General features: G+C 70.6%; 388 protein-coding genes, 8 tRNA genes, 3 rRNA genes, 1 other RNA gene, 20 pseudogenes and 1 riboswitch (1 of these 421 cut by a window edge). Of the genes and pseudogenes, 179 read left to right on the top strand and 241 right to left on the bottom strand.

Going from position 1 to position 461,373, the window contains the following annotated elements; genetic code table 11:
- From RKD20_RS27755 to RKD20_RS27740, 4 genes are all read right to left on the bottom strand, one after another.
- On the bottom strand, positions 1–759 hold the 5' portion of the coding sequence (locus tag RKD20_RS27755) for an ABC transporter substrate-binding protein (protein WP_424880077.1). 546 nt of this gene lie to the left of the window's left edge; 759 of the gene's 1,305 nt are visible here — the first part of the coding sequence; it begins with the start codon at positions 757–759; its stop codon lies beyond the left edge, outside the window.
- Between the two features lie 201 nt (positions 760–960).
- Positions 961–2,373, bottom strand: a complete 1,413-nt coding sequence (locus tag RKD20_RS27750; protein ID WP_424880076.1) for a cellulose binding domain-containing protein — start codon at positions 2,371–2,373, stop codon at positions 961–963.
- Positions 2,374–2,447: 74 nt separating this feature from the next.
- A complete protein-coding gene (locus RKD20_RS27745; RefSeq protein ID WP_424880075.1) occupies positions 2,448–3,857 on the bottom strand; it encodes a sensor histidine kinase in 1,410 nt (469 codons plus the stop codon).
- Positions 3,854–4,558 carry a response regulator transcription factor gene (locus RKD20_RS27740; RefSeq protein WP_020123282.1) on the bottom strand — a complete coding sequence of 235 codons (705 nt, stop codon included), beginning with the start codon at positions 4,556–4,558 and terminating at the stop codon, positions 3,854–3,856. Before RKD20_RS27740 ends, RKD20_RS27745 begins: the two co-directional genes overlap by 4 nt.
- Before the next feature lie 98 nt (positions 4,559–4,656).
- Here RKD20_RS27740 and RKD20_RS27735 point away from each other — a divergent pair, with 98 nt between their 5' ends.
- Positions 4,657–5,166 (top strand): hypothetical protein, encoded by a 510-nt coding sequence (locus RKD20_RS27735; RefSeq protein WP_424880074.1) that lies wholly within the window; start codon positions 4,657–4,659, stop codon positions 5,164–5,166.
- Positions 5,167–5,175: 9 nt separating this feature from the next.
- Here the strand turns inward: RKD20_RS27735 and RKD20_RS27730 are convergent, their stop codons facing one another.
- Together RKD20_RS27730 and RKD20_RS27725 are read right to left on the bottom strand one after the other, a co-directional pair.
- Positions 5,176–6,045 (bottom strand): spermidine synthase, encoded by an 870-nt coding sequence (locus RKD20_RS27730; protein WP_424880073.1) that lies wholly within the window; start codon positions 6,043–6,045, stop codon positions 5,176–5,178.
- A 66-nt stretch (positions 6,046–6,111) separates the two neighbouring features.
- A complete protein-coding gene (locus RKD20_RS27725; protein ID WP_424880072.1) occupies positions 6,112–6,492 on the bottom strand; it encodes a hypothetical protein in 381 nt (126 codons plus the stop codon).
- 265 nt (positions 6,493–6,757) lie between these two features.
- Here RKD20_RS27725 and RKD20_RS27720 point away from each other — a divergent pair, with 265 nt between their 5' ends.
- Entirely contained in the window at positions 6,758–8,179 is a 1,422-nt protein-coding gene (locus RKD20_RS27720) for a tetratricopeptide repeat protein (RefSeq protein WP_424880071.1), read from the top strand.
- A gap of 145 nt (positions 8,180–8,324) precedes the next feature.
- Here RKD20_RS27720 and RKD20_RS27715 read toward each other — a convergent pair whose 3' ends face one another.
- Positions 8,325–8,921 carry a histidine phosphatase family protein gene (locus RKD20_RS27715; RefSeq protein ID WP_424880070.1) on the bottom strand — a complete coding sequence of 199 codons (597 nt, stop codon included), beginning with the start codon at positions 8,919–8,921 and terminating at the stop codon, positions 8,325–8,327.
- A gap of 209 nt (positions 8,922–9,130) precedes the next feature.
- On the opposite strand from RKD20_RS27715, the gene RKD20_RS27710 reads away from it, so the two are divergent.
- From RKD20_RS27710 to RKD20_RS27680, 7 genes are all read left to right on the top strand, one after another.
- Positions 9,131–10,084, top strand: a complete 954-nt coding sequence (locus tag RKD20_RS27710) for a phosphatase PAP2 family protein (RefSeq protein ID WP_424880069.1) — start codon at positions 9,131–9,133, stop codon at positions 10,082–10,084.
- Positions 10,035–11,156 carry a hypothetical protein gene (locus tag RKD20_RS27705; RefSeq protein ID WP_424880068.1) on the top strand — a complete coding sequence of 374 codons (1,122 nt, stop codon included), beginning with the start codon at positions 10,035–10,037 and terminating at the stop codon, positions 11,154–11,156. The genes RKD20_RS27710 and RKD20_RS27705 overlap by 50 nt, the downstream gene beginning before the upstream one ends.
- Positions 11,147–12,739, top strand: coding sequence for a hypothetical protein (locus RKD20_RS27700; RefSeq protein ID WP_424880067.1), 1,593 nt, complete (start codon positions 11,147–11,149; stop codon positions 12,737–12,739). The genes RKD20_RS27705 and RKD20_RS27700 overlap by 10 nt, the downstream gene beginning before the upstream one ends.
- Positions 12,736–14,088: an AAA domain-containing protein gene (locus RKD20_RS27695; RefSeq protein WP_424880066.1), complete on the top strand. Its 1,353-nt coding sequence runs from the start codon at positions 12,736–12,738 to the stop codon at positions 14,086–14,088. Before RKD20_RS27700 ends, RKD20_RS27695 begins: the two co-directional genes overlap by 4 nt.
- A gap of 117 nt (positions 14,089–14,205) precedes the next feature.
- Positions 14,206–14,574 (top strand): hypothetical protein, encoded by a 369-nt coding sequence (locus RKD20_RS27690; protein ID WP_020123292.1) that lies wholly within the window; start codon positions 14,206–14,208, stop codon positions 14,572–14,574.
- A gap of 111 nt (positions 14,575–14,685) precedes the next feature.
- Entirely contained in the window at positions 14,686–15,273 is a 588-nt protein-coding gene (locus tag RKD20_RS27685; RefSeq protein ID WP_424880065.1) for a bifunctional DNA primase/polymerase, read from the top strand.
- Positions 15,264–15,337 (top strand) — tRNA-Lys (locus RKD20_RS27680). Before RKD20_RS27685 ends, RKD20_RS27680 begins: the two co-directional genes overlap by 10 nt.
- Before the next feature lie 302 nt (positions 15,338–15,639).
- Here the strand turns inward: RKD20_RS27680 and RKD20_RS27675 are convergent.
- Positions 15,640–16,923 (bottom strand): M6 family metalloprotease domain-containing protein, encoded by a 1,284-nt coding sequence (locus tag RKD20_RS27675; protein ID WP_424880064.1) that lies wholly within the window; start codon positions 16,921–16,923, stop codon positions 15,640–15,642.
- A gap of 284 nt (positions 16,924–17,207) precedes the next feature.
- On the opposite strand from RKD20_RS27675, the gene RKD20_RS27670 reads away from it, so the two are divergent.
- Positions 17,208–19,022, top strand: a complete 1,815-nt coding sequence (locus RKD20_RS27670; RefSeq protein WP_424880063.1) for a putative bifunctional diguanylate cyclase/phosphodiesterase — start codon at positions 17,208–17,210, stop codon at positions 19,020–19,022.
- Here the strand turns inward: RKD20_RS27670 and RKD20_RS27665 are convergent.
- Complete coding sequence (locus RKD20_RS27665) at positions 19,019–20,140, bottom strand: LLM class flavin-dependent oxidoreductase (RefSeq protein WP_424880062.1); 1,122 nt, start codon at positions 20,138–20,140, stop codon at positions 19,019–19,021. The two genes, RKD20_RS27670 and RKD20_RS27665, sit on opposite strands and share 4 nt — an antisense overlap.
- A gap of 175 nt (positions 20,141–20,315) precedes the next feature.
- Here RKD20_RS27665 and RKD20_RS27660 point away from each other — a divergent pair, with 175 nt between their 5' ends.
- Positions 20,316–20,582 carry a hypothetical protein gene (locus tag RKD20_RS27660; RefSeq protein ID WP_424880061.1) on the top strand — a complete coding sequence of 89 codons (267 nt, stop codon included), beginning with the start codon at positions 20,316–20,318 and terminating at the stop codon, positions 20,580–20,582.
- Between the two features lie 73 nt (positions 20,583–20,655).
- Here RKD20_RS27660 and RKD20_RS27655 read toward each other — a convergent pair whose 3' ends face one another.
- Positions 20,656–21,387: a maleate cis-trans isomerase family protein gene (locus RKD20_RS27655; protein WP_424880060.1), complete on the bottom strand. Its 732-nt coding sequence runs from the start codon at positions 21,385–21,387 to the stop codon at positions 20,656–20,658.
- A complete protein-coding gene (locus RKD20_RS27650) occupies positions 21,384–22,229 on the bottom strand; it encodes a maleate cis-trans isomerase family protein (protein WP_424880059.1) in 846 nt (281 codons plus the stop codon). The genes RKD20_RS27655 and RKD20_RS27650 overlap by 4 nt, the downstream gene beginning before the upstream one ends.
- Positions 22,230–22,426: 197 nt before the next feature.
- On the opposite strand from RKD20_RS27650, the gene RKD20_RS27645 reads away from it, so the two are divergent.
- On the top strand, positions 22,427–23,374 hold the full coding sequence (locus tag RKD20_RS27645; RefSeq protein WP_424880058.1) for a D-2-hydroxyacid dehydrogenase: 948 nt from the start codon (positions 22,427–22,429) through the stop codon (positions 23,372–23,374).
- Between the two features lie 21 nt (positions 23,375–23,395).
- Positions 23,396–24,808, top strand: a complete 1,413-nt coding sequence (locus tag RKD20_RS27640; RefSeq protein ID WP_424880057.1) for an amidase — start codon at positions 23,396–23,398, stop codon at positions 24,806–24,808.
- Between the two features lie 188 nt (positions 24,809–24,996).
- On the opposite strand, the gene RKD20_RS27635 is transcribed toward RKD20_RS27640, so the two are convergent.
- Positions 24,997–25,491, bottom strand: coding sequence for a DUF3830 family protein (locus RKD20_RS27635; RefSeq protein WP_424880056.1), 495 nt, complete (start codon positions 25,489–25,491; stop codon positions 24,997–24,999).
- 97 nt (positions 25,492–25,588) lie between these two features.
- Here RKD20_RS27635 and ehuB point away from each other — a divergent pair, with 97 nt between their 5' ends.
- The 6 genes from ehuB to RKD20_RS27605 all read left to right on the top strand — a co-directional run bounded on the left by ehuB (position 25,589) and on the right by RKD20_RS27605 (position 29,799).
- Positions 25,589–26,494 carry an ectoine/hydroxyectoine ABC transporter substrate-binding protein EhuB gene (gene ehuB, locus RKD20_RS27630; RefSeq protein ID WP_424880055.1) on the top strand — a complete coding sequence of 302 codons (906 nt, stop codon included), beginning with the start codon at positions 25,589–25,591 and terminating at the stop codon, positions 26,492–26,494.
- Positions 26,491–27,216 carry an ectoine/hydroxyectoine ABC transporter permease subunit EhuC gene (gene ehuC / locus RKD20_RS27625; RefSeq protein WP_424880054.1) on the top strand — a complete coding sequence of 242 codons (726 nt, stop codon included), beginning with the start codon at positions 26,491–26,493 and terminating at the stop codon, positions 27,214–27,216. The genes ehuB and ehuC overlap by 4 nt, the downstream gene beginning before the upstream one ends.
- Positions 27,213–27,863, top strand: coding sequence for an ectoine/hydroxyectoine ABC transporter permease subunit EhuD (ehuD, locus tag RKD20_RS27620; RefSeq protein ID WP_381331678.1), 651 nt, complete (start codon positions 27,213–27,215; stop codon positions 27,861–27,863). The genes ehuC and ehuD overlap by 4 nt, the downstream gene beginning before the upstream one ends.
- Before the next feature lie 10 nt (positions 27,864–27,873).
- Entirely contained in the window at positions 27,874–28,650 is a 777-nt protein-coding gene (gene ehuA, locus RKD20_RS27615; protein WP_037900152.1) for an ectoine/hydroxyectoine ABC transporter ATP-binding protein EhuA, read from the top strand.
- Between the two features lie 221 nt (positions 28,651–28,871).
- Positions 28,872–29,630, top strand: coding sequence for an IclR family transcriptional regulator (locus RKD20_RS27610; RefSeq protein WP_424880053.1), 759 nt, complete (start codon positions 28,872–28,874; stop codon positions 29,628–29,630).
- A gap of 95 nt (positions 29,631–29,725) precedes the next feature.
- Positions 29,726–29,799, top strand: a tRNA-Lys gene (locus RKD20_RS27605).
- Here the strand turns inward: RKD20_RS27605 and RKD20_RS27600 are convergent.
- From RKD20_RS27600 to RKD20_RS27580, 5 genes are all read right to left on the bottom strand, one after another.
- Complete coding sequence (locus tag RKD20_RS27600) at positions 29,765–31,411, bottom strand: long-chain-fatty-acid--CoA ligase (protein WP_424880052.1); 1,647 nt, start codon at positions 31,409–31,411, stop codon at positions 29,765–29,767. The genes RKD20_RS27605 and RKD20_RS27600 overlap by 35 nt on opposite strands.
- A gap of 40 nt (positions 31,412–31,451) precedes the next feature.
- Positions 31,452–31,886 carry a hypothetical protein gene (locus RKD20_RS27595; protein ID WP_424880051.1) on the bottom strand — a complete coding sequence of 145 codons (435 nt, stop codon included), beginning with the start codon at positions 31,884–31,886 and terminating at the stop codon, positions 31,452–31,454.
- 86 nt (positions 31,887–31,972) lie between these two features.
- A complete protein-coding gene (locus tag RKD20_RS27590; RefSeq protein ID WP_424880050.1) occupies positions 31,973–32,578 on the bottom strand; it encodes a lytic polysaccharide monooxygenase auxiliary activity family 9 protein in 606 nt (201 codons plus the stop codon).
- A 96-nt stretch (positions 32,579–32,674) separates the two neighbouring features.
- Positions 32,675–33,784 (bottom strand): SPFH domain-containing protein, encoded by a 1,110-nt coding sequence (locus tag RKD20_RS27585; RefSeq protein ID WP_424880049.1) that lies wholly within the window; start codon positions 33,782–33,784, stop codon positions 32,675–32,677.
- 40 nt (positions 33,785–33,824) lie between these two features.
- On the bottom strand, positions 33,825–35,147 hold the full coding sequence (locus tag RKD20_RS27580) for a peptidoglycan-binding protein (RefSeq protein ID WP_424880048.1): 1,323 nt from the start codon (positions 35,145–35,147) through the stop codon (positions 33,825–33,827).
- Positions 35,148–35,300: 153 nt separating this feature from the next.
- On the opposite strand from RKD20_RS27580, the gene RKD20_RS27575 reads away from it, so the two are divergent.
- The 3 genes from RKD20_RS27575 to RKD20_RS27565 all read left to right on the top strand — a co-directional run bounded on the left by RKD20_RS27575 (position 35,301) and on the right by RKD20_RS27565 (position 40,007).
- Positions 35,301–35,374: transfer RNA gene (locus RKD20_RS27575), tRNA-Lys, on the top strand.
- Between the two features lie 704 nt (positions 35,375–36,078).
- On the top strand, positions 36,079–38,073 hold the full coding sequence (locus tag RKD20_RS27570) for a glycosyltransferase family 2 protein (RefSeq protein WP_424880047.1): 1,995 nt from the start codon (positions 36,079–36,081) through the stop codon (positions 38,071–38,073).
- Entirely contained in the window at positions 38,070–40,007 is a 1,938-nt protein-coding gene (locus tag RKD20_RS27565) for a galactose oxidase-like domain-containing protein (protein WP_424880046.1), read from the top strand. The genes RKD20_RS27570 and RKD20_RS27565 overlap by 4 nt, the downstream gene beginning before the upstream one ends.
- Positions 40,008–40,071: 64 nt before the next feature.
- On the opposite strand, the gene RKD20_RS27560 is transcribed toward RKD20_RS27565, so the two are convergent.
- A complete protein-coding gene (locus RKD20_RS27560) occupies positions 40,072–41,112 on the bottom strand; it encodes a glycoside hydrolase family 6 protein (RefSeq protein WP_424880045.1) in 1,041 nt (346 codons plus the stop codon).
- Positions 41,113–41,275: 163 nt separating this feature from the next.
- Between RKD20_RS27560 and RKD20_RS27555 the strand changes: the two genes are divergently transcribed.
- Positions 41,276–42,055 (top strand): GAF and ANTAR domain-containing protein, encoded by a 780-nt coding sequence (locus RKD20_RS27555; RefSeq protein ID WP_424880044.1) that lies wholly within the window; start codon positions 41,276–41,278, stop codon positions 42,053–42,055.
- 272 nt (positions 42,056–42,327) lie between these two features.
- On the opposite strand, the gene RKD20_RS27550 is transcribed toward RKD20_RS27555, so the two are convergent.
- From RKD20_RS27550 to RKD20_RS27530, 5 genes are all read right to left on the bottom strand, one after another.
- Positions 42,328–43,029, bottom strand: coding sequence for a class F sortase (locus RKD20_RS27550; protein ID WP_424880043.1), 702 nt, complete (start codon positions 43,027–43,029; stop codon positions 42,328–42,330).
- A 6-nt stretch (positions 43,030–43,035) separates the two neighbouring features.
- A complete protein-coding gene (locus RKD20_RS27545) occupies positions 43,036–43,581 on the bottom strand; it encodes a hypothetical protein (protein ID WP_424880042.1) in 546 nt (181 codons plus the stop codon).
- A 123-nt stretch (positions 43,582–43,704) separates the two neighbouring features.
- The gene (locus tag RKD20_RS27540) at positions 43,705–44,484 is read right to left on the bottom strand and encodes an HAD-IIA family hydrolase (RefSeq protein ID WP_424880041.1); all 780 of its coding nucleotides are present in this window, start codon (positions 44,482–44,484) and stop codon (positions 43,705–43,707) included.
- A 113-nt stretch (positions 44,485–44,597) separates the two neighbouring features.
- The gene (locus RKD20_RS27535) at positions 44,598–45,350 is read right to left on the bottom strand and encodes a hypothetical protein (protein ID WP_424880040.1); all 753 of its coding nucleotides are present in this window, start codon (positions 45,348–45,350) and stop codon (positions 44,598–44,600) included.
- Positions 45,351–45,799: 449 nt separating this feature from the next.
- Positions 45,800–46,984 (bottom strand): ROK family transcriptional regulator, encoded by a 1,185-nt coding sequence (locus tag RKD20_RS27530; protein WP_424880039.1) that lies wholly within the window; start codon positions 46,982–46,984, stop codon positions 45,800–45,802.
- Positions 46,985–47,031: 47 nt separating this feature from the next.
- On the opposite strand from RKD20_RS27530, the gene RKD20_RS27525 reads away from it, so the two are divergent.
- Genes RKD20_RS27525 through RKD20_RS27515 form a run of 3 tightly spaced genes read left to right on the top strand, consistent with a single transcriptional unit; the run spans position 47,032 to position 49,518 of the window.
- Positions 47,032–48,105: a Gfo/Idh/MocA family protein gene (locus RKD20_RS27525; protein WP_424880038.1), complete on the top strand. Its 1,074-nt coding sequence runs from the start codon at positions 47,032–47,034 to the stop codon at positions 48,103–48,105.
- Entirely contained in the window at positions 48,102–48,611 is a 510-nt protein-coding gene (locus RKD20_RS27520; protein ID WP_424880037.1) for a heme-degrading domain-containing protein, read from the top strand. Before RKD20_RS27525 ends, RKD20_RS27520 begins: the two co-directional genes overlap by 4 nt.
- Positions 48,612–48,660: 49 nt before the next feature.
- Positions 48,661–49,518 carry an LLM class F420-dependent oxidoreductase gene (locus tag RKD20_RS27515; RefSeq protein WP_424880036.1) on the top strand — a complete coding sequence of 286 codons (858 nt, stop codon included), beginning with the start codon at positions 48,661–48,663 and terminating at the stop codon, positions 49,516–49,518.
- A gap of 93 nt (positions 49,519–49,611) precedes the next feature.
- On the opposite strand, the gene RKD20_RS27510 is transcribed toward RKD20_RS27515, so the two are convergent.
- From RKD20_RS27510 to RKD20_RS27495, 4 genes and pseudogenes are all read right to left on the bottom strand, one after another.
- Positions 49,612–50,469 (bottom strand): fumarylacetoacetate hydrolase family protein, encoded by an 858-nt coding sequence (locus RKD20_RS27510; protein WP_020121134.1) that lies wholly within the window; start codon positions 50,467–50,469, stop codon positions 49,612–49,614.
- A 126-nt stretch (positions 50,470–50,595) separates the two neighbouring features.
- Positions 50,596–51,309 (bottom strand): YidC/Oxa1 family membrane protein insertase, encoded by a 714-nt coding sequence (locus RKD20_RS27505; protein WP_424880035.1) that lies wholly within the window; start codon positions 51,307–51,309, stop codon positions 50,596–50,598.
- Positions 51,310–51,396: 87 nt separating this feature from the next.
- Entirely contained in the window at positions 51,397–51,708 is a 312-nt protein-coding gene (locus RKD20_RS27500) for a DUF6412 domain-containing protein (protein ID WP_424880034.1), read from the bottom strand.
- 35 nt (positions 51,709–51,743) lie between these two features.
- A pseudogene (locus RKD20_RS27495) lies at positions 51,744–51,929 on the bottom strand (winged helix-turn-helix transcriptional regulator); the annotation flags it as partial.
- A 1-nt stretch (position 51,930) separates the two neighbouring features.
- On the opposite strand from RKD20_RS27495, the pseudogene RKD20_RS27490 reads away from it, so the two are divergent.
- Positions 51,931–52,083 (top strand): annotated as a pseudogene (locus RKD20_RS27490) (MFS transporter); the annotation flags it as partial.
- A 5-nt stretch (positions 52,084–52,088) separates the two neighbouring features.
- Here the strand turns inward: RKD20_RS27490 and RKD20_RS27485 are convergent.
- Entirely contained in the window at positions 52,089–52,883 is a 795-nt protein-coding gene (locus tag RKD20_RS27485; RefSeq protein ID WP_424880033.1) for a class E sortase, read from the bottom strand.
- A gap of 289 nt (positions 52,884–53,172) precedes the next feature.
- Between RKD20_RS27485 and RKD20_RS27480 the strand changes: the two genes are divergently transcribed.
- From RKD20_RS27480 to RKD20_RS27470, 3 genes are all read left to right on the top strand, one after another.
- Positions 53,173–54,645: a beta-1,6-galactanase gene (locus RKD20_RS27480; protein ID WP_424880032.1), complete on the top strand. Its 1,473-nt coding sequence runs from the start codon at positions 53,173–53,175 to the stop codon at positions 54,643–54,645.
- Positions 54,646–54,745: 100 nt separating this feature from the next.
- On the top strand, positions 54,746–55,756 hold the full coding sequence (locus tag RKD20_RS27475; protein ID WP_424880031.1) for an SEC-C domain-containing protein: 1,011 nt from the start codon (positions 54,746–54,748) through the stop codon (positions 55,754–55,756).
- A gap of 196 nt (positions 55,757–55,952) precedes the next feature.
- Positions 55,953–56,801 (top strand): hypothetical protein, encoded by an 849-nt coding sequence (locus tag RKD20_RS27470; protein ID WP_424880030.1) that lies wholly within the window; start codon positions 55,953–55,955, stop codon positions 56,799–56,801.
- A gap of 95 nt (positions 56,802–56,896) precedes the next feature.
- Here RKD20_RS27470 and RKD20_RS27465 read toward each other — a convergent pair whose 3' ends face one another.
- The 9 genes from RKD20_RS27465 to RKD20_RS27425 all read right to left on the bottom strand — a co-directional run bounded on the left by RKD20_RS27465 (position 56,897) and on the right by RKD20_RS27425 (position 68,993).
- A complete protein-coding gene (locus RKD20_RS27465; RefSeq protein WP_424883336.1) occupies positions 56,897–57,661 on the bottom strand; it encodes an SDR family NAD(P)-dependent oxidoreductase in 765 nt (254 codons plus the stop codon).
- 143 nt (positions 57,662–57,804) lie between these two features.
- Positions 57,805–59,157 carry a DNA cytosine methyltransferase gene (locus RKD20_RS27460; protein WP_424880029.1) on the bottom strand — a complete coding sequence of 451 codons (1,353 nt, stop codon included), beginning with the start codon at positions 59,155–59,157 and terminating at the stop codon, positions 57,805–57,807.
- 9 nt (positions 59,158–59,166) lie between these two features.
- Positions 59,167–60,996, bottom strand: coding sequence for a DUF6339 family protein (locus tag RKD20_RS27455; protein WP_424880028.1), 1,830 nt, complete (start codon positions 60,994–60,996; stop codon positions 59,167–59,169).
- Entirely contained in the window at positions 60,993–61,889 is an 897-nt protein-coding gene (locus RKD20_RS27450; protein ID WP_424880027.1) for a hypothetical protein, read from the bottom strand. The genes RKD20_RS27455 and RKD20_RS27450 overlap by 4 nt, the downstream gene beginning before the upstream one ends.
- Positions 61,886–63,859 carry a hypothetical protein gene (locus tag RKD20_RS27445; protein WP_424880026.1) on the bottom strand — a complete coding sequence of 658 codons (1,974 nt, stop codon included), beginning with the start codon at positions 63,857–63,859 and terminating at the stop codon, positions 61,886–61,888. The genes RKD20_RS27450 and RKD20_RS27445 overlap by 4 nt, the downstream gene beginning before the upstream one ends.
- Positions 63,856–64,881: a PD-(D/E)XK motif protein gene (locus RKD20_RS27440; protein WP_424880025.1), complete on the bottom strand. Its 1,026-nt coding sequence runs from the start codon at positions 64,879–64,881 to the stop codon at positions 63,856–63,858. The genes RKD20_RS27445 and RKD20_RS27440 overlap by 4 nt, the downstream gene beginning before the upstream one ends.
- Positions 64,878–67,439, bottom strand: a complete 2,562-nt coding sequence (locus RKD20_RS27435; RefSeq protein ID WP_424880024.1) for a Z1 domain-containing protein — start codon at positions 67,437–67,439, stop codon at positions 64,878–64,880. The genes RKD20_RS27440 and RKD20_RS27435 overlap by 4 nt, the downstream gene beginning before the upstream one ends.
- Positions 67,440–67,715: 276 nt before the next feature.
- The gene (locus RKD20_RS27430; protein WP_424883335.1) at positions 67,716–68,108 is read right to left on the bottom strand and encodes a very short patch repair endonuclease; all 393 of its coding nucleotides are present in this window, start codon (positions 68,106–68,108) and stop codon (positions 67,716–67,718) included.
- 252 nt (positions 68,109–68,360) lie between these two features.
- Positions 68,361–68,993, bottom strand: coding sequence for an ATP-binding protein (locus RKD20_RS27425; protein ID WP_424880023.1), 633 nt, complete (start codon positions 68,991–68,993; stop codon positions 68,361–68,363).
- Positions 68,994–69,212: 219 nt separating this feature from the next.
- Here RKD20_RS27425 and RKD20_RS27420 point away from each other — a divergent pair, with 219 nt between their 5' ends.
- From RKD20_RS27420 to RKD20_RS27405, 4 genes are all read left to right on the top strand, one after another.
- Entirely contained in the window at positions 69,213–70,058 is an 846-nt protein-coding gene (locus RKD20_RS27420) for a helix-turn-helix domain-containing protein (protein ID WP_424880022.1), read from the top strand.
- A complete protein-coding gene (locus tag RKD20_RS27415) occupies positions 70,059–70,262 on the top strand; it encodes a DUF397 domain-containing protein (RefSeq protein ID WP_424880021.1) in 204 nt (67 codons plus the stop codon).
- 35 nt (positions 70,263–70,297) lie between these two features.
- Positions 70,298–71,287, top strand: a complete 990-nt coding sequence (locus tag RKD20_RS27410) for a BtrH N-terminal domain-containing protein (RefSeq protein ID WP_424880020.1) — start codon at positions 70,298–70,300, stop codon at positions 71,285–71,287.
- A 91-nt stretch (positions 71,288–71,378) separates the two neighbouring features.
- The gene (locus tag RKD20_RS27405) at positions 71,379–71,681 is read left to right on the top strand and encodes a zinc-ribbon domain-containing protein (protein WP_424880019.1); all 303 of its coding nucleotides are present in this window, start codon (positions 71,379–71,381) and stop codon (positions 71,679–71,681) included.
- Between the two features lie 40 nt (positions 71,682–71,721).
- Here RKD20_RS27405 and RKD20_RS27400 read toward each other — a convergent pair whose 3' ends face one another.
- Positions 71,722–73,323 carry a sigma-70 family RNA polymerase sigma factor gene (locus RKD20_RS27400; protein WP_424880018.1) on the bottom strand — a complete coding sequence of 534 codons (1,602 nt, stop codon included), beginning with the start codon at positions 73,321–73,323 and terminating at the stop codon, positions 71,722–71,724.
- Positions 73,324–73,535: 212 nt separating this feature from the next.
- Between RKD20_RS27400 and RKD20_RS27395 the strand changes: the two genes are divergently transcribed.
- Complete coding sequence (locus RKD20_RS27395) at positions 73,536–73,952, top strand: SsgA family sporulation/cell division regulator (RefSeq protein ID WP_424880017.1); 417 nt, start codon at positions 73,536–73,538, stop codon at positions 73,950–73,952.
- A 7-nt stretch (positions 73,953–73,959) separates the two neighbouring features.
- On the opposite strand, the gene RKD20_RS27390 is transcribed toward RKD20_RS27395, so the two are convergent.
- Positions 73,960–74,520 (bottom strand): HAD domain-containing protein, encoded by a 561-nt coding sequence (locus tag RKD20_RS27390; protein WP_424880016.1) that lies wholly within the window; start codon positions 74,518–74,520, stop codon positions 73,960–73,962.
- A gap of 249 nt (positions 74,521–74,769) precedes the next feature.
- Between RKD20_RS27390 and RKD20_RS27385 the strand changes: the two genes are divergently transcribed.
- The gene (locus RKD20_RS27385) at positions 74,770–75,150 is read left to right on the top strand and encodes a hypothetical protein (protein ID WP_424880015.1); all 381 of its coding nucleotides are present in this window, start codon (positions 74,770–74,772) and stop codon (positions 75,148–75,150) included.
- 13 nt (positions 75,151–75,163) lie between these two features.
- Here RKD20_RS27385 and RKD20_RS27380 read toward each other — a convergent pair whose 3' ends face one another.
- Both RKD20_RS27380 and RKD20_RS27375 read right to left on the bottom strand, forming a co-directional pair.
- A complete protein-coding gene (locus RKD20_RS27380) occupies positions 75,164–75,598 on the bottom strand; it encodes a DUF2267 domain-containing protein (protein ID WP_020121157.1) in 435 nt (144 codons plus the stop codon).
- A gap of 91 nt (positions 75,599–75,689) precedes the next feature.
- Complete coding sequence (locus RKD20_RS27375) at positions 75,690–76,115, bottom strand: Hsp20/alpha crystallin family protein (protein WP_424883334.1); 426 nt, start codon at positions 76,113–76,115, stop codon at positions 75,690–75,692.
- Between the two features lie 153 nt (positions 76,116–76,268).
- On the opposite strand from RKD20_RS27375, the gene RKD20_RS27370 reads away from it, so the two are divergent.
- Positions 76,269–76,571 (top strand): hypothetical protein, encoded by a 303-nt coding sequence (locus RKD20_RS27370; RefSeq protein ID WP_424880014.1) that lies wholly within the window; start codon positions 76,269–76,271, stop codon positions 76,569–76,571.
- Between the two features lie 6 nt (positions 76,572–76,577).
- Here RKD20_RS27370 and RKD20_RS27365 read toward each other — a convergent pair whose 3' ends face one another.
- Entirely contained in the window at positions 76,578–76,949 is a 372-nt protein-coding gene (locus RKD20_RS27365; protein ID WP_424880013.1) for a VOC family protein, read from the bottom strand.
- A gap of 125 nt (positions 76,950–77,074) precedes the next feature.
- On the opposite strand from RKD20_RS27365, the gene RKD20_RS27360 reads away from it, so the two are divergent.
- Positions 77,075–78,436 (top strand): alginate lyase family protein, encoded by a 1,362-nt coding sequence (locus RKD20_RS27360; protein WP_424883333.1) that lies wholly within the window; start codon positions 77,075–77,077, stop codon positions 78,434–78,436.
- Between the two features lie 632 nt (positions 78,437–79,068).
- On the opposite strand, the gene RKD20_RS27355 is transcribed toward RKD20_RS27360, so the two are convergent.
- Both RKD20_RS27355 and RKD20_RS27350 read right to left on the bottom strand, forming a co-directional pair.
- A complete protein-coding gene (locus RKD20_RS27355) occupies positions 79,069–80,520 on the bottom strand; it encodes an MFS transporter (protein WP_424880012.1) in 1,452 nt (483 codons plus the stop codon).
- A 79-nt stretch (positions 80,521–80,599) separates the two neighbouring features.
- Positions 80,600–81,976 (bottom strand): DUF445 domain-containing protein, encoded by a 1,377-nt coding sequence (locus RKD20_RS27350; RefSeq protein WP_424880011.1) that lies wholly within the window; start codon positions 81,974–81,976, stop codon positions 80,600–80,602.
- Positions 81,977–82,170: 194 nt separating this feature from the next.
- Between RKD20_RS27350 and RKD20_RS27345 the strand changes: the two genes are divergently transcribed.
- Positions 82,171–83,505: an SGNH/GDSL hydrolase family protein gene (locus RKD20_RS27345; RefSeq protein ID WP_424880010.1), complete on the top strand. Its 1,335-nt coding sequence runs from the start codon at positions 82,171–82,173 to the stop codon at positions 83,503–83,505.
- A 97-nt stretch (positions 83,506–83,602) separates the two neighbouring features.
- Here RKD20_RS27345 and RKD20_RS27340 read toward each other — a convergent pair whose 3' ends face one another.
- From RKD20_RS27340 to RKD20_RS27325, 4 genes are read right to left on the bottom strand one after another with little or no spacing between them, the layout of a single operon-like run.
- Positions 83,603–84,316 (bottom strand): DUF1707 SHOCT-like domain-containing protein, encoded by a 714-nt coding sequence (locus RKD20_RS27340; protein WP_424880009.1) that lies wholly within the window; start codon positions 84,314–84,316, stop codon positions 83,603–83,605.
- 33 nt (positions 84,317–84,349) lie between these two features.
- Entirely contained in the window at positions 84,350–85,321 is a 972-nt protein-coding gene (locus RKD20_RS27335) for an ABC transporter ATP-binding protein (protein WP_424880008.1), read from the bottom strand.
- 14 nt (positions 85,322–85,335) lie between these two features.
- Complete coding sequence (locus tag RKD20_RS27330; RefSeq protein WP_424880007.1) at positions 85,336–86,157, bottom strand: ABC transporter permease; 822 nt, start codon at positions 86,155–86,157, stop codon at positions 85,336–85,338.
- Positions 86,150–86,950, bottom strand: coding sequence for an ABC transporter permease (locus RKD20_RS27325; protein WP_424880006.1), 801 nt, complete (start codon positions 86,948–86,950; stop codon positions 86,150–86,152). Before RKD20_RS27325 ends, RKD20_RS27330 begins: the two co-directional genes overlap by 8 nt.
- A 203-nt stretch (positions 86,951–87,153) precedes the next feature.
- Here RKD20_RS27325 and RKD20_RS27320 point away from each other — a divergent pair, with 203 nt between their 5' ends.
- On the top strand, positions 87,154–89,565 hold the full coding sequence (locus RKD20_RS27320; RefSeq protein WP_424880005.1) for a transglycosylase domain-containing protein: 2,412 nt from the start codon (positions 87,154–87,156) through the stop codon (positions 89,563–89,565).
- Between the two features lie 76 nt (positions 89,566–89,641).
- Here RKD20_RS27320 and RKD20_RS27315 read toward each other — a convergent pair whose 3' ends face one another.
- Together RKD20_RS27315 and RKD20_RS27310 are read right to left on the bottom strand one after the other, a co-directional pair.
- On the bottom strand, positions 89,642–89,992 hold the full coding sequence (locus tag RKD20_RS27315) for a GroES family chaperonin (protein ID WP_020121168.1): 351 nt from the start codon (positions 89,990–89,992) through the stop codon (positions 89,642–89,644).
- Between the two features lie 44 nt (positions 89,993–90,036).
- Positions 90,037–90,366, bottom strand: coding sequence for a DUF3618 domain-containing protein (locus RKD20_RS27310; RefSeq protein ID WP_007382342.1), 330 nt, complete (start codon positions 90,364–90,366; stop codon positions 90,037–90,039).
- Between the two features lie 93 nt (positions 90,367–90,459).
- Between RKD20_RS27310 and bcp the strand changes: the two genes are divergently transcribed.
- From bcp to RKD20_RS27290, 4 genes are all read left to right on the top strand, one after another.
- Positions 90,460–90,927, top strand: coding sequence for a thioredoxin-dependent thiol peroxidase (gene bcp / locus RKD20_RS27305; protein ID WP_031056763.1), 468 nt, complete (start codon positions 90,460–90,462; stop codon positions 90,925–90,927).
- A 140-nt stretch (positions 90,928–91,067) separates the two neighbouring features.
- Positions 91,068–91,718 (top strand): HNH endonuclease signature motif containing protein, encoded by a 651-nt coding sequence (locus RKD20_RS27300; RefSeq protein ID WP_424883332.1) that lies wholly within the window; start codon positions 91,068–91,070, stop codon positions 91,716–91,718.
- A gap of 8 nt (positions 91,719–91,726) precedes the next feature.
- Positions 91,727–92,374, top strand: coding sequence for an HNH endonuclease (locus RKD20_RS27295; RefSeq protein ID WP_424880004.1), 648 nt, complete (start codon positions 91,727–91,729; stop codon positions 92,372–92,374).
- 15 nt (positions 92,375–92,389) lie between these two features.
- Positions 92,390–92,464, top strand: a tRNA-Leu gene (locus RKD20_RS27290).
- A gap of 43 nt (positions 92,465–92,507) precedes the next feature.
- Here the strand turns inward: RKD20_RS27290 and rdgB are convergent.
- From rdgB to RKD20_RS27270, 4 genes are all read right to left on the bottom strand, one after another.
- Complete coding sequence (gene rdgB, locus RKD20_RS27285; RefSeq protein ID WP_424880003.1) at positions 92,508–93,110, bottom strand: RdgB/HAM1 family non-canonical purine NTP pyrophosphatase; 603 nt, start codon at positions 93,108–93,110, stop codon at positions 92,508–92,510.
- Between the two features lie 11 nt (positions 93,111–93,121).
- Positions 93,122–93,526, bottom strand: a complete 405-nt coding sequence (locus RKD20_RS27280) for a hypothetical protein (RefSeq protein ID WP_424880002.1) — start codon at positions 93,524–93,526, stop codon at positions 93,122–93,124.
- Between the two features lie 145 nt (positions 93,527–93,671).
- The gene (gene rph / locus RKD20_RS27275) at positions 93,672–94,409 is read right to left on the bottom strand and encodes a ribonuclease PH (RefSeq protein ID WP_424880001.1); all 738 of its coding nucleotides are present in this window, start codon (positions 94,407–94,409) and stop codon (positions 93,672–93,674) included.
- A 47-nt stretch (positions 94,410–94,456) separates the two neighbouring features.
- The gene (locus RKD20_RS27270) at positions 94,457–94,732 is read right to left on the bottom strand and encodes a glucose PTS transporter subunit EIIB (protein ID WP_424883331.1); all 276 of its coding nucleotides are present in this window, start codon (positions 94,730–94,732) and stop codon (positions 94,457–94,459) included.
- 84 nt (positions 94,733–94,816) lie between these two features.
- Between RKD20_RS27270 and RKD20_RS27265 the strand changes: the two genes are divergently transcribed.
- Together RKD20_RS27265 and RKD20_RS27260 are read left to right on the top strand one after the other, a co-directional pair.
- On the top strand, positions 94,817–96,109 hold the full coding sequence (locus RKD20_RS27265) for a PTS transporter subunit EIIC (RefSeq protein WP_424880000.1): 1,293 nt from the start codon (positions 94,817–94,819) through the stop codon (positions 96,107–96,109).
- A gap of 103 nt (positions 96,110–96,212) precedes the next feature.
- Entirely contained in the window at positions 96,213–97,466 is a 1,254-nt protein-coding gene (locus RKD20_RS27260; protein WP_424879999.1) for a PTS transporter subunit EIIC, read from the top strand.
- A gap of 71 nt (positions 97,467–97,537) precedes the next feature.
- Here RKD20_RS27260 and RKD20_RS27255 read toward each other — a convergent pair whose 3' ends face one another.
- Entirely contained in the window at positions 97,538–98,290 is a 753-nt protein-coding gene (locus RKD20_RS27255; RefSeq protein WP_424879998.1) for an MBL fold metallo-hydrolase, read from the bottom strand.
- 234 nt (positions 98,291–98,524) lie between these two features.
- Between RKD20_RS27255 and RKD20_RS27250 the strand changes: the two genes are divergently transcribed.
- Positions 98,525–98,977 (top strand): type II toxin-antitoxin system PemK/MazF family toxin, encoded by a 453-nt coding sequence (locus RKD20_RS27250; RefSeq protein ID WP_424879997.1) that lies wholly within the window; start codon positions 98,525–98,527, stop codon positions 98,975–98,977.
- A gap of 16 nt (positions 98,978–98,993) precedes the next feature.
- On the opposite strand, the gene RKD20_RS27245 is transcribed toward RKD20_RS27250, so the two are convergent.
- From RKD20_RS27245 to clpS, 8 genes are all read right to left on the bottom strand, one after another.
- Positions 98,994–99,944, bottom strand: coding sequence for a PLP-dependent cysteine synthase family protein (locus RKD20_RS27245; RefSeq protein WP_424879996.1), 951 nt, complete (start codon positions 99,942–99,944; stop codon positions 98,994–98,996).
- 5 nt (positions 99,945–99,949) lie between these two features.
- Positions 99,950–100,228, bottom strand: coding sequence for a MoaD/ThiS family protein (locus tag RKD20_RS27240; RefSeq protein WP_007382355.1), 279 nt, complete (start codon positions 100,226–100,228; stop codon positions 99,950–99,952).
- Positions 100,229–100,379: 151 nt separating this feature from the next.
- The gene (locus RKD20_RS27235; RefSeq protein WP_020121180.1) at positions 100,380–100,475 is read right to left on the bottom strand and encodes a putative leader peptide; all 96 of its coding nucleotides are present in this window, start codon (positions 100,473–100,475) and stop codon (positions 100,380–100,382) included.
- 88 nt (positions 100,476–100,563) lie between these two features.
- Positions 100,564–101,586 (bottom strand): LacI family DNA-binding transcriptional regulator, encoded by a 1,023-nt coding sequence (locus tag RKD20_RS27230; protein ID WP_424879995.1) that lies wholly within the window; start codon positions 101,584–101,586, stop codon positions 100,564–100,566.
- 40 nt (positions 101,587–101,626) lie between these two features.
- Positions 101,627–102,049, bottom strand: coding sequence for a Mov34/MPN/PAD-1 family protein (locus RKD20_RS27225; protein WP_007382357.1), 423 nt, complete (start codon positions 102,047–102,049; stop codon positions 101,627–101,629).
- A gap of 75 nt (positions 102,050–102,124) precedes the next feature.
- Positions 102,125–103,570: an amino acid permease gene (locus tag RKD20_RS27220; RefSeq protein WP_424879994.1), complete on the bottom strand. Its 1,446-nt coding sequence runs from the start codon at positions 103,568–103,570 to the stop codon at positions 102,125–102,127.
- Between the two features lie 338 nt (positions 103,571–103,908).
- Positions 103,909–104,511, bottom strand: coding sequence for a DUF2017 domain-containing protein (locus tag RKD20_RS27215; protein ID WP_424879993.1), 603 nt, complete (start codon positions 104,509–104,511; stop codon positions 103,909–103,911).
- An 11-nt stretch (positions 104,512–104,522) separates the two neighbouring features.
- Entirely contained in the window at positions 104,523–104,840 is a 318-nt protein-coding gene (clpS, locus tag RKD20_RS27210) for an ATP-dependent Clp protease adapter ClpS (RefSeq protein ID WP_007382360.1), read from the bottom strand.
- A 58-nt stretch (positions 104,841–104,898) separates the two neighbouring features.
- Here clpS and RKD20_RS27205 point away from each other — a divergent pair, with 58 nt between their 5' ends.
- Both RKD20_RS27205 and RKD20_RS27200 read left to right on the top strand, forming a co-directional pair.
- Positions 104,899–106,245, top strand: coding sequence for a nicotinate phosphoribosyltransferase (locus tag RKD20_RS27205; protein ID WP_424879992.1), 1,347 nt, complete (start codon positions 104,899–104,901; stop codon positions 106,243–106,245).
- 97 nt (positions 106,246–106,342) lie between these two features.
- A complete protein-coding gene (locus RKD20_RS27200) occupies positions 106,343–106,930 on the top strand; it encodes an isochorismatase family protein (RefSeq protein WP_020121185.1) in 588 nt (195 codons plus the stop codon).
- Between the two features lie 8 nt (positions 106,931–106,938).
- Here the strand turns inward: RKD20_RS27200 and RKD20_RS27195 are convergent, their stop codons facing one another.
- On the bottom strand, positions 106,939–107,283 hold the full coding sequence (locus RKD20_RS27195) for a hypothetical protein (protein ID WP_424879991.1): 345 nt from the start codon (positions 107,281–107,283) through the stop codon (positions 106,939–106,941).
- Between the two features lie 113 nt (positions 107,284–107,396).
- Positions 107,397–109,751 (bottom strand): immune inhibitor A domain-containing protein, encoded by a 2,355-nt coding sequence (locus RKD20_RS27190; RefSeq protein WP_424879990.1) that lies wholly within the window; start codon positions 109,749–109,751, stop codon positions 107,397–107,399.
- Positions 109,752–110,088: 337 nt separating this feature from the next.
- On the opposite strand from RKD20_RS27190, the gene RKD20_RS27185 reads away from it, so the two are divergent.
- Positions 110,089–110,349, top strand: coding sequence for a hypothetical protein (locus tag RKD20_RS27185; protein WP_424879989.1), 261 nt, complete (start codon positions 110,089–110,091; stop codon positions 110,347–110,349).
- An 892-nt stretch (positions 110,350–111,241) separates the two neighbouring features.
- Here RKD20_RS27185 and RKD20_RS27180 read toward each other — a convergent pair.
- Both RKD20_RS27180 and RKD20_RS27175 read right to left on the bottom strand, forming a co-directional pair.
- Entirely contained in the window at positions 111,242–111,871 is a 630-nt protein-coding gene (locus tag RKD20_RS27180; protein ID WP_424879988.1) for an RDD family protein, read from the bottom strand.
- 89 nt (positions 111,872–111,960) lie between these two features.
- Positions 111,961–113,610, bottom strand: coding sequence for an RDD family protein (locus RKD20_RS27175; RefSeq protein WP_424879987.1), 1,650 nt, complete (start codon positions 113,608–113,610; stop codon positions 111,961–111,963).
- Positions 113,611–113,896: 286 nt separating this feature from the next.
- On the opposite strand from RKD20_RS27175, the gene RKD20_RS27170 reads away from it, so the two are divergent.
- On the top strand, positions 113,897–114,373 hold the full coding sequence (locus RKD20_RS27170) for an SsgA family sporulation/cell division regulator (RefSeq protein WP_424879986.1): 477 nt from the start codon (positions 113,897–113,899) through the stop codon (positions 114,371–114,373).
- 16 nt (positions 114,374–114,389) lie between these two features.
- On the opposite strand, the pseudogene RKD20_RS27165 reads toward RKD20_RS27170, so the two are convergent.
- Positions 114,390–115,806: pseudogene (locus RKD20_RS27165) on the bottom strand (FAD-binding oxidoreductase).
- 92 nt (positions 115,807–115,898) lie between these two features.
- On the opposite strand from RKD20_RS27165, the gene RKD20_RS27160 reads away from it, so the two are divergent.
- Positions 115,899–117,398: a tetratricopeptide repeat protein gene (locus tag RKD20_RS27160; protein WP_424879985.1), complete on the top strand. Its 1,500-nt coding sequence runs from the start codon at positions 115,899–115,901 to the stop codon at positions 117,396–117,398.
- Here the strand turns inward: RKD20_RS27160 and nthA are convergent.
- The 4 genes from nthA to hppD form a co-directional block, all read right to left on the bottom strand.
- Positions 117,376–117,960 (bottom strand): nitrile hydratase subunit alpha, encoded by a 585-nt coding sequence (nthA, locus tag RKD20_RS27155; RefSeq protein WP_424879984.1) that lies wholly within the window; start codon positions 117,958–117,960, stop codon positions 117,376–117,378. The genes RKD20_RS27160 and nthA overlap by 23 nt on opposite strands.
- On the bottom strand, positions 117,950–118,258 hold the full coding sequence (locus RKD20_RS27150; protein ID WP_424879983.1) for an SH3-like domain-containing protein: 309 nt from the start codon (positions 118,256–118,258) through the stop codon (positions 117,950–117,952). Before RKD20_RS27150 ends, nthA begins: the two co-directional genes overlap by 11 nt.
- A complete protein-coding gene (locus RKD20_RS27145; RefSeq protein ID WP_028808267.1) occupies positions 118,251–118,532 on the bottom strand; it encodes an SH3-like domain-containing protein in 282 nt (93 codons plus the stop codon). Before RKD20_RS27145 ends, RKD20_RS27150 begins: the two co-directional genes overlap by 8 nt.
- A 113-nt stretch (positions 118,533–118,645) precedes the next feature.
- Positions 118,646–119,791 (bottom strand): 4-hydroxyphenylpyruvate dioxygenase, encoded by a 1,146-nt coding sequence (gene hppD, locus RKD20_RS27140; RefSeq protein WP_424879982.1) that lies wholly within the window; start codon positions 119,789–119,791, stop codon positions 118,646–118,648.
- Positions 119,792–119,917: 126 nt separating this feature from the next.
- Here hppD and RKD20_RS27135 point away from each other — a divergent pair, with 126 nt between their 5' ends.
- The 7 genes from RKD20_RS27135 to RKD20_RS27105 all read left to right on the top strand — a co-directional run bounded on the left by RKD20_RS27135 (position 119,918) and on the right by RKD20_RS27105 (position 125,611).
- A complete protein-coding gene (locus tag RKD20_RS27135; protein WP_020121198.1) occupies positions 119,918–120,400 on the top strand; it encodes an Lrp/AsnC family transcriptional regulator in 483 nt (160 codons plus the stop codon).
- 23 nt (positions 120,401–120,423) lie between these two features.
- The gene (locus tag RKD20_RS27130) at positions 120,424–121,071 is read left to right on the top strand and encodes an ABC transporter permease (protein ID WP_424879981.1); all 648 of its coding nucleotides are present in this window, start codon (positions 120,424–120,426) and stop codon (positions 121,069–121,071) included.
- Positions 121,064–122,308 (top strand): betaine/proline/choline family ABC transporter ATP-binding protein, encoded by a 1,245-nt coding sequence (locus RKD20_RS27125; RefSeq protein WP_424879980.1) that lies wholly within the window; start codon positions 121,064–121,066, stop codon positions 122,306–122,308. Before RKD20_RS27130 ends, RKD20_RS27125 begins: the two co-directional genes overlap by 8 nt.
- Complete coding sequence (locus tag RKD20_RS27120) at positions 122,305–123,108, top strand: ABC transporter permease (protein ID WP_424879979.1); 804 nt, start codon at positions 122,305–122,307, stop codon at positions 123,106–123,108. The genes RKD20_RS27125 and RKD20_RS27120 overlap by 4 nt, the downstream gene beginning before the upstream one ends.
- 714 nt (positions 123,109–123,822) lie before the next feature.
- Positions 123,823–124,779, top strand: coding sequence for a glycine betaine ABC transporter substrate-binding protein (locus tag RKD20_RS27115; RefSeq protein ID WP_424879978.1), 957 nt, complete (start codon positions 123,823–123,825; stop codon positions 124,777–124,779).
- 71 nt (positions 124,780–124,850) lie between these two features.
- On the top strand, positions 124,851–125,417 hold the full coding sequence (locus RKD20_RS27110; RefSeq protein ID WP_424879977.1) for an ArsR/SmtB family transcription factor: 567 nt from the start codon (positions 124,851–124,853) through the stop codon (positions 125,415–125,417).
- Between the two features lie 11 nt (positions 125,418–125,428).
- Complete coding sequence (locus RKD20_RS27105; protein ID WP_424879976.1) at positions 125,429–125,611, top strand: hypothetical protein; 183 nt, start codon at positions 125,429–125,431, stop codon at positions 125,609–125,611.
- Between the two features lie 14 nt (positions 125,612–125,625).
- Here RKD20_RS27105 and RKD20_RS27100 read toward each other — a convergent pair whose 3' ends face one another.
- The 6 genes from RKD20_RS27100 to RKD20_RS27075 form a co-directional block, all read right to left on the bottom strand.
- A complete protein-coding gene (locus RKD20_RS27100) occupies positions 125,626–126,417 on the bottom strand; it encodes a S16 family serine protease (protein ID WP_424879975.1) in 792 nt (263 codons plus the stop codon).
- Between the two features lie 42 nt (positions 126,418–126,459).
- The gene (gene menC / locus RKD20_RS27095; protein ID WP_424879974.1) at positions 126,460–127,569 is read right to left on the bottom strand and encodes an o-succinylbenzoate synthase; all 1,110 of its coding nucleotides are present in this window, start codon (positions 127,567–127,569) and stop codon (positions 126,460–126,462) included.
- On the bottom strand, positions 127,566–128,324 hold the full coding sequence (locus RKD20_RS27090; RefSeq protein WP_424879973.1) for a chorismate synthase: 759 nt from the start codon (positions 128,322–128,324) through the stop codon (positions 127,566–127,568). The genes menC and RKD20_RS27090 overlap by 4 nt, the downstream gene beginning before the upstream one ends.
- A gap of 50 nt (positions 128,325–128,374) precedes the next feature.
- On the bottom strand, positions 128,375–129,016 hold the full coding sequence (locus RKD20_RS27085) for an IclR family transcriptional regulator (protein ID WP_031041623.1): 642 nt from the start codon (positions 129,014–129,016) through the stop codon (positions 128,375–128,377).
- A gap of 307 nt (positions 129,017–129,323) precedes the next feature.
- The gene (locus tag RKD20_RS27080) at positions 129,324–131,114 is read right to left on the bottom strand and encodes a DEAD/DEAH box helicase (RefSeq protein WP_424879972.1); all 1,791 of its coding nucleotides are present in this window, start codon (positions 131,112–131,114) and stop codon (positions 129,324–129,326) included.
- Between the two features lie 162 nt (positions 131,115–131,276).
- Positions 131,277–132,743, bottom strand: coding sequence for an MFS transporter (locus RKD20_RS27075; RefSeq protein WP_424879971.1), 1,467 nt, complete (start codon positions 132,741–132,743; stop codon positions 131,277–131,279).
- 210 nt (positions 132,744–132,953) lie between these two features.
- On the opposite strand from RKD20_RS27075, the gene RKD20_RS27070 reads away from it, so the two are divergent.
- The 3 genes from RKD20_RS27070 to RKD20_RS27060 all read left to right on the top strand — a co-directional run bounded on the left by RKD20_RS27070 (position 132,954) and on the right by RKD20_RS27060 (position 133,854).
- Positions 132,954–133,052: transfer RNA gene (locus RKD20_RS27070), tRNA-OTHER, on the top strand.
- 23 nt (positions 133,053–133,075) lie between these two features.
- Positions 133,076–133,147: transfer RNA gene (locus RKD20_RS27065), tRNA-Cys, on the top strand.
- A gap of 152 nt (positions 133,148–133,299) precedes the next feature.
- Positions 133,300–133,854, top strand: a complete 555-nt coding sequence (locus tag RKD20_RS27060) for an FABP family protein (protein ID WP_424883330.1) — start codon at positions 133,300–133,302, stop codon at positions 133,852–133,854.
- Here the strand turns inward: RKD20_RS27060 and RKD20_RS27055 are convergent.
- The 11 genes and pseudogenes from RKD20_RS27055 to RKD20_RS27005 form a co-directional block, all read right to left on the bottom strand.
- Positions 133,809–134,966: an SUKH-4 family immunity protein gene (locus RKD20_RS27055; protein WP_424879970.1), complete on the bottom strand. Its 1,158-nt coding sequence runs from the start codon at positions 134,964–134,966 to the stop codon at positions 133,809–133,811. The two genes, RKD20_RS27060 and RKD20_RS27055, sit on opposite strands and share 46 nt — an antisense overlap.
- A gap of 132 nt (positions 134,967–135,098) precedes the next feature.
- Positions 135,099–135,630, bottom strand: a pseudogene (locus RKD20_RS27050) (AAA family ATPase).
- A 34-nt stretch (positions 135,631–135,664) separates the two neighbouring features.
- A complete protein-coding gene (locus RKD20_RS27045) occupies positions 135,665–135,793 on the bottom strand; it encodes a hypothetical protein (protein ID WP_260470535.1) in 129 nt (42 codons plus the stop codon).
- A complete protein-coding gene (locus RKD20_RS27040; RefSeq protein ID WP_424879969.1) occupies positions 135,790–138,102 on the bottom strand; it encodes a xanthine dehydrogenase family protein molybdopterin-binding subunit in 2,313 nt (770 codons plus the stop codon). Before RKD20_RS27040 ends, RKD20_RS27045 begins: the two co-directional genes overlap by 4 nt.
- The gene (locus tag RKD20_RS27035; protein WP_424879968.1) at positions 138,099–139,970 is read right to left on the bottom strand and encodes a 2Fe-2S iron-sulfur cluster-binding protein; all 1,872 of its coding nucleotides are present in this window, start codon (positions 139,968–139,970) and stop codon (positions 138,099–138,101) included. The genes RKD20_RS27040 and RKD20_RS27035 overlap by 4 nt, the downstream gene beginning before the upstream one ends.
- Complete coding sequence (locus RKD20_RS27030; protein WP_424879967.1) at positions 139,967–140,860, bottom strand: FAD binding domain-containing protein; 894 nt, start codon at positions 140,858–140,860, stop codon at positions 139,967–139,969. The genes RKD20_RS27035 and RKD20_RS27030 overlap by 4 nt, the downstream gene beginning before the upstream one ends.
- A 235-nt stretch (positions 140,861–141,095) precedes the next feature.
- Positions 141,096–142,727, bottom strand: a complete 1,632-nt coding sequence (locus tag RKD20_RS27025; protein ID WP_424879966.1) for a beta-N-acetylhexosaminidase — start codon at positions 142,725–142,727, stop codon at positions 141,096–141,098.
- A 1-nt stretch (position 142,728) separates the two neighbouring features.
- A pseudogene (locus RKD20_RS27020) lies at positions 142,729–143,364 on the bottom strand (carbohydrate ABC transporter permease); the annotation flags it as partial.
- Positions 143,357–143,621, bottom strand: a pseudogene (locus tag RKD20_RS27015) (hypothetical protein); the annotation flags it as partial. The pseudogenes RKD20_RS27015 and RKD20_RS27020, both read right to left, overlap by 8 nt.
- 217 nt (positions 143,622–143,838) lie before the next feature.
- The gene (locus RKD20_RS27010; RefSeq protein WP_020121221.1) at positions 143,839–144,117 is read right to left on the bottom strand and encodes a DUF3039 domain-containing protein; all 279 of its coding nucleotides are present in this window, start codon (positions 144,115–144,117) and stop codon (positions 143,839–143,841) included.
- A gap of 61 nt (positions 144,118–144,178) precedes the next feature.
- A pseudogene (locus RKD20_RS27005) lies at positions 144,179–144,580 on the bottom strand (RNA-guided endonuclease InsQ/TnpB family protein); the annotation flags it as partial.
- Between RKD20_RS27005 and tnpA the strand changes: the two are divergent.
- Positions 144,566–144,963, top strand: a pseudogene (tnpA, locus tag RKD20_RS27000) (IS200/IS605 family transposase). The pseudogenes RKD20_RS27005 and tnpA sit on opposite strands and share 15 nt — an antisense overlap.
- 107 nt (positions 144,964–145,070) lie before the next feature.
- Here the strand turns inward: tnpA and RKD20_RS26995 are convergent.
- Entirely contained in the window at positions 145,071–145,643 is a 573-nt protein-coding gene (locus tag RKD20_RS26995; protein WP_424879965.1) for a YqgE/AlgH family protein, read from the bottom strand.
- Between the two features lie 254 nt (positions 145,644–145,897).
- Here RKD20_RS26995 and murA point away from each other — a divergent pair, with 254 nt between their 5' ends.
- Positions 145,898–147,244, top strand: coding sequence for a UDP-N-acetylglucosamine 1-carboxyvinyltransferase (murA, locus tag RKD20_RS26990; RefSeq protein WP_020121223.1), 1,347 nt, complete (start codon positions 145,898–145,900; stop codon positions 147,242–147,244).
- A 101-nt stretch (positions 147,245–147,345) separates the two neighbouring features.
- Here the strand turns inward: murA and RKD20_RS26985 are convergent, their stop codons facing one another.
- The 6 genes from RKD20_RS26985 to RKD20_RS26960 all read right to left on the bottom strand — a co-directional run bounded on the left by RKD20_RS26985 (position 147,346) and on the right by RKD20_RS26960 (position 154,582).
- Positions 147,346–147,627: an HU family DNA-binding protein gene (locus tag RKD20_RS26985; protein WP_007382399.1), complete on the bottom strand. Its 282-nt coding sequence runs from the start codon at positions 147,625–147,627 to the stop codon at positions 147,346–147,348.
- A gap of 327 nt (positions 147,628–147,954) precedes the next feature.
- Positions 147,955–149,370 (bottom strand): NAD-dependent malic enzyme, encoded by a 1,416-nt coding sequence (locus RKD20_RS26980; RefSeq protein WP_020121224.1) that lies wholly within the window; start codon positions 149,368–149,370, stop codon positions 147,955–147,957.
- 394 nt (positions 149,371–149,764) lie between these two features.
- Positions 149,765–152,266, bottom strand: a complete 2,502-nt coding sequence (locus tag RKD20_RS26975) for a HelD family protein (protein ID WP_424879964.1) — start codon at positions 152,264–152,266, stop codon at positions 149,765–149,767.
- A 63-nt stretch (positions 152,267–152,329) separates the two neighbouring features.
- Positions 152,330–153,109 carry an anti-sigma factor family protein gene (locus RKD20_RS26970; protein WP_424879963.1) on the bottom strand — a complete coding sequence of 260 codons (780 nt, stop codon included), beginning with the start codon at positions 153,107–153,109 and terminating at the stop codon, positions 152,330–152,332.
- Between the two features lie 47 nt (positions 153,110–153,156).
- On the bottom strand, positions 153,157–153,678 hold the full coding sequence (locus tag RKD20_RS26965) for a sigma-70 family RNA polymerase sigma factor (RefSeq protein WP_010039908.1): 522 nt from the start codon (positions 153,676–153,678) through the stop codon (positions 153,157–153,159).
- 319 nt (positions 153,679–153,997) lie between these two features.
- Positions 153,998–154,582 carry a CGNR zinc finger domain-containing protein gene (locus RKD20_RS26960; protein ID WP_424879962.1) on the bottom strand — a complete coding sequence of 195 codons (585 nt, stop codon included), beginning with the start codon at positions 154,580–154,582 and terminating at the stop codon, positions 153,998–154,000.
- A 208-nt stretch (positions 154,583–154,790) separates the two neighbouring features.
- Here RKD20_RS26960 and RKD20_RS26955 point away from each other — a divergent pair, with 208 nt between their 5' ends.
- Positions 154,791–155,285, top strand: a complete 495-nt coding sequence (locus RKD20_RS26955; RefSeq protein ID WP_424879961.1) for a DUF1772 domain-containing protein — start codon at positions 154,791–154,793, stop codon at positions 155,283–155,285.
- A 69-nt stretch (positions 155,286–155,354) separates the two neighbouring features.
- Here RKD20_RS26955 and RKD20_RS26950 read toward each other — a convergent pair whose 3' ends face one another.
- From RKD20_RS26950 to RKD20_RS26935, 4 genes are all read right to left on the bottom strand, one after another.
- Positions 155,355–156,509, bottom strand: a complete 1,155-nt coding sequence (locus RKD20_RS26950; RefSeq protein ID WP_424879960.1) for a uroporphyrinogen-III synthase — start codon at positions 156,507–156,509, stop codon at positions 155,355–155,357.
- A 120-nt stretch (positions 156,510–156,629) separates the two neighbouring features.
- The gene (locus RKD20_RS26945; RefSeq protein ID WP_424879959.1) at positions 156,630–158,012 is read right to left on the bottom strand and encodes a nitrate/nitrite transporter; all 1,383 of its coding nucleotides are present in this window, start codon (positions 158,010–158,012) and stop codon (positions 156,630–156,632) included.
- A 208-nt stretch (positions 158,013–158,220) separates the two neighbouring features.
- Entirely contained in the window at positions 158,221–159,195 is a 975-nt protein-coding gene (locus RKD20_RS26940; protein WP_424879958.1) for a hypothetical protein, read from the bottom strand.
- Between the two features lie 44 nt (positions 159,196–159,239).
- A complete protein-coding gene (locus tag RKD20_RS26935) occupies positions 159,240–159,707 on the bottom strand; it encodes an ATP-binding protein (protein WP_424879957.1) in 468 nt (155 codons plus the stop codon).
- 236 nt (positions 159,708–159,943) lie between these two features.
- Between RKD20_RS26935 and RKD20_RS26930 the strand changes: the two genes are divergently transcribed.
- Positions 159,944–160,798 (top strand): helix-turn-helix domain-containing protein, encoded by an 855-nt coding sequence (locus tag RKD20_RS26930; protein ID WP_424879956.1) that lies wholly within the window; start codon positions 159,944–159,946, stop codon positions 160,796–160,798.
- A gap of 11 nt (positions 160,799–160,809) precedes the next feature.
- A complete protein-coding gene (locus RKD20_RS26925) occupies positions 160,810–161,013 on the top strand; it encodes a DUF397 domain-containing protein (RefSeq protein WP_424879955.1) in 204 nt (67 codons plus the stop codon).
- A gap of 185 nt (positions 161,014–161,198) precedes the next feature.
- Here RKD20_RS26925 and RKD20_RS26920 read toward each other — a convergent pair.
- Positions 161,199–161,994: pseudogene (locus RKD20_RS26920) on the bottom strand (transposase family protein); the annotation flags it as partial.
- A 269-nt stretch (positions 161,995–162,263) separates the two neighbouring features.
- Between RKD20_RS26920 and RKD20_RS26915 the strand changes: the two are divergent.
- Positions 162,264–163,874 carry a M48 family metallopeptidase gene (locus RKD20_RS26915; RefSeq protein WP_424879954.1) on the top strand — a complete coding sequence of 537 codons (1,611 nt, stop codon included), beginning with the start codon at positions 162,264–162,266 and terminating at the stop codon, positions 163,872–163,874.
- 476 nt (positions 163,875–164,350) lie between these two features.
- Here RKD20_RS26915 and RKD20_RS26910 read toward each other — a convergent pair whose 3' ends face one another.
- The 4 genes from RKD20_RS26910 to RKD20_RS26895 all read right to left on the bottom strand — a co-directional run bounded on the left by RKD20_RS26910 (position 164,351) and on the right by RKD20_RS26895 (position 170,124).
- The gene (locus tag RKD20_RS26910; protein WP_424879953.1) at positions 164,351–165,562 is read right to left on the bottom strand and encodes an acyltransferase family protein; all 1,212 of its coding nucleotides are present in this window, start codon (positions 165,560–165,562) and stop codon (positions 164,351–164,353) included.
- Positions 165,559–167,781: a glycosyltransferase gene (locus RKD20_RS26905; protein ID WP_424879952.1), complete on the bottom strand. Its 2,223-nt coding sequence runs from the start codon at positions 167,779–167,781 to the stop codon at positions 165,559–165,561. Before RKD20_RS26905 ends, RKD20_RS26910 begins: the two co-directional genes overlap by 4 nt.
- The gene (locus RKD20_RS26900; RefSeq protein ID WP_424879951.1) at positions 167,781–168,908 is read right to left on the bottom strand and encodes a hypothetical protein; all 1,128 of its coding nucleotides are present in this window, start codon (positions 168,906–168,908) and stop codon (positions 167,781–167,783) included. Before RKD20_RS26900 ends, RKD20_RS26905 begins: the two co-directional genes overlap by 1 nt.
- 220 nt (positions 168,909–169,128) lie before the next feature.
- Positions 169,129–170,124, bottom strand: coding sequence for a LysR family transcriptional regulator (locus RKD20_RS26895; RefSeq protein ID WP_424879950.1), 996 nt, complete (start codon positions 170,122–170,124; stop codon positions 169,129–169,131).
- 269 nt (positions 170,125–170,393) lie between these two features.
- Between RKD20_RS26895 and RKD20_RS26890 the strand changes: the two are divergent.
- The 6 genes and pseudogenes from RKD20_RS26890 (at position 170,394) to RKD20_RS26865 (ending at position 178,412) form a co-directional block, all read left to right on the top strand.
- Positions 170,394–171,510: pseudogene (locus RKD20_RS26890) on the top strand (MFS transporter).
- Positions 171,511–172,093: 583 nt separating this feature from the next.
- Entirely contained in the window at positions 172,094–173,383 is a 1,290-nt protein-coding gene (locus RKD20_RS26885) for an ABC transporter substrate-binding protein (protein WP_424879949.1), read from the top strand.
- Entirely contained in the window at positions 173,380–174,324 is a 945-nt protein-coding gene (locus RKD20_RS26880; RefSeq protein ID WP_424879948.1) for a carbohydrate ABC transporter permease, read from the top strand. Before RKD20_RS26885 ends, RKD20_RS26880 begins: the two co-directional genes overlap by 4 nt.
- The gene (locus RKD20_RS26875) at positions 174,321–175,145 is read left to right on the top strand and encodes a carbohydrate ABC transporter permease (protein WP_424879947.1); all 825 of its coding nucleotides are present in this window, start codon (positions 174,321–174,323) and stop codon (positions 175,143–175,145) included. The genes RKD20_RS26880 and RKD20_RS26875 overlap by 4 nt, the downstream gene beginning before the upstream one ends.
- A gap of 13 nt (positions 175,146–175,158) precedes the next feature.
- Positions 175,159–177,408: an alpha-xylosidase gene (gene yicI / locus RKD20_RS26870; RefSeq protein WP_424879946.1), complete on the top strand. Its 2,250-nt coding sequence runs from the start codon at positions 175,159–175,161 to the stop codon at positions 177,406–177,408.
- Entirely contained in the window at positions 177,408–178,412 is a 1,005-nt protein-coding gene (locus tag RKD20_RS26865) for a LacI family DNA-binding transcriptional regulator (RefSeq protein WP_424879945.1), read from the top strand. The genes yicI and RKD20_RS26865 overlap by 1 nt, the downstream gene beginning before the upstream one ends.
- Positions 178,413–178,496: 84 nt before the next feature.
- On the opposite strand, the gene RKD20_RS26860 is transcribed toward RKD20_RS26865, so the two are convergent.
- The 7 genes from RKD20_RS26860 to ftsE form a co-directional block, all read right to left on the bottom strand.
- Positions 178,497–179,096 carry a hypothetical protein gene (locus RKD20_RS26860; protein ID WP_424879944.1) on the bottom strand — a complete coding sequence of 200 codons (600 nt, stop codon included), beginning with the start codon at positions 179,094–179,096 and terminating at the stop codon, positions 178,497–178,499.
- A gap of 13 nt (positions 179,097–179,109) precedes the next feature.
- A complete protein-coding gene (locus tag RKD20_RS26855; RefSeq protein ID WP_424879943.1) occupies positions 179,110–184,026 on the bottom strand; it encodes a ricin-type beta-trefoil lectin domain protein in 4,917 nt (1,638 codons plus the stop codon).
- Between the two features lie 270 nt (positions 184,027–184,296).
- Positions 184,297–184,683: a transfer-messenger RNA gene (gene ssrA, locus RKD20_RS26850) on the bottom strand.
- Between the two features lie 113 nt (positions 184,684–184,796).
- Positions 184,797–185,339 carry an SsrA-binding protein SmpB gene (gene smpB, locus RKD20_RS26845; RefSeq protein ID WP_007382420.1) on the bottom strand — a complete coding sequence of 181 codons (543 nt, stop codon included), beginning with the start codon at positions 185,337–185,339 and terminating at the stop codon, positions 184,797–184,799.
- Between the two features lie 171 nt (positions 185,340–185,510).
- Positions 185,511–186,683, bottom strand: a complete 1,173-nt coding sequence (locus RKD20_RS26840; protein WP_424879942.1) for a S41 family peptidase — start codon at positions 186,681–186,683, stop codon at positions 185,511–185,513.
- 68 nt (positions 186,684–186,751) lie between these two features.
- A complete protein-coding gene (gene ftsX / locus RKD20_RS26835) occupies positions 186,752–187,669 on the bottom strand; it encodes a permease-like cell division protein FtsX (protein WP_359433363.1) in 918 nt (305 codons plus the stop codon).
- A gap of 42 nt (positions 187,670–187,711) precedes the next feature.
- On the bottom strand, positions 187,712–188,401 hold the full coding sequence (gene ftsE, locus RKD20_RS26830) for a cell division ATP-binding protein FtsE (RefSeq protein ID WP_007382424.1): 690 nt from the start codon (positions 188,399–188,401) through the stop codon (positions 187,712–187,714).
- Between the two features lie 236 nt (positions 188,402–188,637).
- On the opposite strand from ftsE, the gene RKD20_RS26825 reads away from it, so the two are divergent.
- Positions 188,638–188,829: a hypothetical protein gene (locus RKD20_RS26825; RefSeq protein ID WP_020121271.1), complete on the top strand. Its 192-nt coding sequence runs from the start codon at positions 188,638–188,640 to the stop codon at positions 188,827–188,829.
- Positions 188,830–188,933: 104 nt separating this feature from the next.
- Here RKD20_RS26825 and RKD20_RS26820 read toward each other — a convergent pair whose 3' ends face one another.
- The 4 genes from RKD20_RS26820 to RKD20_RS26805 all read right to left on the bottom strand — a co-directional run bounded on the left by RKD20_RS26820 (position 188,934) and on the right by RKD20_RS26805 (position 194,263).
- On the bottom strand, positions 188,934–189,581 hold the full coding sequence (locus RKD20_RS26820; protein WP_424879941.1) for a hypothetical protein: 648 nt from the start codon (positions 189,579–189,581) through the stop codon (positions 188,934–188,936).
- Between the two features lie 293 nt (positions 189,582–189,874).
- Complete coding sequence (gene prfB, locus RKD20_RS26815; RefSeq protein ID WP_424879940.1) at positions 189,875–190,981, bottom strand: peptide chain release factor 2; 1,107 nt, start codon at positions 190,979–190,981, stop codon at positions 189,875–189,877.
- Positions 190,982–191,191: 210 nt separating this feature from the next.
- Complete coding sequence (locus RKD20_RS26810) at positions 191,192–192,448, bottom strand: serine/threonine-protein kinase (protein ID WP_424879939.1); 1,257 nt, start codon at positions 192,446–192,448, stop codon at positions 191,192–191,194.
- 105 nt (positions 192,449–192,553) lie between these two features.
- Positions 192,554–194,263: a serine/threonine-protein kinase gene (locus RKD20_RS26805; RefSeq protein WP_424879938.1), complete on the bottom strand. Its 1,710-nt coding sequence runs from the start codon at positions 194,261–194,263 to the stop codon at positions 192,554–192,556.
- A gap of 340 nt (positions 194,264–194,603) precedes the next feature.
- On the opposite strand from RKD20_RS26805, the gene RKD20_RS26800 reads away from it, so the two are divergent.
- From RKD20_RS26800 to RKD20_RS26780, 5 genes are all read left to right on the top strand, one after another.
- Positions 194,604–198,635, top strand: a complete 4,032-nt coding sequence (locus tag RKD20_RS26800) for an FHA domain-containing protein (protein ID WP_424883329.1) — start codon at positions 194,604–194,606, stop codon at positions 198,633–198,635.
- Positions 198,636–198,827: 192 nt separating this feature from the next.
- Positions 198,828–200,219, top strand: coding sequence for an ABC transporter substrate-binding protein (locus RKD20_RS26795; protein ID WP_424879937.1), 1,392 nt, complete (start codon positions 198,828–198,830; stop codon positions 200,217–200,219).
- A 4-nt stretch (positions 200,220–200,223) separates the two neighbouring features.
- The gene (locus RKD20_RS26790; RefSeq protein WP_424879936.1) at positions 200,224–201,567 is read left to right on the top strand and encodes a carbohydrate ABC transporter permease; all 1,344 of its coding nucleotides are present in this window, start codon (positions 200,224–200,226) and stop codon (positions 201,565–201,567) included.
- On the top strand, positions 201,564–202,472 hold the full coding sequence (locus tag RKD20_RS26785; protein WP_424879935.1) for a carbohydrate ABC transporter permease: 909 nt from the start codon (positions 201,564–201,566) through the stop codon (positions 202,470–202,472). Before RKD20_RS26790 ends, RKD20_RS26785 begins: the two co-directional genes overlap by 4 nt.
- Positions 202,473–202,611: 139 nt before the next feature.
- The gene (locus RKD20_RS26780) at positions 202,612–204,870 is read left to right on the top strand and encodes a bifunctional glycosyltransferase/CDP-glycerol:glycerophosphate glycerophosphotransferase (RefSeq protein ID WP_424879934.1); all 2,259 of its coding nucleotides are present in this window, start codon (positions 202,612–202,614) and stop codon (positions 204,868–204,870) included.
- A gap of 92 nt (positions 204,871–204,962) precedes the next feature.
- Here the strand turns inward: RKD20_RS26780 and galE (RKD20_RS26775) are convergent, their stop codons facing one another.
- Both galE (RKD20_RS26775) and RKD20_RS26770 read right to left on the bottom strand, forming a co-directional pair.
- Positions 204,963–205,943 (bottom strand): UDP-glucose 4-epimerase GalE, encoded by a 981-nt coding sequence (gene galE / locus RKD20_RS26775; RefSeq protein WP_424879933.1) that lies wholly within the window; start codon positions 205,941–205,943, stop codon positions 204,963–204,965.
- A gap of 125 nt (positions 205,944–206,068) precedes the next feature.
- Positions 206,069–206,545, bottom strand: coding sequence for a MarR family winged helix-turn-helix transcriptional regulator (locus RKD20_RS26770; RefSeq protein ID WP_424879932.1), 477 nt, complete (start codon positions 206,543–206,545; stop codon positions 206,069–206,071).
- 121 nt (positions 206,546–206,666) lie between these two features.
- Between RKD20_RS26770 and RKD20_RS26765 the strand changes: the two genes are divergently transcribed.
- Positions 206,667–207,080, top strand: a complete 414-nt coding sequence (locus tag RKD20_RS26765) for an organic hydroperoxide resistance protein (protein WP_007382439.1) — start codon at positions 206,667–206,669, stop codon at positions 207,078–207,080.
- A 198-nt stretch (positions 207,081–207,278) separates the two neighbouring features.
- A pseudogene (locus RKD20_RS26760) lies at positions 207,279–208,212 on the top strand (ADP-ribosylglycohydrolase family protein).
- A 178-nt stretch (positions 208,213–208,390) separates the two neighbouring features.
- Here the strand turns inward: RKD20_RS26760 and RKD20_RS26755 are convergent.
- Positions 208,391–209,029: a TetR/AcrR family transcriptional regulator gene (locus tag RKD20_RS26755; RefSeq protein WP_424879931.1), complete on the bottom strand. Its 639-nt coding sequence runs from the start codon at positions 209,027–209,029 to the stop codon at positions 208,391–208,393.
- A 312-nt stretch (positions 209,030–209,341) separates the two neighbouring features.
- Between RKD20_RS26755 and RKD20_RS26750 the strand changes: the two genes are divergently transcribed.
- Positions 209,342–210,259, top strand: coding sequence for an ABC transporter permease (locus RKD20_RS26750; protein ID WP_351988409.1), 918 nt, complete (start codon positions 209,342–209,344; stop codon positions 210,257–210,259).
- The gene (locus tag RKD20_RS26745) at positions 210,252–211,073 is read left to right on the top strand and encodes an ABC transporter ATP-binding protein (protein ID WP_424879930.1); all 822 of its coding nucleotides are present in this window, start codon (positions 210,252–210,254) and stop codon (positions 211,071–211,073) included. The genes RKD20_RS26750 and RKD20_RS26745 overlap by 8 nt, the downstream gene beginning before the upstream one ends.
- 108 nt (positions 211,074–211,181) lie before the next feature.
- Here RKD20_RS26745 and RKD20_RS26740 read toward each other — a convergent pair whose 3' ends face one another.
- A complete protein-coding gene (locus tag RKD20_RS26740; RefSeq protein WP_424879929.1) occupies positions 211,182–216,134 on the bottom strand; it encodes an NAD-glutamate dehydrogenase in 4,953 nt (1,650 codons plus the stop codon).
- Between the two features lie 515 nt (positions 216,135–216,649).
- Between RKD20_RS26740 and RKD20_RS26735 the strand changes: the two genes are divergently transcribed.
- Positions 216,650–217,216, top strand: coding sequence for a DJ-1/PfpI family protein (locus RKD20_RS26735; protein ID WP_424879928.1), 567 nt, complete (start codon positions 216,650–216,652; stop codon positions 217,214–217,216).
- Between the two features lie 49 nt (positions 217,217–217,265).
- On the opposite strand, the gene RKD20_RS26730 is transcribed toward RKD20_RS26735, so the two are convergent.
- Positions 217,266–217,931 carry an HAD family hydrolase gene (locus tag RKD20_RS26730; protein ID WP_020121291.1) on the bottom strand — a complete coding sequence of 222 codons (666 nt, stop codon included), beginning with the start codon at positions 217,929–217,931 and terminating at the stop codon, positions 217,266–217,268.
- A gap of 88 nt (positions 217,932–218,019) precedes the next feature.
- Positions 218,020–218,535, bottom strand: a complete 516-nt coding sequence (locus RKD20_RS26725) for a DUF6912 family protein (protein ID WP_020121292.1) — start codon at positions 218,533–218,535, stop codon at positions 218,020–218,022.
- A gap of 308 nt (positions 218,536–218,843) precedes the next feature.
- Between RKD20_RS26725 and RKD20_RS26720 the strand changes: the two genes are divergently transcribed.
- Complete coding sequence (locus RKD20_RS26720) at positions 218,844–219,635, top strand: Rv3235 family protein (protein ID WP_424879927.1); 792 nt, start codon at positions 218,844–218,846, stop codon at positions 219,633–219,635.
- 134 nt (positions 219,636–219,769) lie between these two features.
- Here the strand turns inward: RKD20_RS26720 and secA are convergent, their stop codons facing one another.
- Entirely contained in the window at positions 219,770–222,613 is a 2,844-nt protein-coding gene (secA, locus tag RKD20_RS26715; protein ID WP_424879926.1) for a preprotein translocase subunit SecA, read from the bottom strand.
- Between the two features lie 271 nt (positions 222,614–222,884).
- On the opposite strand from secA, the gene RKD20_RS26710 reads away from it, so the two are divergent.
- Both RKD20_RS26710 and RKD20_RS26705 read left to right on the top strand, forming a co-directional pair.
- Entirely contained in the window at positions 222,885–223,457 is a 573-nt protein-coding gene (locus RKD20_RS26710) for a GNAT family N-acetyltransferase (protein WP_424879925.1), read from the top strand.
- Positions 223,458–223,507: 50 nt separating this feature from the next.
- Positions 223,508–224,701: a winged helix-turn-helix domain-containing protein gene (locus RKD20_RS26705; RefSeq protein WP_424879924.1), complete on the top strand. Its 1,194-nt coding sequence runs from the start codon at positions 223,508–223,510 to the stop codon at positions 224,699–224,701.
- Here RKD20_RS26705 and RKD20_RS26700 read toward each other — a convergent pair.
- The 7 genes and pseudogenes from RKD20_RS26700 to mtnA form a co-directional block, all read right to left on the bottom strand.
- Entirely contained in the window at positions 224,687–225,433 is a 747-nt protein-coding gene (locus RKD20_RS26700) for a response regulator (RefSeq protein ID WP_020121297.1), read from the bottom strand. The two genes, RKD20_RS26705 and RKD20_RS26700, sit on opposite strands and share 15 nt — an antisense overlap.
- 202 nt (positions 225,434–225,635) lie before the next feature.
- Complete coding sequence (gene hpf / locus RKD20_RS26695; protein ID WP_020121298.1) at positions 225,636–226,328, bottom strand: ribosome hibernation-promoting factor, HPF/YfiA family; 693 nt, start codon at positions 226,326–226,328, stop codon at positions 225,636–225,638.
- Positions 226,329–227,948: 1,620 nt separating this feature from the next.
- Positions 227,949–228,293: pseudogene (locus tag RKD20_RS26690) on the bottom strand (ComF family protein); the annotation flags it as partial.
- 303 nt (positions 228,294–228,596) lie between these two features.
- On the bottom strand, positions 228,597–230,441 hold the full coding sequence (locus RKD20_RS26685) for an LpqB family beta-propeller domain-containing protein (protein ID WP_424879923.1): 1,845 nt from the start codon (positions 230,439–230,441) through the stop codon (positions 228,597–228,599).
- Positions 230,431–232,500 carry an MtrAB system histidine kinase MtrB gene (gene mtrB / locus RKD20_RS26680; RefSeq protein WP_424879922.1) on the bottom strand — a complete coding sequence of 690 codons (2,070 nt, stop codon included), beginning with the start codon at positions 232,498–232,500 and terminating at the stop codon, positions 230,431–230,433. Before mtrB ends, RKD20_RS26685 begins: the two co-directional genes overlap by 11 nt.
- A 1-nt stretch (position 232,501) precedes the next feature.
- A complete protein-coding gene (gene mtrA / locus RKD20_RS26675; protein WP_005486885.1) occupies positions 232,502–233,179 on the bottom strand; it encodes a two-component system response regulator MtrA in 678 nt (225 codons plus the stop codon).
- A gap of 158 nt (positions 233,180–233,337) precedes the next feature.
- Entirely contained in the window at positions 233,338–234,486 is a 1,149-nt protein-coding gene (gene mtnA, locus RKD20_RS26670; protein ID WP_424879921.1) for an S-methyl-5-thioribose-1-phosphate isomerase, read from the bottom strand.
- A gap of 140 nt (positions 234,487–234,626) precedes the next feature.
- Here mtnA and RKD20_RS26665 point away from each other — a divergent pair, with 140 nt between their 5' ends.
- Genes RKD20_RS26665 through RKD20_RS26645 form a run of 5 tightly spaced genes read left to right on the top strand, consistent with a single transcriptional unit; the run spans position 234,627 to position 240,216 of the window.
- Positions 234,627–235,949: a glycerophosphoryl diester phosphodiesterase membrane domain-containing protein gene (locus RKD20_RS26665; protein ID WP_424879920.1), complete on the top strand. Its 1,323-nt coding sequence runs from the start codon at positions 234,627–234,629 to the stop codon at positions 235,947–235,949.
- A gap of 31 nt (positions 235,950–235,980) precedes the next feature.
- Entirely contained in the window at positions 235,981–236,718 is a 738-nt protein-coding gene (locus RKD20_RS26660) for a DUF4129 domain-containing protein (RefSeq protein ID WP_424883328.1), read from the top strand.
- Positions 236,715–237,917, top strand: a complete 1,203-nt coding sequence (locus RKD20_RS26655; RefSeq protein WP_424879919.1) for a DUF4350 domain-containing protein — start codon at positions 236,715–236,717, stop codon at positions 237,915–237,917. Before RKD20_RS26660 ends, RKD20_RS26655 begins: the two co-directional genes overlap by 4 nt.
- Positions 237,917–238,906, top strand: coding sequence for an AAA family ATPase (locus RKD20_RS26650; RefSeq protein ID WP_424879918.1), 990 nt, complete (start codon positions 237,917–237,919; stop codon positions 238,904–238,906). The genes RKD20_RS26655 and RKD20_RS26650 overlap by 1 nt, the downstream gene beginning before the upstream one ends.
- Positions 238,906–240,216, top strand: coding sequence for a DUF58 domain-containing protein (locus RKD20_RS26645; RefSeq protein WP_424879917.1), 1,311 nt, complete (start codon positions 238,906–238,908; stop codon positions 240,214–240,216). Before RKD20_RS26650 ends, RKD20_RS26645 begins: the two co-directional genes overlap by 1 nt.
- A 98-nt stretch (positions 240,217–240,314) precedes the next feature.
- Here the strand turns inward: RKD20_RS26645 and rrf are convergent.
- The 4 genes from rrf to RKD20_RS26625 all read right to left on the bottom strand — a co-directional run bounded on the left by rrf (position 240,315) and on the right by RKD20_RS26625 (position 247,018).
- A 5S ribosomal RNA gene (rrf, locus tag RKD20_RS26640) occupies positions 240,315–240,431 on the bottom strand.
- 70 nt (positions 240,432–240,501) lie between these two features.
- A 23S ribosomal RNA gene (locus tag RKD20_RS26635) occupies positions 240,502–243,623 on the bottom strand.
- A 304-nt stretch (positions 243,624–243,927) separates the two neighbouring features.
- A 16S ribosomal RNA gene (locus RKD20_RS26630) occupies positions 243,928–245,455 on the bottom strand.
- The 16S, 23S and 5S rRNA genes sit together here, the layout of an rRNA operon.
- 555 nt (positions 245,456–246,010) lie before the next feature.
- A complete protein-coding gene (locus tag RKD20_RS26625) occupies positions 246,011–247,018 on the bottom strand; it encodes a stage II sporulation protein M (RefSeq protein WP_424879916.1) in 1,008 nt (335 codons plus the stop codon).
- Between the two features lie 130 nt (positions 247,019–247,148).
- Here RKD20_RS26625 and RKD20_RS26620 point away from each other — a divergent pair, with 130 nt between their 5' ends.
- Complete coding sequence (locus tag RKD20_RS26620) at positions 247,149–248,051, top strand: RDD family protein (protein ID WP_424879915.1); 903 nt, start codon at positions 247,149–247,151, stop codon at positions 248,049–248,051.
- Between the two features lie 10 nt (positions 248,052–248,061).
- Here the strand turns inward: RKD20_RS26620 and RKD20_RS26615 are convergent, their stop codons facing one another.
- The gene (locus RKD20_RS26615; RefSeq protein WP_424879914.1) at positions 248,062–248,691 is read right to left on the bottom strand and encodes a hypothetical protein; all 630 of its coding nucleotides are present in this window, start codon (positions 248,689–248,691) and stop codon (positions 248,062–248,064) included.
- A gap of 148 nt (positions 248,692–248,839) precedes the next feature.
- Positions 248,840–250,297, bottom strand: coding sequence for an adenosylhomocysteinase (gene ahcY / locus RKD20_RS26610; protein ID WP_424879913.1), 1,458 nt, complete (start codon positions 250,295–250,297; stop codon positions 248,840–248,842).
- A 491-nt stretch (positions 250,298–250,788) separates the two neighbouring features.
- On the opposite strand from ahcY, the gene RKD20_RS26605 reads away from it, so the two are divergent.
- Positions 250,789–253,038, top strand: coding sequence for a fructose-specific PTS transporter subunit EIIC (locus tag RKD20_RS26605; protein ID WP_424879912.1), 2,250 nt, complete (start codon positions 250,789–250,791; stop codon positions 253,036–253,038).
- Positions 253,039–253,101: 63 nt separating this feature from the next.
- Here the strand turns inward: RKD20_RS26605 and RKD20_RS26600 are convergent.
- The 7 genes and pseudogenes from RKD20_RS26600 to RKD20_RS26570 all read right to left on the bottom strand — a co-directional run bounded on the left by RKD20_RS26600 (position 253,102) and on the right by RKD20_RS26570 (position 260,700).
- A pseudogene (locus RKD20_RS26600) lies at positions 253,102–254,084 on the bottom strand (cation diffusion facilitator family transporter).
- A gap of 170 nt (positions 254,085–254,254) precedes the next feature.
- Positions 254,255–255,406, bottom strand: coding sequence for a mannose-6-phosphate isomerase, class I (gene manA / locus RKD20_RS26595; RefSeq protein ID WP_424879911.1), 1,152 nt, complete (start codon positions 255,404–255,406; stop codon positions 254,255–254,257).
- 45 nt (positions 255,407–255,451) lie between these two features.
- On the bottom strand, positions 255,452–256,579 hold the full coding sequence (locus tag RKD20_RS26590) for an SIS domain-containing protein (protein ID WP_424879910.1): 1,128 nt from the start codon (positions 256,577–256,579) through the stop codon (positions 255,452–255,454).
- Between the two features lie 190 nt (positions 256,580–256,769).
- Positions 256,770–256,940 carry a Trm112 family protein gene (locus RKD20_RS26585; RefSeq protein WP_007382472.1) on the bottom strand — a complete coding sequence of 57 codons (171 nt, stop codon included), beginning with the start codon at positions 256,938–256,940 and terminating at the stop codon, positions 256,770–256,772.
- A gap of 153 nt (positions 256,941–257,093) precedes the next feature.
- Positions 257,094–258,461 carry a phosphomannomutase/phosphoglucomutase gene (locus tag RKD20_RS26580; protein ID WP_424879909.1) on the bottom strand — a complete coding sequence of 456 codons (1,368 nt, stop codon included), beginning with the start codon at positions 258,459–258,461 and terminating at the stop codon, positions 257,094–257,096.
- Between the two features lie 114 nt (positions 258,462–258,575).
- Entirely contained in the window at positions 258,576–260,192 is a 1,617-nt protein-coding gene (locus RKD20_RS26575; protein ID WP_424879908.1) for an L-lactate permease, read from the bottom strand.
- A 136-nt stretch (positions 260,193–260,328) separates the two neighbouring features.
- Positions 260,329–260,700, bottom strand: coding sequence for a DUF3499 domain-containing protein (locus tag RKD20_RS26570; protein WP_020120748.1), 372 nt, complete (start codon positions 260,698–260,700; stop codon positions 260,329–260,331).
- A 356-nt stretch (positions 260,701–261,056) separates the two neighbouring features.
- On the opposite strand from RKD20_RS26570, the gene RKD20_RS26565 reads away from it, so the two are divergent.
- Positions 261,057–261,500: a metallopeptidase family protein gene (locus RKD20_RS26565; protein WP_086023204.1), complete on the top strand. Its 444-nt coding sequence runs from the start codon at positions 261,057–261,059 to the stop codon at positions 261,498–261,500.
- Positions 261,501–261,522: 22 nt separating this feature from the next.
- Here the strand turns inward: RKD20_RS26565 and RKD20_RS26560 are convergent, their stop codons facing one another.
- The 3 genes from RKD20_RS26560 to RKD20_RS26550 form a co-directional block, all read right to left on the bottom strand.
- Positions 261,523–263,031 carry a DUF5719 family protein gene (locus tag RKD20_RS26560; RefSeq protein WP_424879907.1) on the bottom strand — a complete coding sequence of 503 codons (1,509 nt, stop codon included), beginning with the start codon at positions 263,029–263,031 and terminating at the stop codon, positions 261,523–261,525.
- Complete coding sequence (locus tag RKD20_RS26555; protein ID WP_424879906.1) at positions 263,028–266,687, bottom strand: glycosyltransferase; 3,660 nt, start codon at positions 266,685–266,687, stop codon at positions 263,028–263,030. Before RKD20_RS26555 ends, RKD20_RS26560 begins: the two co-directional genes overlap by 4 nt.
- Before the next feature lie 183 nt (positions 266,688–266,870).
- Positions 266,871–267,134, bottom strand: coding sequence for a WhiB family transcriptional regulator (locus tag RKD20_RS26550; protein ID WP_003990679.1), 264 nt, complete (start codon positions 267,132–267,134; stop codon positions 266,871–266,873).
- Positions 267,135–267,833: 699 nt separating this feature from the next.
- Between RKD20_RS26550 and RKD20_RS26545 the strand changes: the two genes are divergently transcribed.
- The 4 genes from RKD20_RS26545 to RKD20_RS26530 all read left to right on the top strand — a co-directional run bounded on the left by RKD20_RS26545 (position 267,834) and on the right by RKD20_RS26530 (position 271,754).
- Positions 267,834–268,343, top strand: coding sequence for a cysteine dioxygenase (locus RKD20_RS26545; RefSeq protein ID WP_424879905.1), 510 nt, complete (start codon positions 267,834–267,836; stop codon positions 268,341–268,343).
- Between the two features lie 34 nt (positions 268,344–268,377).
- Entirely contained in the window at positions 268,378–269,337 is a 960-nt protein-coding gene (gene cofD, locus RKD20_RS26540; protein ID WP_424879904.1) for a 2-phospho-L-lactate transferase, read from the top strand.
- Positions 269,334–270,650, top strand: coding sequence for a coenzyme F420-0:L-glutamate ligase (locus RKD20_RS26535; RefSeq protein ID WP_424879903.1), 1,317 nt, complete (start codon positions 269,334–269,336; stop codon positions 270,648–270,650). Before cofD ends, RKD20_RS26535 begins: the two co-directional genes overlap by 4 nt.
- A gap of 96 nt (positions 270,651–270,746) precedes the next feature.
- Positions 270,747–271,754 carry a DNA-3-methyladenine glycosylase family protein gene (locus RKD20_RS26530; RefSeq protein ID WP_424879902.1) on the top strand — a complete coding sequence of 336 codons (1,008 nt, stop codon included), beginning with the start codon at positions 270,747–270,749 and terminating at the stop codon, positions 271,752–271,754.
- A gap of 170 nt (positions 271,755–271,924) precedes the next feature.
- Here the strand turns inward: RKD20_RS26530 and RKD20_RS26525 are convergent, their stop codons facing one another.
- Both RKD20_RS26525 and RKD20_RS26520 read right to left on the bottom strand, forming a co-directional pair.
- The gene (locus RKD20_RS26525; protein ID WP_424879901.1) at positions 271,925–273,007 is read right to left on the bottom strand and encodes a sugar phosphate nucleotidyltransferase; all 1,083 of its coding nucleotides are present in this window, start codon (positions 273,005–273,007) and stop codon (positions 271,925–271,927) included.
- A gap of 188 nt (positions 273,008–273,195) precedes the next feature.
- Positions 273,196–274,662 (bottom strand): N-acetylmuramoyl-L-alanine amidase, encoded by a 1,467-nt coding sequence (locus RKD20_RS26520; RefSeq protein WP_424879900.1) that lies wholly within the window; start codon positions 274,660–274,662, stop codon positions 273,196–273,198.
- A 129-nt stretch (positions 274,663–274,791) separates the two neighbouring features.
- Here RKD20_RS26520 and RKD20_RS26515 point away from each other — a divergent pair, with 129 nt between their 5' ends.
- The 6 genes from RKD20_RS26515 to RKD20_RS26490 all read left to right on the top strand — a co-directional run bounded on the left by RKD20_RS26515 (position 274,792) and on the right by RKD20_RS26490 (position 284,256).
- Positions 274,792–275,526 carry a TIGR03089 family protein gene (locus tag RKD20_RS26515; protein WP_424879899.1) on the top strand — a complete coding sequence of 245 codons (735 nt, stop codon included), beginning with the start codon at positions 274,792–274,794 and terminating at the stop codon, positions 275,524–275,526.
- A gap of 337 nt (positions 275,527–275,863) precedes the next feature.
- Positions 275,864–277,048: an LCP family protein gene (locus tag RKD20_RS26510; RefSeq protein WP_424879898.1), complete on the top strand. Its 1,185-nt coding sequence runs from the start codon at positions 275,864–275,866 to the stop codon at positions 277,046–277,048.
- 151 nt (positions 277,049–277,199) lie between these two features.
- The gene (locus RKD20_RS26505; RefSeq protein ID WP_424879897.1) at positions 277,200–278,945 is read left to right on the top strand and encodes an LCP family protein; all 1,746 of its coding nucleotides are present in this window, start codon (positions 277,200–277,202) and stop codon (positions 278,943–278,945) included.
- 97 nt (positions 278,946–279,042) lie between these two features.
- Positions 279,043–280,665, top strand: a complete 1,623-nt coding sequence (locus RKD20_RS26500) for an LCP family protein (RefSeq protein WP_424879896.1) — start codon at positions 279,043–279,045, stop codon at positions 280,663–280,665.
- 161 nt (positions 280,666–280,826) lie between these two features.
- Positions 280,827–282,554: an LCP family protein gene (locus RKD20_RS26495; RefSeq protein ID WP_424879895.1), complete on the top strand. Its 1,728-nt coding sequence runs from the start codon at positions 280,827–280,829 to the stop codon at positions 282,552–282,554.
- A 160-nt stretch (positions 282,555–282,714) separates the two neighbouring features.
- The gene (locus RKD20_RS26490) at positions 282,715–284,256 is read left to right on the top strand and encodes an LCP family protein (protein ID WP_424883327.1); all 1,542 of its coding nucleotides are present in this window, start codon (positions 282,715–282,717) and stop codon (positions 284,254–284,256) included.
- Between the two features lie 28 nt (positions 284,257–284,284).
- Here RKD20_RS26490 and RKD20_RS26485 read toward each other — a convergent pair whose 3' ends face one another.
- Entirely contained in the window at positions 284,285–285,313 is a 1,029-nt protein-coding gene (locus tag RKD20_RS26485) for a glycosyltransferase family 2 protein (protein WP_424879894.1), read from the bottom strand.
- Between the two features lie 132 nt (positions 285,314–285,445).
- Between RKD20_RS26485 and RKD20_RS26480 the strand changes: the two genes are divergently transcribed.
- On the top strand, positions 285,446–286,906 hold the full coding sequence (locus tag RKD20_RS26480) for an LCP family protein (protein WP_424879893.1): 1,461 nt from the start codon (positions 285,446–285,448) through the stop codon (positions 286,904–286,906).
- Positions 286,907–286,989: 83 nt separating this feature from the next.
- Positions 286,990–287,346 carry a GrpB family protein gene (locus RKD20_RS26475; RefSeq protein ID WP_424879892.1) on the top strand — a complete coding sequence of 119 codons (357 nt, stop codon included), beginning with the start codon at positions 286,990–286,992 and terminating at the stop codon, positions 287,344–287,346.
- Here RKD20_RS26475 and RKD20_RS26470 read toward each other — a convergent pair.
- Positions 287,300–287,860, bottom strand: a complete 561-nt coding sequence (locus tag RKD20_RS26470; RefSeq protein WP_424879891.1) for an acyl-CoA thioesterase — start codon at positions 287,858–287,860, stop codon at positions 287,300–287,302. The two genes, RKD20_RS26475 and RKD20_RS26470, sit on opposite strands and share 47 nt — an antisense overlap.
- Before the next feature lie 117 nt (positions 287,861–287,977).
- Between RKD20_RS26470 and RKD20_RS26465 the strand changes: the two genes are divergently transcribed.
- Complete coding sequence (locus tag RKD20_RS26465) at positions 287,978–289,297, top strand: LCP family protein (protein WP_424879890.1); 1,320 nt, start codon at positions 287,978–287,980, stop codon at positions 289,295–289,297.
- Between the two features lie 3 nt (positions 289,298–289,300).
- On the opposite strand, the gene RKD20_RS26460 is transcribed toward RKD20_RS26465, so the two are convergent.
- The 3 genes from RKD20_RS26460 to RKD20_RS26450 form a co-directional block, all read right to left on the bottom strand.
- Positions 289,301–290,122, bottom strand: coding sequence for a class I SAM-dependent methyltransferase (locus RKD20_RS26460; protein WP_424879889.1), 822 nt, complete (start codon positions 290,120–290,122; stop codon positions 289,301–289,303).
- A gap of 73 nt (positions 290,123–290,195) precedes the next feature.
- The gene (locus RKD20_RS26455; protein WP_424879888.1) at positions 290,196–290,564 is read right to left on the bottom strand and encodes a four-helix bundle copper-binding protein; all 369 of its coding nucleotides are present in this window, start codon (positions 290,562–290,564) and stop codon (positions 290,196–290,198) included.
- Positions 290,565–290,741: 177 nt separating this feature from the next.
- Positions 290,742–291,899, bottom strand: a complete 1,158-nt coding sequence (locus tag RKD20_RS26450) for an acyl-CoA dehydrogenase family protein (RefSeq protein WP_424879887.1) — start codon at positions 291,897–291,899, stop codon at positions 290,742–290,744.
- Positions 291,900–292,077: 178 nt separating this feature from the next.
- On the opposite strand from RKD20_RS26450, the pseudogene RKD20_RS26445 reads away from it, so the two are divergent.
- From RKD20_RS26445 to RKD20_RS26420, 6 genes and pseudogenes are all read left to right on the top strand, one after another.
- Positions 292,078–293,422, top strand: a pseudogene (locus tag RKD20_RS26445) (UDP-glucose dehydrogenase family protein).
- Positions 293,423–293,830: 408 nt separating this feature from the next.
- Positions 293,831–294,478, top strand: a complete 648-nt coding sequence (locus RKD20_RS26440) for a hypothetical protein (RefSeq protein ID WP_424879886.1) — start codon at positions 293,831–293,833, stop codon at positions 294,476–294,478.
- Complete coding sequence (locus RKD20_RS26435; RefSeq protein ID WP_424879885.1) at positions 294,475–295,797, top strand: copper resistance CopC/CopD family protein; 1,323 nt, start codon at positions 294,475–294,477, stop codon at positions 295,795–295,797. Before RKD20_RS26440 ends, RKD20_RS26435 begins: the two co-directional genes overlap by 4 nt.
- 27 nt (positions 295,798–295,824) lie before the next feature.
- Entirely contained in the window at positions 295,825–296,820 is a 996-nt protein-coding gene (locus RKD20_RS26430) for a cupredoxin domain-containing protein (protein ID WP_424879884.1), read from the top strand.
- Between the two features lie 109 nt (positions 296,821–296,929).
- Positions 296,930–297,388 (top strand): hypothetical protein, encoded by a 459-nt coding sequence (locus RKD20_RS26425; protein WP_424879883.1) that lies wholly within the window; start codon positions 296,930–296,932, stop codon positions 297,386–297,388.
- Positions 297,385–298,053 carry a plastocyanin/azurin family copper-binding protein gene (locus RKD20_RS26420; RefSeq protein WP_424879882.1) on the top strand — a complete coding sequence of 223 codons (669 nt, stop codon included), beginning with the start codon at positions 297,385–297,387 and terminating at the stop codon, positions 298,051–298,053. Before RKD20_RS26425 ends, RKD20_RS26420 begins: the two co-directional genes overlap by 4 nt.
- 9 nt (positions 298,054–298,062) lie before the next feature.
- Here the strand turns inward: RKD20_RS26420 and RKD20_RS26415 are convergent, their stop codons facing one another.
- The gene (locus RKD20_RS26415; protein WP_424879881.1) at positions 298,063–298,566 is read right to left on the bottom strand and encodes a CGNR zinc finger domain-containing protein; all 504 of its coding nucleotides are present in this window, start codon (positions 298,564–298,566) and stop codon (positions 298,063–298,065) included.
- 116 nt (positions 298,567–298,682) lie between these two features.
- Between RKD20_RS26415 and RKD20_RS26410 the strand changes: the two genes are divergently transcribed.
- Both RKD20_RS26410 and RKD20_RS26405 read left to right on the top strand, forming a co-directional pair.
- Positions 298,683–299,042 (top strand): VOC family protein, encoded by a 360-nt coding sequence (locus tag RKD20_RS26410; RefSeq protein ID WP_424879880.1) that lies wholly within the window; start codon positions 298,683–298,685, stop codon positions 299,040–299,042.
- A 28-nt stretch (positions 299,043–299,070) separates the two neighbouring features.
- Positions 299,071–299,454, top strand: a complete 384-nt coding sequence (locus RKD20_RS26405) for a VOC family protein (RefSeq protein WP_031044079.1) — start codon at positions 299,071–299,073, stop codon at positions 299,452–299,454.
- An 87-nt stretch (positions 299,455–299,541) separates the two neighbouring features.
- Here RKD20_RS26405 and RKD20_RS26400 read toward each other — a convergent pair whose 3' ends face one another.
- The 4 genes from RKD20_RS26400 to RKD20_RS26385 all read right to left on the bottom strand — a co-directional run bounded on the left by RKD20_RS26400 (position 299,542) and on the right by RKD20_RS26385 (position 303,701).
- On the bottom strand, positions 299,542–300,654 hold the full coding sequence (locus RKD20_RS26400) for a dipeptidase (protein WP_424879879.1): 1,113 nt from the start codon (positions 300,652–300,654) through the stop codon (positions 299,542–299,544).
- 151 nt (positions 300,655–300,805) lie between these two features.
- Positions 300,806–301,993, bottom strand: coding sequence for a dipeptidase (locus tag RKD20_RS26395; RefSeq protein ID WP_424879878.1), 1,188 nt, complete (start codon positions 301,991–301,993; stop codon positions 300,806–300,808).
- On the bottom strand, positions 301,990–302,487 hold the full coding sequence (purE, locus tag RKD20_RS26390) for a 5-(carboxyamino)imidazole ribonucleotide mutase (protein WP_037900329.1): 498 nt from the start codon (positions 302,485–302,487) through the stop codon (positions 301,990–301,992). The genes RKD20_RS26395 and purE overlap by 4 nt, the downstream gene beginning before the upstream one ends.
- A gap of 20 nt (positions 302,488–302,507) precedes the next feature.
- Positions 302,508–303,701 (bottom strand): 5-(carboxyamino)imidazole ribonucleotide synthase, encoded by a 1,194-nt coding sequence (locus RKD20_RS26385; RefSeq protein WP_424879877.1) that lies wholly within the window; start codon positions 303,699–303,701, stop codon positions 302,508–302,510.
- 178 nt (positions 303,702–303,879) lie between these two features.
- Between RKD20_RS26385 and RKD20_RS26380 the strand changes: the two genes are divergently transcribed.
- A complete protein-coding gene (locus RKD20_RS26380; protein ID WP_424879876.1) occupies positions 303,880–304,392 on the top strand; it encodes a GtrA family protein in 513 nt (170 codons plus the stop codon).
- A gap of 165 nt (positions 304,393–304,557) precedes the next feature.
- Here RKD20_RS26380 and RKD20_RS26375 read toward each other — a convergent pair whose 3' ends face one another.
- Both RKD20_RS26375 and RKD20_RS26370 read right to left on the bottom strand, forming a co-directional pair.
- Entirely contained in the window at positions 304,558–305,832 is a 1,275-nt protein-coding gene (locus RKD20_RS26375) for an ATP-binding protein (protein WP_424879875.1), read from the bottom strand.
- Positions 305,833–305,860: 28 nt separating this feature from the next.
- Positions 305,861–306,538: a response regulator transcription factor gene (locus RKD20_RS26370; protein WP_007382513.1), complete on the bottom strand. Its 678-nt coding sequence runs from the start codon at positions 306,536–306,538 to the stop codon at positions 305,861–305,863.
- A 296-nt stretch (positions 306,539–306,834) separates the two neighbouring features.
- On the opposite strand from RKD20_RS26370, the pseudogene RKD20_RS26365 reads away from it, so the two are divergent.
- A pseudogene (locus tag RKD20_RS26365) lies at positions 306,835–308,332 on the top strand (oligopeptide:H+ symporter).
- A gap of 90 nt (positions 308,333–308,422) precedes the next feature.
- Here RKD20_RS26365 and RKD20_RS26360 read toward each other — a convergent pair.
- The 5 genes from RKD20_RS26360 to RKD20_RS26340 form a co-directional block, all read right to left on the bottom strand.
- Positions 308,423–309,682 carry a hypothetical protein gene (locus RKD20_RS26360; protein ID WP_424883326.1) on the bottom strand — a complete coding sequence of 420 codons (1,260 nt, stop codon included), beginning with the start codon at positions 309,680–309,682 and terminating at the stop codon, positions 308,423–308,425.
- 65 nt (positions 309,683–309,747) lie between these two features.
- Positions 309,748–310,806, bottom strand: a complete 1,059-nt coding sequence (locus RKD20_RS26355; RefSeq protein WP_424883325.1) for a hypothetical protein — start codon at positions 310,804–310,806, stop codon at positions 309,748–309,750.
- A gap of 204 nt (positions 310,807–311,010) precedes the next feature.
- On the bottom strand, positions 311,011–311,706 hold the full coding sequence (locus RKD20_RS26350; RefSeq protein WP_424879874.1) for an LPXTG cell wall anchor domain-containing protein: 696 nt from the start codon (positions 311,704–311,706) through the stop codon (positions 311,011–311,013).
- Positions 311,707–311,871: 165 nt separating this feature from the next.
- Entirely contained in the window at positions 311,872–312,366 is a 495-nt protein-coding gene (locus RKD20_RS26345; RefSeq protein WP_424879873.1) for an ATP-binding protein, read from the bottom strand.
- 222 nt (positions 312,367–312,588) lie between these two features.
- On the bottom strand, positions 312,589–312,969 hold the full coding sequence (locus RKD20_RS26340) for an STAS domain-containing protein (RefSeq protein WP_424879872.1): 381 nt from the start codon (positions 312,967–312,969) through the stop codon (positions 312,589–312,591).
- A gap of 238 nt (positions 312,970–313,207) precedes the next feature.
- On the opposite strand from RKD20_RS26340, the gene RKD20_RS26335 reads away from it, so the two are divergent.
- Together RKD20_RS26335 and RKD20_RS26330 are read left to right on the top strand one after the other, a co-directional pair.
- Positions 313,208–314,122, top strand: coding sequence for an RNA polymerase sigma factor SigF (locus RKD20_RS26335; RefSeq protein WP_424879871.1), 915 nt, complete (start codon positions 313,208–313,210; stop codon positions 314,120–314,122).
- A 166-nt stretch (positions 314,123–314,288) separates the two neighbouring features.
- Positions 314,289–315,800: a ricin-type beta-trefoil lectin domain protein gene (locus tag RKD20_RS26330; protein ID WP_424879870.1), complete on the top strand. Its 1,512-nt coding sequence runs from the start codon at positions 314,289–314,291 to the stop codon at positions 315,798–315,800.
- 24 nt (positions 315,801–315,824) lie between these two features.
- Here RKD20_RS26330 and hutI read toward each other — a convergent pair whose 3' ends face one another.
- From hutI to hutU, 4 genes are read right to left on the bottom strand one after another with little or no spacing between them, the layout of a single operon-like run.
- Positions 315,825–317,114 carry an imidazolonepropionase gene (hutI, locus tag RKD20_RS26325; RefSeq protein WP_424879869.1) on the bottom strand — a complete coding sequence of 430 codons (1,290 nt, stop codon included), beginning with the start codon at positions 317,112–317,114 and terminating at the stop codon, positions 315,825–315,827.
- Positions 317,111–318,472, bottom strand: a complete 1,362-nt coding sequence (locus RKD20_RS26320) for a formimidoylglutamate deiminase (protein ID WP_424879868.1) — start codon at positions 318,470–318,472, stop codon at positions 317,111–317,113. Before RKD20_RS26320 ends, hutI begins: the two co-directional genes overlap by 4 nt.
- On the bottom strand, positions 318,469–319,671 hold the full coding sequence (locus RKD20_RS26315) for an allantoate amidohydrolase (protein WP_424883324.1): 1,203 nt from the start codon (positions 319,669–319,671) through the stop codon (positions 318,469–318,471). Before RKD20_RS26315 ends, RKD20_RS26320 begins: the two co-directional genes overlap by 4 nt.
- 56 nt (positions 319,672–319,727) lie before the next feature.
- Positions 319,728–321,392, bottom strand: a complete 1,665-nt coding sequence (gene hutU / locus RKD20_RS26310; RefSeq protein WP_424879867.1) for a urocanate hydratase — start codon at positions 321,390–321,392, stop codon at positions 319,728–319,730.
- 189 nt (positions 321,393–321,581) lie between these two features.
- Between hutU and RKD20_RS26305 the strand changes: the two genes are divergently transcribed.
- From RKD20_RS26305 to RKD20_RS26285, 5 genes are all read left to right on the top strand, one after another.
- Complete coding sequence (locus tag RKD20_RS26305; RefSeq protein WP_424883323.1) at positions 321,582–322,985, top strand: diaminopimelate decarboxylase; 1,404 nt, start codon at positions 321,582–321,584, stop codon at positions 322,983–322,985.
- A 169-nt stretch (positions 322,986–323,154) separates the two neighbouring features.
- Positions 323,155–323,571, top strand: coding sequence for a hypothetical protein (locus tag RKD20_RS26300; protein WP_424879866.1), 417 nt, complete (start codon positions 323,155–323,157; stop codon positions 323,569–323,571).
- Positions 323,568–324,506, top strand: a complete 939-nt coding sequence (locus tag RKD20_RS26295; RefSeq protein ID WP_424879865.1) for a hypothetical protein — start codon at positions 323,568–323,570, stop codon at positions 324,504–324,506. The genes RKD20_RS26300 and RKD20_RS26295 overlap by 4 nt, the downstream gene beginning before the upstream one ends.
- 34 nt (positions 324,507–324,540) lie before the next feature.
- Entirely contained in the window at positions 324,541–325,062 is a 522-nt protein-coding gene (locus tag RKD20_RS26290; RefSeq protein ID WP_424879864.1) for a roadblock/LC7 domain-containing protein, read from the top strand.
- Positions 325,063–325,082: 20 nt separating this feature from the next.
- Positions 325,083–325,457, top strand: a complete 375-nt coding sequence (locus tag RKD20_RS26285) for a hypothetical protein (protein ID WP_424879863.1) — start codon at positions 325,083–325,085, stop codon at positions 325,455–325,457.
- A 16-nt stretch (positions 325,458–325,473) separates the two neighbouring features.
- Here the strand turns inward: RKD20_RS26285 and RKD20_RS26280 are convergent, their stop codons facing one another.
- The 3 genes from RKD20_RS26280 to RKD20_RS26270 all read right to left on the bottom strand — a co-directional run bounded on the left by RKD20_RS26280 (position 325,474) and on the right by RKD20_RS26270 (position 328,527).
- A complete protein-coding gene (locus RKD20_RS26280) occupies positions 325,474–326,067 on the bottom strand; it encodes a hypothetical protein (protein WP_424879862.1) in 594 nt (197 codons plus the stop codon).
- 85 nt (positions 326,068–326,152) lie between these two features.
- Positions 326,153–327,004 (bottom strand): MurR/RpiR family transcriptional regulator, encoded by an 852-nt coding sequence (locus RKD20_RS26275; RefSeq protein WP_424883322.1) that lies wholly within the window; start codon positions 327,002–327,004, stop codon positions 326,153–326,155.
- 5 nt (positions 327,005–327,009) lie between these two features.
- Complete coding sequence (locus RKD20_RS26270) at positions 327,010–328,527, bottom strand: aromatic amino acid ammonia-lyase (RefSeq protein ID WP_424879861.1); 1,518 nt, start codon at positions 328,525–328,527, stop codon at positions 327,010–327,012.
- Positions 328,528–328,668: 141 nt separating this feature from the next.
- Here RKD20_RS26270 and RKD20_RS26265 point away from each other — a divergent pair, with 141 nt between their 5' ends.
- The 5 genes from RKD20_RS26265 (at position 328,669) to RKD20_RS26245 (ending at position 332,469) form a co-directional block, all read left to right on the top strand.
- On the top strand, positions 328,669–329,703 hold the full coding sequence (locus RKD20_RS26265) for an ABC transporter ATP-binding protein (RefSeq protein ID WP_424879860.1): 1,035 nt from the start codon (positions 328,669–328,671) through the stop codon (positions 329,701–329,703).
- Positions 329,700–330,341, top strand: coding sequence for an ABC transporter permease (locus RKD20_RS26260; RefSeq protein WP_424879859.1), 642 nt, complete (start codon positions 329,700–329,702; stop codon positions 330,339–330,341). The genes RKD20_RS26265 and RKD20_RS26260 overlap by 4 nt, the downstream gene beginning before the upstream one ends.
- A 1-nt stretch (position 330,342) precedes the next feature.
- Positions 330,343–331,005, top strand: a complete 663-nt coding sequence (locus tag RKD20_RS26255) for an ABC transporter permease (RefSeq protein WP_424879858.1) — start codon at positions 330,343–330,345, stop codon at positions 331,003–331,005.
- A gap of 11 nt (positions 331,006–331,016) precedes the next feature.
- A complete protein-coding gene (locus RKD20_RS26250) occupies positions 331,017–331,952 on the top strand; it encodes an ABC transporter substrate-binding protein (protein ID WP_424879857.1) in 936 nt (311 codons plus the stop codon).
- A 76-nt stretch (positions 331,953–332,028) separates the two neighbouring features.
- A complete protein-coding gene (locus tag RKD20_RS26245; protein WP_424879856.1) occupies positions 332,029–332,469 on the top strand; it encodes a hypothetical protein in 441 nt (146 codons plus the stop codon).
- Between the two features lie 8 nt (positions 332,470–332,477).
- Here the strand turns inward: RKD20_RS26245 and RKD20_RS26240 are convergent, their stop codons facing one another.
- The gene (locus tag RKD20_RS26240; protein ID WP_424879855.1) at positions 332,478–333,242 is read right to left on the bottom strand and encodes an SDR family oxidoreductase; all 765 of its coding nucleotides are present in this window, start codon (positions 333,240–333,242) and stop codon (positions 332,478–332,480) included.
- 150 nt (positions 333,243–333,392) lie between these two features.
- On the opposite strand from RKD20_RS26240, the gene RKD20_RS26235 reads away from it, so the two are divergent.
- Positions 333,393–334,247, top strand: coding sequence for a helix-turn-helix transcriptional regulator (locus RKD20_RS26235; protein WP_424879854.1), 855 nt, complete (start codon positions 333,393–333,395; stop codon positions 334,245–334,247).
- Positions 334,248–334,615: 368 nt separating this feature from the next.
- On the opposite strand, the gene RKD20_RS26230 is transcribed toward RKD20_RS26235, so the two are convergent.
- The gene (locus tag RKD20_RS26230; RefSeq protein ID WP_424879853.1) at positions 334,616–336,004 is read right to left on the bottom strand and encodes a cystathionine beta-synthase; all 1,389 of its coding nucleotides are present in this window, start codon (positions 336,002–336,004) and stop codon (positions 334,616–334,618) included.
- A 161-nt stretch (positions 336,005–336,165) separates the two neighbouring features.
- Here RKD20_RS26230 and RKD20_RS26225 point away from each other — a divergent pair, with 161 nt between their 5' ends.
- The 3 genes from RKD20_RS26225 (at position 336,166) to RKD20_RS26215 (ending at position 339,642) form a co-directional block, all read left to right on the top strand.
- Positions 336,166–337,197, top strand: a complete 1,032-nt coding sequence (locus RKD20_RS26225; protein WP_424879852.1) for an SGNH/GDSL hydrolase family protein — start codon at positions 336,166–336,168, stop codon at positions 337,195–337,197.
- Between the two features lie 154 nt (positions 337,198–337,351).
- Positions 337,352–338,572 (top strand): acetyl-CoA C-acetyltransferase, encoded by a 1,221-nt coding sequence (locus RKD20_RS26220; protein WP_424879851.1) that lies wholly within the window; start codon positions 337,352–337,354, stop codon positions 338,570–338,572.
- 278 nt (positions 338,573–338,850) lie between these two features.
- Positions 338,851–339,642, top strand: coding sequence for a hypothetical protein (locus RKD20_RS26215; RefSeq protein WP_424879850.1), 792 nt, complete (start codon positions 338,851–338,853; stop codon positions 339,640–339,642).
- 27 nt (positions 339,643–339,669) lie between these two features.
- Here RKD20_RS26215 and RKD20_RS26210 read toward each other — a convergent pair whose 3' ends face one another.
- Complete coding sequence (locus RKD20_RS26210; RefSeq protein WP_020120818.1) at positions 339,670–339,951, bottom strand: hypothetical protein; 282 nt, start codon at positions 339,949–339,951, stop codon at positions 339,670–339,672.
- A gap of 134 nt (positions 339,952–340,085) precedes the next feature.
- Between RKD20_RS26210 and RKD20_RS26205 the strand changes: the two genes are divergently transcribed.
- Complete coding sequence (locus RKD20_RS26205) at positions 340,086–340,316, top strand: DUF4287 domain-containing protein (RefSeq protein ID WP_020120819.1); 231 nt, start codon at positions 340,086–340,088, stop codon at positions 340,314–340,316.
- Between the two features lie 83 nt (positions 340,317–340,399).
- On the opposite strand, the gene RKD20_RS26200 is transcribed toward RKD20_RS26205, so the two are convergent.
- The 6 genes from RKD20_RS26200 to RKD20_RS26175 form a co-directional block, all read right to left on the bottom strand.
- Positions 340,400–341,293 (bottom strand): Bax inhibitor-1/YccA family protein, encoded by an 894-nt coding sequence (locus RKD20_RS26200; protein WP_424879849.1) that lies wholly within the window; start codon positions 341,291–341,293, stop codon positions 340,400–340,402.
- A gap of 148 nt (positions 341,294–341,441) precedes the next feature.
- Complete coding sequence (locus RKD20_RS26195) at positions 341,442–342,617, bottom strand: 4-hydroxybenzoate 3-monooxygenase (protein ID WP_424879848.1); 1,176 nt, start codon at positions 342,615–342,617, stop codon at positions 341,442–341,444.
- A gap of 174 nt (positions 342,618–342,791) precedes the next feature.
- Positions 342,792–343,466: a hypothetical protein gene (locus tag RKD20_RS26190; RefSeq protein ID WP_351992858.1), complete on the bottom strand. Its 675-nt coding sequence runs from the start codon at positions 343,464–343,466 to the stop codon at positions 342,792–342,794.
- Positions 343,467–343,947: 481 nt separating this feature from the next.
- Positions 343,948–345,876, bottom strand: coding sequence for a hypothetical protein (locus RKD20_RS26185; protein WP_424879847.1), 1,929 nt, complete (start codon positions 345,874–345,876; stop codon positions 343,948–343,950).
- Between the two features lie 108 nt (positions 345,877–345,984).
- Positions 345,985–346,203 (bottom strand): hypothetical protein, encoded by a 219-nt coding sequence (locus RKD20_RS26180; RefSeq protein ID WP_007382551.1) that lies wholly within the window; start codon positions 346,201–346,203, stop codon positions 345,985–345,987.
- 52 nt (positions 346,204–346,255) lie between these two features.
- Positions 346,256–346,471 carry a hypothetical protein gene (locus RKD20_RS26175; RefSeq protein WP_020120824.1) on the bottom strand — a complete coding sequence of 72 codons (216 nt, stop codon included), beginning with the start codon at positions 346,469–346,471 and terminating at the stop codon, positions 346,256–346,258.
- 232 nt (positions 346,472–346,703) lie between these two features.
- On the opposite strand from RKD20_RS26175, the gene RKD20_RS26170 reads away from it, so the two are divergent.
- Entirely contained in the window at positions 346,704–347,099 is a 396-nt protein-coding gene (locus RKD20_RS26170; RefSeq protein ID WP_391181318.1) for a transcriptional regulator, read from the top strand.
- A gap of 564 nt (positions 347,100–347,663) precedes the next feature.
- Positions 347,664–347,924: a hypothetical protein gene (locus tag RKD20_RS26165; RefSeq protein WP_259294540.1), complete on the top strand. Its 261-nt coding sequence runs from the start codon at positions 347,664–347,666 to the stop codon at positions 347,922–347,924.
- A 49-nt stretch (positions 347,925–347,973) separates the two neighbouring features.
- On the opposite strand, the gene RKD20_RS26160 is transcribed toward RKD20_RS26165, so the two are convergent.
- A tRNA-Leu gene (locus RKD20_RS26160) sits at positions 347,974–348,057 on the bottom strand.
- Between the two features lie 390 nt (positions 348,058–348,447).
- Here RKD20_RS26160 and RKD20_RS26155 point away from each other — a divergent pair.
- Positions 348,448–349,218, top strand: coding sequence for an ABC transporter ATP-binding protein (locus tag RKD20_RS26155; protein ID WP_424879846.1), 771 nt, complete (start codon positions 348,448–348,450; stop codon positions 349,216–349,218).
- A complete protein-coding gene (locus RKD20_RS26150) occupies positions 349,218–351,746 on the top strand; it encodes an ABC transporter permease (RefSeq protein WP_424879845.1) in 2,529 nt (842 codons plus the stop codon). Before RKD20_RS26155 ends, RKD20_RS26150 begins: the two co-directional genes overlap by 1 nt.
- Positions 351,747–351,800: 54 nt before the next feature.
- Here the strand turns inward: RKD20_RS26150 and RKD20_RS26145 are convergent, their stop codons facing one another.
- The 15 genes and pseudogenes from RKD20_RS26145 to RKD20_RS26075 all read right to left on the bottom strand — a co-directional run bounded on the left by RKD20_RS26145 (position 351,801) and on the right by RKD20_RS26075 (position 369,688).
- A complete protein-coding gene (locus RKD20_RS26145) occupies positions 351,801–353,090 on the bottom strand; it encodes a class I SAM-dependent methyltransferase (protein ID WP_424879844.1) in 1,290 nt (429 codons plus the stop codon).
- A 164-nt stretch (positions 353,091–353,254) separates the two neighbouring features.
- Complete coding sequence (locus RKD20_RS26140; RefSeq protein WP_424879843.1) at positions 353,255–354,631, bottom strand: NAD(P)/FAD-dependent oxidoreductase; 1,377 nt, start codon at positions 354,629–354,631, stop codon at positions 353,255–353,257.
- A 432-nt stretch (positions 354,632–355,063) separates the two neighbouring features.
- Positions 355,064–356,005, bottom strand: coding sequence for an exopolyphosphatase (locus RKD20_RS26135; RefSeq protein WP_424879842.1), 942 nt, complete (start codon positions 356,003–356,005; stop codon positions 355,064–355,066).
- Entirely contained in the window at positions 356,002–356,538 is a 537-nt protein-coding gene (locus tag RKD20_RS26130; RefSeq protein ID WP_424879841.1) for a DUF501 domain-containing protein, read from the bottom strand. Before RKD20_RS26130 ends, RKD20_RS26135 begins: the two co-directional genes overlap by 4 nt.
- Positions 356,539–356,568: 30 nt before the next feature.
- Entirely contained in the window at positions 356,569–357,045 is a 477-nt protein-coding gene (locus RKD20_RS26125; protein ID WP_424879840.1) for an FtsB family cell division protein, read from the bottom strand.
- A 118-nt stretch (positions 357,046–357,163) separates the two neighbouring features.
- Complete coding sequence (gene eno / locus RKD20_RS26120; RefSeq protein ID WP_007382562.1) at positions 357,164–358,450, bottom strand: phosphopyruvate hydratase; 1,287 nt, start codon at positions 358,448–358,450, stop codon at positions 357,164–357,166.
- Between the two features lie 293 nt (positions 358,451–358,743).
- The gene (locus RKD20_RS26115) at positions 358,744–359,439 is read right to left on the bottom strand and encodes a transglycosylase family protein (RefSeq protein WP_424879839.1); all 696 of its coding nucleotides are present in this window, start codon (positions 359,437–359,439) and stop codon (positions 358,744–358,746) included.
- 3 nt (positions 359,440–359,442) lie between these two features.
- Positions 359,443–359,640: riboswitch (cyclic di-AMP (ydaO/yuaA leader) on the bottom strand.
- A gap of 206 nt (positions 359,641–359,846) precedes the next feature.
- Positions 359,847–360,827 carry a transglycosylase family protein gene (locus tag RKD20_RS26110; RefSeq protein ID WP_424879838.1) on the bottom strand — a complete coding sequence of 327 codons (981 nt, stop codon included), beginning with the start codon at positions 360,825–360,827 and terminating at the stop codon, positions 359,847–359,849.
- 192 nt (positions 360,828–361,019) lie between these two features.
- Positions 361,020–362,306 carry a cytochrome P450 family protein gene (locus RKD20_RS26105; RefSeq protein ID WP_424879837.1) on the bottom strand — a complete coding sequence of 429 codons (1,287 nt, stop codon included), beginning with the start codon at positions 362,304–362,306 and terminating at the stop codon, positions 361,020–361,022.
- Positions 362,307–362,437: 131 nt separating this feature from the next.
- Entirely contained in the window at positions 362,438–363,436 is a 999-nt protein-coding gene (locus RKD20_RS26100; protein ID WP_424879836.1) for a nucleoside triphosphate pyrophosphohydrolase, read from the bottom strand.
- Between the two features lie 163 nt (positions 363,437–363,599).
- Positions 363,600–364,247, bottom strand: coding sequence for a SurA N-terminal domain-containing protein (locus RKD20_RS26095; RefSeq protein WP_020120838.1), 648 nt, complete (start codon positions 364,245–364,247; stop codon positions 363,600–363,602).
- Positions 364,248–364,402: 155 nt separating this feature from the next.
- Positions 364,403–365,239, bottom strand: a complete 837-nt coding sequence (locus RKD20_RS26090) for a glycoside hydrolase domain-containing protein (protein WP_424879835.1) — start codon at positions 365,237–365,239, stop codon at positions 364,403–364,405.
- A gap of 86 nt (positions 365,240–365,325) precedes the next feature.
- Positions 365,326–366,819 (bottom strand): protein kinase domain-containing protein, encoded by a 1,494-nt coding sequence (locus RKD20_RS26085; RefSeq protein WP_424883321.1) that lies wholly within the window; start codon positions 366,817–366,819, stop codon positions 365,326–365,328.
- A 38-nt stretch (positions 366,820–366,857) separates the two neighbouring features.
- On the bottom strand, positions 366,858–367,454 hold the full coding sequence (locus tag RKD20_RS26080) for a hypothetical protein (RefSeq protein ID WP_424879834.1): 597 nt from the start codon (positions 367,452–367,454) through the stop codon (positions 366,858–366,860).
- Between the two features lie 94 nt (positions 367,455–367,548).
- A pseudogene (locus RKD20_RS26075) lies at positions 367,549–369,688 on the bottom strand (N-6 DNA methylase).
- 254 nt (positions 369,689–369,942) lie between these two features.
- On the opposite strand from RKD20_RS26075, the gene RKD20_RS26070 reads away from it, so the two are divergent.
- A complete protein-coding gene (locus tag RKD20_RS26070; RefSeq protein WP_424879833.1) occupies positions 369,943–370,737 on the top strand; it encodes a hypothetical protein in 795 nt (264 codons plus the stop codon).
- Positions 370,738–370,800: 63 nt separating this feature from the next.
- Here the strand turns inward: RKD20_RS26070 and RKD20_RS26065 are convergent, their stop codons facing one another.
- Complete coding sequence (locus tag RKD20_RS26065) at positions 370,801–371,544, bottom strand: N-acetyltransferase family protein (RefSeq protein WP_424879832.1); 744 nt, start codon at positions 371,542–371,544, stop codon at positions 370,801–370,803.
- Between the two features lie 85 nt (positions 371,545–371,629).
- A pseudogene (locus tag RKD20_RS26060) lies at positions 371,630–372,115 on the bottom strand (HNH endonuclease family protein); the annotation flags it as partial.
- 576 nt (positions 372,116–372,691) lie between these two features.
- Between RKD20_RS26060 and RKD20_RS26055 the strand changes: the two are divergent.
- From RKD20_RS26055 to RKD20_RS26040, 4 genes and pseudogenes are all read left to right on the top strand, one after another.
- Positions 372,692–373,360, top strand: coding sequence for a tyrosine-type recombinase/integrase (locus RKD20_RS26055; RefSeq protein ID WP_424879831.1), 669 nt, complete (start codon positions 372,692–372,694; stop codon positions 373,358–373,360).
- On the top strand, positions 373,357–375,555 hold the full coding sequence (locus tag RKD20_RS26050; RefSeq protein WP_424879830.1) for a tyrosine-type recombinase/integrase: 2,199 nt from the start codon (positions 373,357–373,359) through the stop codon (positions 375,553–375,555). The genes RKD20_RS26055 and RKD20_RS26050 overlap by 4 nt, the downstream gene beginning before the upstream one ends.
- Positions 375,552–376,151, top strand: coding sequence for a DUF6262 family protein (locus tag RKD20_RS26045; protein WP_424879829.1), 600 nt, complete (start codon positions 375,552–375,554; stop codon positions 376,149–376,151). Before RKD20_RS26050 ends, RKD20_RS26045 begins: the two co-directional genes overlap by 4 nt.
- 278 nt (positions 376,152–376,429) lie before the next feature.
- Positions 376,430–376,816 (top strand): annotated as a pseudogene (locus RKD20_RS26040) (polysaccharide biosynthesis C-terminal domain-containing protein); the annotation flags it as partial.
- A 60-nt stretch (positions 376,817–376,876) separates the two neighbouring features.
- On the opposite strand, the gene RKD20_RS26035 reads toward RKD20_RS26040, so the two are convergent.
- Positions 376,877–377,653: an HNH endonuclease family protein gene (locus RKD20_RS26035; protein WP_424879828.1), complete on the bottom strand. Its 777-nt coding sequence runs from the start codon at positions 377,651–377,653 to the stop codon at positions 376,877–376,879.
- A 49-nt stretch (positions 377,654–377,702) separates the two neighbouring features.
- Positions 377,703–377,978 (bottom strand): annotated as a pseudogene (locus tag RKD20_RS26030) (hypothetical protein); the annotation flags it as partial.
- Positions 377,979–378,181: 203 nt separating this feature from the next.
- Here RKD20_RS26030 and RKD20_RS26025 point away from each other — a divergent pair.
- Entirely contained in the window at positions 378,182–378,367 is a 186-nt protein-coding gene (locus tag RKD20_RS26025; RefSeq protein ID WP_424879827.1) for an antitoxin, read from the top strand.
- Positions 378,368–378,459: 92 nt separating this feature from the next.
- Here RKD20_RS26025 and RKD20_RS26020 read toward each other — a convergent pair whose 3' ends face one another.
- The 4 genes from RKD20_RS26020 to RKD20_RS26005 all read right to left on the bottom strand — a co-directional run bounded on the left by RKD20_RS26020 (position 378,460) and on the right by RKD20_RS26005 (position 386,410).
- Positions 378,460–379,068, bottom strand: a complete 609-nt coding sequence (locus RKD20_RS26020) for a nucleotidyltransferase family protein (protein WP_424879826.1) — start codon at positions 379,066–379,068, stop codon at positions 378,460–378,462.
- A gap of 144 nt (positions 379,069–379,212) precedes the next feature.
- A complete protein-coding gene (gene mfd, locus RKD20_RS26015; protein ID WP_424879825.1) occupies positions 379,213–382,743 on the bottom strand; it encodes a transcription-repair coupling factor in 3,531 nt (1,176 codons plus the stop codon).
- A 302-nt stretch (positions 382,744–383,045) separates the two neighbouring features.
- Positions 383,046–385,625 carry an ABC transporter permease gene (locus RKD20_RS26010; RefSeq protein WP_424879824.1) on the bottom strand — a complete coding sequence of 860 codons (2,580 nt, stop codon included), beginning with the start codon at positions 385,623–385,625 and terminating at the stop codon, positions 383,046–383,048.
- On the bottom strand, positions 385,622–386,410 hold the full coding sequence (locus tag RKD20_RS26005; protein ID WP_424879823.1) for an ABC transporter ATP-binding protein: 789 nt from the start codon (positions 386,408–386,410) through the stop codon (positions 385,622–385,624). Before RKD20_RS26005 ends, RKD20_RS26010 begins: the two co-directional genes overlap by 4 nt.
- A 403-nt stretch (positions 386,411–386,813) precedes the next feature.
- Between RKD20_RS26005 and RKD20_RS26000 the strand changes: the two genes are divergently transcribed.
- The 3 genes from RKD20_RS26000 (at position 386,814) to RKD20_RS25990 (ending at position 390,597) form a co-directional block, all read left to right on the top strand.
- A complete protein-coding gene (locus RKD20_RS26000; RefSeq protein ID WP_424879822.1) occupies positions 386,814–388,343 on the top strand; it encodes an MFS transporter in 1,530 nt (509 codons plus the stop codon).
- Positions 388,344–388,585: 242 nt separating this feature from the next.
- Positions 388,586–388,993 carry a DUF485 domain-containing protein gene (locus RKD20_RS25995; protein ID WP_424879821.1) on the top strand — a complete coding sequence of 136 codons (408 nt, stop codon included), beginning with the start codon at positions 388,586–388,588 and terminating at the stop codon, positions 388,991–388,993.
- The gene (locus RKD20_RS25990) at positions 388,990–390,597 is read left to right on the top strand and encodes a cation acetate symporter (RefSeq protein ID WP_424879820.1); all 1,608 of its coding nucleotides are present in this window, start codon (positions 388,990–388,992) and stop codon (positions 390,595–390,597) included. Before RKD20_RS25995 ends, RKD20_RS25990 begins: the two co-directional genes overlap by 4 nt.
- A 202-nt stretch (positions 390,598–390,799) precedes the next feature.
- Here RKD20_RS25990 and RKD20_RS25985 read toward each other — a convergent pair whose 3' ends face one another.
- The 3 genes from RKD20_RS25985 to RKD20_RS25975 all read right to left on the bottom strand — a co-directional run bounded on the left by RKD20_RS25985 (position 390,800) and on the right by RKD20_RS25975 (position 395,672).
- On the bottom strand, positions 390,800–391,687 hold the full coding sequence (locus tag RKD20_RS25985; protein ID WP_424879819.1) for a cellulose-binding protein: 888 nt from the start codon (positions 391,685–391,687) through the stop codon (positions 390,800–390,802).
- A gap of 232 nt (positions 391,688–391,919) precedes the next feature.
- Positions 391,920–394,667 carry an SUKH-4 family immunity protein gene (locus RKD20_RS25980; protein ID WP_424879818.1) on the bottom strand — a complete coding sequence of 916 codons (2,748 nt, stop codon included), beginning with the start codon at positions 394,665–394,667 and terminating at the stop codon, positions 391,920–391,922.
- Positions 394,668–394,676: 9 nt separating this feature from the next.
- On the bottom strand, positions 394,677–395,672 hold the full coding sequence (locus RKD20_RS25975; RefSeq protein ID WP_028808218.1) for an SMI1/KNR4 family protein: 996 nt from the start codon (positions 395,670–395,672) through the stop codon (positions 394,677–394,679).
- A gap of 325 nt (positions 395,673–395,997) precedes the next feature.
- On the opposite strand from RKD20_RS25975, the gene RKD20_RS25970 reads away from it, so the two are divergent.
- Complete coding sequence (locus RKD20_RS25970; protein WP_020120857.1) at positions 395,998–396,570, top strand: YwqJ-related putative deaminase; 573 nt, start codon at positions 395,998–396,000, stop codon at positions 396,568–396,570.
- Positions 396,571–396,665: 95 nt separating this feature from the next.
- Positions 396,666–397,160 (top strand): SUKH-3 domain-containing protein, encoded by a 495-nt coding sequence (locus RKD20_RS25965; protein WP_424879817.1) that lies wholly within the window; start codon positions 396,666–396,668, stop codon positions 397,158–397,160.
- Between the two features lie 40 nt (positions 397,161–397,200).
- Here RKD20_RS25965 and RKD20_RS25960 read toward each other — a convergent pair whose 3' ends face one another.
- On the bottom strand, positions 397,201–398,508 hold the full coding sequence (locus RKD20_RS25960; RefSeq protein ID WP_359432405.1) for a sensor histidine kinase: 1,308 nt from the start codon (positions 398,506–398,508) through the stop codon (positions 397,201–397,203).
- Between the two features lie 167 nt (positions 398,509–398,675).
- Between RKD20_RS25960 and RKD20_RS25955 the strand changes: the two genes are divergently transcribed.
- The 8 genes from RKD20_RS25955 (at position 398,676) to RKD20_RS25920 (ending at position 405,025) form a co-directional block, all read left to right on the top strand.
- Positions 398,676–399,296, top strand: coding sequence for a helix-turn-helix domain-containing protein (locus RKD20_RS25955; RefSeq protein ID WP_424879816.1), 621 nt, complete (start codon positions 398,676–398,678; stop codon positions 399,294–399,296).
- Positions 399,297–399,348: 52 nt separating this feature from the next.
- Positions 399,349–399,423: transfer RNA gene (locus RKD20_RS25950), tRNA-Gln, on the top strand.
- Positions 399,424–399,534: 111 nt separating this feature from the next.
- Positions 399,535–400,983, top strand: a complete 1,449-nt coding sequence (gene glmU, locus RKD20_RS25945; RefSeq protein WP_424879815.1) for a bifunctional UDP-N-acetylglucosamine diphosphorylase/glucosamine-1-phosphate N-acetyltransferase GlmU — start codon at positions 399,535–399,537, stop codon at positions 400,981–400,983.
- Positions 400,984–401,116: 133 nt separating this feature from the next.
- A complete protein-coding gene (locus RKD20_RS25940) occupies positions 401,117–402,097 on the top strand; it encodes a ribose-phosphate diphosphokinase (RefSeq protein WP_007382602.1) in 981 nt (326 codons plus the stop codon).
- Positions 402,098–402,337: 240 nt separating this feature from the next.
- Positions 402,338–402,931, top strand: a complete 594-nt coding sequence (locus tag RKD20_RS25935; protein WP_424879814.1) for a 50S ribosomal protein L25/general stress protein Ctc — start codon at positions 402,338–402,340, stop codon at positions 402,929–402,931.
- A gap of 123 nt (positions 402,932–403,054) precedes the next feature.
- Entirely contained in the window at positions 403,055–403,657 is a 603-nt protein-coding gene (gene pth, locus RKD20_RS25930) for an aminoacyl-tRNA hydrolase (protein WP_424879813.1), read from the top strand.
- A 52-nt stretch (positions 403,658–403,709) separates the two neighbouring features.
- Positions 403,710–404,213, top strand: coding sequence for a hypothetical protein (locus RKD20_RS25925; RefSeq protein WP_424879812.1), 504 nt, complete (start codon positions 403,710–403,712; stop codon positions 404,211–404,213).
- A 137-nt stretch (positions 404,214–404,350) separates the two neighbouring features.
- Positions 404,351–405,025 carry an LPXTG cell wall anchor domain-containing protein gene (locus RKD20_RS25920; RefSeq protein WP_424879811.1) on the top strand — a complete coding sequence of 225 codons (675 nt, stop codon included), beginning with the start codon at positions 404,351–404,353 and terminating at the stop codon, positions 405,023–405,025.
- A gap of 62 nt (positions 405,026–405,087) precedes the next feature.
- On the opposite strand, the gene ppc is transcribed toward RKD20_RS25920, so the two are convergent.
- Positions 405,088–407,847 carry a phosphoenolpyruvate carboxylase gene (ppc, locus tag RKD20_RS25915; RefSeq protein WP_424879810.1) on the bottom strand — a complete coding sequence of 920 codons (2,760 nt, stop codon included), beginning with the start codon at positions 407,845–407,847 and terminating at the stop codon, positions 405,088–405,090.
- A 307-nt stretch (positions 407,848–408,154) separates the two neighbouring features.
- Here ppc and RKD20_RS25910 point away from each other — a divergent pair, with 307 nt between their 5' ends.
- From RKD20_RS25910 to RKD20_RS25900, 3 genes are read left to right on the top strand one after another with little or no spacing between them, the layout of a single operon-like run.
- Positions 408,155–409,165: an acyl-CoA desaturase gene (locus tag RKD20_RS25910; RefSeq protein WP_424879809.1), complete on the top strand. Its 1,011-nt coding sequence runs from the start codon at positions 408,155–408,157 to the stop codon at positions 409,163–409,165.
- Positions 409,162–409,842, top strand: coding sequence for a TetR/AcrR family transcriptional regulator (locus RKD20_RS25905; protein ID WP_028808220.1), 681 nt, complete (start codon positions 409,162–409,164; stop codon positions 409,840–409,842). The genes RKD20_RS25910 and RKD20_RS25905 overlap by 4 nt, the downstream gene beginning before the upstream one ends.
- 45 nt (positions 409,843–409,887) lie before the next feature.
- Complete coding sequence (locus RKD20_RS25900; protein ID WP_424879808.1) at positions 409,888–410,031, top strand: hypothetical protein; 144 nt, start codon at positions 409,888–409,890, stop codon at positions 410,029–410,031.
- A 66-nt stretch (positions 410,032–410,097) separates the two neighbouring features.
- On the opposite strand, the gene RKD20_RS25895 is transcribed toward RKD20_RS25900, so the two are convergent.
- The 3 genes from RKD20_RS25895 to RKD20_RS25885 form a co-directional block, all read right to left on the bottom strand.
- Positions 410,098–410,271, bottom strand: coding sequence for a CsbD family protein (locus tag RKD20_RS25895; protein WP_020120871.1), 174 nt, complete (start codon positions 410,269–410,271; stop codon positions 410,098–410,100).
- Positions 410,272–410,335: 64 nt separating this feature from the next.
- Positions 410,336–410,689 carry a VOC family protein gene (locus tag RKD20_RS25890; RefSeq protein WP_424879807.1) on the bottom strand — a complete coding sequence of 118 codons (354 nt, stop codon included), beginning with the start codon at positions 410,687–410,689 and terminating at the stop codon, positions 410,336–410,338.
- Positions 410,689–411,489, bottom strand: a complete 801-nt coding sequence (locus RKD20_RS25885; protein WP_424879806.1) for a trans-aconitate 2-methyltransferase — start codon at positions 411,487–411,489, stop codon at positions 410,689–410,691. Before RKD20_RS25885 ends, RKD20_RS25890 begins: the two co-directional genes overlap by 1 nt.
- An 89-nt stretch (positions 411,490–411,578) precedes the next feature.
- Here RKD20_RS25885 and RKD20_RS25880 point away from each other — a divergent pair, with 89 nt between their 5' ends.
- Positions 411,579–412,076, top strand: a complete 498-nt coding sequence (locus RKD20_RS25880) for a MarR family winged helix-turn-helix transcriptional regulator (RefSeq protein WP_007382615.1) — start codon at positions 411,579–411,581, stop codon at positions 412,074–412,076.
- On the opposite strand, the gene RKD20_RS25875 is transcribed toward RKD20_RS25880, so the two are convergent.
- Positions 412,035–412,802, bottom strand: coding sequence for a LuxR C-terminal-related transcriptional regulator (locus RKD20_RS25875; RefSeq protein ID WP_037900409.1), 768 nt, complete (start codon positions 412,800–412,802; stop codon positions 412,035–412,037). The genes RKD20_RS25880 and RKD20_RS25875 overlap by 42 nt on opposite strands.
- Positions 412,803–413,076: 274 nt before the next feature.
- Between RKD20_RS25875 and RKD20_RS25870 the strand changes: the two genes are divergently transcribed.
- Complete coding sequence (locus RKD20_RS25870; protein WP_424879805.1) at positions 413,077–413,535, top strand: GNAT family N-acetyltransferase; 459 nt, start codon at positions 413,077–413,079, stop codon at positions 413,533–413,535.
- Here RKD20_RS25870 and RKD20_RS25865 read toward each other — a convergent pair.
- The 4 genes from RKD20_RS25865 to galT form a co-directional block, all read right to left on the bottom strand.
- A complete protein-coding gene (locus tag RKD20_RS25865; protein ID WP_424879804.1) occupies positions 413,525–414,313 on the bottom strand; it encodes a hypothetical protein in 789 nt (262 codons plus the stop codon). The genes RKD20_RS25870 and RKD20_RS25865 overlap by 11 nt on opposite strands.
- Before the next feature lie 88 nt (positions 414,314–414,401).
- Positions 414,402–415,556, bottom strand: coding sequence for a galactokinase (gene galK, locus RKD20_RS25860; RefSeq protein ID WP_424879803.1), 1,155 nt, complete (start codon positions 415,554–415,556; stop codon positions 414,402–414,404).
- Positions 415,556–416,524, bottom strand: coding sequence for a UDP-glucose 4-epimerase GalE (gene galE, locus RKD20_RS25855; protein WP_424879802.1), 969 nt, complete (start codon positions 416,522–416,524; stop codon positions 415,556–415,558). Before galE (RKD20_RS25855) ends, galK begins: the two co-directional genes overlap by 1 nt.
- Positions 416,521–417,582, bottom strand: coding sequence for a galactose-1-phosphate uridylyltransferase (gene galT / locus RKD20_RS25850; protein ID WP_424879801.1), 1,062 nt, complete (start codon positions 417,580–417,582; stop codon positions 416,521–416,523). Before galT ends, galE (RKD20_RS25855) begins: the two co-directional genes overlap by 4 nt.
- A 111-nt stretch (positions 417,583–417,693) precedes the next feature.
- On the opposite strand from galT, the gene RKD20_RS25845 reads away from it, so the two are divergent.
- Both RKD20_RS25845 and RKD20_RS25840 read left to right on the top strand, forming a co-directional pair.
- Complete coding sequence (locus RKD20_RS25845; protein WP_424879800.1) at positions 417,694–419,391, top strand: sodium:solute symporter family protein; 1,698 nt, start codon at positions 417,694–417,696, stop codon at positions 419,389–419,391.
- A 21-nt stretch (positions 419,392–419,412) separates the two neighbouring features.
- A complete protein-coding gene (locus tag RKD20_RS25840; RefSeq protein WP_424879799.1) occupies positions 419,413–419,718 on the top strand; it encodes a hypothetical protein in 306 nt (101 codons plus the stop codon).
- Between the two features lie 404 nt (positions 419,719–420,122).
- On the opposite strand, the gene RKD20_RS25835 is transcribed toward RKD20_RS25840, so the two are convergent.
- From RKD20_RS25835 to rsmI, 8 genes and pseudogenes are all read right to left on the bottom strand, one after another.
- Positions 420,123–420,806 (bottom strand): helix-turn-helix transcriptional regulator, encoded by a 684-nt coding sequence (locus RKD20_RS25835; RefSeq protein WP_424879798.1) that lies wholly within the window; start codon positions 420,804–420,806, stop codon positions 420,123–420,125.
- A 249-nt stretch (positions 420,807–421,055) separates the two neighbouring features.
- Positions 421,056–422,858: an ABC-F family ATP-binding cassette domain-containing protein gene (locus RKD20_RS25830; RefSeq protein ID WP_424879797.1), complete on the bottom strand. Its 1,803-nt coding sequence runs from the start codon at positions 422,856–422,858 to the stop codon at positions 421,056–421,058.
- Positions 422,859–422,907: 49 nt separating this feature from the next.
- Positions 422,908–423,808: pseudogene (locus tag RKD20_RS25825) on the bottom strand (4-(cytidine 5'-diphospho)-2-C-methyl-D-erythritol kinase).
- The gene (rsmA, locus tag RKD20_RS25820) at positions 423,805–424,710 is read right to left on the bottom strand and encodes a 16S rRNA (adenine(1518)-N(6)/adenine(1519)-N(6))-dimethyltransferase RsmA (protein WP_424879796.1); all 906 of its coding nucleotides are present in this window, start codon (positions 424,708–424,710) and stop codon (positions 423,805–423,807) included. The pseudogene RKD20_RS25825 and the gene rsmA overlap by 4 nt, the downstream one beginning before the upstream one ends.
- A 45-nt stretch (positions 424,711–424,755) precedes the next feature.
- Positions 424,756–426,132 carry a ubiquitin-like domain-containing protein gene (locus RKD20_RS25815; protein ID WP_424879795.1) on the bottom strand — a complete coding sequence of 459 codons (1,377 nt, stop codon included), beginning with the start codon at positions 426,130–426,132 and terminating at the stop codon, positions 424,756–424,758.
- A gap of 85 nt (positions 426,133–426,217) precedes the next feature.
- On the bottom strand, positions 426,218–427,117 hold the full coding sequence (locus RKD20_RS25810; protein WP_424879794.1) for a TatD family hydrolase: 900 nt from the start codon (positions 427,115–427,117) through the stop codon (positions 426,218–426,220).
- Between the two features lie 46 nt (positions 427,118–427,163).
- Positions 427,164–427,562 (bottom strand): hypothetical protein, encoded by a 399-nt coding sequence (locus RKD20_RS25805; protein ID WP_424879793.1) that lies wholly within the window; start codon positions 427,560–427,562, stop codon positions 427,164–427,166.
- 245 nt (positions 427,563–427,807) lie between these two features.
- Positions 427,808–428,656: a 16S rRNA (cytidine(1402)-2'-O)-methyltransferase gene (gene rsmI / locus RKD20_RS25800; RefSeq protein WP_424879792.1), complete on the bottom strand. Its 849-nt coding sequence runs from the start codon at positions 428,654–428,656 to the stop codon at positions 427,808–427,810.
- An 86-nt stretch (positions 428,657–428,742) separates the two neighbouring features.
- Between rsmI and RKD20_RS25795 the strand changes: the two genes are divergently transcribed.
- The 3 genes from RKD20_RS25795 (at position 428,743) to RKD20_RS25785 (ending at position 433,997) form a co-directional block, all read left to right on the top strand.
- Entirely contained in the window at positions 428,743–430,482 is a 1,740-nt protein-coding gene (locus RKD20_RS25795) for a dolichyl-phosphate-mannose--protein mannosyltransferase (RefSeq protein ID WP_424879791.1), read from the top strand.
- A gap of 125 nt (positions 430,483–430,607) precedes the next feature.
- On the top strand, positions 430,608–432,230 hold the full coding sequence (locus RKD20_RS25790; protein WP_424879790.1) for a penicillin-binding transpeptidase domain-containing protein: 1,623 nt from the start codon (positions 430,608–430,610) through the stop codon (positions 432,228–432,230).
- Between the two features lie 96 nt (positions 432,231–432,326).
- A complete protein-coding gene (locus RKD20_RS25785) occupies positions 432,327–433,997 on the top strand; it encodes a penicillin-binding transpeptidase domain-containing protein (RefSeq protein WP_424879789.1) in 1,671 nt (556 codons plus the stop codon).
- Here the strand turns inward: RKD20_RS25785 and RKD20_RS25780 are convergent.
- Entirely contained in the window at positions 433,994–434,341 is a 348-nt protein-coding gene (locus tag RKD20_RS25780; RefSeq protein ID WP_424879788.1) for an SsgA family sporulation/cell division regulator, read from the bottom strand. The genes RKD20_RS25785 and RKD20_RS25780 overlap by 4 nt on opposite strands.
- Positions 434,342–434,509: 168 nt before the next feature.
- On the opposite strand from RKD20_RS25780, the gene RKD20_RS25775 reads away from it, so the two are divergent.
- The 6 genes from RKD20_RS25775 (at position 434,510) to RKD20_RS25750 (ending at position 439,281) form a co-directional block, all read left to right on the top strand.
- A complete protein-coding gene (locus RKD20_RS25775) occupies positions 434,510–435,550 on the top strand; it encodes an energy-coupling factor ABC transporter permease (RefSeq protein WP_424879787.1) in 1,041 nt (346 codons plus the stop codon).
- 1 nt (position 435,551) lies between these two features.
- On the top strand, positions 435,552–436,313 hold the full coding sequence (cbiQ, locus tag RKD20_RS25770; RefSeq protein ID WP_424879786.1) for a cobalt ECF transporter T component CbiQ: 762 nt from the start codon (positions 435,552–435,554) through the stop codon (positions 436,311–436,313).
- Positions 436,301–437,059 (top strand): energy-coupling factor ABC transporter ATP-binding protein, encoded by a 759-nt coding sequence (locus RKD20_RS25765; protein ID WP_424879785.1) that lies wholly within the window; start codon positions 436,301–436,303, stop codon positions 437,057–437,059. The genes cbiQ and RKD20_RS25765 overlap by 13 nt, the downstream gene beginning before the upstream one ends.
- On the top strand, positions 437,056–437,517 hold the full coding sequence (locus tag RKD20_RS25760; RefSeq protein ID WP_424879784.1) for a MarR family winged helix-turn-helix transcriptional regulator: 462 nt from the start codon (positions 437,056–437,058) through the stop codon (positions 437,515–437,517). The genes RKD20_RS25765 and RKD20_RS25760 overlap by 4 nt, the downstream gene beginning before the upstream one ends.
- Positions 437,518–437,640: 123 nt before the next feature.
- A complete protein-coding gene (locus RKD20_RS25755) occupies positions 437,641–438,087 on the top strand; it encodes an organic hydroperoxide resistance protein (protein WP_424879783.1) in 447 nt (148 codons plus the stop codon).
- Positions 438,088–438,120: 33 nt separating this feature from the next.
- Positions 438,121–439,281: a serine hydrolase domain-containing protein gene (locus RKD20_RS25750; protein WP_424879782.1), complete on the top strand. Its 1,161-nt coding sequence runs from the start codon at positions 438,121–438,123 to the stop codon at positions 439,279–439,281.
- A gap of 13 nt (positions 439,282–439,294) precedes the next feature.
- On the opposite strand, the gene RKD20_RS25745 is transcribed toward RKD20_RS25750, so the two are convergent.
- The 6 genes from RKD20_RS25745 to RKD20_RS25720 form a co-directional block, all read right to left on the bottom strand.
- Positions 439,295–439,570, bottom strand: a complete 276-nt coding sequence (locus tag RKD20_RS25745; RefSeq protein ID WP_020120900.1) for a DUF1876 domain-containing protein — start codon at positions 439,568–439,570, stop codon at positions 439,295–439,297.
- A 62-nt stretch (positions 439,571–439,632) separates the two neighbouring features.
- Entirely contained in the window at positions 439,633–442,371 is a 2,739-nt protein-coding gene (locus RKD20_RS25740; protein WP_424879781.1) for a bifunctional YncE family protein/alkaline phosphatase family protein, read from the bottom strand.
- A 4-nt stretch (positions 442,372–442,375) separates the two neighbouring features.
- A complete protein-coding gene (locus RKD20_RS25735) occupies positions 442,376–443,731 on the bottom strand; it encodes an ABC transporter permease (protein ID WP_424879780.1) in 1,356 nt (451 codons plus the stop codon).
- Entirely contained in the window at positions 443,728–444,669 is a 942-nt protein-coding gene (locus RKD20_RS25730; RefSeq protein WP_424879779.1) for an ABC transporter ATP-binding protein, read from the bottom strand. Before RKD20_RS25730 ends, RKD20_RS25735 begins: the two co-directional genes overlap by 4 nt.
- Before the next feature lie 175 nt (positions 444,670–444,844).
- A complete protein-coding gene (locus RKD20_RS25725) occupies positions 444,845–445,690 on the bottom strand; it encodes an EamA family transporter (protein ID WP_424879778.1) in 846 nt (281 codons plus the stop codon).
- On the bottom strand, positions 445,687–446,181 hold the full coding sequence (locus RKD20_RS25720; RefSeq protein WP_424879777.1) for a YbaK/EbsC family protein: 495 nt from the start codon (positions 446,179–446,181) through the stop codon (positions 445,687–445,689). Before RKD20_RS25720 ends, RKD20_RS25725 begins: the two co-directional genes overlap by 4 nt.
- A gap of 83 nt (positions 446,182–446,264) precedes the next feature.
- On the opposite strand from RKD20_RS25720, the gene RKD20_RS25715 reads away from it, so the two are divergent.
- Entirely contained in the window at positions 446,265–446,894 is a 630-nt protein-coding gene (locus tag RKD20_RS25715) for a GNAT family N-acetyltransferase (protein ID WP_424879776.1), read from the top strand.
- Between the two features lie 42 nt (positions 446,895–446,936).
- Here RKD20_RS25715 and RKD20_RS25710 read toward each other — a convergent pair whose 3' ends face one another.
- Together RKD20_RS25710 and RKD20_RS25705 are read right to left on the bottom strand one after the other, a co-directional pair.
- Positions 446,937–449,168 (bottom strand): MMPL family transporter, encoded by a 2,232-nt coding sequence (locus RKD20_RS25710; protein WP_424879775.1) that lies wholly within the window; start codon positions 449,166–449,168, stop codon positions 446,937–446,939.
- A gap of 113 nt (positions 449,169–449,281) precedes the next feature.
- Positions 449,282–449,887, bottom strand: a complete 606-nt coding sequence (locus RKD20_RS25705; RefSeq protein WP_424879774.1) for a TetR/AcrR family transcriptional regulator — start codon at positions 449,885–449,887, stop codon at positions 449,282–449,284.
- 185 nt (positions 449,888–450,072) lie between these two features.
- Between RKD20_RS25705 and RKD20_RS25700 the strand changes: the two genes are divergently transcribed.
- A complete protein-coding gene (locus RKD20_RS25700) occupies positions 450,073–453,282 on the top strand; it encodes a S41 family peptidase (protein WP_424879773.1) in 3,210 nt (1,069 codons plus the stop codon).
- Between the two features lie 160 nt (positions 453,283–453,442).
- Here RKD20_RS25700 and RKD20_RS25695 read toward each other — a convergent pair whose 3' ends face one another.
- From RKD20_RS25695 to RKD20_RS25680, 4 genes are all read right to left on the bottom strand, one after another.
- The gene (locus RKD20_RS25695; RefSeq protein ID WP_424879772.1) at positions 453,443–453,652 is read right to left on the bottom strand and encodes a hypothetical protein; all 210 of its coding nucleotides are present in this window, start codon (positions 453,650–453,652) and stop codon (positions 453,443–453,445) included.
- Positions 453,653–453,740: 88 nt separating this feature from the next.
- Positions 453,741–454,625, bottom strand: coding sequence for an SDR family oxidoreductase (locus tag RKD20_RS25690; RefSeq protein WP_424879771.1), 885 nt, complete (start codon positions 454,623–454,625; stop codon positions 453,741–453,743).
- On the bottom strand, positions 454,622–455,539 hold the full coding sequence (locus RKD20_RS25685; protein ID WP_424879770.1) for an alpha/beta fold hydrolase: 918 nt from the start codon (positions 455,537–455,539) through the stop codon (positions 454,622–454,624). The genes RKD20_RS25690 and RKD20_RS25685 overlap by 4 nt, the downstream gene beginning before the upstream one ends.
- Positions 455,536–457,053 carry a flavin-containing monooxygenase gene (locus RKD20_RS25680; protein ID WP_424879769.1) on the bottom strand — a complete coding sequence of 506 codons (1,518 nt, stop codon included), beginning with the start codon at positions 457,051–457,053 and terminating at the stop codon, positions 455,536–455,538. The genes RKD20_RS25685 and RKD20_RS25680 overlap by 4 nt, the downstream gene beginning before the upstream one ends.
- A 150-nt stretch (positions 457,054–457,203) precedes the next feature.
- Here RKD20_RS25680 and RKD20_RS25675 point away from each other — a divergent pair, with 150 nt between their 5' ends.
- A complete protein-coding gene (locus tag RKD20_RS25675) occupies positions 457,204–457,848 on the top strand; it encodes a MerR family transcriptional regulator (RefSeq protein ID WP_424879768.1) in 645 nt (214 codons plus the stop codon).
- 277 nt (positions 457,849–458,125) lie between these two features.
- Here RKD20_RS25675 and RKD20_RS25670 read toward each other — a convergent pair whose 3' ends face one another.
- Entirely contained in the window at positions 458,126–458,929 is an 804-nt protein-coding gene (locus tag RKD20_RS25670; protein WP_424879767.1) for an exodeoxyribonuclease III, read from the bottom strand.
- 29 nt (positions 458,930–458,958) lie between these two features.
- Here RKD20_RS25670 and RKD20_RS25665 point away from each other — a divergent pair, with 29 nt between their 5' ends.
- Complete coding sequence (locus tag RKD20_RS25665; protein ID WP_424879766.1) at positions 458,959–459,435, top strand: GNAT family N-acetyltransferase; 477 nt, start codon at positions 458,959–458,961, stop codon at positions 459,433–459,435.
- A gap of 80 nt (positions 459,436–459,515) precedes the next feature.
- On the opposite strand, the gene RKD20_RS25660 is transcribed toward RKD20_RS25665, so the two are convergent.
- Positions 459,516–461,111, bottom strand: coding sequence for a protein kinase domain-containing protein (locus RKD20_RS25660; protein WP_424879765.1), 1,596 nt, complete (start codon positions 461,109–461,111; stop codon positions 459,516–459,518).
- Positions 461,112–461,373: the final 262 nt, after the last annotated feature.

The following is a 461,373-nucleotide window of genomic DNA, read 5'->3' as shown; positions in this document are numbered from 1 at the left end:
GTAGGGCAGCAGCTCGGCCCAGTGGTCGAAGACGGCCTTGACCTTGGCGTCGGTCCACGCGGCCTTGCCCGCCATCAGCTCGACGTGGAAGTCGTAGCCGTTGAGGCGGAAGTTGATCTGGTCGAAGGTGCCCATCGCCGGCCAGGCGTCCTTGTCGCCGAACGCGATCGGGACCAGGCCGTCCTTCTTCATCTGCTTGCACAAGGTCACGAACGCGTCCCACGTGGTCGGGACCTCGTAGCCGTGCTGCTGGAAGACGCTCTTGCGGTAGAAGATCGCCCAGGGGTACGTGTACAGCGGCACGAAGTAGTACTTGCCGTCCGCGCCCTTGGACAGCTTCTTCATGGCGTCCGGGAAGTTGCCGCCTATCTTGTCCCACACGTCGTCGATCGGGGAGGCGAGGTTCTTCGCGGCGAAGAACTGCATCCGGTACCCGGCGAACCAGTTGAACACGTCGTCCGGCGTGCCCTGCAGGTAGGAGTTGATCTGCTCCTGGAACGTGTTGTGGTCCTTGGTGTTCACGTCGACCGTGATCCCGGACTGCTTCTTGAAGGCCGCGTAGATCTCGGCGAACGCCTTCTTCGGCACCGCGTCCGACGCGTTCGACCCCAGGCTCACGGTCTTCGGGTCGCTGGAGCTGCCGCTGCTGCCACAGGCGGACAGCAACGGGATACCCGCGCCGAGGAGGGCGGCACCGCCCACCCCCTTGAGCAGACCACGACGGCTGGGCGAGGGAAGGGAGGACGAGAGGTCACGCATGGACGGCTCCTGAAGGCAGGGGTTCGATCATGGAGGGATTCGGAGACCAGTCGTAATCGACCAGAAACCAACTTGACCGAACACGGTGGCGCAATGACAGCGTTATGTCAGGTCATGCGTCAATAGCTTTCGACTCGATTTGTCGAAACGTGACCGACATCCCTGCCTACCGGTGACCCAGGAGCATCGTCGTCGAGGGGTTCAGTTGTAGGCGGCGAAGGCCTTCGAGAAGGCGAACGGCGCCTGGACGACCGAGCTGCAGCTCGCGTCGGCGGAGGGCTTCGCACCGCCGGAGCACTGCTTGTCCCGGGTGGCGGACCACATCGACAGCAGGCCCAGTCCCTTCGCCTTGGCGAAGGCCACGAGCTGGGTGGCGTCGTCCACCTTGAAGATCTCCGAGGCCACGTCGTTGACCCCGATCATCGGCGTCACCCCGACCGCCTTCCAGGCGGCGCTGTCCGACAGCCCGAGAACGCCCTTGACCTGTGCCTGGGTGGCGGTGGCCGCCTGCTCGGCGTAGGTGCCCATGTCCCCGCTGTACGAGGCCCCGTAGTCCATCGCCATGATGTTGACGGTGCCGATCTCCACGCCGTTGGACTTGGCGTTCGCGAGCAGGTCGACCCCGTCCTGGGTGAGGCCCTCGGGCATCACCGGCAGGGTGTAGGAGACGTCCAGGCCGGGGTGCCGGTCCTGGAGCTTCGCGATCGCCTGCGCGCGCCGGGTGTTCGCGGTCGTGTTCGGCAGTGCCCCGCCCTCCACGTCGAAGTCGACCTTGGTGAGGCCGTACGCGTCCACGACCTTGCCGTAGGCCGCCGCCAGCGCGTCCGCCGAGGAGCAGGTCGTGGCCAGCTCGGAGCCGGAGGCGCCGCCGAAGGAGACCCGGACGTCACCGCCCTTCGTCCGCAGCGCGCCGATCTGCGCGGCCACGGCGTCGCTCGACAGGTCGGTGACCCCGCCCCACTTGGGGGTGCAGCCGCCCCCGTCGGTGACGAAGGCGAGGTGGTAGTCCTTCACACCGGTGGCGTCGGCGGCGGCGAGGAGGTCGAAGGCGGGGTAGAGCGAGGTGTCGACGTAGGGGGCGAAGCCGGCGCTCTTCGAGGGGGAAGCGGTGGAGGTGGGGGCGGCGGTGGGGGTCGGAGTCGCGGTGGGTGTGGACGTGGTGGTGGGGGTGGACGTGGGGGTGTCGCTGCCGCCGGTGGAGCAGTCGCCGTCGTTGACGAGACAGCCGGTGGGATCGCCCGTGCCGTCGACCACGAATCCGACCGTGACCGACTCACCGGCGGCCAGACCGTCGGTGTCCCACCGGGGCGGCTTCACCAGGACATGCCGCCCGCTCACAGTGGACTCCCCGTTCCACAGGGAGCCGAGGGCGGAGCCGCCCGGCAGGTCGAACTCCAGCTTCCAGTCCTTCTGGGCCGAACCGCTGTTGTTGGTGACGACGTACTGCGCGGTGTACCCCGTCGACCAGGCACTCGTCCTCGTGTACGCCGCACCGATCCCGGCCGCCTGGGCGGTCCCGCTCAACAGGACGGCGCCGGTCCCCACCACGGCGGCGGCGACCACCCCGCCGATCGCCTTGTTCCTGCCGTTCAGTCTGCGCCGATGGATGCTCATGGCGTGGCACGCTAGCGGTCCCGAATCGGGCAAATGACCTGATCAGGACGGGCGTTGAGGATCTTAGGGCGCGCTTAAGGAAGGGATCGGGGCCGGTTAAAGGTCGAGACCAGTCTGCCGGTCCCGCGCCTGCGCACCCGGTGTCCCCGGCGCACCGGCTCCCGCCCGTCCAGCTGGATCCAGACCCGCACCTCGGTGCCGCCCAGCACCGACGAGCCGATCCGTACGTCCCCGCCCGTCCCCTCGGCGAGCCGTCGGACGATGTCGAGCCCGAGCCCGGTCGACCCGGCGCTGCCGGACCCCCGGCCGCGGGCCATGGCGGCCTCGGGGTCGCGGATGCCGGGACCCGCGTCGGAGACGAGCACGATCACCGCGTCCTCGCCGTTGTGCACGTCGACAGCGAAGGCCGTGCCCTCCGGGGTGTGCCGGAAGACGTTGCCGAGCAGGGCGTCGAGGGCGGCCGCGAGGTCCGCCCGGGCCACGGGTATCCGCACCGGCCGCTCGGTGCCGGCCACCCGCCACTTGCGGCCCTCGTCCTCGGCGAGCGCCGACCAGAACCCCATCCGCTCGCGGACCACCTCGGCCGCGTCGCACCCGGCGCCGGGCCCGGCGGCCGCGGTCTGCGGTTTGGCCTCCCGGGCGGTACGGATGATGGTGTCGACCTCGCGCTCCAGCTGCGCGACCGCGGCCCGGGTCTGCTCGGCGGCCGGACCGTCCCCGAGCGAGGCCGCGTTGAGCCGCAGCACGGTCAGCGGGGTGCGCAGCCGGTGGGACAGGTCGGCGGCCAGTTCCCGTTCGTTCGCGAGCAGTTGGACGACCTGGTCGGCCATGGAGTTGAACGCGACGGCTGCCAACCGGAGTTCGGTCGGCCCTTCTTCCGGCACCCTCGACCCCAGTTTCCCCTCGCCCAGCTCGTGGGCGCCCTCGACGAGTTTCTGCGCGGGCTGCACCATGCGGACGCCGAGCCGGTCGGCGACCGCGACCGAGCCGACGACGAGCGCGATGCCGACGCCGGCGAGCACCGCCCAGGCGGTCGCGACGCCGTTGCTCACCTCGGACTCGGGGACGTACACCTCGACGACGGCGATCTTGCCGGAGCTGAGCGCGACCGGCTGCAGGAGGGTGGAGCCGCCGGGCACCTCGGTGGTGGAGGCGCGGCCCAGCCGGCGCACGGTCGCGATGTCGTCGGCGGCGGCCCGCCGCCGTCCGATGTCCACGGCCTTCTGAGCGCTTCGTCCCGCACCGTCGGCCGGTATGTGGACGGCCATCCCGGAGTCCGAGCCCGCGGACGCGACGACCCGCTCCAGCTGGTCGCGGTCGGTGGTGATGGACAGGGCGGGGGCGACGGCGGCCGCCTGCCGCTCGGCGTTGGAGAACGCGCGGTCCCGGGCCATCTCCTTGATGACGAGGCCGAGCGGGACGGCGAAGGCGACCACGACCATGGTGGTGACCGCCAGGCAGACCTTGACCAGAGCCCATCTCACAGCGGCAGCCCCCCGCCCGGTGGTTCCAGCTTCACGCCGACGCCCCGCAGGGTGTGCAGATAGCGGGGCTGTGCTGCCGTCTCGCCCAACTTGCGCCGGAGCCAGGAGAGATGGACGTCGATGGTCTGGTCGTCGCCGTAGGACTGCTGCCAGACCTCCGCGAGGAGTTCCTTGCGCGGGACGACCACCCCGGGCCGGGCGGCCAGGAAGGCGAGCAGGTCGAACTCGCGGCGGGTGAGGTCGAGTCGGACGCCGTCCAGTTCGGCCTGGCGGCGCAGCGGGTCGACGCTCAGGCCGCCGACGCGCAGCACGGTCTCGGGCGGCGCGTCGCCTCCGGCGGCCCGGGACCGTCGTAGGACGGCGGCCATCCGGGCGGAGAGGTGCTCGACCGAGAAGGGCTTGGTGAGGTAGTCGTCCGCCCCGGCGTTCAACAGGCGGACGATCTCCGTCTCGTCGTCCCGCGCGGTGGCGATGATGACCGGGACGTCGGTGATCCCGCGCAGCATCTTCAGGGCCTCGGACCCGTCGAGATCGGGCAGACCGAGGTCCAGGATCACCACGTCGAAACGGAAATGGGCGACCTCGCGCAGCGCCTCCAGCGCCGTCCCGACGCTGCGCACGGTGTGTGCCGCGTCGGTCAGGTGCCGGATGAGCGCCGAACGAACGAACTGGTCGTCCTCGACCACGAGCACACTTGCCATGCGCCGCACCGTACGCGATTCGGGCGAGCACGGTCGGGGCCTGTGGACAACTCAGTCCGGGTGCGGCCGGTGGGACGCGTGAGGCAGTATGGCGGGCGATGCGCAGAGGACTCGTACACGTACTGGCCTGGCTGCTCGCCACGGGCGCGGCGGTCACGCTGTCCTGGTGGGGTGTCCACACGGTCATGGCGGGCACGGCCTACGATCCGCCGCGCGCGCTGCCCATCACGGCGGCCGAGGCGACCACGCAGGAGTCGAAGCCGCTGGCGTCCCCGACGCCGTCACGGACCGAGCGGGCGACCCCGCCGAAGAGCCCGGCACCGACGCCGAGTTCCGCGACCGCCGGCCCGGCGCCCTCCTCGAAGAGCCCCTCCCCCACCGCCTCCGGTCAGGTCAGGAGCTATGACACCGACGGCGGCCGCGCGGTCTTCGACCTCGGTGAGAAGTCGGCGACCCTGGTGTCCGCGACGCCCGGCACCGGCTGGTCGATGCAGGTGTGGAAGACGGAGTCGTGGATCCGGGTGGAGTTCGCCTCGGGCGCGGACCGGGTGTCGGTGTTCTGCACCTGGCACGACGGCCCGCCGCGGGTGGAGATCGGCACCTACTGACTCACCGGGTCATCTGAACACGGACGCGGGCGGCACCGGGGAGGCCACCGCCTCGGCGTCCGTCACGGGTACGGCCCCTCCGGTGAAGTCGCGGAGCGCCTTGCCGTGTTCGACACGGCCGGGGTGCGGGTCGGAGGCGGCCCGGCGGGTCAGTTCCGCGATCGGCAGCGGGGTGTCGGAGGCGACGAGTACGGCGTTGCCGAAGCGTTTGCCGCGCAGGACCGTCGGGTCGGCGACGAGGGCGAGCTCGGGGAAGCGGGCGGCGGCGGTGGCGATCTGGCCGCGGAGATGGGCGAGCGGCGGTCCGTCGGCGAGGTTGGCGGCGTAGAGACCGCCCGGCCTGAGCGCCCTTCGGACCTCGTCGAGGAACTCGGTGGAGGTGAGGTGTGCCGGGGTCCTGGCTCCGCTGAACACGTCGACGATGACGAGATCGGCCCATCCGTCGGCGACCTTGGCGAGACCCTCGCGGGCGTCGACGGACCGCACGCGTATGCGCGCGGTCGGTTCCAACGGGAGCTTCTGCCGGATCAGTTGGACGAGTGCCGCGTCCCGCTCGACGACCTGCTGGGTGGAGCGGGGGCGGGTGGCGGCGAGGTACCGGGCGAGGGTGAACGCGCCTCCGCCGAGGTGTACGGCGTGCACGGGCTTGTTGGCGGGCGCGACCAGGTCGATGACGTGGCCGAGCCGGCGCTGGTACTCGAAGGAGAGGTGGCGCGGGTCGTCGAGGTCGACGTGGGACTGGGGGGCACCGTCGATGAGCAGCGTCCACGCGTGCGTGCGCTCCCGGTCGGGGATGAGCTGGGCGAGACCGCCGTCGACGGGTTCGACGACGGCTTCGGCGGCCGGGCTTCCACGGCGAGAACTCTTGGACTTACCCACTACGCCATTATCCGCGGCGCAAGGCCTTCCCGCGTCCGCGGGCCGGTGGGAGCGGGCAGCTGCCGGTCAACGGCAATTGTCCGCGGCCTCGATCAGTCTCGCCGCCTCGCCCAGTGCCGCCCGCAGCACCGCGGGGTCCGTCGCCAGATCCGCGTCCCTCGGCGGCAGCAGCCAGTCCGACCCCTCCACGGGCGGCTCCGGAGTCAGCCGCAGCCCCCGGCCGGCGGTCTCCGTGCAGGTGCTCCCCGGCACGTCCCAGCCCGCCGCCGTCCCCGGCGGCACCAGGAACCCCAAGGTCTGGCCACCGTCGTCGTGCAGCACGGGCCCGACGCCCTCACTCACCCCCCGCCGCAGGATGTCGACGGCCTCCAGGCCGTGTCGCGTCGGCACCGTGACCACGTCGCACGACACCGGCGTGCAGGGATTGACGCTCCGGCTGATCTCCATCGCGGCCTCCACCAAGGAACCCTCGTCCGACTCCGGGCAGTTCAACGCGCGCCGACGTCAACGGCTACGGCGAAAGTCCGCCGCAAAGGATGGCAGTTCATGGCGGATCCCGGATGAGATATCCGGTTTGTAGCCAAACCCCGCATGGGGACCCGGACACACCAGGTACGTTCTTGCCCGCCGGAAACAGGGCGTCACACTGACAAACCAGTCAACTCGCCTCACCCCCGGCATGGTTCGACGGTTCGCACGAGAGGACCCGGCCATGGCGTCGTCAATGGTGACCTCGTCCCAGTCCCCCACACCACCGAGACCGAACCTCGCGTTCCGGCGCCTGCGCGGACAGCGCTCGCCGGCCGAGTTCGCCGCGGCGGTGCGACGGGCCGCGCGCGAGATCGGCGAGAGCGTCAGCTGCGACGCACGCTATGTGGGCCGCGTCGAGGCGGGCGAGATCCGCTGCCCCAACTACGCGTACGAACGGGTGTTCCTGCACATGTTCCCCGGCCGCACGCTCTCCGACCTGGGCTTCGCCTCCCGTGCCTCCGTACGCGGACGCCGGGGGCGCCCCGCGAGTGAGACACAGGGGACGTACGAGCCGTATGACACGCAGGACACGCAGGACACGCAGGACACGCAGGACCCCGACGAGACGTACGACAACGAGGAGAGCGACGTGCTGCGTCGCGCATTCATGACCGGCGGGGGCGCCACGGTCGCCGCCGCCTCACTGGGCCCCATCGGGCTCGCGCTCGACGCCGCGCCCGCCGGACGGCCCGTCCGCCGCGCCGGGACGGGCGAGGCGGGTGCCCTGGAAGAGGCCGTGCGCAGGATCCGGCTGCTCGACGACCGGCACGGCGCCGACGGCCTGTACCAGCGCGCGGCGGCTCCCCTGCGCGCCGCCTACGCGCTCCTGGACGCCGGCGCGACCCGGCAGACGACCGCCGACCGGCTGCACTCGGGTGCGGGTGAACTCGCCATCTCGGTGGGCTGGCTCGCGCACGACTCCGGGCGGTTCGACGACGCCCGCTCGCACTACGCGGAGGCCCTCGCGACGGCCCGGGTGACCGGTGACGACGCCCTGGAGGCGCACGCCTTCTGCAACACCGCCTTCCTCGCGCGCGACGCGGGACGGCCGCGGGAGGCGGTACGGGCCGCGCAGGCAGCCCAGCGGGTCGCCCGGCCCCTGGGTTCGGCCCGGCTCATGTCGCTGCTCGCGCTGCGCGAGGCGGGCGGCTGGGCGGGTCTCGCCGACCGCACCGGGTGCGAGCAGGCGCTTGTCCGCGCGCAGGCCTACTTCGAGCGGGGCCACTCGGACGCCGACCCCGAGTGGATGAGCTTCTACGGCGAGGCCGAGCTGGAGGGCCTGGAGGCGCAGTGCTGGTCCACGCTGGGCGACTGGCGCCGGGCCGCCCGGCACGCGCGCCGCGCGGCGGATCTCCAGGACCCGCACTTCACCCGCAACATCGCGCTGTACACGGCCGAGCTCGCCGACGACCTGGCCCGCGGCGGCCACCCGGACGAGGGGGCGGCGGCGGGGCTGCGAGTGCTGGAGCTGCTGGGCGAGGTCCAGTCGTCCCGCATCCAGACGATGCTGGCGGCGACGGCGAGGGTGCTGTTGCCGCACCGGCGGGCTTCGGGGGTGTCGGCGTTCCTGGAACGCCACGCGTCGACGCCGAGGTCTGCGTGACGGCTTTGTTCTTCGGCTGCGGGCCGGTGGGGGCTGGTCGCGCAGTTCCCCGCGCCCCTAGGTCGGTGCAGTCACGGCCTGCCCAGCTGTACCCACTCAGGGGCGCGGGGAACTGCGCGACCAGCCACGACGCACCGGCACCTGGCTACGAACCCAGGTGCCCCAGGTCGTTCCAGCTCTCGATCGCGGGCTCCCCATAAGCCCAGCCGAGCACCGAAAGGGACGTCGGATTAAGCCGTATCCGTGCCGCGAAGGCAACCGGCAACCCCAGCCACCGCGCCCCGATGGACCGCAGGATGTGCCCGTGGGCGAAGACCAGCACATCCCGGTCCGCCGAGCGCGCCCACGCGACGACCTCGTCCGCGCGAGAAGTGATCTCCGCCAGGGACTCCCCCTCGGGAACCCCGTCCCGCCAGATCAGCCAGCCCGGCCGCACCGCCTGGATCTCTTCCGGGGTCATGCCCTCGTACGTGCCGTAGTCCCACTCCATGAGCGTGTCCCAGGTGGCCGCCCGCTCCCCGAACCCGGCGAGTTCGCAGGTCTCCCGCGCGCGTGCCAGCGGGCTGGTGCGTGTCTCCACCCCGGGAAGGCCGTCGTACGGGGCCCGGTGCAGCCGCTCGCCGAGCAGCTTGGCGCCCCGCCGGCCCTCCTCCAGGAGCGGCACGTCGGTCCTGCCGGTGTGCTTGCCGGACAGCGACCACTCGGTCTGTCCGTGCCGGGCCAGCAGGATGCGCGGTGCCATGGAGAAACCTTTCCGGGGGAAAGCGGAGGCGGAACGCCTCCATCATCGCGCACCCTGTGGGAGGGCAACCCGACGGGCGTTCTCAGCGTCTTCGTGGACCGAAGGCGCTGCGTGGGGGCACTCCACAGGGGCCCGCACATACGCCGTAAAGTGGCACCCCCGGACAAGGACCGCCGGACGCCGCGCGAAACGAAGGGGGACAGGATCGGATGCCGCTGACCGAGACACCAGGCACCGAGGCAGTCCCGCGGACACGGCTGCGCTGGTGGACCGAGCTGCCCCTGATCCTGTTGGTGTACGCCTGCTACAGCGCCGGCCGGCTCCTCGCCAGGGGCGACGTCACCGGCGCCGTGGACCACGGCCTGGCGATCCTCAAGGTCGAGAAGGTCCTGCGCCTCAACGCCGAGCACCCGCTCAACCGGCTCTTCACCAGCCAGACCTGGATCGGCGTACCGGCCGACTTCTGGTACGCCTCGCTGCACTACCTGGTCACACCGGCCGTCCTGATCTGGCTCTTCCGCTCGCGTGCCGTGCACTACCGCGCGGCCCGCACCTGGCTGATGACGTCCACGTTCATGGGCCTGATCGGCTTCACCCTGCTGCCGACCTGCCCGCCCCGCCTCCTCTCGGCGAGCCACGGCTTCGTCGACACCATGGCCCAGTACAGCTCGTACGGCTGGTGGGGCGGCGAGGCGAGCGCCCCGCGGGGCATGGGCGGCATGACGAACCAGTACGCGGCCATGCCGAGCCTGCACGTCGGCTGGGCTCTGTGGTGCGGGGTGATGCTGTGGCGCTACGGCAGGACGCGTACGACGAAGGCCGCGGCCGTCGCCTACCCGCTGATCACCACCCTGGTGGTCATGGGCACCGCGAACCACTACTTCCTCGACGCGGTCGCGGGCGCGGTGGTGATGGGGCTCGGGTTCCTGCTCGCCCCGTACGTCAGCCGGGCGGCGGAGCGGGCCACGGCGGGAGTCCGTGCCCGGCTGGCCACCGTTTCCGTCGCCTCTCGGGACACAGAGACCTCAATTGTCAGTGGCGGATGCCAGACTTCCGCGAGTGAGCACATTCCACGGCAGCGCGAGTCACGCTTCCCAGGCGGAGCCGAGCCCAGTGCCGCTCCCACGGACGCGGGGGACGGCGCTCCGGCAGCGGCTCGCTGAGCTGCGCGGACCCGAGGTACCGGCGAAGGCACTGGACGCGCGCGCCCTGGCGGCGCTCGCCGCGAACCCCGGCTGCAAGCGGCGCGCGATCCTCGACGGCGCCGGGGTGAACAAGACGGCGCTGGCGAGCGCGCTGGGCTCGCCGTCCGCCTTCGGGCAGTCGCAGTTCGCCCTGACCCGGGGCAACGCCTTCGAGGCCAAGGTCAAGGCGGACGGCGGCGCGGAGCTGCTGCGGCTGGTGCACGAGCGCCTGGACCGCAGGGCCGAGCCGCCCACCGAGGCGCATGTCCCCGACCTCACCGCGATCGGCCCCGAGGGCCGTACCGCGCGGACGGCCCTCGCCCTGCGCGAGGCCTCCGGGACACAGGGGTGGACGCTGCTCGACCACCCCATGCTCGCGCTCGACGTCGCCGGCTCCCCCGCCTTCCTGGAGCCGGACGCGGTGGTCGTGCACCCGGACGGCAGCTGGACGGTCGTGGAGATCAAGTCCTTCCCGATGCTGGACGGTTCGGCGGACCCCTCGAAGGTGGGCGCGGCCGCCCGCCAGGCCGCGGTGTACGTCCTCGCGCTGGAGGAGGTCGCCGCCCGCCTGGACCCGGCTCCGCGGGTCCGCCACCGGGTCCTGCTGGTCTGCCCCAAGGACTTCTCCAACCTGCCCACCGCCTCGGCCGTCGACATCCGCAAGCAGCGCGCGGTCACCGCCCGCCAGCTGACCCGCCTCACCCGCGTCGAGGACATCGCCGAAGCCCTGCCCGAGGGCACCTGCTTCGCCCCCGACCTGCCCGCCGCCGAACTGACCGCCGCGGTCGAGTCGGTCCCGGCGACCTACGCCCCCGAGTGCCTGTCCGCGTGCGAACTGGCCTTCCACTGCCGGGACCGCTCCCGCGCGGCCGGCGCGGTGACCTCGCTGGGCCGCTCGGTGCGTGCGGAGCTGGGCGGTCTGACGACGGTCGAGGAGGTCCTGGCGGCGGCCCGCGGCGAGGCCGGCGACCCGGACGACCCGGCGGTGGCGGCCCTGCGCAGAGCGGCGGAACTGCGCGCGGAGGCGCTGGGGGTGACCGCATGTCGCTGATCGCCACGCTTGCCCGGCTGGAAGCCGTCAGCACCGGCCGCGCCCAGCCCGCCGCGACCGTCCTCCACCGGCACCTCTCCGACCGGCCCCTCGTCCTGGTCCCGCTCACCACCGCGGGCGAGGCCGGTGCCCCGCTCGGCGCGCTCGTGGGCACCGACCGGGACGCCCCGCACCTCCTGGTCGTACCGCAGCCCCGGGACCGCGACCTCAGGTTCGCGTTCCTCGCGGAACTGGCGGACATCGTGCTGCCGTACGTCGACGGGTACGCCGAGTCGGTGGAGGCCGCCGAGCGCAACGAGACCGATCCGGAGACCGGCAAGCGGATCAAGGTCGAGGTCGAGCTGTGCGCGGACGCCCCCCAGCTGATCCTGCCGAGCCGCGCGGGCGTCGATTTCGTACGGCTGCTAGGGCGCTCCATGCGTTTTCGGCGTACGGCGGAGCAGGACCCGGAGACCCCGTACCCGGCCCCGCCCCGGGTGCCGTTGCTGGGCCGGTGGCTGACCCACTTCGGGGAGCGGGCCCGGGTGCCGGGCTCCGCGCTGCTGCTCGCGATGACGGACGTGCTGGGCCGGCACTGGTCCACCGGCCAGTCCACGCTGGAGGACCAGCACTTGGGCGCGCTGCTCGCCTGGATCGACCCCCCGCAGGGGCGGACGGGCGCCGAGGCCGCCCTGGAGGCCGAGCTGACCCGGGACGACCGCGGCCAGCTGCTGCACCCGCCGGCCGGTCCCGCCACCGACCCGGCGTTCGACAACAAGCTGCTCGCCCCCGCCTTCGAGCGCTACGACCGCGCGCGTACCGCCCTCGCCGCCGCCGAGGACGGTCTGGAGGCCGACGACCGGCTCGGCGCGCTCACCGCGGCCGAGCAGGAGATCCGCGCCCTCGTCGCGAGTCGCACCCGCCCCACCTGGGACGCGGTGTGGCGCGGCGTGGACCTGCTGCGGGCGCTGCCCGAGGGAGCGCATGTCGAGGAGCGGTGGACGCGCGACCGCTGGTCGTTCACGAGCCACCGCGACCGGGTCGTGGCCGGCGAGCCCCCGCAGCCGCGCCGCGACGACGCTGTCACCGCCGCCAACAAACTCGCCGCGCGTGAGCGCGAACAGGCCCGCCTTGAGGCGCAGGAGGCACTCGACGACCCGCTGGTGATGGCCGGGCGGCGGTTGGCCGGTGAGGCGTTCGCCGGGGAGGTCACGGACGTCGTCATGACGTACAGCGAGGGCAAGCGGCCGAGCCCGCGCCCGCTGGTGACCGTACGGACCGACGACCGGCCGCATCTGGGCGAGCGGGCCAAGGTGTACCGCTCGCTGGGAGGCAAGCCGCAGTCGGCCGAGTTCGTGGGGTCCGAGGAGGAGGGCGCGCTGGTCGTCCTCAAGATCCTCGACAAGATGGGCCGCGGCAAGGAGCCGGAGACCGGGTCGGTCCCCGAGAAGGGCGACCGGGTGTGCTTCACGCTCTTCGAGCACGAGCAGCGCGGCGGCGCGAAGCTGCCCGACCCGGAGGACACCCCGTGGACGCACGGCGGGCCGCCCGGTGAGGCCGTGCAGGAGAGTGCCGACCCCCTGACCCCGGAGGACGTCCTGTGACCACCCAGGCCAGGGGCCCCCGGGCCTTCGACCCCGGTGCCGAGGCCGGCCGGGCCACCGACGCGATCCTCCGCGACACCCTGCACGGCACCCACCGCGGAGTCGTCGTCGACTCCCCGCCCGGCGCCGGGAAGTCCACCCTCGTCGTCCGCGCGGCACTCGAACTGGCCGACGCGGGACGCCCGTTGATGGTGGTCGCACAGACGAACGCCCAGGTGGACGACCTGGTCCTCCGGCTCGCCGAGAAGAACCCCGAGCTGCCGGTAGGGCGGTTGCACAGCAGTGACGCCGACCCGTACGACAAGGCGCTGGACGACCTGCCCCAGGTCCGCAAGTCGGCGAAGGCGGGTGACCTGACCGGGCTGCCCGTCGTGATCTCCACGGCCGCCAAGTGGGGGCATGTGAAGGCCGACGAGCCCTGGGCGCACGCGATCGTCGACGAGGCGTACCAGATGCGCTCGGACGCGCTGCTGGCGGTGGCGGGACTGTTCGAGCGGGCGCTGTTCGTGGGCGACCCCGGGCAGCTGGACCCGTTCGCGATCGTGGGCAGCGAGCAGTGGGCGGGGCTGTCGTACGACCCCTCGGCCTCGGCGGTGACGACCCTGCTGGCCCACAACCCCGAGCTGCCCCAGCACCGGCTGCCGGTGTCCTGGCGGCTCCCCGCCTCGGCCGCGCCCCTGGTCTCGGACGCCTTCTACCCGTACACGCCCTTCCGCAGCGGCACCGGCCACGACGACCGCCGGCTCGCCTTCGCGGTCCCCTCGGACGGCTCCGGGCCCGACCGGGTCATCGACGCGGCGGCGGAGTCCGGCTGGGGTCTGCTGGAGCTGCCGGCCCGGCACACCCCGCGCACGGACCCGGAGGCGGTACGGGCCGTCGCGAGCGTCGTACGGCGTCTTCTCGACCGGGGCGGGGCGGCCACGTCGGAGCGCTCACCGGACCCCGCGCCGCTGACGGCCGACCGCATCGCGGTGGGCACGGCGCACCGGGACCAGGCGGCGGCGGTCCGCGCGGCGCTGGCCGACCTCGGCGTCACGGACGTCACCGTCGACACGGCGAACCGTCTCCAGGGCCGCGAGTACGACGTCACGGTCGTCCTCCACCCGCTCTCCGGCCGCCCCGACGCCACCGCCTTCCACCTGGAGACGGGCCGCCTGTGCGTCCTGGCCTCCCGGCACCGCCACGCCTGCATCGTGGTGTGCCGGGCGGGCGTGAGCGACCTGTTGGACGACTACCCGTCCACGGAACCGGTCCAGCTGGGAACGCTGGTGAAGTTCCCGGACGGCTGGGAGGCCAACCACGCGGTACTCGCACGGCTGGCGGAACACCGGGTGGCGTGGCGGCCGTGAGGTAGGCCTTGGTATGCGCCGGAGGCGACCCGCCCTCTTGCCCGGGCGCGGGACAATGGACGGTGGCCCTTCCACAGGCGGGCCGTCGGTACGGACGACTACGAGGAGGATGAAGACATGGCGGAGCCCACGCCGCGTCGGAACGAACCGCGGCTGCGCCCCGCGCCCCTGCTGTTCGAGCCCACGCAGGTGGCCGACGACCCGGAGCACTTCTTCGACCTGGAGTCGATCGACGACCCGCGCGCGCTGCTGACCCGGTCCACCGAGCTTGCGCAGGCTTTCCGCGCGGCGGCGGACCGTGCCGTGGAGTTCCAGGCGATGGCGGCGGCCCAGCTGGCCGACCCCCGGCGCTTCGACCGGCTCACGACGGCCGACATCGCCGAGCGCGCCGAGTGGACCGAGGACTACGCGAAGAAGATGGTCGAGTTCGGCCGGGATCTGCTGCGCGGCGCGGAGGGCGGAGCGGGACACGCCGACCCCGTGTGAATCCCGTGTGGCATATGCCAGGCGGGCAAGATACCCCTCCCCGCCCCCTCCTGTCCCGATTTCCCGCAACCCTGTGGAACGGCCCTCTCACGCCCCGTAGATGTAGTCGGCATGAGCACTCGCGACGAACCGTTCACCGACCGCTTCGACGTCTGCGGCGTCACCGCGGACGGGGCCGCCTGGCTCGCCTCGGCAGGAACGTATCCGCGTAGCACCCTGTCGCTGTGGGAGGACCACCCCGCCGCCCCGGTCGTCCTGCCCTGCGGCACCGCCTTCGACGTGGTCAGCGCTCCCGCGATCTTCGGGCGCCGGATGCTCGACCGGCTGTGGGACGAGGGTCCGGGCTCGGGGCCGGTGGCCACGTTCCGGGGCCGGATGCTCCTCTTCGCGGCACCGGGCACGGCACAGCGGCTGCCGTCCCTGCTGCGGTGGGAGGAGTTCGGCCGCACGGGGGCGATCCCGCCGCTGCTGTGCCACGGCACCGGCGACGCGGTGACCGTCCCGGCCCCGCTCAGCGCCGCGAAATCCGCACTGACCTCACGCTGGCTGGTCGCCCCCGACACCCGTCAGCCCTGGCTGCCGGGCCCGGAGATCCTGCTCTGGGCAGCCGTCCGCGCGGCCCGCGCCGCCGTGCGCATATCGATTTTTCCCCCGGCCGATCAGGATGCTAAGGTCTACGACGTCAGCAGGCGCCGCTAGCTCAGTTGGTTAGAGCAGCTGACTCTTAATCAGCGGGTCCGGGGTTCGAGTCCCTGGCGGCGCACAGACACTGAAGGCCCTCCGTGGAAGCGGGGGGCCTTCGGCGTTGAGACGAGTCGCTCGGTACCCCGGACACAGGCCGGGGCCCGGCGGGCGCGGCCGGGGGTCCGGGGGTTGGCCCCCGGGAAGACGCAGCATCAGCGGGTCCGGGGTTCGAGTCCCTGGCGGCGCACGTTGTCGATGGCGAGGCTTGTTCGCGGAAAGCGCGAACCGGTCTCGCCATCGTCGTTCCTGCGCGGCTGCGCCGCGCGTTGTGGGGGCTCCGCCACCCACACCCCCTCTCCCACCGAGCCGCCGGCCAGGAAGTCACCCGACCGCGATCTCCACGTCGAACGCCCCCGTGGTCGTCCGTCCCGTCACCTTCACGCGGACGTCCTGCCCCGGCACCCTGAAGCTTTCGCCCACGTCGACGGGGGCGTCCGCGAGTGGGGGGTAGACGGAGTTCTCCCAGCAGGCCTCGGTGCGGGGGTGGGCGTCGATCACCTGGATGGGGCCGGCGCCGGACGCGGCGCCGCTGTGGACGCGGTAGACCAGCACGCCCTGCCGGCAGACCGCCACGTCGCTGCCCACCGCCTCGCGCGCCTCGAAGGCGAGCGCGCTGTCGGTCCCGGTGGGTACGACCGCGAGCTTCGTGCCGCGCGCGAGTCCGAAGATCCCGGCACGGTCGGGACCGGCCTCGACCGGCTCCAGCGTCAGCCGCGACGGCTTCGGCCCCCGTACGCACGTCACCTGCCGCCGCTCCAGCCAGCCCAGCTTCCACTTGTGCCAGGCGAACAGATCGGGGGCCAGCCCGAACTGGCTGCCCATCAGGTCCCAGTCGCCGACGTAGGTGTCCCAGTCGCCCTTGCCGTCCATCGGCCGGTGGTACAGGTCCGGCAGGTCGAAGACGTGCCCGGTCTCGTGGGCCAGCACCAGACGGTCCGGAGGGTGCTTCTCGAAGACCGTGACGACCCGGCGGATGTCCGTGCGGTCGGCGCGCAGCGGCACGTCCAGGTTGACGACCTTCGTGGCGTCCGAGTCGACGCCGGGCGCGTCCGGGTCGGCGACGAAGTAGACGGCGTCGTAGCGCGAGAAGTCGACCTGCCCGTCCGCCGCGGCGAGCGCGTCCCGGAGGTAGGCGCCCCGGTCCGCGGCACTCCAGTCGCGCTGTATGGCGTACGCGGTCGACGGGCGCGGCATCCGGATCCAGTGCCGCAGCGGGTGCGGGCGCAGGGTGAACCGGCCATAGGAGGCGCGGTCGAAGAAGCGGGTGGTGGCCGGGAAGTGATCGGCGGTCAGCTGGGCCGGGGTGGTGATCGGCGGGGCGTCCGGGAAGGACAGGAAGACCATCACCGCGTCGAGGGCGCGGGCCGGACGCGGATACGCGCTGTTCCAGGTGTCCAGGCCCTCCGAGTGATGGGCCTCGGTGCGTTCCAGGGCGCAGGGCTCCGAGGAGAAGGGTCCGGCGACCGACGGCCCGGTGACCAGGGAGGTGGCGGCGAGCGCCGCCATGGTGGTGAACACGGCGGCGGTGCTGCGCAGGGGCGGACGCGAGAAAGTGCGCGGAAACGAGCGCGGCAACGGGACCTCCGGGAGCGGTTCACGGGACACCGCACCCAGCCTGTGATGATTTGCCGCAATACGCCCTGTTTATCTGCACCGGACGAGTGAGTTGGCGTGACCTGCCGAACCGGCCGACACCCCCGAATCACTCACGGAACGTCACAACCGGTCTCCCGCCTGAAGAACCCGTCCAGCTGCGGGCAGAAACGATCTGCCAGAAGGGGTTGCCGGTCCCCGAGACTGGGCAATGGCTGGAAGGGCCCGGGGGCAGCCTCTATGATCGGCACACTTTCCTGCGCGGACAGCGATCGAGTGCACTGCGGGAGCTAGCGGTGAACGGAACGTCCGAAGGGCCGGCGCCCGCGACAGACCTCGACGGGTCGGCCGTAACAGAGAGTGACATCGCGACACCTTTTCGTACCGAGCCGCCGTCGCATCGCGCGGCGTTCGCGGCGGCACCGCTGGCCATGGCCGTGGTGGACCGCGAGGGCACGGTCGTCGACGCCAACCCCGCCTTCGGGGAGCTGCTCGGCGCCGCACCGGAGGAGTTGTCCGGGACCCTGGCCGCCGACCTGGTGGACCTGGCCTCGGACACGCGTACCCGGCACGCCTATCGCGAGGTGCTGCGCGGCCGGCAGGCGAAGCTGCGCTGCAAGCGCCGGCTCAAGCATCCCGACGGGCACTCCATGTGGGCGCAGATCACGGTCACGCCTCTGGCCGGGGACGCGCACGGCTCCCCCGGCGTCCTGCTCTCCGTCGCCGACATCACCGCCCGCCGTGAACTGCAGGCGCGGCTGCGGCACTTGCAGATGCACGACCCGGTGACCCGGCTGCCCAACCGCACGCTGTTCTTCGAGCGGCTGACGGCCGCGCTGGAGCCGGAGTCGTACGAGCAGGGCGGCACGGGCCGGATCGGGCTGTGCTATCTGGACCTCGACGGGTTCCAGGCCGTCAACGACACCCTCGGGCACCGGGTGGGCGACCGGCTGCTGGCCGCCGTCGCCGAGCGCCTGACGCGCTGCGCGGACGAGGCCGGCCACGACCGGGCGACCGCTCCCCTGGTGGCGCGGCTGGGCGGCGACGAGTTCGCGCTGCTCGTCGAGGACTCCACCGGCACGGAACAGCTCGCCGACCTCGCCGAGTCCCTGCTGAAGGCGATCCAGGCGCCCTTCGACCTCTCCGGCCACCGGATGTCGGTGTCGGCGTCGATCGGGGTCGTCGAGCGCCGGGCGGCGGGCACCTCGGCGACGGGCCTGATGCAGGCCGCCGACACCACGTTGTACTGGGCCAAGGCCGACGGGCGGGACCGCTGGACGCTGTTCGATCCCGAGCGCAACGCCCACCGCATGACCCGTCAGGCCCTCGCCTCCACGCTGCGCCCGGCCATCGAGCGCGGCGAGTTCAGGCTGGAGTACCAGCCGCTGGTCGGCATGGAGGACGGCCGGCTGCGCGGGGTCGAGGCGCTCATCCGCTGGGACCACCCGCAGTTCGGCATGCTGACGCCGAATCGGTTCATCCAACTGGCCGAGGAGGACGGCTCGATCGTCCCGCTCGGCCGCTGGATCCTGGCCACCGCCTGCCGACAGGCCCGGCAGTGGCAGCTGGACCACCCCGACGAGCCGCCGATCTTCGTCAGCGTCAACGTGGCGGTCCGTCAGGTCTGGGACTCCGACCTGGTCGCGGACGTGGCGAAGACCCTCGCGGAGACCGGGCTGGCCCCGCACCTGCTCCAGCTCGAACTCACCGAGTCCGCGGTGATGGGCTCCGCGGGCCGTCCGCTCCAGGCCCTCCAGGCGCTGAGCGACATGGGCGTCGGCATCGCGATCGACGACTTCGGCACCGGTTACTCGAACCTCGCCTACCTCAGCCGCCTGCCGGTCTCCGTCCTGAAACTGGACGGCTCCTTCGTACGGGGCTTCCAGTACGAGGGTGAGGGCGTCCCCCCGAACCCGGCCGACGAAGTCGTCGTCGAGGCGATGATCCAGCTCGCCCACCGCCTCGGCCTCACCGTCACCGCGGAGTGCGTCGAGACCTCGGCCCAGGCCAGCCGGCTGCGCCGCATCGGCTGCGACACCGGCCAGGGGTGGCTGTACTCGCGGCCGGTGTCGCCGGATCGTATCTCCGGGCTGATGGGCGTGCAGGCCTAGGAGGCCGCGGCGGCCGTGGGGAGGCCGTAGGCGTCCGCCACGAGTTCGTACGAACGCAGGCGTACGTCACCGCTGTGGGCGTTGCCCGTGAGCATCAGCTCGTCGGCGCCGGTGCGCTTGTGGAGGTCGTCGAGGCCGGCGCGGACCTCGTCGGCAGTGCCGTGGATGACGTTGGCGTTCCAGGAGGTGGCGAACTCCTCCTCCATCGGGCTGAACTCGTACGCCTCCGCCTCCTCGGGGGTGGGGACCAGGCCCGGGCGGCCGGTGCGCAGCCGGATCATGCTGAGCGCGGCGGCGCGGACCTGGCGGCGGGCCTCCTTCTCGTCGTCGGTGGCGAGGGCGGAGACGCCGATGAGGGCGTACGGCTCGGCCAGGACCGCGGAGGGCCGGAAGGACTCGCGGTACAGGTCCAGGGCCGGGATGGTGTTCTGCGCCGAGAAGTGGTGCGCGAAGGCGAAGGGCAGGCCGAGGGAGCCGGCCAGCCGCGCACTGAAGCCGGAGGAGCCGAGCAGCCAGACGGGCGGGCGGTGCGGGGACTGGACACCGCCCGGCGAGGTCGCCTGGACGGGGCCGGGCACGGCGTGGATCCGGCGGTAGGGGTGGCCGTCGGGGAAGTCGTCGTCCAGGAAGCGGGTGAGCTCCATGAGCTGCTCGGGGAAGTCGTCGGCGCCCTCACGCAGCCGGTCGCTGCGGCGCAGGGCGGCGGCGGTGGCGCCGTCCGTGCCCGGGGCCCGGCCGAGGCCCAGGTCGACCCGGCCGGGGGCCAGCGCCTCCAGCGTGCCGAACTGCTCCGCGATCACCAGCGGGGCGTGGTTGGGGAGCATGACGCCGCCCGAGCCGAGCCGGATGCGGCTGGTGTGGGCGGCGAGGTGGGCGAGGATCACCGCGGGCGAGGAGGACGCCACGCCCGGCATGGAGTGGTGCTCGGCGACCCAGTAGCGGTGGAAGCCGCGGGACTCCGCGAGCCTCGCAATGGCGACACTGGTGCGCAGGGCGTCGGTGGCCGTACGTCCGGCGCCGACGGTGACCAGGTCGAGTACCGAGAGAGGTACGGGGGCGGTGCCCTGTGCAGTACCTCGGATCTCGTCTTCCGCCACGGTGGGGTGCCTCCTGCTCATGAGCCGTGCGCTGTCGTCCACGCAACAACAGGAGAGTGTCCCCGGTTATTCCCCGGCGCGGTCACAGGTCTCCCTGGAGCCCCATCTTCCGTATCCCGTACGCCACTTGACCGCTTGCCCCCAAGGCCCTCGGGTACCCGGAGCGCACAACCTCACAGACCGGAAGGGATCGCCCATGACGCGGGAGAACACACCTCAGCCGTCGGACCTCGGGCCGCTCGAACCCGGCACCAGGCAGCGCGCCCAGTTGTCCATCCGTATCGCCGACATCGCGTGGACCGCGCTGAGTGTCGTCGCCGCCCTGTGGGTGATCCTGGCCACCATCGACGCCGTACGCGGCACCGGCTCGTGGGCGTACAGCGTGGTGGCCCTCGCCCTGCTCACGATCGGTCTGACCATGCGGGTCATCGGCATCCGGCGCCGGGGGCTGACCCGGCTCTGAGGAGGGCACCTCGGGGCGCTCACCACCGAGGCCCCGCTGGAGCGTCGGCGGTGAGCGCCTGAAGCCGTCCGCCTCACACCTGGACGATCGGCTCCCGCGTGAACAGCGCCCCCATCGCCGGAGCGTTCACCCGGCGGTCGGTCAGCCTCAGGGCCTCCCAGACGGTGACCTGGTTCGCGGTGAGGACCGGCTTGCCGAGTTCCTTCTCCAGGGCCTGGATGTGGCCGGCCGTGTGGAGGGCGGTGTCCGGGAGGAGCACCGCCTCGGCGTCCGGCGAGTCGGCCTGCCGGGCCAGCGCGAAGACCTCCTCCTCGCCCCAGGTGCCGACCTCCGCGGCGGTGATGATCCCGGCGCCGCGGACCTGGCCGACCTGGATCCCGCCCGCCCGCAGGAACTCGGCGAACAGGCCCGCCACGTCGTCCGGGTAGGTCGCCGCGACCGCCACCCGCCCGGCCTCGATCTCCTGGGCCGCGTGCACGAAGGCGAAGGAGGTCGAGGAGGCGGGCAGGCCGGCCGTGCGGGCCAGGGTGCGGACCTGCTCCTGGGCGCCTTCCCAGCCGTGCACGAAGCTGCCGCTGGTGCAGGCCCAGACGACGGACTCGGCGCCCGACATGCGCAGCTCCTCGACGCCCGCGGCGAGCCGCTCGGCGGAGCCCATCTCCAGGAGGGCGTCCACGCGGTGGGCGTCCGTGCCGATGTCGGTGTGGACCACGTCCAGGCGGATGTCGCTGCCCAGGAGCTGTTCGATGCGCGGGTAGTCGTCCTCCGCGGAGTGGCCCGGGTAGAGGAATCCGAGTGCGGTCATGTCCAGCCTTCCTGCTGCTGTTCTTCGTCCGGCAGGCCCCGGACTTCCGGCAGACCCGGAATCTCCGGGCGCAGGCCCGGTAGCTCCGGGCGCACGGGACCGGTCCTCGCCGCCGGGTCGATCAGCGCCTGGTACGGTCCCACGGCTCGGGTACCCAATCGGCGTAAGGCCGCCCACATCGTCACTTGGTTGGCCGAGATCACCGGTATCCGCAGCTCCGCCTCCAGTTGCGGGATGACGTCGTACGTCGGCAGGTTGGTGCAGCTGATGAACAGCGCCTGGGCGTCGGCCCGTACGGCCTTGTGGGCCATCTCGGAGACCTGCCGGTAGGGCACCTTCCAGATGTGCCGGGTCAGGCCCATGTAGGCGCAGCCGGTGACCGCGACACCCGCCTCGGCGACGTACTCCTCCAGCGACCTGGTCACCGACACCGTGTAGGGCGTCACCAGCGCCACCCGTCGTACGTCGAGCTCGACGAGGGCGTCCAGGAGGGCGCCGGAGGTGGTCAGGGACGGGACCGCGCCCGCCCTGGTCATGGCCGCGCACATGGCGCGTTCGCCTGCGACCCCGCCGACGAAGCTGCCGGAGGTGCAGGCGTAGGCGACGATCTCGGGGGCGATGGCGTTGAGCGTGCGCACGGCCTCGTGCAGGGTCGCGTGCTCGCTGACCAGCCGGGCCAGGTCGAGGCTGACCTCGACGGGGACGTACGGGGTGCGGGTCAGATGGAGCGAGATCTCGTCGGGGACCCAGCGCCACAGCTCGCGATCCAGCGCGAAGTCGAAGGGGGCGACGACACCGACACCGCGCTGAGGGCGCGGACCACCTAGAAACGAAACGTCCATGACGAAGACCGGCCTCACGGTGAGAGACGGAGGGACAGCGGAACGTACACAACGTCCGTGTTGACGAAGGTAGGTTCGGGTGCGAGCGTGGTCAATCCGCCCATGTCAAGCACATGTAAACACCGGGGTAGCCGCCGGTTTCCCGCCCACGTCAGACGCCCGGCAGCCCCGCGACAACCCGTAGAAACGGTGGCTCGATGTCCGTCCCCACCCTTCTGGTCCTTGACGCCGACCCCCCGCCGCGCCTCGGCCGGCTCACCGGCCGGGCCCGGATCGAGCACGCGGACGGGACCACGCTCGCCGAGCGACTGCCGTCCGCCGACGTGCTGCTGGTCTGGGACTTCGCCTCGACCGCGGTGCGCGACGCCTGGCCGGGCGAGGGGCCTCGGCCCCGCTGGGTGCACACGGCGAGCGCGGGCGTGGACCACCTGATGTGTCCCGAACTAGCCGTCTCCGACACGGTGGTGACCAACGCGCGCGGGGTCTTCGACCAGCCGATCGCCGAGTACGTGGCCGCGCTGGTCCTGACGATGGCGAAGGACCTGCCCCGGACCCTGGAGCTGCAACGCGAGGGCGTGTGGCGGCATCGGGAGTCCCAGCGGGTGGCCGGCACGCGCGCGTGCGTGGTCGGCTCCGGGCCCATCGGCCGGGCGATCGTGAGCACGCTCAAGGCGCTCGGCATCACGACCGCCCTGGTCGGCCGCCGCCCCCGCACCGGCATCCACGGCCCCGACGACCTCGACCGGCTGATGGCCCGCGCCGACTGGGTGATCGCGGCCGCCCCGCTCACCGCGGAGACACACGGCATGTTCGACGCCCGCCGCTTCGGGATGATGCAGCCCTCCGCCCGGTTCATCAACATCGGCCGGGGTCAGCTGGTCGTCGAGGAGGCGCTGGTGGAGGCGGTGTCCAAGCGGTGGATCGCCGGGGCCGCCCTCGACGTGTTCGACACCGAACCCCTGCCGCCCGAGAGCCCGTTGTGGCGGGTCCCGGGTCTGATCGTGTCCCCGCACATGAGCGGTGACACGGTCGGCTGGCGCGATGAACTCGGCACGCAGTTCGTGGAGTTGTACGACCGCTGGGAGGCGGGCAGATCTCTGCCGAACGTGGTCGACAAGAAGCGCGGGTATGTACCAGGGCACTGAACGTCGAGCGAGGGGCAGCAGATGCAGGACCTCACCGGACTGACCGCCGTACAACTCGTCGAGGGTTACCGCAAGGGGGAGTTCAGCCCCGTGGAGGCCACCCGGGCGGCCCTGGAGCGGGCGGAGCGGATCCAGCCCGAGGTGACCGCCTTCGTACGGCTGACCGGCGAGGAGGCCCTGGCGCAGGCGCGCGCGTCGGCCGACCGCTGGCGGCGCGGGGAGCCGTGCGGCGCGGTGGACGGCGTTCCGGTCACGGTGAAGGACATCCTGCTGACGCGCGGCGCCCCGACCCTGAAGGGCTCCAAGACGATCTCGGAGAACGGCACGTGGGACGAGGACGCCCCCTCCGTCGCCCGACTGCGCGAGCAGGGCGCCGTGTTCCTCGGCAAGACGACCACTCCGGAGTTCGGCTGGAAGGGCGTCACGGACTCACCGCTGTCGGGCGTGACCCGCAATCCCTACGACCCGACGCGCACCGCGGGCGGCTCCAGCGGGGGTGCCGCGGCGGCCGTGGCGCTCGGCGCGGGGCCGCTCGCGCTCGGCACGGACGGCGGGGGCAGTGTCCGTATCCCGGCCGCGTTCTGCGGGATCTTCGCCCTGAAGCCGACGTACGGGCGGGTGCCGCTCTACCCGGCGAGCGCCTTCGGCACCCTCGCCCATGTCGGCCCGATGACCCGGGACGCGGCCGACGCGGCGCTGCTGCTCGACGTCATCGGCGTGCCGGATTCCCGTGACTGGTCGGCGCTGGGCCCGGCGGCCGGCCCGTACACGGCGGCCCTCGCGGGCGGGGTGCGCGGGCTGCGGGTGGCCTACTCGCCGTCCCTCGGCGGCCAGGTGGCCGTGCAGCCCGGGGTCGCGGCCGCGGTCCGCCGTGCCGTGGAGCGGCTGGCCGGACTCGGCGCGTACGTCACCGAGGCCGACCCCGACTTCACCGATCCCGTGGACGCCTTCCACACCCTGTGGTTCAGCGGGGCGGCCCGGGTGACCCAGCATCTCGGGCCGCACCAGCGGGAGGTGCTGGACCCGGGGCTCCGGGAGATCTGCGGCCGCGGGGCCCGCATGAGCGCGCTCGACTACCTGGCCGCGGTGGACGTCCGGATGGACCTCGGGCGCCGGATGGGCCGTTTCCACGATTCCTACGACCTGCTGGTCACCCCGGCCCTGCCGATCACCGCGTTCGAGGCGGGCACGGAGGTCCCGAAGGGCTCGGGGCACCACCGCTGGACGGGGTGGACGCCGTTCACGTACCCCTTCAACATGACGCAGCAGCCGGCGGCGAGCGTGCCCGTCGGCACGGACGGCGACGGGCTGCCGGTGGGGCTCCAGATCGTGGCGGCCCGGCACCGGGACGACCTGGTGCTGCGGGCGGCCCACGCCCTGTACGAGGCGGAGGCAGCGGGCATCCGGCCGCCTGTCGCGGCCCACGCGAGGTGAGGGCTAGGCCCTGTCGTTTGGATCAGGTCGGCTGTGAGGTGCGGTTCCTTCCGGCCGACCCGAGCGGGGTCTGGTGCGTGCAGCTGCAAGGCGGAGGAAGGAGTCGACGCGGTGGGGGCACCTCCCGGCCGAAGGCTGGGGGGCGCGTGCCAGACCCCGCGACGCCGGGCTGAACCAAACGACAGGGCCTAGGCCCGGCTGAAACGCAGGCTCTCGCCGAGGGCGCCCGAGCGCCAGAGGTCGTTGCAGCCCTCGGCCAGGGCGTCCAGCCCCTCCACCACCTGGCCCCAGACGATGCCCGGCACCCAACCGACGTCGGCGTTCAGGAGCAGGTTGTTGCGCTCGTAGAACAGGGCCAGGTCGACCACCGTCGTGCCCGCGCGGACCACGCGGTCGTAGCCGTAGGACTTCGTGCCGAGTTCCGTGCCCGCGAAGGAGAAATAGCAGAGATCTCCGGGAATCGGGGTAACTGTCGGATTTTCCAGGGGTGGCTCTGTTTCCGCGAACGGCGGGAAAAGGGCGTAGATCTCGTTGCGTGCGTACTTCGCGTGATAGACGTCACCGGCGAGCGGGAGGGCGTCCCATACGGCCGCGCAGGTGATCGGCGCCCGGTCGTCGAGGAGCTTTGCCCTGGCGGTGATCCCGCGCTTGACCAGCGAGACTTCGATGTAGCGGTCAGCCATGCATTCCATGGTCCCCCGCCGGTCAAGGGGGCCTCGGTAGAAAAGTGGGCTCAAATCGATCCGCATAAGTCGCATCCGGTCGGGTAGCCGCGCCGCCATGGCTCCACCACTGGAACACGGCGAACACATATCCGGGACCACCCGCCGGTCGCTGCTCGCGGGGGTAGCGGCGCTCGGCGCGCTGGGCGCGGCCGGCTGCTCACGTGTGGCCACCGCCTCCACCACAGGAGGCGGTGAACTGCTCGACCGACTCAGAGCGGCAGGTGTCGTACGGCTGGGAATCGCGGGTGAGATCCCCTTCGGATACATCGACAAGAACGGCGACCTGACCGGCGAGGCACCCGAACTCGCGAAGGTCGTATTCAAGCGGCTCGGGGTGGACCGGGTGCAGCCCGTGCCCACCGAGTTCGGCTCACTCATTCCCGGGCTGAATTCGCAGCAGTTCGATGTCGTGGCGGCCGGGATGTACGTCACCCCGGAACGCTGCGAACAGGTGATCTTCGCAGATCCCGACTACCAGATGCTCGATTCCTTCATCGTGCGCAAGGGAAATCCCAAAGGTCTTCACAACTACAAGGACGTCGTCGCGAAGAAGGCGAAGTTCGCCACCGGTACCGGCTATGCGGAGATCGGGTACGCCGTCGAGGCGGGATACAAGGAGAGCGACATCCTGATCGTTCCCGATCAGGTCGCGGGGCTGAACGCGGTGGAGGCGGGGCGCGTCGACGTGTTCGCCGGGACCGCGCTCACCACCCGTGAGGTGGTGAAGAAATCGGCCAAGGCGGAGGCGACGAAGGCCTTCACCCCGACCGTGGGCGGCAAGCCGCACATCGACGGCGGTGCCTTCGCGTTCCGTCGCACCGAGACGAACCTGCGGGACGCCTTCAACGCCGAGCTGCGGAAGCTGAAGAAGAGCGGGGAACTGCTCCGGGTCCTCAAGCCCTTCGGGTTCACGCGGGCCGAGATGACGGACCTGACGGCGAAGGAGCTCTGCGGCGGATGACCTCCGGACTCTGGGAACTGGTGTTCAAGGGCATCTGGACCACCGTCCAGCTGCTGTTCTTCAGCGCGATCCTCGCCGCCGCCGTGTCCTTCGTGGTCGGCGTCGCGCGCACCCACCGGCTGTGGATCGTCCGCTTCCTCGCGGGCTTCTACACCGAGGTGTTCCGCGGCACCTCCGCGCTGGTGATGATCTTCTGGGTGTTCTTCGTGCTGCCCCCGGCCTTCGGCTGGCAGCTGGTCCCCCCGATGTGGGCGGGCACCCTCGCGCTCGGCCTGACCTACGGGGCGTACGGCTCCGAGATCGTGCGCGGGGCGCTCAAGGCGGTCGACCCGGCGCAGCAGGAGGGCGGGATCGCGCTGAGCTTCACGCCCTGGCAGCGGATGCGGCTGATCCTGCTGCCGCAGGCGGTGCCGGAGATGATCCCGCCGTTCTCCAACCTGCTGATCGAGCTGCTCAAGGGCACCGCGCTGGTGTCCGTGATGGGCATGGGCGACCTGGCGTTCAGCGGCAACCTGGTGCGGCTCGCGCTCCAGGAGAGCGCCGGGATCTACACGTATCTGCTGCTCATCTACTTCGTGATCGCCTTCCTCCTCACGCGGTTGATGCGGGGCCTGGAGAAGAGGCTGAAGGCGGGGGTCGGCAAGGAGCCCCAACGCGGTCTTGACACCGACGCCGAGCTGAAGCGTGCCCAGACGACGGGCGTAGGAGGTCAGGTCGCATGACGTGGGACTGGAGTGCCGTAAGCGACTTCATGCCGCAGTTCTGGGACGGTCTGCTGGTCACCCTGCAGGCCCTCGCGCTCGGCTCGCTGATCTCGTTCGCGCTGGGCCTGGTGTGGGCGCTGCTGATGCGCGCGCCCTCGCGGTTCGTGCGCTGGCCGGTCGGGGTGGTCACGGAGTTCGTGCGCAACACCCCGCTGCTGGTCCAGCTGTTCTTCCTCTTCTACGTGCTGCCCGAGTGGGGCGTGACCCTCTCGGCGCTGGCCACCGGTGTCATCGGCATCGGGCTGCACTACTCGACGTACACGATGCAGGTCTACCGGGCCGGTATCGAGGCGGTGCCGCCCGGTCAGTGGGAGGCGGCGACGGCTCTGAACCTGCCGCGGGTGCGGACCTGGCAGGTGGTGATCCTGCCGCAGGCGATCCGCCGGGTCGTGCCGGCCCTCGGCAACTACGTGATCTCGATGCTCAAGGACACCCCGATGCTGATGGTCATCACGGTCCTGGAGATGCTCGGCGAGGCGCGGCTGTTCGCCCAGGAGCACTTCCAGTTCACCGAGCCGCTGACCGTGATCGGCGTGGCCTTCATCGTCATCTCCTATCTGGCCTCCCTTCTTCTGCGATCCCTGGAGCGACGTCTTGTCCGCTGACACTCCCCTCATGAAAGAACCCGACGCGAACACCAACCCGCCGGTGGACGGCAGTGAGCTGATCCGCTTCGAGGACGTGACCAAGCGCTTCGGGTCGAACACGGTCCTGGACCGGCTGAACTTCTCCGTCGACTCCGGCAAGCACGTGACGCTGATCGGCCCCTCCGGATCCGGCAAGACCACGATCCTGCGGATGCTGATGACGCTGACCAAGCCCGACGAGGGGACGGTCACCGTCGACGGCGAGAAGCTGTTCCCGGCGCCGGAGAAGCAGCTGCGCGAGGTCCGCAAGAAGATCGGGATGGTCTTCCAGCAGTTCAACCTCTTCCCGAACATGTCGGTCCTCAGGAACATCACCGAGGCGCCCGTCACCGTCCTCGGCATGTCCAAGGACGAGGCGGAGGCACGCGCGCGTGAGCTGCTCGACCTGGTGGGCCTCGCCGACAAGGCCGGAGCCCGGCCGACCCAGCTGTCCGGCGGGCAGCAGCAGCGGGTGGCGATCGCCCGGGCACTGGCCATGCGGCCGCGGGTGCTGCTGCTCGACGAGGTGACCTCGGCTCTCGACCCGGAGCTGGTCGCCGGCGTCCTCGACGTGCTGCGGGACATCGCCCGCACCACCGACATCACGATGCTCTGCGTGACCCACGAGATGAACTTCGCCCGGGACATCTCCGACCAGGTCCTGATGTTCGACTCGGGCCGCATCATCGAGTCGGGCCCGCCGGAGAAGATCTTCAGCGACCCCGCGCAGGACCGCACACGGGAATTTCTGAGCGCGGTTCTCTGACTCCCGGAAATGAACAACGTTCAACCTTCGAGGTCCCGGACCCGGGTCATACCTCTGGCATATGCCAGCGTGTCGACGCCCCTGCTGAGAGGGCTTGGCCCGGGGACGGAATCTCGTCAACAGCCGCTCGCTACAAGCCTTTTGCCGGTTATCGTGGAGGGGATCGCTGTCTGGATTACGGCCCAGTAGTAGTGCGACCGAGCGAGCGCAGGGGGAACACCGTGGCGCTGAAGCACGAGCCGACCGCGCCGTACCACTCGGCTCAGGACGCGCTGCGCGTCCTGGAGACCGTGGCACGGCACACCGCCGGAGTCACCGACGTCGAACTCGCCCGTACCACCGGCCTCGACCCGGAGCGACTGACCACGCTCCTGAGGATGCTGCGCCGCGAGGGGTACGTCGAGCAGGTCGCCGACGGCGCGTATGTGACGGGGGACGCCCTGACCAGGCTCACCTCGGTGCACGACCGTGACGAGGCCCTGCGCGACCAGCTCCAACACACCCTCGACGAACTGCGCGACTCGATCGGCGCGGCCGTCTACATCAGCCGGTACGTCGACGGCGAGGTCACCATCGCCCAGTACGCCGACGGTCCCGCGACCCCGGCGGTCAACGAGTGGGTGGACTTCCGCTCCTCCGCGCACGCCACCGCGCTCGGCAAGAGCCTGCTCAGCCAGCTGGACCACAACGGGCGCCGCGACCACCTCTCCCGGCACCGCATGACCCGCCTCACCTCGCGGACCATCACCAACGACAAGCTGCTGCTCTCCCGCCTGGACGCCCAGCCGCCGACGGTCCCCCACCTCGACCTCCAGGAGTACGCGGTGGGCACGGTGTGCGCGGCGGTGCCGATCACCGCGGGTTCGCTGGTGGGATGCCTCGCGCTGTCCCTGCCGGTCGACCAGGCCCACCGTCTGCGCCAGGCGACGGACCGCTTGAACCGTGGGGCGGCTCCGGTACTGCTGTCACTGACGATCTAGGGCGACTGCCCGCGGGGCCGTGGTCAGAAGCACCCCTTCCGACCGGGTACTATTTTCTCTGTCGCCAGCCGCCGAAGGCGGAGGGCGAGAGTCATGCGCCGCTAGCTCAGTTGGTTAGAGCAGCTGACTCTTAATCAGCGGGTCCGGGGTTCGAGTCCCTGGCGGCGCACCGGTGAAGGGCCTCTCGTGGGAGCGAGAGGCCCTTCGGCGTTTTCCAGGCGCCGGTACGTCCCTGTTCCCGGCGGCCGCCACCACACCGGGTCCGTGCAGCGCAGGCCCTCCTTCCTGAGCAGCGCTCGGTTGATCTTGTTCGTCGCCGTGACCGGCATCCGCTCCACCACCCGCACGAACCGGGGCGCCATCTTCGTGCCGAGATCGGGCTGGGCTTCCAGGAAGTCCGCGAAGGCCACCGGATCGAAGGTCCCCGCGACGGTCGCCATCACCTGGTCCCCTGTCACCGGATCGGGCACCGCGTAGACGGCGACGGCCACCGCCCCCTCGTAGCGGGCGACGATGTTCTCGATCATCGCGGCCGCCAGGTTCTCGCTGTCGACGCGGAGCCGGTCGTCGGTGCGGCCCGCGAAGTAGAGGTAGCCGTCGGCGTCCCGGTAGAAGAGATCGCCGGTCCAGTACCAGCCTCCCCGGCGGCGCTCGGCCTCCGCCTCGGGGTTGCGCCAGTACCCCTCGAAGGGGTTCGGGGCCCTGTTCACCAGTTCCCCTATCGCCGAATCCCCGTTCAGCAGCCGCCCGGCCGCGTCGAACCGTGCCGGCGGACACTCCTCCCCCGTCTCCTGATCGAGTACGACGAGCCCGGGCCCCGCCCGCCCGACCGCGCCCCGCGGAGTCCCCGGCGCCCACTGGATCGCCGCGCCGCCCTCGGAGGACCCGTACCCCTCGACCAGCCGCACCCCGAACCGCCGCTCGAAGGCCGCCGCGTCCACGGCCCCCGCCTCGGTGCCGAAGCCGAGCCGCAGCGGGTTGTCCCGGTCGTCCTCGCGCTCCTCGGTGGCCAGGACGTACTGGATCGCCCGGCCGACATAGGTGAAGTACGTCGCCCCGTACGCGCGCACGTCCGCCAGGAACCCCGAGGCCGAGAACCGCCGCCTGAGCGCGATGCCCGCCCCGGTCGCCAGCGCGGGCGCCCAGTCGGCGATCACCGCGTTGCCGTGGAACATCGGCATGCAGATGTAGTGCACCCCGTCAGGGCCGAGCCGGAACTGTTCGGCCAGCGAGCGCCCGGCGGCGGCGAGGCGGCCCTGGGAGCAGAGCGCGGCCTTGGGGGCGCCGGTCGAGCCGGAGGTGAAGTAGAGGAGCAGCCGGTCGTCGGGCGCGGCGCGGGAGGCGTCCGGTTCGGCGTCGGCGTAGGGCGCCAGCAGGGTGTCGTACTCCTCGGTGCCGATCACCAGCAGGCGGGTGCCGGGGAGAACGAGGCCGCGCAGCAAGGGGAGTTGGGACGGTTCGGTGACCAGCAGGCGGCACTCGGTGTGCAGGATGTCGCGGGCGAGCTCGGCGCCGCGGCGGGTGGGGTTGATGCCGGCGACGGCGGCGCGGGCGAGGGCGGCGGCGCCCAGCCACTGCGGGTATTCGGGGATGTTGTCGAGCAGCACGCCGATGTGGGCCCCGGCGCCCGGCAGCAGGTCGGTGAGCAGTGCGGCCCGGGCGGCGGCGCCCGCCGCCACCTCGTGGTGGGTGAGCACCCGCCCCTCGAACCACAGTCCGGGCCGGTGGTCGCCCCACCGGCCGGCGACGAGCTCCGCGACCGTACGCCTCCTGGAGTCCATGGGGGCGTACGGTAGTTGACGGATCGTCAGATGTGGAGGTCTAGGACATCGCGGCGAAGGAGGCCATGAAGCCGACGCAGACCAGGACGACCACCCCGGCGAAGGCCACCACCGCGAAGGCGGCGCAGCCCGTCCCGCCGCCGGCGGGACGGGCCGTGGCCACGATGCGGGGGCCTTCGGCGTAGTGCGCGGTGACGACATCGCCCTCGAGCACGGTGCCCGGGCCGCCCTCCTCCTCGAAACGGACGACACGGCCGTCGCGGGCCCTGAACTCGTATACATGACGCAGGCTCGTGCGCACCCGGCTGTCGCCGCCGCCGTGCGCCACGGTGTACACCCGCAGGCACCGCGCCTCGGCGGTGAGCCCGCTCGTCCAGGCTCTGCGCATCCGCAGCCAGCGCCGCACCATGAGGTACGCGCCGGTGAGGGCCACGGCCATGATGAGGCCGGGAACGACGTAGAAGATGGCGTCCATGACAGATCCCCCGAGGTCAGGCACCGATCGCGTGATCGTGTGGGGAAACCTACCCCGGGGGACGCCTGGACTGTCTCAAGCGATGCTCAGAACGTGACGTCCGAGCAGGCGTAGAACGCGTTCGTCGTGTCGGCGATCGTCCACACCGCGACGATCACATGCCGTCCGCTGAGCCCGGACGGCAGGGTGCCGCTGTGCGAGAGGGTGGAGGGGGGTCGCTGGCCGTTGTAGGGGACGGTCAGGAACGGGGTGAGGTTGAGGTCGGAGCGGGCCAGGTTGTGGTTCTGGTTCCAGCCCGCCTTGGTGACGTAGTACTTGAAGTCGGTCGTGGCGTGCATGGCGGTGAACTGCCAGCGGAAGGTGTAGCTCTGGCCGCCCGTCACCTTGGTCGCCGGCCAGGCCGTGCCTGACGGGGTCCTGGGCGCGCTGAGCTGGCTGAAGCGGCTCACGCCGCCGTTGCATATCTGGCCGTCGGCGGGTCCGCCGGCCGGGAAGCCCTTGGGGCCCTCGACGCTCTGCGGCTCCCACTGGATGTCGCCGCAGTTCGCCACGGTGCCGTTCTGGCAGAGCTTCTGCCTGCTGATGGGGAGGTCGGTGTAGCCATGGCTGCTGGCGCCGCCGGAGGAGAGCACGACGGCTCCGGTGGTGGCGAGGCCCACCACGGCGGCGTACCACTTGGTCTTTTTGCGCATGCTGCCGCTCCTGGAGAACGTGGGGGAGGTGCAGTGAGCTTGCAGGTCTAGACCAAGTCCCAGATTATTACTGAGCGTTGACCATGTCCATACCAACTACGCCCCTTGTTCTCCGCGGCCCGCGCAGAAGGCCACCGTCAAGTCCTTCACCAGCGCCTTGCGTTCGTAGTCGTCCAGTTCCACCAGGCCCCGCATGGTCAGCCGGGTCACCGTGTCCTCCACCGAGTCCACGACCGAGGTCAGCACGGTGGACCGGTGCTGGGCGTCCAGCGCGGCGATCCGGCGGCGGTGCATCGCGGCGGCGACCTCGGGGGCGTACTCGACGCGCAGCGGCTGGACCGAGAAGACCTCGACACCGACGGGCGCGGTCTCCGCGGCCACCAGCCGGGTCAGCGCCTCCCCCGCCGCGTCGGCCGAACCGCGCCCCGAGCCCGGCGCCTCCACCGGGACCCGGGCGAGCGCGGCCTCGACACACTCGCGCAGGTAGGTCTCGTGGTCGTCGACGCCGAGGGTGGCCAGCGCGGTGTCCCGCACCCGCCACACCACGAGGACGACGACCCGGAGCGCGACCCCGCTCGCGTCGGCGGCCGGCATCGGCTCGCCGCGCCAGTGCCGCAGCCGTACGTCGACCCGGCGGCGCAGCAGCAGCGGGTTGACCCACATCAGGCCGGTGCGCCGGACGGTCCCCCGGTAGCGGCCGAACAGACCGAGCACCCAGGCCCGCCCGGTCCGGCCGCGGGCCAGTCCGCCGAAGCCGAACAGGCCGAGGGCACCGGCTCCGGCGTACGCCGCCCACTGCGCCGGGCCGAGGCCCGCGCCCGCGAACGCCGGAACCCTGAACGCCTCCAGTGCGAGCCGCGGCAACAGGCCGGCCCACCACGAGGTGACCGCGCACCCGGCCACCCCGCAGGTGCCGGCGAGGACACCCACCGCGCCCGGCAGCACCCGCGCGGGACGCTCGGCCAGCTCGGGGTCGACGTCGGGGGCGGGCCGCGGCGTGATCTGGTCGGGCCTGCGCAGGCGGGGCTGTTCTCCGGTGCCCTGCCGGCGGGCCACGACCGCGGGCTTCAGCGGTACCGACACCGGGTCCGGGTCGTCGCGGAAGAGCAGATGGACCGGGATCTCGGTGGTCGCCTCGTTCTGGATGAGCCGGGCCGGGCGGGCGTGCCCCTCGGACTCCGGTGTGGGTGAAGTGGTCGTAGTCATGCGTGTCTCCAGCCTCCGCGCCAGATGTCACCACAGGTGGTTACGAGAAGAGCCGCCGCCAGGTCTCGGGCCCCGGGTAGCCGTCCGCCGCGCCGCCCCGCCAGCCCTGGGAGCGCTGGAACGCCTCGACGCCCCGCCGGTCCGGCTCGCCCCAGCGCGGACCCGGCCCGGTCGTGTAGTACTTGCCGAACCCTTTCTTCACCAGCTGTCTGCCGAGCTGGGTGACGTACTCGTTGCTCGCGCCGGGCCGGAACATCGCGCGCCCGGGGTAGCCGGGGACGCCGTGCGAGGAGGGCGCCGACGGGCCCGCCGCCCCGGTCTGACCGCCTGCCGCCCCGATGTCCTTGCCCTTTCGGGTCACCAGCAGCGTCCAGGTCTGCGCCCCGGGCAGCCCGTCCGCGTCCTCGCCCCGCCAGCCCTGCGCCTGCTGGAACGCCTGGGTGGCCCTGCGGTCCGTGTCCGTCCAGCGGGGGCCGGGACCGGAGGTGTAGTAGCGCCCGGCGCCGCGCTCCACGAGCATGCGGCCGAGCTGGGTGACGTACTTGTTGTTGGCCCCGGGACCGAAGTAGGCGGCCCCCGGGTAGGGCGTCACGTCCGGCGACTGCGGCTTGGCGGTGTCCGGCTCGGACGTGGCCGGAACCCCGCCCGTCTTGGCACCCGCGAGCCCCTTGTACCGGTAGGCGACGTACCGGTCCGAGTTGCTCCAGTAGGCGTACGGGGTGGCCTGCCCGCGGGCGTGCGGGCGGGTCTCCTCGTAGGCGAGGTAGTAGGTGTGCGTGTAGTCCGTCCAGCCGCCGAAGACGACGACGTGCGAGCCCTGCTCGGGGTTGTCCGGGTTGTGGAAGAGCAGGATGTCGCCGGGCTGGAGGTCGTCCTTGGCGATCTTGATCCCGTACTGGCCCAGGCTGCCGGTCCACTCGTTGCCGGGCAGGCTCCAGGCCATGGACACGAAGCCCGAGCAGTCCTGCCGGTAGCCGTCGTCCCAGTAGGCGGACATGCTGTACGGCACCTTCGCGGCGACCCACTGCTTGGCCCGCCGGATGATGTCGGCGCGGGTGGTGGTCGGCGTCTTGACGGCGCCCGGTCTGCCGCCGGGGCCGTGCAGCGGGGCCTTGTGGCCCTGGGGGGTGTCGGGCTCGTCGACCGCGGGGACGCCTGGCCGGGCCCGGACGTGGGAGGCGGCGAAGGCCGGGGCCGTGTGGACCGCGCCGAAGGCGGTGGAGGCCGCGGCGGCGAGGATCACGGCCCGGGTGGTGGCGGGGTGACCGCCGGTCGACCGGGGGAGAACGCGCCGCCAGTGGACGCATCCGGGGCAGTCGCAGTCGCTCGCGGGATCGATTTCCTCGAATACCGGAGTCTCCATGCGACGCCCCTCACACTCCAGATAGAAATGTCCGCAACTGTGCACATTCGTCAGTTTCTCAACTGTCGCCCGGACGCGCATGCTGACGGTCCGAATGATGTACGCCGATCCGGAGCACCCTCCCGGATCGGGTAGAGTTGCCCAGGTCAGCAGGCGCCGCTAGCTCAGTTGGTTAGAGCAGCTGACTCTTAATCAGCGGGTCCGGGGTTCGAGTCCCTGGCGGCGCACAGACCATGACAGGCCTCCCGTGAAAGCGGGGGGCCTGTCATGCATTGGACGCGCCGCCCCGGCACACCGGAGCGACCCGGGGGCAGGACAGAGGCGGCTGGGGGCCGGGGTTCATCCCCAGGGAAGACACCGCATCAGCGGGCCCGGGGTTCGAGTTCCCGGCGGTGCACGACACGGCAGGCCTCCCGTGAAAGCGGGGGCCCGACATGTTTACCGCGCCACGGTGGATAGAGCATCCGTTCGAGTCCATGGCGGCGCACGGACACGGAAGGCCCCTCGCCCAGGCGGGGGGCCTTCCGGCATGAAGGGGGGCGTGAACCGGATTGAGGCGGCGGGCGTACGGATGTCCGCAACGACTCCACAAGGCCCCCCCAGGAGCCACAATGAACGCGTATGACCGGTAAACACCGCGTTTCGCATCTTGCGATCATGATGAGCACCGTAGAACCCTGGTTTTCAAGATGCTGCGTATATGCAGCAGTTGGGGGGCATGGAGCCGGTTGCCGGTGTTGCGGGGAAAGGGGCCCCGCTTCAGAGGACGCCGAGGGGGGCGTCTGCAACCGGAAGGTCGCTGTTACGTGTCTATTGTGACGATTGTGGTGACTGCGACCCACCACTGATGCGCCTGTGAAGGTCGAGGGGGACCCGAGCAGCCGTAAGGAAACGACAACACGCGGTTCGTTCGCGTGTGGGGGGATGACTCATGACGTCGACGCCGACGGGCGCCCGGCAGAACTTCGACCCGTCCGACACCACTCGGCTCAGGCCGGCTTCGCATGGGACCGGCACACTGCGCCGGATAAAGAAGGCCCTTCCGAAGTACGACTACGAGCACTACAGCAGACTGGCCGGTCCCCTCACCCAGCCCGACCCGGGCCGGCCCTACAAGGTGCAGTACCGCTCGCTGATCTCGCAGGAACCGCACCGCATCCGGGTCGCCCTGATGCTCGCCGCGGCCCCGCTGCTCTCGCTGGTCCTGCTGGCCTGGCTGCTCCAGCCGGAGCACTGGACCGAGCGCGACTACCCGGCCTTCTCGTGGCTGCCGGCCCTGGACATCGTCATGCTCGTCTCGATCGGTCTGATCGAGTTCTTCCGCTGCATGAACGTCCTGTCCAACGCGCACGCCACCCTGGTCGCCCGGGACCCCATCCCGGTCGTGCCCGAGACCGGCACCAGAGTCGCCTTCCTCACCTCCTTCGTGCCCGGCAAGGAGCCGTTGGAGATGGTGACGAAGACCCTGGAAGCCGCGGTCAGGATCCGCCACCGCGGCCTCATGCACGTCTGGCTCCTGGACGAGGGCGACGACCCCGCGGTCAAGGAGGTGTGCGCCCGGCTCGGTGTGCACCACTTCTCCCGCAAGGGCATCGAGAAGTGGAACCAGCCCAAGGGCCCGCACCGCGCCAAGACCAAGCACGGCAACTACAACGCCTGGCTGGACGCGCACGGCGACCAGTACGACTTCTTCGCCTCCGTGGACACCGACCACGTGCCGCTGCCCAACTACCTGGAGCGGATGCTCGGCTTCTTCCGCGACCCGGACATCGGCTTCGTGATCGGCCCGCAGGTCTACGGCAACTACGACAACTTCGTCACCAAGGCCGCCGAGTCCCAGCAGTTCCTCTTCCACGCGCTGATCCAGCGCGCCGGCAACAAGTACGGCGCCCCGATGTTCGTGGGCACCTCCAACGCCGTACGGATCAAGGCGCTGAAGCAGATCGGCGGCCTGTACGACTCGATCACCGAGGACATGGCCACCGGCTTCGAGATCCACCGCCACAAGAACCCGGCGACGGGTCGCAAGTGGCGCTCGGTCTACACCCCGGACGTGCTCGCGGTCGGTGAGGGCCCGAGTGCCTGGACGGACTTCTTCACCCAGCAGATGCGCTGGTCGCGAGGGACGTACGAGACGATCCTCAAGCAGTACTGGAAGGGCTGGTACTCGCTGCCGCCGACCAAGCTCTTCAACTACACGATGATGATCATCTTCTACCCGATGTCCGCCCTCAACTGGATCCTCGCGGCCCTGAGTTGCACGCTGTTCCTGGGCCTGGGCGCCTCGGGTGTGAACATCGACCCGACCGTGTGGCTGATGCTCTACGGCAACGCCTCCGCGCTCCAGATCGGCCTGTACATCTGGAACCGCCGCCACAACGTCTCCCCGCACGAGCCCGAGGGCTCCGGCGGTGTCGCGGGCATGGTGATGTCGGCGCTGTCCGCCCCGCTGTACGCGAAGGCGCTGGTCGACTCGCTGCTGCGGCGCAAGAGCAAGTTCGTGGTCACGCCCAAGGGCGACTCGGCCAGCCCCGATCGGTGGTTCGCGACCTTCCGCTACCACTGGTACTTCATCGCGATCTTCGGCGGCTCGATCGGTGCCGGTATCGCCCTCGGGCACTCGCACCCCGCGATGATCATCTGGGCGACCTTCGCCATGCTGATCACCGCGACACCGATCTTCACCTGGCGGCACATGCTGCGACAGGCGAAGAAGAACCCTGCCGACGCACCGCCGGAGGCCGTCGTTCCGGCTCAGGTTCCGGCACAGGCATCGGCGCGGACGCAGTACCAGCCGCAGCCGCTGCCCACCGCCCCGCACGCTCCGGTCCAGAAGCCGAGCTGGGCGGACTCGCACACGCACGACGAGGGCAACGACCAGACCATGCAGATCGCCCTCGGTGGACTTGGGGGACGTAAGGAATGAACGACCGTGCAGGCCGCCGCCGCGCCCGTCGGCTCGCGATCGGTACGGCGGTGGTGCTCGCGCTGGCCGGGATGAACGGTCCGTGGCTGTACCGCTTCGGGACGGCGAAATACCACCAGTACCAGATCGACAAACCCGAGTACAAAGCCGAGAACGGCAAGTGGGAGGTCGTCCAGTTCCCCGAGAAGTACCGGCAGAACACCATCCACGCGGCGCTGCTGCGCACCGGGAAGGTGCTGCTGGTGGCGGGTTCGGGCAACAACCAGGACAACTTCGACGCGAAGAAGTTCGACACCAGGATCTGGGACCCGGTCAAGGGCACCATCAAGAAGGTGCCCACGCCCAAGGACCTGTTCTGCACCGGGCACACACAGCTCGCGAACGGCAATCTGCTGATCGCCGGTGGCACCAAGCGCTACGAGAAGCTCAAGGGGGACGTCACCAAGGCCGGCGGCCTGATGATCGTCCACAACGAGAACCCGGACCAGCCGATCACCCTGCCGGCGGGCACCAGGTTCACCGGCAAGGAGAACGGCAGGACCTTCGTGTCCAGGGACCCGGTCGTCGTGGAGCGGGCCACGAAGGTCTTCGACAAGCGGACCGGGAAGTTCCTGCGCAACGACCCCGGGCTCGGGCGGATCTACGTCGAGGCACAGAAGAGCGGCGCCAAGTACGAGACGGGTACCCAGGACAACTACCGGATCCAGGGTCTGACCGGGACCGATGCCCGTAACACCTACGGCATCGCGCAGAAGCTCGCGCTCGACAAGAAGGACTTCCAGGGGATCCGGGACGCCTTCGAGTTCGATCCGGTCGCCGAGAAGTACATCAAGGTCGACCCGATGAAGGAGGCCCGCTGGTATCCGACACTCACGACGCTGAGCGACGGGAAGGTCCTCAGTGTCTCCGGGCTGGACGACATCGGGCAGCTGGTGCCGGGCAAGAACGAGGTGTTCGACCCCAAGACCAAGAAGTGGACGTACCTGCCGAAGGTCCGTCAGTTCCCGACCTACCCGGGGCTGTTCCTCATGCAGAACGGCAAGGTCTTCTACTCGGGGTCGAACGCGGGGTACGGGCCGGACGACGTGGGGCGTGATCCGGGCGTCTGGGACGTGGACAGCAACAAGTTCACGAAGATCCCCGGGCTCAGCGACCCGAACAGGATGGAGACCTCCGGAACCGTGCTCCTGCCTCCGGCGCAGGACGAGAAGTTCATGGTGATCGGGGGCGGCGGGGTCGGCGAGTCCAAGCTCTCCAGCAACCGGACACGGATCGTGGACATGAAGGCGGACAGCCCGAAGTTCGTGGACGGGCCGACGCTGGAGAAGGGGACGCGGTATCCGCAGGCGTCGATCCTTCCCGACGACACCGTGCTGGTGTCCGGCGGGTCGGAGGACTATCGCGGACGCGGTGACTCCAACATCCTCCAGGCCCGGCTGTACCACCCGGACACCAACACGTTCGAGTCGGTGGCCGATCCGCTGGTGGGGCGCAACTACCACTCCGGGTCGCTGCTGCTGCCGGACGGGCGGGTGATGTTCTTCGGGTCGGACTCCCTGTACGGGGACAAGGCGAACACCAAGCCGGGTACGTTCGAGCAGCGGATCGAGATCTACACGCCGCCCTATCTGTACCGGGACTCCCGGCCCTCGCTGTCCGGGGGGCCGCAGACGATCGCCCGGGGGGCCCCGGGGACGTTCACGTCTCCGCAGGCTTCCGTGATCAAGAAGGTGCGGTTGATCCGGCCCAGTGCGTCCACTCATGTGACCGATGTGGATCAGCGGTCCGTCGAGCTGAAGTTCACGGTGTCCGGGGACAAGGTGAAGGTGACGGTGCCGAGGAACAGGAACCTGGTGCAGTCGGGGTGGTACATGCTGTTCGTCGATGACGATCAGGGGACGCCGTCGAAGGCACAGTGGGTTCGAGTGCCGTAGCGCTCCCGCAGGTTGTCCTTCGGGCGCGGGAGCGCTGTGGCTTGTCGCGCAGTTCCCCGCGCCCCTAGGGCGTTGAACCCTCTGCCAGCTTCAACGCGTAGGTCGACCACCACTGGCCCGCCTTCGGGCCGCCCTTGCACTCGCCGTCCGACTCCCCCGGGCGCTTGACCCAGAGGTACGCGTCCACCAGCGGGTCCGCCGTCTTCGTCGTCGGCGTCTCCCCCAGGGCCCGGCCCGGCGGGTTGCACCAGCGTTCGTTCTCGTCGCCGTCCTTGTACGGGCCGTTGCCGTTGCGGCTGGTGTCGATGACGAAGTGTTTGTCGCCGACCTTGGCGGAGAGCTGCTTGCCGTAGGTGATGGAGTCCTTGGTGGAGTAGAAGTTGGAGACGTTCACCGAGAAGCCGTCGGCCTTCGCGATGCCGGCCCACTGGAGGGGTTCGAAGATCTGGTCGGGGTGGCCCCAGCCCGCGTTGCCCGCGTCCAGGTAGACCTTCGTGTTCTTCAGGGACTTGAGTTTCTCGACCGCGCCGGTGAGCAGGTCGTAGCGCTCCTCGTGGAACTCGTCCTTGGTGCAGCCGTCGACGAGGTGCAGGATGGCGTCCGGTTCGAGGATCACCGTCGCCGAGCGGTCGCCGATGCCCGCGGCCACGCCGTCGATCCACGTCCGGTAGGCGTTGCCGTCGGCGGCGCCCCCCTGGGAGTACTGGCCGCAGTCGCGGTGCGGGATGTTGTAGAGGACGAGAAGGGCCGTGCGGCCGGACTTGTCCGCGGCCTCGGTGAAGCCGCGCGCCTCCTGCTCCGGGTTCTCCGGGCCGATCCACTCGCCGGTCGGCTGCTGGGCGATCTTGCGGATCTGTTCGGCCTCGTCGTCCTTGCCGCTCTTCCGGTACGCCGCGACCTGCTTGGCCGCGTTGCCGTCCGGGTTGACCCAGAACGGGTCGGCCTCCTTGGGCTGCTGGGTGATCCCGGCGCCGGCCTTGTCGCCGTCGCCCTCCTGCTTCGGATCGTCCGACGACGAACACGCGGCGAGCAGCAGTGCCGCCCCCAGCACCGCCGCGGACGCCCGTGCACGGGCCGCCCTCCTGGCCCCCCTGCTGACGTACATCCAATTCCCCCCTGGGTGCACTGTGGAAAGCCTCAATCGTGACACACCGGTCGCGCCGCCCACGAGCTCGCCGGAGCCTTGTCCAGGAGCTGTTACAGCCCCGAAGGTCGGGGTAGGTACGCGCCGTACGGGGGCGCTCGTCGATGAAGGGGAGTGCTCAGCGATGCGGTACGCCACCAGGGAGATCCGGCTGGCCTCGGCACTGGTGGAGGCGGCGGACACCCTCGTCGAGGACTTCGAGGCCACCCGGTACTTGCAACGGGTCTCCGACCACTGCGTGGAACTGCTCGACGCGCGGGCGGCAGGGGTGATGCTCATCGACGGCGGCCGGTCGGTGTCGCTGGCCGCCAGCAGCCGGCACGAACAGGTGGCGCTGGATCTGCTGGAGGCGCAGCACGGCGGCGGGCCCTGCCTGGACAGTTACGGCTCTGGACAGCCCGTACCGCCGGTGTCCATACAGGTCGCCCACGCGGCAGACCGCTGGCCCGACTTCACCGAACGGGCCCTGCGGCACGACATCGTGACCACGTTCGCGGTCCCGCTGCGCCGCAGCGAGAACCTGCTGGGCGCCCTCAACGTCTTCGCGCCCACGCTGCCCGGCACCTCCCCGGCCGACGACGTCACCTCCGAGCTCCATGTCGCCCAGGCCCTCGCCGACGCCGCCGCCCTCGGTCTGCAGAACCGTCACGCCTACGCCCGGTACCGCACCCTGTCCGGCCAGTTGCAGGAGGCCCTGTCCAGCAGGGTCCGCATCGAGCAGGCCAAGGGGATCCTCGCCGAGCGCTGGAGCGTCCCCGCCGACCAGGCGTTCATGGCGCTACGGCAGTACGCGCGACGCCACCGGCTGCCCCTGGACCAGGTGGCGAGCGCGGTCATCGAGGGCGTCGCGGACGACGCCGAACTGCGCCGGCAGATCGACCGGAGCACCGACGGACCCGCGTAGCACCCTGGACCACCAGGGCGTATGACGGAGAGCCACGGCTTGGCGCCCAACAGCTCCAACAGCCTCTAGGCCCGGGCGCTCATCCGTTCTAGAGTCTTCTCACAGGTTACGGCCCCAGCCCCTGGCCGCAGTGATCACCACCGAGCCTCCAGGCCTCCCGTGCCGTCGCCGGGTTACTCCCGCACCCGAGCACGCGCGGTCGAGGACCAGCCCGGTCGGCGGCTTCGGGGGGAGCGGGTCGCCGACCGGGCCAGGTAACGCCCATGGGAGTCCTACAGGCCGGTGCCGGTCAGATACGCCGAGACGATCACGTTCGCCGTGTAGCTGCGGCTCGCCCGGTCGAAGGTGCCGCCGCAGGTGATGAGACGCAGTTCGGCGCGGCCCGACCGGCGGGGGCCGTAGGCCTGGTGGGCGTCGAAGCCCTCGCGGGTGAGGACGCGCACGTCGTCGACGGTGAACTCGGCGACCCTGCCGTCGTCACGGATCACCCGGACCGTCTCGCCCGGCTTCAGGGTGCTGATCCTGTGGAAGACGGCGGGCCGGGTCTCGGTGTCGAGGTGTCCCACCATCAGGGCGGTCCCGGCGGCCCCGGGTTTCGCGCCGGCCGCGTACCAGCCGACGACGCCGGGCTGGTCGAAGGGCGGCGGGTCGAGGGCGCCCCGGGCGTCCAGCCCGCGGGCCACCACGGGCGCCTGCACCCCGAGGTCCGGGATGTCGAGGCGTTGCGGCCGCGCTCCCGTCAGGGGCCGTGCGGCGGGCGGCAGTTCGGCGGCCGCGGGCAAGCGCCCGACCGCGGCCATGTCACCGGTGGCCGGCGTGGACCTGCCGTACCGTACGTCCGTGACCTCGGCGCCCCACAGCCACAGCCCGAGCAGCAGCACCGCCCAGGTCAGGCCGGTCAGCAGCCGTCCGGCCCCCAGGACGGGTCCGCGGTGGGCGGGGCCGCCTGCCTGGTCGAGGAAACGGTCGGACATCGCCGGTCAGTCCGTCCCGCGACTCCGGCGGCTGCGGCGCAGCACGACGGCCACCGCCGCGACCCCGGCAAGCACCAGGCCCGTCACCGCGTGCCCGGCGCCGGGCGAGACCGCGTGCGGCTCCATGGCGGAGAGGTGGGTGGCGGTCCAGCCGCCGCCGGCGTCGACGGGGGCGGCCGGGGTCGCCGGGGCCGCCTGGGCTGTGCCGCCCTTCGCCGCCGCGACGGTGATCCTGCCCTTCACCTCGAGGTCGGCGCAGGTGATCCGCACGTCGTAGGGGCCGGGCTGGACGGAGGAGCGGACGCGGGTCTCGCCGGTGAGACTGCCGTCGGCGCCGGTCAGCCGGGCGTCCGCCACGAACGCGGCCGAGGAGGCGGTGGCCGTCCTGCCCACGCAGCCGGTCACCCGGAGTGTGAGGTCGGCGCCGGGGGCGGGGGTCGACGGGGTCGCCGAGACGCCGCCGCCGTCCGCCGCCTGGGCCGCCTGCGCGGCCGGGGCGAAGGCGGCGACAGCCAGGACCGCGGTACAGAGAGTGAGGCGTAGTGAACCCATCGTGAACCTCCAGATATCTGGAGAGTCCCCCGGGCACCTCGGGCCCGCATCCCGAGAGGGTGCCGCGTTGCTCCGTTCGGGTCGGTCTCGGACCAGGTCCCGGATCAGAGGTCGGACGAGGTCTCAGATGCGGTCGACGAGGTCCGCGATCGAGTCCACCACCTTCGAGGGCCGGTACGGGAAGTCCTCGACCTGCTCGGGCCGGGTCAGGCCGGTGAGCACCAGGAAGGTCTGCATGCCGGCCTCCATGCCGGCCAGGACGTCGGTGTCCATGCGGTCGCCGATCATCGCGCTGGTCTCGGAGTGCGCGCCGATGGTGTTGAGTCCGGTGCGCATCATCAGCGGGTTGGGCTTGCCCGCGAAGTACGGCTGCTTGCCGGTCGCCTTGGTGATCAGGGCGGCGACGGCGCCGGTGGCCGGCAGCGGCCCTTCCGCGGAGGGGCCGGTCTCGTCGGGGTTGGTGCAGATGAAACGGGCACCGTCGTTGATGAGCCGGACCGCCTTGGTCATGGCCTCGAAGGAGTAGGTACGGGTCTCACCGAGGACGACGTAGTCCGGCTCGTGGTCGGTGAGGATGTAGCCGATGTCGTGCAGGGCGGTGGTCAGACCCGCCTCGCCGATGACGTACGCCGAGCCCTCGGGCCGCTGGTCGTCCAGGAACTGGGCGGTGGCCATGGCGGAGGTCCAGATGTTCGCGATCGGGACGTCCAGACCCATGCGGCGCAGACGGGCGTGCAGGTCGCGGGGGGTGTAGATGGAGTTGTTGGTCAGCACCAGGAAGGGCTTGCCGGACTCACGGAGCTTCTTGAGGAAGGCGTCGGCGCCGGGGATCGGTACGCCCTCGTGGATGAGCACACCGTCCATGTCGGTGAGCCACGAGTCGATGGGCTTGCGGTCTGCCATGTGCGGGATCTCCTGCCGTACGCGTGTACGCCGTGCTGCGTCGGCCCCAGCCTAGACAGTGGCCGGATCTTGGGGGAGTGGCCGGCTGGGGACAGGTCCCGGAAGGTCTGGGGTCAGCGGCGGCCGCGGGCCCGGAGGATCGCGCCCGCCGTGACCAGGAGGAGGGCGAGGGTCGCGAGGGCGGCGGCGGCCACGGCGGGGCCGGTGCTGGCGAGTTCCTCGGCCGCGTCCGTGAAGGGGAGGCTGTCCGGGGTGGGGGTGGTGGGGGCGTCGGAGGGAGCGTCGGAGGGGGTGTCCGCGGCGGAGCCGATGCCGAAGCGGTAGTCGTTGGACTGCCCCACCCAGTCGCCGTCGTCGCCGTGCCGCTGGACGACGGCCGCGTTGGCGGTGACCTCGTTCGGTACGGCGCCCGCGGCGAGCGCGAGCCGTACCTTCACGGTGAGGGTCTTTCCGGGGCCGACGGTGAGCCCGGCGCCGCCGAACGCCCCGACGAGTTCGTCCTCGTCGGTGGACTCGAACCGGACGGCGCGGGTGCGGGGGCCGTCGTAGAACTCCAGGCGGGGCTGCGCGGGCTTCAGGGCGTGGCGCTCGTCGACGAGGACGACGACGGGGTGGATGCCGGCGCAGGTGTGCCGGGTCGTGTTGACGAGATCCAGATACCAGGTGCCGAAGCCACCACCGGGCTCGTAAGCGGCGGGACCGCCGTGGATACGGGTGGTGAGCGGGAAGGCCCGGTCGGCGGGGGCGCAGGACTCGCCGACGGGGGTTGGGGCTGGGCCCGCCGCGGCCGGGGCCGCGGACACCAGGGCGGCTGCCGCCGCGAGGCCGAGAAGGGCGGGCGCATGACCGTGCACATACCGTCGCATAAACACATGACCATGCCGGTCGGGATCGGCCACCGGGGGATGCCGCACCGCCCGACCCACGAAGTCCCCTCGATCAGCGGACGCGGGGCGCACGGTTGGGGGTGTCTGGGCCCGTCTCGCGGGTGCGGCGGCTTGGCGAGGCTGAGCGCGCGGTACGGCGTCCGGCACCCGGCACCCGGCGTGGATCGCCCCACGCGCGACGCGGGGCATGGTGCGACGCACGCCTGGCGGCTCGGTGGCGTGCCCGGCGAACGGCATCCCGCCGCGTGACGGCCTCCCGGATCGCACGCTCGACCGGCCCGGCGCCCGGTGCGGAACGGCCCACGCGCCTGACGCGGGGCCTGGAGCGCCGCCCGCCGTGCCGACTCGGTCGCGCGGGCAGGAACCGGGCGGGTCAGGTCGGCTCGGTGTGGGTGGCTGACCGGGCCGCGTCCCGCCGGTTCCGGCCGTCACGCGTCGGCTCGGCCGAAGAGGGGAGCCAGGACGAGTTGTGCCGCGCCTTCGGCGACCTCGTCGGGGGCGGTGCGGACGGGGACCGGTTCCTCGCCGGTGCGCCGGGCGCGTTCGTCGAGGACGGCTTCGACGCCTCGTAGGAACGGGTCCGGGGCGCTGGTGACGGTACGGCCGCCCAGCAGGACCAGGTCGATGTCGAGCAGGGCGACGAGGTTGCCGGCCGCGATGCCGAGGACCCGTGCCGCCTCGGCGAGGTCGCCGCGGGCCACCGCCGTCAGGCACAGCGCCTCGACGCAGCCCCGGTCACCGCAGTCGCAGGGCGGGCCGTCGAGCTGGACGACCTGGTGTCCGAACTCCCCGGCCCCGGTCCGCGCACCCCGGTGCACGGTCCCGCCGATGACGAGCCCGGCACCGAGGCCCGTACCGAGATGCAGATACGCGAACGACCCGCGCTCCCCCGCGACCGCGAGCCCGAGCGCGGCCGCGTTGGTGTCCTTGTCGACCGCGATAGGCACCCCGAGCCGCCGTGCGAGCGCGTCCCGCAGGGGGAAGCCGTCCCACTCGGGGAAACCGGTGACGCGGTGCAGCACGCCCCGGGTGTGGTCGAGGGGGCCGGGGAGAGCGACGCCGACTCCGAGGAGGGCGGGGAGGGAGCCGGCGGCGGCACGCGAGGAACCCGACCGCGCGGCGACACCCTTGGCATCGGACCCGAGCGCGGTTGAACCCGCGTCCGCCTCGCCCTCTCCCCCCACCCCCCTCGCCAGCGCCTCGACCTCCCCCGCGACCGCCCTCACGACGGCCTCCGCCCCCGCCCCCAGGTCCACCGCGGCGCACCGTTCCCCGACCACCGTCCCCGCGAGATCCACCCGCACCGCCCGCAGCGCGTCCCGGTCCAGGTGGATGCCGACCGCGTGGCCCGCCCCGGGCACCAACCGCAGGACGGTCCGTGGCTTGCCGCCTGTCGAGGCCCGGTGTCCCGCATCCGCCGCGAGGCCCGCCTCCCGCAGCCGTCCGGTGATCTTGCTGACGGCCTGTGGGGTCAGCCCGGTCCGCTCGGCGAGTTCCAGCCGGCTGATCCCCCCGGCACCGGCGCCCCGCAGCAGGTCGAGCACGAGCGCGGTGTTGTGGCTGCGCAGGGCCGGGAGGTTGACGCCGCCGTTCGTCCTGTTCACGCCTGCCATTGTCCGTCACGCTTGCACTTTGGCAACACCGTTGCGAAAGTGGGGGCATGACTGCTGCTGACCTCCGCGTGGGCCTCGTCGGCTACGGCCTCGCGGGCTCCGTCTTCCACGCCCCGCTGATCGCCGCCACCGAGGGCCTCACCCTCGACACGGTGGTGACCTCGAACCCCGAGCGGCAGGAACAGGCCCGCGCCGAGTTCCCGGACGTCCGCACCGTCGCCGGCGCCGACGAGCTGTTCGCCCGCGCCGACGAGCTGGACCTGATCGTCATCGCGTCCCCCAATAAAACGCACGTCCCGCTCGCCACCGCCGCCCTGGAGGCCGGTCTCCCGGTCGTGGTCGACAAGCCGATCGCCGGTACGGCGGCCGAGGCGCGCGAGCTCGCCGCCCGCGCCGAGGAGCGCGGCCTGCTCCTGTCCGTCTTCCAGAACCGGCGCTGGGACAACGACTTCCTGACCCTGCGCCACCTCCTCGACGAGGGCGAACTGGGCGACGTCCGGCGCTTCGAGTCCCGTTTCGAGCGGTGGCGGCCGCAGCCCAAGGGCGGCTGGCGCGAGTCCGGCGACCCGGCAGAGATCGGAGGTCTGCTCTACGACCTCGGCAGCCATGTCGTCGATCAGGCCCTGACCCTCTTCGGGCCCGCCGCCTCCGTGTACGCCGAGGCGGACGTCCGCCGCCCGGGCGCGGAGATCGACGACGACACGTTCATCGCGATCACACACGCGAGCGGCGTCCGCTCCCACCTCTACGTCTCCGCCACCACCGCCCAACTCGGCCCCCGCTTCCGGGTGCTGGGCTCCAAGGCGGGCTATGTGAAGTACGGCCTGGACCCGCAGGAGGCGGCCCTGCGGGAGGGCGAGCGCCCCGGCACCGCGGCCGGCTGGGGCCGGGAGCCCGAGTCCCTGTGGGGCCGGCTGGGCGCGGGCGAGTCCCCCGTGACGGGTGGCGGCAGCCCCGTCCCCACCCTCCCCGGCGACTACCCCGCTTACTATGCGGCCGTGGCCAGGGCCCTCTCCGAGGGCGGCACCAACCCGGTGACCGCACTGGAGGCGGCCGCCGCCCTCGACGTACTGGAGGCGGCGCGCCGTTCGGCCCACGACGGAGTGGCGGTGCAGCTGTGACGCACAACACCGGGCTGACCCCGAAGTTCCAGCCGGAACTCACCCCGCCCCTGGAGGAGCTGGAGGCGCAGGAACGCCGCCTGGTCTTCCGGCAGTTCACGTACGAGGACGCGTGGGCGCTGGGCTCCCTGCTGGTGGAGCTGGCCCGGGAGCGGCAGGCGCCGGTGGCCGTCGACATCCGCCGCGGCGGCCAGCAGCTCTTCCACGCGGCCCTGCCGGGCTCCACCCCGGACAACGACGCCTGGATCGACCGCAAGCGCCGGGTCGTGGAGCGCTACGGCTCCGCCTCCTACCTGGTCGGCGCCCGTTTCCGCGCCAAGGGCAGCACCTTCGAGGAGTCCTCGCGTCTGGACCCGGACGAGTACGCGGCCCACGGCGGCTCCTTCCCGATCACGGTGGACGGCGTGGGCGTCGTCGGTGCGGTGACGGTCTCCGGTCTGCCCCAGCTCGAGGACCACCGTTTCGTGGTCGAGGCGCTGGAGGAGTTCCTGAGCAAGGACCGCTGAAGGGCCGGTAGCGGAATGATCGCCGGGTACTCCCGCGTTGGCACCTGCCATGAAGGAGACCATCGGAAAGTACGGCATCTGGAACGGCGGCGGTCTGCGCGGCGAGGACCCGTCCCTGCGGGGCGAACGCGCCGAGGCCGCCGCCGAGTTGGAGGAACTCGGGTTCGGCGCGATCTGGCTGGGCGGCAGCAGTTCGGCCGCCAACGCCGCCCCGCTGCTCGACGCGACGTCCCGGATCGTGGTCGGCACCAGCATCCAGAGCATCTGGGACCACGAACCCGAGACCGCCGCCGCGAGCTTCACCGACCTGAACGCCGCCCACTCCGGCCGCTTCGTCCTGGGCCTGGGCGTCAGCCACGCCAAGCTCGCCGAGCAGTACCGGCGTCCGTACTCGGCCCTGGTGGCCTACCTGGACGCCCTGGACAAGGCGGGAGTCCCGGCCGAGGGCCGCGCCCTGGCCGCGCTGGGCCCGAGGACCATCGAGCTGGCCCGGGACCGCGCGGCCGGCTCGATCCCGTACCTGATCACGGCGGACCAGACTGCCCGGTCCCGTGAACTCCTGGGCGAGGAGCCGCTGTTGGCCCCGGAGCTGAAGGTCGTCCTGGAGTCCGACCCCGCGCGGGCCCGCACCGTGGCCCGCGACTGCCTGGCCATCTACCTGGGCCTGCCCAACTACACCAACAACTTCCTCCGCAACGGCTTCACGGAGGACGACCTGTTGGACGGCGGCAGTGACCGCCTGGTCGACGCGGTCTTCGCCTGGGGCACGGACGACAGGATCCGCGCCCGCGTCGACGAGTTCACCGAGGCGGGCGCGGACCACGTGGCCCTGCAGATCGTGGACGGCGGCCCGCGCTCCAGCCTCCCGAGGGAGGCCTGGCGCAAGCTCGCGTCGCTACTGGGGTGAAGATGAGCCACCAGGGGCGCGGGGTGCGCGACCAGCCGAAGACGGCCCGCAGTCGCAAGGCAACGTGCATCCCCGGCTCACCCAGCGGAGCGTCTACGCGTCCTTGAACTCCTGCCTCTGCCGCCCGAGCCCCGAGATCTCCAGCTCCACCACATCCCCCGCCCGCAGATACGGCTTGGGCTCGGGCTCCCCCATCGCGACCCCGGCGGGCGTGCCCGTGTTGATCACGTCGCCGGGGTACAGCGTCATGAACTGGCTGACGTACCGCACCACTTCACCGACGGGGAAGATCTGCTCGGCGGTCGTGCCGTTCTGCTTCGGCTCGCCGTTGACCCACAGCTTCAGGGACAGGCTCTGCGGGTCCGGAACCTCGTCCGCGGTCACCAGCCACGGTCCCAGGGGATTGAAGGTCTCGCAGTTCTTGCCCTTGTCCCAGGTCCCGCCGCGCTCGATCTGGAACTCCCGCTCGGACACGTCGTGCGCCACCGCGTATCCGGCGACATGGGCGAGCCCCTCCTCGGGGGACGACAGGTACCGGGCCGTACGCCCGATCACGACCGCCAGCTCGACCTCCCAGTCGGTCTTCACCGACCCACGGGGGACCAGGACCGTGTCGTACGGTCCCACCACGGTGTCCGCGGCCTTGAAGAAGATCACCGGCTCGGCGGGCGGCTCGGCCCCCGTCTCGCGCGCGTGGTCGTGGTAGTTCAGGCCGATGCAGACGATCTTCCCGATCCGCCCGAGCGGCGGCCCGACCCGCAGGCCCGTGGCGTCCAGCGCCGGCAGGTCCCCGGCCTCCGCGGCCGCGCGGACCCGGCCGAGTGCCGCGTCGTCGGCGAGCAGCGTCCCGTCGATGTCGTCCACGACTCCCGACAGGTCCCGCAGGACCCCGTCGGCGTCGAGCAGCGCGGGCGTCTCCGTTCCCGCCGTACCGACTCGCAGCAACTTCATGATCACAATCTCCCTCGATCGCGGGGCGCCCCCGACGGGTGCAGCCATCGGATGACTGGTCGATCCTCCAAGCTGAGCGTCCGGTCCGCAATACCCGGTTCACGTACTGGACCGTCACCACGCCGGTCAGTGGTAGAGGGCAGCCCTCTCGACCGCGGCCCACGTCGAACTGGTCACCACGTACAGCGCGGCGGCCAGGGGCACCACCGCCACGGTGAAGAGCGTGAAGAAGGACATGAAGGGCATGAGCCTGGTCATCGCGCCCGCCCCGGGCACCGGCTGCCCGTCCGTCACCGGCATGACCGGGTTCGTGGCCATCATCCGCTTCGTGCGGCGGTAGTTGAACGTCGCCACCACGACCACGAACGCGAAGAGGCAGACGTACACGAGGCCCTCTCCCCCGAACACCCCGCCATGACCGAGCGCGTCCGCCCAGCGGCCGCCGAGCGGTGCGGCGAACAGCTCGTGGCCGAGCAGTTCGTTCGCCTTGCCGCCGATCGTCGTGTTGGAGAAGAGGTGGTAGAGCAGGAAGAACGCGGGGAGCTGGAACAGCCCGGGCAGACAGCCGGACAGCGGTGAGACCTTCTCCTCGGCGTGCAGGGCCAGCACCGCCTTCTGGAGCTTGTCGGGCTGGTCCTTGTGCTGCTTCCGCAGCTCGGCGATCTTCGGCTGGAGCTTGGTTCGGGCCTTCTGGCCGCGGGCGGCGGCGCGGGACAGGGGGTGCACGAGCAGTCGTACGAAGGCGGTGAACAGGACGATCGCGGCGGCGGCCGCGGTGGCGCCGAACAGGGGGTGCAGCAGGTCGGCGAGGTGTTGGACCAGATCAGCGAAGACGGACATGGGTGAGCCCTCCGGGGGTCTCGTCGTGCCGGAAGTGAGGAAGGCGGCATGACGACCCGCGCGGGGTGCCCCTGAAGGAGTGAGCCCCTACGCGGCGGTCGCCGGGAGGGCGCGACCGGGCGCTCGGGGGCGGGGGCGGCCCTTGGCGTCGGGGTCGCGTTGCGAGAGGAAGGCCGTACGGCGAGCGCGGTCGCGGATGGCGGTGCGGACCCGGGTGGGCGGCACGGAGGGCGCGCAGCGCGAGGCGATCAGCGAGCAGGCGGCGAGCGCGGAGCCGGCCGCCGCGGTGGCGGCGAGCGCGACGGCGGCGGAGAGGCTGCCTGTGTCGAGCAGGACGAGGTCGAGGACGAGGAGCAGCAGCACGGCGGCGGGGCGCGGTGTCGTCCAGTTGCGCGTCATGGCCACCTCCCCTCTCGCTGCGAGTCCTCCCCCGGTTATACCTGATCGACCGCGATCGGCTGCAGGAGCCTCTTCGGCCGGAGCAGCGCCCGGCTGACCGGATTCGCCGGGTCGGGGTCGAGTCCGGGGCCCGGCACCATCAGCACCTCCTCGACCGGTACGACGATCCCGCAGGCGGGGCATTCGCCGTAGGAGCCGAGTTCGGTGCCGCACTCGGCGTGTTACATGGGCTCCTGCGCCGGAGTCGCCCTGACGATCGCGCTCGCCACCTCCACCGGCGGCGGCCTCGCCCACGGCGCGGACATCGCGATGCTGGTGTCGGCGGGACTGGCGCTGGTGGCGGCCGCGAGCGTGGTGGGACTGCGGGAGCAGTGACGCCGTCAACGCGGGCGCGTCGAGACGAGCTTGCCCCACACCACCAGCCGGTACCGGGACGTGTACTCCGGAGTGCAGGTGGTGAGGGTGATGTAGTGACCGGGCTCGGTGTAGCCGTGGGCGGGATGGACCGTCGAGCGGGGGATCGGGCCGATCACTCCCGAGTCGCGGGCCGAGGTCTGGCGCAGGGTTTTGTCCACGGCGTACGTGTAGAGCGCGCTCCGCGTCTCCACCTGGACGGTGTCCCCGGGCGCGAGCCGGTTGACGTACCGGAAGGGCTCGCCGTGGGTGTTGCGGTGCCCGGCGAGCGCGAAGTTCCCGGCACCGCCCGGCTGCCCGGTGCCGGGGTAGTGGCCGACGTACCCCTTGTTGAGGACGCTCCCCTTGCCGACGCCCTCGGCGACGGGGACGCGGAGGTGGAGCCGGGGGATGCTGAGGACGGCGTACGTCCGGGACAGGTCGGGCGTGACGGCGGAGTGGTCCGGGGCGCCGTCGCGGAGCGGCCGCCCGGCCCGGGAGCCCGGGGCCGCCGTATCAGAGGACGGGGACCCGGCCCCGGCCCCGGATTCGGCGGCCGTACCGGCATCGGTCCCCCCGCCCCGTCCCCACTCCCGCTCCAGCGCCTCGACCCCGCGCTGAGCGCCCTCCCGGGCCTCCCGGTTGGTCCACCACAGCTGGTGCACGACGAGCAGCAGCAGGACGACGCCCACGGTGACGAGCAGTTCGCCGCCGGTCCACACCGCACGCCGGCGACGCTCGCGCCGACGCCGGGCTCCGTGGTGCATGATGCGCTGCCGCATGGGTCACGCCTCCTCGGACGGGGCCGCCCGCACGATAAGGGCGAGACCTCCAAGTCACCAGTGCCGGGGGCCTCGTAAACCTGAGGGGCGGTCTACGGGACGGCGGTGCAGGGACAGACGCGTCCGGTATACCCACTTCCTCCACTGGTTTTAGGAAGGGCTGTCAAAACTTGCTGTCACACCTCTCGACAAGCCCACTGGCCACACCCGATGCTTCGTCTGCATGAACGGGGCAGGCAACGACGCCGGCCAGAAGGCGCGCGTCGATCCATCGGAGTTCGGAGTAGCCATGATCCGACGCAGAACGCTGCTGACAGCCGCAGGAGGCACCCTCCTCGGCAGCGCGCTGGCCACCGGTACCGCCCGTGCGGACGCCACGATCGCGGTGAGCCCGGGGACCTCGTACGGCACCTGGGAGGGCTGGGGCACCTCCCTGGCCTGGTGGGCCAACGTGTTCGGCGCCCGGGACGACTTCGCCGACATCTTCTTCACCACCAAGTCGACGTCCTACAACGGCACTTCGCTCCCCGGCCTCGGCCTGAACATCGCCCGCTACAACCTGGGCGCGAGCAGCTGGAACACCGTGAACGGCGAGTCGATGGTCGCCTCCGCCAACATCCCCGCCTTCAAGCAGATCGAGGGCTACTGGCAGGACTGGAACAACGAGGACCCGACGTCGAGCGCCTGGCACTGGACGGCGGACGCCAACCAGCGGGCGATGCTGCAGAAGGCCACGTCCAGGGGCGCGACCTCGGAGCTCTTCGCCAACTCCCCGATGTGGTGGATGTGCAGCAACCACAACCCGTCGGGCGCCTCCGGCGGCGGCAACAACCTCCAGACCTGGAACTACCGCCAGCACGCCTCCCACCTCGCCGCGACCGCCCTGTACGCCAAGAACAACTGGGGTGTGAACTTCTCGACGGTCGACGCCTTCAACGAGCCCTCCTCGTCCTGGTGGACGGCGACCGGCACGCAGGAGGGCTGCCACATGGACGCGTCGGTCCAGTCGGCCGTACTGCCGTATCTGCGCAGCGAGTTGAACAACCGCGGCCTGACCGGCGTGAAGATCTCGGCCTCGGACGAGACCAGCTACGACCTCGCCCGCACCACCTGGAACTCCTTCAGCTCGACGACGAAGGGGTACGTCAACCAGGTCAACGTGCACGGCTACCAGGGCTCGAACGGCCGTAGGGACCTGTTGTACACGGACGTCGTCACGACGGCCGGCAAGAAGCTGTGGAACTCCGAGACCGGCGACGGCGACGGCACCGGTTACACCACGGCCTTCAACCTCCTCTACGACTTCCGCTGGCTGCACCCCACGGCCTGGGTCTACTGGCAGGTCATGGACCCGACGGCGGGCTGGGGAGTGATCAAGTACGACGCCGGTACCCTTCAGGCCGGCGCGATCGAGACGAAGTACTACGTGCTCGCCCAGTTCAGCCGTCACATCCGCCCCGGCATGAAGATCATCGACACGGGCGTGAGCAACGCGGTCGCGGCCTACGACTCCTCGGCCAGGCGCCTGGTCATCGTGGCCCTGAACACCTCCACCTCGGCCCAGACCCTGACCTTCGACCTGTCCCGCTTCACGACGGTGACGGGCGGCTCCGGCGGCCTGGTCCCGCGCTGGAGCACGGTGACGACGGGCGGCGACAAGTACGCGTCGTACTCCAACACCTTCCTGAGCGGAAAGTCGGTGGCGGTGCCGTTCGCCGCGAAGGCGGTGCAGACGCTGCAGATCGACGGCGTGACGATCTGAGGCGGGGGTGCGGGCCGGACCCCGACCTCTTCTCCTGTTAACCGGGCCCTGGCCTGCACCTCCCTCTTCTTTGCCACTGATCGGCAGTACGGTGTCACCCATGCGCCCCGACACGCCTGCCGAGAACGTCGACCACAACGCCGAAGCGGCGCGCCTGGAGCGGACCGCCGACCGGTATCCCGAGGACGCCGAAGCCCTGCTCCTGCAGGCAGCGGCCCATCTGGAACTGGCCGGCGACCGCCCCGCCGCGTCCTCCCTCTACGACCGCCTGCTGGCCGCGCAGGACGGTTTGGAGAACCCGTTTCTCGTCCGTGCCCTGAAGGCCGCGAACCTCTGGGAGTACGGCCACGAGGCCGAGGCCCGCGCGATCATCGAGGGCGTCCGCGGGGCGGCCCCCCGGGACCCGGCCCCCTGGGTGATCGTCGCGGAGGCCCTGGAGTCCCACGACGAGCTGGAGCAGGCGCAGGAGACGTTCACGGCAGGCGCCCGGGTCCTCCTGACGGACGTGGCGGAACCCCCGTACTCCACCCATCCCCTGCTGTTCGGCCGCCACCGCGTCCGCCGCATGCTGGGCCTGGCCCACGACGACTGGGACGTCCTGGCGGACACCCTCCACTCCTCCCCGGTCTCCCTGGACGAACTGCACGACCCGAAGCGCGTCTGGTCGCTCGGCTCGGAGAACCCGGCGGAGCTGGAGGCGGAGATCTCCCGCCTGCGCGCCGAACTCGGCACGTTCCGGGCGGCGTTGTCCCGCCCCTTCCCGGTGGCGGTCCTGCACTGGTCCGCGGGGGAGCTGGCGGAACTGGTGGCCGGATACCCCTCCCTCTCCTCGGAGTACCCCTCCCACGAGGAGCACCTGGCGACGATAGAGGCGTCCCTGCGCGAGCTCGCCGCCTCCGGCACCCCGAACCTGGGCATCGTGTCGGGCACGGTCCCGTCGTACGAGGCCTTCGCAGCCTCGGAGGGCACGTCCCCGGCAGAGGTCTCCCTGCTCCCCCAGTACGCGACGACCCTGGCGGCCCGGGGCCGCGCGGTGGAGTGGCCGCCGCAGCGGGGGGCGGTTTGCTGGTGCGGGTCGGGGCGGGGGTATGGGGAGTGCCACGGGGAGTGACACGGGAGTGACACTGGTGGGCTGGGGCCGGGGATGTGTTCCCCGGCCCTCTCCCTTTCCCTCAAGTGCCGGAAAAGACGCACTATTTACCCAAAGGATCTTCACTGACTGTGAAGCATGTCCCTAAGATGCGGAGATCAACAGGCCTGACCAAGAGGGGACTTGGGCGGGCCTCTCAATTTCCCGTGGGGGATTCATGCGTATACGCGTTGCGGCCGCCGTCGTTTCCGGTGCCGCCGTTCTGTCCGCGCTCGCTCTTCCGGTGACCGCCCAGGCGGCGGTACGGACGGGTGCGGAGGCGAAGCTCAGCTCCTTCACCTCGCGGTCCGTTCAGCCGAGAGACTCGTTGGGAAACATGAAGTTCTCCAACGCCGTCATCAACGGGGGCAAGGACATCGTCCTCGGCACCACCGGCACGAAGACCGTCACCGTCACCTACACCGCCAAGGACGAGAGCGGCGTCGCCGTCACCGAGGCCTTCCTGTGGCAGGGCACCGACAGTTCGACCACCGAGGGCATCACCGGCGGCCTGGGGACGGACGACGACCCCGACTGCACGGAGACGGCGACCCAGGGCACGTACACCTGCAAGGCCGTCTTCAACATCCACCCCGCCACCGACATGAAGGACAACGGCGTGGCCGGGACCTGGAAGCTGTTCCTGGGCGGCTGGGACCTGTACGCGAACGCCAGCTACAACGACGACGTAGCCACCGCCTCGATCAAGAAGGCCGCCACGCTGACCGCCAACGCCACGCCCGAGCCGGTCAAGAAGGGCAAGACCATCACGGTCACGGGCAAGCTCGCCCGCGCGAACTGGCAGACGGGCAAGTTCGCGGGCTACGTGTCCCAGCCCGCGAAGCTCCAGTTCCGCAAGAAGGGCAGCAACACCTACACCACGCTCAAGACGGTGAAGACGAACAGCACCGGCGTCCTGAAGACCACCACCACGGCCACGGTCGACGGTTTCTACCGCTACGTCTTCGCCGGCACCGCCACCACCGCCGCAGCGACGGCGCCCGGCGACTTCGTCGACGTCAGGTAACCAGTCCGACAGGACCGCGCGCCAACACTCCGGTGCCGGGGCGCCACGCATCACGGCGCCCCGGCAAGAGGACACACGGGGTGAAGAGCCGCTGATCAATCGGCTCTCATCGCGTCCGAGATGGACTTGACCCCACCGTGCGCGGTAAGCCCCCCGTCCACGGGAATCTCCGCACCGGTGATGAACGAGGTCTCGTCGCTCAGCAGAAACACCACAAGCGGAGCGATGTCATCAACGGTTCCGCTCCGCCCCAACGGCGTCTCCCCGATGGTCGCGTCCCGGAAAGCGTCTGTGGCCCCGGCCGTCATCTCGGTCTCGATGTACCCGGGGTGCACGGTATTGACCCGAATCCCCCGAGGCCCCAACTCCATGGCGGCAACCTTGGACACCCCGCGCAGAGCCCACTTGCTGGCGGTGTAGGCGACGGGGTAGTACCCGGTGAGCGCGGCCGACGACCCGACGTTCACGATGGACGAACCGGGCGGCATGAGCGGGGCGAGGTACTGAATCCCCAGCAACGGCCCAACGGTATTCACGGCCTGCACCCGCGCGAAGTCCTCGGCCCGAACACTGCCGATCCGATCCCGCTGAATGATCCCGGCGTTGTTGACCAGCCCGTGCACCTGGCCGTACGCCTCCTTGAGCTCAGCGGCGAACTCAGCCCAGTCGGCCTCACTACCGACATCAAGCCGCCGGCACTCACTGCCCTCCGGCCGCACATCAGCACCCACCACCGTGGCCCCGGCCTGCTCCAACAGACCAGCCTCGGCCGCTCCTTGCCCCCGGGCTGCGCCAGTAACGACTACAACCTTGCCGACCATGCGCTGGGGGTGCTGATCACTTACGGAGATCTGAGTCATGGTGGACAACATAACCGTGGCGAGTTGTTGGCCAGTCACGAACATGATCGCCACTGTCCAAGCCTGCAAACGCGCCCTGCACACCGCCACCGGGTCCGCTTGCCCAATCTCAAAGCAGAGGGCACCCGAAAAGCCTGTTTCCCCTAACGCCGAAGGCAGTCGTAAATAGCCGAAGCGACGGCCGTACCCAGAGGGATAGGAACCGCATTGCCGATCTGCTTGGCGATCTCGGTCTTCGAACCGCACCAGCGGAATTCACGAGGGAATCCCTGGATTCGCGCAGCCTCGTAGTGGGTAATCGGGCGAGGTTCCGTGGGGTGAAGGTACCGGCCCTTTTCCGGTTTGAAGAACTCGGTGCGGATGGTGACGGACGGTTCGCCCAGGCGGAGCCGACCCATGACGTCGCCAGTACCGGTGGTGTGACTGTCCCAACTCTTGGTCGAGAGGTACTCAACGTCGGTCTTCACGCCCACAGGCCTGGGTTCGGTGTAGAACTCGAAGACGCCGTCGTCGCCCACCCTAAACCACTTGCCCTCCAGATCCTTCCGATTCCCGCCCGGAGGGATGGCAAGGTAGCGCGCCACCGAGAGTGGCTTCGGTTGACGTCTGAAGTGGAGGTCGTCAGTTGTGAAGACGCCGGGTACCTCCAAGCCGATGTCTTCGATGTACTCGTCCCCGCTCGGGAGTTCGGTCCCCGAGAGCGGGAGTTTCGCGGACTCCTCGAAGATTCCGTCGACGGCTTTCCAATAGCGGGGTTCCCCGTCGACGCCGTCGAGCGTCTGCGCAGCGAAATCCAGTCCGCTCCTCGGGCGACGCCTGCGGGTCAGAGTCGGGTATGACATCGCGTGACCGTTGTCGACGTCCTTGCGTACACCGATGACGATGGTGCGCCGGCGCGCTTGGACCGCGCCGTAGTCTGCCGCGTTGAGGAGGTAGCGCTTGATCTTCTGCTCCTCCGTGTCGGCAGGAATGTGTCCCGGAGGATCGACGAGTCGGTACTCGGCCAGCTTGCCGCCCACCTCGACCTCGCTCAGCAGGTTGAAGAACTCATCCGACTTGAGGAAGCGGTCGACGTTCTCGATCACGAAGATCTTTGGGCGAACTTTCGCGACGATGCGAACATATTCCTCCCACAGGCGGTTGCGTTCCGTGCCCTTCTTGTTCCGGTTCAGGGCGGAGAATCCCTGGCAGGGAGGCCCGCCGACCACCACGTCCGCATGCAGGTCGTCCTCGGTCGGCTCCCACTTCTCAATGTCGCCGAAGTAAATGCGGGCGGCAGGAAGCCGCTTGTCGAGCCGACCACTGCCGAAGTTGACCGCGTACGTGGCAGCCGCGGCGGCGTTGTGCTCGACCGCCGCGATGCTCTGGAAAACCGGCCCGCCGCCCTCCACCCCTTCGGGCCGGAACTCGTGAAATCCCTGCGTGAAGCCGCCGCAACCTGAGAAGAGGTCGAGTACGGTGATCATCTTGGGGTTGCTGGAGGAGGACGCGTGCATGGGCTGATCTTAGCTTCGTAGGGCTGCGGCGATGGCGCGTCCGACCGCAGCGGCAAGGGGCGGGGGCATGGCATGGCCGATCTGCCGGTAACGGGACGTCTTCCCCCCGGCGAAGGTCCACTCCTCGGGGATCGATTGGATCTGCGCGGCCTGCTCTACAGTCAGTCTGGGCATCTCGCCTGGGAGGAAATCCACGCCCGGAGGCTCGTCGCCCAGGCTGTTGCCATTCACGCCGAGCGTGGCCCACGCCTTCTTACTGCCCGTGGGGCCCAGGTCGGCGCCGCCTCTCCGGTCGGAGCCGCCGACCAGTGCGGGTGCGATGCGGTCGGCGTTCTTGGCCCACTCCTCCGCCCCAGGCCAGCCCCGCGAGGACATGGACGGGCCGAGCACCTGGCCAACGGTTGGGGCGGTCCCACTGTCCGGTTCGGGCCAGGAGAACCGTGAAAAGTACGGCTCCTTCAGAGCGACAAGGAAGCTGCTCCTGCGGTTCTGCGGCACCCCGAAGTCGGCGGCGTTGAGGATCTTCCACGTCGTACGGTAACCGGCTTCTCCGAGTTGAACTTCCATCCATTCACGATCGACCGCGAACTCCGGACTTTCTGCCAAATCCGGGACGTTCTCCAGAAGCACGGCCTTCGGCTCCACCGAGCAGACCATCTCGACCGCGGCTCGCAGAACTCTGCGCTCTTCAGTGTCCTCGTCGCGCCCGGCGGTCGCCATGGACCTGACCCGTGGAAGGCCGCCGCTGAGGAGGTCGACACCTTTGATGTCCGGGCGCTCGTCGAGGGGGAACTGCACGAGGTCAATGCAAATGGTGTCCCATTCAGGTCTGTTCCGTCCGATCGTGAAACAGGCATCGGCCTTGCTGTCGATAAGCACCACGGGATCAAACCCGGCCCGCTCCAGGCCTAGTGCCTGTGCGCCGCACCCAGCACATACCTCGACGAAACGGAACCGACGGGCGTCGGCCGGTTCCACCAGAATGGGCTGCACAGGTTCAAAGGGCGTCTCCTGCGAGGTGGCGATATGCGCGGTATTGACCGTCACGGCGCTCTGGGGAGCATCCCCCTCAGCGAACGAGGACTCAGGGCGCTGCGCATCGACGGATTCCTGAGCCACCGCCCGCAACTCGTCCTCCAGAGCCCTCTCCTCTATGCCGTCGAAGAGCACGAACGGGGCGAGCCTGAGCAACCTCTTCAGGAAGTCGCGAAGCGTCTCGCGCTCGTTCAGCCCCTGGAGATCGAGGTCCTTCCAAACACGGAGAATCGCGCGAACCATGTGCGGACTGCCGCCGAGCGCGGCACGTCGGGCGTAGATCTGGTCGAACGCCGCCTCCCCGAGGATCTTGAGCGCGCCGTACGGCTCCGGATCGTCGAACGCTCGTACGAGCTGAGCGCGCCACCACAGGCGACCGAAGACATGGCGAGTGAGGTCGGTGCCGAGGACACGGTCCCTCGGCGGCTCGGGATAACGCCAGAACGCCACATCCGGGAGAACGACGAGGGCAAGGAACGCCCAGACGTCCCGAGAGGCAGCCTCGGCGGGCACCACTCCCATCTCGGCGTGCAGCAAAGCGGCGAGTCGAAGGTCGAATTCGGCGTTGCGTGCGCGGTCGGAACTGTCCGGGAAGCCCGCGTTCTTGGCAAGATCGACGACCCCTGCGCGCAGCTCGCGGAGCCGGGCGGCGGAAATCCTGTCTCCGCCGGTGGCCACGTACACGGCCGACGCGTGCGAGAAGCCGACACGACCGGCCAGTTCGGCGATCGGGAGGTGTCGGTACTCCTCGAAGAGTGGTTTGGCCTGTTCCGCGAGCAACCGGGGGTAAAGGAAGCCCATCATGACCCCTCAAAGATCTTGACTGCTGCCTGCAGATCCGAGGCGAACAGAGCAGGCGACTGGCGTTGACGCAGACGAATGTCGGTGATCATCTGATCCGGGAAGAGCCGGTCGAAGAGACTCATCATGGTCGCGCCGAGCGAACCCTCCGGGAAATCGCCGTCCTCGCTGAAGTCGTCGTTGGCCAAGGCGTGCTCAATCATGATGCGTGCGGCGTCCGCGTACACCGCGGAGAGAACGACCCGGTCGATCGGACGTGGCTTGCCTGCGTTCTCGAACGCAGTGGCGGTGACGGTGTTTCGCTCGTTGACGAGCAGAAGCAACGAGCCCATGGTTGCGTTTTCCAGGCCACCGCTGATCTGTAGGTGCCAAGCGGCCTCGTCGGGGAATGACGTCAGCGAGAAATCGATCACCGCCATGGGGAACTGCGGTGCGTCGCCCTGCAGACGCAGTTCCTCCCGGTCGCTCCACAGCACCGAGCCGGCACGACGAGGCGAGGAGGGACGGCCGTCAGGACGGCGTTCGGCCAGGACCAGAGCGGTGTCGAGCGCGAGCAGGCCGCCGAGGTCCGCGCCGCACAGGACGATGTCGAACTCCGCGATGATCGTGCCGTCGTCTGCCAGTCGCGCGTGTTCCGCCGGGCCGCTGAGATTGGATCCGGTGGCCGTCCACACCACGGCGAGAGTCAGCGCCGCATCGGCCGAAAGGCCGGACTCGGAACGCGCCCGATCGAGATCGACGCTGACGGTCCTGCGCAGGTGCAGGTCCATCTGGTAGTCCCAGTCCGGCAGTGCCTCCGGCATCGGGACTTCGCCGTCCTCGGTCACCAACAGCCACGGCTCGGCAGTGACGACGTCCTCGGAGGGAACGCGGTACGGGCGAACGCGGCGGGTCATGACTCCTTCACCGCCTCGACCTTGATGCCGATCTCGGTCATGGTGTCCGGGGCCGGGCGTACGAGCGCACGCCATATGGTCTCGCCACCCTCGATGACACACGCGTCGATGGTGTGCAAACGGCCGTCGCCGTCCTCCCACCCGACCAGGACCGGCATGCTCGCCCCGATCGGCGGATCAGTCTCACGCCCGCCGGTTCCGGGGAGCGTGACGGCAAGGTCGATGCGAACCCTCTGCGGGCCGTCCACGGGCAGGCGGAAGTCCTGGACAAGCAATTCGTCTTCGCCGTGATCTTCGTAGTAAGGCTCCCCCACGTACTGCACCCGCGGTCGCTGTCGTACGGTGCCCGGCTCACCGTTCGCCGGTCCGTACGACGCCCGTTGAGCACTGGAATCGGCTGGACTGCCGGCGGAGTATCCGTCTTCACGGCCGGACGACGCACCCTTCGTGGTGGGGCGACCGCCCGGCCGGCGTGAGCGTTCCTCCTGCTTCGCTGCACGCGTGGAGGTGCTGTCCGGCTTGGAATATGCCGTGGCCCCACCAATGCCCCAGGCCCCGCCCACGAGACCGGAAAAGAATGAACTGGCCGCACCCAACGCAACACTGCTCGCACCGGAGCGGGCAGTCCCGTTCAGGGAGAGCAGGTCGCTCAGCGCCTCGACAATGCGCTGGAACGTCGTCCTCACGAAGGTGCTCTCGGGCCGGTCCAGCGATTGGGGGTGCCAGGCATCGTGAGTGGGCGGCTCGGCCTTCGCGTACACATCGTCCATGGCCTCGTCCGCGCGGAAGACCCCGGCATAGCCCTGGTTCACACTCGGCGGCTTCGGCCCCGGATGATAAGTGACGACGAGTTCCGCGGGCCGCATCAGGCAAACGTGATGCACAAGGTCCTCGATGTCGAGCATGCGCGAGGCGCGCGTGGGCTCCAGGGGCGGCATGATCCGCTTCACCAACCCGAGTCGCCCAAGATGCTGCTTCGGCTTGAGGCACGCCAGCTCTCTGCCGCCCGACCCCGTCATGGTCTCGTACGCGTCGACGAACATGTTCAGCGGACGGGTGTCCCGGGGATCAGGCACACGGTGTTCAAGGCCGTCGCAGGTGACGGTGAAGCGCATGTCCGGGTCCTTGCCGTCCGCGGAGATCATCTTTGGCCAGAGGTGCCAGGCGACAGTCTCGGCCAAGTAGTCGGCTGCTTCGGTCGGTTCGAGTTCGTCCAGGTTGGGGTCGATGACGACGATGGTCGTCCCGGTCTCCTGCGGGCCGAACCCTCGAAGCCCCAACTGTTGGGCCACCGCCTCCGCCGCCGGGCCGACCAGCGGTTCGACGACGTCTCCTGACATGTCGCCCCACCAGTGGCGGCCTGTGTATCGACGCTCCGAATCGCCTTCCTGGGCCACATAGCTCTTCCACAGGGTGCAGCCGATCAGCCGCGTCTCGTAGCCACCCTGGGGCACACGGCATCGGGAGTGGACGAGAACCGTTCCGGATCCCGACAGCAAGTAGAAGATGCCCTTGCCGAACCCGTACGTGCCGCCTCCGAGGGCGGTGTCGCGTGGCTCCCCAATGTTGCGGATGAAGGAGACGAAGTCGCGCTCCGGGCCGACGGCATCGTCGGCGCGCGTGGGACCGCCGAGTCCTCGGGTGCCGCGGTCGGAGACGGCGAGCACTCGGGCGGGACGACGCTTGAGGGTCTCCCGCAACGGGAAATGCTCCGCGCTCATGGGCGCGCCGTCGAGGAGAAGCTCTCGCCAGGCGCCTGCGTGCGCCGGACCGACCGTCCACATGTCGATGCGGAAGTCGACCGGATCGGGCAAGTCCTCGATCCGGGCATCCCAGCTGTTCTGCGCGGACTCGCGCACCAGAATGGTGAGCAGATCGAGCTCCGGCCGTCCGAGCTGGTTGCGGATGCCTTCGGCGGCGCTGGCGCCTTCCGGCGGATAGGGCTGGGAGAACCAACGAGGCTCGGTCACATGGGCTCCTGGACCAGGTTCTCGATCATCTGGGACACCTGCTCGGGCTCCATCGGTGCGGGAACCTCACCGGACAGGTCGATGGTGTACTCGACGTCCAGTACGGACACCGGCACGCCGGCCGTGGTGAGCGCTTCGCCGGTCAGTCCCGGAAAGTCCGCGTCGACTCGGTACCACCGCTCTTCACCTATCGCGAAACGCACGTCCGCATAGAGGTCGGCGTCGGCGAGCCGGTAACCGGCCTTCGCGAGAAGTTCGAGAAGGGCTCCTTCGTCGTCGCACAACCGAAGGGCTTCGTCCACCGACTCCACGAACCGCGTGCCCACTCCACTCGTCGTAGTGCGGTGCAACCGGAACCAGGCCAGGCAGAGCGTTCCACCGTCGGGCGCTTCTAGTTGGTCGAGCCCGTGGATCCGCGGTCTCCGGCCCTCGCTGCTCGAACTCGCCTTCACCTCGACGGCGTTGAACCCAGCCGAGAAGTCGTGGCGGTACCTCTCGGGCCCGTGCCAGATCCGATGCGCACTCGGATCCTTTGCCAGGAGACGGTTCAGCACGGTCAACTCGCCGAACAGTCCGGCAAGTTCCTCCGGCCCCAACGGCGGCCCCTGCGTCCGGAAGAGCGACTTCCAGCGGTCGAGCACCCGGTACAACGCCTTGACGGGATTGTCCGGCAACTCGACGGTCTCCTCCAACACGTCCACGCAGAGCTCGGTGAACAGGTCGTTGAGATCGTCGCGCAGGCAGCCCAGATCCGCGTAGGTCTGGTAGCTCTCCGCATCCTCCAAGGGACGCTTGCGCAGCCGGAGCACCGGCCCGTCCAGACCGGTGCGAACCTTTATGTGCGTGTGGATCGGCACCAGGAGATGACGGTGCCCATCGTGGTCGACGGCCACCGCCAGCGGGCCGTTGCCGGTGTCAACGGACAGTTCCGCCACCCGCAGTCGACGCTCCCCCGTGGTCTGTTCGGCTTCCAGCGCGGCCCAGTGCTGCTCCACGAGGCCACGGAACTCGTCCTGGTTCATGCGTCCTCACCGTCGACGAGGCTGTAGTCCTCCTCCTCGATCTCGATGTTCACATTGGACAAGTCCGCTGAGATGTAACTCTTCACGGTGCTGTCGGCGTTCTGCGGCTTGGGGAAGACCAGGCCGACGCCGATCACGTGCTCCTCGGCGTCAAGCGGCGCACGAAGCGTCTTCGACGGACTCGGCCGAGACAGCTTGTCGATGGGGTACAGAACCAGCAGACCGGTGTCGGGGAGCTGCTTTCGCCGCTCCTCCGCAATCTCCTTCTCGGTGAGCTTCCCGATGTCCCCTGTGAGGTCGACCGCCGCGTCCCTGCGGCTCATCAGGGTCTTGATGTCCGCGAAGTCCGGGTCGGGGTTTTCCAGGGCAAGACGGGCACGAGTGTTCCGCCCGACGGTCACATGGCGCGCGAAGGTGAAGTCCTCGCCCTTCCCTGCAGGGTTGCCCACAATGGCGACATTCCAACGGCGCAGAGAGCCCGCGGTGACCCGTTTCCGGATGTAGTTGCCGATCAGCTTGGCGTCGTTCTCCGGGGACTTCTTGTGGAACTTGTAGTTCGACAGGAAGTCGAGCACGAAGTCGTGCGGCACGTCTCGGAACACGAACCGTCCATCCGCCGCCCGCTGCTCCACACGGCGTGCGTTCGAGGCCGCGGCGTCGACCAAAGTGCGTGCGGCGGCGATATTCCCTCGCAGCCACTCGGCGTTCGTGTGGAAGTAGTGGGTCTGGACCCGCTGACCGCCGTACGAGGAAGCTGCCACGACGGCATCGCGCATCTTGGCTGCCGCCGTCACACGCAGCGAGGGATGCGTGCGCAGACGCACGGCGAAGGTCTGCGGGTTCTCGTCCTCGGTCATGTAGATGTCGATGTCGCGGCGCATCTCGGTCTCGACCGTGGCCAGATGCCGAAACCACTCCGCGAGCTCGTCGGTCATCCAAGTCCTCGGCAGGTCCGCGTACCCGTTGCGGAAACCGAACCAGCGCCCCATCTGGAGCAAGGTGTCGTACGCCGAGACGGAGCGGACGAAGTAGCTGACGGACAGTCCTTCAAGGGTGAGTCCCCGCGAAAGGGTGTTGCCGCCCACCGCAATCGCGACGACGGGGCCGTTCTCGTAGTCGAGACGGTCCTCACTGCTGGAGTTGTCCATGATGATGCGACAACTGTCGAGCACCCCGGAAAGCTGCGGCAACAATTCCTCGAACGGCACCTTCGTCTCGCCGAAGTCCTGCGCCGGGACGCGCGCGGTCTCCATGTCCCACAAGGCACGCAGCCCCGAGAGATAGTCGGGGCTCGCCAACGACTGCGCGGCGCGCTTCCGCAGAAACTCCAGGGGCCTCCTGAAGCTGTTGTGGACCGCTGTGTTGACACTGGTATGGATCAGCATCGTGTTGTGCGGATTGCCGGTGCCGCGCACGAGCCGGGCCGCGGTGACCAGCCAGAAGTACTCTATGGCGCGTCGCAGGGTGTCGGTGATGTGCGGCTCGAAGCCCTCGACGTCAGCCCTGGTCTTGGGGCGCACAGCGGGAACGTCGTCCTTCGGCACCGAGCGGATCATGTCGTACCCGTCGTCGACGTGCTCCGGGTCCTCACCGTCAAGGGCGTACCGGCCGAAAAGAACTTCGGTGCCGAAGTGCCCAGCAGGCTGGGGCAGGTTGACGACGAAGTCCTTGGGATACAGGTCCTCGGCACTGGGGTCGATCAGCAGGTTCGCGAACGGGGACGCCGTGTAACCGACGTAGGCCGACTTGGGCAGGTGACTCATGATGCTCAGGATCAGCGGATTGATCGACGCGGTCGCCACGGTGGCCTGGTCGGCCTCGTCGTCGATGATCAGCGCAGGACAGTCCTCGAGGTAGGTCGATGCCTTCTCGAGCCACTTGGCGAGCTTGCGCAGGACCGTCGCGTTCTTCTTCACCACGCACAGCACGTGGGTCTTGTTGCTCTTGCCGAAATACGAGGCCGGGTTCTCCTGCGGAGTGAAGTCCGTCTCCAGCCCGGTCAACTGCGACCACATCGAGGGGTTCGGCTCCACGAGCTGTTGCACGAGCCGGGCCTGGGTTTGCCGGCGCAGTCCGTTGTGGATGCCGGCCAGAACGATGAAGAGCTTGTAGCCGCGGTCAGCGGCCTTCGCCATGACGGTTGTGAAGTTGGTGGTCTTGCCGGACTGCACGTAGCCGACCACGAGTCCCCGCGTGGAGAACGACTTCTCCTTCGGGTGGTTCAACAGGGAGACGACACGCGTCGAGGATTCGTCGAGGCTCTTGATCGCGGGGTCCTGGGGCCAGCCGTCCTTGTGCAGCAGGTCGGCGATCGCCGGCCAGCACTTGTCCTTGGCCTGCGGTCCTGTGTACCAGGTGTCGCGGTTGCCCAGGATCACCGCATGCGGTTCCTCGAGCTCCTTGATGCGGATCGTCTGTTGTTCGTGCCGCTCGCGGATCTGCTCCACGATCTCCGCAGTGATGCCGAACTGCTCCAGCCGCTTGACCGCCTCCGCCGGAGGAAACGAGTCGAGCAGAGCCTTGAACGTGTCGTACATTCCGTCGAGTTCATCGGTCATGGGAGTCGACCGTTCCCCGTTTCTGTTCGCTGGAGCCAACCGGACTGCGAGGTGCTGTGCCTCGTCGATCAGCCCTTCCGCGACACAGACACCTTGAAATGCGCCGGGACACGCCCCCGTGCACACAACATCTACACGATATTCTGCAGGGCGCGTCCTGATACACAGAATCGTGGCCCCGATCCCGTGCGGAGACCCGGAGTTTCACGAAGCCCACGCGGAGACGGCGATTCGCGCCAACCAGTACCGGCGTGCCGCAGACGCAGGCACCCGGGGTCAGGAGTCGTCCGAGGCCGATCTGCGAGACCGCACCGCGGCCTCGATCAGGTGCGCGACATCATCGGCCGACTCATGCTCCCAGAACCTCAGTACTGTCCAACCGGCAGCAATCAGATGGTCGGTCGTCTCACGGTCGCGCGCAATGTTCCGGTCGAGCTTCGAGCGCCACCATTCGGCGTTGGCCCGAGGATGCGTTGCGTGCTCCGGGCAGCCATGCCAGTAGCAACCGTCGAGAAACACCGCAATCCTCAATTTACTGAAGGCGATATCCATGCTCCGCCGCGGCATGCCGGGGACGGGATAGTGCACTCGGTACCGCAGTCCCTCGGCATGCAGCAGTCGCCGTACGGTCAGTTCCGGCTGAGTGTTACGAGACGCCTGCCGACTCATACGCGCTGAAACGGTTGGGGACGATGCCGTCGGGTACATGGGACCAGTCTCCCGCGCGCACGCCTCCGCGCAAGCCCCTGCCTCATGTTCTCCAGGAGCACCAGAGGGCACGGCGCCGGAGTGCGTCGTCTTCGACGGGCTGGAGCGGATCAGGATGGCGGCCGTCGCCGGCGCCCGCTCGTTGAGGCCCTTGTCATGCCGTCCATGCCGGACTCAAGAAGTGCCTCCTTGCAACCGTGATGGCGGGACCCGTCAGGCTGCCTCCCCTCCTGCCTCGTAGTGGACCTGAGCACGGTCGAGCATGTCGTCCGGATCTTGGCCGCGGGCGGCGGTCCAGTGGAGGAGATCAGCGATCAGCTCGATCGCTGACTCCTCCAGGACCGCCTCCCACCTCCTGCCCCGCGAGCCAATAGCACTGGTACACCCTTGATACTTCTCAAGCGCCTCCACGGCACGCTCGATGCGTCTGCACGCACGACCCGAGGTGATCGCGACCTCACACCAGACCGCCTTGCCCGCAGCCGTCAGGACAGTTCCCCAGTCCACAGCCAGCGCCGCCAGCAGGTGCAGCCCTCGGCCACACTCCTCGTCACAGTCCGCCGACTTGGGTGTCGGCATCACCTGACTCTTGTCGTGGACCTCAAGCCTCAGCCGCTCTCCCCTCCATTCAAGGACCAGCGTCGCCGATACCCCTTCGCCGACATGTTTGAAGACGTTCGTCGCCAGCTCCGTGACCAGCAGCTCCGTCTCGTCCGTCGCTGTGGATACACCCCACTGGCTCAGCTGCCTGGCCGCGGCCTTCCGGAGAAGGCGCACCTCTGCCGGCACCGCCTCGAAAGGCAGGACACAGCGGAGTCGGGGCTCGGACATCTCATAGCCGGGCATGGCTACTCCTCCCTCCCAAGCCACACAGATGCTGCGCCTGCCGTGTTCACACGACTGCACTGTGTAGCGGTCTGTGAGTGAGCATGGCATAGAGAAGTCTCACTGTGTAACTTCTCACGAGAATCCATCGAGTGAATCTGATGGTGGGTCCGGCCCCTCCCTGCCTAGCCTGATGAGGATCTCCGGGCCTGACGACCCGGTACTTGGCGGAGGAGCCGCATGCCCGAACGGACCACGACCCGGCGTCGTCAACTAGGCGCAATGATGCGCAAGTTGCGAGGCAGCAAGGGACTGACACTTGAGGAGGCCGGAAAACTCGTCGGGGTCTCCAAGGCGACGGTGAGCAGGTACGAAACCCAGGCCGGGCCGGTCAAGTGGCTAGTCGTCGACGCGCTTTGCCGCGAGTACGGAGCAACCGACGCCGAGCGTACGGCGATTGTCAGGCTCGCCAAGGACGCGAAGCAGCAAGGCTGGTGGAGCTCCTTCGCCGACTCCATCCCGGAGAGCATGAACCTGCTGCTCACCCTGGAAGACGAAGCCGTGCACGAGAGTCACTTCGCGTGCGTGTACGTCCCCGGCCTTCTCCAGACCCGCGCCTACAGCACCGCCCTGCAGAAGGCCAACGAAGTACCTTTGGAGGCAGCGGAGATCGAGCGGCTGGTCGACATCCGCATGAAGCGGCAGGACATCCTCTCCCGTCCGAAGCCGCCCCGCTTGTGGGCCATCCTCGACGAGTCCGTGATCCGCCGTCTCGTCGGGTCGCCGGCAACCATGCGGGAACAGCTGGACCGGCTGCTCGAAGCGAACGAGTCACCTCACATCACGCTCCAGGTCCTGCCCTTCTCCAAGGGAGCCCATGCCGCGGCGCTGGGAAGCTTCGTCGTCGTCGGTGGTGCCGAACCAGGCCTGGACGTCGTATACGTCGACTTCCACACGGGCTCCCTCTTCCTGGAGAAGGACGAGGAACTGGATCGATACAGACTTGCGTTCGAGTACCTCCGCGCACAAGCGTTGGACATGGAGGCCTCCTCCGCCATGATCCGTCGCGCCCGCAAGGAGCTGTGAATGTCTGTCGACCCTCAGACCGTCTTCGAGCCTGCCTGGTTCAAGTCGTCGTACAGCGGCGGAAATGCAACCGAGTGCCTGGAAGCCGCGGCCGTCCCGTTCGGTGTACTCATACGGGACTCGAAGCGCCCCGAGCATCGGCACCTCACCGTGTCAGCGCCATCCTGGGCTGAGTTCCTGGCAAGCCTCGACTTGCCGCATTGAACGGTCGACTCCGAACCAACCCGGGAGCGCACCGCGTGACCACCGTGACCGGCATCGACCCCCGAGGTATGCACCACTGCGAAACCACCACCCTCGGCGTACTCCTCCGCCACCAAGGCATCGACCTCTCCGAACCCATGCTCTTCGGCCTGGGCCGCGGGCTGTCCTTCATCTACTGGGACAGCAAGAGCATGGGTTTCCCCTTCCTCGGGGGGCGGGTCAAGCCGTTCGAGTTGACCAGGAATCTGGCCGACACGCTCGGGTTGGAGCTCGTGGTTCGGGAGACCGGCTCGGCGCGCAAGGGGTGGGCGAACGTGGTGGAGGCCATTGATGGCGGTCGGCCCGTGGGGTTGCAGCTCGACAGCTATCACCTGGACTACTTCGGGGCGAAGGTGCACTTCGGTGGGCATGTCGTCGCGATGTACGGCTACGACGACCGGCTCGCTCACCTCGTGGACACCGAGCAGCAGGGCGGAGCGGTGTCGACCGGGCTGGAGAGTCTCGCGCGGGCCAGGGCCGCGCGGGGGCCGATGACCGCCAGGCACCGGTCGTTCACCCTCACCGCTCCCCAGGACCTGCCCCCTCCCCGTCAGAGCGTCGTTTCCGCCATCACCGGCTGCGCCCACACCTTCCTCAACCCGCCCATCGCCAACCTGGGTCACCGTGGCATCGAGAAGAGCGGCAAGCTCGTACGCACCTGGCTGCGGCGGAGCGACGATCCTCAGAAGGATCTGCCGCAGGCCGCCCTGCTGATGGAGAAGGCCGGTACGGGCGGTGCTCTGTTCCGCAACCTCTACCGTGACTTCCTCTCGGAGTCCGGCGAGTTCGTCGACAGTGATCATCTGCGCACCGGGCAGCGGCTGTACGCCGAGGCCGCCGCCCTGTGGACCGAGGTCGCCGCACTGATCACCGGGGCCGGTGAGTCGGGGGACGAACAGCTCCTCGTGCAGGCGGGCACCGCCCTCCTCGAACTGTCACGCATCGAGCGCGAGGCCATGGAGGCGCTGAGCCGCCTGGAGAGCTGAACCGAGAGGAGTTCGCCCGGCAGCATCCTGTCCTCGACGTCCGCTGCGGGGATACTGCCTCTCAAGCACCGACCCGGAAGGCGACGACACCATGCTCATCCTCTTTGGCACCAAGGGATACCTGTACCAGCTCGCGATACTCACCCTGGTGTGCGGGCGGTGCGGGAACCCGGCCGCGCACACCCTGCGCAAGCGCGTCACGAAGTTCACCCTGTTCTTCGTGCCGCTGTTCCCGATCTCCACCAAGTACGCGACGCAGTGCACCTTCTGCGGTGCGGAGAACAAGCTGAGCGCGCAGGAGGCGGAGCAGTTGGAGGCGCAGGCCGCCGCCGGTGGCGGGCAGAGCGGTCAGGTGTACGGCGGTCAGGCCCCGCAGCAGCCGCACCAGCACTGAGGTCTCAGCCGGACTTGCGGGCCACCCCGCCGTAGAAGCCTCAGGCGGCCCCGATCGCCTGACCGGCGGGGCTCACGTCGGCTGTCTCTTCGCCGGGTTCAACTCCGTGTCCGCGTCCGTGTCCATGTCCGCGTCCGTGTCCGGGTGCGCAGTCGTCGCCGGTGGTGGGCGGAGGTTCCGGCGACTCCGGCTCGGTCGGGGGTTCCGAGTACGTCGGTGGGTCCGGCGTCTCCTCGACCGGCGGCGGATCAGCGGGCGTCGGGGTGCCGGGCTCCGGTACGGGCGTCTCGTCCCCCGGCGCGCCGGGCTTCGGCTTCCTAGGCTTGGGCTTGGGCTTGGGCTGCTGTTTCTTCGGCGGAACCGGCGTCGGCTTCACGGGCGGCTGCGGCGACTGCGGCGACTGCGGCGGCTCAACCCCCGGTGAGGGCTCCGCAGGGCTGGGCCCGGGGTTCGGCACCTCCGGCGTTCTCCGCGCAGGCTGCTCCGGCTCCGGCGTCCCGGGACCGCCAATGGCACTCCCACCTTCAGAACCACCCGAACCGTACCCGGCGTCCCCGGAGACGACCGCCCCCGCGGACGGCCCAGCAGCCGGATCCCGCACCACCGGACCCTGCGTCACCGGCTCCTGCGCCACCGGCTCCTGCGCCACCGGCCCCCGCCCCGGCGAAGTCACCGTCGCCGGGGACCCGTTCAGGCCGAGGGTCAGTACGACCGCGACGGCAGCCGCGACCGCCGTACCGGAGGCGAGGGCGGCCTTGGTCCTCGGGCCCGCAGCACGGGCCGTACGAAGAAGACCCGGCCCGGTCACGGAAGCAGAACCACCGGCCCCCGCCGAACCCGCCATCAGCGACGCCAGGAACTTCCCCGTGCCGCCACCCACCACGAAGACCAGCAGCGCGGGGCCGACGAGCGCGGGCAGCCGGTTGTTGGCGCGGATCAGGACGGCGAGGCGTCCGCGGCACCCGTCACAGGTGTCGACGTGGGCGAGGAGGCGCTCGGACTGGCGCGGGGTCGCGTTGCCGCGGACGTAGGCCGGCATCCGGACCCAGTGGACCTCGCACGCGGGATCGTCGGGGGCCTCGGTCTGCGAGCGCAGGAACGCCTGGCGCATGCCTTCGCGGGCGCGGTGCAGCAGTACGGCCGTGGCGCCCTGCTTGGCGCCGATCTGCCGGCCGACCGTCTCCAGCGGCTGACCCTCGGCGTCGGCGAGCCACAGGGCCCGCACCCAGCGTTCGGGGAGTTCGCCGAGGACACGCACCAACAGGTCGGTGGCGGAGACCTGTTCGGCCGGGTCCGCCGCATGTCCGGCCGACGCCTGCTCAGGGACCTGCGGGACCTGCGGGTCGCGCGGGGTCTCGTGCCTGGCGCTCGCGACGGAGGACGCGAGGTGCCGGACGGTCGTCATGAGGTACGCCGGGACGTTGTCGATCTCGTGCCCCGCGGACAGTCGCCGCCACACCCGGAAGTGCGCCTCCGCGACGAGGTCTTCGGCCGCCCAGGTGTTACGGGTGAGCGAGCGGGCATACGCGACGAGGCGCGGCTGCTCCTGCTCGTAGATCCGCACGTACGCGGCGGTCACGGCGGTCTCGGCGGTCGTGGAGGGGGACGTCCGGGCGGGCACTCGGGCCGGTCGGTCGGTCATGCAGGAACGCTCCAGTTCCCGGCGGTCGGGGCGCGGAAGGGTTTGTCAGCGTAGATGACAAAACTTTCAACGATTCAGTTCCGGCCGTGATTCAGATCACACGAACGAACTCCGGCCCCGCGTAATCGATCGGTACTTCTGGGGCTCGACAAGGCAATTGACCCTCACGCCCTCACACCCTCACCGCACATCCGAGACGGAGACCGCCGCTCATGCGCCCCACCACCCTGAGACAGACCGTCCGCGCCCGCCTGATCACCCCCGGCCACCCGGAACTCCCGGTGCGCCCCACGCTGCGCTACAGCTCCGCCGAGCCGTTCGCCGTGCACATCGACTTCCCCGCACAGGTCTCGGCCGACGGCGAGGGCCTGACGTGGATGTTCGGACGGGCGCTGCTGGAGGAGGGACTCGGGACACCGGCCGGGGAGGGGGACGTACGCATACGGCCGTACGGATGGGCCCGGACCGTCATCGAGTTCCGCTCACCGCTGGGCCTCGCCGTGATCCGCTTCGGTACGGCCGGCCTCCGCCGCTTCCTGCTGCGCTCCTACGACGTCGTCGGACCCGGCGCCGAGGACCTGGGCCCGGACCTCGACCACGGCCTCGCGTCACTGCTCGACGAGGTGTGAGACACCCTCACAGGCCCCGGGCGAAGGCGGCGAGTTCGGCGAAGTCCGCTTCGCGCAGGCCGAGTCGGGGGTCGACCCGGTGCAGCAGGGCCGGGCCGTCGTGGTGTGCGGCCACGAACCGCCGGTCCTTGTCGTCGAGTTCGTCGTCGAGCCAGGCGAAGGGGCGGCCGCAGGCGTGGGTGACGAGGTGGCGGGTCTTCCAGAAGGTGCCGTTCGGGCCGGGGGTGAGGGTCGTGGGCCAGTCCACGACGGGGAGGGCCGGGAGGCCGAGGACGGGGGCGATGAAGGTGTTCGCCTCCTGGCGCCACGTGGTCGCCCAGACGAGGTCGTAGCGGTCCGCCAGGGCCAGCAGCGCGGGTCCGTGGTCGGGGTTGAGCCAGACCCGCAGCGGTTTGACGGCGGACGGGGGCAGGCCCGGGTACTGGGCGACCCAGCCGTCGGGCTTCATGCGGTGGGTGGTGTAGCCCTCGGGCCGACGCTCGGGCTGGGCGGCGTACGGGTTGAGGGGCCCGTCGACGTCGAGGTAGAGCAGGGCGCGGCCCGTGCCGCCGCCACCGCCGCCGCTCACGATTCCTCGCGTCGGCGTTGTTCCCGTTCCGTCCGTTCCGTCCGAGTGAGTGCGTACTTCACCTTGCCGCCTTCTCCCCTCGGTTGCCTGCCTGAGGGAAGACTCGCCCGAACCGTGCCCTTCGCGCCAGCCGTTTCCACGTCCCGTCTGTGACATCCCTGTTGCCGGAAGTGTGGGCTCCGCCACAGCCGTACGCCTCCCCTCCTGCTGAACTCTGCGGACGCGGAAACGAGCAGTGAGGGGGCCGGGATGTCGTCGTTGATTCCGAGTCTGCGCGGTACCGCCACGCTTGCGGGCGCCGGGGCGCTCGCCGTCTACGTGTGGGGGCTGCTGCATCTCGTCGGCGCGGTCCTGGAGGCCGAGGACGGCGGCACGGGCTCCGCGCCGCTGCCCCCGTGCCGTGGGAACGAGCAGGCCGCCCAGGTCATCGACTACTCGGTCGGCTACCTCCCTCTCTCCTTCGACTGCGAGACGACGGGCGGCGGCAGCTACAGCGCCGAGGCGGTCCCCGCGTACGTCAATCCGGCCGCCGTGGGCCTCGCCCTCGCCTCCGTCGGCTGTGCCGTCTCCTCCGCCTACGTGTCGGAACTGCGGCTGCGCGCGGAGGCGCGCGAGGGCGGGGCCGGGTGAGCGGGCGGGCGTGTCAGGCCGCTCGGGCCAGTTCCGCCTTGCCGAACAACAGGGCGTAGCCGGACGGCAGTTGGGCCAGAACTCGATCGACGAGCTCGTCGCCCACCAGCTCCGGCAGCACGCTCAGGACCGAGCTGACGTGCCAGCGGGCCGTCGCCGGGGTCGCGCCCTCGATGCGGCCGGCCACCGCGTCCACGAACTCCGGTGCGGCCAACGGCCTGGTGAGCGGAATCCGGGAGGCGACAAGCCTGGCGGCCTCCTCGGGCAGGGCCCGGGCGAGGTCGACACGTTCGTCGCCGGTGACATGGCCGCCGAGGGCGGACAGGACGACGCGGACGACCTGTTCCGCCTCCGCCGCGGTCGGGTACTGCCCGGCATCCCGCACGGCGTCGACGAGGTCGCTCCACCGTGTCGTTCTGGTCGCTCGTTCCGCGCTGAGTGCGCTCATGTACGGGTCTCCTGGGGGTCGTTGCGCCCCGCGGGCGGATCGGCCGGCCCGCGGGGGCGCGACTGCCTGGTTCGTGCTTCGGCCGCCGCGGTCAGCGGCTGATCTCCCTGCGGCCGCTGTCGCCGCCCGTGATCTGGATGCGTCGCGGCTTGGCCTGCTCGGCCACCGGGATGCGCAGGGTGAGGACGCCGGCGTCGTACGAGGCGTCGATGCGTTCCGTGTCGAGGGTGTCGCCGAGGAAGAGCTGACGGGTGAAGGAGCCCGTGGGGCGCTCGGCGACGATCATCTCCGCGCCCTCGGGGGCGGGGCGACGGCGCTCGGCGCGGACGTTGAGGACGTTGCGCTCGACGTCCAGGTCGATCGTCTCGGGGTCGACACCGGGGAGGTCGAAGTGGACGACGAAGTCGTCACCCGACCGGTACGCGTCCATCGCCATCGCGGCGGGACGAGCGTTGGAACCGAAAACCTGCTGCGTGAGCCGGTCGAACTCACGGAAGGGGTCGGTACGCATGAGCATCACGGTCCATCTCCTTTCCACAGACTCTGCGGTGCGATGCCCTACGCCTTCTTATATAGCTCGAACCAGGAAACTTGACAAGCCCCGACTCAGGTTCGGATGCCGGCCCTGATCCGGAGTTAGCCTCGGGTCACATCGACCGAGGAGGCAGACATGGCGAGGGTTCCCAGCGCGGTGGTCGCGGCGGGCGGACTCGTCGGCGGGTACGGCGTGGCCCGCTGGACGAGGAAGCGCCGGCTGGGCGGGGCGGTACTGGCCGTCGCCGGGGCCGCGGCGGCCCAGCAGTGGCGGGCGCGGGCCGGCGGGAAGGCGGCCGGGGCACTGACGGCCGCGTACGTGGCCGCCTTCGCCGGGTCCCACCCGCTGGCCAAGAAGGTGGGCGCGTGGCCCGCGGTGTTCGGCGCGGCGGGCGCGGTGGCCCTGGCGTCGTGGGCGGTGGCCGACCGCAACGCCTGAGCGGTCTCACCGGCCTCCCCCGGACGGGTGGGTCAGCACATTCACCACCCGCCCGTTCGGATCCCGGACGAAGAAGCGCCGTACGCCCCACTCCTCGTCCCGCAGCTCCCGTACGACCTCCGCGCCCGACGCGAGGACCTGCGCGTACACGGCGTCGACGTCCACGACCTCCACGCTCAGGTCGGGGACGACGGGCGCGGTGCGCTCCTCGGTGAGGAAGCTGATCTGCGCGGTCGGGTTGGCCGGCGACGCCAGCGTCACGACCCACCCCATGTCCATGACCTCCTCGAAGCCGAGCAGGCCGTAGAAGTCACGGCTGGCGGTCAGCGCCTCCCCGGACTCGACGTGGATGTCGGGCACGATCCTGCGGATACTCACAGACACAGCTCCTTCTCTCCCGGCCTTTTCTGTTATCGGCGCTCCCACCCTCGCGTCTCCTGACCGTCCCAGCCACCGGCACGCGAGGAATGACGTTCGTGACTTCACAGATCAGCCGCCGCGGCATGCTGAAGGCGGCGGGTGCGGCGGTGACCGCGGCCACGGCCCTGCCCGCCACCGCCACCACAGCAGCAGCCGCCGACTCCGCCTTCGCGCACCCGGGCCTGCTGCACACCCGGGCCGACCTGGCCCGCATGGCCGCCAAGGTGAAGGCGGGCGCCGCCCCTTACACGGCCGGTTTCGCCAGGCTGACCGCCAACCGCCATGCGCAGAGCGGCTGGACGCCCAACCCGCAGGCCACGGTGTACCGGGGCGCGGGCAGCCCCGAGAACTACGCGACCCTCTACAACGACATCCACGCCGCCTACCAGAACGCCCTGCGCCACCACGTCAGCGGCGACAGCGCGCACGCCGACACGGCCGTGACGATCCTCAACGCCTGGTCGGCGCGACTGACGTCACTGGCCGGGTCCGCGGACCGCTTCCTCGCCGCCGGTCTGTACGGCTACCAGTTCGCCAACGCCGCCGAACTCGTCCGTGACCACCCGGACTTCGACCTCTCCCGCTTCCAGGAGATGCTCACCAAGGTCTTCGCCCCGCTCAGCGACGACTTCCTGGTCCGGCACAACGGGGCCGTCGTCACCAACTACTGGACCAACTGGGACCTCACCGCCATGGCCTGCGTCCTGGCCGCCGGCATCCTCTGCGACGACAGGTCCCAAGTCACCCGCGCGATCGACTACTTCAAGCACGGCGAAGGCCTCGGCGCCGTCAGGAACGCCATCCCCGTCGTGCACGACGACGGCCTCGCCGAGTGGCTGGAGGCGGGCCGGGACCAGGGGCACGCGCTCCTCGGCGTCGGCCTGATGGGCACGTTCTGCGAGATGGCGTGGAACCAGGGGTACGACCTGTACGGCTACGACGACAGCCGGTTCCTCAAGGGGGCCCAGTACGTGGCGAAGTGGAGCCTGGGAGGGGACGTCTCCTACACCGCGAACACCCGCGCCAAGGGGGCGATCGGGGGCTGGTCCGGAAGAGAGACGGCCTCCGCGGCGGCGGGCGTCAACCCGGCGATGACCCGCCCCATCTGGGCGATGATCGCCAACCACTACACGAAACGACGCGGACTTCCGGCGTCCTACGTCACCCGGATCGCCGCCAAGTCGGCACCGGAGGGGGGCGGCGGGGACTACGGCCCCAACAGCGGCGGCTACGACCAACTGGGCTTCGGCACACTGGCGTTCACGCGGGACAGGGTGACGCACACGAGGCCTTCCCCTCAACCGACGACCAGCACAAGCGCCTCTCCTGCGGCCGGCCCCGACCTTGCGGCCACCGGTTCCACCAACGTCCTAGGGTGGTCGGCGGCAGCGGGGATCACTGCGGTCGCGGGGGGACTGCTTTTGCTGCGGCGACGGGAGGAGTAGGCGCCTATGGGGGTGCCGGGTTCGGTTGTTTGGCGAGTGCGGGTGTGTGGGGGCTGGTCGCGCAGTTCCCCGCGGGCAGCTGCGCTGGGCTTGGGCGGGGCGCCTGTGGGGGTGCCGGGTCGAGTTGTCGGGCGGGTGCGGGTGCGTGGGGGCTGGTCGCGCAGTTCCCCGCGGGCAGCTGCGCTGGGCTTGGGCGGAGCGCCCATGAGGGTGCCGGGTTCGGTTGTTTGGCGAGTGCGGGCCGGTGGGGGCTGGTCGCGCAGTTCCCTGCGCCCCTAAGTGGGTGCAGTCACGCCGGCCAGGATGGACCGTTGATCACCTCCTCCGCCGCGACCGCGCGCCACGACGGGCCGGTAGCCGCGTACGGCGGGCAGGGGACGGGGTGGGGGGTGTCCGCCCGCAGCGGCCGGCGTCCGTTACCGAGCACAGCTAAAGCAGCCGAGCCGCCGGACCGAGGACGGACACCCCCCACCCCGGCCCCGACCCCACACCACACCGCACGCGCTACACAAGCCCCCACCGGACCCGCGCAGGCCGCCGCAGGCATCAGGGGCGCGGGGAACTGCGCAAAACGCCCGCCCCCACCGAACCCGCACCCGCACCCGCACCCGCACCCGCACCACGTAGCCGCATCACGTAGCCGTAAGCGGCTTAGCGATGTCCTCCAGCGACCGCCCCTCCGCCCGCACAGCCAAGAACGCCGCCACCAACCCCGCCGCACACATCAACCCCGCCCCGATCTGGAACGCCAACACCGTGTCCCCGACCTGCCCCGTACTCGTCAGGTCAGCGAACAGCAACGGCCCGCTGATACCGCCCGCCGCCGTACCCAGCGCGTAGAAGAACGCGATCGACATGGCCCGCGTCTCCATCGGGAACACCTCGGACACCGTGAGGTAGGCACTCGACGCCCCCGCCGACGCGAAGAACAGCACCGCGCACCAGCACGCCGTCAACGTGGCCGCACTCAGCGAGCCCCGGTCGAACAGCCACGCCGTCCCGAACAGCAGCAGCCCCGACAGCAGATACGTGGACGAGATCATCACCCGCCGCCCCACCGTGTCGAACAGCTTCCCCAGCAGCAGCGGCCCGCAGAAGTTGCCGATCGCGATGACCGCGAAGTAGTACCCGGTGTCCCCCGTCGGCACGTCGAAGAAGGTCGTGAGGATCGCCCCGAAGCCGAACGTGATCGCGTTGTACAGGAAGGCCTGGCCGATGAACAGGGAGAACCCCAGCACCGACCGGCGCCGATAGTCCGAGAACACCGTCCGAGCGATCTCCACGAACGTCACGCTCCGCCGCTGACGGATCGTGAGCTCGCCCTCGGGCCGCGGAAGAGCCGACCCCTGCTCCTCCTCCACCCGCGACTCGATCGACGAGACGATCCGCTCCGCATCCTCGTCCCGCCCGTGGATCAGCAACCACCGCGGACTCTCCGGCACATGCCGCCGCACCAGCAGAATCACGAACGCCAGCACCGCCCCCAGCGCGAACGTCAGCCGCCACCCCACGTCCTTCGCGAAGAAGTCCGTGTTCAGCGCGACGATCGACAGCAGGGAACCACCCACCGCTCCCAGCCAGAAACTCCCGTTGATCATCAGGTCGACCCGGCCCCGGTACTGCGCCGGGATCAGCTCGTCGATCGCGGAGTTGATCGCCGCGTACTCTCCGCCGATCCCGAATCCGGTCAGAAAGCGGAACGCGAAGAACCACCACGACTCGAAGGACACTGCCGTCAGCGCCGTGGCCGCCAGATACACCGCCAGCGTGATCATGAACAGCTTCTTGCGGCCCCACTTGTCCGTCAGCCGCCCCCAGAACAGCGCCCCCACGCACGCACCCGCCACGTACAGCGCAGCCGCGACGCCGGTGACCTGCCCGGAGGAGATCGACAGGCCGCTTCCCGGTTCCGACAGCCGGCTCGCGATGTTGCCGACGACCGTGACCTCCAGGCCGTCGAGGATCCACACGGTGCCGAGTCCGATGACGATCGTCCAGTGCCAGCGTGACCAGGGAAGCCGGTCGAGTCTTGCGGGGATGTTGGTCGTCACGGTGCGGCCGGTATCGGCCTGGGCGGTGGTCACGGACGGGCTCCCTCCTCGTCGAGCGGCTCGTCGAGCGATCCTCGAACGAACCCCACCCGGGTGCCCCCGACCTCCCCGGCTACGCCCCCAGCGCCCGCGACACGGTGTAGATCAACAAACCCACGAGGGAGCCGACGACCGTGCCGTTGATCCGGATGAACTGCAGGTCGCGGCCGATGTGCGCCTCGATCTTCCTCGTGGTGTGCTCGGCGTCCCAGCCGGCCACCGTGTCCGTGATCAGGGAGGTGATCTCCCGCCGGTAGGTGGTGACCACGTACACCGCGGCTCCCTCCACCCAGCCGTCGACCTTCGCCTGCACCTTCGGGTCGACGGCCATCCGCGCGCCCAGCGACAGCAGCGACGCCCGTACCCGCAGCCGCAGCTCGCTTCGCTCGTCCTCGGCTGCGGCGACGATCATCGACCGTACGGCGGTCCAGGCGGACGCGATCAGGTCCTGCACCTCGCCGCGCCCCAGCACCTCGCCCTTGAGCCGTTCGACGCGCGCGCGGGTGTCGGTGTCGGACTGGAGGTCGGAGGCGAAGTCCGTCAGAAACCGGTCAAGGGCGCCGCGCGCCGGATGGGACGGCATGTCCCGCATCTCGGTCACGAACCGCAACAGCTCCTTGTAGACCCGCTCGCCGACCTTCTTGTCGACGAACCGCGGGGTCCAGCCGGGCGCGCCCCCCTGCACCGCGTGCATGACCTGCTCGTCATGGAGCACGAGCCAGTCGTGGGCCCGGGCCACGACCAGGTCGACGACCCGCCGGTGCCCGCCGTCGGCGACGACCTTTTCCAGCATCTTCCCGATGCCGGGCGCGATCTCCTGGGCGTCGGCCCGCCGGGTGATCGCCTCGCCGACCACGGCCTGGACGTCGGAGTCCCGCAGGACGGTCAGGGCGCCCCTGAGCGCGGCCGACAGCTCCGCCGTGACCCGGTCGGCGTGCTCGGGATCGGCCAGCCAGGCGCCCAGCCGGCTGCCGATCCCCACGGCGCGCAGCCGCTGTCGTACGACGTCCTCCGAGAGGAAGTTCTCGCCGACGAACTCGCCCAGCGACACCCCCAGCTGGTCCTTCTTGGTGGGGATGATCGCGGTGTGCGGGATGGGCAGGCCGAGGGGGTGGCGGAAGAGAGCGGTGACCGCGAACCAGTCGGCCATCGCGCCGACCATGCCGGCCTCGGCGGCCGCGGCGACATAGCCGACCCAGGGACCGGCCCCGGAGTTGTCCGCCCACTTGGCGAGGACGTACACCACGGCCACGAACAGCAGCAGCCCGGTCGCGGTGAGCTTCATGCGCCGCACCCCGCGCTGTTTCTCCAGGTCGGCCTCGCTGAAGGTGTTCATCGCTCGTACGGGCGAGGCGGGAGCGGCGCGGCTCGTGGACGTCACGGCCCCGTCGCTCCGGGCCTGCGGCTCCACGTCGGCCGGTGCCGTTTCCTCAGGTTTCGTGCGTTCCATCCGCTCCACCCGTTCGGTGATCCCTCACACATTGTCCCTTCCTGACCGACTCCCGGAACAGAACAGGAGTTCCCGGTGTCGATCCTGACGAGGGAACCGGAGGGGTCTCGTCACGTCTCCTCGGGTTCATGCCCCATCATGGGTTCATCAGATCGGAGCCTCGGGCTCCCATCGCCCTAGGAGAACAGCACCACATGACTCGGCGTCATGGTTACGCCCTGCTTGCCGCGATCGTCGCTCTGATCGTGGCCCTGTCCACCGCCCTCTACGTCTCGGTGGCGGCCGGCACCGGCACCGCGGACCGGACCTCGCTGTCCGGTTCCGGGCCCGTACGCCCGTCCGCCGCGCCCGCCTCCGCCAGAGTTTGGGTCGCCACCTGGTCCGCCTCCCCGGTCGGCGCCGAACCCGGCACCGGGACCGAGGGCATGACCGGCCGCTCCGTCCGCAACGTCGTCCACGCCGGCGTCGGCGGTACGAGTGCCCGTATCACGCTGTCCAATCTCTACGGCCGGACCGCGCTGACCGTCACGCACGCGTCCCTCGCCCTCGCCGCCGGTCCGGGGACCCCCTCGGCACAGGCGGGCACCACGCGGCGGCTGACGTTCGCCGGCAGCACCACGGTCGTCGTCGCGGCGGGCGGGCAGGTGCTCAGCGACGCCGTCGCCCTGGCCGTCCCGGCGGGCGCCGACGTCCTCGTCACCACCTACTCCCCCACCCTGTCCGGCCCGGTCACCTACCACCCGACGGCCCGGCAGACCTCGTACGCCGGCCCCGGCGACCTCACCGCCGACGAGACCGGGACGGGGTACACGGAGCAGGTCGACCACTGGCGGTATCTCACCGCGCTGGACGTGCTCAGCGACGAGGCCGACGGCACGGTGGTCGCCTTCGGCGACTCGCTGACCGACGGCAAGAACTCCACCGCGAACGCGAACGCCCGCTGGCCGGACTTCCTGAACCGGCGCCTGCGCACCGCGCTCGCCACCGGCCGGGACCTGCCCCGCTACAGCGTCGTCAACGAGGGGATCGGCGGCAACCGGGTCCTAGAGGACGCCCGGGGCCGCCCCCTGGAGAACCAGGCCGGCATCCGCCGCTTCCGGCGGGACGTGCTCGACCGCCCCAACGTCAAGATCGTGGTCATCGACCTCGGCATCAACGACATCCTGCGCACGCCGGGCACCGTAGACCCCCAGAAGCTCCTCACCGGCCTGCGCGACCTGGTCCGCCAGGCACACGCGCACGGCATCAAGGTCGTCGGCGCGACCCTCATGCCCGTCGGCAAGCGCACCACCTGGACCGAGGCCCGCGAGGGCGTCCGCCAGACCGTCAACGCGGAGATCCGTGCGGGCAGGGTCTACGACGCGGTGATCGACTTCGACAAGGCACTGAGGGATCCCTACGACCCCCGCAGCCTCCGCGCGATGTACGACTCGGGAGACCGGCTCCACCCCAACGACAGGGGGTACGAGCGGATGGCGGCCGCGTTCGACCTGCGGTTCCTGAAGGGTTCGACGGCGGCACGCTTGTGAGCGCGGAGGGCTTTAGGGGCGCGGGGCTGTGCCGATGTGCGGCTCCGCCGCGTGGGCGCGACCAGCCACAACCCACCCGCACCCGCCGACGAGCCGCTCAGCCCTGCCCCCGCCGGCGCCCCTCCCTCAGCTCGCGCGCGACCCCCCGGCGCTCCAGCCGCTCCTGCCGCCGCTCCTCCCGCAGCCGCTGCCGGTCGGCCTTCCTGAGCTTGCGCTCGACCCCGACACCGCCCCAGAACGCGAACCCGGTCACGACCACCCGCGGAGCACCCGGCTCCCCCGGCACACCCTCCTCGCGGTGGTCGAAGCCGCCCATGATCCCGATCCCGCGCACCACGACCTCGACCCCCGGCGGCACGATCACCTGCATCCCGCCCATGATCGCGACGCAGTTGATCTCGACCTCGCCGGCGGCGAAGTTCGCGTCCCGCAGGTCGAGCTCCCCGCCGCCCCAGAAGGCGAAGCAGTTGAAGCGCCGGGGCACGGTCCAGCGCCCCCTGCGCTGGAACCCGGACATCACGGCGACGGCCCACGTCGAGGAGCCCTCGCCGCCGACGATCCGGGACGCCCAACTCCCGTCCTGCTCGGGCCGCTTCTGCATGTCGACCTTGGGAACGGCCACCTGGCCGACCGGCAGGTCCCGGGTGATCGGCGCGAGCTCGCCGTACGTCCGCGCCCGGTACGTGGCGTCCAGCCGCTCCTCGAACTCCTCCATGTCGAGACGCCCCTCCGCGAGGGCGTCCCGCAGGACCTCGGCGACTCGCTCACGATCGGCGTCGGCAGCCCGGAGTTCCGGGAGTTCGTCGGTCATACGCATCAGCCTACGAGCTACCTCACCCCACGGCTACGACACCGCTTTCTCCGCCTCTCCCGCATACATCTTGGCGATCACCGCCTCGATGTCCGGCTCCCGCACCGACAGATCCACCAGCGGGTACTCCGCCGCGACCCGCGCCACCAGCGCCGCCGCCGACTCGGACGCCGGGAACGCCAGCCACTGCCGCGGTCCCTCGACCCTCACCACGCGCGCGGGGGCCGCCTCGATCGGCGGCAACTCCCGCTCCAGGTCCACCACCAGGGTGCGCTCGCTCTCGCCCACCTCGTGGAGCCCGGCGAGCGGACCGTCGTACATCAGGCGCCCATGGTCGATGACCATCACCCGGGAGCAGAGCTGCTCGATGTCCTGGAGGTCGTGGGTGGTCAGCAGGACCGTCGTGCCCCGCTCGGTGTTCAACTCCCGCAGGAATCCCCGCACCTTGGCCTTGGAGATGACGTCCAGTCCGATGGTCGGCTCGTCCAGGTACAGCACCTCGGGGTCGTGCAGCAGGGCCGCCGCGATGTCGCCCCGCATGCGCTGGCCCAGGGACAGCTGTCGTACCGGGACGTCCAACAGGTCGGCCAGTTCGAGGAGTTCGACGCAGCGGTCGAGGTTCTCGCGGTAACGGGCGTCCGGGATGCGGTACATGCGGTGCATCAGCCGGTAGGAGTCGATCAGCGGGAGGTCCCACCAGAGAGTCGTCCGCTGTCCGAAGACGACCCCGATCCGGTGGGCCAGGCGGGTGCGCTCGCGGGACGGGTCGATGCCCGCCACCCGCAACCGGCCACCGCTCGGGGTCAGGATGCCCGTCAGCATCTTGATCGTCGTCGACTTGCCGGCGCCGTTCGGGCCGATGTACCCGACCATCTCGCCGCGCGCCACGGTGAAGGAGATCGAGTCGACCGCCCGCACCTGGCGTCGCTCCCGTTTGAGGAAACCTGCCTTCTTGCGCACGTCGAATACCTTCTCGACACGGTCCAGTTCAATGAAGGCGTCCATCGCCACGTCCACCTCTAACTCCCCGTACTCCGATACGACCCGAGCCCCGCCCGCCACGCGAGTCCCGCCAGCGCGGCGCACGCCACCGCCACCAGCGGCGGGGTGAAGGCCGCCCACCCCGGCAGGTCCAGCGGGTACGGCCTGCCCAACACATAAGAGGCCGGCACCCAGTTGACGAAGGCGAGGGGCAGCACGAACGTCACCCCGCGCACGAAGTCCTTCCCGAACACCGTCGGCGGGTACTGAAGCAGGGTCGTACCGCCGTACGTGAACGCGTTCTGCACCTCGGAGGCGTCCTGCGCGAAGATCTGGAAGGCCGCGCCCGCCACGAACACCGCGCAGAAGATCGCCGCGCCGCTGACCACCATCAACGGCACCAGCAGCACCTTCGCCGCACTCCAGTCGACATGCACCGAGGTCAGCGCCCACCCCAGCACCACCGTGCCCTGGGTGATCCGGCCCAGGCGGCGCACCGCGAAACGGTCAGCGCCGATCTGCGCGAGCACCGGCGCCGGCCGCACCAGCAGGATGTCGAAGGAACCGTCACGGATCCGCGAGCCCAGCACATCCATCGAGCCGAGCACCAGGTCGGCGATCCCGAAGGCGGTCACCGAGAGGCCGTAGAGGAAGGCGATCTCGGACAGCCCCCAGCCGCCCAGCGAGTCGACCTGCGAGAACATCAGCAGGATCCCGACGAAGTCCAGGCCGGTCATCACCAGATTGGCGCACATCGTGACGACGAAGGAGGTGCGGTAGGTCATGGCCGACCGGATCCACATGCCGGCGATCAGCCGGTAGGCGCGCACCCCCTCGCCCAGGCGGGACGTCTCAGCCACCCTGCACCACCACCCGCCGGGTCGCCGCCGACTGCAGCAGCCGCCCGGCTCCCAGCAGCACCACCGCCCACGTCGCCTGGAAGGCGTACGCCCCGAGCGGGTCGGTCTCCCCCATCAGCACGTCCGCCGGCATCTGGAGCTGCGCCGCCCACGGCAGCGCCCGCACGATGTCGCCCAGGACGCCCGGGAAGGCGTTGAGCGGGAACACTATGCCCGAGCAGAAGACGCCCGTGATCATCACGCCCTGCATGATGCCCATGCCGTCCATCAGCCAGAACACGCTCAGAGCCGCGAGATAGCGGATCCCGAAACTGACGACCATCGCCAGGAGCAGCGCCACGAACAGGGCCAGCCACGAGTAGACGTCCGTGGGCAGCGCCATCGGGAAGAACAGGGCGCCGAACGCGAAGGGGATCACGCCCCGCCCGATCAGCTGGAACAGCGACCGGCCCAAGTCGCTCGCCAGCCACCACAGTTGGAGGTCGGCCGGACGGTACAGGTCGACCGCGATCTCACCCGTGCGAATCCGCTCGATCACGTCCTTCTCGGCACCGCCGCCCTGGATGGCCAGTGTCGAGTAGAGACACTGCCCCAGCCAGACGTAGGTGACCGCCTGCGCCTGGTCGTAGCCCCCCAGGTGGGGCTTCTCGTCCCACAGCGCGAGATACGTGTAGACGAGGATCACACCGAAGACGGTGTTGGTGAACACCCCCGCGAACGTGGCCGCGCGATATGTCGCGTATCGTCGGAATCCCCCTGCCGCGACGGCCGCGTACAACCGCCAGGAACCCACATCAACAGCCCTCCTCGGCCCGCGGACACCGAAGCGCAGGAGCCTACTGCGCTGTTGACGGGGCGGGCCAGCCATTTTCCCGGGCGAGACGCGCGCCATATCCGGGAACGGAACGCAGGGTGCGAGAGTCTTCAACAGGGGACGCAGAAGGCGTACGAGGTCGTACGGGAACGTACGACGCGAAACAGGAGTCCGTGCACGAGATGAGCGACCAGCCGCAGCAGCCGACGACCGAGGGCTGGGCACCGAAAGACCCACAGGCGCCCGCAGAGCCCGACGGGAAGAAGAAGGCCAAGCGGCCCAAGCGCACCGGCTGGCGACGAGTGATCCCGACCTGGCGGATGGTGCTGGGCACCTTCGTCCTCGGACTGATCGCCCTGGCCGGCCTGTTCTCCCTCGGCTACTCCATGGTCAACATCCCGCCGGCCAACGCGCTCGCCACCAAGCAGACCAACGTCTACCTCTACGCCGACGGCAGCCAACTCGCCCGCGACGGCGAGGTCAACCGCGAGAACGTCTCCCTCGCACAGGTCTCCAAGGACGCCCAGCACGCCGTACTCGCCGCCGAGGACCGCGACTTCTACACCGAGTCCGCGATCGACCCGAAGGCCATGCTCCGCGCCGGCTGGAACACCGCCACCGGCAAGGGCAAGCAGTCCGGCTCGACGATCACCCAGCAGTACGTGAAGAACTACTACCTGGCCCAGGAGCAGACCGTCACCCGCAAGGTGAAGGAGTTCTTCATCTCGATCAAGCTGGACCGCACCCAGCCCAAGGACCGGATCCTCGAGGGCTACCTCAACACCAGCTACTTCGGCCGCAACGCCTACGGCATCCAGGCCGCCGCCCAGGCCTACTACGGCAAGGACGCCGTCGACCTCGACCCGGCCCACGCCGCCTACCTCGCCGCGCTGGTCAACGCGCCGAGCGAGTACGACGTCGTCGCGCACCCCGAGAACAAGGCGGCGGCCCAGGCCCGCTGGAACTACGTCCTGGACGGCATGGTCAAGAAGGGCTGGCTGGCCCAGTCCGAGCGCACCGGGCTGAAGTTCCCGATGCCGAAGGAGCAGACCGTCTCCACCGGCCTGTCCGGGCAGCGCGGCTACATCAAGGACGCGGTCGAGGACTACATCATCAAGAACAAGATCCTCACCAAGGACCAGTTGGAGGCGGGCGGCTACCGCATCACCACCACCCTGCAGAAGAGCAAGCAGAACGCCTTCGTGAAGGCGGTGAACGACCAGGTGATGAAGAAGCTCGACAAGAAGAACAACAAGACCGACAACTACGTCCGCGCAGGCGGCGCCTCCATCGACCCGAAGACCGGCAAGATCGTCGCCATGTACGGCGGCATCGACTACGTCAAGCAGTACACGAACGGCGCGACCCGAGGCGACTTCCAGGTCGGCTCCATCTTCAAGCCCATCGTGTTCGCCTCCGCCGTCCAGAACCACTCCGAGACCCAGGACGGCGAGCTCATCACCCCCAACACCTACTACGACGGCACCAACAAGCGGCCGGTCGTCGGGTGGAACGGCGGCACCTACGCCCCCGAGAACGAGGACCAGGGCTCCTACGGCGACATCACCGTCCGCGCGGCCACCGACAAGTCCGTCAACTCGGTGTACGCGCAGATGGCCGTCGACGTCGGCTCCGACAAGGTCAAGCAGACCGCGATCGACCTGGGCATCCCCTCCGACACCCCCGACCTGACGGCGTCCCCGTCCATCGCGCTCGGCGTGAACACCGCGAGCGTCCTCGACATGGCGGAGGCCTACGCCACCCTCGCCAACCACGGCCGGCACGGCACGTACACGATGATCGACAAGATCACCAAGGACAACGCCGAGACCGTCGAGCTGCCCCGGCAGAAGACCGAGCAGGCCGTCAGCCGCGAGGCCGCCGACACCACCACCTCGATCCTCCAGAGCGTCGTCGAGAACGGCACCGCCACCGCCGCCCAGGGCGCGGACCGCCCCGCCGCGGGCAAGACCGGCACCGCCGAGGAGGACACCGCGGCCTGGTTCGCCGGCTACACCCCCGAACTCGCCACGGTCGTCTCCGTCATGGGCCAGGACCCGGTGACCGCCGCGCACAAGTCGCTGTACGGCGCGCTGGGCCTGCAGCGCGTCAACGGCGGCGGACCGCCCGCGGAGATCTGGGCGCAGTACACCAAGGCCGCCCTCAAGGGGAAGCCGACCGGCGAGTTCGACCTTGAACTCCAGCCGGGCGCCGAGACCCAGGCGCCGAGCAGCCAGGCCCCCGTCGACCCGACCACGGGCGGCGAGGACGACGGCGGCACCACGGGCGACACCACCGCCGGCCAGGACACCGGGGGCCAGACCCAGGGGCAGACCCGGGGCCAGGACAACGGCGGCACGACCACGACCGGCGGCAACACCACGACGGGCGGCACCACCGGGGGCACGACCGACGGCGGCACGGCCACCGGCGGGACCACCGGGGGCACCACGGACGGCGGCACCACGACCGACGGCGGCACCACCGACGGCGGCACGACGGGCGAGGCGAACGGCGGCACCACCGGAGACACACCCGGCGGCGGGGCGACCACGGAAGGCGCGGGCCTCGTGACCACGACCAGACGGGACTGACCCTCCCACGGCACGCCGAGAGGGGCCGGTGACTGCTGTCACCGGCCCCTCTCGCGTCGATCCACAGACAGTCGATCTACAGGTACAGGCCCGTCGAGTCCTCGGAGCCCTCGAACCGGTCGGCCGCCACCGCGTGCAGATCACGCTCACGCATGAGGACATAACCGGTCCCGCGCACCTCGACCTCGGCCCGGTCCTCGGGGTCGTACAGCACCCGGTCACCCGGCTCCACGGTCCGTACGTTCTGCCCCACGGCGACGACCTCGGCCCACGCCAGCCGGCGTCCGACGGCCGCGGTGGCGGGAATGAGGATGCCGCCTCCCGACCGCCGCTCGCCCTCACCGTTCTCCTGCCGCACGAGTACGCGGTCGTGCAGCATCCGGATGGGCAGCTTGTCCTGTGGGATGTCGTTTCTCTTGGCGCTCACGCCACTGAACCTACCTGTCCTCGACGCCCGTGTACGCGGCCGGGTCAGCCCTTGCGGCGCCGGGTTCCCAGGGCGAGCAGCCCCACGAGTCCCACGGCGACGAGGGCGACGGGCAGGACGCGCTCCAGACGAGGAGCGCCCTCCTCGTCCACGAACTGGGCCTTCACGTCCGTGACCGCCTTGTTGACGGAGACATACGCCCGCCCGAGCGTGTGGTCGATGTTGGAGACGACTTTGGCCTTGGCGTCGCCGACGATCGTCTTCGGGTGCACCCGCACCCCGATCTCGTCGAGCGTGTCTGCCAGCACCTCGCGGCGGCGCTTGATGTCCGCCTCGATCTGCGCCGGGGTTCTGATGTCCGACGTGTCCGCCACGGTAGAGCCTCCGGGGTCGCTGCTACTTGTCCTGGACAGTCTGTCAGCTCCGGCCGCGCCCGCACTGTCAGGACCCCCGGTTACGCTGACCCAATGAGCGAGCGACTCCAGCCCGGGGACGTGGCCCCCGCCTTCACCCTCCCCGACGCCGACGGCAACGACGTGTCCCTCTCCGCCCACAAGGGCCGCAAGGTCATCGTCTACTTCTACCCGGCGGCCCTGACCCCCGGCTGCACGAAGCAGGCCTGCGACTTCACCGACAACCTGGAGGTGCTGGCCGGCGCGGGCTACGACGTCCTCGGCATCTCCCCGGACGCCCCGGAGAAGCTGGCGAAGTTCCGCGAGAAGGAATCCCTCAAGGTCACCCTCCTCGCCGACCCGGAGAAGACCGTCACCGAGGCCTACGGCGCCTACGGCGAGAAGAAGAACTACGGCAAGACCTACATGGGCGTCATCCGCTCCACGATCGTCGTGGACGAGGAGGGCAAGGTCGAGCGGGCCCTGTACAACGTCCGTGCGACCGGCCACGTAGCGAAGATCATCAAGGACCTGGGTATCTGATCCCCCCGTTTCCCTGCCGAGCGGCTCGCACCGGACACGCCCGGTGCGAGCCGCTTTACATTTCGGGCGTGACTGTCCGATAAGCGGTTCGTTACTCCGTACGAGGTCGCGAACGTGTGGCCGAGGACGGAGGGGGTTCAGTGGGGGCGAGTGTGTACACCAAGGAGCGGCTGGAGGAGGCGGCTCGGGGGGCTCGGACGTTGTCGGAGGCGTGTCAGACGTTAGGGGTGGATCCGAAGAGCTGGAAACGGCGCTACGTCCACGAGCGGATGAAGAAGCTCGGGGTGGACGTCTCGCACTTCGAGCGTGAGGGTGCCAAGTGGACACGGGACATCCTTCAGCCGGTGGTCGCGGCGTCGACGAGCGTCAATGACGTCCTGCGTCGACTCGGGCTTGAAATGGTCGGCGGCCACCACACCAACATCTCTCGGCGCATCAAGGCCTATGGCATCGACACCTCGCACTTCACGCCAGTGGTGCGCACCGAAAGGCAGCGGTACAACCAGCGCCGCCGGACGGCCGAGGAGATCCTCGTCGAGGACACGTCGACAGACGCACGCCGCGTGCCGAGCAGCCGCCTCAAGCGGGCGATGGGCGCGCTGGGCGTAGAGGAGTGCTGCGCCATGTGCGGAATCGAAGGGGTCTGGCTCGGCGAGCCGCTCCCCCTCGAGGTCGATCACATCGACGGCAACTGGCGGAACAACCGCGTCGAGAACCTGCGGATGCTGTGTCCTAACTGCCACTCGACGACGGACAGTTACCGAGGGCGCGGCAAGGGCAGGGCTTCATGAGCGGTGGCATGCAGTACACCCGGGAACGGCTGAAGGAAGCCGCCGCGCGGTGTTCCGACCTCGACGAGGTCATCGCACTCTTCGGCACCCGGCCCTACGGCTGTCTGCGCACGTATCTCACCGGACGATTCGCCCACTTCGACATTGACATCTCGCATTTTCGCCCCTGCGGCAGGTCGGCGCGGCCCACCCGCGACGAGCTACGTGTGGTGGTGGCCGGCTCGACCTCCGTGGCGGAGGTGCTGCGTCGTCTCGGCCGCATGAACAACGGTGCGCAACGGCAGAAGGTGCGCAAGTGGATCGCCGACGATCACCTCACGACAGATCACTTCCTTGGGCAGGCACACCAGCGGGGCAGACCGGCGCCGAACTCCAAACGCCCCGAGGACGTTCTGGTACGACACGAAGGCCCCCACCGGACAGCGACGAAGCGCCTACGCCGGGCGCTTGACGCGGTGGGGGTACCCGAGGAATGCGCCAGGTGCGGAGTCGGCCCTGTGTGGCTCGGCAAACCCATGACGCTGGAGGTCGACCACATCAACGGCGATTGGCGCGACGACCGGCGGGAGAACCTGCGGCTGCTGTGCCCCAACTGTCATGCGATCACCAGCACGTGGTGCAGGGGAGGGCGGCGAGTAACTAGCAGCTCCCAGTAGAGTGGGCACCGCTGCGGGCCCGTATCCCAGCTGGCAAGAGGATGCCGGTTTAGATCCGGTATGTCGTGGGTTCGAGTCCCACCGGGCCCACCTTGTGAGGGGCGCTCCACCACAGGTGGGGCGCCCTTCGACGTCAGCCCAACAACTCCCGCACCACCGGCACCAGCGCCCGGAACGCCTCCCCCCGGTGGCTGATCGCGTTCTTCTCCGCTGCCGACATCTCGGCGCACGTCCGTGTCTCGCCGTCCGGCTGGAGGATCGGGTCGTAGCCGAAGCCGTTCGTGCCGACGGGGGCGTGGCGGAGGGTGCCCCTCAGTTGGCCCTCGACCACCCTCTCCGTGCCGTCCGGCAGGGCCAGGGCCGCCGCGCAGGCGAAGTGGGCGCCCCGGTGTTCGTCGGCGATGTCCGAGAGCTGGGCCAGCAGCAACTCCAGGTTCGCGCGGTCGTCTCCGTGGCTCCCCGACCAGCGGGCCGAGAAGATGCCGGGGGCGCCGTTCAGGACATCCACGCAGAGGCCCGAGTCGTCGGCGACCGCCGGCAACCCCGTGGCCTGGGCCAGGGCGTGGGCCTTGAGCAGGGCGTTCTCGGCGAAGGTGACGCCGGTTTCCTTGACGTCGGGGATCTCGGGGTACGCGTCCGCGCCGACAAGGTCGAAGGGCAGACCTGCGTCGGCGAGGATCGCGTGGAGCTCGGTGATTTTGCCGGCGTTGCGGGTGGCGAGGATCAGGCGGGTCATGCCCACCAGTATTACGGCGTGCAGACCTTGGTCAGTTCGCCGGCCGCGTCGGTGACGGGGCTCAGGTCCGGGGTCTCGTCGCCGTTCTTGACCGCCGTACGGACATTGGTCACGGCCGCGCCGAGGTCGTCGACCGCCTTGTTGACGTCGGCGTTGTCCGTCTTGTCGCCGATCTCGTCGAGGTTCTGGTCGATGGCGGCGAGGGACTCGTCGATCTGGGTCGGGTCGTTCGACGCGTTCTCCACGGCCTGCTGGAGGTCGGTGACGCTGTCGGCGACGGCCTCGGCGGTCTGGACGCAGTCCAGGGCCTTGCTGACGGCGTCGCAGCCGGTGGTGAGGCCGGCCGTGAGTGCCACGGCGGCCACCGCGGCGGCGATGGTGATACGGCGACTTCGGCGGCGTCGGCTCGCGGCCATGGATCTGTTCCTCCCTGTGGCAGGCCTCGGGAGGCCCCCGTTGACTGGCCGGGCGCCCGTTGTGCACAGCGGGCGCCCGTACTCCCGAAGACGCCGGGACGGCGGGGCGGGTTGCGCGCGCCGGCCACCGTTCTTGGCGGTCCCTTTACCTTTCGAGGACCGTGTCGAGCGCCTTGCTCTGCAGGGCGGTGAGTTCCGAGCAGCCCAGGACCGCGAGGTCGAGGAGGGAGTTGAGCTCGTCGCGGGCGAAGGGCTCGGCCTCGGCGGTGCCCTGGACCTCGACGAAGCGGCCGTCGCCGGTGCAGACGACGTTCATGTCGGTCTCGGCGCGGACGTCCTCCTCGTAGCAGAGGTCGAGGAGGGGTACGCCGCCGACGATGCCGACGGAGACCGCGCTCACGGTTCCGGTCAGCGGGCGGCGGCCGGCCTTGATCAGTTTCTTGCCCTGGGCCCAGGCGACGGCGTCGGCCAGGGCGACGTAGGCGCCGGTGATGGCGGCCGTGCGGGTGCCGCCGTCGGCCTGGAGGACGTCGCAGTCGAGGACGATGGTGTTCTCGCCGAGCGCCTTGTAGTCGATGACCGCGCGCAGGGACCGGCCGATGAGGCGGCTGATCTCGTGCGTGCGGCCGCCGATCTTGCCGCGGACGGATTCGCGGTCGCCGCGGGTGTTGGTGGCGCGGGGCAGCATGGAGTACTCGGCGGTCACCCAGCCCTCGCCGCTGCCCTTGCGCCAGCGGGGGACGCCTTCGGTGACGGAGGCGGTGCAGAGGACCTTGGTGTCGCCGAAGGAGACGAGGACGGAGCCCTCGGCGTGCTTGCTCCAGCCGCGTTCGATGGTGACCGGGCGGAGTTGTTCGGGGGTGCGGCCGTCGATTCGAGACATGGCGTCGAGCCTATCGGCCTCCCGGGTGGGCGTTCGGCGCCCTCAGCTCACATCATGTCCTCGATCTCGGCGGCGATCGGGTCGGCGTCGGTGCCGATGACGACCTGGATCGCGGTGCCCATCTTGACGACGCCGTGGGCGCCGGCGGCCTTGAGGGCGGCTTCGTCGACGAGGGCCGCGTCGTGGACCTCGGTCCGCAGGCGCGTGATGCAGCCCTCGATCTCGTCGATGTTGCCGATGCCGCCGAGCCCGGCGACGATCTTCTCTGCCTTGGTGGCCATGTCGTTCTCCTCATGCGCAGTTGGCCCAGCTTCGCGGGCGATCGCGCTGTTCGTACCGAAAGATGACGTCACAGCAAGCAATCGTCCGTGACTGGTCTACACCACCCGACAGGCGGTCGCCAACTGATGAGTTCGGAAACGGAGATCTCACCCGCACGCAGGCGCCGGCAGTCGGCGTTCCAGGGATTGCAGAAGATGGGCCGCAGTCTTCAGCTGCCCATCGCCGTGCTGCCGGCCGCGGGCATCCTCAACCGGCTCGGCCAGCCGGATGTGTTCGGGGACGACGGGCTGGGGTGGACGAACGTCTCCAAGGTGATGGCGGGTGCGGGCGGGGCGCTGCTCGACGGTCAGTTGGGGCTGCCGCTGCTGTTCTGCGTGGGTGTGTCGATCGGGATGGCGAAGAAGTCGGACGGGTCGACGGCGTTGGCGGCGGTCGCCGGGTTCCTCGTCTATTTCTCGGTGTTGAGGCAGTTTCCGGAGGGCTGTCCGAGTGGGGCGAAGGCCGTGCCGGGCATCGGGTGCCAGGCGACGGTGGACCAGACGGTGGTGGCGTTCACCTATCAGAACCCGGGGGTGTTCGGTGGCATCGTGATGGGGCTGCTGACGGCGTTCTTCTGGCAGCGGTACCACCGCACGAAGCTGGTGGACTGGCTCGGGTTCTTCAACGGGCGGCGGCTGGTGCCGATCATCATGGCGTTCGTGGCGATCGTGTTCGCCGCGCTGTGTCTGTGGGTGTGGCCGCCGATCGGTGACGGTCTGGAGAGCTTCAGCGACTGGCTGAAGGGCGCGGGGGCGTGGGGTTCGGGGCTGTTCGGTGTGGCGAACCGGGCGTTGCTGGTGATCGGGCTGCACCAGTTCCTGAACGTGCCCATCTGGTTCCAGTTCGGGACGTACACCGAGCCGGACGGCACCGAGGTGCACGGTGACATCAACATGTTCCTGGCGGGCGATCCGAACGCGGGGCAGTTCACCTCGGGGTTCTTCCCGATCATGATGTTCGCGTTGCCGGCGGCGGCGCTGGCGATCACGCACTGCGCGAAGCCGGCCCGGCGCAAGGAGGTCGGCGGTCTGATGCTGTCGGTGGCCCTGACCTCCTTCGTGACGGGCATCACCGAGCCCATCGAGTACTCGTTCCTGTTCGTCGCGCCGCTTTTGTATGTGGTGCACGCGGTGCTGACGGGGGTGTCGATGGCGGTGACGTGGGGTCTCGGGGTGCACGACGGCTTCAGCTTCTCGGCCGGTCTCATCGACTACGTCATCAACTGGAATCTGGCGACGAAGCCGTGGGCGATCATCCCGATCGGCCTGTGTTTCGCGGCCGTCTACTACGCGATCTTCCGGTTCGCGATCACGCGGTTCGACCTGAAGACGCCGGGCAGGGAGCCGGACGAGGAGGTCGAGGACGTCACCAAAATGTAGTCCTCCGGTTGCAGAACTGACGGGTTCCTTATAACGCCCCCATCGTGTACAACAGGTCTACACCACTGAGTGGTGTAGACCACCACCCGATGGAGGAAGCGTCATGAGCACCGCCACCGAGACGAAGGCGGCCCCCGCCAAGAAGCGGGGATCCGGTCTTATTCAGGGCCTGCAGAAGGTCGGCCGAAGCCTGCAGCTCCCGATCGCCGTGTTGCCGGCGGCGGGGATCCTGCTCCGGTTCGGCCAGCCCGATGTGTTCGGCAAGGACGGCTTCGGCTGGGACAAGGTCGCGTCCGTGTTCGCCACCGCCGGTGGCGCGATCTTCGACAACCTGCCGCTGCTGTTCTGCATCGGTGTCGCCATCGGCTTCGCCAAGAAGTCCGACGGCTCCACCGCGCTGGCCGCCGTGGTCGGCTTCCTGGTCTACAGCAACGTGCTGAAGGCCTTCCCGGTGACCGAGGCGAAGGTCCAGGCCGGCGCGGACATAGCCGCGACCTACAACAACCCCGGTGTCCTCGGCGGCATCATCATGGGTCTGCTGTCCGCCGTGCTGTGGCAGCGCTTCCACCGCACCAAGCTGGTGGACTGGCTCGGCTTCTTCAACGGCCGCCGCCTGGTGCCGATCATCATGGCCTTCGTCGGCACCCTGATGGGCGTCTTCTTCGGTCTCGTCTGGGAGCCGATCGGTGAGGTCATCTCCAACTTCGGTGAGTGGATGACCGGACTCGGAGCCTTCGGTGCGGGACTGTTCGGTCTGATCAACCGCGCGCTGATCCCCATCGGCATGCACCAGTTCGTGAACTCCGTCGCCTGGTTCCAGATCGGCGACTTCAAGGACGCCACGGGCGCCGTCGTCCACGGCGACCTGACCCGCTTCTTCGCCGGTGACCCGACGGCCGGTCAGTTCATGGCGGGCTTCTTCCCGATCATGATGTTCGGTCTGCCGGCCGCCGCGATCGCGATCGCCCACTCCGCCCGCCCCGAGCGCCGCAAGGCCGTGATGGGCATGATGATCTCGCTCGCGCTGACCTCCTTCGTGACGGGTGTGACCGAGCCCATCGAGTTCTCGTTCATGTTCATCGCGCCGCTGCTCTACGCGATCCACGCGGTCCTGACCGCCGTCTCCATGGCGGTGACCTGGGCACTGGGCGTCCACGCGGGCTTCACCTTCTCCGCGGGCGTCATCGACTACGGGCTGAACTGGAACCTGGCCACGAAGCCCTGGCTGATCATCCCGATCGGCCTGGTCTTCGGCGCCATCTACTACGCCGTCTTCCGCTTCGCCATCGTCAAGTTCAACCTCCCCACCCCGGGCCGCGAGCCCGAGGAGGAGATCGAGGACCTCACCAAGGCGTGAGAACCCGCTGACGCACGCCGAGGCCCCCGGAGCCCTGAACCGCTCCGGGGGCCTCTGCCATGTCGTAGGGGCTAGATCTCGTACGACTGCCTCGGCGTCGCCAGGGACACCGTGCCGTCGAAGACCGCGCGCGCGTCGGCGAGGTTGACCTGGGGGTCGGTCCACGGGGGGATGTGGGTGAGGACCAGGCGGCGGGCGCCTGCCCGGGTCGCGGTCTCACCCGCCTCGCGGCCGTTGAGGTGCACGTCGGGGATGTTCTCCTTGCCGTGCGTGAAGGCGGCCTCGCACAGGAACAGGTCGGTGTCGCGGGCGAGTTCGGTCAGGGCGGGGCTGAGACCCGTGTCGCCGGAGTACGTCAGGGACTTCCCGCCGTGCTCGACGCGGATGCCGTACGCCTCCACCGGGTGCGCCACTCGCTCCGTGTGGACCGTGAACGGGCCGATGTCGAAGGTGGACGGCTTGACCGTGTGGAAGTCGAAGACCTCGCTCATGGAGGAGGCGGTGGGGGTGTCGGCGTAGGCCGTGGTCAGACGGTGTTCGGTGCCTTCGGGGCCGTAGACCGGGAGGGGGTCGCAGCGGCCGCCCTCGTGGCGGTAGTAGCGCGCGACGAAGTACGCGCACATATCGATGCAGTGGTCGGCGTGCAGATGGCTGAGGAAGATCGCGTCGAGGTCGTAGAGACCGCAGTGGCGCTGCAGCTCGCCAAGGGCACCGTTGCCCATGTCGAGAAGCAGCCGGAAGCCGTCGGCCTCGACGAGGTAGCTCGAGCAGGCCGATTCCGCGGACGGGAACGACCCCGAGCAGCCGACGACGGTGAGCTTCATGAAACAGAAACCTCCGCTGGCGGGACTTTTCTGGGATAGAGACGGGGGTCGTGCGGTCCGTCGAGCGTAAGGCGCAAAACCTCCGGTCGCTCCTCCGCCAAGGGCTGTTGTGGGCGAACTCACCTGTGGTGTCACCGGTTCGGCTGGACCAGGGGCGTGTGGGGGGGTGAGAGAGGGATCACGGGTTCCACAGAGGGCGCACGGGACAGATCGCGCGCCGGTAACGTCGTCCTCATGGACACGTCCTGGTGGCTCGCGCTCGCTGCGGTGGTGCTGCTCGCGCTGGTCGCCACGCTCGTGGACGGGTGGGGGCGGGGGCATCGGCCCCGGGGCCGCGCGGACCGTACGACTCGGCCGTCCGGGCGAACGACGGGCGGGCGGCCGCGGCCCGCCGAGATCTGGTGGGCGGCGGTGCCGTACGAAGACGGGCCGGGAGCCAAGGACCGGCCGTGTCTCGTGCTGGCGGTGAACGGCCGGCGTGCGACGGTCGCGAAGATCACCAGCAAGTACCACCACGAGCGGGCCGGGGTGATCCCGCTTCCTCCGGGCTCGGTGGGCGACGCTCAGGGGCGCGCGAGCTTCCTGGAGACGGACGAGCTGCGGCAGGTGCCGGTGGGGGACTTCCGGCGCAAGGCGGGGGTGGTGGACCCGGTCCTGTGGGATCAGGTCCGTCACCTGGCGACGTAGAACGAGGCGTGGAACCTCACGCCCAGAGCTGGCCCTGCAGTGTCTCGATCGCTTCCTCCGTGGTCGCCGCGGTGTAGACGCCCGTCGAGAGGTACTTCCAGCCGCCGTCGGCCACGACGAACGCGATGTCGGCGGACTCCCCCGCCTTCAGCGCCTTGTTGCCGACGCCGATCGCCGCGTGCAGGGCGGCACCGGTGGAGACGCCCGCGAAGATGCCCTCCTGCTGGAGGAGCTCGCGGGTGCGGGTGACCGCGTCGGCGGAGCCGACGGAGAAGCGGGTGGTCAGCACCGAGGCGTCGTACAGCTCCGGTACGAAGCCCTCGTCCAGGTTCCTGAGCCCGTACACCAGGTCGTCGTAGCGGGGCTCGGCGGCGACGATCTTCACGTCCGGCTTGTGCTCGCGCAGGTAGCGGCCGACGCCCATCAGGGTGCCGGTGGTGCCGAGGCCCGCGACGAAGTGGGTGATGGAGGGGAGGTCGGCGAGGATCTCCGGACCGGTGGTCGCGTAGTGGGCGCCCGCGTTGTCGGGGTTGCCGTACTGGTAGAGCATCACCCAGTCGGGGTGCTCGGCGGAGAGCTCCTTGGCGACCCGTACGGCGGTGTTGGAGCCGCCCGCGGCGGGGGACGGGATGATCTCGGCGCCCCACATCCCGAGCAGGTCGCGGCGCTCCTGGGAGGTGTTCTCGGGCATCACGCAGACCATGCGGTAGCCCTTGAGCTTGGCCGCCATGGCCAGGGAGATGCCGGTGTTGCCGGAGGTCGGCTCCAGGATGGTGCAGCCCGGGGTCAGGCGGCCGTCCTTCTCCGCCTGCTCGATCATGTACAGGGCGGGGCGGTCCTTGACCGAGCCGGTCGGGTTGCGGTCCTCCAGCTTCGCCCAGATGCGAACGTCGGCGGACGGCGAGAGCCGCGGCAGGCGCACCAGAGGGGTGTTGCCCACCGCGGCCAGCGGGGAGTCGTAACGCACGACGATCAGGCCATGCCGCCGGCGACGGCCGGCAGGATCGTGACGTTGTCGCCGTCGGTGAGCTTGGTGTTGATGCCGTCGAGGAAGCGGACGTCCTCGTCGTTCAGGTAGACGTTGACGAAGCGGCGCAGCTCGCCACCGTCCACGATGCGGGCCTGGACGCCCGCATGCCGGGTCTCGAGGTCGGCGAAGAGCTCGGCGAGGGTGTTCCCGTTGCCCTCCACCGCCTTCTGGCCGTCGGTGTAGGTGCGGAGGATGGTCGGGATGCGGACCTCGATGGCCATGGCTCAGGGCTCCTGTCGGATGGTGTCTGGTCGGTGGCGCGCGGCAGCGCTGATACAGCAGGTCGTGCGTGTGAGGCTCCCCCACGCTCGGCTTCGCTCGCGCGGGCGGTACCCCCACCGGCCCACGGCCGTACGGCGGCAGGGCCGGGCGTCAACAGATGGCGCTGGCGAGCCTGCACAGGTCGACGTGCAGCCGCGCCACGAGCAGGGTGCCCGGCGTCTTCTCGCTCACGTCGTAAGAAACCATGGGGTCATCGTATCGATTCCCGGTCCGGGTCCCGGAATGTGATCCCACCATGCGGACGGAATCCGCCCGCCCGCTGAGATACGGCAGCTCAGGCGGAGGCCCTGACCACCAGTCGGGTCGGGACGACCACCGAGGGCGGCGGTGCGGGCCGGTCGAACAGGAGGCGGGCCATGAGCCGCCCCATCCGCTCCACGTCCTGGTGCACGGTGGTCAGCTGCGGCTCCGTAGCCTCGCTGATGTCGGTCACGTCGTCGAAACCGACGATCGCGACGTCCTCGGGGATCCGTCGGCCGCACTCGCGCAGGGTGCGCAGCGCGCCCGCGGCCATGAGGTCGGAGGCGACGAAGACGGCGTCCAGGCCGGGGCTCCGGTCGAGGAGGGCGGCCATGGCGTCGGCGCCGCCCTGCTCGGTGTAGTCGGCGCGCTCGGTCAGCTCGGTCGGTGCGTCCGGGAGGACGTCCCGGTATCCGGCGAGCCGTTCGGCGGCGGAGTCCTCCTGGTCGTAGGGCCCGGTGACGGTCGCGATCCGCGTGCGGCCCAGGGAGACGAGGTGCCGGACGGCCTGCCGGGCTCCACCGCGGTTGTCTCCGTCGACGTAGGCGTGGGGGCGCACGGTGTCGCCGTCGCTCGGCAGGGGGCGGCCGCCGAAGACGACCGGGATGTCGAGCCGGTCGGCCATCTCGTGGAGCCGGTCGCCGGGACGCAGGGAGAACAGCACGGCGCCGTCGACATGGCCGCCGCCGAGGTAGTCGGCGACGCGGGTGTGGTCGTCGGGTTCGTCCAGGAACAGCAGGACGGCCTGGGCGCCGTGTCCGGCGAGTTCGCGGCGGACTCCGCGCAGCAGGCAGTCGAAGAACGGGTCGAGGAAGAGCCGGTTCTGCGGCTGACTGGCGACCACGGCGACGGCGCCGGTGCGGCGGGTGACGAGCTGGCGGGCGGCCTGGTTGGGCACGTAGCCGAGTTCGGCGATGACCCGGCGGACCTGTTCGACGACCTCCGCGCTCACTCTCGGCTCGTCGTTGATCACCCGTGACACCGTGGACCGCGACACCCCCGAACGTCGTGCGACATCCTCCAGGGTGGGCCGTCGTCCGTGCGTGTGCGGTGTCAACACCTTCTCCAGTACGGGAAGTCGGTCCGTACCCGCGAGCCTAGTACGCCGCGACGATCTTCACGTCCTCCTCGGTGACCTCGCCGTCGACGATCCGGTAGGAGCGGAACTGGAAGTCGCCGAGGCCGTCGGTGTCGGCGGTGGAGACGAGGACGTAGTGGGCACCGGGCTCGTTGGCGTAGGAGATGTCCGTGCGGGACGGGTAGGCCTCGGTCGCGGTGTGGGAGTGGTAGATGACCACCGGCTCCTCGTCGCGGTCGTCCATCTCGCGGTACAGCTTGAGCAGGTCGCCGGAGTCGAACTCGTAGAACGTGGGCGACATGGCGGCGTTGAGCATGGGGATGAAGCGCTCGGGGCGGTCCGACCCGGCCGGGCCCGCGACGACTCCGCACGCCTCGTCGGGGTGGTCCTTGCGCGCGTGCGCGACGATCTGGTCGACGAGGGCCTGGGTGATGGTCAGCATGCCGAAAGGATAAGCAGAGGGCCGTCCCGTACCGAGGATCGGTACGGGACGGCCCACATGCCGGACTCAGCGGCTTCAGACCTTCTCGAACTCGGGGTCGCGCCGGTCCGCGATCTCCGGGTTGCGGGTCTTCAGGACGGCCCAGCCGATGCCCAGCGCGGCGGCCCATCCCGCCATGACGTACAGACACACGCGCGAGTCGGCGTCGTAGGCGATCAGGCCGGTCACGAAGAGCAGGAACACGATCGCGATCCAGCTGCCGACCGAGCCGCCCGGTGCCGGGAACGAGGAGGCGGGCAGGCGGCCCGCCACGACCTCGCGGCGGTAGCGCACATGGCTGACCAGGATCATCAGCCAGGTCCAGATGCCCGCGGCGGTCGCGACCGAGACGACGTATCCGAAGGCCTTCTCCGGCACCACGTAGTTCAGCAGCACGCCGATGCCCATGAAGAGCACGGAGACGGTGATGGCCAGCGCCGGGGTGCGGGTCACGGAGAGCTTGTTGAAGGCTTGCGGGGCCTCTCCGCTGTCGGCGAGGGTGCGCAGCATGCGGCCCGTGGAGTACATGCCCGAGTTGCAGGAGGACAGGGCCGCGGTGAGGACGACGAAGTTCACGATGCCGGCGCCCGCCGGGATGCCGATCACGGCGAAGGCCTTCACGAAGGGGCTGACGCCCGCCGCGAACTCGGTCCACTTCACGACGCACAGGATGACGGTGAGGGCACCGACGTAGAAGAGGCCGATGCGCCAGGGCAGGGTGTTGATCGCCTTGGGGAGGGTCTTCTCGGGGTTCTCGGACTCACCGGCGGTGACGCCGACGAGCTCGACGGCGAGGTAGGCGAACATCACGCCCTGGAGGGTCATCAGGGACGAGCCGACACCCTTGGGGAAGAAGCCGTCGAAGGCCCAGAGGTTGGAGACCGCGGCGGTGTCGCCGGCCGCGCTGAAGCCGAAGGTCAGGACGCCGAGACCGATCACGATCATGCCGATGAGGGCGGTGACCTTGATCATCGAGAACCAGAACTCGATCTCGCCGAACAGCTTCACCGAGATCAGGTTGGCCACGAACAGGACGACCAGGAAGACCAGGGCCGTCGTCCACTGGGGGACGGCGGGGAACCAGTAGTTGACGTAGATCGCGGCGGCGGTGAGTTCCGCCATTCCGGTGACGACCCACAGCAGCCAGTACGTCCAGCCGGTGAAGTAGCCGAAGAACGGGCCGAGGAACTCGCGGGAGTACTCCGCGAAGGAGCCGGAGACCGGGCGGTAGAGCAGCAGCTCGCCGAGGGCCCGCATGATGAAGAAGATGATCACGCCGGCGACGGCGTACATCAGGATGAGGCTCGGACCGGCCTTGGCGATGTTCGCCCCGGCGTTGAGGAAGAGGCCGACCCCGATGGCGCCGCCGATCGCGATCATCTGGACCTGGCGGCTGCCGAGTCCGCGCTCGTACCCCTCTTCGGACGCGTTCGGGGCCTTCTCCGAGCCTGAGCCTTTGTCTTCGACCTGAGCGGAGGTCATGTGTGTGGTGCGCCTTTCTCCATGCCGAACCGGGCCTCTCGTCGGCCTCGGATCGGGTTTCGATCCCCCCGGATTGATGGAGTCGTGCCTGGCCGGCGGTTACCGGCTCGGTGGCGCACCCGGCCGAACATACGGGTGGTGTTCGCCGGGCGGTCGTGAAGATTTATCACGGCCGCAGCATTGATCACCCGTGCCGGATATGGCACAGGTCACAGGAAGAAGGGGACAAAGGGCGCCCGGAACACGCGAATGCCGTCAGTGCGGTGACGTGATCGTTATCCGGATTTGAGCGTCCTCTGAGCGAACACAGAACCGTCACAACTCACGGCATAAGGAACTCACGGCATAAGGGTGGTCACGAGGGTCTCCTGGAGACCGCCGAGCCACAGGTACGCCATCACCATCGGCTTACGGGGGTCCTCGTCCGGGAGCCGGTAGAGGAGGTCGGTGTCCTCCTCGGCGGTGATGTCGAGGCGGGAGCCGATCGCGAGCCGCAGGTCGTTGAGGGCGCCGAGCCACTGCTGGGACTCGGCCGTCGACAGCTTGAGCACCGCCCCGCCGTCGCCGCCGGAGTGCAGCGCGTCAAGGGAGCGGACCACCGCGAGGGCGTTCTCGCGCTTGCCGGTGCGCAGGTCGTTCTCGGTGTAGCGGCGGAACTCCGAGGAGTACGCCCGCTGCTCCTCGGCCTGCTCGGCCTGGGGAGTGCCCTCGGGGTCGCTGTAGGCGTCCGGGAAGAGCCGCTTGAGCACCGGGTCGGAGGGCGGCTCGCTCGGGCCGTCCGCGAAGAGCTCGGCGAGCGGGTCGTCGGAGGCGTCCTCGGCGGGTCCCGGGCCGATGAGTTCCAGGAGCTGGACGGCCAGCGACCGGATGATGGAGATCTCGACGTCGTCGAGGGCGACGGCCGCGCCGCCGCCGGGGAGCGGTTCGAAGGTTCCGGGCATCAGGGTTGTCGCTACTTCCGGTCCTGCTGGAGGGTGGCCCACAGACCGTAGCCGTGCATGGCCTGCACGTCGCGTTCCATCTCCTCGCGGGATCCGCTGGAGACGACCGCCCGGCCCTTGTGGTGGACGTCGAGCATCAGCTTGGTGGCCTTGTCCTTCGAGTAGCCGAAGTACGTCTGGAAGACGTAGGTCACGTAGCTCATGAGGTTGACCGGGTCGTTGTGGACGATCGTGACCCAGGGGACGTCCGGCTCGGGTACGGCGAAGACCTCCTCCGCCGACTCGGTGCGTTCGATCTCTACGGGAGCGGGTGACGTCACACGGCCCATGCTGCCACGCGCCACACAAATCGTCACACTGACGCGAAGTGGGGTAGCATCCGTCGTTATGAACACAGCGGACCTTGGGCTGCCGGTGGACGTTCCCTCGACGGCGCTCTTCACGGACCAGTACGAGCTGACCATGCTGCAGGCCGCCCTGAAGGCGGGTACCGCCGAACGGCGCAGCGTGTTCGAGGTCTTCACCCGGCGGCTGCCGGAAGGGCGGCGCTACGGCGTCGTCGCGGGCACCGGCCGGGTCCTGGACGCAGTGGAGAACTTCCGCTTCGACGGGAACGTCCTCACCTTCCTGCGCGAGCGCTCCATCGTCGACGAGGAGACCCTGGACTGGCTCGCCTCCTACCGCTTCGGCGGCGACATCTGGGGCTACCCGGAGGGCGAGGTGTACTTCCCGGGCTCGCCGATCATGCGGGTGGAGGGCTCCTTCGCCGAGTGCGTGCTCCTGGAGACCGTGATCCTGTCGATCCTCAACCACGACTCCGCGATAGCCGCGGCCGCCTCCCGGATGTCCTCGGCCGCGGGTGACCGGCCGCTGATCGAGATGGGTGCCCGCCGCACCCACGAGCTGTCCGCCGTGGCCGCCGCCCGCGCCGCCTACGTCGGCGGCTTCGCCACCACCTCCGACCTCGCGGCCGGTTTCCGCTACGGCATCCCGACGGTGGGCACCTCCGCCCACGCCTTCACCCTCCTGCACGACCAGGAGCGGGACGCCTTCCGGGCCCAGGTGGAGTCACTGGGCCGGGGCACGACCCTGCTGGTGGACACCTACGACGTCACCGAGGCCGTCCGTGCGGCCGTCGAGGTCGCCGGGCCCGAGCTGGGGGCCGTGCGCATCGACTCCGGCGACCTGCTGCTGGTCGCGCACCGGGTGCGGCAGCAGCTGGACGAGCTGGGCGCCAAGGGGACGCGGATCATCGTCACCTCCGACCTCGACGAGTACGCCATCGCCTCGCTGGCCGTGGCCCCGGTGGACGCGTACGGCGTCGGCACCCAGCTGGTGACCGGGTCCGGGCACCCGACCGCCTCGATGGTCTACAAGCTGGTCGCGCGGGCCGAGTCCGACGACCCGAAGGCGCCGCTGATCCCGGTCGCGAAGAAGTCGTCCGGGGGCAAGACCTCGGTCGGCGGCCGCAAGTGGGCGGCCCGGCGGCTGGACGCGGAGGGGTTCGCGGAGGCCGAGGTGGTGGGCACCGGGCCGGTCCCGGCGGGGCTCACGGACCGGCAGCTGCTGGTGGAGCTGGTCAAGGGCGGCGAGGTCGTCGCCCGCGAGCCGCTGGACGTCGTACGGGACCGGCATGCCGCCGCCCGGGCCAACCTGCCGCTGTCGGCGACCCAGCTCTCGCGCGGGGAGCCGGTCATTCCGACGGAGTATGTCAACGGGCGCACGGGTAGCTAGGGGCTGTCGTCCCGAACGCGCCCGCCCCTGCCCCCTCCCGCACGGTCCCCGAAGTCTCTAGGCTCGTAAGTTCACTCTTAGTCGAAGGACACCCACCATGCGCCGCGCCTTGATCGTCGTCGACGTGCAGAACGACTTCTGCGAGGGAGGCAGCCTCGCGGTGGCCGGCGGCGCCGATGTGGCCGCCGCCGTCACCGAGCTGATCGGGCAGGCGGCGGGCTCCGGCTACCAGCACGTGGTGGCCACCCGCGACCACCACATCGCCCCCGGCGGCCACTTCGCCGACAACCCCGACTTCGTGCACTCCTGGCCCGCGCACTGCGTCGCCGGGACCGAGGGCGTGGGGTTCCACCCGAACTTCGCGCCGGCCGTCGCCTCCGGGGCGATCGACGCGGTCTTCGACAAGGGGGCGTACGCGGCGGCGTACAGCGGGTTCGAGGGCGCCGACGAGAACGGCGTGACGCTGGGCGACTGGCTGCGGGCGCGGGAGGTGACCGAGGTGGACGTGGTCGGGATCGCCACGGACCACTGCGTGCGGGCCACCGCGCTGGACGCGGCCCGGGAGGGCTTCCGCACGCAGGTCCTCCTCGACCTCACCGCCGGGGTCGCCGAGGCGACGACCGAGCGGGCGATCGAGGAGCTGCGGGAGGCGGGCGTGGAGCTGTCCGGGAAGCCGGTCGTCTAGGTCGCTGTTCAGGCCGACGCCGCCGGCGCCCTGAACAGCGACCTGATGGGATGCCACAGCTCCTGGACCAGCTCGGGCCCGCCCGCGACAGCGTTGTCAGGGGCGGTACGCCATATCAGCCCGTCCGGGTGGTGGAGTACGGCGGTGATCTCGTCGGGGGTCGGGGGCGCGCCGTTGCCGCGCAGGTACACCGCCCGCAGCCCCAGGTTGCGCAGCCTGGTCAGGGCGCGCGCCCGGTTCTGGGCGTGGACCAGCAGCCGCACGCTGCCGTAACCGTCGGCGGGCGGACGGGGCAGGTTCAGCGCCACCACCACCCTGCCGTTCGGCAGCTTGCAGAAACCTCCTGCGGCCATGCGGTCACATCCCCATCAGCGTCGGTGTCAATAAGGAAGCCACAGGACGCACCTAAACACGATCGGCGGCAACCCGCCAGGGGTTGCCGCCGATACGCTTCTGACCTGCGGTTTTACTTCTTCTTGGCCGAAGGTCCGACCTGGAGCGTGATCGTCGAGCCGTTCAGGGGCTCCTTGACGATCTTGATCCGGGTGTCGGTGTCAGTGATGTTGACGCCGGCGAGCGGGTTCGTCGGGTCGTAGTAGCTCGACGTGCCGTCGTCGAAGACCGGGACGCCCGGCTTGGACTTGATCTTCGTCGGGACGTCGGCGTTGTGCAGCGTGACCGAGTCCGTCGGGTACCAGCTGAAGGTGGAGTCGTAGGCCTGGATGCGGTTGCGCATCAGCGTGCCGTCGGACCACTTCAGCGCGGTCGGGTGGGAGTCGACCGGGAGGATCAGGCCCTCGCCCGGGTGCTGGCTGGTGTTGTCGTCCGCCTGGGAGGTGTCCCACTTCCAGATCAACAGGCCGTTCTGGTAGGCGTAGTGCTCCACCCAGTCCGGACGGGTCTTCGAAAAGCCGTAGTTGTACGGGCCGACCTTCAACACCTTGTCGTACGACACGTATTGGCGGTTCTCGGCGAGGTAGTACTGCGCGTAGTCGTCCGTGATCGAGGCGCCGATGCGCGAGAAGCCGTTCGCGGTCCAGGCGGCGTCCGCCGTCTCGGCGTTGTCGGAGAACAGGGTCGCGCCGTCGGCGGTCACCGTGATCTCGTCGGCCGCGAAGCCCTTCTGGGCGACTCCGCCGTCGGTCTGGTAGCGGAAGCGCAGCTGGATCTTCTGGCCCGCGTAGGCGTTCAGCGGGAAGGTCAGCTTCTGGTACGTCTCGACCGTGCCGGTGAGGGCGGGCTTGCCGCTGCCGTCACGCGGGATCGCGGTGCCGTCGGCCAGAGTGCCGTCGATCGGCGTCCAGTTGGCGCCGGCGTCGGTGGAGACCTCGGCGTAGACGTAGTCGTAGTCCTTCTCGGTGTCCCACCAGGCGTCGAGGGTCAGCGCCGCCGAGGACTTGCCGGTCAGGTCGACCGGGCGGGTCAGGGTGTTGCGCAGGTCGTTGCCGCTGCCGCTCCACCACTGGGTCGCGCCCTGCGCCGGGGTGACCACCGGGGTGGTGACCTTCTTCCTCGGCAGCTGGACCACGAGCGCCTGCGGGTTCTTGGTGTTGTACTCCGCGACGCCCAGCTTGTGGCTGGAGCGCTTGCCGGCCGTGGCCACGTCGTAGTCGAGCCAGCCCAGTTGGAGCTTGTCCCAGGCGTTCATGTCGCCGGGCAGGTCGCCGATGGAGTCCTTGCCGGTGCCGAGCCAGGAGCCGGAGGACATCAGCGTCCAGAAGCCGGTGGAGTTCTCGCCCCCGCCCGAGGTGTCGTACTCGTCGGGCAGGCCGAGGTCGTGGCCGTACTCGTGGGCGAAGACGCCCAGGCCGCCGTTCTCCGGCTGGATGGTGTAGTCGCCGACCCAGATGCCGGTGTCGCCGATCTGGGTGCCGCCGAGCTTGTTGGCGTCCGGGCCGGTGGAGCCCGCGTCGGTGCCGAAGGCGTACCAGCGGTGCGCCCAGATCGCGTCCTCGCCCTGGGCGCCGCCGCCCGCGGACTCGTCCTCGCCGGCGTGCACGATCTGGAAGTGGTCGATGTAGCCGTCGGGCTCGTTGAAGTTGCCGTCGCCGTCGTAGTCGTAGCGGTCCCACTGGTCGAACTCGGCCAGTTCCGCCTTGATCTCGGCGGCGGTGTCGCCGGCCGCCTCGCGCTGGGCGACCCAGGCGTTGACGCCGTCCTGGACCGCGTACCAGGCGCCGGTGGAGGCCTTGTTGGAGCCGTAACGGGCCTCGTTGTAGGGGACCTTGACCCAGTCGGTGACCTCGCCGTCGACCGAGTAGCGGCCCGAGGACTGCTTCTCGTAGTACTTCTTCAGCGACTCGGTCTTCTTGCCGGTGCCGAAGTAGAGGTCCTGGAAGTGCGCCTGGTTGTAGTCCGCCTGCCAGGCCGTGCTGTTGTTCTGCTTGCGATCCGGCTGGGCGATCTTGTTGTGCAGCGGGCCGGCCGTGCCGCCGTAGCGGGGGTCGACCTGGTCGCCGAACTCCACGAGGATCGTGAAGATCTTGTCGGTCTTCTCGCGGCCGAGTTCGACGTACTTGCTGTCGCCCTTGCGGCTCTTGAGCTCGACCACCTGGGAGCCGTTGCGGTTCTTGACCGCCGCGTCCCCGGATATGACCTGGTCGAGCGCCTCCTTTCGCTGCGCCTGCTGGGTCTTGGTCAGCGGGCCGTCGAAGTCGTGCTCCCTGGCCTTGGCCGGCTGCGGGTCGCGCCGGTCGGCCGCGGAAGTCTTCGTGGAGCTGTCCGCGGCCTGCGCCACGGCGAACGTGGAGAACGTGGCCGAGGCCGCGGCTATCGCCACGACCGTCGCTGCTGTCCTGAACGTCCAGGATCTGTCCGTCACTTGTACCTCTCCCCTATCAGGCAAGTGACCGGTATTTGACTAAAGGTTGGGGAGAAAAGACAGATCTTGACTTGGACCCGTCAATTGCATTATTGGGAGCCGGTGTTCGCATTGCGGACACGTGACGGCAACACGACAGGCGCGCACGACCGTCCACTTGATGGACGTCATGACTCCGTGCGCCCCCTGTGCTCCGGCACTGTTGGTTAGGTCACGCTTACTGTTCGTTCCAGTCGGGCACACAGGCGATTAGAGTCGATTGGCGGAACGCCCGGATGTCGGCGGAATGCCAGGCCGACGTCCCCCGTGGACCCCCGATTCCGAGGACACGATTGCCATGCCTCGTCCGACCGCCGCACAGATCGCCTACGGTTCGATCACCGTCATCTTCTCGACGCTCGCCATGCTGCTGCTGTCACAGACGAGTTCGGCCGTGGGGACCGCGGTCATCGCGGTCTCGGCGCTCGTCCTCGGCCTGCTGGTCGCCATGACGGTGCCGCAGCCGAAGTCCCGGGTCGTCGCGCTGAGCAGGCCCGTCGAACGCCGCACGGAGGAGCCCGTCCGGGCCGCGGCCACCCACTCCAAGACCGCCGCGTGAGCACTGCGTTCGCTTAGGCGGGGGCTGTGGGTGGTCCCGGGTTCGTCGAGGGCGGGCGCAGGGTTCGCATCGCCGGGTTCGCGCCCAGGCCGAGGAGCCCGTACCGGATACTCCGGATCGTCCCCTGGGTTCGCCGGGGCACACCAAGGCGGCCGTGGCGTTCGCCATGGTTGCCGACGGCTCGGCACACCCGGCCGGGCCGGTCCCGAGGACGCCGTCACGGGTCCGGCCGCATCGACCCATGCGCTCCGCAGGCCGAAGAGCCCGGGCCCATCGCGGCACCACGGGCCCCAAAACCACCGCCCCAGCACCACCTTCCCCGAGCCGGGCGTCGCCTTCGCTCGGCTGCCGACGGCCCGGCATCGCCGCACCGGCCCCCGGGACGCGCCTCGGACCCCGCCGTCACAGCCCCGGCCGCACCAACCCGCACGCTCACCAAGCCGGCGAGCCCGGGCCCACCGCGCGGCACCACGAGCCCCAAAACCACTGCCCGAGCACCACCTTCCCCGAGCCGGGCGTCGCCTTCGCTCGGCTGCCGACGGCCCGGCATCGCCGCACCGGCCCCCGGGACGCGCCTCGGACCCCGCCGTCACAGCCCCGGCCGCACCAACCCGCACGCTCACCAAGCCGGCGAGCACAGCCCATCGCGGCACCACGAGCCCCAAAACCACCGCCCCAGCACTCCGTACACCGGGCCGGGCGCCTGAGCTGTCCCGGGTTCGCCCAGGCGGCCAGGGCTCCGACCGCATAGAGCCATGCGCCCGAGCCCGCCGCAGGCACACGGCCCCAAGACCGCCGCACCGGCCCCGGGGACGCGCCTCGGACTCCGCCGTCACCGGCCCGGCCCGGCCGGGCCGGTGCCGAAGACAGGTCACAGACCCCGCCGTCGGAGTCAGCCCGTGCTGACCACCACCGTCTTCGCCGCCTTGTCGTGCAGGCCCTGTTTGTAGGGCTTGTCGAAGTAGCTCCAGCCGCCCGCGATGGCGGTCCAGATGCAGGCGCAGCAGAAGGCGAAGGGGATCCACAGCACCGCCGAGCGGATCAGCGTGGTCTGTACGGAGGGCGTGGAGCCGTTGTCGAGGTTGGCCACCCGCATTCCGAGCCACTTCTTGCCGAGGGTCTGCCCGGACCGGGTGATCATGACGGTGTCGTAGGCGATGTAGAGCACCGCGGCGAGGAGTGACTGCGCGAGCGACTTGCCGTACTGCACGTTGTCGCCGTTCACGTCGTACTCGTTCACCCCGAAGCCCCAGGTGACCAGCCCGACGACGATGGCCACCAGGATCATGTCGATGATGCGGGCCAGCGTGCGTCGGCCGCTGGGCGCCAGCGGCGGCATGCCGGACAGCGGGTCGGTGGGGTAGGAGCCGCCGCCGTACGGGTCGCCGCCGGGGGCGTCCCCGTAGGGCGGGGGCGGTGCGCTGTACGGCGATCCCGAGCCCTCGGCCGGCGGGGGCTGTTTCCTGAACGGGTCGTCATCCGGCGGCTGCTGGCCGGAGCCGGGGGGCGGTTCACTGCTCATGGCCCGAGTCGACCGCGAACCCCCCGGCTCCGCATCCGGCGAGCGGCCGTCCGGAGTACCGAATCCCGTACGCCGTTCGCAGGACCCGCTCAGTCCGCCACGAACGTATGCGCCGCCTTGTCGTGCCAGCACTGGCGCCACGGTCGGTCGAACAGGCACCACGCGACGCCCACGAGGCCGATGCCGAGCAGGCCCGGGACGCTGTAGACCAGCCAGCGGCGCAGGGACGCGCCGAACGCCGGGGGCTCGTGGCCCTCGATGTCCCGCACCTCCAGGCCGAGCAGCTTCTTGCCGAGGGTGCGGCCCCACTTGGCGGTGGGCATCGCCTCGTACAGAACCCCGGTGACCAGGAGCACGGCGACCACGACGGCGAGGTACACCGACGTGGTGCCGTCCAGCAGCCAGACCGTCACGGTCTCGCCGGAGAGCTTGGCCGCGTCGACCTTCTCGTTGATGTGGTCGGCCGCCTTGGTGCCGAGAGGAACGGCGGCCACGGCCGTCACGGCGCCCACGACGAGCGTGTCGAGGAGACGCGCGGCCAGCCGCTTGCCGAGACCGGCGGGCCTGGCTGCGGCCTGACGCCGTGCGGCCGCCTGGAAGATGTCCTCGACCGGCGGCTTCCAGGGGGCGGGCTGCTCCTCGTCCGGCCCGGCGAGCCGGTGCACCTGCTGGGCCCAGGACGGCTGACCGCCACCGGGACCCGGGCTCATGGGGGTGGCGGCGGCCTGGGCTCCGGCGGCCTGCTGGGGGGCCGGGGGGGCGCCCTGGTGCGGCACGCCCGGAGGGGCCGTCTGCGGGCCGGGGACGGGGGCGGGCTGCTGGGGACCGTGGAGGGGTGCGGCAGCGGCGGAGGCGGGACCCTGCGGGCCTGCGGCACCGGCGGCCGCGGCGCGCTCTGCGGCCGCCTTGCCGGCACCGAAGCCCGGGGCCTCGGAGGACTGCGCGCCGCCCGCCGGGCCGCCCTGTGCGGTGGGGCCGGCATACGCGGGTCCGGGTGTGCTTCCGCTCTGCGCCCAGGGCCCCGCGCCCTGCTGCGCCGTGCGCGGGGAGAGCGCGCGGAACTTCATGGTGCCGTCGTCGGACTGCTGGGCCGCCGCCGCTCCCTGGGACCCGGCCGTGGGTCTGCGGAAGACGCGCGTGCCGCCGTCCTCGTCCGGCTCGGCGGGCGGGATCGTCGCGGTGCCGTCGGTACGGGCCGCGTGCCCGTCCGGCTGGACCGGCGCGGAACCCTCGGCGGGCCGCCCCGGACCGGGCACCCTCGGGTCGGCGCCCTGCGGAGTCCGCGGTACGCCGTGCTGAGCTCCCTGCGGCCCCTGCTGACCCCCTTGGTGCGGAACCCCCTGGGGAGCCCCCTGCTGAGCCTGCGCGGCCGCCTGCGGGGACCCCCACGAGACCCGGCGGTCCTGGTCGCCGCCGAAGCCCCCCTGGTGGGCCCGGTCGGCGGCCCACGCGGACGCGGGTTCGGGACGGCTGCCGTGCTGCCTGTCGGGGTGCGGGGGGGCCTCGGCCGGGTCCTCGTCGAAGAAGTGCGGGCCCGTCTCCTCCACCGGCGACGGGGCCGGCTCGGAGCCCGCGCCGGACGGCGGCGCGAGCGGTTCGCCGTCCGCCGGGGCGGGACGGCTGGTGCCCGGCACCCAGGAGGCACCGTTCCAGTAACGGACGTATCCAGGAATGGACGGGTCCGGGTAGTAGCCCTCGCGGGGCCTGTCGTCACCGGGTGCCGGGGTTGGGGCGCTCATGTCCGTCGTCCCGTATCTGCTCGGGGGTCAATAGAGGGGGCTCCACATCTATCAGACCGGCGCAAGACCCACCGCCAGTCCCACCGGACCCACTCTTTTTGGGCACGACCTGACACCGGCCGTGATACCGGCCGTCGTACCGGCCGCGACAGCGGCCCTGCCGCCTGTCGCCGTACGCCCGGAAAAAAGTTCGCCGAACCCGCGTAATGATCCCGCCCTCTGCCCCCTCTCCCCTCGTACGGGCCCACCGCGGGACCGGACGAGAGCCGAGAGAGGAACGATCGACATGCACCACACGGTGGTGGAGCGCGAACTGGAGCTCCAACTCATCCTGTCGCCCGAGCGCAGCATCCCGGTCCCGGCCCGGCTGGGCTACCGCAGCGACGACCCCTTCGCCGTCCACGTCACCTTCCACATCGGCTCGGACCACCCCGTCCACTGGACCTTCGCCCGCGAACTCCTCGTGGAGGGGGTGTTCCGCCCGTGCGGGCACGGGGACGTGCGGGTGTGGCCGACGAAGGTCGAAGGCCGCGGTGTCGTGCTGATGGCGCTGAGCTCCCCCGACGGCGACGCCCTCCTGGAGGCCCCGGCCGCGCAGGTCTCGGCCTGGCTGGAGCGCACGCTGCGGGCGGTCCCCCCGGGCGCCGAGGCGGAGCAGCTCGGTATCGACGACGGTCTCGCCGAGCTGCTGGCCCCCACTCCTGCCGATGATCTGTGGCTGTGCGACCCCTGGCCGAGCGACGAGTCCAAGGACGGGGAGTGAGCCGTACCGCGAGGCCTCAGAACAGCTTGCCCGGGTTCAGGATGCCCAGCGGGTCGAAGACCCCCTTCACCGCGCGCTGCATCTCCACGCCCACCGGGCCGATCTCGCGCGCCAGCCACTCCTTCTTCAGTACGCCCACCCCGTGCTCCCCGGTGATCGTGCCGCCGAGCTCCAGGCCGAGCGCCATGATCTCGTCGAAGGACTCGCGGGCCCGGCCGGCCTCGTCGGGGTCGGCGGCGTCGAAGCAGACCGTGGGGTGGGTGTTGCCGTCACCCGCGTGGGCGACGACACCGATGGTGAGCCGGTGCTTCTCGGCGATCCGCTCGGTCCCTTCGAGCAGTTCGCCGAGCCGGGAGCGGGGCACGCACACGTCGTCGATCATCGTGGTGCCCTTGACGGCTTCGAGGGCGGTGAGGGAGAGCCTGCGGGCCTGGAGCAGCAGTTCCGACTCGGTCGCGTCGTCGGCCGGGACGACCTGGGTGGCACCGGCCGCCTCGCACAGCGCGCCGACGGCGGTGAGGTCGGCGGCCGGGTCCGTGGTGTCGAAGGCCGCGAGGAGCAGGGCCTCGGTGGTCTCCGGGAGCCCCATGTGCGCCAGGTCGTTGATGGCCTTGACGGTCGTACGGTCCATCAGTTCGAGGAGGGACGGCACGTGCCCGCCCTCCATGATCCGGCACACGGCGTCGCAGGCGGCGGCCCCGGAGGAGAACTCGGCGGCCAGCACCAGCTGTTCGGGCGGCTTCGGCCTGAGGGCCAGGGTCGCCCGTACGACGATCCCGAGCGAGCCTTCGGAGCCGACGAACAGGCGGGTCAGGTCGTACCCCGCGACCCCCTTGGCGGTACGGCGGCCGGTGGACATGAGCCGCCCCGTCGGCGAGGACGACGTCCAGTCCGAGGACGTACTCCGCCGTGACCCCGTACTTCACACAGCACAGTCCGCCGGACGCGGTGCCGATGTTGCCGCCGATCGTGCACATCTCCCAGCTGGAGGGGTCCGGCGGGTAGTAGAGGCCGAGTTCGTTCACCGCGCGGGAGAGGGTCGCGTTGACGACGCCGGGTTCGACGACGGCGATGCGGTCGACCGGGCTGATCTCCAGGATCCGGTCCATCTTCGTCAGGGACAGCACGATGCAGCCGTCGGAGGCGTTGGCCGCGCCCGACAGGCCCGTGCGGGCGCCCTGGGGGACGACCGGGACGCGCAGTTCGGTGGCGACGCGCATGACGTGCTGGACCTGTTCGACCGTGCGCGGCAGGACGACCACGGCGGGGGTGCCGGCCGGGCAGAAGCTCGCCATGTCGTTGGCGTAGGAGCCCGTGACGTCCGGGTCGGTGAGCACGGCGTCGGCGGGCAGAGCGCTGAGCAGGCGGTCCACCAGGTTGCCGGTGACCTCTGTGTCTTCATCGCGACGGGCTTCGATACGGCTCATGATCACAGCGTCGCACCGGGGGCCATCGGTGTGAACCCCACCAGCGGCAGCCGCCGTATGCCGGAGTGCGGTCGTCGCGCTGGCGCACAGTGAGCGCCATGGAGAACCAAGCCACCAGGAACCGGCCGGCGGAGCGGCGGGAGGAGCGGCGGGCCCGGCTGCACGGGCGTCTGGTGATCGCCGCGGTCGCCGGCTGCGCGGTGCTCGGTACGGTGCTGATGCTGCTGCCCGCGGAGCGCCCTGCGACCCTGGCGCCCGCCCCGGCCCCGGGCGCCCAGGCGCTGACGGCGGTCGCCGCCGGGCTACCGGCCGCCCTGCCCGACCTGGCGGCCCTGATCGGCGAGCGGGAGAGCCATCTGCGCCGGCATCCCGGGGACGCCCAGTCGTGGGCGGTGCTCGGGACGGCGTACGTCGAACAGGGGCGGCGGACCGCCGACACGACGTTCTACGCGAAGGCCGAGGACAGCCTGCGGACGTCCTTGAAGGTGCGCAGGAGCGCGGAGGCCCTCGGGGGTCTGGCCGCCCTCGCGAACGCGCGCCGGGACTTCCGGACCGCGCGGACCTGGGGCGAGGAGGCGCGGCAGCTGGAGCCGAAACGGTGGACGACGTATCCGGCGCTGATCGACGCGTACACGGGGCTCGGCGACTACAAGGCGGCCCGCGGGGCGCTGGAGCGGCTGACGGAGCTGCGGTCGGGGCCGGCGGTGATGGCCCGGGCGGCGGCCGTGTACCGGGACCGGGGCTGGCGGGAGGACGCGGCGGCCCAGCTCGTCGACGCGGCGGCGGGCGCGCGGGCCCCGGCCGAGCGGGCCGCGTATCTGGAGCGGGCCGGGCAGCTCGCCTGGGAGCGCGGTGACCGCGAGGACGCGCTGCGGCACTTCCAGGAGGCCGTCCGGATCGACCCCGACCAGCGGGCGGCGCAGGCCGGTCAGGGCCGGGCCCTCGCGGCGCTCGGCCGCACGACGGAGGCCCTGAACGCCTACCGGACGGCCCTCGCGAAGCAGCCGCTGCCGCAGTACGCCCTGGAGCTGGGCGAGTTGTACGAGTCGCTGGGGCTGGGGCAGGCCGCCCGGGTGCAGTACGACCTGCTGCGGGCGGCGGTGGAACGCGCGGCGGCGGGCGGGGCGGACGAGGAGCTGGTGCTCGGGCAGTTCGAGGCGGACCACGGCGACCCGGCGTCCGCGGTGCAGCGGTTGCGGGCCGAGTGGCTGCGGCAGCCGGGGATCGCGGTGGCCGACGCGCTGGGGTGGGCGCTGCACCGGGCCGGCCAGGACCGGGAGGCCCTGCGGTACGCCCGGATCGCGACGGACAAGGTGCACGGGGGCGGAGTGCGCAGCGCGCTGTACGCGTACCACCTGGGCATGATCGAGCAGGCGTCGCAGCAGGACGCCCCCGCGCGCCGGCATCTGCGGGAGGCCCTGCAGATCAACCCCTACTTCTCGCCCTCGGGGGTGCGGGCGGCGCGGGAGGCGTTGGCGGCGCTGGGGGACGTGCCGGAGGAGGGCCTGCCGGAGGAGGACGCGGCGGACGAGGGCGGGGCGGACGAGGGCGGAACGGCGACGGACGCGAAGGCGGTCACACCGCGGCCGTACCGATGAGGGCGTTCCTCGTCACCAGCGCCGTCAGCTCCTCCTCGCCGAGCCCTTCCGTGCCGTCCGGCCTGCGGGGCAGCACCAGGTAGCGGGTTTCCGCGCTGGAGTCCCACACCGTGATGTCCACGGATCCGGGAAGGGAGAGGCCGAACTCCCGCAGTACCTCCCGTGGTTCGCGGACCACGCGGGAGCGGTAGGCCTCGGACTTGTACCAGCTGGGGGACGGTCCGAGCAGGCGCAGCGGGTAGCAGGAGCACAGGGTGCAGACGATGACGTTGTGGTGGGACGCGGTGTTCTCCACGACCCGCAGGCGCTGGTACGAGCCGTCCATGTACCCGAGTTCCCGGACGGCGGCGGTGCCGTCCGCGAGCAGCCGGGCCCGGTAGGCGTCGTCGGTCCAGGCGCGGGCCACGACCCGGGCGCCGTTCGCCGGTGAGGACTCCGCGAGGAACGCGTCGATCGCCTCGTCCAGGCGCTCGCCGGTGATCAGCCCCTTCTCCTCCAGGAGGGTTTCCAGCCGCCGTACCCGCCGGGCGATCGTGGCGTCGGTGTGGTGGTCACCGCTCATCGTCCCCGCTCCTTTCGTCCGCCTCCAAGTAGCTCTCCCACAGATCCAGTACGACGTGGTGGTCGCCCTCGCCCCAGAGGTCGCGGGCCTCGAAACGGACCGCGTAGATCTGCTCGACGGGCGCGTCCCCGCGGCCCTGCGCGCTGAGGTCGGCCAGTTCACCGGGGCCCTCCGGCTCGACGACCACGCCCCGCTTTCCGCGCGCGTACCGCGGCAGGCGGGTGTGGTGCGGCGGGTCGTGGCGGTAGGTGCGGACCGGGGTGCCGGGCGGGAAACGGTCCGGGGCCGCGTCAGTCATCGAGCTCACCCGGCTCGATCACGCCCTTGCGTTCGAGCAGGGCGCAGATCGCGGTGAACCAGCGCTCGTAGTACGACGCCGCCAGGTACTCCCCCGGCGGCATCGACTCGATCGCGTCCCGGAACTCGTTCGTGTTGAAGACCCCTTGCGCGCGCAGGGTGTTGAAGAGACCGACGACCCGTGCCTCCCAGTCCGCGTGGAAGGGCTCGGTGTCGTCGGTGGTGTCGATCGCGCCGAATCCCTGCGTGCCGCCCACGTCGTTGATCCTGGCCATGGGGCCAGCCTACGAGGCTCGGGTTGGTGCCGTCGTGGCCGAGCCGGTTCGGGCACAGGTCGCCCGACTCGCCGCCGGCGAGTCGGGGGACGCGGCGAGTCGGGGGACGCGGGCTAGAGGTTGCCCCGCTTCTCCTGCTCCCTTTCGATGGCCTCGAAGAGCGCCTTGAAGTTGCCCTTGCCGAAGCCCATCGAGCCGTGGCGCTCGATGATCTCGAAGAACACGGTCGGCTTGTCCTGGACCGGCTTGGTGAAGATCTGCAGCAGATAGCCGTCCTCGTCGCGGTCGGCGAGGATCTTCAGCTCCCGCAGCGTGTCGACCGGCACCCGGGTGTCGCCGACCCACTCGCCGAGGGTGTCGTAGTAGGAGTCGGGGGTGTCGAGGAACTGGACTCCGGCCGCGCGCATGGTCCGCACGGTCTGCACGATGTCGTTGGTGTTCAGCGCGATGTGCTGGACGCCCGCGCCGCCGTAGAACTCCAGGTACTCGTCGATCTGGGACTTCTTCTTGGCGATCGCGGGCTCGTTGATCGGGAACTTCACCTTGAGCGTGCCGTCGGCCACGACCTTCGACATCAGCGCGCTGTACTCGGTGGCGATGTCGTCGCCCACGAACTCCTTCATGTTCGTGAAGCCCATGACCTTGTTGTAGAAGCCGACCCACTCGTTCATCCGGCCGAGCTCGACGTTGCCGACGCAGTGGTCGACGGCCTGGAAGGTGCGGTGGGCGGGCGGCTCGACGATCGGGGCGGCCGCGGCGAAGCCGGGCAGGTAGGGGCCGTCGTAGCCGGTGCGCTCGACGAGGGTGTGGCGGGTCTCGCCGTAGGTGGCGATCGCGGCGAGGACGACCGTGCCGTGCTCGTCCTTCAGCTCGTACGGCTCGGCCACCGAGCGGGCGCCGTGTTCTAGGGCGTAGTCGTAGGCGCGGCGGGCGTCCGGGACCTCGATGGCGAGGTCGATCACGCCGTCGCCGTGCTCGGCCACGTGCTGGGCGAGGAAGTGGCCCCAGGGGGTGGCGGGCTTGATGACCGAGGTGAACACGAAACGGGCGGAGCCGTTCTCCAGCACGTAGCTCGCGGTCTCGCGGCTGCCGTTCTCCGGTCCGGAGTAGGCCACGAGCCGCATGCCGAAGGCGGTCGAGTAGTAGTGCGCCGCCTGCTTGGCGTTGCCGACGGCGAAGACGACCGCGTCCATTCCCTTGACCGGGAAGGGGTCGGCCTGCCGGGCGGTTTCGGGAGTGTGGTGTGTGGTCTGCGTCATGTGCGAAGCCTGGCTCCGCTCTGCAAGGTGCGCAATAGTTCGCGTATCCACTGGACAACATGTTCAGCGATACGGCCGTATCGGCGGCCCTTCTGTACATGATGACCATCTCTCCGGGAGGCCGCTGTGGGGATCGACGCACTGGACGGGCGGATCATCGTGCTCCTCGCGCGCGAGCCGCGGATCGGGGTCCTTGAGATGTCCCGGCGGCTGGGGGTGGCCCGGGGGACCGTGCAGGCGCGGCTGGACCGGCTTCAGTCGAACGGAGTCATCCGGGGATTCGGTCCGCAGGTCGATCCGGCGGCGCTCGGCTACCCGGTGACCGCGTTCGCCACACTGCAGATCCGGCAGGGGCAAGGGGCCGACGTCCGGGCGCACTTGGCGACCGTGCCGGAGGTCCTTGAGCTGCACACCACCACCGGCAGCGGGGACATGCTGTGCCGGCTGGTGGCCCGCTCCAACGCCGATCTCCAACGTGTGATCGACCGGGTTGTCGGTTTCGATGGGATCGTCCGGGCCGCCACCGCGATCGTCATGGAGAACCCCGTTCCGCTGCGGATCATCCCGCTGGTGGAGCAGGCGGCGGGGGATCCGGCCCTTCGGGAGTGACCGAGCCACTGGGGTGAGCGGGTGTGACCTTCTGGGAGTACCTCGGCAGCCGCCACCAGCAGCTGCTCGCGGACGCCTACCAGCACGCGAGCGTCGTCTTCCAGTGCATGGTCATGGCGACGGTGATCGGGGTGCTGATCGGGGTCGTGACCTATCGCAGCGAGTGGGCCGGCAACCTCGCCACGACGGCCACCTCGACGATCCTGACCGTTCCCTCGCTCGCCATGATCGGTCTGCTCATCCCGGCCGTGGGGCTCGGGGTGCCGCCCACGGTGATCGCCCTGACGCTGTACGGGCTGCTGCCGATCGTGCGGAACGCGATCGTGGGCCTGCGCGGGGTCGACCCGTCCCTGGTGGACGCGGCCACGGGCATCGGGATGTCCCCCGTCATGCGCCTGGCGCGGGTCGAGCTGCCGCTCGCCTGGCCGCCGATCCTGACCGGGATCCGGGTCTCGACCCAGATGCTGATGGGCATCGCCGCGATCGCCGCCTACGCCTCCGGGCCCGGCCTCGGCAACGAGATCTTCCGCGGCATCGCCTCCCTGGGCAGCAAGAACGCGCTCAACCAGGTGCTTGCCGGCACGCTCGGGATCATCGTCCTCGCCCTGCTGTTCGACGCCGCGTACGTCCTGATCGGACGGCTCACCATTCCGAGGGGGATCCGTGCCTGAGACGTCCGGCACCTCAGGTGCGTCCATCGAGTTGGAGCACCTGACCAAGAGGTACCCCGGCGCTGCGGAGCCCGCCGTGGACAGCGTCAGCATGGAGATCAAGGCGGGCGAGACCGTCATCTTCGTGGGCCCGTCCGGATGCGGTAAGTCGACCACTCTCAAGATGATCAACAGGTTGATCGAGCCGACCGGTGGCCGCATCCGGATCAACGGTGAGGACGTGACCGACATCGATCCGGTCAAGCTGCGCCGCAAGGTGGGCTACGCCATCCAGTCGGCCGGGCTCTTCCCGCACATGACGGTCGCGCAGAACATCGCCCTCGTGCCGAGGATGATCGGCTGGGGGAAGGCCCGGATCGACGACCGTGTGGAGGAACTGCTCGACCTCGTCGGGCTCGACCCCGGCGAGTTCCACGGCCGCTATCCGCGTCAGCTCTCCGGCGGCCAGCAGCAGCGGGTGGGTGTGGCGCGGGCGCTCGCGGCCGATCCGCCCGTCCTGCTGATGGACGAGCCGTTCGGCGCGGTCGACCCGATCACCCGTGACCATCTCCAGGACGAGCTGATCCGGCTCCAGCGTGAGCTGCACAAGACGATCGTCTTCGTCACCCACGACTTCGACGAGGCGATCAAGCTCGGCGACCGCATCGCCGTACTGCGCGAACGCTCCCACATCGCCCAGTTCGACACCCCGGAGGCGATCCTGACCAACCCGGCCGACGACTTCGTGTCCGGGTTCGTCGGCGCGGGGGCGGCGCTGAAGCGGCTCAACCTCACCCGGGTACGGGATGTGGAGATCACCGACTATCCGACAGCGACGGTCGACGACCCCCTCCAGGAGATCTTCAACAAGCTCCGGGGCAGCGGGACGAGCGAGGTGCTGCTGCTCGACAAACGCGGACGGCCCTACAAGTGGCTCAGGCGCGGGGACATGATGCGCGCCAAGGGGTCGCTGGCGCGGGCCGGGACGCTGGTGAGCGACACGGTGACCAGGGACGCGACCCTGCGGGACGCGCTGGAGGCGGTGCTGACCGACAGCGCGGGGCGGGTCGCGGTGACCGGGCGGCGCGGGGAGTACACGGGTGTCGTCGACATGGAGACGCTCATGACCTCCGTGCACGAGCTCCTGGAGGCCGACCGTTTCGAGGCCATGGAGCACCAGCACCAGCTGGAGGAGATCCGGGCCGACCGGACGCACGCCGAGCAGGAGGGTGCCGGCGCAGGGGGGCGGAAGGTGTGACGGCTGCCGAGATCCCGGAGCTGGAGGAGACGGCCGCTCCTCCCCCGCCGGCCGCGCCCGGAAGACGCGTGACCTGGCGGAAGCTGACCTTCCTGCCCGCGTTCCTGCTCGCCGTGCTGCTCGCGACCTGGCTGTGGTTCGCGCAGGCCGACCTGGACCCGCTCACCGAGAACGCGCTGTCGAACGGGCAGGTGTCCAAGGCCCTGTGGCAGCAAGTGCAGCTGACCGTGATCTCGACGTTCTTCGTGCTGATCATCGCGATCCCGCTGGGCATCGTGCTGACCCGCCGCGCCTTCCGGAAGGTGAGCCCGGTGGCGATGGCGGTCGCCAACATGGGTCAGGCGACCCCGGCGATCGGCCTGCTCGCCCTGCTGGTGATCTGGCTGGGCACGGGAACGAAGGCGGCCCTGATCGGCATCGTCGCCTACGCCGTCCTGCCGGTCCTGTCCAACACCATCGCGGGCCTGAAGGCGAACGACCCGATGCTGCTGGAGGCGGCACGCGGCATCGGCATGTCCCCCCTGGGCGTACTGACCCGCGTCGAACTGCCGCTGGCCGTCCCCCTGATCCTCGCGGGCGTCCGTACGGCCCTGGTCCTCAACGTCGGTACGGCGACCCTGGCGACCTTCGGCGGAGGCGGCGGCCTCGGCGTCCTGATCACGACCGGCATCACCAACCAGCGGATGCCGGTCCTGATCCTGGGCTCCATCCTCACGGTGACCCTCGCCCTGCTGGTCGACTGGCTGGCCTCACTGGCGGAACTGCTGCTCAGGCCAAGGGGGTTGGAGGTGGGCACATGAGACGCAGGTTCCCGACACCGGCCCGGACAGGCGTTCCTCCCGCCCAGGTCCTGAACGTCGATACGGCGACCCGGCGACCTTCGGCGGAGCGGGGGGCGGCCCCTGCGTGCCCGCCCTGCCGGTCGACCGCACTGCTGCCCAGGCCACGGGGTGTGAAGGCGGATGCGCCGGGCGCCGACCCCACCCACCTCCTGCGGGCTGCGCCCCCGCACGGCCGCCGACCGCACGTCCCGGCCCACCCACCGGCCTCACCGACCACGGCCCTGGGCGGCGACGTGAGACGAACCCGTCTGACGCTCACCGGGGCGCCGGCCGTGCCGCCCGGCCCCGGACAGCCCAACGGCTCCCCCACCGCCGACCACCCGAAGCCCCGCCCCACCCCTACCAACCCACCGACCCCACACACCAGAGCTCTTGGAGGCGGCAAGGTGAGACGCCCCCGTCTGACGCTCACCGGGGCGCCGGCCGTGCCGCCCGGCCCCGGACAGCCCAACGGCTCCCCCACCGCCGACCACCCGAAGCCCCGCCCCACCCCTACCAACCCACCGACCCCACACACCACGGCCCGGGGGGCGACCACGTGAGACCGACCCGTCTGACGCTCGCCCGACCCCTGCCCCTGCCGTCCCGCCGCGGGCTCACCAGCGCCACCCCCACCCCGGCCAACCCAACCGCCCGACCACCCCACACACCACGACCCCGGGAGGCGACCACGTGAGACCAACCCGTCTGACGCTCGCCGGGGCGCTCGTCGTGCTGTCCGGCTGTGGGCTGACCAGCGGCTCCCCGATGGCCGACGATGTGAAGCCGGGGTCGATCGGCCGGGGTGAGCCGCTCAAGGGTGCGGAGCTGACGGTCACCTCGAAGGAGTTCACCGAGCAGCTGATCCTCGGCGCGATCATGGGCATCGCCTTCGAGGCGGCCGGGGCGGACGTGCTCGACCGCACGGGGATCCAGGGATCGGTCGGGGCCCGGGAGGCGGTCAAGTCCGGGGACGCGGACGGGATGTACGAGTACACGGGCACGGCGTGGATCACCTACCAGGGCCACAGCGAGCCGATCGCCGACCCGCAGGAGCAGTGGGCCGCGGTACGGAAGGCCGACCTGGACAACGGGCTGACGTGGCTGCCGAAGGCGCCCCTGAACAACACCTACGCGCTGGCCATGAACCAGTCCAACTTCAGGAAGTACGGCACGAGGACACTCTCCGACGTGGCCGCGCTGGCCAAGAAGGACCCCGGCGCGGTGACGCTGTGCGTGGAGAGCGAGTTCGCCAACCGCGCCGACGGACTGCCGGGCATGGAGAAGGCGTACGGGATGCGCGTCCCGGCGAGGAACCTCACCCAGATGGACACCGGGATCATCTACACCCAGGTGGCGAAGGGCAGTTGCCGGTACGGGGAGGTCTTCACGACCGACGGCCGCATCAAGTCCATGAACCTCGCGGTGATGCGGGACGACCGGAAGTTCTTCCCCAACTACAACGCGGCTCCCGAGATCAACTCCCGGTCCCTGAAGAAGTGGCCGGCCATCGCCGAGGTACTGGACCCGGTCACGAAGAGGCTGGACAACACGGTGGCGCGGGAGCTCAACGCGAAGGTGGACGTGGCCGGGGAGGACCCGCACCAGGTGGCGCTGGACTGGATGAAGGCGGAGGGGTTCGTGAACTAGGAGCCGGTCCGCCGAGCAGAGTTACAAAGAACATGTTGCAAAGAACCCTTTGCATAGATACCTTTGTACGCATGCCGGAAGAGCCGAAGGTACGGAAACTCGACGCCCGTTCACTGCGAGGGCTGGCCCATCCCCTGCGGATGGAACTGCTCAACGCGCTGCGCCGGCGCGGACCCGCCACCGCTTCGATGCTCGCCGAGCGGCTGGGCGAGTCCAGCGGCGCCACCAGCTACCACCTGCGCCAGCTCGCCGAGCACGGCTTCATCACGGACGCGCCGGAGCACGGGAAGGGAAGGGAGCGGTGGTGGAAGGCCGTCGACCAGGGGCTGACCTTCGACACCACCGAGTTCGAGGACGCTGGACCCGAAGTACGCGGATTGGCCGAGATCTACCTGCATGAGATCGCCGCCACCCACTCCCGGGAGCTGTCCGGCTGGCTCAGCACCCGGGACCACTGGTCCGCCGAGTGGACCCGCGGTTCCGACATGACGCTCCGGCTCACCCCCGAGCTGGCCACCGAGCTCGTCGACAAGATGCACGCCCTGATCAACGACTACCGCGGCCAGGTCACCGACGAGGACCCCGGCACGGAGCAAGTACGCATCCACACGCACCTGTTCCCCATCGAAACGGACTGAAGGGCCCCGTCATGCACCCCGAGACCCACCTCACCCAGCACACCTTCCGCGCCGCCGACCTCCGCGCCGAGGCCGACGCCTACCGCCTGGCCGCGCAGGCCAAGCGGCCGTACGCCATCAGGACCCGGATCGGCTGGACCCTCGTGGAGGTCGGCCTCCGCCTGGCCTCCCCCAGGCCGGCCTTCGCGCACTAGGAGCACTACAAGCACTAGCAGGCGGGGACGGACCCCTTGCCCGACTCCAGCGCGGTCAGCGCGCCCACCGCTCCCTTCAGGGAGGTCACCGGGATCAGCCGCAGCCCCTTCGGCAGCTCCGCCCGCGCGTCGGCGCACTCGTCCTTCGGGACCAGGAACACCGTCGCCCCGTCCCGCTTCGCGGCCTGCGTCTTCAGCGCCACGCCGCCCACCGCGCCGACCGTGCCGTTCGCGTCGATCGTGCCCGTCCCGGCGATGACTCGGCCGCCCGTGAGGTCGCCCCCGGCGCCGTCGCCGTCGAGCTTGTCGATGATCCCCAGGGTGAACAGCAGCCCCGCGCTCGGCCCCCCGACGTCCGCGAGCTTCAGCGTGACCTTGACCTTGTTGTCGCTGAGCTTGAGGTAACCGAGGGCCGCCTCGGTCGCCGCGTCCTGGGACTCCTTCATCTGGGCGGTGTTGTGCTCCTCGATCTCCTTGACGCTCTGCCCGCTCGGGTAGACCGCGTCGTGGGGCATGACCGCCCGGTCGGTGCGGAACCAGCTGTCGAAGAGGTCGCCGAGCGAGACACGCGTGTCGGGCCCGGTCGCCTCGATGGTCGTCATCCGCAGCTGCCCGCTCGTCGGTCGGGTCTTCGCCCCGGAGATCGTGATCACCGCCGCGCCCTCGTTCTTGGCGAGGACGTTCGCCGTCATCCCGGGCTGCGCCAGTGCGAAGGGCAGCGGCGCGAAGAGGGCCGTGGCGACCAGTGCCACGACGGGCAGGGCGCAGACGGCGACGGCCTGGGGGCGCGTGAGGCGAGAGAGCACGGGATCAATCTAACGCGGCGGTCACTTCCGGCCACGAGCCGGTCAGGCCGCGTACAGATCCTGTCTTGCGCGCGTGAAACGCCGTAGGACGTCGGGGAGCGGTTCGACGCCGATACCCGGTGTGTGCGGGACCGGCAGGTGGCCGTCCGCCAGGACGAACGGCTCGGTGATGTCCTCGGCGAAGTAGCGGGCGGAGGCCGAGGTGTCGCCGGGGAGCGTGAAGCCGGGCAGGGCGGCCAGGGCGAGGTTCGCGGCGCGGCCGATTCCCGTCTCCAGCATGCCGCCGCACCACACCGGCACGCCGTGCGCGCGGGCCACGTCGTGGATGCGGCGGGCCTCCAGATAGCCGCCGACGCGCGCGGGCTTGACGTTCACGACCCGGCAGGCGTCCATCGCGATCGCGGCGGCGGTGTCCCGGGCGTTGTGCAGGGACTCGTCGAGGCAGACAGGGGTGGCGATACGGCTCTGGAGGCGGGCGTGGCCGTACAGGTTGTTCTCGTCCAGCGGCTCCTCGATCAGCAGCAGCCCGAACTCGTCGAGACGGCGCAGGTGTTCCGCGTCCGCGAGCGTGTACGCGGTGTTCGCGTCGACCTGGAGCGGCAGGGCGGCGCCGAAGCGCTCGCGTACGGCACGTACCGGCTCGACGTCCCAGCCGGGTTCGATCTTCAGCTTGATCCGGACGTACCCCTCGGCGAGATACCGCTCGACGTCGTCCAGCAGCTCCGGCACGGAGTCCTTGATCCCCACCGACACCCCCGCGGGCACCCGGTCGCGCACCGCGCCCAGGTACACCGCCAGCGGCATGCCGTACGACCGCAGCTCCGCGTCCAGGACCGCCGTCTCCAGGGCGGCCTTCGCCAGCTCGTGCCCCTTGATCCCGCTGACGGCGGGCCCGACCATCGCCGCCGTGAGCGCGGGCAGTGCGGCCACCCTCGGCACCAGGAAGTCCCGCAGCACGAGCTCGGCGCCCGCCACGAACTCCGAGCAGTACCGCGGCTGGGGGTCGGCGGCGAACTCCGACCAGCCCTCGGCGGTGTCCGTGACCACGTGCAGCAGGAACGTGTCCTTCGTGGTCATCGTGCCGAAGGAGGTCCGGAAGGGAGTGACGAGCGGGATCTGCACATGGACGACTTCGACGCGCTCCAGCTTCATACGGCGGCCTCCTTGGTGAGTGTGTACCAGCCGTCCCTGGACATGCCGGTCGCCCGGAAGCCCTGCCCGAACGCCTCCGTGAGCACCTCGCGCACGGCCCGCCGCCAGCGCAGCGCGAGCGCCGGGTCGGCGGCCCGCAGCTTGACGACGTCGTCCGGGACTCGGCACCAGAGGTGTCGGCCGGCGAGGTCGCGGCGGGCCAGGGTCTCCCCGTCGGGGGCGCGGTGGGTGGCGGGCGCGGCCTCGCGGTCACCCGGGTCGTACGACGGTCCGGGCGCCGTCAGGTCCCAGGTCACCGTCAGCCGGTCGCTCTCGTCGCCGCTGTTCACGCCGTCCCGCATGGGGCCGTAGAAGTCGACCATGTACTCGGTGCCGGCCGCGCCCAGTTTGGCCAGGTTGAAGCGGGCGTTGCGCGCGACCAGCGGGTCGAAGGTCCAGCGCATGGTGCGGGCGCCGAGGCCGAGCGCCCAGGCCCGCTGCGCCTGCTTCACCGCCTGCCCGAGCCCGGGGTCCGTGGCGGCGACCAGGGAGTACGCCTCCCGCGAGCCCGGCGGCCCGAACACCGCGACACAGGCCCCGGCGAGGCGCTGCCCGTCGTGGGCCGCGTGCACCGCGCCGCCCGCGTGGACCAGGCTGTGCAGCACCTCGGCCGGGTAGGGCGGGGCCGTGGGCGGGGTCCGCCACACCTCGCCGAAGTACGCGCTGACGGCAGCGAGGCCGGCGACGTCGTGGACGGTACGGATGCTCAGGGTCATGTGCCCAGTCTCGGCTCTGCCGGCTGCCGGCTGCCGGCTGTCGGCCGCGCTCAGCGCAGTGCCTCCGCGACCTCCCGTGCCGCGTCCACCACCCGCGGGCCCACCCGCTCCGGCACCGCGTCCGCCAGCATCACGACCCCGACACTGCCCTCGACCCCGGTGACCCCGAGCAGCGGAGCGGCCGCCCCGCTGGCGCCGGCCTCCAGCTCCCCGTGCGTCAGCATGTACCCCGGCTCCCCGAACCCCTGCTGCCGGGCCGCGAGAATCGCCCGGCCCGCGGCGCCCCGGTCCAGCGGATGCCGGAACCCGGCCCGATAGGCCACGTGATAGTCCGTCCACGTGGGCTCCACGACGGCCACGGCCAGCGCCTCGGCGCCGTCCACCAACGTGAGGTGAGCCGTCGCTCCGATGTCCTCGGCGAGCGACCGCAGCGCGGGCAGCGCTGCCTCCCGTACCAGCGGATGCACCTGGCGTCCGAGGCGCAGCACTCCCAGCCCCACCCGAGCACGCCCGCCGAGATCACGCCGTACGAGGGCGTGCTGCTCCAGCGTGGCCAGCAACCGGTACACCACGGTCCGGTTCACACCCAGTTTGTTGGAAAGCTCGGTGACGGTGAGCCCGTGGTCCGTGTCGGCCAGGAGCTTGAGGACACGCAGTCCCCGGTCAAGCGTCTGAGAGGTCTCCGCGGTCACGACGCCCACTCCTCCAAGTGGTGAGGTCGGCAGCCCCCTCGCGGCGGATGCGTCACCGAGTCCCGTCAGTGACGCGCTTCAGAGGCCGCCGATCGGCCGGCGGCCCGGTCTCTTACCGGGCCGCGTCGCTTCACGGCTGCGCTCCGCGGCGGCGCTGCCACGGGGCGTGTGCGTAGCGGGACAGTAGCGAAGCGGGTTCGCTCAGCGGAAGCCTCCGTCCAGAATCCGGGCAGCACCCGGTACGGACCACTCCGTATGTCCTGATACGTACGGTGTGACAGCCGCCGAGCACGAGCGGGCGCGGTCGTCACCGCATCCGGGTGGCCCACTCCTGCACCTTGGCGATCCGCTGCCGCAGCTGCCCGGCCGTGGCCTCGGCGCTCGGCGGCCCGCCGCACACCCGGCGCAGCTCGGTGTGGATCACACCGTGCGGCTTGCCGCTCTGATGGACGTACGCGCTGACCATGGTGTTGAGCTGCTTGCGCAGCTCCATCATCTCCTTGTGCGAGACGACGGGCCGCCGCTCGGCGGGCAGCTCCAGCAGGTCCGCCTCGCTGTCCGGCTTCTTGCGGTTGTGCGCGATCTGCCGGGCCTGCCGCTTCTGGAGCAGGAGCTGCACCTGGTCCGGCTCCAGCAGGCCCGGAATCCCGAGGTAGTCCTGCTCCTCCTCGCTCCCCGGGTGCGCCTGCATGCCGAACTCGGCACCGTCGTAGAGCACGCGGTCGAAGACGGCCTCGGACTCCAGCGCCTCGAAGGCGAACTGCTCCTGCTCGCCGGTGTCCTCGTCCTCCTCCTTGTTCGCCTCCTCCATCTCCTTCTCGGACTCGGCGTACGGGTCCTCCTCGCCCTCCTTCTTCGGCTTGTCGAGGGCGTGGTCCCGTTCCACCTCCATCTCGTTGGCGAAGGTGAGGAGGTCCGGCACGGTCGGCAGGAACACGGAGGCGGTCTCACCGCGCCGCCGGGACCGTACGAAACGGCCGACGGCCTGGGCGAAGAAGAGGGGCGTGGAGATGGTGGTGGCGTACACGCCGACCGCGAGGCGTGGCACGTCGACGCCTTCCGACACCATCCTGACGGCCACCATCCAGCGGTCGTTGCTGCCGCTGAAGTCGTCGATCCGCTTCGAGGCCCCGGCGTCATCGGACAGGACGAGGGTCGCCTTGCTGCCGGTGATCTCGCGGATCAGCTTGGCGTAGGCGCGCGCGGAGTCCTGATCGGAGGCGATGACGAGGGCGCCGGCGTCCGGAATCGCCTTCCTGACCTCCGTGAGCCGCTGGTCGGCGGCGCGCAGCACGCTCGGCATCCACTCACCGCGCGGGTCGAGCGCCGTACGCCACGCCTGGCTGATCGCGTCCTTGGTCATCGGCTCGCCGAGCCGGGCGGCGATCTCGTCGCCCGCCTTGGTCCGCCAGCGCATCTGCCCGCTGTAGGACAGGAAGATGACGGGCCGCACCACATGGTCGGCCAGCGCGTTCCCGTACCCGTAGGTGTAGTCGGCGGCCGACCTGCGAATCCCGTCGTTGCCCTCCTCGTACGTCACGAAGGGGATCGGGTTGGTGTCGGACCGGAAGGGCGTACCGGTGAGCGCGAGCCGGCGGGTGGCCGGCTCGAAGGCCTCCAGGCACGCCTCGCCCCAGGACTTGGAGTCACCGGCGTGGTGGATCTCGTCGAGGATCACGAGGGTCTTGCGCTGCTCGACCCGGTTGCGGTGCAGCATCGGCCGTACGCCCACACCCGCGTAGGTGACGGCGACTCCGTGGTAGTCCTTGCCGAGCGGCCCTGCGCTGTACTCCGGATCCAGCTTGATCCCTATCCGCGCCGCCGCCTCGGCCCACTGCTTCTTCAGATGCTCGGTCGGCGCGACGACCGTCACCTGCTGCACGACATGGTGGTGCAGCAGCCAGGAGGCGAGGGTGAGGGCGAAGGTCGTCTTGCCCGCGCCCGGGGTCGCGACGGCCAGGAAGTCACGCGGCTGCTCCTGGACGTACTTCTCCATCGCCCCTTGCTGCCACGCACGCAGCTTGTTGGCGGTACCCCAGGGGGCCCGCCCGGGGAAGGCGGGGGAAAGGTGATGGGAGGAGGCGGCGGTGGTAGTCACGGTCTCCGTCGGGGTCGAGCGGCTGGGCTGTGTATGACGACCGGGTCACCTTACCGGCGGGCCGATGGTGTCAACGCGCGGACGGGGCCGGGGCGGGCGCGGGTGGGACCGAGGTCACATTCAGCGGGCGAAGCGCGGCAGGTAGGCCGCGATCTTGGCCGTTCATATGCATGAAGACCCGGTCTTGGCATGCAGCCGGGTCGTCACCCAGGCCCCCACCAGGGCCACCCCAGCCATCGGAAGGAACACGACGGCGAACGCGGCCGGATGCGAGCCGGAGGCTTCCGTGGCGGAGTGGGTGACGGTGGCGCCGCCGAGCGCCGCGAAGGCCGCACCCCCCGCCGCCAGCAGGACGGCGTTGGAGAGACCGTCGGAGATCTGGAGGGCGGCGGAGTTGGTACCGGCCTCCTCCGGAGCGGAGAGCTGCAGCAGAAGCACGCTGGAGGAGGAGATCACCAGCCCCATCCCGAAGCAGCCGAAGCCCCAGGCGACGGCGACGGTCCAGACGGGCACGGAGTCGATCAGCACACTCGGCGCGGCGGCGATCGCGGCCGCGACCAGCACCATGCCGCCGGTCATCAGCCGTTCCCGGTACGGCTCCACCCGCGCCCGCGACTGCACCCACGACCCCAGCGCCCACGTGCCCCCGCCCGCCGCGAGCGAGAACCCGGCCAGCGTCGGCGACAGCCCCCGCTGGGTGACCAGCATCAACGGCACGAAGGACTCGGCGGCCACGAAGGACCCCGCCGCGACCCCGCGCAACAGCACGACGGAGGGCAGCCCCCGCGCCGCCCGGTAGGTCCCGCGCGGGAGCAGTCCGAGCACGGCCGGCACGAGCAGCGCCACGCCCGCGAGGCCGGGGAGCAGGGAGAGGGGGCGCAGGTCCTGGGCGGCGTACTGGAGGAGCCCGGCGCCGAGGGAGATCCCGAGGGCGAGCCGGATGCGGCGCCGGTCGAAGGAGGCCCGCCCGGCGATGGCGTCGACCGGCCCTCCGGCCCGCCGCCGTATCTGCGGAAGCGCGAGCACCAGCGGAAAGACCACCAGCACGGGAATCCCGACGAACACCCACCGCCACCCGAGGTGTTCGGTGACCGCCCCGGCCGCCAGCGGCCCCACGATCGACGGCACGACCCACCCGGCCGCGAACGCGGCCATGATCGCCGGCCGCAGCCGCTCCGGATAGGCCCGCCCGACGACGACGTACAGCGCCACGATGACCAGCCCGCCGCCGAACCCCTGCACGGCCCGCCCGAGAATGAACAGCCACATCGCGCCGGCGGTCCCCGACAGCAGCAGCCCGGCACCGAAGCCGGCGATCCCGGCCGTCAGCGGCCCGAGCGGCCCCCGCCGATCCGCCCACTGCCCGGCCAGCACCATCCCGAACAGGCTGGTGGTGAAGTACCCGGAGAACGCGAACGCGTAGAGCGCGACCCCGTCCAACTCCCGCGCCGCGACCGGCATCGCGGTCCCCACGGCGGTCGCCTCGAACGCGATCAGCAGCACGACGGACACGATGCCGATGCTCAACGCCCGGTACGAACGCCCCAGCACCCCCTCCTCCACCTCGTCGACGGACGGCACCTCAGGGTCATCGGTGACACCGGTGTCACGCGGTTCCAGGACAGCCATGCCCGCCAGAGTAAGGGCCACAGTCCTTGTTTACCCCTGTCGAAAGCAGGCCTCGCCCTGAGACCTTGGTCGTACGACCACGGCCGATCCCCGCCAACCCCCGCCGATCCCGTCCCGTTCATGAACGGCGTATGGCAGTCCCGTTGCAGCCCCCACGACTCCCTTGAACCACCCCCCACAGCCCCCTACGGTCAAGTCACCGGGTTACCCCGGCCGTGTGCCCGAGTGGTTCAGGGACGCGCCTGCACTGCATCCATCAGCGAGCTCCGCTCGCGGGGAGTCACGCGGGTCCGATCCCCGCCACGCCAGGACACACGACCGAACCCGGTGACGGCCGTGTGCCCGAGTGGCTCAGGGACTCGCCTGCAAAGCGAGTTACGCGGGTTCGATTCCCGCCACGGCCTCTGTTGTGGACAAGGGGCGGCATCTCGTCGAGGTGCCGCCCCTTCCGCTGTGCGGCGGCGCCCTACGCTTGCGGCGGTAGTGGTCGTGAGTGAGGAGGCGGGTGGGCGTGGTCGACGGTGTGGTGGAGCCTCCCTTTCCCGATGCCCTGGGGATGGAGCAGGCGCCTGTTCCGCACGCGCTGCTCGGGCCCGTGCTCGGGTTTCTGGGGGTGTGGCGGGGGCGAGGGCAAGGTGGGTATCCGACGCTCGATGGCGACTTCGCGTACGCGCAGGAGGTCCGGTTCAGTCATGACGGGCGGCCCTTTCTGCGGTACGAGGCCCGGGCCTGGCTGCTCGACGGTGACGGGGCGCCGTTGCGGCCCGCGGCGCGGGAGAGCGGGTGGTGGCGGCTGCAGCCGGACGGACGGGTGGAGGCGCTGGTCACCCAGCCCACCGGTATCACCGAGATCCTGGTCGGACATGCGGGAGAGGGCGCGGTCGACCTCGCCGCGCATTCCGTCGCGCTGGCACCGACCGCCAAGGACGTGACCGCCACCCGTCGCCGCTACACCCTGGCCGGCGGCGACGGCGACAGTGACACCTTCACGTTCGTCCACGAGCTCGCGGCGGTCGGGCAGCCCCTCCAGCGCCACCTCTCGGCCACTCTGCGGCGTGAGGTCGGTCAGAGCACCCCGCCCACCTCGTCCTGGAACAGCTCCGTCCAGTAGTGCCAGTCCGCGTCCGTCGTCGTGCCCGTGGGGTCGATGGTGGACAGGGCACGGATCATCGTCTTGGCGACCTGGACGTACAGCGTGTTGGTCAGTTCGTGGGCGAGCGACTCGTCTATCCGGCGCTCCCGGTGCAGCAGCCAGAGGGTGAAGGCGAGGGTGGAGATGTCGGTGTTCAGGGGGTGGAGCGTGCCTTCGCGTTCGCTCCAGTTCAGGACCCCGCCCGTCTCGCCGTCGACGACCAGGGTGTTGTCCTCGATCAGATGGCCGAGGACGATCAGGTGGCCGGCGCGCGGCGGGAGGGCGGTCAGATGGTCGGCCCGGTGCTCCGCGAGGGTCGGGAGCGGGGCGTCCGGGTCGGTGTGGAAGAGGACGCCGTCCTCGGGCAGGCCCGTCTCTGCCAGGAAGCGCCGGGTCGGGGCATGCGTGAGCGTGGACGGGAAGTCGATGTCCTCGAAGCGGACGACATGGCTGCGGCCGAACTCCTGGTCCAGCAGGCGCGGCGGGAGGTCCAGAGCCAGCCCGGAGTCCGTGCCGGGACCCGCCACCAGGGTCAGGGGGCGGATCAGGGCCGCGATCTTCCAGAACGTCGGGACATCGCCTCCCGTGCCCTCCTCGAACACCGTCAGCAGCTGGCGCGTCGCGTCCTCCACGGCGGTCGGACCGAAGCGGCCGGCGTACGCGGCGAACTGGCCGCGCACCTCCGTCAGCTCGTCCGTGGCCGTCGCGAAGCGGACCAGGGTGGGCAGGGACGGGGCCAGGGGGGTGCGGTCCATCAGGTCGGGGCGGGCGGGGAAGAACGCCGTGGTCGAGACCTCGCCGGTGACCCCGTCGAGCAGGACCGACTCCCGCTCCCTGCCGTGCAGGTCCGTGAGTCCGCCTATCACCAGCTGGTCGCGCAGCTCCTCGCTGAGCAGGCCGGCCGGGTCGCCGGTGGCGTCCGCGACCGTCCGCAGGCCCTCCCTGCGCAGCTCCTCGAAGGTGAACAGGTCGCTGTCGGCGGGCAGTCCGGGGCCGCTGAGCCAGCGGCGGGTCGACACATGCGAGATGTAGGGCTGCAGTTCGTCCTCGGTCAGTCTGATCGCCGCTACGGCGGCATCGGTCGTGCTCATGGCTCCCCCGTGTGCTTCGTACGCAGTCCCCTGGCCGGGCACGGCACGGCGAACCCCTCGGGCCTGCGCTCGTCCCCCACTGCTCGAAACACTACGCGCCACCACTGACAACGCCCCCGTACCAAGGAGACGTCAGGACACCCTCGCGCGTTCCCGCCCCGCGAGAATCGCCTCCACCGTCTGCGCGGGGGTCTGCGCGGAGGTGTCCAGCCACAGCCCGATCCGCGGGGTCGACTCCCGCAACGCCTCGTCCAGCGCGGCGACCGTCCAGGCCGGCCCGTAACCCGTCTTCGTCCGGGCCGTCTCCCGGTGCGGCCACCGTCCCGGCGTCCGGCGCCAGGACCACGACGTACAGCGGCCGGGTCCGGACGAGTCCGACGTACGCCGTCAGGTCCTCGCTCAGGACGACGTCCTGCACGACCGCCGTGAACCCGGCCTCGGCGTACGCGTCCGCCGTCGCGGCCGACAGCCGGTACCGCAACCGGAGTTGGGCGACCGCCTCTCCGGAGGCGCCGGGTGTGTACTCCTCGCGCCCCGACACGATCATCCGCCGGAACAGGTCGCCACGGACATGCGCCGCCCGCGGCAATCGCTCCGCGAGCGCCTGCGCGACCGTCGACTTCCCGGCCGCCATCACACCGGTGACCAGGACAACCCCGCGCATCACGGGTACTCCCCGACGGCCGGCGGCACCTCGCTCACGCGAAGTACACGCCGCCCACCACGACCACGATCGCCGCCACCACGAACAGCAGGATCCACAGCGCCAACTTGCCGAGCCCGGGCGGCGGTTCGTACTCGCGGGGCTCCTGGCCGGGCGTGCTCACCGGTCCGTCACCACCGCGGCCTGCGGGCGGATCGGGAGCCGGTTCACCGGACGGCCCGTGGCCGCGCGCACGGCGGATGCGACGGCCGCCGGTGACGTGACCACCGGTACCGCGCTGGCCGCCTTCGCGCCGAACGGGGCGACCACGTCCCGCTCCTCGACGAGCTTGACGATCCGGATCTCCGGCGCGTCCAGGGCCGTCGGCAGGGCGTACCCCGTCAGGTCCGGGTGGCGGATCAGCCCGCGCGCGCTGCGCAGGTTCTCGGTCAGCGCTATCCCGACGCCCTGGGTGACGCCCGCTTCGATACGGGCCTCCAGCTGGGCCGGGTTGAGGATCCGGCCCACGTCCTGGGCGAGCGCCAGCTCGACCACGCGCACCGAGCCGAGTTCGATGTCGACGTCGACCACCGCGCGGATCGCGCAGAACGCCATGCCGACGAAGGCGTCGCCCTGGCCGATCTCGTTGAGGGGTTCCGTGGGATGCGGGCGGCACTGGGCGGTGGCCCACAGTTCCTTGCCGTCCATGGCCTCGGTGACGGTCGTCGACAGGACGCCGTCGTACGAGGTGATCTTGCCGTCGGTGATCTGGAGCAGTTCGGTGGACATGCCGAACTTGTGCGCCAGGGGCTGGAGGAGCTGGGTGCGGACCATCTTGGCCGCGCGTTCCACGGCGCCGCCCGAGACCCAGGTGTGGCGGCCGCGGCAGCCCGGCCCCGCGGGGGGCTGGTCGGTGTCGACGGGTGCCACGTGGACCTCGTCGATGCCGAGCGTCTCCTGGACGATCTGGCGGGCCAGCGTGGTGAAGCCCTGGCCGGTCTCGACGGCCGCGCAGAGCACCGTCGCGACGCCGTCCTGGACGCGTACGGTCGCCGTGGAGACCTCGTCCGCGCCCTCGGCGCCGAGCATGTGCACCATGCCGAGGCCGTAGCCGACGCCCCGGCGGATCGCGCCCGGTTCGCCCGCGCCCTCGGGGCCGCCGGGCAGCAGCCACTCGTCCTCGGGGGTGTCCTTGGGCAGCGCGGGCAGCGGGAAGTCCCGTACCGCCTGGAGCAGTTCGGCGACCGGGGCCGGGCAGGTCACGGTCTGGCCGGTCGGGAGTACGTCCCCGGTGGCGAGGGCGTTGCGCAGGCGCAGTTCCGCCGGGTCGACGCCCAGCTTCTTGGCCAGCTTGTCCATCTGCGCCTCATAGGCGGCGCACACCTGCATCGCGCCCTCGCCACGGACGTGGCCGGAGGGCGGGTTGTTGGTGCGGACGGCCCAGCCCTCGATGAAGGCGTTCGGGACGACGTAGGGCCCGCAGGCGAAGCCCACGGCGGCGGCCAGGGCCTCCGAGGAGGTGTCGGCGTAGGCGCCCGAGTCGAGCAGGATCTGCGCCTCGACCTTCACCAGCTTGCCGTCGGCGTCGGCGTGGTGGCGGTATCTCAGCAGCGTGGGATGACGGTGGACGTGGCCGAGGAAGGACTCCTCGCGCGTGGCCGTCAGTTTGACCGGGCAGCCGGTCTTGAGCGCGAGCAGGCCGAGCGGGAGCTGGAAGCCCTGGTCCTCGCGGTCGGCGGTGGCGCCCGGGACGCCGGTGACGACGACCTTGACGCGCTCGGGCTCCAGGCCGTAGCAGGCGGCGGCCGTGTCGCGGTCGCCGTGCGGGTCGGTGGAGGCGAGGTAGAGCTCGACGCCGCCGTCGGGGCGGGGCACGGCGAGTCCTGCCTCGGCGCCGATGGGGGCGGGGTCCTGGCGGCCGATGCGGTACTGGCCCTCGACGACGATCTCGCCGGTCGCGGCGGGGTCGCCGTGCTGGAGCGGGATGTGCCGGACCAGGTTGCCGTCGGGGTGCAGCGGCTCCGCCTCGAAGGCCTGTTCCGGGTCGGTGACCGGGTCGAGCACCTCGTACTCGACGATGACGGCGGCCGCGGCCATGCGCGCGGTGTCGGGGTGGTCGGCGGCGACGGCCGCGATGGGCTCGCCGTGGTGGCGGACGACCTCGGAGGCGAAGACCGGGCGGTCGGCACGGCCGCGGCCGTGGACCGGGCTGCCGGGCACGTCCTCGTGGGTGACGACCGCGCGGACTCCGGGCATCTCACGCGCGTGGGAGGTGTCGATGGACACGATGCGCGCGTGCGCGTGCGGGGAGCGCAGGACGGCCGCCCACAGCAGGCCCTCGGCCCACAGGTCGGCCGCGTAGGGGAAGGTTCCCTCGGTCTTCGCGCGCGCGTCGGCGGCCGGCAGGGAGACGCCGATGCCGTGCGGAATCGGCTCGGGGGCGGGTGCTGCTGCCTCCGCGGCGGTGGTCGCGGTGGCGGCTTCGTTGCTCACGCCTGGCCTCCGTCCTGTCCCTGTCCGTACGCCTGCTCATGTGATCCGGCGGCGCCCGGGAACCCCGGCGAGTCGAACGCCGAGAGGTGGACACCGCCGGCCCCGGGGCCGGCCTGGTGCGGAATACGTGCCTCGTCGCCGTCCGTCTCAGCGTCGCCCTTCGCGTGGGCATCGCGCTCGGCGACGACTTCCTTGACGGCGTCGACGACGCCCCGGTAGCCGGAGCAGCGGCAGAGGTTGCCGCACAGCGCCTGGCGGGTCTCCAGCTCGGTGGGCGCGGGGTTGCCCTCCAGGAGGTCGTGCACGGTCATCGCCATGCCGGGTACGCAGAAGCCGCACTGCACGGCGCCGCACCGGGCGAGCGCCCGCTGCACGTCCGAGGGCCGGCCGTCCTCGGCGAGTCCCTCGACGGTACGGACCTCGCTGCCGGCTGCGGTCACGGCGGGCACCAGGCAGGAGGCGACGAGCCGTCCGTCGACCTGGACGTTGCACGCCCCGCACTCGCCCTGCGAGCAGCCGTCCTTGGCGCCGGCGAGTCCGAGCCGCTCGCGCAGCACGTAGAGCAGCGACTCGCCGATCCAGGCGTCGGTGACGGGGCGGTCGACGCCGTTGACGCGCAGGACGTAGGAGGCGAGGGGGTGTTCCTCACCGGGGAACGAGGTGGCCGGCTCGTCCTGGTTCTCGTCGGAGTCGCTCGCGTGCCCCTCGGCCGCTTCCGGCACCGGTTCGTCGTCGCCCGCGGCCGGAGTGTGCTCGGAACCGGGCTCGTCGGGGCCGTCAGCGGCTTCTACGGCCTCTTCGGCGTCCTCGGGGGCACTGGGGGCCGCCGATGCCTCACCGGGGCCGGGTGAGGGCTGTGAGGCGGCCGCGGAGGGGCCGTCCCGGTAGGGCTCGGCGAGAGCGATGCCGTGGCCGTCGGTGTCGGTGTGCGGCTGCGCGAGAGCGATGCCGTGGCCATGGGTGTCGGTGTGCTGCTGCGTGCGGTCCTGGGCCGCCTCGGGAGCCACCTCGTCCGGCTCGGGCCGCTGCGGGGCGTCGGCGACCGCGGGGCTTCCGGGATGCGCGGCGGACGGCATGTGCGCGTCACCGGCCGGGCCACCGTGCGGGGCGTCGGCCTCGCCGCCCGGTGCCTCGCCGGCGGGCACGTGCGCGTGGCCGTCGCCGACCGGGCCGTTGTGACCGTCGCCGACCGGACCGCCGTAGCCGCCGTCGAAGCCGCCGTCGAAGCCGCCGGAGTGCCCGTCGCCGTGCGGCAGGTGCGGGTGCCGTGCCCCGGCCGGTCCGCCGTGTTCGGGTCCCGCTCCCGGGCCGTCCTGGGGCTGGTCCCCCCACGGCTGCGCGGGCTGGGTCGCCCAGGGCGCGGACGCACCGCCCGGCAGGGTCGCCGGCGGGGTGCCGCCCCACTGCTCGACCAGGGACGACGTGGTGAACTCGCCCGATTCATCCGGGAGCTCGCCGCCGGCGACGGGGATCGACCACTGGCCGGTGACGTCATGGCCCGGCGCGGGCGCGGCCGCGGTGTCCTCTACGTGCCACTGCTGGGTGGTCGCGGGGTTGTACGTGAACTGCCCGGTCTGGCCCTGCGGCAGGGTGCTCGGGTCGGGCCACTGCGCGCCCTCGGCGGGTACGGCCCAGCCGCCCGTGCCCGCCGGGTCGGTCCCGTCGCCCGGCGCGGACGTTATCCGCGGCGGCACATAACCGTGGCCGGGTGCGGCCAGCGGGCTGTCGGCGGAGGCCAGGAGGGCGTCGATGCCCCCTTCGGGGAGCTTCACGAAGGCGGTCGCGCCGTCGTCGTAGTCCCCCTGGGGCAGCGGGTCCCAGCGGCCGGCGGCCCGGGGCGTGCCCTCTCCGTGCTGGTCGTCGGTCACGACAGTGCCCTCCCCAGTGCTCGTCGGGCCAGCGCGGCGACGGTGCGCCGCAGGTGCAGTACTGCGGGCGGATGCTGCGGCACGGAGCCGTCCGGGCCCGGTGCCGGGTCGGGGATGCAGGCCGCGGCGACGTACTCGCCGAAGGCCTCCAGGGCCTCCGGGACGATCGCGCGGTTGTTGTCCCAGTCGATGAGCCGGGCGACCCACTGCTCGGCGTCCAGGGGGCGCAGCGGCATCGGCGCTATGGCACCGACGGCGCACCTGACCCCGCGCCGGGCCGGGTCGAGGACCAGCGCGACGGAGGCCATCGCGCGGCCCGGTCCGGTGCGTCCGGTGACCTTGAGGAAGACCTGCGGGGCGTGCAGCAGCGGCACGCGCACGAAGCCGATGAGTTCACCGGCGCGCAGCATCTCCATGCCGGCCAGCAGGTGCGAGACCGGCATCTCGCGGCGGGCTCCGTCGGGGCCCGCGATGATCAGCGTGGCTTCGAGGGCGGCGAGGACGGGCAGTGCGTCGCCCGTGGGGGCCGCCGAGGCGATGTTGCCGCCCAGGGTGCCCGCGTTGCGGATCTGCGGCGGGCCCGCGGCGCGGGCGGCGGCGGCGAGCGCGGGGATGAGGGCGGCGAAGTCGGGGCGGCCCATACGCGCGTGGGTGAGTCCGGCGCCGAGCAGGGCGTGCCCGTCCTGGTACTGCCAGCCGCGGATCTCGCTGATGCGGCCGAGGCCGACGAGGGCGGCGGGCCTGAGCTGTCCGGAGTTGACGGCGGCCATCAGGTCGGTGCCGCCGGCGACGGGCACGGCGGCGGGCATGGCGGTGAGGGCCGCCACGGCCTCGTCCAGCGTCGTGGGCAGCGTGACGGCCTGCGCCGCCTGCGGTGTGTGCGTGGTCAAACCGGCTGCCCCTTCCCGCTGCCCCACCTGGCCCTGCCTGTTGCTGCCGTACGGTACGTGCTGACAGGGCGGACGTGGCAACTCTGGCACATCTTCGCAACACCCGAAGACAGGGGTCCGCTAGGAGGCGTTCGGCGGCATTCGCCCACCCCACCAGGGGGATGGTCCGTTTTCATCCCGGATCGCCCGCACATGACGATTGACACTCTTCGGTGACTCTTGAGGTCTTTTTCCCCTACCTGTTCGGGGGCGCCCCCTCGATGGGCCGGCCGAGCACACCGGGCCGTTTCTGCCACGGCAGCGGCCCCGTGGGCGGCCGGTAGCCGACGCCCAGGGCGTCGAGTCGCTCGTAGTGCGCGGCCATCCGCCGCTCGAAGTCGGCGAAGTCCCGTTCCGCGGGGGCGGGCAGAGGACTCCAGGCCACTTCGGCGAAGGCCGCCAGCCGGGGGAAGGTCTGGTAGTCGACGCGCCCCTGGTCCTCCATCGCCTCGGTCCACACGTTGGCCTGCGCGCCGAGGACGTGCGCGGTCTCCTCGGGCGTCAACTCCGGTGGAACGGGCTCGAACCGATAGACGTCCTCCAGGGTGCGGACGTAGGCGATGGGGACCGGTTCGTCCGCGCCCGCGTCCTGCCGGTAGTCCAGGTACACCTGCTGCTCGGGGCACATGACGACGTCGTGGCCCGCGCGGGCGGCCGCGATGCCGGCCGCGTAGCCGCGCCAGGACGAGACCGCCGCGCCTTCGGCCAGCCCGCCCTCCAGGATCTCGTCCCAGCCGATGAGCCTGCGCCCGCGCGCGGTCAGCCACTTGTCGAAGTGTCCGATGAACCAGGACTGCAACTCGTCCTCGTCCGCGAGGCCGAGTTCCTCGATCCGGGCCTGGACGAGGGGCGACTCCCGCCACTGCTCCTTGGCGCATTCGTCGCCGCCGATGTGAATGAACTCGGAGGGGAACAGCTCCAGCAGTTCCTCGAACACGCCCTCGTAGAAGCGCAGGGTGTTGTCAGTGGGGGCGAGTACGTTCAAAGAGATGCCCCAGTTGTCCCAGACCGTGAGGGAGGACGTGTCGATGACGTCGGTGTTGCCGAGTTCCGGGTACGCGGCGATGGCGGCCTGCGAGTGTCCGGGCACGTCGATTTCGGGGACCACGGTGATATGCCGCTCGGCCGCGTAGGCGACGATCTCCCGGATGTCGTCCTGGGTGTAGAAGCCCCCGTGCGGCTTCTCCTCCCACAGCGGCGAGGCCCGGTGGCCGAATTTGGTACGCGCCCGCCATGAGCCCACCTCGGTGAGCCGGGGGTACCTCTTGATCTCGATCCGCCAGCCCTGGTCGTCCGTCAGGTGGAAGTGGAAGACGTTGAGTTTGTGCGCGGCCATCAGGTCGAGGTGGCGCAGGACTCCGTCCTTGGGCGTGAAGTGCCGGGACACGTCGAGCATGAGGCCCCGCCAGCGGAATCGGGGAGCGTCGCCGATGGTGACCGGGGGCACCTCCCGGGCGCGCTCGGAGGTGATGGGGGCCCGGCGGAAGGCGGCGGGGCCGAGCAGCTGACGGAAGGTCTGGGCGCCGTAGAACAGGCCCTCCCGGCCGGCCCCGTCGATGACGACGGCGTGCTCGTCCACGGTGAGGCGGTACGCCTCGGGGGTGCCGAGTTCGTCGGCGAGGGACGGCGTGATCCGCAGCAGGATGCGGCTCGCGCCGGAGGCGTACGGCTCCAGCGGCAGGCCCGTCGCCGCGCCGACCGTGGTGCGCAGCCAGCGGGCCACGCCCGCGGCGCCCGGGCCGGCCTCGATCTCGGTGTCCTCGTCGAGGACGAACGGCCGCCCGCCGGGGGCGCCGACGCTCGACGGCGCCGGAATCAGTGAGGTCACGTCAGTCCTTAACCGCTCCGCCCAGTCCCGAGACCAGGCGTCGCTGTACGAGTACGAAGAACACCAGCACCGGAATCGTCATCACCGTCGACGCGGCCATGACCCCTCCCCAGTCCGGCTCGTCCGGCTTGAAGAAGACCAGCAGGGCCATGGGCAGAGTGGACTGCGAAGTGTCGCTGATGATGAACGACTTGGCGAAGAGGAAATCGTTCCAGGCCGAGATGAACGAGAACACGCTCGTGGCCACCAGACCGGGAAGGACGAGCGGGAAGAGAATCTGCCACAGGAATCGCGCGCGGCTCGCCCCGTCGATGTACGCGGCCTCCTCCAAAGCCTCCGGTACGCCCTTCACGAACCCCCTCAGCATCCAGATCGCGAAGGGCAGCGAGAAGGCGATGCGGGGCAGGATCAACGAGCCCAGCGTGTTCAGCAGACCGAAGTCCCGCATCTGGAAGAACAAGGGGATCGTGAGGGCCTCCACGGGCACCGTCTGGGCCACCAGAAACATGACCAGCAAGGTGGTCCGGAAGCGGAACCGGAATCGTGTCACCGCGGTCGCGGCGAGAAACGCGATCAGTGCCGAGACGATCACGACACTGCACGCGACGACAAGGCTGTTGACGAAATACCGACCGGTAGTCGAGGCCGCGGACGCCGACGTGGAACGGCAAGCCGTAGATCCTGCCGTCCACGGTGACCGAGGTCTTCGCGGTGGGGTCGGTGTCCTTGACCTCGCTCCAGCCTGCGAACTCCATGCTGACGTCCAGGAGTCCGCCGTCCTTCATTGCCGGTCTTCTCGTCCTTGCCGGAGGAGGAGTTGGAGGAGGTCTGGGGTGCGCAGGCGGCGGTGGCCAGCACGGTCGCCAGGGTGACGAGTCGGACGGACAGCTTCATGGAGGACCCCTCCGCTAGTGCATTGCACCATGCGCAATGAACGTTTCACTGTGCACAACACAACGGAGGCCGAGGATAGGGAGTACATGAACATGTCCACAAGAGGTCTCAACCACTTCGTGACCAGAGGACGCGAAAGCCCCCGGGAGGCGCCGAACGCATCCCGGGGGCTCGCGAAACCCAGGTGTGACTCAGGTGGAACTTAAAGCGGGAACGGCTACTTGTCGCCGTCCTTGTCGTCGTCCCCGGAACCCATGGACTCGTAGATCTCCTTGCACATGGGACACACGGGGTACTTCTTGGGATCGCGACCGGGCACCCACACCTTGCCGCACAGCGCCACGACGGGCGTGCCGTCGAGGGCGCTCGCCATGATCTTGTCCTTCTGGACGTAATGGGCGAAGCGCTCGTGGTCGCCGTCGCCGTGGGAAGTCTGCGGCGTGGGCTCGACGAGGGTCCCCGTACCAGTCCCGCGCTCGGGCTCGAGAGTGCTCATACGACCAAGGGTACTGAAGCTCACGTGACTCCTCCCCCACCTAAAGGGTGGGGGCTTCTCGCTATGCCCGGTTGGCGTCGCGACGGACCAGCCCGGCCCGTAGAACGTTCAGAGCGCCCACCGTGTCCGCGTGCGTACTGTGGCCGCACGAGACGCAAGCGAACTTCTCCTGGGTGGGCCGGTTCTCCGCTGAGACGTGCCCGCATTCGGGGCAGGTTCGGGAGGTGTTGCGGGGGTCCACGGCGATCACTTCTCGTCCGGCGCTTTCAGCCTTGGCGTGCAGGACCGTCAGGAACACCCCCCATCCGGCATCCGAGATCGAGTGGTTGAGTCCGGCCTTCGCCGCCGCGCCGTTGGGTAGGAAGGTGCCCGGCGTCTCGGGGTCGGGCTTGGGGGTGGGGGCCTTGACCATGTTGCTGATCTTGAGGTCTTCGTGCGCGATGAAGTCATGCTGACGTACGAGGTCGGGGAACCAAACCCCGATATTCGTAACGGCCGCCACGTCACTCATGACCTCCACGCACACTTGGTGCTTGTCACCAAGTATCGCAAAGACGTCTTCGATCACGACATGCTGAAGCGGTGCGAGGAGATCATGCGGGAGGTGTGCGGCAGCTTCGAGACCGAACTACTGGAGTTCAACGGAGAGGCCGATCACGTCCACCTGCTCGTGCACTACCCGCCGAAGATCGCCCTGTCGAAGCTGATCAACAGCTTGAAGGGAGTCAGCTCCCGCTACCTGCGCGCCGAGTACACCGGTCCCGCTCCTACTTCGCCGGATCGTGCGGCGGCGCACCACTCAGCGTCGTCCGTCCGTACATCGAGGGCCAGAAGCGGCCCACGTGACCGTCACCGAAGATGCGCAGCGAACTCCAGCGCTGCGCGCCTCCGGTCGAGGATGCGTTTCCCTCCCCGGCTGAAGCCACGGATACCCACGCAAGATCGGGGATGGATCAGTTCAGCGAAGGGTCGTCCGGATACGTGGCCACCATCGCGAGCTCGTTGCGCTGGCGGCGCAGGACCTCGCGCCACAGCCTCTCCGGGGCCGGGGAGGACACGTCGCCCGGTTCCGACTCGACGACGTACCAGGCGCCCTCCACCAGCTCGTCCTCCAGCTGACCGGGGCCCCAGCCGGCGTAACCGGCGAAGATGCGCAGACTGCCGAGGGCCGAGGCGAGCAGCTCCGGCGGGGCCTCCAGGTCGACAAGGCCGATCGCGCCGTGCACTCTGCGCCAGCCCAGCGGGGCCCCGTCGACGGCCCCGCCCCCGGGGATGACGGCGACCCCCAGCGCCGAGTCCAGGGAGACCGGGCCGCCCTGGAAGACGACACCGGGTTCGCCCGCGAGCTCGGCCCAGCCCTCCAGGATGTCGCCGACGTCCACCGGGGTGGGCCGGTTGAGGACGACGCCGAGGGAGCCCTCCTCGTCGTGGTCGAGAAGGAGCACCACCGCTCGGTCGAAGTTCGGGTCCGCCAGGGCGGGCGTTGCCACGAGCAACCGCCCTGTGAGCGAGGACACCTCGGTCATGCCAGACATGATCCCGCATCTTCCCTCCGCGTGGGGAGGCAATGCCGCTACGGCAGTGGATGCAGCTCAGAGCGCAACGATGCGCCCCACGCGCACGCCCGGCGCCGGTGACCCCATGTGCCCGACAGGGGACGGCACGTGTTGTGACACAGCTATGACGTGACTGAGCGGCACTTGGGCTTACAGAAGGGGGGTGGGCGGCGATTACCCTTGTCCCTTCCGGCCCCTGCCCGACTCATCGGAACGCGAGATACATGACCGTCAACGGCTCTGACGACGTACTGCTTGTCCACGGCGGAACCCCGCTGGAGGGCGAGATCCGTGTCCGCGGTGCGAAGAACCTCGTACCGAAGGCCATGGTCGCCGCCCTTCTGGGCAGCGAGCCGAGTCGACTGCGCAACGTTCCGGACATCCGTGACGTGCGCGTCGTACGCGGTCTGCTGCAATTGCACGGGGTGACGGTCCGTCCGGGTGAGGAACCGGGCGAGCTGGTGATGGACCCGACGCATGTCGAGAGCGCCAACGTCGCTGACATCGATGCCCACGCGGGTTCCTCGCGGATCCCGATCCTCCTGTGCGGTCCCCTGCTGCACCGCCTGGGACACGCCTTCATCCCCGGTCTCGGCGGCTGCGACATCGGCGGCCGGCCCATCGACTTCCACTTCGAGGTGCTGCGGCAGTTCGGCGCGACGATCGAGAAGCGCGCGGACGGGCAGTTCCTGGAGGCGCCGCGGCGGCTTCGGGGTACGAAGATCACGCTGCCGTACCCGTCCGTCGGCGCGACCGAGCAGGTCCTGCTGACGGCCGTCCTCGCCGAAGGTGTCACCGAGCTCTCCAACGCCGCGGTCGAGCCGGAGATCGAGGACCTGATCTGCGTCCTGCAGAAGATGGGCGCCATCATCGCGATGGACACCGACCGGACCATCCGCGTCACGGGCGTGGACCGGCTCGGCGGCTACAACCACCGCGCCCTGCCGGACCGCCTGGAGGCCGCCTCCTGGGCGTCCGCCGCGCTGGCGACCGAGGGCAACATCTACGTCCACGGCGCCCAGCAGCGCTCGATGATGACGTTCCTGAACACCTACCGGAAGGTGGGCGGTGCCTTCGAGATCGACGACCAGGGCATCCGGTTCTGGCACCCCGGCGGCCAGTTGAAGTCCATCGCGCTGGAGACGGACGTGCACCCGGGCTTCCAGACGGACTGGCAGCAGCCGCTGGTGGTCGCCCTCACCCAGGCCACCGGCCTGTCGATCATCCACGAGACGGTGTACGAGTCCCGCCTGGGCTTCACCTCCGCGCTCAACCAGATGGGTGCTCACATCCAGCTCTACCGCGAGTGCCTGGGCGGCTCGAACTGCCGCTTCGGCCAGCGCAACTTCCTGCACTCGGCGGTCGTCTCGGGACCCACCAAGCTCCAGGGCGCCGACCTGGTCATCCCCGACCTCCGCGGCGGCTTCTCGTACCTGATCGCGGCGCTGGCGGCCCAGGGCACGTCCCGCGTCCACGGCATCGACCTCATCAACCGCGGCTACGAGAACTTCATGGAGAAGCTCGTCGAGCTGGGCGCGAAGGTGGAGCTGCCGGGCAAGGCACTCGGCTGACAGGTTCCCGCACACGACGATGGGGCGGCCACCCGGTACCGGGTGGCCGCCCCATTGACGTTACCGAGACGTGTACGTCGTCCCGAGACGCACCGTCGGACCTACTTGCCCTTGGCGGCTTCCTTGAGCTTGCTGCCCGCCGAAACCTTGACGCTGTAGCCGGCCGGGATCTGGATCGGGTCACCGGTCTGCGGGTTGCGCGCGGTGCGAGCGGCACGGTGCGTGCGCTCGAAGGTCAGGAAGCCGGGGATGGTGACCTTCTCGTCGCCCTTGGCGACGATCTCGCCGACGGTCTCGGCGAACGCGGCCAGAACGGCGTCGGCGTCCTTGCGGGTCACCTCGGCGCGGTCGGCCAGCGCGGCCACCAGCTCACTGCGGTTCATGTTGTTACTCCCGTGTTCTTCTTGCCGTTGGGGTGTGCCACGCGGCGGGGCCGCACACGAGGCACAGCGAAGCCGATGCGCTCGCGCCCAGGGACGCATCCTGCCCCTACCTGCTGCGGGAAAGCCAATCCGGCACCCGTAGGACTCGTATGACCACCCTAGGGGGTCACACGAACAGAGGCCTGGGCGTGGCGCCACCCTAGAGGGTGCCGCGAAGCGCCCGGTTCCGCGACGCGCCGGGCCGGAGGACCGCCGTGGCAATCCTCACAGCCGAACAAACATACGACGTCCACTGTAGACGCGGAACCGGAGCCGTGGACGGGGGCCCTACGCCGTCGCGCCCGCGGCCTTCGCCGCGTCCCGCACCGCACCCGCCACCGCGCCCGCGACCTTGTCGTTGAAGACGCTCGGGATGATGTAGTTCGGGTTCAGCTCGTCCTCGGTGACGACGTCCGCCAGAGCCTTCGCGGCCGCGAGCATCATCTCCGTGTTGACCGTGCGGGACTGGGCGTCCAGCAGACCGCGGAAGACACCCGGGAAGACCAGCACGTTGTTGATCTGGTTCGGGAAGTCGGACCGCCCGGTGGCCACGACGGCCGCCGTCTGACGGGCGATCGCCGGGTCGACCTCGGGGTCGGGATTCGCGAGCGCGAACACGATCGCGTCCTCGGCCATGGCGGCCACGTCGGTGCCGTCCAGGACGTTGGGGGCCGAGACACCGATGAAGACGTCGGCGCCCCGGACGGCCTCCTTCAGGGTCCCGGTCAGGTTCTCGGGGTTGGTGTTGTCGGCGATCCAGCGCAGCGCCGAGCCCTGGGCGGCGTCGACGAGGTCCTCGCGGCCGGCGTGCACGACGCCGTGGATGTCGGCGACGACGGCGTTCTTGACGCCGGCGGCGATCAGCAGCTTGAGGATGGCCGTACCGGCCGCGCCGGCACCGGACATGACGACCCGGATGTTCTCAATGGCCTTGCCTGCGACGCGAAGTGCGTTCGTCAGGGCGGCGAGGACGACGATCGCGGTGCCGTGCTGGTCGTCGTGGAAGACGGGGATGTCGAGGGCCTCGCGCAGCCGGGCCTCGATCTCGAAGCAGCGCGGCGCGGAGATGTCCTCGAGGTTGATGCCGGCGAACCCGGGGGCGATCGCCTTGACGATCTCTACGATCGCGTCGGTGTCCTGGGTGTCCAGGCACAGCGGCCAGGCGTCGATGCCGGCGAAGCGCTTGAAGAGGGCCGCCTTGCCCTCCATGACCGGGAGGGCGGCCTTGGGGCCGATGTTGCCCAGGCCCAGCACGGCCGAGCCGTCCGTCACGACCGCAACGGAGTTGCGCTTGATGGTGAGGCGGCGCGCGTCCTCGGGGTTCTCGGCGATCGCCATGCACACGCGGGCCACACCCGGCGTGTAGATCATCGAGAGGTCGTCACGGTTGCGGATGGGGTGCTTCGACGCCATCTCAATCTTGCCGCCGAGGTGCATCAGGAAGGTTCGGTCGGAGACCTTGCCGAGCGTGACGCCCTCGATGCCGCGCAGCTGCTGGACGATCTCGTCGGCGTGCGCGGTGGAGGACGCGGCGATGGTGACGTCGATGCGGAGCTTCTCGTGGCCGGACGCGGTCACGTCGAGGCCGGTCACCGAGCCTCCGTGGGACTCTACGGCCGTGGTGATCTGGGAGACCGCGGTTCCGCTCGCGGGCACCTCCAGCCGGACCGTAATCGAGTAGGAGACGCTGGGCGCCGTTGCCATGGCCGACTTCCTCTGCTTTCACTCAGGTTTACCGCGCAGTGTCCGCGCCGATCGCCCCCGACGAGTTGCTTTTTTGCTGGGGGTCCGGGGGTTATCCCCCGGGAAGACGCAGCCACCTGTGGTGCTGATGCCGTCCGATGGTCGCACCTACTGATGAGTAGGCGTTAGCCGCACAGGATTGCGGACTTTTTGTTCACGGAGCGGTTCATGCGAAAGAGGCCCACATCACATGGATGTGGGCCTCTCACCAGGTCAATGACACCGACCCGCCATGCTCGCCTCGCGGCAAGTGGTCGCTCGTGGCGACGAAGGTTGGGCCCGGGGGCTTGGATCGGGCCGGTGTCACGTCCAGGCTAACAAACGGATCCCGAAAGACCATTCCCGTGCGGAGAGTTCAATCTCTCAGCAGATCCGGCACGCCCTCCCCGTCCGGCTGGTCCCGGTCCGCCGAGACGACCGTGAGCTGCTGGGTGGCCCGGGTGAGGGCGACGTAGAGCACCCGCAGTCCGGCCGGCGACTCGTCGGCGATCTCGGCCGGGGAGACGACGACCGTCGCGTCGTACTCCAGTCCCTTGGCCTCCAGGCTGCCGAGCGCGACCACCCGCTCGCCGAGTCCGGTGAGCCAGCGGGCCGCCTCCTCGCGCCGGTTCATGGCGACGACGACGCCGACGGTGCCGTCGACGAGGCCGAGGAGCCGGGCGGCCTCCTCGCGGACGGTCTCGCCGAGCGACTTGCGTACGACGGTGAAGCGGGGCTCGACGCCCGTGGACCGTACGGCCGAGGGGGACGCGGCGCCGGGCATGGCCAGTGCCAGCACCTTCGCCGCGAGCTCGGCGATCTCGGAGGGGTTGCGGTAGTTCACCGTCAGCTCGAAGCGGCGGCGGGGCCGGGAGCCGAGGGCCTCGTCGCGGGCCTCGGCGGCCTCGTCGGGGTCGGACCAGGAGGACTGGGCGGGGTCTCCCACGACCGTCCAGGTGGCGTGCCGGCCGCGGCGGCCGACCATGCGCCACTGCATGGGTGTGAGGTCCTGGGCCTCGTCGACGATGACATGGGCGTACTCGACCCGCTCCTGGGCGAGCCGCTCGGCCCGCTCGCGCTGCGACTCCTCACGGACCGGCATCAGCTCCTCCAGGCCGGTGAGCTGGTCGAGCGGGTCCAGTTCGCGCCTCTTGCGCGGGCGGGCGGGGGCGCCGAGGACCGCCTGGAGCTCGTCGAGCATGGCGATGTCGTGCACGGTCAGGCCGTCCCGCCTGAGCGAGCGGGCGACCCTGCGGACCTCGCCGGGGTTGAGGATCCGGCGGGCCCAGCGCCCCAGGCGCCGCTCGTCGGCCATGGCGGCGAGAACGGTCTTCGGGGTGAGCTCGGGCCACCAGGCGTCGAGGAACTCGATGAAGCTGTCCTCGGAGGTGATGTCCTCGTCGAACGACGACCGCAGCTCGGCGGCCAGCTCCGGATCGGTGTGCCGGCCCCCCGCCCCGGACCGCGCCCACAGCGCGTCCAGGAGCAGCTTGCGGGCCCGGGGCCGCAGCAGGTTCACCGGCGCGGTGCCGCTGAGCGCGTTGCGGCGGATGCGTTCCAGCTCGTCCGCCTCCAGTTCGAGCCGCCGCCCGAAGGCGACGACGCGCAGGCGGGTGGGGGGTCCGGACGGGGGCTGCGGGGATACGGCGGTGGCGGTGCCGTTCTCGTCTCCGGTACCGCCGTCGGAGGCATCGAAGTCCCCGAAGGCGAGTTGCCCGGAGTCGGGCCGTCCGGAACCCGCCGCCCTCCCGCGTGCCGGGCCACCCGCCGGCCTCGCGGAACGGCCCGAGCCGGCGTGCGCCGGGTGGTCCCCGGCGCCCGTACCGCCCGCGCCCAGTTCCAGCACTCCCCGTGCCGCCTTCCGCAGCACCTTCAGCATCCGGTACGAGCCCTTGGCGCGGGCCACCGCCGGGGAGTCGTACAGGGTGGCCTCGACGCCGTCGACCAGGGAGCCGATCGCGCGGATGGCGACCTGGCCCTCCTCGCCGAGGGACGGCAGGACGCCCTCGGTGTAGGCGACCAGCAAGGGGGTGGGCGAGACGATGAGGATGCCGCCGGAGTACCGGCGGCGGTCCTGGTAGAGGAGGTACGCGGCGCGGTGCAGGGCCACGGCGGTCTTGCCGGTGCCGGGGCCGCCCTCGACATACGTCACGGACGCGGCGGGGGCGCGGATGACCAGGTCCTGCTCGGCCTGGATGGAGGCGACGATGTCCCGCATTGTGTGGCTGCGGGCCTGGCCGAGCGCGGCCATCAGGGCGCCGTCGCCGATGACGGGCAGTTCGTGGCCGTCGAGGAAGGCCTTGAGCTCGGGGCGCATGAGGTCGTCCTCGACGCCGAGGACCCTGCGGCCCTTGGAGCGGATCACCCGGCGTCGTACGACACGCCCGGGATCCACCGGAGTGGACCTGTAGAAGGGCGCGGCGGCCGGGGCCCGCCAGTCGATGACGAGCGGTGCGTACTCGGAGTCCAGGACCCCGATCCGGCCGATGTGCAGGGTCTCCGCGATGTCGGCGGTGCTGTCCTCGCGGACAGCGCCCTCGGCGGGCTCCACGGCGGTGTAGGCGCCGTCGGGCCCCTTCCTGCCGTCCATGCCGGGGAGCAGGTCGATCCGGCCGAACAGGAAGTCCTCGAACTCGTTGTTGAGCCGGTTGAGGTGGACGCCGGCCCGGAAGACCTGGGCGTCCCGTTCGGCGAGCGCGCCGGGCGTGCCGACCTGGCCACGCTTGGCCGCGTCGTTCATCAGGAACTCCGCCTCGTGGATCTTCTCCTCGAGGCGCCGGTAGACCCGGTCCAGATGTTCCTGTTCGACGCTGATCTCACGGTCCCGGACGGAGTCCTGAACCGAGCCGACCGCAGATGGTTGAGCCTGAGCGGCCACCGGGCCCCCTTCTGACGTGCTGGGCAGCCGTCAACCGTACGCGAAGGGGGCCCCGGCGGGAAGTTACGCGGCGACCTGGACGAGCTTGTTGCCGTCGGAGTCCACGACCTCGAAGTGGTCGATGTCGTTCTGGGCCGGGGCGACCGCGCCGCCGATGTAGAGCGGCTGCTTGGATTCCGGGGTCTTGCCGTTGGGGATGCCGTAGCCCCACTTGCCGACGGACCAGGTGGAGGCCGTCCAGCGCTCACCGTTGGTGCCGACCGCGATCAGGGAGCACTTGAGCGGTCCCTTGACGCCCTTGAGCTCCAGACCCAGCGAGGTGCCCCAGTTCTTCTCCTGCATGGCGACGGTCGCGCTGACGCCGGTGGCGGAGTCGGTCGCGGACACCTTGTCGCTCATGGAATCGAAGAGTTCCTTCGGGGTGGCCGCCAGGACCTGGTTCTGCTTGGCCCCGCCGCCCGAGTCGCCGCCGCTCGCCGCCATCGCGACGAACGGACCGCCGATGATCAGCGCGCCCGCGGCCGCGACCATGTAGAAGCTGCGGCGCCGCTTCTGCGCACGGCGCTCGGCGACCTCGTCCACGAGCTTGTTCACGATCCGCGGACTGGGCTTGGCGGACAGCGACTCCCCGATCGCGGGGGTGCCGGAGCCCGGCAGGTCCGCGAGGGCGGCGAGCATCGGCTCCATGCCGGCGAGCTCGTCGAGCTGTTGCGCGCACCATTCGCAGGTCGCGAGATGGGCCTCGAAGGCGGTCGCCTCGGCGTCGTCGAGGATTCCGAGGGCGTAGGCGCCGACGGTCTCGTGCTCGTTCGGCACCGGAGATCCCATCATGGAGCCAGACATACCCGAACCACCTGTGCCGAATCCCTGGTTACCCCCGTAAACACCCATCACGCTGTCACCCCCCGCTCCTCCAGTGCGAGCTTCATCGACCGCAGGGCGTAGAAGACCCGCGAGCGGACGGTTCCGCTGGGGATGCCCAGTGTCTCGGCCGCCTCGTTGACGGTACGCCCCTTGAAATACGTCTCTACGAGCACCTCCCGGTGGGCCGGGGTCAGGTCGTCGAGCGCATCGGACAACGTCATCAACCACAGCGCCTTGTCGATCTCGTCCTCCGCGGGGATGACCTCCAGCGGCGACGGATCGACCTCCTGCGGCCGGGCCTGCCGGCTGCGGTGGCCGTCGATGACGATGCGCCGGGCGACCGTCACCAGCCAGGGGCGTACCGATCCGGTCGCTCGATTGAGCTGTCCGGCGTTCTTCCAGGCACGGATGAGCGTCTCCTGCACCACGTCCTCGGCTCTTTGGCGGTCACCCGCGACCAACCGGAGGACATACGCAAGGAGAGGCCCGGCGTGCTCCCTGTAAAGGGCACGCATCAGCTCCTCATCAGGTTCCGAGGGCTGGGACATGCGATGTCGGGCCCTCGATCCACGTTCATTGGCCACGACGGAATCCTTGCGCACGCCCACCTCCGATGTCCGGGGGTTCCCCCAGTCGGTCGCTCGACCAGGGGTACGGACGTGGGTTGCCGAGTGTTCAAAGCGCGACGACAGTTTTCTTCTGAGTGACGTGACGAGACAGGACATGCATGCACATTCCCGTCGCGCGATCTTCACATTTCCACCACACGGGCGCGATCACAGCTACGACCCGTGAGGTTGAGCGAGTAAACGAGATGTAATCGAAATCACTTCGACGGCCGCTCCACAGAAGGGACATAACGACCAGTCAGGTGCGCGAGAGTGCCGCGCGCCGACGATGCCGGGCCACCCTTTCCCGGTTCCCGCAGACCTCACTGGAGCACCAGCGCCTCCTGCGTCCCCGTGACGTATCCAGGTACACGATGGGGCAGTTGTCCCCTTCGCACTCTCTGATCCCGGCCCGCGCGACCGGGTCCGTCAGCAGCTCCACGGCGTCCCTCGCGATGGCTCCGAGCAGGGCCGCGCAGCCGGGCGGACCGACCAACTCGCGCACCAGGGCGCCCTCCTGGTCCGGTACCGCGCGCGGGGCGGGTGGCGCGGCGCGGGCGGCGGCGTTGACGTGGGCGAGCGCGAGGCCGTTGCCGTGGCCGGGGGCGCCCCGCACCAACTTCCCGACACATCGCCGCAGTTCACGGAAGCCGACCAGCCAGGAGAGATCCGCGTGGGTCAGGTCCGTCCCCTGCGGCACCAGTCCCGAACCGACGATCCAGGCGCCGAGCACCTCCGTCGAGTCGAGGCGTTCCTCGGGGTGGGTGGTCGCGAGGAGGTCGAGACAGATCCGTCCGGCGTCGAACCGCAGCTCGTACGCGACCGTGGCCGTACCCAGTGCCATGTGCCTGTCACCGCCTAGGGGTGCCCCGGTGGGAAGGGGTCGGTGAGGTGCTTCGAGGCTGTGGGGCTGTTCCGGGGCTCCCTCTAACAGTGCCCTCCCGCCCTCGCCGCCGGAACCCCTCGGACCGGGAGCGGTGGCTGGACGCGTACGTATGCGACAGCGCGTCTCGGCCATGTCGGCCCGGTGGACGGGGCCCTTGACTGGAGCCATGACACAAGACATGACACAGAACAGCAGGAGCAGCGGATTCGTCCTCGGCGCGGCCACGGTCGCCACGGGCCTGATCGCCGGGACCTTCTACGTCTTCGCGTGCGCCGTGATGCCGGCCCTGGCCCGCAGCGACGACCGCGTCTACGTCGAGGTGATGCGGGACATCAACGAGGTCATCCAGAACCCGGTGTTCTTCCTCGGCTTCCTGGGCGCCCCGCTGCTCACGGCGGTGGCGGCCTGGCAGGCGCGGGGCCGGGGGTACCGGCGGTGGGTGTGGGCGGCCCTGGCGGCCTCCGCCCTGGCGTTCCTGGTCACCGTCGCCCTCAACGTCCCCCTCAACGACGCCCTCGCGCGGGGCGGCGATCCCGGCGCCCTGCGCGAGGAGTTCGAGGACCCGTGGGTGGCGTGGAACGCCGTACGGGCTGTGTTGCTGACGGTGACGCTGGGGCTCCTGGTGAAGGCCACGGGCAGTCGTGCCGCCGGGCGCGACTAGCTGACAGCTTCTGGCTTCTGGCTTCTGGCTTCTGGCTACTGGCTCTAGCTATTGGCCACTGGCCATTGGCTAGACGTCGGAGTACTTCGCGTCGGCCGCCGGGTCCAGGGCCAGCCGGTATCCCCGCTTGACCACCGTCTGGATCAGCTTCGGCGCCCCCAGGGCCGTACGGAGGCGGGCCATCGCCGTCTCCACCGCGTGTTCGTCGCGGCCCGCGCCCGGCAGTGCCCGCAGGAGCTCCGCCCGGGACACCACCCAGCCGGGCCGCCGCGACAGCGCCCGCAGCAACGACATCCCCGCGGGCGGCACCGGCCGCAGCACCCCGTCGACCAGCACCGCGTGCCCCCGGATCTCCACCCGGTGGCCGGCGATGGGCAGCGACCGGGCCCGCCCGGGAAGCTCCTGGCACAGCAACTGCACCAGCGGACCGAGCCGGAAACGCTCGGGCGAGACCGTCTCCACCCCCCGCGCCTGCAACGGCACCGCGGTCACCGGCCCGACACAGGCCGGCAGCACATCATGGTTGAGCGCGGCGAGCAGCTCCGGCAGCAGGCTCCGGTCCTCGGCCCGGGACAGCAGCGAGGCCGCGGCCGGCGCGCTCGTGAAGGTCAGCGCGTCCAGCCCCCGCGAGACGGCCGCGTCCAGCAGCCGGTCCACCGGCCCGATGTCCTCCGGCGGCATCCACCGGTACACCGGCACCCCGACGACCTCCGCTCCCCCGGCCCGCAGCGCCTCCACGAACCCGGGCAACGGCTCACCGTGCAACTGGATGGCGATACGGCGGCCCTCGACCCCCTCCTCCAGCAGCCGGTCGAGCACCTCGGCCATGGACTCGGACGACGGCGACCAGTCCTCCGTCAGCCCGGCGGCCCGGATGGACCCCTTGACCTTGGGTCCGCGCGCGAGCAGTTCCACCTCGCGCAGCCGGTCGAGAAGCGTCTCACCGAGCCCCCAGCCCTCGGCGGCCTCGACCCACCCCCGGAAACCGATGGCCGTGGTGGCCACCACGACGTCCGGCGCCTGGTCGATCAGGTCCTTCGTCGCCGCCAGCAGCTCGCTGTCGTCGGAGAGGGGCACGATCCGCAGGGCGGGCGCGTGCAGGACCGCGGCCCCGCGACGCTGGAGCAGCGCACCGAGTTCGTCTGCCCGGCGCGCGGCCGTGACTCCCACGGTGAACCCCGCGAGGGGGCCGTGTTGCTCTGCTGCCTGCTGTTCCTCGTACATGGCTCTCGTCCCGCACTCGAGTCGTCGTACACGGTCGTACGTGGGTCGTCCCTACATGCCGACCGAGCCTGTCAACGGCTCGTGACAGGCTCGGTTCCGGTTCATGTCGCCGGTGTTACGTCACACCTCGGCGTAGCTGAGCTGCGGCTTGGCCTCGGTGGCGGTCGAGGCCTGGCCCTGGGCGGCCGTACGCCGAAGGTATACGGCCCAGGTGACCCCGAAGCAGGCCGCGTAGAAGGCGAGGAAGGCTACGAAGGCGCCGGTTCCGGAGCCGTAGGAGAGGAAGGACTGGCGGAAGGCGAGGTTGATGCCGACACCGCCGAGCGCGCCGACCGCGCCGATCAGCCCCATGGAGGCACCGGAGAGGCGACGCCCGTAGGCGGCGGCCGCTTCGCCTTCGAGCCCCTTGGCGAGGGCCTTCGTGTGGAAGATGCCGGGGATCATCTTGAAGGTCGAGCCGTTGCCGATGCCGGTGAGGACGAACAGCACCACGAACGCGACGGTGAACAGGGCCAGCGACTTCTCCATGCTGGCGGCGATGAGGACGGCGGTCGCCGCGCCCATCCCGACGTAGTTCCACAGCGTGATCTTCGCGCCGCCGTACTTGTCGGCCAGCGCGCCGCCGACCGGGCGGATCAGCGAGCCGAGCAGCGGGCCGATGAAGGTGACGTACGCGGCCTCCAGCGGAGTCCGGCCGAACTGGTTCGTCAGCACCTGCCCGAAGGCGAAGCTGTAGCCGATGAACGAGCCGAACGTGCCGATGTAGAGGAAGGACATGATCCAGGTGTGACCGTCCCGCGCGGCGTCCTTGGCGGCGCCGGTGTCGTTCTTCACGTTCTCGATGTTGTCCATGAAGAGCGCGGCGAGGACGGCGGCGACGAGGATCAGCGGGATGTAGATCCCGAGCAGCACCCGGGGTCCGCCGCTGGCGCCGATGATCGCGAGGGCGATCAGCTGGATGACCGGGACGCCGATGTTGCCGCCGCCGGCGTTGAGCCCGAGGGCCCACCCCTTCTTGCGGAGGGGGAAGAACGCGTTGATGTTGGTCATGGAGGAGGCGAAGTTGCCGCCGCCGATGCCGGCCAGCAGGCCGACCAGCAGGAAGGTGTCGAACGAGGTCCCCGGCTTCATCACGGTGAACGCGGCGACGGTGGGGACGAGGAGCAGGCTGGCCGAGATGATCGTCCAGTTCCGGCCGCCGAAGATCGCGACGGCGAAGGTGTAGGGGACGCGGACGACGGCACCGACGAGCGTGACCATCGACGTGAGCAGGAACTTGTCGGCGGGGGTCAGCCCGTACTCCGGTCCCATGAAGAGCACGAGCACGGACCACAGGGTCCAGACCGAGAAACCGATGTGCTCGGAGAGAACGGAGAAGAGCAGGTTCCGCTTGGCGACCTTCTCGCCGGTCTCCTTCCAGAAGGTCTCGTCCTCCGGATCCCACTGCTGGATCCAGCGACCGCCCCTGCTCGGGGGTGCGGGGGCTGTACTAGGGGCTGTCATGACGCCTCCACGGTGCGACGGGGCTCGGTCCTGCTTCGAGTGGCTGACCCCGAAGGTAGGGACGCGGCGTTTCCTGCCTGTGGCACCGGGTGACCGGAAAGGAACTTTGCTCTCACCCCGGCGGGGGGCGGGATGAGAGGTCGTGGGGGCTTTGTGTTACGAACAGCTCCGCGCCGGGAGGCGGCGGTGTGAGGACCGGCGGACTGCTTCAGCCGGCGGCGTCCTCGGGATCGTCGTAGTCCTCGAGAATCCGCAGCCCCAGGTCGGACTCCCACTCCAGCGCCCATCGCCGCAGCTCAGCGATGTCTTCTGGGCCGAGCCCGTAGGCCGCGAACTCCTCATCACTCACCCATACGACACTCTCCAGCCGGTCGCGCAGCTCGCACAGGTCGAACTCGCCCAGCTGCTCCAGCTCGATCACGGAGTAGTACTGGCAGGCTGCGTGAACGTCGGTGATGTCCTGCGGAAGGCCACGGTCGAGGAGGGCGCGCATCTGCGCGCTTGCGAGGTCCTCCGGATCAGGCCCGGGTTCGATGCCGGTGACGACCGGCTGACGTGACAAGGCTTCTTGGACGAGGCCGACCTCGCAGGCTTCCCGGCTGTCCGGATCCGCGACGAGCGGGCGTGCGTCAAGCGGACCGACATCGACCACGGCGACCACGGCGACCACAGCAACCACAGCGACCACCCAGCCTCCGTCCCGCAGGCCACCCGCCAAGTGCGGGACGACATCCGTCATCTCTGCGGAGCGGCCCCCGCCTAGTGCGAGCTCGTAGTCCTCGCTCGTATCCAAGGCACTCCTCACTGGCCAGCTATGCAGCGGGGGCAGCCTCATACCGTGCCGGAGCGGCAGAGCGCGGGAAAGGCTTCCTCCCACGTCTCGCGCACGCCACGTCCCAACATCTTGCGCAGGATCGGCCAGTGGCGGACGAGGTGCGCCTGGTCGAGGTAACGCACGAAGTCGTCCGTCGATCCGGTTGTTCAGGACGATCCGGTACAGGCCGAGCAGCAGCTTCACGTCACCGAGATCGAAGACGCGCAGCCCGGACCAGGCGAGCTGCAGGGGAAGCTCGACGGATCCGCTCTCCGGTCCAGCCAGCTCGTCGAACGTCACCGGAAGCCGCTCGGTCCCATAGCCCCAGCGGGAGGACGCGCTGCTGCTTCCGTCTGCGTACTCGACCACGACAGCAGTATGCCGGGCTTGTACGACAGCCGCGGCGGGACTGCTCAACGCTTCCCACCGCACCGGTTACCCCGGCCCACCTCGAACCACAACAGCTTCCCCGCGCCTCGGTCGAGCAGACCGCTCCCGAGGGACCAGCCGCCCCAGGAGTCGGCGAACTCCTGGACGAGGAACAACCCGCGCCCGCCGACAGCACCCACCGAGCCGGGCGGAACACGGTCACCGGGCGGTTCGGCGAAGGGTGCCGGGATGTAGGGATGGCTGTCCCAGACCCCCACCCGCAGCCGCCCCTCACCGAGGGCGGTCAGCCTCAACGAGGCGGGCCCCTTGGTGTGCAGGTAGGCGTTGGTGACGAGTTCGGACGTCAACAGCTCCACGAGGTCGAGGACGTGGGCCATGCCGTGCCCCTTCAGCGCGGCCCGCACGGTCGTACGTGCGACACGTGCGGCTCTGGGGTCATGCGGCAGACGAAGGGCGTACACCCAGGTGTCGGGCAGGGCTACGGTGACCATCGGATACCTCCGGCGGAAGGGAAGGGGGCTTCGACGACTACTCGCTCAACGGCCTCGCCGGGCGGTGGCTGTGCCTGGGTGGGTGCGCTTCCGGCTTATGGGCGGGGGAGTTGGGCGGTACGTGACCACCGTAGAGCAGATGGTTAGATGCATCTAACTAAACCCATTGGAAGCATCCACTCTTCACTCGTGTGAGGTACCGAGCCGCCGCGCGACGCGGTCTGGAAGGAGACGCCGTGCCGCCCACTAACAGCCCCACGCTCAGGCAGCGGAGGCTGGGCACGGAGCTGCGCAAACTTCGCGAGCGAGCGGGGCTCAGCGCGACCGGCGCCGCCGAACAGCTGGGCGTCAACCAGGCGCGCGTCAGCATGATCGAGACCGGCCGCACACCGATCAGCGCCGAGCGAGTGCGCTCCATGGCCCATGCCTACGACTGCTTCGACGAACCCCTCATCGAGGCTCTCGCGGCGATGACCGGCCGGCGAACACGCGGCTGGTGGGAGGAGTATCGCGACCACGTTCCAGTGGCCCTGGTCGACCTGGCGGAGTTGGAGCACCACGCCGCCGCACTACGTGTGGCGCTCATGCTCCACATCCCGGCACTGCTCCAGACGACAGACCACGCGCGGGCCCTCTTCCAGGCAGTGGTGCCACCCATGCGGCAGTACGAGATGGAGCACCGCCTCACCCACCGCCTCAAACGGCAGGGCGTGCTGCACAGGCAGGACCCGCCTCCGTACACGGCGATCATTCACGAGGCCGCGCTACGCATGGGTTTCGGCGGCCCCGTCGTGGCCCGCGGCCAGCTCAAGCACCTGGCCCACATGAGCGAACTACCGCACGTCACTCTCCGCGTGATCCCGTTCGGAGCGGACCAATTCCCCACCACCGGCCAGTCCTTCGACTACGTCGAGGGACCGGTCCCGCAACTCGACACCGTCCAGCTGGACTCGCACCACGGAGCATGCGAGTTCCTCGATGCGGAAGCGCAGTTGAGCAAGTACCGGGCTGTGCTGGACGGCATGGAATCCTGCGCGCTCCCGCCCACCGAGTCACGCGAATTCATCCACCGCCTCATCCAGGACCTGTGAGGAACAGAACCATGCAGCCCATCCACTGGCAGAAGTCCAGCTACAGCGGCGACGGCTCGAACTGCGTCGAGATAGCCGCCGCCCTCACCGCCATCCAAGTCCGCGACTCAAAGACGACGGGAAGCCCTCACCTTGTCTTCCAGTCATCCGCCTGGGTCCCTTTCATCTCGCACACGGCATCAAACAGCGCCTCACGCCAGTCCGCTGGAGGGTAGCCGAGCCTGGACACCTGATACGCGATTTGTGCGGGTCGCCATCTGCACTGCACAAGGCAGAGCGATCGACCCGACCAATCTCTCCCGTATTTCACCGCACTCCGCCGCATCCGCCTCCACGAACTCCTAAAATCCGACTCCGCCTCAAACGCCAAGTCATCGATCGACTCACTGAACCTCTTGCATCCTCCGTATTCGCAGATCAGGAGGGTGTGAACGGCGACGATGCGTCCGATGCGGTTGGTCGAGCATCGGGCTCGACGAAGGATGCGCCAGGTTTTCAGCTGTGCGAAGGCGCGTTCGCCAGGGGCGCGTAGTCGGGTGTGGTCCCGGTTGTACTGCTGGTAGTGCTCAGGCAGTTCGTGGTGGTGGCAGTAGGGGGTACGGACGGTGGCGTCGGCGCCCTGGTAGGCGCGGTCGGCCACGGCGAGGATCTGTCGCGTGTGGCAGTTCTCTATCACGCCGTGAGCACGGGCGGCGGTCAGGTCGTGAGTGCGTCCGGGCAAGGCCCGCGAGAACCACAGGGGTGTGCCGTCGGGTGCGGCGACAACCTGCACGTTCATACCGTGCTTCTTGTGCTTCTGGGAGTAGTACGGCTCGTCCGCCGCGACCCGGTCGGTGGGGATCAGAGTGCCGTCCAGGATCACGAAATCGTCCTCGCCGCGGCCGGTCAGGGCCTCGCGCAGGCCTGGTGCCCAGGCGGCGAGGACGTCGATGGCCTCGTCCACGTCCAGGCCATCTCTTCGGAGACGCCGAACCCGACGCTGAGCTGGGCGAGCGTCTCGTTCTTACCCAGGTGGGCAAGGGCGAGTCGTGCCTGACGGAAGCAGCTCAACTTGCGCCAGCGAGTGCAGTGTTCACACCTTCGGGCGTAGATGAGCCATGAGACATGCTCGACCAGCTCGTGCCGGACATCGAGCGTGGAAGGATACGGAACCGACGAAGCCCCCCGGCCGTCGGCGTGTTGAGTGAGATCACCACACCAACGACGAGGGGCTTTGCCACGTCACCGCCCCTGACCAGCCTGGTTCACCCGACAGCCCAGGATGAAAGAGGTTCACTGAGGTTTTCTCAGCGAAATGATCTCTGCAAGGCCGGGGCGAGCAGCAGTGTCGTTGGCGAGCGGGTGTGGGCAACGGACTTAACTCGCTGGCCTGGCGGGGACGGCAGACCTGCTCGGAAGCTGGAGTTAGGATCCGCGAGCACTGTTGGCCCATTCGGGCTGGCCAAGCCCTGTGGGGGATCTTCTGATGACGTTCCGACTGCGCGCTGTCCGCGGGCTCGTGCTGCTGGCCGGCTTCTATCTGATGGGCGTGGTTCTGCTGTCGGCCATGGCGGCGCTCGACTGGCTGCTGGTGACACGGCTGTTCACCGCGCGGGCGGCCTGGTTCGAAGGCATGGTTCTGACCGTCACGGTTCTACTGGCGGCAGCGATTCTGCGAGGCATGTTCGCCTTTCTGCGGGCCGGGCGTCTGGGCCCGGTCCCACACGCGGTGGCGGTCACGCCACAGGATCAGCCCACACTGTGGGAACAGGTGCGCGCCGCCGCCGAAGTGACGGGGGAGCGGCTGCCGGACGAGCTCTACCTGGTCGCCGAGGTCAACGCGGGGGTGGCCGAACAAAACCGCCTGCTGGGGCTGCTGCCCGGACGACGCCGTATGCTCCTGGGCCTGCCGCTGCTCGCGGGGCTGACCGTCCCGCAGCTGCGCGCCGTCCTCGCCCACGAGTTCGGGCACTACAGCAACCTGGACACCCGGCTCGGCGGTGTCACGATGCGCGGCCGGATAGCGGTACTGCACACGGTGGAGGTCTTCCGCGAGGGCAGCACCCGGCTGCACTACGCGATCGGCGCCCTGTACGTCGGCTACGCCCGGATGTTCCTGCGGACTTCGCAGTCCGTGGCCCGCCACCAGGAACTCGCCGCCGACCAGATGGCCGCCCGGTACGCGGGCCGTGACGCGACGGCCGCTGCGCTGCGCATCCTTCCGGTGCTCGCCGCCGCGCACACCCACTACCTGGAGACGTACGCCGCGATGGGCGAGCCGCTGGGAGCGCTGCCGCCTGTCGGCGAGGTGCACGGCGGTTTCCAACGGCTGCTCGCCGCCCGGACGGGGGAGCGGCTCACTGTGCTCTCCGCCGGACAGCGTCCGCCGCGGCCACACGAGTACGACTCGCACCCGCCGACTGCCGAACGGATCGCCCTGATCGAGAAGCTTCCCGCCGATGGGTCGGCCGATGAGTCGGCCGATGAGTCGGCCGCGCTCACCTTGCTGCACGACCCGGACCGGGTGTTCGCTGCGCTGGAGGCGCGCACGCTGCCGCAGGAGGCGGCGCGGCTGGGGCGCATGAGTTGGGACGACCTCGTCATGGCCCGCGCGGTCGCCGACGCCGAGGTCTGGTCCCGGCCGCTGCGGGTCGCCGTGGCCAGGACGCTGCGCTCATCGGCGCGAGGCGCAGACGATACGGTGAGCGCACGCCGAGATGCCACGGCCGAGGGGGTGGCGAAGGACCAGTTGCCCGGCTTGGAGGAGATACTCGACGCGTTCGACCGCGGCCTGCTATGGATGGCGGTCGCCGACCGCATGCCCAAGCCGCATCAGGCGGCGCGACTGATCGGGCCGTCCGCCCGCAACTTCATCCGGCCCAAGGTCTTCGAGGGGCTCGCGGGCATGGTTCACCTGCGCCTCGCCGAGGCCGGACACACCACCCCGGACATCGCGTGGTCGGGGCAGCCGGGGCTCGTCCTACCCGAGGCGTGGGAGAAGGGCATGGACGACGCCCTCGACGCGGCCGTCGCCGACACGCCCGACACTGCCCCCCTGCGCGCCCTACTCGTCGGCCCCCACCCCGTGTCCGCATAACCGCCGTTCGAACTGCGATCCCCCACACCTCCCAAGTGGTGGCTGTCAGGTCTTGCGAACCTGGCCAGTGGAGCTGGTGGCCGGGCCACTTTGTCACCAGTTGGCTGCCAGAGCACAGGACACCGTAGCTGGGAAAGAGTCCCCGGACCGTCCTCACTCCGTCACCCCGCAACAGCGTATTTCGTCGGTTTCCCGGTGCGGGGCCCAGGCCATGGACAGACGTGAAGCCCCCGGTAGGACAGTCTCATTCACGAGATCGTCCGCTGAACTAGAGGCTTCACGTTGGTCACCTATGTTGCCGCGCTCGACGTCCCGCGCCACGTCGTCGAGTTTCTCACCCGCCTGCTGGCCGCCCGTGCTGTCGGGTTCGGGCACGCAGGTCATCAACCCGAACACCTACTGACCGAAACGGCTCTCCATCGGATGACACGGCTGGGCTCCGCCTCCCGCGCGCACGGAGGCGGAGCCCAAAGTCGTCAGGACCCCTGTCCCCCGGTCGCCAAAGCCCCCACTCGACCCTGTCGTGAACCGTTCGGCCACAACCTGGGCCTCCTCTTCGCCGCCAGGTCCTCGATCCAGCCGAACGCGAGAATCGCGAGCCCGATCAGCGGCCACACCAGGAAGAACATCCACAGCGTGTCCGTCGAGTCGAGCGCGGCGACCGCACGGTCGCTCTGCATGAAGGGGAGGCTGTAGGCCAGGTCGATGACGGGGACCGTGGCCATGATCAGCAGGTTGTGCCAGAGGTAGATCGTGACGGCGCGGTTGTTGGAGAGGGTGACCAGCTTGTCCCAGCGGGCGAGGCGGCCCGGGAGTTCCTGCCAGGACGGCGAGTACTGGAGCAGGATCACCACGAAACCGAACGACCAGGTCGCCTGGGCGAGCGGGATGTCGTTCAGGTCCCAGCCCTCGGGGCCCAGGTGGCCGGAGGCCCACCACAGGGCGAAGGACATCACCAGGACCGATCCGGAGACGGCGAGATAGCGCGGGACCTTCGCCAGCACTCCCTCGTGGTGCGCGAAACCGAGGACCCAGCAGCTGCCGTAGATCGCGAAGTCGGTGACCGCGTTGCCGAGTTCGCCGGGGATGGTCACCAGTCCCGTGCCCACCACCGCCGTCAGGGCCAGCGGGGCCAGCAGGGTCGCCCAGGGCACCTTGCGGAAGGCCCACAGCAGCAAGGGAGACGCCAGTACGAACCACAGATACGCGCGGAGGTACCACAGCGGGCCCACCGCCTGGTCCGCCCATGTGCTCTCCAGCAGGTCGTTCGGGAAGCCGACCTCCCAGGGGTACGGCGGCGCCCCGATCGGGATGACGTAGTTCACCAGCTCCAGCAGGCCCCACGTGCCGCTGTGGTCCGGGTCCTCTGACAACTTCCAGCCGCCGACGAACATCAACGGCAGCACCACCGCGCTGAATGCCCAGAGGGGAGGCAGGAGTCGGCGGACCCGGCCCCTGATCACGCTCAGGGTCGGCCTCTTCAGTGAACGCGCCATCAGCGAGCCCGCCAGCGCGAACATCACGCCCATCGACGGGAACAGGACGGTCAGCCACGCCCAGCCGAAGAGGTGGTAGAGGACGACTCGGACCAGGGCGAGGGAGCGGAGGAGGTCCAGGTAGCGGTCCCGGCCGGCTGCCTTGGAGGCAGTGACCACCCCCTGCCGGCCCGCCGTGTACTCCTGCGTCATCCGACCGGCCTCCGCTCGTCGCTCTCACTGCGTGCCTGCTGCCGCGGTACCGGTCCGCCCGGTGCCTCGACGACTCCCGTGCGGCGCAGCTTCTGCCAGCGCAGGCGGCCTCCGGTGAGGGCCGTGATCCAGGACTGGAGCAGGACGACGTACATGAGCTGGCGGTAGAGGATCTGCTGCAACGGCAGCGAGATCAGGTGGGTCATGCGTTCCCGGTCGAGGCGGAAGGCGTAGGCGGCGCAGACCACTTGGATCGCGAGGACGCCCAGCCAGGCCACGATCGTCTTCTCGGTCGGGCCGAACACGACGCCGTAGAGGAGGAACACGTCGATCAGGGGGGCCAACAGGGGTGCGACCACCATGAACAGGGAGACCAGGGGGAGGCCGACGCGGCCGAAGCGGCCCGACGGGCCCCGTTCGACCAGAGCACGCCGGTGCTTCCAGATCGCCTGCATGGTGCCGTACGACCACCGGTAGCGCTGGGACCAGAGCTGCTGGACGGACTCCGGTGCCTCCGTCCAGGCGCGCGCCTTCTCGGCGTAGACCACGCGCCAGCCGTCCCGGTGCATGGCCATGGTGATGTCGGTGTCCTCGGCGAGCGTGTCGTCGCTCATGCCGCCGACCCGTTCCAGGGCGGACCGGCGGAAGGCTCCCACCGCGCCCGGGATGGTCGGCATGCAGCGCAGGACGTCGTACATCCGGCGGTCGAGGTTGAAGCCCATCACGTACTCGATGTGCTGCCAGGCGCCGATCAGCGAGTCCCGGTTGCCGACCTTCGCGTTGCCGGCCACGGCTCCCACTCGCGGGTCACCGAAGGGCTGGACCAGCTCCCGTACGGTGGAGGGCTCGAAGACCGTGTCGCCGTCCATCATCACGATGATGTCGTGACGGGCGTTCGCCAGACCGCGGTTGAGGGCGGCCGGCTTGCCCGCGTTGAGCTGGCGGACCACCCGGACGTTCGGCAGGCCCATCGCCTCGACGATCCGCGCGGTGCCGTCGCTCGAACCGTCGTCGATGACGAGCACCTCGATGGGATGCTCACTCGCCATCAGGGAACGCACGGTGTTCTCGATGCACTTGGCCTCGTTGTACGCCGGGACCAGCACCGACACCGGCTGGGTGACCGGCGCTCCCCAGCGGAAGTCCTTGCGGCGCACCCGGCGGGCGTGGATGCCCGAGAGCAGCAGCATGAGGACGAAGCGCCCGATGACCAGGGACCCGATGATCGAGAGCCCGACGACGAGGACGTCGGTGATGTGCTCGGAGGCCTGGACCAGGAAGATCCACGCCTTGCCCTTCCACAGTTCGGGTCCGGCGACGGCGGTGTGCGCGGTGGGCGCGTCGAGGGCCTCGGTGAGGTTGTCGAACGCGTAGCCCTTGTCCTTCATCTCGGGCAGGAACCGGTCGAGCGCCTGGACCGTCTGGTGGCGGTCGCCGCCGGAGTCGTGCATGAGCACGACCGCGCCCTTGCCGCTCTTCGGCGTGGCGTTGCGGATGATCTGGCGGACGCCGGGCTTCTGCCAGTCCTCGCTGTCGGTGTTGTTGACGACCGTGATGTAGCCGCGGGTGCCGATGTACTCGGTGACCGGCCAGGACCTGTCGTCCATGGCGTCGGCGAAGGAGGAGTACGGCGGACGGAAGAGCGAGGTGCGGATACCGGCCGCGCCGGCGAGCGCGAGCTGGTTCTGGGAGAGCTCCCAGTCGATGCGCTTCTTCGACTGGAAGGACAGGTCGGGGTGGTTGAAGGTGTGCAGGCCGATCTCGTGGCCCTCGTCGACCATGCGCTTGACCAGGTCCGGGTAGCGGGAGGCCATGGTGCCGGTGACGAAGAAGACCGCGTGCGCGTGGTGCTTCTTCAGGACGTCCAGGACCTTGGGGGTCCAGGTCGGGTCGGGGCCGTCGTCGAAGGTGAGGACGAGCCGGTGGTCGGGCACCTTCAGGCTGGTGGCCCGTCCGCCGCGGGTGTCGATCACCGGGCCGCCGTCGAGGATCCTCTCCGGCACCTTGTCGGTGGCGGCCTCGGCCCGGATGCGGTGGTCGGCGAGGATCTCGCTGTGGACGTAGCCGCGCAGCATCAGCATCGCCATGAGGGCGACGAGGACGAGCACGGGCAGTAGCAGGCGCATGGGCAGGCGACGGCGCATGGGCAGGCGACGGCGCCTGGAGCCGTCGGGGGCTCCTGGTGCGGCGGCCCCTGGGCGGCGGGTGCGGGTTGCCATCAGAGGATGTGCTCCGGGGACGTGGCGGAGAGCGGGGCGCCGGCCGGCACGGGAGCGGAGGTGGCGGACGGCTCCGACGCGGCCGGCGGGGTGCCGGTGGTCTCCGACGCGATGGGCGAGGGGGTGGCCGGGCCGTCGGCGACCGTGCCGGGTCCTGCGCTGTCACCGCCCGTGGTCTGGGTCGGGGCGACCGAGGGGTCGGGGCTCGTGGTGACGGGCGGGGTGACCGACGGGCTGGGCGGCGGGGTCACCGACTGCGTCGGCTGTGTCGACGGATCGGCGCTGACCGACGGTTTGCCGCCCGGCTGGGTGGCGGTGGCCGACGGATCGGCGGAGGCCCCCGCCTTGCCGGGGCTGACGGTGGCGCCGGGCGCGGTGCCGCTGACTCCCGGAACCGGTGTCGCCCCGCCGCTGACCGTCGGGGTGGTCCCGGGGACCACCCCCGCGCCGGCGGAGGGCGCGGGGGACTCGGCCGGCATCGGGCTGGTGTCGACCTTGCCGGCCGGGGCGTCGTCCTTCGGGCCGGTCATGGGGAGCCAGGGTGCGTTGGAGTTGCCGGACAGCAGGGTGACGACGATGACGACGGCGTAGACCGCGCAGGCCAGACCGACGGCGATGCCTATCCGGCGGAAGCGCCGGCTGCGCCGGCCGGACTCGTCGACGAAGACCGGGCCGTCGGAAGCCTCGGTTGCGCCGTCCCCGCCGGGGCGGCCCTCGATGCGGTCGTCGCCGCTCACGCTGATCGCGTCGAGCTGGACGGTCACCTCGTGCGGGTCGTGGGTGCCCTCGTCACCGCTGCCGGACTCGTCCCAGGGGTCGCGTACGACGGTTCTGCGGCCGGGCGGCTCCGGGAGGTCCCCGTCGCGGTCCGCCCTCGGGGCTCCCGGGAAGTCCCGGGCGCCGCTCTCGCCCGTGCTTCCCGCGCTTCCCGCGCTTGCCGCGCTTCCCGGCTTTGGCGGCTTTCCCGGCGTTCGCGGCGTCGGCAACTCGGTGCGGTCGGCCGTCGGCTCGGGGCCTTCGGTGCCGACCGAGCGGGAGAGTCCCGCGGGCGGGGCATCGGCTGAGCCGAATACCCCGGTCGCTCCGGTCTCCGGGAACGTCTGGGTGGCGCCCCCTGCCATCGGCATGTCCTGGGTCCCTGATGCAACCTCGGGCCATTCCGGTTGGGCGTCTTCTCGCCACTTTTTCACGCGCACGCACATCCCCCCACGGGCTGATCTGGGCGCGCTGTCGACCTTGAGCACACGTCGGCCGAACCGGGCCCCCACCCGGTCCGAGCGCCCCCCTTACCACACCGTGCTCAGGCGCCGAATGTAGCGCAGTCGAAGGATGTGTGTTTGCCACGTGTCATTTGTGGATGTTCATATCGGCCTCATCGATGGCTGGAATCCATCCATCGGAGGGTCGGCGAAGCCAGTCGTGTTCGACGGACAGTTCGATTGCGGCACGCCGGAGGGCATCGAAGGCGGGGTGCACCAGACCCTTGCGCCACACGAGGGACACGGGCGACAGCGGTACCGGGTCGACCAGCGGACGCAGCACGGTGGCGGGCATGGCCGGGAAATCCACGACCGCGAGAATCGGGTTCCGGGTCTTCGCCATGATCCGCTGGAACTCCTCGTCGCCGACCGCGAGCGGGGCCGGCGGGGCGATCCGGATGCCCCGTCCTTCGAACAGCCGACGAGCGAGATCGGTCCATTCCGGAGTGCGCGGATTTCCGGCCCCCGCGTACACGGTTTCGCCCTCCAGGGCGGCGAGCGGGACCCGCTCCAGCGCGGCCAGCCGGTGGTCCTCGGGGAGGACGACGGCCATGGGCTCGCAGCGCACGGGCTGGTGGTCGAGACCCGACCGCAGCGCCGGGTCCACACCGGCGAACCGGCCGAAGGACGCGTCGAGGCGACCGGTCAGCAACTGCGCCGCCGCGCCCGTCAGCCCGCTCTCGTAGCGGGCCATCAGCTCCTGGTCAGGGGCGAGTTCCCGGGCGCGCAGCAGCACGGCGCGGGCGGTGGCCTGGTCGGGGAAGTTCAGGTCCACGAGCAGGGGGCGGGCCTGCGCGAAGGCGGCGAGCAGCTCGTCCTGGGCGTCCAGGGCCCGGCGGGCGTACGGCACCAGCCGCTCGCCGTCGGCGGTCAGTGTCACCTGCCGGGTGGTGCGCACGAACAGCTCCGCGCCCAACTCCCGCTCCAGTCGTCGCACATCGCGGCTGAGCGCCTGCTGGGCGACGTAGAGCCGGGCCGCCGCGCGCGTGAAGTGGAGCTCGTCGGCGACGACGAGGAAGGCGCGCAGGAGACGGGGGTCGAGGTGGTGGGGGCGGGGGCCGGGACTCGGGCTGGGCACGGACATCGGGCGAACTTACAACACAGGTGCGTGAATCGGCGCCGAGCAGGTGTTGGACCCCTTGATCGCCCTCACGCGACGGTAGCCACATGCCGCAACCGAACCGACCGATGTTCACCACGACCGCGGACGCGCTCGTCATCGTCGACTTCAGTCCACGAGGCCCGCGCGCGCAGCGTTCCCCACGTCGCCGCGTCCCCGGTCCCTACCGCCGTCTTCTCGCCACCCCCGGAGCCCGCGCGTTCACCATCGGGAATCTTCTCGCCCGGCTTCCGATGGGCATGTTCAGCGTCAGCGCGGTCGTCATGATCGCGGAGACGCGTGGGTCGTACGCCCTCGCCGGCGCCGTCACCGCGGCCGGTCTCGGGGCCACGGCGGTGGTCGCCCCGTGGACCGCGCGGCTCGTCGACCGACACGGACAGGCCAAGATCGCCGTACCGGCCACGGCACTCGCCGCGCTGGGTTCGCTGGCGCTGCTGCTGTGCGTCCGCCTCGGCGCCCCGGCGTGGACGCTCTTCGTGTCGTACGCCGCCACCGCCACGACCCCCAACCTCGGAGGCATGTCCCGGGCCCGCTGGGCCCACTTCCTCCACGGCGACGAGAGCTCGCTGCATGTCGCGAACTCCTTCGAGCAGGCCGTGGACGAGGCGTGCTACATGCTGGGGCCGGTCCTCGCGGCCTTCCTGTGCACGGCGTTCTTCCCGGAGGCGGGCACGCTGACCGGGGTGGTGCTGCTGGTGACGGGCGTGCTGGTGTTCACGGCACAGCGCTCGACGGAGCCGCCGGTGCGGGGGTGCGGCCCCTCGAAGGCGCCCTTCCGCGCGCCCGGCGTCCCTCCCCTCCTCGCCGTCTGCCTCGCGATGGGTGCCGTCTTCGGCTCCATGGAGGTGGTCACCATCGCGTTCGCCGACGCGCAGGGACACCGTTCGGCGGCCGGGATCGTGCTGGCGCTCCAGGCGGCCGGTTCGTGCGCGGCGGGGCTGACGTACGGGGCGACCCGGAGGGCGGGGTCGGTGTCGGGGTCGGTCGAGGACCGGTACGTGTGGTGCATAGCCGCCATGACGGCCCTGCTGACGCTCCCCCTGCTGACCGCCTCCCTCACCGGCTCCCTGCCCCTCCCTGGCGGCCGCGCTGCTGATCGCCGGGATGGCGACCGCCCCGACGATGGTCACCGGCATGACCCTGGTCCAGCGACGCACCCCGCCCGGCCGCCTCAACGAGGGCATGACCCTCGCCGTGACCGGCCTGCTCGGCGGAATCGCCTGCGGCAGCGCGGCCGGCGGCTGGACGGCGGAGCACGTGTCGCCGGTGGCGGGCTACGGCGTCCCGGTCACGGCGGCCGCGGCAGCCCTGATGACCGCCCTCACGTGGACGAGGCCGACGAGGACATGACCCGCCTCACCGACCCCGGCACGACAGGCACGACCGACAGGACCGACAGGACCGGCAGGACCGGCACGACCGGCACGACCGGCGAACCGGCAACTGGACGAGGCAGCACCCGTCACCCGCGGCGGCGTACGACATCCCGGTCACCGCAGCCGCACCAGCCCTGCTGACCGGCCCACCCGGACGAGCCCCCGGGACACGACCCGCCGCACCGGCACCGGCACCGGACCCGCACCGACGACCGCTCGCCCGTGGCCGAGCCCCGAAGACATGACCCGCCTCGCCTACGTCAGCACAACCGGCGAGCGGGCGACGCAGCACCCACCGGCGACGGCCCACGACGCCCCCTTCGCCTCAGCCGCCTGGACGAGCCCCCGAAACATGCCCCTCCCCGACGACCACCCTCCCCACCCCCTATCGTCGAATCGCTTCACCCGATCCTGCACAACCCATTGACGACCTTCAAAGCCGCCACATACGTTCCTTCGTCGAAGCGCTTCGACGGGGGTCGTCGAATCGAGTCGAATCGACGACCCCTGCGCGGCGCCCGGCCCGGAGCAACCATCCGACTCCCCGGAGGTACGGGATGTTGACGGCACGAAGGCGCGCGGTGGCGGCGGCGGTCCTGACCGGATCGCTGCTGATGACCTCCTGCGGGAACTCCGACAGCGGGTCCTCCGACGGGAAGACGCTGCGGCTGTGGCACTACGAGGGCCCGAGCAGCGCGATGGGCATCGCCTGGAAGGAGGCGATCAAGGAGTTCGAGGCCACACACCCCGGCGTGAAGGTGAAGTTCGAGGAGAAGAGCTTCGACCAGATCCAGAAGACCGCCCCGATGGTCCTCAACTCCTCGGACGCGCCCGACCTCATGGAGTACAACAAGGGCAACGCGACCGCGGGCCTGCTCTCCAAGCAGGGACTGCTCACCGACCTCACGGCAGAGGCCACCAAGCGCGGCTGGGACAAGAAGCTCAGCCCCAGCGTGCGCACCACCAGCCTCTACGACGCCAACGGCGTGATGGGCTCCGGCAAGTGGTACGGCGTCCCCAACTACGCCGAGTACACGCTGGTCTACTACAACAAGGACCTCTTCAAGAAGTACGGCATCGCCGAGCCGAAGACGCTCGGCGAACTCACCGCCGCCATGGACAAGTTCGTCCAGAACAAGATCACGCCCCTCGCCAACGGCGGCGCCGCCTACCCGGCTCAGCAGTACCTCTACCAACTGGCCCTGTCCAAGGCCGACCGCTCCTGGGTGAACGCCTACCAGCTCTACAAGGGCAAGACCGACTTCCACGACGCGGCCTGGACCTACGGCGCCGAGACCTTCGCCGACTGGGTCAGGAAGGGCTACTTCAGCAAGAGTTCCAGCGGCCAGAACGAGGAGGCCGCCGGTGTCTCCTTCACCTCCGGCAAGGCGCCGATCCTGTTCTCCGGCAGCTGGTGGTACGGCCGCTTCAAGACGGACAACAAGTTCGACTGGGGCACCTTCCGCTGGCCCGACTCGAAGCTCACCCTCGGCTCCGGCGGCAACCTCTGGGTCGTACCGCAGGGGTCGAAGAACAAGGACCTCGCCTACGACTTCATCGACATCACCATGTCGAAGAAGATCCAGAACCTGCTCGGCAACTCCGGCGGTGTCCCGGTCGCGGCCGACGCCTCCGCCATCACCGACCCCCGGTCGAAGACCCTGATCGACGACTTCAACACCCTCTCCAATAACGACGGCCTGGCCTTCTACCCCGACTGGCCGGTCCCCGGCTTCTACGACGTCCTCGTCTCCGAGACCCAGAAGCTGATCACGGGCAGCGACAAGCCCGACGGTTATCTCGGCGATCTCCAGGAGGCCTACGACAAGGGCGCGCCGAAGCAATGACGGTGACCGTCGAACGGAACGCGCGGGCGGTCGGCAAGGGAACCGTCGGTAAACCCCCGCGCGGTCCCCGCGACTCCTACGCCCTCTTCCTTCTCCCCGGCGCCCTCGCCTTCCTCGCGATCGTCGTCCTGCCGTTCGTGATGAACACGTACGTGAGCTTCACGGACTGGCAGGGCGTGGGTTCGCCCACGTGGTCCGGGCTCGCCAACTACCGCGAGCTGATGGACGATTCCGAGTTCTGGGCGTCCTTCCGGCACAGCCTGTTCATGGTCGTGGCGATGGCGGCGATCCCCACGGCCCTCGGACTGGTCCTCGCCGCAGCCCTGTTCGATCACGTCGGCAAGCACTTCGGATCCAGAACAGCCGCCGTTCTCCGCGCCTGCTTCTACCTCCCCCAGGTCCTGCCGATCGCGGTCGCCGGCATCGTCTGGAGCTGGATCCTCGCCCCCGACAACGGCTCCCTCAACACCCTCCTCAAGGCGATCGGTCTCGGCGGCTGGCAGCAGGACTGGCTCGGCGACCCCGACCTCGCCCTGTACAGCGTGATGGGCGTCATGGTGTGGGTCCAACTCGGCTTCCCGCTGGTCGTCTTCATGGCGGGCCTGCAACGCGTCGACCCGCAGCTGTACGAGGCGGCCGAGCTGGACGGCGCCGGCTGGTGGCGCCGCTTCTGGCACATCACGCTGCCGCAGATCCGGCCGGAGATCTACGTCGTGCTGACCTGGTGCTCGATCGCCGCACTCAAGGTGTTCGGCGCGGTGTACGTCCTGACCAAGGGCGGGCCCGGCGGCGCCACCGACGTGCCCTCCTACTTCTCCTTCACCACGTTCTTCGAGAAGACGCAGGTCGGCTACGGCGCCGCGATCTCCACCGTGCTGACGGTGATCATCCTCGCGCTCTCCCTGATCGGTCTGAGGCTCCAGGAGAGGAGCGACCCGTGACCACCGCCCTGCGCCGCTACCCGGTGCTGATCGCCCTGTGCATCGCGGCCCTGTTCATGGTCGTGCCGTTCCTGATCGTGGCGGTCAACGCCTTCAAGTCCCCCACGGAGTACGCCCAGAACGGTCCCCTCAGCCTCCCCGACGGCCTCTACACGGACGGCATCAAGGACTTCTGGGAGCGGGTGGACTTCGGCCGGAAGCTCGTCAACTCGGTGCTGATCAGCGGCTCGGTGGCGGTACTGGCCGTGGTGCTGTCCGTCCTGAACGCCTACGCGATCGGCATCGGCCGTATCAAGGCCCGCACCTGGGTCCTCGCCTTCTTCGTCCTCGCGAACATGCTGCCGCAGGAGGCGCTGGTCTATCCCGTCTACTACCTGAGCAAGCAAGTCGGCCTCTACGACACCAGGTTGAGCGTGATCATCGTGTTCACGGTGATCCAGTCGGCTTTCGGCACGTATCTGCTCTCCTCGGTGCTCGGCCAGTTCCCCCGCGAGATCCTGGAGGCGGCCCGGATCGACGGCGCCGACAAGTGGCAGGTCCTGTGGCGGATCGTCGTCCCCGTCAGCCGCCCCACCCTCGGGGTGCTGCTGGTCTTCTTCTTCATCTGGACCTGGAACGAGTTCCTGCTCCCCCTGGTCATGCTGATCTCCAACGACAACCAGACGGTGTCGGTGGCCCTCGGCGTCCTCCAGGGCCAGCGCCTGATGGACGCCACGATGACCAACGCGGCCGCCCTGCTCGGCGTGCTCCCCGCGATCGTGTTCTTCCTCCTCTTCCAGCGAACCCTCACCCGCGGTATCGCCGTGGGTGCCGTGAAGTAAGGACCCCCCACAGATGAAGTTCACCGACGGCTACTGGCTGTTGCGCGAGGGCGTGACCGCGGCCCATCCGGCCCAGGTCCACGAGGTCAGCGCGTCGGACGGCCGGCTGGACATCCTCGCGCCGACCCAGCCCATCCGCCGCCGCGGCGACCTGTTGAAGGGACCGGTCGTGACGATCAGCGCCCATGCCCCGATACCCGACGTCATCGGCGTCACCTTCACCCACTTCGAGGGCGAGCAGCCGCAGGGTCCCGCGTTCGAGGTCCGTACGGAGGACTTCACGGCGCACACGGAGTACGACGAGGAGCACGCCACCCTCACCTCCGGCGCGCTGTCGGTCCGGGTGGCCCGCACGGACACCTGGCGGGTCGACTTCCTCGCGGACGGCCGGCTGCTGACCGGCAGCGGCCCCAAGGGCATGGGCATCATGCGGGACGCGTCGGGCGCCCACTACCTGCGCGAACAGCTCGGCCTCGGCGTGGGCAGCTCGGTCTACGGCCTCGGTGAACGCTTCGGGCCGCTGGTCAAGAACGGCCAGGTCGTCGACATCTGGAACGCCGACGGCGGCACGGCCACCGAACAGGCCTACAAGAACGTCCCGTTCTACCTCACCGACGCGGGCTACGGCGTCTTCGTCGACCACCCCGGCAAGGTGTCCTTCGAGGTCGGCTCGGAAGCGGTGTCGCGGGTTCAATTCAGCGCCGAAACACAGGAGTTGACGTACTACGTCATCTACGGCCCGAGCCCGAAGGAGATCATCCGCAAGTACACGGCCCTGACCGGCCGCCCGGCCCTCCCGCCCGCCTGGTCCTTCGGCCTGTGGCTGTCGACGTCCTTCACGACGTCGTACGACGAGGAGACGGTGACGTCGTTCATCGACGGCATGAAGGACCGGGAACTGCCCCTCTCCGTCTTCCACTTCGACTGCTTCTGGATGCGCGAGTTCAACTGGTGCGACTTCCAGTGGGACCCGCGGGTCTTCCCCGACCCGGAGGGGATGCTCGCCCGGCTGCACGCGCGGGGCCTGCGGGTCTCCGCGTGGATCAACCCGTACATCGCCCAGCGGTCGCCCCTGTTCGCGGAGGGCAAGGCGCTCGGCCATCTCCTCCGGCGTCCCGACGGCAGCGTCTGGCAGTGGGACCTGTGGCAGCCCGGCATGGCCCTGGTCGACTTCACCAGCCCGGCCGCCCGCGACTGGTACGCGTCCAAGCTGGAAGCGCTGCTCGCGCAGGGTGTGGACTGTTTCAAGACCGACTTCGGCGAGCGGGTGCCGCTGGACGTGGAGTGGTCCGACGGCTCCGACCCGGAGCGGATGCACAACTACTACTCCTACCTCTACAACCGGACCGTCTTCGACGTGCTGCGCAAGCACCGCGGCGAGCAGGAGGCGGTTGTCTTCGCTCGCTCGGCGACCGCGGGCAGCCAGCAGTTCCCGGTGCACTGGGGCGGCGACTGCGAGGCGACGTACGAGTCGATGGCCGAGTCCCTGCGCGGCGGCCTGTCCCTCGGCCTGTCCGGCTTCGGCTTCTGGAGCCACGACATCGGCGGCTTCGAGGGCACCCCGACACCGTCGCTCTTCAAACGGTGGCTGGCCTTCGGGCTCCTCTCCTCCCACAGCCGCCTGCACGGCAGCTCCTCCTACCGGGTGCCGTGGCTGTTCGACGAGGAGTCCGTGGACGTACTGCGGCACTTCACCCGCCTCAAACTGAGCCTGATGCCCTATCTCTACGAGGCCGCGCGCACCGCCCACGCCGAGGGCGTGCCGGTGATGCGGGCGATGGTCCTGGAGTTCCCGGACGATCCCGGGTGCGCGCACCTGGAGCGGCAGTACATGCTCGGCCCCGACCTGCTGGTGGCGCCGGTGTTCGACGACGAGGGCGAGGTCTCCTACTACGTCCCCGAGGGCACCTGGACCCACTTCGTGACCGGCGAGACGGTGACCGGGCCGCGCTGGGTGCGCGAGAAGCACGACTTCCTGAGCGTGCCGCTGCTGGTCAGGCCGGGCGCGGTGGTCCCGGTCGGCGCGGTGGACGACCGGCCCGACTACGACCACGCCGACGGGGTGACCCTGCGGGCCTACGGCCTCGGGCGGGGCGAGCAGGTCACGGTACGGGTGGGCGAGGTCGCCTTCACCGTCGTACGCGAGGGAGACACCTTGCGGGCGTCCTGCTCCGACCCCTCGGCGCCCTGGGGGCTGGCCGCGGGCGACCGGGAGACGCGGGCGCGGGCCGGGACCGGCTTTCTCTCCCTGGAGCTGGGCTGATGGTGAAGATCACGGATGTCGCGCGGCGGGCCGGGGTCTCCCCCAGCACCGTCTCCTACGCCCTCAGCGGCAAGCGCCCGATCTCCGAGGAGACCCGGCAGCGGGTCGAGGACGCCATCCGCGAGCTGGGCTACCGCCCGCACGCGGGCGCCCGCGCCCTGGCCGGCCGGCGGTCGAACGTGCTGGCCCTGGTCGTGCCCTTGCGGGCGGGGATCCACGTCCCGACCGTGATGCGGTTCGCGGTGTCCGTGGTGACCACCGCCCGCCGCCACGACCACGACGTGCTGCTGCTGACCCAGGAGGAGGGTGCGGACGGGCTGACCCGGGTCGCGGAGACGGCGCTGGTCGACGCGCTGATCGTGATGGACGTCCAACTGGACGATCCCCGGCTGCCGTTGCTGCGGAATCTGGAGCTGCCGTCCGTGCTGATCGGCCTGCCTGCCGCCTCGGAGGGCCTGACCTGCGTCGACCTGGACTTCAGGGCGGCGGCCGAGGCGTGCGTGGAGCATCTGGCGAGGCTGGGTCACCGGTCGGTGGCCCTGGTCGGTTCCCCGCCGGAGGTGTACGTGCGCCGCACGGCCTTCGCCCAACGGGTGGTCCAGGGCTTCACGGACGCCGCCGACCGCAGCGGGATGTCGTCGACCGTCCACCCCTGCGAGCCGGGCGCGGCCCGCGAGGCCGCCGAGCAACTCCTCAGGGAACAGCCCGCGTTGACGGGATTGGTCGTCCACAACGAGGCCCTGCTGGGGCCGCTGCTGGACGCCTTCGAACACCTCGGCCTCCGCGTCCCGGCCGACCTGTCCCTCACCGCGATCTGCCCCGACGAGCTGGCCGAGTCGGTCCGCGTCCCGATCACCTCGGTCGCGCTGCCGTCGGCGGAGGTGGGCGAGCGGGCCGTGGAGCTCCTGATGAAGAAGCTGGCCGGGACGGCCGTACCGGAGTCGACGTTGTTGCCGCCGCGGATGACGGAGCGGGCGAGTACGGGGAGGCGGACGGTTTCCTGACGCGCCTTGGCCGGTCCCTCGTGATCAACAGGTGAGGGCCCTGCCTTCCACGAGGTGTGGACGGCAGGGCCCTCAGGCCGTGCTCTAGTCGCCGGAGATCAGGAACTCGACGTTCTGCACCACGAACTCACCGTAGTGCAGGGCCGATCCGAGACCTTCCAGCCTCTTGTACTGCTCCTCGGACAGCGACGCGTCAGGCGCGTACTCGATCACCCTCAGCAGTACCCGCAACGCCAGGTCCGGGGTGCAGTGGTGGGCGCAGTCGACGAGCGCCCGGCGCACCTCGGCGGTCAGGAACCCCATGGACTCGATCTCGGCGACGACCTCGTCCCGGTGGTCGAGGCCGTCCTCCGTGTCGGCTCCGGTGAGCGGCGGCACCTCCGCCCGCGCGGACAGCCAGGTGTCGCACACGTCGACGACGGTCCGCGTCCACTCGGCTCCCGTGGTCTGCCGGAAGCTCGGGCCGTACTGCGACCCGGCCGTCCACAACACCTCCAGCGTCTCCGACGGCAGGCCGTCGAGGAGTGTCCGGGCGTCGCGGCGCACGGACAGGGCATCGGCGGCTCCTTCCCCCAGGCGCCGCGCGACGAGTTCGGCGGCGGTGTCCGCCTCATAGGACCAGTCCTGGTGGAAGAAACTCATCACCCACGGGACGCCGAAGTCGAACTCGGTGAAGCGCTGCACGGGGGTCTCCTCCTTACTTCGGGTAGCAGGTCTGCACGTAGTAGCCCAGGGGGTGTTTCGCCTGGCCCTCCACCTTGGGCGCCCTCACGAGCTTGATGAAGAAGCCGTTGCCCGTGGCCTTGGGAGCGGCCCGGCCACTGTCGTAGTAGACCGTACCGAGGGAGTTGTTCCGTCCGAAGGTGCCCGACCAGGTCAGCTCGTTCGTCCTGTTCTCCGACATCCACTTGCGGATCTTGTTCGCGTTGTTGGCCAGGGCGTAGTCGACGACCTGCTGCGCGGTCTGCTGGTCGACGAACACGCTGTTCGGCGTGTCGTAGCCGTTCTTGACCGTCTTGTCGTGGGCGATGGTCTCGGCCTCGGCCTGGTTGGGGCGCACGTGGTCCTTGAGAGTGTGCGCCTGGCCGGGGAAGCTCGCCTCGTCCAGGATGAGGTCGCTGCAGTTGTGGACCAGGACCGGGGTGGCGCCCGCCACCGCGTAGAACGTGTGCAGTCCGGACACGGTCAGGTCGTACACGGTCTGCGGTGCCGAGGCGTCGCGGTCGAGCACCGCGGCCACCGTGCGCGGGCCGGCGCCGGGGGTACGCAGGCTGTCGCCGGGACGCAGGTCGGACGCGAGGGTCCAACCCCGGCCCATGACGAAGAACTTGTGCCCCGAGGTGCTGGTCAGGTCGCCGCCGGACGCCAGTGTGATGTCCAGCAGGTCGGCGGAGGCGTGCGAGAAGGTCTGGGTGACCGGCTCGCCCCGGGTGTTTCCGGTGTCGGGGTCGGTGGCCAGGAGCCGGTCGCCGAACCGCACGTCACGGATGTCCTTGCGGCTGCCGTCGGCGAGGACCACCTGGGTACCGCCGGGGAAGCTGTTGCGGATGCAGGCGGTGCGTGCCTCCTCGTACGTCCGTGCGCTGCGCTCGATCGCGGCCAGGGCGCGGGCGTCCACGTCCAGGACCCGCAGCGCCTTCAGGGCGTCGGAGACCCCGATGCCGGTGCGCATCGCGGCGTCCACCGCGCGGATCGCCTCGGTGACCTTCGCGATCGGACCGCCCAGCGGCAGCCAGGTGGCGGCCCAGGCACAGTCGCCGTAGCTGCCGCCGTCCTGGGCCGTGGTGATCTTGTGGTAGCAGCCGACGAAGTCCCCGATGATCGAGTCGAAGAGCCCCTTCCACAGGTCCTTGGTCGCCTCCCACGAGGAGATCTTGACCTTCTTGCTCAGGTCCGTGAACGTCTTCGTCTTCAGGAACTGCGTGTCCCCCGCGGGGCAGCCGGCCTCGGTGGCCGGCACCTCGGGGTTGAGACACAGGTAGTAGCTGACGGTGGCGTCGAAGTGCACCTCGTACACCAGGTCGCAGGGAAGGCGCGAGCAGTCGTCCGGCAGCCGCTGCGGGTCCCCCCGCTGCTTGATGTCGTCGATGACGGAGAACACCCCGCCGAGCCCGGTGCCGGCACCCGCCTGCACCTGGCTGTTGGCGTCGTTGCGCGCGGCCTGGTCGGCCGCCTGCTGCGCCGACTCCGCGTACTTCTGCGCGTCCTTGGCGGCCTGTTCCGCCGCCGTGGCCTCGGCGTCCGCGCGGTCGGCAGCCGCGCGGGCGTCCTTGGCGGCCTGTTCGGCCTCCGCGGCGGCCGAGCGGGCGGCCTCCGCGTCCAGGGCCGCCTGGTCGGCGGAGGCGCGGGCGTCTACCGCGTAGCTCTCGGCGCGGTCGGCCGCCTGGTCGGCGGCGGCCGCGTCCTCGGTGGCCTGGCGGTCGTACTCCTTGGCGCGGGCGAGGGAAGCCTGCGCGTCGGCCGCGTACTGGGCGGCCTCGGCGGCGTAACCGAGCGCTTCCTTCGCCGACTTGCGGGCGTCGGCCGCGAATCCGGCGGCCTCCGCGGCCAGCGTGTAGGCCGCCTTCGCGTCACCGGTGGCAGCGGCCGCGAGGCTCGCCGCCTGGGCCGCGTTCTTCTGCGCGTTGGCCGCGTGCGCCTCGGCGACCGCCTGCTGCTGCTCGGCGATCGTCTTGGACGACTGGCCCGACAGCACGGCAAGGCCCGCCGCCGAGTCGGTGGTGACGTAGGGCGCGCCCAGCTGGATCGCGTCGTTCGCCGGAGCGGCCACCTGCTGGGCCGCGTTGCCGGCGTCCTCCGCCGCCTGGGCGGTGGTGTAAGCGTGCCCGGCCGCGTCCGCCGCGCCCGCGACCGCCTTGGCGGCCTCGGCCTTCGCCGCGTCGGCCTGCTTCATCGCGTCGGCGGCGTGCTTCTCGGCCTCGTCGGCCAGCTTGACCGCGGTCCGGGCGGCGGAGGCCGAGGCCTCGGACGCCTTGATGGCGTCGGCGGCCGCGCTGGTCGCCGTACGGACGGCGGCGTCCGCCCTCAGCTTGGCGGCCTGGGCCGCGTCGGCGTCGGAGCGGGCACGCGTGGCGGCTGCCTCCGCGCGCGTGGCGGCGGCGTCCGCGTCGGCCGCGGCCTGCGTGGCCGCGTCCGCCTCGGCTCGGGCCGAACTCGCGGCCGATTCGGCGTCACCGGCAGCCTTGTTCGCCTCGTCGGCGGCGGCCCGGGAGTCCTTCGCGTCGGCGTCCGACTCGTGGGCCTCGGCGTAGGCGTCCTTGGCGTCCGCCTTGGCGCGGGCGGCGTTGGCCTTGCTCTCCGCGTCCCACGCGTCGTCGCTCTTGCCCTTGGCCCGGTCCCGGGCGGCCTCGGCGTCCTGCCGCTTGGCGCGGGCCGTGGACTCGGCGTTCTCCGCCCGGCCCTTGGCCTCCTGGGCGGTCTGCGCGTACCCCTGCGCGTTCTGCTTGTGCTGGGCGGCCTCGGCCTGCTTGGCGGCGGCGGTCTCCTTCTCCGCCTTCGCCGTCGCCGCCTCGGCCTCCGCGGCGAGCCGCTTGGCGTGCGCGTCGGCGGCCGCCGCCTTCGCGTCGGCCTCGGCCTTCTGCGTCTCGACGAGCTTGGCCTTCGCGAGGTCCCGCGCGTCCTTGGCGGTCTGCGCCTGTACGGCGGCCGCGTCGGCGGCGGCCTTCGCCTGGGCCCGGGCCTCGTTCGCGGCCGCGGTACGGAAGGCGGCCTTGGACTGCGCGGCCTGCGTCAGCGCGCGGGCGGCGACGGTGGCACTGTCCCCGGCGGCGGCACGGGTGGCAGCGTAGGCGGTGTCACCGGCCTTGGCGAGCGCGTCCAGCGCGGCGGCCGACGCCTTGGTGACCTGCGCCTTCTGCTGCCCGACGAGCAGACCCCGGCCCCGCGGGGCACCCGCCTTGTCGGCGATGCCGTACGCCGTCGTCAGCGCGGTGTCCGACGTGGTGGCGGCCGTCTTCGCCGCCGTGGCCTGGGCCTTGAGCAGGTCGACCTGCTTCTTCGCGGCGGCCTGGGCGTCCGTGACGCCCTTGGCCGCCTTGTCGAACTGTGCCTTGGTCGGGTAGTCGAGGTCGTCGTCGGCGCCCTGGTGCCCGGACGGGACGACGTCGAACTGCTGCGGCGCCTTGCCGGTGCAGTCCCACATCCGGCCGTCCCGGCTGTTGGTGTAGTCGGCGAGGTCGAGGCAGTTGCCGGTGCCCGGGTTGTAGAGGCGCGAGGTGCCGTGGGTGCCGTACTGCCACTTCTGCGAGGCCCCGGTGCCACAGGTGGAGATCTGCACCGGCGTGCCGTTGGCGCTCGCGCCGCCCTTGACGGTCAGGCACTTGCCCGAGTTGGGGTTGACCAGACGCTCGCCGTCGATCTGCCACTTCTGACCGACGCTGCCGTTGCAGGTGTAGATCTGCACGGGCGTGCCGTTGTCCTTCTTGCCGCCCGCCACGTCCAGGCACTTGTCGGACGCCCCGTGGGCGTGCACGACGAAGGGGCTGGTGCCGATCCAGCCGGGGCCGCCGGCCGACCAGTAGTCCTGCCAGCGAACCAGGTGGTCGGCGCGCCAGGACAGCCCGAGCAGTTCACCGAGCGCCTTGGAGCCGGTGGCCAGCGCCTTGACGGCGGTCTTGTTGGCGGTCAGGAGCTGGTTGCGCGGGGTGGCCTGCGCCGCGATCTCCTGCTGCCACTCGGCGGAGGCGGCGGCGACCTCCCTGCCGAGCACCTTGTTCGGGTCGACCGGGGTGCGCCAGGCACAGGAGGAGAACCGGGACTTCAGGTCCTCGACCGCGATGCGGTATTCGACGCTGCCGGGCTCGGGCGCGGTGCGCGGGAAGCCGCCGTACGACAGGAAGAGCCGGGCGTTGTCGGCGGCCGTCGGCTCCATCGACCAGTTCACCAGATGGTCGTAGGCCTGGTGCTCCTCGTACGCCTGATTCCAGTTGGGCGAATGCGGGTCGGGGTCGCCGCCGTACAGCGGGTCACCGAGGTCCTTGACCGCCTTGACGCCGGCGTCGTCGGCCTTCGGGGTCAGGTCACGGTAGAAGTCGTCCTCGGACTTCCAGAACTGTTCCCAGATCCACTTGGAGATGCCGGTCTGCTGGAAGAAGTTGGGGCGGTCGTCGCCGCTCGTGCCGGGCGGCCACTCGAAGTCGGCGACCGACTTGAAGCCGGACGGCGTGGGCAGTCCGGAGATCTGGAAGTCCCGGATGTGGTCGTAGAGCGCCGAGCCCTCCTTGTCGGCGGCGTCCCGGTCCTGCTTGAACGCCGTCGACAGCGGAGTGGTCTCCCAGTACTGCCGGTTCGCCGCGGTGTGCAGCTTGTCCGGCGTCTGGTTCAGCCCGTCCTGCGCGACGCCGAACATGGCCGGCCCGCCCATCCGCAGCGCCTCTCCCAGCAGGCACTGGTCCTGTCGGAGCTGTTCGGCGGCCTTGGCGTCGAAGCCGTCGTAGCTGTCGCCGCTGTCCGAGGCGTCGGCCGCGGAAGCCATGTCGTCGGCCGCGTACCGGCTGATGAGGTCCGGCTGTACGGCCACCGACCCGATCAGGGCCACGGCGACCGCGGATGTCAGCAGCGGTGTCAGGAGCCCGGAGTGCGCGCGGGCATGCGTGAAGAGCCGATATCTCGGCATCGTGGTCTGTCCTCCCCGTGGCGACGGTGTTCCCCCGGTCGCCGTTCGACGCGCCCTGTGGCGGAGTGGTCGGCTCCGTCCGGCGCGGCGTTTACCTTAGACATACATGTCGGGTGCAGGACAAGAGTTTTCCGGGTTACATGTGGGCAACATGTGAAGCCCGGGGCAGTGCGGACAGCCGGGGACGGATCGGGGACAGACATGACGAAGGCCCCGCTGCCGTGAAGCAGCGGGGCCTTCGCCCACATGGGGTTGCCTCCCGGAAGAGGCGAGTGGAGATGGCGGGAATCGAACCCGCGTCCAACGGTGCAGAACCAGGGCTTCTCCGTGTGCAGTTCGCTGCGATTTTCTCGGCCCCGGCGATCACGCGAACAAGTCGCCGACGGGCCCAGTCACTGTTTGATTTCCCATCGCACCCCGTGACCGGGCGCAATGGTTTAGTCCCCTAAATTATGCCAGGATCCGGGTCGGGAACACTCCCGGGCTGACACCCGTTAGGGCCTTCGCTCACTGCTTATTAGGCAGCGAGGGCGAAGACGCGGGAATCGCTCTTGGAATTGGCGATTATTGGTTGCGACATATGGTTTACGAGATCATTGCCGCTTCCTCGACACGCTTCCCCTGCCTCAACAGCCGCTGTCGAAACCGATCATCCCCATGTTTTGTTTTCAATGCGCCCACCGACCTCGGCCGGTGTTGGCTCCATCGTACGTGACCAACGCACGCCGATGCCACTGTATTCCCGGCGACCGCGCCAGGCCGGCCGCGCCCTACTGACCGCGCTCCTTGCGCTTCACCGCCGCGATCGCGCGGTCCGACTCCCGCCGGTCCTGCTTCTCGCGCAGGGTCTGCCGCTTGTCGTACTCCTTCTTGCCTCGCGCGAGGGCGATCTCGGCCTTCGCGCGGCCGTTGGTGAAGTACAGGGCGAGGGGCACGATCGTGTGACCCGTCTCCTGGGCCTTGGTCTCCAGCTTGTCGATCTCCTCGCGGTGCAGCAGCAGCTTGCGCTTGCGGCGCGCGGAGTGGTTGGTCCAGCTGCCCTGGCTGTACTCGGGGATGTGGGCGTTGTGCAGCCACGCCTCACCGCCGTCGATCTGGACGAACCCGTCGGCCAGCGAGGTCCGCCCCTGGCGCAGCGACTTCACCTCGGTACCCGTGAGCACGATCCCGGCCTCGTAGGTGTCGATGATCGCGTAGTCGTGCCGGGCCTTCTTGTTCTGGGCGACCAGCTTCCGCTTGCCGCCCTTCTCCCCGTCCCGGGCCTTGCCGCCCCCGCCACCCTGCTTCGGCTGGGACTCCTTCGGTACGTACATTCCCTTGCTCATAGTGCTGCCCATTTTCGCACTAGGTGGGGGTGCGAGGACCAGTCCTTATCGAGGGGCGGCCCGGGCAGCGCCCCTTCAGGGGCGCGGGGCTGTGTCGATGTGCGGCTCCGCCGCGTGGGCGCGACAAGCTCCCACCGGCCCGCAGCCGACGGACGACCTCTAGTCGCCCAATCCCCCGAGCACCGTCTCGGCCCGCTGAAGAGCCCCCTCGTCGGCCTCGAGATCGGGCGTGATCCCCCGTCCGTCGACCCCTCGCCCCGACGGGGTCCGATAGTGCCCCACGGTCAGCTCGGCCACGGCCCCGTCCGGCAGGCGGCTCGGCATCTGCACGGACCCCTTGCCGAACGTACGGGAACCGACGACCACGGCCCGCCCCCGGTCCTGCAGCGCCCCGGTGAGAAGCTCCGCCGCGCTCATCGTGCCGCCGTCGACCAGCGCGACCAGCGCCCTGCTCGTGTCCCCGCCGGGCTCGGCGTGCAGCGCCTGCTGCGACCCGTCGACGTCGTAGGTCGCGACCAGTCCCCCGTCGAGGAAGGCGGACGCCGTGGTGACCGCCTCGGTGACCAGTCCGCCGGAGTTCCCGCGCAGGTCGAGAATGATCCCGCCGCCGGCCGGAGCGTCCTGGACGGCGTCACGGACCTCGTCCCCGACGCCCTTGGTGAACGAGTCGATCCTGATGACGGTGATCCCGCCGGCGAGTTCCCGGACGGCGACCGAGTCCGTGGACAGACGGGCGCGCCGGACGATCTTCGTCCACGCGCGTGTGCCGCGCTCCAGGCCGAGCCGCACCGCCGTACCGGCGGCCGCGTCCTTGGCGTCGCCGCGCAGTAAGGAGACCACCTCGGTGACCGGGTGCCCGTCGACCCGCTCCCCGTCGACGCTGCGCAGCCGGTCGCCCTCGCGGATCCCGGCGGCGGCCGCGGGCGAGTCCGAGCTCACCCGGGTCACCTCGATACGGCCGTCCCGCTCGCGCCGCGCCCACAGGCCGACGCCGGTGTACCGGCCGTCGAGGGCCTCCTCGAACTCCTCGTACTCGCCACGGGAGTAGACGGCCCCCCAGCGGTCCCCGCTGCGACTGACGGCGCGCTCGGCGGCCTCCACGGGGGACGCTCCGTCGGCCATGGCCTTCTCGGCCGCCGCGGCCACGTCCTCGTGATGACCCGCGGGGGCGGCCGAACGGGCCGCGTCCGACGAGGACTTCCGGTCTTTGCCGTCGGCCTCGGAGAAGGAGCCGGTCGCCGCGCCGGCCACCAGCACGCTCGCGAACACCAATGTCAGGGCCGCCCCCCGGCGGATGCGGCGGGGCTGACAGAACAGATCTCGGCCCGACATGCCGGTGAGTCTAGGACAACGCAAGAGGGCCGCACGGCCGGTTGACCGTACGACCCTCTTGGCATGCGTCACACCTTCAGGTACTTGCGCAGCGCGAAGAACGCGGCCAGCGCGGGCATCAGCACGCTCGCGGCGAGGATGAGCGGCAGCTTCGTGAGGACGGCGTCCCAGCCCACGAAGTTGATCAGGTTGAGCTTGGAGGCCAGGGCCATGCCGTGGTCGACGGTGAAGTACCGGCCGACGACCAGGAAGACACAGGCGAGCCCGCCGCCGATCGCACCGGCGACGGCGGCCTCCATGATGAACGGCGCCTGGATGTAGAACCCGGACGCGCCCACGAGCCGCATGATCCCGGTCTCCCGCCGACGGCTGAACGCCGAGACACGCACCGTGTTGACGATCAGCAGCAGGGCGACGATCAGCATGAGCGCCATGACGCCGAGCGCGGCCCTGTTCATCAGGTTCAGCATCGTGAAGAGGTTGTCCAGGATGCCCTTCTGGTCCTGCACGGACTGCACCCCGTCACGCCCGTTGAACGCGGTCGCGATGACCTGGTACTTCTCCGGGTCCTTCAGCTTGATCCGGTACGACTCCTGCATCTGGTCCGGCGTGAGGGACGCGGCCAGCGGGGAGTCGCCGAACTGCTCCTTGTAGTGCTTGTAGGCCTCGTCCTGCGACTCGTGGATGACCGTCTCGACGACCGACATCTTCTTCAGGTCGGAGAGGACGTCCTTCTTCTGGTCCTCGGTCACCGCGCCCTTGGCGCAGTTGGGGTCCGACTCGGCGTCGCTCTTGTTGCAGAGGAAGATCGAGACGTTGACCTTGTCGTACCAGTAGCCCTTCATGGCACCGACCTGGTCGCTCATCAGGAGCGACCCGCCGAACAGAGCGAGGGACAGGGCGACGGAGACGATGACCGCGAACGTCATCGTCAGGTTGCGACGGAGACCGACACCGATCTCGGAGAGTACGAACTGGGCGCGCATGGCGTCTTCTTCAGGCCTTTCCGGGGACTCTACGAACGGCGGTCAGTGCTGGTAGCCGTAGACGCCGCGTGCCTGGTCGCGGACGAGGCGGCCCTTCTCCAGCTCGATGACGCGCTTGCGCATCTGGTCCACGATGTTCTGGTCGTGCGTGGCCATCAGGACCGTCGTGCCCGTCCGGTTGATCCGGTCGAGCAGCTTCATGATGCCGACGGAGGTCTGCGGGTCGAGGTTGCCGGTGGGCTCGTCGGCGATCAGCAGCTTGGGCCGGTTCACGAAGGCCCGCGCGATGGCCACGCGCTGCTGCTCACCGCCGGACAGCTCGCCGGGCATCCGGTCCTCCTTGCCGCCGAGCCCGACGAGGTCGAGCACCTGCGGCACGGACTTGCGGATCTCGCCGCGCGACTTGCCGATGACCTCCTGCGCGAAGGCGACGTTCTCCGCCACCGTCTTGTTCGGCAGCAGCCGGAAGTCCTGGAACACCGTCCCCAGCTGGCGGCGCATCTGCGGCACCTTCCAGTTGGAGAGACGGGCGAGGTCCTTGCCGAGGACGTGCACCTGACCCTGGCTGGTCCGCTCCTCACGGAGCACGAGTCGCAGGAAGGTGGACTTTCCGGAGCCGGAGGACCCGACGAGGAACACGAACTCGCCCTTCTCCACTTCCAGGGAGACATCCCTGAGTGCGGGGCGGGTCTGCTTGGGGTAGACCTTGGATACGTTGTCGAATCGGATCACGGATGCACCACGGTAGGCCGGGGGTAGATGAGCGTGACCATACGCGAACCGGGTGCGCGAGCGCAGGCACCGGTTCGGGTTGCGTATCGGTTGGGCGGTTTTGTGCCCACCTGGGAACCCCTTCTCGGCAGCGCACAGGCGACCCCCGGAGGAACCTGGCACAGTAGAGAGGGGAACGTTCTCCGACCCGGAGGCGTTCTTCCCGTAGAACGTATTTCGCAGGAAGGGTGACGCGCATGACGTACGACCGCCTGGTGTGCGCAAACTGCGCGGCACCCGTGAGCGAGGGCCGGTGCCATGTGTGCCGCGCGAACCGCGAGCGGCTGCAGCAGGAGAACCTCTTCGCGGGCCTGAACCCGACGGCTCTGATCGCGCTGCTCGCGGTGCTGATCGCAGCGGTGGCCCTGCTGGCGCACCAGACCGCGTAGGCAGCGGTCGAGGACATACGAAGGGCCCGGAGCGTGTCCGCTCCGGGCCCTTCGTCGTGCAGCATGCGCACGCTACGCGGGCGCGTGACTACCTGACGTCACCGTCAGGCGGCAGCGCCACCGCGGCCGCCCGCAAGGCGCGGCAGCAGACGGAAGCCGACACCGCCGGCGATCATCGTGGCGGCACCGATGACCAGGAAGGCGGTCTGGCCGGCACCGGTCTCGGCGAGCTGCTGGCCGTTGCCCTGGGCCGACGTGTTGGACGTGGTGTCCGTGCCGGTCTCGGTGAGGGCCGAGGAGCCCTCCTCCTGGGTGGAGGCGTTGGAGCCGCCGTCGGGGTTGGTGTTGCTGTTGCCACCCCCGGCGTTGCCGTTGCCGTGTCCGTTCCCGTTGCCATTGCCGTTCCCGTTGCCCGGGTCGGTCGGGTCCTCGGTGGGCTCCGTCGGCTCCTCGGTGGGATCCGTCGGGTCGTCGGTCGGGTCCTCGGTGACCGGCGGCGTCACCGGGTCCGTCGGAAGATCGGTCGCCGGGTCCGTGGGGAGTTCGGTGACCGGGTCGGTCGGAAGCTCCGTGACCGGGTCGGTCGGGTCGTCGCCGAGGCCGGTGTCGACGTTCACGCCGACTCCGCTCTCGCCCACGCTCACGCCGATCTCCAGCGCGGATGCAGCGCCGGCAGCGGTCAGCGAGGCACCGGCCGCGATCACGGCACCGGCGGCTATGCGCGCGATCCGGATCCGCGTCTTCTTCGTCATGTGGTTGCTACCCCCAGTAGCTCATCGTCAATGAGGCGGCGCTCGGGGCCGTGATCGACGGGAGAAGGTAGCTGTGCTTCAAGTCCCCCGGTTCACATGCGCCCCAGAGATACGCATGCCGCGCTTCACCATTCCCATTTTTCAAAGCAACGTCAAGGCCGTTGCGGGCGCGATGTCCTGGTAAGCGCTCTTTGCCGGGGAAAGCGGTCTGTGAGTGTGATGTAAAACCCAGACATAAAGCAAACTGCCGCCCGGCGGGCGGCAGTTGCGGAACGAACGTCAAGTCGACAAAGTTACTTCTCCTGCTGCTTGCGCCAGCGAATTCCGGCTTCCAGGAAGCCGTCGATCTCGCCGTTGAACACAGCCTCGGGGTTGCCGACCTCGAAGTCGGTGCGCAGGTCCTTGACCATCTGGTACGGGTGCAGGACGTACGAACGCATCTGGTTGCCCCAGGAGTTGCCGCCGTCGCCCTTGAGGGCGTCCATCGCGGCCTGCTCCTCCTGGCGGCGCCGCTCCAGCAGCTTGGCCTGGAGGACGTTCATCGCGCTCGCCTTGTTCTGGATCTGCGAGCGTTCGTTCTGGCAGGAGACGACGATGCCGGTGGGGAGGTGGGTCAACCGCACCGCGGAGTCGGTGGTGTTGACGCCCTGACCACCGGGACCGGACGACCGGTACACGTCCACGCGCAGCTCGGACTCGTCGATCTCGATGTGGTCGGTCTGCTCGACCACGGGCAGGATCTCCACCCCCGCGAAGGAGGTCTGCCGGCGTCCCTGGTTGTCGAAGGGCGAGATGCGCACGAGGCGGTGGGTGCCCTGCTCCACGGAGAGCGTGCCGTAGGCGTACGGAATCTGCACGGCGAAGGTGGTCGACTTGATGCCGGCCTCTTCGGCGTACGACGTCTCGTAGATCTCGGTCTTGTAGCCGTGCTGCTCCGCCCAGCGCAGGTACATCCGCTGGAGTTTCTCGGCGAAGTCGGCGGCGTCGACGCCACCGGCCTCGGCGCGGATGTTCACGAGCGCCTCGCGGGAGTCGTACTCACCGCTGAGCAGCGTACGGACCTCCATCTCGTCCAGCGCCTTCTTGACGGAGGTGAGCTCCGTCTCGGCCTCGGCGAGGGTGTCCGGGTCGTCCTCCTCCTCGGCCATCTCGAACAGCACGGAGAGGTCGTCGATGCGGCTGCGCAGCGCGTCCGCCTTCCTGACCTCCGCCTGGAGGTGGGACAGCTTGCTGGTGATCTTCTGCGCCTCGTCCGGGTTGTCCCACAGGGACGGCGCGGCCGCCTGCTCCTCGAGCACGGCGATGTCTGCCCTCAGCTTGTCGAGGTCCAGAACGGCCTCGATCGACTCCATGGTCGAGGAGAGGGACTTGAGCTCTTCGGATACATCGACGACTGCCACGCCCTCCAGCCTAACGGCTGTGGCAACCGACGTCGGTCCTCCCCCGGAGCACCGCCCCCTCAGGGGGAGGCGGGCGCCGAGTTCCTCGTGTCCCGCGGTGACGCTCCCGCGTCGTCGCCCGAGGTGGCCGCCCAGATCCCCGCACCCACCGCGGCGACCAGCACCAGCCCCGCGAACAACCGACGTCCGTCGCCCCCGGACCACCACCCCTCAGGGGGAAGCGGGCGCCGAGTTCCTCGTGTCCCGCGGTGACGCTCCCGCGTCGTCGCCCGAGGTGGCCGCCCAGATCCCCGCACCCACCGCGGCGACCAGCACCAGCCCGGCGACCCCCACGACCAGTCTCCGCCGCCGCGTGGTCGCCCGGTGCCGCGCGGATCCCGGCCGCGGCGCACCGGCGGGCCTCGGCACCCGGGCCGTCCCGCGCGCGCCTCCGGCCAGCTCGTCGGGGCCGGGCACCCTCATCGAGGTGTGCGTGTCCCGATTGGAGTCCGCGGGCTTCGCGCCCGGCACCAACGGCACCGCTCCCCGCCGCACCGGTCGCGCGGACGGTGCCGGCTCCCCTGAGGAGTCCGCGGCCGAGTTTTCCCCGCCCTGCTCGTCCTCCTGCTCCGCGTCCGGCTCGTCCACGTCCAGCGGGGGCATCCCGGCCAGCAAGGGCAGCAGTTCCCGCAGCCGCGTCCCCAGCTCGGACGCCCGCAACCGGGAGGCCGGCGCCTTCGCCAGGCACTGCACTATCAGCTGCCACAGCTCGTCGGGGATGCCCGGAAGCGGAACCACCGTCTCCGTGACGTGCCGTCGCAGCACCGCCCCGGGATGGCCGCCGCCGAACGGCGTGAACCCGGCCAGCAGCTCGTACAGGACGGTCGCGAGGGCGTAGATGTCCACGGACGCCCGCGGCGGCAGTCCCTCGACGATCTCCGGTGCCAGGTAGTCGGGCGTCCCGATGATCTTCGTGGCCCGGGTCCGCCGCGGCGAGTCGATGAGCTTCGCCACACCGAAGTCGGTCAGCAGCGCCGGATGCGCGCCCCCGGGGCCCAGCGGCCCCTGCATGTCCAGCAGGATGTTCTCCGGCTTCACGTCCCGGTGCACGACGCCCGCCGCGTGTGCCGCGGCCAGCCCGTCCGCGACGTCCGCCACGATCGCTGCCGCCGCCTCGGGGGCGAGCCGCTTCTCGCGGTCGAGCCGGGTGCGCAGATCGGTCCCCCGGACCAGGTCCATGACGAGCGCGAGGTCGTTGCCGTCGACGACGAGATCGCGCACGGAGACCACGTGGGGGTGGTCCAGGCCGAGCAGGGCCGTGCGCTCCTGGACGAAGCGTCCGACGAGCTCCTGGTCGGACGCGAGGTCCTCGCGCAGCAGCTTCACGGCGACGGGCCCCTCGGGCCCCTCGCCCAGCCACACCGTGCCGGCGCTGCCCCGCCCCAGGATCTGGTTGGCGGTGTACCGGCTGCCGATCTTCCGTGCCAAGGCTGCTCCTACAGACGCGTGTTGCCGATAAAACTACGCGTCGGATGAGCCAACCTTCACCGCGGAGACGTAAATCACCCGCTGAGTGTCGACAAATCCCCAGAGTTACTGCTGACCTGAGGACTTTCCGCCCAGGTCCCCGATCCAGCCGCTCACGGTGTCGACGATGTCCCCGATCTGCTGCCAGTAGCTCTTTCCGGTGCCGATCCACTCCTGGAGCGGGCTCAGCTCCCAGATCAGCCAGCTCGCGACGAACAGGATGACGATCGTGAACAGGCAGCCCTTGAGGCAGCCCAGACCCGGGATCTTCATCGGGTTGGCGCTGCGCTGCCGCGGCTGCCGGGGCTCGCGCCCGGGGCGCTCGGGCTGCGGCGGGGGCGCGTACCGCTGCGGCTGCTGTTGCTGCGGGGCGTACTGCTGGGGCTGCTGCTGCGGCTGACGGCCGTAACCGCCCTGCGGCGGGCGTTGCTGGGGCCGCTGCTGCCGCTGCGGCGGCTGCTGTTGCTGCGGCCTGGCGACCTGCCGCTGGGGGCGGCGGCGCAGCGGGTCCTCGTTGGGGTCGAGGTACTGGACCTGCGTCTGTTCGTTGCGGTCACGGGCCGCGCGCAGCTGGTTCTGCCAGGGGTGCGGGTCCTCGGGCCCGCCGGGCTGCTGCCCCTGCTGCCCGTACTGCCCCTGCCCCGGCTGTCCGGGCGGCACCGGCGGCATGACGGCCGTCGGATCGGCCGCGCCGCGGTTCGGGAGCACGGCGGTGGGGTCGGCGGCGCCGACGGGGTTCCCGGCGCCGGTGTGCGGCAGGAAGCTGGTCGCGGCGTTCGGGTCGTAGGCACCCGCGGCGCCGGCACCGTGCGGCAGCACCTGCGTCGGGTCGGCGGCGCCGGGGGTGTCCGGCACCGCCGCCGGGTCCGGGTCGGGCAGCAGGAGTGCGCCGACGTTCTCCGCGGCGGCGATCTGCGCGGAGTTCGCGTGCACGCCGATGCCCTCGGCGACGACTCGCAGCCCGCGCGCGAGGTTCTCGGCGCTGGGGCGTAGCTCGGGGGTCTTGCTGAGACAGCGCTCTATGACCGTCCACAGCGGGTCGGGGACCGTGGAGGGGCGGCGCGGCTCGGCGCTCAGGTGCTGGTGCAGGACTTCGAGGGCGGAGCCGCCGGCGAACGGCGGCCGGCCGGTGACCAGCTCGTACAGCAGGATGCCGGCGCCGTAGATGTCGACGGCGGAGGTCTGCGGACGGCCCTCGGCGGACTCGGGCGCGACGTACGCGGGCGTGCCGACGAATTCCTGGGTCCGGGTCAGGCCCGGGGAGTCCGCGAGGCGCGCGATGCCGAAGTCGGTCAGCAGGGGGTGCATCTGGCCGCCGTACTGCCGCAGCAGCACGTTGGCGGGCTTGAGGTCGCGGTGGACCACGCCGTCGGCGTGGCTGGCGGCGAGCGCGTCGGCGATCTGGGCGGTGATCAGGGCGGCGCCGACGGGGCTGAAGGGGCCGTTCTCGCGCAGGTAGCGGTGCAGGTCAGGACCCTCGACGAGGTCCATGACCAGAGCGAGCAGATCACCTTCGACGACCAGGTCACGCACCCGCACGATGTTCGGATGGGTCAGCCGCAGCAGGACGGAGCGCTCGCGCAGGAACCGCATCACGATGTCCGGGTCGCTCGCGAGCTCCTCCTTGAGGACCTTGATCGCGACGGTCTCGCCGGGCTGTCCCGGTACGGCGGCCTCGGCGCCCGCGGTCTCCCGCTGGCGGGCTCGCCACACGGTCCCCGTGGCACCGCGTCCGAGCGGCTCCTCGAGGAAGTACTTGCTGCCTACCGGCCGCACGTCATGCACTCCCTGCTGCTTGCTGTCGTTCCGACCCACTTCCGACCCACTGTAGTGCCGCTCCTCCTGGCACCGCGTAAGCGTTCCCGGGCACGTTCGCAGGAAAGACGCTCCGTCCGGGGCTCCTGGTTGCCGGACGTTGACGTGACCGATCTCAAGTGATCGCCGACGCTGCACTGGTCAGGCACTTTTGGGGGCAGAGCTGACCAATCAAGATCACTTGCCCTCGGGCGACGGGCGCGTTGTCAGTGGCAGGTGCGAGGATGCCTGCAGTACTGGCCGATGGTGCTCGTGCGGGGTGGGGATGTCCGCGTCCGAGCAGAAGGGACCGCTGACGGCGATGCAGATCCGGCTGACCGTCGTAGACCCTCTGGGCCCGCCCGACCGGGCCCGGGGCCGCGCCGCGAGCTGCGACGTGCTGGTCACCGCTCCCGTCGGCACCGCACTGGCCGCGGTGGCCACGGCCCTCGCCTCGGCGGTCCCGGGGGACGGGGGGATTTCCCGCGCGGGCGAGACGGAGCGCGGCGGCGGTCCGGTCGTGCTGTACGCGGACGGTGAGCGGCTGGACGCCCAGCGCGCCACCCTGGGCGAGCCCCCGCTGATCGACGGTGCCGTGCTGTCCCTGGGCGCCCCGGCGGCCCCCGAGCCCCACCCGGAGCTCGACGACGCCCCCACCCGGCTCCACGTGGTCGCCGGCCCCGACGCCGGCGGCGTCCATCTGCTGCACGGCGGCCAGATCCACATCGGCCGCTCCGCCGACGCCGACGTCCCCCTGGACGACCCCGACGTCTCCCGCCTGCACTGCGCGGTCACGGTCGCCCCCGACGGGCGCGTCTCCGTGGCCGACCTCGACTCCACCAACGGCACGACCCTGGACGGCACCCGCGTGGGCACCCGTCCGGTCCGGTTCCCTCCGGGGGCGCTCCTGAGGATCGGCGAGTCGGTGCTCCGGCTGTCGCCGAGCGGGGGGCGACGGCTCGGGACGGAACCGGACGGCGAGGGCCATGTGCGGGTGATCTCCGTCGAGGCCGGGGCCGTGCCGGGCGACGAGCGGGGGCGCGGGGGCGCGGATTCCGCCGCGCGCGTCGGCCGGCCCGGGCCCGCACCGGGCGGGAGCCGGGCCCACGGAGCTTCCGCACCGGCCGGTGAGCCGGGCGGCGGACGGCAGGGACCGAGCGTGCCCGCCGCGGGATCCGGCCCGGCCGGGTACGCGCCGGGCGCCGTCCAGGGGCGCGGGACGACGGAAGCCCCCGGGGACCGCAGAGGTGACTCGGGCACGGTCCCCGGACAGGCCGAGCACACGCCACGCGCGCGGAGCAGGGTGTCGGCGGCGGCCGCGGGCGCCGGGTCCGGCAGGGCCGCGTCGGCCTCGACCGAGGGCCCGGCACGCGCGCGGGGCGGCGCCCGGGAAAGCGACGACACCTCGCCCCAGCCGCCCACCGACCGGACCCATCACGCCTACGGCTCCGGGAGCTGGGGCGCGTCGGGCGGCGGCTCCGAATCCACCGGAGCGCAGGGCCACCGCCCCACCGAGCCACCGGTCGTCGTGCCGGGACAGGGCGGCGCACCCCGGATCGAGCGCCGGGACGACTTCGGCGGCGGCCGTCCGGACACCGACGGCAACCCCCGGGCCGGAGTCCGCTCCGACGCTCCCGGCGACGGACGCGGCAGGGATTCCGGCGGCGACACCCACGGCGGCCGGTCCGGGCTCGGCTCCTTCGAAGTCACGCGCACCACCGCCCTCCCCTCCCCTCCGCCTGCCGACCAGGACCAGCCCTCCCCCGACTCCCCGGACGCCCCCGCTGCGGGCAACCGCAAGGGCACCCCCCTGCGCGGGACCGACGTACCGCAGGGCGTGCGGCGGCGAGGGGGGCTGTCCGCGTGGGCCCGGCGGCTGACCGGGGGGCGGGGCGAACAGGAGACGCCCGAGCGGGACGAGGCGTACGACGGGACGACCGCGCCGGTCACCGCGGTGCCCTCGGCCGACGCGCGCCAGGTGCCCGAGGTCTGGCCCGACCCGGCCGCCCTGCTGCTGACGGCACTGGGTCCCGGCGCGCGCCTGTGGGAGCGCGGGCCCGGGCATCCGGAGGCGCTCACCGTGCGGCTCGGCACCGCCGACCGGGCGGCCCCGGACGGCTCGGGGCTGCTGCCGGCCGTTCCGGTCACCGCGGATCTGCGCGAGGCCGGCGCCCTGGGCCTGGCCGGTCCCCGCGCCCGCCTGTCCGGGCTGGCCCGCGCGGTGGTGGCCCAGCTGGCCGCCCTGCATGCTCCCGAGACCCTGGAGATCGTCCTGATCAGCACGGACCGCTCCCGGTCCGCGCAGGAGCGCACCGCCGAGTGGTCCTGGCTGGGCTGGCTCCCCCATGTCCGCCCGGGGCACGGCCAGGACTGCCGCCTCCTCCTCGCCCACGACCGCGAACAGGCCGCGGCCCGCACCGACGAGCTCTTGCGGCGCCTGGACGACCACCTGGCCGACGCGGAGCTCGCCCCCGCGCGCAGGACCGTTCCGGCCGCCCGCTCCGCCGTCCCGCAGGACCGTCCCCGGGACACCGCCCGACGGCCCTCCTGGGCCCGGGGGGACGCCGAGGACGAGACGAGCGGTGGCTTCCCGGGGCCGTACACCGTGGTCGTCGTGGACGGCGACCCCGGCGGCGCGGGTCTGCGCAAGGCCGTGGCGCGACTGGCGGCTGAGGGCCCTCGGGCCGGCATCCACATCGTGTGCCTGGCCGAGACGGCCCCGGCCTCGCCCGCGTCTCCGGTGACGGACACGTACGAGGCGGCGTGCGCGGCGGCCCCGACCTTCCGCGAGTGCGGGGCGGTCGGTCTGCTCAGCGGGGACGTGGCGACGGCACTGCGGCTGATGCGGGTGGCCCGGACCGGGGTTCCCGCGGAGGCGGGCGCCGAGACCGACGGCACCGGCGCCTCCCGCAACCACCCCGGGCCCGGCCGTCCCGGCCCGGCGGAGACCCGTCACGCGGACGCGTCCCGCAGCGGTGCCAAGGCCCGTCCCGCCGGCCCGGGCCCGCGCACCGACGCCGACACCCTGCACCTCACCGCGGCCCCCACCCCCACTCCTGTCGGCCACGGCACGGTCGCCGCCGTGGACGCCGTCTCCGCGGCCTGGGCCGAGCGGTTCGCGCGGGCGCTGGCGCCGCTGCGGACGGACGGGACGGCCGGTGCGGGGCACGCGCGCGTCTCCTCGCCGTTGCCCCAGTCGGCGCGCCTGCTGGACGAGCTGGGGCTGGCCCGGGCCACCCCGCCGTCGCTGATGACCCGCTGGGCGGACGCGGCCGACGACCCGGAGTCGTTCGGCGGCCGGGCCTGGGCGGTGCTGGGGGCCGGACCCCGCGGCCCGGTCTGCGCCGACCTCGTGGCCGAGGGCCCGCATCTGCTGATCGAGGGCCCCGCGGGCAGCGGCCGTACGGAACTGCTGCGGGCGGTCGTCGCCTCACTGGCCGCGGCCGAGCGCCCCGACCGTCTCAGCGTCGTCCTGATGGACGGCCGGGACAGCGTGGGCGTCGGCGGCCAGGGCGAGGGCCTGCGCGTGTGCACGGACGTGCCGCATGTGACCACCCACCTCACCGCCAACGACCCGGTCCGCATGCGGGAGTTCGCCCAGTCCCTGAGCGCCGAGCTGAAGCGGCGCGCGGAGTTGTTGGGCCGCTCCGACTTCGCGGAGTGGCACACCGGCCGGGCGCTGTCGGGCCGCATGGTCGCGCAGCGCACGGCGTCCCCCCGCAACCCGACGGGCACCGCGGGTCCTTCCGGCGACCAGTCCGCCGGCGACCTCGACTCGCCGCCCAGCTCGACGATCCGCCTGCGCCCCGGTGCGGCCCGCCGTCGTACCGACACGGCACCCCCGCTCCCCCGTCTGGTCGTGATCGTGGACGACCTGGACGCCCTGGTCTCCCCGCCCCTCGGCTCCCCGGGCAGGCCGGCCGCCGGCTCCGTCATACGCGCGCTGGAGGCGGTGTCCCGGGAGGGCGAGCGCCTGGGCGTCCACCTGGTGGCCGCGACCGGCCCTGGCGGCCGTACGGCCGAGTCGGAAGCGGCCCGCCGGGCCACTCTCCGCGTCACCCTGGACACCCCGGCCACAGGCCCGGACGAACCGGCTCCCGGCCGCGGCCGGCTGACCTGGCCCGACGGCCGGATCACGGCCTTCCAGGCGGGCCGGGTCACCGGCCGCATCCCCCGCACCGCGACCCTGCGCCCGACGGTCGTCCCGCTGGAATGGGACCGCATGGGCGACCCCCCGGCCCGCCGCCCGGTCCGGGAACTGGGCAACGGCCCGACGGATCTTGCCCTGCTGGCGAGTGCATTGGAACGGGCAGCGCGGGAAGTGGCAGCGGCAGAGGTCCCGTCACTGCTCTAGACGACGTCAACGGGTCCCGGGGGCACCGCCCCCGGGCGACGCATGCCACAACGCACCGGCACTGGTCACGACGCCATTACGATCACCCGCTTGACAGTGGACGCCCACTTGCCGACCTCGGCCCCCCGGCGTAGACCAGATCGCACGGGACAGCCCTCGAACGTTCGACGAGGAACGAAGAACGGGGTCGTGATGCGCAGCACCACCAGCACACAGCGGAAGCCGAAGTCAGCGAACAGGGCTGCGAAATCGGCGGCCGCCGCTCTGGCGGCGGCCCTCGCCCTGTCACTCACCGCATGCGGCGGAAACGACGACAAGAGCAGTGACACGGGCGCCACAGGCGGCAAGGAGACCGGCACCACGGTCACCCTCCCCAAACTGAACGGCCAGAGCCTGGAGGTCGCCGCCGTCTGGAGCGGTGAGGAACAGGCCAACTTCAAGAAGGTCCTTGCGGAGTTCGAGAAGCGCACCGGTGCCAAGGTGACCTTCGTGCCCGCCCAGGACCCGATCGTGAACTTCCTGGGCTCGAAGGTCGCGGGCGGACAGCCGCCGGACGTCGCGATGCTCCCGCAGCCCGGCGCGATCAAGCAGGCCGTGGACAAGAAGTGGGCCAAGCCCCTCGGCGCGGAGGCCAAGGCGGAGCTCGCCAAGAACTACTCGCAGGGCTGGCAGGACATCGGCAAGGTCGGCGGCACCCAGTACGGCGTCTACTACAAGGCCGCCAACAAGTCGCTGATCTGGTACAACGCCAAGGTCTTCGAGAACGCGGGCGCCACCGAACCGAAGACGTGGGACGAACTGCTCACCACGGCCCAGACGGTCTACGACTCGGGCGTGACCCCGTTCTCCGTGGGCGGCGCCGAGGGCTGGACCCTGACGGACTGGTTCGAGAACGTCTACCTCTCCCAGGCGGGCCCGGAGAAGTACGACCAGCTCGCCAAGCACGAGATCAAGTGGACGGACCCGTCCGTGAAGAACGCGCTGACCACGCTGGCCCAGGTGTGGGGCAAGAAGGACTATGTCGCGGGCGGCGCCAAGGGCGCGCTGCAGACCGACTTCCCGGCCTCGGTGACCCAGACCTTCACCGGCGGCGACCAGCCCAAGGCGGCGATGGTCTACGAGGGCGACTTCGCGCAGGTCAACATCCAGACCGCAAAGGCCAAGGTGGGCACGGACGCGAAGGTGTTCCCGTTCCCGAAGGTCGGCGACACCGCCCCCGTGGTCTCCGGCGGCGACGCGGCCGTGATCCTCAAGGACTCCAAGGGGGCGCAGGCACTGGCCACTTTCCTGGCCTCCCCGGACGCGGCGACGATCCAGGCCAAGCTGGGCGGCTATCTCTCGCCGAACAAGAACGTGGACATCTCGTCGTACCCGAACCCGGTGCAGCAGAAGATCGCCAAGGCGCTGATCGGCTCGGGCGACGACTTCCGCTTCGACATGTCCGACCAGGCCCCGCAGGCCTTCGGCGGCACTCCGGGCAAGGGTGAGTGGAAGGCGCTCCAGGACTTCCTGTCCAACCCGAAGAACATCGCGGGCACGCAGGCGAAGCTGGAGGCCGACGCGGCGGCCGCCTACGGGAACTGACGCGATGACCTCGGCCACCGAGGCAGGGGTCCCACCGGCCCCTGCCTCCCCCAAGTCGCGCAAGAGCGTGACCGGCACACGCAGGACCGTGGCAGCGATGTTCCTGCTGCCCGCCCTCGTGCTGCTGGGCGCGCTCGTGGTCTACCCGATCGGGTACTCGATCGTCCGCAGCTTCTACAACCAGTCCGGTGACGGATTCGCCGGAATCGACAACTACAAGGCCCTGTTCACCGACGACGGCATCCGCACGGCCCTGAAGAACAACATCATCTGGGTGGTGTTCGCGCCGACGATCTCCACCGCGCTCGGTCTGATCTTCGCGGTGATGACCGAACGGATCCGCTGGGGAACGGCGTTCAAGCTGGTCGTCTTCATGCCGATGGCGATCTCCATGCTGGCGGCGGGCATCATCTTCCGGCTCGTCTACGACCAGGACCCGGACAAGGGGTTCGCGAACGCGGTGTGGGTGGGCGTGCACGACACGTTCGCGCAGTCCTCGGCGTTCCCGAAGGCCCACCCGGGCCGCAACTCGCCGCTGGTGGCCCAGAGCGGCGGTTTCATCACCAAGACCACGGTCCACACCGGCGGCACCGTCACCCTGCCCCTGGTCGGTGTCGCCCCGGACCAGATGCCCGGTGACGCGAAGAAGGCCGTGGCGCCCCAGGCGGACCCGGGCCGGATCACCGGCACGACCTGGCAGGACTTCACCCGCGGCAAGGGCGTCGGCACGCTCGGCGGCGTCGACCCGACCGAACTCGGCTACCCCGGCATGAAGATCGAGGCGGTCAAGGACGGCAAGGTCGTCGAGACGGCGAAGGCCGGGGCCGACGGCACGTTCTCCTTCTCCGAGAAGGCCGACGGGGCGCAACTGCGGCTTCCGGCGAGCAACTTCAAGGAGGCCTACAACGGGCTCGACTGGCTCGGCCCGTCGCTGGTGACACCGGCGATCATCGGGTCGTACATCTGGATGTGGGCCGGTTTCGCGATGGTGCTGATCGCGGCCGGGCTCGCGGGCATCCCCCGGGAGCTCCTGGAGGCGGCCCGGGTCGACGGCGCGAGCGAGTGGCAGGTCTTCCGCAGGGTCACCGTTCCCCTGCTCGCGCCCGTGCTGGCGGTCGTCACCGTCACCCTGATGATCAACGTCCTGAAGATCTTCGACCTGGTCTTCATCATCGCCCCGGGCTCCTCGCAGGACGATGCGAACGTCCTCGCGCTGGAGCTGTACCGCAAGGGCTTCGCCGAGGACCAGCCGGGCATCGCGAGCGCCATCTCGGTGTTCCTGCTGCTGCTGGTGATCCCGGTGATGTGGTTCAACATTCGTCGGCTCAGGCGGGAGGTACGGCGATGACCACTCAGGCCGAAAGGCTCCCGGAGACGGCAACGGCGAACGGGGTGAAGGCGAGGCAGTCGCTGGGCTCACGGCTCGTCGAGCGCGTCAGCGGCGGCCTGATCAGCGTCCTCCTCGTGGTCGTCGGCCTGTTCTGGCTGGTGCCGACGATCGGGCTGCTGATCTCCTCGCTGCGCAGCCCGGAGGACCTGACGGCGAGCGGCTGGTGGAAGGTCTTCAGCGAGCCGTCCCAACTCACCCTCGACAGCTACCAGAAGCTCCTGCAGAACAGCGACATCACGCACTCCATCGTCAACACCATCCTGATCACGGTCCCGGCGACGCTCCTGGTCATCGTCATCGGCGCGCTCGCGGGTTACGCGTTCGCGTGGATGGAGTTCCCGGGCCGCGACTGGTGGTTCATGGCCGTGGTCGGTCTGCTGGTGGTGCCGGTGCAGGTGGCGCTGATCCCGATCGCCGAACTCTTCGGCAAGATCGGCCTGTTCGGCAACATCTTCGGGGTGGTCCTCTTCCACACGGGCTTCGGTCTGCCGTTCGCGGTGTTCCTGCTGCGGAACTTCTTCGCGGAGATCCCCCGTGAACTCCTGGAGGCGGCACGGCTCGACGGCGCGGGTGAACTGCGCCTGTTCACAAGGGTGGTGCTGCCGCTCGGCGGGCCCGCGATCGCGAGCCTGGGCATCTTCCAGTTCCTGTGGGTGTGGAACGACATGCTGATCGCGCTGGTGTTCACGGACGCCGACAGCCAGCCGATCACGGTCGCCCTGCAGACGCAGATGCGCGCCTTCGCCGACAACGTCGACGTCCTGGCACCGGGCGCGTTCATCTCGATGGTGATTCCGCTGATCGTGTTCTTCGCGTTCCAGCGGCAGTTCGTGTCCGGCGTGATGGCGGGCGCGGTCAAGTAGCGCGTGCGACAGGCGTATTGAGGGGCGGGCCGGTGCCGGCCCGCCCCTTTGCGTTCGCCCGAATGCCGTACGGAACGTAACCCCGCGCCGCCGTGGGGCGTTCCCGGGCAGAACGCCCGCGCCGACCCTTGGATGTGCCGTGCCCAGGTTCAGTGTCATCGTCCCCGCGTACAAGGTTCAGGCGTACCTGCCGGCTTGCCTGGAATCGGTGCTGTCACAGTCGTGCGAGGATCTGGAGCTGATCGCGGTCGACGACCGCTCACCGGACGCCTGCGGCGAGCTGATCGACGAGTTCGCGGCCCGTGATCCCCGGGTCCGGGCGGTCCACCTGGCGCAGAACGCGGGGCTCGGTCCGGCCCGCAACGCCGGGACGGCCGAGGCGAGCGGCGACTACCTGCTGTTCCTCGACGGCGACGACACCCTCGCCCCGCACGCGCTGCGGGCGATCGCCGACCGGCTGAAGGAGACCGGCGAGCCGGACGTCCTCGTCCACGACCACGTGCTCGTCCACTGGTCGGGCGAGAGGGTCCGCGACGCCTTCGCGGGCCGGCTCACCGAGCAGGGTCCTGCGCCGTTCCGTCTGGAGGACCGCCCGGGGCTGCTGCGGGTGCCGCCGGTGGCCTGGAACAAGGCGTACCGCGGGGAGTTCGTCGAGCGTGCGGGCCTCTCCTTCCCGGCCGGTCACCACACGGACCTGCCCTGGACCTACCCGGCCCTGACGGCCGCCGAGTCGATCGCCACCCTGGACCGCGTCTGCGTCCACCACCGGCGGCACCGCGGGGGCGAACCCCTCGACGGGGCCGGCCACTTCGACCTCTTCGACCAGTACGACAGGGTCTTCGCGTACGTCGACGCGCGCCCCGAACTCGCCCAGTGGCGGCCGGTGTTGTTCCGCCGCATGGTGGACCACCTCTCGGCGGTGTTCACCGACCGGGGCCGCCTCCCGCGCGGCACCCGCGCCGAGTTCCTGCGGCGGGCCCGCGACCACTACCGCGCCCACCGCATCGCGGGCCACCCGGTCCCGGCCCGCTCCCGGCTGCGCCACACGGTGATCCGCCTGGGCCTCTACCGCACCCAACGGCTCGCGGAACTGGCCCGGAGCCTCGGCCGCCGGACCGCCCGCCCGGTCGTACGCCTCGCCAAGTCCCTCCACGCGGCGGCCCTCCGGCTCCACTACCGCGTCCAGCTCCGTCTCCCGCTGCGCGAGGACCGTGCCGTCTTCTCCGCGTACGGGGGCCGCGGCCACGGCTGCAACCCGGGCGCGCTGGAGGAGGCGTTCCGCACCTTCGCCCCGCACATCCGCACCGCGTGGATCGCCCGCCCGGAGCACCACCACACCATCCCGACGGCCACCCGCAGGCTGCGCCCGGGCACGGCCGCCCACTGGACGGCGCTGGCCCGCTCCAAGTACCTGGTCGACAACACCGACTTCGACCGCCGCCTGGTCAAGCGCCCCGGACAGGTCCTCGTCCAGACTCAACACGGCACGCCCCTCAAGCACATGGGCCTGGACCTCCAGGAACGCCCGGCGGCGGCACAGGACTTGGACTTCGAGGCGATGCTGAGCGGCGTCGACCAGTGGGACTACCTCCTGTCCCCCAACCGCCACACCACCCTGACCTGGGAGCGGGTCTACCCCGGCCGCTACACCACGCTCCCCTACGGCTGTCCCCGCAACGACGTGTTCCAGCGGGCGACTTCGGAGGACGTACGGCGGCTGCGCGAGTCCCTGGGCATCCCCGAGGGCTCGGTGGCGATCCTGTACGCGCCCACCCACCGCGACTACCGCCGCACCCAGCACGCCACCCTCGACCTGGACCGCGTCCTGCGCCGCCTTGGCCCCCGCTTCGTCGTGCTGGCCCGCGCCCACCACCGCCACGGCGGCCCGCTCGTCTCCCCCGCGACCAGCCGGGTCGTCGACGTCACCGACCACCCGAGCGTCGAGTCCCTGTGCCTCGCCTCGGACGCCCTGGTCACCGACTACTCGTCCCTGATGTTCGACTACGCGGGCCTGGACCGCCCGATCGTGATCCACGCCGACGACCGGGAGGCGTACGAGGCGGCCCGCGGCACCTACTTCGACCTGCGGTCCTTCGCGCCGGGCGCGGTCGCGCGCAGCGAGGACGAACTGATCGACATCTTCGCCACCGGCCACTGGCGCGGCTCCCGCTCCACCCAGCTGCGCTCGGCGTTCCGCGAACGCTTCTGCCCGTACGACGACGGCCGCGCCGCCGAACGGGTCGTACGCCATGTCGTCCTGGGCGAGACCGGGTCGCCGGCGATGGTGCCGCTCGCGGAGCGCCACCCGGTGCCGTCGGCGGCGGCGGCGCTCGACCGCTCCCCGCTGGCCACCGTGCCCCGCCCCGCGACGCACTCGCCCGTCACCGAGACCCGTTAGGAGGGGCCCGTGCCGTCCAGCCCGTCCCATCCCACACCGACCCGTCCGTCCACCTGGCGTCCGGTGGGGCGGCCGGGGCGCAGGCGCCGCCGCTAGCCCCGAGCCGCCTCCGGATGCAGCCGCACCCATCCCTCCCAGGCCGAGGCGATCATGTCCTGGACATCGTGCTTGGCCTTCCAGCCGAGTTCCATGGCCGCGAGGTCGGCGGAGGCGACGACCCGGGCCGGGTCGCCGGGCCGGCGGGGAGTGACGGTCGGGGGGCGGTCGTAACCGGTGACGGCGTTGATGCGGTCGATCATCTCGCGGACGGAGACACCCTCGCCGCGTCCGATGTTGACGGTGAGCTCGCGTCCCGGGGAGGACTGCAGGGCGCGGGCGGCGGCCACATGGGCCTCGGCCAGGTCGGCGACGTGGATGTAGTCGCGGACGCAGGTGCCGTCAGGGGTGTCGTAGTCGTCGCCGAAGATGAGCGGGGCCGCGTCCTGGGTGAGCTTCTCGAAGACCATCGGGACGATGTTGAAGACGCCCGTGTCGGCCAGGTCGGGGCTCGCCGCGCCCGCCACGTTGAAGTAGCGGAGGCACGCGGTGGCGAGGCCGCTCGCCCGGCCCGTGGCGCGGACCAGCCACTCCCCCGCCAGCTTGGTCTCGCCGTACGGGGACATCGGCGCGCACGGGGTCCGCTCCGTCACCAGCGGGACGTCCGGCATGCCGTACACCGCCGCGGAGGACGAGAAGACGAAGGAGGGGACCCCGGCGGTCGTCACCGCCTCCAGGAGGACGCGCAGGCCCTCGACGTTCTCCCGGTAGTAGTGCAGTGGCTGGTCCACCGACTCGCCGACCTGCTTCTTCGCCGCGAGGTGGACCACACCGGTGACCTCGTGGTCCGCCAGGGTGTGCGCGACCCGCTCGGCGTCCAGCGTGGAACCCGTCACCAGCGGCACGCCGGCCGGCACTCGCCCGGCGATGCCGGTGGACAGGTCGTCGTACACGACCGCCTGCTCGCCCGCCCCGGTCATCGCCCTCACGACATGCGCCCCGATGTAGCCGGCGCCGCCGGTGATCAGCCAGGTCATGTACGGCCGTCCCCTCTTCGGTTGACCCGTGTGCGCGTATCAGTGAACCAGGCGGCCGGGTCGGGGCGGCGCCACCGTCGTCAGGGCTCTCAGCCTTATCAGCCCTATCAGCCCTCTCAGCCCTCTCAGTCCTTGTCGGGCAGCTCGGCGTGCACCGCCGCGTCCAGTGCCGAGGTGAGCTGGTCGAGGCGGGCCCGCAGGGCGCTGATCTCGTCCACGTCGAAGCTGGTCGCCGCGACGATCCGGCGGGGCACCCGCTCCGCGCGCTCGCGCAGGGCGACGCCCTGTTCGGTGAGCCGCACCTCCACCGAGCGCTCGTCGCGGGCGCTGCGCTCGCGCCGGACGAGGCCGGCCGCCTCCAGTCGCTTGAGGAGCGGGGAGAGGGTGCCCGAGTCGAGCCGCAGGTGCTCGCCGAGCTTCTTGACCGGCAGGTCGCCGTGCTCCCACAGCACCAGCATCACCAGGTACTGCGGGTAGGTGATCCCCAGGTCCTTGAGGATCACGCGGTAGACGCTGCCGAAGGCGCGGGAGGCCGCGTTCAGGGAGAAGCAGATCTGCTGGTCGAGGCGGAGCCAGTCGGTGGTGGCCGGGGACGTGTCCATGCATCCAGGATAGCCCTTGCGAGCCATTTAGTTGTGCACAATTGAATTGTGTGCTCTACTTATCGCCGTGAGGGCGGCCGAGGAAGAGCCGCCGGAACGAACTTCGAGAGGGACGGTTTTCATGGACGCGCTCTACACCGCTGTCGCCACCGCCACCCACGGCCGCGACGGCCGCGCCTACACGAACGACGGCAAGATCGACGTCGCGCTGGCCCCGCCGGTGGAGCTGGGCGGCAACGGACAGGGCACCAACCCGGAGCAGCTGTTCGCCGCCGGCTACGCCGCCTGTTTCGGCAGCGCCCTCGGTCTCGTCGGCCGCCAGGCCAAGGTGGACGTCAGCGACGCCGCCGTCACCGCCGAGGTCGGCATAGGCAAGCAGGGCGAGGGCTTCGGCCTCAAGGTCGCCCTCCGCGTCGAGCTGCCCGACTCCGTCGACGCCGAGACCGGCCGCAAGCTCGTCGAGCAGGCCCACCAGGTCTGCCCCTACTCCAACGCCACCCGCGGCAACATCGAGGTCGACCTCGTCATCGAGTAGGGCTGGGGATCCGACCGTCCGGGGCCGGAGCGGACGGCGGGTCGCAGCGGCTGTCACGGCCTCCCGCACGGGCACAGCGGTTTGACACAGGCCCGCGCGGGAGGCCGCAACGGCTCAGGGCTTGTCCGCGCGGACGCCCTGACAGCTCGGAACAAGCCCGCGCGGGACGCCATAACCGCTCAGGGCTAGCCTGCGCGGATGGTCGTTCGCGCAGAACGCGCCCTGGGCGCCGTCGTCGGTTCCGCCGTGGGGGACGCCTTGGGTGCCCCCTTCGAGTTCGGGCCGGAGGGTGCCTTCTCGGGCCGTTTTCCGGAGCCGGGGCACGGCGGCGAGATGTGCGGGGGCGGCGGCTGGGATCCGGGCGAGGCGACCGACGACACGCAGATGGCGGTCCTGGTCGCCGAGTCCCTGGTGGAGTGCGGCGGTCTCGAACTCGCGGACGTCTTCCGGCGGTTCCGGCAATGGGCGGCGGCGGAGCCGAAGGACATCGGCCTCCAGACCGAGGCCGTGCTGAGCAGCGGCGACCCCTGGGACAGCGCTGCCGCCCTCCACTTCCAGGTGAACCAACGGGCGGCGGGAAACGGCGCGTTGATGCGCGCGGCCCCGTCCGCCGTGCACTTCGCCGCCCACGGCCGCGAGGCCACCATGGCCGCCGGCCCGCCGCCTGGCCGCCCTCACCCACGGCGACCGGGCCGCCTGGGAGGTCACGGCCGTCTTCCACGAACTGGTACGGGTGGCCCTGGCCGGCGACAACCCGCTGGACGCCGTGGAAGCCACCCTTGACGCGGTCCACCCGGACCACCGCGGGCGCTACGCCACCGTCCTGGCCCCCGACTGGCACCCGGACCAGGCCACGGAGTTCAACGGTGCCGTATGGCCCTGCCTGGGCTCCGCCGTCTGGGCGCTGCGTACGACGACTTCGTACGAGACAGCCCTACGCGCCGCGATCGACCTGGGCGGCGACACGGACACGGTGGCCGCGGTGACGGGCGGCCTGGCCGGAGCGGTGTACGGCGTCACGGCCGTCCCGGAGCGCTGGACGACACCCCTGCACGTGCCCCTGCCGGGCTTCGCCGACCGGGTGCTGAGGACGGCCGACCTGGTGGCCCTCACCCGTCTCCTCACCGGCTGACGGCAGCGCCCGGAAGGGGCGCGGGCCTTTGTCGCCATGCGGCTCCCCTCGCGGGCGAGGCCAGTCACCCCCGCCTGCCCGCAGGCAGCCCTCAGACAGCCCGGCCGCCGACGGTCCCGGCCACTGACAGTCCCGGCCACTGACAGTCCCGGCCACCGACGGTCCCGGCCGCCGAGGCTCAGAGCGCCTTCAGTGCCTCCGTCGTCGCCCGGGCCAGCGCCGCGAGATACCCCTTCGGCAGCTTGGGGCTGCGGATCACGACCGAGCGCCAGTACAAGGGGCCGGAGATCAGATCGAGCGCCAGTTCGTCGTTGAAGCCGGTGCGGAGCTCGCCGCGCCGCTCCGCCGCCGAGATGATCTTGCTGGCGACACCCTCCTGACCCTTCTGCAACGCGTTCTGCAGGGCCTCGGCGATCTCGGGGTTACGGGCCGCCTCGGCCTGGAGGTCCGGGATGATCTGCGAGGCCACAGGGTGCCGCAGCGCCCGGGACGTCACCTCGTACAGCATCCGCAGGTCGTCCTCCAGCGAGCCCGTCTCCGGCACCGGCAGACCCATCACCGCGATCTCCGACACGACGTCGAGGACCAGGTGCAGCTTGGAACGCCAACGGCGGTAGACCGCGGTCTTGCCGACGCCCGCGCGGCGCGCGATGCCCTCGATCGACATCCGCGCGTACCCGGACGCCGCGAGCTCCTCGAATACGGCCGCCCGAATGGCTTCCGTCACATCCTCACGGAGTACGGCGGCTCCTGCCGGGGCACGGCGGCGCGTACGGGTCTGCGGCGCGTCGGCGTTGGTCGTCATGCGGACCAGCATAGGGCGTAGCGACGAAACGGTCCCGTTCCGACGCGGGCGGTCGGGACGAAACCGTGCCGACGCACCGGCGCACGCCACGACGATACGGTTACGTTCCAACGTGACGGGTGACGACGAAACGGTTACGTTCCAACGTCGTTCGTCACGACGAAACGGTTGCGTTCCGACGCTCACTCGTCCTACTCTCACGTTGCGACGATACGGTCCCGTCCCGACGTAAGAGAACGTAAAGAGTCACGTAAGGAAACGCCGGACGACGGGCGCGCCAACCGCACGCGCACCACCCCCACCCCCCGAGTGAAAGCAGCGGATGTGAGCCAGGTCCTCGACACACCGCCCCCGACAGCGCCCCCGGCCGACGACGACCTCTCGGCCCTGGCCGCCCGGCACGGCCTCACGGTCAGCGGCGCCCGCCCCTCCCTGCCCGACTACGTCCGTCAGCTGTGGGCACGGCGCCACTTCATCACCGCGTTCTCGACCGCCAAGCTCACCGCGCAGTACAGCCAGGCGAAGCTGGGCCAGGTCTGGCAGGTGATGACCCCGTTGCTGAACGCGGCGGTCTACTACTTCATCTTCGGCGTGCTGCTGGGCACGAAGAGGAATGTGCCGGACTACGTCCCGTTCCTGGTCACGGGCGTGTTCATCTGGACGTTCACACAGAGCTCGATCATGGCGGGCACCCGCGCGATCTCCGGCAACCTGGGCCTCGTGCGCGCCCTGCACTTCCCGCGGGCCGCGCTGCCGATCTCGTTCGCCCTCCAGCAGCTCCAGCAGCTGCTGTTCTCGATGGCCGCCCTGGTCGTCATCCTGCTCTGCTTCGGTGTCCCGATCGCCGCGTCCTGGCTGCTGGCGGTCCCGGCACTGGTCCTGCAGTCGGTCTTCAACGCGGGCGTTTCCATGATCATGGCGCGGATGGGCGCCAAGACGCCGGACATCGCGCAGCTGATGCCGTTCGTCCTGCGCACCTGGATGTACGTCTCCGGTGTGATGTGGAGCATCGACAAGCTGGCCAAGGGCCACCACGACTGGCCGTCCTGGGTGGTGCCCGTCCTCCAGGCCAACCCGGCCGCCATCTACATCGACCTGATGCGTTACTCCCTGATCGACAGCTTCCACGCCAGCCAGCTGCCGCACCACGTGTGGGCGATCGCGGTGGGCTGGGCGCTGGTCGCCGGGGTCGGCGGCTTCATCTACTTCTGGAAGGCTGAGGAGACGTACGGCCGTGGCTGACATCGAGAACGACCAGATCCCCACCGTCGTCGTCGACGGCGTCGACATCGTCTACCGCGTCAACGGCACCGGCGCCGGCAAGGGCTCCGCGACCGCAGCCCTCAACCGCATGCTGCGCCGGGGACAGGTCGAGAAGGCGTCGGGCGTACGCAAGGTGCACGCCGTCAAGAACGTGTCGTTCGTCGCCTACAAGGGCGAGGCGATCGGCCTGATCGGCACCAACGGCTCCGGCAAGTCGACCCTGCTCAAGGCGGTCGCGGGCCTGCTCCCCGTGGAGAACGGCCGGATCTTCACCGACGGCCAGCCCTCCCTCCTCGGCGTCAACGCGGCCCTGATGAACGACCTCACCGGCGAGCGCAACGTCCACCTCGGCGGGCTCGCCATGGGCATGTCCCGCGAGCAGGTCAGGGACCGCTACCAGGAGATCGTCGACTTCTCCGGCATCAACGAGAAGGGCGACTTCATCACCCTCCCGATGCGCACCTACTCCTCCGGCATGGCGGCCCGCCTGCGCTTCTCCATCGCCGCCGCCAAGGACCACGACGTCCTCCTCATCGACGAGGCCCTCGCCACCGGCGACCGCTCCTTCCAGAAGCGCTCCGAGCAGCGCATCCGCGAACTCCGCAAGCACGCGGGCACGGTGTTCCTGGTGAGCCACAGCAACAAGTCGATCCGCGACACCTGCGACCGGGTGCTGTGGCTGGAGCGCGGCGAACTGCGCATGGACGGCCCCACCGACGAGGTCCTGGCGGCCTACGAGGACTTCACAGGCGGCCCGGACAAGGCCAAGCCGCAGCCGAAGGTCGCCGCCTGAGAATCCGTACGGGACGGACGACCGGATGAGCGAGGGCGCCCCGGGCCACATGGCCCGGGGCGCCCTCGTCGTCGTATCGCGGTCGTCATATCGCGGTCCTCGTATCGCCTACGAGTGCTGCCTCAGCAGCGTCCTCATCGTGCGCATCGCCACCGACAGGTTGGCCAGGTCGAAGGCGTCCGAGCTCTGGATCTCCTCCAGGGTGGTGCGCGCCCGGCTGAGGATCGGGGCGTTCTTCTCCTCCCAGGCCTTGAAGCGCTGCTCGGGAGTGGACGTGCCGTTGCCCACCGCCAGTACGTCGGCCGTCAGAGCCGAGTGGGCCGCGTACAGGTCCTCGCGGATGGAGGCACGGGCCATGGACTGCCAGCGGTCGGCGCGGGGCAGCTCGATGATGCGGTCCATGAGCTGGGTGATGTGGAGACGGTCGGCGAGGTCGTAGTACACCTCGGCGACGTCCATCGGGTCGCGGCCCATGCGGTCGGCCACCGAGACGATGTCCAGCGTCGGGAAGGCCGAGGAGAACCCGGCCACGCGCGTGGCGAGTTCGTCGGGGACTCCGGCGCCGCTCAGCTCGTCGTAGATCTTCTGGTACCACTCCAGGTCGGCGCCCCGCAGCAGCTTGGGCAGCTGGGACCACACCTGTTCGACGCGGTCGCCGAAGAACTCGACGGTCTCGGCGAGCTGGAGCGGCTGCGGCCGGTTGTTGAGCAGCCAGCGTGTGCCGCGCTCGACGAGCCGGCGCGAGTGCAGGCGGATCCGGGTCAGTACGGCGGCCTCGACCTGGTTGTCGAGCGCCTCGACCCCGTCCCACACCACTCCGGAGCGGAAGATCGCGCGGGCCACGGTCTGCGCCCGGACAATCTCCTCCAGCGACGCGCCGGTCTCCTCGCGCAGGCGGTGCAGATAGGTCGTACCGCCCGTGTTGACCGTGTCGTTGACCAGGACGGTCGTGGTGATCTCGCGGTGCAGCGGGTGGTTGTCGATGTGCTCCGGGAACTGCTCCCGCAGGGCCTTCGGGAAGTACGTGTGCAGCAGACCGTGCAGATACGGGTCGTCCGGGAGCGAGGTGTGCAGCAGCTCCTCGGCGACCGTGATCTTCGTGTACGCCAGCAGGACGGCCGTCTCCGGGCTGGTCAGACCCTGTGCGGCGCCGAGGCGTTCGCGGATCTGCCGGTCGGTGGGCAGGAACTCCAGGGCCCGGTCGAGGTGGCCCTCGCGCACCAGGTGGCGCATGAAGCGCTGCTGGGCGTGGAGCATGTCCTTGGACTGGGCGAGCGCGTTGGCGATGGCGGTGTTCTGCGCGTAGTTGTTGCGCAGGACCAGGCGGCCGACCTCGTCGGTCATCTCGGCGAGCAGCTTGTTGCGCTGCTTGACCGTCATGTCGCCCTCGGTGACCAGGCCGTTGAGCAGGATCTTGATGTTCACCTCGTGGTCGGAGGTGTCCACGCCCGCGCTGTTGTCGATGGCGTCGGTGTTGATCTTGCCGCCGTGCAGCGCGAACTCGATCCGGCCGAGCTGGGTCAGGCCCAGGTTGCCGCCCTCGCCGACGACCCGCACGCGCAGGTCGGCGCCGTCGACGCGGATCGGGTCGTTGGCCTTGTCGCCGACGTCCGCGTGGGTCTCCGTGGACGCCTTCACGTAGGTGCCGATGCCGCCGTTCCACAGCAGGTCCACCGGAGCCTTGAGGATCGCCTTCATCAGGTCGGCCGGGGTCATCTTGGTGACCTTGTCCTCGATGCCGAGGGCCTCGCGGACGTGGGCGTTGACCGGGATGGACTTGGCGGTACGGGGGAAGACGCCGCCGCCCGTGGAGATCAGCTCGGTGTTGTAGTCGGCCCAGCTGGAGCGCGGGAGGTCGAAGATGCGGCGGCGCTCGGCGTAGGAGGTGGCCGCGTCGGGCTTCGGGTCGATGAAGATGTGCCGGTGGTCGAAGGCGGCGACGAGGCGGATGTGCTCGGAGAGCAGCATGCCGTTGCCGAACACGTCACCGGACATGTCACCGATGCCGACGACGGTGAAGTCCTCGGACTGGGTGTCGAGGTCCAGCTCGCGGAAGTGCCGCTTGACGGACTCCCAGGCGCCACGGGCGGTGATGCCCATGCCCTTGTGGTCGTAGCCGGCCGAGCCGCCGGAGGCGAAGGCGTCGCCGAGCCAGAAGTTGTACGACTCCGCGACCCCGTTGGCGATGTCGGAGAAGGTCGCGGTGCCCTTGTCGGCGGCGACGACGAGGTAGGTGTCGTCCTCGTCGTGCCGTACGACGTCGGCGGGCGGGACGACTTCACCGGCGACCATGTTGTCGGTGATGTCGAGCAGGGCCGAGATGAACATCTTGTAGCTGGCGATGCCCTCGGCCAGCCACGCGTCCCGGTCGACCGACGGGTCGGGCAGCTGCTTGGCGACGAAGCCGCCCTTGGCGCCGACCGGCACGATGACGGTGTTCTTCACCATCTGCGCCTTGACCAGGCCGAGGATCTCGGTGCGGAAGTCCTCACGCCGGTCGGACCAGCGCAGCCCGCCGCGCGCGACCTTGCCGAAGCGCAGGTGCACGCCCTCGACGCGCGGCGAGTAGACCCAGATCTCGAACGCCGGGCGCGGCGCGGGCAGGTCGGGGATGGCCTGCGGGTCGAACTTCATGGAGACGTAGTCGTGCGGCTTGCCGCCCGCGGCCTCCTGGAAGAAGTTGGTGCGCAGGGTCGCCTTGATGACGGTCAGGAAGGAGCGCAGGATCCTGTCCTCGTCCAGCGAGGCCACCTGGTCGAGCGCCGCGTCGAGCTCCTCCAGGAGTGCGTCCACGAGTTCATGGCCTGCGCGCTGGCGGTCCGGCGACATCCGCGCCTCGAACAGCGAGACGAGCAGCCGGGTCGTGTGGACGTTGTGGCGGAGGGTGTCCTCCATGTAGTCCTGGCTGAACGTCGAGCCCGCCTGGCGCAGGTACTTGGCGTACGCCCGCAGCACCATCGCCTGGCGCCAGCCCAGACCGGCGCTCAGCACCAGGGCGTTGAAGCCGTCGTTCTCCGCCTTGCCGGTCCAGGTGGCGGCGAAGGCCTCCTGGAAGCGCTCGCGGCCGTCTTCGCCGAGGTAGTCACCGCCGCCGTTCTGCGACTTGGGCATGCGCAGGCCGAAGTCGTAGATCCAGGCGATGCTGCGGTCCGAGCAGCGCAGTTCGTAGGGCCGCTCGTCCGTCACCTCGACGCCGAGCCGGCTGAGGACCGGCAGCACGGCGGACAGGGAGATGGCGTCGCCCTTGCGGTAGATCTTGAAACGGCGCTCCTCGGGGGCGGCGCCCACCGGCTCGTAGAGGCTGAGCGCGAAGTCGTTCTCCTCGCCGAGCCGCTCCAGGTGGACGAGGTCGGCGACCGCGGAGCGCGGGGTGTGGTCGGCCTTGTAGCCCTCGGGGAAGGCGTTGCCGTAGCGGCGGGTCAGTTCGGCGGCGCGCTCCTCGCCGAGCTCGGCGTTGAGTGCCTCGGCAAAGCCGTCGGCCCAGGAGCGGGCGGCCTCGACCAGGCGGGCCTCGATGCGCTCCTTGTCGCTGTCGCTGAGCTGCGGCAGCTCGGTGCCCTGCGGGACGCGGACCACGAAGTGCAGCCGGGACAGGATCGACTCGGTGTTCCAGGCGGTGAAGTCGACGCTGATGCCGCCGAGTTCCTCCTTCAGGATGTCGATGATCCTCAGGCGGACGCCGGTCGTGTAGCGGTCGCGGGGCAGGTAGACGAGGGCCGAGTAGTAACGGCCGTATTCGTCCTGGCGCAGGTAGAGCCGCAGCCGCCGCCGCTCCTGGAGGTACAGGACGGAGGTGGCGATGGACTCCAGCTCGTCGGCCGGGGTCTGGAAGAGTTCGTCGCGCGGGTAGGTCTCCAGGATCTGGAGCAGGTCGCGGCCGTCGTGGCTGTTGGGCGAGAAACCGGCCCTTTCGAGCACCTCGTCCACCTTGCGCCGAATGACCGGAACCCGGCGCACCGACTCGGTGTACGCGGCGGAGGAGAACAACCCGAGGAAACGTCGCTCGCCGATGACATTGCCGTCGGCGTCGAACTTCTTGACCCCGATGTAGTCGAGGTACGACGGCCGGTGCACCGTTGCCCGGCTGTTCGCCTTGGTCAGAACCAGCAGGTTGTGCTCACGCGCCTTCGCGCGGGCGTCGGCGGGCAGCCGCTCGAAGGACGGGCTGACCGGGTGGCCCTCCTCGCCGGCGTGGTGCGGGTCGGAGCGCAGGATGCCGAGGCCGGTGCCGGGCACGGCCGCGAGGGAGTCGTCCGGCCTGAGCTGGTACTCCCGGTAGCCGAGGAAGGTGAAGTGGTCGTCGGCCAGCCAGCGCAACAGCTCGCGGGCCTCCTCGATCTCCATGTCGCGCAGATCGGCGGCGACGGGCTCGGCGGGCAGTTCGTCGGCCATCCGCAGGGCCGCGTCCCGCATCTTCTCCCAGTCCTCGACGGTCTCCCGGACATCCGACAGGACGCGCAGCAGGTCGGCGTTGATCTGCTTCAGGTCACCGCGGTCGGTCTCGCGGTCGATCTCCACGTGGATCCAGGACTCGGTGTGCGCGTCGTGCGGGAGGTCACCCGCGGAGGGCGGGGCGGCGAGGACCTCGATCAGCTTGCCAGTGAGATCGCGGCGGACGATGACCTGGGGGTGGATGACGACATGGATGCCGCGCCCCTGCCGGGTCAGCTCATTGGTGACGGAGTCGACGAGGAAGGGCATGTCGTCGGTGACGACCTCGACGACCGAGTGGGTGCAGGTCCAGCCGTTCTCCTCCACCGTGGGCGTGTGCACCCGCACGTTGGCCGTGCCCTGCGGGCGCGTCTCGCCCAGCCGGAAGTGGGAGAGAGCGGCTCCGTAGATGTCGACCGGGTCGCGGTCGGCGAGGTCTTCCGGTGCCGTGTGCAGGTAGTAGCGCTGGAGGAACGCGAGCACGGTCTCGCTGTCCGGGGTGTCCGGGGTGCGGGGGGTCTCGTCGTCCGTCGTCCCAGTCGGTAGGTGCCCCCCGACCGGGCTGTTCTCAGCTACCCGGGCAGCCCTCCCGAGCAGCTCGGCCTTGGCTTCGTCCAGCTTGGTCTGCATTGTCCTCTGGCTCCTGTCGCGCGCCGTTGCGTGACGTAGAAGAAAGTACGGTCTCTTCCCCTGCGGCTCGACGCCACGGCCCGGGGTCTCCGGTCTGCTCCGACGCTATGCCGCAAGGTGAGATGAGCGGGGGTATATCAGCCATTCTCGACACGCCCGTCAGGTGTGACGCTGCTCTCTGCCGCGTCGGTGACGAGGGCGTATTCGGCGTCATGAGGGCCCTTACGGCCCCGTCCCGCCCGCGAGGACCAGCGGCCGCCGCCCGGCCACGGAGGTGTTCCGTGCGAACCGGGCGCGGGGCGGGGGCCACAGCGCCCCCGCGAACTATCGCGCTGATCACGCCACCCAGGCTATCGCCCCTCACAGGGGGGCCGTCATGAGCCGTATGTGTACAAAACCAGGGGTGGAACTTTGACACTCTGCACAGTGTCTACGCCGCATCCAGGCCATGACTTTCTCCCCTCGCCTTCGCACACCCTCTTGGCAAGCGCGTCCCGACGGTGCACTTTGCCGACATGACCGCAAAAATCCTCATCGTCACCGGTGACGCAGCAGAGTCACTGGAGGTCCTGTACCCCTACCAACGCCTCCGCGAGGAGGGCTACGACGTCCATGTCGCGGCTCCCGCCCGCAAGCAGCTCCGCTTCGTGGTCCACGACTTCGAACCCGGCTTCGACACCTACACCGAGAAGCCCGGCTACACCTGGCCCGCCGACCTGGCCTTCGCCGAGGTCGAGGCCGGGGAGTACGCCGCTCTCGTCATCCCCGGCGGCCGCGCCCCCGAGTACCTGCGCAACGACCCCGAGCTCCGCAAGATCCTCAAGTCCTTCTTCGACGCGGACAAGCCGGTGGCCCAGATCTGCCACGGCCCCCTGCTCACCGCCGCGATCGACGGGCTCCGCGGTCGACGTGTCACGGCCTATCCGGCACTGGAGCCCGACATGCAGTCGGCCGGAGCGGCCTTCCAGGACGCCGAGGTGGTGGTCGACGGCACCCTGGTCTCCTCCCGCGCCTGGCCGGACCACCCGGGCTGGATGCGGGAGTTCCTGAAGGTGCTCAGGGCTAAGGCACCGGTGACCTAGCCGACGGGGTGGCGCATGCCGTCGTGGTCGCGGGACCGGCGTAAACCGGTCATGCCGCTATTCGCTCGGCCTCCGCGACCGCCTCCGCCAAGGTGTCCACCACCGGCACGCCCACCCCTTCGAGGCTGGCCCGGCTGTGCGACCCCCCGGTGTACAGCACGGCCCGCGCCCCCACCCGCATCGCGGCCACCGCGTCGTCCGCGGCGTCCCCGATCACCACGGTCCGGGCGGCGTCCACATCCACCAGCGCGGCGAGATGCCGCTCCATGTGCTCCGCCTTGCTCCCCCCGGACGGTCCCGTTCGCCCGTCCACCCGCAGGAAGTGCGCCTCGATCCCGAACCCGCGCACCAGCGGCACCAGTTCGTCATGCACGTACATGCTGAGGATCGACTGGCTGCGTCCGGCCGACCGCCACCCCATGAGCAGTTCCACCGCGCCCTCGGTGAGCCCGCACCCCACCCGGTGCTCGGCGTAGTACCGGTGGAAGGTCTCGTCCATGACCTCCCACTCCGCGTCGGTGGGCAGCCGGCCGAGCAGGCGTTCGTAGAACTTCGGCACCGGCACGCAGTACAGCGCCCGGTACTGCTCCATCGTGATCGGCGCGAGCCCCAACTCGCCGAACGCCGCGTTCGTCGCCCCGATGATCGCGTCGTTGTCGTGGAACAGCGTGCCGTTCCAGTCCCAGACGATGTGCGCCCCTGTCAGCTTCCCCATGTCAAAAACGTACCCGCCCCCACTGACAATGAAGAGACCAGCAGGTCAAGACGGGTAAAGCCGCGCCCCGGCACGGCGGGAGACGGCTTCAGCCGCCCAGCCCCACGAGGTTCGGGATCTCCTGCGTCGCGAACCACAGCAGCTCGTGGTCCTCGGCCCCGTCCACGACGAACTGCGCGTCGTCGTCCCCGGCGTCCGCCGCCGCCAGCGCGTCCACGGCGGCGGTGACGTCCTCCACCGCGTCCTCCGAGTCGACGTGCACCGCGGCGGCCTTGGCCAGCTTCACGGCCCCGGCGACCCGTACCTCGCCGAGCGCCGCGGGATCCAGCGCCCGGTCGGGATCGGCGACCGCCGCCCCGTCGGCCACGTCGACGGCCACCACGACGCGGCGCCGTACGGCCCCGGCGTCCGCGGCGAGCAGCCGCAGCGAGGCGAGCGCGGCCCGGTTCAGCGCCGCGTACTCCAGTTCCTCGATGTCGTCGGAGAGGTACCACTCGCGCAGGGCGGGTGTGACGGCGTAGGCGAGGAGCGGTCCGGCCCCCAGCTCACCCGTCTTGTACGCCTCGGCGAGACCAGAGAGGGTCAGGGGGACGTAGACGCGCATGACTGGCCGCTTTCGTGGTCGGAGAACATCATCGGCGGGGCTCCGCGAAGGCCTTCAGGATACGTGCGGGCGTCCCCTTTCGAGTCCCTGCCCAGACCTCGGCAGGCGTCCACCCCGGGCCCGGAATTCACCCGCCCCGCCCCCGGATTCACGGGCTTCCGCACCCCTGGATCACCCTGATAGGTGAACATTTCCGGTCGCCCGACCCGGCCCTCCTCGCACTTGCCGCCGCGGTCCGCGGCCCCGTACAAGATCCCCAACCAGAAGTTACCGCCCGGTACTTTCCGGGCCCGCTGAACGGGGATCCCATGAACAAGGTCATGACCAGGGCCCAGCACCATTCCGGCACCCGCCCGCCGGCCCGCCGCGACTCCCGCCGCCCGGGCGGCACGCCGCCCCGCACACCCGGGGGCAGCACGCCCCGCACGGCCCCGGGCGACGGCCGCCCACCGGGCTCCCCCGGCAGCGGCCCCCGCACCCGTACGGGCCCCACGGACAGCCGTCCGCAGAGCATCCCGGGGCCCAACGCGACGACCACGGGAGCCGCTCGGCGCGGCACCACGGCCGGAACTACGACCGTCGGCACGCGCGCCACCACGGCCGACGCCACGACCACCGGCACGCGCGGCACCAGCTCAGGCAGGGACAGCGCCGCTACCGGCCCGGGCAACACCGCCACCGCGACGCGCACCGCAGCCCGCGGCACAGCCACCCCGGCGGTCGTCCCGCCCCAGACCCCGCGGCGCCCCGCGGTCCCCCAGCCCCGCCCCACCGACCTCTTCGCCGACCTTCTTCTCGCCGTTCTGAGCGGCCAGCGCCCCGTCCACTCGATGCTCCGGCACACCGCCGGCCGCGCCTACGACGAGCTGGCACGGCTCGCCGAACGCGGTCCCCTGCGCACCCGCGGCGCCCGGCCCGTCGTCCGGGACATCGGCTACTACGTCCCCCGCCAGGGCGCCGTGGAGGCCTTCGCCCGCATCGGTGCCGGCGACCAGCTGCGCGCCATGGCCTTCCGCCTGGAACAGGGCCAGGACCTGCGCTGGCGCTGCACGGCGGTCGAACTGGGCGGCTCCCGGGCTCCCCGTCCGGACGAGGACTGACAGCCCCGGAGAAGCCCGCGAGTCCCCTCACACGCCGAAGGGCCGGCCACCCCGAGGTGACCGGCCCTTCTCATGTCACGGCGCCACCGGCACCGTCACGTCGATCCGCCACGGCGCTCGTCACGCCGTAGGCACTACTTCTTGCGCCGGCCCCGACCACGGGACTGCTTGCGCCGCTCCGCGCGCGTGAGGCCGTCCGCCTCGGAGCGCACGGGCTCGTCGTCGTCGTCGGCGAACTCGCCCTCGATGACACCGCCCTCGCCGTCCACGGTCGGCGCGGAGAAGTGCAGGTCCCGGCGCTGCGGGGCGTCGAGTCCCTTCGCGCGGATCTCGGGACGCGCGCCGGCCTGCGCCGGAACGGAGTCCTGCTTGGCGAGGGACGGCCTCTCGTCCTCGACCGGGACCTCCTCGACCTGCTGCTCGACCTGGACCTCCAGGTTGAACAGGTAGCCGACGGACTCCTCCTTGATGCCCTCCATCATGGCGGTGAACATGTCGAAGCCCTCGCGCTGGTACTCGACCAGCGGGTCCTTCTGGGCCATCGCGCGCAGGCCGATGCCCTCCTGGAGGTAGTCCATCTCGTAGAGGTGCTCGCGCCACTTGCGGTCCAGGACCGACAGCACGACCCGGCGCTCCAGCTCGCGCATGATCTCGGAGCCGAGCTGCGCCTCGCGCGCCTCGTACTGCTCGTGGATGTCGTCCTTGATGGACTCGGAGATGTACTCGGCGGTCAGACCCGCGCGGTCACCCGCCGCCTCCTCCAGCTCCTCTACGGTGATCTTCACCGGGTATAGCTGCTTGAACGCGCCCCACAGCCGGTCGAGGTCCCAGTCCTCCGCGAAGCCCTCGGCGGTCTCCGCCTCGATGTACGCGTCGATCGTGTCGTCCATGAAGTGCACGACCTGCTCCTGCAGGTCCTCGCCCTCCAGGACTCGGCGGCGCTCGCCGTAGATGACCTCGCGCTGCCGGTTGAGGACCTCGTCGTACTTCAGGACGTTCTTACGGGTCTCGAAGTTCTGCTGCTCGACCTGCGACTGCGCGGACGCGATCGCACGCGTGACCATCTTGTTCTCGATCGGGACGTCGTCCGGGACGTTCGCCATCGACATCACGCGCTCGACCATCTGGGCCTTGAACAGCCGCATCAGGTCGTCGCCCAGGGAGAGGTAGAAGCGGGACTCACCGGGGTCGCCCTGACGGCCGGAACGACCGCGCAGCTGGTTGTCGATACGGCGCGACTCGTGCCGCTCGGTACCGAGCACGTAGAGGCCGCCGAGCTCCTTGACCTCCTCGAACTCCGCCTTGACCGCCCGCTCGGCCTTCTCCAGGGCGGCCGGCAGAGCCGCGGCCCACTCCTCGATGTGCTCCTCGGGGTCGAGGCCGCGCTGACGCAGCTCCGCCTCGGCGAGGTCCTCGGGGTTGCCGCCGAGCTTGATGTCGGTACCACGGCCGGCCATGTTGGTGGCGACGGTGACGGCACCCTTGCGGCCGGCCTGGGCGACGATCGTCGCCTCACGGTCGTGCTGCTTGGCGTTCAGCACTTCGTGCTGGACGCCGCGCTTGCTGAGCTGCTGCGAGAGGTACTCGGACTTCTCGACCGACGTCGTACCGACGAGGATCGGCTGGCCCTTCTCGTGCTTCTCGACGATGTCGTCGACGACCGCCTCGAACTTCGCGACCTCGGTGCGGTAGATCAGGTCCGACTGGTCCTTGCGGACCATGGGCCGGTTGGTCGGGATCGGGACCACGCCGAGCTTGTAGATCTGGTGGAACTCGGCGGCCTCGGTCATGGCCGTACCGGTCATGCCGCAGAGGCCCGGCTGTTCCTTGCCGTTGTGGTCGTGGCGCTTGTACAGGCGGAAGAAGTTCTGCAGGGTGATCGTGGCGAGGGTCTGGTTCTCGTCCTTGATGTCCACCCCTTCCTTCGCCTCGATCGCCTGGTGCATGCCCTCGTTGTAGCGGCGGCCGGCGAGAATACGGCCGGTGTGCTCGTCGACGATCATGACTTCGCCGTCCATGACGACGTAGTCCTTGTCCTTCTTGAAGAGCTCCTTCGCCTTGATGGCGTTGTTCAGGTAGCCCACCAGAGGGGTGTTCACCGACTCGTAGAGGTTGTCGATGCCCAGCCAGTCCTCGACCTTGCTGACACCGGACTCGTGGATGGCGACCGTGCGCTTCTTCTCGTCGACCTCGTAGTCGCCGGTCTCCTCGATGCCCTTGAGGGGGTTGCCGGCCTCGCCCTTCTTCAGGCGGGTGACCAGCTTGGCGAAGTCGCCGTACCACTTGGTGGCCTGGTCGGCCGGGCCGGAGATGATCAGCGGCGTACGGGCCTCGTCGACCAGGATGGAGTCGACCTCGTCGACGATGGCGAAGTTGTGGCCGCGCTGGACGAGTTCGTCCTGGGACCACGCCATGTTGTCGCGCAGGTAGTCGAAACCGAACTCGTTGTTCGTGCCGTACGTGATGTCGCACGCGTACTGCTCGCGGCGCTGGGCCGGCGTCATGTTGGCGAGGATGCAACCGACCTCGAGGCCCAGGAACTTGTGGACGCGGCCCATCATCTCGGAGTCGCGCTCGGCCAGGTAGTCGTTGACCGTGATGAGGTGGACGCCCTTGCCGGACAGCGCGTTCAGGTACGCGGGCAGCGTGCCGACGAGCGTCTTGCCCTCACCGGTCTTCATCTCGGCCACGTAGCCGAGGTGGAGGGCGGCGCCGCCCATGATCTGCACGTCGTAGTGGCGCTGGCCCAGCGCGCGCTTGGCGGCCTCGCGCACGGTGGCGAACGCCTCTGGGAGCAGGTCGTCCAGGCTCTCACCGTCGGCGTAGCGCTGCTTGTACTCCTCGGTCAGGGCCCGCAGCTCGGCGTCGGAGAGGTCGATGAAGTCCTCTTCGATGGAGTTGACCTGGTCCGCGATGCGGTGCAGCTTGCGCAGGATCTTGCCTTCGCCTGCACGCATGATCTTCGAGAGGACGGACACGGGGGTTGGTCTCCTTGCCGGTCGGGCCTAGGACGGTCGGTTTCCATTTGACTTACTGAGCAACGGCCATCGTATGCGAGGACCCCGCCACGTCGGGAGGCCTGCTGGGTACGCCGACTGTCAGCTCTTTCAAATCTGCTTCAAAGGGGACAACGGAGGGGGAACGCCGATGGTGCCGCGCCCCGCTCACGAATTGCGCGAATTGTGATCACTCGCTCACTCACAGCGAAAGCGATGGCGTCCTCACCGAACACCTGAGCAGAATCGGCCGATGGAACCCGTCACGCTGACCACGGACCGTCTCCTGCTGCGGCCGCCCACTCCGCAGGACACCGCGACCGTCCTCGCGGCCGTGCAGGACCCCGACATCCTGCGCTGGACCACGATCCCCTCGCCCTACCTGGTGGAGCACGCCCAGAGCTTCACGGAACAACTGGCCCCGACGGGCTGGGCGAACGACACGATGTTCACCTGGGGTCTCTTCCTCCCCGAAGGGGAGGACCTGGTCGGCATGCTGGGCCTGACCATGCGCTCGCCGGGCACGGCCGAGATCGGCTACTGGGCCACCAAGGAACACCGCGGAAACGGCTATGTCACCGAAGCGGTGCGCGCCGCCTCCCGCTGGGCGTTCACGCAGCTGTCGATCGACCGCGTGGAGTGGCGCGCGGAAGTGGGCAACCAACCCTCCCTTGCGGTGGCGGAACGCGCCGGTTTCGTCGTCGAGGGCGTCCTGCGCTCCGGCCTCGCCCACCAGGGCGTGCGCCGGGACTGCTGGGTAGGTGCGCTGCTGCCCTCGGACCTGGGCCTGCCGTCCACGTTGCAGTACCTCCCCGCGGCTCCGTAGATCCGCAGCTCACCTCCCGTTGTCAGTGCCGGCCTCTATCGTTCGGACCCATGACGACTGCGCCTCCCACCACCGACCTCTCGGCCGACGAGGCCCGCCGCATCGTGCTGCGCGCCCAGGGCTTCCTCGGCACCCCCGACCGCCGGGCCGGGGTCCGCGGCATCCTCCGTCACCTCGGCGCGGTCCAGCTCGACACCATCTCGGTCCTCGCCCGCTCCCACGAGCTGATCCCGTACGCCCGTCTCGGTGCGGTGGGCCGCAAGAGCGTGGAGGCCGCCTACTGGACGACCACACCCCTCGGCGCGTCTCCGGACCGACCCCACGCTTTCGAGTACTGGTCGCACGCGGCGTGCATCCTCCCCATCGAGGAATGGCCCCACTTCGCCTTCCGCCGCCGTGCCTACCGCAGCCGCCCGCACTGGAACCACCAGCTCCCGGACGGCACCTACGACCAGGTCATCAAGCAGCTCCGCACCGAAGGCCCCCTCACCGCAACAGAGTTGGGCGGCGCGAAGAAGACCAGCGAGTGGTGGGACTGGTCGGGCACCAAGGTCGCCGTCGAGCGTGCCCTGATGTACGGCGAGGTGGTCTGCGTGGAGCGCCGCGGCTGGAAGCGCGTGTACGACCTCGCCGAGCGCGCCGTGCCCGCCGATTTGCTCCACGACGAGCTGGACGACACCGAGTGCGTGCGCCGCCTGGTCGGTCTCGCCGGCCAGGCGCTGGGCGTCGGCACCCGCGCGGACATCGCCGACTACCACCGCCTCAGGGGCGAACAGGTCGACGCGGTGATCGCCGACTCGGGTCTGGTGCCGGTGACGGTCGAGGGCTGGGGCAAGCCTGCCTGGGCCGATCCCGCCGCTCTGGAGACAGCACCGCGCGGCCGCCACCGCACCACTCTGCTGTCCCCGTTCGACTCCCTGATCTGGGAACGCGCGCGCACGGAGCGGATCTTCGGCTTCACCCACCGCCTGGAGGCGTACGTCCCCAAGCCCAAGCGGGTCTACGGCTATTTCGCGATGCCGGTGCTGGCCGGTGGCCGTCTCGTCGGCCGCGTGGACCCGGCCCGGGAGGGGAGCACGCTGGTGGCCAGGCAGGTGACTGTGGACGGCCCGAAGGCGATCCCGGCGGTCGCGCAGGCCCTGGCCGAGGCGGCGAGCTGGGTGGACTGCACGGACGTCCGGGTCGAGCGGGTGGACTCGCCGGACCTGCGCGAGCCCCTCGTGAAGGCACTAGCGGATCTCTAGGATCTTCTCCCGCATCGCGTAGACCACCGCCTCCATCCTGGAGTGCAGCTGCAGCTTCTCCAGGATGTTGCGCACATGGTTCTTCACGGTGTTCTCGGAGATGAACAACTCCTTCGCGATGTCGCGGTTGTTCATCCCGGTGGCGACGAGCTTGAGAACCTCCAGCTCACGGTCGGTCAGCCGCGGGGCCGGCACGAGACGGCGCTCGTCCGTCCGCTGGATCATCGACTTGAACTCGGTGAGCAGTTTCGACGCCATGGAAGGGCTGATCTGCGACTGTCCGTCGGCCACGGCGCGAATGGCGGTGGCCACCTCGTCCGTCGAGATCTCCTTGAGGAGATATCCGGTCGCACCCGCCTTGATCGCGTCGTAGAGGTCGGCTTCCTCATCGCTGATCGTCAACATGATGATCTTGGCGCTGGGTGCCACTTCCTTGATGGAGGTGCAGGCCTCGATCCCGCCCCGCTTGGGCATCCGCACGTCCATCAGAACGATGTCCGGCAGCAGGTCGGCGGCCTTGTCGACGGCCTCGGCGCCGTCGCCTGCCTCCCCCACGACCTGGATGTCCTCCTCGGCCGCGAGCACGATCTCCAGTCCGCGCCGGAAGAGAGCGTGGTCGTCCACGACGAGAACCCGGATCGGCTCCTTGCGTGGAGAGCCCGTGTCCGCGCCCATGCCGACGACACCGTCGCCGGCGTCCGCGCCGTGCAGCGGTCCGAAGCTGTCCGCCATCGTTCCTCCCCCTGAAGGCTGTGGCTGATCCTGTGCCATCGCCAACCCAAGGCAACGACCCACCGGTTGGGCCGGTGGGCCCATGATTTCATGCCCGGACGACAGTGAGGTGACAGAGCGGGGCGCGAAGTGGTCGCACGCGGGTGCCCCTGGGGGCGCACACGCGCTCCAGGGGCACCGGCTCAGCTGTCATCCGGGAGGGTCAGCTGCCCGTCGTGTCGCCGGCCGCGGGAGAGTGCGCCCGGGCGACCATCGGGTCCGTGCTCAGGTGGATGACGCCGTAGTCATAGGCGTGCCGCCGGTAGACGACACTCGGTTCCTTGGTCTCGGAGTCGACGAACAGATAGAAGTCGTGCCCGACCAGTTCCATCTCGTAGAGCGCCTGGTCGAGGGTCATCGGGGAGGCGACGTGGGTCTTCTCACGGACGACGAGGGGACCTTCACCCTTGATCTCCAGCGAGCCGATCTTTTTGACGGGCACGCCGTCCGAGTCTTCCTCGTGGACGGGGTGGCCGTTGCCGTTGAGCGTCGCCGCGTCCGGAACGTGGTCGGGGACCTCAGCTGCCGTGAGCCGCCGTGCGCCCCTGCGCGTGTGGCGCTTGTCGTGCTCCTTGCGAAGCCGGGCGTCCAGCTTCTCCGCCGCCAAGTCAAGTGCCGCGTACGGGTCGCTGGCTGCCGCTTCCGCCCTGATCACCGGACCGCGGGAGCGGAGCGTGATCTCCACTCGGTCACAGCGGTCGGCCTGTCGGGGGTTCGGCTCCTTGGACACCTCGACGTCGAGGCTGATCACCTTGCCATCGAGCTTCTGGATCTTCTCCAGCTTCAGCTTCTCGGCCACGTGCTTGCGGAACCGCTCGGGCACCTCGGTCTTGCGGCCCTTGACGACGATGTCCACGCAGAACTCCGTTCCCGGATCGCTCCGCCTCGATGCGGAGCATCTCCCTCTTGCACCAGGCTCCGGTGAGCCCCGGAACCTCGGACTCGGTGACGTCCACCTCCTCCCCCGCGGGCAAGATCTCCATTCCACCGTCGCGGGTGATGGTGGAAATCCCGCGGGCACGGCATTCGGATCTGCGAGGTGTGGCCTGCGCCTTTCTCTCACAACCGAACATATCTCGCCTGGACGGATGTCGTCACCCTCTACCGCGGCGTACCTCCGTTCAGGTGAATTGATCCTCTCGTAACCTGCAACGATGCAACTACACAGTCAGTTCCGGTTTATTTCGAAGGAATCCGGCGACGCCGCGACCACTGCCGCACAGATGACGTCACGCATGCCCCCGGCGCCCGCCGTTGTCGCCACGCAGCGCTCCCGGTCCGTGTCCTCCTCCGTCACTGCGGCCATCCGTTCCCCCATGCCTTCCCGAGTTGCCGCGGTGTACACGAGGACCGTCGGATCATCGCCGCATCCGGCCACCACTCGTCCACCACGGCGCCCGCTTCCGTCCTGCCGCCGTTCGCCATGGCATCCGTCCGTTCCCCGCCGCCCTCGGACACGCTGTCCCGCAGTCCCCGGCGATCGCTCACCAGGCCACGACTCCGTTCCCAGTAACCGAGGACCGCTGCGCCCTCCTTGGCCCTGTTGTCGATGATCACGGTGTCCGGCGGTCGTCCGTTCACCGCGGCGAGCGATGTCCTCCCGAGCACCCACCGCCCGGTTCTCCCGAGCCCTCGCCGCCCGAACCTCGCCGGCCCGCGCCTCCTGGACGGCCCGCGCCGCCTCGGTCAGGGACGCTCCCGTCGTCATCAGGTCGTCGACCAGCACCACCAGCCCCTCGGCCAGAAGTCGTCCGCCACCGGGAACCACGGTCAGCGCGCCCGCGAGATTGTCCAGCCGCTGCCGGGAGTTGAGCCCCGACTGGTCGGCCACCACCCGCCGCTGCCGCAGGACGGCCACCACCCGCACCGCCATCCCCGCCCGCCGCAGCTCTCCCGCTGCAGCAAGGGCGATCCGCCGCGTCGGATCATGCCCCCTGGCCCGAACGGCCCGCCGCGCGGACGGCACAGGAACGAGCAAGACGGGCACACCGATCCCGTCCCCTGCCCATCCGCCACGGACACGTACACCCGGCCTCGGGCCACGGGTCCCGGTTCCGGTTCCGGCCAACGACTCACCCCCCGACACGCCACGTGCGGCCAGCCCCTCTGCCCCCGACGGCACTCCGCTGCCCTTACCCCTGCTGCTGCTGCTGCTGCTGCCCAAGGCGTCTACACCAGAGGCGTGGCCGCCCCTGTCCCAGGCCGTCTCGACACCTGCCACGTCCCGGGCCCCGGCCAAAGCCGCTTCACCTGTCCCACCTACCGCCCACGACCACCCGGCCCAGCCGACAGAGGCCATGCACGCACCCGCCCCACGGGCAGAGTCCACAAACGTCCCCGCCCCACCAGCCCGCCCCACAGACGTGTCCGCCCCACCAGCCTCCGCCCCGTCAAGGCCCCTCGTGCCGCGCCCAGCAGGTCCACCCCCCTCCAACTCCCCACCACGCCCGGCCGAAGCCCCACAACCCCGCTCCCAGGCCCCCCGAGGCCCCTCCCAGGCCGCTCCCTCACCCCCCGGCCCACACACCTCCCGCACGCTCGCCCGCACAGCCCCCGCCAGAGCCGTACCGAGCGGCGCCGCAAGGCCCAGCGCCCCCCTCTCCTTGTGGGCCAGCAACACCGCCCGTACCGAATCCGCGTACCGAGCCGCCGCGTGCACGACCGGCAGTCCGGGCGGCTCCGGCACCGGTCGCACCCGGCTCGGCGCGGCCCCGTACAAGGCGGCACGGCACTCCGGACAGAGCGCCGTGCGAGGCTTCCCGCAGCCTCCGCACTCGGCCGGCAGCACCAGATCGGTGAGGTCCTGCCACCACCCGCGCATGCCCACCACTGTGCCAACGCCGAAGCCGACCGACCACCCCTGTGGATAACTCCCTGTGGAAAACCCTGCCCGGTGCGCGAACAACAGTTCCCACCACAATTACCGGCCCTATACAGCTAACCGGCAGACCGCGCACACAGCCCGCGAATCAACCCCGTACGACGATTCCGACACGCCCCACTCGGCGAATCCGAGCCGCCGCCGGCCATGAATCCCCCACCCGCCCCAGAACAAAAGCGGCCACCCTCGCCAGGGCCTCGCCCCGGCAAAAGCAGCCGCTCCCCACAGGGCGGTCCGGTCACCTCAGCCCGGATAGACCGGCGCCGTCCCGTCCGCGTCCACCTTCTGCCACTGCGCCCCGGACGGCAGCCGTACGATCCCGTCCTCCGAGTAGGCGACCAGGGGCATGTCGGCATCCTCGGACGCCGCGATCTCCTTCACCCCCGTGAGCGCGGCCGGCGGCGGCCCCTCCGGAGTGGAGCCGTCGACCTGGACGTAGCGCGTCTGCTGCACGCCGCCCTGCTCGCGCCCGACCACCACGAGCCTGCTGTCGCCGGCCCAGGACATGGTCGTGACCTCCTCCAGGTCCGGTGTCGTGGAGCGCAGCTCCCGCACCGAGACGCTCTGCGGGTCCCCGGTCTTGCCCTCCCGCTCGATCCGCCCGATGAACAGCGACTGCTTGCCGCCCTTCTCCACGACGAGCGCGATCCGCACTCCGTCCGCGGCCACCCGCAGGTCCCTGATACGCCCGTCCAGCCCCGGCGTCTCCACCTCCAGCGGCTTGCCCGCGCCCTCCTTGAACAGCAGCAGTCGCGGATCGACGGGGTTCCGGTCGGCCACCCACAGATCGCCCTCGGTGTCCCAGCTCGGCGTGGTCAGCCGGTCCCCGGTCGTCTTGCCGCTGCTGACCAGCACCGGCTCTCCGAGCGACCCGCCCGACACCAGCGACCCGACGTACAGCGCCTTGCCGTCGAGGCCGACACCGGCCGCCGTGTGCTCGTCACGCGAGACGGCCACGGAGCGCAGATCCTTGTCGCCTTCGCCCAGCGCTCCGGGCACCGCCACCGGCTGGGCCTTCGTACCGCTGCCGTCCGGCTCCGCCGAGACCCGTACCAGCCGGTGCTCGCCGTTCACGAAGTACAGGAACTCGGGCTTCTCGACGGAGCCGCGCGTGGCGTCCCCGTTGGCGTCGGTCTCGGCGGCGGAGCACAACTGCCTGCCGCCCGCCTGCAGCTCGACCTCGTCCACGGCAGGGGTGAGGCCCTGCAGGGTGAACAGCAGTTGGGCCGCCATCGCCTTGCACTGGTCCGCACCGACGTGCTCGGCCTTGTTGTTGAGCGGCACCCTCAGCGTGCTCCGGTCGTCGGGAGCCAGCGAGGAGACGCCGCTCCTGAGGGCCGTGCCGGTGGGAAAACTCGTCCTGACGACGGGATCGAGCCAGGTCGTCGGCCCGCTGAGCAAGGAGCGCACCAACTGCGTCATGGGGTCCACGCGCTCGCGCACATACACGGGGTCGGCGACCGCCACGGTCTGCGGAGCCGTCGCCGCCCTGGTGTTCGACGCGAAGTAGTACTTATTGACGGACACGTAGTTCCGCTGGAAGTCCGACCTGCCCATGACGACACCGCGCGGAGGGCTGTCGATCCGCCACTGCTTGGTCTTCTTGTCGTGCACGAGGTGCACGGTCTCCCGGTACTCGCCCGATGCCGGCGAGTACGACTGCTGCGCGTCCACCACCGCCACCTTGGTGCCGACCAGCGTGAACGACTTGTCGTCGCTCTGCTCCCGGTCCACGGGCGGCACGACGTCGGCACCGGGTCCGTCGTCGAGGACCGTGGTGGACAGCCCCGGCTGCCACTGCTTCGCCGCACTCGGGGTCAGGTACTTGCGGGCGGTCTCGTAGTTCGGATCGTCGCTGGTCAGCGCCTCGAGAAAGCCCTGCACGATGTCCGTGGGTTCGGCGTCCTCCTGCGGCGGCATCGCGAAGACCCGCACCGGCGTGTCCTGCCGCGCCGTGGAGTCGACCCCGCGCAGATCCCCGCTGTCCGGCATGGAGGCACACCCCGCCAGCAGTACGACGCCACAGGCGGCGTACGCCACGGTCCGCCCCGGCGTGTGCCGGCCGCGCCCCTCGCGGTCAGCGTCCACGGAAGGCCTCCCCCTGCTGTTCGTACGACTCCTGTGACCCGGCGTCCGGACGGCCGGCGGTCCCGCCGCCCGGCGTGTGCCCGCCCGAAGAGCTGTCCGGCCGTGGCGCACTCGACGACGGCCGGGGCACCACGCGCGCGCCGTTGCCCGGCAGCGCCGTCGGATCCGCCGTGGGTGCCACGGTGGCCGACCTGGGCGCTATCGGATCCCGAGAGGTCACCTGGTCGCCCGTCGGCTGAGCCGGCACGGTGGCCGCCTTGTCGCCGCCCCCACGCGGCAGACCGGCGTCGTCCAGTCCACGATTGCGGCGCGAGTCCTTGGGCTCCAGCGGTATCGGCGAGCCCCGCAGCGGCTCGTCGGCCGTCCTCGGCAACGTCAGCCGGAACTGCGAACCGCCACCCGGCTCACCCCACGCCTGCAGCCAGCCGCCGTGCAGCCGAGCGTCCTCCAGGGCGATGGACAGCCCCAGCCCGGTACCGCCGGTGGTACGCGCGCGTGCCGGGTCGGCCCGCCAGAAGCGGCTGAACACGCGCGTGGCCTCGCCGGGCTTGAGCCCGACGCCGTAGTCGCGCACCGCGATCGCGACCGCCCCGCCCGCCGAAGCCAGCTTGACGACGACGTCCTTGCCCTCGCCGTGCTCGACGGCGTTGACGACGAGATTGCGCAGCACCCGCTCCACCCGCCGGGCGTCGGCCTCGGCTATGACAGGCTGCTGGTCGCCCACGATCCGGACCGTCGAGCCCTTGCGCTCGGCAAGCGGCGCGGCCCCGCCGACCACGCGCCGTACGACGTCCCTGAGATCTATCGGCTCGGCCTCCAGCGCGGCCGCGCCCGCGTCGAACCGGCTGATCTCCAGCAGATCCGCGAGCAGCGTCTCGAACCGGTCCAGCTGGTCGGCGAGCAGCTCGGCCGACCGCGCGGTCATCGGATCGAAGTCCTCGCGCGCATCATGGATGACGTCGGCGGCCATCCGCACGGTCGTCAGCGGTGTCCGAAGCTCGTGCGACACGTCCGACACGAACCGCCGCTGCATCCGCGACAGGTCCTCCAACTGCTGGATCTTCAGCTGAAGGTTCTGCGCCATCTTGTTGAAGGCCTCGCCGAGCCGTGCGATGTCGTCCTCGCCGGTGACCTTCATCCGCTCCTGGAGCCGCCCTGCGGACAGCCGCTCGGCGATCCCGGCCGCCATCCGCACCGGCGTGACGACCTGCCGCACCACGAGCCAGGCGATCGCTCCGAGGAGTACGACGACGAAGAGCCCGGCGGTCGCCAGGGTGCCCTTGACCAGGCTGAGCGACTTCTCCTCCTGGGTGAGCGGGAAGAGGTAGTACAGCTGGTACGGGTCGCCGTTGGGGTCGTTGACCTGCTTGCCGATGACCAGGGCCGGCTGGGGCTCCTGGTAGGGGTCGTAGACGATGCGGGTGTAGCTCTGGGCGGCAGTCGTACTGTCGTCGATCTTCTCGCGCAGAGCCTCGGGGACGCTGGCCGTCGGGTCGACGTCGCCCGAGGCGCGCGGGCCGCGCCCGCTCCCGCTGTCGCCGCCCACGGGCAGGGTCACCACGTCGAAGGCGCCCTGACCGCCGCTGGAGAGGGAGTAGACGAGATTGCTCATCCACTCGATGACGAACTGGTCGGACTGACCGTCCGACGCGGCCGGGTCGCCGGTCCCGGCGTCGGCCTCCTCCGCCTTCTGCTTGGCCACCGCGAACCCTCCGGTGGCCTGGCTCTGCGACGCCTTGACCTTGGCGTCGAGGAGTCCGTTGCGCACCTGCCCGATGACGACGAAGCCCAGCAGGAGGACCACGCCGAGCGACATCAGCAGGGTCGTGGCGACGACCTTGAGCTGGATGTTGCGCCGCCACAGCCGCATCACGGGCAGCAGCGGCCGGCGCACCCAGCGCATGAGGAGCCTCAGGACAGGGCTTCCCTGGACTCCGCCCTGGAGCAGGCCGCCCTCCACCCAACGTCCCCAGCGGGAACCCGCTGACTTCCGCCCGACAGACCGCCCCGCGTCCGCCCCGGTCCGCCGGGGCGACGACGCGGCACTGTCTCCGGACATGTCAGCTGGGTCCTGCCTTGTACCCCACACCACGGACGGTCACCACGATCTCGGGCCGCTCCGGGTCCTTCTCGACCTTGGAGCGCAGTCGCTGTACATGCACGTTGACGAGCCGGGTGTCGGCGGCGTGCCGATAGCCCCACACCTGCTCGAGGAGCACCTCACGCGTGAACACCTGCCACGGCTTGCGCGCGAGCGCGACCAGCAGGTCGAACTCCAGCGGCGTCAGCGCGATCGACTGCCCTTCCCGCTTCACGGAGTGCCCGGCCACGTCGATGACCAGGTCGCCGATGGCGAGCTGCTCGGGAGCGGGCTCCTCCGACCTCCGAAGCCGCGCCCGGATCCGGGCCACGAGCTCCTTCGGCTTGAACGGCTTCACGATGTAGTCGTCGGCGCCGGACTCCAGCCCCACGACGACATCCACCGTGTCGCTCTTGGCCGTCAGCATCACGATCGGCACCCCGGACTCCGCCCTGATCAGACGGCACACCTCGATACCGTCCCGCCCGGGCAGCATCAGATCCAGCAGCACCAGATCCGGTTTGGCCTCACGGAACGCGGCCAGCGCCTTGTCACCGTCGGCTACGAAAGACGGCTCAAAACCTTCACCACGCAGCACGATGCCCAACATCTCGGCAAGTGCGGTGTCGTCGTCGACGACAAGGACTCGTCCCTTCATAAAGACATCATCCCATTCTCATAACAGTGGTGAAGGCAGTGGTGAGACAGCTCACCGACCAGTGACCTTAGTCGTACTGGACCATCACTGTCTGCCTCGACCGCCGCAGTCGGGACAGCCGCGGATGTCAGGCGGAATACGTGGCCACTCCATCCACTTCAGCTGATCGTCACCTCCCGGGACCTGGCGCACAACTCGGCAAGGGCCTCGGCCGTCACCGGCGACACCACGCCCTCCTCCGTGACGATCGCCGTCACCAGCTCCGGAGGCGTCACATCGAAGGCCGGGTTGTACGCCTGCGTCCCCAGCGGCGCCACCGGAATCCCGCCGCCCGCCTCCGCGCCGGCCACCGGCACCTGAGGCGCCGCGATCTCGGTCACCTCGTGCCCGGCCCGCTGCTCCACCTCGATCGACGCCCCGTCCGGGGTGTCCGGATCCACCGTGGTCACCGGCGCCACCACGATGAACGGCACATGGTGATACCGCGCGAGCACCGCCAGCGGATAGCTCCCCACCTTGTTCGCCACCGAGCCGTCGGCCGCGATCCGGTCGGCCCCGATCAGCACCGCGTCCACCTCCCCGGCCGCAAACAGCGAGCCCGCCGCGTTGTCGGTCAGCAAGGTGTACGCCATCCCGCTGCGCGCCGCCTCGTACGCCGTCAGCCGCGCGCCCTGGAGCAGCGGACGCGTCTCGTCCACCCACAGCCGCCGCAGCCGCCCCGCCCGGTGAGCCGCGAGCGCCACCGCGAACGCCGTCCCCTCACCGCCCGACACCAGCGAACCGGTGTTGCAGTGGGTCAGGATCCGGTGCCCGCCGCCCGGCAGCAGCTCGTCCAGCAGCGCCAGCCCACGTTCGGCCATCGCCGCACTGGCCGCCGCGTCCTCCGCGTGCAGCCTGCGGGCGGCTGCCAGCGCCGCCCCGGCCGCCAGTTCCTGGTCGCCGCTCTTGCCGAGTTCGGCCCGGTAGGCGGCCTCTGCTCTGCGTACCCCGACAGCGAGGTTCACCGCGGTCGGACGCGCGCCCGCCAGCACGGCCGCCGCCTCGTCCACGTCGAACCCGCGCGCGGCGGCGAGCGCGACACCGTAGGCCCCCGCGATGCCGAGCAACGGCGCCCCGCGCACGGCAAGCGAACGGATCGCCTCCACCAGCGCGGACGCATCCGTACAGACCAGTTCCACCTCCTCGGCCGGCAGCCTCGTCTGGTCGAGAAGCACCAGCACGGGGCCTTCGGGTGGCTTGTCCCAGCGGATCGCCGGTATCTCGGTGGGCTTGCTGTCCTCGCCGGATTGCACGTACTGATCAGCCATGCGATCAGTCTGCCCCTTGTCAGCCGGAGTATTGAAGGTGTGCAGCCCATACCGCGGCTGGTCACTGGCCGACCAGCCCATGACACCATGGCTGCCAACCTGCCGCCGCGCCCGCGGACGGGCACCGTGAAGGAGCGACGATGAACGACACTCCGGGCTGGGCCTCGCCCGGATCCGCCCCGTCCGACGGGCACGAGCCCGGCACGTCCGGTCCCGCCGAGCCCGCCGCCGGGCCCGACACCGCACAGCCCGCGCAGCAGCCGGAGAACAACCCGCAGGACGCCGACTCCAAGTGGTCGCAGGAGCAGCCGCCACCCGGTCAGTGGTCCGCCCCCACAGGCCCCGCCGCTCCCGGCCAGGCCCCTCCGCCCCCGCCTCCCGGCCCGGGCTGGGGAACGCAGCCCCCCGCCGGCCCGCCCGGAGGCTACAGCCCTCCCCCGGGCTGGGGCGGCGGCTACGGCGGCTGGGGCGGCCCCCCGCCCGCGGCCAAGCCCGGCGTGATCCCCCTGCGCCCCCTCGGCGTGGGCGAGATCCTCGACGGCGCGGTCTCCACCATGCGCACCTACTGGCGCACCGTCCTCGGCATCTCGCTGACCGTCGCCGTCGTGACCCAGGTCCTCGTCATCCTGCTCCAGGGCTTCGTCCTGAACGACAGCGCGGGAACCGAGGCTCTCAACGACCCCAGCGCCAGCGCCGACGAGCTGACCCACGCCCTGGGCGAGACCATGCTCGGCACCACCGTCGTCTTCCTGATCTCCCTCATCGGCACAGTCGCCGCGACCGCGCTGCTGACGACCGTCACCAGCCGGGCCGTGCTCGGCAGGCCGGTCACCACCGGTGAGGCATGGCGCGACGCCCGCCCGCAGGTGCCCAGGCTGTTCGGCCTGATCTTCCTTCTGCTGCTCATCACGTTCGGCGTGCTCGCCGTCGGGGCGCTGCCCGGCATCCTCGTGGCCGCCGCGGGCTCGAACGGCGGCGGTATCGCCCTCGCGATCCTGGGCATCCTCGGTGCCGGCGTCGTCGCGGTGTGGCTGATGATCCGCTTCTCTCTGGCCTCGCCCGCGCTGATGCTGGAGAAGCAGAGCATCGTGAAGTCGATGAGCCGCTCCACGAAGCTGGTCCGCGGCTCCTGGTGGCGGGTCCTCGGCATCCAGCTGCTGGCCGGGATCATCGCGAACATCGTCGCGGCGATCGTCGTCATCCCCTTCACCTTCCTCGCCGCGGCGCTCAGCGGCGAGGGTGTCGGCGGCTTCGTCAACGGCACCGGCGACCTCGGCTGGACGTTCCTCATCATCAGCGGCATCGGCTCGGTGATCGGATCCATGATCACCTTCCCGATCACGGCGGGCGTCACCGTGCTCCTCTACATCGACCAGCGCATCCGCCGCGAAGCCCTCGATCTCGAACTGGCCCGCGCGGCCGGCGTCCAGGACTACGGCACCCGCCCCACTACCGGGAGCTGATGCGGTGAACCTTCCGGGGGGAGTGCTCACGATGCTGCGCGCCGTCGACACCTCCGTGCTGTCACTGGCACGGTCCGACGACGAACCGCCGCTGACGATCCCGCGCGACCCCGCGCGGGAGGCGGCCCGCCGCGAGCTGTCCAAACGCATGTACCACGAGAACGACCCCAGCTGGTTCCAGCGCGCACTCAACGCGTTCTGGGACTGGGTCGGCAAGCTGTTCAACGCGGCCTCGTCGGCGACCCCGGGCGGAGCACTCGGTCTGGTCGTCGTCATCGCCGCGATCGTCCTGGTGGTGGGCGCGCTGTGGTGGCGACTGGGCACCCCGGGCCGCGTGCCCGCCTCCTCCGCCGCCCTGTTCGACGACCGCCCCCGCAGCGCCGCCGACCACCGCGCGGCCGCGGAGGCACACGCGGCCCAGGGCCACTGGAACCAGGCCGTACAGGAGCGCATGCGCGCGATCGTCCGCTCCCTGGAGGAGCGCGCCCTCCTCGACGTCCGTCCCGGCCGCACCGCGGACGAGGCCGCCGCGGAAGCGGGCCGCGCCCTGCCCTCCCACGCGGACCTGCTGCGCTCGGCGGCCAGGGACTTCGACGACGTCACGTACGGCGGCCGGGCCGCGACCGAGCAGTCGTACGACCGCATCGCCGAACTCGACCGCGCCCTGGAACGCACCAAGCCGGTCCTCGCGAGCAGCACGAGTGGCACGACCAGTACCGACAGCAGCCACACCGCGGACCACAACGCCCGCCGGGGAGCCGCCGAATGACCACCGAGGCCACGCTCCCGTCCACCTCGGCCTCGCCCACCGCCCGCCAGGTGTGGACCCGCGCGCGAGGCGTCGTGCTCGCCCTGGTGCTGCTCCTCGTCGCGGCCGTGGCGATCGCGGCGATCCGCTCCACCGAACGCCACGGCAGCCTCGACCCGCGCTCCGCGGATCCCTACGGCAGCCGCGCCGTCGCCGAACTCCTCGCCGACCGAGGCGTCGACACCCGCGTGGTCACCACCCTGGACGAGGCACGCGCCGCGGCCGGCCCCGACACCACGCTCCTGGTCGCCGTACCCGACCTCCTGACGCACCGCCAGCAGAGCAGCCTGCGCTCCGCGACCGCCGACTCCGGGGGCCGTACTGTCCTCGTCGCCGCCAGCAGCTGGTCCGTCGAGCGACTGGCCCCCGGCGTCGTCGCGGACCCCGCCACCAGCCTCGACTCGACGCTCTCCCCCGACTGCGGCCTGTCTGCGGCCCAGCGCGCGGGCACCGCCGACACCGGCGGCATCCGCTACACCGTCACCCACCCCGGCAACGACGAGTGCTACCCCAGCGAGCGCCTGCCCACCCTCGTACGTGTCCCGGCGGCCTCCGGGGACGGCGACACCGTCGTACTCGGCGCGCCCGACATCCTCTACAACGACACCCTCGACGAGCGGGGCAACGCCTCGCTCGCCCTCCAACTCCTCGGCTCCCGCCCCCATCTGGTCTGGTACCTCCCCACGCTCTCCGACTCCTCCGCCACCAATCCGGGCGAGGAAAAGGGCTTCCTCGACCTGCTCCCCTCAGGCTGGCTCTGGGGCACACTTCAGCTCTTCTTCGCGGCAGCACTCGCCGCCCTGTGGAGGGCACGCCGACTCGGCCCCCTGGTACCCGAGAAACTCCCCGTGGCGATCCGCGCCTCCGAGACCGTCGAAGGCCGCGCCCGCCTCTACCGCAAGGCCAACGCCCGCGACCGCGCGGCCACCGCTCTTCGCTCCACCACGCGCACCCGCCTCGCCCCCCTCACAGGCGTCCCCGTCGCCCAGGCGCACGCGCCCGAAGCCCTGCTCCCCGCCCTGTCCGCCCATCTCCACAACGACGGAGACGGACAGTCCCTGCACTCCCTGCTCTTCGGCCCGCCGCCCGGTGACGACGCCGCCCTCATCTCCCTAGCCGACCAACTCGACGCCCTCGAAAGAGAGGTACGCCGTTCATGATGGACCCGACCACTGACAACGCCGGGACCACCGGGGACCCGGACACCGCCCGGGCCTCCCTGGAAGCCCTGCGCGCCGAGATCGCCAAAGCCGTGGTCGGCCAGGACCCCGCCGTGACCGGTCTTGTCGTCGCCCTCCTCTGCCGCGGACACGTACTACTGGAAGGAGTCCCCGGGGTCGCCAAAACGTTGCTCGTCCGCGCCCTCGCATCCGCACTCGAACTCGACACCAAGCGCGTCCAGTTCACCCCCGACCTCATGCCGAGCGACGTGACGGGCTCCCTCGTCTACGACACCCGCAGCGCCGAGTTCTCCTTCCAGCCCGGCCCGGTCTTCACCAACCTCCTCCTCGCGGACGAGATCAACCGCACTCCGCCCAAGACCCAGTCCTCCCTCCTGGAGGCCATGGAGGAGCGGCAGGTCACGGTCGACGGCACCCCCCGCCTCCTCCCCGACCCGTTCCTCGTCGCCGCGACCCAGAACCCGGTGGAGTACGAGGGCACCTACCCCCTCCCCGAGGCCCAGCTGGACCGTTTCCTCCTCAAGCTGACGATCCCGCTTCCCTCCCGCCAGGACGAGATCGACGTCCTCACCCGCCACGCCGAGGGCTTCAACCCCCGCGACCTCAAGGCCGCAGGCCTACGCCCCGTAGCAGGCCCGGCCGACCTCGAAGCGGCCCGCGCAGCAGTCGCCAAGACCACGGTCTCCCCCGAGATCACCGCCTACGTCGTCGACATCTGCCGCGCCACCCGCGAGTCCCCGTCCCTCACCCTCGGGGTGTCCCCACGCGGCGCCACGGCCCTCCTGGCCACCTCGCGCGCGTGGGCGTGGCTGACCGGCCGCGACTACGTCATCCCCGACGACGTGAAGGCCCTGGCCCTTCCCACCCTCCGCCACCGCGTACAACTGCGCCCGGAGGCCGAGATGGAGGGCGTCACAGCCGACTCCGTCATCAACGCGACCCTCGCTCACGTCCCGGTCCCCCGCTGATGGCCCTCACCGGACGCGCCGCACTTCTCGCAGCCCTGGGTTCCCTCCCCGTCGGCATCTGGGAACCCAGCTGGACGGGCATCCTCGCGGTCAACGCACCCCTGGCAGTGGCCTGCGCCTGCGACTTCGCCCTGGCGGCACCCGTACGACGGCTCGGCCTGACCCGCTCCGGCGACACCTCCGCCCGCCTGGGCGAGGCGGCCGACGTCACCCTCACAGTCACCAACCCGTCCGGGCGCCTGCTCCGCGCCCACCTCCGCGACGCCTGGCCCCCCAGCAGCTGGCAGCCCGGCACGGAGGTGGAAGCCTCCCGCCACCGACTGACGGTCCCGGCCGGCGAACGCCGACGCCTCACCACTCGCCTACGCCCCACCCGCCGCGGTGACCGCCACGCCGACCGCGTGACGATCCGCTCCTACGGCCCCCTCGGGCTCTTCGCCCGCCAGGGCACCCACAAGGTCCCCTGGACAGTCCGCGTCCTGCCCCCGTTCACCAGCCGAAAGCACCTCCCCTCAAAGCTCGCCCGGCTGCGCGAGCTGGACGGCCGCACCAGCGTCCTCACCCGCGGTGAAGGCACGGAGTTCGACAGCCTGCGCGAGTACGTTCCCGGCGACGACACCCGTTCCATCGACTGGCGAGCCACCGCCCGCCAGACCTCCGTCGCCGTACGCACCTGGCGCCCCGAACGCGACCGCCACATCCTCGTCGTCCTCGACACCGGCCGCACCTCGGCAGGACGCGTGGGCGACGCCCCCCGCCTCGACGCCTCCATGGACGCGGCCCTGCTCCTGGCCGCCCTCGCCTCCCGCGCCGGCGACCGCGTGGACCTACTCGCCTACGACCGTGGAGTACGCGCCCTGGTCCAAGGCCGAACAGCCAACGACCTGCTCCCCTCGCTGGTCGGCGCAATGGCCACCCTCGAACCCGAACTCGTCGAAACGAACGCCCGCGGCCTCACGGCCACAGCCCTTCGTACGGCCCGCCGCCGCTCCCTGATCGTGCTGCTCACCAGCCTCGATGCCGCGCCCATCGAAGAGGGCCTGCTGCCCGTACTCCCTCAGCTCACCCAACGGCACACGGTCCTTCTGGCTTCAGTGGCGGATCCCCACATCGCCCGCATGGCCACGGCACGCGGCAACACCGAAGCGATCTACGAGGCCGCGGCCGCCGCCCAGGCCCAGACGGAACGCCATCGCACTGCGGAACAACTCCGCCGCCACGGAGTGACGGTCGTCGACGCGACACCGGACGACCTGGCTCCAGCGCTGGCCGACGCCTATCTTGCATTGAAAGCAGCCGGGCGCCTCTAAACAAAAAAGGGGGCGCATAGCGCCCCCTGAGATGAAACAAACCACAAAACACAGAAAGGCCCACACCATAAGGTGTGGGCCTTTCCACTCTAAAAGGAGTTCGGCGGTGTCCTACTCTCCCACAGGGTCCCCCCTGCAGTACCATCGGCGCTGTAAGGCTTAGCTTCCGGGTTCGGAATGTAACCGGGCGTTTCCCTCACGCTATGACCACCGAAACACTATGAAGTTCGACCGGAAAAAGACACAGTCGTTGCCTCAGAACTAACACAGTGGACGCGAGCAACTGAGGACAAGCCCTCGGCCTATTAGTACCGGTCACCTCCACCCATTACTGGGCTTCCAGATCCGGCCTATCAACCCAGTCGTCTACTGGGAGCCTTAACCCCTCAAGGGGGTGGGAGTCCTCATCTCGAAGCAGGCTTCCCGCTTAGATGCTTTCAGCGGTTATCCCTCCCGAACGTAGCCAACCAGCCATGCCCTTGGCAGGACAACTGGCACACCAGAGGTTCGTCCGTCCCGGTCCTCTCGTACTAGGGACAGCCCTTCTCAAGACTCCTACGCGCACAGCGGATAGGGACCGAACTGTCTCACGACGTTCTAAACCCAGCTCGCGTACCGCTTTAATGGGCGAACAGCCCAACCCTTGGGACCGACTCCAGCCCCAGGATGCGACGAGCCGACATCGAGGTGCCAAACCATCCCGTCGATATGGACTCTTGGGGAAGATCAGCCTGTTATCCCCGGGGTACCTTTTATCCGTTGAGCGACGGCGCTTCCACAAGCCACCGCCGGATCACTAGTCCCGACTTTCGTCCCTGCTCGACCCGTCGGTCTCACAGTCAAGCTCCCTTGTGCACTTACACTCAACACCTGATTACCAACCAGGCTGAGGGAACCTTTGGGCGCCTCCGTTACTCTTTAGGAGGCAACCGCCCCAGTTAAACTACCCATCAGACACTGTCCCTGATCCGGATCACGGACCCAGGTTAGACATCCAGCACGACCAGACTGGTATTTCAACGACGACTCCCCCTGAACTGGCGTCCAGAGTTCACAGTCTCCCAGCTATCCTACACAAGCCGAACCGAACACCAATATCAAACTGTAGTAAAGGTCCCGGGGTCTTTCCGTCCTGCTGCGCGAAACGAGCATCTTTACTCGTAGTGCAATTTCACCGGGCCTATGGTTGAGACAGTCGAGAAGTCGTTACGCCATTCGTGCAGGTCGGAACTTACCCGACAAGGAATTTCGCTACCTTAGGATGGTTATAGTTACCACCGCCGTTTACTGGCGCTTAAGTTCTCAGCTTCGCCACACCGAAATGTGACTAACCGGTCCCCTTAACGTTCCAGCACCGGGCAGGCGTCAGTCCGTATACATCGCCTTACGGCTTCGCACGGACCTGTGTTTTTAGTAAACAGTCGCTTCTCGCTGGTCTCTGCGGCCACCCCCAGCTCACCGTGTAAAACGGATCACCGGTGATGGCCCCCCTTCTCCCGAAGTTACGGGGGCATTTTGCCGAGTTCCTTAACCATAGTTCACCCGAACGCCTCGGTATTCTCTACCTGACCACCTGAGTCGGTTTAGGGTACGGGCCGCCATGAAACTCGCTAGAGGCTTTTCTCGACAGCATAGGATCATCCACTTCACCACAATCGGCTCGGCATCAGGTCTCAGCCTCATGTGCGACGGATTTACCTATCACACGGCCTACACCCTTACCCCGGGACAACCACCGCCCGGGCTGGACTACCTTCCTGCGTCACCCCATCACTCACCTACTACCACCTTGGATCAGCGGCTCCACCACTTTCCTTTCCCCGAAGGGTCCGGAACGGCTTCACGGCCTTAGCATCAATGGGTTCGATGTTTGACGCTTCACAGCGGGTACCGGAATATCAACCGGTTATCCATCGACTACGCCTGTCGGCCTCGCCTTAGGTCCCGACTTACCCTGGGCAGATCAGCTTGACCCAGGAACCCTTAGTCAATCGGCGCACACGTTTCCCACGTGTGTATCGCTACTCATGCCTGCATTCTCACTCGTGAACCGTCCACCACTAGCTTCCGCTGCAGCTTCACCCGGCACACGACGCTCCCCTACCCATCACAGCCGCCGTTGGGCGTATTGCTGCAATGACACGACTTCGGCGGTACGCTTGAGCCCCGCTACATTGTCGGCGCGGAATCACTAGACCAGTGAGCTATTACGCACTCTTTCAAGGGTGGCTGCTTCTAAGCCAACCTCCTGGTTGTCTCTGCGACTCCACATCCTTTCCCACTTAGCGTACGCTTAGGGGCCTTAGTCGATGCTCTGGGCTGTTTCCCTCTCGACCATGGAGCTTATCCCCCACAGTCTCACTGCCGCGCTCTCACTTACCGGCATTCGGAGTTTGGCTAAGGTCAGTAACCCGGTAGGGCCCATCGCCTATCCAGTGCTCTACCTCCGGCAAGAAACACACGACGCTGCACCTAAATGCATTTCGGGGAGAACCAGCTATCACGGAGTTTGATTGGCCTTTCACCCCTAACCACAGGTCATCCCCCAGGTTTTCAACCCTGGTGGGTTCGGTCCTCCACGAAGTCTTACCTCCGCTTCAACCTGCCCATGGCTAGATCACTCCGCTTCGGGTCTTGAGCGTGCTACTGAAACGCCCTATTAGGACTCGCTTTCGCTACGGCTACCCCACCCGGGTTAACCTCGCAACACACCGCAAACTCGCAGGCTCATTCTTCAAAAGGCACGCAGTCACGACGCATTGAGTAAACTCAATGCGCGACGCTCCCACGGCTTGTAGGCACACGGTTTCAGGTACTATTTCACTCCGCTCCCGCGGTACTTTTCACCATTCCCTCACGGTACTATCCGCTATCGGTCACCAGGGAATATTTAGGCTTAGCGGGTGGTCCCGCCAGATTCACACGGGATTTCTCGGGCCCCGTGCTACTTGGGTGTCTCTCAAACGAGCCGCTGATGTTTCGACTACGGGGGTCTTACCCTCTACGCCGGACCTTTCGCATGTCCTTCGCCTACATCAACGGTTTCTGACTCGTCTCACAGCCGGCAGACTGTGAAAGAGAGATCCCACAACCCCGAATGCGCAACCCCTGCCGGGTCTCACACGCATACGGTTTGGCCTCATCCGGTTTCGCTCGCCACTACTCCCGGAATCACGGTTGTTTTCTCTTCCTGCGGGTACTGAGATGTTTCACTTCCCCGCGTTCCCTCCACATACCCTATGTGTTCAGGTATGGGTGACAGCCCATGACGACTGCCGGGTTTCCCCATTCGGAAACCCCCGGATCAAAGCCTGGTTGACGACTCCCCGGGGACTATCGTGGCCTCCCACGTCCTTCATCGGTTCCTGGTGCCAAGGCATCCACCGTGCGCCCTTAAAAACTTGGCCACAGATGCTCGCGTCCACTGTGCAGTTCTCAAACAACGACCAGCCACCCATCACCCCGCCCTCACAGGCGAGTTCACTGGGGCCGGCATCGAGGGCGTTCATTCCCTCAGACACCCAACAGCGTGCCCGACACCTCCGCCACTCGTGATCAGCTTTCCACGCTCCGAAGAGCAGTACTGGCAGCCCGAGATGACTGAAAATGCCGAATAATCAACGTTCCACCCATGAGCAACCAGCATCGGACGTACGCCGATGTACTGGCCCTGGACCACCAAGCAAGCTTGGCGGCCTAGATGCTCCTTAGAAAGGAGGTGATCCAGCCGCACCTTCCGGTACGGCTACCTTGTTACGACTTCGTCCCAATCGCCAGTCCCACCTTCGACAGCTCCCTCCCCACAAGGGGGTTGGGCCACCGGCTTCGGGTGTTACCGACTTTCGTGACGTGACGGGCGGTGTGTACAAGGCCCGGGAACGTATTCACCGCAGCAATGCTGATCTGCGATTACTAGCAACTCCGACTTCATGGGGTCGAGTTGCAGACCCCAATCCGAACTGAGACAGGCTTTTTGAGATTCGCTCCACCTCGCGGTATCGCAGCTCATTGTACCTGCCATTGTAGCACGTGTGCAGCCCAAGACATAAGGGGCATGATGACTTGACGTCGTCCCCACCTTCCTCCGAGTTGACCCCGGCGGTCTCCTGTGAGTCCCCATCACCCCGAAGGGCATGCTGGCAACACAGGACAAGGGTTGCGCTCGTTGCGGGACTTAACCCAACATCTCACGACACGAGCTGACGACAGCCATGCACCACCTGTACACCGACCACAAGGGGGGCACCATCTCTGATGCTTTCCGGCGTATGTCAAGCCTTGGTAAGGTTCTTCGCGTTGCGTCGAATTAAGCCACATGCTCCGCTGCTTGTGCGGGCCCCCGTCAATTCCTTTGAGTTTTAGCCTTGCGGCCGTACTCCCCAGGCGGGGAACTTAATGCGTTAGCTGCGGCACCGACGACGTGGAATGTCGCCAACACCTAGTTCCCACCGTTTACGGCGTGGACTACCAGGGTATCTAATCCTGTTCGCTCCCCACGCTTTCGCTCCTCAGCGTCAGTAATGGCCCAGAGATCCGCCTTCGCCACCGGTGTTCCTCCTGATATCTGCGCATTTCACCGCTACACCAGGAATTCCGATCTCCCCTACCACACTCTAGCTAGCCCGTATCGAATGCAGACCCGGGGTTAAGCCCCGGGCTTTCACACCCGACGTGACAAGCCGCCTACGAGCTCTTTACGCCCAATAATTCCGGACAACGCTTGCGCCCTACGTATTACCGCGGCTGCTGGCACGTAGTTAGCCGGCGCTTCTTCTGCAGGTACCGTCACTTTCGCTTCTTCCCTGCTGAAAGAGGTTTACAACCCGAAGGCCGTCATCCCTCACGCGGCGTCGCTGCATCAGGCTTTCGCCCATTGTGCAATATTCCCCACTGCTGCCTCCCGTAGGAGTCTGGGCCGTGTCTCAGTCCCAGTGTGGCCGGTCGCCCTCTCAGGCCGGCTACCCGTCGTCGCCTTGGTGAGCCATTACCTCACCAACAAGCTGATAGGCCGCGGGCTCATCCTTCACCGCCGGAGCTTTCAACCACCACCCATGCGAGTGGCAGTGATATCCGGTATTAGACCCCGTTTCCAGGGCTTGTCCCAGAGTGAAGGGCAGATTGCCCACGTGTTACTCACCCGTTCGCCACTAATCCCCACCGAAGTGGTTCATCGTTCGACTTGCATGTGTTAAGCACGCCGCCAGCGTTCGTCCTGAGCCAGGATCAAACTCTCCGTGAATGTTTACCCGTAATCGGGTGCACACACACGAGAGCGGAACAACCACCGGAATAAGGCGGTCGTTCACAGCGTCCTCGCTGTGTTTATTTCAAAGGAACCTCGTCCCAGCAGATGCTGGAGACGGGGTATCAACATATCTGGCGTTGATTTTTGGCACGCTGTTGAGTTCTCAAGGAACGGACGCTTCCTTTGTACTCACCCTCTCGGGCTTTCCTCCGGGCTTTTCCCTTCGGTCTTGCGTTTCCGACTCTATCAGACCGTTTCCGGTTCCAATTTCCTCGGTGCTTTCCAGGTTCCCGCTCTCGCGTTTCCCTTTCCGGCGGTCCCAACATTATCAGAACTTTCGGACCGGATTGACCGGCCATCTGTTTCCGATTCATCGGGAAGTGGCTTCTTCGAAATCAAGATTTCCAGAAGCAGACAGACACTTACCGCTGCCGAGCGGGATGAACCCGGCTCCAGGCAACTGTTCGAATCTACCTCCCCGCACGGTCCGTGTCAACGGCTCCTGTGGGGCGAAGGAGACAGTAGCAGCTCAGCACGGCCCGTCGCACATCAGGCAGCTGTGGGGACGGTGGCGCTGCGTTCGGCCGCCTCGACGTCACCTGTGTCGCCCGCACGCGCCGCTCGTCCGCCCAGGACGAAGACGTAGGCGAGGAAGCCCAGCTCGGCGCCGACCCCTATGGCTATACGGGCCCAGGTGGGCAGGCCCGAGGGCGTGACGAAGCCTTCTATGGCGCCGGAGACGAACAGGACCAGGGCGAGACCTATGGCCATGCCGACTGCGGCTCGGCCCTCCTCCGCCAGTGCGGTGCGTCGGGAGCGGGGGCCCGGATCGATCAGGGTCCAGCCGAGACGCAGCCCCGTGCCGGCGGCGACGAAGACCGCCGTGAGTTCGAGGAGGCCGTGTGGGAGTACGAGGCCGAGAAAGGTGTCGAGGCGGCCGACGGAGGACATCAGGCCGGCGCCGATGCCGAGGTTGAGCATGTTCTGGAAGAGGATCCAGAGGACCGGGAGGCCGAGGAAGATCCCCAGGACCAGGCACATGGCGGCGGCCTGAGCGTTGTTCGTCCAGACCTGGGCGGCGAACGAGGCCGCGGGGTGGCTGGAGTAGTACGTCTCGTACTGGCCGCCAGGGCGGGTGAGCTCGCGCAGCTCGCTGGGGGCCGCGATGGAGGACTGCACCTCGGGGTGGGTGCCGATCCACCAGCCCAGGAGGGCTGCGATGACGGTGGACAGCAGTGCGGTGGGCACCCACCAGTGGCGTGATCGGTAGACGGCGGCGGGGAAGCCGTGTGCCAGGAAGCGCGTGACATCGCGCCAAGAGGCGCGGCGGGTTCCTGTGACGGCACTACGCGCGCGTGCCACGAGCTGGCTGAGCCGCCCGGTGAGCTGTGGGTCGGGGGCGTTGGACTGGATCAGGGAGAGGTGAGTGGCGGTGCGCTGGTAGAGGGCGACGAGTTCGTCCGTCTCGGCCCCGTTGAGGCCGCGCTGGCGCCGGAGCAGGGCGTCGAGGCGGTCCCACTCGGCTCGGTGGGCGGTGACGAAGACGTCGAGGTCCATCGGTTTGCCTGCTCCTCGGCTGATCGTCTGCGGTCCGTCGTGGATGTCAGCTTGTCTTACTGCGGCGCGATGCGTCCTCAGCTTGGCAGACTGGCTGTTCACGAGGCAGGTCAGGGGAAGGACGGCGGACGTGAGTGAGCTGGTGACGGGCGAGGCGGTGGCGCTCGAGTTGCGCCCCGCGAGGCTGCCCAGCAGGGCGTTGGCCGTGCTGCTCGACCTGATAGTGGTCATGGTCGTGTACATCGCCGTGACTATCGCGGTGGTGGCCGCTTCCGCGTCGCTCGACGACGCGGCCCAGGTGGCGCTGTCGATCGCCGTGTTCCTGCTCGTTCTGGTGGGCGGACCGATCGCGGTGGAGACGCTCAGCCATGGGCGGTCCCTGGGGAAGCTCGCCGTGGGACTCCGGGTGGTGCGGGACGACGGTGGGCCCATCCGGTTCCGGCATGCGCTGGTGCGGGGTGCGATCGGTGTGGTCGAGATTCTGCTGACGTTCGGGGTCGTGGCCTGTGTCGCCTCGCTTGTCTCGGCGCGCGGGCGTCGGCTCGGGGACGTGTTCGCGGGGACGCTGGTGGTGCGGGAGCGGATTCCCGTGGCACCCAGCGGATTCGTGCCGCCGCCTCCGCCGTGGTTGGCCGGCCGGTTCGCCGAACTAGACCTGTCGCCGGTTCCCGACGGCCTGTGGCTTGCCATCCGTCAGTACCTGACGCGGATGCACCAACTCGATCCGCAGGTCGGCCAGGCTATGGCGGAGCGGCTGGCGACCGATCTCGCGACGCATACGGGCGCTCCGGCGCCACGGGATGTACCGCCGGGTGCGTATCTGACGGCAGTGGTGCAGGAGCGCCAGGCCCGCGAGTCCCGGCGGGCCTTCGGCACCGCTACGGCGGGGGCACAGGCTGGTCACGCGTACCCGGTAGCGCGACCCACTGCACCGTCCTCTCCTCCCCCGCTGTCCGAGGAGTCCTCCGCCGGCCCCCGGCCCACCGTGCCGCCGGAGGGCAGGCCCGCCTCCGGGTTCGTTCCGCCCGCGTGATCCCGCAGGTTCAGTCGAGCCGTGACTCGGGGAACGTCGACGGCGGTGATTCGAGGTCCTCCAGCTCGATGCCGGGGGCCGCGAGGACCACGTCCCCGGCGATGTGCACGGTGTGCTGCTCTCCCGTGTCCAGCGCTGTGACCTGGTATTCCTCCACGGTCAGCGGGCCGTTGTCAGTGGCGTGTGCTTCTCTTTTCAGCAAGGTCCAGGACTGGTCCACGGTGCGCGGCGCGAGGACGGGGTCCGTGAAGGCCACGAGGCGTACGCGAGTTGCTGATGCGGAGGGGGTGAGGCGCAGGAGACGGGTGGTGGCGACGAGGAACGCGGGGGATGTGCCGGTGAAGGCGTGTGCGGGAACGTTGCCTTCCGTGGCGTGGGTCCCGGTGGGGTCCGTGCGAACCCAGGTGACGCCGTCGAGCGCGGCACCTCGTACCTGCCAGCTCCCGGCGTGCAGTTCGAGGCGGATGGGGCGGCCGAGTTCGTCGAGGGTGAGGTCGACCGAGCCACTGTGATCGCCCGCGGGGGTGGTCAGTTGAGAGACATAGCGCCAGCCGGACGGGCCGGGGGCGCACTGGAAGTGTTCTTCCGCGAGGGGGGTGTGATCGTGCGGATCGTGGAGCGAATAACGGCCGCGGGGCATGGGAGTCCTGGGTTCTGACGGGCTGTCCGGCCTGACGGTCACACGGCGAGGGAGCTGGACCGAAAAGGGTCACAGGGCCGAAGGGGCAGGCCCCCGACACGGGGGTGCGGGGGCCTGCCTCTGAGGGACTACTGCTGTGCCGTACGGCTCAGTAGCGGTAGTGGTCCGACTTGTACGGGCCGTCGACCTCGACGCCGATGTACGACGCCTGCTCGGGGCGCAGCTGGGTCAGCTTGACGCCCAGCGCGTCCAGGTGGAGGCGGGCGACCTTCTCGTCGAGGTGCTTGGGCAGCACGTAGACATCGGTCGGGTACTCGTCGGGCTTGGTGAACAGCTCGATCTGGGCCAGGGTCTGGTCCGCGAAGGAGTTGGACATCACGAACGACGGGTGGCCGGTGGCGTTGCCCAGGTTCAGCAGGCGGCCCTCGGACAGGACGATGAGCACCTTGCCGTCGGGGAACGTCCAGGTGTGGACCTGCGGCTTGACCTCGTCCTTGACGATGCCGGGGATCTGGGCGAGGCCGGCCATGTCGATCTCGTTGTCGAAGTGACCGATGTTGCCGACGATCGCCTGGTGCTTCATCTTGGCCATGTCCGAGGCCATGATGATGTCCTTGTTGCCCGTCGTGGTGACGAAGATGTCGGCCTTGTCGACGACCTCGTCCAGCGTCGTGACCTGGTAGCCGTCCATCGCCGCCTGCAGGGCGCAGATCGGGTCGATCTCGGTGACGATGACGCGGGCACCCTGGCCGCGCAGGGACTCCGCGCAGCCCTTGCCCACGTCACCGTAGCCGCAGACGACCGCGGTCTTGCCGCCGATGAGGACGTCGGTGGCGCGGTTGATGCCGTCGATCAGGGAGTGGCGGCAGCCGTACTTGTTGTCGAACTTCGACTTGGTGACGGCGTCGTTCACGTTGATCGCCGGGAACAGGAGGGTGCCGTCGCGGTGCATCTCGTACAGGCGGTGGACACCGGTCGTGGTCTCCTCGGTCACGCCGCGGATCTCCGAGGCGAGCTGGGTCCACTTCTGCGAGCCGTCGGTGATGGTGCGGTTGAGGAGTTCGAGAATTACGCGGTGCTCGTCGTTCTCGGCGGTGTCGACCGAGGGGACCTTGCCGGCCTTCTCGTACTCGACGCCCTTGTGGACGAGGAGGGTGGCGTCACCGCCGTCGTCCAGGATCATGTTCGGGCCGCCGGTGGGGCTGTTCGGCCAGGTCAGCGCCTGCTCCGTGCACCACCAGTACTCCTCCAGGGTCTCGCCCTTCCAGGCGAAGACCGGGATGCCCTGAGGGTTGTCGGGCGTACCGTTCGGGCCGACGGCGACGGCGGCGGCCGCGTGGTCCTGGGTGGAGAAGATGTTGCAGGACACCCAGCGGACCTCGGCGCCCAGGGCGACCAGGGTCTCGATCAGGACGGCGGTCTGCACGGTCATGTGCAGCGAGCCCATGATGCGGGCGCCGGCCAGCGGCTGGGTGGCCGCGAACTCCTTGCGGATCGCCATCAGGCCGGGCATCTCGTGCTCGGCGAGAGTGATCTCCTTGCGGCCGAAGGCGGCCAGGGAGAGGTCGGCGACCTTGAAGTCCTGTCGGTTTTCGACAGTCGTCATTCGAGCTGCTCCTCGGGGTTGGGGCGAGGTGGGTACGGCTGGTCTGCGCGGCGGCGGACACGGGGGGGTGCCCGAAGAGGACACAGGCATGCCCGGTGCGCTCAGCGCAGTCCGTCGGAGGCCCTCTCTCCCTCGGTCGGTCCGCGGTGGGACCGCCCGACCGCCATCAGCAGCGACGTCTGGCTCCGTCCCAAGCTACACCGATCGGCGGAGGCACCCCAGTCCGGCTCCGCATACATCAGGCCGATCAGGGCGGCCGTCCGGAATGTCGGCAGATTGCCGTCAACCGTCCTGACAGGGTGCCCCGACGACGGTGACACCAGGGCTACGAACTGCGGAACAGGCGACAACGGACCAGGTCATCCGGGGACTTTTGCTTCGTGGGCGGTCTGGGCAGGTGAGGGGGGATGCGAAGCGATCGGAACATCTGATCGATCTTGCGGGGCGTCCGGGACGGCGTTTCCGCGTGACAAAGGCGTTAGGAGATCGACGTGACCAGTCCGGCCGGACCTCCCCCCACGGGCGGCGGCAGCGAGCAGCAGCGAGTGAGGCTGCTGGCGGTGACCGCATGCCCGACCGGCATCGCGCACACGTACATGGCTGCGGAGAAGCTCGCGCAGGCCGCCGCGAGCCGTGGCATCGACATGAAGGTGGAGACCCAGGGATCGATCGGGGCTGAAAACGTCCTCGATGACAACGATGTCAGCAACGCGGACGGCATCATCGTCGCCGCGGACAAGGACGTGGACCTGGGCCGTTTCGTAGGCAAGCGTGTGCTGACCGTGGGGGTGGCTGAGGCGATCCACCATCCTGAGCGATTGCTCGAACAGGTGCGGTCGGCGCCGGTGCACGCTGCGGGCGCCAACCCAGCCGCATGGCTGTCGGGCGGCGGCAAAGAGCGGAGCGTCGGGTACAAGGCGCTGATGAACGGGGTCAGTTACATGATCCCGTTCGTGGTGGTCGGCGGGCTGCTGATCGCGATCTCGCTCTCGCTCGGCGGGCACACCGACCCGTCCGGCGGCCTGGTCATCCCGAAGGACTCCTTCTGGATGGACATCAACAACATCGGCGTCATCGGCTTCACGCTGATGGTGCCGATCCTGTCCGGCTACATCGCCTACGCCATCGGGGACCGCCCGGCTCTCGTCCCCGGCATGATCGGTGGCTGGATCGCGAACACGGGTTCGCTGTACGACTCGAAGGCGGGCGCCGGGTTCATCGGGGCGATCGTGACCGGGTTCCTCGCCGGGTATCTGGTGCTGTGGATCAAGAAGGTCAAGGTCCCGAAGTTCGTGCAGCCGATCATGCCGATCATCGTGATCCCGATCCTGGCGACCACGGTGCTCGGGCTGTTCTTCATCTACGTCATCGGGAAGCCGATCTCCTGGGTGTTCGAGCACCTGACCGACTGGCTCAGCGGGATGACCGGCACCAGCGCGATCCTGCTGGGCGCGATTCTGGGGCTCATGATCGCGTTCGACATGGGTGGACCGGTCAACAAGACGGCCTTCCTGTTCGGCGCGGGGCTGATCGCGACCGGCAACCAGACGGTCATGGGCATGTGCGCGGCCGCGATCCCGGTCATGCCGTTGGGGCAGGGCCTGGCCACGCTGATCCGGAACCGGCTCTACACCGAGCAGGAGCGCGAGACCGGACTGGCCGCGCTGTTCATGGGCTGTTTCGGCATCTCCGAGGGCGCTATCCCGTTCGCGGCGGCGCGGCCCGCGCAGGTCATCCCGGCCAACATGCTCGGTGGCGCGGTGGCTGGTGCGGTCGCCGGTGTCGCCGGTGTCGAGGACGCCGTGCCGCACGGTGGGCCGATCGTGGCGGTGCTCGGTGCGGTGAGCGGGGTGCCGATGTTCTTCGTGGCCGTGCTGATCGGCACGGCGGTCACCGCGCTGACGACGGTCACGCTGGTCGACATCAGTGAGCGGAGGCGCAAGGGCGCGGCACCGACGCCTGGACTGGGTGTGATCGAGCCGGGTGCGGCCGGTCCGCTGGAGCCCGCGCTGGTGGGGGTGGGCACCGGTGCGGCGGCCGGTGGAGCCGCCGGTGCCGTGGTGGCGCAGCGGATCGTCGCCTCGTCGAGCGCGCCCGCCACGGAGGCGGCCCCGGCCGGGGCATCGAAAGCCGCGGACCTCGACGCCGGTGCCGGTGCCGGTGCCGGTGCCGGTAGCGGTGCTGATGCGGACGCTGAAGCCGGCACCGAAGCCGATATGACCGCCGGGGCCGAGACCGGTGCCAGTGCGGAAGCCGAAGGCTTGCCCAGGGCCGCGCCCGACCGCGAGGTCCTCTCCGGCTACCTCACCGAACAGACCGTGAAGGTCGCTCTCGACGCCCGGGACAAGGAGGCGGCCGTCCGGGAGATGGCGCAGCTGCTCGCCCGGAGCGGCAAGGTGGCGGACGTGGACGAGTTGGTCGCCACCGCCCTGCGGCGCGAGGCGCAGGGGACCACCGGGCTCGGGGAGGAGATAGCGATACCGCACGCCAAGACGGATGCCGTGACCGCGCCCGTCGTCGGGTTCGCACGGTCCGCCGAGGGTGTCGAGTGGGGCTCGCTGGACGGTACGAAGGCCCGGCTGGTGTTCATGATCTCCGTACCGGAGGCGGCCGCGGGCGACGAACACCTGCGCATCCTGGCCCTGTTGTCGCGGAAGCTGATGGACCCCGGGTTCCGGGAGCGGCTTCTCGCTGCGCCGGACGAGCGGGCCGTGCTGGACGTGCTGAGCGAGATCAGGTGAGTGAAGGGCCCGCGTCCCGGTGTGGGGACGCGGGCCCGTACAGCCGCTGCTGTGGACCGGTGATCAGTGCTCGGCGGGATGCTGTGCCGGTCCGCCGGGGGTCGCTTCGCGGTCGGGGCCCTTGAGGGCCTCGGCCTCGCTGTAGATGTCCGGTTCGAGGTAGATGACGCGGGCGATGGGGACGGCCTCGCGGATGCGGGGGACTCGGCGGCGTTGATCGCGGAGGCGACCTCGCCGGCCGTGTCGTCGTGCTGGACGGCGATCTTGGCGGCGACGAGCAGTTCCTCGGGGCCGAGGTGGAGCGTGCGCATGTGGATGATGCCGGTGACGGTGTCGCCGTCGACGATCGCGGCCTCGATCTTCTGGACCGTCTCGATACCGGCGGCCTCGCCGAGCAGCAGGGACTTGGTCTCCACCGCCAGGACGAGGGCGATCACGATGAGCAGGATGCCGATGCAGAGGGTGCCGATGCCGTCCCAGACGCCGTCACCGGTGAGCAGGGCCAGGCCGACGCCGCCCAGGGCGAGGACCAGGCCGACGAGGGCGCCGAAGTCCTCCAGGAGGACGACCGGGAGTTCGGGTGCCTTGGCCCGGCGCACGAACTCCGTCCAGGAGAGGCTGCCGCGCAGCGGGTTGGACTCCTTGATGGCCGTCCGGAAGGAGAAGCCCTCGGCGATGATGGCGAAGACGAGGACGCCCACCGGCCAGTACCAGTGCTCGATCTCGTGCGGGTGCTTGATCTTCTCGAAGCCCTCGTAGACGGCGAACATGCCGCCGATCGAGAAGAGCACGATGGAGACCAGGAAGGCGTAGATGTAGCGCTCGCGGCCGTAGCCGAAGGGGTGCTGCGGGGTGGCCTCGCGCTGGGACTTCTTGCCGCCGAGCAGCAGCAGGAACTGGTTTCCGGAGTCGGCGAGCGAGTGCACGCCCTCGGCGAGCATCGACGACGAGCCGCTGAACGCGAACGCCACGAACTTGGATGCCGCGATCGCGAGGTTGGCGCCGAGTGCCGCCACGATCGCCCTGGTTCCGCCTGACGCGCTCATCTGGTCGCGTTGTCCCTTCGCCTCAAGTACCTCTACGCCGTCCAGGCCTTTGCCCGTCCTTTGCCGGGGGGCCATTCTTGCAGCCTCACCCGGATCGGACGTCTCAGTCGTCCACAGGACCGGTCATACGATCACACGCCTCGGTCGCACGCCTGAGTCGCCCGCCTCGGTCACACGATCACGGTCGCCCGGAAGACCGTGCCCGTGCCGGACACCTCGGCTTTCTCTCCCGCCGGGACGAACACCGACTGGCCGGGGCTCAGTTCGTGTTCCCCGGCTCGCACGGAACCTGCCGTGCAGAGCAGGATCTGCGGAGTCGGACGGGTCAGGTCATGGGCGGCGGCACCCTCGGGGAGGACGTACCGGGACAGTCGGAACTCGTCGATGGGGGTCTCGTAGACCTCCTCCCCGTCGGGGGCGGCCTCGGGGCGGAGCACGCCGGGGTCGGCGGCCTCGAAGCGGACGATGCGCAGGAGTTCGGGCACGTCGACGTGCTTGGGGGTGAGGCCGCAGCGCAGGACGTTGTCGGAGTTGGCCATGATCTCGACACCCAGGCCGCTGAGGTACGCGTGCGGGATGCCCGCGCCGAGGAACAGGGCCTCGCCGGGCTGGAGCCGGACGTGGTTGAGGAGCATCGCGGCGATGACGCCCGGGTCGCCCGGGTAGTGGTGGGCGATCTCGGCGTACGGGGCGTGCTCGCCGCCGAGGCGGGCGCAGGCGGCCGCGGCCTCGGCGACCGTGTGGGCCATCTCCGCGCGGTCGGCGGTCAGGACTGCCGTCAGGACCTCGCGCAGGGCCGCCTCCTCGGGGCGGGCGTGCAGGAGGTCGACGTACGGCTTGAGGGAGTCGACGCCGAGCGCGTCGAGCAGCTCGGCCGCGCGCGTGGGTTCACGGAAGCCGCACAGGCCGTCGAACTCGATGAGCGCGCAGATCAGTTCGGGCTTGTGGTTGGCGTCCTTGTAGTTGCGGTGGCCCGCGTCCACGGGGATGCCGCGGCGCTCCTCGTCGTCGTACCCCTCCTTCGCCTGGGCGAGGTCGGGGTGCACCTGGAGGGAGAGGGGGGCGCCCGCGGCGAGGATCTTGAGCAGGAAGGGCAGGCGGGGGCCGAACTTGGCGACCGCCTCGGCGCCGAGTTCCTTCGCCGGGTCCGCGTCGATGACCTCGACGAGTGTGCCCCGACCGGTGCGGGAGGGGGCTCCTGGGTGGGCGCCCATCCACATCTCCGCCTGCGGTTCACCGGTCGGTTCGACGCCGAGGAGTTCGGGGATGGCGGTGGTGGAACCCCAGGCGTAGGGGCGAACGGTGTTGTCGAGGCGGTCCATCAGGCTCTTTCTGTACGTACGGCGATCAGGGCGTCCTGAGCGATGTCAGGCCCCCGAGGCGAGCGCCAGGTAAACGGCGGCGAAATCCGTGACGGCGATCAGTTCCGCGAGGGTCTCGATCTCACCGCCGGACTCCGGCTCCAGCTCGCTGATCGGCGTGTCGTGGCTCAGGGCCAGGTCACGGGCGGCCGGGGCGGCGCTGAGACCGCCGATCGGACGGTCGCGAAGGAGCACCACGCGTGCGTGCAGCGCGGGGGCTTCCTCGACGCGGTCGCGGAAGAAGTCGTCGGGGTCGGCGCTGGCGGCCAGTGGTCCGGCGAGCAGCGTGCTGTGCGCGGCGAGGGCCTCGGGCAGCTCGGAGACCACGGACGGGCGGCCGGAGAGTTCGGCGAGGGCCGCGGCGAAACGGCGGCCCGCGGGCCCCGCGGAGGTGCCCTCGGTCCAGATCACCGGGAGCGCGTCGGCGAGTTCGGCGGCGAGGGTCTTGGCCGGGTTGCTGTAGGTCGCGATGGCGGGGCCGCAGCGCTCGGCGATGTTGTCGAGGCGGCCGGCGATCTTCTCGAGGGTGTCGGGCGGTGCGGTGAGCAGGCCGGCGCGGTCGAGGATCGCCAGGAGCGGGGTGAGCAGGGCCCACAGGACGCCGGGTGCGGATGCGGTGAGGGGCGTGTTCTGCTCGTACGGCGCCGTCGCGAGGGACACGAACAGACCGTGCGCGCCCTCGACCGCCTCGGAGAGCGGGGTACGGGCGGGAGCCACGGCGACGACCGTGCAGCCGCGGCGGTAGGCCTGGTCGGCAAGCAGGGACAGGCCCGGTTCGGTGCCGTCGGGGGTGGCGATCAGGAGCAGGTCGACCGAGCCCGCCCACCCGGGGAGTTCCCAGCGCAGGGCGCCCGCGGCGGGGGCGACGCCGGTGGGGGCGAGGCGGGTGACGGGGCTGCCGGCGCCGGCGAGCGTGCCGAGGAGGTCGGCCACGTGGGTGGCGGCGGCGCCGGGGCCCGCGATGAGCACCGCGCGCGGGCGGCCGTCCGGCTTGAGGTCGTTCACCCCGGCCTCGGCGGCGTGCCGGGCTGCTGTGCGGACACGGGCGCCGGCCTCCGCGGCACCGCGGAGCAGGCCTCGGCGGTCGGCCGCCGAGAGGGCCTCAGGGGTGTCTAGCAGCGATTCGTCGAGCATGGGGCGGCAGCCTCCGATCGCCGGGTCTCCGGGACGCCGGATTGTCGCTTCGCCGGGTCGTCGAGAGCCGGATGGTCGCTTCGCCGGGTCGTCGGTCGCGCGGGTCCGGGACACCGGTGGTCGCTGTGGGTCGCTGTGTCGTTGTCGCTTACGGCAACTGGGCGCCGTCGCGCCTGCGGCGGTGCGGGGCTTACGCTGGGCGGCGGGCCTCGTCGACGAGGAGGACGGGGATGCCGTCGCGGACGGGGTATGCCAGGCCGCAGTCCTGGCCGGTGCAGATCAGCTCGGTGTCCTGCTCCTTGAGGGGGGCGTGGCAGGCCGGGCAGGCGAGGATCTCCAGGAGGCCGGCTTCGAGCGGCATGGGGGTTCCCTTCGGGGCGTACGGCAGCTTGCGCGGATGTGCCTGGTCAGGGTACCGCCGGGAAGAGGGGGGTGTGGGGGTGGACCCCCGCTCCTCAAACGCCGACGGGACTGAATTTCACAACCCCCGCTCCCGGGGCCCCCGCGATCTCCCTCAGGCTCTGATGATCGCCAAGACCTCGTCCCGTACCTTCGCCATCGTCGCCTCGTCCCTCGCCTCCGCGTTCAGGCGCAGAAGGGGTTCGGTGTTGGAGGGGCGGACGTTGAACCACCAGTCGGCAGCGGTGATGGTGAGGCCGTCGAGTTCGTCGAGGCGTACGCCCTCCTGGCTCTCGTAGGCCGCCCTGACGGCCGCGAGGCGGTCCGCCTGGTCGGCGACCGTGGAGTTGATCTCGCCGGAGCCGACGTAGCGGTCGTACTGGGCGACCAGGGACGACAGCGGGCCTTCCTGACCGCCCAGCGCGGCCAGGACGTGCAGGGCCGCCAGCATGCCCGTGTCGGCGTTCCAGAAGTCCTTGAAGTAGTAGTGCGCGGAGTGCTCGCCCCCGAAGATGGCGCCGGTCCTCGCCATTTCGGCCTTGATGAAGGAGTGGCCCACGCGGGTGCGTACCGGAGTGCCGCCGTTCTCCTCGACGACCTCCGGGACCGTCCAGGACGTGATCAGGTTGTGGATGACCGTGCCCTTGCCGCCGTGCCTGGCGAGCTCCCGGGCGGCGACGAGGGCGGTGACGGCGGACGGGGAGACCGGGTCGCCGTGCTCGTCGACGACGAAGCAGCGGTCGGCGTCGCCGTCGAAGGCGATGCCGAGGTCGGCCCCCTCCTCGCGGACGCGCTTCTGGAGGTCGACGATGTTGGCCGGGTCGAGGGGGTTGGCCTCGTGGTTGGGGAAGGTGCCGTCCAGCTCGAAGTACATCGGGACGGTGTCCAGGGGCAGTCCGGAGAACACGGTCGGGACGGTGTGGCCGCCCATGCCGTTGCCCGCGTCGACGACGACCTTCAGGGGGCGGATGGAGGTCACGTCGACGAGGGAGAGCAGGTGGGCCGCGTAGTCCTCCAGCGTGTCCCGCCCAGTGATCGTCCCCGTCGGGCCCGCGGGCTCCGGGGCACCCGTCCCGCTCCACCGCTCGACCAGTGCGCGGATCTCGGCGAGGCCGGTGTCCTGGCCGACGGGGGCCGCGCCCGCGCGGCACATCTTGATGCCGTTGTACTGGGCCGGGTTGTGGCTGGCCGTGAACATCGCGCCCGGCAGGTTCAGCGCGCCGGAGGCGTAGTACAGCTGGTCCGTCGAGCACAGGCCGATCTCGGTGACGTCCACGCCGCGGGCGGCCGCTCCGCGGGCGAAGGCCCGCGACAGGGCGGGGGACGTGGGCCGCATGTCGTGACCCGTCACGATGGCGCTCGCCCCGGTCACCTGGACGAAGGCGGCACCGAAGAGCTCGGCCAGCGTCTCGTCCCACTGGTCGGGAACGACTCCGCGCACGTCGTAAGCCTTCACGAGCTGTGACAGATCAGCCACGGCCAACCCTTCTGAAAGTCCGTTCGGTCACCACAAACTACCCGGATCCACTGACAGCGCGTACGCGGGAGCGGAGTGGACGCCCAGCCGTTATCTGAGGTCAGAGGGCATCAAGGGGGGTCAGGGCAGCATCTCGGCCAGCACGGGCGAGCTCTGCCCGACCACGATCAGGCTCATCACCAGCAGCAGCCCGAAACTCCAGGGCAGCACCTTGCGCAGCAGGTCCCCCTCGCGGCCTGCCAGGCCGACGGCCGCGCAGGCGATGGTGAGGTTCTGCGGCGAGATCATCTTGCCGAGGACTCCGCCCGAGCTGTTGGCGGCGGCCAGGAGTTCGGGCGACAGCCCGGACTCGCGTGCGGCGGTCACCTGCAACGCCCCGAACAGCGCGTTGGCCGAGGTGTCCGAGCCGGAGACGGCCACCCCGAACCAGCCGAGGACCGGCGACAGGAAGGCCGGTCCGGCGCCCGCGGCGGCCACGAAGTGACCGATGGTGGCGGCCTGTCCGGAGAGGTTCATGACGTACGCGAGCGCGAGTACGGAGGTCACGGTCAGGATCGCGAACCTCAACTCATGGACGGTCGCCGCCCATTCGCGGACCGCCACGCGCGCGTGCACGCCGAGCACGAGCGCCGTGAGGATGCCCGCGAACAGCACGAGGGTGCCGCCGGTGGAGACGACCGGCCAGGTGAAGACGTTGCCGCCGACCCGGTCCCCGTCGGGGTTCACGACGTCGAGGAAGGGCCAGTCGTACATCCGGGTCGCCTTCGCGAGCCAGTCCTTGACGGCCGGGATCTGCGCGACGGAGAAGATCACGACGATCAGCGCGTACGGCGAGTAGGCGCGCAGGACTTCACCGCGCGGGTCGGTCTCGTCGAGGTCCTCGCTGCGCGCGCCGGTCAGCACGGACGCGCGTACGGACTCGTCGGCCGGTACGCGTGCGCGTGGGACGGCGACCAGGGCGGCGGCGCCCGCCAGGGCGGCCCCGATGTCGGCCAGTTGGGCGGAGACGTAGTTGGAGGCCGCGAACTGGGCGACGGCGAAGGCGACTCCGCAGACCAGGGCGGGCACCCAGGTCTCGCGCAGGCCCCGTCCGCCGTCCACCAGGAAGACCAGCACCAGGGGCACCACGAGGGCCAGCAACGGCGTCTGACGGCCCACCACGGACGCCACGTCGTCCAGCGGCAGCCCGGTGACCTGCGCCAGTGTCACGACCGGTGTGCCCATGGCACCGAAGGCGACCGGCGCGGTGTTGGCGACCAGCGCGACGACCGCCGCGCGCACCGGGTCGAAGCCGAGGGCGACGAGCATGACCGAGCAGATCGCGACCGGGGCACCGAACCCGGCGAGTGCCTCCAGGAGCGCGCCGAAGCAGAAGGCGACGACGAGGGCCTGGACGCGCGGGTCGTCGGAGAGCCGCCCGAAGGAGCGGCGCAGGATGTCGAAGTGCCGGGTGCGGACGGTCATCCGGTACACCCACAGGGCGTTGACGACGATCCACAGGATGGGGAAGAGGCCGAAGGCGGCCCCCTGGGCGGCGCTGGAGAGGGTCTGGCCCAGCGGCATGCCGTAGGCGAGCCAGGCGACCAGAGCGGCCGCCAGAAGGCCTGTGAGGCCCGCCAGGTGGGCCTTCATGCGGACGCCGCCGAGCAGGACGAGGACGATCACGAGGGGCAGGGTCGCGACGAGGGCGGACAGCCCGAGCGAGTCGGCGACGGGGTCGAGTTCCTGGACGTACACGGGCGCCTCCCCGATTCCGTCATGCGGAAAGCGATTTCTCACTTCGGCTTACGGAATGGTCGTGTCCGCGCCAAGGATCCGTCAACGGGTGTGCGTCACTCGATGGAACACGGGCACAAGAGGCAGAGAGAGCGGCTCAGTTGTCCGGGGAGCGCAGCACCCGGAGGTGGCCTCGGCGTGCGACCTCCATCGGGTCGGCCCGCCGGGCTCCGCCTGCTTCGGCGGCGCGCTCCTGCGGACGGGCCGCCTCACGCACGGCGTTGGCAAGCGCTTCCAGATCGTCCCCGCTGGGCCTGGCGGGCGCCGAGCCGTCGAGAAGCCGGACGACCTCCCAGCCGCGCGGGGCGGTGAGGCGCTCGGAGTGCTCGGCACACAGGTCGTAGCAGTGGGGTTCGGCGTAGGTGGCGAGCGGGCCGAGGACCGCGGTCGAGTCGGCGTAGACGTACGTCAGCGTCGCGACGGCGGGACGGCCGCAAGCGGTGCGCGAACAGCGACGTACAGGGCTCACGACGTTGGACGGTACCGCACTCTTGAGCGGGCCGCGACGACTCTCCCCCAGGTCACTTCACCGTGTCGTGCTGTGAAACGCCCCACACGCCACTCCGATCACACCGCCATGACCTGCGCGGACACCCGGTTTCGAGGGGTCGAACAGACCTGAGGCCGATCATCACTCGGGACAAACCATGTCAATCGCCTTGGGATCGCCGGTCTCGGAGAGATACGGAATCGAGCCCAACCTTGGCTGGAATGGTCAACGGCCGACATGCCGTACGAGGCGGCCGTACGTCGTTTCGGGCCACGTCCGGAGTACCGCGTGGGGGCCGGGCGCGCGAGTGCGGCGAGGATTACCCTTCACCAGTGATGGACAACCCCGTACCGCCCCGTGCCACCGGCCCCGGGCCCCGCCGCCGTGATCGCCACGGACGAGGCATGCGCGGCCCGATCGCCCCGCCGCAGGTGCCGCTCGCCGCAAGCCGGGCCGAGGCGTTCGCGGACCTGGTGCAGGACTCGGTGGAGCGCCTGGAGCGGCGCTGGCCGCAGCTCGCCGACATCGATTTCCTGGTCCTGGAGGTGCCTCGGCTGGACGGGCAGTCCTGGAACGACGAGGCGGTGCCGCTCGGCGGGACGATTCCCGCGCGTGAGGGGCGCCCCGCGCGCGTGGTCGTCTACCGGCGTCCGGTGGAGATCCGCACCAAGGGGCGCGACGAGCGGGCGGCGCTGGTGCACGAGGTCGTCGTGGAGCAGGTGGCCGAAGTGCTGGGGCTCACTCCCGAGACGGTCGATCCGCGGTACGGCGAGGACTGAGCCGCCCGCGGATCGCCCCGCGCTACTTCTGGAGCACCGACAGGTCCTCGTCCGCGTCCGGCACGGCCACCATGCCCCGGTCGTCGGGGAGGGCCTGGATCGTGAAGCCCGGGACGCCGTCCTCCGTCGCCGCCAGGGTGCGGGCGCCGTAGACCGGGCCTCCTGAGACGTGCTCCACCGTGAGGGCGTAGGTGCCCTTGAGGCCGGTCGGGGTCGGGGCCTCCACGTTCTGCGTGGTGCCCGCCTTGAGGGTGAACGTCTTCGAGACGGCCTCGCCGCCGTCGCTGCCCGCCGAGGCCGTGACCTTGACGGTGGCCCCGCGCGTGGGGGCGGTCAGGGAGAGCGTGGTGCCCTTGGCGCTGTTGTCGGCGGCCGTCGCGCGCGTGCCGACGGGACGGGTGGCCGGGATGAAGGCCGTCTCCTGGTCGGCGCCCTTGCCGCGGACGACCCGCAGCGCGGCGACCACCGGCACGGACGTGTCGGTGGGGGTCAGGACCAGCGAACCGGCCTCCCCGCGCGTGACGTCGCCGAGGTCGGCGGAGGCCGTCATGCCCGCCTTCACGTGCAGCGTCTCGTTGCCGGCGGGGGTGATCAGACCGGACGGGGACGCGAGCTGCACCTTCAGGTCGGCGTCGGACCCCCCGGGCGCGAAGGCGACCAGGCGGACGGCGGTGGCGTCCTTCGGGATGCCGGGCAGCACCAGGCTGCCGGACGGGTCGGTGGACGCGGCCAGCCAGTCGCCGCCCAGCTTGTCGTCCAGCGCCTGCACGGCCGCGCCCACGCGCCCGCTGCGGACGTTCACATGGACGGTGAGGTTCTCCTGCTTCTCCTCGGTGAGCGTGGACAGCAGGATCGGGTCGCTGGAGTGCGGCGCGACGGTGATGCCCTCCCCCAGCGTGGAGTCCAGGGCGCCGTCCTTGCCGTAGAGCTCGATGTCGACGACGGCGGCGGAGTCGTCGGGGTTGGTCAGGTGGACGTAGTCGGTGCGGTCGGCGGCCGTGCTCGCGCCCGGGAACCAGAACTCCGTGTCGGGGGCGGAGCAGTTGACGCCCTGAAGCCCGCGTCCGGAGCCCGCCGCGACCTCGGTGGTCTCCTGGACGGTCCAGCCGGGCGCGAACTTGCCCTCGGCGGTGCCGACGAGGGCCGGCGCGTCACCGCCGGAGGTGTCACCGGTGGCGGGCTTGCCGGGCTCCTGGGGTTCGAGGACCGGCTTGCCGGCCTTCTTGCCCTTGCCCTTGCCCTTGCCCGTGCTCTTGCCCGTGCTCTTGCCGTCCGACTCCGCGGCGGCCGCCTGGAGTTCGGCCTTGCCGCCGCTGCCCGCGTCCTTGGTGACGGGCGTGAACGACGTGTACGACGTCTCCGCTATGTCGGAGGTGCTGGGCGAGGGGCACAGCAGGCTGGTGCGCTCCACCGGCAGCTCGGTGGCCGTCCTGGCGGTGCCTGCGGCCTCCGGTGAGCTGAGCGTGGCGAACCCGGTGACGGCGGCGAGCGCGGCGGTGCCGGCGATGAGGGACACGGTGGTGCGGTTCACTGCTGACTCCCGTCGGGGCGCTCACTGCCGGTGGGGTCCGGGTGCTGCTGCGCCGGGTCGTACGCGGGGTCGTAGCCCTGGTCGTACTGCTGCTCGTACTGGCCGCCGTACGTCTGGTCGTACGACGTCTGCTGGTTCTGCCCGCCATAGGCGTACGGGTCGTACTGGCCGCCCTGGTACGGGTCCGCCTGGTACGGCTGCTGGTCGTAGCCGCCCGCCGGGTACTGCTGGGCGTTCTGGTACTGGTCGCCGGTGTACGTGCCGTACTCGGCGTTCGCGTAGCTCGGGGCGTCCCAGTCGCCGTAGGGCTGCTGCTGCGGGACCGCGGCGGGGGCCTCCTGCGCAGGGGCGGGGAAGTCCTCGGGCGCGGGGGTCTCCTCGGCCTCGGCCTGGGCGCGCAGCCGGCGGGCGCGGCGGCCCTCACCGGCCACGGGCTGGGCGGGGACCGCCGGCTCCTCGGGGAGGTCGTCGTCGACGTCGCGGCGGCGGCCGGGCAGGGCCATCACCACGAGGACGACGGCGAGGGAGCCCTGGATCCACAGCCAGAGGGTGTGGGTGAAGGGATCGTCGAAGGTGACGTCCAGCGTGCCGCCGGAGGCGGGCAGTTCGAAGCCCTGGGCCCAGCCGTCGACCGTGGTGGGAGTCAGCGGTTTGCCGTCCAGGGTGGCCGTCCATCCCTCGTCGGCGCTGTCGGCGAGGCGCAGGATCCGGCCGTCGGCGCCGGACGGAATCGTGGTGTGGAGGTCGACGGGTCCCGCGGCCACCGGCTGCGCGGGGCCCGAACCGGACTTCGTGACGATCGTCGCGCGCGCGACCTCCTGGTCGACCCGCCACAGTCCGCTGCCGTCCTGCTGGCTGAGCCGGGTCAGGCCGGGGGTGGCGTCCAGCACGCGCGTGACCTCGCGGGGCGCGCCCTTGTGGACGAGGACGTACCGCACGGCGAAACCGCCGAGCTGGTTCGCCTGGTCGGCGCCGGAGCCGGCGACGAGGTTGGCGACGACCTTGTCCAGCTTGGTGTTCTCCCCGTCGGCGGCGGCGAGTTCGGCGTCGCCGAGGCGGGCGCCGGAGCCGCGCACCAGCATGTAGCCGACGTGGGCGGTGGAGTCGCTGTCGAGGACGAGGGTGCGGGCCTGGTCGCGGGTGCCGCTCTCCTCGGCGACGAACGCGGGCACCTGTACGGGGTCGCGGCGCTCCAGCGGTCCGTCGGCGCCGCCGAGCATCCAGCCCGCGGCGACGAGCAGCGGGCCCGCGGCGGAGGCGAAGGCGATCAGCGCGGCGACCGGCTGACGCCAGCCGAAGCTCTGCTCGGCCACGCGCGCGCGTGCCCCGTCGGCGCCGAGCACGGCCGCGGCCAGCAGGGCGAGGCCGTAGACGAGGGTGGCGGGGCCCGCCCAGGTCGAGTCGTTGGACAGGACCGCGAAGACGAGGCCGACCAGGGCCACCGCCCAGGCCGTCCAGATGCCGAACTGCCGCTCGGTGCGCAGCAGGGCGGCCAGCGCGGCGAGCACCACTCCGATGAGCATCAGCCCGTCGACGGTGCCCGGTCCGCCGGGGCTCGCGCCGAGCAGGTCGAGGGCGGAGGCGCTCGAGGAGCCGTACTCCAGACCCGCCTGCTCGAAGAAGCCGAACGGGAGCAGCGTCAGCGACCAGGGCGCGAGGACCAGCAGGGGGGTGCCGAACTGGGCCAGGAAACGCAGGCCGTAAGCGGTGATGTCGGTGCGGCGCACGACCAGCAGGGCGATGCCGAGGATCAGCGTGATCGGCCAGATGATCGGCGTGAACGCGGTGGTGATCGTGAGCAGGAGGGCGAACGCCCAGGTGGCGCGCCAACTGCCACGCGCGCCCGTGCTGTTCGTCAGCCCGGCGGCCGCGACGCCCGCGCGCGCGAGGAGCGGCAGCAGGACGGCGAGGACGGCGGTGCCGACCCGGCCGCCGGCGAGGGCGCCGGTGGCGGCGGGCAGGAAGGCGTAGACGACGGCCGCCCACGCGCGCAGGAGGCGGGACTCGACGAGCGGTCGGGAGGCGAAGTAGGCCGTGAAGCCGGCCAGCGGCACCGAGCAGACCAGCAGGACCGTCAGGGCGAGACCGGTCGAGCCGAACAGCACGGAGGACAGCGCGGCGATGATCGCCAGGTAGGGCGGCGCGGACGGGGTGCCGCCGGCGCCGACCGCGTGCCACGCGTCCGCGTAGCGCGCCCACAGCTCGCTCGCGTCGGCCGGGGCGGGCAGCAGGGCGCCACCCGCGAGCGCGCCACCGCCCAGCAGGTTGCGGCAGGCGACCAGGGCGACCAGCAGCAGCGCGAGGAAGAGCACCGGCCCCGGCTTGCGGGCGATGCGCTTGAGGCGGGCGAACTGCTCGATCTCCAGGAAGTCCGCGTCGTCGCCGCCGGGCCCGGACTCGATGCCGCCGCCATGGCGTCCGGCCGTGGAGGCCTCGGCGTCGGAGCCGCCGAAGAGGTTGCCCGCGACCTGCTCCACGGTGGCCCGCACGGTCGCGCCGGGCGGCGGGAACAGCTGTCGGAGCTCGGCCTTGTCGACGACGGGTGCGCCGCGCCTGCTGCGCCCGGCGATGATCCGCTCGGGCCGCAGCAGGGTGCCGAGGAGACCGCGGATCTCGTCGAGGGCCTGTCCTGGGACCTTGCCGACGAGGTAGGCGACGGTCCGCAGCAGGGTGCCGACGACCAGGCGCACCAGCACCCAGGGCAGCGCGGCCGTCCGCACGTTGACGAGCAGGGTGTAGGCGGCGCCGGCCTTGTCGACCTTGTGCGGGGAGGCGGTGGTGCGGCCCGCGCAGTCGACGGCACGGCGCTCGCGGGAGGCCGCCTCGGCGTGGCGTACGACGGCCTCGGGGGCGATGAGGACGCGGTGGCCGGCGGCCTGGGCGCGCCAGCACAGGTCGACGTCGTCCCGCATGAGGGGCAGGCGCCGGTCGAAGCCGCCGAGCTGCTCGAAGAGGTCGCGGCGGACCAGCATGCCGGCGGTGGACACGGACAGCACGGACCGGACGTGGTCGTGCTGGCCCTGGTCCTGTTCGCGGCGGTCCAGGCCCGTCCAGCGGCGGCCGGAGTTGGCGATGGAGACGCCGACCTCAAGGAGCTGCCGCTTGTCGTACCAGCCGCGGAGCTTGGGGCCCACGACGGCGACGTCGTCGCGGCCGAGCTCCAGTTCGTTCTCCACGACGCGCAGCAGCTGGGCCAGGGCGTCGGGCTCGGGGGCGCAGTCGTCGTGCAGCAGCCACAGCCACTGGACCGGCTCGCCGTGCGGCAGCTCCGGCAGGTCGTAGGCGTCGTCGCGCCAGGTGCGCGTGACCGGGTCCCAGCCGCTCGGCCGCTTCAGGTACGGCAGCTCGTCCGGGGTGAGGACCGGGGCGGTGCGGCTCGCCTCCTCGACGGCCTGGCCGAAGCCGGTGCGCCGGGCGAGGTGCAGGACCCGGTCGGCACCGAGGGCGTCGGTGACCAGCTGGGCGGAGTCGTCCGCGCTGCCGGTGTCGGCGGCCACGGCGAACTGCACGGGACGCTCCTGGCCGAGCAGCCCGGCGAGCGCGTCGGGCAGCCAGCGGGCGCCGTCGTGGGAGACGAGCACCGCGGTCACCACATGGCGCGGGAACTCAGGAGTGGCAGCGTGGTCTTGGGCTGCCGTGTGGCTGTGCACGGACATCGAGGTACGGGCCCCGGTTCGGTGGACTGCGGTGGACGCCTGTGCCCTGAGGGGGCGGCGAGGCGTCTCGGACGAGCGCCCACACTATCGGCTGGGCAAGACGGCGGCCCGCCGCCTGTGGATAACCCAGGTGCGACGGGCCGTTCGGTTGCGTACGAAAAGGGCGGTGAAGGGTGCCTCGGGTCAGACGGCGGCCTTCTTCAGCCTGCGGCGTTCGCGTTCCGACAGGCCGCCCCAGATACCGAAGCGCTCGTCGTTGGCGAGGGCGTACTCAAGGCACTCGGAGCGGACCTCGCATGACAGGCAGACCTTCTTGGCCTCGCGGGTGGAGCCGCCCTTCTCGGGAAAGAAGGACTCGGGGTCGGTCTGGGCGCACAGCGCGCGCTCCTGCCAGCCGAGTTCCTCGTCCGCGTCGTCGACCAGCAGTTGCTGCACCAGCTCGGTCATGTGCGCCCCTCGTCTGTCTTCGCGTCCCCGTGTGACGGCCGTTACCGATTTCGGCTGAACGACACGAGTGAAATTACAAGTGTGCTGCTCCGGGCGAGTCAAGCCGAGATCTGCTATTGGGCCCCTTATTCACTCTGCGGAACCAAGGCCTCGCTGAAAGTGTTCAAATCGGCATAAACCTTGACAGGCAGATGAGACCCGAGAGGGCCGCCGAGCCGTGCCAGACCTTTCGGGCCTGTACGGGGAAGGACGCCCGTCAGTTCGAACTCGTTCCGTACGCAGGCGCGGAAGTCGCGGTGAGCTCACGGCCCGTGCGCCCGGTTGTGCGCCATGTGTCCCGGTCGGCGCCTGAACAAACCTTTCACCACGGAGATGGACCGGATGAGGTGAAACATGTCCCACTTTCAGGGTGTCGAGTTGACAGTGATGGTGTGAGCCGCTGTCCTTGTGGGCATGCTCGCGAACTTGGCACTCACCTTGACCCGCACGGCGGGGTCCCACGGTGCTGCCCGCGCTCGCTGTAGCTGTTGTTGCTGTTCCAGCTGTTGAGCCCAACGCGCTCCGGCTGCTCCTGAGTCCACCGTGACTCGGCTGCTTGTGCCCCGCCCGCACCCGGGCATTCCTGTCTTCCCGTGATCCGGGCGGACGGTACGCGACACCCAGCCGCCCCCACTCTTCGCCGAGGACCCATCGCACCCCATGAACAGCGACAACGACCTCCAGATCGCCGGCGACCTCCTTGAGGTCCCGCACCTCCTCCAGGCACCCCGCGAGCACCCGGCCACCGTCGCCGAGTTCGTCGGACTGGCCCGCTCCGTCGCCGCCGACCGCTCGCAGTGGGCGCACCTCGTCCGGTACGACGCGACCAGCCGCTGGTACCACCGGCTGCGCACCGGACCCGGCTACGAGGTGTGGCTGCTGTCCTGGGTCCCCGGCCAGGGCAGCGGGCTGCACGACCACGGCCGCTCCTCCGGGGTCCTCACCGTCCTGGAGGGCACGCTGACCGAGCGGACCGAGCGGGGCACGCGCGCGCTGGGCGCGGGGTCGCAGCGGGTGTTCGCGCCGGGGTACGTCCACGAGGTCGTCAACGACGCGCTGGAGCCGGCGGTGAGCCTGCACGTCTACTACCCGGGCCTGACCGAGATGCCCATGCACACGGCCTGCACCGCCCGCGAGTCCTGCGGCGAGGCGGACGCCGTCACCGCGTGACGCGTTGTCGTACGCGCCTGCAAGACTGGCTTCCATGCGAATCGTGGTTCTGGCAGGCGGCATCGGCGGTGCCCGTTTCCTGCGTGGTCTGAAGCAGGCCGCGCCGGACGCGGACGTCACGGTCATCGGCAACACCGGGGACGACATCCACCTCTTCGGGCTGAAGGTCTGCCCGGACCTCGACACCGTGATGTACACGCTCGGCGGTGGCATCAACGAGGAGCAGGGCTGGGGGCGGGCCGACGAGACCTTCCACCTCAAGGAGGAGCTCGCCGCGTACGGCGTCGGGCCGGAGTGGTTCGGGCTCGGGGACCGGGACTTCGCCACCCACATCGTGCGGACGCAGATGATCGGCGCCGGATACCCCCTGAGCGCGGTGACCGAGGCGCTGTGCGACCGGTGGAAGCCCGGGGTACGGCTGATCCCGATGACCGACGACCGGGTCGAGACGCATGTCGCGGTCGAGATCGACGGTGAGCGCAAGGCCGTTCACTTCCAGGAGTACTGGGTGCGGCTGCGGGCGTCCGTGCCGGCCCACGCGGTCGTGCCGGTGGGCGCCGAGCAGGCCAAGCCGGCGCCGGGGGTCCTGGAGGCGATCGCGGAGGCGGACGTGGTGCTGTTCCCGCCGTCCAACCCCGTCGTGTCCGTCGGCACCATCCTCGCCGTGCCCGGGATCCGCGAGGCGATCGCCGAGGCCGGGGTGCCGGTCGTGGGCCTGTCCCCCATCGTCGGGGACGCGCCCGTGCGCGGCATGGCCGACAAGGTCCTCGCGGCGGTCGGCGTGGAGTCCTCGGCCGCGGCGGTCGCCGAGCACTACGGCTCGGGGCTGCTGGACGGCTGGCTCGTCGACACCGTGGACGCGGGCGCGGTCGAGCGGATCGAGTCGGCCGGCATCCGCTGCCGGGCCGTACCGCTCATGATGACCGACCTCGACGCGACCGCGCGGATGGCCGCACAGGCGCTGGAGCTGGCGGAGGAGGTGCGCGGAGCGTGAGCGAGAAGCCTGCCGAAGCCGACGGCTACAGAGTGTGGGCCGTCCCCGGCCTTCCCGAGGTGCAGCGAGGGGACGACCTGGCCAAGCTCATCGCCGCCGCGGAGCCCGGGCTGGTCGACGGGGACGTACTGCTCGTCACCTCGAAGATCGTGTCCAAGGCGGAGGGACGGGTCGTCGAGGCGGACGACCGGGAGGCCGCGATCGACGCCGAGACCGTCCGGGTCGTGGCGCGTCGCGGGCCGCTCCGGATCGTGGAGAACCGGCAGGGGCTCGTGATGGCCGCCGCCGGGGTCGACGCCTCCAACACCCCTTCGGGGACCGTGCTGTTGCTGCCCGAGGACCCGGACGCGTCCGCGCGGGCGATCCGGTCCGGGCTGCGGGACGCCCTCGGCGTCGACGTCGGGGTCCTCGTCACCGACACCTTCGGACGGCCCTGGCGCGCCGGGCTCACCGATGTCGCGATCGGCGCCGCCGGAGTGCGGGTGCTGGACGATCTGCGGGGCGGGACGGACGCGTACGGCAATCCGCTGAGCGCGACCGTCGTGGCGACGGCCGACGAACTGGCCGCCGCCGGCGATCTCGTCAAGGGCAAGGCCGCCGGGCTGCCCGTCGCCGTCGTACACGGGCTGGCGCATGTCGTGGCCGGGGAGCACGCGGAGGGGGCGCGGGCCATGGTGCGCCACGCGCGCGACGACATGTTCCGGCTGGGGACGTCCGAGGCGGTGCGGGAGGCGGTCGCCCAGCGACGTACCGTGCGGGCCTTCACGGACGAGCCCGTCGACCCCGGGGCCGTGCGGCGGGCGGTGGCGCTCGCGGTCACCGCGCCGGCGCCCCACCACACCACTCCGTGGCGGTTCGTGCTGCTGGAGTCCGAGGGTGCGCGGACCGGGCTGCTGGACGCCATGCGGGACGCCTGGATCGCCGATCTGCGGCGGGACGGGAAGTCCGAGGAGTCCGTGGCCAAGCGGGTGCGGCGGGGCGACGTCCTGCGCAAGGCGCCGTATCTCGTCGTGCCGTGTCTGGTGATGGACGGGTCGCACACGTACGGCGATGCGCGGCGGGACGCGGCCGAGCGGGAGATGTTCGTCGTCGCCGCGGGGGCCGGGGTGCAGAACTTCCTCGTCGCGCTGGCCGGCGAGCGGCTGGGGTCGGCGTGGGTGTCGTCCACGATGTTCTGCCGCGAGGTGGTGCGGGAGGTGCTGGGGCTGCCGGAGGACTGGGATCCCATGGGGGCCGTGGCGGTGGGGCATCCGGCGGAGGATCCCCGGCCCCGGCCGGAGCGGGACGCGGGGAGCTTCATCGAGGTGCGGTGACGTGCGCCGGCTTTGTCGAGGTGCGGTGGTGGGCCCCGGCTTGCGCCTAGTCTCGTAGGGCCCCACCGGTTCCCCTCGTATCCCAGGACTTCACTCGTGGCAGGACGTTTCTCACCCCGGCCCACGCGTACCACCGTGCGCGGCGGGGAGGTCGTCGTGCCCGCCCCGCGGCGGGAAGCGGTGCGTGTGGTGGCCCCGCTGGTGCGGAGGTGGACGCCGGGGTGGCCCGTCGATCTCGGGCTGGTGCTCGGGGCGCTTCGGCGGGGGCCGGGGGATCCCGCCTTCCGGGCTCTACCGGACGGGTCCGTGTGGCGCGCCTGTCGCACGCCGGCCGGGCCGGGGACGCTGCGGGTGTGCGTGTACGGCGGTGAGGTGCGCGGCGAGGCGTGGGGGCCGGGGGCTGAGTGGCTGCTCTCTCAGTTGCCGCAGCTGCTCGGGGCCGCGGACGATCCCTCTGCCTTCGTGCCCCGGCACCGGATCGTGGCGCATTCCTGGCATCGGCGGCCGGGGTTGCGGCTGACGCGGACCGGGCTGGTGCTGGAGTCGTTGATTCCTTCCGTGCTGGAGCAGAAGGTCACGACCGATGAGGCGTATCGGGCGTGGCGGCTGCTGGTGCGGAAGTTCGGGGAGCCTGCGCCCGGGCCGGCGGCGGGTGGGCGGCTGTGGGTGATGCCGTCGCCGCGGACGTGGGCGTTGATTCCGTCGTGGGAGTGGCACCGGGCCGGGGTGGACAACAAGCGGGCCTCGACGATTCTGCGCTGTGTGCGGGTGGCCGCGCGGCTGGAGGAGGCGGTGTCGATGGCGCCGGACGCCGCGCAGGCTCGGTTGGAAGTGGTGCCGGGGGTGGGGCCGTGGACCTCCGCGGAGGTGGTGCAGCGCAGTCACGGGGCGGCGGACGCGGTGACCGTGGGGGATCTGCATCTGCCGGGGATCGTGGGGTTCGCGCTCGCGGGGGATCGGGACGCGGATGACGCGATGATGTTGTCTTTGCTGGAGCCGTATGCGGGGCAGCGGCATCGGGCGGCTCGGTTGATTCTGTTGAGTGGGCGTACGCCTCCTCGGCGGGCGCCGAAGATGACCCGGGGGGACATCGGGCGGTTGTGACCGGTGTGGGGGGGGCGCCGTTGGGATTTTTCGCCCCGCCGCCCCTACCCGTCCCATCCCCCAGGGGCGCTGCCCCTTCGACCCCGCTTCCAGGGGGCTGCCCCCTGGACGCCCGCTCCTCAAACGCCGGAGGGGCTGGATTTCGCGGACCGGCGCATCTCAGGCTCGCACTACTGGTCCGACGAGAAGCGGACCGCTCCCGCCGGGATCCTCGCGTCGCACCAGATGCGCGCGCCGTCCCTCAGTTCGTTGTCGGCGCCTATGACCGCGCCGTCGCCTATGACCGTGCCGGTGAGGACCGAGCGTTCGCCCACGCGGGCCCTCGTGCCGATCAGGGAGTCAGTGATGACCGCGCCCGGTTCGATCACCGCGCCCGGGAGGATCGTCGAGCCGGAGACCCGGGCGCCCTCCGCGACGTACGCGCCCTCGCCGACCACCGTGCCGTCCGTCAGCTTGGCGTCGGGGGCGACCCTTGCCGTGGGGAGGATCAGGCGGTCGCCGCAGCGGCCGGGGACCGCCGGGGAGGGGGCCCGGCCGAGGACCAGGTCCGCCGAGCCGCGGACGAAGGCGGCGGGGGTGCCGAGGTCCAGCCAGTACGTGGAGTCCACCATGCCCTGGAGGTGGGCCCCGGCCGACAGGAGTTCGGGGAAGGTCTCGCGTTCGACCGAGACCGGGCGGCCCTGCGGGATCGTATCGATGACCGAGCGGCGGAAGACGTACGCCCCCGCGTTGATCTGGTCGGTGACGATCTCCTCGGGGGTCTGGGGTTTCTCCAGGAAGGCGAGGACCCTGCCCGTCTCGTCGGTGGGGACCAGCCCGTAGGCCCGGGGGTCCGTCACCTTCGTGAGGTGGAGGGAGACGTCGGCGCCCGTGGTCTCGTGCGTGCGCACCAGCGCCCTGATGTCCAGGCCGGTCAGGATGTCCCCGTTGAAGATCAGCACCGGGTCGTCGGGGGCGGAGTGCAGACGGGCGGCCACGTTGCGGATCGCGCCGCCCGTGCCGAGGGGTTCCACCTCGGTGACGTACTCGATGTGGAGGCCGAGGGACGAGCCGTCGCCGAAGTACGGCTCGAAGACGTCCGCGAGGTAGCTCGTCGCGAGGACGATGTGGTCGACGCCCGCCGCTCTCGCTCGGGCCAGCTGATGGGTGAGGAAGGGGACGCCGGCCGCGCGGACCATGGGCTTGGGGGTGTGGACCGTGAGGGGTCGCAGCCTCGTGCCCTTGCCGCCGACCAGGAGGATCGCTTCTGTCACCTGTCGTCTCCGCTTCCTGCCGGGACCGGCCCGAACTGTCTTTCGACCGGCCAGTGTATGCAGACCGTTGTGCGGCACCTTCGGGCGGCCGTGCGGCATTCGCGCCTGTCCCCCGACGGCGGTGAAACGGGTGGTGCGAACTCCCCTGCGCAATCCCCCTGCGAACTCTCCTCGGTCCCCAGCGACCGTCAACGACCTTGGAGACGGGCGGCTGTCGTGCGGGTGGATCCGAGTTTGCGGTAGAGCTGCCATCCGGGGCACTCCGTGGCGAAGCCGTCCCGGTGACCGGAGATCACGTTCAGTCGTACCTTCTTACCCTTCGGATAGCGGTTGCCACCGCCCGACTTCAGATACGTCTTGCCCTTCGGGTTGGCGCCGTGGAGACCGAGCTTCCACGCGGCGAGCCGTGCGATGGCCTGCGTCACGGCGGCGGGCGGCTTCTTGGAGCCGTAGCTGCCGAGGACGGCGATCCCCATGCTGTTGGAGTTGAAACCGAGGGTGTGGGCGCCGAGGACCGGCTTCGCCACCCCGCCCGCCCGGCCCTCGTAGATGGTTCCGCACTTGTCGACGAGGAAGTTGTAGCCGATGTCCCGCCAGCCCATGCTCTTGACGTGGTACCGGTAGATACCGCGAATGAGCGAGGCCGCCTGCGTACAGCTGTATCCGTTGCCGGACGCCGTGTGGTGGACAAAGGCCGCCTTGACCTTCTTCGTGTACACGAACTTCCGCTCGCGCAGTCCCTCGTCGGCGCCCCAGCCGTGCCGGGTGACGATGCGCGGGCGCGGCCCGATGTACGGCTTCACCCGCCGCTGCCCCGTCAACTCCCCTGCGCGCGGGGCGAAGAGCTCCTGTTCGGTCTGCTGCCGGTCCAGCGCCGGGATCTCGGTGGCGCCGGGGCCGTCGAGACCGGCGAGATCGGCGTTGGCGGCGGAGGCGTCCAGCGCGGCGCGGACCTCGGCGGGCTCTGCGGTGGGCTCCGGACGGGGGGCGGAGTGTGGGGCGGAGTAGGGCGCTGAACGGGGTGCGACGGCGCGCTGGGGTGCGCCTGCCGCGCTCTCCCGCCGGGCGGGCTCCGGCGCGCTCTCCCCCGGGTCCACGAGTTCCAGACGCAGCCCCGTCGGCAGCGGGCCGGTCGTGGTAGCCGTACGGGAGCCGCGGGCCGTGTCCTCGGTCCTGCGGTCGGCCTCGGCGCGGACCCGTACCTCCACTCCGTCGGAGTCGCCCACCCACAGCGGTGCCGTGGCGCCGTGGACGCGGCCGGAGGTGCGCTCGGCCGTGCCGGGGTCGGCGGCGTCGTCGTTGTGGGTCTCCAGGTCCTGCCAGAGCGACCAGGTGTCGGAGCCGGCCGCTCGGGTGCGGACCTGGACGCGGCCGTGCAGCACGGTGTCCGGGTCGTCCCAGATCACGCCCACGAGGGAGAAGTGCCGTACGTCCCGGCGGGGCAGGCCCTGTTCGGCGGCCGGGGCGAGGGTGCGGTCGCGGGCGGCGAGGGGCGCGAGGGGCAGCGACTGGGTGCCGCCGAGGGCTTCCGCGCCCGCAGCCGGTCTCACGGCTGCCGGGGACACCGGTCTCGCCGCGACGGCGGGCGAGGTGAGGGGCAGGGCGAGGGCGGCCGCGCAGGTGACGCCGATCGAGGAAGCAAGAAGTCCACGCATGCTCCCGATCCTGGACATAGTCATATAAATCTGTCCATCGGGGAACTGACGGACCGTCGGGTGCCGTTGCGCCGAACCGGTGGCCCCGCGCAGGGATGTCCGGCCGTGTGCCCGCGTACGCTTTCGCGGATGAACGCCACCGATCGCACCCCTGCCGACCTGCTGCGTTCCGCGCTCGCCGCGGATCCCGGCCGCCCCCTGGTGACCTTCTACGACGACGCCACGGGCGAACGTGTCGAATTGTCCGTGGCCACCTTCGCCAATTGGGTGGCCAAGACCTCGAACCTGCTCCAGGGCGACCTCGCCGTGGCGCCCGGCGACCGGGTGGCGCTGCTGCTTCCCGCGCACTGGCAGACGGCCGTGTGGTTGCTGGCCTGTGCGTCGGTGGGGGTGGTCGCGGATGTCGGCGGGGATCCGGCCGCGGCCGACGTGGTGGTGAGCGGGCCGGACACGCTGGAGGCGGCCCGGGCGTGTTCCGGGGAGCGCGTCGCGCTGGCGCTGCGGCCGCTGGGCGGGCGGTTCCCGCAGACGCCGGAGGGGTTTGTCGACTACGCCGTGGAGGTGCCGGGGCAGGGGGACCGGTTCGTGCCCTTCGCTCCGGTGGATCCGGACGAGCCCGCACTGGTCGTCGCCGGGCGGGAGTTCAGCGGGGCGGAGGTCGTCGAGCGGGCCCGGGCGGAGGGGACCGGGGACCGGGTGCTGTCCGCTCTGCCGTACGACACGTGGGACGGGGTGTGCGCCGGGTTGTACGGGCCGCTCGCCACGGGAGGGTCCGTGGTGCTGTGCCGTCATCCGGAGCGGCTGAGCGAGGAGGCGCTCGCCCAGCGGATCGAGAGCGAGCGGGTCACGGCCACCCGTCGATGACCGGACCGTTCCGTGCCGAGCGCGGCACCGCCGCGGCTTGTCGCGTCCCGCGGCGGCGCCGCATTTCGGCACGGCCCCGCGCCCGCCAGGCGGCGACAGTCACCCGCACGGACCAGTAACGGGCCGCCCTCGCGCCGCCGATGACCGGACGACCCCGTGCCGAGCGCGGCACCGCCGCGGCTTGTCGCGTCCCGCGGCGGCGCCGCATTTCGGCACGGCCCCGCGCCCGCCAGGCGGCGACAGTCACCCGCACGGACCAGTAACGGGCCGCCCTCGCGTCCGGCTCACGCCATGGTCGTAGGTACAGATGCGTACGCCATGAGGGGTGGGCCGACTCGTGACCGACAGTGCTCGCCCCCTCGGGCCCGGCCTCGGGGCATCGGCCCACGGCGAAGGGCTCGTACGGCGGCGCCGGCGGCGCCGGCTGGGCGGTGTCGGGCTCGGTGTCGGCGTGGTCGTCCTCGCCGCCGTCGGCACCGGGTGGGCCGTCTACGCCAAGCTCAACGGGAACATCACCGCGGACGACGCCGCCGCCGCGGAGCTCGCCCGGTACGAGAAGGACCGCCCGACCTCGCTGGTCAAGGGCGCGCAGAACATCCTGCTGATCGGGTCCGACTCGCGGTCGGGCGACGGCAACGGACAGTACGGGCGGGACTCGGGAACCGAGCGGTCGGACACCACGATCCTGTTGCATCTGGCCGCCGGGCGGCGCGCCGCGACGGCCGTGTCGCTGCCCCGGGACCTGATGGTGGACGTGCCGGCCTGCCTCGGGCGGGACGGGACCCGGAGCGAGCCCATGTTCGCGATGTTCAACTACGCCTTCCAGAAGGGCGGTTCGGCCTGCACGATCCGGACCGTCGAGAAACTCACGAACATTCGCGTGGACCACCACATGGTCGTCGACTTCCACGGGTTCAAGGACATGGTGGACGCCGTCGACGGGGTGGCGGTCTGCCTCGCCGAACCGATCGACGACAAGGCCGCCGAGCTGCGGCTTCCCGCGGGGCGGGTGACGCTGAACGGCGAAGAGGCGCTCGGCTATGTGCGCGCCCGCAAGTCCCTCGGCAACGGCAGCGACACCGACCGGATGGACCGTCAGCAGCGCTTTCTCGGGGCACTCGTCCACAAGGTGCAGAGCAATGACGTTCTGCTGAATCCGGTGAAGCTCTATCCCGTGCTGGACGCGGCGACTTCCTCGCTCACCACCGATCCCGGTCTGGCGAGCCTGCGCGGGTTGTACGAACTCGTGCGCGGTCTGCGGCACATCCCCACGGAGCGTGTGCAATTCCTTACCGTGCCGCGGGAGTCGTACGTCTACGACGCCAATCGTGATCAACTCGTCGAACCCGAGGCCCGGCGGCTTTTCGAACGGTTGCGCAAGGACGCGCCGGTGAAGGTGACGAAGAAAGCCCCGAAGGTTTCAGAACATTCTCAGGACGAAGAACCCTATGGAGAAACTGAGAACGGCGGTGGCGTCCCCGCCTTCCGCGGCAACACGGCCGCCGAGGACACCTGCGGGTAAAGCATTCCCCAAGGCGGAACCGGTGTCCGAGCAAATGGGCGGATTGCCCGGTTGTAGGGGCGTGGAATTCGTCACCGCCGTAACCTGTCGGCGAATCGGACGGCTAGTGTGAGCGATCCGGTGCATCCGGCCGACGGAGGATTCAGCAACCGTGGACGCACAAGGCCGTGGGCGGGCGGGCGACATCGACCCCGCCGACCAGTGGGTACTCAACCCGCACACCGGTGAATACGAACTGCGACTGACCCCTTCCGCACCGCAGTCGGGTATTCCCGGTCCCCGTGGATCCACGCCCTCCCCGAGCAGGTCGGGCGTGCCCTCCGGTCGTACGGCCGCTCCCGTGGCCCCGGGCCATGGTGTCCCGCCGCCGCGCAGGCGCCGGGGCGCGCCGCCCGAGGAGCCGCTGCCGGGGCGGCGCGGGCGCCGGCCCGTCAAGAAGAAGTCCTCGGCGAAGAAGGCCCTGCTGTGGACCGGCGGCACGATGGCCTTCGTGCTGGTCGCGGCCGCGGGCGGCGGGTACCTCTACATCCGCCATCTCAACGGGAACATCACCTCCGTCTCCGACGACGGCGCCAGCACCGGCGGCTTCCAGTCCGACAAAGCGATCAACATCCTGCTGATCGGCACGGACAAGCGCACCGGCAAGGGCAACGACAAATACGGCGACAAGGACAGCGTCGGGCACGCGGACACCACGATCCTGCTGCACGTCTCCAAGGACCGGACGAACGCGACCGCGCTCAGCATCCCGCGCGACCTGATCGTGGATGTGCCGGACTGCCCGACCACGCAGGAGGACGGCACCACCAAGGTCATCGCGGGCACGGACAACGTCCGCTTCAACACCAGCCTGGGCCAGGACGAACGCACCCCCAGCTGCACGGTGCGGACCGTGACCGAGCTCACCGGCATCCAGGCCGACAACTTCATGGTGGCCGACTTCAACGCGGTCAAGACGCTGACCACGGCGGTCGGCGGGGTCGAGGTCTGTCTGGGCAAGGACATCGACGACGAGGACTCCAAGCTCAAGCTGTCCAAGGGCAAGCACACCATCTCGGGTGAGGACGCCCTCGCGTTCGTGCGCACCCGGCACTCGGTCGGCTTCGGCGGTGACCTGAGCCGGATCGGGCTCCAGCAGCAGTTCCTGAGCGCGCTGATGCGCAAGCTGAAGTCGAACGACACGCTCACCAACCCGGCGAAGATGCTGAAGCTGGCCGAGGCGGGCACCAAGGCGCTGACCGTCGACTCGCAGCTGGACAGCATCGGCAAGCTGAAGGACCTCGGCCTGGAGCTGGGCAAGCTGAACGTGAAGAACCTGACGTTCACCACCGTGCCGGTCGTCGACAACCCGGCGGAGAAGGTCAAGGCGACGGTCGTCCTCAACGACGCGACGGCCCCCACGGTCTTCGACATGATCAAGAACGACGTGTCGTTCACCGAGGTCAAGAAGAAGGCCAGCGCGTCCAAGAACGCCGAGGCGGCGGAGGCCGCGGCCCGGCTCAAGGGCACCAAGTCGGCCGCGTCCGAGGTGCGGGTGCGCATCCTCAACGGAGGTGCGGCGGCGGGCAGCGCGCAGGCCGAGCTGGAGTACCTCCAGAACGAGGAGGGCGTACTGAAGTCGGAGAACGCGGGCAACGCGGACGCGTCGCTGGCGAAGACGACCCTGGAGTACGCCCCCGACCAGGCCGACCAGGCACGCAGGCTGGCGGCCATCATGGGCCTGTCGGGTTCCGCGCTGAAGCCCGGCAAGAGCGTCACCAACTCCCAGGGCCTGCCCACCATGACCCTGACCCTGGGCAAGGACTTCAAGGGCGCCGGGGTGTCCTTCACCACGGCGACGAAGGCCCCGGAGGGGGTGCAGCAGTCCACGGCCGACAAGGTCGAGTGCGCCAAGTGAGAGCCCGCTCTGCGGTGACCTGAAGGGCCTGTCGTGCGTCTAACCAGTCGTACGGCAGGTCTTTCGTTCGTTCGGCGTGAGGGTGGGGAGACAGGGGATGGCGCACAGCGGTGTGCACGAGGAGGGGGCGCGGCCGGTTTCCCGGCCCGCTCCAGGTCCGCGGGAAACCGGCGGGGGCGGGGGCAGAAGGGACGGCGGCGGGCGGCACGGGCAGCGGCGCGGCACGCGCAAGCACCGGGTGCTGCGATGGTCGGCGACCACGCTCGCCGTGCTGATACTCGGCACGGCCGGCGCCGGATACCTCTACTACCAGCATCTCAACGGCAACATCCGCAAGGGGGAGCGCAGCAGCGGTGACTCCAAGGCGCACAAGTCCGAGGCCAACGCGGCCGGGCAGACGCCGTTGAACATCCTGCTGATCGGCTCGGACAGCCGTAACTCCGACGAGAACGTGAAGCTCGGCGGCAGCCGGGACAACCGCGGCAACCCGCCGCTGGGCGACGTGCAGATGCTGATCCACCTCTCCGCGGACCGCAAGAGCGCCGCGATGGTGAGCATTCCCCGTGACACCCGGGTCGACATCCCAAAGTGCACGGACCCGGACACCGGCAGGAAATACCCGGCGACCACCGACATCATCAACCTCTCCCTGGCCCGCGGCGGCGCCGGCTGCACGCTCGCCACCTGGCAGAACCTCACCGGTGTCTACATCGACCACTGGATGACGATCGACTTCTCGGGCGTGGTGCGGATGGCGGACGCCATCGGGGGCGTCTCCGTCTGCGTGAAGCAGAACGTGTGGGACCGGCCGACGGCCGCGGTGCCCGGCGGTTCCGGGCTGAAGCTGACGGCGGGCACGCACAAGGTCAAGGGCAAGCAGGCCCTTCAGTGGCTGCGCACCCGGCACGCCTGGGGCAGTGACCTGATGCGGGCCAGGGCCCAGCACATGTACCTGAACTCGATGATGCGGACGCTGAAGGGGCAGAACGTCTTCACCGACACCCCGCGGCTGATGGGCCTCGCGGAGGCGGCCACGAAGTCCCTCCAGGTGTCCGAGGAGATCGGCTCGGTCAAGGACCTGTACGACCTGGGCACGCAGCTCAAGTCGGTGCCGACGGACCGCATCACGTCGGTCACGATGCCCAACGTCCAGGACCCGGGGAACAAGGAGCACGTGATACCCGACGGGGCGAACGCGGACAAGCTGTGGGAGATGCTCCGCGACGACGTGGCCCTCGACAAGAACGGCAAGGCGTCCACGGCCGGGAAGAAGACTGCCCGGCCCACGAAAGCCCCCTCCGCGCCGGACGCCGAGATCGGGGTCCTCGTACAGAACGCGACGGCGACCTCCACGCTCGGCCCGGTGGGCGGACGTGCCGGCACGATCGCCGAGGAGCTCGTGCGGAAAGGTTTCTCGCAGGCGTCCAAGGACGCGACGGCGGGGCTCTCCGAGGACCGGACCGTCGTGCGCTACCCGAGCGCCGATCTGGAGGGCGACGCCCAGCGCATCGCCAAGTCCCTCGGAATCCCCATGAGTTCGGTGAAGAAGTCGACCGATGTCTCCGGGGTGACCGTGGTCGTGGGCGCCGACTGGCGTACCGGGACGGCGTATCCGAAGCAGTCCGAGGCCAAGGCCGGCGATGTGCCCGGCAACGCGGACGCCATCAACGGCTCGGACACCGGGCAGTGCATGGACGTGTACTCGGTCTACCGCTGGTAGTCGAACGGAACGGGCCCGGCGCCGAACGGAGGGGGCCGGGCGTACGTACCTGCTTACAGAATCGGCACGGGAACAACTCACGTCGCTCAAGGCCCGACCGGGCGGATAGTGTGAGCGATCCAGCGATCGCCGCGTGGCCCTGACGGAGGATTCGGACAACCGTGGACGCACAAGGCCGTGGGCGGGCGGACGACGTCGACCCCGCAGACCAGTGGGTGCTCAATCCGAACACCGGTGAGTACGAACTGCGACTGACCCCTTCCGCACCGCAGTCGGCCGTCCCCGGTCCGCGTGGCTCCGCGCCCGCACCGAGCCGGCCGGCGGCACCGCGCGGCCGTACGAACACCCCCGTGGCCCCCGGCCGGGACGTCCCGCCGCCGCGGCGCCGGGGCGCGCCGCCCGAGGAGCCGCTGCCGGGGCGGCGCGGGCGCCGGCCCGTCAAGAAGAAGTCCTCGGCGAAGAAGGCTCTGCTGTGGACAGGCGGCACGATGGCGTTCGTCCTGGTCGCCGGTGCCACGACGGGCTACTTCTACCTCAAGCACCTGGAAGGCAACGTCGGCACGACCGACGTCGGCGACGCGGCCGCGAGCAACTTCAGCAAGGACGAGGCCTTCGACATCCTCATCATCGGCACCGACAAGCGCACCGGTGAGGGCAACGAGGGCTACGGCGACGCGGGCAGCGTGGGCCACGCCGACACCAACATCCTGCTGCACGTCTCCAAGGACCGGACGAACGCGACCGCGCTGAGCATCCCGCGCGACCTGATCGTCGACATCCCGGACTGCCGGACCAAGCAGGAGGACGGCACCGACACGGTCGTCGCGGGCCAGGAGGACGTCCGCTTCAACCGGAGCCTCGGCGAGCGCGGCCGGGACGCGGGCTGCACGATGCGCACGGTCGAGGCGGCCACCGGCATCAAGCCCGACCACTTCGTGATGGCCGACTTCAACGCGGTGAAGACCCTGACCACGGCGGTGGACGGGGTCGAGGTCTGTGTGGAGAAGGCCGTCGACGACAAGCAGTCGAAGCTCGTCCTGCCCGCCGGCAAGTCGAAGGTGGCGGGCGAGAAGGCCCTCGCCTTCGTGCGCACCCGGCACGCCTTCGGCAACAGCGGCGACCTGGACCGGATCAAGGTGCAGCAGCAGTTCCTGGGCTCGCTGATGCGCAAGATGACCTCGGGTGACACCCTCACCAGCCCCACCAAGCTGCTGAAACTGGCGGAGGCCGCGACCAACGCGCTGACCGTCGACAAGGCGATCGGCAAGGTCGGCACGCTCAAGGACATCGCCCTGGAGCTGAAGAAGGTCCCGACGAAGAACATCAGCTTCATGACGATCCCGGTGGTCGACAACCCCGCCGAGCCGACCCCGGTGACGGTGATCATCGACGACTCCAAGGCCCCGCAGGTCTTCGACGCGATCAACAACGACGTCTCGTTCACCGAGGTCAAGGCGCAGCAGAAGAAGGAGAAGGCGGAGGTCGCCGCCCGGCTCAAGGGCACCAAGTCCGCCGCCTCCGACGTACGGGTGCGCATCCTCAACGGCGGAGCGGCGGGCGGCAGCGCCCAACTGCAGCTCTCCTACCTCCAGACCGAGGCGGGCGTGACCAAGTCCGAGAACGCGGGCAACGCCGACGCGGCGCTCGCGAGGACGACCCTGGAGTACGCCCCCGACCAGGCCGACCAGGCGCGTCGGCTGGCGGACATCATGGGGCTGTCCGGCGCGGCACTGAAGCCCGGCAAGAGCGTCACCAACTCCCAGGGCCTGCCCGCCATGACGCTCACCCTGGGCAAGGACTTCAAGGGCGCGGGCGTCAAGCTCAACTCCGCGGCGGTGGCCCCGCCCCGCGGCGCGTCCACCGCGGACAAGGCGCAGTGCGCGAGCTGAGACCCACGGCAGACCGGGCGGCGGCCCCCAGGTCCCGCACAGGTTCGTAGGGCAACCTCACGGGCCCGTCGTATGTCTAAGACGTGCGGCGGGCCCGTGGCACGGCCAGGGGTCCGGTGGGGTGGGTGGGAGGACGGGAACGTTGACAACGCAATACAGCGTGCAGGAAGCCGAGCCGGCGACCGAGGGGGACAGCGGGCACGGCAGCCGCAGGGCACCGCGCAAGCACCGCTTGCTCAGATGGTCGTCGGCGACGCTCGCGGTGCTGATACTCGCGGTGGCCGGGACCGGCTACCTCTACTACCGGCACCTGAACGCCAACATCGAGCAGGACGACCTGAACCTGGGCGACAACAAGGTCGCCGAGCCGACGCCGAACGCCGCGGGCCAGACCCCGCTGAACATCCTGCTGATCGGCTCCGACGCCCGGGACAGCAAGGAGAACCAGGAACTCGGCGGCGCCAAGGAGACCTTCGGCTCCACTCCGCTCGCCGACGTGCAGATGCTGCTGCACCTGTCCGCCGACCGCAGCAACCTCTCGGTCGTCAGCATGCCGCGCGACACCCTCGTGAAGATCCCCAAGTGCACCGACCCCGACGACGGCAAGGTGTACGCGGCGAGCAACGGGCGGGTGATGACCAACCAGAGCCTCGGCCACGGCGGCCCGGGCTGCACGGTGGCCACCTGGCAGGAGCTCACCGGCATCCACATCGACCACTTCATGATGGTCGACTTCTCCGGCGTGGTGTCCATGGCCGACGCCATCGGCGGGGTGCCGGTCTGCGTGGACGCCAACATCCACTCGCGGGACAGCCAGGGGCACGGCTCCGGCCTGAAGCTGGAGAAGGGCACCACGTCCGTCAAGGGCGAGCAGGCCCTGCAGTGGCTGCGCACCCGCTACGGCTTCGAGGACGGCAGCGACCTCGCCCGCGCCAAGGCCCAGCACATGTACATCAACTCGATGGTCCGAGAGCTGCGCGCCAACGCCACCCTCAGCAGCCCGAACAAGCTGCGCAAGCTCGCCGAGCAGGCCACGAAGGCCGTCACCGTCGACACCGGGCTCGGCACCGTGAAGAAGCTCTACGACCTCAGCAACGAGCTTCGCAGGGTCGAGCCGGCGCGCATCACCATGACGACCATGCCGAACCGCTACGTCGGCGCGCGGGTGGAGCCCACCGAGGACGCCGAGCAGCTCTTCCGGCTGGTGCGCGAGGACATCGCGCTGGACGGCAAGGACGCCAAGAAGGCGACCGCCGAGAAGGCGGACGACGCCTCCGCCGACCGGGCCGCCGCCAAGGACGAGATCGGGGTCCTGGTCCAGAACGGCACCCGCACCGACAGCCTGGCCGCGGCGCGCGGACGCGCGAGCACGGTGGCCGGGCTGCTGGTGGAGAAGGGCTTCGCCCAGGCGGTCTCCGACCGTTCCGCGTCGCTGAGCGAGGCGACGACGCTGGTGCGCTACCCGAGCGCGGAACTGGAGGGCGACGCCCGGGCGGTCGCCAAGTCCCTGGGAATCCCGACGAGTTCGGTGAAGAAGTCGACCGACGTCTCCGGGGTCACACTCGTCGTGGGCGCCGACTGGCGCGAGGGTACGGCGTACAAGGCGCCCAAGGAGGACGACACGACCCCGAAGACCGCGGAGGCCCTCAACGGCGCCGACGACACGGCCTGCATGCACGTCAACCCGGGCTTCACCTGGTGACCGGGGGGCGCCTCGGGGGCGCCCCCTCTCACGCCTCGGTCAGAACCGCGGGCCGCCGCGAGGCGATGACCCGCCTCGCGAGCGAGCGAGGGCTGGTCAGAAAGCCGTAGCCCCACGACATGTGCATGGTGGCGAGGGCGACGGGGATCTGGAGCCGCGCCTTCAGCGGCAGCCCCTTGCCCGCGGGCAGCGAGCCGAGGACGATCGCCGCGAGGTAGCCGCCGGGGATCAGGAAGCCGAGCGGGGTCAGCGCGGCGCCGACCACGATCCCGGCAGCGATCGCGCAGACCGCGGTCGGCGGGGCGAGGTAGCGCAGGTTGATGGAGCCCTCGTGGTAGCGGGCGACGACGTGCCGCCAGCGGCCGTAGTCCTTGTACTGCTTGGCGAGGGCCTTCACGCTCGGCCTCGGGCGGTACGACACCTTCAGCTCGGGCGAGAACCAGATGAGCCCGCCCGCCTCACGGATCCGGAAGTTGAGCTCCCAGTCCTGGGCGCGGATGAACTCCTCGTTGTAGCCGCCCTGTTGCTCCAGGGCCTCGCGCCGGAACACCCCGAGGTACACGGTCTCGGCGGCCTGCGCCTGGCCGCCCGTGTGGAAGGCCGCGTTGCCGACACCGATCTTCGAGGTCATCGCGGCGGCGACCGCGTGCTCCCAGTCGTTCTCGCCCTCGGCGTGCATGATGCCGCCGACGTTCTGCGCGCCGGTCTCCTCCAGGAGCCGTACGGCGGTCGCGATGTAGTTCGGCGAGAGCATGCCGTGGCCGTCGACGCGGACGACGATCGGGTGGCGGGAGGCCTTGATCGCGGCGTTGAGGGCGGCGGGGGTGCGGCCGGCGGGATTGGGGACGGTGTGCACGCGCGCGTCTTCGGCGACGAGCTCGGCGGCGATCTCGTCCGTGCGGTCCGTGGACGGACCGAGGGCGAGCACGACCTCCATCTCGCCGGCGTACTCCTGCGCGAGGATCGCTTGGACGGCTCCGCGCAGATGCCGCTCCTCGTCGAGGACGGGCATGATCACAGACACGGCAGGGAGCTGCACGTCGGGCTTGGCGTTCATAGGGGGCTCACGTTACCGCGAACGGGGGACACCATCGCCCCCCGCCCGGGGCGGTGCCGGTCGTCGCAGATCGTATGGGCCTACGGTGCTCAAGATCCCTCGTTCGGCTGTTCCTCGCGGAGGTGTCCCCCCATGCCCGCCACGTCTCCCCGGCCCTCCGCCGCCCGTCCTCGCCGCCCGCGGCGCCGGCCGGCCCGGCCCCCCGTGCGGCGCAAGCGGCCCCGCTGGGCCATGCGGGCGGCGACCACGCTGTCCGTCGTCGTGCTGGCCTCCGCCGGGATCGGGCACGCGGTGATGACCAGCCTCGACGCGGACATCACGCGCGTGGACCCCTTCAAGGACATGAAGAACCGGCCGCGCGCCGGACACGGCATGAACGTGCTGCTGGTCGGCACCGACGGCCGCGACAAGATCACCGAGGCGGAGCGGCGGAAGTACCGGCTGGGCGGGGCGCCCTGCCACTGCACCGACACGATCATGATCGTGCACATCTCGGAGGACCGGGAGCGGGCGAGCGTGGTGAGCCTGCCGCGTGACTCGTACGCGATGACTCCGGAGCACGTCGACGGGACCACCGGGGAGCGGCACCACGGACACCCCATCAAGATCAACGCGGCGTACGCGGAGGGCGGGCCCCCGCTGACGGTCCGGACCGTCGAGGGCATGACCCACGTGAAGATCGACCACTATCTGGAGGTCGACTTCACCAGTTTCATGAGGACGGTGGACGTCCTCGGCGGGGTCGAGATCTGCAACGCCGACCCGCTGAAGGACACGTACACCGGCCTCGACCTGGCGGCCGGCCGGCACCGGCTGCTGGGCGGACAGGCACTGCAGTACGTCCGCTCCCGGCACGCCGACGGCTCCTCCGACCTCGGCCGGATGAAGCGGCAGCAGCGCTTCCTCGCGGCGCTGATCGAGCGGGCCACCTCCTCCGGCGTGCTGTTGAACCCGATGAAGTTCCGCGATGTGGCCCGGGCCGTCCTCGGCTCCGTACGGGCCGACGAGGGCTTCGGCACGGACGAACTGCTCGACCTGGGCCGGGCGATGCGCAACTTCTCCCCCTCCTCGTCGGAGTTCACGACCGTGCCGATCGGGCAGATGGGATACGCCGTCAAGGGCGTGGGCTCGACTCTGAAGTGGGACCCGGTGAAGTCGGCGCGGCTCTTCCAGTCCCTGCGCGAGGACCAGCCGCTGGCCGCGCACAAGCCGAAGGACAAGGCGCTGCTCGTCCCGGTGTCCCCGCAGCAGATCCGCGTCCAGGTGGAGAACGGCACGGCGACCGGCGGACTCGGCAAGCGGGTGGACGCGGCGCTGGCGTCGACGGGATTCCGCACGACGGGGATCCCGGCGAACTCGGCCGACCGCACCCTGAAGCGCACGGTCATCGCCTACGACCCCCGCTGGGACCGCTCGGCCCGCTCCCTGGCCGCGGCCCTGCCCGGGAGCGAGCTGTGGGCGGTGAAGGGGCAGGGCGCGGTGCTGAAGGTGCTGGCAGGCGCGGACTTCGAGCGGGTACGGAAGGTACGGGCCGAGGACGAGCTGCAGGCCGAGTTCGGAGTGGTGACGGGGGACGAGGTGGGGTGCGTGTAGGAGGAAGCCGGACGGGACAGGGCCAGGTGCACGCAGGGAGAACCGGGTGACGCCGGTCACCCGGCCGACACAGGATGGCGGCTGTGACCGCCGCCCTCCGCATCGCCGACTACGACCCCGACTGGCCCCGGCAGGCCGCCGCCGCGATCGACGCCCTCCGCTCGGCGGCGCCCGGACTGTTCCTGGAGATCGAGCGCATCGGGTCCACCGCCGTGCCGGGACTCGCGGCGAAGCCCGTCATCGACCTGATGGCCGCCGTCCGTGACCTCTCTCGCACACCGGCCCACGACGCCCCGCTGGCCGGTCTCGGCTTCCGCCCGCACCCACATCCTGCACGTCGTGACACGGGACAGTTGGCCAGGCCGGAATCAGCGGAAGAAGGAGTGAGCGGGCTCAGTCCTCGAAGCCCTCGGCCGCCCGCTTCTCGCGCAGTTCCATGATCGCCCGGCGCCGCGCGAGGCGGTGCGTGCGGCGGATCTGGGCCTCCTGGTAGCGGCGCTCGTCCCGTTCCGTCTCCGGGAGCACCGGAGGGACCCGGCGGGGCTTGCCGTCGGCGTCGACCGCGGCGAAGACGAGGTAGGCGGAACCGACCTGGGTGGCGGGCGTGGACTCGTTCCAGCGCTCGGCGAGGACCCGCACACCGACCTCCATCGAGGTCCGGCCGGTCCAGTTGACCTGCGCCTTCACATGGACGAGGTCACCCACCCGGACCGGCTCCAGGAACGCCATCTCGTCCATGGAGGCGGTCACCGCGGGCCCGCCGCTGTGCCGTCCGGCCACCGCGCCCGCCGCGTCGTCGACCAGCTTCATGATCACGCCACCGTGCACCGTCCCGAGAAGGTTGGTGTCGGCCTGGGTCATGATGTGGCTCAGCGTGGTGCGGGACGCCGAGGTGGGCTTGCCCGGGATCTCCGCGGTCCCCGGATCGGCGGCGGTGGTGGCCTGGTCTGTCATGGCCCCCACCCTATGCCGATGACAATTCGGGAATTTGTGTCAGCTTCGCAACAGCGCTGCCCTGATTTTCCGACGACCCTTGTAAAGGGCACAGCCGGTACCTGCACACTGGGCCCCATGAACGATTGGCCCGAGGGATGGTCCGGCGACGACCGCGACCGGTACGGACGCGGCAGCGCGAGCGCACAGCCCGAGAGCGCCCGCGTCATGCGGCAGGTCCGCCGTGGACAGGGGGCGCCCGGGCAGGGGGCGTACGGACAGGGGGCCTACGGCCGCCAGGGTCCGTCCGCGCCGCCGTACGGTAACGGAGTGCCGCAGCAGCCGTCGTACGTCGACGGCCAGGGCTACGGCGGTGACTACGACAGCGGCTACAACACCGGCCAGGTCTACGGCAGCCCCGGCGGCGGTGGCTACGACGGCCCCGGCGACCCGGGCGGCGGCCGGGGTCCGCGCCCTGCGCCGAACTGGCGCAAGCGGATCAAGTGGACCGCGATCGTCGTGATCACCGGGCTGATCGTGACGACCGTCTCCACCTACTTCTGGGCCGACTCCAAGCTCAACCGCGAGGTCGACCTGTCCAAGGTCATCGACCGGCCGGACCAGGGCGACGGCACCAACTACCTGATCGTCGGCTCCGACAGCCGCGCCGGCCTCTCCTCGGAGCAGAAGAAGCAGCTGCACACCGGCTCCGCCGAGGGCAAGCGCACCGACTCGATGATGATCCTGCACACCGGCAGCAACGGCGACACGCTGATCTCGCTGCCGCGCGACTCGGACGTGGAGATCCCGAGCTTCGTCGGCTCCGAGTCCGGCAAGACCTACAAGGGCACGGGCCGGCACGTGAAGCTAAACGCCGCGTACGCCGAGGACGGGCCCGAGCTGCTGGTGCGGACCGTCGAGTTCAACACCGGGCTGCGCATCGACCACTACGTCGAGATCGGCTTCGCCGGCTTCGCGAGCATCGTGGACGCGGTCGGCGGGGTCGAGATCGACATCGACAAGGGGTTCAAGGACAAGTACTCCGGCGCCGACTTCAAGGCGGGCAAGCAGGAGCTGAACGGCGACCAGGCGCTCGCCTTCGTCCGCACCCGGCACGCGTTCGCCGCGTCCGACCTGCAGCGCACCAAGAACCAGCAGAAGTTCCTCGCGGCGCTCGCCCATCAGGTGGCCACCCCGGGCACGGTCCTGAACCCCTTCAAGCTCTACCCGACGCTCGGCGCCGGCCTGGACTCGCTCATCGTCGACAAGGACATGGGCCTGTACGACCTGGGGTCCATGTTCTTCGCGATGAAGGGCGTCAACGGCGGCGACGGCACCTCGCTGAACATGCCGATCTCCGGGTCCACCGGAGGCAACCTCGTCTGGGACAAGACGAAGGTGAAGCAGCTGGTGCAGGAGCTGAACAACGACGAGAAGGTCACGGTCTCGGGCAACTGAGCCCTACGACCGCCGGGCCGAACCGAGCAGCGCGATGTGCGGAAGGGCCAACTGCCCTTCCGCCACCGCGTGTTCGGCGCTCAGCCGGTCGTACTCCCGGCGGATCCGTACGACGGTTGCCGGGTCCTGCGAGGTGACGACCAGCCCGACGGTGGCCACCCCTCCCGCCGCGCCGCTCCACCACTCCTCGACACCGGCCCGGTGGTCCCAGGCGAGTTCGGCCGCCTCGGACGCGATGAACCCGGCCCCGCCGAGCAGTTCGGCGAGGCCGTCCGCCGTACGCGCCCAGTCCTCCGCCGGGTCCAACCGCGGGAGATACGGCGGCGGTACGGCCCCGCCCGCCTCGCAGGCCCGGCCCAGCAGGTCCTGTCCCGCGCCGCGCCGCACGCTCCACGTCGTGAGGGCGATCCGGCCGCCGGGGCGCAGCAGGCGGTGGAGTTCGGCGAGGGCGGTGCGGGGGCGGCCGACGTGGTTGAGCACGAAGTTGCCGACGACGGCATCGAACTCGCCGTCACGGTAAGGGAGTTCAGGCAGCACACCGGTGCGCGCGTCGAGCCCGCGGGCCCGCGCCGCCGCCACCATCCCGGCATCGGCGTCCACGGCACTCACCCGGGCGCCGCGCGCCTGGGCCGCCGCGGCCGCCGTACCGGTGCCGGTTCCGACATCGAGGACGCGCGTCCCCGCCCCGACTCCGGCCGCGTCCAGCAAGGCCTCCACAGGATGGGCGCACAGCCGCGCGAAACTGCCGGCGTAGGCCTCGGCGCGGCCCTTCCACATCGCGCGCTCGGCGGCGTCGAAGGCCTCCGTCCCGTTCGTGCGTGTCATGGGCCCCAGCCTGCCCCACCCGTGGCCGAAGGCGCCTCGGCGGGTGCCCCCGGCCACGCTCGGGCGGGGAGCGTCACATCGCCATGCCCGCCATCGCCCGACAGGTCTCCGCACAGCGCAACAGGCGACACGCCTGCGCGCAGCGCATCATCTGGGGATCGTCCGGCATGGACATACACGCCTCGGCACACATCTCGCACGCCCTGGCGCACATCGCGCACATCTCCGCCGACAGCGGCGAGCGGCGCATCATCATGTCCGCGCACATGCGGGTCATGTCGGCGCAGTCGATGAGCGCGCGCATGATCTGCATCTGGGCCTGGCCGCCCCTCTGCATACAGGAGCTCATGGTCTCCTCGCACACGCTGTGGCACTCCATGCATGCCGCCACGCAGTCCTGCATCTCCTTGCTCATCGCGGACATGCTCTCGGCCTGGGTCATGGCTCCTCCTGGGGGACGTGGGAGCCCGGGCGGGCCCCGTGCCCTTCCGTCCTACGCCCCTCCCCTGCCGGGCGCCATCGGGCGGACGCGAACAATACGCCCCGAAATGTCTCACCCTCGGTACGACAAAAGCCCCCGGAACGCCTCCGGGGGCTCGGTCGCGCCGGTCGGGCCGACCTACGGCAGGTTGCGCGCCATGACAATCCGCTGCACCTGGTTCGTTCCTTCGTATATTTGGGTGATCTTGGCATCGCGCATCATGCGCTCCACCGGGTAGTCGCGGGTGTAGCCGTACCCGCCCAGCAGCTGGACCGCGTCCGTCGTGACCTCCATGGCCACGTCCGAGGCGAAGCACTTGGCGGCGGCGCCCTGGAAGGTGAGGTCCTTGTCGAGGCGCTCCGAGGCGGCCGCGGCCTGGTAGGTCAGGGCGCGGGCGGCGGAGATCTTCATGGCCATGTCGGCGAGCATGAACTGGATGCCCTGGAAGTCGGCGATGGCCTTGCCGAACTGCTTGCGCTCCTGGACGTAGCCCTTGGCGTAGTCGAGGGCGCCCTGGGCGACACCGAGGGCCTGGGCGGCGATGGTGATGCGGGTGTGGTCCAGGGTCTTCATCGCCGTGGCGAAGCCGGTGCCCTCGTCGCCGATCATGCGGTCGGCCGGGATGCGGACGTTGTCCAGGTAGACCTCGCGTGTGGGCGAGCCCTTGATGCCGAGCTTCTTCTCGGGGGCGCCGAAGGAGACGCCCTCGTCGGACTTCTCGACGACGAAGGCGGAGATGCCCTTCGAGCGCTTCGAGGGGTCCGTCACGGCCATCACCGTGTAGTACTCGGACTCGCCGGCGTTGGTGATCCAGCGCTTCACGCCGTTGAGGACCCAGTAATCGCCGTCGCGGACCGCCTTGGTCTTCATGCCGGCCGCGTCGGAACCGGCGTCCGGCTCGGAGAGGGCGTACGAGAACATCGCGTCACCCTTGGCGAGCGGGGTCATGTACTTCTTCTTCAGCTCGTCCGAGCCGGAGAGGATCACCGGGAGCGAGCCCAGCTTGTTCACCGCGGGAATCAGGGACGAGGACACGCAGACGCGCGCGACCTCCTCGATGACGATCACCGTGGCCAGCGCGTCGGCGCCCGCGCCGCCGTACTCCTCGGGGACGTGCACGGCATGCAGGTCGTTGGCCACCAGCGCGTCCAGCGCCTCGCGCGGGAAGCGGGCCTCCTCGTCGACCGCTGCGGCGTAGGGCGCGATCTTCGCCTCCGCCAGCGAGCGGATGGCGTCCCGGAGCATGTCGTGCTCCTCGGACGGGCGGTACAGGTCGAAGTCAGCCGTTCCGGCCAAGGTCTCTCACGCTCCAAGGACGCTGTGATGCCTGTGCTAATTACCGTTAAGTAACTCAAATTTTAGGGCCCGGCCCACGGGACGGATACGTGAGCTTGGCGACAGCGGGAAAACTGCCCGTCGCACCCTCCGACTATGCTCGGGCGCGCACTGGCCCGTCCCCCTTTCTGGAGTCTCCATGGCCCTCAAGATCACCGTGATCGGCACCGGCTACCTCGGCGCCACCCACGCCGCGGCCATGGCCGAGCTCGGTTTCGAGGTGCTGGGGCTCGACGTGGTGCCCGAGAAGATCGAGATACTCCAGCGCGGCCAGGTCCCGATGTACGAGCCGGGCCTGGAGGAGCTGCTGCGCAAGCATGTCGCCGGGATCGAGGGCTCCACCGGCCGGCTGCGCTTCACCATGGACTGGGAAGAGGCCGGCGCCTTCGGTGACGTGCACTTCGTCTGCGTGAACACTCCGCAGCGGCACGGCGAGTACGCCTGCGACATGTCGTACGTCGACTCGGCGTTCGCCTCCCTCGCCCCGCACCTGACCCGTCCGGCGCTCGTCGTCGGCAAGTCGACGGTGCCCGTGGGCTCCGCCGACCGGCTGGCCCGCTATCTGGCCGACCACTCCCCCGCGGGCGCCGACGCCGAGCTGGCCTGGAACCCGGAGTTCCTGCGCGAGGGCTTCGCCGTGGACGACACGCTGCACCCGGACCGGATCGTCGTCGGCGTGCGCAGCGAGCGCGCGGAGAAGCTGCTGCGCGAGGTGTACGCGACGCCGCTCGGCGAGGGCACGCCGTTCGTGGTGACGGACTTCCCGACCGCCGAGCTGGTGAAGACCTCCGCGAACTCCTTCCTGGCCCACGAAGATCTCCTTCATCAACGCGATGGCGGAGGTCTGCGAGGCCGCCGACGGCGATGTCGCCAAGCTGGCCGAGGCCATCGGGTACGACGACCGGATCGGGAAGAAGTTCCTGCGGGCCGGGATCGGCTTCGGCGGCGGCTGTCTGCCCAAGGACATCCGTGCCTTCATGGCCCGTGCGGGTGAGCTCGGCGCGGACCAGGCGCTGACCTTCCTGCGCGAGATCGACTCGATCAACATGCGCCAGCGCGGCCAGATGGTGGAGCTGGCCCGGCAGATACTGGGCGGCGGGTCGTTCCTCGGCAAGCGGGTCGCGGTGCTCGGCGCCACCTTCAAGCCCGACTCGGACGACGTCCGCGACTCGCCCGCGCTGAACGTCGCCGGGCAGATACACCTCCAGGGCGGCCAGGTGACGGTCTACGACCCGAAGGGCATGGACAACGCCCGCCGCCTGTTCCCCACCCTCGGCTACGCCGACACCGCCGTGGACGCGGTCCGGGGCGCCGACGTCGTACTCCACCTCACGGAGTGGCGCGAGTTCCGCGAACTGGACCCGGCCGCCCTCGGCGAGGTCGCGGCGGCGAAGGTCGTCCTCGACGGCCGCAACGCCCTCGACCCGGTGCTGTGGCGGAAGGCGGGCTGGACGTACCGGGCGATGGGGCGGCCGACGGCCTGAGCGGAGACAGGGACGGCGGGGGCGGGCTCTCGCGGGGCACCGGCGGCCGCATGACGGAGGCTCAGGGCAGCCGTTCGGCCGCGCCCAGGGCGACGAGCGCGCGCATCACGTCTCAGTACAGGGACCGGACCCGCCAGGCGGTGGCCGTCCGCAGGGGTGTCGCTGTCGTCCTCGCCGTCCCGTCCCGGCCCTGGCATATGCCGCCTCCCCGGAATCGACAACACGAGTTCGATTTGCATTCGAGTACGGCGGTGAATTGACCGTTCTCACAGACCACGCCCCCATAGAGGAGAGGTAGGCAACGATCGGTTAACCGGTGCGTAGCCAAGCGGAATCCGCCCTCCACTCCACTGTTCGTCATCGCCGGACTCTTCGGCCGGATTGATACGAGCATGTCAGGAGTGAGTCATGCCCCTGTTTCGCGGGGTGGAGTGGCCGCGTGATCATCGCGACGAGCTGGTCGCCGGGGCGCTCGTCGCCGCGGTGGTGATCGTGCTGGGGTACGCCTCGGGCATCGGTGCCCCCGCCGCCTCCGGGGCGGCCGAGGCCGCACTTCCCCCGGCCTCGCCGCCCGCGGCCACGGCACCGGAGGCGACCGCACCGGGTGCCGGTCAAGTCCCCGCCGACTCCGGCGAGTTGCCGGCCTACGGCGGGGCCGGCTCTGACCTCGGACACGGCGGGACCGGGTCGGACATCGGATACGGCGATGCCGGAAGCGCCGTGACCGGTACCGGCCCCGTCGACGGGAGCGGCGGGCAAGGCGGCGGCGGTCACACCGGGCACGAGAGCTCGCCGCCCGCGGGCACGCCGACCCCCGCTCCCACTCCCACCCCGTCCCCCTCGGCCACCTGCCGGGACGGCGAGGTCACCCTCGTGCAACCGCTGCTCGTCGGCCTCACCGAGCCTGTCCTCGGTCTCCTGGGCGGTGCGACCGCGTCCCCCTCGCCGACGCCCTCTCCCTCGCCCTGCGTCGGCCTCGCCCCCGTCTCCGGCCTGCTCGGCGGGGCCCTCGCCGGCTCCCCCTCCGCCTCCCCACGGCCGGAGGCGACGCCATGAGGCCACTGCTCGTCCTCGCCGCTCTCCTCTGCGCCCTCCTCGGCGCCGCCCAACCCGCCTCCGCGCACACCGAGTTGGTGAGCTCCTCCCCCAAGGACGGGGCCACGCCCGCGAAGGCTCCCGACCACCTCACCCTCACCTTCGACGAGGCCGTCGACCTGGCCGACGTACGGGTGCTGACGGTGGACGGGGACCGGCTGCCGGTGGCCCGTCCGCCGAAGGGAACGGCGAAGGGAACAGCGAAGAACAACGTCGTGCGGGTCGCGCTCGGCAGCCCTGCGGACGGGAAGTTCGCGGTGGTGTGGTCCGTGGTGGACGAGGAGGACGGACACGCCTCCTCCGGGCGGATCGCCTTCGCCGTCGGGGCGGCCCCCGCCAGGACCGGCGGCGACGAGGCCCGGGCCGCCGCTCCCGCACCGTCCCCCTCGGTGCGCAAGGGCCTCGTCGCCGTCCGCTGGGCCGGATACCTCGCGCTCGCCCTGTTCGTCGGCGGGCTCGCGTTCGTCGCGCTGCTGTGGCCGGGCGGGGCCTACGAGCCGCGGGCCCGGGCGCTGCTCGGGCTGGCCTGGACGGGCGGACTGCTGGCGACCGTGGCGGCCGTGGGACTGCAAGGCGCGTACGCCTCCCTCGGCGGCCTGCGGGACGCCCTGCGCCCGGCGGCCTACGCGGACGTCCTGGCCACCGAACCCGGTGTCGTGCTCGCCGCACGCGGCCTGATGTGGGTGCTCGCGGCCGTGGTGCTCGCCGCGCTGCTCCAGGGCGCCGCGCGCTCGCCAGGCTGGCGGGTGGGCGCGCTCGCGGTGGCGTTCGGGCTGCTGCGCACGACCGGCATGACGGGCCACAACTCCGAGGGCAGTGAGCCCACTTGGGGCGCGGTCGCCGACTTCGTGCACCTTCTCGGGGCCGCGCTGTGGATCGGTGGGCTCGCCATGCTCGCGCTGGCGGTGCTGCCGCGCCGGCGGCCCGCGGAGCTGGCCGAGGTGGTGCCGGGCTACGCGCGGCTCGCGGCGCTGAGCGTCACGGGCATCGTCGGCGCCGGGCTGGTGCTCGCGTGGCAGGTGGTGGGGTCGTTCGACGGCCTTCTGCACACCTCCTACGGGCATCTGCTGCTCGTCAAGACAGCCGTCCTCGGGTGCGTCCTGGCCGCCGCGTACGCGAGCCGTCAGTGGGTGCGCACCCGTCTCGATCTCGCCGTGCTGCTGCGCGGCGACGCCGCCACCGTGCGGCCCTTCGGTTACTCGGTCGCGGCCGAGACGGGGCTGGTCCTCGTCGTGCTCGCCGTGACGAGTCTGCTGGTCACGGCCGATCCCGGCCGCTGAACACCCGCAAAAGCAAAAGGAGTTGCAGTGAGAAGCAAAGACGAGACCGGTGGCCGGCGAAGCAAGTCGCCGACCGGGAACCGGTCCCTGCTGTTCGCCGGCCTCGGCGCGGCCCTGGCCGCCGTGCTCAGTCTCGGGCTGCTGAGCGCGGCCACGGGTTCCACGGCGGCCTCGCAGCAGGCCGCGGGCGCGGCTCAGGCGCCCGCTGCCGCCGCTGCCGCCATGAAGGCCGCCGCCACCCCCGACTACCAAGTCGACATCACGGGTTACAAGTTCGGCGACGGCAAGCAGCTCGTGGTCGAGGTGGGCCAGACGGTCCGGTGGACCAACCACGACAGCGCGCCGCACACGGTGACCACGACCAAGGCCCCGGTGGCCTTCGACTCGGGGACGCTGCAGAAGGGCGACTCGTGGTCGTACACCTTCAGCAAGGTCGGCACCTACGAGTACTACTGCGCGGTGCACCCGGACATGGTGTCGTCCGTGAAGGTGGTGGCGGCGTCCGGCGGTGGCGGCGGCACCACCCCCATGCCGACGCCGACCCCGACGGCACCCACGGCGACGCCGACGACGGGCCCCACGGCCACGCCGACGGCGACCCCCACGTCGACCGGCATGCCGATGCCGACCTCGACGCCGACGGGCACGCCCCCCAGCGGTGGCGGCGAGCAGTGCACGAGCATCCGCAATGAGCTCCTGCCGATCCTCCAGCACCTCTACGCGGCCCACCTGGAGGAGTCGCCCGGCCAGCAGGTGCAGGACGCACTGTCGCTGGACTCGTACATCAAGATGCACACGGTGTGGATCGAGAGCATCCTCAAGCCGGCCGTCAACGACGGCGGCACGGTGCTCGACAGCACGCTGAGCGTGCTGCTGGCCCACATCAACTCCGCGCACCTGGAGGAGTCGCTCGGACAGCAGGTCACCGATCTGCTGAACCCCGACGCCTACGTGAAGATGCACACCGTCTGGGCCGAGCACCTGCTCGCTCCCACCACGGACTTCCTCACCACCAGCTGCTGACACATGGGTGGACGCCGTTCCGGCCGGGGCTCAGCCGGCCGGAACGGCGTCCACGGCCATTCTCCACACCCCCACCACATTTCGGGAACCGCTTTCCAAGGAGTTCGGGATGACAACCGTCACCCTGCCCACCGTTCCTCCGCCCCGCCGGCTCACCGTGGCCCCCGGCCGCTCGCTCGCCGAACTCACCGCCTGGTACGGGCCTTTGCCGGTACGGCGGCGGCGGATACCCCTCGCCGGAGCGTCGCTGGAGACGTCCCCGGACGCCCCTCACCCCGCGTTCCGTTTCGCGTTCGACCACGGCGAGCTGCGGGCCGTGCTCACCTCCGAGCGGGTCGAGGACCTGCCCGGCGACCGCCTCCAGCTCACCGCCGACCTCGTCCTCGACGAGGTCGCCTTCCCCGTCCTCCTGCGGATGCGGGTGCTCGACCGCGCCGAGGACCGGATGCTCGTCGTGGGCACGGCCCGGCTGTCCTACCGGCTGCTGCGCCGGGCCACCGGATTCCGGCTGCCGTGGCGGCTGCCGGCCACGCGTCTTCGGCTGCTCGTCGCGGCGGAGTTCGCATGAGGGGGCTGCTGCGGGCCGCGGCGGCGCTCGCCCTCCTCGCCGTGTGGCTGCTGCCGTCGGGACAGGCGTCGGCGGCGGGCTACTCGGTGGCCATGAAGGGGTACGCCTTCTCGCCGGCGTCCTTGAGCGTGCCCGCCGGTTCCACGGTGACGTGGACCAACTACGACACGGCCCCGCACGACGTGAAGACCACCTCCGGCCCGCTCTCGATCCACTCCCCCATGCTGAACAAGGGCCAGAGCTGGAGCTTCACCTTCGCCACGGCCGGTTCCTACGGCTACGTCTGCACGGTCCACCCGGACATGACGGCGGGGATCACGGTCCGGGCGGCTCCGGCACCGGCTCCGGCCAGGACCTCGGCGGCACCGGGAGAGCACACGCACACGACACCGGCCCGGACCCCGTCGCACACCGCGCACTCGGCACCGGCGATGACGATGCCGTCCGCGTCGCCGTCGCCCACCGCATCCGAGGCGGCCGTACCGCAGACAGCGCAGCAGGCGGCACCCCGGGTGACACAGCAGCCCGTGACCCAGACGGCAGCCTCGACGGGCCGCCCCCTGGACCCCCTGCTGCTCCTGGCCGGCCTGGTGGCCGGGGTGGCGGTCCTGTGCCTCCTGCTGGTCGGCTCAAGGACGTCCCAGGCGCAGAGGGAGGAATCCTGACGACACCGCTCACCCCTTGGCCCGGTAGCGCCGCATCTTCGCCCGCGCCCCGCACACCTGCATAGAGCACCACCGCCCCCGCCCCGCCGGACTCCGGTCGTAGTACGCCCAGTGGCAGTCCACGGCCTCACAGGCCTTCAGACGGATCCACGTCCCCGCCACCAGCGACTCGGCGACGGCGGCGGCGACGCGGGAGAGCAGGGTCCGGGCGTCGGCGGGGGCGAGGGCGGCCGAGCCGTCCACCGCGGCCACGGTCAGGAACAGGGGCGCCGCCGCCAGCAACTCGCCCAGCGGTGTCACCGCCCGGTGCGGCGGATGCCCGGCGTGCGCCAGCAGAGCGACCCGCAGCGACTCCCGCAGCTCACGCGCCTGCGCCAGCTCCCCCTCGGTGATCCCGAACCGCGCCCGGCCCTCGGCCGTGTCCAGCGAATCGGCGCCCGACTCCAGGTCCACCGTGTTGACCAGGGACTCGACCAGGGCCAGCCCCCCGGGCGCGGGCGATCGCTCACTCATGGCTGCACGCTACCTAGCTAGGGAATTCCCTTGCGACGTTACCTCCGATGCGGGAGCATGCGGTAACCGTTACTGGTTACCCGCCTCTACGGGTAACCCCGCTTCAAGGAGGAAGCATGGCCGTCGCCGCACTCGGAGCCGTCGTACTGGACTGTCCGGACCCCGCCGCGCTCGCCGGTTTCTACGCCGGTGTCCTCGGCGGCACCGTCGAGGGCGAGGGGGACTGGGTCGACCTGAAGACCCCTGACGGACCGGCGCTCGCCTTCCAGGCCGCCCCCGGTTTCGTACCGCCGAAGTGGCCCGCCCCCGACGCCTCGCAGCAGTTCCACCTGGACCTGAGCGTCCCGGACCTGGACGCGGCCGAGAAGGAGGTGCTGGCGCTCGGGGCGAAGCCGCTGGACACCTCGGACCGCTCCCGCACCTTCCGTGTGTACGCGGACCCGGCGGGGCACCCGTTCTGCCTCTGCGCCTGCTGAACCGCCCGTCGAACCAGGAGGACCTCTCGTGACTGTCGCACGTTTCCGTTCCGTCGTGATCGACTGCCCCGACCCCCGTGCGCTCGCCCGTTTCTACGCCGGGATCGTGGGCGGCACGCCGGAGGACGACGACCCGGACTGGGTGGTCCTGCGCGTCCCCGCCGGTCCCCGGCTGGCCTTCCAGAGCGCCCCGGGGCTCACCCCGCCGGAGTGGCCGCGGGCGGACCGCAACTCCCAGCAGTTCCACCTCGACTTCGACGGCGGGACCACGTGGGAGGAGATCGACGCGGCCGAGGCCAAGGTGCTGGAGCTGGGCGCGCGGCTGCTGCACGCCGAGGACAAGGAGGACTTCCGGGTCTACGCGGACCCGGCGGGCCACCCCTTCTGCCTGTGCCGGATCGACCCGGTGTAGCGCCGGCCGTCGGCCGGCCACCGGCTCCGACGTGACGCCCGTGCCGGACCGGTCCGCACCGCGCCGCCGGTCGGTGGTGGGGCCCGGCTATCCGTCGAGGTCGGCGATCTTCGCCGTGGACGGCTCGCGCCGCTGCTGCGCCGCCTGTGCGGTGAAGTCGGACTCGCGCAGCATCCGCTGGACATTGCCCCAGGTCAGCAGCGCGAGGTCGGCCTCGTCCCAGCCCCGGCGCAGCAGCTCGGCGACGAGGTGCGGGTAGCAGGAGGCGTCGCCCAGCTCCTGCGGGTGCGCGGTGCCGGCGTCGTAGGTGCCGGACAGGCCCACGCTCTCGGCGCCCGCGACCGCGCGCACATGGTCGAGGTGGTCGGCGACGTCCCGGACCGTCGGGCCGGTCTGCTCGGCGGTCAGCGGCACCATGCACAGGCCGCCCGCGGCGCCCAGCTCGGCGAGCAGGTCGTCGGGGAGGTTGGCCGGGTGGGGCCGCAGGGCGCGCGCGGCGGAGCGGCTGAAGAGCACCGGCGCCTTGGAGGCGGCCAGGGTGCGCCGGACGGTGGCGTCGGAGGCGCCGGAGAGGTCGGCGAGGACTCCGAGCCGGTTCATCTCGCGCAGCACCTCCTCGCCGAACCGGGTGAGCCCCGCCGCGCTCGCCCAGGACACCCCGGTCAGGGTGAGGGCGCGCAGTCCGAGGGCGTGCAGGGAGCGCAGGATGCCGAGCGAGTCACCGAGGGCGGCGGCGCCCGCGGGGCCGAGCAGGACGGCGGCACGGCCGCAGTTGCGGGCGTCGGTGGCCTGTCCGGCGGTGCGGGCCAGGCGCAGGCCCTCGGGATGGTTGCGTACGACGGTCTTCACCAGGTCGAGCTGTTCCAGGGTGGCGCCGACGGCACGGTCCCCGTCGAGCCCCTCGGGCAGGTGCAGCGACCACATCAGAGCGCCCACGTGCCCCTCCCTGAGCCTCGGCACATCCGTGTCCACCGCGCTCTCACCGACCTCCAGGTCGAACCAGGGCAGGTGCCGCAGGGCCCACGGCAGCCCGCTGTAACCGTCGGCGACCGGGTGCTCGGCGAGGATGGCACGGGCGCGCTCCAGCAGCTCGGCGTCCGGGTCGGAGCCGGGCGCGCACAGCTCCGGCGCGGCCCCGAAGAGCTGGGGCAGCTCTTCCACGTCGGCCGGGGGATGCAGTTCGTCCTGGAGGTCTGCCATGACGGGCTCCGTACGTCGTGATCTTTCTGATCGCCGTACGGTCACCGTCCCACGGAGCGCGGGGGGCTTCCTGGTGGGCGGGGCGTTCGGGGGTACGACGGTCTGGGTGCCGTGCGCCGCCCCGACCACCAGGTCGAAGATGCCCCGGCGGTCAGCCGTCGAGCTCGGAGAGGGTCGCGTTGGACGGCCCCCGCGTCGACCGGAGCTCCCGGGCCACGTCCTCCGCCGCACCCAGCACCCGTACCGCGTTCTGCCAGGTCAGCTTGGCGAGGTCGGGGCGGGACCAGCCGCGGTCCAGGAGTTCGGCGATGAGGTTCGGGTAGCCGGAGACGTCGCTGAGGCCGTCCGGGGTGAAGGCTGTGCCGTCGTAGTCGCCGCCGATGCCGATGTGGTCCACGCCGGCCACCTCGCGCATGTGGTCCAGATGGTCCGCGACCGTCGAGACCGTGGCGACCGGGCGCGGAGTGCGCTCCTCGAAGGCGCGGTGCACCTTCATCGCCTCCGGGGTGGTCGCGAGGTGGTGGAAGCCGTGCTCACGCATGTTCTCGTCGGCGGCGGCCGTCCAGTCGACGGCTGCCTGGAGGACGAACTTCGGCACGAAGGTCACCATCGCCATGCCCCCGTTGGACGGCAGACGCTCCAGGACGTCGTCCGGGACGTTGCGCGGGTGGTCGCACACCGCCCGCGCGGAGGAGTGGGAGAAGATCACCGGCGCCTCGCTCGCGTCCAGCGCGTCCCGCATGGTCGTCGCCGCCACGTGCGAGAGGTCCACGAGCATGCCCTCGCGGTTCATCTCCCGGACCACCGCGCGGCCGAAGGCCGACAGGCCCCCCACGCCCGGTTCGTCGGTCGCCGAGTCCGCCCAGTCCACGTTGTCGTTGTGGGTGAGGGTCATGTAGCGCACGCCGAGCGCGTACAACGCACGGAGCGTGGCGAGGGAGTTGGCGATGGAGTGGCCGCCCTCGGCGCCCATGAGCGAGGCGATACGGCCTTCCGCGCGCGCCGCCTCCATGTCCGCGGCGGTGAGCGCGGCCCGCAGCTGTGCCGGGTACCGCGCGATCAACTGCCGTACGCAGTCGATCTGTTCCAGCGTGGCCGGCACCGCGTCGGGCAGGTCCGAGCGGACGTACACCGACCAGTACTGCGCGCCGACGCCGCCGGCCCGCAGCCGGGCGAGGTCGGTGTGCAGGTGTGCCGACTGGTCGGTGGCGATGTCCCGGGCGTCGAGGTCGTAGCGGACCTGTTCGCGCAGTGCCCAGGGCAGGTCGTTGTGGCCGTCGACGACCGGGAACTCGCGCAGGAGTTCCCGGGCCGTCTCCAGCGGGTCCACGGCGGTCACTTGCCGAAGCCGAAACCGTTGGAGCCCTCGACCTTGGACCGCAGACGCTTGCCCTTCTCGGTGGCCTGGTCGTTCAGCTCCTGCTGGAACTCCCGCATCCGGCCGAGGAGTTCCTCGTCGTGCGCGGCGAGGATGCGGGCCGCGAGCAGGCCGGCGTTGCGGGCGCCGCCGACGGAGACGGTCGCGACGGGGACGCCGGCCGGCATCTGCACGATCGACAGCAGCGAGTCCATGCCGTCGAGGTACTTCAGCGGGACCGGGACCCCGATCACCGGGAGGGGGGTGACGGAGGCGAGCATGCCCGGGAGGTGGGCGGCTCCTCCGGCCCCCGCGATGATCGCCTTCAGGCCCCGCTCGGCCGCCTGCTCGCCGTACGCGATCATCTCGCGCGGCATGCGGTGCGCGGAGACGACGTCGACCTCGTACTCGATCTCGAACTCGTCGAGGGCCTGGGCGGCGGCCTCCATGACGGGCCAGTCGCTGTCCGACCCCATGACGATGCCTACAACGGGGCTCATTCGGTGATCGTGCCTCTCAGGTAGCCGGCAGCGTGACGTGCGCGTTCGAGAACGTCGTCCAGGTCGTCGCCGTAGGTGTTGACGTGGCCCACCTTGCGGCCGGGCTTCACGTCCTTGCCGTACATGTGGATCTTCAGCTTGGGGTCGCGGGCCATGCAGTGCAGGTACGCGGAGTACATGTCGGGGAAGTCGCCGCCGAGGACGTTGACCATGACGGTCCACTTCGCGCGGGGGCGCGGGTCGCCGAGCGGGAGGTCGAGGACGGCCCGGACGTGGTTGGCGAACTGCGAGGTGATCGCGCCGTCCTGGGTCCAGTGGCCGGAGTTGTGCGGGCGCATCGCGAGTTCGTTGACGAGGATGCGGCCGTCGCGGGTCTGGAACAGCTCGACGGCGAGGTGGCCGACGACGTCCAGTTCCTTGGCGATGTTCAGGGCCAGCTCCTCGGCCCTGAGGGCCAGGGACTCGTCCAGGTCGGGGGCCGGGGCGATCACCGTGTCGCAGACGCCGTTGACCTGCTGGGACTCGACGACCGGGTAGGCGACGGCCTGGCCGTGCGGCGACCGTACGACGTTGGCGGCGAGCTCTCGGACGTAGTCGACCTTCTCCTCGGCGAGGACGGGGACGCCGGCCCGGAAGGGGTCGGCGGCCTCCTCGGCGGAGTCCACCACCCACACGCCCTTGCCGTCGTAGCCGCCGCGGACGGTCTTGAGGACGACGGGGAAGCCGCCCGCCCGTCGCCCACCACCGCCCTCGCCGGAGGGCACTTCGTGCCCGCCCCTTTCGAGCTCCGCCGCGAAGGCCGCCACGTCCTCGGGATCGCTGACGATCCGGTGCCGTGGGCACGGGACGCCGATCGCGTCGAGCCGCGCGCGCATCACGCCCTTGTCCTGGGCGTGCACGAGCGCGTCGGGGCCGGGGCGGACGGGGATGCCGTCCGCCTCCAGGGCTCTGAGGTGCTCGGTGGGTACGTGTTCGTGATCGAAGGTGATCACATCGCACCCGCGCGCGAACTCGCGCAGCGTGTCGAGGTCGCGATAGTCGCCGATGACGACATCGCTCACCACTTGCGCCGCGGAATCCTGAGGGGTGTCACTGAGAAGCTTGAACCTGATGCCGAGCGGGATGCCTGCTTCGTGTGTCATACGCGCGAGCTGGCCCCCGCCGACCATGCCGACTACCGGGAACGTCACGACCCCAGGGTATCGGTCGAGCCACGGCGGCCGAATTCCGCGCCTCTCACCGGTCCTCTTACCAGGTTGTTTCCCTGTGTGTGAGTTCCTCCACAGGAAACTGGCGAGGGGGGTGGTTAGCATGGCTGAGTTGACGAAATCACTCGACTGACCGACCCGACTGGGGGACTGTACAACCATGGGACATGGTTCCTCAGGGTTGCGAAGGATCGTTCGCGAGGTCGCCAAATTCGGTGCGGTGGGCGGAGCGGGGCTCCTCGTCAACCTTGTCGTCTTCAACGTCGTCCGGCATCTCACCGACCTTCCGGTGGTCCGGGCGAGCGTGGTGGCCACGGTCGTGTCGATCGTCTTCAACTACATAGGGTTCCGTTACTTCACGTACCGCGACCGCGACAAGAGCGGCCGTACGAAGGAACTGACCCTGTTCCTGCTGTTCAGCGTGGTCGGCCTGGTCATCGAGAACGGCATCCTCTATGCCGCGACCTACGGCTTCGGCTGGGACAGCCCGCTCCAGAGCAACATCTTCAAGTTCGTCGGCATCGGCATCGCGACCCTGTTCCGCTTCTGGTCCTACCGCAGCTGGGTCTTCAAGGCCCTCCCCGCCCGCGAGGCGGTGGCGAGCGCGGAGTCCTTCCTGGAGGAGGCGGAGCAGGGTGCGGCCAGAAAACGACCGCGCCAGCGAGTCCTCTGACGCCAGCCGCTGGGGGCGGGCTCGGGGAACGGCTCGCAAGGGCCCCCACCGGACCCGCACAGGCCGCCGCAGGCATGTCAGGGGCGCGGGGAACTGCGCAAAAACGCCCACCCCCACCCACCGGCACCCGAAAAACCACCCCCGCACCCGCTCAAGCCGCGCAGCTCACCGCACCGTCGGCTCGTCCTCGTCCAGCACCGACGACCTGAGCGGGGTGCGGGAGAGGAACAGGCCGAAGACCGGGGGCTGGGCCTGGAGCATTTCCAGGCGGCCGCCGTCGGCCTCGGCCAGGTCCCGGGCCACCGCGAGGCCGATGCCCGTGGAGTTGCGGCCGCTGATCGTGCGCTCGAAGATGCGCGCGCCGAGGTCGGCGGGGACGCCGGGGCCCTCGTCGGTGACCTCGATGACGGCCTGGTTGCCGGTGACGCGGGTGCGCAGGGCCACCGTGCCGCCGCCGTGCATGAGGGAGTTCTCGATCAGCGCGGCCAGCACCTGGGCCACCGCGCCCGGCGTGCCGACAGCCGTGAGATGCCGTTTGCCCGAGCTCACGATCGCCCGGCCGGCACTGCGGTACGCGGGCCGCCACTCGGCTAGCTGCTGCTGGATGACCTCGTCGAGGTCGAAGGTGACCGCGTTGCCGGCGCGGGGGTCACGGGAGTTCGTCAGCAGCCGCTCGACCACGTCCGTCAGCCGCTCCACCTGGGTCAGCGCGACGTTCGCCTCCTCCTTCACCGTGTCCAGATCGTCGGTGAGGGTGATCTCCTCCAGGCGCATGGACAGGGCGGTGAGGGGTGTACGGAGCTGATGGGAGGCGTCTGCGGCCAGGCGCCGTTCCGCCGTCAGCATGCGGGCGATGCGCTCGGCCGAGGAGTCCAGCACGTCGGCGACCCGGTCCAGCTCCGGGACGCCGTACCGCTTGTGCCGGGGCCGCGGGTCGCCCGAACCGAGACGTTCCGCGGTCTCGGCGAGGTCGGTCAGGGGCGAGGCCAGCTTGTTGGCCTGGCGGATCGCCAGCAGCACCGCGGCGATCACCGCGAGCAGCGCCACCAGGCCGATGATCAGGAGCGTACGGCCGACCTCCCTGGTCACCGAGGAGCGCGGCTCCTGCACGGTGACCGTCTCGCCCTCCTCGCCCCGCTCCGTAGCGCTGATGACCTGCCCCGACGGCTTGGAGCCGACCTCGATCGAGTCCTTCCCGGGGATCCGGATCACGGCGTACCGTTCCTGCGCGACCTGCTCGCGCAGGATCTCCGCGTTCACGTCCTCCGCGGCGAACAGCCGGCTGTCCACGATCCCGGCCAGCCGGATCGCCTCGGAGTCGACCCGCTCCTGGGCACTGTTGCTGATGGTGCGGGTCTCGACGATGACGAGAGATACGCCGAAGACGGCGATCACCACGAGCACCACGGCGAGCGTGGACTGGATCAGTCGACGGCGCATGTCCTCTTACCTGCCAGGCGGACCGGGTTCAGCTCTTCTCGAAGCGGAAGCCCACTCCCCGTACCGTCGCGATGTACCGCGGGTTGGCCGCGTCGTCCCCGAGCTTCTTGCGGAGCCACGAGATGTGCATGTCGAGCGTCTTGGTCGACGACCACCATGTGGTGTCCCAGACCTCGCGCATCAACTGGTCCCGCGTCACCACGCGTCCGGCGTCCCGCACCAGTACCCGCAGCAGGTCGAACTCCTTCGCCGTGAGCTGGAGTTCCTCGTCGCCCATCCACGCCCGGTGCGACTCGACGTCGATCCGCACCCCGTGGGTGGCCGGCGGCTGCGCCGGCTCGGCCGCTCCGCGCCGCAGCAGGGCCCGGACCCGGGCGAGCAGCTCGGCGAGCCGGAAGGGCTTGGTCACGTAGTCGTCGGCGCCCGCGTCGAGCCCGACGACGGTGTCCACCTCGTCGGCGCGCGCGGTCAGGATGAGGATCGGTACGGCGTGGCCCTCGGCGCGCAGTCGGCGGGCCACCTCGAGGCCGTCCATGCCGGGCAGACCCAGGTCGAGGACGACCAGGTCGATGCCGCCCTGCATTCCGGCGTCGAGTGCCGTGGGGCCGTCCTCACGCACCTCGACCTCGTACCCTTCCCGGCGCAGGGCGCGGGCCAGCGGCTCCGAAATGGACGCATCGTCCTCGGCGAGCAGTACACGGGTCATGAGCTGATGGTAGACCGCCTCTGACAGATGCTGGGGTGTGATCACAACCCCGTGCTTCTTACCTTTCGAGGATCCGGTGTGAACCTGTGACTGTGCGGTGCCAATCCTGTAAGGACCTTAGAAACCGGGTGTACGGTTCCTCGGTCACCTGTGATTCAGCTCTCAAGTCCTTCCATTTCCGCCCGTATCCTGTCGTATGGTGAATCAATGCCTGTCGCATCGTGGGGACCTTTGGCGCGCATCCGTCGCTGAAGGTTTCTTTTGTGTGCGGTAATCCCCACCAGCAAGGAACGACCATGGCGTCCAGCCTGACGAAGGACTCGGTGACTCCGGGCACCCCCGGTTCCGACAAGACCTTCTTCGGCCACCCCCGCGGACTGGCCACACTCTTCATGACCGAGATGTGGGAGAGGTTCTCCTACTACGGCATGAGGGCTCTGCTCCCGCTGTACCTCGTCGCCCCCGGCGGCCTGCACCTGAGCGCCGCGACCGCGACCGCGATCTACTCCGTGTACGTGTCGCTGGTGTACCTGCTCGCGATGCCGGGCGGCTGGTTCGGCGACCGCGTCTGGGGCCCCCGCAAGACCGTCGCCGTCGCCGGCGCGGTGATCATGCTCGGCCACCTCACGCTGGCGCTGCCCTCCTCGGGCACCTTCTACGCCGGCCTCGGCCTGGTCGCGATCGGTTCCGGCCTGCTGAAGGCCAACATCTCCACCATGGTCGGCCACCTCTACGAGGGCCCGGACGACCCCCGCCGCGACGGCGGCTTCACCGTCTTCTACATGGGCATCAACCTCGGCGCCTTCGCCGCGCCCCTGGTCATCGGCACCATCGGCGAGAACTTCAGCTGGCACCTGGGCTTCGCCCTCGCCGCGGTCGGCATGGCCCTGGGTCTCGCCCAGTTCCTGATCGGCAGCCGCCACCTGGCCGACCGCTCCAGCGTCGTCCCGACGCCGCTGTCCGCCACGGAGAAGGCCTCCACCCTGCGCAAGGCCGCCATCTGGGCCGGCATCGCCGTCGTCTTCTACGCGATCGTCGGCTTCTCCGGCCACTACACGCTGAACTGGATCCTGGTCCCGCTGACCCTGCTCGGCGTGATCATCCCGGTGATGGTCCTGGCCAACATCAAGCGCGACAAGGACCTGGACCGCACCGAGCAGAAGTCGATGTCCGCGTACATCTGGTTCTTCGTGGCCGCGGGCCGTGTTCTGGATGATCTACGACCAGGGCGGCTCGACCCTGTCGATCTTCGCCGACTCCTCCGCCGAGAACAGCGTCCTCGGCTGGACGTTCCCGGTCTCCTGGTACCAGTCGGTCAACCCCGTCCTCATCATGGCGCTGGCCCCGGTCTTCGCCTGGTTCTGGCTGGCGCTGAACCGGCGCGGCAAGGAGCCGAGCACGGCCGTGAAGTTCGCCTCGGGCCTGGTGCTCGTCGGTGCGTCCTTCTTCCTGTTCCTCGCGCCGCTGGCCATCGCGGACGGTGGCCACAAGGCCGCAGCGATGTGGCTGGTCGCGATCTACTTCGTGCAGACCGTGGGTGAGCTGCTGCTGTCCCCGGTGGGCCTCTCGGTGACCACGAAGATGGCTCCGGCGAAGTACGCCTCGCAGATGATGGGTGTCTGGTTCCTCGCGGTGACCGCGGGCGACGCGACGACCGGACTGCTGTCCATCGCCGGGGTCGACCTCAACAAGACCGGCGTGGTGGCGCTGGAGGCCACGCTCGCCGTGCTCGCCGGTGTCGCTGTGTGGATGTACCGCAGCCGGGTCAAGGAGCTCATGGGCAGCGTGCGCTGAGACGCCCTCCGCTGAAACCGCGGGCGTCGGGACCCTGGTGGATCCCGACGCCCCGTCGGTTTCTGTACCGTGCGCGGTTCCCCGCGCCCCTCAACCGCGGTACCTGGTGCGCCTTCCAGGCATGAACGTGAACACGGCCGCCCCCAGCAGCACCGCGGTCCCCGCCACCAGACCCAGCGCCTTCAGGGCCGCGTGGTCGTCCGCGCCCGTCGCCGCAAGGCCGCCGCTGGTCGACGTACCGCCCGTGCCGCTCGTCCCGCCGGAGCCGGACGAGCCGCCCGACGCCCCGCCCTCCTGCTCCTCGGTGGTCAGGGTCAGGGAGACCGCCGTCCTGTCCGGCGTGCAGGTCGTGGTCGTACCCAGGGCGTTGATCGTCAGGACACCCGGCGACAGCGTCGACTCACCCGTCGCGCCCGGCTTGTACGTGCCCGTCATGTCCGGGATCTCTATCGGGTCGCCCGACTTGATGGCCGCGGAGTTGGTGGGACCCTCGACATGGACCGAGCCCGTGTCGGCGCCGCCCAGAACCACCTCCATGGAGGGCTTGACCGAGTCCGCCGGGATGTCGGCGGGGCTGTCCATCGGGGAGTTCTTGAACTGCACGGTCACGCCGTAACTGCCGCCGTCCTTCTTGGCGTTGATCTGGATCGAGGAAGTGGCCTTCTTCTCACCCAGGGGCGACTGACAGGTGTAGGGGATGTCGACCGCCTTGCCGGTGAAGTCGGTCCGGCCGCCGTCGGAGGACGTGGCGCTCGGGGTCGAGGTGGGGCTCGACGTGGGGGTGGCGGTGTCCGTCGGATCCGGCGTCGGCGTCGGTGTCGGTGTCGGTGTCGGTGTCGCCGTACCGTCCCCCGCGGCCACGTCGATCGTCCCCGCCGCCGGCACCGTCTCCGTCGGCGTGCACACCGTGTTCGTCCCCATCGCGTTCACGGTGTACGCGCCCGGCGTCAGCGTCACCTTCCCGGCCGCCGTCAGTTTCAGCGTGCCCTTCATGTCGGACAGCACCATGGCGCCGCCCTTGGGGATGGCCGGGTTCTCGCGCGGGCCGGTCATCGCGAGGTCGGTGCTCTGCGCGCCGGACGCCTTCAGCGTGCCGGTCGGCTGGACCGAGTTCGCCGGCAGATCGATGATGTTCGGGTTCTTGGAAGCGGCCTGGGTGAACTTCCACACCACGTCGACCTCGTCGCCGACCTTCGCGGTGGCCGGCGCGGTGATCTCGACCTTGGTGGTGCCGTTGACGGGGTCGAGGCCGACGCCGGCGGGCGGCACGCACCGGGTCGCGAACGACACCTCCGCGGCCTGGGCGGGCCCGGCGGCGAGGCCGAGCACCACGCCCGCCCCGGCCAGCACCAGCGCCGCACCGGCCGCGCCCGCTCTTCTCGGCCCGCCGGCCGGTGGGACTCTCCTTCGCTTGCTCACGTGGAACCCTCTCTGGTGGGAGTCGTGGGACTCGTCGGGCTGTCGTCGTGCGGTGCGGAGAGCCGGCCACCGGCCGCGCCCGGATCGGCGTCCGGGGTGAACCACGGCAGGGTGGAGGTCGCGGGGGCCGCGTGCGCGGCCGTGGAGGGCTTGAGACCCGGCAGGCGCAGGGCGAGTTCGGGCAGCCGCAGTCCGCGGTGCCGGAGGCCTCCGGCGGGTCGTGGCCGTACCCGGTCCACCACCGCCATGCCGATACGGAACAGTGCCGCCGGTACGACCAGGCAGACCAGCACCCAGAACAGGGTCACGCCCCAGGGCCGGCCCACCCCCCAGGGCTGCTCGGCCAGGACCTTGCCGCCGTACTTCAGCGACACCGTGTACGCGCCGTGCGCGCCGGCCGTGAGCTCGACGGGCAGTTCGATCCGCGCCTTCCCGCCGGGCCGGATCATGCCGCGCCATTGCTGGTCCTCCCACTGCGGGGCGAACACACCGTGCGCGGTGCCCACTTGGAAGACCGGGTTCTTGACGGCGGAGGTGCCGAGGTTTCCGACGGTGAAGACAAGGGTGCGGGCGGGGGGTGCCCCGAACCAGGTCAGCAGGCCCCCGGAGCCGTCGAGCCGGGTGTCGGTGAGGACGGACAGCTGCCCGCCGTCCGTCACGGCGGGCAGCGGTTCCACGGCGTGCCCGGCCACCTGGAAGATCGCGTCGGCCTCCGCCTTCGCCCCGGTCACCGTGGCCACGTGCACCACACAGGGACAGGGCACCGGCGGCTCGGTGACGGGCAGTTTCTTGCTGAAGCGCCCCTTCGAGTCGGTCGTGACGGCCCGGCCGTCCGCGTTGGCACAGGAGTTGGTGCCGCCCGGCACCCCGCGCGAGGGCACGGCCTGTCCGCAGACCAGGATCATCAGCAGCGCCCGCGCACGCCACCCGCTGCCGCTCACGGTGATCGAACCGCCGGTCCCCGCCTGGGACTTGGACAGCCGCACGCTCGGCCCGTCCGCCGCGACCGCCGTCCCCGCCAGGGGCCCGAGCAGCAGCGCGAGCACCGCCACCATCGCCGCCCACCGCACCTTGCCGCTCGGGCTCACGTCGTCGCTCCCGTCAACTCGGCTTGCGAACAGGGGGATTCGGGCGCGGATCGCCACCGCGCCACAGGACGCGCCGGACCGTCCGGTGGACGGTGTGGACGGCACGGGCGGCACGGGCGGCATGGATGGCATGGGCGGCTCCAGCGGTCGTACGAGAACGAACCGGGCCGCTCAGCGGCGGACGCGGGCCGCCTGGTTGCGCCGGGTCAGCCACAGCGTGCCCGCGGCGCCCGCGAGCAGCACCGTGCCGCCGAGCGTGCCGAGGGCGATCGCCGAGTCCTCAGGCCCGGTCTGCGGGAGAGCGTCGGCCGAATCGCTGCCGCTGTCGCTCCGGGTGCCGCCGGAGGAGGAGCCCGAGGCGGCGGTGACGTCCAGGGTCAGCGAGGCGCCAGGGCTGTTGGTCGGCGTGCAGGTGGTGGTCGTACCGAGCGCCTTGATGGTGAGCACACCCGCCGTGAAGGTCACCTTGCCGGACTTCTTCGGGGTGTACGTCCCGGTCAGGTCATTGATCTTGATGGGGGTGTTGGCCGGGACCACCGCCTGGTTGGCGGGGCCCGTGACGTTCATCGTCCCGCTGTCCGCGCCGCCCAGTTTGATGGTGGCGCTCGGGTTCATCGCGCCCTTGCCGAGATCGACCGGGCTGGACGAGACGCCCTTCTGCCACGACATGGTCACCCTGTATCCGCTGCCGCTCTTGACGCCCTTGATGTCGATGGGCGAGACGGCGCTCTTGTCCCCGATCGGCGTCTTGCACTGGTAGTTGACGTTCACGACCTCGGCACGGGCAGCGGGGGCGGCCATCAGCACCGCCGAGCCGGCCAGAGCCGCGACGGACGCGAGCGCGGCGGTTCGTTTCGGGTGAGACACGGTTCCGCTCCCCTTACTCGTTCCTGACGGCACATCAGATCGGCCGTCAAGGTACGCCCGGGTACCGGAGGAAGGAAGAGAAAGTAAGTGTCGGAACTGTGGGGACACACGGGGAAGCCCCGGGGAACACCCGGGGGACACCCGCACAGGAGCGCGGGACGGATGCTAGGCGGGTGCGCCGAGCTCCGCCCACACGGTCTTGCCCGTCAGTCCGGGAGCTCTGACGACTCCCCAGTCCAGGCAGAGCCGCTGCACGATGAACATGCCGTGGCCGCCGGGCCGCCCGGCCCGGTGCGGGGTGCGCGGTGCCGGCTGCCCGGTCCCGCGGTCCGAGACCTCGACACGGATCACCTTGTTGTCGCAGGAGATCCACAACTGGTCCGGGCCGTCCGCATGGAGACACGCGTTCGTCACCAGCTCGGAGACGACCAGCAACACGTCCTCCGCCGCGGCCCGACGGTCCGCGGACGCCGCCGGCAACCACCCCCACGCGTACAACGCCTGCCGGGTGAAGTCGCGCGCGAGCGGGACGACCCCGCTCTCCCCCTCGAAGCTCAGTCGACGGGCCTGCCGTGCCGTCGACACCTCGGCTTCGCCGCCAGGCTCCACGCCGGGCTCCGGGTCACGGTCGCCCGGCGGGTAGGGCCGGGTGGTGCTCATCAGCGCTTCACCTCACCGATTCACCGGTTCACGATTCAAAACGTCACTGCATGGTCGCTCACCGAACAGTCAGTACGGATGTCTCCTGCCCGACCGGACCGGTAGAACACCCCTCCATTCGTGACGTATGTCCGCCACAAGGGGTGTGACACCTGGTGGACACCAGTCGGACGAGACGAACGAGACCCGAGCGGGGCCGCGGCCGCCACCCGACTCGCCGCCTCAGCCGCCGGACTCGTCGGCCAGGGCCTCCTCCAGCGTGTCGTGCACGGTGAAGACCGCATCGGCCCCCGTGATCTCGAAGACGCGTGCCACGACCGGCAGCATGCCCGCAAGATGTACGCCACCCCCCGCCGCCTCGGCCTTCAGCCGTGCCCCCAGCAGCACATTCAGTCCGGTGGAGTCACAGAACTCCAGCCGTGCGCAGTCGACGACAAGCCGGCTCTTCCCCTTGGCGAGGCACTCCTCGAGTGGCTCACGCAACAAATCGGCCGTGTGGTGATCCAACTCACCTGCTGGAGTCACGACGGCGCTGGAGCCCTCTTGCCGCACCTCAACCAGAAGCCGGCCAGACTGTGCGCTGCCGACCGTCCCGCGGTCCATGCCGTCTCTCTCTCCCGACGTCGTGGCTGCCGATGACGCCCTCGAACACTACGCCTTCTCCACAGCCTCCGACACCCGAACAATCACTCACAAACGGACATAACCACACAGATCACACTTGCGATCGTGTCGGGAAACCGGGTAGGGCTAGTAGAGACACGAACTCGACACGGCCGGCTTTGGAGGCGCCGCACACCGCAGTGCACGAACTGGCTTCGGCAGCCTTATGCCGAGAACGATGGAGGACATCATGTCACCCCGGCTCGACGCCTCGCATACCCATCAGGCGACGTCGGCATCCCCCCCGGAACATCTGGATCCCATCGAGCAGGACAGCGAAGGCGACGTGCTCGCCGGGCTTCCGGACATCCCGCCCTTCGAAGAGGTGGGGGCCATGGACGCGCGCGCCCTCTCCAAGACCCTCTTCGCGCGGCTGGAGTCGCTGGAGGAGGGCACGTACGAGTACTCGTACGTCCGCAACACGCTCGTCGAACTGAACCTCGCCCTGGTCAAGTTCGCCGCCTCCCGGTTCCGCTCCCGCAGTGAGCCGATGGAGGACATCATCCAGGTCGGCACCATCGGCCTGATCAAGGCGATCGACCGCTTCGAACTCAGCAGGGGTGTGGAGTTCCCCACCTTCGCGATGCCAACCATCGTGGGCGAGATCAAGCGCTTCTTCCGCGACACGTCCTGGTCGGTGCGGGTGCCGCGCCGACTCCAGGAGCTCCGGCTCGACCTGGCCAAGGCCGGTGACGAACTGGCCCAGAAGCTCGACCGCGCCCCCACCGTGGCCGAGCTCGCCGACCGCCTCGGGCTGTCGAAGGAGGAGGTCGTCGAGGGCATGGCGGCGTCCAACGCCTACACCGCCTCCTCGCTGGACGCCCAGCCCGAGGAGGACGACTCCGAGGGCGCCCTGTCCGACCGCATCGGTTACGAGGACCACGGGCTCGAGGGCATCGAGTACGTCGAGTCCCTGAAGCCGCTGATCGCCGAACTCCCCTCCCGGGACCGCCAGATCCTCTCGCTGCGCTTCGTCGCGGGCATGACCCAGTCGGAGATCGGCGAGGAGCTCGGGATCTCGCAGATGCATGTCTCGCGGCTGCTGTCGCGGACTCTGGTACGGCTGCGCAAGGGCCTGACCGTCGAGGAGTGACGCGTCGGCACCACTGACCTGCGCGTGTGCCCGGTGTCCTGTGGGACACCGGGCACCGTGCGTTCCGGACGCCTCACGGTTACTGGGAGAAACCCTTTCCCCAGGGGTTCGCTTCCCTCACTATGGTCCCTCACAGACTGGCCGGTACGTCAGGAAGAGGGTGCCCATGACTCGCCCCGACGGGGCGTCCGACGCCCGGCTCACGGAGCTGCTGCGCGCCGACACGGCCACGGCGTACGCGGCCCTGCTGGAGCTCCGCGCCCGCCACCAGCCCTCCGTGCTCGCCTACGCCCGCCTCTGCACGGCCGGTGAGTCCGCCGCCCGGCAGCTGGCCGCCCAGACCTTCACCCTCGCCGCCCGGGAGACGGCCCGCGGGGTCGACCCCGGCGTCCCCTGGCGCCACCGGCTCCTGCTGCTGACGGCCCGGTCGGCGGCGGCGTGGGCCGGGGACGACCGGGCGGCGGGCCTGGACCCGAGCGTCCTGCTGCTCCTGAACACGGCGGGCCCCGGCGGCCCGGTGCCGCCCCTGCTCGCCGCCTTCGAGTCCTTGCCTGCCCGCACCCAGGGCCTCGTCTGGTACCGCCTGGTGGAGGCCGAGCCGGAGCACCGCACCGCCGAGCACCTGGGCCTCACCCGCGAGGACGTGGTCTACGGCACGGAGGGCGCCCTGCAGTCCCTGGCCCGGGCGGGTCTGAGACTCCGCCTCGCCGCCTCGGACGACCCCCACTGCGCGGACTTCGGCCGCCTCATCGAGGAGTCCGTACGCCCGGACAACCCCCGCGTCAGCACCGACCTGCACGCCCACATGGCCCGCTGCCCGCACTGCACGGCGGCCCACGAGGAGCTGTGCGCACTGCGGGACACTCCGCGGGCGGCACTGGCGGAGGGGCTGCTGCCGTGGGGCGGGACGGCGTACGTGGGGTCGGAGCGGGGCACGGATGCTCCGGCGGCGGGGCGGCGCGCGATGTCGCGGGCGCCGTCGGGCACGTGGCCGGGGCCGCGTCGGCTGGTGCTGGCCTCCGCGGCGCTGGGGGTGGCGCTCGCGCCGCTGCTGGTGTTCCTGGTGGCGCAGGGCGACGACTCGTCCTCCGGGGCGCCTGCGTCGCCCTCCGCTCCGGGCGCCGGCGCGCTGCCGGGTCCGCCACAGGTGACGGTGACGGCGACGGTCTCGTCCTCCCCCTCGCCGTCCCTCTCCGCCACCACCAGGCCGCCCTCGTCCTCGCCGTCGAGGAGCACGGCACCGCCGCGAAAGGCGAGCCCGCCCCCGTTCCGCGCGCCGAGCGGCGCCTACGCCCAGGTGGTCAACGTCTCCACGGCCCGCTGTCTGGACGTCTCGGGTGACTTCGAGGAGGGCACGGACGTCGTCACGGCCCCCTGCACCGCGGCGAGCTCCCAGCGCTGGCGCGTCGACTCCGCCCGCGGCGTCCTCCAGTCGTACGCCGATCCCGACTTCTGCCTCGACAGCCGGGGTGACGTCGACAAGGGCCTCGGCATCTGGTCCTGCGACTCGGTGGAAGGCCACAACGGCGACAACCTGCGCTTCACGGTCGACCCCGACGGGGTGATCCGCCCGGCGATCGCCATCGCGACCGGGGTGACGCCCGGGGGCGGGAACGGTGTCTCGCTGGAACCGCTGACCGGGGGTGGGGAGCAGCGGTGGCGGGCGGGCGCCTCCTGAGGCCCGGGCCGGGCTTCCGGAGGCTCAGACCACGCGCACCCCGCGCCGCCACACCTCGCTGACCAGCGGCACCCCCGGCCGGTACGCCAGGTGCACATGGCTCGGGGCGTCCAGGAGGATCAGGTCGGCGCGCGCGCCCGGGGTCAACCGGCCGATGTCCTCGCGGCGCAGGGCGGCCGCCCCGCCCGCCGTGGCCGACCAGAGGGCCTCGTCCGGGGTCATCCCCATGTCGCGTACCGCGAGGGCGACGCAGAAGGGGACCGAGGAGGTGAAGGAGGAGCCCGGGTTGCAGTCCGTGGACAGGGCGACGGTGACGCCCGCGTCCAGGAGGCGGCGGGCGTCCGGCCACTCGGCGCGGGTGGAGAACTCGGCGCCGGGCAGCAGCGTGGCGACCGTACGGCTGTTCGCGAGGGCGTCCACGTCCTCGGTGGTGAGGTGGGTGCAGTGGTCGGCGCTGGCCGCGTCGAGTTCCACGGCGAGCTGGACGCCGGGGCCGTAGGAGAGCTGGTTGGCGTGGATGCGGGGGTGCAGGCCCTTCGCCCTGCCCGCCGTGAGGATCGCGCGGGCCTGGTCGCCGTCGAAGGCGCCCTTCTCGCAGAAGACGTCGATCCAACGGGCGTACGGGGCACAGGCGTCGAGCATCGCGCCGGTGACGAGGGAGACGTAGCTCGCCGGGTCGCCGGCGTGGTCCGGCGACACGATGTGGGCGCCCAGGTAGGTCACCTCGTCGGTGTGGGCGGCGGCGATGCGCAGCGCCCTCGCCTCGTCCTCGACGGTCAGGCCGTAGCCGGACTTGGTCTCGAAGGTCGTCGTGCCCTGGCGGAGGGCCTCGGCGAGGTAGCGGGTGAGGTTGCGTTCCAGTTCCGCGTCGCTCGCCGCCCGTGTCGCGGCGACCGTCGTGCGGATGCCGCCCGCGCTGTAGGCCCGCCCCGACATGCGGGCGTTGAACTCCTGGGTGCGGTCGCCCGCGAAGACGAGGTGGCTGTGGGAGTCGACGAAGCCGGGGACGACCGCCCTGCCACCTGCGTCGACCCGATTGTCAGTGGCGGGTGCTTTGCTTTGATCACCGGTCCACACGACGCGGTCGCCCTCGATGGCGACGGCCGCGTGCTGGATCAGTCCGAGGGGGGATCCGTCACCGGAGGAGGGGTCGTTGGTGACCAGAGCGGCGATGTCGGTGATGAGCGTGCTCGCGGTGCTCGCGGAGTGGGCGGGGCTGACGTTCGTCGCGTTGCTCATGGCGTCCTCGGTGGCCTGGTCGGCGGTGGGGGCGGGTTCGGGGGCGGGCCGCGGCGGCGGGCGGCCCGGAGTCATCCGTGCAGCGCGGCGACGGCGTCCGCGAGGGCTTTCGGCACATCCGGCACCAGCGCGTGGACCCCGTCGCGCACGACGTGCCGACCTCCCACGACCGTGTGCGACACGTCCGCTGCCGACGCGGCGAATACGGCCGTCTCGGCCCCGAGCCGCGCAGGCGGCCCTGCCGTCCTGACCGAGTCGAGCGCCACGGTGGTGAAGTCGGCGAGCGCGCCGGGCTCCAGCGTGCCGGCACCGTCCCAGCCGAGGGCGGCGTGGCCGTCGGCGGAGGCCGCCCGCAGCAGGGCCGCCGCCGTCCAGTGACCTCGGGTGCGGGTGCGCAGGCGCTCGTTGAGCTCCATCGCGCGTGCCTCTTCGAGCAGGTCGATCACGGCGTGGCTGTCGGAGCCGAGGGAGAGCGGTGAACCCGCCTTCTGGAGGGCCACAGCCGGTCCGATGCCGTCGGCGAGGTCCCGCTCGGTGGTCGGGCACATGCAGGTGCCGGTGCCGCTGCCGCCGATCAGGGCGATGTCCTCGTCGGTGAGGTGGGTGTTGTGGACGCCGGTGGTGCGCGGCCCGAGGACACCGTGCTCGGCGAGCAGTTCGGTCGGTGTGCACCCGTGGGCGGCACGGCACGCGTCGTTCTCGGCGGTCTGCTCGGACAGGTGGACGTGGAGCGGGGCCCGCCGCTCCTCGGCCCAGCGCGCCACGGTCGCCAACTGGCCGGCGGGCACGGCCCGTACGGAGTGGACGGCCGCGCCGATCCTCGCGTGATCCCGGTCCTTGAGAACTGAACAGCGTTCGGCCCAGGCCTGGGCGCTGCCGTCGGAGAAGCGCAGCTGGTGATGGTCGGGCCGCTGTCCGAAGCCGGAGGAGAGATAGGCGGTGTCGAGGAGGGTGATGCGGACACCGGCGTCGTCGGCGGCCTCGATCAGCGCCTCGCCCATGGCGTTGGGGTCGGCGTAGGGGGTGCCGCCGGGGGCGTGGTGCAGGTAGTGGAACTCTCCGACGGCCGTCACACCCGCCAGCGCCATCTCCGCGTACACGGCACGGGCGAGGTCCCGGTAAGTGTCCGGGGTGAGCCGGTCGGCGGTGGCGTACATGACCTCGCGCCAGGTCCAGAAGGTCCCGGAGCCGACCTGGACGGTGCCGCGCAGGGCCCGGTGAAAGGCGTGCGAGTGGGTGTTCGCCAGCCCCGGGAGGGTCAGTCCGCGCAGGATCTCGGCGCCGGGGGGCGGGACCTCGATGCCGGTGCGGACGGCGGTGACGCGGCCGTCCGCCCCCGCGGCGGAGCCGCTGGTCGACACCGTCAGTGCCACGCCCGGCTCGACGTGGGTGTCGAGCCAGGCGTGCTCCAGCCAGTACGTCTTCGCTGTCACCTGCAGGCCAGCCCTTCCAGTACGTCGGCGAGCGCGAGGACCCCGGCCACGCAGTCGTCCTCGGCGGCGAACTCCGCCGGGGAGTGCGAGACGCCGGTGGGGTTGCGCACGAACAGCATGGCGGTCGGGATGTGCCCGGAGAGGATCCCGGCGTCGTGTCCCGCTCCGGTTCCCAGGACCGGCACCTTGAGATCGGTGCCGGTGCCCAGGATGCGGGCGAGTTCGTCGCGCAGGGCGTGGTCGAACTCGACGACGGGGGTGAAGGACTCCCGGACGATGTCGAGGGCGATGCCGTGCGCCTCCGCGTACTCCCGGGCCGCCTTCTCGATGCCGCCGACCACCTGGTCGAGGCTCTCCTGGTCGGCGGCGCGGGAGTCGAGCCAGCCGCGCACCAGGGAGGGGATGGCGTTGACGCCGTTCGGCTCGACGGCGATCTTGCCGAAGGTGGCGACGGCACCGGCGAGTTCGGCCTCGCGGCGGGCCGCGAGCACGGTCTCGGCGTACGACAGCATGGGGTCGCGCCGGTCCACGAGGCGGGTGGTGCCGGCGTGATTGGCCTCGCCCCGGAAGTCGAACCGCCAGCGCCCGTGCGGCCAGATGGCACTGGCGATGCCGACCCGGTCGCCGGAGAGGTCCAGCGCCCTGCCCTGCTCGACGTGCAGCTCGACGAAGGCGCCGATGCGGGCGAGCCGCTCCGGGTCGGCACCGATGCCGTCGGGGTCGTATCCGGCGGCCTCCATGGCTCGCGGGAGGGTGACGCCCTCCCCGTCGGTCAGCAGGTGCGCCTGCCCGGCGGTGAGCTGCCCGGCGGTGAGCCGCGATCCGACACAGGCGAGCCCGAACCGGGCCCCCTCCTCGTCACCGAAGTTGACGAGGGCGAGAGGCTTGGTGAACTCGGCCCGCCGTGCCCGGAGTTCGTCGAGCGCGGCGAAGGAGGACACGACTCCGAGGGGTCCGTCGAAGGCGCCCCCGTCGGGTACGGAGTCGAGGTGCGACCCGGTGACGACGGCGTCCCCCTCGGCGGGGTCCCCGAGCCAGGCCCACTGGTTGCCGTTCCGGTCCACCTCGTAGGTCAGTCCGCGCGCTTCGGCCTGCTCCCTGAACCAGGCCCGGCACTCGCCGTCGGCCCCGGTCCAGGCGAACCGGCGATAGCCGCGCGAGCCGGCGTGCCGGCCGACGGGCAGCAGCTCGCGCCACATCTCCTGGAACGAGGAGGTACGGGGGTGCTGAGCTGTTCCGGAGTCGATGCCCACCGTCACGCGTCCTCACCCTCGCGCATCGGGACCCGCACGCCCCGCTCGTCGGCGACGGACTCCGCGATGTCGTACCCGGCGTCCACGTGCCGGATGACGCCCATGCCGGGGTCGTTCGTCAGTACCCGCCGGACCTTCTCGCCGCCCAGCTTCGTGCCGTCGGCCACCGTGACCTGACCGGCGTGGATGGAGCGGCCCATGCCGACGCCGCCGCCGTGGTGCAGGGACACCCAGGAGGCACCCGAGGCCACGTTGACCATGGCGTTCAGCAGCGGCCAGTCGGCGATCGCGTCGGACCCGTCGAGCATGGCCTCGGTCTCCCGGTAGGGGGAGGCGACGGACCCGGCGTCCAGGTGGTCCCGCCCGATCGCCAGCGGTGCCGCCAGCTCTCCGCTCGCCACCATGTCGTTGAAGCGCTCACCGGCCTTGTCGCGCTCGCCGTAGCCGAGCCAGCAGATCCGGGCGGGCAGGCCCTGGAAGTGGACGCGCTCACCGGCCATCTTGATCCAGCGCGCGAGGGACTCGTTCTCGGGGAAGAGCTCCAGGATCGCCTTGTCGGTCTTGGCGATGTCGGAGGCCTCACCCGACAGCGCGGCCCAGCGGAAGGGGCCCTTGCCCTCGCAGAACAGCGGCCGGATATAGGCGGGGACGAACCCGGGGAAGGCGAACGCCCGGTCGTACCCGGCGAGTTGGGCCTCGCCCCGGATCGAGTTGCCGTAGTCGAAGACCTCGGCACCGGCGTCCATGAAGCCGACCATGGCCTCGACGTGGCGGGCCATCGACTCGCGGGCCCGGGTGGTGAAGCCCGCCGGGTCCTTGGCGGCGGCGTCGGCCATGTCCTCGAAGGCGATGCCCGTCGGCAGGTAGGCCAGCGGGTCGTGGGCCGAGGTCTGGTCGGTGACGATGTCGATGGGCGCGCTCTCGGCGAGCATGCGCGGCAGCAGCTCGGCGGCGTTGCCCAGCAGGCCGATGGACAGGGGGCGGCGGGCGTCACGGGCCTCGACGGCGAGCTGGAGGGCGTGCTCCAGGCTGTCGGCCTTCACATCCAGGTAGCGGTGCTCGATGCGCCGCTCGATGGCACGCGGGTCGACGTCGACGCAGATGGCGACACCGTCGTTCATGGTGACCGCGAGGGGCTGGGCGCCGCCCATGCCGCCGAGGCCGGCGGTGAGGGTGATCGTCCCGGCCAGGGTGCCGCCGAACTTCTTCGCGGCGACCGCGGAGAAGGTCTCGTAGGTGCCCTGGAGGATGCCCTGGGTGCCGATGTAGATCCAGGAGCCGGCGGTCATCTGGCCGTACATGGTGAGGCCGAGGGTCTCCAGGCGGCGGAACTCCTCCCAGTTGGCCCAGTCGCCGACGAGGTTGGAGTTGGCGATCAGGACACGCGGGGCCCACTCGTGGGTCTGCATGACGCCGACGGGGCGGCCGGACTGGACCAGCATGGTCTCGTCCTGCTTGAGGGTGCGCAGGGTGCGCACCATGGCGTCGAAGGAGCGCCAGTCACGGGCGGCCTTGCCGGTGCCGCCGTAGACGACGAGCTGGTCGGGGTGTTCGGCGACCTCGGGGTCCAGGTTGTTCTGCAGCATCCGCAGGGCGGCTTCCTGCTGCCATCCCAGGGCGCTCAGTTCCGTACCGCGCGGCGCTCGGACGGGGCGGGGTCCTGACATGGTCTGCCTCCTGGGGACTGTGCCGCGGATGGCCGCGTGCCGGTTGTTGCTGTCGATATTCACATCCTGACTTCCTGAATAGAACTAGTCAATACGTTCTCGCGTCCGCCTCACAGGAGAGGGATGTTTCCGGACAGGGATGTTTGGCTGGACATCCGAAGCGCGGGTGACGAGCAGGACGGGGACGTGATGGACGAGTACGGCAGCACCGGCGAGGGGCGGGCCGCCCGCCGGGACGAGGCGGTGCGGGCGGCCGTGGAGCAGGGCCTGCTGGGGCCGGACACCCCCGTCGTCGGACTGCTCGACGTCACCGGCATCCGGGAGTCCGCGGCAGAGCTCCGCGCCGCCTTCGACGAGGTCACCGCGCCGGGCACGCCGGTACTGCACGCGTTCGCGGTGAAGGCGACCCCGCTGGTCCCGGTGCTGCGGCTGCTGCGCGAGGAGGGCATCGGCGCGGAGGTGGCGAGCCCGGGCGAACTGGCGCTCGCGCGGGCGGCGGGGCTGCCACCGGAGCGGACCGTCCTGGACTCGCCCGCCAAGACGCCCTCCGAGCTCAGGGAGGCGCTGGCACTGGGGATCGCCGTCAACGCCGACAACCCTCAGGAACTGGACCGCATCGACGCGCTCATGCTCCCCCATAGCCCGAAAGGCATGGGAGGTGCCCCCATGGCCGTCAGCCGCTCCCCGCTCGGCATCCGGGTCAACCCGCAGGTCGGCGGCGGCTCCATCGGGGCGACCTCCACGGCCACCGCGACCTCGAAGTTCGGGGTGGCGCTGCGGGACGAGGGGGCGCGCGAGTGGGTCGTTCGCGCCTGCCTCGACCGGCCCTGGCTCTCCCGGCTGCACGCGCACACCGGCTCGCAGGGCATCCCGCTGTCCCTGATGACCCAGGGGGTCGCGGAGACCTACGCGCTCGCCGAGGAGATCAACCGGCGGATCGGGCGGCCGCAGATCGACACGATCGACATCGGCGGCGGGCTGCCGGTGAACTTCGCCTCGGACGTGACGACACCCACGTACACCGAGTACGCGCGGGCGCTCAGGGAGGCGGTGCCGGGGCTGTTCGACGGGCGGTACGGGCTGGTGACCGAGTTCGGGCGGTCGCTGCTGGCCAAGCACGGCACGATCGTGGCGCGGGTGGAGTACGCCAAGAGCGCGGGCGGGCGGGCGGTCGCGGTGACGCACGCGGGCGTGCAGGTGGCGACGCGGACGGTGTACGTGCCGGGGTCGTGGCCGCTGCGGATCGCGGCCTACGACGGCAAGGGGCGGCCCAAGAACGGGCCCGGGGTGGTGCAGGACGTGGCGGGGCCCGCCTGCTTCGCGGGCGACCTGCTGGCCGAGGGGCGCGCACTCCCGCTGCTCGACCAGGGGGACTACGCGGCGGCGCTGGACACCGGCGCGTACTACTTCGCGCACCACTACGCGTACAACTCGCTGGCCCGGCCGGGCATTTACGGCTTCGCCCCCGACCGGGCGGGAGGCGTCCGCTTCGCGACCGTGCGGGATCCCCAGACGGTCGCCTCGATCGTGGCCGAGTCCGGAGGGGCGCACGCCGGTGCGCTCACCACCCTCCACGCACCCGGGAGCAGTTGACACACCCCGACCGGTCCGCCGATCAATGGCCCCGCGAACCAGGCAAGTTGACCCACTCTAGCCACTCCGAGCATGTTCCACCGGAAAATGCCGGATCGCTCACTCCTCGCGCACACGTTGCGTAGTTTCGGCGTCACTCAGCCGAACCCCAGGTGGGAGGGGAGCCACGGTGCAGGGAATCGACGAGTGCCTGCTGGAAGCCATGCGGCTGCCGGGCGCGCGGGGGGCCGCGCTGGTCGACTGGACGAGCGGGCTGGCCCTGGGAGCCGTCGGGGAGTCCCCCGGCGGCGACCAGGAGGCGGCCGCCGCGGAGGCCGCCGAGCTCGCCCGGCTCGCCGCCGAGCAGCGCGCCTTCGCCTCCGGGAGTTCCCAGGCCACCGAGCCGGGCGCCGCCGGGGAGGAGCCGGACCCGCCGGTCGAAGACCTCATCCTCAGCAACCGGGACAGCTACCACGTCCTCAGGTTCGTGCCGACGTCCTTCGACAGCAGCGTGTTCCTGCACCTGTGGCTGGCCCGCGCCGAGGGCAACCTCGCGCTGGCCCGGATCCGGCTCGGTGAGATGGCCGGACGGCTGGAGCTCGGATGACGACGGTCCCGGCCATGCCCGCCACCCCGCCGCCCCGGCTGCCGGTGCGCGACAAGGCGAGCGCCCTGGACCGCGGCTGGGGCGGTGTCTCCCCGATGCTGACCCGGCTGGCCGCCGAGCGCGCCACCGGCGTCCTGGTGCGCGAGCGCGGCACCCTGCACCTGGCCGACGGCAAGGTGGTGCACGCCGAGAGCCCGGCCGCCCCCGGCGCCGACGTCCTCCTAGCCGCGCACGGCACGCTGGATCCCGACATCTGGCGGCAGGCCCTGGCCGAGAGCATCGCGAGCACCGGCGGTGCCGGTACCGGGGTCCGCCGCCTCACCGGCGCCGAGGCCGTGCACCGGGCGGGCCGCCGACTGGTCGCGGGCGGGCTGCTCACCCCCGGTGCCCTGGAGCTGTGCCGGCTGACCGCGCTGTACGACGCGGCGTACTTCGCCCTCGCCCCGAGCAGCACCCCGGGCCGCTTCCGCTACGGCACCGAGGACGGACCGGAGGCGCCCGCCGACGCGCCCCCGGAACCCGCCGGCACCCCCGGCGTCCCGCACTCGGTGCCGGTCGCCGACCTGGAGCGCGAGACCCTGCGCCGCCGCGACCTGCTGCACCGCATCTGGCCCGACGCGCTGCCGGACGAGGTGCCGTTGACCCGGGAGCACCGCCCCGCGTCCCCGCCACTGCCGGCCCGGCGACTGGCGGTGCTGGCCCGTGTCGACGGCATCCGCACGGCGTCGGAGATCGCACGCGAGCTGGGCCGCCCGGCCTTCCACACCCTGGTGGACATACGGCGTCTGGTGGCGGCCGGAGTGGTCGCGCCCCGCCCGCCGGTGTCCTTCACCGAGCCTCGGCCCGGGCCGCCGGGCGACGGTGTCCCCGTCGAGCCCGTCGATCCCCACATCACCTTGCTGAAGAGGCTCAGGGATGCGCTGGAGGCCCTTTGAGCGGCAGCGGATCCGCGCCGAGAGGAGAGACCTGATGGCAGCAGCTCAGGACGCGATCCTGGAGGAGCTGCGCCGGCTCAGAGCCCGGGTGCCGCAGCTCACCGGCGCCCTCGCGGCCGACGCCGACGGTCTCGTCCTGGCCCAGGACACCCCGGGGGTCGACCCGGAGGCGGTGGCCGCGCTCACCGGGACCACCCGGGCGCTCGCCGCCCAGCTGGCCGACGTGACCGGTCAGGGGGACCTGCGCGAACTGCTCGTACGGGGCGTGTACGGCTACGTCGCCGCGTACGCGGCGGGCGCCGGGGCCGTCGTCACGCTGCTCGCGCAGGACCGGGTCAACGTCGGCCGCCTCCATCTGGAGGGCCGTCGGGCGGGAGCCCGGATCGCGGAGCTCGTCGACAGCGCGGCCTCCGAACACACCGAAGCCATCACCAAGGCGGCCGCGAAGCCCGCTCCGGCTCGTGCCAGAGCGGCCCGCACGTCCCGGGCCAAGCCCGTGGACGCCCGCCCCGCGGCCACCGCACCGACGGCGGCCCGCACCACCACCGAAAGTTAGCGAACCGAGGAGACACAGTCATGGCCAACACCGAAACCGCGCTGAAGGAGGCCCTCGCCTCCATCGAGGGCGCGACCGGCGTCGCGCTCGTCGACTACACCAGCGGCATGGCGCTCGGCACCATGGGCGGCAGCAAGGCCTTCGACCTGAACGTGGCCGCCGCGGGCAACACCGACGTGGTCCGCGCGAAGATGCGCACGATGGAGCACCTCGGCCTCAAGGCCCAGATCGAGGACATCCTGATCACCCTGTCCGACCAGTACCACCTGATCCGCCTGATCAGCGGACGCGGTGGCAACGGCCTCTTCCTCTACCTGGTCCTGGACGCCAAGCGCTCCAACCTCGCCATGGCCCGCCACCAGCTGCGGGCCATCGAAGCCGACCTGGAGGTGTGACCCGGCACCGCCGGTACTAGACCAGGGCCGCGGTGCGGCGGCGCGCTCCTCCCGGGGCCGCGTCGCCCGCCGCGACACCCGTGCTGCGGTACGCCTTGACCGCCTTGCCGGCCGGGCGTCCGCCGCGTGCGTCGAGCCAGTCGACCCGCACCCACAGCAGCGCGTCCTCCTCCCGCTCGCGCCGACCGAGCCAGGCGGCCTTGAGCCAAAGGCCGGTACCGCACCCGGCGAGCAGCATGCCGCCAGCGACGGGCACCGCGAACGAACTCAGCAGCGCGACCAGCCAGGCCGGCAGCAGCCACCAGCGGTGCCCGCGGCGCCAGTTGCGCACAGTGACCGCGCGGTCCTGCAGCACGTCGTGCTTCCCCGCGCGGGCAGCCGCACGCCCCAGCGTGGTGTACCGCTTGCGGCGGCCGTACGACACCACGGCCGCCGCCACGATGAACAGCGCGGCGCCCGCCATCACTCCGATCCGGCGCCCGGTCAGGCCCGGGACCAGCAGCCCGACGCCCGCCGCGCACACTCCGAGCCACCACAGGGGTGCGGCCCCGGCGCGCACGACGACGGCCACCCGAGCCAGCCCCTGAACCCTGCGATCTCCGCGTGCCACGTCCCGCCTCCTCGTCGTCCTGGCACAGTCCTGACGGTCCGGGAGGGTAGCGGGCGAACGTGAGACGAGCCTGAAAAAAACGGCCCTATTCCACGAACAACCCCCGCGCCGCGGCCCGCGCGTCGAACTCCTCCAGGCGGGCCTGCGCGTCCGGCAGGTCGTCGCACATCGCCTCCAGCAGCACCCGGCCAAGGAGCATCGGCGCGCAGGCGGTGTCGAAGGCGAGGCCGGTGCCGACGGCGGCGGGCAGCAGCAGGTCGGAGACCTTGGCGACCGGCGCGAAGGCGGAGTCGGCGACGGTGACGACGCTCAGGCCCGCCTCCTTGGCGTAGGCGAGGGTGTCGACGACCTCGCGCGGATGCCGGGGCAGCGCGAAGCACAGCAGGGTCGAGGCGCCCGCGCGGACGGCGGCGTCGATCCGGTCGTGGATCATCGTGCCGCCCTCGTTGAGCAGCCGTACGTCCGGATGGACCTTGGCGGCGAAGTAGGCGAAGCCGTACGCCTGGGAGGCGGCGGCCCGCAGCCCGAGCACCGGCAGGGGGCGGGAGGCGGCGAGCAGCCGCCCGGCCTTCTGCACCGGGCGGGGGTCGGCGAGGATCTCCGCCAGGTGCTTGAGGTTCTCGATCTCGGCCTCGACGGCCTGCTGGTACTCGTTGTACGACGCGGAGGCCGCCGTCTGCTCGGCGGGCGCGACGTCGCGCAGGTGCCGGCGCAGGGCGGGGTAGCCGTCGAAGCCGAGGGCCACGGCGAAGCGGGTGACGGAGGGCTGGCTGACCCCGGCCAGTTCGGCCAGCTCCACGCTGGACAGGAAGGGCACGTCCCCTGCCCGCCGCACCATGCTGTGCGCGATGCGCCGCTGGGTCGGTGTGAGCCGGTGCCCCTCGAACAGCGCCTGAAGCCGTCCCGCGGGAGTGTCCGCCACACCCGCCCCGCCCATGTCGCTCATGCCTCGATCCCCCTCCAGATGTCCGTGAACCGGTCGAGCAGCGCGGCCGCCGCCGTCACGTCGCCCGTGAGCGGCCGGTCGGCCGTGTCCTGCGCCAGCACCGCCTCGGCGAGTTCCAGCGCCCGGCCCACCGGGAGGTCCGGGTCGGCCCTGAGGCCGCGCTGGCGCAGCGCCCGTACGGCGGCGACGAGTTCGCAGCCGACGACGAGACGGTACGCGCCGCACGCGCGCAGTGTCTGGCGTGCGGCGAGCGAGGCGAAGCTGGCCTGTTCCTCGACGCCTCGGGAGAGTACAGCGTGGCCGAGCGAGGCGGGCGCCGAGAAGGCCCGCAGGTCGCCGAGGGCCGCTCCGGCGGCGTACTCCAGGATCATCACGCCGGAGGAGGCGGGCTCCTGGTCGGCGAGGAAGGGCCTGAGGCGGGTGAAGACGGGCTCGTTGAGGGTGGAGAGCCGGGACGTGGACAGCCGGGCGACCTGGGTGAGGGCCAGCCTGAAGTGGTCCAGGGCCAGGGCGAGTTGGGCCTGATAGAAGCCGCCGTGGTGGTAGGCGGCCATGTCCTCGGGGGAGATGAGGGGGTTCTCGGCGGCCGCGTTGATCTCGATCGCGATGACCTCCTCCAGGGCGTCGGCCGCGTCCTGGGCGGGCCCGTGGATCTGCGGGAGGCACCGGAAGCCGTACGGGTCCTGGATGCGGCCGAGCGGTGGGGTGGGCCGGTCCTCTGCCCCGATCAGCTTCCGCATCCGCCGGGCCACGTCGGCGGACCCGCGGTGCGGGCGGGCCGCGTGCACGGGGGCGGCGTACGCCTCGTGCGACCCGTCCACGGCCAGCAGCGACAGCGCCCCGACGACCTGTGTGGCCTCGACGAGCCCGCGCAGTTCGTGCAGCGCGAGGGCGGCCTGGCCGAGGGTGAGGGCGTTGCTGCTGATGAAGGCGAGGGCGTCGTTGTTGTCGAGGGGCTGGGGCTCGGGGGCGCCGGCCTCCCTCCAGGGGTGCTCCCCCGCCAGCGCCAGTCCCACCTGGGCCAGCGCCGCGATGTCACCGGTGCCCACCGAGCCGAACTCGTTGACGACCGGGTACGCGCCGTTCTCCAGGGCTTCGCACAGGGCCGTGACGACGGTCGGCCGCAGTCCCGCGCCGCCCGCCAGGAGCTGGTTGGCGCGGACCGCGAGCATCGCGCGGACCTGCCGGGCCGGGAGCTCCTCGCCGATGGCGCCGGCGTGGCTGCGCAGCAGCCGCAGCCCGTGTTCGGCGGCCGCCTCGGTGGGCACGTCCTCGTTCCGGTTGGCGCCGACGCCGGTCGAGCGGCCGTAGACGCGTCCGGTCGCGGCGATCTGGCGGGCGGCGTCCCAGGACTCCGCGACCCGCTTCATCGCGTCGGTCCCGGGCACCGGGCGCGCGTTCCCGTCGGCGAGACGGGCGACGTCCGCGACGCCGAGCCCGATCCCGTCGAGGACCACCAGGCCGGTGTGGCCCACTGAGACGGGATCAGGAGTGTCCACGATCCGAGACGACATCTAGTCCAAACTCCCCTCAATGCGGACATCTGATCTTGCCTGGCGGTCATCCGTTACCTCGGATTAACACCGAACCGTTGACAACCTATTCAGGTACCGAGAACTCTGCATGACGTTATACAGCCGGGCAAGGGACAACTCATGATCCAGTTCGACGCGGTCCACAAGCGCTTCCCCAACGGCACGACAGCAGTGCACGATCTCACCCTCGACATGCCGGAAGGCGGCGTCACCGTCCTCGTCGGATCCTCCGGTTGCGGCAAGACGACCACCCTCAGGATGATCAACCGGATGGTCGAACCGACCTCCGGCACCATCAAGGTCGGCGGCAAGGACGTCACCCGGCAGGACGCGGCCGAACTGCGCCGCTCCATCGGCTACGTCATCCAGCAGTCCGGCCTCTTCCCGCACCGCACGGTGCTGGACAACATCGCCACCGTCCCGCTCCTGCTCGGCCACGGCCGCAAGAAGGCCCGGGCCCGGGCGGCGGAACTGCTGGAGACCGTCGGCCTCGCCCCCGAGTCCGGCAAGCGGTACCCGCACCAGCTCTCCGGCGGCCAGCAGCAGCGGGTCGGCGTCGCCCGCGCGCTCGCCGCCGACCCGCCGGTCCTGCTCATGGACGAACCCTTCGGCGCGGTCGACCCGGTCGTACGCACCCAGCTCCAGGACGAACTGCTCCGGCTCCAGAAGGAGTTGAACAAGACGATCGTCTTCGTCACGCACGACGTCGACGAGGCCGTCCGCCTCGGCGACCGCATCGCGATCTTCCGCACCGGCGGCCACCTCGTCCAGTGCGCCCCGCCCGCCGAACTCCTCGCCCGCCCCGCCGACGACTTCGTGGCCGACTTCCTCGGCGCCGAGCGCGGCCTGAAGCTGCTCTCGCTGAAGACCCTGGCCGAGGTCCCGCAGGGCCCGGCGCCGGAAGGGACCGCCTGGTCCCTCGTGTGCGACGCGGCGGGCAGGCCCCTGCACTGGGCGGCCGACGACGCCGAGGTGCCCGTACGACCGCTCAAGGACGGCGACTCCCTGCTCGCCGCCCTCGACGAGTCCGTCGCCTCCCCCGCCGGCCTGGTCGCCCGCGTCGACGCCGACGGCGTCCTCACCGGGGTCACCTCCCGCGACGACATCCACCGGCACGCCGGCCGGGCCCACACGGAAGCCCGGGTGGCCGCATGACCATCGACTGGTCGTGGATATCCGGCCACACCGACGACCTGACCACCCTGACGATCTCGCACCTCCAGGCAGCGCTCTCGGCGGTCTTCTTCGGCCTGCTGATCAGCCTCCCCCTGGCCGTGGTCGCGCACCGGATCCGCCCCCTGCGCGGCTTCCTGCTCGGCCTCTCGAACGTCCTGTTCACGATCCCCTCGATCGCGATCTTCGTGCTCCTGCTGCCGATCAGCGGCCTGACCCGCACCACGACCGTGATCGGCCTGACCGTCTACACCCTGGTCGTCCTGCTGCGGAACACCGTCGAGGGCCTCGACTCGGTCCCCGCGAAGACGAAGGAGGCCGCGAAGGCGATGGGCACCCGCCCGCTGCGCACCCTCCTCACCGTCGAACTCCCCCTCGCCCTGCCCGTGATCATGGCGGGCGTGCGGATCGCGACCGTCATGTCGATCTCCCTGGTGTCGGTCGCCACCTACATCGGCGACGGCGGTCTCGGCCAGCTCTTCACCGACGGCTTCCAGCGCGACTTCCCGACCCCGGTGATCGCGGGCGTGGTCCTCACGCTCCTGCTCGCCGTGGTCGCGGACGCCCTGCTGGTGGCCCTCCAGTACGTCCTGACCCCGTGGCGGCGGAGGCGAGCCTGACATGTACGAACTCATCAAGAACCTCGGCACCTGGCTGACCAGCGGCTCCCAGTGGACCGGGACCGACGGCATCGCCCACCGGCTCGCCGAGCACCTGCAGTACTCGCTCCTCGCGACCCTCGTCGCGGCCGCGATCGGCCTGCCCCTCGGCCTGCTGATCGGCCACACCGGCAAGGGCGCCTTCGTCGCGATCAACCTCGCGTCCTTCGGCCGCGCCCTGCCCACCGTCGGCCTGGTCGTCCTGGTCTTCCTGGCCGGCGGCCTGTCCATGCTCCCGGTCTACGTCGCCCTCGTCGCCCTCGCGGTCCCCGCGATCGTCACCAACACCTACGCCGGCATGACCGCCGTCGACCCGGACGTCAAGGACGCCGCCCGCGGCCAGGGCATGCGCGGCCACCAGGTCCTGTTCCAGGTCGAACTGCCCCTCGCGCTCCCCCTGATCATGACCGGCCTGCGCCTGGCACTCATCCAGGTCGTCGCCACCGCGACCATCGCGGCGTACGTCTCCTTCGGGGGCCTGGGCCGCTACGTCTTCGACGGCCTCGCCCAGCGCGACCTCGTGCAGGTGCTCGGCGGGGCGGTGCTGGTCGCCGTGATCGCCGTCGGCCTCGACCTGCTGCTCTCCGCCCTCCAGCGCTTCCTCTTCCGCCACCGCACCGCGTAAGGACCCCTCCGATGAACCGACGCGCCCTCCTCGGCGGCCTCTTCGCGGCGGCCTCCGTCCCCGCCCTCGCCGCCTGCTCCAGCGGCATCACCTCCCTCGACGGCGGCGGCACCACCTCCGGCGGCAGCGGCTCCAGCAAGGGCGGAGTCACCATCGGCACCGCCAACTTCACCGAGAACCAGGTCCTCGGCTACCTGTACGCGGCCGTGCTCCAGCAGGCCGGCGTGAAGGTGAAGGTCCGCCCCAACCTCGGCACCCGCGAGATCGTGATCCCCGCCCTCAAGGCGGGCGACATCGACCTGCTGCCCGAGTACCAGGGCGCCCTCCTCAACTACCTGGCCCCCAAGGACGCCTCCGCCGAACCCGGCACCATGCAGAACGCCCTCACCCTGGCCCTGCCCGCCGGCCTCCAGGTGCTCCCGTACGGCCAGGCGGCCGACTCCGACTGCTTCGTCGTCACCCGGGCGACCGCCAGGAAGTACGGCCTCGTCACCCTCGCCGACCTCGCCAAGCAGAACGGCAGGCTGGTCATCGGCGCCGCGCCCGAGGTCAAGAAGCGCCGGGTGGGCGCGGTCGGCCTCAAGGAGGTGTACGGCGTCGAGTTCAAGGAGTTCAAGTCCCTCGACTCGGACGGCCCGCTCGTCAAGGGCGCCTTGAAGAAGGGCGATGTCGACGTGGCGAACCTCTTCACCACCGACACCGACATCGCGGCCGACGACTGGGTGGTGCTGACCGACCCGAAGAACCTCATCCCCAGCCAGCACATCGTCCCCCTCATCGCCGACCGCAAGGCCGACGACACCGTCCGCAAGGCCCTCGCCCGCCTCGGCAACGTCCTGACGACCGCCCAGCTCACCCAGCTCAACAGCCAGGTCGACAACGACAAGAAGGACCCGGAGGACGTGGCGAACGCCTATGCGAAGCAGCACGGGCTGACCACGGGCTGATCTGGGAAGGGCCCCCGCCGCAACAGGGGGGCTAACCCCAGTGCAGCGGGCGTTCCCGCTGCCTACCGTGGACCCCATGACCGGAATGGATGCGCGGGACCCCGAACTCAAGAAGGAACTCAACGCCACCCTGCAGGCCCGCAGGGAACTGGGCGAGGAGTACGAGTCCGCGCTGGTCGACTCGTTCCTGGAGAAGGTCGACCAGCGGATCGACGGCGCCGTGGACCGCCGGCTGCGCCGGCAGCTGGCCGAGCAGCAGATGGTGACCGCCCGGGGAGCCCGCTCGCCCAAGCCCACCGACTCCTTCGGCGAGCGCTTCGGCTTCGGCATCGTCTCCCTGGTGCTGGCGATCCCGCTCTCCGCGATCGGCGGCGGCGTCGCCCACCTTCCCGGCCTGCTGGTCTCCTGGGTCGGCATCGTCGGCGTCAACGCCTTCCAGGCGCTCCGCGTCAACCCGGACCTCTTCCGGGGCCGGCGCGCGAAGCCGTCCTCCCGGAGCAGCGACTGGGAGGGCTGACCCGGCGCTCACACCTGCGCGGTCGGCAGCACCATGACCTGGCGCAGGTTGACGTGCCGGGGCCGGCTGGTGACGTAGGCGACGAGATCGGCGAGCTCCGCGGCGGCCAGGGCGCCCATCGCCTCCGCCATCCCGCCGACCTGCTCCCGCAGCCCGTCGTTCTCGATGTGCGTGGCGAGTTCGGACTCCGTCAGCCCCGGCTCGATGTTGGTGACCCGCACGCCCCGCGGCCCGAACTCGTTCCTCAGCAGCGCGGAGAGATGCGTGACGGCGGCCTTCGTCGCCCCGTACACGGCGTAGTTCGTGAAGCCCGTGACGTGCGCGCCGATGGACGAGACGTTCACCAGGTCCGCGCTGCGCCCCTGCTCCGCCGCCTCGTCGAGGTCGCCGGCGAAGGCGCCGATGATCCGCAGGACACCGGTGACATTGGTGTCGATCATCCGCTGCCACTCGTCGACCCGGGCGTCGACGATCGGGTTCGGCAGCATCACGCCCGCGTTGTTCACCACCAGGTCGACGGCCCCGTACGCCGTGTGCACGCTCTCCACGGCGGCCGCCACGGACGCGTCGTCGGTGACGTCGGCGACCACCGCCAGCGCCTGTCCGCCGTCGGCCCGGATCTTCCCGGCGATCGCCTCCAGCCGCTCTCCGCGCCTGGCGAGCAGCGCGACCCGCGCCCCCCGCTCGGCCAGCAGGACGGCCGTGGCCTCGCCGATACCGCTCGCCGCCCCGGTGACGACAGCGGTACGTCCGGCCAGATTCTCGTACGACATGGATGTGCTCCTCGGTGCGATGTCCGCCGGGGCGACTCCCCGGCCTCGTCCACCACCCTGCGTCGTCCGGGCGGTCCTACCCAGGGATGCGCTTTTCCTGGGTCTGCCAGTACCAGGTTCGAAAGCCGCGCCTCCCCTACGATCGAACCCATGGACGGGGACCTCGGAGACTTCTTGCGCTCACGCCGCGCCCGCATCCGGCCCGAGGAGGTGGGGCTGCCCTCGCACGGGCGGCGCCGCGTGCCCGGGCTGCGCCGGGAGGAAGTGGCGCAGCTGGCCGGTGTGAGCGTCGACTACTACATCCGGCTGGAGCAGGGCCGCGGTCCCGGGGGCCCCTCCCGGACGAAGTCCGGGGGAGTCTCGGACGCCGTGCTGGACGCCGTCGCGCGCGTGCTGCGCCTGGACGAGACCGAGCGCGACTACCTGCACGCGGTGGCCCGCCCCCGCCGACAGGCCGCACGCCCCGCCAGCCCCCGCGTCCGGCAGGGAGTCCAGCTCCTGCTCGACAGCATGGACCGCACCCCGGCCTTCGTCCTCGACCACCGGATGACCGTCCTGGCCTGGAACGCCCTGGCGGACGCGGTGTTCGGTTACAGCGGTACGACGGCCAGGACGCACAGCATCCCGCGGCAGGTCTTCCTCGACCCCGCCGCACGCGACCTCTATCCGGAGTGGCAGGCGGTCGCCGCCCAGTGCGTGGCCCATCTGCGCGTTCTGGCCGGCCACCACCAGGACGACCGCGAACTGACCTCGCTGGTCGGCGAACTCTCCCTCAAGAGCGAGGACTTCCGCCGCCTGTGGGCCGACCACCAGGTCAAGGAGTGCGCCTACGGCGTGAAGCGCGTCCAGCACCCGGTGGCGGGCCTGCTCGTCTTCCCGTACGAGACCCTCGCCGTCCCGGGAGACGGCGACCAGAGCCTGCTGGTCTACACCCCGGAACCGGGATCGGAGACGGCGGAGCGACTGGCACTGCTGGGCAGCTGGGCATCGAGCCCCGCCCGCTGAGCCCCGTTCACTGAGTCCGGCGCCTGCTGAGGCCGCCCGCAAAAGAAATATCGCGGGGACCGCCGCACCCCCGTGAACGGGGGGCGGGACGACGGCGGTCCCCGCGAGGGACGTCGACCGGGTCAGGCCAGGTCTCACGTCCGGCGTCCATGGAGGTCCGGGAGCCGCTCCGGAGGTCCTTGGACGTTTCGGTGCCGGCTGGGGCGGGGAGCCGCTCCCGCCCTGCCGACATCCACCAATGTGCCGGACCCGTGTTAAGCGTGTGCTGCGTGGACGTGACACGCTCGTACCAGTTCCGCGAAGTCCCCCTTTTCGGTGGGAAACCGCAAGTCCGCCTCCGGCACCCGGTGTTCACCGGACGTTTGCCGTCACTTCCCGCCCTTGGCGAGGAAGGCCAGCAGATCCTGGCGGCTGATGACTCCGGTGGGCTTGCCCTCCACGAGGACGATCGCCGCGTCCGCCGAGCCGAGGACCGACATCAGGTCGGCGACCGGCTCGCCGGAGCCGACCTGGGGGAGGGGGGCCGACATGTGCTTCTCCAACGGGTCCTCCAGCGAGGCCCGCTGGGTGAACAGGGCGTCGAGCAGCTCGCGTTCGACGACCGAGCCGACGACCTCCGCGGCCATCACGTCCGGGTGACCGGCGCCCGGCTTGACGATCGGCATCTGCGAGACGCCGTACTCCCGCAGCACGTCGATGGCCTCGCCGACCGTCTCGTCCGGGTGCATGTGGACGAGGGAGGGGATGGCGCCGTGCACCTTGTCGTTCAGGACGTCGGCGACGCGGGCGCTGGGGCCCTCGTCCTCCAGGAAGCCGTAGTCGGCCATCCACTCGTCGTTGAAGATCTTCGAGAGGTAGCCGCGCCCGCTGTCCGGGAGCAGGACCACCACGACGCCGTTCTCGTCCAGGCGCTCGGCGACCCGCAGGGCCGCGACGACGGCCATGCCGCAGGAGCCGCCCACCAGCAGGCCCTCCTCCTTGGCGAGGCGGCGGGTCATCTGGAAGGAGTCCTTGTCGGAGACGGCGACGATCTCGTCGGCGACGGTCCGGTCGTAGGCGGTCGGCCAGAAGTCCTCGCCGACGCCCTCGACGAGGTACGGCCGCCCGGAGCCGCCGGAGTACACGGACCCCTCGGGGTCGGCGCCGACGACCTGGACCCCGCCGTCACTGGCGTCCTTCAGGTACCGGCCGGTGCCGGAGATGGTGCCGCCGGTGCCGACGCCCGCCACGAAGTGGGTGATCCGCCCCTCCGTCTGCTCCCACAGCTCGGGGCCGGTGGAGTGATAGTGGGAGAGCGGGTTGTTGGGGTTGGAGTACTGGTCGGGCTTCCACGCACCGGGCGTCTCGCGCACCAGCCGGTCGGAGACGTTGTAGTACGAGTCCGGGTGCTCGGGGTCCACGGCGGTCGGGCAGACGACGACCTCGGCGCCGTAGGCCCGCAGGACGTTGATCTTGTCGGTCGACACCTTGTCGGGGCACACGAAGATGCACTTGTACCCCTTCTGCTGCGCCACGATGGCGAGCCCCACCCCGGTGTTTCCGCTGGTCGGCTCGACGATGGTGCCCCCGGGCTTGAGCGCGCCGCTCTCCTCCGCCGCCTCGATCATGCGCAGGGCGATGCGGTCCTTCACGGATCCGCCGGGGTTGAAGTACTCGACCTTGGCCAGGACGGTCGCCTTGATGCCCTGGGTCACGTTGTTGAGCCTCACCAGCGGGGTGTTGCCGACGAGGCTGATCATCGAGTCGTGGAATTGCACCGTTGTCTCCGGATGCTTGCAAAAGAAGTGGTCCTAGTGGTCCGGCCAGCCTATGGCCTGTTCGGGCGCCATGACGGTCGTTCACTGCCCGTTGGGATTGGGCCACGGTCCGTGCGGGGCAAGGAGTGGGTGTACGGGTACGACGGAGGTGGCGGCTACGTATGACGAGCATGTCGAGGGCGAGGGTGGCCCGGCGGATCGCGGCCGGCGCGGCCTACGGCGGCGGCGGGATCGGTCTGATCGGGGCGGCGGGCATGGGCCTGCTGCTGGCGGAGGCGCGGCTGGCCAGACGGCAGGTGGGCAACGGCACGACGCCGCACGTCCCGCAGGCCGAGGGCCGGTACGGCCATGTCTACGCCGCCGCGGGCGATCCGCCCCTGCGCCTGACCATGCTGGGGGACTCCACGGCGGCGGGCCAGGGGGTGCACCGGGCGGCCCAGACACCGGGTGCGCTGCTGGCGTCGGGGCTGGCGGCGGTGGCGGAACGTCCGGTGGAGTTCCGTAACGTCGCCCTGCCCGGGGCCACCTCGGACGACCTGGACCGTCAGGTGACGCTGGTGCTGGGGGATCCCGAGCGGGTCCCGGACATCTGCGTGATCATGATCGGCGCGAACGACGTCACGCACCGGATGCCGGCGACGCGCTCCGTGCGGCATCTGTCCTCGGCGGTAAGACGGCTGCGCACGGCCGGTGCCGAGGTCGTGGTCGGCACCTGTCCCGACCTGGGCACGATCGAGCCGGTGCAGCAGCCGCTGCGGTGGCTGGCCCGGCGGGCCTCGCGCCAGCTGGCGGCGGCGCAGACGATCGGCGCGGTGGAACAGGGCGGCCGCACGGTGTCGCTGGGCGACCTGCTGGGCCCGGAGTTCGCGGCGAACCCTCGCGAGCTGTTCGGCCCCGACAACTACCACCCCTCGGCGGAGGGGTACGCGACGGCGGCGATGGCGGTCCTGCCGACGGTGTGCGCGGCCCTGGGGCTGTGGCCGGCCGACGAGGACCGCCCGGACGTCTCCCGCCGCGAGGGCTTCCTGCCGGTGGCGAGGGCGGCGGCGGAGGCGGCCTCGGAGGCGGGCACGGAGGTCGCGGCGGCGATGCCGACCGGCCCGAAGGGTCCCTGGGCCCTGCTCAAGCGCAGGCGCAGGCGGCGGGTCCGGGCGACGGAGCCGTCACCCACCACGAGCTCGTCCGGTGTCTGACGAGAGGAGACAGGGTCCGAGGAGCGGAGAACCGGGAAAAGCAAGCGCTTAGACATAGGTCACACCGTCACCCCCGTGACCCAGGCCATACGTACGGGTAACTTCCCAAGCAGCCCAGTCGGAAGAACACCCCCGTAACGCCAATGGAGCCGTGATGCCCGAAGCCGTGATCGTCTCGACCGCCCGCTCCCCCATCGGCCGCGCAGTCAAGGGCTCGCTCAAGGACCTGCGCCCCGACGACCTCACCGCCACGATCATCCAGGCCGCCCTCGCCAAGGTCCCCGAGCTGGACCCGCGCGACATCGACGACCTGATGCTCGGCTGCGGCCTCCCCGGCGGCGAGCAGGGCTACAACCTGGGCCGCATCGTGGCCGTGCAGATGGGCATGGACCACCTGCCGGGCTGCACGATCACCCGTTACTGTTCCTCCTCGCTGCAGACGAGCCGCATGGCCCTGCACGCCATCAAGGCCGGCGAGGGCGACGTCTTCATCTCGGCCGGCGTCGAGATGGTCTCCCGTTACGCCAAGGGCAGCTCGGACGGCCTCCCGGACACCACGAACCCGATCTTCGACGAGGCCCAGGCCCGCACCGCCGCCACCGCCGCGTCCGAGGGCTCCACCTGGCACGACCCGCGCGAGGACGGTCTGCTCCCCGACCCGTACATCGCGATGGGCCAGACCGCCGAGAACCTCGCCCGCGTCAAGGGCGTCACCCGCCAGGACATGGACGAGTTCGGCGTCCGCTCGCAGAACCTCGCCGAGGAAGCCATCAAGAACGGCTTCTGGGAGCGCGAGATCACCCCGGTCACGCTCCCCGACGGCACCGTGGTCTCCAAGGACGACGGCCCGCGCGCCGGCGTCACGCTCGACGGCGTCCAGGGCCTGAAGCCGGTCTTCCGCCCCGACGGCATGGTCACCGCCGCCAACTGCTGCCCGCTCAACGACGGTGCCGCCGCGGTCGTGATCATGTCCGACACCAAGGCCCGCGAACTCGGTCTCACCCCGCTCGCCCGCATCGTGTCGACCGGCGTCTCGGGCCTGTCCCCCGAGATCATGGGTCTCGGCCCGGTGGACGCGTCGAACCAGGCCCTGCGCCGCGCCGGTCTCACGATCGACGACATCGACCTGGTCGAGATCAACGAGGCGTTCGCCGCCCAGGTGATCCCCTCCTACCGCGACCTGAACATTCCGCTGGAGAAGCTGAACGTCAACGGCGGCGCGATCGCCGTCGGCCACCCGTTCGGCATGACCGGCGCCCGCATCACCGGCACGCTCATCAACTCCCTCCAGTTCCACGACAAGCAGTTCGGTCTGGAGACCATGTGCGTGGGCGGCGGCCAGGGCATGGCGATGGTCATCGAGCGCCTGAGCTGACCGCTCAACTCTCCGTGTCCGTACGGGGACTCCATGTCACTCTTTGGCCCAGAACCGGGGAAACTCCAAGGTTCTGGGCCGATTTGTGATCCAATCTCCCCCAGGATGTGACCTATCTCCCTTCCGGAAGAGATTTGCGCAGCTCAGGGCCGCTTCACCAGCAACCACCGGACCCAAAGTCCTGTCCGATTCGTGACGTTACGCACTGACAGCTGGATAGTCCGCCCTTCAAGCTGATGTAGGAAGTCGGGGGTCGACTTTGAACCGGGAGTACGTCAGTGAGCGCCATGCCGATCGCCTTGCTGGTCACCACGGCCGCCACGGGCGCCGTGGGCGTCGCCGTCCTGCGCACCCTCATGGTGCTGCGCCGACAGGTCGCCGCCCTGCACGCCGAGCTCGCCAGGAACAACACCGCGGACCTACGGGGTCTCGTCCCGGCCGCGCGTCCGGCAGCCGATGTCGACGAGATACGTGCCGCAGTGGCCGAGGCCCTCGCCGAGGAGCGTGAGCGCGAGCTCGCCGAGGCGCGGGCCTTCTGGGCCGCCCAGGAGGCCCGTGACGCCTCCGAGGCGCCCTCGCTGCTCGGGCTGCCCGACAGCGAGCTGTTCCTGCCCCGGCAGGCCGATTTCGTGGGTCTGGAGCCGCTGGAGCCGGTGTCGGAGTCCTCGGCCGACGCGGACGAGTTCGCCGGCGACAGCCCCGAACTGGCCGCGGCCCGGCGCCGGCACCCCTCCCACCCGGACTTCGTGCCGGTCGGTTCACCCGTCGTGGGCGACCACGAACGCACGGTGGCCACCCTGGAGGAACTCGCCGCCTCCGGCACCGAGCTGGCCGACGTCCGCCCCGGCCCCCTCGGCACCCTGGACGTCTACGTCTTCGCGGACGGCACGACCCTCTGCATGACCCCGGGCCACCGCGAGACGGCCGAACGCCTCTCGGCGGCCCTGCGCGCGGGCGAGAGCCCGGTCCTGCTGGGCGGCTCGGGCGTCTCGGGCGCGTACACGCTGACCTTCGCGTGCGGCGAGGAGAACGTCTACATCCTGGCCGACCGGGTCATAGCGTCCCTGTAGGCGTCACGGGGTCGCTGGGTCACGGCGTCACACGCCGGCCCGCTGCTGGGCCTGTGCCACCAGTTCCAGCGCTTCTTCCACTTGGCTCTCGTCCGTCAGGACGAGAGCCAAGTCGTGCACGGCCACGGTGATCTGGTCGGCGGCGGCGAACATCCCCGCGTCCGGCATCTCGCGCAGCTCGGTCCCCGGCTCCTCCACGACCTGGGTCCGGCGGGCGAACTCCCGTGCCAGTCCCAGCGCTTCGGCCGCCGCGCCCCGCTGCAACCGGCTCTGCGGCGCCGCCCGCAGTCGGTCGGCGAAGTGGTCCACGGCCCGGGTCAGACGCGAAGTATCAGCCACGCGGTAACCGTACGCGTCCGACCGGGACTGTTGCCAACAGGCGAACGCTCAGGCACGGTGACCTGAAGGACCGGCTTACATCCCCTTTGCGTCCGGAGGCGCCGATGTCCCACGTCCTCTCCGAGGAGACCCACCGCAACATGCTCGCCCGCATCCCCCATTGCACCGGTCGTGAAGTGTCCGACTGGCTGCGCACCGTCGACGAAGGCCCGGCCCTCTTCCGCTTCGAGGAAAAGGTCAGCTGGCTCCGCCACGAACACAACCTCGCGTACGGCCACGCCAAGGCGATCATCCACGAGTACGACCTGAGGAGGGCCGCGCGCAGGTACTTCTGAGCTGCGCACATGCCGAAGGGCCCCCGGTCGGGACCGGGGGCCCTTCGCCGTACGAACCGTAACGCCCGTCAGAGCGCCGCGGACTAGTCGCTGCTGTTGAGGATCGCGATGAGTCGCAGGAACTCCATGTAGATCCACACCAGCGTCAAGGTGAGACCGAACGCGGCCAGCCACGCCTCCTCGCGCGGGGCGCCGTAGGCGATACCGTCCTCGACCTGCTTGAAGTCGAGGGCGAGGAAGCACGCCCCGAGCAGCACGCCGATGATGCCGAACAGGATGCCGAGGCCGCCGCTGCGGAAGCCGAGGCCGTCACCGCCACCGAACGCGGCGAACAGCAGGTTGACCACCATCAGCAGCATGAAGCCGAGCGCGGCCGCCATGACGAAGCCGTAGAACCGCCGGTTGACGCGGATCCAGCCGGCCTTGTACGCCACCAGTACCGCGGCGAAGACCGCCAGGGTGCCGATCACGGCCTGCATGGCCGCGCCGCTCGCGATGCGGTTGTCGACGATGCTGGAGACGACGCCGAGGAACACGCCCTCGAACGCGGCGTACGACACGATCAGCGCGGGCGTGGCCGTGCGCTTGAAGGACTGCACGAGCGCCAGGACCATGCCGATCACCGCGGCGCCGATGCCGATGCCGTACGAGCGCCCGATGTTGGCGTCGTCGACGGGCAGCAGCGCCCAGGCGAGGGCGGCGGTGACGATCAGGATGCCGAGCGTGGTGCCGGTGCGCAGGACGACGTCGTCCATCGTCATGCGGCCGGTGGTCACCGGGGTCTGCGGCGGTGCGCCCTGCTGCAGGCCCTGCTGGGCATAGGGGTTGGTCGCGTACGGGTTGCCCTGCGGCTGCGCGTAGGGGCTGCCCTGCGTGCCCACGGCTGCGCCCCCGGCCTGCGGCGCGGTGTTGAAGCCCGCGTAGCCGTTGTCGCGGCTGAACCCCCGTCGCGAGAAGACCGGGTTGCTGCTCCTCATTTCACTCCTCCATGGCCACCGTGTGTGGACCTTGCCCTCAAGAGTAATGGGTAGGCAAAGGAATGACCCTAGTGCTTGAGGAGGATCTTCCCTCGTTGTGCTGCCCAACACGCTACGCGCGGGCGTGATTCCCGGCACCGGAGGGGCCTCATCCGAAGGGGAAGCCGGTGTACCCCTCGGCGAGGTCGGTCTCGGCGGCCCGCGACCCGGCGATCCGCTCCAGCCGCGCCAGCTGCATCCGGTCCTCGAAGGCAGTGGCGTCGGGCGCCCGGTGCAGGAGGCCCGTCATGTCGTACGAGAACCGTTCGGCCTGCCACACCCGCCGCAGGCAGGTCTCCGAGTAGGCGTCGAGGCGCTCGGCGGAACCGGTCTCCTGCTGGTGTGTCAGCGCCCTCGCGAAGGTCACGACGTCCCCCACGGCGAGGTTGAGGCCCTTGGCGCCGGTGGGCGGGACGATGTGCGCCGCGTCGCCGGCGAGGAAGAGCCGGCCGTGGCGCATGGGCTCGTGGACGTAGGAGCGCATGGGGGTGACGGACTTCTGGGTGATCGGTCCCCTGTCGAGCCTCCAGTCGTCGTCCGTCTCGAAGCGGCGCTCCAGCTCGTCCCAGATCTCCTCGTCGCCCCAATCCTGGGCATCGGTGCCCTCGGGGACCTGGAGGTAGAGGCGGGAGACGGACGGGGAGCGCATGGACAGCAGGGCGAAGCCGCGGTCGTGGCGGGCGTAGACGAGTTCGTCGTGGGAGGGCGGGACGTCGGCGAGGATGCCGAGCCAGGCGAAGGGGTACGTCCGCTCGAAGACCCGGGTCAGCTCTGCCGGGATCGCCTTCCTCGCCACGCCCCAGAAGCCGTCGCAGCCGACGACGTACTCGCACTCCAGGACGTCCTCGCGGCCCTCGTGCCGGAAGCGCACGCGCGGGGCGTCGGTGTCGGCGCCCTCGACGGCCAGGGCCTCCGCCTCGAACAGCAGCGGCCCGCCGTCCTTGAGCTGGAGGGCGATGAGGTCCTTGCAGACCTCGGTCTGGGCGTAGACCATCACGGACCGGCCGCCGGTGAGGGCGGGGAAGTCGACGCGGTGGCGCTTCCTGTCGTAGCGCAGTTCGATGCCGTCGTGCGGGAGTCCCTCGCGGTCCATGCGCTCCCCGGCGCCTGCCGCGCGCAGTACGTCGACCGTGCCCTGCTCCAGGATCCCGGCGCGCTGGCGCTGCTCGACATAGGCGCGGTCGCGGCTCTCCAGGACGACCGAGTCGATGCCGGCGTGATGGAGGAGCCGGGCGAGGAGGAGGCCGGCGGGGCCGGCTCCGATGATGCCGACGGTGGTGCGCATCGGGCGTTCCCTTCGGAGACCTTGTGTCTGGCGGGCGCAATAGCGCTTGTTCGCGTGGTGAAGTTTTATTCACTTGAGTGAGCCGAGTTTGCGCCGCGGGGTCTGCCGATGTCAACGGTTCTGCGCGGCCGTCCGGCCCGCGGGTGGCTGCCGCGGGCCGGACGGCCGTTCGGGTCAGCGGCTGGGCCAGCCGTCCAGGTGGCGGTGCATGGTGACGTCGTCCTGCGCGTCGCCCTTCGGAGCGTCGGCCACGGCGTCCCGGAGGACCGAGTTGACCTCGGCGGCGAGGGCGTCGGCTCGGGTGCGCAGATCGGTCGCGGGGATGTCGGAGCGGGTCAGGGCGTCCAGCCGACGGTGGACGTCGGCGAGTTGGCGGCGGTGGGCGGAGTCGAGGGTGAGCGGGGCGGGTGTGGAGACGACGAACTGGTAGGCCCCGGCCAGGGTCTGGCAGCCGGTGCAGCTCTTGTTGACGGCGTCGCTGAGGTTCACGGCGTTCAGGCGGGTGTGCTCGCCCGCGACGGTGACGATCTGGAACGACAGCGCGACCGAGCGGCAGTCGTCGTCCGCGGAGCAGGCCGACGAGACCGCGTTGGCCTGGTTGCGCACGGAGGCGGCGTTCACCGTGCCGAACTGGCGGATGGTGAACGAGTCCTTCTCCTCCGTGTGGTCGTGGCGGTCGGCGTGGCTGAAGACATGGTCCGACGCGACGGCGACCTTGGCGGGCCCGCCGGTGGCGGCCTGCGCCGGCACGGCGGTCGCCACACCGGCCACACCGGCGGCGAACAGCCCCACGCGAACGGCACGGCGGGTCAACGGGCTGGAGGTACGGGGTTTTCGATGGCTGCTCAAGGGATCTCCTTGGGTGGATGGATGAATACGGATGTGGGGGGCGGGGGTTGGGGAGAGCGGGGCTCGCGAGCCTCTCGGCGAAGGGCGAGGCGAGCTCCCGTGCCGGCCCGGTTCGGCGAGACGGGGATGGCCTGCCACCCCGGATCACGACCCCGGCCGCCGTCCGCCCCCGGGCAGGCGTCGCCCCACCCGGGAGAAGGCCACCGCCCCGCGCCGACACCGACTACGAACCACCGGCTTCGACCACGAACGACCGGCTGTGATCACGAACAGCCGGCTGTGATCACGGACAGCCGGCTTTGCCCCGAGAACCGGCGGCGAACCGGCGGCCGGAGACCACCCGACCGCCGAGCCGCCGACCGCCGGAAGGCAGCCTCCAGCCCGACCCCCGACCCCCGACCGGGGGGCCGATCCCTCGCCCCGCCCCGGATCGGTTGTCGAGGCCCGGCCCGGCCGGGCCCCCGGAACACCGGCCCTCCCGTCAGGACGCTCCCGACGAACCGCTGGCCGGTGGCGGGGGCGGGGTGTCCGTGGGCGAGGGCGGGATGCTTTCCGACGGGGCAGGGGACGAGACGGGGGCGGTCGGGCCCGTGCCCGGGGAGGACGGTTCCGGGGCCGTCGACGTGCCCGGCGTCGGGGACGCCGGCCCACGGGAGGTGCCTCCGCTCGCCGAGCCCGGCGCTGCCGCGGACGACGCCGGTGAGGCGGCCGCCGAGGTGCCGGTGGACGTCCCGGGGGAGGGCGCGTCCGAGCCCGCAGAGCGGCCCGCCGCCGAAGGTGGGACCGCGCCCGGGTCCGTGCCCGCCGGGTTGTCCGCGGTGCCCTTGTCCGAGGTGGACGCGTCGCCGTCCGGAGTCGTGGCCTGCCGGGGCTGCGGTTCCTCCGTCGACACCCCGGGCTGGAGGATCGGCGCGATCGGGGGTTTCTTCGGGAGCGGCTGGGGTGTCAGCCCGGAGGTCCACGCATAGCTGAGACCCGCCAGCCCGGCGAGCACCACCGCGCAGAGCGCCACCCGCAACCGGGGCCGGTCCGCCGTGGACCGTTTCGCGGCCCGCAGGATCCGCCCCCCGATCTTCACGGAGAGATAGACGACACCGCCCATCGGGATCAGCAGCATCAGACAGCCGAGGACCCCGACGAGTCCCTCGATGATCTGGCCGGCCGCGAAGGCCGCCCCGGTGCCGGAGAACTGCTCGACCATGGACCGGGTCATCGTGGCGATGATCCGGGGCAGGTTCCACAGCCCGTAGCCCATCTCGCCGATGATCAGCGGCACCATGGTGAGCACCCACGCGGCCACGATGGTCCGCGCCGACTTCTTCAGCCCGGCGACCTCTTTGCGGGCGGCCCGCCCCTTCCGCCCCGGGACCAGACTGAGCAGGATCGGCCTGATCTTGCCGTAGAGGTCCGGGACGCCGGCGAGGTCGCCCAGGATGTAGTAGCCGTCGAGCCGTACCGCCGGCATCAGCTGTTCGAGGATCTCGAAGTGCCCGAGATACACCGCGGCGAGGAAGAACTGCTCCCCCGTCGCGAAGTACAGCCCGGCCATGCCGAGCATGAAGACGACGTTGAAGTAGACCCCGCCCAGGTCGGTCCTGATCCGGCCGCCGCGTCCGATCCGGTACACGTCCGTCACGTCCGTGTACATCGACGGCCAGATGAGGAAGATCCCGCAGCCGATGCAGCCGGGCCGGGCACCGCCGTATCTGCACGCGGAGGCGTGGCCGAACTCGTGGAAGACGAGCGAGGCCACCGTCAGCGCGAACACGATCAGGATCAGCACCGGCTGGTCCAGGACCTCCAGGACCGGCTCGATCGCCCCGAAGAAACCGAACAGCCACACGTCCATGGCGACGGCCGTGAGGAGCACGGCCGCGACCACGACCGGCCGGTGCAGCCACGCGAACAGCCCCGCGATCCGTGCCGTGCGCCGCTCGTCGAAGATGACCCGGTGACCCTTGAGGGCGAGCAGCAGGTCGGAGCGCGGTGCGTCGACCTCGTCGCTCTCCTGGCCCTCGGGGACCGTCACGCCGAGCGGTTCGAGCTTCTTCTCCACGAGGAAGCGGATGTTGTCGCCGCTGACCTCGCGGCCGAACCTCGCGCTCACCCGGTGGGCGATCGACTCGGTGTCCCGGACACCGTCGACGGACGACGCCACCAGGTACAGCAACCGCGACAGCTGCACGACCTGCCCGTCCCCCCGACGGGCGATGTACTTGGGCTCGGTGAAACCCGACCCCTGGTACTCGCCGTGCAGTCGCAGTCCCGCGCTCAGCCGCGGCACGAGCCGGAGTTCGACGACCGGCAGGCTGCCCGTCGCCACCTGCTCGTACGTCACCGGCCAGCCGCCCGGCCCGGGCACCGGCCCGGAGTCGTACAGCGTCGCGGGCCCGTCTCCGAGCACTGTCATATGTGGTCTCCCCCCACGTCCTCCCCGTTTCCCCCCTTGCATGGCCGTCGGGGTGGGCCGCACCGCTGGTACGGGCGGCCCACCCCGACGGCCGTGGTCACGCCGTCGTTACTGCTTGACGACGATCGACTGCGAGGCCTGCGACTCGGCGACCGAGTACGAGGAGTGGTCGTTGAGCGCCGCGGACTGGTTGTCCGCCTGGATGTTGGCGATGTGCTTGGTGACGTTGGTCGTCTTGTTGAAGCTGAACTTCAGACGGCCGAGGGCCTCACGGCCCGGCAGCAGCTCGGCGGACTCGGTCTCCAGCTCGTGCATGTCCATGCTCATGACGGACGTCCTTTCAGGTGATGCGGATCGGGTTCGAGGTGGTGCGCGGGTGTTACTGGGTGACCGTGATGGTCTGGCCGGCCTGCGAGGCGGCGGCCGAGGCGAAGGAGTGGTCGTTGACGGCCACGGAGGAGTTGTGCGCCTCGACGTTGGCGATGTGCTTGGTGACGTTGGTCGTCTTGTTGAAGCTGAACTTCAGACGGCCGAGGGCTTCGCGGCCCGGCAGCAGTTCCGCGGACTCGGCCTCGAGCTCGTGAGCGTCCATCATGATCAATTCCCCCTCAGGGATGGGCATTTCCGGTCGGACCGAGTCAGGTTCCCCCCACACTCTGTCCAACCTGGTCGGACGTGCTGTCCAACGAGATTGGACACTAGGGCCTCGCGGGGCCACTGCGCAACCCGTTCGGGGAATCACCCTTTCGGCGGCGGGTGGGGCCGCCCGTAGAATCGGCCCCGACATGGACGGTTCCGCCGAGCGGCGAGCAGGAAGTGACCCACCCGTGGCCAACGCACTCCAGCAGTTGATCCGTGAGCGCCTGGACCGCAAGGGCTGGTCCTACGGCGACGTGGCGCGTCGCGGTGGCGTCCCGCGCTCCACCGTCCACCACCTGGCGACCACCGACCGCGTCGTCCGCATGCCCCAGGCGACCACCCTGGAGGGACTGTCCAAGGGCCTGGAGCTCCCGTTGGACACCGTCCGCCGCGCCGCCGCGGAGGCCTGCGGCATCCACGTGTACGGCGCACCGGCCGGCCAGGACCCCGAGGGCACCGCCGCCCGCCCGGCCGACCCCGAGGTGGACCTCCTGATCGCCAGCCTCCAGAAACTCTCCGCCGACGACCGCCGGCACGTGGCCGCCCTCGTGGAGTCCCTGCTGGACCGCACCCCGAAGAAGTAACCCCGGGCACCCGGCCCTGCGTACGGCCACCCCTCCGACCACGGATCCCTGGACCACTCACGGCCACCGGCTCCAGCACCACGCGAGCACCCGAGCGGGCCGACCCGCCCGCAGGCCCCGCCGGCGCCCGGCCGGGGCCACCCGGGTCACGCTTTCCGGGCCCCGCCGGCGCCCCGGGCGAGCCCCTCCGACGCCCCGTCAGGCAAACGGCCGCCCGGGGCGGTCCACCCGAACGGGCCCCTCAGCAGGCAACCGCTCACCGGCACGCAACTCCCCGCGCCCGCCCCCCGCGAGCGCCCTCCGACACCCGCCCGCACCACGCGAGACCCCCCGGACCCGCCCCCCCCCACCCCGAGCCGCCCCCGCACCCCCAACCCCCACCCCTGGCCAAGGAAGTGACCGTCCGGAACCCTGGTCCCGGCGGTCTCCGATCGCGGATGTTCACTCTTCCGTGGAGTCGGAAAAAGAATCTCGACTGTGCCCGACAGCGTCGGCAGCCCCCGCTAGTCTCTCGTCCTGCCCGAGGAGCGAGAGCCGCACGACCCCGGGCTCCCAGGGGGGAATGTGTTGTTCGTGCATGGCGGACCGGCCACGGCCGTGGTCCGTGGGCCCGCCGGAGAATCGGTCGTACTGCTTTCCGGTGAGCTGCCCGAGGTACTGACCGACCAGTCGGTGACCGAACTCCTGGAACTGGCCGCCGTCGTCCTGGACGCGGACGAGCTGCCCCTGTTCCACACCTGTCTGAGAACACTGCGCCGCGACGGCATGCGCGCCGGCCGCCGCATCGAGATCGACGGTGCCGTACTGACCGTCTACGAGGGTTGAAGACGGGAGGCCGGCCCACGCGTGAGAAGTCATCGCGTGGGCGGGAAAGTGCCCGGAGCCGGACTTGAACCGGCACGCCCGCGAAGGGGCAGCGAGGTTTAAGCTCGCCGTGTCTGCATTCCACCATCCGGGCAGGCCATGGGCTCCGCGTCGAGGTTCCGAGCCTATCGGGGTGCATCCCCCGAACAGTGGTCGGGCGGACCGATGTTGTCTTATTTTATTGACGCCTGAGGGTGCATCAGACCGTGGAACACGCCATCCGCACTTGCCAATAGCGTTCCGTGCGACCCCCGGCCGCGCCTGCGGAATGACGGAATTTCACCGCCCGAACAAGGACGCTCCACCTGTTCTCTGCAGATTCCCCGATCAGGGACCGCCGTCATCCCCAGGTATGACACCGAGCGCCGCGGTCCCTCCAAAGTCTGCCTTCGGAACCAGAACTGCGGCTGACTACACGGCGGGCTCCGGCCACCACGATGGAAGGCGTCCTTCAACGATGTCGTCCCGCTAGGAGTTCCATCCCGTGACCACCACACCAGTCGCCGGTCGGACCACCACCGTGGCCGCGCGCGCCACGGATCTGTCGAAGATCTACGGACAGGGCGAGACCCAGGTGGTCGCCCTGGACCGGGTCACCGTCGAGTTCCGGCAGGCCGAGTTCACCGCGATCATGGGCCCCTCCGGCTCCGGCAAGTCCACGCTGATGCACTGCGTGGCCGGCCTCGACACCTTCTCCTCCGGCTCGGTCCGCATCGGCGACACCGAGCTGGGCTCCCTGAAGGACAAGCAGCTCACCAAACTGCGACGGGACAAGATCGGCTTCATCTTCCAGGCGTTCAACCTGCTGCCGACCCTGACGGCCCTGGAGAACATCACGCTCCCGATGGACATCGCGGGCCGCAAGCCGGACAAGGAATGGCTGGACTCGGTCATCCGGATGATCGGTCTGCGGGACCGGCTCAGCCACCGTCCCGCCCAGCTCTCCGGCGGCCAGCAGCAGCGTGTCGCCGTCGCCCGGGCCCTCGCGTCCAAGCCCGACATCATCTTCGGTGACGAGCCGACCGGAAACCTCGACTCCCGCTCCGGCGCCGAGGTCCTGGGCTTCCTGCGCAACTCCGTACGGGAGCTCGGGCAGACGGTCGTCATGGTGACCCACGACCCGGTGGCCGCGGCGTACGCGGACCGGGTGGTCTTCCTCGCGGACGGCCGGATCGTCGACGAGATGTACAAGCCCACCGCCGAGAACGTCCTGGACTTCATGAAGCAGTTCGACGCGAAGGGCCGTACCTCCTGATGTTCCGCACCGCCCTGCGCAACGTCCTCGCGCACAAGGCCAGACTGCTGATGACCGTGCTCGCCGTGATGCTCGGCGTGGCGTTCGTGTCCGGCACCCTCGTCTTCACCAACACCATCTCCGAGGCCTACCAGAAGAGTTCGGCCAAGGGCTTCGACCAGGTCGACGTGGCCGTCACCGCCAAGTCCGAGGAGGACAAGGGCAACACGATCGGCAAGAGCCACGAGCTCACCCAGCCTCTGCTCGACAAGAGCGCCGAGGTTCCCGGGGCCGCGAACGCCATCGGCGTGGTGAGCGGCTTCACCGCCATCGCCGACAAGGACGGCAAGCTCATCGGCGGCGGTTTCCAGTCGCAGGGCGGCAACTACTACGGGGCCAAGGACCCCCGGTACCCGCTGGCCGAGGGCACCGCACCGCACGGCGCGGACCAGGTCGCGATCGACTCGGAGACCGCGAAGCGGGCCGGCTACAAGGTCGGCGACACCGTGCGCATCTCGGTCGACGGCCCGGTCCTCAGGCCGGTCGTCACCGGGATCTTCACCACGGACGACGGCAATGTCGCGGCCGGTGGCAGCCTCGCGCTGTTCGACACGGCCACCGCCCAGAAGCTGTTCGGCAAGCCGGGGACGTACGACGAGATCGACGTGAAGGCGGCCTCCGGCACCTCCCAGACCGCCCTGCAGGCCGCGCTGGACAAGGCGCTGCCCGCACACCTGGTGGAGACGGAGACCGGCAAGGAACTCGCCGACAACCAGGCCGAGATGATCTCGGCCTCGATGAGCGGTCTCAAGCAGGGCCTGCTGGTCTTCGCCGGCATCGCGCTGTTCGTCGGCACCTTCATCATCGCCAACACCTTCACCATGCTGGTCGCCCAGCGCACCAAGGAGCTGGCGCTGCTCAGGGCGGTCGGCGCGTCCCGCCGGCAGGTCACGCGGTCGGTGCTGGTCGAGGCGTTCGTGGTCGGCCTGATCGCCGCCGTGACGGGTCTGGTGGCCGGCATCGGCATCGGCGCCGGGCTCAGGTCCCTCATGGGCACGCTCGGGGCGACCGTCCCGGACGGACCGCTCGTCATCACACCGGGCACGGTCGGCACGGCCCTCGCGGTGGGCGTCCTGATCACGATGCTGGCGGCCTGGCTGCCGGGCCGCAGGGCGGCGAAGATCCCGCCGGTCGCGGCGATGAGCAGCGTGCACGCGAAGGCGACGACCAAGTCGCTGGTGCTGCGCAACACGCTGGGCGCGCTGTTCAGCGGGGCGGGGGTCGCCGTGATCCTGGCGGCCACGACGATGGACGGCTCGGACGGCCAGGCCCCCATGGGCATGGGCGCGGTCCTCCTGATCGTCGGCGTCTTCATCCTCACTCCCCTGCTGTCCCGTCCGCTGATCGCGGCGGCGGCCCCTCTCCTGCGCGTCTTCGGCGTCTCCGGGAAGCTGGCCCGCCAGAACTCGGTGCGCAACCCGCGCCGTACGGCCGCCACCGCCTCCGCGCTGATGATCGGTCTCACCCTGATCACCGGCATGACGGTGATGGCGGGCAGCCTCCAGAAGTCGATCGACAAGATGGCGTCGGCGGCCGTCAAGGCGGACTACGTCGTCTCCATGGCGAACGGCAACGAGCTCTCGCCCGACGTCGAGAAGAAGCTGGCGAAGGTCGACGACGTCACCGCCGTCAGCCCGCTGCGCAACGCGGCCTCCCGTATCGACGGCGAGACCGAGTACCTGACCGGTGTCAACGGCTCCGCGATCGGGAAGCTGACCGACCTGAAGGTCGACAGCGGCGCCTTCGAGGTCGGCGGCAACCAGGTCGTCGTCGACCAGGACACCGCCAAGTCCCGCGGCTGGAAGGCGGGTTCCGCCTTCACCGCGCACTACGAGGACGGCAAGGCGCAGCAGCTCACGGTCGCCGGGGTCTACGAGGGCAACGAGCTGATCAGCGGCATCATGGTCGACAGCGCGACGCTCACCCCGCATCTGAGCGACGTGTCCGACATGCAGGTCATGCTGAAGACGTCCGAGGGCGCGTCCGCCGCGACCAAGGACAGGCTGGAGAAGGCCCTCGGCTCCAACCCGGCCATCAAGGTCCAGGACAAGAAGGACCTCTCCGAGTCCATCGCGCAGATGTTCACGCTGATGCTGAACATGCTCTACGGCCTCCTGGCGATGGCGGTGATCGTCGCGGTCCTCGGGGTCATCAACACCCTGGCCATGTCGGTCTTCGAGCGTTCCCAGGAGATCGGCATGCTCCGCGCGATCGGCCTGGACCGCAAGGGCATCAAACGGATGGTCCGTCTGGAGTCCCTGGTCATCTCCCTGTTCGGCGGAGTCCTCGGCATCGGACTGGGCGTCTTCTTCGGCTGGGCGGCCGGTGAGCTGCTCGGCACGAAGATGGCGACGTACGAACTCGTCCTGCCGTGGGCCCGGATGGCGGTGTTCCTGCTGCTCGCGGCGACGGTCGGCATCCTCGCCGCGCTGTGGCCGGCCCGCCGGGCGGCCCGCATGAACATGCTGGCGGCGATCAAGGCCGAGTAGCGGTACGGCACCGGGGGCCCGTCACCGAGGGGGTGGCGGGCCCCTTCCGTGCGCTCAGTTCCAGGTGCGGGCCCGCAGCGGCATCCCGGACCGGCCGGACTCGGGGGTGCGGACGGCCAGGACCTGGTTGACGCCGAGGCGGTTGCGTTCGAAGCCGAGGGCGCAGGCGGCCATGTAGAGGCGCCAGACCCGGGCCCGGCCCGGACCGGCCAGCCGGACCGCGCGCTCCCACCCGGCCTCCAGGTTGGCGACCCAGCGGCGCAGGGTGAGCCCGTAGTGCTCACGGATCGACTCGACGTCCCGTACCTCGAACCCGGCCCGTTCCAACTGGGTCACCGTGGTGCCGACGGGGGCGAGCTCGCCGCCGGGGAAGACGTACGCGTCGATGAATCCGTCGAGGTCGTAAGCCGATTCGTCGGACAGCGGGCGCCGGGCGATCTGGTGGTTGAGCAGCCGCCCACCGGGCGCGAGCAGCCGGTACAGGTCCTCGGCGTACTCCAGGTACTTCTCCGATCCCACGTGCTCGGCCATGCCGATGGAGGAGATCGCGTCGTACGGCCCGTCGGCCACGTCGCGGTAGTCCTGTACGCGGATCTCGACCCGGTCGGTCAGTCCGGCGTCGGCGACGCGCTTGCGGGCGTAGGCCGCCTGCTCCTGGGAGAGGGTGATGCCGACGACGCTCACGCCGTGCTCGCGGGCGGCGTGGATCGCCATCGAGCCCCAGCCGCAGCCGACGTCGAGGAGCCGCTGCCCCGGCCGGAGCGCGAGCTTGCGGCAGACGAGGTCGAGCTTGTCGTGCTGGGCCTGTTCGAGGGTGCCGTCCGGGCTCGGCCAGTAGGCGCACGAGTACACCATGGACGGGCCGAGGACGGTCTCGTAGAAGCCGTTGCCGACGTCGTAGTGGTGGCTGATGGCGCGCTTGTCGCTGCGCCTGGTGTGCAGATGGCCCCGGGTGCGGCGGATCTCCTCGCGGGGCGGGGCCGGGGGCAGTGGCAGACCGGTGAGCCGGACGACTCCGAGCAGCGCGGCGCGGGTCTGCGGGTCGCGCAGGACCTGGAGCGCGGAGCGGGTGTCGCCGCGCTCCCAGACCAGGCCGGAGACCAAGCCGAGAGCGGTGTAGAAGTCGCCCTCGATGTCGAGGTCCCCGGCGACCCAGGCGCGGGCCAGACCTAGTTCGCCCGGCTTCCACAGCAGTCGGCGCACGGCCCGGCGATTGCGTACGAACAGGGTGGGCGCGTCGGGCGGCCCCGCCGTAGAACCGTCCCAGGCCCGGATCCGAACCGGCAGTTCGGATTCCAGCAGCTGTTCGAGCAGACTCTTCAGCCGCAGTGCGGCATCCGCCATGACCCACACCTCCGTGACGAGGATCCCGGATTTGTCCACTCGGGTAAACAACCGAACGGTCATGGTCAATCCCGGGAACGCCCGAAGGACCTCCCGCACCACGGATGGCGGGAGGTCCTTCGGGGTGGATCAGCGACCGGAGCCGGTCGGATGACCGGAGCGGGTCAGGAGGCCTTCGCCTCGGTCTTCTTCGGCTCGGCGGCCGGCACGGGACGCGCGGCCTCGTAGAACTCCTCGCGCGGGTGCTCCATCGCGCCGAGGGAGACGACCTCGCGCTTGAGGAACATGCCGAGGGTCCAGTCGGCGAAGACGCGGACCTTGCGGTTCCAGGTCGGCATGGCCAGACCGTGGTAGCCGCGGTGCATGTACCAGGCGAGACGGCCCTTGAGCTTGATCTTCATCTTGCCCATGACGATCATCGCCACGCCCTTGTGCAGGCCGAGACCCGCGACAGCACCCTTGTTGGAGTGGCTGTACTCCTTCTGCGGGAAGCCCCGCATGCCGGAGATCACGTTGTCGCCGAGGACCCGCGCCTGACGCAGCGCGTGCTGGGCGTTCGGCGGGCACCAGGCGTTCTCGACCCCGGCCTTGCGGGCGGCGACGTCCGGGACCTGGGCGTTGTCGCCGGCGGCCCAGATGTAGTCGGTGCCCTGGACCTGGAGGGTCGGGGCGGTGTCCACGTGACCGCGCGGGCCCAGCGGAAGGCCGTAGCGGGCCAGGACCGGGTTCGGCTTGACGCCGGCGGTCCAGACGATGGTGCTGGAGTCGACCTCCAGGCCGTTCTTGAGGACCACGTGGCCGTCGACGCAGGAGTCCATCGAGGTGGAGAGGTAGATCTCCACGCCCCGGCTCTCCAGGTGCTCCTTGCCGTACTGGCCGAGCTTGGGGCCGACCTCGGGAAGGATCTTGTCGGCGGCGTCGACGAGGATGAACCGCATGTCCTCGCGCGAGACGTTGGTGTAGTACTTGGCCGCGTCGCGGGCCAGGTCCTCGACCTCGCCGATGGTCTCCGCGCCCGCGAAGCCACCGCCGATGAACACGAAGGTGAGCGCCTTGCGGCGGATCTCCTCGTCGGTCGTGGAGTCGGCCTTGTCGAGCTGCTCAAGCACGTGGTTGCGCAGGCCGATGGCCTCCTCGATGCCCTTCATGCCGATGCCCTGCTCGGCGAGGCCGGGGATCGGGAAGGTGCGGGAGACCGCGCCGAGCGCGATCACCAGGTAGTCGAAGGGCAGCTCGTACGCCTCGCCGACCAGCGGGGCGATCGTGGCGACCTTGCGGTCCTGGTCGATGGTGGTGACCCGGCCGGTGAGCACCTCCGCCTTCGGCAGCACGCGTCGCAGCGGGACGACGACGTGGCGCGGGGAGATGTTGCCGGCGGCGGTTTCGGGGAGGAAGGGCTGGTAGGTCATGTACGACCGGGGGTCGACGACCGTGACGGTCGCCTCGCCGTAGCGCATCTTCTTGAGAATGCGCCGAGCTGCGTACAGGCCTACGTACCCACCGCCTACTACGAGGATCCTGGGACGCTCCGTGGTGCTCATGGCATCGAGTATCCACCTGCCCCAGGGGGGTCGCTCGTGCGCCCCTTCACAAGCTCTTGGACGGTGTGTGTTATCCTCCGCGACTTTCGTGATCCACATCATGGCGCGGAACGGGAACCAGCGTGTAGGGCGACCCGTTGTCAATGCCGCGTGAGCTGCCTCTCTGTGCCGGAAGGCCGCCCGTGAGGGACCCGCGCAGCGCCCTCCCAGACCCCCCTCCCGAGGTCCACAACCCACCATTTTGAACGTGTTCACAGGGGTGCCGGACCCCCGGAAGGGCCAACCGGACCCTCTTCGTCGTCCGACAGGGCCAAATTCCTTGTGAAGAACTTCACGAACTTTCTCGGCGCCGCGTCAAAGAGGGGCCCCGAAGGGCCCCTCGGAGGCGCTCATACGTTGTTCTGCCTGCTCAGCAGAGGTGCCCGGCAGGGCCTACACCAGGGACCATGCGATGCCGTCGAGGATGTCGTGCTCACTCACGACCACCTCCTCGGCGCCGATCCGCTCCATGATCGCGAGCAGGACGATGGCCCCGGCGCCGATGACGTCCACCCGCCCCGGATGCATGGAGGGCACGGCCGCGCGCTCGGCGTGGGTGGAGCGCAGCAGCCACTCGGTGATCTCGCGGACACGGTCGTGGGAGACCCGGGAGTGGTGGATGGCCTGCGAGTCGTACTCCGGCAGCTCCTGCGCGATCGCCGACACGGTGGTGACGGACCCGGCGAGCCCCACCAGCGTGCGCGCCTCGCGCAGCGGCACGGTCTCCTCGGCGAGGTCGAGAGCGGCCTCGATGTCGGCCCGCATCGCGGCGATCTGCGCGTCGGTGGGCGGGTCGCCGACGACCCCGTCCCGGACCAGGTGCCGCTCGGTCATCCGCACACAGCCGACGTCCACGGAGCGTGCGGCGCGCACATGGTCGTCGCCCACGACGAACTCCGTGGAACCGCCTCCGATGTCCACGACGAGGTACGGCTTGGCCAGGTGGTCGCTGCCCGCGAGCTCCCTGGTCGCCCCGGTGAAGGAGAACTCCGCCTCCTGGTCCCCGGTGATGACCTCGGGCTCGACCCCGAGGATGTCCAGGACCCCGCGCACGAACTCGTCCCGGTTCTCGGCGTCCCGGGAGGCGGAGGTGGCGACGAACCGCAGCCGCTCGGCCCCGTGCTCCTTGATGATCGCCGCGTACTCCCGGCACGCGGCGAAGGTCCGCTCCAGCGCCTCGGGCGCGAGCCGCCCGGTCCGGTCGACCCCCTGCCCGAGCCGCACGATGGTCATACGCCGGTCCAGGTCGACCAGTTCGCCGGTCTCCGGGTCGCAGTCCGCCACGAGGAGGCGGATGGAGTTCGTACCGCAGTCGACGGCGGCGACACGAGTCACTTGGTGTCCTCCTCCTGCTCGGGCAGGGTCACGCAGGCGCCCTTGCGCCACCACTCCGGCAGCATCGCGATCGCCTCGTCGCCCAGCGGGTTGACGCCCGGGCCCGCGGCCAGCGAGTGCCCGACCAGGACGTGCAGGCACTTCACCCGGTCCGGCATGCCACCCGCGCTCGGGAAGCCCTCCAGGACCTCGATGGCGTCCCGGCGCGCGAGGTAGTCCTCGTGCGCGGCCCGGTACGCCTTCGCGAGCTCCGGATCGGTCTGCAGCCGCTCCGTCATCTCCTTCATGACGCCGTTCGCCTCAAGGGTGCCGATCGCCGAGGCGGCGCGCGGACACGTCAGGTAGTACGTGGTCGGGAACGGCGTGCCGTCCGGCAGCCGGGGCGCGGTTTCCACGACGTCCGGCTGCCCGCACGGGCACCGGTGCGCGATCGCCCGCAGCCCGCGCGGCGGCCGCCCGAGCTGCTGCTTGAAGGCCTCGACATCCGCGTCGGTCGGCTCGGTGCGCGGAGTGGAGGGCGGAGGCGTTTCCATGCCTGACTTTCTATCGGTCCGTCGGTCGGTTCAATGGGCGGAGGCGTCGGACTTGTCGACCCCGTCCCAGACGTTCGCGTACCAGGGGCGGTCGGCCGCGCCCTGGTCGGTGCGGGACTGCTTCGCCGCGTCCGGGTCGACGACGATGAAGCCCGTCTCCCCCGGCATCACATAGTGCAGCCGCTGCCGGATCTGCTGCTCCGCGTAGGCGTCGTCCTGCCAGCGCGCCTTGAGGTCACGCAGCTTCTCGACCCGCTGGGCGGCCCGCGCCTTCTCCCGCTGGACATCGGCGATCTCGGCGCGCTGGGAGACGTACTGCCTTATCGGGTACGCCAGCGCCACCACCAGCGTGCACAGCACGAGGGCGAGCAGCGCGGCCCGGCCGGTCAGCCGGGAGCGGCGGGCCTGCCGTTTGGTCTGGGAGCGGTAGACACGGGCCGCGGTCTGCTCACCGAGCAGCCTGATCCTGGTCGTGGTGGAGAAACGGTCCCGGTCCTTCACGGCCATCGGCTCGCCGCCTCCCCTTCTACGTGCGTACGTCCCCGCACACGGTACGGGACCGGTACGGGGACGTACGTACGACTGGCTAAGGCTTAGCCCTGCCGGGGGCAGCCCTTGACGCCGCTCAGCCCTTGAAGCGCGGGAACGCGCTGCGGCCGGCGTACACCGCGGCGTCGTCGAGGATCTCCTCGATGCGCAGCAGCTGGTTGTACTTGGCGACACGCTCGGAGCGGGCCGGGGCGCCGGTCTTGATCTGACCGCAGTTGGTGGCGACGGCCAGGTCGGCGATGGTGACGTCCTCGGTCTCGCCGGAGCGGTGGGACATCATGCACTTGAAACCGCTGCGCTGGGCGAGCTCCACCGCGTCGAGGGTCTCGGTCAGCGAGCCGATCTGGTTCACCTTGACGAGCAGCGCGTTGGCGGCACCGTCCTCGATGCCGCGGGCCAGACGCTCCGGGTTGGTGACGAACAGGTCGTCGCCGACGATCTGGACCTTGTCGCCCAGCTTGTCGGTGAGGACCTTCCAGCCGGCCCAGTCGTCCTCGAACAGCGGGTCCTCGATGGAGACGAGCGGGTAGGCCGCCACGAGCTCCTCGTAGTACTCCGTCATCTCGGCGGCGGAGCGGTCCTTGCCCTCGAACTGGTACTTGCCGTCCTTGTAGAACTCGGAGGCGGCGACGTCGAGCGCCAGGGCGACCTGCTCGCCGGGGATGTAACCGGCTTCCTTGATCGCCTCGAGAATCAGGTCCAGGGCGGCGCGGTTCGACTCCAGGTTCGGCGCGAAGCCGCCCTCGTCGCCGAGACCGGTGGACAGGCCCTTGCTCTTCAGGACCTTCTTGAGGGTGTGGTAGACCTCGGTGCCCCAGCGCAGCGCCTCGGAGAAGGACTCCGCGCCGATCGGGGCGATCATGAACTCCTGGATGTCCACGTTGGAGTCGGCGTGCGAGCCGCCGTTCAGGATGTTCATCATCGGCACCGGCAGCAGGTGCGCGTTCGGGCCGCCCAGGTAGCGGAAGAGCGGGAGGTCGCTGGCCTCGGAGGCGGCGTGGGCGACGGCGAGGGAGACGCCGAGGATGGCGTTGGCGCCGAGCGAGCCCTTGTTGTCGGTGGCGTCCAGGTCGAACATCGCCTGGTCGATCAGACGCTGCTCGGTGGCGTCGTAGCCGACGAGCTCCGGGCCGATCTGCTCGATGACGGCGAGGACGGCCTTCTCGACACCCTTGCCCTGGTAGCGGTTCGGGTCACCGTCGCGCAGCTCGATGGCCTCGAAGGCGCCCGTGGAGGCGCCGGACGGGACGGCGGCACGACCGGTGCTGCCGTCGTCGAGGCCGACCTCGACCTCGACCGTGGGGTTGCCTCGGGAGTCCAGGATTTCCCGGGCTACGACGACGTCGATGGACGGCACGAGCATCTCCTTCTTGGGATGTGACACGGTCCGCCGGGACCGCGGTGGGTTCTGCGAGACCGAGCCTAACCGGCTCCGGAGGATCGGCCACCGTGTGGACCGCCCCCTGGACAGAACCGAGAGTAAATTGTTTCTGAACTGAACAAAGACGTCCCGGCACCGGGGCAAGAAAAACCCCGCTCCGGTGCGTACGGGGGAACACGCACCGGAGCGGGGAGCCCGTGGGGACGGGGGGTGACCCTCACGAGGCCTTCATCCCGAAGGACACGGCTGCGAGGGCACCGTGGTTCAGCTGGGTCTTACTTGAGGTGCAGCTGCTGACCCGGGTAGATGAGGTTCGCGTCCTCGATGATGTCCTTGTTCAGCTTGAACAGCTTCTGGTAGCCGCCCTTGACCTTGTGCTTCTCGGCGATCGAGCTGAGGGTGTCACCCTTGACGACCTTGTACTCGCCATCGCCCTTCTTGACCTTCTTGCCGGTCGGGGTGGTGACGGTCTTCTTGGCCGCCGGGCGGTCGGTCGAACGCGAGGCGCTCTGCTCGTCGGTCGAGCGGGTGCTGGTGCCCGAGTTCGAGGAGCTGGAGTTCGAGCTGGAGGAGGACGAGCTGCTGCCGCCGTTGTAGCCGGCGCTGGACAGGCCCGTGCCGCAGACCGGCCAGGCACCCTTGCCCTGGGAGGCGAGGACCTTCTCGGCGACGGCGATCTGCTGGGACTTGCTGGCCTGGTTGGCCTGCGCGGCGTACTGCGTGCCGCCGTACGCGGCCCAGGTGGAGGCCGAGAACTGCAGGCCGCCGTAGTAGCCGTTGCCGGTGTTGATGGACCAGTTGCCGCCGGACTCGCACTGGGCGACGGTGTCCCACTCGGAGGCGGTGGCGGCAGAGGCGTTGCCGGCCGCCATCAGCGGGGCGGCGATGGCGACACCGGTGACGCCGGCCAGAGCGGCGGCGCGGGTGGCCTTGGAAGGACGACGGTGCTTGCCCTTGCCGGAAAACAGCATGGTGGATCCCCTCACCGACGCCTGCGAGGTGAGCTGTCGGGTTCGGGCCGGTTGAGTTGCCCGGTCGCACACCCTGCGGTGCGCGGCTTCACCCCAAGCCGGTTCCGGCGGCCTTTCGGCCGTGAGACCCCGTGAGGCCTCAACTTCCGGACCCGGCGCTTACCTTGGGTCCCCCGCTCCTGCCTACGGCGCTTGACGCGACGACTGTTCCCGTACGGCCGCTGGCAGGATTCGGCGTTGCGACAGACGGGGCTCGGGTTGCCGAGCGGTCACGACCGTAGACACGCGCTCGGCGGGAATTTCAAAGACGATCAGGGCTTCTGAGACTCATCCCACACTTTCACCAAAGTGGACATTCGGTGCGAAGTGTGACGCGAACTGCCGCTGTTTTTCTGGGCTTTTCAGCCCTATTCAGCCCCTGTGTCGAGCGTCTGACCGGCGACGATGTTGCTCGGGTCGGCCCCGATGCGGTCCTTGTTCTCGGCATAGAGGGCGCGCCATCCGCCGTCGAGACCAAGGGAGTCGGCGATGGAGGCGAGGGAGTCGCCCTCCTGGACGACATAGGTGGCGGCGGCATGCCGGCCGGCCGGGGCAGAGGCCGTGCTCTTCGTCGCACTCTCCTCCGCGCTGTCACCGCGGTGCTTGCCGGAGCCGAGGGCTCCGACGTCCACGAGGGCCGAAGAGCTGCCCTCCTGCCACGACTTGTCTGCTTCATCCCCTTCTGTGCCGACCACGGGCGAGCTGTCGGAAGGCTGCGCCTGCTTCCCGGCCGAGTCGTCCGAGCCTGAAGAATCCTTTTTGTCCGGCTTGGCGGAGCTGTCGCCACTGGAGGGAGAGGCCGACGGCGTCGCGGACGAACCGTCCAGCGCGCCGAGCAGACCGGAAGACTCCTCAGAGCCCGACGAGTTGGAGGAACCGGATGAATCAGACGAACCAGACGAGTCGGATGATCCGGACGCCGAGGCCGAGGGCGTACCGCTCCCCACACCCGTGTCGACGTCGGCCGAGCTCGAATCCTTGCTGAGGCCGCTGAGCAGACCGCAGGTCGGCCACGCGGCGATGCCCTGGTCCGCGAGGAGCTTCTCCGCCACGGCTATCTGCTGGTTGCGGCTGGCCAGGTCCGCGGTCTTGGCGTATTCGAGGCCGCCGTACTTCTCCCAGTTCTCCTGGGACATCTGGAGGCCGCCGTAGTAGCCGTTGCCGTCGTTCGCGCTCCAGGAACCGCCGCTCTCGCACTCCGCGACATGGTCCCAGGTGGTGCCGGTGGCGGCGCTCGCTCCGGTCGCTCCGAGCAGTGGGATCGCGATGGCGGATCCCGTCACACCGGCCGCCACGAGGAGAGCCGGAGCCTGACGGGGGCGACGGTGACGACCGTTCCCGGAGAGCATGGGGGGACCTTTCCCGAGACAGCAAGTACTGGCGTGGTGGGTGGTGCGGGACACCGCGCTGGTCCGTGAACGTATAGGGATTCGATCACTTGTCACAAGTTAATGCCGCGTAGATCACGTGAAGATCACAGACTTGAGGGCGCGTCATGTTTACGCGGCCCCGCACGGGGATACGCCTGACCCCTCGGTCGATTACCGGACGGGCGTGAAATCCACGGGCAAAGTACGCAGTCCACGCATGATGAGTCCGCCACGCCAGCGCAAATCAGCTGAATCCACCGCGAGTTGGAGGTCCGGGAGACGGGTGAGGAGGGTAGCGAGCGCGGTCTGGCCCTCCAGGCGGGCGAGCGGGGCACCGAGGCAGTAGTGGATGCCGTGACCGTAACCGAGGTGCTGATTGTCACGGCGGGACAGATCGAGCACATCGGGGTCGGCGAACCGCTCCGGATCCCGGTCCGCGGCGGCCAGCACGACGAGCACCGGGTCCCCGGCGGCGATGGCCTGCCCGCCGATCCACAGGGGTTCGGTGGCGAACCGCCAGGTGGCCAGTTCGACCGGGCCGTCGTAGCGCAGAAGTTCCTCCACCCCCGTCTCCAGCAGGCCCCTGTCCGGTCCGGCCAGGGACTCCTGCAGCCGGTTCCGCTGCTCGGGGTGGGTGAGGAGGGCGTACGTGCCGTTGCCGATCAAGTTGACTGTGGTCTCGAAACCTGCGAACAGGAGGATGAAGGCCATGGCCGCGGCCTCGTTCTCGGTGAGGTGCTCACCGTGGTCGGAGGCGCGGATGAGGGCGGAGATCAGGTCCTCTCCGGGGGCGGGCTCCTCGGGCAACGCCTCCCGCTTGCGGTGGATGAGTTCGGCCAGATAGCCGCGCATCTTCTTCACGGACCGCGCGACCCCGCCCCGCGGGCCTCCGCCGTGCCGGATCATCATGCCCGCCCAGTCCCGGAAGTCGTCCTGGTCCTCACGGGGGACGCCCAGCAGGTCGCAGATCGCGTAGATGGGGAGCGGGAAGGCGAAGTCGTGGATGAGGTCGGCGGTGCCGGTGGCCGCGAACCCGTCAATCAGACGGTCGGTCAGCTCCTGCACCCGGGGCGCGAATTCCGTGACTCTCCTGGGCGTGAACGCCTTGCTGACGAGCCGTCGGAGCCTGGTGTGGTCCGGCGGATCGATGTTCAGCAGATGCGTCATCAGCTCCGCCTTGCGCTCCCCGGGGATACCGGTCTTGCCCTTGGCGTGCGCGGGCTCGTCGTGATGCGCGGGATTCTTGCTGAGCCGCTGGTCGGCGAGGGCCTGCTTGGCATCGGCGTAGCGGGTGACCAGCCAGGCCTCCACTCCACTGGGCAACCGGGTCCTGTGCACGGGGGCGTGCTCGCGGAGCCAGGCGTAGGCGGGGTAGGGGTTGGTGGCGAACTCCCATGAGAAGAGCTCGGGGGTGGGGGGCGGCGTGGGGGTGGGGGTTGCGGAGGTGTGGTCGGTCACTCCTTGACGTTATCTGGCGGGGTGGGGGGCTGGTCGGTGCCGTTCCTTCACGTGCCGAGGGCCCTCCCTCCTCCCACCTGCCAAGCCCCTCCCCCACCCAACCGGCGCTACATCAGCCCTCTCCCCCCTCCTCAGCCCTCCACCTCCCGGATCGCATCCCGATACGCCCGTGCCGCCGCCCTCAGCGCGGCCTCCGGGTCGACGCCCTCCGCCTCGGCGCGGGTGGCCAGGGTGAGGAGTTCGTACCCGATGCCCTCCGTCCTCGGGAGGGGGACGTCCAGGCCCGCCGTCCGCACCCGTGACGCCAGCTTGGCCGCGAGGGCGAGGCCGGGCTGGCCGAGGGGGATGCCTTCGGTCACCGAGGTGCGCTGCTTCTCTATCGCCTTGGTGCGCAGCCAGTGGGCCTTGACCTCTTCGGGGGTGTCGGCTCTCTCGTCGCCGAAGACGTGCGGGTGGCGGTGGATGAGCTTGGCGACGATGCCGCCGGCGACGTCGTCGACGGAGAAGGGGGCGTCCGGGTCCTCCTCGGCGATCCGGGCGTGGAAGACGACCTGGAGCAGGACGTCCCCGAGTTCCTCGCGCAGTTCGTCGCGGTCGCCCTCCTCGATGGCCTCGACGAGTTCGTACGCCTCCTCGATGCCGTACTTCGCGAGGCCCTTGTGGGTCTGCTGGGAGGACCACGGGCACTCGGTGCGGATGCGGTCCATGACCTGGACGAGGTCGAGGAGCCGGGCGCCGGGCAGGTCGTAGGAGGCGGGGAGGAGCTCCAGCTCGGGCATCTGGAGGCGGCCGGATCCGGCGAGGCGGGCCAGGCCGTCGGTGAGGGCCGGCTCGCCCTCGCCGGTGGCCACGACGACCACGGTGTGTCCGCCCGCGCATGCCGCGACCAGTTCCTCCGCGGTCGGGGACGTCTCGTCGACCGGTATCCCCGCCTCCCGCAGATACGGCAGCTGGGGGTGGGCGCCGTCGGCGCACAGCACACGGTCGGCGGCGTGCAGTGCCTGCCAGGCGGGCCAGGACAGCAGGCCGGGGGCGACGCGGTGGCTGGTGGTGAGCAGGACGATGCGGCCGGGGGCGGACGCCGTGTCGGGGTCCTGGTCGGGGGCGGGCTCGAAGCCGGGTGCGTTCACAGTTCGAAGCTAACGCACGGCGCCGACGGGGCGATCAGATTGTCCACAGGCCAGGGGCGGCAGGGCGATCGTACGATCATCCGCCTGTCAGGCGGACCGCCCGATGGGCCGTCCCCGCCCCCCCCTGCTCCCTGTCCCTCTTCCTGTCCCTGTCCCCGTCCCGCTAAGCGCTCTTCTCGCTCCCGGCCGCGCTGACCTCCCGTACCCACGGCGTCTTCGCGTCGACGCGGGTGCTCTTCGTGACGTCCCAGGTGCCGTAGCGCGGGTTGAGGTCGACGTCGAGTTGCTTGGACGCCTTGCTCAGGGCGTTCCAGAAGGCCGGGTTGCTGGTGTCGGTGCCGAGCTTTCCGGCGAGTTTCTGGGCCTCCAGCTGGAGGCGGAGGTTCTCGTCGAGGCGTTCGGGGGCGATGCCGTACTGCTGGAGCCAGGTCGTCTCCAGGCCCTTGGTGCCGCCCGCCTGCTCCTCCAGGCCGGACCGCAGTTCCTGGACCTCCTTGCGGGTCACGGAGACGCCCGCGTCGGCGGCCGCCCGGTGCAGTACCCGGTCGAGGACCATGCCGTGCAGGACGTCCCGGGTGAGGGTGCCGGTCTTGGCGATGGCCTGCTTGTACTGCGTCTCGTCCGTGACGGCGGCCCGCTGCGCGTCACGCACCTCGGTCACCCGGTTCTCCAGCTGGGAGACGGTGATCCGCTGCCCGCCGACCACGGCCGCCGCGCCGGGATGCGCGTCGCTCCCGCAGGCGGTGAGCAGGGGGGCCGCGGCCGCGAGGGCGGCGGAGAGGACGAGCGCGGTGCGACGACGGCGGTGCAAGGAGGCCTCCCGAGGAGATTGTGCGACGGTGCACAAGGTCTTGCGGTGATCGATGGTAGGCAGGGGACCGGCTCTGGCCAACCCATTCGACCAACGATTCACCAGGACTTCGGGCACCGCCGCGCCCTCACCGCACGCACGCGCGTGCGATGGGCTCAGCCGGTGATGGCCACCGGGCCGTCCCACGCGTCCCGGTCCACGGTGATCGTGTAGCCGTTCCGCGTCTCCTTGCTGTTGACGAGGTACTGGTGGCCGCGGCTGTGGTCGGTGTACTGGGTCTTGCCGAACGGCCAGTCCGTCGTCGTGGTGTTCTGCTTGTCCCACAGCGCGTACCAGAGGTTGCCCGGCAGGTCGGTCCTGTCGGTGGCGTTGGCGATCGCCTTGGCGCTGGAGCTGGTGAAGCCGTAGAAGCCGGCGCGGTACGTCTTGGCGCGCAGGGTCTTGTCGAAGGCGCGCACATAGGTGAGCACGGCGTCGTTGCACGCCTTGTTCGTGATGTCGTACGCCTCCATGTCCAGGTAGATCGGGCTGCCGATCTTCATGCCGAGCGCGGAGGCCTTGGCGACCGCGTCCGCGCCGTCCGTCGCGCCCAGGGAGGCGGCGGTGGAGGCGGTGAGCTTCTCGGGGTTGGAGCCGCTCTGGCAGGGCGGCTGGGCGCCGACGTAGAGCGGGATGAGCTTCCAGCCGGCCGCGCTGACCGACTTGACCCAGGAGGCGGTGAGGTTGGGCTGGGAGCAGCCGCGGTTCTTGCCGCCGACGTAGACGGCGGCGGCGCCGTAGAGGCCGCCGTGCCAGGCCTTCATCGCGGAGAGGGAGGGTGCGGCGCAGGTGTCGAAGGCGCGGCCGGTGTACGTCTTCTGGGCGGGCCAGATGGTCGCGGCCATCGAGCTCTGCGCGGCGAGGCCCGCGCCGGCGACCACGGCGGCCCCGGCGACGCCCCAGGTGATGTATCTGCGCTTCTTCGACTGACGGTGACCGGACCTGGACGACATGGACGACCCCACCCCTGGAATTGCTGCTTGTTGTGCTGTACATGATGTTTGGTTGAAGCAAAGCGTAAGGCCAACGGCGACGCCTTCTAACCGCGGACCTGTCCCAGCCACTGGAGCGTCCGGCGGACCTCCACGGCGAGCGGGTGTCCCGGTCCGTGAAGCCGCTCCACGTCGTGCAGCAGTCGCGCGAGGGTGTCGTGGGCTGCGGCGCGGTCGCCGAGGGCGAGCTGGAGGTGGCCGATGCGGCGGCGGACGTCGTGGGCGAGTTGGGGGTCGCCGGCCACGTACTGGTTCTCGTAGTACGGCAGCAGGGCGCGGTACTCGGCCAGTGCCGCCGCGGGTTCGCCGAGTTGTTCGAGGCACTGGGCGGCGTCGTAGCGGAAGCGCAGGGACTGCGGGTCGGCGTGGCCGGCCTCGGTCGCGCGTTCGTCGGCGAGGCGGCGCAGTTCGGGCAGGGCGCGCCGGTACTGGCCGTCGTCCATGAGGGTGGCGGCGTACTGCTTGCGCAGGGTGCGGACGACCGGGGAGTTCGCGCCGTGCTGTTCGGCGGCCGCGGGCAGGATGCCGCCGAGGATGTCGACGGCCTGGGTGATGCGGCCCTCGCCGAGGAGCCGTTTGACCTCGTCGACGGCGCGCGCGACGTCCGGCTTCTCGGTCTTCTCGGGGGCCGGTGTGACCGGGGCGGGCTGGGGCGCGGGCGTGCGCGCGCGGTCCGGCCAGGGGGCGTGCGGGCGCAGGAAGGGGCGGGTGGGGTCGAGGGGCGCTCCGGTGGGCATCCCGCGCGCGGGCAGGAGCAGCGCCAGGTCCTCGTAGACGTCCTGTGCGGAGGCCGGGCGGTGCTGCGGGTCCTTGGCGAGCAGCCGCAGGACGAGCGCTTCGAGGGCCTCCGGGACTTCGGGGCGGGTGCGGCGCACGGGCAGCGGGGGCTCGTACAGGTGCCGGTGCAGTACGCCGAGCGCCGTGGAGCCGGCGAACGGCACGTCTCCGCTGAGGAGTTCGTGCAGCAGTACGCCGAGTGCGTACAGGTCGGTGTAGGGGCCGACGGCGCCGCCCATGGCCTGCTCGGGCGCCATGTAGGCGGGCGAGCCGATCGGTGAGCCGGTGTGGGTGAGGCGGGTGGTGTCGGTGTCCATGACGGAGGCGACACCGAGGTCGAGGACGGTGACGGTGCCGTCCTGTTTCACCATCACGTTGCGCGGCTTGAGGTCGCGGTGGACGATCGGCACGGCGTGCACGGCGCTCAGGACGGCGCACAGTTGCGCGGTGACCGCGACCGCCCACTGCCAGGGGTACGGGTCGTGTTCGGCGAGGTGGTCGGAGAGGTCGGCGCCGTCGACGTACTGCATGACGAGGAACAGCTCCTCGCCCTCACTGCCGGCGTCGTGCACGGTGACGAGCCCGGGGTGGTCGACCTGTGCGGTCACCCGGCACTCGCGCACGAACCGGCGGCGCAGTTCGTCGGCCTCCTGCCCGGCCACCTTGTCGGGGCGCAGCAGCTTCACCGCCACGCGCCGGTCGAGGCGCCGGTCGTAGGCCGTCCACACCTGGCCCATGCCGCCCTGTCCGATGAGCGTGGACAGTTCATAGCGGCCGCCGACGACACGTCCTGTCGCCACGGTCACCTGCCGCTCTCGGTGGTGCCGCCGTCGTGCTTGCGCAGATAGTCGCTGAGCTCGTCGAGTTCGGCGCGCACCTGGTCGATGCGGGCGGGCGCGGGGCGCTGCGGCGGCGGGGGCGGCAGGACACCGGGGGCGGGGACCGGAGGAGCCGACGGTTGCGGCTGCGGCTGCGGCTGGAGCGTGGGCGTGTACGGCGGCTGCGGCGCCGGCTGCGGGTAGCCGTAGCCGGTGTGGGCGGTCGGGCCCTGGGGCGGCGGGAAGCCGGCGAACCGCCGCTGCTGGTGCACCCGGATGTCCATCACCAGGAAGTACACGCTGCTGAAGAGGCCGAAGAGCAGGACCAGCGACATGGCGACGTCGGTCCGGTGATCGCTCTCCGGCAGGGCGCCGACCACCGCGAAGCACGCGATGGACAGCGGCAGGCTGGCCCAGGCCAGCACCCAGTCGACGGTCCGTCCGCGCAGGAACGCGACCCGGAACAGGGGTGCGCAGGCGAGCAGGCCGCACGAAAGGAAACCGACGGCGGCGAGCACCACGCGCAGGGTGATGACCGTGCCCGAGTCGCGGGCGGGCGGCGCCGCGCCGTGGCCGTACATGAACGCTCCTGAACCGGGATTCGATGTGGGGTTCGAGCGTATAGGCCGATACCGACAACTGGTCACGGGTTGTACCGAACCGTTGTCGACCTGATCAGTCGGGCAGGACCGTTCCGTCGGTGAGGCCGTCGTACATCCCGCGCACTAGTTGCTCTCCGAGCCGGCCCGCGTGCCGGAGCGCCCGCTCGAACTCGTCGAGGGTGCGGAAGCGTTCGCCGTAGCGCCGTTGTTCGTCGAGCGGGAGCCGGGGCAACTGGAGCCTGCGCACGTCCAGGCGGGTCGCGGTGGAGGCGTAGCTGCTGGCCTGGCGGTTGTTGGCGGTGCCGCGCAGGAAGCCGGCGAGGAACCAGGGGTCGAGCGCCGCCGGATCGGGGCGCAGCAGCACGAGGTTGCGTCCCAGGGCGGCTCCCGCGGTCGCCGTGTCGATGATGCGCGCCACCGAGCCCCCGCCGAGCACCGGTACGACGACGTCGCCCGGTTCGGTCAGCACGGCCTCCTCGTCGCTCTCGGGAAGTGTCCCGGAGGGGTCGGTCCCGGACAGGACGTCGTGGTCGGTGAGCACGGGCACGCGTGTGTGGCCGCCGTTTCCCCCGGTGCGCAGCATCAGGGCGCTTCCGCGCGCGAGTTCGCCGATGGTGGTGAGCGGCCACCGCACGGGGTGCGCGGCGTCGGCACGCCGCGGGGTGAGGTCGGCGGTCAGGCGCAGGGTCTCCCCCAGCAACTCGCGCACGGCCGTGAGCTGTTCGGCGCCGTCGGCCGCCGTGGGGGGCGGCAGGTGGCGGGGCGGGGGCGAGGTCCACGTCGTCGTCGAGGAGTTCGATGACGGGCAGCGCGCGGGCCAGGCCGGGCCGTTCGGTGAAGCGGCCGGGGCGTTGGAAGGCCTGCCAGGCGTCGAGGACGGCCTCGCCCACGGCCCGCCAGTCCGGTCCGCCGCGCCCCTCACCGGCGAACTGCCCCACGTCGACGACGAGCACCTCCGGCTGCGCGGGCGCCCTTTCCGGGCGGCGCAGCACCCACAGGTGCAGCGGGATGTTGTACGGCGGTGCCGCCCCGACCGGCAGGGCGATCACGGCGCGCAGGGCACCGCGGCGCAGCAGGTCGGCGCGGGTACGGCGGCCGGAGCGGCGGGAGGCTGCCGCGGGCGGCATGAGCAGCACACCGGCGCCGCCGTCCTTGAGGCGGGCGAGGGCGTGCTGGACCCAGGCGAGCTCGGACTCGGTGCGGGCCGGGAAGCCGTACTCCCAGCGGGGGTCGTAGGCGAGTTCGTCGTGGCCCCAGTTGCGCTCGTTGAACGGCGGGTGGCACAGGACGGCGTCGGCGCGCAGCTGCGGGTGGGCGTCGGCGCGCAGGGTGTCGCCGGTGGCGCCGCGCACGGTGGACCAGGTGTGCAGGGCGAGTCTGAGCGTGGTGAGCGCGGCGAGTTCGGGGGCGCTGTCCTGCGCGTAGAGCTTCTGGTCGGGGCGGGTGGCGGCGGCCCGCAGGAGGGCGCCGGTGCCGCAGGCCGGGTCGAGGACGGTGCGGGCGGGGCCGGCGAGGTCGGCCATGAGGCCGGCCAGGTCGGCGGGCGTGAGCGTGTACTGGCGCGGGTTGGCGTCCAGGTGCCGGCCGAGCAGGAACTCGAAGGTCTGGCGGGCGCCCAGCTCGGCGGCCAGCTCGGCGACACCGCGCAGGAGGGGGGCCGAGGGGAGGAGTTCCGGACCGGTGGGGGTGTGAACGGCGGAGTGCACACTCGCCGCGGGTGGGTGGTGAACGGCGTTCACAGCAGACGGCGCGTCGGCCGCGGATGCCGGGGCCGCGCCCGGGGTGTTCACAGTCTGCGGAGTGCTCGTGGCCGACTCCGGCCCGAATCGCGGTGTGAACACCTCCCGCAGCGCCCCCGGCAGCATCTCCGCGAGGCGTTCGTCGGAACCTGCGCTCAGCTCCAGCCAAACCGGCGGGCGGTCATGGATCAGCAGCAGCACGCAGCCCGCGTGGATGAGGGCGGTGACCGGGCCGTCGGGGTGGCCGGAGAGCTGCTGCCAGACGCGTTCCCGCAGTGGGACCTCGGCGAGTTTCCCCTGCGTGCGCAGCCAGGACTCGACTTCGGCGAGCGCGAAGGACGGGCTGGTCTCGCTGCCGCCGACGGGCCTCGGGAAGTCGGCGTGCCGACGGCGCCAGTTGCTGACGGCCGCGCGGCCCACGCCGGCCATCCGCGCGATACCGGCGGCGGTCACCTCAGTCGCGTTGTCCTGCACCCGTCCGGCTCCCCTCGTCGTACCGCACCAGTCCTGAGCCCCGCATGTGACGCCGAGCATACCGACGCACGCAAGATCTACCCATTCACGGCCGTGTACACGATGAGCGCCGTGAACAGTGTTGACTCGGTTCACAGCCTCTGTTCTTATTGACCCAGCGAACGAGCGATCCCCGAGTGGCGGTGGTCGCACACAGCACACAGCCCGCACCCCGCACCCATCTCACCTCACCGCATCCCCACCAAGGACTCACCATGCGCCGTACCGCACTCGCCGCCCTCTGCATCGCCGCCGCGGCCACCGCAGGACTCACCGGATGCCAGCCGGGCCAGGACAAGGCCGACAGCGGGACGAACGCGTCCAGTGCGTCCGCCGGGTCGGGCACGCCGGCCGCGAAGAAGGAGCCCTTCGCCGGGCTGACCGGCGGAGAGATAGCCGACCGGGCCACCAAGGCCACGACCGGCGCCGCCTCGCTGCGGATGAAGGGCGACATCCCCGACGACGAGAGCGGCGCCACCATCAGGCTCGACGTCCTCCTGAACAAGAAGGGCGAGTGCGCCGGCACCATCGGCATGGGCGGCAAGGGCAAGGCCGACCTGATCAAGACCGGTGACCTCGTGTACATGAAGTTCGACGAGGCGTTCCTGCGCGAGCAGAGCGAGGGCGAGTCGAAGGCGGACACCGACGCGGCCGTGGCCATGCTGGCCGGCAAGTGGACCAAGTCGAAGGCGACGGGTGCGGACGCCAAGGAGTTCGAGGGATTCTGCGACCTGGGCGCGGTGCTCGACGGCGCCGAGGACACCAACTCGGACGCGAGCCGCGGCAAGGCGGCCACCGTCGACGGGGCTTCGGCGATCACCTTGCACGAGAAGGACGGCAAGGAGCGCTACACGCTGTACGTCGCCACCGAGGGCAAGCCGTACCTGCTGCGGATCGACAGCACGGCCGGAGCGGACCAGGGGTCCGTCACCTTCAGCGACTTCGACGAGCCGGTCCCGACGCAGAAGCCGACCGGCGAGATCCTGGACCTCGACGCCCTGGGCGGCTGAGCCCTCCGGAACGGACGGGACGGACGCGCCACACGCGGCACGCACGAGCCCGGCGCACCACCCTCAAAGGGCGTGCCGCATCCACACGTTGGGCTCGACGTACACCGCGTAGCCGCGCTCCGGCTCGCAGCGCACCGGCACCAGCGCCCCGGGCACCTCGACGTCGCCCCGGGTGTCGAAGGGCAGTCCGGTCCAGCGGCGCCACTGCTCCAGCGAGCCGGACACCGTCATGGAGGCCGGCGCCACGGAGTGCACCTCGGCACCGGCGCGGACGTGCACGCGCAGCCAGGGGTCGTACGGCAGGCCGTCGGGGCGTACGCGACGGGCGTACTCCTCGATGGGGGTGTGCGGTTCCAGGTGCTTGGCGCTGGGGCGGACCGGGGCGACGACTTCGCTGAAGCCGCGGGCGCGGGCGTTGTCACGCATCGCCGAGAGCATCCGGGCGGACAGGCCGTGGCCCTGGAGGCGCGGATCGACGACGACGGAGATCGCGCTGACCGTGTCGGGCCGTACGCCACGCCGCAGGTCGCTGAAGGCCCACCCCAGCACCTCGTCCCAGCCCCGGGCGGGCAGTTCACCGCGGTCCTCGGTGTGGAGGGCGAAGGGGACGCCGTGGGCGTGCGCGACGACCTCGCCCCGCTCGTCCTCGGCGAACAGGACGTGCTCGGGGAGTTCACCGGAGATCCGTCCGTAGTGGGCGCTGCCCACCGGGTCCTCGGTCACGAACTCGGGCCAGCTGTCGGCCATGCCGAGGACGCGCTCCCGCATCTCGGGACGCTCGGCGAGACTCGACACCGTCAGCTCCATGCGATCACCGTAGGCGCGGGGCGGCCCGGCGGAAAAGCGCTTTTCCCCGCCCGCAGCTGCTCCGAGGAGACGTGGGCGCGGAGCCTCAGTCCGCGTGGAAGCGCGGCGGTGCGGCCGTCGGATTGCCGCCCACCGGGAGCTTCTGGCCGGGACAGCCGGAGAGGACCTTCTCCATCGCGGACTTCTCGGCGGCCGTGACCCACAGGGCGTACTTCTTCTTCACCGCGACCTGGGCGGCCACATACGTGCACCGGTACGCCTTGTTGGGCGGCAGCCAGGTCGCCGTGTCGCCGTCCCCCTTGGAACGGTTGGTGCTCGCGTCGACGGCCAGGAGGTTGAGGGGGTCGTTGGCGAGAGCTATCCGCTTGCCGGCGTCCCAGTACTTGGCGCCCTTCTGCCAGGCGTCGGAGAGCGCGACCACGTGGTCGATGTCGACCTGGCTGCGCCCCCGCCGGTAGGTCACCTCCTTGCCCGAGTACGGGTCCGACTCGAGCACGCCGTAGGACACCTTGCAGTGCCCGCCGGTGAACTTCACGTTCTCCAGGTCGCGTTGGAGTATGTCGTCGCGGGTTATCTGCATGCCCTTCTTCTCTGCGAGAGACGTGAGTGACAGCCGTGTCCTCTCTCTGTCCCTCTCTGTTATCTGTCACGCCAAGAGGCACATGGGTGACATACATGAGAGAGGGACGACTCGATGAGGTTGCATAGGGAAAAGGCCATTTCACCCACCACAGGAGAGGTCACCTGGCTACTCGTGGACGAGGTGACCTACTGCCCTCATCCCGAGGCACGGGAGTTCTCGCTCTACCTACGAGGCGCGGGACGCTCGCCGCAGACGCAACGCGCCTACATCCCTCGTATCGGGCGCTTCCTCAACTGGTGCGCGGGAAGGGGCACGGACTGGAAGACCGTCGGACTCGGCGACATGACCCGGTTCAAATTCCACGTCGAGCGGACACCGACACGGCTTGGACAACTCCCGTCGGGAAAGACCGTCAACGCCGTCCTCACCGCCGTCTGCGAGTTCCTCCGTTTCTGCGCTGTCCAAGGTCACGTGTCACACGAGGTGGCCGCGCGCCTGAGCGAGCCACGCTTCCTGACCTCGCCGCCGAGTGGTTTCGACCCGGGGGAAGGGGGTCAACACCTCATGATCAAGGCCCGCGTCCTGAAGGCACCCGAGATCGAAACGACACCCGCGATTCTCACCGAGCCCCAGGTCAGAGAGGCACTGGCGGCAGCCCGTTCAGCCCGGGACCGCCTCCTTCTGACGGTACTCGTCGAAGGGGGCCTGCGGATCGGCGAGGCTCTCGGACTGCGGCGCGAGGACATGCACCTGCTGCCGGACTCAACGCATCTGGGCTGCCGTACACGCGGTGCCCACCTGCATGTCCGCCCCAGGCAGGACAATGTGAACGGCGCACGAGCGAAGGCAGGCCGCCATCGGATGGTGCCGCTGGCTGAAGGTTCGGTGCACCGATACCGCGACCATCTTTCAGAGCGGGAGAACGTGCCCGAAGCCGTCAGCTGCGACTACGTGTTCGTGAACCTCGTCGGCGCGTACGCGGGCAGGCCGATGACGTACTCCAACGCCCAGCAGATCGTCGAGCGGATCGGGCAGCGCTGCGGTTTCCGAGCCCGTCCGCACATGATGCGGCACACGGCAGCAACGCAGTGGATTCGCAGCGGCGTCTCACCGGACGTCGTCCAGACGCTGCTGGGCCATGCCTCATCGGCGAGCACCGCTGTCTATCTGCACGCCCAGGACGAGGAGCTTCGAGCCGCTGTCGATCGTGTCTCGCCGGAGGCCGTCCGATGACGCGGGGTATCGGCCTGGCCGTGATCGCAGCGCCCCACCAGGAGGACCACGCTTGGGCCACCTGGCTCGCGGAACGCCTTCTCCCCGGCTGGCGCGTCACCGAGTGGGACGAGAGCGCGCTGCTCTTCACCGCAGTTCCAGGCAATCCAGCGACCAGCGTGTTCATCTGCAGGGTGAACGCATGCTCCACGCACGTGGCCCACAACGGCGGCCGCTGCAGCGCCTGCAGCAAGGCACGCTGGGCTCGTGGCAACCCATCGGACTTCGACGAGACCTACGTACCTGACTCGGCACGTCGCCGACCCAACGTCTCGGACGGGCCCTTGCCTGGAGTTTCCCAGTTCTCGCTCAACGGTGTCTCCTCGGCCGTGCGACGGGAGATCCTGTACGGAATTCAGCAGCGCGATGCCGCCGGGATCAACCTCGTGCCCCAGCGCGTCCGTCGTGTTGTCGCCGGGCTACCGCCCGGTCTGCCATCTCTCCTGGACCTGGACGAGAGCTTTGCCCGTCGCCTCCCTGCCGACGCCGCCGGCTTCTTGAACGGCGTTCTTCTTCATGTCCAACGCGCTCGCCTCCAGTTCGACGGTGGTGACGCCACATCAGGGGATGTCTGGCAAAGCTCTTTGGTAGGACTTGTCGCCGGGCGCGGGCGCAAGTACGCGGCTGTCCACGGCGTCATTGACTTCCGGCCCATTCAGCAACACTGGCTACGGGAGCTGGTCAAGGAGTACGGACGCACCGCTCGTCCCAACGTGCTGGATCTGAGGCAGACCCTGCATGCAGCCTCGATCGCGTCCACGGCCCTGGCCGACCGCCCCCACAGCGACAAGCCGGAGAAACTGTCGATGGCAGATATGAGCGCAGTAGTGGACGCATTCCGCGTAGCGAAACGCCCCGACGGTCGCGACTACTCAACGAGCCACCGCCGGTCACTCCTCCGTCTGTGGCGGACGTTTCTGGAGTACGCCCGCCAAGCCGGGATGATGGATCACGTGCCGGGCGGGTTCGCGCTCAATCCCAAGTACCACAGCATCGCCGCTGTTGAGGCTTCCGAAGACGACATCGGCCGGGCCATCCCTGAGCATGTCATTGCCCAGCTCGACGCCCAGATCCCTTTGCTCGGCACCTCGACCGCGTACGAAAGCGGAGGCTGGACGGCCGCTGACTTTACGCAGATGTACCAGACGGTCTACAAGGTGCTCCGGGATACCGGGCGACGCCCGGGCGAAATTACGAGCCTGCACCGCAACTGCCTGGAGTGGATCGACGGCAAGCCGACCTTGATCTACGACAATCACAAGCGGCGCCGTCATCGCCGACGGCTCCCCGTCAACGAGGCGACCGCCCAGGAGATCGAGGCGTGGCAGAAGGAACTGGACCGGCTGCCACCCGTACCGGCCTGTGAACAGTGGCTGTTCCCCTCGCCGGGGCAGCGCAACCGGCCCCGGCGAGGTCATCTGACCTCCGCACAATTCTGCAACCGGATCTTCCGCGACTGGGTCGACGAACTGATCCCGGACCTCTTGGACGAACGTCTGGACGAAAGCGGCGCCCCTCTTGCCTACGACCGCACCCAGATCGTCCCGTACGGATTCAGGCACGCCTACGCGCAGCGGCATGCGGACGCCGGGACGCGACCGGATGTCCTCAAGGAACTCATGGACCACCGGTCACTCGACGTCACCATGGGCTACTACAAGGTCTCCCTCAGCCGCAAACAGGAGGCCGTGAGGACAGTGGCGAAACTCGCCGTCGACCGGCACGGCACCCCGCAGGGCTTCGGCGACCCACTGGCCTACGAGGTCGAAAGCGTCGCAGTCCCCTACGGCGGCTGCACCGAACCCAGCAACGTCAAGGCGGGTGGCGGGCACTGCCGCATCCGTTTCCAGTGCGCCGGCTGCGATTTCTACCGCCCCGATCCCTCCTACCTTCCTGCCCTGGAGCAGCAAGTGGCGGACCTGCGGGCCGACAAGGAGGCCGCTCTGGCCATGGACGCCGCCGACTGGGTCGTACGCAACTTCGACGACCAGATCCGCGCCTATTCGAAGTCGGCCGACGAGATGCGACGCCGACTCGAAGAGTTGCCGGAGAACGAGCGGGCCACGGTCGAGGCAGCCTCCCGTGAACTGCGCAAGGCCCGCTCGGCCGCCGCGTTCATCCCCGTCCAGTCCTTGACCACCCGGAGTGCTCGGTGAGCCGTACCGCCAGTTCCGACAATGCAAGCCGGGATGTCCGGGTCCGGCGGCTGTCTGCCGCCCGCGCCCGAGACAGTGAGGCCAAGACAGCCCGCTCCCTGGGCGTCGTACGCGATCTCCTTGGCTCCGAGCATCGGGTCACGTTCGCCGGTGTGGCCCGCGAGGCGCAGGTGTCCACCTGGTTCGTCTATAACCAGCCCCAAGTGCGGAACGCCGTGCAGGCCGCCATGGACGAACAACGAGGGCTCGGCCGGCAGGCCTCTTTGAGGTCAAGCAGTCACCGCGTGACCCAGTCCGGGCTGCACACCGAACTCGCCCTCGCGCGGGAGGAGATCAAGGACCTGAAGAAGGAACGTGATCGGCTCCGAGAGCGCGTCCGGCTTTCCCTGGGCGCGGAGCTGGACAACGTGAACCGCAGCCAACTGATCGAGCGAGTGGAGCAGTTGGAACGGGAGAAGACGGACCTGAAGCACGAGCTGTCGGCCGCCCGAGAGCAACTGACGGCTCTGGAGCGGCGCCTGCAGGAGTCGGAAGACGACCTCATCGCTGCGAGGGCCGGCCTGCGCCGTGCGATGCGGGCCGTGCCCTCGAAGTGACCGCGCCCATCTGGGCGCACCACGGACGAGGTGCACAGTCGTCGGGTTCCCCCGGGCTGGGGTGAGACTCTGTCGCCGACCAATGGGAGCCCGGGGATCTTGGCGGCATAGATTTGCCGGATGGTGGAGGGATTACAGACTGCGGCTGGGGATGGGGAGAAGGGGCGGCGCGCTGCTCCGAGGGGCGGGGCGGGCAAAGGCGGACTCGCCCGGTCGTCGCTGCTGATGGCGCTGGGCACCGTGGTCTCGCGGGCGACCGGGCTGATCCGCCAGGTACCTGGATCGCCGTGGTGAACATCGCGCTGGCCACCGCCTGCCACCTGCTGCTGCCCGCACGCTGGGCGGTGACCGGCATGGCGGCCGCGTACGCCCTGTCCTATCTGGCTGGTCTCGCCCTCACCGCGCGTCTGCTGCGCCGGAAGCTCGGCGGTCGAATCGACGACGCAGGCCTGCGCCGTACTTATGTGAAGCTGCTGTCCGCCGCCGCTGTCGCCGCTGGGCTGGGCTGGGCCGCTGCTCGGGCTTGTGCCGCCACGACGAAGGACGGCACGTGGTCCACCGCTGTCGCTCTTGCGGCGGGAACGGTCGCGATGGCACTCGTGTACTTCGCCCTCGCCCGGCTCATGAACGTCAGAGAACTACGACGGATTCCTGGCCTGCGGTGAGAGCCTGCGCCGAGCGTTACAACTCAACGTGACACGCGGCTTCGGCAGCCTCCCCTGCCCTCATCCGCCGCACTGCTTCACCATCATCTGCCTGTCGGGCGCCGTCACCGGCATCTCGTACTTGAGGGCGACCTGGGCGAATCGGACTGCGTACGCGCACCTGATCGGCTTGTTGGGCGGGAGCCAGGACGCAGGTCCGGAGTCGCCCTTGGCGGAGTTGGCACGGCCCTCAACCGGGATCAGATTGAGCACGTCGTTCGCAAGCTGCTTGCGCTTGCTCTCCGGCCATCGTGACGAGCCCATCTGCCAGCTGTACGACAGCGGCACCACATGGTCTATCTGCACCTCGGCCGCCTTCTGCTTGCGCCACTCGATGGTCGTGCCGGTGTACGGATCCTGCAACGTCATGGCGACGACCACGCAGTTGGAACCACTGCGGAAGCGCAGGTTCTGACCATCGCGCCGGATGAGATCGTTTCGGGTGTCACACCCGTTCCTCGCGAGCGGCACCCCGTCGGCCGTGTCCATCCAGGCGTAGCCGAACTCGTCCCGGTCATAGCCGGTCTTGGGTCCCCTCCCCTTCGTTGACAGCTCCTCTATGAGTTTTCGGGCCGTCTCCTTGTCCGCGTCCGTCGTAACGGGCGCGAGCCCCGGCTTCGTACCGTCGGGGTTCTTCAGCGGACTGACCGCCCGTCCGTCCGTCGCGGTCGGTCCCGCTCCCGTCGAAGAGTCACCTTCTTCAAAGTCTTTACACCCTGAGACGAGAACCGCAGCGGTTGCCACAACGGTTACGGCCCGGAGGAAGCGCGTGCCGGTTCCCGTAATCCCGTGCCTCATGTGCCTCTCAGTAAGCACAAGCCACCCCACCCCGTATGAGCTGCACGAACACCTCAGTCATCCGGCGCAGCATAGAGATAACGCGGGTGTCGCAGTCGTTCGAGTCGGTGTCCGCCCACGCGGTGCCGAACCTCTCGCGCTCATATCCCGTCTTGGGCGCCCGCCCCTTCACGGTGAGCGACTCGGCGGCGGTGAGGGCCGCACCCGAACCGCCCGCACCCCCGGTCTCCTCGGGCCCGCCGGACCCGGTGGTCGTGTCCGCCTTGCACCCGGTCACCGCGAACACCAGTACGACGGCGGCCGCGGCCCCGCCCCTCAGACGCATCACGTGCGCCCCTCCCCTTGAAACCGGTCCGCCCCCGCAGGGGAGCGCTTTCCCTCGTACGACGTCTCGCACACCGTAGCGAGCGGGCGCACTGCGGCATTCAGGAGGTCCGGACCTGGTCCGGGGCGCCATTCGTTGGAGTGGGCATTGCAGACATATCAGTCGTATCGTCGTTGCTGAGTCGCTTCCGGAAGGAGCTCTGGATGGGCATCTTCGACAGGTTCAAGAGCAACCGCCAGATGCAGGACAAGGCCAAGGACATGTCCGACATGGCGGAACGGAAGGCCAACGACAGGACGGGCAACAAGTACGAGAGCCAGGTCGACGACGCGCAGCAGAAGATCGAAGGGTCGCTCGGCATGGATCGCGACAAGCCCGAACAGCCGTAACGGCTCCCCACCGCACGCTGAGGCCGTCCGCGCGGCTCCGTCTCGCGCGGACGGCCTCGCGTTCCTGATCCGTCATGGTGCCTCGGCCGGGGTCATGCCGGCGGGCCGGCCGGCCACGGCAGCACCGTGAGCTCCGGCCATTCCTCCTTCCAGCGCGCGGCCTTGGTGTCGTAGACCGCCCTCGGAGCGAGCACCGGATTGGGCCGGACCACGAGGTTGAACACGTCGGACAGCCCGTGGGGCGCGTAGACCCGCCATTCCCCGTCGGGCTCCAGCCGTACTCCCAGACAGCACGTGGTCGCGGCGAAGCGGTCGATGGCGGACTCGGTGGAGTCGTACGGCGGGCAGGGCACTCCGAACTTCCGCTCGTACCAAAGGTGCACCCGGGCCTCGTTGCGGATCTCCACCTCGGCCCTCAGGTCGTCGAACACCTCCTGCCCTGCCTTGATGACGGCGTCCTCGGCCTGCCAGGAGAGGTCGGTGCCGTCGAAGTAGAAGACGTCGTAGTCCCGGATGCCGTGAGCCGGGGGCCTGCCGGTGACCACGTTCCACACGGTCTGGAACAGGCAGCCCGCCGTCACGTACCAGCCCGGCAGCTCGAGCGTCGCCGTCCTGGCCATCACCTCGGTCAGGACCTCGTTCCGGCCGAGCACGGAGCGGAACGCGTCGAGTTGTTCCGCGAGGGGAAGTCGTCCGAGCATCCGTCCTGACTATCACGGTCAGGGTTTGCCGGTACCCGGTCGTATCCGAGCGGGGCAGTCGCCGAGCAGGCCGGCGAGGGCGGCCGGCCGGCGAGCGCAACGCCCCCGTCACCCCCGCCCCGCCGACGCCCCCCGCTCACCCCGTCACGACCCCAGGATCGACGTGAGGAACTCCCCCACCCATCCCAGCAACTCCCGCCCGACCAGCGGCTTCCCGCCCACCTTCGCCGTCTTCGGGCGCGGTACCAGCACCTGGTGCGCGGCCGGCTTGATGACGGTGCCCGGGTAGAGACGCTTGAGCCGCAGTTCCTGCGACTCGCGCAACTCCACCGGTGCGAAGCGGATGTTGGTGCCCTGGAGGACGATCTCGCCGACGCCACACGCGCGTGCGAGCATCCGAAGTCCCGCCACCAGCAGCAGGTTCTCCACCGGCTCGGGCAACTTGCCGTAGCGGTCGACGAGTTCCTCGCGTACGGCCTTGATGTCCTCCTCGGTGTTCACCGAGGCGATCGCGCGGTAGGCCTGCAGGCGCAGCCGCTCGCCCGGCGCGTAGTCGTGCGGGACGTGCGCGTCGACGGGGAGCTCGATCTTGACCTCCAGCGGCGGCTCCTCCTCGACTCCGCCCTCCAGGGAGGCCCGGTAGTCCGCGACGGCCTCGCCGACCATGCGGACGTACAGGTCGAAGCCGACGCCCGCGATGTGCCCGGACTGCTCGCCGCCGAGGAGGTTGCCCGCGCCGCGGATCTCCAGGTCCTTCATCGCGACGTACATGCCCGCGCCCATCTCGGTGTGCTGGGCGATCGTCGCCAGGCGTTCGTGCGCCGTCTCGGTCAGCGGCTTCTCCGGCGGGTACAGGAAGTAGGCGTAGCCCCGCTCGCGGCCACGGCCCACCCGGCCCCGCAGCTGGTGCAGCTGGGACAGGCCGAAGTTGTCGCCGCGCTCCACGATCAGCGTGTTCGCGTTGGAGATGTCGATGCCCGACTCGACGATCGTGGTCGACACCAGCACGTCGAACTTCTTCTCCCAGAAGTCGACGACGACCTGCTCCAGGGCCTGCTCCGACATCTGGCCGTGGGCGGTGGCGATGCGCGCCTCGGGGACGATCTCGCGCAGCCGGGAGGCCGCCCGGTCGATCGACTCGACCCGGTTGTGGATGTAGAAGACCTGGCCCTCGCGCAGCAGTTCACGGCGGATGGCGGCACCGATCTGCCGCTCCTCGTACGGCCCGACGAAGGTGAGCACCGGGTGGCGCTCCTCCGGGGGCGTGGTGATCGTCGACATCTCGCGGATGCCGGTGACCGCCATCTCCAGGGTGCGGGGGATCGGGGTGGCGGACATGGTCAGCACGTCGACGTTGGCGCGCAGCTTCTTCAGCTGCTCCTTGTGCTCGACGCCGAAGCGCTGCTCCTCGTCGACGATGACCAGGCCGAGGTCCTTGAACTTGGTCTCCGAGGAGAACAGCCGGTGGGTGCCGATGACGACGTCCACCGAGCCCTCGCGCAGCCCCTCCAGGGTGGCCTTCGCCTCGGTGTCGGTCTGGAAGCGGCTGAGCGCCTTCACGACCACGGGGAACTGGGAGTACCGCTCGCTGAAGGTCCCGAAGTGCTGCTGCACCAGCAGGGTCGTCGGGACGAGGACGGCGACCTGCTTGCCGTCCTGGACGGCCTTGAAGGCGGCCCTGACCGCGATCTCCGTCTTGCCGTAGCCGACGTCGCCGCAGATCAGACGGTCCATGGGGACCGACTTCTCCATGTCCTCCTTGACCTCGGCGATGGTGGTGAGCTGGTCGGGGGTCTCCGCGTACGGGAAGGCGTCCTCCAGCTCGCGCTGCCACGGGGTGTCCGGGCCGAAGGTGTGCCCGGGGGCCGCCATGCGCGCGCTGTACAGCCTGATCAGGTCGGCGGCGATCTCCTTGACGGCCTTCTTCGCGCGCGCCTTGGTCTTGGTCCAGTCGGCGCCGCCGAGCCGGTGCAGCGTGGGGGCCTCGCCGCCGACGTACTTGGTGATCTGCTCCAGCTGGTCGGTGGGGATGTAGAGCCGGTCGCCGGGCTGGCCGCGCTTGGCGGGGGCGTACTCGACGACGAGGTACTCGCGTGTGGCGCCCTGCACGGTCCGCTGGACCATCTCGATGTAGCGGCCGACACCGTGCTGTTCGTGGACGATGTAGTCGCCCGCCTCCAGGGTGAGCGGGTCGATCGTCTTGCGGCGCCGCGCGGGCATCCGGGCGCCGTCCTTGCCGGCCGCCTTCTGCCCGGTCAGGTCGGTCTCGGTCAGGACGGCGAGTCTGAGCGCCGGGTCGACGAACCCGTACTCGATCGAGCCGCACGCCACGTGGACGACGGACGGGCTCAGGGACGCGAGCTCCGCGTCGAGGCGGGCCGCGATGCCCTCGCCGCCCAGCACCTCGACGGTACGGGCCGCGGGGCCGTGGGCCTCGGTGACGAAGACCGCGCGCCAGCCGTCGGCGAGCCAGCCCTTGGTGTCGGCGAGCGCCTTGGCGGTGTCGCCGCGGTAGGTCTCGGGCGCGTGCATGCCGAGTTTGAGGGTGTCCGCCTCCAGTTCGAGGTCCGCCGCGAACGGCGACACGGACCACCACATCATGTCCAGCTCGCGCGCGTGGTCGCGGACGTCGGCGATGGACCACAGGGAGGCCGCGCCGACGTCGATGGGCGCCTCGCCGCCGCCCGCGGTGGCCGCCCAGGAGGCCTGGAGGAACTCCTGCGAGGTGGCCACGAGGTCGGACGCACGCGTGCGGACCCGCTCCGGGTCGCACACGACGGCCATGGAGCCCTTGGGCAGGACGTCGATCAGCAGCTCCATGTCGTCGACGAGGACCGGAGCCAGGGACTCCATGCCCTCCACGGCGATCCCCTCGGCGATCCTGCCGAGCAGATCACCGAGCTCCGGGTGCTGCTCGGCGAGGGCACGCGCACGTGCGCGTACGTCGTCCGTCAGCAGCAGTTCGCGGCAGGGCGGGGCCCACAGGCCGTGCTCGGCGACCTCCAGGGAACGCTGGTCGGCGACCTTGAAGTAGCGGATCTCCTCGACGTCGTCGCCCCAGAACTCGACGCGCAGGGGGTGTTCCTCGGTGGGCGGGAAGACATCGAGGATGCCGCCCCGGACGGCGAACTCGCCGCGCTTCTCGACGAGCTCCACGCGCGCGTACGCGGCGCCGGCGAGGGCCTCCACGATCGCGTTCAGGTCGGCGGTCTGGCCGGTGCGCAGAGCCACCGGCTCCAGGTCGCCGAGGCCCTTGACCTGCGGCTGGAGCACGGAGCGTACGGGTGCGACGACCACGGAGACCGGGCCGGTCTCGGGGTCGTCGGGGCGGGGGTGGGCCAGGCGCCGCAGGACGGCGAGGCGGCGGCCGACGGTGTCGGAGCGGGGGCTGAGGCGCTCGTGCGGGAGGGTCTCCCAGGACGGGTACTCCACGACCCCCTCCGAGGGGAGCAGGGAGCGCAGGGCGGCGGCCAGGTCCTCCGCCTCGCGGCCCGTCGCTGTCACCGCGAGCACGGGGCGGCCGGCCTCACGCGCGAGGGCGGCGATCGCGAAGGGGCGGGCCGCCGGTGGGCCGACCAGGTCGACGTGCATGCGGTTGCCGTCCTGGGCCGCCGTGATCGCTTCCGCGAGGGCGGGGTCCTTGACGACGGCGTCGAGCAGACCGTGCAGGCTCATTCTGGGCGGCTTTCGTCCGGGGGATTTCTGGGGGGTGGGCAACGCGAAGGGCCCGACACAACGAAGGGCCGGGGGGTCTCCAGCCTACGACGGTGTCGGCCCGGCCGTCGGAGCCTGTGGACAACCCCGCCCCACCCGCGGGTGCCCTGTGGACGGCGAGGAAGCCCCGCACACTGTTCCCCGGGGACAGCGAAGAACCCGCACGCCACTCCCCCGGGACGGCAAAGGACCCGGCGCCGAGAAGTCCCCCGTGACTTCTCGGCGCCGGGCGTTCCCCTGCGTTCCCCCGTCCCCAGGGGTGGCTACTCGGTCGCGATCGCGTTCAGGACGTTCATCCGACCCGCCCGGAACGCCGGGACGAGGGCGGCGAACAGGCCCACGAAGGCCGAGCCGATGAAGACCGCGATGATCGTCGGCCAGGGGATGTCCAGGACCTTCAGGCCCTCCAGGGCGAGGAGCTTCTGGGCGGTCGCGCCCCAGCCCATGCCCAGACCCAGCCCCAGCAGTGCGCCGAAGAGCGCGATCACCACCGACTCCATGCGGATCATCCGCCGCAGCTGGCGCCGCGAGAGGCCGATGGCCCGCATGAGGCCGATCTCCCGGGTCCGCTCGACCACCGAGAGCGCCAGGGTGTTCACGACACCCAGGATCGCGACGATGATCGCGAGGGCCAGCAGGCCGTAGATCATGTTCAGGAGCTGGCCGATCTGGTCCTTGAACGCCTGCTTGTAGTCGGTCTGGTCGCGCACGGTGTACTGCGGGTAGTCGTGCAGCGCCGACTTCAGGGACTTGTACGCGGCGTCCTGCTGCCCGTCCTTGGCGTTGGCGAAGACCAGCTGGTCCAGCGGCATCTTGTCGGCCGGCACGTACTTGGCGAGGGTGGCGATCGAGATGTACTTGGAGCCCGCGTCGATGACGACGTCGCTGCTGGTGATCGCCCGGACCGTCAGCTCGGCGGTCGCGCCGTTCTTGAAGGCGACCTTGATCTTCGAGCCCAGGTGGACGCCGTGCGCCTTGGCGAACTTCTCGTGCACGGACATCGAGTCGGGCTTGTAGGCGTCGGCGAGCTTGCCCGCCACCGTCTTGGTCCGCAGGTCGGTCGCGTACGTCGGGTCGGCCGCCGTGATGTCGGTGTCCTTGAGCGTCTTGCCGTCGGGGGTCGTGTAGTCGGCCTCCGCGATCTTGTACTCGGTGACGTGCGCCAGGCCCGGCGTGTCCTTCATGGCCTTCACCGCGGCCGGGGTGACCAGCTGCCCGCTGTCGGACTGGACGATGAAGTCGGTGCCGACCGTCTTGTCGAGCTCGTCGGTGGCCGAGGCGACCATGGACGAGCCGACGACCGCCAGACAGGCGACCAGCGCGAGGCCGATCATCAGGGCGGCGCCCGTGGCACCGGTACGGCGCGGGTTGCGCAGGGCGTTGCGCTCGGCCAGGCGGCCGATCGGACCGAACATCCTGAGGACGAGCGCGCCCAGGACGCGCACCACCCCGCCGGCGAGCAGCGGTCCGATGACGACGAAGCCGATCAGGGAGAGCACCACGCCGATGCCGAGCCACAGGGAGCCCTCGCTCGCCTTGTCGGCGGACGCGGCCACGTACAGGCTCAAACCGCCCGCGCCGGTCAGCACCGTGCCCAGCAGGGCCCGCACTCGGCCGGCCTTGGCGTCGGCCGGGGCACCCGCGTCGCGCAGGGCGGCCATCGGGGAGACCTTGCCGGCGCGGCGGGCCGGCAGCCAGGCGGCGAGGACGGTGACGACCACACCGAGGAGCAGACCGACCACGGGGGTCGTCCAGGCGATGGTCAGGTCGCTGGTCGACAGGTGGATGCCGAGGGAGCCCATGAGCTTCATCAGCCCGACCGCGAGCCCGACGCCCGCGCCGACCCCCAGCACCGACCCGAACACGCCCAGGAGCAGCGCCTCCACGAGCACGGACCGGTTGACCTGTCCGCGGGAGGAGCCGACGGCCCGCATCAGCCCGATCTCCCTCGTCCGCTGCGCGACCAGCATCGAGAAGGTGTTGATGATCAGGAAGATGCCGACGAGGAAGGCGATCCCGGCGAAGCCGAGCATCGCGTACTTCATGACGTTCATGAAGCCCTCGACGTCCTTCTGGTTGGCGTCGGCGGTCTCCTTGGCCGTCTGCACCTTGTAGCCGCCGCCGATCTCGGCCGCGACGTTCTTCTTCAGCTGGGCGTCGGTGACCCCGGAGGCGGCCGTGACGTTGACATTCGTGAACACGCCCGTCCTGCCGACCAGCGTCTCCTGGGCCGTCTTCGTGTCCAGGTAGAAGATCGCGGCACCGGGGTTGGTGACCTGGAAGGCGGCGATGCCGGAGATCTTCGCGGTGTGCGTGCCGATCGCGCTGATCACGCCGATCTCGTCACCCAGCTTCAGGTGGTGCTTGTCGACGGTGTCCTGGTCGACCATGACCTGGCCGGAGTTCTTCGGCACCGCACCGGAGGTCACCTTCATGGTGCGGGCGTCGTTGCCGTTCCAGCTGCCGACGATGGTCGGGCCGCCGCCGGACGGCGAGAGGCTGTCCTTGTCGGCGTCCACGACGGTCACCGAGGTCGAGAAGACGGTCCCCTCCGCCGTCTTCACGCCCTGTGCCTTGCGCACCTCTCCGACCACGGCGGCCGGCATGACCGGCGGCCTGCCGTTGTCGGAGGTCGTCTCGCCGCTGTCGGAGGCGCCCTTGGCGCTCACCGTCACGTCCGAGGAGGTGGCCGCGAACAGCTTGTCGAAGGTGGTGGACATGGTGTCCGTGAACACCAGCGTCCCGCAGACGAAGGCGACCGACAGCAGGACGGCGACGGCCGACAGGGCCATGCGTCCCTTGTGCGCGAAGAAGTTGCGCATGGAGGTCTTCATGACGGTCATGACGTGCGCCCCCGGGCGTCGAAGTCCTTCATGCGGTCCAGGACGGCCTCCGCGGTCGGTTTGTGCATCTCGTCGACGATCCGGCCGTCGGCGAGGTACAGCACGCGGTCCGCGTAGGAGGCGGCCACCGGGTCGTGCGTGACCATGACGATGGTCTGCCCGAGCTCGTCGACGGAGCGGCGCAGGAAGCCCAGTACCTCGGCGCCCGCGCGCGAGTCGAGGTTTCCGGTCGGCTCGTCACCGAAGATGATCTCGGGCCGGGCGGCCAGGGCGCGGGCCACGGCGACCCGCTGCTGCTGTCCGCCGGAGAGCTGGGTGGGCCGGTGCCTGAGCCGGTCGGAAAGTCCCACGGTGTCCACCACGCGCCCGAGCCACTGCTTGTCGGGCTTGCGTCCGGCGATGTCCATGGGCAGCGTGATGTTCTCGAGCGCGTTGAGCGTCGGAAGCAGGTTGAAGGCCTGGAAGATGAACCCGATCCGGTCCCGGCGCAGCTGCGTGAGCCTCTTGTCCTTCAGGCCGGTGATCTCGGTGTCGTCCAGGTAGATCTGACCGCTCGTCACGGTGTCCAGCCCGGCGAGGCAGTGCATGAGGGTGGACTTGCCGGATCCCGAGGGGCCCATGATCGCGGTGAACTGTCCGCGAGCGATGTCCACGTCCACATGGTCGAGGGCGACGACCCGGGTCTCCCCGGACCCGTACGCCTTGACGACCTGCCGCGCTCGCGCGGCAACGGCCGTACGCCCGCCAGTGCCCCCGTGCCTGGTGATGGTTACAGCCGATGTCACGGTATGTCTCCTATATCGGTCAGTCAGTGAGCCGCCGGGACCGCCCGGCGTTCGGTAGGTGGTGGTGCGTGTGCTGGGTACGGCGTTCAGTCTGGTGCCGCGGGACGGTCCGGCGCGCTGGTGCTCAGCACCCTCTTCTACGGGGGAAAACCCCACCCCCGGCGATCCGGTCGCCCCTCCCCCACCGCTCCCCAGCGGCGTAAAGCCAGGTTAAGGAAGGCCCCTGGTCCTTCTCCTCCTCCGGCGGTACGAACCCTCCCCCAGCCGTAGTGCGGAGGTACCCCTAGGGGCAGTCCACCGCTGGGTGGAGGCGATCTAGGGGTCGGCTCCACCCTCCTGCCCACCGAGACTGCACCCTGCCGCCACGTGAGGGGCAAGTGGGAGAGTGGTCGTCGGCAGATAGATGCAGGGGGAAGGAATCGGCGTGGACGACACGAGGCCGTCGGTACGGGGGTCCGCGCAGCACGTGTCCACGAACCGGCGCGGGGCGGTCGTGGCGGCCCTGATGCTCGCGATGGCGCTCGCGGCCCTGGACGCCACCATCGTCTCCACGGCGGTCCCGCAGATCGTCGGCGACCTGGGCGGCTTCTCGGTCTTCTCCTGGCTGTTCTCCGGCTATCTGCTGGCCGTGACGGTGACCCTGCCGGTGTACGGCAAGCTGTCCGACACCTTCGGGCGCAAACCGGTCCTGATCGCGGGCTCGGCGGTGTTCCTGCTCGGCTCGCTGCTGTGCGCGGTGGCGTGGAACATGGGGGCGCTGATCGCGTTCCGGATCGCCCAGGGGCTCGGCGGCGGGGCCCTGCAGGGCACGGTCCAGACGCTCGCAGCCGACCTCTACCCACTGGAGGAACGCCCGAAGATCCAGGCCAAGCTGTCCACGGTGTGGGCGGTGGCGGCGGTCGCGGGCCCGGGGGTCGGCGGGGTGCTCGCGGCGTACGCGGACTGGCGGTGGATCTTCCTGGTCAACCTGCCGATCGGCACGGTGGCGCTATGGCTGATCGCCCGTCATCTGCACGAGCCGCAGCGCTCCGCCCGTCACACGACGGCCACGCGTACGCGTGTCGACTGGGCGGGCGCGCTCGCGGTGTTCGCGTGCGGGGGCGTGCTGCTGACCGCGCTCGTGCAGGCCGGGGTGGCCTGGCCGTGGCTGTCGTGGCCGTCACTGGGCCTGTTCGGCACGGGATTCGCCCTGGTGGCCGCCGTGGTCCTGATCGAACGCCGGGCGGCCGAGCCGATCATCCCCGGCTGGGTCTGGCGCCGCCGCACGATCGCCGCGGTGAACCTGGCCCTCGGCGCCCTGGGACTCCTCATGGTCGCCCCTTCGGTCTTCCTGCCGACGTACGCCCAGTCGGTGCTCGGCCTCACCCCGGTCGCCGCCGGTTTCGTGCTGTCCGTATGGACGTTGAGCTGGCCGGTGTCCGCGGCGCTGAGCCAGCACGTGTACCGGCGCATCGGCTTCCGCAACACGGCGATGCTGGGCATCGGAGCGGCGGCCCTCATCCTGTTCGCGTTCCCGTTCCTCCCGTATCCGGGCGCGGCCTGGCAGCCCACCCTGCTGATGCTGCTCCTGGGCGGCGCGCTGGGCCTGTTCCAGCTCCCCTTGATCGTCGGGGTCCAGTCGACGGTCGGCTGGGCGGAACGCGGCACGACGACGGCCTCCGTCCTGTTCTGCCGCCAGACCGGTCAGACGATCGGCGCGGCGGTCTTCGGCGCAGTCGCGAACGGGGTGCTGGCGAGCCGCCTGGGCGGCGCGAGCGATCTGGACTCCGTCACGCGCGCGTTGGACGCCGGCACGGCCCCGGAGACGACCCGCGCGGCCATCGCGGACGCGGTGCACGCGGTGTACGTGGGCGCGGGCTGCGCGGCGGCCCTGGCATTCACGGTGCTGCTGGTGCTGGCGCCGCGGCGCTTCCCGGTCCTCGAGGAGCACTGACCGGACCGGTCGCCCGGACACCCCGTGTAAGGACCCGGACACACTCCGGTGAGCCCAAAAGTCTGAGTTAACCGGGGTAACAGCGCAGGTCAGCGAAGTAAGCGCATACCGACCGATCAGTTTGTCGAAAGGGCTGTGCAACGACGAACCGCCGAGTAACGTGCGGGGCTCCGCTCCCCCTCCACCCCCCAGAACTCCCTGCGGTCCGCCGCGCCGGACCCGAGCCACGCAAGGAGCACGGGATGTCTTACGACCCGTCCCAGCCGTATCCCACCTACCCCTGGCAGCCCCCCGCCCCACCGCCCGAACCGGCCCCGCACCCCTCGCGCCACCGCTCCCCGCTGGGCCACCACAGCGACCTGCGGATCCTGCGCAACGCCTACCGCTGGCAGCGGCGCACCGCCACGCTCACCGCGCTCGGTTACTTCACGTTCTTCCTCGTGCTGTCCGCGTGCGCGCCCTCCTTCATGGCGAGCAGCCTCACCGACGGACTGCCCACCGGACTGGTCCTCGCCCTGCTCCAACTGCCCGTCACCTGGGTGGCGATCGCCGTGTACGAGCACACCGCGCGCCGCTACGTCGACCCGCTCGCGGACCGCATCCGCAAGCAGTCCGAGGTGGACGCCAGACGAGCGGCGGCGGCCCGATGACCGGCTTCAGCGACTCCGCGCAGGCGATGAGCCTGGTGGCGTTCTCCGCCGTCGCCACCATCACCCTCCTGCTGTGTGTGATGACCGGCCCGGACGGCGACGACCTCGACGAGTTCTACACCGGCTACAGCTCCCTGTCCGCCATGCGCAACGGCCTCGCCATCGCGGGCGACTACATCTCCGCCGCGACCGTGCTCGGCACGGGCGGAGTGATCGCCCTGTGCGGCTACGACGGCGTCGTCCTCGCGCTCAGCACGGCCCTGTCGCTGGTGCTGCTGATGTTCCTGCTGGCCGAACCCCTGCGCAACGCGGGCCGGTTCACCATGGGCGACGCACTCGCGCGCCGGATGCCGGGACGATCCGTACGCGTCGCCGCGTGCCTGGTCACCCTCGCCGCACTGCTCCCGCTGATGCTGGTGCAGCTCGCCGGCGCCGGCCAACTGCTGGCGTTCATCCTGGGGTTCTCCGGCGACTCCCTGAAGACGGGGTTCATCATCGGCCTGGGCATCCTGATGATCAGCTACGCGGCCATCGGCGGCATGAAGGGCACCGCCCTCATCCAGATCCTGAAGATCGTCATGCTCCTCGGATCGGGCGCCGTGGTCGCCGTACTGGTCATGAACCGGTTCGACTGGAACCCCGCGACACTGTTCGACACGGCAGCCCGGCAGAGCGGCGTGGGGCCCGACTTCCTGCAGTCCGGGCTGGAGTTCGCGGGCGGACCGTATCCACGCGTCGACATGATCACCTCGCAGCTCGCGGTCGTCATCGGCGGGGCGTGTCTGCCGCACGTCACCATGCGCATGTACACCGCGTCCAGCGCCCGTCAGGTACGGCGTTCGATGTCCTGGGCGGTGTCGGCGGTGGCCGTGTTCGTCCTGGTCATCACGGTCGTCGGGGTGGGGGCGACGGCGATGGTCGGGCGTACGGTGATCGCGGAGGCGGATCCGCAGGGCAACACGGCGTATCTGCTGGGCTCCCGGGCGGTGTTCGGGCCCGACGTGTCGACCGGTGAGACGTTTCTCTTCACCACGGTCACCACCGCGCTCTTCCTCACCCTGCTCGCCTCCGTCGCCGGCATGATCCTCGCCTGCGCCAACTCCCTGGCCCACGACGTGTTCGCGGCCCGGGCCCGGTCGATGCCGCCGCAGCGCGAGATCCTGCTGGCCAGGGTGTCCGCGCTGGCCGTCGGCCTCCCCACGATCTTCCTCGCGACGCTGATCCAGCACCGCAGTCTTCAGCCGCTGGTGATCCTGTCCTTCTGCGTCGGCGCGTCCGCGCTGGCCCCCGCGCTCGTCTACACCCTCTTCTGGCGGCGCTACACCCGAACGGGCCTGCTCTGCACGCTGATCGGCGGCACGCTCACGGTGCTGGCGCTGATGCCGGGGACGAACCTCGTCTCCGGGTCACCCGTGTCCGCCTTCCCCGAGGCCGACTTCAACTGGCTGCCGTTCACCACGACCGGCCTGGTGTCCATTCCGGCGGGCTTCCTGTTCGGATGGCTGGGGACGGTGGTCTCGGGGCGGCACAAGGCGGAGGAACAGCGGAAGCAGTACGAGGCGGTCGAGGGGTGGATTCTGGCGGGGGCTGTGCGGAGGGGGTGAGCCGGGGGCGCCTGTCGGGTGCGGGCAGGTGGGGCTGGTCGCTCAGTTCCCCGCGCCCCTGGGTGGGTGCGGGTGGGCGGCGCCAGGCCTGCGCCGCTGCTCCAGCTGCGCTGCCCCGGCCACTCCGGCTGCCCCGGCGTCCCGACCGTCCCGGCCTGGTCGACCTTGCTGTCCCGGCGTCCCGGCCTGGTCGGCCCGGCTGTCACTCCGTCGCCGCTGTCCCCGTGAGTGCCGTCAGGCTGCTGCGTACGTGGTCCATCTGGGCCTGCACTTCGTCCCGGTGCTCCGCGTGCTTCCGCAGCACCCCCTCCGTCTCCTCGGCGATGCGCTCCTCCTCGCCCCGCGCCTGCGCAAGGATCTCCGCCGCACGCACGCGTGCATCCTCCTCGCACTGCTCCACCGACGCCTCCGCCTCGGCGAACCCCCGCTTGGCCTCCGCCAGCGCCGCCTGCGCCCGCGCCACCCGCTCGGCGACCCGCGCGTCCGCCTCGGCCGCCCGCTTCTCGTCGGCCCGCTCCACCTCGGCCCACCGCTCCGCGTGCTCCCTGGCCTGCTCGGCGAGCATCGCGATGCCGCGCTGCCGTACGTCACGCAGCGCGGCAAGTGCCTCCCCTCGCCCCGCTTTCACCTCACGCCGGGCGGTGACACGGATCTCGTCGGCCTCGGCGCGCGCCACGAGCAGCCGCTGACGGGCGCTCTCGTCTGCCGCGGCGCGCACGGCGTCGGCGTGCGCCTGAGCGGCATCCCGTACGCCGTCGGCGTGCGCCCGCGCCTCGTCCATGAGGTGCTGCGCCTCCTGCCGCGCCCTCTCCCGGACGGCCTCGGCCTCCTCCTGGCCCAGCTCGAAGAGCCGTCGCGCGCCCTCACCGAGGGTCTCGTACGCCTGCGGGGCCAGCGTGGACACGACCTCCCGCAGCTCTACCGCCTCGGCCTCCATCTCCCTGGCGAGGACGGTGAGCCGGGCGGCCCGTTCCCAGGCGGCGTCACGGTCCCGGGACAGGGCGGCGGCGTACGCGTCGACCTGTTCGGGGCGGTAGCCGCGCCCCCGTACGGCCACGAACCCCGGGGGCGACACCGGTGCGCTGCTCATCCTGGAATTCTTCCTCTCCGCCGACCACACAAACAGACGCTAAATGATGATTTCGCGCACATCTTGATGTATCGGACGGAAATGTTCATAACGCGACACTCCGCACACCGGTCACGGTCGTGACGGATCGTCACGTGATCGAAGGCGCGCCAAAAGGGCCGGACCCGGGTCACACGACCCGGGTCCGGCCCTCCACGCGCGCGTGGATCAGCGGCGGCTGGGCGTCAGGGCCTCACAGCAGCCCGTCCCACATCTGTTCGAGCAGCACCGACCACCAGCTCTCCGGCGAACCCAGCGCCGCCGGGTCGAGCGAGGCCAGCTGGGCCTGGAAGTCGACGGTCCAGCGGCCCGCCTGCTCCTGGTTCAGGCCGAAGCGGAGCCGCCACATCCGGCCGAGCAGGGCCAGACAGCGCTGGAACTCGGGCAGGCCCGTGTTCACGAACTGCGGCGGTACGGGCGCACCGCCCGGCCCGGCCTCCACGGGTACGGCGACGATGTTCGCCGTGCCGTACTGCACACAGACCGCCTTGCCGAAGTCGCTGCCCATGACGAGGTACGAGCCCGCGTCGGAGGCCGGCTGCACCCCGCGCTCGGCGGCCAGCTCGGCCAGCGTCGGCACCGGCCGCCCCGGCTGGGCCTGCGCCCAGAAGAACGGGCCCATGTCGAACGGCAGCCCCGCCACGACCAGCGAGTGCGCGACGACCGGCGGCACGCCCTGGCGGTCCACCGCGACCTGCTCGAACCGGAAGATCCCCGGACCGAAGGCTCCCGCCAGCTCCTGCGCCACACCCTCCGGCGGGATCGGCGGCGCGGCCTGGACCGGCGGCAGCGGGGCGCGTACGGGCGCCGGGCGCGCCGGGCCGTCGGCCACCTCGTGCAACTCGCCCTGGTGTGCCAGCAGTTGCTGCATGCCCTGCTGCCGGCTCGCGTGATCCGTGCCGTACGGGGCGATGCTCGCGATCCGCGCCTGCGGCCACTGCTCCCGGATCATCCGCGCGCAGTACGCCCCCGGCAGCTCGCAGGACTCCAACTCGGTGTGGAGTTCCAGCACTTGGTCCGGGGGGACGTTCATGCCACGCAGCTCGTGGAAGATCTGCCACTCCGGGTGCGGTGTCCCCGGCGCCGACCGCCGGATCAGCTGCTGCTCCGACCCGTCCTGCGCCCGGTACCGCAGCACGGCCTGGTACCCGGGTCCGACCGTGGGCTGCGACTGCTGGGGGTAGCCGTAAGCCGGGGGCGGGCCGGGGACGGGGTGCGCTTGCCCCGGCATCGGCTGTCCCGGCGGCGGAACCGGGCCCGGGGACGGTACGGAACCCGGAGGCGGGGGCGGCATCGTGCCGGGCGGCATCGGCTGCGGAGCGCCCGGTGCGGCGCCGGGGGCTTGCGGCGGTGGGGGCATGCCGGGGCCGGCCCCGGGAGGCGAGGACAACATGGTTTCCGCGTGATGCACGGCTCCTGGCGCGGTCCGGGGAATTCCGGGGGGACCGGGAGGCTGCGGCGCGCCGGGAGCACCGGGAGCACCGGGAGCACCGGGGAACTGTGGTGCACCCTGAGCGCCGGGGAACTGAGCCGCGCCCGGCATACCGGGAGCGCCGGCCCCACCGGGGGCGCCCGGCGCACCGGGTGCACTCGGGAACTGCGGTGCCCCCTGTCCAACAGGAGGCTGAGCCGTACCGGCCGCACCCGGGAATCCCGAAGCCCCCGACGGAGGCGAAGTGGACGCACCAGGGGCCGCCGGCGGGCCCGGAGGCTGCGACGCCCCCGAACCCGAGGGGCCCTCGGCGCCCGGCGCCGACACGAACTGGGTGGGCACGTACCCGCCCCCCGGCGCCCCGGGAACGGGCGGCGGAGTCGCACCTCCGGCCTGCGCACCGGGCACCCCTGGGGGACCGGGCGGAGGCGGCGGGGCCGAACCCCCGGCCTGCGCCCCCCGCGACGGAGGCGCCAACTTGCTGGTGGCGACATCAGCGATGTCCCCGGCACTCGGCGCGGGCCTGGGAGCGCCGGGAGCCCCGGGAGCCCCGGGCACTCCCGCCCCGGAACGACCGGCCCCCTGCGGATACCCGTATGAGGACGCACCCGGCACGGACGGAGGCGACGCGGCAGCCACCGCACCCCCTGAGACAGCCGAACCCGACGTACCACCGGCCCCCTGCGGATACCCGTACGAAGACCCGCCCGGCGGAGGCGGAGCCGGAGCCGGACCCTGCGAAGCACCCGCCCCCGGAGCCTGCGGATACCCGTAGGAAGACCCGTCCGACGGCGAACCCCCCTGCGCCCCCTCCTCCCGCATCCCGGACGGCGCCCCCCGGCCCCCCGAAATCCGCGCAGTCCTGGAGTCCAGGGGCTCCGACACCTCGGCGATCTCCGAAGCCTCCGACACCTCCACGAGCCCCGAAGCCGACGAAACCGACGAAGCCCCCGCCCCCGCCGCCTCCCCCGCGGCACCGGCACCGTCCCCGTCCCCGTCGCTCACCGGCGCCGAGAACACCGTGTCCGGCAACGCCACGGAGAGGTCCTCACCCCCGTTGGTGTCGGTCCCGGTCCACGGCCTCGCCTCCGCGGGCACGCCAGGCGCGGCACACGCCCCGGCGATCCCCAACTTGTCGGCCGCGTCCTGCAACCACTCCGGCGGTGTCAGCAGGAACGACGTCTGATTCAGATCGACCCGGGACGCGGCCGCACCGCCCGCCGCCGCACCCGCGTCCCCGGCCACGTCCTCCCGCCCGTACTCCTCCTCGTACCGGCGAATGACCTCACCCACCGGCAACGAGGGCCACAGCGTGGCCTCCCCGCTGTCCCGGGCGATCACCAGCCGCTGCGCGCCCCCGTCCGAACGCGGCCCCTCCGCACGGTCCTCGGCCCACACCACGAACCCGAGGTCGAACTCCCGCACCCGCACCTCACGATGCTGGTACGACGGCACATCCCCGTTGATCCACTCTTCCGCGCGCTCCTGCGCCTGCGCGAACGTCACCATCGCTGAAGCTCACTCCCCCGACACGGAAGAAGACACGGGAACGGAACGGGCGAACCCGCCGTCCACCATCAGGTTCGCCACCGTCTCCAACTCCGGCGGATTACCGGCCAGTCGGGACAGGAACACGTCGAAGTCCGCACCGCAGGGCAGCAGCAGCCGCTCCACGCGCTCGGCGGGCGGCATCGAAGGGTCGACGTCGCGTGCGTCGTCGTAGGCGCAGAACCAGACCGAACCGATGCCCTCGCCCTTCACCTTCACGGCCAGCAGACCGCCCTGCACGAAGCCGACACCGAGGTAGTCCTTCGTCAGATGGTCGCGCAGGCACTTGTTGACGTACACGAGATCGTTGACCGCCGCCTCGTCGCGCACCGTGAAGAACGGCTGGTCGATCAGGAGTCCCAACTCCGCGTCCAGCGCGGCCCCCACCGGGGCCGAGCCGCCCGCCGCCTTCAGAAAGGACCGGTACGCGCCCGGCAGCCGGTACCCGAGATCCTCCTCGACCCCCTGCACCTGCGACTCCGTCACCGCCACCGACGACTTCGGCAGCCCGAAGTGCGCCGGACGCGTCTCCTGCAACGGCCGCGTCCCGCGCTTGCTCTGGTCGACACGTGTCGTCGCGATCCCGCCGTGGTGCCGCAGCAGGGCCTTCACCTCGACCGGGATCAGTTCCAGGCGCCGCGAGGCCACCACGTGGTGCCAGGTCCAGCCGTGCGGTGTCGCCACCGCCGGCACGGTGTCCCACAGCTCGTGACCGGTCGCCGCGAGCGCCGCGTTCGCCGACACGTAGTCCGTCAGCCGCAGTTCGTCGACCCCGAAACCCTCAGGCGGCTCGGCGATCTCCGCGGCGGCCCGCGCGTAGGGCGAGAAGTCGGGGTAGCCACGCTCGTCCACCCGTACCCCTCTGGGATGACGCGCGGCCCGGACCGGATCCGGGAAATGCACGACCTGCCCGGCATAGGCCGCGTTCGGCGGCGCGGCTTGTTGCCCGAGCCGACCTGTCGTCATGGCGAAAGCCCCCTGCGGCGCTCTGGTACGACCCGCGGCGACCCCCTGGGCAAAGCAGGGCCGCCACGCGCCGTATCGACTGTCTCGTCCGTCTCCACGCGTCAACCGCGCGCATCGCGGCGACCACTTGGATCGCGGTGCCGACAGCCTATGCGGTACGACGACACCGGTCACCGGGCACCGGCCAGGCCCCCTCCGCTTCCGTGACCAGCCGTCACCCCACCGTGACGGAGCCACCGAACACGGGCGTGTCGCACCGCCCCAGCTACCGCACCAGCCACGCCATTTGGCAGTCTGTGCCCTCCGGGGGGATGCTCGGGAGGGGATGACGATCATGAACACGACGCAGACGGGACCGCAGACAGGACCGCACACGGGCACGACGACCGGTACGCACGGCAGCCCGCACACCGGTGTCAACGGCGATCCCCGCATCGGCTGGAGCAGCGCCGAGAGACCCCACGCGCCCACCCTCCGCCACCGCCGCGACGGCATACTGCCCACGGTCGCCGCCGCCCTCTCCGTGCGCGGCGCCACCCTCACCTCCACCGCCGCCCGCGGCGACCAGCCCCCGCCGCTGCACCCGCTCGTCCAGGACTTCCTCGACACGCTCGGCAGCGACCGGCGCGACCGCTTCACCGGCCGCTGCGCCGAGACCATGCTCATATCGCGGCACATCGCCGCCGCCGACGCCGCCCGCAGCAAGCGCGCCGCCCGCAAACCGATGACCAACGGCGAGGCCCGCCGCGCCCTCAAGCAGGCCAAACTCACCGCCCGCCGCATCCGCGAGGACGGTGATCCGCTGCACGGCAGCTTCGCCGCCCCCTGCCGCGCCTGCACCGCCCTCAGCGCCCACTTCGGCGTACGCATCGTCGACCCGACGGCGGACGGCGGCTGACACCCCCCACCGAACGACCCGCACGACCCGCACGACGGCGCCTGACACGCAACACCCCGGCGCCCACCCATGACCTCGACGAACGCGAAGGGCAGATGCACCCCGACCGCACCGGTACCACCCGCTTCCCCGTCCCCGTCGACGCCGTGCTGCGCGCCGCCGGCTGGCAGCCCGGACGCTGGGACATAAAGCAGGCCGAGATCTGGGCCGACGCCCTGCGCGACCACACCTCGCCCGCCGGACACCGGCACGCCGTGTTCCCGGCCGCCGTCGAGGCCTGGGCGGAGTTCGGCGGACTCCATCTGACCCCCGCCGGCCCCGGCCGCCAGGTCGCGCCCGCCCAGCTCCACCTCGACCCGCTGCACGGACTCCACATGGCCCGCACCCTCGCCGACCTCGGCCGCGCCCTCGACACCGAGGTCTGCCCCGTCGGCGCCGAGACCGACACCCAGGCGCTCCTCGCCATCGACACCGAGGGCCGCGTCTACGCCCTCGACCACACCGGCGACTGGTACCTCGGCCCCGACATCGACCAGGCCCTCGCCGGCCTCCTCTCCGGCGTCGAACCCACCCGCCTGACCGCCGACTGACCTCCGCGACGGCGACGACGGGGCGTGGGCCCCACGACGGTCACGCCGCCGGAATCACCGCCGACACCCGGAAACCCCCGGCCTCCGTGGGCCCCGACACGAACACCCCGCCCAGCGCGGAGACCCGCTCCTTCATCCCCACCAGGCCGTTGCCCCCCGACGGCAGCCTGGCCGACGCGAGGGACGAGATCTCCGGCGGCGGTTCGTTCTCCACCTGCATCGCGATCTCCGACACCCGGTGCGCCAGGCGTACGTGCGTCTTCGCACCCGCCGCGTGCTTGTGGACGTTCGTCAACGCCTCCTGCACCACCCGGAACGCCGTCTGCTCGATCTGCGCGGCGTACGACCGCACGTCACCCTCCACCGACAGATCCACGGCCATGCCGGCCGCGGCCGACTGCCCGATCAACGTCTCCAGATCGTCCAGACAGGGCCCGTCGGCCTCGTCCACCGCCCGCGAGGCCGCCGCGGCCGCCGCCACCCCCACCGCGACGAGCGGCACCGCCGCCCGCTCGTGACGCCCGAACCCGTCCCCGCTGCGCAGCACCCCGAGCATCTCCCGCAGCTCGGTGAGCGCCTGCCGGCCCATGTCCCCCACCAGGGCCGCGTTCTTCACGGCCTTCTCGGGATCCTTGCGGGCCACGGCCTGCAGGGCGGCCGCGTGCACCACCATCAGGCTCACCCGGTGCGCCACGACATCGTGCATCTCACGCGCGATACGGGTCCGCTCCTCGCCCCGCGCCCACTCCGCCCGCTCCTCCGCGCGCTCGGCGAGCAGCTGGAGCTCCCGCTCGAGGTCGTCGGCCCGCTCCCGCAGACTCTCCATCAGCCGGCGCCGGGCCCCCACGTACAGCCCTAGCAGCAGGGGCGGTGCGGTCATCCCGATCGCGGTCGTGATCGACGCGAAGGGTACGAACCAGTCCCCCAGGTCCAGTTCGCCGTGCGCCATGTCCTGGCGCACCCGCACGAACATCACGATCAGCATCCCGACGAGGGACATCCCCGCCAGCGAGCCGATGATCCGGCGCGGCAGCTCGGACGCGGCGAGCGTGTACAGGCCGACGATGCCCATGAGGTAGCCCATCTGGGCGGGCGTGATGGCGATCGAGACGAGCACGACGGCGATCGGCCACTTGCGCCGGACGACCAGCACCGACCCCGCCAGCACACCGAACACGATCCCCGCGGCCATCGGGATGCCCGCGTCGTCCGCGAACCGGATCCCCTCGAACGCGCACTCCACCGCGGACGCCGACGCCAGGCCCGCGTCCAGCACCGCACTACGCCACCGTGCCCACCACCACGGCCCCTTCTGCGCCGCGGTGGTGTCTTCCCCCGTCGTGGTCATGCCTCCAGCCTACGGGCGCCTCCCGCCGGATTTCCGGTGACTTTCGACGACTGGCCTACACCACATCGAGTGACCGATCGACTACGAAACCACCCGGTATCCCTCGAACTGCTGAATCGCTCACCGTTCGAGGCCGGAGGATCGGATTCCGGTCGGACGGTATGCGTATGGCACATCCACATGGCAAGCACGCGGACTTCGAGAGCCTGCGGGGGCAGGCGGTCAGGCTGCGGCGACAGGGTTACAGCATTCGACAGATCCGGGACGAGTTGAAGATCTTCGACAACGACATCCTGCAGCGCCTGGTGAAGGGCGAACCGCCGCCGGCGTGGACGAGGCGACCGAACGCGAAGGACGACCTGCGCGAGAGGGCGCGGGAGCTACGACTCCAGGGCTGGACCTACGACCGGATCGGGGCCGAACTGGGCTGCTCCAAGAGTTCCGTGTCGCTATGGGTGCGGGACCTGCCGACCCCGGTCGGCGAGCTGTCGGACCGCGAGCTCTTCTTCACGGGCGTGGCGCTCTACTGGGCCGAGGGCGCCAAGGACAAGCCGCACCGTCGGACCGAGGTGCTGCAGTTCATCAACAGCGACCCCAACGTGATCAGGCTCTTCCTGCACTGGCTCGAGTTCCTCGGGGTCCAGCGGGAACGCCTGACCCTACGCGTCAGCATTCACGAGAGCGCAGACGTGGAGTCCGCCGAGAAGTTCTGGGCCGACATCGCCGGTTTTACGTACGGCAGAGCGCCGATCTGTACCGTCGCATGGAGGGCGCCCGGTACGGCATAGTAGGAGCCGCCACTCGGCGACCTGACTGAATGTCCGGTTTAGTCGAATTTATTCCCCCGTGGTGTAATTGGCAGCACTGTGGCTTTTGGTGCCATCTGTCCGGGTTCGAGTCCTGGCGGGGGAGCCACGCTCTGTTCGGGCCCTGACAGCACTGTCAGGGCCCACTCTCATGTCCCCCCTGAAACGCCCCGGTATCCTGCGGATGTCACCCTCCCCCTCCACAGCCGAAGGGCATCCCGTGAGCGCCATTCGCCCGGCAGCCGTCGTCGTTCTCGCAGCGGGTGAGGGCACCCGTATGAAGTCGGCCACACCCAAGGTCCTGCACGAGATCTGTGGCCGCAGCCTCGTCGGGCATGTGCTCGCCGCCGCCCGCGAGTTGGACCCCGAGAACCTCGTCGTGGTCGTGGGGCACGCCCGGGAGAAGGTCACCGCGCACCTCGCCGGCACCGACGCCGACGTACGAACGGCCGTGCAGGCGCAGCAGAACGGCACCGGGCACGCCGTCCGGATGGCCCTGGAGGAGCTGGGGGGTCGTGTCGACGGGACCGTCGTCGTCGTGTGCGGGGACACCCCGCTGCTGACCGGCGAGACCCTCAACGCCCTTGCCGCCACGCACTCCGCGGACGGCAACGCCGTCACCGTGCTGAGCGCCGAGGTGCCGGACGCGACGGGGTACGGGCGGATCGTGCGGGACGGGACCTCGGGTGCCGTGACCGAGATCGTCGAGCACAAGGACGCCTCCGAGGCGCAGCGGGCGATCCGGGAGATCAACTCCGGGGTGTTCGCCTTCGACGGGCAGTTGCTCGCGGACGCGCTCGGCAAGGTGCGCACCGACAACTCCCAGGGTGAGGAGTACCTCACGGACGTGCTCGGGATCCTCCGTGCGGCCGGGCACCGTGTCGGCGCCTGCGTCGCGGGGGACCACCGGGAGATCGCCGGGATCAACAACCGGGTGCAGCTCTCCGAGGCGCGGCGCATTCTCAACGACCGGCTGCTGACCCGGGCGATGCTCTCGGGTGTCACCGTGATCGACCCGGCGACCACGTGGGTCGACGTCACCGTCACCTTCGGCCAGGACGCGGTCGTCCACCCGGGCACGCAGCTGCACGGTTCGACGCATGTCGGCGAGGGCGCCGAGGTGGGTCCCAACAGCCGTCTCACGGACACCCGCGTCGGAGCGGGGGCGCGCGTCGACAACACCGTCGCCTACAGCTCCCACGTCGGCGACCACGCGACCGTCGGACCGTTCGCCTACCTCCGTCCCGGCACCCGGCTGGGCGCCAAGGGCAAGATCGGGACGTACGTCGAGACGAAGAACGCGCAGATCGGCGAGGGCAGCAAGGTGCCGCACCTCTCCTATGTCGGGGACGCCACCATCGGTGAGTACAGCAACATCGGCGCCGCGAGCGTGTTCGTGAACTACGACGGTCAGGACAAGCACCACACGACCGTCGGGTCGCATTGCCGTACGGGTTCGGACAACATGTTTGTGGCGCCTGTCACGGTCGGGGACGGTGCGTACACCGCCGCAGGGTCGGTGATCACGAAGGATGTGCCGCCCGGTTCGCTGGCCGTGGCCCGTGGCCAGCAGCGGAATATCGAGGGCTGGGTGGCCCGGAAGCGTCCGGGGAGCGCGGCGGCGAAGGCTGCCGAGGCGGCTTCCCGGGAGGGCGCGAGCGAGGACTGACCGGAAACAGGTGCGCCGAAGTCGTCGTACCGTGATAAGTGCACATCCGCACCCCACCAGCTGAGACGGCCCGTCGCGCCCAGCGGCGCGGTCTGTCGACGTACGGCTGAGACACCTCTGAGGAGACAGTGCTGTGACCGGGATCAAGACGACCGGCGAGAAGAAGATGATGTTCTTCTCCGGCCGCGCCCACCCCGAGCTTGCCGAGGAGGTCGCCCAGCAGCTGGGTGTCGGGGTTGTCCCGACCAAGGCCTTCGACTTCGCGAACGGCGAGATCTACGTCCGCTACCAGGAGTCGGCCCGTGGCGCCGACTGCTTCGTGATCCAGAGCCACACGGCTCCGATCAACCAGTGGATCATGGAGCAGCTGATCATGATCGACGCGCTGAAGCGTGCGTCGGCCCGCTCCATCACGGTCATCGTGCCGTTCTACGGTTACGCGCGGCAGGACAAGAAGCACCGTGGCCGTGAACCGATCTCGGCGCGGCTGATCGCGGATCTGATGAAGACCGCCGGTGCCGACCGGCTGCTGACCGTCGATCTGCACACCGACCAGATCCAGGGCTTCTTCGACGGGCCCGTGGACCACCTCTTCGCGCTTCCGCTGCTCGCGGACTACGTGGGCCGCAAGGTCGACCGGAACAAGCTGACGGTCGTCTCCCCGGACGCGGGCCGGGTGCGGGTCGCGGACCGTTGGTGCGACCGGCTGGGCGCGCCGCTGGCGATCGTGCACAAGCGGCGCGACAAGGACGTGGCGAACCAGGTGACCGTCCACGAGGTCGTGGGTGAGGTCAAGGGGCGGGTGTGTGTCCTGGTCGACGACATGATCGACACGGGTGGCACCATCTGCGCGGCCGCGGACGCCCTGTTCGCGCACGGCGCGGAGGACGTCATCGTGACGGCCACCCATGGTGTGCTGTCCGGTCCGGCGGCGGACCGGCTGAAGAACTCCCGGGTGGGCGAGTTCGTGTTCACCAACACCCTGCCGACGCCGGGTGAGCTGGGCCGTGACCTGGACAAGCTGACGGTCCTGTCGATCGCGCCGACGATCGCGAGCGCGGTGCGCGAGGTGTTCGAGGACGGTTCGGTGACGAGCCTGTTCGACGAGCAGTGAGCGCGGCCGGCACTCCGTAAAAACGCTTCTGCATGATCGATTTTCCTACGGCCTTCCGCGCCGAGTAGACTGCCCCAGTTGCTCGGCGAGGGAGGCCGTACCTGTTCGCGCAGGTGTCGGCGGTCCGTTATCGACGCGCTCTTCGTAGCAGGCCGTTCGTGGCCGGGTGACCTCCCCCACTCTCGACTCCGCTCGAGCGGGGGGACCCCCATCGCACCAGTTCTACGAGGAGTGATCCGCATGTCCGAGGTCAAGATCGCCGCCGAGACCCGTTCGGAGTTCGGTAAGGGTGCCGCCCGCCGTATCCGCCGTGCCAACAAGGTTCCCGGTGTTCTGTACGGTCACGGTTCCGACCCCATCCACCTGACCCTCCCGGGCCACGAGCTGCTGCTCGCGCTGCGTACGTCGAACGTCCTGATCGCCCTGGACATCGACGGCAAGACCAACGAGCTGGCCATCCCGAAGTCCGTGCAGCGTGACCCGATCAAGGGCTACCTGGAGCACGTCGACCTCCAGCTGGTCAAGCGCGGCGAGCAGGTCAACGTCGAGATCTACGTGCAGACCGAGGGCGAGCTGGCCCCGGGTGCCTTCCTCCTGGAGCACGTCCTGAACGCGCTTCCGGTCGTGGCCGAGGCCACGCACATCCCCGAGTCGGTCACCGTCTCCATCGCGGGCCTGGCCGCGGGTGACTCCATCCTCGCCAAGGACATCACCCTGCCGAAGGGCACCACGCTGGACGTCGACGGCGAGACCGTCGTCCTGCAGGTCCTGGCCGCGCAGGCCGAGGAGTCCGAGGGCGAGTCCGCCGAGGGCGACGAGTCCGCCGAGGCCTGATCGACGGTTCGGCCGTAGCCGTCGTACCGGCGCCTCTCCGGCGCCCGGCACCGCGGCGGCGATATACGCTCCAGCCGCCGCCCCCTGTTCGGGGGCGGCGGCTGCGGCATGTGCAGAGGAGAGATGGACGTGACTACCCCCGCCAACGCCCCCTGGCTGATCGTCGGCCTCGGGAACCCGGGGCCCGAGTACGCGGGCAATCGGCACAACGTGGGTTTCATGGTGGCCGATGTGCTGGCCGCGCGGGTCGGGGGCCGGTTCAAGCGGGCCGGGAAGGCACAGGCGCAGGTCATTGAGGGGCGGATCGGGCCGCCGGGACCGGCGAACCGGCGGGTGGTCCTGGCGAAGCCGATGTCGTTCATGAACCTGTCCGGCGGTCCGGTGAACGCGCTCAAGGACTTCTACAAGGTGCCGGTCGCCCACGTCGTGGCGATCCATGACGAGCTGGACATCGACTACGGCGTCCTGCGGCTGAAGCTGGGCGGCGGGGACAACGGTCACAACGGGCTGAAGTCGATGACGAAGGCGTTCGGGGCGGACTACCACCGGGTGCGGTTCGGGATCGGGCGTCCGCCGGGCCGTATGCAGGTCGCGGACTTCGTGCTGAAGGACTTCTCGTCGAGCGAGCGCAAGGAGCTCGACTACTTCGTGGACCGTGCGGCCGACGCGGTGGAGGCTCTGGTGATCGAGGGTCTCGAGCGGGCGCAAAGCACGTACAACTCCTGACTTGTCCGCCGGTCCGCCGGACCCGAGTTGACCCCGCGCGGGGCCATGGCCAATGATCCCGGCCATGTCTGCCACGACCCTCACCTCCCGCCGGGCCTCGGTCGCCGCTCTGCGGTTCGGACGGCTCGCGTCGATGGGTGTGGTCGCGCTGCTGATCCTGGTCGCGGGGGTGTGGGCGTCCTGGGGCAGCGCGCAGTACGTGATGCTGACCAAGGGACGGGAGCGCGGCACGATCGAGGTGACCCGGTGCGCGCGGGAGGTGTGCAGCGGTCCGTACACGCCGTTGTCGCACGGGTCCGTGGCGCGGGACCGGGTCGTCATCGAGGAGACGGTGGCGGTGCGCAAGGGCCGGACCTACCCGGTCGTGGTGAAGCCCGGCAGCGCCGAGGTCGTGCTGTCGGGGCGGGCCGGGGTGCTGTACGCCTGGGTGCCGATGGGCGGGGCGCTGCTGCTGGCGTCGGTGGTCGTGGCGGGCGGACTGCGCAGGACCCGGTTCGCGTGGGTGCTGGCGGGGTCGGGAATCGCCCTGCTCACGGCGGCTTTTGTGACCGGCTGACGCTTTCGCCGTTCACCGCTTCTGTGGAGAACGTGAGTGTTGTCTGTTCGTGATTGACCAGAGGTCAGTCACACCTGGATGCTGAGCCACACCCTCCACATCTTCCCGTTTCACTCTCGAAGATGGACTACTGCCCCATGCGTACCCGCACCCGCTTCGGCGTCCTGTCCGCCGTCGCCTCGGCGGCCTTCCTGGCCGCCCCGGCCGCCCACGCCACCCCTCCGGGTGACAACGGCACCGTGAAGATCCACGACGCCACCACCGGCGAAGAGCTCCGCAGGAACGAGCCGCACGTCTGCGCCTTCTACCTGGACGCCTTCGGCTTCGACGCCGTCCAGGAGGTCGACTGGCACATCGAGGCCTGGGCCCCGACGGCCGACGTCAAGGGCGAGACCGTGAAGTCCGGCGAGATCACGCTGGACTCCGACGGCCACGGCCGTACGGACGACCTTTCGCTGCCCGACGGGCACTACAAGCTGTTCTGGAACTTCGACGGGGAGAAGGGCGCCGCCAAGCACAAGGTGTTCTGGACGGACTGCGAGGACGAGGAAGGCGGCGGTACGACGGCCACGCCGACGGCCTCCCCCTCCGGCACTCCCGGCTCGGACGAGTCCGCCTCCCCGAGCGCCGGGCCCAGCGAGTCCGCCGGCGCGTCCACCGAGCCCGGGGCCTCCTCCTCCGCTTCCGCGCAGGGCTCCACCGGTGACCTCGCCGAGACCGGCAACGGCGCGCCCGTCGGCCTGCTCTCGGGGGTCGCGGCCGCGCTGGTGGCGGGTGGCGGTTACCTCGTCGTCAGGCGGCGCAGGGCCTGACACAGCAGCGAAAAAGCGGTGCCCCCGGAACTCGGGGGCACCGCTTTTTCGCTGTCCGGAGGTCAGCCGGTGTTGCGCAGGCCCGCGGCCACGCCGTTGACCGTGAGGAGCAGGGCGCGGGCGAGCAGCGGGTCGGGCTCCTCGCCCGCGGCCGCCGCGTCGCGCTGGCGCTTGAGCAGCGTCACCTGGAGGTAGGAGATCGGGTCCAGGTAGGCGTCGCGGATGGCGAAGGTCTGCTTGAGGACGGGGGTGGCGTCGAGGAGTTCGTCCTCGCCCGTGATCCTGAGGACCTCGCGGACGGTGAGCTCGTGCTCGGCCTCGATGTCGGCGAAGACGTGCTGGAGCTCGGCGGGGACGAGGGTCTCGACGTAGTGGCGGGCGATGCGCAGGTCGGTCTTCGCGAGCGTCATCTCGACGTTGGAGATGAAGTTGCGGAAGAAGTGCCACTGCTCGTGCATCTCGTCGAGCACGCCTTCTCCTCCCAACGTCGCCGTCAGGCCCGCCTCGCGCAGCGCCTTCAGGCCGGAGCCGACGCCGAACCAGCCGGGCACGATCTGCCGGGACTGGGTCCAGCCGAACACCCACGGGATGGCCCGCAGTCCGTCCAGGGAGACGCCCGAGCCGGGGCGGCGGGAGGGCCGTGAGCCGAGGTGCAGGTCGGCGAGCTGGTCCACCGGCGTCGACGCGAGGAAGTACGTCGGCAGGTCCGGGTCCTCGACGAGCCTGCGGTACGCGGCGTGCGCGGCGTCGGACACGATGTCCATGGCCGCGTCCCAGCGGGCCAGCGCCTCGTCCGACTGACGGGGGGCCGTGTGCAGGGCGGAGGCCTGCAGGGTGGCCGCGACCGTCAGCTCCAGGTTCTCCCGGGCCAGGGACGGCACGAGGTACTTGTCGGAGATGACCTCGCCCTGCTCGGTGACCTTGATCTCGCCCTCCAGAGTGCCCCAGGGCTGGGCGAGGATGGCGTCGTGGGAGGGGCCGCCGCCGCGGCCGACGGTGCCGCCGCGGCCGTGGAAGAGGCGCAGGCGTACGCCGTACCGGTGCGCCACGTCACGCAGCCGCCGCTGGGCGCGGTGGATCTCCCACTGGGAGGTGGTGATGCCGCCGAACTTCGAGGAGTCGGAGTAGCCGAGCATGACCTCCTGGACGTCCCCGCGCAGGGCCACGAGCCTGCGGTACGAGGGGTCGGAGAGCATGTCCTCCAGGATGGCGTCGGCGGCCTTGAGCTCGTCGGTGGTCTCCAGGAGCGGCACGATGCCGATCTTCGCCCACCCGGCGTGCAGGTCGAGCAGGCCGGCCTCGCGGGCCAGCACCGCCGCCGCGAAGACGTCGTCGGCGCCCTGGCACATCGAGATGATGTACGACTCGATGACCTCGGGTCCGAAGACCGAAAGGGCCCGCTTCACGGTCTGGAAGACACCGAGGGTCTTCTCGCCGGCCGCGTCCACCGGGGCCGGGGTGGGCGCGAGGGGCCGGCGGGAGCGCAGCTCCTTCGCGAGCAGCTTGGCCCGGTACTCGCGGGGCATGTCCACGTACCGCCAGGACTCCTCGCCGAGCCGGTCGAAGAGCTGGCCGAGGGCGTGGTGGTGGGCGTCGGCGTGCTCGCGGACGTCCATGGTGGCGAGCTGGAGGCCGAAGGCGGACAGGGTGCGGATGGTGCGGTCCATCCGGCCGTCAGCGAAGAGGCCGCCCCGGTGCTCGCGCAGCGAGGTCTGGATCAGCGTGAGGTCGCTCAGCAGCTCGCTGGTGCCGAGGTAGTCGCGGCCGTCCTCGTGCGGGATGCCTTTGGCGAGGCGGGTCTTGGTGTTCTCCAGCTTCTGCCGGATGCAGGTGGCCTTGAGGCGGTACGGCTCCTCGGCGTTGAGGCGCTTGTAGCGGGGGCTGATCTCCGGCAGGCGCTCCAGGTCGGCCTTCAGGGACTCCAGGAGTTCCTCGGTGGCGCCGGTGTAGCGGATGGAGTTGGACAGGAAGCCGCGCAGCTCGTCGATGAGCTCCAGGGCGTCGTTGATGCCGTGCTCGTGCTGGAGGATCAGGACGTCCCAGGTGACCTGGGGGGTGACGTTGGGGTTGCCGTCCCGGTCGCCGCCGATCCAGGTGCCGAAGGTCAGGGGCCGGGTGGCGTCGGGGATCCTGACGCCGACGCGCTCCAGCTCGGCCGTCAGGTCCTCCAGGACGTCGCCCACGGCGCCGGCGTGCAGCTCGTCGAGGTAGTAGATGGCGTTGCGGGCCTCGTCGGCGGGCTCGGGGCGCACCACCCGGAGTTCGTCGGTCTGCCAGACGAGGTCGATGTTCTCGGCCAGACGAGTGTCGTAGCGGCGGCGGTCCGTCTCGATGACCGGGGTCTCCAGGAGGGCTGCGATCCGGCGGAGCTTGTTCAGCACGGAGCGGCGGGCGGCCTCGGTCGGGTGGGCGGTGAAGACCGGGCGGACGTTGAGGTTGGCGACGGTCTGGCGCAGGTGCTCGGGGTCCGCGTCCTTGAGCCGGTCGGCCGTACGGGCGAGGAGACCGCCCTCGGCGGCGCGCCGGGCCCGCAGCTCGCGGCCGCGGTGCACCTGCTCGGTGACGTTGGCCAGGTGGAAGTAGGTGGAGAAGGCGCGTACCAGCTTGGCGGCGGTCTCCAGTTCGATGCCGCGCAGCAGCTCGGCGGCGGCCTCGCCGTCCTCACGGGTGAGGCGGCGCACCTTCTCGACGAGTTCCAGCAGCTCGGGGCCCTCCTGGCGGACCAGGGTCTCGCCCAGGAGGTCGCCCAGCCGGCGGATATCGGCGCGCAGTTCGGTACTGGTCGACATGGCGCTCGTGGTCAGGTCGTCGGCACTGCTCACAGGTGCGGCTCCTTGCAGTGTTGAAGCTCGTCCGGCAGGGGAACCCGGAGTGCGGTCGTGCGGCAGCCGCCGCATACGGCCGGGCCATCCGGGAAGAAATCAGAGCGGACCGCGCTGTCCGACCGACTCCAAGGATAGGTGTCCATGCGGACGCGCAGACTCTCGGGCTCTTGCCGCCGGGCGCCGCACTGCCATACTTACGATGCCGTAGGTTACGGAACCGTAGGGACCGTCGTAACGGAACCCGGGAATGGTTTCCCACAGCCCGGCACCTGTCTTCAACCCACGAACCCCACAGGGGACGCCCATGACCACGCGCTCCGATGTGATCGCAGACGCCCCGAAGGCGCCCGACGGCTCGACACCGCCCTCCGCGACGCTCGGCGGTGAGCAGAAACGCTCGATCGAACAGATCACGCTGCTCCTCTTCATCACCGTTCCGTTCCTCGCCCTGCTCGCGGCGGTGCCGCTGGCCTGGGGCTGGGGGGTGAGCTGGCTCGATCTGGGCCTTCTGGTCTTCTTCTACTACCTCGGCTGCCACGGCATCACGATCGGCTTCCACCGCTACTTCACGCACGGCTCCTTCAAGGCCAAGCGGCCTCTGCGGATCGCGCTGGCGATCATGGGGTCGATGGCGGTCGAGGGGCCGCTGGTGCGCTGGGTGGCCGACCACCGCAGGCACCACAAGTTCTCCGACGCCGAGGGCGACCCCCACTCGCCGTGGCGGTTCGGTGAGACGGTCCCGGCACTGATCAAGGGCCTGTGGTGGGCCCACATCGCCTGGATGTTCGACGAGGAGCAGACCCCGCAGGAGAAGTACGCGCCGGATCTGGTCAAGGACCCGGCGATCCGCGCGATCTCCCGCCAGTTCATCTACTGGACGATGCTCTCCCTCGCGCTGCCCGCCGTGATCGGCGGTCTGGTGACGATGTCCTGGTGGGGCGCGTTCACCGGCTTCTTCTGGGGCTCCCTGGTCCGCGTCTGCCTCCTGCACCACGTGACCTGGTCGATCAACTCGATCTGTCACGCGGTCGGCAAGCGGCCCTTCAAGTCGCGGGACCGCTCGGGCAACGTGTGGTGGCTGGCCGTGCTGTCCTGCGGCGAGTCCTGGCACAACCTGCACCACGCCGACCCGACCTCGGCCCGGCACGGGGTGATGCGGGGCCAGCTGGACTCCTCGGCGCGGTTCATCCGCTGGTTCGAGATGCTCGGCTGGGCGTACGACGTGCGCTGGCCGTCACGCTCGCGTATCGATTCGCGCCGGATCACGGACGGGGACGGCTCCGGACGCAAGGAGGAGACCGCCGAGGCGGCATGATGGACGCCGTGGCGACCGACTCCAGCAGTACCCCGAGCAACGAAGCGAAGCCGCGGCGCGTGCGGCGCACCCGGATGACGGGGGCCGAGCGCCGCGCCCAGCTTCTGGAGATCGGTCGCACGCTGTTCGCCTCGAAGGGCTTCGAGGCCACGTCGGTGGAGGAGATCGCGGCGAAGGCCGGCGTCTCCAAGCCGGTGGTGTACGAGCACTTCGGCGGCAAGGAGGGCCTGTACGCGGTGGTGGTGGACCGTGAGATGCGCCGGCTGCTGGACATGGTGACGAGTTCCCTGACCGCAGGCCACCCCCGCGAACTGTGCGAACAGGCGGCCTTCGCCCTCCTCGACTACATCGAGGAGCACACGGACGGCTTCCGCATCCTGGTCCGTGACTCCCCCATCCCCCAGTCCACGGGGTCCTTCGCCTCGCTGATCTCGGACATCGCGACCCAGGTGGAGGACATCCTGGGCCGCGAGTTCAAGAGGCGCGGCTTCGATCCCAAGCTGGCCCCGCTGTACGCCCAGGCCCTGGTCGGCATGGTCGCGCTGACCGGCCAGTGGTGGCTGGACGTGCGCCGCCCGAAGAAGGCGGAGGTGGCGGCGCATCTGGTGAACCTGGCGTGGCACGGCCTGGACGGCCTGGAGGCGAAGCCGCGCCTGATAGGACGCCGGAAGTACTGAGCCGCCCGGCGCAGCCGTCCCGCCGTCACCTGCAATGAGCCCAGCATGAACGACGTCAGCGTCATCGGGTTGCGGGAGAAGCGCGGTTACTGGCTCGGCCAGGGCGCTCCCTGGGACTCGCCCAGCTTCCGTCCGAAGGACTGGGACATCCTGGAGCAGGTCAGGAACATCCCGGCCGAGTGGCGCTGACCGGGCACCGGCACGTACGACGGCCCGTGCACCCCGGGGGTGCACGGGCCGTCCGTCTGCGTACCGTCAGTGTTTGAAGGTGTCCTTCGTCTTTTCCTTGGCCTGGCGGGCGTCGCCCTTGGACTGCGCCATGCGGCCCTCGGCCTCCATACGCTCGTTGCCGACCGCGCGGCCCACGACCTCCTTGGCCTTGCCCTTGACCTGTTCCTTCTTGGCCTTGGCCTTCTGGTCTCCTGCCACGGTTCTCACTCCCAGCGATTGCAGAGTCCGTTGTCATCGATGCGGGTGACCCGGCCCGCCCCGCTCAAACCAGGAACTCCAGCCGGTTGCCCACGGGGTCATGGGAGTAGAAGCGCGACCGCCCCGGCAGTGCCTCGTCCCACACGACCGGCGCGCCGAGCGCGTCCAGCCGGTCGGCGTACGCCCGGATGTCGGTGACCCGCAGCCCGGGATGCGCCTTCCTCGCCGGGGTGAAGCCCTCCTCGATCCCCAGGTGCAGCTCCACGGCCCCCGCCCGGAACCAGCAGCCGCCCCGGGCCGCGAGCACCGGTGGCTTGGGGATCTCGGTCATGCCGAGGACGCCGACGTAGTAGGCGCGCAGCAGGTCCTCCGAGCCGGGGGGCGCGGCGAGCTGTACGTGGTCCACGGCCGCGAGCATCAGCCCTCCTTGCGGGCGACGGCGAAGATACGGCGGAACGGGAACGGCGTGCCGTGCGCCCCGGCCGGGTACGCCTCGCGCAGGGCCGCCCGGTACTCGGCGAGAAAGGCCTCCCGGGCTTTCGGGTCGTCGGCGAGCGCGGTCAGGACGGGCCGCAGACCGGTCCCCTTGACCCAGTCCAGGACCGGGTCCTCGCCCTGCAGCAGGTGCACGTACGTCGTCTCCCACGCGTCCACCGCGCAGCCCAGGTCGGCCAGCGCCGCCAGATAGCCGGCGGGCGGCAGGACGGCGTCGTCGTGGCGCAGGGTCTCCGCGAGGCCCACGGACCCGGCGAGTTCGCGCATCAGCCGGTGGCTGGGGGAGTCGAAGTTGCCGGGCACCTGGAAGGCGAAGGTGCCGCCCGGCGCGAGTCCGTCCACCCACGCCCCGAAACGCTCCACGTGCCCCGGCACCCACTGCAGCGTCGCGTTGCTGACGATCAGGTCGTACGGCTGTGCGGGCGTCCAGGCTCGGACGTCCGCGTGGGCGAAGTCGAGCCGGCCGCCGCCGGACGTGGGGCCGGCGTACTCGGCCCAGGCCTTGTCGAGCATCTCGGCGGAGTTGTCGTAGCCGGTGATCCGGGCGGTCGGCCAGCGTGCGGCGAGCAGCGCCGTCATGTTGCCGGGGCCGCAGCCCAGGTCGGCGATCAGGGGCGCGTCCCCCGGCGGTTCCGGGACGCGGGCGAGGAGGTCGGTGAAGGGGCGGGCGCGGTGGTCCGCGTGGCGCAGGTACTGGGCGGGGTCCCAGGTGGGTGTCGTCATGCCGTCCACCTTCCCCGCCGATTTATCTTGATGTCAAGAGACTTGACTTCAAGAGACTTCACATCGACACAACCACTACACTGATCGTCATGGAGGACGAGGTCGATCGGCTGGTCGCTGCGTGGCGCCGGGAGCGCCCTGACCTCGACGTGGAACCGCTCGAGGTGCTCAGCCGGGTCAGCAGACTGGCCCGGCACCTGGACCGGGCACGCCGGCTGGCCTTCGCGGAGCACAGTCTGGAGCCCTGGGAGTTCGACGTGCTGACCGCGCTCAGGCGCGCGGGGACGCCGTATCAGCTCTCCCCCGGGCAGCTGCTGACCCAGACCCTGGTCACCTCGGGCACCATGACCAACCGCATCGACCGCCTGGCCAAGAAGGGCCTGGTGGAGCGGCTGCCCGACCCGAGCGACCGGCGCGGGGTGCTGGTCCGGCTCACGGAGGACGGCAAGGACCGCGCGGACCAGGCCCTCGCCGGTCTGCTGGAACAGGAACGCGCGATCCTCGCCGAGCTCTCCCGCGCCCAGCGCGGGGAACTGGCCGGGCTGCTACGCCAGTTGACCGCCCCGTTCGACAACATCCCCGGCTAGGTCGACCGGCCCCACGCCCGCGCGCCGCGCGAGAGCCACGGCGGCCAGGGTGGAGTGGACGCCCAGTTTGCCGAGGACGTTCTGCATATGGGTGCGGACGGTGTGCGGCGAAAGGAACAGCCGCTCGGCGACCGCCTTGCGGCCCAGGCCCGCGACCATGCAGCGCAGCACCTCCCGCTCGCGCGGGGTGAGGGACTCCACCAGCCGCTCGCTCTCGGTGCGGTGCTTGCGGGCGGCGGTGAGCTCCCGCAGCACCCCGGTGAGCAGGGCGGGCGGCAGATGGGTCTCGTCGCGCAGCACCCCCCGGATGACGGTGAGCAGCCGGGACAGCGAGCAGTCCTTGGCGACCCAGCCCGACGCGCCGGCCTGCAGGGCGAGCGCGGCCCGCCGCGGATCGTCCTTCTCGGCGAGCACGACGATCCGGACCGCCGGCTGCCCGGTACGGACCCCGGCGACCAGCGATATGCCGTCGACGAGACCTTCCTCGCTGCCGTCCTGCACGGACATGGCGGGCCTGATGCCCTGGACGTTGCCGCCCAGATCTGCGTCGACGAGCAGCACGTCGAAACGGCGGCCCTCGGCGGCCGCGCGCTCCAGACTGCGCAGCGCGGCGGGACCGCTGCCGGCCGCGGAGACCTCCACGTCGGGCTCGGCCGCCAGCGCGGCGGCGAGCGACTCGGCGAAGATGCGATGGTCGTCGACGACCAGGACTCGGATGCGAACCACGAAACCCCCTTCCCCAAGCTCTCGAAGAGCAGGGGATACCCCATCGTCTTCGTCTGAGGACGACTCGGGAGACGACACCGCCGCGGGTACGACGCCCCAAGCACGATGGCCGCACGGCCGCCGCCGCGCAAGAACTGCTACCCCCACTACGGGCGCCGTACCCGACTGTCTCGCCCCCCTGATCAGCACCGGCCCCCACCGGTGCTGTTCATCAGGGTACGGCCGGGGGGCAGGAGCGGAAGGTTATTTGCAGAACTGGCTGTCCGGTGCGTTTATGGTGAGCCGCATGTTTCGTCTGGAGACAGAAGTCGACAAAGCCCGGCAAGATCTGCTCCGCAAGCGGCTGCGGGACACCAACACGGCCGCCTCCCCGGTCCTGCGCGCACTGCGCGGAACCCCTGGTGAACGGGAACTCCCGCTCCATGTCTGGGCGTTGGACGACTCCGGCGCCCTGGCGGGCGGGCTGGTCGGCCACACCTGGACGAGCTGGCTGCACGTGACGTATCTGTGGGTCGACGGACGGCACCGCGGGGCGGGCCTGGGTTCGCAGTTGCTCGCACGGGCGGAGCGCATGGCCCGGCGCGGCCGGGGCTGCACCGCCGTACGCCTGGAGACCTGGGACTTCCAGGCGCCGGAGTTCTACAAGAAGCAGGGCTACGAGGTGGTGTGTGTGATCCCGGACTATCCGCCGGGGGCCACGGAGTACACCCTCACCAAGATGCTCACCGTCTGAAGCGCCAGGAGCCCGGCTCGTCCGCCGGCGCCAGACCCAGCTCCCCGGCGATGCCGGCCGCGCGGCGGTGGGAGACGTCGGGGTAGTGCGCGGGGTGCACCTCGATGACCCCGTGGTCGTCGGCCGAGGCCGTGCGCAGCGCCTCGCGGAGCGTGTGCTCCTGGTCCGCCACCCGGGCCCGCTCCTCACGCCGCCGGGCGACGGCCGCGCCCCGGCGGCTCGTGGCCGCGATCACGCCGAGTGCGATCAGCGCGAACGCCCCGACGCCCAGGACGTCGCCGCTCGCGTGCGCGTCGCCCGGGGTCCGGGGACGCAGGACGCCCTCGGGGTCCGCGAGGACGGTGACCCTCTGCCCGACGGCGAAGCTGCCGGATCCGGCCCGCAGGGCGGGGCCCGGGAGCCTGGTGCCGTCGAGGCGCGCGAGGGCGTAGTCGTAGGTGTCCGCCTCGCGCCCCCGGTCCGGGGCGGGCCAGTCCCGTACGACGGTGGCGGTGATCCGTTCGCCCCGTCGCTCCAGGGTGAGGTCGTCACGGGCCAGGTCGGCGATGTACACGGCCACCAGGGAGGCCCCCACCACCAGGAGCGCGGCTGTCACGCCCGTCTCGTCCGCGCACAGCTTCGTCAGCAGCAGGGCGAGGAGCACCCCGTGCGCGATCCACAGGGGCACCAGGAGTCCGTAGCCCTGGTGGTCCGCCAGGAGGAAGAAGCCGACGATCGCGGCGAGCGCGTAGCAGCCGATGCCGATCGCCGACAGGATGCGAAGGCGCCCTCGACTCACGCTCCGACGCTACTGGGGCGTACGTCAGGGAGAGGCCCGGCTTTCCCCAAGTTCGGATCAAGCCGGGCAAAACAGCGGTCAGCCGGTCTCAGACCAGGCGTCGCGCCCCTGCCGAGGGCACCGCCTCGAACACCCGCGGAGCGGTGAACTCCGCTGCGGCGAAGGCCTCTTGGACCGCCTTGGTGAGGGGTTCCACGTCGGCCGCCTCCGCCAGCACGATCGCCGAGCCGCCGAAGCCGCCGCCCGTCATCCGCGCGCCCAGGGCGCCCGAGGCGAGGGCGGTGTCGACGACCAGGTCCAGCTCCGGGCAGGAGATCCGGAAGTCGTCGCGCAGGGAGGTGTGACCCGCGACCAGCACGGGGCCGATCGCGCGGGTCTCGCCCGACTCCAGCAGGCCGACGACCTTCTCCACCCGCTCGTCCTCGGTGACGACGTGCCGGACCAGGCGTACGGCCTCCTCGTCGTCGCCGAGCCGCTTGAGGGCCGCGTCGAGCTCGCCGTAGGGGATGTCCCGCAGCGCGTCCACGCCCAGCAGGGCCGCACCCCGCTCGCAGCCCGCGCGGCGCTTGCCGTACTCGCCCTCGCTGTGGGAGTGCTTGACGCGGGTGTCGACGACGAGCAGGACCATGCCCTCGGCGGCGAGGTCGAAGGGGATCTGCTGCTGGGCGAGGTCCCGGGTGTCGAGGAACAGGGCGTGGCCCGTCTCGCAGCAGGCGGACGCCGTCTGGTCCATGATCCCGGTGGGGGCGCCGACGTAGACGTTCTCGGCGCGCTGGCACAGCCGGGCCAGCTGCCAGCGCTGGAGGCCGAGGTCGAAGAGGTCGTTCAGCGCGAGCGCGATCACGACCTCCAGGGCCGCCGACGAGGACAGGCCCGCGCCCGCCGGGACCGTCGAGGCGAGGTGGACGTCCGCGCCGGTGACCGGATGGCCGGCCTCGCGCAGCGCCCAGACGACACCGGCCGGGTACGCGGTCCAGTTCCGGTCGCTCTCGGGCGCGAGGTCGTCGAGGCGCAGCTCCACGACACCGCCCTCGATGTCCGAGGAGTGCAGGCGCAGAACGCCGTCCGTGCGCCGGGAGACGGCCGCGACCGCGGTGTGCGGCAGCGCGAAGGGCATCACGAAGCCGTCGTTGTAGTCGGTGTGCTCACCGATGAGGTTGACGCGGCCCGGGGCCGACCAGACACCCTCGGGCTCTGTTCCGTACAGCTCGACGAAACCGTCCCGGACCTGCTGTGCCGCCACTACTGCTCCCCTGCCGTGCTGATGTTCTGAGCGAACTCCCAGGCGTCCGCGACGATCCCCGCGAGATCCGCGCGGGACGGGTTCCAGCCCAGCTTCTCGCGGGCGGTGGCGGCGGAGGCGACCAGGGTGGCCGGGTCGCCGGCCCGGCGCGGGGCCACGATCTCGGGGATCGGGTGGCCGGTGACCTGGCGGACGGTCTCGATGACCTGCCGGACGGAGAAGCCCTCGCCGTTGCCGAGGTTGCAGATGAGGTGCTCGCCCGGCTTGGCGGCCGTCAGCGCCAGCAGGTGGGCCTCGGCCAGGTCGGCGACGTGGATGTAGTCGCGCACGCAGGTGCCGTCCGGGGTCGGGTAGTCCTCGCCGAAGACGGAGATCGCCTCCCGCTTGCCCTGGGCGACCTGGAGCACCAGCGGGATGAGGTGCGACTCGGGGTCGTGGCGCTCGCCCTGCTTGCCGTAGGCACCGGCGACGTTGAAGTAGCGCAGGGAGACGGCACCCAGCCCGTGGGCATTCGCCTCGCTGGTGATCATGAAGTCGACGGCGAGCTTGGAGGCGCCGTACGGGTTGGTGGGCTTCGTGGGCGCCGACTCGACGATCGGCACCTCCTCGGGCTCCCCGTACGTGGCGGCCGTGGAGGAGAAGACGAGCTTCTTGACGCCGGCCTCGCGCATGGCACCGAGCAGTGCCATGGTGCCGCCGACGTTGTTGTCCCAGTACTTCTCGGGCTTCACGACCGACTCGCCGACCTGGGAGGAGGCGGCGAAGTGGAGCACGCCGTCGAAGGAGGAGTCCAGCCACTTGGCCGCGTCGCGGATGTCGCCCTCGACGAAGGCGGCCCCGGCCGGGACCCCCTCGCGGAAGCCGGTGGAGAGGTTGTCGAGGACGACGACCTCGTGCCCCGCCTCGAGCAGATGCTGGGCCACGACCCCGCCGACATACCCCGCGCCACCTGTCACCAGGTACTTCATGAACTCGCTACCTCTCGCAGTCGCTGTGCCGCGGCCTCCGGACGGATGTCGTTGATGAAGACGTTCATGCCCGACTCGGACCCCGCGAGGAACTTCAGCTTGCCGGACGTACGGCGAATGGTGAAAAGCTCGAGGTGCAGCGCGAAGTCGTCCCGGTTGACGCCCTCGAACTCCTCCAACTGCCCGAACGGCGCCTGATGCCAGCCGGCGATGTAGGGCGTCGAAGGCTCGTTCTCCCCGAAGATCCGGTCGAAGCGCCTCAAGAGTTCCAGATAGACCTTGGGGAACTCTGTGCGGGCCTCCTCGTCGAGGCCGAGCAGATCCGGCACCCGGCGCTTCGGGTACAGGTGCACCTCGTAGGGCCAGTGCGCCGCGTAGGGCACGAAGGCGACCCAGTGCTCGCCCTCCAGGACGATCCGCTCACCTGCGAGCTCGCTCTCCAGGACGGCGTCGAAGAGGTTCTCCCCTCCGGTCGCCTCCTTGTGCGCCGCGAGAGAACGCAACATCAGGGCGGTGCGCGGGGTGGTGAAGGGGTAGGCGTAGATCTGGCCATGGGGGTGACCCAGGGTCACACCGATTTCCGCACCCCTGTTCTCGAAACAGAAGACCTGCTCCACGGAGGGCAGATGCGACAGCTCCGACGTCCGGTCGGTCCATGCGTCCAGGACGAGCCGTGCCTGCTCCTCCGTGAGGTCCGCGAAGGACGCGTTGTGGTCCGAGGTGAAGCAGACGACCTCACAGCGCCCCGAGTCACCGGCCAGCGAGGGGAAACGGTTCTCGAAGACCACGGCGTCGTACGACGAGTCCGGGATCTCGCTCAGCCGCTCGCCCTGCGAGGGGCACAGCGGGCACTCGTCGGCGGGCGGGTGGTAGGTGCGCCCCTGTCGGTGCGAGGCGATGGCCACGGAGTCGCCGAGCAGCGGATCCCGACGAACCTCCGACGTGGTGACGGTCCGCTCCAGCGGACGCCGGTCCACGGCGTCGCGGACGGTGTCGTCACGCAGGTCGTAGTAGATGAGCTCGCGACCGTCGGCCAGCCGGGTCGAGGTCTTCTTCACCGCTGCGCTCCTTCACTCAAACATAACTAAACACAAGTAACCATCATCGCCCACCCACGTCAACATCGGAATCAAACAAAGCGCATCAGCCGAGGTGTTCAATTGCTGACTATGCAAAACCCCACAAAAGGCGCAGAAACCGCATATCTAGCGGCTGAGCTGAGGCTCCCCACCAACTGGCTCGACTACACGATCCTCGGCATCTACTTCGTCGTCGTCCTCGGCATCGGCTTCGCGGCCCGCCGCTCGGTGAAGACGAGCCTCGACTTCTTCCTCTCCGGCCGTTCCCTGCCGGCCTGGATCACGGGTCTCGCCTTCATCTCGGCCAACCTGGCCGCGACCGAGATCCTGGGGATGGCCGCCAACAGCGCGCAGTACGGCGCCTACACGGTCCACTGGTACTGGATCGGCGCCATCCCGGCCATGGTCTTCCTGGGCCTGGTGATGATGCCCTTCTACTACGGCAGCAAGGTGCGCTCGGTCCCCGAGATGCTCCTGCTGCGCTTCGACAAGTGGGCCCACCTCCTCAGCTCGGCCCTGTTCGCCTTCGCGGCGATCCTGATCGCGGGCGTGAACCTCTACGCCCTGGCGATCGTGGTCGAAGCCCTCCTGGGCTGGCCGCAGTGGGTGGCGATCGTGGTCGCGGGCGCCTTCGTCCTCGCCTACATCACCCTCGGCGGCCTGTCCTCCGCGATCTACAACGAGGTCCTCCAGTTCTTCGTGATCCTGGCGGCCCTGATCCCCCTGGTGGTCCTGGGCCTGAAGAAGGTGGGCGGCTGGGGCGGCCTCACGGACAAGCTGACGGCCGAGCACGGCGCGAACTTCACCACCGCCTGGGGCGGCACGGGCATCGGCAGCGCGAACCCGCTGGGCGCGAACTGGCTCACGATCGTCCTCGGCCTCGGATTCGTACTGTCCTTCGGCTACTGGACGACGAACTTCGCGGAGGTCCAGCGGGCCCTCTCCGCGAAGAACCTCTCCGCGGCCCAGCGCACCCCCCTGATCGCCGCGTACCCGAAGGTCTTCATCGTGTTCCTGGTGATGATCCCGGGCCTGGTCGCGGCGGCCCTGATCCCGGGCTTCGGCACCGCCGACTCGGGCTACCAGTACAACGACGCCATCCCGTACCTGATGGAACAGCTCCTGCCGAACGGCGTCCTGGGCATCGCGGTGACGGGCCTCCTGGCGGCCTTCATGGCAGGCATGGCGGCCAACGTCTCGTCCTTCAACACGGTGTTCACGAACGACATCTGGGGCCGCTACGTCGTCCGGGGCCGCGAGGACGCGTACTACGTCCGCTTCGGCCGCCTGATCACGGTGATCGGCGTCTGCGCCTCCGTGGGAACGGCCTTCCTGGCGTCCTCCTTCTCGAACATCATGAGCTACCTCCAGACGCTGTTCTCCTTCTTCAACGTGCCGATGTTCGTCGTCTTCATCGTCGGCATGTTCTGGAAGCGCGCGTCCGCGAAGTCGGGCTTCTGGGGCCTGCTCGCCGGCACGGTGGCGGCGATGGTGAACTACTTCTGGATCTACAAGCAGGGCATCATCGACATCCCCACCGACCAGGGCGCCAACTTCGTCTCCGCGATCGTCGGCTTCGTGGCGGGCGCGGTCGTGATGGTCGCCGTGTCCCTGTTCACGGCCCCCAAGCCCGCCGAGGAACTCCAGGGCCTCGTCTACGGCACGACGTCCCCCGGCATGTCCGAGCCCCCCGCCGCCGGAGACGACGCCTGGTACCGCAGGCCGGCCCTGCTGGGCTGGGGTGCGGTGGTACTGGCGGCCGCCTGCTACATCCCGTTCTCGTTCTGACCGCGGGAGGATTGAGGAACCATGTCCGAGCACCACGGCTACTCCGAACACGACGTCCAGCGGGAAGTCTCCGAACTCCAGGCCAAGTCGGCCACCGCGGCCCGCATCTTCGACCTGCGCCGCATCATCGGCGGCCTGTTCGTCCTCTACGGCATCATCGTCACGATCGCCGGAATCAACCCCTCCGACTCCTCCCTCGACAAGTCGGAGGGCGTCAACATCAACCTCTGGACCGGCCTCGGAATGCTGCTCCTCGGCATCTTCTTCCTGGTCTGGCTGAAACTGAAGCCGGTGGCGCCGGTACAGGTGGAGCCACCGGAGGAGTGACGCCGGGGTCCTGATCGCTTGTCGGGAGGCTGCGGGCGCGTGGGGGCTGGTCGCGCAGTTCCCCGCGGGCAGCTGCGCTGGGCTTGGGCGGGGCGCCTATGGGGGTGCCGGGTCGGGTTGTCGGGCGGGTGCGGGTGTGTGGGGGCTGGTCGCGCAGTTCCCCGCGCCCCTAGGTGGGTGCAGTCACCGGCGCCACTACGGACAGTTCGCCGCACCGCGGCCCTTCCAGAAGGAACCGAGCCGCCGGACCGAGGACGGATACCCCCCACCCCGGCCCCGCCCCCCACCGAACCACAGGCGCTACACAAGCCCCCACCGGGGCCGCGCAGGCCGCCGCAGGCATCAGGGGCGCGGGGAACTGCGCACAACGCCCGCCCCTACCCACCCGCGGGTGTCCGATCACCTCACCCGGTTCCACCGCCGGAGGCACCCGCCCGGTCCAGCAACCCCGTCCGCGCAGCCAACGCCGCCGCCTCCAACCGAGACCCCACCCCCAGTTTCATCAGCACCCGCTGCACATGCGTCCGCGCGGTGGACGGCGCTATCCCCATCCCCGCCGCGATCAGCCGCGTGTCCTCCCCGTCGGCCACCCGCACCAGCACCTCCACCTCCCGAGGCGTCAGCATCTGCAGCAACCGCTGCCCCTCGTCGTCCGGCTGGGCCACGGGATTCAGCAGCTCACTGAACGCCCCCTGCAACAACTGCGGAGCAACCGCCGCCTCCCCCGCCCGCGCCTTCATGATCGCCCGCTCGACCCCCTCGATGCGCTCGTCGTGCCGGACGTACCCCGACGCCCCCGCCGCGAACGCCGCCGCGATCCCCCGGGGACTCGGCACCGGACCCAGCACCAGCACAGCCACCTGCGGCCGCTCCCGCTTGATCTTCACGACCGGGTCGAACATCCCCGGCTCGGCCGGCGTGGCCGTCCCCAGCAGGCACACCTCGGGCGCCCGGCTGATCACCAGCTCCGCCGCCCCCGCGGCAGGCGCCGCCGCCGCGAGCACCCGGTGCCCGCGCAGTTTCAGCGCCGAGGCCAGCGCCTCGGCGAGCAATCGGTGGTCGTCGACCACCATGAGCCGAACTCCCATCGAGCAACCCCCCAGTCCCCCCATGGATCCGCGTGAATGCCCCACTATGGATGCCCACTGATCCGCACAGGCAGAGGCCTTCTCCCAGCACCCCCGCCCTTCATGCCCCCGGAAGCTACACGCTAGTTCGACGTTGCGCTTCCCCTACCGGTGAGAAGTGTCCCGGAACTGCTGAATTCCCGGCTTTCCTGTCGTTCGAGGACGATGTGCCGCACCTTCACGTGTCCGCACCTTCACGTGTCCGCACCTTCACGCGTCCTCGGCGAGCTCCAGCCACCGCATCTCCAGCTCCTCGCGCTCCCCGGCGAGATCCCGCAGTTCGGCGTCAAGCGTGGCGACCCTCGCGAAGTCCGTGGCGTTCTCAGCGATGGACGCGTGCAGCTTCGTCTCCTTCTCGGAGATCTTGTCGAGCTGCCGCTCGATCTTCTGGAGCTCCTTCTTCGCGACCCGCTGATCGGCGGAGCTCTTCTCCACGACGGGCTTCGACACCACGGGCGCCGAGGCGGCGGCCGCCTCCTCCATCCGCTGCCGTCGCTCCAGGTACTCGTCGATGCCCCGCGGCAGCATCCGCAAGGTGGCGTCCCCGAGCAGCGCGAAGACCCGGTCGGTCGTCCGCTCGAGGAAGAACCGGTCGTGGGAGATGACGACCATCGAGCCGGGCCACCCGTCGAGGACGTCCTCCAGCTGGGTCAGCGTCTCGATGTCCAGGTCGTTCGTCGGCTCGTCCAGGAACAGCACGTTCGGCTCGTCCATCAGCAGCCGCAGCAGCTGGAGCCGGCGCCGCTCACCGCCGGACAGATCCCCGACCGGCGTCCACTGCTTCTCCTTGTTGAAGCCAAAGGTCTCGCACAGTTGCCCGGCGGTCATCTCGCGCCCCTTGCCGAGGTCCACGCGCTCCCGTACCTGCTGGACGGCCTCCAGCACCCGCAGCGCGGGGTTGAGTTCGGCGACCTCCTGCGACAGGTAGGCGAGCTTGACGGTCCTGCCGACCACGACCCGCCCGGCCGCGGGCTGCTTCTCGCCCTCGGTCCGCGCGGACTCGGCCATGGCCCGCAGCAAGGACGTCTTGCCGGCGCCGTTGACCCCGACGAGACCGATCCGGTCGCCCGGGCCGAGCTGCCACGTCACGTGCTTGAGCAGGACCTTGGGCCCGGCCTGGACGGTGACGTCCTCCAGATCGAAGACGGTCTTGCCCAGCCGCGAGGAGGCGAACTTCATCAGCTCGCTGCTGTCCCGCGGCGGCGGCACGTCCTTGATGAGCTCGTTGGCGGCCTCGACGCGGAAGCGCGGCTTGGACGTACGGGCCGGAGCCCCCCGTCGCAGCCAGGCCAGCTCCTTGCGGACGAGGTTCTGCCGCTTGGTCTCCTCGGTGGCGGCGATCCGCTCGCGCTCGGCACGTGCGAAGACGTAGTCGGAGTAGCCGCCCTCGTACTCGAAGACATCGCCCTTCTGCACGTCCCACATGCGGGTGCAGACCTGGTCGAGGAACCACCGGTCGTGGGTGACGCAGACGAGCGCCGAGCGCCGCTCGCGCAGGTGCTTGGCCAGCCAGGAGATGCCCTCGACGTCGAGGTGGTTGGTGGGCTCGTCGAGGACGATCAGGTCCTGTTCCTCGATGAGCAGCTTGGCCAGGGCGATACGGCGGCGCTCGCCACCGGAGAGCGGCGCGATGACGGTGTCGAGGCCCTGCGGGAAGCCGGGCAGGTCGAGCCCTCCGAACAGTCCGGTCAGCACGTCGCGGACCTTGGCGTTGCCGGCCCACTCGTGGTCGGCCATGTCCCGGATGACCTCGTGCCGGACGGTGGCCGTGGGGTCCAGGGAGTCGTGCTGGGTGAGGACGCCCAGGCGCAGTCCGCCGGAGTGCGTGACGCGTCCGGTGTCGGCGTCCTCCAGCTTGGCGAGCATGCGGATCAAGGTGGTCTTGCCGTCGCCGTTGCGGCCCACGACGCCGATGCGATCGCCCTCGGAGACGCCGAGCGAGACACCGTCCAGCAGCGCACGGGTGCCGTACACCTTGCTGACGTTCTCGACATTGACCAGATTGACGGCCATTTCTCTCCTGCCCAGGGGGATCGATCGACCCTCCAGGGTAGTCCGACCGCTACGCCCCCATCACCGTCGCACCCGGCACGGGCCCTGACGCCGTACGCACCGACCGGCACGTCCCCGAGGCGCGCAGCGCGTCCGCGATCTTCGCCGCCGACCCGGGATCGCGGGCGAGGAACGCCGTGGTCGGGCCCGAGCCCGAGACGAGCCCGGCGAGGGCGCCCGCGGCGCTGCCGGCCGCGAGGGTGTCGGCGAGTTCCGGGAAGAGCGAGAGGGCGGCGGGCTGGAGGTCGTTGGAGACGGCGGCGGCGAGCGCGTCCGGGTCGCCCTCGGCCAGCGCGTCGAGCAGCGCCTCGGAGGCGACGGGCTCGGGGACGTCGAGGCCCCGCGGTGAGCCGGTCGAACTCCCGGAAGACGGCCGGCGTCGACAGCCCGCGTTCCGCCATCGCGAACACCCACGAGAAGGTGCCGCCGACGTCGAGGGGGCGCAGCTTCTCCCCGCGTCCGGTTCCGAGCGCGGCCCCGCCCACCAGGCTGAACGGCACGTCACTGCCCAACTCGGCGCAGATGTCGAGCAGTTCGGCACGGGAGGCGCCCGTCCCCCACAGCGCGTCGCAGGCCAGCAGCGCACCGGCGCCGTCCGCGCTGCCGCCCGCCATGCCGCCGGCGACGGGGATGTCCTTGGCGATGTGGAGGTGGACGTCGGGCCGCAGACCGTGGCGCTTCGCGAGGGCGATCGCCGCCCGCGCGGCCAGGTTCGTACGGTCCAGGGGCACCTGGCCGGCGTCCGGACCGGCGCAGGTGACCCGGAGCCCGTCGGCGGGTGTCACGGTCACCTCGTCGTGGAGGCCGACCGCGAGGAAGACGTTGGCCAGGTCGTGGAAGCCGTCGGGGCGGGCGGCGCCCACCGCGAGCTGGACGTTGACCTTGGCGGGGACGCGGACGGTGACACTCACGGCTGGACCGGCTCCTTCGGGGGTTCGGGGGTCGTCCCCCGAGATGACGCAGCCTCGGCGATCCGCGCGAACTCCTCGACGGTGAGCGACTCGCCGCGGGCCTGGGGCGAGACCCCGGCCGCCACGAGGGCCGTCTCGGCGGCCGCGGCCGAGCCCGCCCACCCGGCGAGCGCGGCCCGCAGGGTCTTGCGGCGCTGGGCGAAGGCCGCGTCGACGACGGCGAACACCTCGCGCTTCGACGCGGTGGTCCTGATCGGCTCGGTCCTGCGGGTGAGCGCGACGAGCCCGCTGTCGACGTTCGGTGCGGGCCAGAAGACAGTGCGGCCGATCGAACCGGCCCGCTTGACCTCGGCGTACCAGTTGGCCTTCACGGACGGGACGCCGTACACCTTCGAACCGGGCGGCGCGGCGAGCCGGTCGGCGACCTCCGCCTGGACCATGACGAGGGTGCGTTCGATGCTCGGGAAGGTGTCGAGCATGTGCAGCAGCACGGGGACGGCGACGTTGTACGGGAGGTTCGCGACGAGTGCGGTGGGCGCGGGGCCCGGCAGCTCGGTGACGTGCATGGCGTCGGAGTGCACGAGCGCGAACCGGTCCGCGCGGTCGGGCATGCGGGCCGCGACGGTGGCGGGCAGCGCTCCCGCGAGGACGTCGTCGATCTCGACGGCGACGACACGGTCGGCCGCCTCCAGCAGCGCGAGCGTGAGCGAGCCGAGCCCCGGGCCGACCTCGACGACCACGTCGTCGTCCCGGACGCCCGCGGTGCGCACGATCCGGCGGACCGTGTTCGCGTCGATCACGAAGTTCTGGCCGCGCTGTTTGGTGGGGCGTACGCCGAGGGCGGCCGCGAGTTCGCGGATGTCGGCGGGGCCGAGGAGGGTGTCTGGGGAGGGGCTGCTCACGTGGACAGCCTAGCCGCGGCCCGGTGGGGGGCCGGTCGCGGCCGCTCATCCGTGCAGACGGCCACCGCAGTGCGGCCAGGGGCTCGCCCCCCGCCGTACGTACAGCTTCTTCGCCCGGAACGTCTGCTCCGCCGCGGTTGCGTCCTGGGGGCGGCCGGAGCCCCCGAGGGCCTGCCAGGTCCTCGTGTCGAACTGGTAGAGGCCGCCGTACGTCCCCGAGGGGTCCACCGCATTCGGGCGGCCGCCGGACTCGCAGTGCGCGAGTCCCCGCCAGTTCAGGTGGTCCGCGCCCTGCACGGAGGTGGGCCTCGGCTTCGTGCCCACTCTCACGATCTGGGTGCGGGGTTCCCGGACCGTCTCAACCCTGATCCGCCGCGGCCTCTGCCTGACCCCGTTGACGGTTCTGAGGGAGTACGTGACCCGTCGCACCCCCGGTGTCCCCGCCTGGTCCACGGCCTCCGTGCCCTTGAAGAGGGAGGCGTCCTCGCTCCGCTCCTCCCGGAAGGGGATCTGCTCCTCGCGCACTTCCCTCGACGCGGTGATCCGCAGCACCGTGACGGTCTGCCCCTCGCGGGGAAAACTCCCCGGCGCCACCGAGGTGGTGTCCATCCCGCTCAGCGTGATCCCGGCCTCCTCGACAACCTCCGCCACGGTCGCCGCGTTCGTCCGGATCGTCCGTGCCCGGCCGTCGGCCATGACCGTCACGGACCGCTCGGTCCGTACGTCCAGCGCGAGCCCCTCCCGCCCGATCGGCCGGGAGCGCGAGCTGGACACGTACGCGCCCTGCGCACGCACCCCGAGCTGTTCGAGGGCCCCGTCCACCGTCCGTGCCGTGGTCCACACCTCATGCCGGTGGCCGTCGAGCGTGAGCCGCAGGGGACGCCCGTACCGCACCGCGACCTCGTCCCCGCTGGCGAGCTGTTCGCCGGGGGCGGGCGCGACCACGTCGTGCGCCCCCACCGCGACTCCCTCCTCGGCGAGCAGTTCGGTCACGTCGTCGGCGAAGGTGTGCAGCGTCCTGGGCCTGCCGTCGACGGTGAGCTCGATCGCCTTGTCCTTGGCGACGAACGCGGTGGTACCGCCGGCGAGGAACGCGACGACCAGCGCCTGCGGGAGCAGCCGGCGCATCGCGCTGTCCGGCCGCTGCGCGTAGCGGGTCCGGCGCCGGCGGGCCGCCCGGCCGCCCACCGCGGCCTGGCGCGGGAGCGTTGCGTCCGGCAGCTCGTAGGCGGGCCGGTAGGTGTCCTCGTAGGGCCGCCTGCGTGCCATGTCCGGCACCCCGTACACCTCGTGGGCGAGCGTCTCGGTGGTGTCCGGATCCGTGGGCGGCGCCTCGGGACCGCCGTACGCCGACGGTTCGTACGGCGCGGTCGGGCCGTACGCCTCGTAGGCCTCGTACGTCTCGTACTGCGAGTTGCTCACGACGACACGCTCCAGGGGTCCGGATCGGGCCCACAGAACCTAGCGGAGCGGTCGTCACTCTCCAAAGCGACGCGACTACCCGGAGTTACGTTCGAGAGGGTCGGTATCCGAAGGCGCGTGCGGTGTTGGCGGCGAGTGCCGTGGCCAACGCGTCCTCGTCGATGCCGCGCACGGCGGCCATGGCGCGCACCGTGACCGGAATGAGATAGGGGGCGTTGGGCCGTCCGCGGTACGGCACCGGCGTCAGGAACGGCGCGTCGGTCTCCACCAGGAGGAGTTCGAGGGGCGCCACGGCCACCGCGTCCCGCAGGTTCTGGGCGTTCTTGAAGGTGACGTTGCCGGCGAAGGACATGAAGTATCCGGCGCCGGCGCAGATCTCCGCCATCTCGGCGTCGCCGGAGTAGCAGTGGAAGACGGTGCGCTCGGGGGCGCCCTCCTCCTTGAGCACGCGCAGGACGTCCGCGTGGGCGTCGCGGTCGTGGATGACGAGCGCCTTGCCGTGCCGCTTGGCCATCTCGATGTGGGCGCGGAAGGACGCCTCCTGCGCCTCCTTGCCCTCGGGCCCGGTGCGGAAGTGGTCGAGGCCGGTCTCGCCGACGCCCTTGACCTGCGGGAGTGCGGCCAGCCGGTCGATCTCCGCGAGCGCCTCGTCGAGGGCCCCGGTGCCGCCGGCCCGGCGGGCCCCCTGCCGGGACCAGCCGTCGGGGTCGCCGTGGACGATCCGGGGCGCCTCGTTGGGGTGCAGCGCGACGGTGGCGTGGACGGCGTCGTATTGGCCCGCCGTCTCGGCCGCCCACCGGGAGCCCCGGACGTCGCAGCCGACCTGGACGACCGTGGTCACCCCGACCGACGCGGCTTTCGCGAGCCCCTCCTCCACGGTCCCGTCCTGCATGTCCAGGTGGGTGTGGGAGTCGGCGACCGGCACCCGCAGGGGCTCCGGGAGCGGCGGGGCCGCGTTCTTCTCGCGGGGGCTGTTCGAAGGCATGCCCCGATCCTACGAAAGGGGCATGCCCACCCGGATGGCGGAGCGGTCAGCTCGCCTTGCGCTGGAAGACGTGCAGCAGGTCGGCCAGGTGCCAGTGATGCTCCCCGCCCGGCCCCTGCGCGGTGTCCCCGGCCGCCGGTGCCTCCACGGGTCCGGCGGGGGGCGTGCTGTGCTGACGGTGCGCCGCGTCACGGGCGGAGGCGACCCGGCCGGGCCGCATGATCCGTACGACGTGGTGGTCGCAGTTCGCGCACGCGGGCTTGGAGAGCGGAGAGGGCACGATCCGCCCGTCCACCATGTACTGCACGAACTCCCGGCCGTCGCCGTCGATGTGATGCTCTATCTCGTACGACTGCTCCCACCCGTGCCCGCAGCGCATGCAGGCGAAGGAGTAGGACTCGTTGACGACAGCCGTCGCCCCGGGGTGCCCTGCGATCTCGCTCATTCCAGCTCCTGTGGTCCGCTGGTTAGAAGGACGGGTACGTCCCTCACCCCAGTGGACGCCTCGCAGGACCCGATGGCGACAGGCCTGTCGACTGTTGGAGCCGATTTGGACTTTCCTTGCCGAACCGGCCCCTCGGACCCCGCGGAGCTTTGCATTCCGAGACACCGCTTTGCCCGCACATGGGGCGCACGCTCAGAAGTCATGCGCCCTGCTCAGAGGGGGTGTGACCCACCTCATGGAGCACTTCACCCAGTGGCGTTCTTCGCGGCGACGACGGCATCGAAAACGACCCTCTTCGGGACCCCCGCCTCGACGGCCACCGCGGCGATCGCCTCCTTGCGCCGCTCCCCCGCCTCCTCCCGGACCCGCACCCTGCGCACCAGTTCCTCGTCGTCTATCTCCCCGGCCCCCTTCTCGGGCGCCCCCTCGACGACGACGGTGATCTCGCCCCGTACGCCGTCCGCGGCCCATTCGGCGAGCGCGCCGAGCTCCCCCCGCTTGACCTCCTCGTACGTCTTCGTCAGCTCCCGGCACACCGCCGCCCGCCGCTCCGCCCCGAACACCTCGGCCATGGCGGCGAGCGTGTCGTCGAGCCGGTGGGGAGCCTCGAAGTACACGAGGGTGCGCCGCTCGTCGGCGACCTCCCGCAGCCGGGAGAGCCGCTCGCCGCCCTTGCGGGGCAGGAAGCCCTCGAAGCAGAACCGGTCGACGGGCAGCCCGGACAGCGCGAGCGCGGTGAGCACCGCGGACGGCCCCGGTACGGCGGTGACCCGGACGTCCTTCTCCACGGCCGCGGCGACCAGCCGGTACCCGGGGTCGGACACCGACGGCATCCCGGCGTCGGTGACGAGCAGCACACGCGCGCCGCCGAGGAGTTCCTCGACGAGTTCGGGTGTGCGGGCGGCCTCGTTGCCCTCGAAGTACGACACGATCCGCCCCTTGGGCGTCACGCCGAGGCCCTGGGTCAGCCGCTTCAGCCGCCGGGTGTCCTCGGCCGCGACCACGTCGGCCGCGGCCAGTTCCGCCGCGAGCCGGGGCGGAGCGTCCGCGATGTCGCCAATGGGGGTGCCCGCCAGGACAAGGGTTCCAGTCACGTCCCCCATCCTCCCAGCCGCGCCCCGAACAGGACGCATCCGCCCATGCACGGGACTCACACAGCGCCGTTCCTTACGATGGCGCCGTGACCAGTACCGCGTCCTCCACGGACACCCGGCAGGACCAGGCCCCCCAGGACCGGCGGCCGTCGTGGCAGCAGAGGCTGCGCCGTTTCGGCTACACGGCCGAGGCCAGAAGCGACGTGCGCGAGCGCCTGGTGCCGTCCTTCGTCGTCCCCTCTCCGCGGATGTGGCAGGTCCTGGGCGTGCCCGGGGCACTCGCCGAGCGGGTCACCCGCTGGTCCGGCTGGCTGGGACCGCTGCTGGTGACGCTGGTGGCGGGGCTGATGCGGTTCTGGAACCTGGGCAGCCCCAAGAAGGTGATATTCGACGAGACGTACTACGCCAAGGACGCGTGGGCGCTCGTCCACCGCGGCTTCGAGCTCAGCTGGGGCAAGAACGTCGACAGCCAGATCCTGTCCTCGAACGGGCACGTGGCGCTGCCGACGGACGCCGCCTATGTGGTGCATCCGCCGGTCGGCAAGTACGTCATCGGGCTCGGCGAGCTGATGTTCGGGCTGAACCCGTTCGGCTGGCGGTTCATGACGGCGCTGCTGGGGACGCTGTCGGTGCTGATCGTGTGCCGGGTGGGCCGCCGCCTCTTCCGCTCCACGTTCCTCGGCTGTCTGGCGGGCGCGCTGATGACCGTGGACGGTCTGGCCTTCGTGATGGCGCGGACCGCGCTGCTCGACGGTGTGCTGATGTTCTTCGTGCTGGCCGCGTTCGGCTGTCTGGTCATCGACCGCGACCGGGCCCGGGAGAAACTCGCGGCCGCCCTGCCGGTCGACTCCTACGGTCTCGCGCGCCCCGACGCGCACATCGCGGACACCCTGCGCCTGGGGTGGCGCCCCTACCGGTGGCTGGCCGGCCTGCTCCTGGGCCTCGCCATGGGCACCAAGTGGAACGGACTGTTCTTCCTGATCGCCTTCGGCATCATGACCGTCCTGTGGGATGTCGGCTCCCGCAAGGTCGCGGGCGCCCGGCACCCCTACGAGGCGGTCCTGAAGTACGACCTCGGCATCGCGTTCCTCGCCATGGTGCCGGTCGCGGTCGTCACCTACGTCACCTCGTGGATCGGCTGGATCCTCTCCCCCGCGGACGGCACCGGCGGCTACTACCGCAACTGGGCGGCGACCGACGGCAAGGGCGGCAGCTGGACGTTCCTGCCCGACTGGTGGCGCAGCCTGATCCACTACGAGCACGAGGTCTACAAGTTCAACGTCGGCCTGTCCTCGCCGCACACGTACATGTCCAACCCGTGGAGCTGGATCGTCGACGGCCGCCCGGTGTCGTACTTCTACGAGTCCCCCGCGCCCGGCACCGACGGCTGCCCGGTCGACGCGGGCGGGAAGTGCGCGCGGGAGGTCCTGGCCATCGGCACGCCCCTGCTGTGGTGGGCGGCCTGCTTCGCGATCCTCTACGTCCTGTGGCGCTGGTTCTTCCGGCGCGACTGGCGTGCGGGCGCCATCGCCTGCGGTATCGCGGCCGGGTACCTGCCCTGGTTCAACTACCAGGAACGCACGATCTTCTTCTTCTACACGATCGTCTTCCTCCCCTTCCTCTGTCTCGCCGTCGCGATGCTCATCGGCGCCCTCATCGGCCCGCCACGCGCCTCCGACACCCGCCGGGTGGCGGGCGCCACGGCAGCGGGGGTCCTGGTGCTCCTGATCGCGTGGAACTTCATCTACTTCTGGCCGCTGTACACGGGAACGGCGATCCCGATCGACAGCTGGCGGTCGCGGATGTGGCTGGACACGTGGGTCTAGCGGGTCATCATTCACGTATGTGATTGAGCACCTGCTTCGGCGAATCAGGAAACTCTTGCCCCGCTTGTCACACCTCCCGCTTAGGCTGCCCACAACAACGGGGAAATCGGGGAGGGGGCCACACCATGGCCAAGGGGGTGAAGGTCGCTGTCGTCAGCACGGTGTTCGCCGTGATGGTCGGCGGGGCCGGGTACGGGGCGTACAACTTCGTGTCGGCGTTGAGCGACGACGGGAGCGGTGGGGTCGGGGACGCCAAGCGGAGCGGGCCGCCCACCGCCGACGAGGTCAAGGAGACCTCCAAGGACTTCTTCGCGGCCTGGGAGAAGGGCAGCGCGGCGGGCGCGGCCGCGTTGACGAACAACAACACGGCGGCCGAGGCGCTGCTGGCGGCCTACGGGACGGACGCCCACATCGGCGACGTGCGCATCACGCCCGGCAGGGCGACCGGCGCGACCGTGCCGTACAACGTGAAGGCAACGGTGTCGTACGACGGGAAGTCGAAGCCGCTCGCGTACAGCAGCAAGCTGACGGTCGTGCGCGGGGTGACCACCGGCAAGGCGCTCGTCGACTGGCAGCCCTCCGTGGTGTACCCGAAGCTCCAGCGGGACGACCGGCTCGTCACCGGCGAGTCCGCGAACCCGGCCATCGAGGCGGTGGACCGGGGCGGCAAGGTGCTGACCAAGGAGAAGTATCCGTCGCTGGGCCCGGTGCTGGACGCGCTGCGCGAGAAGTACGGGGACAAGGCCGGCGGCACCCCCGGTGTCGAGCTGGTCATCAAGCACCCGGACCAGAGCCCCGACACCTCGCTGCTGACCCTCGCCGAGGGCAGGGCGGGCAAGCTGCAGACCACGATCAGCGGGAGCGCGCAGGCGGCCGCCGAGAAGGCGGTGAAGCTGTACGGCCAGTCGTCCGTCGTCGCCGTCAAGCCCAGCACCGGTGCGGTGCTGGCCGTGGCCAACAACCGCACGGACGCCTTCAACGCGGCCTTCGAGGGCACCAAGGCCCCCGGCTCCACCATGAAGATCATCACCGCCGCGATGCTCATCGACAACGGCGTGACCTCGATGAACGGCCAGGCGCCCTGCCCGCCCGAAGCCGTGTGGCAGGGGCAGACCTTCAAGAACCTCACCGGCATGCAGCCCAACGAGGGCGCCTCGCTGGCCAACAGCTTCATGCGGTCCTGCAACACCGCCTTCATCAAGCTGATCGACGAGAAGCCGCTCACCGACGAGTCACTGACGCAGGAGGCCCAGAACCGCTTCGGGATCGGCGAGGACTGGAAGACCGGCATCGTCTCCTTCGACGGCAAGGTGCCCGCCGTCAGCGGCCCGGACCGCGCGGCGAACGCGATCGGCCAGGGCCAGGTCCAGATGAACCCGCTGAACATGGCCTCGGTGACGGCCACCGCGATCACCGGTACCTTCCGCCAGCCCTACGTGGTCTCGCCCCAGCTCGACGACCGCGAACTGGCCACCGCGAAGGGGCTGCCGTACAACACCGCCTCCCAGCTGAAGCAGATGATGAAGCTGACCGCGACCCAGGGCACGGCGGTCAAGGCGATGTCGGGACTCAGTGGGGACATCGGCGCGAAGACCGGTTCCGCGGAGGTCGACGGCCAGCAGGTGTCCAACAGCTGGTTCACCGGTTTCCGCAACGACATGGCCGCGGCGGCCATGACGGAGGAGGGCGGCCACGGCGGCGACGCGGCGGGCCCGATTGTCGCAGCTGTGCTACGAGCCGCAGGCTGACGTCACCCCTGCGGGACAGGGACTCTAGTCTGTTGCAGTCGTTGAGGTGGATGAGGGCATCGGGGACCCCGGAACAGCGCGGAGGAAGCGTAAGTCGTGGGTAACAGAAGGCGCGTCGCCGAGCGACGGAAGACCAAGCCCGCCGTGGTCGGCGGGATGATCGCCGTGGTCGTCGGCGGCGCCGGCATCGGCGTCTACGCGCTGTACGGCGCCGGGGCCGCGGCCGACGAGCGGACGCAGAACACGTCCGCGTCCGCCGACCACAAGCCGAAGGTCAAGACCGGCCCGCTGTCGGCGACCGAGGTCACCACCACCGCGACCACCTTCCTGACCTCCTGGCAGCAGGGCAGGGTGAGCACGGCGGCCGCCGCGACCAGCGACACCAAGGCCGCCACCACCCTGCTCACCGGCTGGACCAAGGACGCCCACCTCACCGGCGCCACCCTCACCCCGGGCACCCCCGCCGGCGGCAAAGTGCCCTTCTCCGTCAAGGCGACGGTGTCGTACAAGGGCCTCAGCAAGCCGCTGACCTACGCCAGTTCACTCACCGTGGTTCGCAACACCGCCACCGGGAAGCCCCAGGTCGACTGGACCGCCTCGCTCGTCCACCCGGATCTCAAGGACGGCGACACCCTCGTCACCGGCGAGTCCGGGACCCCGCCGATCAAGGCGGTCGACCGGGACGGCGGCGAGATCACCGAGGCGAAGTACCCGTCGCTGGGCACGGTCCTGGACGGCCTGCGGGAGAAGTACGGCAAGAAGGCCGGCGGCAAGGCGGGCATCGAGCTCAGGGTGATCCGCGGAAAGGGCTCCAAGTCCTCCGACAAAACGCTGCTGGAGCTCAGCAAGGGCACCCCCGGCACCGTGCGGACGACCCTGAGCCCGAGGCTCCAGGCGGCGGCCGAGGCGCAGGTCGCCAAGCAGGCGAAGTCCTCGGTGGTCGCCCTGCGCCCGTCGACCGGCGAGATCCTCGCGGTGGCGAACGCCGGTCACGGCTTCAACACCGCCTTCCAGGGCTCCCTCGCCCCGGGCTCCACGATGAAGGTCATCACCTCCTCGCTGCTGATCGAGAAGGACCTGGCGTCGCCGGACAAGGCGCACCCGTGCCCGAAGTACTTCACGTACGGCGGCTGGAAGTTCCAGAACGACGACAAGTTCGAGATCAAGGGCGGCACCTTCAAGGCGAGCTTCGCCCGCTCCTGCAACACCGCCTTCATCAGCCAGGCGGGCAAGCTGGACAACGACAGCCTGACCAAGCAGGCCCAGCAGGTCTTCGGTCTGTCCATGAACAACTGGGCGATCGGCGTCCCGTCCTTCGACGGCTCGGTGCCGGTGCAGAGCGCGGCCCAGAAGGCGGCCTCGCTCATCGGCCAGGGCGGGGTCCGGATGAACCCGCTGAACATGGCGTCGGTCTCCGCCACCATCGAGTCGGGCACCTTCAAGCAGCCCTACCTGGTGTCCCCCTCGGTCGACCACCGCACGCTGGCCACCGCCTCCCGCTCGATGTCCTCGGGCACGCTGTCGCAGCTGCGTGAGCTGATGGCGTACACGGCGGGCTACGGCACGGCGGCCGAGGCGATGTCCGGGGTGTACGGCGACGTCGGCGCGAAGACCGGCTCCGCGGAGGTCGACGGCCAGAAGAAGCCGAACGGCTGGTTCACCGCGTACCGGGGCGATCTCGCGGCGGCCGGCGTCGTCCAGGCGGGCGGCCACGGCGGCGACACGGCGGGCCCGATCGTGGCGGCCCTGCTGAAGCTGGGCGGCTAACCCCGCACGGGGGCGGCAGCCATATACGTCCGGCGCAGGAACCTGAGCAGCGTCTTCTGCTCGAACTGCACCACCGACACGCCCTGCGGTGTGTGGAACTCCACCACGGCCTGCACCCGTCCGCAGGGCCAGACCCGGACCTCGCCGCTGCCGGCCGGGGCCCTGAGTCCCTGCTCCAGCAGTGCCCGCGAGAAGGTCCATTCGGGGGTGCCCGGCAGGCGGATCCGTACCGAGCGCGGGTCGGTCTCCGGGTCGTAGCGCAGGACCACCGGGACTGCCTCGTCCTCCGCGATGTCCGCGTCCGAAACGATGTGGGCTCGTGCGTACTGTTCGACTACAGACATCGTGACGGCCCTCTCACGCTGCGTGACCTGTACGGAAGCTGTGCCTCCATTCTCACCCCAGCGTCGCACATTTCCTGTGTTCCGCCCCCGGGACCGAAAGCCTGCGACTTGCTGTTCGTGGCTGGACTCTCTTGCAAAGGGTTCGCAACAAGCCACTATCATCGAACGGTGCATGTGCCTGACGGATTCATAGACGCCCCCATCTCGGCGGCGACCGGCGTGGTCGCCGCGACCGCCGTCGCGGTGAGCCTGCGCGGTGCCCGCCGTGAACTGGACGAGCGCACCGCGCCTTTGGCGGGCCTGGTCGCGGCGTTCATCTTCGCCGTGCAGATGCTGAACTTCCCCGTCGCCGCGGGGACCAGCGGACATCTGCTCGGCGGGGCACTGGCCGCGATCCTCGTGGGCCCCTACACCGGCGTCCTGTGCGTCTCGGTGGTCCTGCTCATGCAGGGCATCCTCTTCGCGGACGGCGGCCTGACCGCGCTCGGCGTCAACATCACCGACATGGCCGTCGTCACGACGGTCGTGGCGTACGCCGTCTTCCGAGGGCTGGTGAAGGTGCTGCCGCGCAGGCGCGGCTCGATCACCGCCGCCGCCTTCGTGGCCGCCGTGCTGTCCGTGCCCGCCGCGGCCGTAGCCTTCACCCTGATCTACGCCGTCGGCGGCACCACCGACGTCTCCATCGGCAAGGTCGCCACCGCGATGATCGGCGTCCACGTCCTCATCGGCATCGGCGAGGCGGCCATCACCGCCCTGACCGTCGGTGCCGTCGTCGCCGTACGCCCCGACCTGGTGTACGGCGCCCGGGGCCTGCGGCAGAAGCTCAAGCTGCGGGTCGACGGCGAGCTGGTCGACGTACCGGACACCGTGCCCGTCGCCGCCGCCCGTTCGCACCGCAAGGTGTGGATCACCGGTCTGGTGACCTCCCTGGTCCTCGCCGGGTTCGTCAGCTTCTACGCCTCCGCCAGCCCCGACGGTCTGGAGAAGGTCGCCGCCGACAAGGGCATCGACGCGAGGACCGAGAAGCACGCCACCTCGGACTCCCCGCTCGCCGACTACGGCGTGCGGGACGTCGGGAACGCCCGCCTGTCCGGGGGGCTGGCGGGTGTGATCGGCGTCGGTGTCACCGTCGTCGCCGGCAGCACGGTGTTCTGGGCGGTGCGCCGGCGCCGTGGCGCCGACACCACTCCCGTGAGCACGGGCGTCTGACATGGGCGCCGGACACGCGCATCGGCTCTACCGGCACGGGCACTCGGCGGTGCACGCCCTGCCGCCGCACACGAAACTCGCGGCGGCCTTCGGTTTCGTGGTGGTCGTCGTCTCGACCCCGCGCGAGGCGATGTGGGCGTTCGGCCTGTACGCCGTCCTCCTGGGCGTCGTCGCGTACGCCGCGCGCGTGCCGGCCGGCTTCCTGCTGAAGCGGCTGCTGATCGAGGTGCCGTTCGTGGCGTTCGCGGTGCTCATGCCGTTCGTGGCGGAGGGCGAGCGGGTCGAGGTGCTCGGCGTGTCCCTGAGCGTGAGCGGTCTGTGGGGCGCGTGGAACGTGCTCGCCAAGGGCACGCTGGGAGTCGCCGCGTCGGTGCTGCTGGCGTCCACCACCGAACTGCGCTCGGTGCTGCTCGGACTGCAACGGCTCAAGCTCCCGCTGCTCCTCGTCCAGATCGCGTCCTTCATGATCCGCTACGGCGATGTCATCACCGACGAGATGCGGCGGATGCGGATCGCGCGGGAGTCGCGGGGGTTCGAGGCGAGCGGTGTCCGGCACTGGGGCGTCCTCGCGAAGTCGGCCGGTGCGCTGTTCATCCGCTCCTACGAACGCGGCGAGCGGGTGCACCTGGCCATGGTCAGCCGCGGTTACGCCGGTTCGATGCCGGTGATCGACGAGGTGACCGCGTCCCGGGCGCAGTGGTCGTACGCCCTCGCGCTCCCCTTCGCCGCCCTTGTCGTCTGCGTGCTGGGATGGGCCCTGTGACAGCTTCCCTCGAAGTGACCGGACTGGCCTTCGCCTACCCCGACGGGCACCAGGCCCTGTTCGGCGTGGACTTCTCGATCGCGCGCGGCGAGCGGGTCGCGCTGCTCGGCCCGAACGGCGCCGGCAAGACGACCCTCGTGCTGCACCTCAACGGCATCCTGAGCGGCGGGGTGGGCACGGTGAAGGTCGCCGGGCTGCCCGTGGACCGGAAGCACATGGCCGAGGTCCGGCGCAGGGTCGGGATCGTCTTCCAGGACCCCGACGACCAGCTCTTCATGCCGACCGTGCGCGAGGACGTGGCGTTCGGACCGGCGGCGGCCGGGCTGAAGGGGGAGGAGCTGGAGGCACGCGTGCGGACCGCTCTGGAGCGGGTCGGCATGGCGGACTTCGCCGGGCGGCCCCCGCACCACCTGTCCTTCGGCCAGCGGCGCCGGGTGGCCGTGGCGACCGTGCTCGCCATGGAGCCGGAGATCCTCGTCCTGGACGAGCCCTCCTCCAACCTGGACCCGGCTTCGCGCCGCGAACTGGCCGACATCCTGCGCTCGCTGGACGTCACGGTCCTGATGGTCACGCACGACCTGCCCTACGCGCTGGAGCTCTGCCCGCGCTCGCTGATCCTGAGCGAGGGCACGATCGCCGCGGACGGAAGGACCGGCGAACTCCTCGCCGACGACGAGCTGATGCGGGCCCACCGGCTGGAGTTGCCCTTCGGATTCGATCCGCGGTCCGTGACAATGGGCGCGTGACGAACGAAGAGGACACCGGATCACTGCTGCTCGACGACCAGTTGTGCTTCGCGCTGTACGCCGCCCAGCGCGCGGTGACCGCCGCGTACCGGCCGCTCCTCGACGAGCTCGGGCTCACCTACCCGCAGTACCTCGTGCTGCTGGTGCTGTGGGAGCGCGGGGAGACCAGCGTCAAGGAGCTCGCGGGGGCGCTGCGGCTGGACTACGGCACGGTGTCGCCCTTGCTCAAGCGGCTGGAGGCCGCGGGGCTCGTGCGCCGGGAGCGCGCGGCGGCCGACGAGCGCTCGGTGCTCGTCGCGTGCACGGGACACGGGGAGGAACTCAGGGAGCGCGCGGCACGCGTCCCCGGCGCGCTGCTCGCGGCGACGGATCTCGACGGCACGGAGGCCGCGCGGTTGCGCGAGGCGCTGTGGCGGCTCGCGCACCGGGCGGACGCGGCGGCCGAGCGCCCCCGCTGACCGTCCGGCCTTCTGACCTTCTGTTACCCGAAGTCACTACCCCCTGGTAACCCGGGGCCGACCTACCGGCCGGTACCTTGTGCACGATGTACTTGTGCACACTTCTCCGGGGGGAGACCAGCCATGCCTGAGGAAACCGACGTCGACACCCGGCCGACGAAGATCATGTACGTGGCCGAGGCCACCGCCCACGGCGGCCGGGACGGCTTCGTCACCAGCCAGGACGGCCAGATCGAGCTGAAGGTCGCGATGCCGCCCGCGCTCGGCGGGGACGGCGCAGGCACCAACCCGGAGCAGCTGTTCGCCGCCGGTTACAGCTCCTGCTTCCACAACGCGCTCATCCTCGTCGGCAACCGCGAGGGCTACGACCTGACCGGTTCCACGGTCGCCGCGAAGGTCGGCATCGGCCCCAACAAGCACCGCGGCTACGGCCTCGCGGTCGCCCTGAGCGTCTCCCTGCCGGTCCTCGACGCCGGCCTCGCGGCGAAGCTGGTGGACGCGGCCCACGAGGTCTGCCCGTACTCCAACGCGACCCGCGGGAACATCGACGTGACGATTCTGCTTGGCTGAGACAGGCACAGGGCGGCAGCAGGAGGAGTACGCGTGGACGTGAACGGCACAGTCGCCGAGGGCTTCGAGCCGGTCCGGGACGTGTTCGCGCGGAACTTCGAGGCGCTCGGGGACCGGGGCGCGGCGGTCGCCGTGTACCGGGACGGGCGCAAGGTCGTCGACCTGTGGGCCGGCACCAGGGACATCGACGGCACCGAGCCCTGGCGGCACGGCACCGCGCAGGTCGTGCGCTCGGCGACCAAGGGCGTCGCCGCCGCCGTACCCCTGCTGCTGCACCAGCGCGGGGAGCTGGACCTGGACGCGCCGGTGGCCGAGTACTGGCCGGAGTTCAAGGCGCGCGGCAAGGAGCGGGTGCTGGTCCGGCAGGTGCTGAACCACCGGGCCGGGCTGCCGGTGATCGACCGGCCGCTCACCCCCGAGGAGGCCCTGGACCCGCTGAAGGGTCCCGAGGCGGTCGCCGCGCAGGCGCCCGTCTGGGAGCCCGGCACGGACCACGGGTACCACGCGCTGACGTACGGCTGGATGCTGGACGAGCTGGTGCGGCGGGTGACCGGGCTCGGCGCCGGCGAGTGGATCGCACGGGAGATCGCCGGGCCGCTGGGCGCCGAGTTCTGGCTCGGGCTGCCGGCGGCGGAGGAGGCGGCAGGCCGGACGGGACGGGTCGGCCGGGTCGAGGGGCCGGAGCCCGCCGGCGGCCTGCGCGCCCGCCCCAAGCGGTCCGTCACCGAGGCCTACGAGGATCCCGGCTCCCTCACCCGCCGCGCCTTCGCCGCGATCACGCCCTTCCCCGACCAGAACGCACCGGCGTACCGGGCGAGCGCCCTGCCCGCGACCAACGGCATCGCCACGGCCGACGGGCTGGCGCGCGTCTACGCGGCACTGATCGGTGCGGTGGACGGGGTGCGGCTCTTCGACCCGGCCACGGTCGCACTCGCCCGTGCCGAGGAGTCGGCGGGCCCGGACCGCGTGCTGGTCGTGAACACCCGGTTCGGCCTGGGCTACATGCTGCACGGCAGCGCCTCGCCGTTCCTCGGCGCGGGCTCCTTCGGGCACCCCGGCCGCGGCGGCTCCCTCGGCTTCGCCGACCCGGAGACCGGCGTCGCCTTCGGCTATGTCACCAACGGCTTCCGCAAGACGGTCACGGCGGACCCGAGGGCGCAGGCGCTGGTCAGGGCGGTACGGGCGGCCCTGTAACGGCTGATGCGGCTCACACGTTGATCGAGTGGGACCTCCGCCCGGACGCCTCGTCGATCTCGTCGTGCGCCTTGGTCAGCAGTTGCATCGCGAGTTCGTTCAGCGCCCGGGCGGCGGCGACCTCCTCCCCCACCCTGGGCTGGTTGCTGTCGGTGTGGTGGCGGGTGGCGTGCCCGTGCGTGCGTACCTCGGTGCCGTCCGGCAGGCGGACCAGCGCCGCCGCCCGCGTGTGCTGGTCGTCCTCCTGGAACTCCAGCTCGATGTGCCATCCCACAGCGGTGTGTGTCATGACGATCGCCTCCGAAGCGTGTGTTTCCAGGGTGCTCCTCGGCGGGCGGCGGCGCACGGGGGTCAGCCGTCGGACTCCGGCGACGGGAGGTAGGCGCCCGGTACCTGCGCCGGTGTGTAGACCTTCTTGTCGCCGGGGTACGGCTTGGTCCACTCGTGCGTCTGGTACCAGGTGTAGCGGTTCATCTGCTCGGCGTTGGCGTAGTCCGGCACGGCGTGCGCGCCGGTCAGCCGCTGGTGCGAGGCCCAGGTCTTCCACTGCGCGGCGACTTCCCGCTTCGCCTGCGGCACCGCCGCCGAGGTCGGCGCGGGCGCCGCGTCGGCGTCCTGGGCGGCCGGGGTGTCCGTGCCGCAGGAGGGCGCCGGGCTCACGCCGAGGGTCAGCGAGGTGCGGTTGGGGACCGCCGTGAACGGGGTGGTGTCCGCCTTCGCGGTGAACGCCCCGTACATGGGGGTGGCCGCGCTGTCCTTCTGGTTCATCGGGTGGATCCCGAGGATCTGCTCGACCGTGCGGATCATCGTGATCTGCGTGTAGTAGTGGCTGTCGACGCTGCCGTGCTGGGCGTAGGGGCTGATGACCTGCACCGGGGCGCGGTGGCCGTCGACGTGGTCGAGGCCGTTCTGGGAGTCGTCCTCGACGACGAAGATCGCCGAGTCCTTCCAGTACTTGCTGTGGGAGATCTCGTCGACCATCCGGCCGACCGCGAGGTCGTTGTCGGCGACCTCGGCGGCGGCGTTGGCCGGACCGCCGGTGTGGTCGTTGGAGAACCAGAACATGTTCAGGTTCGCCGGGCCGTTCCTCTCGAAGTCCTGCTTCCAGATCTGTTCCTTGTAGATGTCCGGGACGTCGAGGTCGAACATCGGGAAGCCCTGCACGGACACGTCGTTGAGCGAGGGAATCGCCGAGCCGGTCTTGATGGGGTACTGGGTCTGGGCCCCGGTCGCCGCCATGTTCCTGGTGTCGCAGTACAGGTTCTGCCAGCTGGCACCGGCCGGCTTGGACTCGGTCGACTGGAACTCGCCGAAGTCCTTGACCGACTTGCCGGCCGCCTGCGCGCCGGTCCAGATGAAGCCGGTCTTCTGGTGGCCGAGGACGTCGTTCTCGGTGTCGTAACTGCGCGTGTACTCACCGGCGGAGGACTCGGTGTACTCCGGGTTGTCCGACTGCATCAGCCAGTTGTGGCCCTCGGCGGAGTTGGTGCCGATGTCGTAGAAGTTGTCGTAGAGGCCGAACTGCTGTGCCAGGGCGTGCTGGTTGGGGGTGACGTTCGCGCCGAAGGTGGTGAGCGCCGGGTTGCCGTTGCCCTGCGGGAGGTCGCCGTAGACCTGGTCGTAGGTGCGGTTCTCCTTGACGAGCAGGAAGACGTGCTTGATCGTCGAGGGGTCGCCGAGGCGGACGGGGACCGGGAGGGCCTTGGCGTGGCTCGTGCCCTTGGCCGTGGTGACCGAGCCGGGTGTCCAGCCGTTCTGCTGGAAGACCTTGGCGGTCTGGGACCTGATCACGAGGTCGCTCGGCAGCGTGAACTCGGTGAGGCTGGACGTGGTGTCGTGGGTGCCGTGGCCGGAGGCGGTGGTGGGGCGGCGGGCGTCTATGCCGCGGGTGTTGGACACGACGACCTGCTTGCCGACGGTGGTGACCTCGGCGGGGAAGTAGTCGGTGGGAAGCAGGCCTACGTAACTCGCGGGTTCCTGCGGGGATTTGTAGCGGTAGACGGCGACCGCGTTCGCACGGCCCAGCGTCACAAGCAGCCGGCCGTCGTCGGTGAGGGTGACCGCGTCGGGCTCGTAGCCGACCTTCGCCTCGGGCCAGGGCTGGGTGGCGATGGTCTGGACGACCTTGTCCTTGCGGGTGTCGATGACCGAGACACTGTTGTCGGCGGTGTTGGTGACGAACACCGCGCCCTTCTTCGCGTACACGGCGGTCGGGTGCAGACCGACGTCGACGGAGCGGACCGCGGCGGAGGGGTTCGCGGTGTCGATGACGCTGACCGTGCCGGTGGTGGCGGCGCCGGTGTCCGGGTCGGCGGGCACCTGGGTGCCGTAGGAGTTCATGGTGGTCTCGCCGGCCCTGGCCGGACGGCCGCCCTCGTTGCTGACGTACAACCTGCCGCCGACCAGGGCGAGTCCGCGCGGGGCGTTGCCGACTGCCCACGTCTGCTGGACGGTTCCGGTCGCCGCGTCCAACGCGACCACCTTGTTCTGGCCGTTGACCGCCGCGTACACGGTGGAGCCGTCGGGCGAGAACACCGCCGCGCCCACAAGGGCCTGCTGGGTGCCGACGGCCGGGATCGGCACGGCCACCGGGTCGGCGAGGGTGCCGTCCGCGGCGACGGTGAACTTGGTGTAGCCGGTGGCCTGGCCGAGCCACAGGTACTTGCCGTCGGGCGAGTAGGCGGGGCCCTCCTGGCCGACCGCGGAGCTGCTGATGCGCAGGTCGTCGGCCGCGTTGGCGCCGATCTTCTGCTTCACCTGGCCGGTCGCCAGGTCCATGATCACCAGCGCGGCGTCGCCGTCGGCGACCGCGGCCGCGAGGTGGGTGCCGTCCGGGCTGACGGTGGACGACATGATCTTGCCGTCGTTGATGACGGTCCGGCTGCCGTACGGCTTGAGGTACTGGTCGCTGGAGATGACCTGGCCCCTGGCGGTGTTCTGCGCGACCTGCTGGGTGCCGAACTGGTAGGTGGAGGCGACCGCGGTGCCGGTGACGCCGAGGGCGACGGCGATACCGGCCGTCACCAACGTGCTCCGGCGGCTGAGGCGTCTGGCCTTCTCGCTGCTCCGGCGCCGGCGTGTTACCTGCATGGGGTTATCCCTTCGAGGTGGTGTCCAGCAGCTCGACGTTGCCGTCGAACTGCCACAGCGGGTTGGGCGCGTCCCCGGTGGAGGTCCGCACCAGGAAGTAGCCGTTGACTTCCTTCGGCCCGTCGCCGTCGGCGACGAACCGCCCGTCCGATCCGACGTCCAGCTGATAGACAGCCGTCCCCGCCACCGGTACGCCGGGCAGGTGCCAGGTCACGACACACCGCCAGTCATTGCCCGCCCCCTGTTGAGCGGCCTGGCCGTCGCTCTTGGTGCACGCCGCCGAGGTCCTGAGCTGTGCCTCGGTGACGGCGGGGCGATGGAGTTGTTCGGTCTGCGAGCGGTAGAGATGGGCGAAGGTCGTGGCGAGGGAGCGCTGGACCTTGGCCTGGGTGATGCCCGTCGAGTCGGTCGCGACGGCGATCCCCGCGACGGTGAGAACGGTCAGCGCGGCCAGGGGCAGCACGCCCACGGTGAACGCGCGGCGCCCGGCACCGTCGTAGGCGAGATTGGTGAAGTCCCGCCGGAGGAACAGCGAATGGGCCAGTACGGTCGCGAGGACGGCCCACGCCAGGCTGACGGCGACGCCGATCAGGAGCGGGGCGAGCTGGGCCGGGGCGGTGAACAGGCCGTTCCAGGAGATGAAGGCGTAGCCGGGCAGGGCGAGGCGTACGGCGACGGGCAGCGGCAGCATCTGGGCGACCTGCATGCCGAGCGCGACGAGCGGCGGCAGCAGCAGCCCCGTCGGGGACCGTCCGAGGGCGACCGACCCGAGCAGGCCGATGGCGGCGAGGGCCAGGGTCGGGGCGAGGGCGGCGACCCAGGCGAGCAGGACCCTCCCGGCGGCATCGGAGGGGGTCAACAGGTGGCCGTCGAGGCCGACGAGCGGCTGGTTGCCGACGGAGGCGAGTCCGCCCACGGTGCTGGAGCAGGCGAGCCCGGCCACGAGCGGCAGGATGACCGTGAGGCCGGCCAGTGCCTTCGCCGCGAAGATCCGCCGCGGTGAGCGGACGGCGACCAGCAGGTGCCGCCAGGTGCCGAGCCGGTCCTCGGCGGCGAACATGTCACCGGCGACCACCGAGGTCAGCAGCGGAAGGGCCCAGGTGCCGGCGAAACCGAGCATCACCAGCGGTCCGGCCCAGCCGGTGGCGTGCATCCAGCGGCCGAAGAGGGTGTCGGAGGGCAGTGTGCTCTGCCCGCTCACCCCGGCGACGAAGAGCCCCGGCGCGATCCAACAGGCGAGGACGATAAGGCGGATGCGCCACTGGGAGAACAGCTTGACCAGCTCGAAGCGGTAGCTGCGCGACACCGGGGCCGGCCCGGAGTGGACCGGGGTGGCGGCCGCGGCGACAGTGGTGGTCATCGGCGTTCCTCGCGGTCCTCGGTCAGGGCCAGGAACGCGGCCTCCAAGGGCGAGACCACGGGCGCCAGTTCACGCACCGCGACGCCCGCCGTCACAAGCCGCGCCACCAGGTCGTCGAGGGCGGGCACCAGCGCGCGGACGACGAGCGGTCCGGTGTCCTGCCGGGTGCCGGCGTCGTCGACGATCCCGATCCCGTCCATGCCCTCGGCCAGCCGCCGCGCGGCCCGCGGGTCGGACGTCCGTACCCGGTAGTCGAGTTCACGGCTCTCGGCGGCCAGTTTGCCGAGCGGGCCCGAGAACACGACCCGTCCCGTGGCCAGGATGGTGACCTCGGAACACAGCACCTCCAGGTCGTCCATACGGTGGCTGGAGACCACGACACTCGTGCCGTCCGCGGCGAGCCGGTTCAGGACTCCGTGCACCTGCCGTTTGCCTGCGGGGTCGAGCCCGTTGGACGGTTCGTCGAGCACGAGCAGCCGCGGCCGGGTCAGCAGGGCGGCGGCGAGGCCGAGCCGCTGGCGCATGCCGAGGGAGAAACCGCGGGCCTTGTCGTCGGCCACGTCGGTGAGCCCGACCTGGTCGAGCACCTCGTCGATGCCGGCCGTACGCGCGTCGCGGCCCCGGAGTTCGGCCAGCGCGGCGAGGTTCTGCCGGGCTGTGAGCGAAGGGTAGAGACCGGGCCCGTCCACGAACCCGGCGACCCCGTCGGGAGCGGCGAACGCCCGTCCGACCTCGGTCCCCAGGATCTCCAGGCGGCCGGCGTCGGCGACGGCGAGGCCCAGCAGGAGCCCGAGCAGGGTCGTCTTGCCGGCGCCGTTCGGCCCGACCAGGCCGTGGATCTGGCCCCGCGTCACATCGAGATCGACGGCGTCGAGCGCCACGACGTCACCGAAGCACTTGGTGATCCCGCGGGCCCGGACTGCGTGGAGTGTGTCCATGGTCCCCTTCTTCCGAAGTACGCAGGGACCCTAGGGACGGCACACACCCCCGCCACGGACGGCGGGCTGAACGCTCATGGAACGGACCGTCAAAACATGGGCAAGTAGGCAAACAGAGAGGCGACGTTGGGCCGCAATTGGGCGGCGCCTGGGACAAAACACCCGGGCCGGACGGCTAACCGGCGTGCAGCATCAGCCCGATACCCACCACGAGCAGCCCGGCAGCCGCGATCCTCGGCGCGCCGAACCGTTCCTTGAAGAACACGGCGCCGATGGCCGCGCCGACGATGATCGAGGACTCGCGCAGGGCCGCGACCGGAGCGAGTTCCGCCCTGGTCTGGGCCCACAGGACGAGCCCGTACGCGGCCACGGAGAGGGCGGCGCCGAGGAGACCGACCCCGGCGAACGGCCGCAGGACGGCGGCGAACCGGCCGCGCCACCGGTGCAGGGCGTACGCCGGGACCACGATGCCCTGCACCGCCATCAGCCAGGCGATGTACCCGAGCGAGGAGCCGGAGGCGCGCACCCCGAGCCCGTCGACGACGGTGTACGCGGCGATGGTCAGGCCGGTCGCCAACGCCGCGCCGATCGCCGGCCAGTTGGGCCGTCGGCCGCGCAGCCCCCACAGGGCGACGCCGGTGAGTCCCGCGCAGGACAGGGCGATTCCGGCGGCGGCCCACCCGTCCGGCACCTCGTGCGCGAACAAGGCCGCCAGTACGGTCACGACCAGGGGCGCGGTGCCGCGCGCGATCGGATAGGCCTGTCCGAAGTCCCCGAGCCGGAAGGACTTCATCAGCAGCGCGTAGTAGGCGATGTGGATGCAGGCCGAGCCGAGCAGGTACGGCCAGGCCCGCGCCGCCGGCACCGCGGTGAACGGGGTCATCGCCAGCCCGATGAGCATCCCCCCGCCCGCGATCAGCGTGAACCCGACGAGCTTGTCGGTGATCTGGTGCGCGATGGCGTTCCAGCCGGCGTGCGTGACGGCGGCGAGCAGCACGGCCGCCGTGACGAGAGGCGTCACGCGGTGCGCTCGCGGACGTCCACGACGGCGGCACCGGCGTGGGCCACCAGGTCCTCGGGGGCGATGGGGAAGACGGCGTGCGGATTGCCGGCGGCGGCCCAGACGAGGTCATGGCCGAGCAGCGAACGGTCGGCCAGCACCCGGGTCCTCGTACGGTGCCCGAAGGGCGGCACGCCCCCGATGGCGTACCCGGTCGTCTCCCGTACGACATCGGCCTTGGCCCGGGTGACCCTGTCGGCGCCGAGCTCCCGCCGGACGAGTTCGAGGTCGACGCGGGACGCCCCGTCCATGAGCACCAGCACCGGAACCCCGTCCGCGGCGAAGATCAGCGACTTGCAGATCTGGCTCAGCTCGCACCCGACGGCCGCGGCGGCCTCCTCGGCGGTACGGGTGGCGTCCGGGAAACGGCGGACCCTCGCGGTGAGTTCATCGAGCCCGAGCACGCGCAGGGCCTCGGCGAAACGGGGGTGGGCGGCGTCTGCGGTCGTCATGCCCGCCACGCTAGCGGTGGGTGTACGGGCCACGCGACCCGGTTTGCGGGGCCGCTTCCGGTCACTTCGGGCAGGATGCTGCGATGACCCCGCCTCCCGCCATACGCCCCTACGGCCCCCGGGACCGTGACGCCCTCGACGAGATCTGCGTCCGCACCGCGCACCTGGGCCAGGACGCCCGCCCCCATTACACCGACGCCGGCGTCTTCCCGGCGGCCTTCGCGGCGCCGTACGCCCATCTCGAACCGGAACTCGCCTTCGTCCTGGACGACGGGAAGGGGGAGGCCGCCGGGTATGTCGTGGGGACCGCCGACACGCCCCGGTTCGTCGCGGAGTACCGCGCGCGGTGGCTGCCCCTCGTGGCCGACCGCTATCCGGAGCCAAGCGGCCCGCCGCGCACCCCGGACGAGGAGATCGTCGCGCTGCTGCACAACCCGGAACGGATGATCGTGCCCGAAGTCGCCGACTATCCGGCCCACTTGCACATCGACCTGCTGCCGCGGTGGCAGGGCCGCGGGTTCGGTCGGGCGCTGATGACGGCCCTGTTCCGCGCACTGCACGAGCGGGGCGTGGCCGCCGTACACCTGTCCATGGTGAGCGCCAACAGGCCCGCGCGTGCCTTCTACGACCGTCTCGGCTTCCACGAGATCGCCGTACCGGATGCCGGGCCGGTCACCTATCTCGGCCGGTCCACGGCAGAAGAAGGCCGGTGAGGACACCCCCCTCACCGGCCTGCTCCTCTCGCACGGGGTGCGTCAGACGCGGACCAGCTCCCGGTCCTCGTCCGGGTCCGCGTCCTTCTCGGCCCGGGTGCGCAGTCCCTCGCCCTCGACGTCGACGTTGGGCAGCGCGCGGTCCAGCCACTTCGGCAGCCACCAGGCGCGGTGGCCGAGCAGGGCGAGGACCGCCGGGACGATCGCCATGCGGACGACGAACGCGTCGAAGAAGACGGCGACCGCGAGGCCGAAGCCGATCATCTTGATCATCGACTCACCGGAGCTGATGAAGCCTCCGAAGACGGCCATCATGATGACCGCGGCGGCGACCACGACCCGGGCGCTGTGCTTGAACCCGGTGACTACGGCCTGGCTCGGGGACTCGCCGTGGACGTACGCCTCCCGCATGCGGGTCACGAGGAAGACCTCGTAGTCCATCGCGAGGCCGAAGACCACGCCGACCATGAAGATCGGCATCATCGACATGATCGGGCCGGTCTCCTCGACACCGAGCAGCCCGCCGAGCCAGCCCCACTGGAAGACCGCGACCACGGCACCGAGCGCGGCGAGCACCGACAGCAGGAAGCCGAGGGCCGCCTTCAGCGGGACGAGGATCGAGCGGAAGACCACGATCAGGAGGAGGAAGGCCAGGCCCACGACCAGGGCCAGGTACGGGATGAGCGCGTCGCTCAGCTTCTGCGAGAAGTCGATGTTCAGCGCGGTGGTGCCGGTGACGAGGACGTCCGCGTCCGCCTTGGACGCCACGTCGTCCCGGATGGCATACACCAGGTCCTCGGTCTGGGTCGAGGACGGCTTGGAGCCGGGGACGACCGTGATGGTCGCGGTGTCGCCGGCCTTGTTGAAGGTCGCCGGGGTGACCGTGACGACGTCCTTGAGGCCCTTGATGCCGTCGGTCACCGAGTCGGCCGCGGCCTTCGGGTCGCCGCTGTTCTTGGCGTCGACCACGATCATCAGGGGTCCGTTGAAGCCGGGCCCGAAGCCCTCCGAGAGGAGGTCGTAGGCGCGGCGCTGGGTCGTGGACGTCGGCTGCGAACCGTCGTCGGGCAGGCCCAGCTGCAGATGGCTGACCGGGAGCGCGACGGCGCCGAGGCCGAGCACTCCGAGCAGCAGCACGGCGGCCGGGCGACGGATGACGAAGCTCGCCCAGCGGGTGCCCATGTTGGGCTTCACCGGCTGCGCAGGCTTCACCGGCTGCATCGAACCGGCGGCCTTCTCGGCCGACTTCTTGCCTTTCTCGCCCGCCGGGCGCACCTTCCGGCCCGCGTATCCGAGCAGCGCCGGGATCATGGTCAGCGCGATGAGGACGGCGATCACGACCGTGCCCGCCGCGGCGAGGCCCATCTTGGTCAGCATCGGCACGTTGACGACCGAGAGACCGGCCAGGGCGATCACGACGGTCAGGCCCGCGAAGACCACCGCGGAACCGGCGGTGCCGGTGGCCCGGCCCACCGCCTCCTCGCGGTCGCGGCCCTCGGCCAGCTCGGCGCGGTAGCGGGAGACGATGAACAGCGCGTAGTCGATGCCGACCGCGAGGCCGATCATCGCCGCGAGCGTGGACGTGGTGTCACCGAGGTCGAGCGTCTTGGCGAGGACGGTGATGGTGGAGACGCCGATGCCGACACCGATGATCGCGGTCAGCAGCGGCAGCCCGGCCGCGATCATCGAGCCCAGGGTGATGACCAGGACGACCGCGGCGATGGCGAGACCGATGGCCTCACCGACTCCCCCCGCGTCGGGCTGGGCCTGGAGCGCGTCGCCTCCGACGTCGACGGTCAGGCCGGAGGCCCGGGCGTCGTCACCGGCGGTTTCCAGGGCGTCCCTGGTCGCGTCCTTGAGACCGACGGCGGGGGCGTCGTACTTCACCGAGAGGTAGGCGACCGTGCCGTCCTTGCTCACCGCGTGGGTCGTGAACGGGTCGGTGACGGAGACGACCTCGGAGCCGTCGCTCAGCTCCCTGACGGTCTTCGCGACGGTCGCCTTGTTGGCGGCGTCGGTCATCTTCTCGCCCTCGGGCGCCTTGAAGACCATGCGCCCGGTCGCGCCGTCGGCGCTGGCGCCGGGGAAGCGCTGTTCCAGCAGGTCGAAGGCCTTCTGCGCCTCCGTGCCCGGAATGGAGAAGGAGGTCGATCCGGCGGTCGGCGCATTGACCGCGCCGACGCCCGCGAGCGTCAGCAGGGCCACCCACATGAGGGCGACGAAGTGCCGTCGCCGGAAGGCGAGCCGGCCGAGTCTGTAGAGGAAAGTGGCCACGAAGGCGTGCTCCCGGTCAGGTCGTGGTTCTTCAAGGCAAGGTTGATCAGCCCGACGACGTGAGCGGTTACGTCAGGTGGAGGGCTTGCTGGGGAGGACTTGCTGGGGAGGGGTCAGGCGGTGGGAACGCCGAGTGCGGGGAGGACCACGGCGTCGATGTACGAAAGGAGGAACGCCTGGGTCGGCGGCAGCTCGTCGATCATGGTCCGGGCGGCGAACCCGCCGATCATCATGTGGATCATGAACTCGATCGCCGGGTTGTCCTCGCGGACCTCGCCCCGGTCGATCGCCCGCTGCACCAGGCGGCGGAACTCCGCCGTCTCCGGCTCGATGAGATGTTCCCGGAACGCCTTCAGGAGGTCCGGGTTGCCGTGGATGGCCATGGCAAGACCCCGCATGAGCGCGGAGTTCTGCTCCATCGTGCAGTCGTCCGAGCGCATGGTGAGGGCGTGCAGGTCACCTCGGAGCGACCCGGTGTCGATGTCGTCGAGACCCATACCGCCGGGCTTGGTGTGCCGCACCGCCCTCGCGACCAGCTCGGCCTTGCCGCCCCACTGGCGGTACAGCGTGGCCTTGCTGGAACGGGTGCGGGCGGCGACGGCGTCCATGGTGACGGCGTCGTAGCCGACCTCCCTGAGCAGTTCGAGCACGGCCTCGTACAGCTCGGCCTCACGCTCGGGGGTGATGCGGCTGCGACGCGCGGTCGAGACCTCGGTCATGTCACTCACCCTTTCCGCTCCGGGACTTCGAACGACACTGTTTCGTACGACACGAATGTAGCGCATTCTCCAGCGAAACGAAACGGTTTCGTTCGTGTTGTGAGTCACCCCGCCTCTGTCACAGGTCACGGCTCACCGATTTTTCATAAGTTGCTCCGGTCCATCCCCCGGAAAAGCATGGGGAGGTGAGCTATCTGCGCCTTCCGCATCTGAGCGGCGACCTGTTGTGCTTCGTCGCCGAGGACGACCTCTGGCTGGCCCCTCTCGACGGCCCCGGGCGCGCCTGGCGCCTGACCGTCGACCGCACCAAGGTCGGTCATCCGCGCTTCTCGCCCGACGGCAGCCACATCGCGTACACGAGCTGGCGCAGTCTCGTGCCCGAGATCCACCTGGTCGACGTGGACGGCGGACCGGGCCGCCGGCTCACCTACTGGGGCTCCGCGGACACCCAGGTCTGCGGCTGGTCCGCGCAGGGCACCATCCTCGCCGTCGCCTCCCACGGCGAGCCCTTCTCGTACTTCACCTGGGCCTACAAGGTCCCCACCGACGGCTCCCCCGGCCGCAAGCTCCCCTGGGGCCCGGTCTCCGACATCCAGGTCGCCGACCGCAAGACCCTCCTGCTGACCGGCACCCCGCCGCACGAACCGGCCGCCTGGAAGCGCTACCGGGGCGGCGCCACGGGCCGGCTCTGGCTGCACGGCGAACGCCTGCTCCCCGACCTCGGCGGCCACCTCCACTCCCCCATGTTCGTCGGCGACCGGATCGCCTTCCTCTCCGACCACGAAGGCGTCGGCAACCTCTACTCCTGCGCCCACGACGGCTCCGACCTGCGCCGCCACACCGACCACGACGCCTTCTACGCCCGGCACGCCTCCAGCGACGGCACCCGGGTGGTGTACCAGTGCGGGGGCGACCTGTGGATCGTCGACGACCTCTCCGCCGAGGCCCGCAAGCTCGACGTACGGCTGAGCGGTCCGCGCGCGGGACGCCGTCCGTACCAGGTGCCCGCCGCCCAGCACGTGGACGGCATCTCGGTCGACGAGACGGGCCGCGCGAGCGCCGTCGTCGTCCGCGGCAGCCTGTACTGGCTGACCCACCGGGACGGCCCCGCGCGCACGATCACGGACACCCCGGGGGTACGGGTCAGGCTCCCGGAGATGCTCGGTTCCGTCGGCCAGGTCGCGTATGTGACGGACGCGGAGGACGAGGACGCGGTCGAGATCGCGTACCTGCCGCGGGCGACCGGCGACCGCGCGCCGCGACGGCTGGCCTCGGGCGAGCTGGGCCGGGTCCTGGAGCTGGTCTCCGACCCGAGCGGCGAGCGCCTGGCCATCGCCTCGCACGACGGACGCCTGCTGCTCCTGGACGCCACGGAGGAATCCAACGGGGAAGTCACCGAGCTGATCCGCTCCGTCAACGGCCCGGTCCGCGACCTCGCCTTCTCCCCGGACGGCACCTGGCTGACGTGGTCGCACCCCGGCATCGGCCGCTCCCTGCGCCAGATCAAGCTGGCCCGCATCAAGGATCGTCTGATCGTGGACGTCACGAACGGCCGCTTCGAGGACGAGAACCCGGTCTTCACACGGGACGGCCGCTACCTGGCCTTCCTCTCCTGGCGGGGCTTCGACCCGGTGTACGACGTCCACACCGGCGACCTGTCCTTCCCGCTCGGCTGCCGCCCCTACCTGGTCCCCCTGTCCTCGGCGACCCCCTCCCCCTTCGCCTTGAACCCGGAGGGCCGCCCGGCCGCCGGTGGGCTGGACCCGGTCGAGGACGAGAGCGGCGACGGCGGGGCCGTGACGGTCGAACTCGAAGGGCTGGAGAGCCGGGTGACCCCCTTCCCGGTCCCCGCCTCCAAGTACTCGGCGCTGCACCCGGTCGCCGGCGGCGGCCTGGTCTGGCTGCGCTGGCCGATCTCGGGCGCCCTCGGCGAGACCTTCGTCAACCCGGACGACACCTCCGAGCGCCCCACCCTCGAACACTTCGCCATCGGCAAGGCGAAGAAGACCGAACTCGTCGAGCACCTCGACTGGTTCGCGGTCAGCGGCGACGGCTCCCGGCTGGTCCTCGTCGACGAGGGCGACCTGCGCGCGACCCCCGCCACCGAGTCCGGCGACAGCGACTCGACCGTCTGGATCGACCTGCGCCGCATCCTCCACGAGGTCGACCCTGCCGCCGAGTGGCGCCAGGCCTACGAGGAGGCGGGCCGGCTGATCCGGGCGTACTTCTGGGACCCGGGGATGTGCGGCATCGACTGGGACGCGGTCCTCGACCAGTACCGCCCGCTGCTCGAACGGGTCGCCTCGCCCGACGAGTTCGCCGACCTCCTGCGCGAGGTCCTCGGCGAACTGGGCACCTCCCACGCCTACGTCACCGCCGCCCGCCGCAACGAGGGCCCCCCGCACTACCAGCGCCGCCAGGGCCTTCTGGGCGCCAACTTCGAGCTCAGGGAAGGCGGCTGGACGGTCCGGCGGATCCTGCCCGGCGACTCCTCGGACTCCAAGGCCCGCTCCCCGCTGGCCGGCACCGGAATCCGCGAAGGCGCGGTCCTCACCCACGTGGACGGCCGCCCGGTCGACGAGCTCGCGGGCCCCTGTCCCCTGCTCGCGGCGGCGGGCGGCACGACGGTGGAGCTGACGTTCACCCCGGCCGAGGGCGAGGGCCGCTCCCGCCGGGTGGCGGTGGTCCCGCTCGTCGACGAGCGACCGCTGCGCTACCAGGACTGGGTGGCCAAACGCCGTGCCGTCGTAAGGGAGTTGAGCGAGGGCCGCTGCGGCTATCTGCACATCCCCGACATGGGCGGCTCGGGCTGGGCCCAGTTCAACCGGGACCTGCGCATGGAGGTCTCCCGCCCCGCGCTCCTCGTCGACGTACGCGGCAACGCGGGCGGCCACATCAGCGAGCTGGTGGTGGAGAAACTCACCCGCAAGATCCTCGGCTGGGACCTGACGAGAAACGCCCAGCCGGTGTCGTACGCCTCGAACGCCCCGCGTGGGCCGGTGGTGGCCCTGGCCGACGAAGCGACCTCCTCGGACGGCGACATGATCACGGCGGCCTTCAAACTGCTGAAGCTCGGCCCGGTGGTGGGCCAGCGCACCTGGGGCGGAGTGGTCGGCATGACCGGCCGCCACCAGCTCGGGGACGGCACGGTGATCACGGTTCCGATGAACGCGGCCTGGTTCGACGCGTACGGCTGGTCGATCGAGAACCAGGGCGTCACCCCGGACCTGGAGATCCTGCGCACCCCCCTGGACTGGGCCGAGGGCCGGCACGCCCAACTGGACGACGCGGTACAGCTCGCGCTGGACCTGCTGAAGACGAACCCCCCGGCATCGCCGCCGGACTACCGGGACGTGCCGGACCGGTCGAGGCCGAAGTTGCCGCCAAGATCTTGAGAAGGGGCGCGGGGCGGCTTTCTGGCTTTCTGGCTTTCTGGCTTTCTGGGGCGCGGGGAACTGCGCGACAAGCCCCCACCGCCCCGCACCCGACAACGAACCCAAAAAACGCAGGGTGCCCTCCCAACAACCAGAGGGCACCCCACGCTTCAAGCAGTGACTACATGTCGTAGTCGGGGTCGAGCCGCTCCTGCTCCTCGCGCTGGAGCCGCTCGGCCTCCTCGTCACGCATACGGTCGCGGTCCGGGCCCTGGCCCTGGCCCTGACCCTGACGACCGCGCTGGGCCTGCTCCCGGCCCTCCTGGGCCTTCTGCTTGGCCTGCTGCTGCCACTGCTCGGACTTGTCCTGGAACTGGTCCTTCATACCCATGTGGGTTCACTCCCGTGGGGGTGAGGGGAAGAGCCCCGGTCCGGGGCCTCGACCAGATTCACACGCCCGGACAAAGAGCGCATTTCGATCAACTACGGTGCGTAGCGCGCGCTTCCTCATCCGCCGCCCCACCTGCACCGACGAGTCCCACCCGCATGCCCTCCAACCGCTGTCCGAACCGCCGCATCTCCCGCTGCCCGACGGTCCCGATGAGCCCTGGCAGGTACCCGCGCATCCCCTGCATCCCGCGCAGCCACCCCTGCCCGTACACATGGCTCGACCGCCGCTCGATCCCGGCCACGATCCGCTCGACGGCCGGCCCCAGCGGATACGTCTTGTTCGCCGGCCACGGCAGCCGCTGCCTGAGCTCGCGCATGACCTCGTCCTGGTCGGCGCCCCGCACCATGTCGGTGTCGGTCCACGACAGATACCCGACCCCGACCCGCACGCCCCGGTGGCCGACCTCGGCCCGCAGACTGTGCGCGAACGCCTCCACACCGGACTTGGACGCGCAGTACGCGGTCATCATGGGCGCCGGGGTGATCGCGGCGAGGGAGGCGATCTGGAGCAGATACCCGCGGCTCTCCATCAGCACCGGCAGGAACGCCCGCGCGGTGACGGCCGATCCGATGAGGTTGACCTCGATCACCCGCCGCCACGCCTCCGGATCGGAGTCCACGAAGGGCCCGCCGGTCGCGACCCCGGCATTGGCGACCACGACGTCGACCTTCCCGAACCGCGTCTTGACCTCCTGCGCGACCCGGGCCATCGCCGCATGGTCGGTGACGTCGGCGTACCAGTGGTCGCTGTCGCCGTGCAGCCGCCCGGAGAGCTCCTTCAGCGCGTCCGGCTCCAGGCCGACCAGCGCGACCTTCGCCCCGCGCGCCGACAGCTTGCGGGCGAGCAGCTCGCCCACGCCCCGCGCGGCCCCCGTGACGACCGCGACCTGTCCTTCGAGTCCGACCCTGCTCATGCGCCCTCCTTGACCTGGACGTACGTGGTGACGAGTTCCCGGATCCGCGCGCTGACCAGCTCGGGCGCCTCGACCGGTGTCATGTGGCCGAGGCCGGGCAGTTCGGTCACCCCGAGGCAGTTGGGCAGCGCGGCGGCCAACTGGTGTGCGTGCACGGGCGGGGTGAGCCGGTCGGCCGTACCGACGACGACGGCCGTCGGCACGGTGAGCCGCCGTACACCGTGATCGAGATCGAGCAGATCGAGGACCTGCGACCAGGCGTACCGCACCTTGCGCGGACAGGCGTGCACGATCCGCGCGCACGCCTCCACCATGTGCGGGGCCGAACCGGGGCCCATCGTCCCGTACTTGAGGATCCGCAGGGCCAGCGGCGTGACCGGTCCGAGCGGCGCCCGCGCCCCGAGCACGTGCCGGGTCAGCCAGGTGCGCAGCCGTCCGGCCCGGATCGGTACCACGGTCGACTCGGCGACCAGCCGCGACGAACCGGTGCTGCACAGCAGGACGGCCGCCGCACGCTTTTCGAACCCTGGGCGCCCAGCCGCGGCCATCACCGTCATCCCGCCCATGGAGTGACCGGCGATCACCGCCTTCTCGTCCGGCCCGAGGGTCGCCTCCAGCACGGCTTCGAGGTCGTCGGCGAGGCCGTCCGCACTGCACGCCGGACTCGCCGGACTGCGTCCGTGGCCGCGCTGGTCGTACGCGACGACCCGGTGGTCCACGGCGAGTTCACGGATCTGGGCGGCCCAGAAGGCGGTCGAACAGGTCCAGCCGTGCGCGAGGACGACGGGGGGCGCGCCCTCGGGCCCGTGCACCTCCACGTGCAGGCGGGCGCCGTCGGCGGACAGGACGGTGAGTTCGCGCGCCGGGACAGGCGGGGCGTACGGCCCGGAGACGACCGGGGTCGGTCGGCTCATACGGCGGCCTCCGCGCTCTCGCCCGCGACCGCGCTCGGCTGTGCGGAGGGCCGCAGTACCTCGTACTCGGCGAGGTCCACCCGCCGGGTCGCCCGCCGGAACTCGGTCGTCGTACCCGGCCAGATCGTGCTGTTGCGGCCGTTCGCGTCCAGGTACCAGCTGGTGCAGCCACCGGTGTTCCACACCGTGCGCTTCATACGCTCCTGCACCCGGTGGTTCCAGTCCCGTACGGCGGACGGGCGGGCGTCGAGGGCCACGCGGCCACCGAGGACGTCGAGTTGGCGCACGAAGTCGGCCAGGTAGTTCAGCTGGGACTCGATCATGAGGATCATCGAGGAGTTCCCGAGGCCGGTGTTGGGCCCGATGACGGACATCCAGTTGGGGAAGCCGGCCGCGGAGGCACCCCGCAGCGCCTCCATCCCGCCCTTCCACGCCTCGGCGAGCGTCCGCCCGTCCGCGCCGACGACCCGGTCGGCGATCGGCATGTCGGTGACATGGAAGCCCGTACCGAAGACGATCGCGTCGACCTGCGCCTCGGTGCCGTCGGCGGCGACGAGTGTCGACCCCTCGACGCGGCTGAGCCCGCTCGCGACCACGTCCACGTTGGGCTGGGCGAGGGCCGGGTAGTACGTGCTGCTCAGCAGGATCCGCTTGCAGCCGATGCGGTAGTCGGGGGTGAGCTTGGCGCGCAGTGCCGGGTCCTTGATGGCGCGGGCCATGTTCCGCTTGGCCAACTGCTCCACGGCGCCGAGCTCGCCCGGGCGCTTGGTGAACGCCTGGACCTGCAACTCCCGGATGCCCCACAGCAGTCCGCGCCTCACCTGGGCGGTGAACGGCAGCAGGCGGTGCAGCCGGCGCTCGGCGCCGCTGATCGCCCGGTCCATACGGGGCATCACCCAGGGCGGGGTGCGCTGGAACAGGGTGACGTTGCGGGCGAGCGGCTGGACGGCCGGCACGATCTGGATGGCCGAGGCGCCCGTGCCCACCATGGCGACCCGCTTGCCGCGCAGGTCGTAGTCGTGGTCCCAGCGGGCGGAGTGGAAGACCTTGCCGGGGAAGGTGTCCAGCCCCGGGATGTCAGGGATCTTCGGATCGGAGAGCGGCCCGGTGGCGGAGACCACGAGGTCGGCCGACAGCCTGCCACTGGCGGTCTCGATGTCCCACCGCAGCTTCTCGCCGTCCCAGGTCATCCGCTTCACCTCGGAGTTGAGGCGGATGTGCGGGCGCAGCCGGAAGACGTCCGTCACATGCTCCAGGTAGGCGCGGATGTGCTCCTGCCCGGAGAAGGTGCGCGGCCAGTCGGGATGGGGCGCGAAGGAGAACGAGTACAGATGGGACGGCACATCGCAGGCACATCCCGGATAGCTGTTGTCCCGCCAGGTACCGCCCACACTGTCGGCCCGCTCCAGCACGACGAAGTCGGTGACACCCTCCCGCCGCAGCCGTACGGCGGCCCCCAGCCCCCCGAACCCGGTTCCGACCACCGCCACCCGCACATGCTCGTGTTCGGCCATGCCGATGCCTTCCCTGCCCGACTCTGCCAGTGAACACTGGCGCAATGGGAGAGTAGAGCAGCTCCATACCGATGGGTAGGGGTCAGGAGAGGGACGTTTGCATCAGCGGCTGCCGCCGCGGGTACCGGCGGTACAACATAGGCTGCGGGCGTGACGGACAAGCGCGAATACCGCATGGAGGAACTGGCCCGCCTGGCCGGCATCACAGTGCGCACCCTGCGCTTCTACCGCGAACGCAAGCTCATCCCGCCCCCGCGCCGCGAGGGCCGCATCGCCTGGTACGACGACCACCACCTGGCCCGCCTGCGCACGATCGCGACACTCCTGGAGCGCGGCCACACCCTCACCGGCATCGCGGAACTGGCGGAAGCCCTCGACCACGGCCGCGACGTCGCCGACGTCCTGGGCGTGACGCCTCCCACGGAGGAGGAACCGGTCCGCCTCACCCCCGAGGAACTCGCCGCCCGCTTCGAGGGCGAGGTCACCCCCGAGAACCTCGCCGCCGCGATGGACCTCGGCTACCTCGGCACCGACGGCGACGAGATCGTCCACATCAGCCGCCGCCTCCTGGACGTCTCCTCAGAACTGGTCCGCGAGGGCATCCCCCTCGGGGAGGTCCTGGCGGCGGGCAAACGCGTCCGCGAGCACGTGGACGACCTGGCGGAGATGTTCGCCGAACTCGTCCTCCGCCACGCGACCGAGGACGACCTCCAGCGCCTGCGCCCCCTGGCGAGGAGCGTGGTGGAGGCGGAGCTTTCGCTGGCGCTGGACCGGCGGTTGCGGAAGCGGGACTAGGCCCACTACCTGGCACATCTGGCGCATTCACTCCATCGAGGTACTTTCCCGCCTTCGGCGCCCGTAACGGTGTTCGTACTCCGAGAGTGAGATCGAAAGGCCCCGGCGGCTGTGCGACCAGCCCGCGAAGGGCCGCACCGGAGGTGGGCCCGCACGCTACGCCGGACCGGACGTCTCCCGGTTGACCTTCACTCTCGGGCAGCGGAATTCCGTGCGACAGACCGGCTGACGCCCGGGCGGCCTGGGTGAGGTGCTCCCACGCCATCCGGGCCGCATGTCACCTGTCGAAGACGACCGTCACGGGAGCATGATCCGACCACCGCTCCTCATGGCTGGCGGCCCGCTCCACAAACCCCTTGACCGCCTGCCGGGCAAGCCCGGGAGTCGCGACGGCGAGGTCGATCCTCCATCCGGAATCGTTGTCGAAGGCGCGCCCCCGGTACGACCACCACGAGTACGGCCCCGTCACGTCCGGATGCAGCGACCGTACGACGTCGACGTACCCCCCGTCCTCGGCGTCGAGGACCCGGCTCAGCCAGGCGCGCTCCTCCGGCAGGAAGCCTGAACTCTTCTGGTTGGCGCGCCAGTTCTTGAGGTCGGCCTGCTGATGGGCGATGTTCCAGTCGCCGCAGACGACGACTTCGCGGCCGTCGGCGGCGGCGCGCTCGCGCAGTCCCTTCAGGTACACGAGGAACTCGTCCATGAAGCGGACCTTCTCGTCCTGCCGCGCGGTACCGACCTCGCCGGAGGGCAGGTAGAGGGAGGCGACCGTCACACCCGGCAGGTCGGCCTCGACGTAGCGCCCGCTGGTGTCGAACTCGGCCGACCCGAAGCCGATCCGGACGCGGTCCGGCTCACGGCGGGTGTAGAGGGAGACACCGGCCCGGCCCTTGGCGGCGGCCGGCGCGTGCACCACGTGCCAGCCCTCGGGAGCACGGACGCTCTCCGGCAGCTGCTGCGGCTCGGCGCGCACCTCCTGGAGGCAGAGCACGTCGGCGGAGGTGTCCGCGAGCCACTCCACGAAGCCCTTCTTCGCGGCGGCGCGCAGTCCGTTCACATTGGCGGAGGTCACAGTGAGCACCCCGGCACGATACCGGCACACTGGAGGGCATGATGATCCGCCGTGTCCCCTTCGACCACCCCGACGCCGTGAAGCTGAACGACCAGGTCCAGGCCGAGTACCAGGTCCGCTACGGCGACGGCGGCGACGCCACCGAGCTGGCCCCCTCGGACTTCGAGCACCCGAACGGCGTGTATCTGATCGCGTACGACGAAAGGGACAGCCCCGTCGCCACGGGCGGCTGGCGCGCCCAGGACACCAACGGCGAGGGCAACCTGGACGGCGACGCCGAGCTCAAGCGCATGTACGTGATCGAGCAGATGCGCGGCCGGGGTCTCGCCCGCCGCATCCTCACCGCCCTGGAGGACCACGCCCGCGCGGCCGGCCGCCGCCGCATGGTCCTGGAGACCGGCATCAAGCAGCCGGAGGCCATCGCCCTGTACACGTCCAGCGGCTACGAGCCCTGCGTGAAGTTCGGCTACTACCGCCACTACGAGGACAGCCGCTGCTACGCGAAGGCGCTGTGAGAGGGCCGCACACATGACAGTAGGCACTGCTCCCGCATCAGGAGCAGTGCCTACCAGTGCCTACGAGATGTACGAGCGGGTTATCCGGCGACGTCGCTGTCGCCGTCGAGGTCGAGGCGGATCAGGGCCAGTGCCTCGGAGATCTCGACGGTCATCTCGTCGTCGGGGCCGAACACCATGCACATGTCCTGGTGGAGCGGTTCGAGGACCTGCCGGGCTTCGACGGCCCGGCCCTGCGCGAGCAGCAGCATCCCGATGTTGTGCCGCAGCTCCACCGCTTCCTCGCTCACGTCGCTGTCGACGGCCCGTACGACGTTCAGCACGCCCTGGAGTGCGGCGAGCGCGTCCGTGACCTGGCCGAGTTCGGCACGGCACCGGGCCGCCTGGGCGCGGCAGGCGCGGGCCTGCTCGGCGGTGGGTCCGGCGATGCGGGCGTACGCGTCGGCGAGGGCATCGAACTCGGGCAGGGCGGCGCGGTAGTCGCCGCCGAGGAGGCGGATCGCTGCTCGCTGGCGGCGCAGTGCCAGGACCGGCTTGCTCTCGGAGCCGAGGGCGAGGGCCGCGGGTTCGATGACCTCGCCGAGCACCTCGGCGGCCTGCGCGAACCGCTCCTCCTCCAGCAGGGCGTCGGAGTGGGCGTACGCCTCCTTGATGTCCTCGCGCAACTGGGCGGGGACGGGCACGGGCTGGGCAGCCGGGGCGACGGCTGTCGGCGTCCGGTCAGCTGTCGCCGGGTCCTGGGCGCGGGCGCGGGGCGCGTACGGTCTGCGGAACACGGCCGTCGGGTCGGGCGCTCCGGCCGGGCCTGCCTCGGCCCCGTCGGTTTCCTGGCCGGGCGGTGGGAGGAACGGCAGCAGCCGTGCGTACACCTCCTGCGTGTCGGCAGGTCGTGCCTCGGGCGCCTTGCGCAGCAGGTGCAGGACCAGTTCCTCAAGCGCCTCGGGGATGTCGGGCCGCAGCTGTCGCAGCGGGGTGGGGGCGGCGTTGACGTGCTGGTACATCAGCAGGTACTCGCTCTCCGCCTCGAACACGAGCTGCCCGCTGAGGAGTTCGTGCAGCACGCAGCCCAGCGCGTACAGATCGGTCTGCGGGGTGATGCGCCCGCCGCGGACCTGCTCGGGCGACATGTACTGGTGGGTGCCGATGGGGCTGCCGGTGGCGGTCAGCTTGGTGACGTCGGTGCGCAGAATCGCCGCGATGCCGAAGTCGAGGACCTTCACGGTGCCGTCGCGCGCGACGAGGATGTTGCCCGGCTTGAGGTCCCGGTGGATCACCGGCACGTCGTGCGCGTACGACAGCACGGTCGCGATCTGCGCGGCGACGGCGGCCGCCCAGCTGACCGGCAGTCGCCGGCCGGGGTCGAGGTAGGCGGACAGCGGTACGCCGTCGACCAGCTCCATCACCAGGAACAGCCGCTCGTACGACGCGTCGAGCACCGCGTCGTACACCTGCGGCACGCCGGGGTGCTGGATGCGCGCGGTGATGCGGGCTTCACGACGGAAGCGCTTGGCGAACTCCTCGGCCAGCTGCGGGGAGGTGACCGACGCCTGCCGGATGAGCTTCACGGCGACGGGCCGGTCGAGTACGGCGTCGTAACCGCGCCACACGTCGCCCATGCCGCCGTGGCTGAGCTCCTCCAGGAGTTCGTAACGGTCGGAGATCGCCTCCTGCGGCACCTTGCCCCCGGTGTGCGTGATGAACAGTCACGGTCAGGGGTCAAGTGTGACCGCTGCGTCAGGATGCCGTCCAGCGGTCGCGGTGCGACAGCGCTCGGGCGCGGTGGTGGACGACGGGCAGGAGGGCGCGCCGCCCGGTCGGCATCCCGCCGACCGGACCGTCTGAGCCGTACCTTCACCACCGCCGTTGGGTCAAGTCGCGCGGGCGGCTGGGCCCTCACGTCTTGCACGGTCAGCCGAGACAGCAAAACGCCCCCGCTCC

The organism is Streptomyces sp. SLBN-8D4, from assembly GCF_049739545.1.
GTDB lineage: Bacteria > Actinomycetota > Actinomycetes > Streptomycetales > Streptomycetaceae > Streptomyces > Streptomyces canus_C.
Note: the sequence above shows the minus strand (reverse complement) of the source record. Positions and strands in the feature narration are given on the sequence as shown.

Bases quoted from the DNA above. Each gene is read 5' to 3' on its own strand.
- RKD20_RS26370 (WP_007382513.1), bottom strand. From the start codon at position 306,538: ATGACCCGTGTACTGCTCGCCGAGGACGATGCGTCCATTTCGGAGCCG.
- hutI (WP_424879869.1), bottom strand. From the start codon at position 317,114: ATGACTCCGGGCCGCCCGCCGCCGCGGCCCGCCCCCGAACCCGCCCCC.
- RKD20_RS26655 (WP_424879919.1), top strand. From the start codon at position 236,715: ATGACCACCGAGGCCACGCTCCCGTCCACCTCGGCCTCGCCCACCGCC.
- RKD20_RS26345 (WP_424879873.1), bottom strand. From the start codon at position 312,366: ATGAGCACCACCCGGCCCTACCCGCCGGGCGACCGTGACCCGGAGCCC.
- RKD20_RS26900 (WP_424879951.1), bottom strand. From the start codon at position 168,908: ATGCCGATGGCAGGGGGCGCCACCCAGACGTTCCCGGAGACCGGAGCG.
- RKD20_RS27735 (WP_424880074.1), top strand. From the start codon at position 4,657: ATGCGCAGAGGACTCGTACACGTACTGGCCTGGCTGCTCGCCACGGGC.
- RKD20_RS27450 (WP_424880027.1), bottom strand. From the start codon at position 61,889: ATGACCCGCCGCGTTCGCCCGTACCGCGTTCCCTCCGAGGACGTCGTC.
- RKD20_RS26885 (WP_424879949.1), top strand. From the start codon at position 172,094: ATGTTGACGGCACGAAGGCGCGCGGTGGCGGCGGCGGTCCTGACCGGA.
- RKD20_RS27700 (WP_424880067.1), top strand. From the start codon at position 11,147: ATGTCGCTGATCGCCACGCTTGCCCGGCTGGAAGCCGTCAGCACCGGC.
- RKD20_RS26625 (WP_424879916.1), bottom strand. From the start codon at position 247,018: ATGGACCTCGACGTCTTCGTCACCGCCCACCGAGCCGAGTGGGACCGC.
- RKD20_RS27215 (WP_424879993.1), bottom strand. From the start codon at position 104,511: ATGCCCGGAACCTTCGAACCGCTCCCCGGCGGCGGCGCGGCCGTCGCC.
- RKD20_RS25765 (WP_424879785.1), top strand. From the start codon at position 436,301: ATGGGCCCTGTGACAGCTTCCCTCGAAGTGACCGGACTGGCCTTCGCC.
- RKD20_RS26455 (WP_424879888.1), bottom strand. From the start codon at position 290,564: ATGACCCAGGCCGAGAGCATGTCCGCGATGAGCAAGGAGATGCAGGAC.
- RKD20_RS26545 (WP_424879905.1), top strand. From the start codon at position 267,834: ATGAACAGCGACAACGACCTCCAGATCGCCGGCGACCTCCTTGAGGTC.
- RKD20_RS27345 (WP_424880010.1), top strand. From the start codon at position 82,171: ATGACTCGGCGTCATGGTTACGCCCTGCTTGCCGCGATCGTCGCTCTG.
- RKD20_RS26825 (WP_020121271.1), top strand. From the start codon at position 188,638: ATGACGTACGACCGCCTGGTGTGCGCAAACTGCGCGGCACCCGTGAGC.
- RKD20_RS25960 (WP_359432405.1), bottom strand. From the start codon at position 398,508: ATGACCACGACGGGGGAAGACACCACCGCGGCGCAGAAGGGGCCGTGG.
- RKD20_RS25680 (WP_424879769.1), bottom strand. From the start codon at position 457,053: ATGGCCGAACACGAGCATGTGCGGGTGGCGGTGGTCGGAACCGGGTTC.
- RKD20_RS26855 (WP_424879943.1), bottom strand. From the start codon at position 184,026: ATGCCGAGATATCGGCTCTTCACGCATGCCCGCGCGCACTCCGGGCTC.
- RKD20_RS26800 (WP_424883329.1), top strand. From the start codon at position 194,604: ATGCAGATCCGGCTGACCGTCGTAGACCCTCTGGGCCCGCCCGACCGG.
- RKD20_RS26200 (WP_424879849.1), bottom strand. From the start codon at position 341,293: ATGAGGAGCAGCAACCCGGTCTTCTCGCGACGGGGGTTCAGCCGCGAC.
- RKD20_RS26660 (WP_424883328.1), top strand. From the start codon at position 235,981: ATGCTGCGCGCCGTCGACACCTCCGTGCTGTCACTGGCACGGTCCGAC.
- RKD20_RS27430 (WP_424883335.1), bottom strand. From the start codon at position 68,108: ATGAGTCGGCAGGCGTCTCGTAACACTCAGCCGGAACTGACCGTACGG.
- RKD20_RS26010 (WP_424879824.1), bottom strand. From the start codon at position 385,625: ATGACCGTCATGAAGACCTCCATGCGCAACTTCTTCGCGCACAAGGGA.
- RKD20_RS26485 (WP_424879894.1), bottom strand. From the start codon at position 285,313: ATGAACGCCAAGCCCGACGTGCAGCTCCCTGCCGTGTCTGTGATCATG.
- RKD20_RS25715 (WP_424879776.1), top strand. From the start codon at position 446,265: ATGACCCCGCCTCCCGCCATACGCCCCTACGGCCCCCGGGACCGTGAC.
- RKD20_RS26895 (WP_424879950.1), bottom strand. From the start codon at position 170,124: ATGTCCGTGCCCAGCCCGAGTCCCGGCCCCCGCCCCCACCACCTCGAC.
- RKD20_RS26720 (WP_424879927.1), top strand. From the start codon at position 218,844: ATGAACAAGGTCATGACCAGGGCCCAGCACCATTCCGGCACCCGCCCG.
- RKD20_RS25830 (WP_424879797.1), bottom strand. From the start codon at position 422,858: ATGGCCGTCAATCTGGTCAATGTCGAGAACGTCAGCAAGGTGTACGGC.
- RKD20_RS25910 (WP_424879809.1), top strand. From the start codon at position 408,155: ATGACCACGCGCTCCGATGTGATCGCAGACGCCCCGAAGGCGCCCGAC.
- RKD20_RS27600 (WP_424880052.1), bottom strand. From the start codon at position 31,411: ATGGACTCCAGGAGGCGTACGGTCGCGGAGCTCGTCGCCGGCCGGTGG.
- RKD20_RS27385 (WP_424880015.1), top strand. From the start codon at position 74,770: ATGTCGTCGTTGATTCCGAGTCTGCGCGGTACCGCCACGCTTGCGGGC.
- RKD20_RS26285 (WP_424879863.1), top strand. From the start codon at position 325,083: ATGGCCAACACCGAAACCGCGCTGAAGGAGGCCCTCGCCTCCATCGAG.
- RKD20_RS26110 (WP_424879838.1), bottom strand. From the start codon at position 360,827: ATGCTCTCCGGGAACGGTCGTCACCGTCGCCCCCGTCAGGCTCCGGCT.
- RKD20_RS27260 (WP_424879999.1), top strand. From the start codon at position 96,213: ATGAGCACCGCCACCGAGACGAAGGCGGCCCCCGCCAAGAAGCGGGGA.
- RKD20_RS27530 (WP_424880039.1), bottom strand. From the start codon at position 46,984: ATGGCAGGCGTGAACAGGACGAACGGCGGCGTCAACCTCCCGGCCCTG.
- RKD20_RS25885 (WP_424879806.1), bottom strand. From the start codon at position 411,489: ATGACGACACCCACCTGGGACCCCGCCCAGTACCTGCGCCACGCGGAC.
- RKD20_RS27420 (WP_424880022.1), top strand. From the start codon at position 69,213: ATGCCCGAACGGACCACGACCCGGCGTCGTCAACTAGGCGCAATGATG.
- RKD20_RS25780 (WP_424879788.1), bottom strand. From the start codon at position 434,341: ATGTCTGTAGTCGAACAGTACGCACGAGCCCACATCGTTTCGGACGCG.
- RKD20_RS27340 (WP_424880009.1), bottom strand. From the start codon at position 84,316: ATGACCGACGAACTCCCGGAACTCCGGGCTGCCGACGCCGATCGTGAG.
- RKD20_RS27255 (WP_424879998.1), bottom strand. From the start codon at position 98,290: ATGAAGCTCACCGTCGTCGGCTGCTCGGGGTCGTTCCCGTCCGCGGAA.
- RKD20_RS26130 (WP_424879841.1), bottom strand. From the start codon at position 356,538: ATGGAAACGCCTCCGCCCTCCACTCCGCGCACCGAGCCGACCGACGCG.
- RKD20_RS26335 (WP_424879871.1), top strand. From the start codon at position 313,208: ATGGAGGACATCATGTCACCCCGGCTCGACGCCTCGCATACCCATCAG.
- RKD20_RS26500 (WP_424879896.1), top strand. From the start codon at position 279,043: ATGGCGCACAGCGGTGTGCACGAGGAGGGGGCGCGGCCGGTTTCCCGG.
- RKD20_RS26440 (WP_424879886.1), top strand. From the start codon at position 293,831: ATGCCCCTGTTTCGCGGGGTGGAGTGGCCGCGTGATCATCGCGACGAG.
- RKD20_RS27570 (WP_424880047.1), top strand. From the start codon at position 36,079: ATGACGTCGACGCCGACGGGCGCCCGGCAGAACTTCGACCCGTCCGAC.
- clpS (WP_007382360.1), bottom strand. From the start codon at position 104,840: ATGGGCCGTGTGACGTCACCCGCTCCCGTAGAGATCGAACGCACCGAG.
- galE (WP_424879802.1), bottom strand. From the start codon at position 416,524: ATGAAGTACCTGGTGACAGGTGGCGCGGGGTATGTCGGCGGGGTCGTG.
- RKD20_RS26315 (WP_424883324.1), bottom strand. From the start codon at position 319,671: ATGTGGCGCGAGCTGCTGCCCGTCGGCCGGCACGCCGGCTCGCGCGGC.
- RKD20_RS26340 (WP_424879872.1), bottom strand. From the start codon at position 312,969: ATGGACCGCGGGACGGTCGGCAGCGCACAGTCTGGCCGGCTTCTGGTT.
- RKD20_RS27380 (WP_020121157.1), bottom strand. From the start codon at position 75,598: ATGAGCGCACTCAGCGCGGAACGAGCGACCAGAACGACACGGTGGAGC.
- RKD20_RS26025 (WP_424879827.1), top strand. From the start codon at position 378,182: ATGGGCATCTTCGACAGGTTCAAGAGCAACCGCCAGATGCAGGACAAG.
- RKD20_RS25695 (WP_424879772.1), bottom strand. From the start codon at position 453,652: ATGGGTATGAAGGACCAGTTCCAGGACAAGTCCGAGCAGTGGCAGCAG.
- RKD20_RS26645 (WP_424879917.1), top strand. From the start codon at position 238,906: ATGGCCCTCACCGGACGCGCCGCACTTCTCGCAGCCCTGGGTTCCCTC.
- RKD20_RS27750 (WP_424880076.1), bottom strand. From the start codon at position 2,373: ATGAGCATCCATCGGCGCAGACTGAACGGCAGGAACAAGGCGATCGGC.
- RKD20_RS26915 (WP_424879954.1), top strand. From the start codon at position 162,264: ATGACGTTCCGACTGCGCGCTGTCCGCGGGCTCGTGCTGCTGGCCGGC.
- RKD20_RS27395 (WP_424880017.1), top strand. From the start codon at position 73,536: ATGCGCCCCACCACCCTGAGACAGACCGTCCGCGCCCGCCTGATCACC.
- RKD20_RS26020 (WP_424879826.1), bottom strand. From the start codon at position 379,068: ATGCTCGGACGACTTCCCCTCGCGGAACAACTCGACGCGTTCCGCTCC.
- RKD20_RS26480 (WP_424879893.1), top strand. From the start codon at position 285,446: ATGCCCGCCACGTCTCCCCGGCCCTCCGCCGCCCGTCCTCGCCGCCCG.
- RKD20_RS26295 (WP_424879865.1), top strand. From the start codon at position 323,568: ATGACGACGGTCCCGGCCATGCCCGCCACCCCGCCGCCCCGGCTGCCG.
- RKD20_RS27010 (WP_020121221.1), bottom strand. From the start codon at position 144,117: ATGAGCACTCTCGAGCCCGAGCGCGGGACTGGTACGGGGACCCTCGTC.
- RKD20_RS26375 (WP_424879875.1), bottom strand. From the start codon at position 305,832: ATGCGCCGTCGACTGATCCAGTCCACGCTCGCCGTGGTGCTCGTGGTG.
- RKD20_RS25805 (WP_424879793.1), bottom strand. From the start codon at position 427,562: ATGAGCGAGATCGCAGGGCACCCCGGGGCGACGGCTGTCGTCAACGAG.
- RKD20_RS26985 (WP_007382399.1), bottom strand. From the start codon at position 147,627: ATGAACCGCAGTGAGCTGGTGGCCGCGCTGGCCGACCGCGCCGAGGTG.
- RKD20_RS27240 (WP_007382355.1), bottom strand. From the start codon at position 100,228: ATGGCCATCGAGGTCCGCATCCCGACCATCCTCCGCACCTACACCGAC.
- RKD20_RS26185 (WP_424879847.1), bottom strand. From the start codon at position 345,876: ATGACAGTGCTCGGAGACGGGCCCGCGACGCTGTACGACTCCGGGCCG.
- RKD20_RS26255 (WP_424879858.1), top strand. From the start codon at position 330,343: ATGTACGAACTCATCAAGAACCTCGGCACCTGGCTGACCAGCGGCTCC.
- RKD20_RS26290 (WP_424879864.1), top strand. From the start codon at position 324,541: ATGGCAGCAGCTCAGGACGCGATCCTGGAGGAGCTGCGCCGGCTCAGA.
- RKD20_RS27555 (WP_424880044.1), top strand. From the start codon at position 41,276: ATGCGGTACGCCACCAGGGAGATCCGGCTGGCCTCGGCACTGGTGGAG.
- RKD20_RS26710 (WP_424879925.1), top strand. From the start codon at position 222,885: ATGGAACCCGTCACGCTGACCACGGACCGTCTCCTGCTGCGGCCGCCC.
- ehuB (WP_424880055.1), top strand. From the start codon at position 25,589: ATGGCTCCACCACTGGAACACGGCGAACACATATCCGGGACCACCCGC.
- RKD20_RS27460 (WP_424880029.1), bottom strand. From the start codon at position 59,157: ATGCACGCGTCCTCCTCCAGCAACCCCAAGATGATCACCGTACTCGAC.
- RKD20_RS25975 (WP_028808218.1), bottom strand. From the start codon at position 395,672: ATGACGACAGGTCGGCTCGGGCAACAAGCCGCGCCGCCGAACGCGGCC.
- RKD20_RS26945 (WP_424879959.1), bottom strand. From the start codon at position 158,012: ATGACAGCCCCTAGTACAGCCCCCGCACCCCCGAGCAGGGGCGGTCGC.
- RKD20_RS27690 (WP_020123292.1), top strand. From the start codon at position 14,206: ATGGCGGAGCCCACGCCGCGTCGGAACGAACCGCGGCTGCGCCCCGCG.
- RKD20_RS26665 (WP_424879920.1), top strand. From the start codon at position 234,627: ATGAACGACACTCCGGGCTGGGCCTCGCCCGGATCCGCCCCGTCCGAC.
- RKD20_RS25985 (WP_424879819.1), bottom strand. From the start codon at position 391,687: ATGAGCAGCGCACCGGTGTCGCCCCCGGGGTTCGTGGCCGTACGGGGG.
- RKD20_RS27150 (WP_424879983.1), bottom strand. From the start codon at position 118,258: ATGACTGACGCGGCCCCGGACCGTTTCCCGCCCGGCACCCCGGTCCGC.
- RKD20_RS27640 (WP_424880057.1), top strand. From the start codon at position 23,396: ATGCAGGACCTCACCGGACTGACCGCCGTACAACTCGTCGAGGGTTAC.
- RKD20_RS25835 (WP_424879798.1), bottom strand. From the start codon at position 420,806: ATGGGAGTTCGGCTCATGGTGGTCGACGACCACCGATTGCTCGCCGAG.
- RKD20_RS26235 (WP_424879854.1), top strand. From the start codon at position 333,393: ATGGACGGGGACCTCGGAGACTTCTTGCGCTCACGCCGCGCCCGCATC.
- RKD20_RS27425 (WP_424880023.1), bottom strand. From the start codon at position 68,993: ATGCCCGGCTATGAGATGTCCGAGCCCCGACTCCGCTGTGTCCTGCCT.
- RKD20_RS26250 (WP_424879857.1), top strand. From the start codon at position 331,017: ATGAACCGACGCGCCCTCCTCGGCGGCCTCTTCGCGGCGGCCTCCGTC.
- mfd (WP_424879825.1), bottom strand. From the start codon at position 382,743: ATGAGCCTGCACGGTCTGCTCGACGCCGTCGTCAAGGACCCCGCCCTC.
- RKD20_RS27515 (WP_424880036.1), top strand. From the start codon at position 48,661: ATGAAGGAGACCATCGGAAAGTACGGCATCTGGAACGGCGGCGGTCTG.
- RKD20_RS26425 (WP_424879883.1), top strand. From the start codon at position 296,930: ATGACAACCGTCACCCTGCCCACCGTTCCTCCGCCCCGCCGGCTCACC.
- RKD20_RS26925 (WP_424879955.1), top strand. From the start codon at position 160,810: ATGCAGCCCATCCACTGGCAGAAGTCCAGCTACAGCGGCGACGGCTCG.
- RKD20_RS27500 (WP_424880034.1), bottom strand. From the start codon at position 51,708: ATGACGCGCAACTGGACGACACCGCGCCCCGCCGCCGTGCTGCTGCTC.
- RKD20_RS26705 (WP_424879924.1), top strand. From the start codon at position 223,508: ATGACGACTGCGCCTCCCACCACCGACCTCTCGGCCGACGAGGCCCGC.
- RKD20_RS27440 (WP_424880025.1), bottom strand. From the start codon at position 64,881: ATGAACCAGGACGAGTTCCGTGGCCTCGTGGAGCAGCACTGGGCCGCG.
- RKD20_RS26435 (WP_424879885.1), top strand. From the start codon at position 294,475: ATGAGGCCACTGCTCGTCCTCGCCGCTCTCCTCTGCGCCCTCCTCGGC.
- RKD20_RS26650 (WP_424879918.1), top strand. From the start codon at position 237,917: ATGGACCCGACCACTGACAACGCCGGGACCACCGGGGACCCGGACACC.
- RKD20_RS27685 (WP_424880065.1), top strand. From the start codon at position 14,686: ATGAGCACTCGCGACGAACCGTTCACCGACCGCTTCGACGTCTGCGGC.
- RKD20_RS26050 (WP_424879830.1), top strand. From the start codon at position 373,357: ATGACGCGGGGTATCGGCCTGGCCGTGATCGCAGCGCCCCACCAGGAG.
- RKD20_RS25970 (WP_020120857.1), top strand. From the start codon at position 395,998: ATGACGATCATGAACACGACGCAGACGGGACCGCAGACAGGACCGCAC.
- RKD20_RS25790 (WP_424879790.1), top strand. From the start codon at position 430,608: ATGGCCAAGGGGGTGAAGGTCGCTGTCGTCAGCACGGTGTTCGCCGTG.
- RKD20_RS26755 (WP_424879931.1), bottom strand. From the start codon at position 209,029: ATGCTGGTCCGCATGACGACCAACGCCGACGCGCCGCAGACCCGTACG.
- RKD20_RS26585 (WP_007382472.1), bottom strand. From the start codon at position 256,940: ATGCCGCTCGAAGCCGGCCTCCTGGAGATCCTCGCCTGCCCGGCCTGC.
- RKD20_RS27660 (WP_424880061.1), top strand. From the start codon at position 20,316: ATGACGCGGGAGAACACACCTCAGCCGTCGGACCTCGGGCCGCTCGAA.
- RKD20_RS26880 (WP_424879948.1), top strand. From the start codon at position 173,380: ATGACGGTGACCGTCGAACGGAACGCGCGGGCGGTCGGCAAGGGAACC.
- RKD20_RS25740 (WP_424879781.1), bottom strand. From the start codon at position 442,371: ATGCAGGTAACACGCCGGCGCCGGAGCAGCGAGAAGGCCAGACGCCTC.
- RKD20_RS26465 (WP_424879890.1), top strand. From the start codon at position 287,978: ATGAACGATTGGCCCGAGGGATGGTCCGGCGACGACCGCGACCGGTAC.
- RKD20_RS25665 (WP_424879766.1), top strand. From the start codon at position 458,959: ATGATGATCCGCCGTGTCCCCTTCGACCACCCCGACGCCGTGAAGCTG.
- hppD (WP_424879982.1), bottom strand. From the start codon at position 119,791: ATGACGCAGACCACACACCACACTCCCGAAACCGCCCGGCAGGCCGAC.
- RKD20_RS26080 (WP_424879834.1), bottom strand. From the start codon at position 367,454: ATGTACGGCCACGGCGCGGCGCCGCCCGCCCGCGACTCGGGCACGGTC.
- RKD20_RS26995 (WP_424879965.1), bottom strand. From the start codon at position 145,643: ATGACCGAGGTGTCCTCGCTCACAGGGCGGTTGCTCGTGGCAACGCCC.
- hutU (WP_424879867.1), bottom strand. From the start codon at position 321,392: ATGTCAGGACCCCGCCCCGTCCGAGCGCCGCGCGGTACGGAACTGAGC.
- RKD20_RS27075 (WP_424879971.1), bottom strand. From the start codon at position 132,743: ATGGCTGTCCTGGAACCGCGTGACACCGGTGTCACCGATGACCCTGAG.
- RKD20_RS27740 (WP_020123282.1), bottom strand. From the start codon at position 4,558: ATGGCAAGTGTGCTCGTGGTCGAGGACGACCAGTTCGTTCGTTCGGCG.
- rdgB (WP_424880003.1), bottom strand. From the start codon at position 93,110: ATGACCCGCCTGATCCTCGCCACCCGCAACGCCGGCAAAATCACCGAG.
- RKD20_RS26740 (WP_424879929.1), bottom strand. From the start codon at position 216,134: ATGCAGACCAAGCTGGACGAAGCCAAGGCCGAGCTGCTCGGGAGGGCT.
- RKD20_RS26000 (WP_424879822.1), top strand. From the start codon at position 386,814: ATGCAGGGGGAAGGAATCGGCGTGGACGACACGAGGCCGTCGGTACGG.
- RKD20_RS27540 (WP_424880041.1), bottom strand. From the start codon at position 44,484: ATGGCAGACCGCAAGCCCATCGACTCGTGGCTCACCGACATGGACGGT.
- RKD20_RS26970 (WP_424879963.1), bottom strand. From the start codon at position 153,109: ATGTCTGGCTCCATGATGGGATCTCCGGTGCCGAACGAGCACGAGACC.
- RKD20_RS27320 (WP_424880005.1), top strand. From the start codon at position 87,154: ATGAGCGACCAGCCGCAGCAGCCGACGACCGAGGGCTGGGCACCGAAA.
- RKD20_RS26700 (WP_020121297.1), bottom strand. From the start codon at position 225,433: ATGGCGGACAGCTTCGGACCGCTGCACGGCGCGGACGCCGGCGACGGT.
- eno (WP_007382562.1), bottom strand. From the start codon at position 358,450: ATGCTCGTGCCGTCCATCGACGTCGTCGTAGCCCGGGAAATCCTGGAC.
- RKD20_RS27485 (WP_424880033.1), bottom strand. From the start codon at position 52,883: ATGCGGCAGCGCATCATGCACCACGGAGCCCGGCGTCGGCGCGAGCGT.
- RKD20_RS27710 (WP_424880069.1), top strand. From the start codon at position 9,131: ATGCCGCTGACCGAGACACCAGGCACCGAGGCAGTCCCGCGGACACGG.
- RKD20_RS26730 (WP_020121291.1), bottom strand. From the start codon at position 217,931: ATGGGGAAGCTGACAGGGGCGCACATCGTCTGGGACTGGAACGGCACG.
- RKD20_RS25755 (WP_424879783.1), top strand. From the start codon at position 437,641: ATGCCTGAGGAAACCGACGTCGACACCCGGCCGACGAAGATCATGTAC.
- RKD20_RS26035 (WP_424879828.1), bottom strand. From the start codon at position 377,653: ATGAGGCACGGGATTACGGGAACCGGCACGCGCTTCCTCCGGGCCGTA.
- RKD20_RS27360 (WP_424883333.1), top strand. From the start codon at position 77,075: ATGCTGAAGGCGGCGGGTGCGGCGGTGACCGCGGCCACGGCCCTGCCC.
- RKD20_RS25745 (WP_020120900.1), bottom strand. From the start codon at position 439,570: ATGACACACACCGCTGTGGGATGGCACATCGAGCTGGAGTTCCAGGAG.
- cofD (WP_424879904.1), top strand. From the start codon at position 268,378: ATGCGAATCGTGGTTCTGGCAGGCGGCATCGGCGGTGCCCGTTTCCTG.
- RKD20_RS27435 (WP_424880024.1), bottom strand. From the start codon at position 67,439: ATGACCGATGAACTCGACGGAATGTACGACACGTTCAAGGCTCTGCTC.
- RKD20_RS27475 (WP_424880031.1), top strand. From the start codon at position 54,746: ATGCGCCCCGACACGCCTGCCGAGAACGTCGACCACAACGCCGAAGCG.
- RKD20_RS26965 (WP_010039908.1), bottom strand. From the start codon at position 153,678: ATGTCCCAGCCCTCGGAACCTGATGAGGAGCTGATGCGTGCCCTTTAC.
- cbiQ (WP_424879786.1), top strand. From the start codon at position 435,552: ATGGGCGCCGGACACGCGCATCGGCTCTACCGGCACGGGCACTCGGCG.
- ehuC (WP_424880054.1), top strand. From the start codon at position 26,491: ATGACCTCCGGACTCTGGGAACTGGTGTTCAAGGGCATCTGGACCACC.
- RKD20_RS26770 (WP_424879932.1), bottom strand. From the start codon at position 206,545: ATGGACACGTCCCCGGCCACCACCGACTGGCTCCGCCTCGACCAGCAG.
- RKD20_RS26245 (WP_424879856.1), top strand. From the start codon at position 332,029: ATGACCGGAATGGATGCGCGGGACCCCGAACTCAAGAAGGAACTCAAC.
- RKD20_RS26790 (WP_424879936.1), top strand. From the start codon at position 200,224: ATGACCTCGGCCACCGAGGCAGGGGTCCCACCGGCCCCTGCCTCCCCC.
- RKD20_RS27565 (WP_424880046.1), top strand. From the start codon at position 38,070: ATGAACGACCGTGCAGGCCGCCGCCGCGCCCGTCGGCTCGCGATCGGT.
- RKD20_RS27480 (WP_424880032.1), top strand. From the start codon at position 53,173: ATGATCCGACGCAGAACGCTGCTGACAGCCGCAGGAGGCACCCTCCTC.
- RKD20_RS27590 (WP_424880050.1), bottom strand. From the start codon at position 32,578: ATGCGCAAAAAGACCAAGTGGTACGCCGCCGTGGTGGGCCTCGCCACC.
- RKD20_RS26175 (WP_020120824.1), bottom strand. From the start codon at position 346,471: ATGATGGACGCTCACGAGCTCGAGGCCGAGTCCGCGGAACTGCTGCCG.
- RKD20_RS27175 (WP_424879987.1), bottom strand. From the start codon at position 113,610: ATGAGCGCCCCAACCCCGGCACCCGGTGACGACAGGCCCCGCGAGGGC.
- RKD20_RS25935 (WP_424879814.1), top strand. From the start codon at position 402,338: ATGTCCGAGGTCAAGATCGCCGCCGAGACCCGTTCGGAGTTCGGTAAG.
- RKD20_RS25720 (WP_424879777.1), bottom strand. From the start codon at position 446,181: ATGACGACCGCAGACGCCGCCCACCCCCGTTTCGCCGAGGCCCTGCGC.
- RKD20_RS27665 (WP_424880062.1), bottom strand. From the start codon at position 20,140: ATGAGCAGGAGGCACCCCACCGTGGCGGAAGACGAGATCCGAGGTACT.
- RKD20_RS26785 (WP_424879935.1), top strand. From the start codon at position 201,564: ATGACCACTCAGGCCGAAAGGCTCCCGGAGACGGCAACGGCGAACGGG.
- RKD20_RS26140 (WP_424879843.1), bottom strand. From the start codon at position 354,631: ATGAGCACCACGGAGCGTCCCAGGATCCTCGTAGTAGGCGGTGGGTAC.
- RKD20_RS25685 (WP_424879770.1), bottom strand. From the start codon at position 455,539: ATGAGCCGACCGACCCCGGTCGTCTCCGGGCCGTACGCCCCGCCTGTC.
- RKD20_RS26225 (WP_424879852.1), top strand. From the start codon at position 336,166: ATGACGAGCATGTCGAGGGCGAGGGTGGCCCGGCGGATCGCGGCCGGC.
- RKD20_RS27335 (WP_424880008.1), bottom strand. From the start codon at position 85,321: ATGGACGCCTTCATTGAACTGGACCGTGTCGAGAAGGTATTCGACGTG.
- RKD20_RS27400 (WP_424880018.1), bottom strand. From the start codon at position 73,323: ATGACCGACCGACCGGCCCGAGTGCCCGCCCGGACGTCCCCCTCCACG.
- RKD20_RS26935 (WP_424879957.1), bottom strand. From the start codon at position 159,707: ATGGTCACCGTAGCCCTGCCCGACACCTGGGTGTACGCCCTTCGTCTG.
- RKD20_RS27160 (WP_424879985.1), top strand. From the start codon at position 115,899: ATGGAGAACCAAGCCACCAGGAACCGGCCGGCGGAGCGGCGGGAGGAG.
- RKD20_RS27580 (WP_424880048.1), bottom strand. From the start codon at position 35,147: ATGGAGACTCCGGTATTCGAGGAAATCGATCCCGCGAGCGACTGCGAC.
- RKD20_RS26400 (WP_424879879.1), bottom strand. From the start codon at position 300,654: ATGGCAGACCTCCAGGACGAACTGCATCCCCCGGCCGACGTGGAAGAG.
- RKD20_RS27250 (WP_424879997.1), top strand. From the start codon at position 98,525: ATGGACACGTCCTGGTGGCTCGCGCTCGCTGCGGTGGTGCTGCTCGCG.
- RKD20_RS27235 (WP_020121180.1), bottom strand. From the start codon at position 100,475: ATGGTTTCTTACGACGTGAGCGAGAAGACGCCGGGCACCCTGCTCGTG.
- RKD20_RS27550 (WP_424880043.1), bottom strand. From the start codon at position 43,029: ATGTCCGACCGTTTCCTCGACCAGGCAGGCGGCCCCGCCCACCGCGGA.
- pth (WP_424879813.1), top strand. From the start codon at position 403,055: ATGGACGTGACTACCCCCGCCAACGCCCCCTGGCTGATCGTCGGCCTC.
- RKD20_RS26410 (WP_424879880.1), top strand. From the start codon at position 298,683: ATGGCCGTCGCCGCACTCGGAGCCGTCGTACTGGACTGTCCGGACCCC.
- RKD20_RS27715 (WP_424880070.1), bottom strand. From the start codon at position 8,921: ATGGCACCGCGCATCCTGCTGGCCCGGCACGGACAGACCGAGTGGTCG.
- RKD20_RS26795 (WP_424879937.1), top strand. From the start codon at position 198,828: ATGCGCAGCACCACCAGCACACAGCGGAAGCCGAAGTCAGCGAACAGG.
- RKD20_RS27645 (WP_424880058.1), top strand. From the start codon at position 22,427: ATGTCCGTCCCCACCCTTCTGGTCCTTGACGCCGACCCCCCGCCGCGC.
- RKD20_RS27220 (WP_424879994.1), bottom strand. From the start codon at position 103,570: ATGACCTCCGCTCAGGTCGAAGACAAAGGCTCAGGCTCGGAGAAGGCC.
- RKD20_RS27560 (WP_424880045.1), bottom strand. From the start codon at position 41,112: ATGTACGTCAGCAGGGGGGCCAGGAGGGCGGCCCGTGCACGGGCGTCC.
- RKD20_RS26150 (WP_424879845.1), top strand. From the start codon at position 349,218: ATGTTCCGCACCGCCCTGCGCAACGTCCTCGCGCACAAGGCCAGACTG.
- RKD20_RS26070 (WP_424879833.1), top strand. From the start codon at position 369,943: ATGCGCCGTACCGCACTCGCCGCCCTCTGCATCGCCGCCGCGGCCACC.
- RKD20_RS27195 (WP_424879991.1), bottom strand. From the start codon at position 107,283: ATGGCCGCAGGAGGTTTCTGCAAGCTGCCGAACGGCAGGGTGGTGGTG.
- RKD20_RS25840 (WP_424879799.1), top strand. From the start codon at position 419,413: ATGTCCGAGCACCACGGCTACTCCGAACACGACGTCCAGCGGGAAGTC.
- RKD20_RS27110 (WP_424879977.1), top strand. From the start codon at position 124,851: ATGCCGGAAGAGCCGAAGGTACGGAAACTCGACGCCCGTTCACTGCGA.
- RKD20_RS26145 (WP_424879844.1), bottom strand. From the start codon at position 353,090: ATGGCGGATGCCGCACTGCGGCTGAAGAGTCTGCTCGAACAGCTGCTG.
- ehuA (WP_037900152.1), top strand. From the start codon at position 27,874: ATGAAAGAACCCGACGCGAACACCAACCCGCCGGTGGACGGCAGTGAG.
- RKD20_RS26305 (WP_424883323.1), top strand. From the start codon at position 321,582: ATGGACGAGTACGGCAGCACCGGCGAGGGGCGGGCCGCCCGCCGGGAC.
- RKD20_RS26555 (WP_424879906.1), bottom strand. From the start codon at position 266,687: ATGTCCGTGCACAGCCACACGGCAGCCCAAGACCACGCTGCCACTCCT.
- RKD20_RS26550 (WP_003990679.1), bottom strand. From the start codon at position 267,134: ATGACCGAGCTGGTGCAGCAACTGCTGGTCGACGACGCGGACGAGGAA.
- RKD20_RS27585 (WP_424880049.1), bottom strand. From the start codon at position 33,784: ATGACTACGACCACTTCACCCACACCGGAGTCCGAGGGGCACGCCCGC.
- RKD20_RS26180 (WP_007382551.1), bottom strand. From the start codon at position 346,203: ATGAGCATGGACATGCACGAGCTGGAGACCGAGTCCGCCGAGCTGCTG.
- galE (WP_424879933.1), bottom strand. From the start codon at position 205,943: ATGACCTGGCTGATCACCGGCGGCGCCGGCTACATCGGGGCGCATGTC.
- RKD20_RS26590 (WP_424879910.1), bottom strand. From the start codon at position 256,579: ATGCTCGACGAATCGCTGCTAGACACCCCTGAGGCCCTCTCGGCGGCC.
- RKD20_RS26205 (WP_020120819.1), top strand. From the start codon at position 340,086: ATGTCCCACGTCCTCTCCGAGGAGACCCACCGCAACATGCTCGCCCGC.
- RKD20_RS26905 (WP_424879952.1), bottom strand. From the start codon at position 167,781: ATGGCAACCCGCACCCGCCGCCCAGGGGCCGCCGCACCAGGAGCCCCC.
- RKD20_RS25880 (WP_007382615.1), top strand. From the start codon at position 411,579: ATGGAGGACGAGGTCGATCGGCTGGTCGCTGCGTGGCGCCGGGAGCGC.
- RKD20_RS26420 (WP_424879882.1), top strand. From the start codon at position 297,385: ATGAGGGGGCTGCTGCGGGCCGCGGCGGCGCTCGCCCTCCTCGCCGTG.
- RKD20_RS27265 (WP_424880000.1), top strand. From the start codon at position 94,817: ATGAGTTCGGAAACGGAGATCTCACCCGCACGCAGGCGCCGGCAGTCG.
- RKD20_RS25900 (WP_424879808.1), top strand. From the start codon at position 409,888: ATGAACGACGTCAGCGTCATCGGGTTGCGGGAGAAGCGCGGTTACTGG.
- RKD20_RS27505 (WP_424880035.1), bottom strand. From the start codon at position 51,309: ATGTCCGTCTTCGCTGATCTGGTCCAACACCTCGCCGACCTGCTGCAC.
- RKD20_RS27185 (WP_424879989.1), top strand. From the start codon at position 110,089: ATGCCTCGTCCGACCGCCGCACAGATCGCCTACGGTTCGATCACCGTC.
- RKD20_RS25705 (WP_424879774.1), bottom strand. From the start codon at position 449,887: ATGACCGAGGTCTCGACCGCGCGTCGCAGCCGCATCACCCCCGAGCGT.
- RKD20_RS27545 (WP_424880042.1), bottom strand. From the start codon at position 43,581: ATGGGTTCACTACGCCTCACTCTCTGTACCGCGGTCCTGGCTGTCGCC.
- RKD20_RS27465 (WP_424883336.1), bottom strand. From the start codon at position 57,661: ATGACTCAGATCTCCGTAAGTGATCAGCACCCCCAGCGCATGGTCGGC.
- RKD20_RS25925 (WP_424879812.1), top strand. From the start codon at position 403,710: ATGATCCCGGCCATGTCTGCCACGACCCTCACCTCCCGCCGGGCCTCG.
- mtrB (WP_424879922.1), bottom strand. From the start codon at position 232,500: ATGTCCGGAGACAGTGCCGCGTCGTCGCCCCGGCGGACCGGGGCGGAC.
- RKD20_RS26125 (WP_424879840.1), bottom strand. From the start codon at position 357,045: ATGGCCGTGAAGGACCGGGACCGTTTCTCCACCACGACCAGGATCAGG.
- nthA (WP_424879984.1), bottom strand. From the start codon at position 117,960: ATGAGCGGTGACCACCACACCGACGCCACGATCGCCCGGCGGGTACGG.
- RKD20_RS26260 (WP_424879859.1), top strand. From the start codon at position 329,700: ATGACCATCGACTGGTCGTGGATATCCGGCCACACCGACGACCTGACC.
- RKD20_RS25870 (WP_424879805.1), top strand. From the start codon at position 413,077: ATGGTGAGCCGCATGTTTCGTCTGGAGACAGAAGTCGACAAAGCCCGG.
- RKD20_RS26415 (WP_424879881.1), bottom strand. From the start codon at position 298,566: ATGAGTGAGCGATCGCCCGCGCCCGGGGGGCTGGCCCTGGTCGAGTCC.
- ahcY (WP_424879913.1), bottom strand. From the start codon at position 250,297: ATGACGACTGTCGAAAACCGACAGGACTTCAAGGTCGCCGACCTCTCC.
- RKD20_RS26520 (WP_424879900.1), bottom strand. From the start codon at position 274,662: ATGCGTGGACTTCTTGCTTCCTCGATCGGCGTCACCTGCGCGGCCGCC.
- RKD20_RS27170 (WP_424879986.1), top strand. From the start codon at position 113,897: ATGCACCACACGGTGGTGGAGCGCGAACTGGAGCTCCAACTCATCCTG.
- RKD20_RS26090 (WP_424879835.1), bottom strand. From the start codon at position 365,239: ATGTCGTCCAGGTCCGGTCACCGTCAGTCGAAGAAGCGCAGATACATC.
- RKD20_RS26460 (WP_424879889.1), bottom strand. From the start codon at position 290,122: ATGACACGCACGAACGGGACGGAGGCCTTCGACGCCGCCGAGCGCGCG.
- RKD20_RS26515 (WP_424879899.1), top strand. From the start codon at position 274,792: ATGAACGCCACCGATCGCACCCCTGCCGACCTGCTGCGTTCCGCGCTC.
- RKD20_RS26275 (WP_424883322.1), bottom strand. From the start codon at position 327,004: ATGGGCGGGGCGGGTGTGGCGGACACTCCCGCGGGACGGCTTCAGGCG.
- RKD20_RS27225 (WP_007382357.1), bottom strand. From the start codon at position 102,049: ATGCTGACCATCACCCAGGCCCTCGTCGACCAGATCGTCGCGCACGCG.
- mtnA (WP_424879921.1), bottom strand. From the start codon at position 234,486: ATGGCTGATCAGTACGTGCAATCCGGCGAGGACAGCAAGCCCACCGAG.
- RKD20_RS27295 (WP_424880004.1), top strand. From the start codon at position 91,727: ATGCAGTACACCCGGGAACGGCTGAAGGAAGCCGCCGCGCGGTGTTCC.
- RKD20_RS27455 (WP_424880028.1), bottom strand. From the start codon at position 60,996: ATGATGGGCTTCCTTTACCCCCGGTTGCTCGCGGAACAGGCCAAACCA.
- RKD20_RS27375 (WP_424883334.1), bottom strand. From the start codon at position 76,115: ATGCTCATGCGTACCGACCCCTTCCGTGAGTTCGACCGGCTCACGCAG.
- RKD20_RS26960 (WP_424879962.1), bottom strand. From the start codon at position 154,582: ATGGCACTGGGTACGGCCACGGTCGCGTACGAGCTGCGGTTCGACGCC.
- RKD20_RS25995 (WP_424879821.1), top strand. From the start codon at position 388,586: ATGTCTTACGACCCGTCCCAGCCGTATCCCACCTACCCCTGGCAGCCC.
- RKD20_RS27105 (WP_424879976.1), top strand. From the start codon at position 125,429: ATGCACCCCGAGACCCACCTCACCCAGCACACCTTCCGCGCCGCCGAC.
- RKD20_RS25965 (WP_424879817.1), top strand. From the start codon at position 396,666: ATGCACCCCGACCGCACCGGTACCACCCGCTTCCCCGTCCCCGTCGAC.
- RKD20_RS25990 (WP_424879820.1), top strand. From the start codon at position 388,990: ATGACCGGCTTCAGCGACTCCGCGCAGGCGATGAGCCTGGTGGCGTTC.
- RKD20_RS27060 (WP_424883330.1), top strand. From the start codon at position 133,300: ATGGAGCAGGCGCCTGTTCCGCACGCGCTGCTCGGGCCCGTGCTCGGG.
- RKD20_RS27720 (WP_424880071.1), top strand. From the start codon at position 6,758: ATGGCGTCGTCAATGGTGACCTCGTCCCAGTCCCCCACACCACCGAGA.
- RKD20_RS27055 (WP_424879970.1), bottom strand. From the start codon at position 134,966: ATGAGCACGACCGATGCCGCCGTAGCGGCGATCAGACTGACCGAGGAC.
- RKD20_RS27370 (WP_424880014.1), top strand. From the start codon at position 76,269: ATGGCGAGGGTTCCCAGCGCGGTGGTCGCGGCGGGCGGACTCGTCGGC.
- RKD20_RS26565 (WP_086023204.1), top strand. From the start codon at position 261,057: ATGGACAACCCCGTACCGCCCCGTGCCACCGGCCCCGGGCCCCGCCGC.
- RKD20_RS26765 (WP_007382439.1), top strand. From the start codon at position 206,667: ATGGACGCGCTCTACACCGCTGTCGCCACCGCCACCCACGGCCGCGAC.
- RKD20_RS27280 (WP_424880002.1), bottom strand. From the start codon at position 93,526: ATGGCCGCGAGCCGACGCCGCCGAAGTCGCCGTATCACCATCGCCGCC.
- RKD20_RS27405 (WP_424880019.1), top strand. From the start codon at position 71,379: ATGCTCATCCTCTTTGGCACCAAGGGATACCTGTACCAGCTCGCGATA.
- RKD20_RS26735 (WP_424879928.1), top strand. From the start codon at position 216,650: ATGACCGCAAAAATCCTCATCGTCACCGGTGACGCAGCAGAGTCACTG.
- RKD20_RS25890 (WP_424879807.1), bottom strand. From the start codon at position 410,689: ATGCTCGCGGCCGTGGACCACGTACAGCTCGCCGCGCCCCCCGGCTCG.
- RKD20_RS26380 (WP_424879876.1), top strand. From the start codon at position 303,880: ATGGGACATGGTTCCTCAGGGTTGCGAAGGATCGTTCGCGAGGTCGCC.
- RKD20_RS27090 (WP_424879973.1), bottom strand. From the start codon at position 128,324: ATGACCCTGAGCATCCGTACCGTCCACGACGTCGCCGGCCTCGCTGCC.
- mtrA (WP_005486885.1), bottom strand. From the start codon at position 233,179: ATGAAGGGACGAGTCCTTGTCGTCGACGACGACACCGCACTTGCCGAG.
- smpB (WP_007382420.1), bottom strand. From the start codon at position 185,339: ATGTACGTACCGAAGGAGTCCCAGCCGAAGCAGGGTGGCGGGGGCGGC.
- RKD20_RS27350 (WP_424880011.1), bottom strand. From the start codon at position 81,976: ATGGAACGCACGAAACCTGAGGAAACGGCACCGGCCGACGTGGAGCCG.
- RKD20_RS27470 (WP_424880030.1), top strand. From the start codon at position 55,953: ATGCGTATACGCGTTGCGGCCGCCGTCGTTTCCGGTGCCGCCGTTCTG.
- RKD20_RS25810 (WP_424879794.1), bottom strand. From the start codon at position 427,117: ATGCCTTCGAACAGCCCCCGCGAGAAGAACGCGGCCCCGCCGCTCCCG.
- RKD20_RS26615 (WP_424879914.1), bottom strand. From the start codon at position 248,691: ATGCCCCGCGGCCGTTATTCGCTCCACGATCCGCACGATCACACCCCC.
- RKD20_RS26240 (WP_424879855.1), bottom strand. From the start codon at position 333,242: ATGTCGTACGAGAATCTGGCCGGACGTACCGCTGTCGTCACCGGGGCG.
- RKD20_RS26910 (WP_424879953.1), bottom strand. From the start codon at position 165,562: ATGACGCAGGAGTACACGGCGGGCCGGCAGGGGGTGGTCACTGCCTCC.
- purE (WP_037900329.1), bottom strand. From the start codon at position 302,487: ATGGGGTCGGACAGCGACTGGCCCGTCATGGAGGCCGCCGCCCAGGCC.
- rph (WP_424880001.1), bottom strand. From the start codon at position 94,409: ATGTCTCGAATCGACGGCCGCACCCCCGAACAACTCCGCCCGGTCACC.
- RKD20_RS27510 (WP_020121134.1), bottom strand. From the start codon at position 50,469: ATGAAGTTGCTGCGAGTCGGTACGGCGGGAACGGAGACGCCCGCGCTG.
- RKD20_RS26065 (WP_424879832.1), bottom strand. From the start codon at position 371,544: ATGGAGCTGACGGTGTCGAGTCTCGCCGAGCGTCCCGAGATGCGGGAG.
- RKD20_RS26820 (WP_424879941.1), bottom strand. From the start codon at position 189,581: ATGACGAAGAAGACGCGGATCCGGATCGCGCGCATAGCCGCCGGTGCC.
- RKD20_RS26055 (WP_424879831.1), top strand. From the start codon at position 372,692: ATGATCAAGGCCCGCGTCCTGAAGGCACCCGAGATCGAAACGACACCC.
- RKD20_RS27595 (WP_424880051.1), bottom strand. From the start codon at position 31,886: ATGGACGCCATCTTCTACGTCGTTCCCGGCCTCATCATGGCCGTGGCC.
- RKD20_RS26725 (WP_020121292.1), bottom strand. From the start codon at position 218,535: ATGCGCGTCTACGTCCCCCTGACCCTCTCTGGTCTCGCCGAGGCGTAC.
- RKD20_RS26840 (WP_424879942.1), bottom strand. From the start codon at position 186,683: ATGTCGGGCCGAGATCTGTTCTGTCAGCCCCGCCGCATCCGCCGGGGG.
- RKD20_RS27725 (WP_424880072.1), bottom strand. From the start codon at position 6,492: ATGGAGATCAGCCGGAGCGTCAATCCCTGCACGCCGGTGTCGTGCGAC.
- RKD20_RS25905 (WP_028808220.1), top strand. From the start codon at position 409,162: ATGATGGACGCCGTGGCGACCGACTCCAGCAGTACCCCGAGCAACGAA.
- RKD20_RS26115 (WP_424879839.1), bottom strand. From the start codon at position 359,439: ATGCTGTTTTCCGGCAAGGGCAAGCACCGTCGTCCTTCCAAGGCCACC.
- RKD20_RS27205 (WP_424879992.1), top strand. From the start codon at position 104,899: ATGAACACAGCGGACCTTGGGCTGCCGGTGGACGTTCCCTCGACGGCG.
- ehuD (WP_381331678.1), top strand. From the start codon at position 27,213: ATGACGTGGGACTGGAGTGCCGTAAGCGACTTCATGCCGCAGTTCTGG.
- RKD20_RS26270 (WP_424879861.1), bottom strand. From the start codon at position 328,527: ATGTCGTCTCGGATCGTGGACACTCCTGATCCCGTCTCAGTGGGCCAC.
- RKD20_RS25980 (WP_424879818.1), bottom strand. From the start codon at position 394,667: ATGGTGACGTTCGCGCAGGCGCAGGAGCGCGCGGAAGAGTGGATCAAC.
- RKD20_RS27635 (WP_424880056.1), bottom strand. From the start codon at position 25,491: ATGGCTGACCGCTACATCGAAGTCTCGCTGGTCAAGCGCGGGATCACC.
- RKD20_RS27655 (WP_424880060.1), bottom strand. From the start codon at position 21,387: ATGACCGCACTCGGATTCCTCTACCCGGGCCACTCCGCGGAGGACGAC.
- RKD20_RS25730 (WP_424879779.1), bottom strand. From the start codon at position 444,669: ATGGACACACTCCACGCAGTCCGGGCCCGCGGGATCACCAAGTGCTTC.
- RKD20_RS26980 (WP_020121224.1), bottom strand. From the start codon at position 149,370: ATGGCAACGGCGCCCAGCGTCTCCTACTCGATTACGGTCCGGCTGGAG.
- murA (WP_020121223.1), top strand. From the start codon at position 145,898: ATGACCGTCAACGGCTCTGACGACGTACTGCTTGTCCACGGCGGAACC.
- ftsX (WP_359433363.1), bottom strand. From the start codon at position 187,669: ATGCGCGCCCAGTTCGTACTCTCCGAGATCGGTGTCGGTCTCCGTCGC.
- RKD20_RS25955 (WP_424879816.1), top strand. From the start codon at position 398,676: ATGGCACATCCACATGGCAAGCACGCGGACTTCGAGAGCCTGCGGGGG.
- RKD20_RS26195 (WP_424879848.1), bottom strand. From the start codon at position 342,617: ATGCGCACCACCGTCGGCATCATCGGAGCCGGCCCCGCCGGCCTCCTC.
- RKD20_RS27525 (WP_424880038.1), top strand. From the start codon at position 47,032: ATGACTGCTGCTGACCTCCGCGTGGGCCTCGTCGGCTACGGCCTCGCG.
- RKD20_RS26950 (WP_424879960.1), bottom strand. From the start codon at position 156,509: ATGTACGAGGAACAGCAGGCAGCAGAGCAACACGGCCCCCTCGCGGGG.
- RKD20_RS27180 (WP_424879988.1), bottom strand. From the start codon at position 111,871: ATGAGCAGTGAACCGCCCCCCGGCTCCGGCCAGCAGCCGCCGGATGAC.
- RKD20_RS27535 (WP_424880040.1), bottom strand. From the start codon at position 45,350: ATGCGACGGTATGTGCACGGTCATGCGCCCGCCCTTCTCGGCCTCGCG.
- RKD20_RS25920 (WP_424879811.1), top strand. From the start codon at position 404,351: ATGCGTACCCGCACCCGCTTCGGCGTCCTGTCCGCCGTCGCCTCGGCG.
- RKD20_RS27650 (WP_424880059.1), bottom strand. From the start codon at position 22,229: ATGGACGTTTCGTTTCTAGGTGGTCCGCGCCCTCAGCGCGGTGTCGGT.
- RKD20_RS26865 (WP_424879945.1), top strand. From the start codon at position 177,408: ATGGTGAAGATCACGGATGTCGCGCGGCGGGCCGGGGTCTCCCCCAGC.
- RKD20_RS26330 (WP_424879870.1), top strand. From the start codon at position 314,289: ATGACTCGCCCCGACGGGGCGTCCGACGCCCGGCTCACGGAGCTGCTG.
- RKD20_RS27200 (WP_020121185.1), top strand. From the start codon at position 106,343: ATGCGCCGCGCCTTGATCGTCGTCGACGTGCAGAACGACTTCTGCGAG.
- RKD20_RS26355 (WP_424883325.1), bottom strand. From the start codon at position 310,806: ATGGTGGCGGTGCTCGCGCTGCTGCTCGGGCCCCTGGCGGGGACGGCG.
- RKD20_RS26220 (WP_424879851.1), top strand. From the start codon at position 337,352: ATGCCCGAAGCCGTGATCGTCTCGACCGCCCGCTCCCCCATCGGCCGC.
- RKD20_RS26470 (WP_424879891.1), bottom strand. From the start codon at position 287,860: ATGACAGACCAGGCCACCACCGCCGCCGATCCGGGGACCGCGGAGATC.
- manA (WP_424879911.1), bottom strand. From the start codon at position 255,406: ATGGACCGCCTCGACAACACCGTTCGCCCCTACGCCTGGGGTTCCACC.
- yicI (WP_424879946.1), top strand. From the start codon at position 175,159: ATGAAGTTCACCGACGGCTACTGGCTGTTGCGCGAGGGCGTGACCGCG.
- menC (WP_424879974.1), bottom strand. From the start codon at position 127,569: ATGAAGCTGGAGCGCGTCGAAGTCGTCCATGTGCAGATCCCGCTCGTC.
- RKD20_RS26955 (WP_424879961.1), top strand. From the start codon at position 154,791: ATGACACAAGACATGACACAGAACAGCAGGAGCAGCGGATTCGTCCTC.
- RKD20_RS27145 (WP_028808267.1), bottom strand. From the start codon at position 118,532: ATGGCCAGGATCAACGACGTGGGCGGCACGCAGGGATTCGGCGCGATC.
- RKD20_RS27415 (WP_424880021.1), top strand. From the start codon at position 70,059: ATGTCTGTCGACCCTCAGACCGTCTTCGAGCCTGCCTGGTTCAAGTCG.
- bcp (WP_031056763.1), top strand. From the start codon at position 90,460: ATGAGCGAGCGACTCCAGCCCGGGGACGTGGCCCCCGCCTTCACCCTC.
- RKD20_RS25735 (WP_424879780.1), bottom strand. From the start codon at position 443,731: ATGACCACCACTGTCGCCGCGGCCGCCACCCCGGTCCACTCCGGGCCG.
- RKD20_RS26265 (WP_424879860.1), top strand. From the start codon at position 328,669: ATGATCCAGTTCGACGCGGTCCACAAGCGCTTCCCCAACGGCACGACA.
- RKD20_RS25690 (WP_424879771.1), bottom strand. From the start codon at position 454,625: ATGAGCAGGGTCGGACTCGAAGGACAGGTCGCGGTCGTCACGGGGGCC.
- RKD20_RS25845 (WP_424879800.1), top strand. From the start codon at position 417,694: ATGCAAAACCCCACAAAAGGCGCAGAAACCGCATATCTAGCGGCTGAG.